Origin of the sequence: Sphingobium sp. Cam5-1 (assembly GCF_015693305.1) — a bacterium.
Classification (GTDB): domain Bacteria; phylum Pseudomonadota; class Alphaproteobacteria; order Sphingomonadales; family Sphingomonadaceae; genus Sphingobium.
Genome location: NZ_CP065138.1, coordinates 222,403 through 680,412, shown reverse-complemented (window position 1 = coordinate 680,412; position 458,010 = coordinate 222,403). Strand labels below are relative to the sequence as shown.

427 protein-coding genes, 3 tRNA genes, 1 other RNA gene, 10 pseudogenes and 1 riboswitch (2 of these 442 cut by a window edge) are annotated in these 458,010 nt (G+C 61.5%); of the genes and pseudogenes, 200 read left to right on the top strand and 241 right to left on the bottom strand.

Annotated features, from left to right (window positions below; all coding sequences use genetic code 11):
- Window positions 1–57: the 3' end of a transcriptional repressor LexA gene (gene lexA, locus IZV00_RS03375; RefSeq protein ID WP_196225774.1), read on the top strand. Its footprint begins 615 nt before the window's first position; only the last 57 of its 672 coding nucleotides appear in the window; its start codon lies off the left edge, out of view; it ends in the stop codon at window positions 55–57.
- Here lexA and IZV00_RS03370 read toward each other — a convergent pair.
- On the bottom strand, window positions 18–2,192 hold the full coding sequence (locus IZV00_RS03370; protein ID WP_196225773.1) for a ComEC/Rec2 family competence protein: 2,175 nt from the start codon (window positions 2,190–2,192) through the stop codon (window positions 18–20). The two genes, lexA and IZV00_RS03370, sit on opposite strands and share 40 nt — an antisense overlap.
- Before the next feature lie 36 nt (window positions 2,193–2,228).
- Between IZV00_RS03370 and gltX the strand changes: the two genes are divergently transcribed.
- Complete coding sequence (gltX, locus tag IZV00_RS03365; RefSeq protein ID WP_196225772.1) at window positions 2,229–3,692, top strand: glutamate--tRNA ligase; 1,464 nt, start codon at window positions 2,229–2,231, stop codon at window positions 3,690–3,692.
- A gap of 10 nt (window positions 3,693–3,702) precedes the next feature.
- Entirely contained in the window at window positions 3,703–4,989 is a 1,287-nt protein-coding gene (locus tag IZV00_RS03360) for a citrate synthase (protein ID WP_196225771.1), read from the top strand.
- Window positions 4,990–5,041: 52 nt separating this feature from the next.
- Here the strand turns inward: IZV00_RS03360 and IZV00_RS03355 are convergent, their stop codons facing one another.
- From IZV00_RS03355 to IZV00_RS03340, 4 genes are all read right to left on the bottom strand, one after another.
- Window positions 5,042–6,424 (bottom strand): sensor histidine kinase, encoded by a 1,383-nt coding sequence (locus IZV00_RS03355; RefSeq protein ID WP_196225770.1) that lies wholly within the window; start codon window positions 6,422–6,424, stop codon window positions 5,042–5,044.
- On the bottom strand, window positions 6,424–7,515 hold the full coding sequence (locus tag IZV00_RS03350) for a DUF2336 domain-containing protein (protein ID WP_196225769.1): 1,092 nt from the start codon (window positions 7,513–7,515) through the stop codon (window positions 6,424–6,426). The genes IZV00_RS03355 and IZV00_RS03350 overlap by 1 nt, the downstream gene beginning before the upstream one ends.
- 45 nt (window positions 7,516–7,560) lie before the next feature.
- A complete protein-coding gene (locus tag IZV00_RS03345) occupies window positions 7,561–8,727 on the bottom strand; it encodes a hypothetical protein (RefSeq protein ID WP_196225768.1) in 1,167 nt (388 codons plus the stop codon).
- 78 nt (window positions 8,728–8,805) lie between these two features.
- Complete coding sequence (locus IZV00_RS03340) at window positions 8,806–9,108, bottom strand: Hpt domain-containing protein (protein WP_196225767.1); 303 nt, start codon at window positions 9,106–9,108, stop codon at window positions 8,806–8,808.
- A 79-nt stretch (window positions 9,109–9,187) separates the two neighbouring features.
- Between IZV00_RS03340 and IZV00_RS03335 the strand changes: the two genes are divergently transcribed.
- Window positions 9,188–11,860, top strand: coding sequence for a hypothetical protein (locus tag IZV00_RS03335; protein WP_196225766.1), 2,673 nt, complete (start codon window positions 9,188–9,190; stop codon window positions 11,858–11,860).
- A gap of 137 nt (window positions 11,861–11,997) precedes the next feature.
- On the opposite strand, the gene IZV00_RS03330 is transcribed toward IZV00_RS03335, so the two are convergent.
- The 4 genes from IZV00_RS03330 to wecB form a co-directional block, all read right to left on the bottom strand.
- Window positions 11,998–14,109 (bottom strand): GumC family protein, encoded by a 2,112-nt coding sequence (locus IZV00_RS03330; protein WP_196225765.1) that lies wholly within the window; start codon window positions 14,107–14,109, stop codon window positions 11,998–12,000.
- Window positions 14,109–14,819, bottom strand: a complete 711-nt coding sequence (locus IZV00_RS03325) for a polysaccharide biosynthesis/export family protein (protein WP_196225764.1) — start codon at window positions 14,817–14,819, stop codon at window positions 14,109–14,111. Before IZV00_RS03325 ends, IZV00_RS03330 begins: the two co-directional genes overlap by 1 nt.
- 122 nt (window positions 14,820–14,941) lie before the next feature.
- Entirely contained in the window at window positions 14,942–16,237 is a 1,296-nt protein-coding gene (gene wecC / locus IZV00_RS03320; protein ID WP_196225763.1) for a UDP-N-acetyl-D-mannosamine dehydrogenase, read from the bottom strand.
- A 136-nt stretch (window positions 16,238–16,373) separates the two neighbouring features.
- Window positions 16,374–17,519, bottom strand: coding sequence for a non-hydrolyzing UDP-N-acetylglucosamine 2-epimerase (gene wecB, locus IZV00_RS03315; RefSeq protein ID WP_196225762.1), 1,146 nt, complete (start codon window positions 17,517–17,519; stop codon window positions 16,374–16,376).
- Between the two features lie 162 nt (window positions 17,520–17,681).
- On the opposite strand from wecB, the gene IZV00_RS03310 reads away from it, so the two are divergent.
- Window positions 17,682–18,998 (top strand): UDP-glucose dehydrogenase family protein, encoded by a 1,317-nt coding sequence (locus IZV00_RS03310; protein WP_196225761.1) that lies wholly within the window; start codon window positions 17,682–17,684, stop codon window positions 18,996–18,998.
- A complete protein-coding gene (locus IZV00_RS21330) occupies window positions 18,998–19,123 on the top strand; it encodes a hypothetical protein (RefSeq protein ID WP_268934776.1) in 126 nt (41 codons plus the stop codon). Before IZV00_RS03310 ends, IZV00_RS21330 begins: the two co-directional genes overlap by 1 nt.
- 21 nt (window positions 19,124–19,144) lie before the next feature.
- On the opposite strand, the gene IZV00_RS03305 is transcribed toward IZV00_RS21330, so the two are convergent.
- Complete coding sequence (locus tag IZV00_RS03305) at window positions 19,145–19,993, bottom strand: ABC transporter permease (RefSeq protein ID WP_196225760.1); 849 nt, start codon at window positions 19,991–19,993, stop codon at window positions 19,145–19,147.
- 115 nt (window positions 19,994–20,108) lie between these two features.
- Here IZV00_RS03305 and IZV00_RS03300 point away from each other — a divergent pair, with 115 nt between their 5' ends.
- From IZV00_RS03300 to IZV00_RS03290, 3 genes are all read left to right on the top strand, one after another.
- Window positions 20,109–20,789, top strand: a complete 681-nt coding sequence (locus IZV00_RS03300) for a GcrA family cell cycle regulator (protein WP_196225759.1) — start codon at window positions 20,109–20,111, stop codon at window positions 20,787–20,789.
- Window positions 20,790–21,036: 247 nt separating this feature from the next.
- Window positions 21,037–23,010 (top strand): DNA topoisomerase IV subunit B, encoded by a 1,974-nt coding sequence (gene parE, locus IZV00_RS03295; protein ID WP_196225758.1) that lies wholly within the window; start codon window positions 21,037–21,039, stop codon window positions 23,008–23,010.
- A 116-nt stretch (window positions 23,011–23,126) separates the two neighbouring features.
- Entirely contained in the window at window positions 23,127–24,155 is a 1,029-nt protein-coding gene (locus tag IZV00_RS03290) for a transglutaminase-like cysteine peptidase (RefSeq protein ID WP_196225757.1), read from the top strand.
- Between the two features lie 13 nt (window positions 24,156–24,168).
- Here the strand turns inward: IZV00_RS03290 and IZV00_RS03285 are convergent, their stop codons facing one another.
- From IZV00_RS03285 to recO, 12 genes are all read right to left on the bottom strand, one after another.
- Window positions 24,169–25,443, bottom strand: a complete 1,275-nt coding sequence (locus IZV00_RS03285; protein ID WP_196225756.1) for an HlyD family type I secretion periplasmic adaptor subunit — start codon at window positions 25,441–25,443, stop codon at window positions 24,169–24,171.
- Window positions 25,440–26,459 (bottom strand): cell wall hydrolase, encoded by a 1,020-nt coding sequence (locus tag IZV00_RS03280; RefSeq protein WP_196225755.1) that lies wholly within the window; start codon window positions 26,457–26,459, stop codon window positions 25,440–25,442. Before IZV00_RS03280 ends, IZV00_RS03285 begins: the two co-directional genes overlap by 4 nt.
- Window positions 26,456–28,615: a type I secretion system permease/ATPase gene (locus IZV00_RS03275; RefSeq protein ID WP_196225754.1), complete on the bottom strand. Its 2,160-nt coding sequence runs from the start codon at window positions 28,613–28,615 to the stop codon at window positions 26,456–26,458. The genes IZV00_RS03280 and IZV00_RS03275 overlap by 4 nt, the downstream gene beginning before the upstream one ends.
- Window positions 28,616–28,668: 53 nt before the next feature.
- Complete coding sequence (locus tag IZV00_RS03270) at window positions 28,669–30,063, bottom strand: TolC family protein (RefSeq protein WP_196225753.1); 1,395 nt, start codon at window positions 30,061–30,063, stop codon at window positions 28,669–28,671.
- Between the two features lie 13 nt (window positions 30,064–30,076).
- The gene (locus IZV00_RS03265; protein ID WP_230463288.1) at window positions 30,077–30,784 is read right to left on the bottom strand and encodes an OmpA family protein; all 708 of its coding nucleotides are present in this window, start codon (window positions 30,782–30,784) and stop codon (window positions 30,077–30,079) included.
- Between the two features lie 47 nt (window positions 30,785–30,831).
- Window positions 30,832–39,042, bottom strand: coding sequence for a VCBS domain-containing protein (locus tag IZV00_RS03260; RefSeq protein ID WP_196225751.1), 8,211 nt, complete (start codon window positions 39,040–39,042; stop codon window positions 30,832–30,834).
- A gap of 710 nt (window positions 39,043–39,752) precedes the next feature.
- Window positions 39,753–40,316 carry a tetratricopeptide repeat protein gene (locus IZV00_RS03255; RefSeq protein ID WP_196225750.1) on the bottom strand — a complete coding sequence of 188 codons (564 nt, stop codon included), beginning with the start codon at window positions 40,314–40,316 and terminating at the stop codon, window positions 39,753–39,755.
- 65 nt (window positions 40,317–40,381) lie between these two features.
- Window positions 40,382–41,173: a LysR family transcriptional regulator gene (locus IZV00_RS03250; RefSeq protein WP_196225749.1), complete on the bottom strand. Its 792-nt coding sequence runs from the start codon at window positions 41,171–41,173 to the stop codon at window positions 40,382–40,384.
- On the bottom strand, window positions 41,170–41,568 hold the full coding sequence (gene apaG / locus IZV00_RS03245; protein ID WP_196225748.1) for a Co2+/Mg2+ efflux protein ApaG: 399 nt from the start codon (window positions 41,566–41,568) through the stop codon (window positions 41,170–41,172). The genes IZV00_RS03250 and apaG overlap by 4 nt, the downstream gene beginning before the upstream one ends.
- 33 nt (window positions 41,569–41,601) lie before the next feature.
- Window positions 41,602–42,810 (bottom strand): O-succinylhomoserine sulfhydrylase, encoded by a 1,209-nt coding sequence (gene metZ, locus IZV00_RS03240; RefSeq protein ID WP_196225747.1) that lies wholly within the window; start codon window positions 42,808–42,810, stop codon window positions 41,602–41,604.
- 10 nt (window positions 42,811–42,820) lie between these two features.
- Window positions 42,821–43,867 carry a 3-isopropylmalate dehydrogenase gene (gene leuB / locus IZV00_RS03235; RefSeq protein WP_196225746.1) on the bottom strand — a complete coding sequence of 349 codons (1,047 nt, stop codon included), beginning with the start codon at window positions 43,865–43,867 and terminating at the stop codon, window positions 42,821–42,823.
- A 52-nt stretch (window positions 43,868–43,919) separates the two neighbouring features.
- Window positions 43,920–44,654 carry a DNA repair protein RecO gene (recO, locus tag IZV00_RS03230; protein ID WP_196225745.1) on the bottom strand — a complete coding sequence of 245 codons (735 nt, stop codon included), beginning with the start codon at window positions 44,652–44,654 and terminating at the stop codon, window positions 43,920–43,922.
- Between the two features lie 129 nt (window positions 44,655–44,783).
- Between recO and IZV00_RS03225 the strand changes: the two genes are divergently transcribed.
- On the top strand, window positions 44,784–46,493 hold the full coding sequence (locus IZV00_RS03225) for a sensor histidine kinase (RefSeq protein WP_196225744.1): 1,710 nt from the start codon (window positions 44,784–44,786) through the stop codon (window positions 46,491–46,493).
- Entirely contained in the window at window positions 46,490–47,146 is a 657-nt protein-coding gene (locus IZV00_RS03220) for a response regulator (protein ID WP_196225743.1), read from the top strand. The genes IZV00_RS03225 and IZV00_RS03220 overlap by 4 nt, the downstream gene beginning before the upstream one ends.
- A gap of 92 nt (window positions 47,147–47,238) precedes the next feature.
- Here IZV00_RS03220 and IZV00_RS03215 read toward each other — a convergent pair whose 3' ends face one another.
- The 23 genes from IZV00_RS03215 to thiE form a co-directional block, all read right to left on the bottom strand.
- Window positions 47,239–47,499, bottom strand: a complete 261-nt coding sequence (locus tag IZV00_RS03215; RefSeq protein WP_196225742.1) for a DUF1467 family protein — start codon at window positions 47,497–47,499, stop codon at window positions 47,239–47,241.
- A 12-nt stretch (window positions 47,500–47,511) separates the two neighbouring features.
- Complete coding sequence (locus IZV00_RS03210) at window positions 47,512–49,149, bottom strand: ribonuclease J (protein WP_196225741.1); 1,638 nt, start codon at window positions 49,147–49,149, stop codon at window positions 47,512–47,514.
- Window positions 49,149–49,928: a type III pantothenate kinase gene (locus IZV00_RS03205; RefSeq protein ID WP_196226486.1), complete on the bottom strand. Its 780-nt coding sequence runs from the start codon at window positions 49,926–49,928 to the stop codon at window positions 49,149–49,151. Before IZV00_RS03205 ends, IZV00_RS03210 begins: the two co-directional genes overlap by 1 nt.
- 16 nt (window positions 49,929–49,944) lie before the next feature.
- The gene (locus IZV00_RS03200; RefSeq protein ID WP_196225740.1) at window positions 49,945–50,604 is read right to left on the bottom strand and encodes a biotin--[acetyl-CoA-carboxylase] ligase; all 660 of its coding nucleotides are present in this window, start codon (window positions 50,602–50,604) and stop codon (window positions 49,945–49,947) included.
- Window positions 50,605–50,648: 44 nt separating this feature from the next.
- Window positions 50,649–52,085 (bottom strand): NADH-quinone oxidoreductase subunit NuoN, encoded by a 1,437-nt coding sequence (gene nuoN, locus IZV00_RS03195; protein ID WP_196225739.1) that lies wholly within the window; start codon window positions 52,083–52,085, stop codon window positions 50,649–50,651.
- Window positions 52,085–53,659, bottom strand: a complete 1,575-nt coding sequence (locus IZV00_RS03190; RefSeq protein ID WP_196226485.1) for an NADH-quinone oxidoreductase subunit M — start codon at window positions 53,657–53,659, stop codon at window positions 52,085–52,087. Before IZV00_RS03190 ends, nuoN begins: the two co-directional genes overlap by 1 nt.
- Window positions 53,659–55,704 carry an NADH-quinone oxidoreductase subunit L gene (nuoL, locus tag IZV00_RS03185; protein ID WP_196225738.1) on the bottom strand — a complete coding sequence of 682 codons (2,046 nt, stop codon included), beginning with the start codon at window positions 55,702–55,704 and terminating at the stop codon, window positions 53,659–53,661. The genes IZV00_RS03190 and nuoL overlap by 1 nt, the downstream gene beginning before the upstream one ends.
- Before the next feature lie 6 nt (window positions 55,705–55,710).
- Window positions 55,711–56,016, bottom strand: a complete 306-nt coding sequence (gene nuoK, locus IZV00_RS03180; RefSeq protein WP_004211745.1) for an NADH-quinone oxidoreductase subunit NuoK — start codon at window positions 56,014–56,016, stop codon at window positions 55,711–55,713.
- On the bottom strand, window positions 56,013–56,624 hold the full coding sequence (locus tag IZV00_RS03175; protein ID WP_196225737.1) for an NADH-quinone oxidoreductase subunit J: 612 nt from the start codon (window positions 56,622–56,624) through the stop codon (window positions 56,013–56,015). The genes nuoK and IZV00_RS03175 overlap by 4 nt, the downstream gene beginning before the upstream one ends.
- Window positions 56,625–56,657: 33 nt before the next feature.
- The gene (nuoI, locus tag IZV00_RS03170) at window positions 56,658–57,143 is read right to left on the bottom strand and encodes an NADH-quinone oxidoreductase subunit NuoI (protein ID WP_097091199.1); all 486 of its coding nucleotides are present in this window, start codon (window positions 57,141–57,143) and stop codon (window positions 56,658–56,660) included.
- Window positions 57,140–58,189: an NADH-quinone oxidoreductase subunit NuoH gene (nuoH, locus tag IZV00_RS03165; RefSeq protein ID WP_196225736.1), complete on the bottom strand. Its 1,050-nt coding sequence runs from the start codon at window positions 58,187–58,189 to the stop codon at window positions 57,140–57,142. Before nuoH ends, nuoI begins: the two co-directional genes overlap by 4 nt.
- On the bottom strand, window positions 58,186–60,192 hold the full coding sequence (gene nuoG, locus IZV00_RS03160) for an NADH-quinone oxidoreductase subunit NuoG (RefSeq protein WP_196225735.1): 2,007 nt from the start codon (window positions 60,190–60,192) through the stop codon (window positions 58,186–58,188). The genes nuoH and nuoG overlap by 4 nt, the downstream gene beginning before the upstream one ends.
- Before the next feature lie 2 nt (window positions 60,193–60,194).
- Window positions 60,195–61,511, bottom strand: a complete 1,317-nt coding sequence (gene nuoF / locus IZV00_RS03155; protein ID WP_196225734.1) for an NADH-quinone oxidoreductase subunit NuoF — start codon at window positions 61,509–61,511, stop codon at window positions 60,195–60,197.
- Complete coding sequence (gene nuoE / locus IZV00_RS03150) at window positions 61,508–62,191, bottom strand: NADH-quinone oxidoreductase subunit NuoE (protein WP_196225733.1); 684 nt, start codon at window positions 62,189–62,191, stop codon at window positions 61,508–61,510. The genes nuoF and nuoE overlap by 4 nt, the downstream gene beginning before the upstream one ends.
- Window positions 62,191–63,426: an NADH-quinone oxidoreductase subunit D gene (locus tag IZV00_RS03145; protein WP_196225732.1), complete on the bottom strand. Its 1,236-nt coding sequence runs from the start codon at window positions 63,424–63,426 to the stop codon at window positions 62,191–62,193. Before IZV00_RS03145 ends, nuoE begins: the two co-directional genes overlap by 1 nt.
- The gene (locus IZV00_RS03140) at window positions 63,426–64,337 is read right to left on the bottom strand and encodes an NADH-quinone oxidoreductase subunit C (RefSeq protein ID WP_196225731.1); all 912 of its coding nucleotides are present in this window, start codon (window positions 64,335–64,337) and stop codon (window positions 63,426–63,428) included. The genes IZV00_RS03145 and IZV00_RS03140 overlap by 1 nt, the downstream gene beginning before the upstream one ends.
- Window position 64,338: 1 nt before the next feature.
- A complete protein-coding gene (locus tag IZV00_RS03135) occupies window positions 64,339–64,893 on the bottom strand; it encodes a NuoB/complex I 20 kDa subunit family protein (protein WP_443020059.1) in 555 nt (184 codons plus the stop codon).
- Window positions 64,884–65,258 (bottom strand): NADH-quinone oxidoreductase subunit A, encoded by a 375-nt coding sequence (locus tag IZV00_RS03130; RefSeq protein ID WP_097091191.1) that lies wholly within the window; start codon window positions 65,256–65,258, stop codon window positions 64,884–64,886. The genes IZV00_RS03135 and IZV00_RS03130 overlap by 10 nt, the downstream gene beginning before the upstream one ends.
- Window positions 65,259–65,384: 126 nt before the next feature.
- Window positions 65,385–66,200, bottom strand: a complete 816-nt coding sequence (locus tag IZV00_RS03125; protein ID WP_196225730.1) for an inositol monophosphatase family protein — start codon at window positions 66,198–66,200, stop codon at window positions 65,385–65,387.
- A gap of 137 nt (window positions 66,201–66,337) precedes the next feature.
- Window positions 66,338–66,901: an elongation factor P gene (gene efp / locus IZV00_RS03120; protein ID WP_196225729.1), complete on the bottom strand. Its 564-nt coding sequence runs from the start codon at window positions 66,899–66,901 to the stop codon at window positions 66,338–66,340.
- A gap of 97 nt (window positions 66,902–66,998) precedes the next feature.
- A complete protein-coding gene (locus tag IZV00_RS03115) occupies window positions 66,999–67,583 on the bottom strand; it encodes a M23 family metallopeptidase (RefSeq protein WP_196225728.1) in 585 nt (194 codons plus the stop codon).
- Window positions 67,580–68,677 (bottom strand): L,D-transpeptidase family protein, encoded by a 1,098-nt coding sequence (locus IZV00_RS03110; protein WP_196225727.1) that lies wholly within the window; start codon window positions 68,675–68,677, stop codon window positions 67,580–67,582. Before IZV00_RS03110 ends, IZV00_RS03115 begins: the two co-directional genes overlap by 4 nt.
- A 64-nt stretch (window positions 68,678–68,741) precedes the next feature.
- Window positions 68,742–69,458: a thiamine phosphate synthase gene (gene thiE / locus IZV00_RS03105; protein WP_196225726.1), complete on the bottom strand. Its 717-nt coding sequence runs from the start codon at window positions 69,456–69,458 to the stop codon at window positions 68,742–68,744.
- Between the two features lie 74 nt (window positions 69,459–69,532).
- On the opposite strand from thiE, the gene IZV00_RS03100 reads away from it, so the two are divergent.
- The gene (locus IZV00_RS03100) at window positions 69,533–70,249 is read left to right on the top strand and encodes a DUF72 domain-containing protein (protein WP_196225725.1); all 717 of its coding nucleotides are present in this window, start codon (window positions 69,533–69,535) and stop codon (window positions 70,247–70,249) included.
- 67 nt (window positions 70,250–70,316) lie between these two features.
- Here IZV00_RS03100 and IZV00_RS03095 read toward each other — a convergent pair whose 3' ends face one another.
- From IZV00_RS03095 to tkt, 4 genes are all read right to left on the bottom strand, one after another.
- Window positions 70,317–71,213, bottom strand: coding sequence for a fructose bisphosphate aldolase (locus IZV00_RS03095; protein ID WP_196226483.1), 897 nt, complete (start codon window positions 71,211–71,213; stop codon window positions 70,317–70,319).
- A gap of 95 nt (window positions 71,214–71,308) precedes the next feature.
- Entirely contained in the window at window positions 71,309–72,541 is a 1,233-nt protein-coding gene (locus tag IZV00_RS03090) for a phosphoglycerate kinase (protein WP_196225724.1), read from the bottom strand.
- A 111-nt stretch (window positions 72,542–72,652) separates the two neighbouring features.
- A complete protein-coding gene (gap, locus tag IZV00_RS03085) occupies window positions 72,653–73,663 on the bottom strand; it encodes a type I glyceraldehyde-3-phosphate dehydrogenase (protein ID WP_196225723.1) in 1,011 nt (336 codons plus the stop codon).
- Window positions 73,664–73,692: 29 nt separating this feature from the next.
- Window positions 73,693–75,660, bottom strand: coding sequence for a transketolase (tkt, locus tag IZV00_RS03080; RefSeq protein ID WP_196225722.1), 1,968 nt, complete (start codon window positions 75,658–75,660; stop codon window positions 73,693–73,695).
- A 175-nt stretch (window positions 75,661–75,835) separates the two neighbouring features.
- Here tkt and IZV00_RS03075 point away from each other — a divergent pair, with 175 nt between their 5' ends.
- From IZV00_RS03075 to IZV00_RS21325, 5 genes are all read left to right on the top strand, one after another.
- The gene (locus IZV00_RS03075; RefSeq protein ID WP_230463287.1) at window positions 75,836–76,033 is read left to right on the top strand and encodes a hypothetical protein; all 198 of its coding nucleotides are present in this window, start codon (window positions 75,836–75,838) and stop codon (window positions 76,031–76,033) included.
- Window positions 76,026–76,361, top strand: a complete 336-nt coding sequence (locus IZV00_RS03070) for a cell division protein ZapA (RefSeq protein WP_196225721.1) — start codon at window positions 76,026–76,028, stop codon at window positions 76,359–76,361. Before IZV00_RS03075 ends, IZV00_RS03070 begins: the two co-directional genes overlap by 8 nt.
- 11 nt (window positions 76,362–76,372) lie before the next feature.
- Window positions 76,373–76,529: non-coding RNA, 6S RNA (ssrS, locus tag IZV00_RS21470), on the top strand.
- 113 nt (window positions 76,530–76,642) lie between these two features.
- The gene (locus IZV00_RS03065; RefSeq protein WP_196225720.1) at window positions 76,643–77,221 is read left to right on the top strand and encodes a 5-formyltetrahydrofolate cyclo-ligase; all 579 of its coding nucleotides are present in this window, start codon (window positions 76,643–76,645) and stop codon (window positions 77,219–77,221) included.
- Entirely contained in the window at window positions 77,218–77,457 is a 240-nt protein-coding gene (locus tag IZV00_RS21325; protein ID WP_443020058.1) for a DUF2842 domain-containing protein, read from the top strand. The genes IZV00_RS03065 and IZV00_RS21325 overlap by 4 nt, the downstream gene beginning before the upstream one ends.
- Before the next feature lie 150 nt (window positions 77,458–77,607).
- On the opposite strand, the gene IZV00_RS03055 is transcribed toward IZV00_RS21325, so the two are convergent.
- Together IZV00_RS03055 and IZV00_RS03050 are read right to left on the bottom strand one after the other, a co-directional pair.
- A tRNA-Asp gene (locus IZV00_RS03055) sits at window positions 77,608–77,684 on the bottom strand.
- Between the two features lie 41 nt (window positions 77,685–77,725).
- Window positions 77,726–78,880, bottom strand: a complete 1,155-nt coding sequence (locus IZV00_RS03050; protein ID WP_196225718.1) for an AI-2E family transporter — start codon at window positions 78,878–78,880, stop codon at window positions 77,726–77,728.
- Between the two features lie 155 nt (window positions 78,881–79,035).
- Between IZV00_RS03050 and IZV00_RS03045 the strand changes: the two genes are divergently transcribed.
- Complete coding sequence (locus tag IZV00_RS03045) at window positions 79,036–79,506, top strand: DUF11 domain-containing protein (protein WP_196225717.1); 471 nt, start codon at window positions 79,036–79,038, stop codon at window positions 79,504–79,506.
- 125 nt (window positions 79,507–79,631) lie between these two features.
- Here IZV00_RS03045 and IZV00_RS03040 read toward each other — a convergent pair whose 3' ends face one another.
- The 4 genes from IZV00_RS03040 to thyA all read right to left on the bottom strand — a co-directional run bounded on the left by IZV00_RS03040 (window position 79,632) and on the right by thyA (window position 84,714).
- The gene (locus IZV00_RS03040) at window positions 79,632–81,035 is read right to left on the bottom strand and encodes a dihydrolipoamide acetyltransferase family protein (RefSeq protein WP_196225716.1); all 1,404 of its coding nucleotides are present in this window, start codon (window positions 81,033–81,035) and stop codon (window positions 79,632–79,634) included.
- A 3-nt stretch (window positions 81,036–81,038) separates the two neighbouring features.
- A complete protein-coding gene (locus tag IZV00_RS03035; protein WP_196226481.1) occupies window positions 81,039–82,043 on the bottom strand; it encodes an alpha-ketoacid dehydrogenase subunit beta in 1,005 nt (334 codons plus the stop codon).
- Window positions 82,044–82,326: 283 nt separating this feature from the next.
- Window positions 82,327–83,661 (bottom strand): 3-methyl-2-oxobutanoate dehydrogenase (2-methylpropanoyl-transferring) subunit alpha, encoded by a 1,335-nt coding sequence (locus tag IZV00_RS03030; RefSeq protein ID WP_196225715.1) that lies wholly within the window; start codon window positions 83,659–83,661, stop codon window positions 82,327–82,329.
- Between the two features lie 105 nt (window positions 83,662–83,766).
- Window positions 83,767–84,714 carry a thymidylate synthase gene (thyA, locus tag IZV00_RS03025; RefSeq protein WP_196225714.1) on the bottom strand — a complete coding sequence of 316 codons (948 nt, stop codon included), beginning with the start codon at window positions 84,712–84,714 and terminating at the stop codon, window positions 83,767–83,769.
- Between the two features lie 196 nt (window positions 84,715–84,910).
- On the opposite strand from thyA, the gene IZV00_RS03020 reads away from it, so the two are divergent.
- The 3 genes from IZV00_RS03020 (at window position 84,911) to IZV00_RS03010 (ending at window position 86,859) form a co-directional block, all read left to right on the top strand.
- The gene (locus IZV00_RS03020; RefSeq protein WP_230463286.1) at window positions 84,911–85,183 is read left to right on the top strand and encodes a JAB domain-containing protein; all 273 of its coding nucleotides are present in this window, start codon (window positions 84,911–84,913) and stop codon (window positions 85,181–85,183) included.
- A gap of 99 nt (window positions 85,184–85,282) precedes the next feature.
- Window positions 85,283–85,359 (top strand) — tRNA-Pro (locus IZV00_RS03015).
- A 465-nt stretch (window positions 85,360–85,824) separates the two neighbouring features.
- Complete coding sequence (locus tag IZV00_RS03010; protein ID WP_196225712.1) at window positions 85,825–86,859, top strand: SDR family oxidoreductase; 1,035 nt, start codon at window positions 85,825–85,827, stop codon at window positions 86,857–86,859.
- 123 nt (window positions 86,860–86,982) lie between these two features.
- On the opposite strand, the gene purB is transcribed toward IZV00_RS03010, so the two are convergent.
- Window positions 86,983–88,299, bottom strand: coding sequence for an adenylosuccinate lyase (gene purB / locus IZV00_RS03005; protein ID WP_196225711.1), 1,317 nt, complete (start codon window positions 88,297–88,299; stop codon window positions 86,983–86,985).
- Between the two features lie 268 nt (window positions 88,300–88,567).
- Between purB and IZV00_RS03000 the strand changes: the two genes are divergently transcribed.
- Complete coding sequence (locus IZV00_RS03000) at window positions 88,568–88,954, top strand: EF-hand domain-containing protein (RefSeq protein ID WP_196226480.1); 387 nt, start codon at window positions 88,568–88,570, stop codon at window positions 88,952–88,954.
- A 106-nt stretch (window positions 88,955–89,060) separates the two neighbouring features.
- Here the strand turns inward: IZV00_RS03000 and IZV00_RS02995 are convergent, their stop codons facing one another.
- The 3 genes and pseudogenes from IZV00_RS02995 to ku form a co-directional block, all read right to left on the bottom strand.
- A complete protein-coding gene (locus IZV00_RS02995; RefSeq protein ID WP_196225710.1) occupies window positions 89,061–89,246 on the bottom strand; it encodes a hypothetical protein in 186 nt (61 codons plus the stop codon).
- A 59-nt stretch (window positions 89,247–89,305) separates the two neighbouring features.
- Window positions 89,306–91,800: pseudogene (ligD, locus tag IZV00_RS02990) on the bottom strand (DNA ligase D).
- A gap of 3 nt (window positions 91,801–91,803) precedes the next feature.
- Window positions 91,804–92,670 carry a non-homologous end joining protein Ku gene (gene ku, locus IZV00_RS02985; protein ID WP_196225709.1) on the bottom strand — a complete coding sequence of 289 codons (867 nt, stop codon included), beginning with the start codon at window positions 92,668–92,670 and terminating at the stop codon, window positions 91,804–91,806.
- A gap of 167 nt (window positions 92,671–92,837) precedes the next feature.
- On the opposite strand from ku, the gene IZV00_RS02980 reads away from it, so the two are divergent.
- Entirely contained in the window at window positions 92,838–93,173 is a 336-nt protein-coding gene (locus IZV00_RS02980; RefSeq protein ID WP_196225708.1) for a lipopolysaccharide assembly protein LapA domain-containing protein, read from the top strand.
- Window positions 93,170–93,844, top strand: coding sequence for an orotidine-5'-phosphate decarboxylase (gene pyrF / locus IZV00_RS02975; protein ID WP_196225707.1), 675 nt, complete (start codon window positions 93,170–93,172; stop codon window positions 93,842–93,844). The genes IZV00_RS02980 and pyrF overlap by 4 nt, the downstream gene beginning before the upstream one ends.
- 48 nt (window positions 93,845–93,892) lie before the next feature.
- On the opposite strand, the gene IZV00_RS02970 is transcribed toward pyrF, so the two are convergent.
- The 5 genes from IZV00_RS02970 to IZV00_RS02950 all read right to left on the bottom strand — a co-directional run bounded on the left by IZV00_RS02970 (window position 93,893) and on the right by IZV00_RS02950 (window position 101,765).
- Window positions 93,893–94,546: an outer membrane protein gene (locus IZV00_RS02970; protein WP_196225706.1), complete on the bottom strand. Its 654-nt coding sequence runs from the start codon at window positions 94,544–94,546 to the stop codon at window positions 93,893–93,895.
- Window positions 94,547–94,677: 131 nt separating this feature from the next.
- On the bottom strand, window positions 94,678–98,853 hold the full coding sequence (locus tag IZV00_RS02965; protein ID WP_196225705.1) for a translocation/assembly module TamB domain-containing protein: 4,176 nt from the start codon (window positions 98,851–98,853) through the stop codon (window positions 94,678–94,680).
- Window positions 98,853–100,901 carry an autotransporter assembly complex protein TamA gene (locus IZV00_RS02960; RefSeq protein WP_196225704.1) on the bottom strand — a complete coding sequence of 683 codons (2,049 nt, stop codon included), beginning with the start codon at window positions 100,899–100,901 and terminating at the stop codon, window positions 98,853–98,855. Before IZV00_RS02960 ends, IZV00_RS02965 begins: the two co-directional genes overlap by 1 nt.
- A gap of 93 nt (window positions 100,902–100,994) precedes the next feature.
- Complete coding sequence (locus IZV00_RS02955) at window positions 100,995–101,474, bottom strand: DUF1465 family protein (protein ID WP_196225703.1); 480 nt, start codon at window positions 101,472–101,474, stop codon at window positions 100,995–100,997.
- A 111-nt stretch (window positions 101,475–101,585) separates the two neighbouring features.
- The gene (locus tag IZV00_RS02950) at window positions 101,586–101,765 is read right to left on the bottom strand and encodes a YdcH family protein (RefSeq protein WP_196225702.1); all 180 of its coding nucleotides are present in this window, start codon (window positions 101,763–101,765) and stop codon (window positions 101,586–101,588) included.
- 189 nt (window positions 101,766–101,954) lie between these two features.
- On the opposite strand from IZV00_RS02950, the gene IZV00_RS02945 reads away from it, so the two are divergent.
- Entirely contained in the window at window positions 101,955–102,110 is a 156-nt protein-coding gene (locus IZV00_RS02945; protein ID WP_196225701.1) for a YdcH family protein, read from the top strand.
- 135 nt (window positions 102,111–102,245) lie between these two features.
- Here the strand turns inward: IZV00_RS02945 and IZV00_RS02940 are convergent, their stop codons facing one another.
- The 4 genes from IZV00_RS02940 to IZV00_RS02925 all read right to left on the bottom strand — a co-directional run bounded on the left by IZV00_RS02940 (window position 102,246) and on the right by IZV00_RS02925 (window position 105,077).
- Window positions 102,246–102,608, bottom strand: coding sequence for a PilZ domain-containing protein (locus IZV00_RS02940; protein ID WP_196225700.1), 363 nt, complete (start codon window positions 102,606–102,608; stop codon window positions 102,246–102,248).
- A 68-nt stretch (window positions 102,609–102,676) separates the two neighbouring features.
- Window positions 102,677–103,141 carry an RNA polymerase-binding protein DksA gene (gene dksA, locus IZV00_RS02935; RefSeq protein WP_196225699.1) on the bottom strand — a complete coding sequence of 155 codons (465 nt, stop codon included), beginning with the start codon at window positions 103,139–103,141 and terminating at the stop codon, window positions 102,677–102,679.
- A gap of 565 nt (window positions 103,142–103,706) precedes the next feature.
- Window positions 103,707–104,381: a hypothetical protein gene (locus tag IZV00_RS02930; RefSeq protein WP_230463285.1), complete on the bottom strand. Its 675-nt coding sequence runs from the start codon at window positions 104,379–104,381 to the stop codon at window positions 103,707–103,709.
- Between the two features lie 258 nt (window positions 104,382–104,639).
- Window positions 104,640–105,077, bottom strand: a complete 438-nt coding sequence (locus IZV00_RS02925; protein ID WP_196225698.1) for a host attachment family protein — start codon at window positions 105,075–105,077, stop codon at window positions 104,640–104,642.
- A gap of 90 nt (window positions 105,078–105,167) precedes the next feature.
- On the opposite strand from IZV00_RS02925, the gene serS reads away from it, so the two are divergent.
- The 3 genes from serS (at window position 105,168) to rimO (ending at window position 109,058) form a co-directional block, all read left to right on the top strand.
- A complete protein-coding gene (gene serS / locus IZV00_RS02920; protein WP_196225697.1) occupies window positions 105,168–106,445 on the top strand; it encodes a serine--tRNA ligase in 1,278 nt (425 codons plus the stop codon).
- Between the two features lie 127 nt (window positions 106,446–106,572).
- Window positions 106,573–107,622, top strand: a complete 1,050-nt coding sequence (locus IZV00_RS02915; protein WP_196225696.1) for a potassium channel family protein — start codon at window positions 106,573–106,575, stop codon at window positions 107,620–107,622.
- 47 nt (window positions 107,623–107,669) lie between these two features.
- Window positions 107,670–109,058 carry a 30S ribosomal protein S12 methylthiotransferase RimO gene (gene rimO, locus IZV00_RS02910; RefSeq protein ID WP_196225695.1) on the top strand — a complete coding sequence of 463 codons (1,389 nt, stop codon included), beginning with the start codon at window positions 107,670–107,672 and terminating at the stop codon, window positions 109,056–109,058.
- On the opposite strand, the gene IZV00_RS02905 is transcribed toward rimO, so the two are convergent.
- Entirely contained in the window at window positions 109,031–109,882 is an 852-nt protein-coding gene (locus IZV00_RS02905) for a DUF4163 domain-containing protein (protein WP_196225694.1), read from the bottom strand. The two genes, rimO and IZV00_RS02905, sit on opposite strands and share 28 nt — an antisense overlap.
- Window positions 109,882–110,085 carry a hypothetical protein gene (locus IZV00_RS02900; protein ID WP_196225693.1) on the bottom strand — a complete coding sequence of 68 codons (204 nt, stop codon included), beginning with the start codon at window positions 110,083–110,085 and terminating at the stop codon, window positions 109,882–109,884. Before IZV00_RS02900 ends, IZV00_RS02905 begins: the two co-directional genes overlap by 1 nt.
- Before the next feature lie 141 nt (window positions 110,086–110,226).
- Between IZV00_RS02900 and IZV00_RS02895 the strand changes: the two genes are divergently transcribed.
- Genes IZV00_RS02895 through argC form a run of 4 tightly spaced genes read left to right on the top strand, consistent with a single transcriptional unit; the run spans window position 110,227 to window position 113,901 of the window.
- Window positions 110,227–111,630, top strand: a complete 1,404-nt coding sequence (locus tag IZV00_RS02895; RefSeq protein ID WP_196225692.1) for a leucyl aminopeptidase family protein — start codon at window positions 110,227–110,229, stop codon at window positions 111,628–111,630.
- Between the two features lie 54 nt (window positions 111,631–111,684).
- Complete coding sequence (locus tag IZV00_RS02890; protein ID WP_196225691.1) at window positions 111,685–112,092, top strand: MarR family winged helix-turn-helix transcriptional regulator; 408 nt, start codon at window positions 111,685–111,687, stop codon at window positions 112,090–112,092.
- Window positions 112,052–112,960 (top strand): C40 family peptidase, encoded by a 909-nt coding sequence (locus IZV00_RS02885; RefSeq protein ID WP_196225690.1) that lies wholly within the window; start codon window positions 112,052–112,054, stop codon window positions 112,958–112,960. The genes IZV00_RS02890 and IZV00_RS02885 overlap by 41 nt, the downstream gene beginning before the upstream one ends.
- Window positions 112,957–113,901 (top strand): N-acetyl-gamma-glutamyl-phosphate reductase, encoded by a 945-nt coding sequence (gene argC, locus IZV00_RS02880; protein WP_196225689.1) that lies wholly within the window; start codon window positions 112,957–112,959, stop codon window positions 113,899–113,901. Before IZV00_RS02885 ends, argC begins: the two co-directional genes overlap by 4 nt.
- 153 nt (window positions 113,902–114,054) lie before the next feature.
- On the opposite strand, the gene IZV00_RS02875 is transcribed toward argC, so the two are convergent.
- On the bottom strand, window positions 114,055–114,264 hold the full coding sequence (locus IZV00_RS02875) for a hypothetical protein (protein WP_196225688.1): 210 nt from the start codon (window positions 114,262–114,264) through the stop codon (window positions 114,055–114,057).
- 240 nt (window positions 114,265–114,504) lie between these two features.
- Between IZV00_RS02875 and IZV00_RS02870 the strand changes: the two genes are divergently transcribed.
- Both IZV00_RS02870 and IZV00_RS02865 read left to right on the top strand, forming a co-directional pair.
- The gene (locus tag IZV00_RS02870) at window positions 114,505–114,675 is read left to right on the top strand and encodes a hypothetical protein (protein ID WP_196225687.1); all 171 of its coding nucleotides are present in this window, start codon (window positions 114,505–114,507) and stop codon (window positions 114,673–114,675) included.
- Window positions 114,676–114,719: 44 nt separating this feature from the next.
- A complete protein-coding gene (locus IZV00_RS02865) occupies window positions 114,720–116,048 on the top strand; it encodes a PQQ-dependent sugar dehydrogenase (protein ID WP_196225686.1) in 1,329 nt (442 codons plus the stop codon).
- A 1-nt stretch (window position 116,049) separates the two neighbouring features.
- Here IZV00_RS02865 and IZV00_RS02860 read toward each other — a convergent pair whose 3' ends face one another.
- On the bottom strand, window positions 116,050–116,868 hold the full coding sequence (locus IZV00_RS02860) for an ATP-binding protein (protein ID WP_196225685.1): 819 nt from the start codon (window positions 116,866–116,868) through the stop codon (window positions 116,050–116,052).
- Window positions 116,869–116,976: 108 nt separating this feature from the next.
- Between IZV00_RS02860 and IZV00_RS02855 the strand changes: the two genes are divergently transcribed.
- Window positions 116,977–117,933, top strand: coding sequence for an L-threonylcarbamoyladenylate synthase (locus IZV00_RS02855; RefSeq protein ID WP_196225684.1), 957 nt, complete (start codon window positions 116,977–116,979; stop codon window positions 117,931–117,933).
- Between the two features lie 332 nt (window positions 117,934–118,265).
- On the opposite strand, the gene IZV00_RS02850 is transcribed toward IZV00_RS02855, so the two are convergent.
- From IZV00_RS02850 to IZV00_RS02820, 7 genes and pseudogenes are all read right to left on the bottom strand, one after another.
- Window positions 118,266–118,496 carry a hypothetical protein gene (locus IZV00_RS02850; RefSeq protein WP_443020057.1) on the bottom strand — a complete coding sequence of 77 codons (231 nt, stop codon included), beginning with the start codon at window positions 118,494–118,496 and terminating at the stop codon, window positions 118,266–118,268.
- A 285-nt stretch (window positions 118,497–118,781) separates the two neighbouring features.
- Window positions 118,782–119,314 (bottom strand): annotated as a pseudogene (gene msrA / locus IZV00_RS02845) (peptide-methionine (S)-S-oxide reductase MsrA).
- A 42-nt stretch (window positions 119,315–119,356) separates the two neighbouring features.
- Complete coding sequence (locus IZV00_RS02840) at window positions 119,357–121,063, bottom strand: long-chain-fatty-acid--CoA ligase (protein WP_196225682.1); 1,707 nt, start codon at window positions 121,061–121,063, stop codon at window positions 119,357–119,359.
- A gap of 62 nt (window positions 121,064–121,125) precedes the next feature.
- On the bottom strand, window positions 121,126–121,809 hold the full coding sequence (locus tag IZV00_RS02835; protein WP_196226478.1) for a DUF1013 domain-containing protein: 684 nt from the start codon (window positions 121,807–121,809) through the stop codon (window positions 121,126–121,128).
- Window positions 121,810–121,923: 114 nt separating this feature from the next.
- Window positions 121,924–122,951, bottom strand: a pseudogene (locus IZV00_RS02830) (glycosyltransferase family 4 protein).
- The gene (locus tag IZV00_RS02825; protein ID WP_196225681.1) at window positions 122,951–123,811 is read right to left on the bottom strand and encodes a UDP-2,3-diacylglucosamine diphosphatase; all 861 of its coding nucleotides are present in this window, start codon (window positions 123,809–123,811) and stop codon (window positions 122,951–122,953) included. Before IZV00_RS02825 ends, IZV00_RS02830 begins: the two are co-directional and overlap by 1 nt.
- A 308-nt stretch (window positions 123,812–124,119) precedes the next feature.
- Window positions 124,120–125,124 (bottom strand): NAD(P)H-quinone oxidoreductase, encoded by a 1,005-nt coding sequence (locus IZV00_RS02820; RefSeq protein WP_196226477.1) that lies wholly within the window; start codon window positions 125,122–125,124, stop codon window positions 124,120–124,122.
- A 101-nt stretch (window positions 125,125–125,225) separates the two neighbouring features.
- Between IZV00_RS02820 and IZV00_RS02815 the strand changes: the two genes are divergently transcribed.
- The 3 genes from IZV00_RS02815 to IZV00_RS02805 all read left to right on the top strand — a co-directional run bounded on the left by IZV00_RS02815 (window position 125,226) and on the right by IZV00_RS02805 (window position 128,781).
- The gene (locus tag IZV00_RS02815; RefSeq protein ID WP_196225680.1) at window positions 125,226–125,423 is read left to right on the top strand and encodes a DUF1192 domain-containing protein; all 198 of its coding nucleotides are present in this window, start codon (window positions 125,226–125,228) and stop codon (window positions 125,421–125,423) included.
- Window positions 125,424–125,580: 157 nt separating this feature from the next.
- Window positions 125,581–127,899, top strand: coding sequence for an ATP-dependent Clp protease ATP-binding subunit ClpA (clpA, locus tag IZV00_RS02810; RefSeq protein ID WP_196225679.1), 2,319 nt, complete (start codon window positions 125,581–125,583; stop codon window positions 127,897–127,899).
- 252 nt (window positions 127,900–128,151) lie between these two features.
- Window positions 128,152–128,781, top strand: a complete 630-nt coding sequence (locus tag IZV00_RS02805; protein WP_196225678.1) for a glutathione S-transferase family protein — start codon at window positions 128,152–128,154, stop codon at window positions 128,779–128,781.
- Window positions 128,782–128,857: 76 nt separating this feature from the next.
- On the opposite strand, the gene IZV00_RS02800 is transcribed toward IZV00_RS02805, so the two are convergent.
- Window positions 128,858–129,592 (bottom strand): Bax inhibitor-1/YccA family protein, encoded by a 735-nt coding sequence (locus IZV00_RS02800; RefSeq protein ID WP_196225677.1) that lies wholly within the window; start codon window positions 129,590–129,592, stop codon window positions 128,858–128,860.
- Window positions 129,593–129,786: 194 nt separating this feature from the next.
- Here IZV00_RS02800 and thpR point away from each other — a divergent pair, with 194 nt between their 5' ends.
- A complete protein-coding gene (thpR, locus tag IZV00_RS02795) occupies window positions 129,787–130,332 on the top strand; it encodes an RNA 2',3'-cyclic phosphodiesterase (protein WP_196225676.1) in 546 nt (181 codons plus the stop codon).
- 21 nt (window positions 130,333–130,353) lie between these two features.
- On the opposite strand, the gene IZV00_RS02790 is transcribed toward thpR, so the two are convergent.
- The 11 genes from IZV00_RS02790 to IZV00_RS02740 all read right to left on the bottom strand — a co-directional run bounded on the left by IZV00_RS02790 (window position 130,354) and on the right by IZV00_RS02740 (window position 140,247).
- On the bottom strand, window positions 130,354–130,902 hold the full coding sequence (locus tag IZV00_RS02790; RefSeq protein ID WP_196225675.1) for a superoxide dismutase family protein: 549 nt from the start codon (window positions 130,900–130,902) through the stop codon (window positions 130,354–130,356).
- Between the two features lie 222 nt (window positions 130,903–131,124).
- Window positions 131,125–132,213, bottom strand: coding sequence for an OmpA family protein (locus IZV00_RS02785; protein WP_196225674.1), 1,089 nt, complete (start codon window positions 132,211–132,213; stop codon window positions 131,125–131,127).
- 178 nt (window positions 132,214–132,391) lie between these two features.
- Window positions 132,392–132,895 (bottom strand): DUF2793 domain-containing protein, encoded by a 504-nt coding sequence (locus IZV00_RS02780; protein ID WP_196225673.1) that lies wholly within the window; start codon window positions 132,893–132,895, stop codon window positions 132,392–132,394.
- A 32-nt stretch (window positions 132,896–132,927) separates the two neighbouring features.
- Complete coding sequence (locus IZV00_RS02775; RefSeq protein ID WP_196225672.1) at window positions 132,928–135,123, bottom strand: phage tail protein; 2,196 nt, start codon at window positions 135,121–135,123, stop codon at window positions 132,928–132,930.
- 8 nt (window positions 135,124–135,131) lie between these two features.
- On the bottom strand, window positions 135,132–135,506 hold the full coding sequence (locus tag IZV00_RS02770; protein WP_196226476.1) for a peptidoglycan endopeptidase: 375 nt from the start codon (window positions 135,504–135,506) through the stop codon (window positions 135,132–135,134).
- 23 nt (window positions 135,507–135,529) lie between these two features.
- Complete coding sequence (locus tag IZV00_RS02765; protein ID WP_196225671.1) at window positions 135,530–136,345, bottom strand: DUF2163 domain-containing protein; 816 nt, start codon at window positions 136,343–136,345, stop codon at window positions 135,530–135,532.
- Window positions 136,342–138,672 (bottom strand): DUF2460 domain-containing protein, encoded by a 2,331-nt coding sequence (locus tag IZV00_RS02760; protein ID WP_196225670.1) that lies wholly within the window; start codon window positions 138,670–138,672, stop codon window positions 136,342–136,344. Before IZV00_RS02760 ends, IZV00_RS02765 begins: the two co-directional genes overlap by 4 nt.
- Window positions 138,669–139,220: a tail tape measure protein gene (locus tag IZV00_RS02755; protein ID WP_196225669.1), complete on the bottom strand. Its 552-nt coding sequence runs from the start codon at window positions 139,218–139,220 to the stop codon at window positions 138,669–138,671. Before IZV00_RS02755 ends, IZV00_RS02760 begins: the two co-directional genes overlap by 4 nt.
- A gap of 120 nt (window positions 139,221–139,340) precedes the next feature.
- Window positions 139,341–139,535: a phage tail assembly chaperone gene (locus tag IZV00_RS02750; protein WP_196225668.1), complete on the bottom strand. Its 195-nt coding sequence runs from the start codon at window positions 139,533–139,535 to the stop codon at window positions 139,341–139,343.
- A complete protein-coding gene (locus IZV00_RS02745; RefSeq protein ID WP_196225667.1) occupies window positions 139,532–139,843 on the bottom strand; it encodes a gene transfer agent family protein in 312 nt (103 codons plus the stop codon). The genes IZV00_RS02750 and IZV00_RS02745 overlap by 4 nt, the downstream gene beginning before the upstream one ends.
- Window positions 139,840–140,247, bottom strand: coding sequence for a phage tail tube protein (locus IZV00_RS02740; protein ID WP_196225666.1), 408 nt, complete (start codon window positions 140,245–140,247; stop codon window positions 139,840–139,842). Before IZV00_RS02740 ends, IZV00_RS02745 begins: the two co-directional genes overlap by 4 nt.
- Before the next feature lie 54 nt (window positions 140,248–140,301).
- Here IZV00_RS02740 and IZV00_RS02735 point away from each other — a divergent pair, with 54 nt between their 5' ends.
- A complete protein-coding gene (locus IZV00_RS02735) occupies window positions 140,302–140,631 on the top strand; it encodes a hypothetical protein (RefSeq protein ID WP_196225665.1) in 330 nt (109 codons plus the stop codon).
- Between the two features lie 139 nt (window positions 140,632–140,770).
- On the opposite strand, the gene IZV00_RS02730 is transcribed toward IZV00_RS02735, so the two are convergent.
- The 9 genes and pseudogenes from IZV00_RS02730 to IZV00_RS02690 all read right to left on the bottom strand — a co-directional run bounded on the left by IZV00_RS02730 (window position 140,771) and on the right by IZV00_RS02690 (window position 147,102).
- Window positions 140,771–141,172: a DUF3168 domain-containing protein gene (locus IZV00_RS02730; RefSeq protein WP_196225664.1), complete on the bottom strand. Its 402-nt coding sequence runs from the start codon at window positions 141,170–141,172 to the stop codon at window positions 140,771–140,773.
- Window positions 141,169–141,366 carry a hypothetical protein gene (locus tag IZV00_RS02725; RefSeq protein WP_196225663.1) on the bottom strand — a complete coding sequence of 66 codons (198 nt, stop codon included), beginning with the start codon at window positions 141,364–141,366 and terminating at the stop codon, window positions 141,169–141,171. Before IZV00_RS02725 ends, IZV00_RS02730 begins: the two co-directional genes overlap by 4 nt.
- Window positions 141,363–141,899, bottom strand: a complete 537-nt coding sequence (locus IZV00_RS02720; RefSeq protein WP_196225662.1) for a head-tail connector protein — start codon at window positions 141,897–141,899, stop codon at window positions 141,363–141,365. Before IZV00_RS02720 ends, IZV00_RS02725 begins: the two co-directional genes overlap by 4 nt.
- A 102-nt stretch (window positions 141,900–142,001) precedes the next feature.
- Window positions 142,002–143,114 carry a phage major capsid protein gene (locus IZV00_RS02715; RefSeq protein ID WP_230463284.1) on the bottom strand — a complete coding sequence of 371 codons (1,113 nt, stop codon included), beginning with the start codon at window positions 143,112–143,114 and terminating at the stop codon, window positions 142,002–142,004.
- Window positions 143,115–143,216: 102 nt separating this feature from the next.
- Window positions 143,217–143,579: an HK97 family phage prohead protease gene (locus IZV00_RS02710; RefSeq protein WP_230463283.1), complete on the bottom strand. Its 363-nt coding sequence runs from the start codon at window positions 143,577–143,579 to the stop codon at window positions 143,217–143,219.
- Window positions 143,580–143,668: 89 nt separating this feature from the next.
- Window positions 143,669–143,989 carry a DUF6127 family protein gene (locus IZV00_RS02705; protein ID WP_196225659.1) on the bottom strand — a complete coding sequence of 107 codons (321 nt, stop codon included), beginning with the start codon at window positions 143,987–143,989 and terminating at the stop codon, window positions 143,669–143,671.
- Between the two features lie 141 nt (window positions 143,990–144,130).
- Window positions 144,131–145,257: pseudogene (locus IZV00_RS02700) on the bottom strand (phage portal protein).
- A 111-nt stretch (window positions 145,258–145,368) separates the two neighbouring features.
- Entirely contained in the window at window positions 145,369–145,707 is a 339-nt protein-coding gene (locus IZV00_RS02695) for a hypothetical protein (protein WP_196225658.1), read from the bottom strand.
- A 60-nt stretch (window positions 145,708–145,767) separates the two neighbouring features.
- On the bottom strand, window positions 145,768–147,102 hold the full coding sequence (locus IZV00_RS02690; RefSeq protein WP_196225657.1) for a DNA-packaging protein: 1,335 nt from the start codon (window positions 147,100–147,102) through the stop codon (window positions 145,768–145,770).
- Window positions 147,103–147,215: 113 nt separating this feature from the next.
- On the opposite strand from IZV00_RS02690, the gene IZV00_RS02685 reads away from it, so the two are divergent.
- Window positions 147,216–148,262, top strand: a complete 1,047-nt coding sequence (locus IZV00_RS02685) for a hypothetical protein (protein ID WP_196225656.1) — start codon at window positions 147,216–147,218, stop codon at window positions 148,260–148,262.
- A 57-nt stretch (window positions 148,263–148,319) separates the two neighbouring features.
- On the opposite strand, the gene IZV00_RS02680 is transcribed toward IZV00_RS02685, so the two are convergent.
- The 3 genes from IZV00_RS02680 to IZV00_RS02670 form a co-directional block, all read right to left on the bottom strand.
- Window positions 148,320–148,895, bottom strand: a complete 576-nt coding sequence (locus IZV00_RS02680; protein WP_196225655.1) for a hypothetical protein — start codon at window positions 148,893–148,895, stop codon at window positions 148,320–148,322.
- Window positions 148,896–149,050: 155 nt separating this feature from the next.
- Window positions 149,051–149,695 carry a glutathione S-transferase family protein gene (locus IZV00_RS02675; RefSeq protein WP_196225654.1) on the bottom strand — a complete coding sequence of 215 codons (645 nt, stop codon included), beginning with the start codon at window positions 149,693–149,695 and terminating at the stop codon, window positions 149,051–149,053.
- A gap of 65 nt (window positions 149,696–149,760) precedes the next feature.
- Window positions 149,761–150,522, bottom strand: coding sequence for a hypothetical protein (locus IZV00_RS02670; protein ID WP_196225653.1), 762 nt, complete (start codon window positions 150,520–150,522; stop codon window positions 149,761–149,763).
- 148 nt (window positions 150,523–150,670) lie between these two features.
- Between IZV00_RS02670 and IZV00_RS02665 the strand changes: the two genes are divergently transcribed.
- From IZV00_RS02665 to IZV00_RS02640, 6 genes are all read left to right on the top strand, one after another.
- The gene (locus IZV00_RS02665) at window positions 150,671–151,306 is read left to right on the top strand and encodes a YqaA family protein (protein ID WP_196225652.1); all 636 of its coding nucleotides are present in this window, start codon (window positions 150,671–150,673) and stop codon (window positions 151,304–151,306) included.
- 10 nt (window positions 151,307–151,316) lie between these two features.
- Window positions 151,317–152,927, top strand: a complete 1,611-nt coding sequence (gene lnt, locus IZV00_RS02660; protein WP_196225651.1) for an apolipoprotein N-acyltransferase — start codon at window positions 151,317–151,319, stop codon at window positions 152,925–152,927.
- A 60-nt stretch (window positions 152,928–152,987) separates the two neighbouring features.
- A complete protein-coding gene (gene metK, locus IZV00_RS02655) occupies window positions 152,988–154,193 on the top strand; it encodes a methionine adenosyltransferase (RefSeq protein ID WP_196225650.1) in 1,206 nt (401 codons plus the stop codon).
- 181 nt (window positions 154,194–154,374) lie between these two features.
- Complete coding sequence (locus IZV00_RS02650) at window positions 154,375–154,554, top strand: hypothetical protein (RefSeq protein ID WP_196225649.1); 180 nt, start codon at window positions 154,375–154,377, stop codon at window positions 154,552–154,554.
- 178 nt (window positions 154,555–154,732) lie between these two features.
- Window positions 154,733–155,428 carry a tRNA (guanine(46)-N(7))-methyltransferase TrmB gene (gene trmB, locus IZV00_RS02645; protein ID WP_196225648.1) on the top strand — a complete coding sequence of 232 codons (696 nt, stop codon included), beginning with the start codon at window positions 154,733–154,735 and terminating at the stop codon, window positions 155,426–155,428.
- A gap of 131 nt (window positions 155,429–155,559) precedes the next feature.
- Window positions 155,560–156,801 (top strand): tyrosine-type recombinase/integrase, encoded by a 1,242-nt coding sequence (locus tag IZV00_RS02640; protein WP_196225647.1) that lies wholly within the window; start codon window positions 155,560–155,562, stop codon window positions 156,799–156,801.
- A gap of 471 nt (window positions 156,802–157,272) precedes the next feature.
- On the opposite strand, the gene IZV00_RS02635 is transcribed toward IZV00_RS02640, so the two are convergent.
- Complete coding sequence (locus tag IZV00_RS02635) at window positions 157,273–157,833, bottom strand: SOS response-associated peptidase family protein (RefSeq protein ID WP_230463282.1); 561 nt, start codon at window positions 157,831–157,833, stop codon at window positions 157,273–157,275.
- Window positions 157,834–157,916: 83 nt separating this feature from the next.
- Between IZV00_RS02635 and IZV00_RS02630 the strand changes: the two genes are divergently transcribed.
- The 9 genes and pseudogenes from IZV00_RS02630 to IZV00_RS02590 all read left to right on the top strand — a co-directional run.
- Window positions 157,917–158,162: a type II toxin-antitoxin system VapB family antitoxin gene (locus tag IZV00_RS02630; RefSeq protein ID WP_196225646.1), complete on the top strand. Its 246-nt coding sequence runs from the start codon at window positions 157,917–157,919 to the stop codon at window positions 158,160–158,162.
- Window positions 158,159–158,557: a type II toxin-antitoxin system VapC family toxin gene (locus tag IZV00_RS02625; protein WP_230463281.1), complete on the top strand. Its 399-nt coding sequence runs from the start codon at window positions 158,159–158,161 to the stop codon at window positions 158,555–158,557. Before IZV00_RS02630 ends, IZV00_RS02625 begins: the two co-directional genes overlap by 4 nt.
- A gap of 79 nt (window positions 158,558–158,636) precedes the next feature.
- On the top strand, window positions 158,637–159,254 hold the full coding sequence (locus IZV00_RS02620) for an SOS response-associated peptidase (protein ID WP_196225645.1): 618 nt from the start codon (window positions 158,637–158,639) through the stop codon (window positions 159,252–159,254).
- Window positions 159,254–159,676, top strand: coding sequence for a DUF1810 domain-containing protein (locus IZV00_RS02615; RefSeq protein WP_196225644.1), 423 nt, complete (start codon window positions 159,254–159,256; stop codon window positions 159,674–159,676). Before IZV00_RS02620 ends, IZV00_RS02615 begins: the two co-directional genes overlap by 1 nt.
- 104 nt (window positions 159,677–159,780) lie before the next feature.
- On the top strand, window positions 159,781–160,557 hold the full coding sequence (locus IZV00_RS02610) for an ImuA family protein (RefSeq protein ID WP_196225643.1): 777 nt from the start codon (window positions 159,781–159,783) through the stop codon (window positions 160,555–160,557).
- Window positions 160,475–162,280, top strand: coding sequence for a DUF6504 family protein (locus tag IZV00_RS02605; RefSeq protein ID WP_196225642.1), 1,806 nt, complete (start codon window positions 160,475–160,477; stop codon window positions 162,278–162,280). Before IZV00_RS02610 ends, IZV00_RS02605 begins: the two co-directional genes overlap by 83 nt.
- A complete protein-coding gene (locus tag IZV00_RS02600) occupies window positions 162,280–165,543 on the top strand; it encodes an error-prone DNA polymerase (RefSeq protein ID WP_196225641.1) in 3,264 nt (1,087 codons plus the stop codon). Before IZV00_RS02605 ends, IZV00_RS02600 begins: the two co-directional genes overlap by 1 nt.
- Before the next feature lie 333 nt (window positions 165,544–165,876).
- A complete protein-coding gene (locus IZV00_RS02595) occupies window positions 165,877–166,173 on the top strand; it encodes a DUF736 domain-containing protein (RefSeq protein ID WP_196225640.1) in 297 nt (98 codons plus the stop codon).
- A 944-nt stretch (window positions 166,174–167,117) separates the two neighbouring features.
- Window positions 167,118–167,810, top strand: a pseudogene (locus IZV00_RS02590) (ArdC family protein); the annotation flags it as partial.
- A 148-nt stretch (window positions 167,811–167,958) separates the two neighbouring features.
- Here IZV00_RS02590 and IZV00_RS02585 read toward each other — a convergent pair.
- From IZV00_RS02585 to IZV00_RS02570, 4 genes are all read right to left on the bottom strand, one after another.
- Complete coding sequence (locus tag IZV00_RS02585; RefSeq protein WP_196225639.1) at window positions 167,959–168,975, bottom strand: glycosyltransferase; 1,017 nt, start codon at window positions 168,973–168,975, stop codon at window positions 167,959–167,961.
- Window positions 168,976–169,187: 212 nt separating this feature from the next.
- A complete protein-coding gene (locus IZV00_RS02580) occupies window positions 169,188–173,633 on the bottom strand; it encodes a beta strand repeat-containing protein (RefSeq protein WP_196225638.1) in 4,446 nt (1,481 codons plus the stop codon).
- Between the two features lie 495 nt (window positions 173,634–174,128).
- Complete coding sequence (locus IZV00_RS02575) at window positions 174,129–175,520, bottom strand: HlyD family type I secretion periplasmic adaptor subunit (protein WP_196225637.1); 1,392 nt, start codon at window positions 175,518–175,520, stop codon at window positions 174,129–174,131.
- Window positions 175,517–177,664, bottom strand: coding sequence for a type I secretion system permease/ATPase (locus tag IZV00_RS02570; protein WP_196225636.1), 2,148 nt, complete (start codon window positions 177,662–177,664; stop codon window positions 175,517–175,519). Before IZV00_RS02570 ends, IZV00_RS02575 begins: the two co-directional genes overlap by 4 nt.
- 315 nt (window positions 177,665–177,979) lie before the next feature.
- On the opposite strand from IZV00_RS02570, the gene IZV00_RS02565 reads away from it, so the two are divergent.
- The 14 genes and pseudogenes from IZV00_RS02565 to IZV00_RS02500 all read left to right on the top strand — a co-directional run bounded on the left by IZV00_RS02565 (window position 177,980) and on the right by IZV00_RS02500 (window position 191,747).
- Entirely contained in the window at window positions 177,980–179,194 is a 1,215-nt protein-coding gene (locus IZV00_RS02565) for a tyrosine-type recombinase/integrase (RefSeq protein ID WP_196225635.1), read from the top strand.
- Window positions 179,191–180,135: a tyrosine-type recombinase/integrase gene (locus IZV00_RS02560; RefSeq protein ID WP_196225634.1), complete on the top strand. Its 945-nt coding sequence runs from the start codon at window positions 179,191–179,193 to the stop codon at window positions 180,133–180,135. Before IZV00_RS02565 ends, IZV00_RS02560 begins: the two co-directional genes overlap by 4 nt.
- Entirely contained in the window at window positions 180,132–181,127 is a 996-nt protein-coding gene (locus IZV00_RS02555) for a tyrosine-type recombinase/integrase (protein ID WP_196225633.1), read from the top strand. Before IZV00_RS02560 ends, IZV00_RS02555 begins: the two co-directional genes overlap by 4 nt.
- Before the next feature lie 112 nt (window positions 181,128–181,239).
- Window positions 181,240–181,578: pseudogene (locus IZV00_RS02550) on the top strand (zincin-like metallopeptidase domain-containing protein); the annotation flags it as partial.
- Window positions 181,575–181,991 carry a DUF2958 domain-containing protein gene (locus IZV00_RS02545; RefSeq protein ID WP_196225631.1) on the top strand — a complete coding sequence of 139 codons (417 nt, stop codon included), beginning with the start codon at window positions 181,575–181,577 and terminating at the stop codon, window positions 181,989–181,991. The pseudogene IZV00_RS02550 and the gene IZV00_RS02545, both read left to right, overlap by 4 nt.
- A gap of 93 nt (window positions 181,992–182,084) precedes the next feature.
- Window positions 182,085–183,884 carry a ParB/RepB/Spo0J family partition protein gene (locus tag IZV00_RS02540; protein ID WP_196225630.1) on the top strand — a complete coding sequence of 600 codons (1,800 nt, stop codon included), beginning with the start codon at window positions 182,085–182,087 and terminating at the stop codon, window positions 183,882–183,884.
- Window positions 183,885–184,241: 357 nt separating this feature from the next.
- Entirely contained in the window at window positions 184,242–184,511 is a 270-nt protein-coding gene (locus IZV00_RS02535) for a helix-turn-helix transcriptional regulator (protein WP_196226472.1), read from the top strand.
- Between the two features lie 2 nt (window positions 184,512–184,513).
- Window positions 184,514–185,383 (top strand): replication initiator protein A, encoded by an 870-nt coding sequence (locus tag IZV00_RS02530; RefSeq protein WP_196225629.1) that lies wholly within the window; start codon window positions 184,514–184,516, stop codon window positions 185,381–185,383.
- Between the two features lie 224 nt (window positions 185,384–185,607).
- Window positions 185,608–186,174 (top strand): DUF2840 domain-containing protein, encoded by a 567-nt coding sequence (locus IZV00_RS02525; RefSeq protein ID WP_196225628.1) that lies wholly within the window; start codon window positions 185,608–185,610, stop codon window positions 186,172–186,174.
- Window positions 186,171–186,719: a S26 family signal peptidase gene (locus IZV00_RS02520; protein WP_230463280.1), complete on the top strand. Its 549-nt coding sequence runs from the start codon at window positions 186,171–186,173 to the stop codon at window positions 186,717–186,719. Before IZV00_RS02525 ends, IZV00_RS02520 begins: the two co-directional genes overlap by 4 nt.
- Window positions 186,716–187,408: a lytic transglycosylase domain-containing protein gene (locus tag IZV00_RS02515; RefSeq protein WP_230463279.1), complete on the top strand. Its 693-nt coding sequence runs from the start codon at window positions 186,716–186,718 to the stop codon at window positions 187,406–187,408. Before IZV00_RS02520 ends, IZV00_RS02515 begins: the two co-directional genes overlap by 4 nt.
- A gap of 178 nt (window positions 187,409–187,586) precedes the next feature.
- Entirely contained in the window at window positions 187,587–189,311 is a 1,725-nt protein-coding gene (locus tag IZV00_RS02510) for a relaxase/mobilization nuclease domain-containing protein (protein WP_196225627.1), read from the top strand.
- 22 nt (window positions 189,312–189,333) lie between these two features.
- A complete protein-coding gene (locus tag IZV00_RS02505; RefSeq protein ID WP_196225626.1) occupies window positions 189,334–191,313 on the top strand; it encodes a conjugal transfer protein TraG in 1,980 nt (659 codons plus the stop codon).
- Window positions 191,310–191,747, top strand: a complete 438-nt coding sequence (locus IZV00_RS02500) for a CopG family transcriptional regulator (RefSeq protein ID WP_196225625.1) — start codon at window positions 191,310–191,312, stop codon at window positions 191,745–191,747. Before IZV00_RS02505 ends, IZV00_RS02500 begins: the two co-directional genes overlap by 4 nt.
- 4 nt (window positions 191,748–191,751) lie before the next feature.
- Here the strand turns inward: IZV00_RS02500 and IZV00_RS02495 are convergent, their stop codons facing one another.
- Window positions 191,752–192,027, bottom strand: a complete 276-nt coding sequence (locus IZV00_RS02495) for an HU family DNA-binding protein (RefSeq protein ID WP_196225624.1) — start codon at window positions 192,025–192,027, stop codon at window positions 191,752–191,754.
- 180 nt (window positions 192,028–192,207) lie between these two features.
- On the opposite strand from IZV00_RS02495, the gene IZV00_RS02490 reads away from it, so the two are divergent.
- From IZV00_RS02490 to IZV00_RS02480, 3 genes are read left to right on the top strand one after another with little or no spacing between them, the layout of a single operon-like run.
- Window positions 192,208–192,840 carry an acyl-homoserine-lactone synthase gene (locus IZV00_RS02490; protein ID WP_230463278.1) on the top strand — a complete coding sequence of 211 codons (633 nt, stop codon included), beginning with the start codon at window positions 192,208–192,210 and terminating at the stop codon, window positions 192,838–192,840.
- A complete protein-coding gene (locus tag IZV00_RS02485) occupies window positions 192,840–193,745 on the top strand; it encodes a phytanoyl-CoA dioxygenase family protein (protein WP_196225623.1) in 906 nt (301 codons plus the stop codon). Before IZV00_RS02490 ends, IZV00_RS02485 begins: the two co-directional genes overlap by 1 nt.
- Window positions 193,746–193,757: 12 nt before the next feature.
- Window positions 193,758–194,369: a GntR family transcriptional regulator gene (locus IZV00_RS02480; protein WP_196225622.1), complete on the top strand. Its 612-nt coding sequence runs from the start codon at window positions 193,758–193,760 to the stop codon at window positions 194,367–194,369.
- Window positions 194,370–194,731: 362 nt separating this feature from the next.
- Here IZV00_RS02480 and IZV00_RS02475 read toward each other — a convergent pair whose 3' ends face one another.
- Window positions 194,732–196,990, bottom strand: coding sequence for a glycoside hydrolase family 3 N-terminal domain-containing protein (locus tag IZV00_RS02475; protein WP_196225621.1), 2,259 nt, complete (start codon window positions 196,988–196,990; stop codon window positions 194,732–194,734).
- A 201-nt stretch (window positions 196,991–197,191) separates the two neighbouring features.
- Here IZV00_RS02475 and IZV00_RS02470 point away from each other — a divergent pair, with 201 nt between their 5' ends.
- Window positions 197,192–197,476, top strand: coding sequence for a hypothetical protein (locus IZV00_RS02470; RefSeq protein ID WP_097093137.1), 285 nt, complete (start codon window positions 197,192–197,194; stop codon window positions 197,474–197,476).
- Window positions 197,477–197,537: 61 nt separating this feature from the next.
- Here the strand turns inward: IZV00_RS02470 and IZV00_RS02465 are convergent, their stop codons facing one another.
- The 7 genes from IZV00_RS02465 to xylB all read right to left on the bottom strand — a co-directional run bounded on the left by IZV00_RS02465 (window position 197,538) and on the right by xylB (window position 208,842).
- Window positions 197,538–198,224: a TetR/AcrR family transcriptional regulator gene (locus IZV00_RS02465; protein ID WP_196225620.1), complete on the bottom strand. Its 687-nt coding sequence runs from the start codon at window positions 198,222–198,224 to the stop codon at window positions 197,538–197,540.
- 89 nt (window positions 198,225–198,313) lie between these two features.
- Window positions 198,314–199,834, bottom strand: coding sequence for a GH39 family glycosyl hydrolase (locus IZV00_RS02460; RefSeq protein WP_230463275.1), 1,521 nt, complete (start codon window positions 199,832–199,834; stop codon window positions 198,314–198,316).
- Window positions 199,835–199,884: 50 nt separating this feature from the next.
- A complete protein-coding gene (locus tag IZV00_RS02455; RefSeq protein WP_230463274.1) occupies window positions 199,885–202,182 on the bottom strand; it encodes a glycoside hydrolase family 3 N-terminal domain-containing protein in 2,298 nt (765 codons plus the stop codon).
- Between the two features lie 252 nt (window positions 202,183–202,434).
- Window positions 202,435–204,804: a TonB-dependent receptor gene (locus IZV00_RS02450; protein WP_196225619.1), complete on the bottom strand. Its 2,370-nt coding sequence runs from the start codon at window positions 204,802–204,804 to the stop codon at window positions 202,435–202,437.
- Between the two features lie 414 nt (window positions 204,805–205,218).
- Window positions 205,219–206,076 (bottom strand): aldose 1-epimerase, encoded by an 858-nt coding sequence (locus tag IZV00_RS02445; protein ID WP_196225618.1) that lies wholly within the window; start codon window positions 206,074–206,076, stop codon window positions 205,219–205,221.
- Entirely contained in the window at window positions 206,076–207,389 is a 1,314-nt protein-coding gene (xylA, locus tag IZV00_RS02440; protein ID WP_196225617.1) for a xylose isomerase, read from the bottom strand. The genes IZV00_RS02445 and xylA overlap by 1 nt, the downstream gene beginning before the upstream one ends.
- Window positions 207,367–208,842, bottom strand: coding sequence for a xylulokinase (gene xylB, locus IZV00_RS02435; RefSeq protein ID WP_196225616.1), 1,476 nt, complete (start codon window positions 208,840–208,842; stop codon window positions 207,367–207,369). The genes xylA and xylB overlap by 23 nt, the downstream gene beginning before the upstream one ends.
- A gap of 107 nt (window positions 208,843–208,949) precedes the next feature.
- Here xylB and IZV00_RS02430 point away from each other — a divergent pair, with 107 nt between their 5' ends.
- The gene (locus IZV00_RS02430; RefSeq protein WP_196225615.1) at window positions 208,950–209,996 is read left to right on the top strand and encodes a LacI family DNA-binding transcriptional regulator; all 1,047 of its coding nucleotides are present in this window, start codon (window positions 208,950–208,952) and stop codon (window positions 209,994–209,996) included.
- A gap of 64 nt (window positions 209,997–210,060) precedes the next feature.
- Entirely contained in the window at window positions 210,061–211,464 is a 1,404-nt protein-coding gene (locus IZV00_RS02425; RefSeq protein ID WP_196225614.1) for a sugar porter family MFS transporter, read from the top strand.
- Between the two features lie 234 nt (window positions 211,465–211,698).
- On the opposite strand, the gene IZV00_RS02420 is transcribed toward IZV00_RS02425, so the two are convergent.
- Window positions 211,699–213,420, bottom strand: coding sequence for an FAD-binding protein (locus IZV00_RS02420; protein ID WP_196225613.1), 1,722 nt, complete (start codon window positions 213,418–213,420; stop codon window positions 211,699–211,701).
- Window positions 213,421–213,538: 118 nt separating this feature from the next.
- Here IZV00_RS02420 and IZV00_RS02415 point away from each other — a divergent pair, with 118 nt between their 5' ends.
- Window positions 213,539–215,008 (top strand): NAD-dependent epimerase/dehydratase family protein, encoded by a 1,470-nt coding sequence (locus tag IZV00_RS02415; RefSeq protein ID WP_230463272.1) that lies wholly within the window; start codon window positions 213,539–213,541, stop codon window positions 215,006–215,008.
- A 191-nt stretch (window positions 215,009–215,199) separates the two neighbouring features.
- Entirely contained in the window at window positions 215,200–215,853 is a 654-nt protein-coding gene (locus tag IZV00_RS02410) for a TetR/AcrR family transcriptional regulator (protein WP_268934774.1), read from the top strand.
- Window positions 215,854–215,915: 62 nt separating this feature from the next.
- Here the strand turns inward: IZV00_RS02410 and IZV00_RS02405 are convergent, their stop codons facing one another.
- The 3 genes from IZV00_RS02405 to IZV00_RS02395 form a co-directional block, all read right to left on the bottom strand.
- Entirely contained in the window at window positions 215,916–218,783 is a 2,868-nt protein-coding gene (locus IZV00_RS02405; RefSeq protein ID WP_196225611.1) for a glycosyl hydrolase, read from the bottom strand.
- Window positions 218,784–218,914: 131 nt separating this feature from the next.
- The gene (locus IZV00_RS02400) at window positions 218,915–220,426 is read right to left on the bottom strand and encodes a GH39 family glycosyl hydrolase (protein ID WP_230463270.1); all 1,512 of its coding nucleotides are present in this window, start codon (window positions 220,424–220,426) and stop codon (window positions 218,915–218,917) included.
- Between the two features lie 57 nt (window positions 220,427–220,483).
- Window positions 220,484–222,169 carry a family 43 glycosylhydrolase gene (locus IZV00_RS02395; RefSeq protein ID WP_196225610.1) on the bottom strand — a complete coding sequence of 562 codons (1,686 nt, stop codon included), beginning with the start codon at window positions 222,167–222,169 and terminating at the stop codon, window positions 220,484–220,486.
- On the opposite strand from IZV00_RS02395, the gene IZV00_RS02390 reads away from it, so the two are divergent.
- Complete coding sequence (locus tag IZV00_RS02390) at window positions 222,168–222,362, top strand: hypothetical protein (protein ID WP_196225609.1); 195 nt, start codon at window positions 222,168–222,170, stop codon at window positions 222,360–222,362. The two genes, IZV00_RS02395 and IZV00_RS02390, sit on opposite strands and share 2 nt — an antisense overlap.
- 9 nt (window positions 222,363–222,371) lie before the next feature.
- On the opposite strand, the gene IZV00_RS02385 is transcribed toward IZV00_RS02390, so the two are convergent.
- Window positions 222,372–223,955 carry a DUF5597 domain-containing protein gene (locus tag IZV00_RS02385; protein ID WP_196225608.1) on the bottom strand — a complete coding sequence of 528 codons (1,584 nt, stop codon included), beginning with the start codon at window positions 223,953–223,955 and terminating at the stop codon, window positions 222,372–222,374.
- Between the two features lie 434 nt (window positions 223,956–224,389).
- On the opposite strand from IZV00_RS02385, the gene IZV00_RS02380 reads away from it, so the two are divergent.
- The 3 genes from IZV00_RS02380 to IZV00_RS02370 all read left to right on the top strand — a co-directional run bounded on the left by IZV00_RS02380 (window position 224,390) and on the right by IZV00_RS02370 (window position 228,721).
- Window positions 224,390–225,955 (top strand): aldehyde dehydrogenase (NADP(+)), encoded by a 1,566-nt coding sequence (locus tag IZV00_RS02380; protein ID WP_230463269.1) that lies wholly within the window; start codon window positions 224,390–224,392, stop codon window positions 225,953–225,955.
- On the top strand, window positions 225,952–226,929 hold the full coding sequence (araD1, locus tag IZV00_RS02375; RefSeq protein WP_196225606.1) for an AraD1 family protein: 978 nt from the start codon (window positions 225,952–225,954) through the stop codon (window positions 226,927–226,929). The genes IZV00_RS02380 and araD1 overlap by 4 nt, the downstream gene beginning before the upstream one ends.
- A gap of 310 nt (window positions 226,930–227,239) precedes the next feature.
- Window positions 227,240–228,721: a hypothetical protein gene (locus IZV00_RS02370; RefSeq protein WP_097093118.1), complete on the top strand. Its 1,482-nt coding sequence runs from the start codon at window positions 227,240–227,242 to the stop codon at window positions 228,719–228,721.
- A 353-nt stretch (window positions 228,722–229,074) separates the two neighbouring features.
- Here the strand turns inward: IZV00_RS02370 and IZV00_RS02365 are convergent, their stop codons facing one another.
- Entirely contained in the window at window positions 229,075–229,290 is a 216-nt protein-coding gene (locus tag IZV00_RS02365) for a hypothetical protein (RefSeq protein ID WP_196225605.1), read from the bottom strand.
- 208 nt (window positions 229,291–229,498) lie between these two features.
- Here IZV00_RS02365 and IZV00_RS02360 point away from each other — a divergent pair.
- A pseudogene (locus IZV00_RS02360) lies at window positions 229,499–230,012 on the top strand (helix-hairpin-helix domain-containing protein); the annotation flags it as partial.
- 161 nt (window positions 230,013–230,173) lie between these two features.
- Here the strand turns inward: IZV00_RS02360 and IZV00_RS02355 are convergent.
- The gene (locus tag IZV00_RS02355) at window positions 230,174–231,088 is read right to left on the bottom strand and encodes an NAD(P)/FAD-dependent oxidoreductase (protein WP_196225604.1); all 915 of its coding nucleotides are present in this window, start codon (window positions 231,086–231,088) and stop codon (window positions 230,174–230,176) included.
- 405 nt (window positions 231,089–231,493) lie between these two features.
- Here IZV00_RS02355 and IZV00_RS02350 point away from each other — a divergent pair, with 405 nt between their 5' ends.
- Both IZV00_RS02350 and IZV00_RS02345 read left to right on the top strand, forming a co-directional pair.
- A complete protein-coding gene (locus IZV00_RS02350; RefSeq protein ID WP_196225603.1) occupies window positions 231,494–232,249 on the top strand; it encodes a DUF72 domain-containing protein in 756 nt (251 codons plus the stop codon).
- 81 nt (window positions 232,250–232,330) lie between these two features.
- Complete coding sequence (locus IZV00_RS02345) at window positions 232,331–232,687, top strand: hypothetical protein (RefSeq protein ID WP_097093113.1); 357 nt, start codon at window positions 232,331–232,333, stop codon at window positions 232,685–232,687.
- A gap of 21 nt (window positions 232,688–232,708) precedes the next feature.
- On the opposite strand, the gene IZV00_RS21320 is transcribed toward IZV00_RS02345, so the two are convergent.
- A complete protein-coding gene (locus IZV00_RS21320) occupies window positions 232,709–232,831 on the bottom strand; it encodes a hypothetical protein (RefSeq protein ID WP_268934773.1) in 123 nt (40 codons plus the stop codon).
- A 163-nt stretch (window positions 232,832–232,994) separates the two neighbouring features.
- Between IZV00_RS21320 and IZV00_RS02340 the strand changes: the two genes are divergently transcribed.
- The 15 genes from IZV00_RS02340 to IZV00_RS02270 all read left to right on the top strand — a co-directional run bounded on the left by IZV00_RS02340 (window position 232,995) and on the right by IZV00_RS02270 (window position 245,434).
- Window positions 232,995–233,780, top strand: coding sequence for an SIMPL domain-containing protein (locus tag IZV00_RS02340; RefSeq protein WP_196225602.1), 786 nt, complete (start codon window positions 232,995–232,997; stop codon window positions 233,778–233,780).
- A 3-nt stretch (window positions 233,781–233,783) separates the two neighbouring features.
- The gene (locus tag IZV00_RS02335; protein WP_196225601.1) at window positions 233,784–234,125 is read left to right on the top strand and encodes a hypothetical protein; all 342 of its coding nucleotides are present in this window, start codon (window positions 233,784–233,786) and stop codon (window positions 234,123–234,125) included.
- Window positions 234,126–234,181: 56 nt separating this feature from the next.
- Complete coding sequence (locus IZV00_RS02330; RefSeq protein ID WP_196225600.1) at window positions 234,182–235,381, top strand: META domain-containing protein; 1,200 nt, start codon at window positions 234,182–234,184, stop codon at window positions 235,379–235,381.
- 1,079 nt (window positions 235,382–236,460) lie between these two features.
- A complete protein-coding gene (locus IZV00_RS02325) occupies window positions 236,461–236,679 on the top strand; it encodes a hypothetical protein (protein WP_196225599.1) in 219 nt (72 codons plus the stop codon).
- A gap of 315 nt (window positions 236,680–236,994) precedes the next feature.
- Window positions 236,995–237,150 carry a hypothetical protein gene (locus IZV00_RS02320; RefSeq protein WP_176502362.1) on the top strand — a complete coding sequence of 52 codons (156 nt, stop codon included), beginning with the start codon at window positions 236,995–236,997 and terminating at the stop codon, window positions 237,148–237,150.
- A 274-nt stretch (window positions 237,151–237,424) separates the two neighbouring features.
- Window positions 237,425–237,631, top strand: a complete 207-nt coding sequence (locus IZV00_RS02315) for a cold-shock protein (protein WP_097093838.1) — start codon at window positions 237,425–237,427, stop codon at window positions 237,629–237,631.
- 61 nt (window positions 237,632–237,692) lie between these two features.
- On the top strand, window positions 237,693–238,028 hold the full coding sequence (locus tag IZV00_RS02310) for a DUF6481 family protein (RefSeq protein WP_097093837.1): 336 nt from the start codon (window positions 237,693–237,695) through the stop codon (window positions 238,026–238,028).
- Between the two features lie 354 nt (window positions 238,029–238,382).
- Window positions 238,383–238,604 carry a hypothetical protein gene (locus IZV00_RS02305; protein ID WP_097093836.1) on the top strand — a complete coding sequence of 74 codons (222 nt, stop codon included), beginning with the start codon at window positions 238,383–238,385 and terminating at the stop codon, window positions 238,602–238,604.
- Window positions 238,605–238,610: 6 nt separating this feature from the next.
- On the top strand, window positions 238,611–239,315 hold the full coding sequence (locus tag IZV00_RS02300; protein WP_230463268.1) for a spermidine synthase: 705 nt from the start codon (window positions 238,611–238,613) through the stop codon (window positions 239,313–239,315).
- Between the two features lie 201 nt (window positions 239,316–239,516).
- Window positions 239,517–239,951 (top strand): AMP-binding protein, encoded by a 435-nt coding sequence (locus tag IZV00_RS02295; RefSeq protein ID WP_196225598.1) that lies wholly within the window; start codon window positions 239,517–239,519, stop codon window positions 239,949–239,951.
- A gap of 486 nt (window positions 239,952–240,437) precedes the next feature.
- Window positions 240,438–240,965 carry a hemerythrin domain-containing protein gene (locus tag IZV00_RS02290; protein WP_097093101.1) on the top strand — a complete coding sequence of 176 codons (528 nt, stop codon included), beginning with the start codon at window positions 240,438–240,440 and terminating at the stop codon, window positions 240,963–240,965.
- A 170-nt stretch (window positions 240,966–241,135) separates the two neighbouring features.
- The gene (locus tag IZV00_RS02285; protein ID WP_230463267.1) at window positions 241,136–242,578 is read left to right on the top strand and encodes an ATPase domain-containing protein; all 1,443 of its coding nucleotides are present in this window, start codon (window positions 241,136–241,138) and stop codon (window positions 242,576–242,578) included.
- Window positions 242,579–242,615: 37 nt separating this feature from the next.
- Window positions 242,616–242,984 (top strand): response regulator, encoded by a 369-nt coding sequence (locus tag IZV00_RS02280; protein WP_196225597.1) that lies wholly within the window; start codon window positions 242,616–242,618, stop codon window positions 242,982–242,984.
- Window positions 242,984–244,591, top strand: coding sequence for a sensor histidine kinase (locus tag IZV00_RS02275; RefSeq protein ID WP_230463334.1), 1,608 nt, complete (start codon window positions 242,984–242,986; stop codon window positions 244,589–244,591). Before IZV00_RS02280 ends, IZV00_RS02275 begins: the two co-directional genes overlap by 1 nt.
- A gap of 318 nt (window positions 244,592–244,909) precedes the next feature.
- On the top strand, window positions 244,910–245,434 hold the full coding sequence (locus IZV00_RS02270; RefSeq protein ID WP_196225595.1) for a glycine cleavage system protein R: 525 nt from the start codon (window positions 244,910–244,912) through the stop codon (window positions 245,432–245,434).
- A gap of 261 nt (window positions 245,435–245,695) precedes the next feature.
- On the opposite strand, the gene IZV00_RS02265 is transcribed toward IZV00_RS02270, so the two are convergent.
- Window positions 245,696–246,790 carry a helix-turn-helix transcriptional regulator gene (locus tag IZV00_RS02265; RefSeq protein WP_196225594.1) on the bottom strand — a complete coding sequence of 365 codons (1,095 nt, stop codon included), beginning with the start codon at window positions 246,788–246,790 and terminating at the stop codon, window positions 245,696–245,698.
- A gap of 201 nt (window positions 246,791–246,991) precedes the next feature.
- Here IZV00_RS02265 and IZV00_RS02260 point away from each other — a divergent pair, with 201 nt between their 5' ends.
- Window positions 246,992–251,794 carry an autotransporter outer membrane beta-barrel domain-containing protein gene (locus IZV00_RS02260; RefSeq protein ID WP_196225593.1) on the top strand — a complete coding sequence of 1,601 codons (4,803 nt, stop codon included), beginning with the start codon at window positions 246,992–246,994 and terminating at the stop codon, window positions 251,792–251,794.
- 322 nt (window positions 251,795–252,116) lie between these two features.
- On the opposite strand, the gene IZV00_RS02255 is transcribed toward IZV00_RS02260, so the two are convergent.
- On the bottom strand, window positions 252,117–253,070 hold the full coding sequence (locus IZV00_RS02255) for a mycofactocin-coupled SDR family oxidoreductase (RefSeq protein ID WP_196225592.1): 954 nt from the start codon (window positions 253,068–253,070) through the stop codon (window positions 252,117–252,119).
- 308 nt (window positions 253,071–253,378) lie between these two features.
- Here IZV00_RS02255 and IZV00_RS02250 point away from each other — a divergent pair, with 308 nt between their 5' ends.
- Both IZV00_RS02250 and IZV00_RS02245 read left to right on the top strand, forming a co-directional pair.
- A complete protein-coding gene (locus tag IZV00_RS02250) occupies window positions 253,379–253,870 on the top strand; it encodes a cation:proton antiporter domain-containing protein (RefSeq protein WP_230463266.1) in 492 nt (163 codons plus the stop codon).
- Between the two features lie 32 nt (window positions 253,871–253,902).
- A protein-coding gene (locus tag IZV00_RS02245) for an IS3 family transposase (protein ID WP_202981374.1) occupies window positions 253,903–255,029 on the top strand; the annotation gives its coding sequence in 2 pieces (ribosomal slippage) (window positions 253,903–254,134 and window positions 254,134–255,029; 1,128 coding nt in all).
- A gap of 39 nt (window positions 255,030–255,068) precedes the next feature.
- Here the strand turns inward: IZV00_RS02245 and IZV00_RS02240 are convergent.
- A pseudogene (locus IZV00_RS02240) lies at window positions 255,069–255,473 on the bottom strand (tyrosine-type recombinase/integrase); the annotation flags it as partial.
- Window positions 255,474–255,670: 197 nt separating this feature from the next.
- Here IZV00_RS02240 and IZV00_RS02235 point away from each other — a divergent pair.
- Window positions 255,671–256,009 carry a hypothetical protein gene (locus tag IZV00_RS02235; protein WP_097093755.1) on the top strand — a complete coding sequence of 113 codons (339 nt, stop codon included), beginning with the start codon at window positions 255,671–255,673 and terminating at the stop codon, window positions 256,007–256,009.
- Window positions 256,010–256,023: 14 nt separating this feature from the next.
- Window positions 256,024–256,323, top strand: a complete 300-nt coding sequence (locus tag IZV00_RS02230) for a hypothetical protein (protein WP_097093795.1) — start codon at window positions 256,024–256,026, stop codon at window positions 256,321–256,323.
- 245 nt (window positions 256,324–256,568) lie between these two features.
- Here the strand turns inward: IZV00_RS02230 and IZV00_RS02225 are convergent, their stop codons facing one another.
- The 7 genes from IZV00_RS02225 to IZV00_RS02195 all read right to left on the bottom strand — a co-directional run bounded on the left by IZV00_RS02225 (window position 256,569) and on the right by IZV00_RS02195 (window position 272,224).
- Entirely contained in the window at window positions 256,569–258,491 is a 1,923-nt protein-coding gene (locus tag IZV00_RS02225; protein WP_196225591.1) for a DUF4209 domain-containing protein, read from the bottom strand.
- A 62-nt stretch (window positions 258,492–258,553) separates the two neighbouring features.
- Window positions 258,554–260,734, bottom strand: coding sequence for a KAP family P-loop NTPase fold protein (locus IZV00_RS02220; RefSeq protein WP_196225590.1), 2,181 nt, complete (start codon window positions 260,732–260,734; stop codon window positions 258,554–258,556).
- Window positions 260,735–260,836: 102 nt separating this feature from the next.
- A complete protein-coding gene (locus IZV00_RS02215; protein ID WP_196225589.1) occupies window positions 260,837–264,163 on the bottom strand; it encodes a DEAD/DEAH box helicase in 3,327 nt (1,108 codons plus the stop codon).
- A gap of 236 nt (window positions 264,164–264,399) precedes the next feature.
- Complete coding sequence (locus tag IZV00_RS02210) at window positions 264,400–266,121, bottom strand: hypothetical protein (RefSeq protein WP_196225588.1); 1,722 nt, start codon at window positions 266,119–266,121, stop codon at window positions 264,400–264,402.
- The gene (locus IZV00_RS02205) at window positions 266,118–269,687 is read right to left on the bottom strand and encodes a DEAD/DEAH box helicase (RefSeq protein WP_196225587.1); all 3,570 of its coding nucleotides are present in this window, start codon (window positions 269,685–269,687) and stop codon (window positions 266,118–266,120) included. Before IZV00_RS02205 ends, IZV00_RS02210 begins: the two co-directional genes overlap by 4 nt.
- Before the next feature lie 457 nt (window positions 269,688–270,144).
- Window positions 270,145–270,759 carry a response regulator FixJ gene (gene fixJ / locus IZV00_RS02200; RefSeq protein ID WP_196225586.1) on the bottom strand — a complete coding sequence of 205 codons (615 nt, stop codon included), beginning with the start codon at window positions 270,757–270,759 and terminating at the stop codon, window positions 270,145–270,147.
- Complete coding sequence (locus IZV00_RS02195; protein WP_196226462.1) at window positions 270,746–272,224, bottom strand: PAS domain-containing sensor histidine kinase; 1,479 nt, start codon at window positions 272,222–272,224, stop codon at window positions 270,746–270,748. The genes fixJ and IZV00_RS02195 overlap by 14 nt, the downstream gene beginning before the upstream one ends.
- A gap of 176 nt (window positions 272,225–272,400) precedes the next feature.
- On the opposite strand from IZV00_RS02195, the gene IZV00_RS02190 reads away from it, so the two are divergent.
- Genes IZV00_RS02190 through IZV00_RS02175 form a run of 4 tightly spaced genes read left to right on the top strand, consistent with a single transcriptional unit; the run spans window position 272,401 to window position 274,143 of the window.
- Entirely contained in the window at window positions 272,401–273,090 is a 690-nt protein-coding gene (locus IZV00_RS02190; RefSeq protein WP_196225585.1) for an alternative oxidase, read from the top strand.
- Between the two features lie 29 nt (window positions 273,091–273,119).
- A complete protein-coding gene (locus tag IZV00_RS02185; protein WP_196225584.1) occupies window positions 273,120–273,473 on the top strand; it encodes a histidine kinase in 354 nt (117 codons plus the stop codon).
- Window positions 273,470–273,850, top strand: a complete 381-nt coding sequence (locus IZV00_RS02180) for a group III truncated hemoglobin (RefSeq protein WP_196225583.1) — start codon at window positions 273,470–273,472, stop codon at window positions 273,848–273,850. The genes IZV00_RS02185 and IZV00_RS02180 overlap by 4 nt, the downstream gene beginning before the upstream one ends.
- Window positions 273,847–274,143 carry a DUF1971 domain-containing protein gene (locus IZV00_RS02175; RefSeq protein WP_196225582.1) on the top strand — a complete coding sequence of 99 codons (297 nt, stop codon included), beginning with the start codon at window positions 273,847–273,849 and terminating at the stop codon, window positions 274,141–274,143. Before IZV00_RS02180 ends, IZV00_RS02175 begins: the two co-directional genes overlap by 4 nt.
- A 56-nt stretch (window positions 274,144–274,199) precedes the next feature.
- On the opposite strand, the gene IZV00_RS02170 is transcribed toward IZV00_RS02175, so the two are convergent.
- The 5 genes from IZV00_RS02170 to rnk all read right to left on the bottom strand — a co-directional run bounded on the left by IZV00_RS02170 (window position 274,200) and on the right by rnk (window position 278,212).
- Complete coding sequence (locus IZV00_RS02170) at window positions 274,200–274,574, bottom strand: STAS/SEC14 domain-containing protein (protein ID WP_196225581.1); 375 nt, start codon at window positions 274,572–274,574, stop codon at window positions 274,200–274,202.
- Window positions 274,575–274,818: 244 nt separating this feature from the next.
- A complete protein-coding gene (locus IZV00_RS02165) occupies window positions 274,819–275,412 on the bottom strand; it encodes a hypothetical protein (RefSeq protein WP_196225580.1) in 594 nt (197 codons plus the stop codon).
- Between the two features lie 404 nt (window positions 275,413–275,816).
- Window positions 275,817–276,110 carry a hypothetical protein gene (locus tag IZV00_RS02160; RefSeq protein WP_196225579.1) on the bottom strand — a complete coding sequence of 98 codons (294 nt, stop codon included), beginning with the start codon at window positions 276,108–276,110 and terminating at the stop codon, window positions 275,817–275,819.
- 533 nt (window positions 276,111–276,643) lie between these two features.
- Entirely contained in the window at window positions 276,644–277,360 is a 717-nt protein-coding gene (locus IZV00_RS02155) for a uroporphyrinogen-III synthase (RefSeq protein WP_196225578.1), read from the bottom strand.
- A 447-nt stretch (window positions 277,361–277,807) separates the two neighbouring features.
- Entirely contained in the window at window positions 277,808–278,212 is a 405-nt protein-coding gene (gene rnk, locus IZV00_RS02150) for a nucleoside diphosphate kinase regulator (RefSeq protein WP_196225577.1), read from the bottom strand.
- Between the two features lie 333 nt (window positions 278,213–278,545).
- Here rnk and IZV00_RS02145 point away from each other — a divergent pair, with 333 nt between their 5' ends.
- From IZV00_RS02145 to IZV00_RS02135, 3 genes are all read left to right on the top strand, one after another.
- On the top strand, window positions 278,546–279,553 hold the full coding sequence (locus tag IZV00_RS02145) for a rod shape-determining protein (RefSeq protein WP_196225576.1): 1,008 nt from the start codon (window positions 278,546–278,548) through the stop codon (window positions 279,551–279,553).
- A 589-nt stretch (window positions 279,554–280,142) separates the two neighbouring features.
- Window positions 280,143–281,009: a CoA transferase subunit A gene (locus IZV00_RS02140; protein WP_230463264.1), complete on the top strand. Its 867-nt coding sequence runs from the start codon at window positions 280,143–280,145 to the stop codon at window positions 281,007–281,009.
- Window positions 280,939–281,784 carry a CoA-transferase subunit beta gene (locus IZV00_RS02135; RefSeq protein ID WP_230463263.1) on the top strand — a complete coding sequence of 282 codons (846 nt, stop codon included), beginning with the start codon at window positions 280,939–280,941 and terminating at the stop codon, window positions 281,782–281,784. Before IZV00_RS02140 ends, IZV00_RS02135 begins: the two co-directional genes overlap by 71 nt.
- A gap of 418 nt (window positions 281,785–282,202) precedes the next feature.
- Here IZV00_RS02135 and IZV00_RS02130 read toward each other — a convergent pair whose 3' ends face one another.
- Both IZV00_RS02130 and IZV00_RS02125 read right to left on the bottom strand, forming a co-directional pair.
- The gene (locus tag IZV00_RS02130; protein ID WP_196225573.1) at window positions 282,203–282,475 is read right to left on the bottom strand and encodes a hypothetical protein; all 273 of its coding nucleotides are present in this window, start codon (window positions 282,473–282,475) and stop codon (window positions 282,203–282,205) included.
- A gap of 123 nt (window positions 282,476–282,598) precedes the next feature.
- Window positions 282,599–283,039, bottom strand: coding sequence for a MarR family winged helix-turn-helix transcriptional regulator (locus IZV00_RS02125; protein WP_196225572.1), 441 nt, complete (start codon window positions 283,037–283,039; stop codon window positions 282,599–282,601).
- Between the two features lie 75 nt (window positions 283,040–283,114).
- Between IZV00_RS02125 and IZV00_RS02120 the strand changes: the two genes are divergently transcribed.
- Window positions 283,115–284,914, top strand: a complete 1,800-nt coding sequence (locus tag IZV00_RS02120; RefSeq protein WP_196225571.1) for a chloride channel protein — start codon at window positions 283,115–283,117, stop codon at window positions 284,912–284,914.
- Window positions 284,915–285,299: 385 nt separating this feature from the next.
- Here IZV00_RS02120 and IZV00_RS02115 read toward each other — a convergent pair whose 3' ends face one another.
- Window positions 285,300–286,118 carry a universal stress protein gene (locus IZV00_RS02115; RefSeq protein ID WP_230463262.1) on the bottom strand — a complete coding sequence of 273 codons (819 nt, stop codon included), beginning with the start codon at window positions 286,116–286,118 and terminating at the stop codon, window positions 285,300–285,302.
- Between the two features lie 364 nt (window positions 286,119–286,482).
- Between IZV00_RS02115 and IZV00_RS02110 the strand changes: the two genes are divergently transcribed.
- The 6 genes from IZV00_RS02110 (at window position 286,483) to IZV00_RS02085 (ending at window position 292,563) form a co-directional block, all read left to right on the top strand.
- Window positions 286,483–288,279 carry an assimilatory sulfite reductase (NADPH) flavoprotein subunit gene (locus IZV00_RS02110; protein ID WP_230463261.1) on the top strand — a complete coding sequence of 599 codons (1,797 nt, stop codon included), beginning with the start codon at window positions 286,483–286,485 and terminating at the stop codon, window positions 288,277–288,279.
- A gap of 11 nt (window positions 288,280–288,290) precedes the next feature.
- The gene (locus tag IZV00_RS02105; protein WP_196225569.1) at window positions 288,291–290,009 is read left to right on the top strand and encodes an NADPH-dependent assimilatory sulfite reductase hemoprotein subunit; all 1,719 of its coding nucleotides are present in this window, start codon (window positions 288,291–288,293) and stop codon (window positions 290,007–290,009) included.
- Window positions 290,002–291,174 (top strand): cystathionine gamma-synthase, encoded by a 1,173-nt coding sequence (metB, locus tag IZV00_RS02100; protein ID WP_196225568.1) that lies wholly within the window; start codon window positions 290,002–290,004, stop codon window positions 291,172–291,174. Before IZV00_RS02105 ends, metB begins: the two co-directional genes overlap by 8 nt.
- Window positions 291,175–291,390: 216 nt before the next feature.
- Window positions 291,391–291,885 (top strand): TlpA family protein disulfide reductase, encoded by a 495-nt coding sequence (locus IZV00_RS02095; RefSeq protein ID WP_230463260.1) that lies wholly within the window; start codon window positions 291,391–291,393, stop codon window positions 291,883–291,885.
- Complete coding sequence (locus IZV00_RS02090) at window positions 291,875–292,192, top strand: hypothetical protein (RefSeq protein ID WP_196225567.1); 318 nt, start codon at window positions 291,875–291,877, stop codon at window positions 292,190–292,192. The genes IZV00_RS02095 and IZV00_RS02090 overlap by 11 nt, the downstream gene beginning before the upstream one ends.
- Complete coding sequence (locus tag IZV00_RS02085) at window positions 292,189–292,563, top strand: DUF488 domain-containing protein (RefSeq protein WP_196225566.1); 375 nt, start codon at window positions 292,189–292,191, stop codon at window positions 292,561–292,563. The genes IZV00_RS02090 and IZV00_RS02085 overlap by 4 nt, the downstream gene beginning before the upstream one ends.
- Before the next feature lie 53 nt (window positions 292,564–292,616).
- Here the strand turns inward: IZV00_RS02085 and IZV00_RS02080 are convergent.
- From IZV00_RS02080 to IZV00_RS02065, 4 genes are all read right to left on the bottom strand, one after another.
- A protein-coding gene (locus IZV00_RS02080; protein ID WP_202981374.1) for an IS3 family transposase occupies window positions 292,617–293,743 on the bottom strand; the annotation gives its coding sequence in 2 pieces (ribosomal slippage) (window positions 292,617–293,512 and window positions 293,512–293,743; 1,128 coding nt in all).
- Between the two features lie 270 nt (window positions 293,744–294,013).
- Window positions 294,014–294,862, bottom strand: a complete 849-nt coding sequence (locus tag IZV00_RS02075) for a LysR family transcriptional regulator (protein WP_196225565.1) — start codon at window positions 294,860–294,862, stop codon at window positions 294,014–294,016.
- A gap of 250 nt (window positions 294,863–295,112) precedes the next feature.
- On the bottom strand, window positions 295,113–295,571 hold the full coding sequence (locus tag IZV00_RS02070) for a DUF6306 domain-containing protein (RefSeq protein WP_230463259.1): 459 nt from the start codon (window positions 295,569–295,571) through the stop codon (window positions 295,113–295,115).
- Window positions 295,572–295,617: 46 nt separating this feature from the next.
- Window positions 295,618–296,466, bottom strand: coding sequence for a LysR family transcriptional regulator (locus IZV00_RS02065; RefSeq protein WP_196225563.1), 849 nt, complete (start codon window positions 296,464–296,466; stop codon window positions 295,618–295,620).
- Window positions 296,467–297,264: 798 nt separating this feature from the next.
- Between IZV00_RS02065 and IZV00_RS02060 the strand changes: the two genes are divergently transcribed.
- Complete coding sequence (locus IZV00_RS02060; protein ID WP_167302967.1) at window positions 297,265–297,906, top strand: peroxiredoxin; 642 nt, start codon at window positions 297,265–297,267, stop codon at window positions 297,904–297,906.
- Complete coding sequence (locus IZV00_RS02055) at window positions 297,903–298,595, top strand: carbonic anhydrase (protein ID WP_230463258.1); 693 nt, start codon at window positions 297,903–297,905, stop codon at window positions 298,593–298,595. Before IZV00_RS02060 ends, IZV00_RS02055 begins: the two co-directional genes overlap by 4 nt.
- 862 nt (window positions 298,596–299,457) lie before the next feature.
- On the opposite strand, the gene IZV00_RS02050 is transcribed toward IZV00_RS02055, so the two are convergent.
- A complete protein-coding gene (locus tag IZV00_RS02050; protein WP_196225562.1) occupies window positions 299,458–299,685 on the bottom strand; it encodes a hypothetical protein in 228 nt (75 codons plus the stop codon).
- A gap of 234 nt (window positions 299,686–299,919) precedes the next feature.
- Between IZV00_RS02050 and IZV00_RS02045 the strand changes: the two genes are divergently transcribed.
- Window positions 299,920–300,978: an aspartyl protease family protein gene (locus IZV00_RS02045; RefSeq protein ID WP_196226458.1), complete on the top strand. Its 1,059-nt coding sequence runs from the start codon at window positions 299,920–299,922 to the stop codon at window positions 300,976–300,978.
- Window positions 300,979–301,340: 362 nt separating this feature from the next.
- On the opposite strand, the gene IZV00_RS02040 is transcribed toward IZV00_RS02045, so the two are convergent.
- A complete protein-coding gene (locus IZV00_RS02040) occupies window positions 301,341–302,180 on the bottom strand; it encodes a two-component system sensor histidine kinase NtrB (RefSeq protein ID WP_230463257.1) in 840 nt (279 codons plus the stop codon).
- A gap of 249 nt (window positions 302,181–302,429) precedes the next feature.
- Window positions 302,430–302,903: a DUF2231 domain-containing protein gene (locus tag IZV00_RS02035; RefSeq protein ID WP_196225561.1), complete on the bottom strand. Its 474-nt coding sequence runs from the start codon at window positions 302,901–302,903 to the stop codon at window positions 302,430–302,432.
- A gap of 155 nt (window positions 302,904–303,058) precedes the next feature.
- On the opposite strand from IZV00_RS02035, the gene IZV00_RS02030 reads away from it, so the two are divergent.
- From IZV00_RS02030 to IZV00_RS02010, 5 genes are all read left to right on the top strand, one after another.
- The gene (locus IZV00_RS02030) at window positions 303,059–303,679 is read left to right on the top strand and encodes a uracil-DNA glycosylase family protein (RefSeq protein ID WP_329604477.1); all 621 of its coding nucleotides are present in this window, start codon (window positions 303,059–303,061) and stop codon (window positions 303,677–303,679) included.
- Between the two features lie 2 nt (window positions 303,680–303,681).
- Window positions 303,682–304,227 carry a DUF488 domain-containing protein gene (locus IZV00_RS02025; protein ID WP_196225559.1) on the top strand — a complete coding sequence of 182 codons (546 nt, stop codon included), beginning with the start codon at window positions 303,682–303,684 and terminating at the stop codon, window positions 304,225–304,227.
- A gap of 84 nt (window positions 304,228–304,311) precedes the next feature.
- Window positions 304,312–304,836 (top strand): DUF4142 domain-containing protein, encoded by a 525-nt coding sequence (locus IZV00_RS02020; RefSeq protein ID WP_196225558.1) that lies wholly within the window; start codon window positions 304,312–304,314, stop codon window positions 304,834–304,836.
- A gap of 10 nt (window positions 304,837–304,846) precedes the next feature.
- The gene (locus tag IZV00_RS21465; protein ID WP_196225557.1) at window positions 304,847–305,173 is read left to right on the top strand and encodes a cupredoxin domain-containing protein; all 327 of its coding nucleotides are present in this window, start codon (window positions 304,847–304,849) and stop codon (window positions 305,171–305,173) included.
- A 26-nt stretch (window positions 305,174–305,199) separates the two neighbouring features.
- Window positions 305,200–305,901 carry an RNA polymerase sigma factor gene (locus IZV00_RS02010; RefSeq protein WP_196225556.1) on the top strand — a complete coding sequence of 234 codons (702 nt, stop codon included), beginning with the start codon at window positions 305,200–305,202 and terminating at the stop codon, window positions 305,899–305,901.
- Window positions 305,902–306,113: 212 nt separating this feature from the next.
- Here IZV00_RS02010 and IZV00_RS02005 read toward each other — a convergent pair whose 3' ends face one another.
- The 10 genes and pseudogenes from IZV00_RS02005 to IZV00_RS01960 form a co-directional block, all read right to left on the bottom strand.
- Window positions 306,114–306,587, bottom strand: a complete 474-nt coding sequence (locus IZV00_RS02005; protein WP_196225555.1) for a hypothetical protein — start codon at window positions 306,585–306,587, stop codon at window positions 306,114–306,116.
- A gap of 398 nt (window positions 306,588–306,985) precedes the next feature.
- Complete coding sequence (locus IZV00_RS02000; RefSeq protein WP_230463256.1) at window positions 306,986–307,312, bottom strand: hypothetical protein; 327 nt, start codon at window positions 307,310–307,312, stop codon at window positions 306,986–306,988.
- Window positions 307,313–307,318: 6 nt separating this feature from the next.
- Window positions 307,319–308,755 carry an efflux transporter outer membrane subunit gene (locus tag IZV00_RS01995; RefSeq protein WP_230463255.1) on the bottom strand — a complete coding sequence of 479 codons (1,437 nt, stop codon included), beginning with the start codon at window positions 308,753–308,755 and terminating at the stop codon, window positions 307,319–307,321.
- Window positions 308,749–309,648 carry an efflux RND transporter periplasmic adaptor subunit gene (locus IZV00_RS01990; protein ID WP_196226454.1) on the bottom strand — a complete coding sequence of 300 codons (900 nt, stop codon included), beginning with the start codon at window positions 309,646–309,648 and terminating at the stop codon, window positions 308,749–308,751. Before IZV00_RS01990 ends, IZV00_RS01995 begins: the two co-directional genes overlap by 7 nt.
- 2 nt (window positions 309,649–309,650) lie before the next feature.
- On the bottom strand, window positions 309,651–309,875 hold the full coding sequence (locus IZV00_RS01985; RefSeq protein ID WP_196225554.1) for a DUF1656 domain-containing protein: 225 nt from the start codon (window positions 309,873–309,875) through the stop codon (window positions 309,651–309,653).
- Window positions 309,872–311,965 (bottom strand): FUSC family protein, encoded by a 2,094-nt coding sequence (locus IZV00_RS01980; protein ID WP_196225553.1) that lies wholly within the window; start codon window positions 311,963–311,965, stop codon window positions 309,872–309,874. Before IZV00_RS01980 ends, IZV00_RS01985 begins: the two co-directional genes overlap by 4 nt.
- Window positions 311,966–312,117: 152 nt before the next feature.
- Window positions 312,118–312,321, bottom strand: a complete 204-nt coding sequence (locus IZV00_RS01975; RefSeq protein WP_196225552.1) for a hypothetical protein — start codon at window positions 312,319–312,321, stop codon at window positions 312,118–312,120.
- 247 nt (window positions 312,322–312,568) lie between these two features.
- Complete coding sequence (locus IZV00_RS01970) at window positions 312,569–313,033, bottom strand: hypothetical protein (protein WP_196226453.1); 465 nt, start codon at window positions 313,031–313,033, stop codon at window positions 312,569–312,571.
- Window positions 313,034–313,044: 11 nt separating this feature from the next.
- Window positions 313,045–314,256 (bottom strand): NO-inducible flavohemoprotein, encoded by a 1,212-nt coding sequence (hmpA, locus tag IZV00_RS01965; protein ID WP_196225551.1) that lies wholly within the window; start codon window positions 314,254–314,256, stop codon window positions 313,045–313,047.
- Window positions 314,257–314,299: 43 nt separating this feature from the next.
- Window positions 314,300–314,564, bottom strand: a pseudogene (locus tag IZV00_RS01960) (DUF1971 domain-containing protein); the annotation flags it as partial.
- Window positions 314,565–315,092: 528 nt separating this feature from the next.
- On the opposite strand from IZV00_RS01960, the gene IZV00_RS01955 reads away from it, so the two are divergent.
- A complete protein-coding gene (locus IZV00_RS01955) occupies window positions 315,093–315,551 on the top strand; it encodes an Rrf2 family transcriptional regulator (RefSeq protein ID WP_196226452.1) in 459 nt (152 codons plus the stop codon).
- A gap of 66 nt (window positions 315,552–315,617) precedes the next feature.
- Here IZV00_RS01955 and IZV00_RS01950 read toward each other — a convergent pair whose 3' ends face one another.
- Complete coding sequence (locus IZV00_RS01950; protein WP_230463254.1) at window positions 315,618–315,905, bottom strand: cupredoxin domain-containing protein; 288 nt, start codon at window positions 315,903–315,905, stop codon at window positions 315,618–315,620.
- 1,057 nt (window positions 315,906–316,962) lie between these two features.
- On the opposite strand from IZV00_RS01950, the gene IZV00_RS21100 reads away from it, so the two are divergent.
- Complete coding sequence (locus IZV00_RS21100; RefSeq protein WP_230463253.1) at window positions 316,963–317,088, top strand: helix-turn-helix domain-containing protein; 126 nt, start codon at window positions 316,963–316,965, stop codon at window positions 317,086–317,088.
- 354 nt (window positions 317,089–317,442) lie between these two features.
- Here IZV00_RS21100 and IZV00_RS01940 read toward each other — a convergent pair whose 3' ends face one another.
- On the bottom strand, window positions 317,443–317,697 hold the full coding sequence (locus IZV00_RS01940; protein WP_443020056.1) for a DUF465 domain-containing protein: 255 nt from the start codon (window positions 317,695–317,697) through the stop codon (window positions 317,443–317,445).
- Window positions 317,698–318,192: 495 nt separating this feature from the next.
- On the opposite strand from IZV00_RS01940, the gene IZV00_RS01935 reads away from it, so the two are divergent.
- From IZV00_RS01935 to mnhG, 8 genes are all read left to right on the top strand, one after another.
- Window positions 318,193–318,492: a hypothetical protein gene (locus IZV00_RS01935; protein WP_196225549.1), complete on the top strand. Its 300-nt coding sequence runs from the start codon at window positions 318,193–318,195 to the stop codon at window positions 318,490–318,492.
- Between the two features lie 97 nt (window positions 318,493–318,589).
- A complete protein-coding gene (locus IZV00_RS01930) occupies window positions 318,590–319,468 on the top strand; it encodes a universal stress protein (protein ID WP_196225548.1) in 879 nt (292 codons plus the stop codon).
- A gap of 113 nt (window positions 319,469–319,581) precedes the next feature.
- Window positions 319,582–322,488, top strand: coding sequence for a monovalent cation/H+ antiporter subunit A (locus tag IZV00_RS01925; protein ID WP_196225547.1), 2,907 nt, complete (start codon window positions 319,582–319,584; stop codon window positions 322,486–322,488).
- On the top strand, window positions 322,488–322,826 hold the full coding sequence (locus tag IZV00_RS01920; RefSeq protein ID WP_037466086.1) for a Na+/H+ antiporter subunit C: 339 nt from the start codon (window positions 322,488–322,490) through the stop codon (window positions 322,824–322,826). The genes IZV00_RS01925 and IZV00_RS01920 overlap by 1 nt, the downstream gene beginning before the upstream one ends.
- Window positions 322,823–324,439, top strand: coding sequence for a monovalent cation/H+ antiporter subunit D (locus IZV00_RS01915; protein WP_196225546.1), 1,617 nt, complete (start codon window positions 322,823–322,825; stop codon window positions 324,437–324,439). Before IZV00_RS01920 ends, IZV00_RS01915 begins: the two co-directional genes overlap by 4 nt.
- Window positions 324,436–324,924, top strand: coding sequence for a Na+/H+ antiporter subunit E (locus tag IZV00_RS01910; RefSeq protein WP_037466090.1), 489 nt, complete (start codon window positions 324,436–324,438; stop codon window positions 324,922–324,924). Before IZV00_RS01915 ends, IZV00_RS01910 begins: the two co-directional genes overlap by 4 nt.
- Entirely contained in the window at window positions 324,921–325,202 is a 282-nt protein-coding gene (locus tag IZV00_RS01905; RefSeq protein ID WP_037466092.1) for a K+/H+ antiporter subunit F, read from the top strand. The genes IZV00_RS01910 and IZV00_RS01905 overlap by 4 nt, the downstream gene beginning before the upstream one ends.
- Window positions 325,199–325,555: a monovalent cation/H(+) antiporter subunit G gene (gene mnhG / locus IZV00_RS01900; protein WP_196225545.1), complete on the top strand. Its 357-nt coding sequence runs from the start codon at window positions 325,199–325,201 to the stop codon at window positions 325,553–325,555. Before IZV00_RS01905 ends, mnhG begins: the two co-directional genes overlap by 4 nt.
- 263 nt (window positions 325,556–325,818) lie before the next feature.
- On the opposite strand, the gene gdhA is transcribed toward mnhG, so the two are convergent.
- The 5 genes from gdhA to IZV00_RS01875 all read right to left on the bottom strand — a co-directional run bounded on the left by gdhA (window position 325,819) and on the right by IZV00_RS01875 (window position 331,493).
- A complete protein-coding gene (gdhA, locus tag IZV00_RS01895) occupies window positions 325,819–327,168 on the bottom strand; it encodes an NADP-specific glutamate dehydrogenase (protein WP_230463333.1) in 1,350 nt (449 codons plus the stop codon).
- An 81-nt stretch (window positions 327,169–327,249) separates the two neighbouring features.
- On the bottom strand, window positions 327,250–328,545 hold the full coding sequence (locus IZV00_RS01890) for an O-acetylhomoserine aminocarboxypropyltransferase/cysteine synthase family protein (protein WP_196225543.1): 1,296 nt from the start codon (window positions 328,543–328,545) through the stop codon (window positions 327,250–327,252).
- Between the two features lie 457 nt (window positions 328,546–329,002).
- Complete coding sequence (locus IZV00_RS01885; protein ID WP_196225542.1) at window positions 329,003–329,584, bottom strand: sce7725 family protein; 582 nt, start codon at window positions 329,582–329,584, stop codon at window positions 329,003–329,005.
- Between the two features lie 7 nt (window positions 329,585–329,591).
- Complete coding sequence (locus IZV00_RS01880) at window positions 329,592–330,479, bottom strand: sce7726 family protein (RefSeq protein WP_230463252.1); 888 nt, start codon at window positions 330,477–330,479, stop codon at window positions 329,592–329,594.
- 65 nt (window positions 330,480–330,544) lie between these two features.
- Window positions 330,545–331,493, bottom strand: a protein-coding gene (locus tag IZV00_RS01875) for an IS630 family transposase (protein WP_230463251.1) whose coding sequence is annotated in 2 segments (ribosomal slippage) — window positions 330,545–331,151 and window positions 331,150–331,493 — 951 coding nt in all. Because the reading frame shifts where the segments join, the coding sequence is not laid out codon by codon here.
- A 399-nt stretch (window positions 331,494–331,892) separates the two neighbouring features.
- On the opposite strand from IZV00_RS01875, the gene IZV00_RS01870 reads away from it, so the two are divergent.
- The 5 genes from IZV00_RS01870 (at window position 331,893) to IZV00_RS01850 (ending at window position 339,396) form a co-directional block, all read left to right on the top strand.
- Window positions 331,893–332,822, top strand: a complete 930-nt coding sequence (locus IZV00_RS01870) for a HEPN domain-containing protein (RefSeq protein ID WP_196225541.1) — start codon at window positions 331,893–331,895, stop codon at window positions 332,820–332,822.
- Between the two features lie 265 nt (window positions 332,823–333,087).
- Entirely contained in the window at window positions 333,088–333,627 is a 540-nt protein-coding gene (locus IZV00_RS01865; RefSeq protein ID WP_196225540.1) for an RNA polymerase sigma factor, read from the top strand.
- Between the two features lie 4 nt (window positions 333,628–333,631).
- The gene (locus IZV00_RS01860; RefSeq protein ID WP_230463250.1) at window positions 333,632–334,609 is read left to right on the top strand and encodes a FecR family protein; all 978 of its coding nucleotides are present in this window, start codon (window positions 333,632–333,634) and stop codon (window positions 334,607–334,609) included.
- Between the two features lie 99 nt (window positions 334,610–334,708).
- A complete protein-coding gene (locus IZV00_RS01855) occupies window positions 334,709–337,306 on the top strand; it encodes a TonB-dependent receptor (RefSeq protein ID WP_196225538.1) in 2,598 nt (865 codons plus the stop codon).
- Window positions 337,300–339,396 (top strand): Atxe2 family lasso peptide isopeptidase, encoded by a 2,097-nt coding sequence (locus tag IZV00_RS01850; protein WP_268934772.1) that lies wholly within the window; start codon window positions 337,300–337,302, stop codon window positions 339,394–339,396. Before IZV00_RS01855 ends, IZV00_RS01850 begins: the two co-directional genes overlap by 7 nt.
- 3 nt (window positions 339,397–339,399) lie before the next feature.
- Here IZV00_RS01850 and IZV00_RS01845 read toward each other — a convergent pair whose 3' ends face one another.
- The 3 genes from IZV00_RS01845 to IZV00_RS01835 are packed head-to-tail and all read right to left on the bottom strand — an operon-like array spanning window position 339,400 to window position 341,962.
- Complete coding sequence (locus tag IZV00_RS01845) at window positions 339,400–341,139, bottom strand: asparagine synthase-related protein (protein WP_196225536.1); 1,740 nt, start codon at window positions 341,137–341,139, stop codon at window positions 339,400–339,402.
- Entirely contained in the window at window positions 341,136–341,771 is a 636-nt protein-coding gene (locus IZV00_RS01840) for a lasso peptide biosynthesis B2 protein (protein ID WP_196225535.1), read from the bottom strand. Before IZV00_RS01840 ends, IZV00_RS01845 begins: the two co-directional genes overlap by 4 nt.
- 53 nt (window positions 341,772–341,824) lie before the next feature.
- The gene (locus IZV00_RS01835) at window positions 341,825–341,962 is read right to left on the bottom strand and encodes a benenodin family lasso peptide (RefSeq protein ID WP_230463249.1); all 138 of its coding nucleotides are present in this window, start codon (window positions 341,960–341,962) and stop codon (window positions 341,825–341,827) included.
- 447 nt (window positions 341,963–342,409) lie between these two features.
- On the opposite strand from IZV00_RS01835, the gene IZV00_RS01830 reads away from it, so the two are divergent.
- Window positions 342,410–343,303: a LysR family transcriptional regulator gene (locus tag IZV00_RS01830; RefSeq protein ID WP_196225534.1), complete on the top strand. Its 894-nt coding sequence runs from the start codon at window positions 342,410–342,412 to the stop codon at window positions 343,301–343,303.
- Here IZV00_RS01830 and IZV00_RS01825 read toward each other — a convergent pair whose 3' ends face one another.
- The 12 genes from IZV00_RS01825 to IZV00_RS01770 all read right to left on the bottom strand — a co-directional run bounded on the left by IZV00_RS01825 (window position 343,304) and on the right by IZV00_RS01770 (window position 353,448).
- Window positions 343,304–343,531: a DUF2274 domain-containing protein gene (locus IZV00_RS01825; protein WP_196225533.1), complete on the bottom strand. Its 228-nt coding sequence runs from the start codon at window positions 343,529–343,531 to the stop codon at window positions 343,304–343,306.
- Window positions 343,528–344,709, bottom strand: a complete 1,182-nt coding sequence (locus IZV00_RS01820) for a TrbI/VirB10 family protein (RefSeq protein ID WP_196225532.1) — start codon at window positions 344,707–344,709, stop codon at window positions 343,528–343,530. The genes IZV00_RS01825 and IZV00_RS01820 overlap by 4 nt, the downstream gene beginning before the upstream one ends.
- On the bottom strand, window positions 344,706–345,638 hold the full coding sequence (gene trbG, locus IZV00_RS01815) for a P-type conjugative transfer protein TrbG (protein ID WP_196225531.1): 933 nt from the start codon (window positions 345,636–345,638) through the stop codon (window positions 344,706–344,708). Before trbG ends, IZV00_RS01820 begins: the two co-directional genes overlap by 4 nt.
- Entirely contained in the window at window positions 345,635–346,318 is a 684-nt protein-coding gene (trbF, locus tag IZV00_RS01810) for a conjugal transfer protein TrbF (protein ID WP_196225530.1), read from the bottom strand. Before trbF ends, trbG begins: the two co-directional genes overlap by 4 nt.
- 3 nt (window positions 346,319–346,321) lie before the next feature.
- Window positions 346,322–347,596 carry a P-type conjugative transfer protein TrbL gene (gene trbL, locus IZV00_RS01805; protein WP_196225529.1) on the bottom strand — a complete coding sequence of 425 codons (1,275 nt, stop codon included), beginning with the start codon at window positions 347,594–347,596 and terminating at the stop codon, window positions 346,322–346,324.
- Window positions 347,593–347,793 (bottom strand): putative entry exclusion protein TrbK-alt, encoded by a 201-nt coding sequence (gene trbK-alt / locus IZV00_RS21460; protein ID WP_443020071.1) that lies wholly within the window; start codon window positions 347,791–347,793, stop codon window positions 347,593–347,595. Before trbK-alt ends, trbL begins: the two co-directional genes overlap by 4 nt.
- Before the next feature lie 46 nt (window positions 347,794–347,839).
- Window positions 347,840–348,544, bottom strand: coding sequence for a P-type conjugative transfer protein TrbJ (trbJ, locus tag IZV00_RS01795; RefSeq protein ID WP_196225527.1), 705 nt, complete (start codon window positions 348,542–348,544; stop codon window positions 347,840–347,842).
- Complete coding sequence (gene trbE, locus IZV00_RS01790; protein WP_196225526.1) at window positions 348,528–350,972, bottom strand: conjugal transfer protein TrbE; 2,445 nt, start codon at window positions 350,970–350,972, stop codon at window positions 348,528–348,530. The genes trbJ and trbE overlap by 17 nt, the downstream gene beginning before the upstream one ends.
- On the bottom strand, window positions 350,969–351,232 hold the full coding sequence (locus IZV00_RS01785) for a VirB3 family type IV secretion system protein (protein ID WP_196225525.1): 264 nt from the start codon (window positions 351,230–351,232) through the stop codon (window positions 350,969–350,971). The genes trbE and IZV00_RS01785 overlap by 4 nt, the downstream gene beginning before the upstream one ends.
- Window positions 351,232–351,567, bottom strand: a complete 336-nt coding sequence (locus IZV00_RS01780) for a TrbC/VirB2 family protein (RefSeq protein ID WP_196225524.1) — start codon at window positions 351,565–351,567, stop codon at window positions 351,232–351,234. The genes IZV00_RS01785 and IZV00_RS01780 overlap by 1 nt, the downstream gene beginning before the upstream one ends.
- The gene (gene trbB, locus IZV00_RS01775) at window positions 351,564–352,529 is read right to left on the bottom strand and encodes a P-type conjugative transfer ATPase TrbB (protein ID WP_196225523.1); all 966 of its coding nucleotides are present in this window, start codon (window positions 352,527–352,529) and stop codon (window positions 351,564–351,566) included. Before trbB ends, IZV00_RS01780 begins: the two co-directional genes overlap by 4 nt.
- A 157-nt stretch (window positions 352,530–352,686) precedes the next feature.
- Window positions 352,687–353,448: a LuxR family transcriptional regulator gene (locus tag IZV00_RS01770; RefSeq protein ID WP_196225522.1), complete on the bottom strand. Its 762-nt coding sequence runs from the start codon at window positions 353,446–353,448 to the stop codon at window positions 352,687–352,689.
- Window positions 353,449–353,976: 528 nt separating this feature from the next.
- Here IZV00_RS01770 and IZV00_RS01765 point away from each other — a divergent pair.
- Window positions 353,977–354,234, top strand: coding sequence for a hypothetical protein (locus IZV00_RS01765; RefSeq protein WP_196225521.1), 258 nt, complete (start codon window positions 353,977–353,979; stop codon window positions 354,232–354,234).
- A gap of 53 nt (window positions 354,235–354,287) precedes the next feature.
- Window positions 354,288–355,484: a Na+/H+ antiporter NhaA gene (nhaA, locus tag IZV00_RS01760; protein ID WP_196225520.1), complete on the top strand. Its 1,197-nt coding sequence runs from the start codon at window positions 354,288–354,290 to the stop codon at window positions 355,482–355,484.
- Here the strand turns inward: nhaA and IZV00_RS01755 are convergent.
- Window positions 355,462–356,772 carry an SLC13 family permease gene (locus tag IZV00_RS01755; RefSeq protein ID WP_196225519.1) on the bottom strand — a complete coding sequence of 437 codons (1,311 nt, stop codon included), beginning with the start codon at window positions 356,770–356,772 and terminating at the stop codon, window positions 355,462–355,464. The two genes, nhaA and IZV00_RS01755, sit on opposite strands and share 23 nt — an antisense overlap.
- Window positions 356,773–356,875: 103 nt before the next feature.
- On the opposite strand from IZV00_RS01755, the gene IZV00_RS01750 reads away from it, so the two are divergent.
- From IZV00_RS01750 to IZV00_RS01740, 3 genes are all read left to right on the top strand, one after another.
- Complete coding sequence (locus IZV00_RS01750) at window positions 356,876–357,742, top strand: hypothetical protein (protein WP_196225518.1); 867 nt, start codon at window positions 356,876–356,878, stop codon at window positions 357,740–357,742.
- A 71-nt stretch (window positions 357,743–357,813) separates the two neighbouring features.
- The gene (locus tag IZV00_RS01745; RefSeq protein ID WP_196225517.1) at window positions 357,814–358,680 is read left to right on the top strand and encodes an SDR family oxidoreductase; all 867 of its coding nucleotides are present in this window, start codon (window positions 357,814–357,816) and stop codon (window positions 358,678–358,680) included.
- Between the two features lie 94 nt (window positions 358,681–358,774).
- The gene (locus tag IZV00_RS01740) at window positions 358,775–359,146 is read left to right on the top strand and encodes a hypothetical protein (RefSeq protein WP_196225516.1); all 372 of its coding nucleotides are present in this window, start codon (window positions 358,775–358,777) and stop codon (window positions 359,144–359,146) included.
- Window positions 359,147–359,251: 105 nt separating this feature from the next.
- Here IZV00_RS01740 and IZV00_RS01735 read toward each other — a convergent pair whose 3' ends face one another.
- From IZV00_RS01735 to IZV00_RS01710, 6 genes are all read right to left on the bottom strand, one after another.
- Window positions 359,252–359,800 (bottom strand): hypothetical protein, encoded by a 549-nt coding sequence (locus tag IZV00_RS01735; protein ID WP_196225515.1) that lies wholly within the window; start codon window positions 359,798–359,800, stop codon window positions 359,252–359,254.
- Window positions 359,801–359,964: 164 nt separating this feature from the next.
- Window positions 359,965–360,195, bottom strand: a complete 231-nt coding sequence (locus IZV00_RS01730) for a hypothetical protein (protein WP_196226685.1) — start codon at window positions 360,193–360,195, stop codon at window positions 359,965–359,967.
- A 234-nt stretch (window positions 360,196–360,429) separates the two neighbouring features.
- The gene (locus tag IZV00_RS01725) at window positions 360,430–360,795 is read right to left on the bottom strand and encodes a winged helix-turn-helix domain-containing protein (RefSeq protein ID WP_196225514.1); all 366 of its coding nucleotides are present in this window, start codon (window positions 360,793–360,795) and stop codon (window positions 360,430–360,432) included.
- 43 nt (window positions 360,796–360,838) lie between these two features.
- Entirely contained in the window at window positions 360,839–361,087 is a 249-nt protein-coding gene (locus tag IZV00_RS01720) for a hypothetical protein (protein ID WP_196225513.1), read from the bottom strand.
- Between the two features lie 107 nt (window positions 361,088–361,194).
- Complete coding sequence (locus tag IZV00_RS01715; protein WP_196225512.1) at window positions 361,195–361,425, bottom strand: hypothetical protein; 231 nt, start codon at window positions 361,423–361,425, stop codon at window positions 361,195–361,197.
- Between the two features lie 254 nt (window positions 361,426–361,679).
- Window positions 361,680–362,045: a UrcA family protein gene (locus IZV00_RS01710; RefSeq protein ID WP_230463248.1), complete on the bottom strand. Its 366-nt coding sequence runs from the start codon at window positions 362,043–362,045 to the stop codon at window positions 361,680–361,682.
- A gap of 482 nt (window positions 362,046–362,527) precedes the next feature.
- Here IZV00_RS01710 and uvrA point away from each other — a divergent pair, with 482 nt between their 5' ends.
- From uvrA to IZV00_RS01650, 12 genes are all read left to right on the top strand, one after another.
- Window positions 362,528–365,533, top strand: coding sequence for an excinuclease ABC subunit UvrA (uvrA, locus tag IZV00_RS01705; protein ID WP_196225511.1), 3,006 nt, complete (start codon window positions 362,528–362,530; stop codon window positions 365,531–365,533).
- A gap of 24 nt (window positions 365,534–365,557) precedes the next feature.
- Entirely contained in the window at window positions 365,558–366,397 is an 840-nt protein-coding gene (locus IZV00_RS01700; protein WP_196225510.1) for a hypothetical protein, read from the top strand.
- Between the two features lie 3 nt (window positions 366,398–366,400).
- Window positions 366,401–366,913: a hypothetical protein gene (locus IZV00_RS01695; protein WP_196225509.1), complete on the top strand. Its 513-nt coding sequence runs from the start codon at window positions 366,401–366,403 to the stop codon at window positions 366,911–366,913.
- A complete protein-coding gene (locus IZV00_RS01690; protein ID WP_196225508.1) occupies window positions 366,910–367,458 on the top strand; it encodes a hypothetical protein in 549 nt (182 codons plus the stop codon). The genes IZV00_RS01695 and IZV00_RS01690 overlap by 4 nt, the downstream gene beginning before the upstream one ends.
- On the top strand, window positions 367,433–367,615 hold the full coding sequence (locus tag IZV00_RS01685; RefSeq protein WP_196225507.1) for a hypothetical protein: 183 nt from the start codon (window positions 367,433–367,435) through the stop codon (window positions 367,613–367,615). Before IZV00_RS01690 ends, IZV00_RS01685 begins: the two co-directional genes overlap by 26 nt.
- A gap of 42 nt (window positions 367,616–367,657) precedes the next feature.
- Window positions 367,658–367,840, top strand: coding sequence for a type II toxin-antitoxin system RelB family antitoxin (relB, locus tag IZV00_RS01680; protein WP_192666660.1), 183 nt, complete (start codon window positions 367,658–367,660; stop codon window positions 367,838–367,840).
- Between the two features lie 23 nt (window positions 367,841–367,863).
- Window positions 367,864–368,115, top strand: a complete 252-nt coding sequence (locus IZV00_RS01675) for a type II toxin-antitoxin system RelE/ParE family toxin (RefSeq protein ID WP_268934782.1) — start codon at window positions 367,864–367,866, stop codon at window positions 368,113–368,115.
- Window positions 368,116–368,211: 96 nt separating this feature from the next.
- Window positions 368,212–369,174 (top strand): hypothetical protein, encoded by a 963-nt coding sequence (locus IZV00_RS01670; protein ID WP_196225506.1) that lies wholly within the window; start codon window positions 368,212–368,214, stop codon window positions 369,172–369,174.
- A 445-nt stretch (window positions 369,175–369,619) separates the two neighbouring features.
- Entirely contained in the window at window positions 369,620–369,832 is a 213-nt protein-coding gene (locus IZV00_RS01665; protein ID WP_097092702.1) for a cold-shock protein, read from the top strand.
- A gap of 64 nt (window positions 369,833–369,896) precedes the next feature.
- A complete protein-coding gene (locus IZV00_RS01660; RefSeq protein ID WP_196225505.1) occupies window positions 369,897–370,106 on the top strand; it encodes a hypothetical protein in 210 nt (69 codons plus the stop codon).
- A 208-nt stretch (window positions 370,107–370,314) separates the two neighbouring features.
- The gene (locus IZV00_RS01655; protein WP_196225504.1) at window positions 370,315–370,554 is read left to right on the top strand and encodes a hypothetical protein; all 240 of its coding nucleotides are present in this window, start codon (window positions 370,315–370,317) and stop codon (window positions 370,552–370,554) included.
- Between the two features lie 216 nt (window positions 370,555–370,770).
- On the top strand, window positions 370,771–371,109 hold the full coding sequence (locus tag IZV00_RS01650) for a glycine zipper 2TM domain-containing protein (protein WP_196225503.1): 339 nt from the start codon (window positions 370,771–370,773) through the stop codon (window positions 371,107–371,109).
- Between the two features lie 64 nt (window positions 371,110–371,173).
- On the opposite strand, the gene IZV00_RS01645 is transcribed toward IZV00_RS01650, so the two are convergent.
- From IZV00_RS01645 to IZV00_RS01630, 4 genes are all read right to left on the bottom strand, one after another.
- Window positions 371,174–372,103, bottom strand: coding sequence for an electron transfer flavoprotein subunit alpha/FixB family protein (locus IZV00_RS01645; protein ID WP_196225502.1), 930 nt, complete (start codon window positions 372,101–372,103; stop codon window positions 371,174–371,176).
- Complete coding sequence (locus IZV00_RS01640; protein WP_196225501.1) at window positions 372,100–372,849, bottom strand: electron transfer flavoprotein subunit beta/FixA family protein; 750 nt, start codon at window positions 372,847–372,849, stop codon at window positions 372,100–372,102. Before IZV00_RS01640 ends, IZV00_RS01645 begins: the two co-directional genes overlap by 4 nt.
- Window positions 372,850–372,957: 108 nt before the next feature.
- Complete coding sequence (gene sucC, locus IZV00_RS01635; protein WP_196225500.1) at window positions 372,958–374,157, bottom strand: ADP-forming succinate--CoA ligase subunit beta; 1,200 nt, start codon at window positions 374,155–374,157, stop codon at window positions 372,958–372,960.
- A gap of 142 nt (window positions 374,158–374,299) precedes the next feature.
- Window positions 374,300–374,632, bottom strand: a complete 333-nt coding sequence (locus IZV00_RS01630; protein WP_196225499.1) for a hypothetical protein — start codon at window positions 374,630–374,632, stop codon at window positions 374,300–374,302.
- Between the two features lie 62 nt (window positions 374,633–374,694).
- On the opposite strand from IZV00_RS01630, the gene IZV00_RS01625 reads away from it, so the two are divergent.
- Window positions 374,695–375,093 carry a low affinity iron permease family protein gene (locus IZV00_RS01625; RefSeq protein WP_196225498.1) on the top strand — a complete coding sequence of 133 codons (399 nt, stop codon included), beginning with the start codon at window positions 374,695–374,697 and terminating at the stop codon, window positions 375,091–375,093.
- Window positions 375,094–375,107: 14 nt separating this feature from the next.
- Here IZV00_RS01625 and IZV00_RS01620 read toward each other — a convergent pair whose 3' ends face one another.
- The gene (locus tag IZV00_RS01620) at window positions 375,108–375,287 is read right to left on the bottom strand and encodes a hypothetical protein (protein WP_196225497.1); all 180 of its coding nucleotides are present in this window, start codon (window positions 375,285–375,287) and stop codon (window positions 375,108–375,110) included.
- Window positions 375,288–375,560: 273 nt separating this feature from the next.
- Here IZV00_RS01620 and IZV00_RS01615 point away from each other — a divergent pair, with 273 nt between their 5' ends.
- The 4 genes from IZV00_RS01615 to IZV00_RS01600 are packed head-to-tail and all read left to right on the top strand — an operon-like array spanning window position 375,561 to window position 379,757.
- Window positions 375,561–376,946, top strand: a complete 1,386-nt coding sequence (locus tag IZV00_RS01615; RefSeq protein WP_196225496.1) for a glycosyl transferase family protein — start codon at window positions 375,561–375,563, stop codon at window positions 376,944–376,946.
- A gap of 7 nt (window positions 376,947–376,953) precedes the next feature.
- A complete protein-coding gene (locus tag IZV00_RS01610) occupies window positions 376,954–378,021 on the top strand; it encodes a hypothetical protein (protein WP_196225495.1) in 1,068 nt (355 codons plus the stop codon).
- 60 nt (window positions 378,022–378,081) lie between these two features.
- Window positions 378,082–378,996, top strand: a complete 915-nt coding sequence (locus IZV00_RS01605; protein WP_196225494.1) for a sulfite exporter TauE/SafE family protein — start codon at window positions 378,082–378,084, stop codon at window positions 378,994–378,996.
- A gap of 2 nt (window positions 378,997–378,998) precedes the next feature.
- On the top strand, window positions 378,999–379,757 hold the full coding sequence (locus IZV00_RS01600; RefSeq protein WP_196226447.1) for a TIGR02186 family protein: 759 nt from the start codon (window positions 378,999–379,001) through the stop codon (window positions 379,755–379,757).
- Between the two features lie 4 nt (window positions 379,758–379,761).
- Here the strand turns inward: IZV00_RS01600 and IZV00_RS01595 are convergent, their stop codons facing one another.
- A complete protein-coding gene (locus IZV00_RS01595) occupies window positions 379,762–380,193 on the bottom strand; it encodes a DUF488 domain-containing protein (protein ID WP_196225493.1) in 432 nt (143 codons plus the stop codon).
- A gap of 81 nt (window positions 380,194–380,274) precedes the next feature.
- Here IZV00_RS01595 and IZV00_RS01590 point away from each other — a divergent pair, with 81 nt between their 5' ends.
- The 8 genes from IZV00_RS01590 to IZV00_RS01555 all read left to right on the top strand — a co-directional run bounded on the left by IZV00_RS01590 (window position 380,275) and on the right by IZV00_RS01555 (window position 386,955).
- A complete protein-coding gene (locus IZV00_RS01590; protein WP_196225492.1) occupies window positions 380,275–381,270 on the top strand; it encodes an aspartate carbamoyltransferase catalytic subunit in 996 nt (331 codons plus the stop codon).
- Window positions 381,267–382,490, top strand: a complete 1,224-nt coding sequence (locus IZV00_RS01585) for a dihydroorotase (protein ID WP_196225491.1) — start codon at window positions 381,267–381,269, stop codon at window positions 382,488–382,490. Before IZV00_RS01590 ends, IZV00_RS01585 begins: the two co-directional genes overlap by 4 nt.
- Window positions 382,491–382,547: 57 nt before the next feature.
- Window positions 382,548–382,623: transfer RNA gene (locus tag IZV00_RS01580), tRNA-Trp, on the top strand.
- A 168-nt stretch (window positions 382,624–382,791) separates the two neighbouring features.
- Window positions 382,792–382,998: a preprotein translocase subunit SecE gene (secE, locus tag IZV00_RS01575; protein WP_196225490.1), complete on the top strand. Its 207-nt coding sequence runs from the start codon at window positions 382,792–382,794 to the stop codon at window positions 382,996–382,998.
- A gap of 58 nt (window positions 382,999–383,056) precedes the next feature.
- Window positions 383,057–383,593 (top strand): transcription termination/antitermination protein NusG, encoded by a 537-nt coding sequence (nusG, locus tag IZV00_RS01570; RefSeq protein WP_097091085.1) that lies wholly within the window; start codon window positions 383,057–383,059, stop codon window positions 383,591–383,593.
- 248 nt (window positions 383,594–383,841) lie between these two features.
- Window positions 383,842–384,273 (top strand): 50S ribosomal protein L11, encoded by a 432-nt coding sequence (gene rplK, locus IZV00_RS01565; protein ID WP_167301861.1) that lies wholly within the window; start codon window positions 383,842–383,844, stop codon window positions 384,271–384,273.
- A 4-nt stretch (window positions 384,274–384,277) separates the two neighbouring features.
- Window positions 384,278–384,976, top strand: a complete 699-nt coding sequence (rplA, locus tag IZV00_RS01560) for a 50S ribosomal protein L1 (protein WP_196225489.1) — start codon at window positions 384,278–384,280, stop codon at window positions 384,974–384,976.
- Between the two features lie 230 nt (window positions 384,977–385,206).
- Window positions 385,207–386,955, top strand: coding sequence for a DEAD/DEAH box helicase (locus IZV00_RS01555; RefSeq protein WP_196225488.1), 1,749 nt, complete (start codon window positions 385,207–385,209; stop codon window positions 386,953–386,955).
- Between the two features lie 74 nt (window positions 386,956–387,029).
- Here the strand turns inward: IZV00_RS01555 and ybaL are convergent, their stop codons facing one another.
- Together ybaL and IZV00_RS21315 are read right to left on the bottom strand one after the other, a co-directional pair.
- Window positions 387,030–388,670, bottom strand: coding sequence for a YbaL family putative K(+) efflux transporter (gene ybaL / locus IZV00_RS01550; RefSeq protein ID WP_196225487.1), 1,641 nt, complete (start codon window positions 388,668–388,670; stop codon window positions 387,030–387,032).
- Between the two features lie 62 nt (window positions 388,671–388,732).
- Complete coding sequence (locus tag IZV00_RS21315) at window positions 388,733–388,858, bottom strand: hypothetical protein (RefSeq protein ID WP_268934771.1); 126 nt, start codon at window positions 388,856–388,858, stop codon at window positions 388,733–388,735.
- Window positions 388,859–389,483: 625 nt separating this feature from the next.
- Between IZV00_RS21315 and rplU the strand changes: the two genes are divergently transcribed.
- From rplU to IZV00_RS01520, 6 genes are all read left to right on the top strand, one after another.
- Entirely contained in the window at window positions 389,484–389,780 is a 297-nt protein-coding gene (rplU, locus tag IZV00_RS01545; protein ID WP_196225486.1) for a 50S ribosomal protein L21, read from the top strand.
- A gap of 30 nt (window positions 389,781–389,810) precedes the next feature.
- The gene (gene rpmA / locus IZV00_RS01540; RefSeq protein ID WP_007683600.1) at window positions 389,811–390,080 is read left to right on the top strand and encodes a 50S ribosomal protein L27; all 270 of its coding nucleotides are present in this window, start codon (window positions 389,811–389,813) and stop codon (window positions 390,078–390,080) included.
- Between the two features lie 272 nt (window positions 390,081–390,352).
- The gene (locus tag IZV00_RS01535) at window positions 390,353–390,928 is read left to right on the top strand and encodes a GNAT family N-acetyltransferase (RefSeq protein ID WP_196225485.1); all 576 of its coding nucleotides are present in this window, start codon (window positions 390,353–390,355) and stop codon (window positions 390,926–390,928) included.
- Between the two features lie 111 nt (window positions 390,929–391,039).
- A complete protein-coding gene (obgE, locus tag IZV00_RS01530) occupies window positions 391,040–392,134 on the top strand; it encodes a GTPase ObgE (RefSeq protein WP_196225484.1) in 1,095 nt (364 codons plus the stop codon).
- Window positions 392,135–392,188: 54 nt separating this feature from the next.
- Entirely contained in the window at window positions 392,189–393,319 is a 1,131-nt protein-coding gene (gene proB, locus IZV00_RS01525) for a glutamate 5-kinase (RefSeq protein ID WP_196225483.1), read from the top strand.
- Between the two features lie 5 nt (window positions 393,320–393,324).
- Entirely contained in the window at window positions 393,325–394,239 is a 915-nt protein-coding gene (locus tag IZV00_RS01520) for an NAD-dependent epimerase/dehydratase family protein (RefSeq protein ID WP_196225482.1), read from the top strand.
- A 3-nt stretch (window positions 394,240–394,242) separates the two neighbouring features.
- On the opposite strand, the gene IZV00_RS01515 is transcribed toward IZV00_RS01520, so the two are convergent.
- Both IZV00_RS01515 and radA read right to left on the bottom strand, forming a co-directional pair.
- Window positions 394,243–394,761, bottom strand: coding sequence for a CvpA family protein (locus IZV00_RS01515; protein ID WP_196225481.1), 519 nt, complete (start codon window positions 394,759–394,761; stop codon window positions 394,243–394,245).
- A gap of 10 nt (window positions 394,762–394,771) precedes the next feature.
- The gene (radA, locus tag IZV00_RS01510; RefSeq protein WP_196225480.1) at window positions 394,772–396,139 is read right to left on the bottom strand and encodes a DNA repair protein RadA; all 1,368 of its coding nucleotides are present in this window, start codon (window positions 396,137–396,139) and stop codon (window positions 394,772–394,774) included.
- A gap of 147 nt (window positions 396,140–396,286) precedes the next feature.
- On the opposite strand from radA, the gene IZV00_RS01505 reads away from it, so the two are divergent.
- From IZV00_RS01505 to IZV00_RS01495, 3 genes are all read left to right on the top strand, one after another.
- Window positions 396,287–396,982: an endonuclease/exonuclease/phosphatase family protein gene (locus IZV00_RS01505; protein ID WP_196225479.1), complete on the top strand. Its 696-nt coding sequence runs from the start codon at window positions 396,287–396,289 to the stop codon at window positions 396,980–396,982.
- A 163-nt stretch (window positions 396,983–397,145) separates the two neighbouring features.
- Window positions 397,146–399,539, top strand: coding sequence for a patatin-like protein (locus tag IZV00_RS01500; protein WP_196225478.1), 2,394 nt, complete (start codon window positions 397,146–397,148; stop codon window positions 399,537–399,539).
- On the top strand, window positions 399,475–399,966 hold the full coding sequence (locus IZV00_RS01495) for a hypothetical protein (RefSeq protein WP_230463247.1): 492 nt from the start codon (window positions 399,475–399,477) through the stop codon (window positions 399,964–399,966). The genes IZV00_RS01500 and IZV00_RS01495 overlap by 65 nt, the downstream gene beginning before the upstream one ends.
- Before the next feature lie 13 nt (window positions 399,967–399,979).
- On the opposite strand, the gene IZV00_RS01490 is transcribed toward IZV00_RS01495, so the two are convergent.
- Window positions 399,980–400,273 carry a 4a-hydroxytetrahydrobiopterin dehydratase gene (locus IZV00_RS01490; protein ID WP_196225477.1) on the bottom strand — a complete coding sequence of 98 codons (294 nt, stop codon included), beginning with the start codon at window positions 400,271–400,273 and terminating at the stop codon, window positions 399,980–399,982.
- A gap of 40 nt (window positions 400,274–400,313) precedes the next feature.
- Here IZV00_RS01490 and IZV00_RS01485 point away from each other — a divergent pair, with 40 nt between their 5' ends.
- From IZV00_RS01485 to IZV00_RS01470, 4 genes are read left to right on the top strand one after another with little or no spacing between them, the layout of a single operon-like run.
- Window positions 400,314–400,721 carry a metallopeptidase family protein gene (locus tag IZV00_RS01485; RefSeq protein ID WP_196225476.1) on the top strand — a complete coding sequence of 136 codons (408 nt, stop codon included), beginning with the start codon at window positions 400,314–400,316 and terminating at the stop codon, window positions 400,719–400,721.
- Complete coding sequence (gene ccmA, locus IZV00_RS01480) at window positions 400,718–401,320, top strand: heme ABC exporter ATP-binding protein CcmA (RefSeq protein WP_196225475.1); 603 nt, start codon at window positions 400,718–400,720, stop codon at window positions 401,318–401,320. The genes IZV00_RS01485 and ccmA overlap by 4 nt, the downstream gene beginning before the upstream one ends.
- The gene (locus IZV00_RS01475; RefSeq protein WP_196225474.1) at window positions 401,317–401,964 is read left to right on the top strand and encodes a heme exporter protein CcmB; all 648 of its coding nucleotides are present in this window, start codon (window positions 401,317–401,319) and stop codon (window positions 401,962–401,964) included. The genes ccmA and IZV00_RS01475 overlap by 4 nt, the downstream gene beginning before the upstream one ends.
- A complete protein-coding gene (locus IZV00_RS01470; RefSeq protein ID WP_196225473.1) occupies window positions 401,961–402,851 on the top strand; it encodes a DMT family transporter in 891 nt (296 codons plus the stop codon). Before IZV00_RS01475 ends, IZV00_RS01470 begins: the two co-directional genes overlap by 4 nt.
- Window positions 402,852–402,995: 144 nt before the next feature.
- On the opposite strand, the gene IZV00_RS01465 is transcribed toward IZV00_RS01470, so the two are convergent.
- Window positions 402,996–403,280, bottom strand: coding sequence for a chorismate mutase (locus IZV00_RS01465; RefSeq protein WP_196225472.1), 285 nt, complete (start codon window positions 403,278–403,280; stop codon window positions 402,996–402,998).
- 84 nt (window positions 403,281–403,364) lie between these two features.
- Here IZV00_RS01465 and IZV00_RS01460 point away from each other — a divergent pair, with 84 nt between their 5' ends.
- From IZV00_RS01460 to IZV00_RS01430, 7 genes are all read left to right on the top strand, one after another.
- Window positions 403,365–404,429 carry a polyprenyl synthetase family protein gene (locus IZV00_RS01460; RefSeq protein ID WP_443020055.1) on the top strand — a complete coding sequence of 355 codons (1,065 nt, stop codon included), beginning with the start codon at window positions 403,365–403,367 and terminating at the stop codon, window positions 404,427–404,429.
- 124 nt (window positions 404,430–404,553) lie between these two features.
- Window positions 404,554–405,300: a TSUP family transporter gene (locus IZV00_RS01455; RefSeq protein WP_196225470.1), complete on the top strand. Its 747-nt coding sequence runs from the start codon at window positions 404,554–404,556 to the stop codon at window positions 405,298–405,300.
- A 53-nt stretch (window positions 405,301–405,353) separates the two neighbouring features.
- A complete protein-coding gene (gene hrpB / locus IZV00_RS01450) occupies window positions 405,354–407,801 on the top strand; it encodes an ATP-dependent helicase HrpB (protein ID WP_196225469.1) in 2,448 nt (815 codons plus the stop codon).
- A gap of 59 nt (window positions 407,802–407,860) precedes the next feature.
- Window positions 407,861–408,139, top strand: a complete 279-nt coding sequence (locus tag IZV00_RS01445) for an ETC complex I subunit (protein WP_196225468.1) — start codon at window positions 407,861–407,863, stop codon at window positions 408,137–408,139.
- 122 nt (window positions 408,140–408,261) lie between these two features.
- The gene (locus IZV00_RS01440; protein WP_097092694.1) at window positions 408,262–408,504 is read left to right on the top strand and encodes an acyl carrier protein; all 243 of its coding nucleotides are present in this window, start codon (window positions 408,262–408,264) and stop codon (window positions 408,502–408,504) included.
- 130 nt (window positions 408,505–408,634) lie between these two features.
- Entirely contained in the window at window positions 408,635–409,897 is a 1,263-nt protein-coding gene (gene spt / locus IZV00_RS01435) for a serine palmitoyltransferase (RefSeq protein WP_196225467.1), read from the top strand.
- Window positions 409,898–410,038: 141 nt separating this feature from the next.
- Complete coding sequence (locus IZV00_RS01430) at window positions 410,039–412,012, top strand: ATP-binding protein (RefSeq protein WP_443020070.1); 1,974 nt, start codon at window positions 410,039–410,041, stop codon at window positions 412,010–412,012.
- Here IZV00_RS01430 and IZV00_RS01425 read toward each other — a convergent pair.
- The 27 genes and pseudogenes from IZV00_RS01425 to IZV00_RS01295 all read right to left on the bottom strand — a co-directional run bounded on the left by IZV00_RS01425 (window position 411,969) and on the right by IZV00_RS01295 (window position 442,462).
- The gene (locus IZV00_RS01425) at window positions 411,969–412,844 is read right to left on the bottom strand and encodes a hypothetical protein (protein ID WP_196225465.1); all 876 of its coding nucleotides are present in this window, start codon (window positions 412,842–412,844) and stop codon (window positions 411,969–411,971) included. The genes IZV00_RS01430 and IZV00_RS01425 overlap by 44 nt on opposite strands.
- 57 nt (window positions 412,845–412,901) lie before the next feature.
- Window positions 412,902–413,549 (bottom strand): DUF938 domain-containing protein, encoded by a 648-nt coding sequence (locus IZV00_RS01420; protein WP_196225464.1) that lies wholly within the window; start codon window positions 413,547–413,549, stop codon window positions 412,902–412,904.
- The gene (gene gcvPB / locus IZV00_RS01415) at window positions 413,546–415,117 is read right to left on the bottom strand and encodes an aminomethyl-transferring glycine dehydrogenase subunit GcvPB (protein WP_196225463.1); all 1,572 of its coding nucleotides are present in this window, start codon (window positions 415,115–415,117) and stop codon (window positions 413,546–413,548) included. The genes IZV00_RS01420 and gcvPB overlap by 4 nt, the downstream gene beginning before the upstream one ends.
- Window positions 415,114–416,472, bottom strand: coding sequence for an aminomethyl-transferring glycine dehydrogenase subunit GcvPA (gcvPA, locus tag IZV00_RS01410; protein ID WP_196225462.1), 1,359 nt, complete (start codon window positions 416,470–416,472; stop codon window positions 415,114–415,116). Before gcvPA ends, gcvPB begins: the two co-directional genes overlap by 4 nt.
- Before the next feature lie 145 nt (window positions 416,473–416,617).
- Window positions 416,618–416,989, bottom strand: a complete 372-nt coding sequence (gcvH, locus tag IZV00_RS01405; protein WP_196225461.1) for a glycine cleavage system protein GcvH — start codon at window positions 416,987–416,989, stop codon at window positions 416,618–416,620.
- A gap of 59 nt (window positions 416,990–417,048) precedes the next feature.
- On the bottom strand, window positions 417,049–418,200 hold the full coding sequence (gcvT, locus tag IZV00_RS01400) for a glycine cleavage system aminomethyltransferase GcvT (RefSeq protein ID WP_196225460.1): 1,152 nt from the start codon (window positions 418,198–418,200) through the stop codon (window positions 417,049–417,051).
- A 175-nt stretch (window positions 418,201–418,375) separates the two neighbouring features.
- A riboswitch (glycine riboswitch) is annotated at window positions 418,376–418,475 on the bottom strand.
- A gap of 67 nt (window positions 418,476–418,542) precedes the next feature.
- Window positions 418,543–418,836: a hypothetical protein gene (locus tag IZV00_RS01395; RefSeq protein ID WP_196225459.1), complete on the bottom strand. Its 294-nt coding sequence runs from the start codon at window positions 418,834–418,836 to the stop codon at window positions 418,543–418,545.
- Window positions 418,837–418,882: 46 nt separating this feature from the next.
- The gene (locus IZV00_RS01390) at window positions 418,883–420,040 is read right to left on the bottom strand and encodes a deoxyguanosinetriphosphate triphosphohydrolase (protein ID WP_196225458.1); all 1,158 of its coding nucleotides are present in this window, start codon (window positions 420,038–420,040) and stop codon (window positions 418,883–418,885) included.
- 10 nt (window positions 420,041–420,050) lie between these two features.
- Window positions 420,051–421,729: pseudogene (locus tag IZV00_RS21455) on the bottom strand (tetratricopeptide repeat protein).
- A gap of 120 nt (window positions 421,730–421,849) precedes the next feature.
- Window positions 421,850–423,310, bottom strand: a complete 1,461-nt coding sequence (ftsZ, locus tag IZV00_RS01380; protein WP_196225457.1) for a cell division protein FtsZ — start codon at window positions 423,308–423,310, stop codon at window positions 421,850–421,852.
- Window positions 423,311–423,420: 110 nt separating this feature from the next.
- Complete coding sequence (gene ftsA / locus IZV00_RS01375; RefSeq protein WP_196225456.1) at window positions 423,421–424,707, bottom strand: cell division protein FtsA; 1,287 nt, start codon at window positions 424,705–424,707, stop codon at window positions 423,421–423,423.
- Window positions 424,708–424,712: 5 nt separating this feature from the next.
- Window positions 424,713–425,651, bottom strand: coding sequence for a cell division protein FtsQ/DivIB (locus IZV00_RS01370; RefSeq protein ID WP_196225455.1), 939 nt, complete (start codon window positions 425,649–425,651; stop codon window positions 424,713–424,715).
- Window positions 425,644–426,603, bottom strand: coding sequence for a D-alanine--D-alanine ligase (locus tag IZV00_RS01365; protein WP_196225454.1), 960 nt, complete (start codon window positions 426,601–426,603; stop codon window positions 425,644–425,646). Before IZV00_RS01365 ends, IZV00_RS01370 begins: the two co-directional genes overlap by 8 nt.
- Window positions 426,604–426,724: 121 nt before the next feature.
- The gene (murB, locus tag IZV00_RS01360) at window positions 426,725–427,615 is read right to left on the bottom strand and encodes a UDP-N-acetylmuramate dehydrogenase (RefSeq protein WP_196226445.1); all 891 of its coding nucleotides are present in this window, start codon (window positions 427,613–427,615) and stop codon (window positions 426,725–426,727) included.
- A gap of 49 nt (window positions 427,616–427,664) precedes the next feature.
- The gene (murC, locus tag IZV00_RS01355; protein ID WP_196225453.1) at window positions 427,665–429,086 is read right to left on the bottom strand and encodes a UDP-N-acetylmuramate--L-alanine ligase; all 1,422 of its coding nucleotides are present in this window, start codon (window positions 429,084–429,086) and stop codon (window positions 427,665–427,667) included.
- Window positions 429,087–429,207: 121 nt separating this feature from the next.
- Window positions 429,208–430,374, bottom strand: coding sequence for an undecaprenyldiphospho-muramoylpentapeptide beta-N-acetylglucosaminyltransferase (gene murG, locus IZV00_RS01350; protein ID WP_196225452.1), 1,167 nt, complete (start codon window positions 430,372–430,374; stop codon window positions 429,208–429,210).
- Window positions 430,371–431,573 carry a putative lipid II flippase FtsW gene (ftsW, locus tag IZV00_RS01345; protein WP_196225451.1) on the bottom strand — a complete coding sequence of 401 codons (1,203 nt, stop codon included), beginning with the start codon at window positions 431,571–431,573 and terminating at the stop codon, window positions 430,371–430,373. The genes murG and ftsW overlap by 4 nt, the downstream gene beginning before the upstream one ends.
- A 33-nt stretch (window positions 431,574–431,606) precedes the next feature.
- Window positions 431,607–432,929, bottom strand: coding sequence for a UDP-N-acetylmuramoyl-L-alanine--D-glutamate ligase (gene murD / locus IZV00_RS01340; protein ID WP_196225450.1), 1,323 nt, complete (start codon window positions 432,927–432,929; stop codon window positions 431,607–431,609).
- Between the two features lie 5 nt (window positions 432,930–432,934).
- Window positions 432,935–434,008 carry a phospho-N-acetylmuramoyl-pentapeptide-transferase gene (mraY, locus tag IZV00_RS01335; protein ID WP_196225449.1) on the bottom strand — a complete coding sequence of 358 codons (1,074 nt, stop codon included), beginning with the start codon at window positions 434,006–434,008 and terminating at the stop codon, window positions 432,935–432,937.
- The gene (locus tag IZV00_RS01330; protein ID WP_196225448.1) at window positions 434,008–435,387 is read right to left on the bottom strand and encodes a UDP-N-acetylmuramoyl-tripeptide--D-alanyl-D-alanine ligase; all 1,380 of its coding nucleotides are present in this window, start codon (window positions 435,385–435,387) and stop codon (window positions 434,008–434,010) included. The genes mraY and IZV00_RS01330 overlap by 1 nt, the downstream gene beginning before the upstream one ends.
- Window positions 435,384–436,826, bottom strand: coding sequence for a UDP-N-acetylmuramoyl-L-alanyl-D-glutamate--2,6-diaminopimelate ligase (locus IZV00_RS01325; protein ID WP_196225447.1), 1,443 nt, complete (start codon window positions 436,824–436,826; stop codon window positions 435,384–435,386). The genes IZV00_RS01330 and IZV00_RS01325 overlap by 4 nt, the downstream gene beginning before the upstream one ends.
- Before the next feature lies 1 nt (window position 436,827).
- Window positions 436,828–438,540: a peptidoglycan D,D-transpeptidase FtsI family protein gene (locus tag IZV00_RS01320; RefSeq protein WP_196225446.1), complete on the bottom strand. Its 1,713-nt coding sequence runs from the start codon at window positions 438,538–438,540 to the stop codon at window positions 436,828–436,830.
- Window positions 438,540–439,190, bottom strand: coding sequence for a colicin transporter (locus tag IZV00_RS01315; protein WP_196225445.1), 651 nt, complete (start codon window positions 439,188–439,190; stop codon window positions 438,540–438,542). The genes IZV00_RS01320 and IZV00_RS01315 overlap by 1 nt, the downstream gene beginning before the upstream one ends.
- Window positions 439,187–440,158 (bottom strand): 16S rRNA (cytosine(1402)-N(4))-methyltransferase RsmH, encoded by a 972-nt coding sequence (gene rsmH, locus IZV00_RS01310; RefSeq protein WP_196225444.1) that lies wholly within the window; start codon window positions 440,156–440,158, stop codon window positions 439,187–439,189. Before rsmH ends, IZV00_RS01315 begins: the two co-directional genes overlap by 4 nt.
- Entirely contained in the window at window positions 440,155–440,652 is a 498-nt protein-coding gene (locus IZV00_RS01305) for a division/cell wall cluster transcriptional repressor MraZ (RefSeq protein ID WP_196225443.1), read from the bottom strand. The genes rsmH and IZV00_RS01305 overlap by 4 nt, the downstream gene beginning before the upstream one ends.
- A 468-nt stretch (window positions 440,653–441,120) precedes the next feature.
- Window positions 441,121–441,426 (bottom strand): hypothetical protein, encoded by a 306-nt coding sequence (locus tag IZV00_RS01300; RefSeq protein WP_196225442.1) that lies wholly within the window; start codon window positions 441,424–441,426, stop codon window positions 441,121–441,123.
- A 40-nt stretch (window positions 441,427–441,466) separates the two neighbouring features.
- Window positions 441,467–442,462, bottom strand: coding sequence for a cysteine synthase A (locus IZV00_RS01295; protein WP_196225441.1), 996 nt, complete (start codon window positions 442,460–442,462; stop codon window positions 441,467–441,469).
- 185 nt (window positions 442,463–442,647) lie between these two features.
- On the opposite strand from IZV00_RS01295, the gene IZV00_RS01290 reads away from it, so the two are divergent.
- Both IZV00_RS01290 and IZV00_RS01285 read left to right on the top strand, forming a co-directional pair.
- On the top strand, window positions 442,648–443,562 hold the full coding sequence (locus IZV00_RS01290) for a cell wall hydrolase (protein WP_196225440.1): 915 nt from the start codon (window positions 442,648–442,650) through the stop codon (window positions 443,560–443,562).
- Window positions 443,563–443,900: 338 nt separating this feature from the next.
- Entirely contained in the window at window positions 443,901–444,029 is a 129-nt protein-coding gene (locus IZV00_RS01285) for an entericidin A/B family lipoprotein (protein ID WP_196225439.1), read from the top strand.
- A gap of 53 nt (window positions 444,030–444,082) precedes the next feature.
- On the opposite strand, the gene tatC is transcribed toward IZV00_RS01285, so the two are convergent.
- The 10 genes from tatC to IZV00_RS01235 all read right to left on the bottom strand — a co-directional run bounded on the left by tatC (window position 444,083) and on the right by IZV00_RS01235 (window position 452,018).
- On the bottom strand, window positions 444,083–444,877 hold the full coding sequence (gene tatC / locus IZV00_RS01280; RefSeq protein ID WP_196225438.1) for a twin-arginine translocase subunit TatC: 795 nt from the start codon (window positions 444,875–444,877) through the stop codon (window positions 444,083–444,085).
- Window positions 444,874–445,299, bottom strand: a complete 426-nt coding sequence (gene tatB / locus IZV00_RS01275; protein ID WP_196225437.1) for a Sec-independent protein translocase protein TatB — start codon at window positions 445,297–445,299, stop codon at window positions 444,874–444,876. Before tatB ends, tatC begins: the two co-directional genes overlap by 4 nt.
- A 31-nt stretch (window positions 445,300–445,330) precedes the next feature.
- On the bottom strand, window positions 445,331–445,573 hold the full coding sequence (locus IZV00_RS01270) for a twin-arginine translocase TatA/TatE family subunit (RefSeq protein ID WP_196225436.1): 243 nt from the start codon (window positions 445,571–445,573) through the stop codon (window positions 445,331–445,333).
- A gap of 29 nt (window positions 445,574–445,602) precedes the next feature.
- Window positions 445,603–446,196 carry an SMC-Scp complex subunit ScpB gene (scpB, locus tag IZV00_RS01265; RefSeq protein WP_196225435.1) on the bottom strand — a complete coding sequence of 198 codons (594 nt, stop codon included), beginning with the start codon at window positions 446,194–446,196 and terminating at the stop codon, window positions 445,603–445,605.
- Window positions 446,193–446,975, bottom strand: coding sequence for a segregation and condensation protein A (locus IZV00_RS01260; RefSeq protein WP_196225434.1), 783 nt, complete (start codon window positions 446,973–446,975; stop codon window positions 446,193–446,195). Before IZV00_RS01260 ends, scpB begins: the two co-directional genes overlap by 4 nt.
- A gap of 311 nt (window positions 446,976–447,286) precedes the next feature.
- Window positions 447,287–448,300 (bottom strand): beta-N-acetylhexosaminidase, encoded by a 1,014-nt coding sequence (nagZ, locus tag IZV00_RS01255; RefSeq protein ID WP_196225433.1) that lies wholly within the window; start codon window positions 448,298–448,300, stop codon window positions 447,287–447,289.
- Between the two features lie 70 nt (window positions 448,301–448,370).
- Window positions 448,371–448,769, bottom strand: a complete 399-nt coding sequence (locus IZV00_RS01250) for an endonuclease domain-containing protein (RefSeq protein ID WP_230463245.1) — start codon at window positions 448,767–448,769, stop codon at window positions 448,371–448,373.
- 57 nt (window positions 448,770–448,826) lie between these two features.
- Window positions 448,827–449,537: an SPOR domain-containing protein gene (locus IZV00_RS01245; protein ID WP_196225432.1), complete on the bottom strand. Its 711-nt coding sequence runs from the start codon at window positions 449,535–449,537 to the stop codon at window positions 448,827–448,829.
- Between the two features lie 20 nt (window positions 449,538–449,557).
- Entirely contained in the window at window positions 449,558–451,285 is a 1,728-nt protein-coding gene (gene argS / locus IZV00_RS01240; RefSeq protein WP_196225431.1) for an arginine--tRNA ligase, read from the bottom strand.
- A gap of 124 nt (window positions 451,286–451,409) precedes the next feature.
- Entirely contained in the window at window positions 451,410–452,018 is a 609-nt protein-coding gene (locus IZV00_RS01235) for a hypothetical protein (protein ID WP_196226443.1), read from the bottom strand.
- 151 nt (window positions 452,019–452,169) lie between these two features.
- Here IZV00_RS01235 and ispH point away from each other — a divergent pair, with 151 nt between their 5' ends.
- The 3 genes from ispH to rnhA are packed head-to-tail and all read left to right on the top strand — an operon-like array spanning window position 452,170 to window position 454,542.
- Window positions 452,170–453,117 (top strand): 4-hydroxy-3-methylbut-2-enyl diphosphate reductase, encoded by a 948-nt coding sequence (gene ispH / locus IZV00_RS01230; protein ID WP_196225430.1) that lies wholly within the window; start codon window positions 452,170–452,172, stop codon window positions 453,115–453,117.
- A 4-nt stretch (window positions 453,118–453,121) separates the two neighbouring features.
- Window positions 453,122–454,099, top strand: a complete 978-nt coding sequence (gene thrB, locus IZV00_RS01225; RefSeq protein ID WP_196225429.1) for a homoserine kinase — start codon at window positions 453,122–453,124, stop codon at window positions 454,097–454,099.
- Window positions 454,096–454,542: a ribonuclease HI gene (gene rnhA, locus IZV00_RS01220; RefSeq protein WP_196225428.1), complete on the top strand. Its 447-nt coding sequence runs from the start codon at window positions 454,096–454,098 to the stop codon at window positions 454,540–454,542. The genes thrB and rnhA overlap by 4 nt, the downstream gene beginning before the upstream one ends.
- Before the next feature lie 34 nt (window positions 454,543–454,576).
- Here rnhA and IZV00_RS01215 read toward each other — a convergent pair whose 3' ends face one another.
- From IZV00_RS01215 to IZV00_RS01205, 3 genes are all read right to left on the bottom strand, one after another.
- On the bottom strand, window positions 454,577–454,990 hold the full coding sequence (locus IZV00_RS01215) for a UrcA family protein (RefSeq protein ID WP_230463330.1): 414 nt from the start codon (window positions 454,988–454,990) through the stop codon (window positions 454,577–454,579).
- Between the two features lie 225 nt (window positions 454,991–455,215).
- Window positions 455,216–456,319 carry an NAD(P)/FAD-dependent oxidoreductase gene (locus IZV00_RS01210; RefSeq protein WP_196225426.1) on the bottom strand — a complete coding sequence of 368 codons (1,104 nt, stop codon included), beginning with the start codon at window positions 456,317–456,319 and terminating at the stop codon, window positions 455,216–455,218.
- Window positions 456,316–457,272, bottom strand: coding sequence for an alpha/beta fold hydrolase (locus IZV00_RS01205; RefSeq protein ID WP_196225425.1), 957 nt, complete (start codon window positions 457,270–457,272; stop codon window positions 456,316–456,318). The genes IZV00_RS01210 and IZV00_RS01205 overlap by 4 nt, the downstream gene beginning before the upstream one ends.
- Before the next feature lie 49 nt (window positions 457,273–457,321).
- Here IZV00_RS01205 and IZV00_RS01200 point away from each other — a divergent pair, with 49 nt between their 5' ends.
- Window positions 457,322–457,795 carry an A24 family peptidase gene (locus tag IZV00_RS01200; RefSeq protein WP_196225424.1) on the top strand — a complete coding sequence of 158 codons (474 nt, stop codon included), beginning with the start codon at window positions 457,322–457,324 and terminating at the stop codon, window positions 457,793–457,795.
- 50 nt (window positions 457,796–457,845) lie between these two features.
- On the top strand, window positions 457,846–458,010 hold the beginning of the coding sequence (cpaB, locus tag IZV00_RS01195) for a Flp pilus assembly protein CpaB (protein WP_196225423.1). Its footprint extends 849 nt past the window's final position; the window shows 165 of its 1,014 coding nt (coding positions 1–165); its start codon is at window positions 457,846–457,848; the stop codon falls past the right edge of the window.

The following is a 458,010-nucleotide window of genomic DNA, read 5'->3' as shown; positions in this document are numbered from 1 at the left end:
TCGCAGCAGGTGCGCATTCAAGGAAAGCTGGCTGGTCTGCTCCGGCGGTACAACTGACCGGATCGGCGACGCGACGGTAAATAGGAAGGCCGGGCGACCCACGGATGTGCGTCGCCCGCTATTTTCCCGGTTCGCACGGTTCCTCCATCAAGATCGATCGCCAGCCCCCCGGTATGTGCCAACAGCCGCCGGTCGGCTTTCAGCCAGCGGGGCCGACACCATGGCGGCAGGCGGCGATCAGCGATAACGATGTCGGCACGCGCGCAATCGCGGGCCAGGCTGTCCTTGGGCACGACAACCCCGCTTCTCGTCACCAATAGCTGCCATATGCGCCCTCCTCCGGTTAGGGCCACCATGCACAAGTCCATGGAACAACGCGCCTCGGGCAAGTCTGCAAGAGCGCCCAGCGGACCTCCATAGCCTGCACTTTCCGCAATCATATCGCGGACATAATCTCCAGCCCGTTCGCGCAGAATAGCCATGCCACCGTCCTGCCCGCGAACGGCAACATGGCGCCCATCGGCTGTCACAAGAATGTCGGGTGGCGAACTCATCATGATGATGGCCATCCCCAGCGCCAAGGGGGCCAGTCCTACCCAGCGCCAAGCGCTTCGCCAAAGCAGACACCAAAGGCCGCCCAGCACGATGATCCCGAAAATCAGGTTGGACACGGAAGGCGCAGTGACGATCGCCCAAGGACTTGCCGCCACCCAATGCGCGATCAGCAGCAGCAGGTCGAGCGCGCGGCCCGTCAACCACCAGGCAGGAGCCCCAAGACCGGCAACATCCAACAGCAAGGCCAATGCCTCCAGCGGCATGACCACAAAGGTTGTCAGGGGAATAGCGACGAGATTTGCAAAAGCGCCTATCATCCCGGCCTTGTGAAAGTGGAACAACGCGATCGGCGCCAAAACCATTTCCACCGCAAAGCCGGAGAGAAGCAAGACGGCAAGGTGGCGACCCAGTCGCCGAAGCACTGACTCCTCACGGGATGCCGCGAACGCCCGAAAGCGGTGATGTTCGCCCAAGGCAACAATGGCGATAACTGCGGCGAAGCTCATCTGGAAGCTTGGCCCTGCCAGCGCCTCTGGCCATGCCAACAGAACCACCAGTGCACCGGCGGCTATCAGCCGCAAGGTGATGGCCTCACGCCCTAGCGCAAGCCCGCCCAGCACCAACAGTGCCGCGACGCAGGATCGAACCGTCGGCACTTCCGCACCCGTCAGCAAAGTATATCCCAGGCCCGCCAGCGCGCCACCGGCCGCAGCGATCAGCATCAACGGCCAGTCCAACGCCGCATGCCGACTAAGTGCCATGACCCGCATCAGCAGAAAAATGACTGCGCCGATAAGGGCGGTGACGTGCAGCCCGCTGATCGAGAGCAGATGGGCAAGGCCGCTGCGGCGCATCGCGTCGGCGTCCGCCTCGCTGATGGCGCCCTGATCCCCCGTCGCCAGCGCTGCGGCTATGCCCGCCCCGTCGCCATGCGCATTCTTCAATATATGCGCGAAAAGACGATTGCGCAGAGGCGGCGCCTCCGTTGATGGGCGTAGCACGACGATGGGCTTAAGCGCGCGTCCCGTTGCCCCGATCCCCTGAAAATAGGCTCGACGCGAAAAATCATAACTGCCGGGCAGGCTCGCTTCGGCAGGAGGCATCAACCGCGTGCGAAAGCGAATGATGGCGCCTTTGCCAACCCCTTCGGGTAGGTCCGCCGCTGCTATGTTCACCCGGATCAAGGAAGGCAGCGCAGGCATGTGGATCGGACGGATCGATACGCGACTCATCTGCTGCGCTGGCACCGTATCGGCTGACCTGACTTCGCCAGTCACTTCTACAAATGTCGCACGCGGCAATGGCGCCGTGCCGACGATCAGGGCTTTCCCCCATATTAACAGGCAACCTGACGCCGCGAGCAGACTGCCCAATATAATCGCGTGGCGTATCCGGCCGCCCTCCGGCAGCATCAATCCGCCACTCGCAATCGCAATCGCGCAACAGCAAAAAGACAACCATGTCAGCTGGTTAGGCAGAAAGAACCAAGCCGCGATGCCCAATCCAAGGCCCACCGGAACCCAAAGCGCAAGTTGCTCGCGCTCAGCCTCCAATGCCTGTTCGAGGCGCGCGAAAAGCTGATGGCCGCTGCGCCTTATTATCGGCGCAACGGACGTTTGTCGTGGCTCAAAAGCCATGCTAGGGGGCGTCGCGTTCATGAATGAGCAAGGCGGATGTCGGGGAATAAAACGGTGAGTGCAACGGGTTTGAACAAGCAGGTGGTAACCCGTTTCGCGCCATCGCCCACGGGATTTCTTCACATCGGCGGCGCGCGCACCGCGTTGTTCAACTGGTTATTCGCCCGACACCATGGCGGCAAGTTCCTGTTGCGCATCGAAGATACCGATCGCGCCCGTTCGACCGAGGACGCTGTCGCCGCAATCTTCGACGGCCTTGACTGGCTTGGCCTTGCAGGCGACGAGCCCGCCGTCTTTCAGTTTGAGCGATCGCAGCGGCACGCGGAGGTCGCTAACCAGTTGCTCGCGGCAGGCCATGCCTATCGCTGCTATGCGACCCCCGAAGAACTGGCTGAACTGCGCGAACAGCAGCGCGCCGCAAAGCAGCCGATGCGTTATGATGGCCGCTGGCGGGACAGTGATCCATCGGAAGCTCCGGCCAATGCGCCGTTCGTCATCCGGCTCAAGGCGCCGCGCGAAGGCGAGACGGTCATCGACGATGCGGTCCAGGGCCGGGTAGTTGTCCAGAATGCGGAACTGGATGACATGATCCTGCTCCGCTCCGACGGGACGCCAACCTATATGCTCGCCGTCGTTGTCGACGATAACGACATGGGTATCACACATGTGATCCGTGGCGACGATCACCTGAACAATGCGTTTCGTCAGCTCGGCATTATTAAGGCGATGGGCTGGGACGAGCCAGTCTATGCCCATATTCCTTTGATCCACGGATCGGACGGCGCAAAGCTATCGAAACGGCACGGCGCGCTGGGCGTCGATGCCTATCGCGACGAGATGGGCATGCTGCCCGAAGCCGTGCTCAATTATCTTCTGCGCCTCGGCTGGGGCTATGGCGACGAAGAGACCATATCGCGAGATCGCGCGATCGAGCTGTTCGACATAAGCGGCGTGGGCCGATCGCCCTCCCGCTTCGACATCAAGAAGCTCGAAAATCTCAATGCATTCTACCTGCGCGAGGCGGATGACCAGCGCCTGGCGGAACTGGTCCTGCCGCGCGTGACGCAACGGCTCGGCACGACCCCGTCGGTCGAGGCGATGGCGCTTCTTGCGCAAGCCATGCCTTCGCTCAAACCACGCGCGAAGACGCTTAACGAGATTGCCGAGGGCGCGGAGTTCCTGTTCAAGGCAAGCCCGCTGGATTTTGACGACAAGGCTATTGCTCTGCTAGACGACTCGGCGCGCGAGCTGCTTGGGAAAACCGCCGACGCTCTTGAATCCGTCCCCTCCTGGACGGTCGAAGCAATCGAGGAAGCGACCCGCCGCGTGGCAGAGGAAGTCGGATTGGGGCTGGGCAAAGTGGCTCAACCGCTACGCGCGGCGCTAACCGGTCGCACGGTTTCGCCGGGGATATTTGATGTCCTTTTCCTTCTCGGAAAAGACAGGAGCTTGGAGCGGCTCGCGGATGCCAGGCAGGCATCGCGCGCTGTTGGCAATTAAGGAGAACGAGATGTCGGACAATAATGCCACTTTGACAGTCGGCGGCGATACCAAGGATTATGGTATTCTGAGCGGTTCCGTCGGCCCCAAGGTTATCGACGTTCGCAAGCTCTACGCCAACACCGGCATGTTCACCTATGATCCGGGCTTCACTTCTACGGCCAGCTGTGATTCCGGCCTGACCTATATCGATGGTGACGCCGGCATCCTGCTGCATCGCGGCTACCCCATCGATCAGCTGGCAGAACAATCCAGCTTCATGGAAGTCAGCTACCTCCTGCTGAATGGCGAACTGCCTTCGAAGGCGGATCTGGAAGACTTCACCCGCACAATCACGCGCCACACCATGGTGCACGAACAGCTCACCACCTTCTATCGCGGTTTCCGCCGCGACGCACACCCCATGGCGATCATGTGCGGCGTGGTCGGCGCTCTGTCCGCATTCTACCATGACTCGACGGACATCAATGATCCGGAACAGCGCAAGATCGCGAGCCACCGCCTGATTGCCAAGATGCCGACGATCGCGGCCATGGCGTACAAATATTCGGTGGGACAGCCTTTCGTCTATCCCCGCAACGACCTCAGCTACACCGCCAATTTCCTGCGGATGACCTTCTCGGTCCCCGCCGAGGAATATGAGCCCGATCCGGTCATTGTGGACGCGATGGACAAGATCTTCATCCTGCATGCTGACCACGAGCAGAACGCATCGACGTCGACCGTCCGTCTCGCTGGCTCGTCGGGCGCCAATCCCTTCGCTTGCATCGCCGCTGGCATCGCTTGCCTCTGGGGTCCTGCCCATGGCGGCGCGAACGAAGCCGCGCTCAACATGCTACGCGAGATCGGCACGGTGGACCGCATTCCGGAATATATTGCCCGCGCCAAGAACAAGGATGATCCGTTCCGCCTGATGGGCTTTGGCCATCGCGTGTACAAGAACTACGATCCGCGCGCGACCGTCATGCAGAAGACGGCAAAGGACGTCCTCGCAAAGCTGGGCGTCAACGATCCTGTCTTTGACGTCGCCAAGGAACTGGAGCAGATCGCACTCAACGATCCTTACTTCATCGAAAAGAAGCTCTACCCGAATGTGGACTTCTATTCGGGCGTGATCCTGTCGGCGATCGGCTTCCCGACCGAAATGTTCACGGTGCTCTTCGCCCTCGCCCGCACGGTTGGCTGGGTCGCGCAGTGGAATGAAATGATTTCTGACCCAGCGCAGAAGATTGGCCGTCCGCGCCAGCTCTACACCGGCCCGGCAGAGCGCAACTATGTCCCGGTTAGCCAACGCTAATTGCGGCCAACCCGGAAAAAAGAACGGCGCCCAATCGGCGCCGTTTTTTATTCTAGCTGCTTGCCGGTAGCGTCAGCGTAAATCGCGCACCCCCACCAGGGGCATCGCCGATCTGAATGTCTCCACCCATGGCAAGCGCAAGTCGGCGAGAGATATAGAGGCCAAGACCGCTACCGCCAGGATCACTCCGACCGAGCCGTTCGAACTTTTGGAAGATGCGCTCCCGGCTGTCTTCCGGGACACCTGCTCCTTGATCCATGACAGCAATCCAGGCTCGTCCGTCATCGACACCCGTCTCTATCCGCACCTCGCTATCCTCGGGCGCATAGCGCACAGCGTTGCCGACGAGGTTCATCAGGATTTGCAGTGCGCGCCGGAACTCACCCGTCGCGACGGTCTTATGCTCCGCCTCTGGTGGGAAAAGTTTGATCTTGCGGCTCATCGCCTTGACCACGAACAGCCCTGCGGCCCGTCGTCCAATATCGGCCAGGTCCACGTCCTCGGTCGCCACGGTGAAGTCCAACCTGTCGATTGCCTGCAAGTCCGCCAGATCATCGATCAGCGCCATCAGGTGACGGCCCGCAGCCGCGATGTCGGAAGCATAACCCGCATAGTCCGGGCGCAGCGGCCCATCGAACTGCGCATTGATCGAATCCGCATTGGCGATGATCCGCCCCAGCGGCTGGCGCAGGGAACGATCGAGGCGCCGTCCAAACTCTGCCGGATATATGACGACGGCGGGCGCAGGCGGCACATGAGGGGCCAGAATCGCTCGATCCAATGGAAATGCCTTGCCCCGGTAACCGAGTAGCTGCCCCGCCAGATCGAACATCGGGAACCCCGAAAGCCGGAAGCATTGCTCAGGTTCGGCAATCAAGGTCGCGATCTGGTCACGGAAGGCGCGACGCTGCGCAAATCCGCGCAGAATGGCGAGGTCGCCCTCTTCATCCGGCCGCAGTTCAAAATAGCTGGTCAGACGACTACCGGGTATCGGGGGCTCCTGCGGCAAAGCACTTTCCAGCCCTGCCCCTTCCAACACCATCTGGAAGCGCAGCTGCGTGTCGATTTGCCAAGTCCAGCCTTCCGAGACGGCCGCAATATCTGCTTCACGGCGCATCATGTCGACAGGAGCAGTCGTCGCAGGCCGCTCATTCCATTCGATCACGGATATCTGCACGCCGTCGGCTTCTGGCTTTGCGCGCACCCACATGTCGATGTCGCCGCGCTCGGCCGCCGCCGTGACCGATCGTGAAACGGTAACAGAAAGGCGCGACGCAAGCCGCGCTAGCGCCGCCAATTGAGGAATAGCCAGCACCGCGCCAAGGTCGGAGCCTGCCTCACGCTGCAAGGCCAGCAAAGGCGCATCCGCGCTCAACAGCAATCCATTCGCCGCTACAGTCGCGCGGATAATGGCAGGATGCACCGGCATATTCATCAGACAGTGATCCGCCGCAGATGATCGATTTTCGCACGCAGTGCCCGAGGCGCGCGTAATGCGTTCACCAAACCGTCCGCCTGCGCCTCTGTCAACGCCTGATACCGCTCCGCCTCTACGATGATTGCAGCGTCCGTGAGAGAGGGCCGGACAGGCCGCAATGCAATCAACAGATGACGATAGTCGGCATCCGATCCCCCCAGTGATCGGCAAAGCGCGGCCAGTTCAGGGACCGGCCCCATCACCAATATGTCAGCCACATGCGCGCTATCCATGCGCAATCGCCGAGCCGCGAGGGACGCAAATAGCAGGAATCGCCGCTGGCCCAGAGCAGCGCCCAGCAATTCGGGCATGTCGGCACGTTCACCCAGGCGGCGCACCAACCTGTCTGCCGCTGCGATCGGGCTCCGGCTCTCGTCATGTTCAGCCAATAAGGCCCACCCAGCTTTTTCTACCGCGGGCAGGATTTCTCCAGCATCCAATAACGACGCCCGCTGAACGACAGCCATCAGGCACGCGGCGGCCGTCCATAGGAGTTCGGCATAATGTTCGGCAGGAATATCCGGCTGCATCGGCTCGTCTTCCCCGCCCAGCGTTAGCCAACGCCCCTCCGCCATGGCAAGGGCAGCCAGCGCTTCCGTCACGGCTGGATCATCGGTCGGAAAGATGATCTCTGCTTCTGTCTCGTCCAATCGATCATCGGGCTGACCAAATTGCCGCAGCAATAGCGTAACACCTGCACGCATCTGCATGTGAGAGAGCAAAGCCGGGCCGAGCAATGTTGGCTGAGCGCAAATGGTCGGCCAGCAGATCGCTTCGGGCTGTTGCGCGAGCAGGCTCGCCACGTCTGGCCGGTCAAGTGCGAATCGCAGGGCATGTTCGATGCCAGCGACGCAGCCGCCCAGATGGCGCCGCGTTTCGGCCATCAGCGCATCGTGACGTTCCCGCCCTTCATTGGGAAAGAAAAATGCCAGATCAATGGCATGACCTACGGGCACGGCCGACATGCCGGCCAGGACGGGTGCCGCAGGCCAACTGTCCGCCGCCGTTGGTCCGGTAAGGAACGAAAAGGCGCTCATGGCGGCCAACATAGCCGCACGTCCTTAAAATGCACTAAACCCTATGCGCGAAATATATCAGGCGGGTTTGCGCAGGATGATCGCACCTGCGGATGCTATGGCGGCCAGCATTGCAACTTCAAAACCCATCATCGCCGCGCCCAGTGAAGTCGTCAGCAACATAAGGATCACCGCGCTTGCAGGCGTAAAGATCATCCAGGCCCTCGCTCCCCCCGTCCTGTTCCAGCGGTCAGCAAATTGAATGATGGCAAGCAGCAGCGCGAGGCATGTTGCCAGCACGCTCCCTCCCGCGAGAGATATCCCGCCAACCGCGAAGAAGGGGACAATGAATGCGGTCCATCCTGCCGGTGGTGATCGGAGGGCCAGTTCATCCAGCCGATCCGCGATTTCCGCGAGCCCCAACGCCAACAATAACAAAAGGAACCCCGTCGCGGGCCAAAGCAACTCTATCGGCACCAGGGCAATCGCACCCAAAGCCATGGCTGCGATACGCACCTGTGCCGCCGGGACTTGGGTGCGCATCAGGGCGGGACTGAACAATCGGGCGGCAGGGCACAGAATATAATGTTCAGCCAAGCCGCGCATTCTCTTCGCCGACGAACCGGCCGACATCACAGCTTGAGCGACCAGATCCGCCTGCGCCTGCCCATCGACCAGCGCAACACGCCCCGTCAGCAGATCATCCTGTGGAACCGTGATTCGACGAGCGCCATTCTGCACGGCCGCGCGAACGAGTGTCAGCGACAGGTCCCAGTCACCGATCATGTCGAGCGTCCCGAAAAGCAGGTCTGGACTGATCCGGGCCAGGCCAGCCCATCGCTGACCTGCATCGATCCGCTCCAGCGGAGCGCTGGCATGACTGTCATCTGTGACCAGAAGGGCGTTGCCCTCGCGCTCGGCTATGGCATCGAAATGGCCCTGTGCAATGACGACCCCGTCAGCGACCAGAACCACATCGGCATCGCGCGGCGCGTCCCGGACCATGGACACCGTGTCGCGAACCAGGGCGACGGAAATCCCGTCGGCACTCAACCTGTCGACAGCCTGTGAAAGGGCGGGCGTTATGACACTCACAAGTATCATGATGCGATCTGCCCCAGCCCGGGCGGCCTGGCGCGCCTGATATTCAACCAGCGTCTGCCCCGCAAAATGCAAGCTGGCGCGAAGGACCGCCGAAGAATCGCTGGACGCCCGGCTGGCGCTGAGAATGGCCGCAAAAGTCATGCTGAGATGGAACTGACCCGTTCTTGTGTGAACCTGCCTTTTCGCAAGGCTGCCGCCATCACGCAAGCATGCTGCGATTCAGCTTTGTTGAAGCCGGTCGATCGCCATTCGCAACTGCCGAAGAATGCGCGGATCGCCCCTTGCACAATCCGCTGCTTCGTCCGCTAATGCCATGAGGTGCGTAAGGCCAAAACTCGCCGCCAATCCCTTCAGCCGCCATGACGCGACTTCCCAGTTCGCGTCGGACTGCGCATTGCGGAGGAGGCCGAGCTGGCGTTCGGCGCTTTCCATGAAGGCCACACGCAGGTCCGCGATCAGCGTGAAATCTTCGCCGACAGCGGCAGCAAGAGCAGCATTCAGGGCACCAGGATCATAGGACATGGGCCGAACGCTATCGGGCTTGCGTTAAGTTTTGGTAACAGGGCATTTTGTTGCGCTGAAAAGATGATAGGATGGGATCATGACCGGGGGCAGCACCATCGTCGAATTCTGGCGAGACAAAAGCATCGCGACTTCTAACGAGTCGCGGAAGGACGATACACTGCTGTTGGAGCAGGTCGTCCATGACAGCGATGAAGACGGCGAGGATGGGGAGCACCGCGATCCTTTCAGTCGCCGGACGCAGGCCATATTCGGCTTTGCAGCTCTGCTGTGGCTCGGCTTTGCTGGATGGGCGACAGTCTCGACGAACCAATGGCAGGCAGGCCCTGCCGTTTGGCCCGGCCTGATCACGACCATATTGCTGCCGGTCGTGGGGCTTGGCGTCTGCTATCTGCTGCTCGCTCGCACCAGCCGCGCCGAGTCGCGCCGCTATCTCGACACAGCCCGCGCGCTACACGCGGAGGCGGAGCAGTTGGAAGCCCGGCTCAGCCGCATCAACAGCCAACTAGCTAGCGCCCGCGAAGCTATGCAGGACCAGGCCGAACTGCTCGACAGCTACGGCGCGGCCGCCAGCAGCAATATGGAGGCCTCGGCCGAACTTATCGCCAGTCGCGCCCACAGCACGACCGAAAAGGCGGAAGCGGCCGAGCGCGCAGGAGCCGCCCTCGTTACGCGCATGGATGCCCTGATCGCTGCCATGCCGGAATTGGAGGATCGGGCCGGTCGCATGGCAGCGCAGATCATCGATAACGGCCATGCGCTAGCGGAACGGATCGACACGCTGGAGGCTCGGCTTCACGCTCTTGGCGAACTGTCCGATGATGCCCGCGCCCGCACACTGACTGCCACGAAGAGTCTGTCGAGCCAGCTCACCCAGTTGCAGGAGGCTACCCGCTCTGCGACCGAGGAAGTGAACGGCATGGCCGACATTGCGGCTGGGCGGATCGACGCCACAGCGCAAAGCGCCCGCCTGACGATGCAGGAAGGAGCAGCTGAACTGGATCGGCAAGCGAGCACCCTCGCCAGCCTGCTGGAACGCGCACGCGCTGGCATAACCAACAGTGCTGAAGCGACGATCGAATTGCTCACGCAGAACCTTGACCGGGTTGAAGGGGACGTGCGGCAGCGTCTTGAAACGACTGTGGCGCACGCACAGCAGAGCATGGCGGCGGCCGATCGTGATCTGACGGCGCAAGCTGAGGCGCTCCGCGCGCTTGTCGAGACCGCGCAGGCGGGCATCGCCGCGACGAGCCAGAGTGCCCTCGCCGCCCTGTCCCATGACTCCGAACAGATCGAAGCTCAGCTTCGTGAACGCACTGAGGCCGCCTTCGCGCGCGCGAAGGATGGCGTAACCTTCACTGAGGAAGGCCTTGCGCGGCAAGCTGAAGCTCTCGACGCGCTGCTGACGCGCTCACGCGGCGATATTCAGAGCATCGGTGACGAAACCGTGTCAGCCATTTCCGACCACATGACCGAAGTCGAAAGCCGCCTCCACCAGATCAATGATCTGGTAGAGGGGCAACGCGCACTCGTGTCCGGTCTGCATGACACGCTTGGCGAGGCCATCGAAAGCGCGCAGTCGCGTTTTGCCGCGCTGGAAGAAAGCGCTCTGTCCCGCAACGATCGGCTTACCGAAGCACTGTCCCGCCTCACCGTTGAAACACAGCGGATCGATGACGCCCTCGCTGCCGGTGGGGTGACGGCGGAAAAGCTGATCAGCTGTGCCGAAACCCTGCTTGTCGCCCTTGATTCGAGCGTCCGGGAACTGGACGAAACCTTCCCCGCCGCGCTGCAACGCTTCGACACGCGCATTTCCAAGAGCCGGGAGCTGCTTGATAGCGCGGCACCTGAGATGGAACGGCTGGAGGCCATTTCCGAGGCGCTGGTTGGCCGCACCCAAGAGGCTGAGGAACTGCTGCGCGGCCAGGGCCGCCGCCTTACCGAATGGCTGGAAAGCACGCAAAGCGGGGTTGAGGCCAACCGCGAACTGGTTGAGAAGCTGCGCACCGCACTTGATCACGCTCATCAGGACGCGACGCGGATCACCGAAGGCGCTGGCCCATTGCTGGTAACCGCATTGCTGCGCGTCAAGGATACCGCCGATCAAGCTGCCGAGCGCGCACGTCAAGCACTAGGTCGTGCCATCCCTGACGCGGCGCAGTCTCTGGCTGAAGCCAGCGAAGCCGCGCTCCAGCAGGCGGTCGATGATAAGGTAACGGCCCAGATCGAAAAGCTCGCTCAGGTCGCGGAGGAGGCTGTTCGCGCTGCGCATCAGGCGTCCGATCGCCTTACCCGGCAGCTGCTGACAATTGCCGACACAAGTGCGAGCGTTCAATCCCGGATCGAGGAAGCGGAACGGGCCGCCGAAGACCGCGACCGCGATCATTTTGCGCGCCGATCGGCCCTGCTTATCGAATCGCTAAACAGCACCTCGATCGACGTCGCCAAAATCCTGTCGAACGACGTGACGGACTCCGCCTGGGCCTCCTATCTCAAGGGCGATCGCGGCGTTTTCACTCGCAGGGCGGTCAAGTTGCTGGATGCAGGAGAATCGCGTGAAATCGCCCTGCACTATGACAATGATGCCGAGTTCCAGGAGCATGTGAACCGCTACATCCACGACTTCGAATCCATGCTGCGGATCATCCTTTCCGCGCGGGATGGCAATGCACTCGGGGTGGCGGTGCTTTCGTCCGATATGGGCAAGCTCTACGTCGCGCTGGCTCAGGCGATTGAACGGCTGCGTCAGTAAAATTCGCGGACAAAGACCGAGGAAGCCATCGCGAGGATGGAACCGGACCATGCCGGGCGTCAAAAGGGTGACGCCCTAGCTGCCATCGCAAGTCCGGCCCCTCACTCAATGAGGAGCGCGACGGAGACAGTCAGCCCCTACCCGTTTCTATGATACTCATATTCAAACGCGCGGCCCTGTTGCTTGGTCAGTACCGCGCCAATGATGGCGCCGCCTGCACGGCGCATGCGGTCTACGGCCACTCTCAGGCCGCCATGATGGTTGCGCCCCCACTCCACGATCAACACTGTCGCCTCCGCCTTCGACGCAAGTAGCGAAGTATCCGGGACTCCCAGGATCGGGGGCGCATCGATCAGCACCGTGTCATAACGTCCCTGAACAGCCGCGAGCAGCACGTCCAAAGCGGAAGTGGACAGAAGTTCAGCGGGATTAGGAGGAATCGCGCCGCTAGGCAGAAGCGATACACCGGGGACATCGCTACCGACGATCACATCCTCCGCCTTGGCCTGTCCCGTCATGACTTCGCTCAGGCCGCGTTCGGGCGTGACATGGAATAGTCCATGCTGTCGCGGCCGACGCATGTCAGCGTCGATCACCAGCACCCGGCGATCGAGTTTGGCGAGGGCAAGAGCCAGTGCGTGGACGGTAGAAGATTTGCCTTCACCTTCCTGCGCGCTGGTGATCAGAATGGAAGCAGGCAATCCCGCCGAGGATGCGAGCAACAGCGAGGATGCAATCGGCACATAGGTTTCCGCAGCCGGCTTGTCGGTAACCGGAACGGTCCCCAGCAGCGGCATATTGGCACGCTCCGCCAGCGTATCGGCGGAGGTCACGGCATCGTCGAACACATGGCGTCCCGCGACCATCAGCAAACCCAGCAACAGACCGCCAAGCGAAGCCATCAGCATCGTGATGCCGATATTCGGAGATGACGGCCGCGAAGGGACGGCGGCACGGTCCAACGACTGTATGCGTCCAGCCTGAAAACCAGCCTGCGATGCCATGTCACGGTAACGCTGAAGCAGGCTGTCATGCAGCAGCCGGTATGTATCGACCGAGCGCTCGAGGATGCTCATCTGCACGCCCCGTCCACGCTCTGCCTGCGCTTGGCGCTCCACGCCTGCGATCTCAGCCTCGATCTGCTTCTCACCATGTACGGCAACTTCAAACTGCTCGTGCAAGGAGGCGCGGATGCTGTTCGCCATCACAGTCGCCTGATCGTCCAGAGCAGCCAGCCGCGCCCGAGCCTCCCGCATTTCGGGATGGGCATCCTTTCGGAACTGCCGCTCTTCCACCACTGCTGCCCGCGCTTGCGCCCGTTGCGTCATCAACTGCTGCATCGCGCCGTTGTTCAGCACTTCGGGCAGCGTCTCGACACTGGAAAGGCGGGCACTTTCCCAACGCTTCTGGGCTGCGATCCGATCTGCGGTCGCCTGCGCGCGAAAGGCATTCAACTGCGCAAGCCGCGTCGCGGTCGTGCCGTTCGAGTGGGTAGGCCCGTCGCCTCCATCCACATCCGTCGCTGAAGGCGCCCCGGTCTGAGCCGCATAGGCGGCAAGGTCCCGTTCGGCGCGCTCCAGATCCCGTCGCGCACTGTCAAGCTCCCCCAACAGGAAGCGTCGGGCCTGTACGCCAGATTCAAATCCGCGCTTCAGGTCGGCTCTGATCAGACTGTCGGCATAGCTGTTCGCTACCCGCGCCGATAATATAGGATCAGCACTCCTGAAACTGATGCGGATGACACGGCTCTTGCCAGGCAACTCCACTTCCAGGTTTTCGCGCAGAAGGCGGATAACGGCTTCGGTTTCGACCTGCCTCTGGCTGAGCGATCCTGACCCGCGCTCGGGGCGGCGTTCATCCATCCCATCAAAAAAGGTTCGGCTTCCGACCAGCGCCAACTCACGGGCCACATCTTCAGCCAAGGCGCGGCTGCGGAGCACCTCCAATTCGGTCTGCATCAGCGCTTCATTGTCTGCTGGCGCGGCCGGGCGCTGGATTGCTCCCGCTCCCGCCGCGCCTGCGGGTACGTCCTCTACCTCGACCGAAGCTGTAGCGCGGTAATCAGGCGTCGAAACAAGTATGAAGATGATGCCTGCCAAAACGCAAAGCGCCATGGTGACCAACAGGATAATACGATGACGCCATATCGCCGTCCAGGCAGCGCGGGCGGCCGTCACAATGCGAGCGCTGCGTCCCTCCGGTCCAAACGGCGCATGGTCGTTATCGATGCGGATCGTACGGCCTGCCATCAATTCTCTCCGTCGAGAGACACAAAGGCCGCCCCCAATAAAGGTAGCGCCAGCAACGTCCCGCCCAGGATGGCCTTCGCTCGTGATAGCCCAACCATGATCGTATCGCCCGGCAGAATTTCAGGGTCCTGCGCCTCACCCCGGCGGATCGCATTCAAGTCGAACATCGCCGCTTTCCGTTCGCCTTCCACCTGACGAACAACGATGATCTGCTTCAGGCTGGCAAGGCGGCTCGGCCCCCTCGCCAACGCGACAGCTTGCAGCAACCCGATGCGCCCTTCGACGGGATAAAGCCCTGGCTGCCTCACCTCGCCATCCACAGTGATGCGGCGACCGACGGCCTTTTTGACGAAGACGGTAACTTGGGGCGAAACCAGATAGCGCTCGCCGAGCCTTCCAGCGATCACGTCTGAGGCCTCGCTGGCGGACAAGCCTGCGACCGGCACATCGCCAATCAAAGGCAGACGCACCATACCTTCCGCCGTAACCGCCGCATCCTCCAGCGACAGGCCGGGCTCATGATATATCTGCACCCTCAACACATCATCGGGAACGATGTGATAGTCCAGCCCGACAGCCTGCGAAGCGGGTATCACCGCATAGGCAGCGGCTTCGCGCGGAGCGTCTTCAACCGTTGCACAGCCCCCAAGCGAGGCAGAGGCCAGAATGATGGCCAGAGCCCGATGCTTCCTGTTGGTCGGCCAGCCCATTGGTGAAAATTCCCCACGCCTTTCAAACAGTCCGCCGAGGGGCGAAACGCTTGGGCGGGGTTAGCGAGGCTAAATGGCCATGGCAACTGCGGCCATGGCACTCTGGGCCAAGCAGCTCTCGGTCAACCCGCCATACGCCCCGGCTGATCGTGCGGCAGGCGGCGTGGCTGATCGGGCCATACGCCGCGCGTATCGTAAACCGCCTTGCCGAAGCGCTCGTCCACCGGGACTGATTTGAACATATCATGATCAACCAGAATGACGAAAACGCCGCATTGTTCCAGAGCCGTATCGAGATCGATGAGTTCCGCCCCGGTGCCCGCAAATTCCATGGGCAAAGCCTGCGCGTAAGGCTCAACCAACTTGATGCGGCGGCCGTAACGACGGGCCAGACGGCTCGCCACTTTCACTGCGGGACTTTCGCGGAAATCGTCGATATTTGCCTTGAAGGCCAGGCCGAGACAGGCGACGTCCTCGCCTGGAAGCTCGTCGATCAGGTCCGATACCTTGGCAACGACATGGTCGGTCTTTGCATCATTCACCTCGCGCGCTGCGCGGATCAGGCGGCTGTTCTCGGGATCGCCATGGACGATGAACCAGGGATCCACGGCGATGCAGTGCCCGCCCACTCCCGGCCCGGGTTGAAGGATGTTTACACGCGGATGACGGTTGGCGAGGCGGATCACTTCCCACACGTCGATGTCCATGCCTTCCGCAATTACGGACAGTTCGTTAGCGAAAGCGATATTGACGTCGCGGAAGCTGTTTTCGACGAGCTTCACCATCTCGGCGGCACGCGCGCTTGTCGTGATGCAGGCTCCGCGCACGAACTGACGATAAAAGGCCAATGCCTTGCGCGCGCATCGCGGTGTTATGCCGCCGATGCAACGGTCATTGTCGATCAATTCGACAAGAATGCGGCCCGGCAGAACGCGCTCCGGGCAATAGGCGATTGCGACGTCCCCAGCCGTGCCCGGTCCCGGCATTTTGAGGTCAGGACGAATCTTCGCGAACAGGTCCCGCATCGCCTCGGTAGTGCCGACGGGCGATGTGGACTCCAATATTACCGTGTCGCCCGCTTTTAGCACTTCAGCGACCGTCCGAGCCGCATTCAGCACATAGGAAATGTCCGGCGCGCGATCTTCTGCCACCGGAGTGGGCACGGCGATGATGAATACGTCGCTAGGTTTGACTGTCAGGCTGGCCCGCAAATTCCCCCGTGCGACCACGCCCTGCACCAGACCGTCAAGATCGACTTCCTCGATGTGCACTCGGCCCGAATTGACGGTTTCAACCACATGAGCGCTGACATCGACGCCGACCACACGCGCTCCCCCACGGGCGATAAGGGCGGCAGTCGGCAACCCGATATAGCCCAGCCCGATGACGGAAACCTTCTGCTGCTTGTCGATAGGCATGCAATAATCCCGGAAAATCTATCAGTTGCCGCTGTTTTTGAAGGCAAATGCTGAAGATTCCGGTAACGAACGATCGCCGCACGATAAGGTCGGAAACTGTTGGCGAACGCAGGATCAGTAAACGGGTACGACCAAGCTATGCGGCCTCCTCCAGACCTGCCGCCTCGACGCTTCCCGTCGCGATGACGGCCGCGATCCGTTGCGCCGCGCGCCCATCGCCGAAGGGATTATGCGCCCGTGCCATCGCCCGGTATGCCTCGTCATCGTCGAGCAACGCCAACACCTCACCAACAATGCGGGTACGGTCGGTGCCCACCAGCTTGGCTGTCCCTGCCGCCACGCCCTCAGGCCGTTCGGTAGTTTCGCGCATCACCAATACCGGCTTGCCAAGCGACGGAGCCTCCTCCTGCACGCCGCCGCTGTCGGTCAGGACCAGATGGCACATGTCGAGCAGACGCACGAAATGCGGATAATCGAGCGGTTCGATCATCGCGACGTTCGACAGCTTCCCAAGGACCGCCTCCATGATCGGGCGCACATTGGGATTGGGATGGACCGGGAAGATCACCGCCACATCCGGGCGCGACGCGATGTCGGCAATGGATCGGGCAATCGCTTCCATGCCCCCGCCGAAATTTTCCCGTCGGTGGCTGGTGACGGCGATGATGCGCTTTCCTGCAAAGCGCGACGCCAGTTCATCAAGGCCCGACGCGAGCGCAGGCGTGCCCCCAATTCTTTCGCGCGTCGCAAGCAGCGCGTCGATCACCGTGTTGCCGGTGATATGGATGCTGGCCGCATCGCGATTCTCCCGCATCAAGGCATCGGCCGCCGCCCCGGTGGGCGCAAAATTCATGTCGGCCACGCAAGCGACAACGCGCCGGTTCACCTCTTCAGGCCAGGGATGATAAATATCCCCACTACGCAATCCCGCTTCCACATGCGCGACCGGAATTTGCCGATAATAGGCGGCGAGGCTCGCGACCATGGTCGTCAACGTGTCACCATGTACGACGATCCGATCCGGCTTCTCCGCATCGAACGCCTTGCCCAGATCGACGATCAGCTTAGCGGTAAGACCATCCAGAGTCTGGTTCGGCGTCATCACATCAAGGTCGATGTCCGGTTTGATACCCGCAATGTCGAGTACCTGATCCAGCAACCCTCTATGCTGCGCAGTCACGATCACGCGCACGTCGACATGATCCCGCTCGCGCAACGCGTGAATGACGGGAAACAGCTTGATCGCTTCGGGGCGGGTCCCGAATACCACCGCAACTTTCATCTTTGCCCCCTGATGCGAGCCTTTAAGGCTACCCCCTGCCACCAAATCGTAACCATCCCCTGAACAAGGGGTAATTCCGACGCATGCTTTCGCAGGTGCGATGACCTATGCTAGGGCGCAGTCAATCCTTCATTTTTTCTCAAACGAGGCAGCGGGTAGTTTATGAAGATCACGATGATCGGCACGGGATATGTCGGCCTGGTATCGGGCGCCTGTTTCGCCGATTTCGGCCATGACGTCGTGTGTGTCGACAAGGACGCTGGCAAGATCGATGCGATCTTGTCCGGCCGTATGCCGATCTATGAACCCGGCCTTGATCAGCTCGTCGCCAACAATGCTGCGGCCGACCGGCTGACCTTCACCACCGACCTCGCTGCGGGGGTCAAGGGCGCGGACGCGATCTTCATCGCCGTGGGCACGCCCTCGCGCCGTGGCGATGGCCATGCGGACTTGAGCTACGTCTATGCCGCCGCGCGCGAAATTGCCGAAGCCGTGGACGGCCCGACGGTCATCGTCACCAAATCGACCGTGCCGGTTGGCACGGGTGACGAGGTTGAGCGCATCGTCCAGGAAGTACGCCCAGGCCTCGATATCCAGGTGGTCTCCAACCCGGAATTCCTGCGTGAAGGCGCCGCGATCAGCGATTTCAAGCGACCAGATCGCGTCGTCGTGGGCACCACCGGCAACGAACGGGCCATGACCGTCATGGCGCAGATTTACCGGCCGCTGAACCTCAACCAGGCACCCGTCATGTTCACTGGACGGCGCACAGCGGAACTGATCAAATATGCCGCCAACGCCTTCCTCGCGACGAAGATCACCTTCATCAACGAGATGGCGGACCTCTGCGAGGCTGTCGGTGCCGAGGTGCAGGACGTGTCGCGCGGCATCGGCCTCGACAACCGGATCGGCAGCAAATTCCTCCATGCCGGTCCCGGCTATGGCGGCTCCTGCTTCCCCAAGGACACGCTGGCGCTGGTGAAGACGGGGCAGGATTATGACACACCGATCCGCATCGTGGAAACGGTTGTGCAGGTCAACGACCTGCGCAAGCGCGCGATGGGCCGCAAGATTGTGAAAGCGCTGGGCGGCGAAGCGCGCGGCAAAACCGTTGCTCTGCTCGGCCTCACCTTCAAGCCCAACACGGACGACATGCGTGATGCGCCCAGCCTTGCCATCGTGCAGGCGCTGGAAGATGCGGGCGCCCGAATCATCGCCTATGATCCCGAAGGCATGGAGGTCGCCCGACCGATGATGTCAGGCGTCACCATGGCGAAAGACGCCTACGAGGCCGCGACTGGCGCCGACGCCCTTGTGCTGGTCACGGAATGGGATATTTTCCGCGCCCTTGATTTGAAGCGCCTTGCCGCTTCGATGAACAAGCCTCTGCTCATTGACCTGCGAAATATCTATCCCCGCAGCGAAGCCGAAGCGGCAGGCTTTGCCCTCACCCGCGTCGGCGGCAAGGGCGTCATTTGATGAATGTTCAGCCGGAGGGGGGCCGGGATGATCTCGGCTCCCCCCGTCTCCATCATTGGCTGATCGCGGCAATGGCTCTGTTCGTCATGACCCTGACCCTCCCCGTGATAGCGGGCTTCATCTGATCCATCCACACCGGGGCCAGATCAGGCTTTGAGCTTCCACCCACGCTTGAGCAGCACATAGCACAGCAGCGCCAACGCGACGTTCAGCACCAGCAGAACGATGCTTCCCACGACCACATCTCCGTCCGCCGCCGCGACGAAACCATACCGAAAGCCCGATATCGCGTAGAAAAACGGGTTTGCATGGCTGATTGCGCGGAACACGGGCGCCAGCCGGTCAATGGAATAGAAGGTGCCGGACAACAGCGTCATCGGCCCGATCACGAAATTAGTAATCGCGGCGGCATGATCGAACTTTTCCGCCCAGATCGATGTCAGCACTCCAATGAACGCGGTAAGTGCCGCTCCCATCAGGCCAAACCAGACGATCGCCCAAGGATGCGCCGGTGTCACATGGACGCCCGGCCACAGCGCCATCGCCCCCCACAGCGCCAATCCCACGCAGCATGCCCGCGTCACCGCCGCGCCAACCAAGGCCAACAGCAATTCGCTATTGGAAAGCGGCGGCATCAGATAATCGATCAGCGTACCCTGCATCTTCCCCGCCAGCAGGGAGAAGCTGCTGTTGGCAAAGGCATTGTTCATCATGCCCATGATCATAAGCCCCGGCGCGATGAAGTCCGCGAAGGGGACGCCCAGCACCTGCCGGTTTGCCCCGCCCAACGCGATCGAGAAAATGATAAGGAACATCAGCGTCGTAACCGCTGGCGCCCAGATGGTCTGGAGCTGCACCTTCATGAAGCGGCGCACCTCTTTCTGGTAGAGCGCGCGGGTCCCCGCCCAGTTGACGTTGCGGATGACAAGTTCACCCGGCTCATGAAAAGGAGGAGGCGAAGAGGCGGATACGGAAGATTGGGGCTGTTCGTTCATGCTTCGATCGACTATCGGCTGGTCTGTTGTGCCGCAAGGGCGTTGTGCATGGGCTTTAACCTGTGCAGGCGCGTCCCATATAGGGCGCTAGCCAGAGAATTTGAGGAGTCATTCATTGTCCTGGACCGACGAGCGTATCGACCAGCTCAAGGGAATGTGGGAAAAAGGCCTGACCGCCAGCCAGATCGCGGACGAACTGGGCGGTGTCAGCCGCAATGCCGTGATTGGCAAGGCGCATCGCCTTGGCCTGCAATCGCGCCCTTCGCCCGTAAAGCCGAACGAGACGCCCAAAAAGGCTGCTCCCGTCCGCAAGCCCGCACCCGAGGCCGAAGCGCCCAAACCCGCCGCGCCGTTGCAGCATAGCGCACCCGCTCCCGCCCGCCCCGCTCCGTCGGTTGCGCCCGCGCCCGCACAATCTGCCGCAGCTCCTGCCGCAGACGCCCCTACACCCGCGCCGCAGCCTCGCATCATATCGGTTGGTCCGGGCGGATTCCTTCGCCAGGGTCCCGGCGACCAGCAGGCACCGATCCCACCTGCCCCTCCCCGCCGCCTGGTCCCTGCCAAGCCTAGCCCGGAAATCGCAGGCAAGACATCGCTGCTCGACCTGACCGAGCGTATCTGCAAGTGGCCGATGGGCCATCCGGGCGAACCGGACTTCCACTTCTGTGGTGAGACCGTGAACCCCGGCTTCCCTTATTGCGTGGAACATTGCGGCCGCGCGTATCAGGCTCAGCTGCCGCGCGGTACGCGCCGTCCGCCTCCGCCCCTGCCTTTCGGCGGTCCGCGCGTTCGCTGACTCTCCGTTAAGCTCTGAAATTTGAAGGGGCCGGTCGATTAGGGTGTGTGGGGATTCAGTTCAGGATAAGGCGAAAATGGTGAATTTCGAGAACCGGCGCGCAGCGTACTGCAGTACGTGAGCACCGGAAGCGCAGAAAGTCGCCATTTGCAGCCCGTCATGGGCTGAATCCCCACACACCCTAGACCGGCCCCTTCTTCATAGCTCCTGCTTGCGCCCGCCGCCGACCCGCTTATAGCTTGTGCGCATGTCCGATCTGTTCGCGAGCCAGCCGCTTTCCTCCTCCGATTACGATGCATCCTCCATCGAAGTGCTCGAAGGACTGGAGCCGGTTCGCCGCCGTCCAGGCATGTATATCGGCGGGACGGACGAGCGGGCACTCCATCATCTCGCCAGCGAAGTGCTCGACAACAGCATGGACGAAGCGGTTGCGGGACATGCCACCCGTATCGAGGTCATGCTGGAACCCGGCAATAAGCTGACCATCACCGACAATGGCCGCGGCATTCCGGTTGGAATGCACCCGAAATTTCCCGGCAAATCGGCGCTGGAGGTAATTCTCACCACGCTCCACTCCGGTGGCAAGTTCACCGACAAGGCTTATGCCACGTCCGGCGGCCTTCATGGCGTAGGCATCAGCGTGGTGAACGCGCTTTCGATCGTGACCGTGGTGGAAGTCGCGCTCAACAAGGAATTGTTCCGTCAAAGCTTCGCGCAGGGCTTGCCTACCAGCGGCCTTCAGAAGATCGGCGGGGCACCTAATCGGCGGGGCACATCGGTCAGCTTCATCCCCGACCATGAAATTTTCGGCGAGCAAAAGTTCAAGCCCGCTCGTCTTTACCGGCTTGCCCGTTCCAAGGCCTATCTGTTCGCGGGCGTCGAGATCCGCTGGAAATGCGCGCCCGAACTCATAAGCGACGATACGCCAGCCGAAGCCGTGTTCCAGTTCCCCGGTGGTCTTGCCGATCATCTGAAGGAACAGATCAGCACACGCGAATGCGCGACCAGCGCCTTCTTCTCTGGTAGCCAGGATTTTCCTGACGCGGCGGGCCGCGTCGAATGGGCGATCGCCTGGCCGCTTTGGTCGGACGGCAGCTATAGCTGGTATTGCAACACCATTCCGACGCCCGACGGCGGCACACACGAAACAGGGGTGCGCGCCGCTTTGGTTAAGGGTATCCGCGCCTTCGCCGAACTGGTCGGCAACAAGAAGGCGAAGGACATCACCGCAGACGACATCGTGACCTCTTCCGAAATCATGTTGTCGGTCTTCATCCGTGATCCCCAATTCCAGAGCCAGACCAAGGATCGCCTGACCAGCCCGGAAGCCGCCCGCCTCGTCGAGAACGCGGTGCGCGATCATTTCGACCATTATTTGTCGGACCATATGGAGCGGGGCAAGGCGCTGCTCGCCTATGTCATCGACCGTATGGACGAGCGGCTGAAGCGCAAGGCGGAAAAGGAGGTCAAGCGCAAGACCGCGACATCCGCCCGCAAGCTGCGCTTGCCGGGCAAGCTTACCGATTGTTCGACCGACGATCCCGAAGGCACGGAAATTTTCCTGGTCGAAGGCGATTCGGCAGGTGGGTCGGCCAAACAGGCACGCGACCGCAAGACGCAGGCGATCCTGCCCCTACGCGGCAAAATCCTGAACGTCGCATCAGCCAACAACGCGAAAATCCTGGCGAACCAGGAAATCGCCGACATGATCCTGGCCTTCGGTTGCGGCACGCGCAAGGACTGCAATCCCGACAATCTGCGCTATGAGCGCGTCGTCATCATGACCGACGCTGACGTCGATGGCGCGCATATCGCCACACTGCTCATGACCTTCTTTTTCCAGGAAATGCCGGAACTGGTGCGGCGCGGGCACCTCTATCTCGCCCAGCCGCCGCTCTACCGCCTCGTTGCCGGGGGGAAGAGCCTCTATGCACGCGACGACGCTCATCGCGAAGAATTGCTGCGCACCGAGTTCAAGGGCAAGAAGGTCGAAGTCAGCCGCTTCAAGGGCCTTGGCGAAATGAACCCCGGCCAGTTGCGCGAAACCACCATGGACCCCAAGACCCGCAGCCTCATCCGCATAACCCTGCCCGACGATATCGAGGATCGTCAGCAAGTGCGGGAATTGGTCGAGCGCCTGATGGGAACCAACCCCGCCCACCGCTTCGCCTTCATTCAGGAAAATGCGGCCACGGTGGACGAAGAAGCGATCGACGCCTGACCCTCTCGCAGGCAAGCATCGCCGCGCGACAGTGCCCCCTCCGGATTTCGTGGCTACCGCAGCATTAACCACTGCGGGCGACGGGATGTTCAATCTTCCGCGCGATACGGGCAAGCATGTCAGGCTTCGCCCAGATCCTTCGCATCGCACCGCTTGCCGCACCGGCTCTGCTGCTGTCGGTGCAGAGCGGCACCGCGCTCGCGCAAACCCTTACGCCGACCGGCAGCATCACCAGCGCCGCGTTAAAGGGCGCAGACTATGGACAGGCCGATCGCCTCGCATCCACCCTACTCGCAGGCGGCATGAGCCGCCTTGCCGCCATCAGCGCGCAGCAGGGCAGCATGTCATCCTTCAACTGGGCACCGCCAGTCGCGGAACCGCAAGCTATCGTCAACGACAGCCGCGTTGACCGGACGCTTTCGCGCATGCCCGGATGGGAACTGCAAGGCATCCGCCTGACCCTCAGCCAGCCTGCACTCAGCTATAAGCAGCCCGACCTCGTGCCCACCTTCATGCGCGACCTCATCACAGCGCCTGTGGCCACCTTCGCCATGCCAAAGTCCACCCCGCTGCCATCTACTCCAGCGCCGCGCGCGGGACAGCCGGACATCTTCGGATCGGTGGCGATGGCAGTCAGCCGGACACCGCTCGACGACAAATGGGCCGCCGCTACCCGGTTCGCTCCGGCTACCGTCCTGTCGGCCAGCCTCTTGCGGTCGGCGCGCGCCGCTGCCGGGCTACAGCAGGTGGAGATGGTGAATAGCTGGATCAACAGCCGCCTGCGCTTCGTTGACGATCGGCAAGGCCACGACAGCTGGGCTTCAGCCAGCCAGTCGCTCCAACGCGGGGCTGGCGATTGCGAAGATTATGCCATCGCCAAGATGCAGCTTCTGGAAGCGGCTGGCTTCGATCGCCACGCCATGTTCCTCGTCATCGCGCGCGATCTGGTGAGGCAGACCGATCACGCGGTGCTGGCAGTGCGTGTTGGCAGCGACCTGATGATCCTAGACAATATGACAGATCGGGTGCTGCCTTCTTCAGAGGTCAGCGACTATCGGCCGATCATGAGCTTCAACGCTTACGGCCGCTGGACGCACGGCTATCGCGTAACGAAGCCACTGCCGGTCCAGTTCGCCGCTCGCTGAGCACAGTCACTGCTTACCGCTCCCGCAGAGCCTCCGACCGCGCCTTCATGATGGGCTTGAGCAGATAGGCCAACACCGACTTGCGGCCCGTCAATATCTCCACATCGCACACCATGCCGGGCGTGATGGGCAGCTTGTGCGCGCCAGTGCCCAGCCAAGCGCGGTCGGTTTCAACTACCACCGTGAAATAGGCCTCCCGCGTCGCTTCGTCATAGACGCTATCAGCCGACACCTGCTGCACGGTGCCGCTCAGGCCCCCATAGATGGAAAAGTCATAGGCGGTGACCTTAACGACCGCACGATCACCGGTCTTGATGAAGGCGATGTCGTTCGGCTTCACCCGCGCCTCCACCAGCAGCTTGTCGCCGATGGGGACGATCTGCATGATCTTCTGCCCCGCCGTCACGAAGCCGCCGATGGTCGTCACCTGCACATCGTTGACCACGCCATCGACGGGCGAACGAATTTCCGCGCGTTGCGCTCGACCCTTCGCGCCGCGCAGGGACTCGCTATTGACCGCAATCTTGGCCTCCAGCTGACTACGTTCGTTCAGCGCATCCTGCTTGAATTGAAAATTCGCCTCGGACAGTTGCGCCTGGGCCTCGCGGATCGCGGCCGATGCACGCGACGCCTGCTGCTGCGCCGCGTTAAGCCGCCCTTGCGCATCCACCAGTTCACGCCGGGCGTCGAGCAATTCGGTCTGCGGGACAATGGACTTGGCCGCAAGCGGCTCCAGCATTGCCACCCTCTGCCGCGCCAACTGAACGCTGCCACCCAGGCTGTCGATCGTCGCCTGCGCCTCGCCCAGTTCGCGGCGGCGCTGTTCCACCTGGGCCGAAAGCCCATCCTGCTTGCTGCGAAGCGCCGATTGCCGAACTGCGGCTAGCGCCTGCTCCTGCTGACATTCGGGGCCACCCGTGGCGCAGTTGGCCCCTGTCCCGGTGCCTTCCTTCTCCAGCCGTCCTGCCCGAGCCGTCAGCGATCGCGTCTCCGCCTGCAACTGCCCCAGTTCGGACGCCAGCATTGCGTCGTCCAGACGCACCAGCAACTGCCCCTTGCTGACCTTCTGCCCTGACCGGACCAATATCTCCTCGATCGTGGTCGGCTCGGCGGACTGGATGACCTGCGCTTTGCTCGACGGGATAACCCGCCCCTGCCCGTGCGTCACCTCATCCACCGGAGCGAGGCTGGCCCATAACAGGAACGCCAGCATGCCTCCGCCGCTATACAGGATGACCTGCTTGTTGCCCGGCTGCCCCCGCAGCCAGCTGATCCAGCGCCCCATCATGGTTTTGCCTCTTGCATTGCATGTTCATCGGCGGCGAGCGCCACCGCCTTAGCCTTTTCCTGCGCTGCCAGCATGCTGGTGAGAGCGCCGCCCCCTTGTGAAGGATCAGGAATGGAGAGCTTCCATCCCTTGGACGGGTCCATCCGCCCGCCCACATCATTGGCCGCCCGGCGTTCGGGCAGCGCCGCCACCGCAGGATAATCGATCTGCGGCTCCCTCACCGCCACCATCTGCGATGGATCGAAGGCAGGGATATATTCACCCCCGGCATAGCGTCCCGTAAAAGCACGCGGCAGGCCCCACGCGCCCGGCCAGCGATAGAAGATGTGTGCGCCAATCTTCACCAGCTTCGCCAGATGCGGCGCCCATCCAGGGAACACATAATCGGCATGATAATGGGTCGCCGTGCCAACGCTCGGTTCGACCTGTCCCGCCAGCGCCGCCGCCGCGATCCGCTGCGCCCGATTCCAGAGGACGGCCATCGGCCGCCGCGCAAGTGAACCATCACATACGAAACTGAACTGGCACACTGACGCGTTGAAGCGCTGATACACCACGCCGCACACCGTCTTTGCGAACGCGGGATGACGTACACGGTTGAGAACGACCTGCGCCACCGCGCGCTGTCCGCTTTCCGGTTCGGCTGCTGCTTCATAATAGATCGCCTGCGTCAGGCATTGCAGCGCGCGGCTCCTGTCCTCGCCTGCGGATTGAAGCGCCCGGAAAGGCGATGCTGCGGCAATGGCTCCGGACACAAACCGCAGCCTGCCATTCTGCGCCTCTGCCTCCTGCCCAGTCGTCAAGGGCGCAGCTTCGCTCTCTGTGATCTCCACCAGCGCGCGATACTGACGGGGTATTGCGGGCGCACCGTCGATGACCTTCGTTTCGACCGCAGCCTTGGGAACGTCGTTCCCGCGCCAGCCAACCGTTCCCGCCGCCAAGGCTATAACAAGCGCCCCGCCGAGGCCGAGCATGCAAGCCTCAGACGCTGGCAACCTCCATGTCCGTCCGATCATTGGACCGCTCCTTTTTGAAGCTGCCCGATAACCTCATCGCGCGGCCCGTCGGCCAGAACCACACCCTGGTCGATCACGATCAGCCGGTCCACGATCCGCAGCAGGGCATGGCGGTGCGTCGATACGATCAGCGTCTGTTCGGGCTCCAGCGCCCTTGCCAGATGGTCGACAAACAGATTTTCCGTTTGATTATCCATCGCCCCGGTCGGCTCATCGAGGAAGAGCAGCCTGGTCGGCTCCACCAACGCCCGCGCCAACACCAGGAAGCTCCGCTGCCCGCCCGACAGGCGACTGCCGCGCTCACCGATATGAAGGTCGAATCCGGCGGCATCCCGTCCAAAGAAGCGCGAGGCCCCCGACCGCTCCAGCGCGTCCAGCAGCTTCTCATCATCTGCGTCCCGCGCGCCCAGCAACAGGTTTTCCCGCACCGATCCGCTGAACAGCTCCGCATCCTGCCCGACATAGCGGAAGGCAGCGCGCAATTCGTGCGGATGATATTGGCGGCTATCCACATCATCGATGGTCAACATGCCGCCGCCCGGAGGATAAAGGCCGCACAGCACCCGCCCCAGCGTGGACTTACCCGACGCCACGCGTCCGATGATTCCGATCCGTTCGCCCGGTTCGACGCGCAGGTCGATGCCTTTGAGGCTGGGCTGAGTGACGCCCGGATAGCTGAATTCCAGTCCCTTGGCGACGATTGCGCCCTTGCGCACCTTCGGGATGATACCACGCGCGCCGTCCAGCCGTTCGTCAGGCTGGTCGATCAGGGTCTGGAGGCTGCTCAAAGTCGTCATCGCCTGCCGCGCTCGCACGATTACGAAGGCCAGCTGTCCAACAGGTGCCAATGACCGGCCCGCTAGCATCACGATGGCGATAATCGCACCCATGGTGATCTCGCCCGCCGCGAACATGTAAAATCCGCCGATCACCAATGCGATGCTCGTCACCTGTTGGCACAGCGACGCCAGTGTCACGCTGGTCGAGCTTAGCCGCCGCAGCTTTTCCTGCGTCGATGCACTCATCCGCGCATAACGGCGCCACCGGTCCAGCATCCGCCCTTCGGCGCGGCATGCCTTCAGCGTTTCGATGCCCCCGATCGCTTCCACCAGCGCGGCGCTTTGCAGGCTCGAGTCCGCTTGCGCATCACGCGACAGGCTGGCCATGGAGCGCTGAAGGAAAAAGCCAGCCGTGGCCATGATGCCGATCATGACGACAGGCACGACCGCGAGCCATCCGCCCAGAAGCGCGATGATGCCGACAAACACAAACAGGAAGCTGATATCCACCACCAGCACCACGGTGGTCGATGTGAAAAATTCCCGGACGCTTTCGAATTCCGACACGCGTCGTGCCAGCGCACCAGTGCTGCCCGCACGGCTGGCGAGCGGCACGTTCATCACCTTTTCGAACAACCGCTGCGACAGCCGCTCGTCGATTTCCCGGCCAGCCTCGTCCACCAGCCGCGCCCGAGCGAGCCGCAAGGCAAAATCCAGCCCAAAGGCCAGCATGACGCCCGCGCCCAATACCCACAGACTGGAAGCCGCCTTGTTCGGAATGATCCGGTCATAGACGTTCATCGTGAACAGCGGCAACGCGAAGGCGAGAAGGTTGATGATCCCCGCCGCCAGCATGACGTAGCCAAAGGACCCACGCGCCCGCCAGACTTCGCGCCAGAACCAATGCTGCCGCGCCCGCTCGTCCCACGGCCTTTCCTCGGCTCGTTCGCGGCCGTGATCGGCCATGACCGCCAGCGCCTCGCCGGTGAAATAGGATTCCAGGTCGGAAAGCCGCGCCCATACCGGTTCGCTCGCATGAGGCAATTGAACCAGCGCATCGCCCTGCTTGATGTCCAGCAGGAGGAGGAAACGCTCGCCCCTTAGCGGCAGGATAGCGGGCAGGTTGGCGGGCCGCCATTTGTCCAGCCGTCCGCGAACATGATCGCTCAGCAGGCCGATCTGATCCAGCGCGGACTCCGCCTGATGAAAGGGCAAGCGCCCGGATTCATCAACGGCAAGACCCGCCCGTAGAGCGACGATCCCCGGCGATCGATCGAAATGCCGCGCCACATGGGCGATGCATTCGGTCAGCTCGTCACCGGGCGAACTCTGATGGTCCAGCCATTCGGCCAGACTTAATGTGCTTCGTTCCAACATTGTTTACCCCGCGCCACCCCGGCCGAAGCCGGGGTGACCCCAAAGATGGAAACTCAGCCCGGATAGCGCCGCCGCTGCAATTCGGCGGGCGGAAGGTCCGGGACATCATATTTCTTGCGCGCATAGGGATTGGCGCCCGAAGGCTGGGCTATCCCCAGAGTGTCGAGCAACTGATTGGTCGCCGCCAGAATCTGATATTGCGCGAAGATTTCAGAGAAGCGGGAGGTTTCCGTCCGCACCTGCGTATTGAAGCGGGTATTCTGCGTATCCAGCACGTCGAGCAGCGACCGGCGGCCGACGTTGAACTGCTCGCGATAGGACACCAGCAGGGAATCAGACACCGTGCCCTGACGCGACAAGTCGGTCAGCCGCTTCTTTTCCGTATCCCAACGGTTCCAGGCAGTGCGTACATCATCTTCCGCCTCGCGCTGACGCTGGCTGAGCCGGAAACGCGCCTCGCTGGCCCGACGGGTCATTTCCTGGACCTTCGCCCGGTTGATACCGCCATCGAAAAGCTGCCAACGCAGGACGACACGCCCCTGCACATCATTGGTACTGCCACGAAAGCCGTCCACATCCTCACCGACGCGGCCGCGCCCTTCCAGTACAACCTTGGGTCCAAGCTCGGACTCCGCCTCGTCTACGACCGCATGGGCAGCCTGGATGTCAGCCTCAGCTTCCCGGATCAGCGGGTTGTTGGCGCGCGCGCCCGCAATCGCTTCGTCCAGCGTCGGCGGTACAGCGCTCGTCACCGCATCGGGCATCGACACTTGATCGATCGAAAGACCGGTCAGAGTGCGGAAGCTGATCGCCGCGTTGGTCAGGTCCTGCTCAGCTTCGCTCTTGCGGACCAGCGCTGATTGCAGCCGCTCTTCGGCCTGCTGTTGGTCAGCGATGCTGATCGACCCCTTCGACACGCCCTCGCCCAGGTCGCCCAGCAGCTTGCGGTGGAAAGCGATATTATCCTCAGCCGCGGCAACGACCCGCTGTTGCAGCATATAATCCAGATACTGCCGCGTGACGTTCAGCGCGACGAACTGCGACCGTTCGCCCACGCGCAGCGCAGCTCCGTCGATCCGCGCGGCCTGACGCCGCTTTTCAGCGCTGCGATAGCCCGAATCGAACAGCGTTTCTTCGGCCAGCACGCTCGCTTCCAGCGGATAGAGCGTCTGGTCGCCGATGCCGAGCGTCCGCCGCGTGTTATTCTCCAGCCGACGAATGCCAGCCGATCCTTCCACGCTGACCCGGGGCAGATACAAGCCCTTTGCCTGTTCCCGTTCGAACTCGATGGCTTCCTTGTTCTGGATCGCCTGGTTGATTTCCGGATGACTGTCGATCGCCGCCGCAATGGCGCTCTTCAGGTCCGTAGTCTGTGCCCAGCCGGTCGTTACCATGGTCGCGGCGCACAGCGCCATCAGGCTGCCGCATGTCTTGCGCAGGATTGTCATGATTGCGCTCCCCTCAATTCGTGCTGGCAGTGACTTCGACCCGACGGTTCATCGGTTCGCGCACATTATCGGCAGTTTCGATTTTCAGCTGGGTCTCGCCCAGCCCGCTGACGGTCATCGCGTCCATCGCGATACCACCCTGGCTCATCAGCCCGGCGACATTCTGCGCCCGGCGCAGCGACAGCCCGTCATTATAGCCCTTGCCGCCCGACGTATCGGTGTAGCCAGTAACGCCGAACCGCGTCCAACCGCACTGGGCCGCCGATTGCGTGAGTTGGTTGATCGTCGCCGCGCCCTCGGGCAGCGGCGTGTCCATGTTCCAGTCGAAGAATATGGACACCGCCGGTGCCGTGCAGTCCAGCGCGGGTGGGGCTGAAGCTGCGGTCGGCACCGGCGGCGGTGGCGGCGCCGAAAGGCGTGCCACAAAGTCGTCGCACTTATTGATGCTGTCCGCATCCTTAGTGCCGGATTTCATGAAGCCCAGCGCAATGCCGCACTGGTTCTTGGCCTCCACGGCCCAGGTCCAGCGGCTGTCCTGCGCTGCCCGTAGGCTTGCGTCGCCAGCCGCCGCAACGGCCGTGTCATAACGGCTTTTGAGCGCGCCCTTAAGCTCCGAATTGCCCATCTGCATCAGGGGCGAAGCGGATGCCGCCAAGGCCCCCGTCGACATCATCCCCGCCGCTAGGCCGAAGGAAGCGATGCTTCTCAACCTGTTCCGCATAATCATTCTCCCCCAAATATTCCCGCGAGAAATCCGAACCATGGCGATCACCCGTGAGCGACCGCCATCGCTTCATGCGCGACCATCGCCGCATCGAAGACACTGGCCGCCATCGCCATCAGATGGCCTGCATCGCCGGCGTCGCCCGCAACCGGATTGAGCAGCACTGGCGCATGCTCGCCCCCCGGCAATGCGGCCAGCAACGCATCGATGTTTGGCACCCCTGCATGGCCCAAAGCTTCGGCGACCACCTGTGCTGCTTGCGCATTCGGAGCCGCCTCATGCGCCGCAACGAGCGCCGCCGCATTGCCGTCGAAGACCGGGAGATTAACCGCCTGGGCGAGCAAGCCCTGATGATCGTCCAGCGCGGGCTGCGCCTGGCCATCATCATTGGCGGCATGAACCGGTGCATCATCGCCGCCCGAAAGCGTCGCATGATCTGGAGCCGCATCGTCGCTGCCGCTATGGCTCGCCCGTTCGACCGGCTGATCCGCAGCATGGCTATCCTGGCTTTCGCTCGACACCGATGTGCTGGCGTCACCTTCGTTGGCAGGCTCAGGCGCCGTGCTGGTTGTAGCCGCCGGTGCGGTATCCACTGTCGTCTCGGCCTGCGCAACGACCGGAGCAGGCGCCTGCTCCACCGTTTCGGCAGCACCGGCCACCGCCACCAGGCTCGCCGCTATCAGCGCCTGGTTGAAGCCGCTGGTCGTGCTTTCCGTCTTGGCGAGGTCGACATCCTTGGAGGTGGCGAACACCACGTCACCGACAGTGCCCGTCGTGCCGTCAGTACGAGTGAAGGTCGCTTCACCCAGCACCGTCACGTCGCCGCCCGCCGCCTGATAGCTCTGGCCATCAGAGGTCAGCTTGATCGATGCGATGCCCATGTCGGCCAGCGACTTGAACTCGCCGCCATCGACCACACCGTTGCTGTTCAGATCCTGCCAGACGCCGAATTCGGAATAAGCGGCATCATGGGCGTCGAACACGCCATCGCCATTGCCGTCATAGGCAAGGCGCAGACCTTCCAAATCGCTCTTCGCCCCCGGCGCATCGTCGGCGAAGACGATGTCGTAAGAACCGCCCGTCGCATGAGCGAGCAGGCCGTCGTCGGAAGAGACCCAGGCCGTGCTGACCGCACCGCTGCCATAATCGTGGGTGACACCCAGCGAACGATCGACAAATTCCAGACCGTCACCGTCGAGGTCGATCGCGACCGGCGGAACCGGCGCTCCGCCTTGGAAGGTAACATCGATCGTGGTGGTGGGCGTCGTGCTGGTGACAATGTCACCATCTGCGTCCTTCACCGTGACCGCGAACTGGAGCACCCGATCGTCAGGAATGACTTGCTGCGTTACGCTGAAATTTTCAACGCGCGCCGCCGGATTGCCGCTCTCGCTGTAATCAAAACGGACAACCATGTGATCGAAATCGAGTGTCGGATCGATATCGACATGGGTGATCCCGTCAGCGTCCTTCGTAACGAGGAAAGTGCCGGTTTGAAGTGGCACCGAGCCAGCTGTCGGCGTGCCGCCCGCATAGGTCGCCCAGCTCACAGTCACCGTCGATGTGTTCGGCTGGAAATTGACGTCGAAGCTCAGGGACGAAGAGTCGGGATTACTGAACAGGAAGCCTTCATTGTCATTGACGAGGTTGTTCGCGACGCCAAAGCCGTTGCCTGACGGATTGATCGTCGATCCATCGTTGGTGAAGGCTTGGGCCGTCGTCGTCCCGCTGCCGTAGGAAACGCCGTCGAACACCTGCCCGCCTGGCAAGGTAACCGTCGTGTAATTGCCAGGCGCGATGTTACTGAAGCTGAGCGGCGTATCGATCACTGGTCGTGTAGTCAGCACGTCCACAGTATAATCGCCTGTCACCTGATCAACGGATACCGTGAAATAGGGAGTGCCATTGACGCTGGCTGTCACCGTTCCGGTGCCATCGCCCGTGTAAACAATTCCCGTTATGTCAGTCAGATGAGTGAGCGTGATGCTGCCCGCCTCATCAGCGCCATAGGTGAAGTTGATGTCATTCCCGCTATAGGTGTGAATGGAATTCGCCACCGACAAATCTGTGACGGAAGACAATGTCGGAACATCATCCACGATAGAGACGACGATCGATCCAGGCGTCGCATCGCTGTCGCCGGTGGCGTCAGTCACCGTCATGCTGATCGTGTCGGTCAGCGGGTTGATCTCGCCCTGGCCGCTGTGCGTCAGCGCATGATCCAGCGTATAGCTGTAGCCATAGGTCACGACGCCGTTCACGTCCGGTGCCGAGATCGAGGTGATCGTCAGCACGCCCTTGCTGGTCACCACCTGATCGCCCACCGCCGTGATCGTCATCGGATTGGCATCGCCATCAAGCGTCAGCGTGTAGCTCTCGCCATTGGCATTGACCGTGAACTGGCCAGTCGTGTCGGTCTCGCTGGCCGCGCCATGCTGCAAACCGTCGGCCAGACCATCCTCATAGACCGTGCTCGTGTCGCCCGTCACATCGGGCACGCGGCCATCCTGGTTCAGGCTGATCACCAGCTGGGCCAGGTCGGTGTCGCCGTCCCCATCCTTGATCTGATAGGTGAAGGTCTCGCTCGTCACCCCCGCCGGGATCGACGCGGTCTTGAGCGTGTAGGTGTAGCTGCCATCCGACTTGATCAGCAGATCGCCATAGGTGCCGCTGATCGTCGTACCCGCAGCACTCACCCCCGTCAGCGCACCGCCACCAGCTTCGGTGCCCACCCGAGCCCCCGTGACCGCACCGCCAGGCGCCGCGCCGTCTGCGCCGATCGTGTCCGCCGTGCCGTCGGTCGAGTTAGCGTCCGTGCCGCCAACCCCGGTGAACACATTGCCGTCGGCCTTGTTGCCAAGACCTTCCGTTACACTGTCCGCATCATTGACCGCATGCGGCGCATCATCGACGATCCGCACGATCAGCGTGTCGCTGCCGCTGGTGCCGCTGATGCCGGTCACGCTCACCGTGACGCTGTCGTCAAACTCGGTGAGGGTCGCGCCCGTCTTGCTGTCATTGTCGATCGTCGCGAGCAGCGTGTAGCTGTAGCTCACCGCTCCCGTCGCGGCATTGTAGCCGGTCAGCAGCAGCGTCCCCTCGCCCGTGTTCACAACGCCATTGGTCGTGCCGAACGCCTGCATCTGCGCCAGGGTGAAGCTCGTGCCACCCACCGTGATGCTCGCGATCCCGTCGGTCGCGCTCACCGTGAAGCTGCCGCTGGTCACATGGCTGCCGTCATGCGCCGTGCCGCTCGGCAGGCCCGCCTCATAGACGGTCGCGTCCGGACCCGTCGCTGCCGCCGTCACCACGCTCGCGCTGTCGTCTGCACCCTTCACCGTGATCGTCAGGGTCGCGGGCGACTGGTCGCCGTCCGCATCCTGCATCGTATAATGGAGCGTGAAGTCTTGGCTGAACCCGCTGCCCAGCGCCTGCGTCGCCGCCCGGCTGTTGTCCAGCACATAGCTCCAGCTGCCATCGCTATTCTGCACCAGCGTGCCGTAGCTATTGAGCTGCGCCACCACCGCCGCGTCCGCGCCCCAGGCAACAAAGCTCTTGGGCGTGTCCGCACCCGACACATCGTTGGTCAGCACATTGCCCGACAGGCTACCCGCCACATCCTCGGTCAGCGTGCCGCCCGCATCATTGACCGCATGCGGCGCATCATCGACGATCCGCACGATCAGCGTATCGCTGCCGCTGGTGCCGCTGATGCCGGTCACGCTCACCGTGACGCTGTCGTCAAACTCGGTGAGGGTCGCGCCCGCCTTGCTGTCATTGTCGATCGTCGCGAGCAGCGTGTAGCTGTAGCTCACCGCTCCCGTCGCGGCATTGTAGCCGGTCAGCAGCAGCGTCCCCTCGCCCGTGTTCACAACGCCATTGGTCGTGCCGAACGCCTGCATCTGCGCCAGGGTGAAGCTCGTGCCACCCACCGTGATGCTCGCGATCCCGTCGGTCGCGCTCACCGTGAAGCTGCCGCTGGTCACATGGCTGCCGTCATGCGCCGTGCCGCTCGGCAGGCCCGCCTCATAGACGGTCGCGTCCGGACCCGTCGCTGCCGCCGTCACCACGCTCGCGCTGTCGTCTGCACCCTTCACCGTGATCGTCAGGGTCGCGGGCGACTGGTCGCCGTCCGCATCCTGCATCGTATAATGGAGCGTGAAGTCCTGGCTGAACCCGCTGCCCAGCGCCTGCGTCGCCGCCCGGCTGTTGTCCAGCACATAGCTCCAGCTGCCATCGCTATTCTGCACCAGCGTGCCGTAGCTATTGAGCTGCGCCACCACCGCTGCATCCGCGCCCCAGGCAACAAAGCTCTTGGGCGTGTCCGCACCCGACACATCGTTGGTCAGCACATTGCCCGACAGGCTACCCGCCACATCCTCGGTCAGCGTGCCGCCCGCATCATTGACCGCATGCGGCGCATCATCGACGATCCGCACGATCAGCGTATCGCTGCCGCTGGTGCCGCTGATGCCGGTCACGCTCACCGTGACGCTGTCGTCAAACTCGGTGAGGGTCGCGCCCGTCTTGCTGTCATTGTCGATCGTCGCGAGCAGCGTGTAGCTGTAGCTCACCGCTCCCGTCGCGGCATTGTAGCCGGTCAGCAGCAGCGTCCCCTCGCCCGTGTTCACAACGCCATTGGTCGTGCCGAACGCCTGCATCTGCGCCAGGGTGAAGCTCGTGCCACCCACCGTGATGCTCGCGATCCCGTCGGTCGCGCTCACCGTGAAGCTGCCGCTGGTCACATGGCTGCCGTCATGCGCCGTGCCGCTCGGCAGGCCCGCCTCATAGACGGTCGCGTCCGGACCCGTCGCTGCCGCTGTCACCACGCTCGCGCTGTCGTCTGCACCCTTGACCGTGATCGTCAGGGTCGCGGGCGACTGGTCGCCGTCCGCATCCTGCATCGTATAGTGGAGCGTAAAGTCCTGGCTGAACCCGCTGCCCAGCGCCTGCGTCGCCGCCCGGCTGTTGTCCAGCACATAGCTCCAGCTGCCATCGCTATTCTGCACCAGCGTGCCGTAGCTGTTGAGCTGCGCCACCACCGCCGCGTCCGCGCCCCAGGCAACAAAGCTCTTGGGCGTGTCCGCACCCGACACATCGTTGGTCAGCACATTGCCCGACAGGCTACCCGCCACATCCTCGGTCAGCGTGCCGCCCGCATCATTGACCGCATGCGGCGCATCATCGACGATCCGCACGATCAGCGTATCGCTGCCGCTGGTGCCGCTGATGCCGGTCACGCTCACCGTGACGCTGTCGTCAAACTCGGTGAGGGTCGCGCCCGCCTTGCTGTCATTGTCGATCGTCGCGAGCAGCGTGTAGCTGTAGCTCACCGCTCCCGTCGCGGCATTGTAGCCGGTCAGCAGCAGCGTCCCCTCGCCCGTGTTCACAACGCCATTGGTCGTGCCGAACGCCTGCATCTGCGCCAGGGTGAAGCTCGTGCCACCCACCGTGATGCTCGCGATCCCGTCGGTCGCGCTCACCGTGAAGCTGCCGCTGGTCACATGGCTGCCGTCATGCGCCGTGCCGCTCGGCAGGCCCGCCTCATAGACGGTCGCGTCCGGACCCGTCGCTGCCGCTGTCACCACGCTCGCGCTGTCGTCTGCACCCTTGACCGTGATCGTCAGGGTCGCGGGCGACTGGTCGCCGTCCGCATCCTGCATCGTATAGTGGAGCGTAAAGTCCTGGCTGAACCCGCTGCCCAGCGCCTGCGTCGCCGCCCGGCTGTTGTCCAGCACATAGCTCCAGCTGCCATCGCTATTCTGCACCAGCGTGCCGTAGCTGTTGAGCTGCGCCACCACCGCCGCGTCCGCGCCCCAGGCAACAAAGCTCTTGGGCGTGTCCGCACCCGACACATCGTTGGTCAGCACATTGCCCGACAGGCTACCCGCCACATCCTCGGTCAGCGTGCCGCCCGCATCATTGACCGCATGCGGCGCATCATCGACGATCCGCACGATCAGCGTATCGCTGCCGCTGGTGCCGCTGATGCCGGTCACGCTCACCGTGACGCTGTCGTCAAACTCGGTGAGGGTCGCGCCCGCCTTGCTGTCATTGTCGATCGTCGCGAGCAGCGTGTAGCTGTAGCTCACCGCCCCGGTCGCGGCATTGTAGCCGGTCAGCAGCAGCGTCCCCTCGCCCGTGTTCACAACGCCATTGGTCGTGCCGAACGCCTGCATCTGCGCCAGGGTGAAGCTCGTGCCACCCACCGTGATGCTCGCGATCCCGTCGGTCGCGCTCACCGTGAAGCTGCCGCTGGTCACATGGCTGCCGTCATGCGCCGTGCCGCTCGGCAGGCCCGCCTCATAGACGGTCGCGTCCGGACCCGTCGCTGCCGCCGTCACCACGCTCGCGCTGTCATCCGCGCCCTTCACCGTGATCGTCAGGGTCGCGGGCGACTGGTCGCCGTCCGCATCCTGCATCGTGTAATGAAGCGTGAAGTCCTGGCTGAACCCGCTGCCCAGCGCCTGCGTCGCCGCCCGGCTGTTGTCCAGCACATAGCTCCAGCTGCCATCGCTATTCTGCACCAGCGTGCCGTAGCTATTGAGCTGCGCCACCACCGCTGCATCCGCGCCCCAGGCAACAAAGCTCTTGGGCGTATCCGCGCCAGACACATCGTTGCTCAGCACATTGCCCGACAGGCTGTTGGTGGCAGCATCTTCGACGACAACATTGCCGACATCATCAATGGCGTGCGGCTGGTCATCCACGATACCGATAGTCAGCGTCGTGCCTGCGGTGTCTCCATCACTATCGGTGACGGCGACGGCGAAGCTATCCTTCGTGTTGTCGCCCGATGTCGCCGTTTCCAACGTATAGCTATAGCTGTATCCCGATGCCGGGGATCCGGTGACGGTCAGGGTGCCGAAGCTGCCCTGGACGGTCCCGCCATTGGTCACATCCACATTATTGATGACCAGCGAGCCGACCGTGTCGTTTCCGGTCGTAACAATCAGCGTTCCAGCGGCGGTCTCCGCCGTGGATTCCGCATTGGAGCCATTGGGATTGAGCGCAGACTCATCGACCTGCGTGTCTGACCCAGCCTGAACCTCCACGGTCGGCGTAGAATCGGGCTCCAGGGTGACAGTGACTGTCGCCTGGGAGGTATCGCCATCGCCATCCTGAATCTGGTAGACAAAGGTTGCCGTGCCTTCCTGCCCAGCCGCCGGAGTGAAGGTGAACAGCCCGGTCGCGGGGTCGTATGCCACCGCTCCTTCTGCTGGACCGCTCACAATCGTCACGCGCACGGCGGGATTATTGTCGATATCGACCCCATCTGCGCCGAACACGTCATTGGTAAATGCGTTGATGACGACCGGCGCACCTTCTGCACCCTGGTGAGCCAGGTCATCGTGCGCGGTAGGCACGTCATCGATGACGTTGACCACCAGCGCCTTGGTGACGCTGTCCCCGTCAGCATCGGTAACCGTTACCGTGAAATTGTCGGTCACAGTATCGCCCGAAGTATTGTCGGCTAATGTATAGCTGTATTCGATCGCACCTGGAGCAACACTGGTAATCGTCAGCGTACCGTGAGCGCCGACTATCGTTTGCCCCGGTCCAGTGACGACCTGGCCGTTGATGCTGATCGTCGCGGGTGTATCAACCGCAACATAGGTGATGGTACCGGCGGTCGTCTCGACCGGGGCCGGTTCGTTCGAACCAGGAGATCCGCCGGGACGGTTTACCGTGCCGAGGCCGGACTCGTCCACGACAGTGCCAGGGCCGGAGGTGGGGACCTCCAGTTCAGGCACATGATCTTCTTCCGGCGCGATGGGGAGGATTTCCCGCTGTTCAGGCTGCGTAAAGGCCAATTCGGTCGGTGGGAGCAGATCGCCCAGGCCGTGAGGATTTCCGACGTCCCCCTCAGCTGCCAGGAAATTGCCGCCAGAGCTGCGAGCCGGACCAGCAGCGGGCTGCGGTTCCTCGCCGATCAACAGCGCCGCAAGGTTGACCGAAGGAATTTCCACGTCGCCGACAATGATGTGCGGCATTACGACCGCGCCGTCCAGGATCACCATCTGAGTGCCGTCCGGCAACGTGACGATCAGGTTGCGGCCATCGACCTCTATTTGATTGATGTCGGTTCCGGCAGGAAGGACGACAACGCCATCCGGGCCAGCGGCCGCTGTGCGCATTGTGCCTGGCTGGATATGGTGCCCCTTCACCCGAGCAGCGAGTGCATCCAACACCGGGTCATGCGCTTGCTGACGGTCAGCGGCGGCATCGACATTCCATTCGCGCTCGAAATCCATCTTTCCATCCCACCTGTCGTCATGGGACGGTTCAAAGAAGTGCGCAGAAGACCGCTTCCTCAACGCGCATGCATTGAGAAATTCCATCTTCATCGACTCATGGCATTAGCGGATCAGCTATTGCCCATTGTCTGCGATCTTCCGTTGGCAAGGCTTTATCAGCCCTCCCCGCCCCGGATTAATCCTATCGTCTTATAGTTCTGACCCGATAAACGATCATATTAGGCGGGGATAAATAGAGTCACCAAAAATCAACTTTTGTTAACCATTTAAATACGATAGCGGCCGAAAAATAACCTATGCTCTATTACTTGAGATATAGGTATTCCACATACATTATATCATTGGTTTTATACCCTGCATTTAATGCAGCCTAATGATCGGAGTGCTGCCCGGCAACGACTCGGGAGGTATCGCTGAAGCTATGGAGCTACAGATCTCCGGGTGACCACGAACATCTCTGAAACGATAAGCGGACGGCCAGCCCTTCGGCCAGCCGCCCGCTCATTTTTGCGACCCAACGGAATTATGTCCGGTGCCAACGCCCAGTCCCCAAACTCACGCCAATGCACGCACTGACCAGATATTGGGAGAAAATGAACGTCGCCGTCCGATGGTGGAGTGGGGATAGCAGCGGCGGATGGTTTAGCAATTCACCCTAAGGGCTATAATCATCGATATAGTGGCGAATGGAGGCGGAAACGCGATCGTCAGTTCACCGGAATAACTGGATCGGGTTTGGGCATTTGCGCCGCTATTTTTTCCATGCGCTGCGTGCGCTCGCTGGCGGTGCCTGTTGTCCGGCGAAAGAGATCCAATGCATAGCCCACCAACGGCCCAGCCGCATCCATCCGTTTGCGCGCCAGATAGAAATCGATCAGGTTTTCCAGCGCCATCTGGCAATTGGGGTCATCTTCGCCCCGCGTGCGCAAATAGCTGTCGAATACTCGGCGGAGCAGTTGTTCAGCCTCGCGATGATTGCCTATTCCTTCCAGCAATAGAGCCAGATCATTTGCGGAAATCAACGTGCGCGGATCATCCGGTCCGAACAGTTCGTCAGCCAGCGCCAGCGCCTTGCGCGCGGGTTCTGTGCCTTCTGATAATCGTCCGCCTGTGTAAGCGGTCTGAGCTTCCGCCACCAATGATCGCCATTGCTTCTCTCGCGCCTCGGTAACATCGGCAACATAGGGCGCTTGCCCCCATGCGGGAGACGCCAGGGAAAGCAGCAGCAGCGCACATGCTCGTCCGCTATGGTTGAAGCCGCGAAAGGTCATCCGCCTACTCCTCGATGCGCACGACGGCCTCGCACCAGCAAAATGGCGGAAGCGTATGCCTCGGTTCAGGAGAGAAGCGCCTCGACCAGCGCCTTCACCTTCTTCTGCCGCCATTGGGGCAGCGGCGCGATCAACCAATAGGCCAGCGTAGACGCCTCCGGCTCCCCAACTTGCCGCACCCTGCCCGCCTCGATATCGGCCTGTGCGAGCAGCAGCGGCACGGTTGCTCGTCCAAAGCCGTTGATCGCGGCTTCAATGGCAAGCCCGGCGTCAGCAACCCGGATCGCCGCCGGTTCGCTTGCCGTGGGACAGCCCGGCCAATCGACGCGATGCGCCGGACTTCCACCAGCCGCTTCGACAGTGACGAAACTCGCCTCGCCCAGCTTCACCCCTTCATGTTCGCCCGGCCCGTCGGCCAGCCGCAAGGCAAGGTCCAGATTGGCCTCCGTGAAATCCAGCGTCTCGTCCGCTGCCACCAGAGCGAATTTGAGATCGGGCTGGCTCGCCGCATAGCTGGCGAGGCGCGGTTGCAGCCATTTGGCCGTGACGTCTCGCGGCGCGGCGATAGTCAGCGAAGAACTGGATTGTCCCGCCTGCATCGCTCGCACGGCTTCTTCAAACTCCAGAAAGCCCGCGCGCAAGGCTTCAAGGCCCGCTTCGGTTTCCGGGGTCAGTTCCAGACCCTTGGGCGTCCGGCGGAACAAGACAACGCCCAGCAAATCCTCCAGCGCCCGGATCTGCTGGCCAACCGCCGCCGGGGTCACCGCCAGCTCATCGGCCGCCCGGGTAAAGGAAAGGTGCCGCGCGGCCGCATCCAGCACGCGCAGACCGTTCAACGGCAAATGCGTACGCTTCATTCGGCAACCGCCGGGGCTACGAGCGCGAAATGAGGGATAGCGATGTCGAACGTCTCCCCGCTGGCGCCGATCATATGATAATGCCCGCGCATCGATCCTGTCGGCGTGTTGAGGGGGCAGCCCGAAACATAGTCATAGCTTTTCCCCGGCTGCACCACAGGCTGCTCGCCCACGACGCCATCACCGTCCACACGATGCTGCGCGCCACGCCCATCAGTGATCACCCAATGGCGCGTCAGCAGCTGCACGGGCTGATCCCCGCTATTTTCGATACGGATATGGTAGGCCCAAAACCAGCGCCCCCGGTCAGGCTCTGACTGTTCCGGCAGGAACGTAACAGCAACATGCACGTTGATATCACGTGTGGTCGCATGAAAGGGAAATAGCGCGTTCACGTTAAAAGAAATGCGCCTTTCCCCCTGCTTTCGTCAACGGCCTATCGACTTGAGAGCGCGATCAAGATCCTCGATCACATCATCCGCATCTTCAAGGCCGACATTCAGCCGCAGCATATCCTCGGTGATGCCGACTTCCAGCCGCGCCTCTTCGGCCATGCCGAAATGCGTCGTCGAAGCAGGATGGGTCATCAGCGACCGGGAGTCCCCGATATTATTGCTGATATCGACCAGTTCCAGCCCATTAAGCAGGCCATGGGCCTCTTTCCGTCCACCGCCGACATAAAGCGAGAAGATAGGCCCTGCCATCTCCATCTGCTTTGCAGCCAGAGCATATTGCGGATGGCTTTCCAGCCCCGGATAAAGGACCTTCGCCACCCGGCCCTCCAGAAACTTCGCTACCTTGAGGGCGTTCTCGCTCTGGCGGCGGATGCGCAGATCCAGCGTCTCCAACCCTTTGAGCACCACCCAGGCGTTGAACGCGCTCAGCGTCGGCCCCGTATTGCGGTGGAACGGCAGCAATGTGTTGATGATGAAATCCTCGGTGCCACAGATCGCACCGGCCAGGACACGGCCCTGCCCGTCCATCATCTTGGTCGCGCTATAGGCGACCACATCCGCCCCGAATTCCATCGGTCGTTGAAGGGCTGGCGTCGCAAAGGCATTGTCGACGACGCTCGTGATCCCGTGCTTCTTGGCGATGGCGCACACCGCCTCCAGGTCCACGACATCCATCGTGGGGTTGGCCGGCGTCTCGAAGAAGAACACCTTCGTGTTGGGCCGCACAGCTGCTTCCCAGGCAGCATTGTCTGTCGCATCGACGGTCGTCGTCTCGATCCCGAACTTTGGCAGCAGCGTGTCCGTCAGCCAGCGGCATGACCCAAACAGCGCCTTGCCAGCAACCACATGGTCGCCCGCCGACAACTGACACAGCAGCGCCGCGGTCATCGCCGCCATGCCGGTTGCGGTCGCACGGCACGCTTCGGCGCCTTCCAGCAGCGCAATGCGCTTTTCCAGCATCTCGACCGTCGGGTTCTGCAGGCGGCTGTATGTCATGCCCTGCTGCTCACCAGCGAAGCGCGCTGCCGCGTCTTCGGCGCGGTCGTAGCAATAGCCGCTGGTCAGAAACAGTGCCTCGGACGTTTCGCCCCACTCGCTGCGCGCGCTGCCGCCCCGCACCGCAAGCGTGGCAGGCCGCCAGTTCTTGGTGATCGCCGGGTCCTGCCCGCTCCTGCGCTTCATCGCTTCTTCCTTACTTGAGAGCCGCCAATACCGCGTCGCCCATCTCGACCGTAGTCATGCTTCCGCCAAGGTCAGGGCTGCGCGCGCCGTTGGCAAGCGCCTTGGCAACTGCAGCCTCGATCCGGTCAGCCTGTTCCGGCATGCCCAGCGAGTAGCGCAGCATCATCCCCGCCGACAGGACCGTTGCCAGCGGATTGGCCTTGCCCTGCCCGGCGATGTCGGGGGCGGACCCATGGATCGGCTCATACAGCCCCTGCTTGCTGTCGTTGAGGGTAGCCGAGGCCAGCATGCCGATCGATCCGACGCACATGCTCGCCTGATCCGACAGGATATCGCCGAACATGTTGCCAGTAACGATCACGTCGAACTGGCCCGGATCGCGCACCAGCTGCATCGCGGCATTGTCCACATACATGTGGGACAGAGCAACGTCGGGATATTCGGCCGAAACCTCGATCATCACGTCGCGCCACAGCTGGCTGGTTTCCAGAACATTGGCCTTGTCCACCGAGCAGAGCTTGCCCCGGCGGGCACGCGCAGCCTGGAAGCCCTGATGCGCGATCTTGCGCACCTCCTCTTCATTATAGGACATGACGTCATAGCCTTCGCGCAGCCCTTCGGCCGTCTTGCGCATGCCCTTTTCACCAAAATAGACGTCGCCATTGGTCTCGCGCACGATCAGCAGGTCGATGGCGCTCGCCACCTCCTTCTTCAGGGCAGACGCGTCCGCCAGCTCCGGAAAGACCTTCGCAGGACGCAGGTTGGAAAACAGCCCCAGTGCCTTGCGCAGCCCAAGGATCGCCTGCTCAGGCCGCAAATGCCGCTCCAGCGAGTCGCAATCGGGATCACCGACTGCGCCAAACAGGATGGCGTCCGCGCGGCGGGCTATATCCAGCGTCTCGGGCGGCAGAGGATGCCCCACAGCCTTATAGGCAGCCCCGCCAACCAGCCCTTCCTCATAGGTCAGGCCGTCAATCGCCAAAGCATCGAGCACGCGCCGTGCCTGCGCAATGATCTCTGGGCCGATACCATCTCCGGGGAACAGGGCGATCAACATGGCGCGAAAACTCCTTCAATGTCGTGGCCGCCCCTTATGAAGCCGCCGCGCCTCACGCAACCGCTCTTTTCAACCTGTCGACGAGCCTTTCCCGCGCGGCCAGCGTGTCGGCCCTCCAATCGGTCAGCACCGACCGTTCCAGAAAAAAGCCGGTCAGCCGTAATCCGTCCAATATGCCGGGCCAGTCGCCGCTGCCTCCCTCCAGCAGAAAAGGCGGCAGCGGCAGCAACCGGCTCTCATATCCCGCAGCCCCCGTCCTGCTGACCGCCGCTGCGCTGCGCGGGCTGACAAAGGCCAGATCTTCGGCGCCACCTGTCGCTGCGCACCGACCAAAATCGAGGCCAAAGCCAAGTTCCGCGAGCAACAACAATTCGTAGCGCACCAGAGCCGCCGCCCATCCCCGCGCGGCGGGCGCCGCGTCGATCGCGCCCAGCACGCCATCCAAGGCCTGATAGAGGGTCGGATATGGCGTCCCTTCCGGCAGAGCCGCCGCCGTCAGCGCGCAGACCCAATCGATAGCCGCAGCAGGCAAGGGCTCGGAAAGCAAAGGTGCGCGGCTATGCTCCATTTCGACCGTCAGCCCGGCAAGCTGCTCTTCAGTGCGGGCACGTAATTCCGCCTTTACGCTATTCCCAGGCAGCAGCACCGGACGCAAGGCGCGGGATCGGCCTCCACGCACATAGCCCGCCAGCAGTCCATGGTCTGGCGTCAGAAGGCGCGCAATGGCTCCATGTTCGCCATGAGAACGGACCCCGCAAACCAGGGCAGAAGTGATCAGCACGGCCATGCGTGATCCTTAACCGTGCAGAGCCCTGCGCGCCACTGCTGGGGACGCACCAGTGTCGGGTCGATATAGGTTGTTTCTGTTGCCCGCCTGTGGTGAAACATCGGTGTGGGAGTCGGGGGACAAGCCACCATGTTGAATATGCCCAAGGCGTCATCTTCCGCGATGGACCGCCTGGTGCTCTGGTTGGGTCGATCGCCGACGCTGGGTTTTGCCGTATCCCGCGTCGCCTTTGCCGTGGCCGCCACGTGGCAGATCGGCGCGATGTTCAACAACGAACCGGACTTCGCCCGCACCATCACAGTTTTGCAGGGTGGCGTCTGGCTCTGGACCCTGTTCGGCATTGTGCAGCATGTGCTGGCGCCGCCGCTTGGCTTGCTGGTCCGCCCTCTGTCACTGATCCTCGACGCGATCATCTTCCTCACGGTGATCGCCCTATGCCAGCCGTTGCAGATCGCAGCGCTCGCCTGCCTGTTTTTCGTTGCCTGGTCGGCGTCGGAGCGCTTTGGCCGTGGCTCGATCATCGTCCTCGCCCTTTGCCTGGTTCTCGCTTTCCTGGCGCGGGGTTCCTACGAAAGCTGGGCCGCCGAACGCCATATGGCAGAGGTGGACCGGGCGATCGATGGGATCACGGTGATCATCGGCTGCACCATCGCCGCGGCGATGCTCAGCATGTCGATCCTGGAAAGGCGGCTGATCGATTGGTCGGAACGACTGCAGGCCGTCGGGCTGTCTTTCCAAAAATCTCTTCCGCGCTTCGTGGTGGAGCAGGTATCGGAACTGATGGCGGCCCGCTATTGCGCTCTCGTCTGGCAGATGGACGATGGCCCGATCCATTGCGAGCTGATCAATGCCGAAGGGGTCAATGCGATCTGCGTCCCGCAGCCGCAACTGGAAACATTGCTGGGCCTCGCACCGCCGGAAGCGCCCTTTCTCTATTCCGGTCAATCGAGCCGCCTGTTGCTGCGCAACCGCCTCGGCATCACGCGCAATGAAAAGGCTTCTCACCTGACGGAAGCGATATCCGACCTGCTGGGCGCAGGTCAGGGTTTGAGCTTTCAGGTGCAGGCCGGTGAGCTGCGCGGCCGCATTTTCGTCGGCACCCGCCATGGCTGGTCGCCCGCCGCCCTGCTCCGCGCACTGCGTATCCAGGAGGGGTTGGAACTCTTCCTTGAACGGCATTTTTTCCTGCTCGCCTGGCGCGATCGAACCTTTGCCGAAGCACGTCTTGCGCTCAGCCGCGATCTGCACGACAGCGTTCTTCAGACCCTTGCCGCCCTTCGTGTCCGCCTTGTGACCGCGCAACATGGGCTTGCCGCTATAGATGCCCCGCATCACCTGGCCGAACTCCATGCGATGGAAGAACTTGTCACCGCCGAACAGGCTCATCTGCGTCGCCTGCTCAATGTGACCGGGACCAGCCCGGACGATGTCGATCTGGTCCGCGATGTCGAAAGCTGCTGCCGCTTCATTGCCCTGCAATGGGGAATTGAGTGTCGGCTGAACCCGGTAGACCATCCCATGATGGTCACGTCCGAAACGGCCGCGGAAGTGGAGTTCCTTCTCCGGGAGGCTACCGCCAACGCCGTAAAGCACGCTGCCGCCCAGCATATTACCGTCTCACTTGCTCAGGCCGACGACGAGATAATGATCGCGCTCAAGGACAACCCGGGCGACCGGGGGATCGAGCAGCAAAGCTATACCGGCGACTTCGAATTGCAATCGCAGTCCATCATGAAGCGGTTGGGCAAGATCGGCGGCACCGCCTATTTCCACAACTTAAGCATGAATTCATTAATTTCGATTAGATTACCTTCATCCTTGCCGAGGTCCCCAATATGATGGCTCAGATTGCGATAGTCGACGACCACCCCATCTTCCTGGATGGCATGGCGCAGTTTCTGAGCTCGCACGGGCATGACGTCGTCTTCTGCGCCCGTTCTGTCAGTGAAGCCATCTCGCGCCTTCAGGATGATCAGCCGGACTTGCTGATCCTGGATGTGAGCATGAAGGACGGTGGCGGCCTCGCGATCCTGTCTGCCATCCGCGACAGCGGCAGCAATGTTCCTGTTATCTTCATGACGGTCCACATCCGCCCTGATCAGACGCTGGAGGCGATTAAGCTGGGCGTGGATGGAGTGGTGTTGAAGGATAGCGATCCCAATGAACTGCTATCCTGCATCACGCAGGTTCTGGGCGGCAACAAAAGCATTGCCCCCGCAGTGATGGAACAGGCGCTTGTGCACAGCATCTCGGCCCCGCCCAACGACAACAACGCGCTTTCCAGCCTGACCGACAGGGAAATGGAGATCGCCGGATTTATCCGGGCCGGCCTGCGCAATCGCGAAATCGCCGCACGGTGCGGCCTGACCGAAGGAACGGTCAAGGTGCACCTGCACAGCATCTTTCAGAAGCTCGGCATCAAGTCCCGGTCCGAACTGATCATCATGATGTTGTCGATGGACAGCGCTATACCGGCGGTCGGCCTGCACTGAACCAATCAGCTATCAGTACAAGCTCAGTCCGTGTCCGGGCCGAGCTTGTCTAAGCCCGCAACCGCCCCGGAGCGAACATCATCCCACGGCCATCATGAAGGATGCGTCAGCCGCTCCAGCGTGACCCAGCCCTCGACATAATTGGCATAATATAACCCGAACAACATCGCCGACAGGACCGTCGCACGTAACGCAACGACGCCGGGCCGGAAGTTGCTGGGCGCGCTGTCAGCCTGACCTTTCAGCATCACCTCACCCGTTTCGTCGGGCGTCCGGATGCCGAAAGGCAGAACGATGAACGCGCTGATCACCCAGAACAGCACATAAATAGCCAGGATTGCGTACCAGTTCATGATGCGGAGCCTTTAGGCGCGAATGAGCAGAACGTCCACCACCGGCTTCTTGCCCGTCCAGCGCGTGGCCGTCCGCCGCACTGCCAGCCGCACACGCTCGCGCAACGCTTCCTCTTCCTGAGACCCCTTGCCCACGGATTCCGCCGCTTCCTCCGCGGCTTCTGCCAGGAAAGCTGCCTTATCCTCTTCCACCGGCACGCCTTGAGTACGCAGTGCGGGCTCGCCCACTACCTTGCCTTTGCGGTCCAGCGCGACCGCCACGCTGATCTGCCCGTGCAGGGCGATCTTGCGGCGCTCGTTCATCGTTGATCCGTCTGCTGGCAGGATTACGTCGCCATCCAGAACGAGCCGCCCCGTGGCCTCATGCCCGATGATCTCGGGACCATTGGGAGCCAATCGCAACATATCGCCATTGGACTGCACGATGGCGCTGGGGACGCCACTTGCCAGACCAAGCCGCGCCTGCTCCGCCATGTGCCGCCGCTCGCCATGGACGGGCAGCAATATCTGCGGCCTTACCCAACGGTACATCGCCTCAAGTTCGGGCCGCCCCGGGTGGCCCGAAACATGGACCTCGGCCTGGCGATCCGTCACCATCAGCACGCCCTTGGTCGCCAAAGCATTCTGGATACGCCCAATCGCGATCTCGTTACCCGGTATCTGCTTGGACGAGAAAACCACCAGATCCCCGGTGTCCAGCTTGATCGGATGACTGTCGAAAGCAACGCGAGACAAGGCCGCACGCGCTTCACCCTGCCCGCCCGTGGCGATGATCATCACCTCGTTGCGGGGCAGCGCCATCGCGTCATCCCAATCGACCGTCGGCGGGAAGTCCTTGAGATATCCTGCTGCCTTAGCGGTCGAGATGATCCGGTCCAGCGATCGCCCGGCCACGCACAGCTTGCGTCCGACCGCATTCGCCACTTCGCCGAGCGTCTGCAAACGCGCCGCGTTGGAGGCGAAAGTAGTCACCAGCACCCGCCCCTTCGCGCCGGTGATCGTCTGCATCAGCCCTTCGCGCACATCAGCTTCGGAGCCGCTCGCCTCGGAATTGAATACATTCGTACTGTCGCAAACAAGCGCCAGCACCCCCTCATCACCGATCGCGGTCAGCTCCTCGGGGGTCGAAGGCTGGCCCAGCAATGGCTTCTCATCGATCTTCCAGTCGCCCGTGTGGAAAACACGTCCGTAAGGCGTGTCGATCAGCACGGCATTGCCCTCGGGGATCGAATGAGCCAGCGGCACGTAACGGAACCCGAACGGCCCCAGCGCGAAGCTGCCTTCATTGTCGATGACATTCAGCTTGACCTCTTTGGTCAGCCCCTCTTCCTCCAGCTTCAGCCTGATGAGGCCCGCCGTAAACGGCGTCGCATAGAGCGGCACGCCAAGGTCAGCGGCCAGATAGGGAATCGCACCGATATGATCCTCATGCCCATGGGTGAGCACGATGCCGAGCAGGTCCTCGCGCCGCTCCTCAATGAAAGACAGGTCCGGCAGCACAAGTTCAACGCCAGGATAAGCCGGGTCGGCGAAGGTCAGGCCAAGATCGACCATCACCCACTTGCCCTGGCAACCATATAGATTGACGTTCATGCCAATCTCTCCCGACCCGCCCAAGGCCAGGAAGAGCAGCTCGTCTTTAGGTATCATCAGTTCTTCAAACTCCGTTCGTGCAACAGCGCGAGACCCAGAATGGTCAGGTCCGGTGCGATCGCATCGAAAATTTCACTATTCTCATCAAACAGGACGGCCAGGCCGCCTGTCGAAATCACTTTCGCCGGGCGGCCAATCTCCGCCCGCGTTCGGGCAACCAGCCCTTCCATCATCGCGACATAGCCCCAGAAAACGCCGATATGCATCTGCGCTTCCGTTGTGCGACCGATAACCGAACGGTTCTCTGGCGGCGCAATGGCAATCTTTGGAAGCTTGGCAGCGGCCGCGACCAATGCATCAAGCGACAGGTTGATCCCCGGCGCAATGATGCCCCCCTTGTACGTCCCTTGATAATCGATGACGTCGAAGGTGGTCGCGGTTCCAAAATCGATGACGATCAAATCGCCTTCGTACAAATGGTGGGCGGCAATGGCGTTTACAACCCGGTCGGCACCCACGGAAGTGGGCTCCGCAACGTCCAGCTCAATGCCCCATTCGACCGGCGCTTGCCCCGCGACCAGCGCGGCCGTCTTGAAATATTTCTCCGCCAGCACCTGAAGATTATGCAGCGCGCGTGGAACAACGGTGGCGATGATGACTGCATCGACATCCGCAAGGGCATAGCCTTCCAGCATCAGCAACTGGTTCAGCCACACGGCATATTCATCCGCCGTCCGGCGCGGGTCGGTCGCGATCCGCCAACGCGCGCGAATCTCCCGCCCGTCAAGCAGTGCGAAAACCACATTGGTATTGCCCGCGTCGATCGCGAGAAGCATGGCCCGTCCCCGGATATCAGATGAGAAGGATGTCGCCCGCATGAATGGCACGGGTATCGCCATTCGCCAAGCGGAGGATCAGCATCCCTTGCTGGTCAAGCGTATCGAAGCTGCCCTCGACGATCTCGCCATCAGGCTGCACGACGCGCATTGCCGTGCCGCTGGGATGCGCGTTCAGCAACCAGTGCGCCCGCACCGGCTCCAGCCCTTGCGCGCGCCAAATCGCCAGCCAATGCCCGAATAATTCGGCCAATCTCTCCAGAAGCGCGCCAGCTTCTGCATCTGCGGCCCCCTGCGCTGCAAGGCTCGTGACGGGCCGGTCCAGCCCGACCGGATGGCCCACCACATTGATGCCGATTCCGATCACGATGGCGTCACCCGCCCGCTCAAGCAGGATACCCGCGATCTTCGCGCCATCGACCAGAACATCATTGGGCCATTTGATCCGCGCTTGCCCCTCGCACAAAGGGGCCACCAGCGCATGGACCGCGTTGGCCGCGACCAGAGCCAGCAGATGGGCAGGCGGATCGCCCACCCGCAGCCGGACCAGCGTGGAACAATAGAGATTGCCTACGGGACTTTCCCAGGTCCGGCCCATGCGGCCTCGACCACCGATTTGCCGCCCCGCGCGCAGCCATGTCCCTTCCGCCACGCCCTGCTCCGCCAACGCCAGCATGTCGGCGTTGGTAGAGCCGGTCTCTTCGACGAAGCGAATATCGCTCAGAATAGCGAAGCCGCAGCCGCCGCGCTTGCCTTGTCCAGCACGGGGTTCAACAGATATCCGACGACGATCACAGCCGCGCAAGCAGTCAGGATGATATTCTCGACCGCCCCGCCCTGCGCTTCATAAGCTGCGGCAGGTTCGTCGAAATACATCGTCTTGATGATCTTCAGATAATAGAATGCGCCAATCACCGAAGCCGCGATGCCGAACGCCGCCAGCGCGGTCAGCCCCGCAGCCACCGCCGCATCAAACACCAGGAACTTCGCCCAGAAACCGAACAGCGGCGGGATACCGGCCATGGAGAACATGAAGATCGCCAGCGCGGCGGCCAAGCCCTTACGCGACTGCGACAGACCCGCAAGGCTCGCAATGCTCTCCACCGGACGTCCTTCGGCGTCCCGCATCTGCAAGACGCAGGCAAAGCCACCGATCGTCATCACGACATAGATCGCCATATAGCTCATCGTCGCCGCCACGCCCGCAGGAGTAGCAGCAGCAAGACCGATCAGCGCGAAGCCGACATTGTTGATCGACGAATAGGCCATCAGACGCTTGATGTTGGTCTGGCCGATGGCCGCCACCGCGCCGAAGATGATCGAAGCCAGCGCCACGAAGATAACGATCTGTTGCCAGTCGAGGCCAGCCGGACCCAGCGCCTCGATCGCGACACGCACGGTCAAAGCCATCGCCGCAACCTTGGGCGCGCTGCCGAAGAAGGTCGTAACCGGCGTCGGCGCCCCTTCGTAAACGTCGGGCGTCCACATATGGAACGGCACAGCGCTCATCTTGAAGGCAAGACCGGCCAGCAGGAACACCATGCCGAACAGCTCGCCCTTGCCCACGCCATCGCCCAACGCAACGGCGATGCCGTCAAAGCTGGTGCTGCCGGTAAAGCCATAAAGCAGCGCCGTGCCGTAGAGCAGGATGCCGCTCGCGAGCGACCCGAGCACGAAATATTTAAGGCCGGCCTCAGAGGACCGCTCATCCTGACGCATGAAGCTCGCCAGCACATAGGCGGCCAGGCTCTGCATCTCCAACCCGACATAGAGGGTCAGCAGATCACCTGCCGACACCATCATGCCCATGCCGATGCTGCTGAACAGGATCAGGACGGGATATTCCGGCCGCAACGCGCCATCGACGAGGAAGTAGCGCGGCGCCAACAAGATTGCGGCACCCGCCGAACCATAAATAAGTGCCTTGGCGAAAACCGAAAACGCATCGGCACGCACCAGCCCGTCAAAGGCGAGTGGCCCATGCGCCAGGGAAACCGGCAGAACCAAACCCGCAACGAGCAGCGTCAGCACCGACAGCCAGTTGACGGCGCGCGCAGTCCCGTCACCGCCAAAAGCGGCAATCAGCAGGAGGACCAGCCCACCCGCCGTAAGGACAAGCTCCGGCAGAACGGCAAGAAGGGAAGCGGAATCAATCATCAGTGCGCCTCCCCCGACGCTTTTTCATGGGACATTGCGCTATGGTCTTCGCCCTGATGAGCCGCCGCCGGTGGGACAGCCGGACCCATCTTGATCCTGGAATCGCCCGCCGGAGCCGCGGAGGCAATGCGGGCTTCCAGCGCACGAATGTCAGACCGCATCGGCGCCAGGAAGCTTTCGGGATAGATACCCATCCACAGGACGGCAGAAGCGATCGGCGCCAGCAGCCACATCTCCCGCATCGACAGATCCGGCATCGCAGCAGCATCGGCATTCTTCTGCTCGCCATAGGCGATGCGGCGGTAGAGATAGAGCATATAGGCCGCGCCCAGAATGATGCCTGTCGTGCAAACCAACGCGACCCAGCTCGAAGCCTGATAGATGCCCATCAGCGCGAGAAACTCACCCACGAAGTTGCTCGTACCCGGCAGGCCGACCGACGCCATGGTGAACAGCAGGAACAGCACCGCATATTTCGGCATATTGATGCTAAGGCCGCCATAGCGCGAAATCTCGCGCGTATGCAGACGGTCATAGATGACGCCGACGCACAGGAAAAGCGCGCCCGAAACCAGCCCATGGCCCAGCATGACCATCATCGCGCCTTCGATCCCCGCCTGGTTGAACGCGAACAGGCCGACCGTCACGATCGCCATATGCGCGACCGAGGAATAGGCGATCAGCTTCTTCATGTCGGTCTGCACCAGCGCGACGAGGCTGGTATAAACCACCGCCACCATCGACAGACCCCATACCAGCCACGCCAGCTGCGCCGAAGCTTCCGGGAACATGGGCAGCGAGAAGCGGATGAAGCCGTAGCCACCCATCTTTAGCAGCACGCCCGCCAGAATGACCGAGCCAGCGGTCGGCGCCTGAACGTGCGCGTCAGGCAGCCAGGTGTGAACCGGCCACATTGGCATCTTGACCGCAAAGCTCGCAAAAAAGGCCAGGAACAGCCAGACCTGCACATGCGGATCGAAATTATAGGCCATCAGCGTCGGGATGTCGGTGGTGCCTGCTTCATGCACCATCCACATCATCGCGATCAGCATCAGCACCGATCCGAGCAACGTGTAGAGGAAGAATTTGTAGGACGCGTAGATGCGGTCAGCGCCGCCCCAAATGCCGATGATGAGGTACATCGGGATCAGGCCGGCTTCGAACATCACGTAGAAGAGGTAGAGATCCTGCGCCGTGAAGACGCCGATCATCAGCACCTCCATGAACAGGAAGGCCGCCATATATTCGCCGACACGCTTCTGGATCGCTTCCCAGCTTGCCCCGATGCAGATCGGCATCAGGAACACGGTCAGCATGATGAGCACCAGCGCGATGCCGTCGATGCCCAGCGCCCAGGCAAAGCGGCCGAAGATCGGCGCATATTCCTGGAACTGCCATTGCGCCGCGCTGCCCGAGTGGTCGAAATTCGCCCAGAGCAGGATGCCAAGCGCAAGATCGACCAGCGTCGCCAGCAGCGCGATCCAGCGCGCCGAGTTCGCGCCCGCATAGAGACAGGCGATGGCCCCCGCCATCGGCACTGCCATCATCATGGAAAGGATGGGGAAACCGTCCATTATCGTGTCATCGCCCATGTTGCGGCCGCGGCGAGGCCGATCAGCATCACCAGCGCGTAGGTATAGAGGTAGCCGGACTGAAGCCGACGGGTGACTTTATTGCCCTGCACGACCAGCGCGGCGAGCCCATTGGGGCCGAAGCGGTCGATGAAGCCGACGTCACCGAACTTCCAGAAGAAGCGCCCGATGGCGAAGGCAGGCTTGACGAACAGGAAATGGTACAGCTCGTCAAAATACCATTTGTTGAGCAGGAACTGGTACAGCACGCCAAATTCGGCAACGAAACGGCGCGGCCAGTCGGTGTTCTTGATGTAGCTCAACCAGGCTACGACAAAGCCGGTCAGCATCACCGTGAACGGCGCGAACTTGACCCACACAGGCACTTCATGCGCCGCGTGCATCAGATGGCTGTCGAAGGCCAGCGCCCCCTTCCAGAACTCGACGCCGCCCTCAGCCCCGATGAACTGATCGTGGAAGATGAACCCGGCGAACACCGCGCCCAGGCTCAGCAACACCAGCGGCAGCAGCATGACCCAGGGGCTTTCATGCGGATGATAACCCGCCGTTCCCGTCAACTCATGCCCCTGCTCGTCATGACGGCCGTGGCCATCATGCGCGGTTTCTTCGTCCGGCGTCTCATGATGGCCATGAACGGCGTGCTGGATATGCTCCGACGCGGCCCAGCGCGGCTTGCCAAAGAAGGTGAGGAACACCAGCCGCCAGCTGTAGAAACTCGTCAGCAGCGCCGCAAAGGTGCCGACAAGGAACGCGCCCACGCCACTGCCGCCCGCCGCGAAGGCCGATTCCAGGATCGCATCCTTCGAATAGAAGCCCGCAAAACCGTAGCCCAACAACGGAATGCCCACGCCCGTGATCGCCAGCGTACCCAGCGTCATCGTCCAGAAGGTGATCGGGATCTCCTTCCGCAGGCCGCCATAGTAACGCATGTCCTGTTCATGGTGCATCGCATGGATGACCGAGCCTGCGCCCAGGAACAGCAGTGCCTTGAAGAAGGCGTGCGTGAACAGGTGGAACATCGCCGCACCGTATGCGCCGACACCCGCCGCGAAGAACATGTAGCCGAGCTGCGAACAGGTCGAATAGGCGATGACGCGCTTGATGTCGTTCTGCACCGTGCCAACGGTCGCCGCGAACAGGCAGGTCGCCGCGCCGATGAAGGTCACGAAACCCAGCGCCGTCGGCGACACCTCGAACATCGGCGACAGACGGCACACCATGAACACGCCTGCGGTCACCATCGTCGCCGCGTGGATCAGCGCCGACACCGGCGTCGGACCTTCCATCGCATCCGGCAGCCAGGTGTGGAGGCCAAGCTGCGCCGACTTCCCCATCGCGCCGATGAACAGCAGCAGGCAAAGCACGGTCATGGTATCAAAGCGATAACCAAGGAACCCGATGGTCGAACCGGCCATGGATGGTGCCGCTTCCAGGATTTCCGGGATCGATATGGTGTTGAACACCAGATAGGTGCCGAAAATGCCCAGCATGAAGCCAAGGTCGCCGACGCGGTTAACGACGAACGCCTTGATCGCGGCCGCGTTCGCGCTCGGTTTACGGAACCAGAAGCCAATCAGCAAATAGGAGGCAAGGCCCACGCCTTCCCAGCCAAAGAACATCTGCAACAGATTGTTGGCCGTCACGAGCATCAGCATCGCGAAGGTGAAGAGCGAGAGATAGGCGAAGAAGCGCGGCTGATCCGGCTCCTCCTCCATATAGCCCCAGCTATAGAGGTGGACGAGGCTCGACACGCTGGTGATCACGACCAGCATGACCGCCGTCATCGCATCGACGCGCAGTGCCCATTGAGCATCAAAACTGCCCGACTGAATCCAGGTGAAGGCCGGTGCCACATAAGGCTCCGCATGCCCGGTCAGGAAGGCGATAAAGATCGGCCAGCTAAGCGCGCAGCTGACGAACAGCGCGCCCGTAGTGATGATCTTCGCAGGCAGCTTGCCCAGTGCCTTATTGCCAAGACCCGCGATGACAGCCGCAATGAGCGGAAGAAGGACGATAAGCTGGATCATCGAGCTTTAGCCCTTCATCCGGTTGACATCATCAACGGCAATGGTGCCGCGACCACGGAAATAGATGACGAGGATGGCAAGGCCGATGGCCGCCTCACCCGCCGCGACAGTCAGCACGAACATGCTGAACACCTGCCCCACCAGATCGCCCAGGAAGGCGCTGAAGGCGACGAGGTTGATGTTCACGCTCAGCAGGATCAGCTCGATCGCCATCAGGATGATGATGACATTCTTGCGGTTGATGAAGATGCCAAGCACCCCCATCACGAACAGGATCGCGCTGACCACCATATAATGCTGAAGGCCGATCACAGCTCCACCCCCTGCCCCACGGGCTGATTGACGTTGCGCACGGCATCCTGCGGACGGCGGCGGTTCTGACGGGCAATATTCTGGCCCTTTACGCCGCCGCGCGCACGGTGGGTCAGCACGATCGCGCCGATCATCGCCACCAGCAGGACAATGCCTGCCGCTTCGAACAGGAAGATATAGCGCGTGTAGAGCAGCGTCCCGATCGCCTGGATATTCGACAGCTCCGGGTTCACCGGTGCGGCGCGCTGGGCAAGCTCAATCGGCCCCGCGCTCCAGATGCCAATACCCAACACAATCTCGGCCAGCAGCACCAGCGCGACCAGCATGCCGAAAGGCAGATAGTCGACGAACCCGGCCCGCAATTCCGCGAAGTCGATGTCGAGCATCATGACGACGAACAGGAACAGCACGGCAACCGCGCCCACGTAAACGATGATGAGCAGCATCGCGATGAACTCGGCACCCAGCAGCACCATCAGGCCCGCCGCGTTGAAGAACGCGAGGATCAGCCACAGCACCGAATGAACCGGATTGCGCGACAGGATCGTCAGCGCGCCGCTGCACACCACCAAAGTGGCGAACAGGTAAAAGGCAAGCACGTGAATCACAGGATCATATATCCTCTTCGATCGGGTCGCGGCTTAACGATAGGGTGCATCGGCGGCAAGGTTCGCGGCGAGTGCGCGTTCCCATTTGTCGCCATTTTCAAGAAGCTTCGCCTTGTCGTAGATGAGTTCCTCGCGAGTTTCCGTTGAAAACTCGAAGTTCGGACCTTCTACGATGGCATCCACCGGGCAGGCTTCCTGACAGAAGCCGCAATAGATGCACTTCGTCATGTCAATGTCGTAGCGCGTCGTACGGCGGCTGCCATCGTCACGTGGCTGCGCCTCGATTGTGATCGCCTGCGCCGGGCACACCGCCTCGCACAGCTTGCACGCGATGCAGCGCTCTTCGCCATTAGGATAACGGCGCAGCGCATGCTCCCCCCGGAACCGCGGCGAAATCGGGTTCTTCTCATAGGGGTAGTTGATCGTAGCCTTGGGCTTGAAGAAATATTTTAAGGTCAAGGCGTGCGCCTTCACAAACTCCCAGAGCGTGAAGGATTTGACATAATAGCCGAGGCTCATTGTGCGCCTCCGTAGCGCGTAAACATCAGGAAGCCTGATACCAGGAAGACGAAGAAGAGCGAGGTTGGCAGGAATACCTTCCAGCCCAACCGCATCAGCTGATCATAGCGATAACGGGGCACCGTCGCCTTTACCCAGGAAAAGACGAAGAAGAAGAACAGGATCTTGGCAAACAGCCAGATGATCCCGGGCACATAGTAAAGCGGCGCCCAGTCGATCGGCGGCAGATAACCACCCCAGAACAGGATTGCGTTCAGCGCGCACATCAGCAGCACGTTCGCATATTCGCCGAGCCAATAGAGCGCGAACGACATGGAGGAATATTCGGTCTGATAGCCCGCGACCAGCTCGCTTTCGGCTTCGGTCAGGTCGAACGGGGCACGGCCCGTTTCCGCCATCGCCGATATCAGGAACATGATCGCCATCGGGAACAGCAGCGGATTGAACGCATGGCCGTTGATGAAACCATAATAGCCGCGCTGGCTTTCCACGATCGTGGTCAGGTTGAAGCTGCCCGCCCACAGCACCACGCAAACCAGGATGAAGCCGATCGACACTTCATAGCTGATCATCTGCGCGCTCGCGCGGATCGCGGAGTAGAAGGGATATTTGGAGTTGGACGCCCAACCCGCGAGCACGATGCCATAGACGCCCAGCGAACTGATCGCGAGAATATAGAGTAGGCCGACATTGATGTTGGCCAGCACCACGCCCGCCTGGAACGGGATCACCGCCCAGGCAATCAAGGCAACCGTGAACGTAATGATCGGCGCGATCAGGAACAGCGCACGGTTGGCAGCCGAAGGAATGATGGTTTCCTGCAGGAACACCTTTGCCCCGTCCGCAAAGGACTGAAGCAAGCCGAAAGGACCTACAACGTTCGGGCCACGGCGCAGCGCCATTGCCGCCCAGATCTTGCGATCGGCATAGATGATCATCGCCACCGCCAGCATCAGCGGCAGGGCAATCACCAGAATGCCGATGACCGTGGACAGCAGCCACGCGCCGTTGAAGGGCATGCCCAGATTTTGGAAGAAAGCAGTCACTCTGCGGCCTCCGCGAAGCTCGTCCCATGGATCAGTTCGGCCGAGCATTGCTGCATCGTCGGGCTGGCGCGGCAGATGGCGTTGGTCAGGTAGAAATCCTTGATCGGCGAGCCAAACTCGCCGCTGGCTCCGGTCGGCAACGACGGCACCGACCAGCCATAATCGGCGAGGCCCTCGACGCCCAGCGCCGGAACCGCCTTGGCCATTTCCGCCCGCAACGCGTCGAAGCTGTCAAATGGCAGCGTCGCGCCCAGCACTTCCGACAGCGCGCGCAGGATCGACCAGTCCTCACGGGCATCACCCGGCGCGAACACGGCCTTTTCGCCGCGCTGCACCCGACCTTCCAGATTGACGTAGGTACCCGCCTTCTCGGCATAGCTCGCCCCCGGCAGGATCACGTCCGCCGCATGCGCACCCTTGTCGCCATGGTGGCCGACATAGACCTTGAAGCTGTCGTCAAAGGCCGAATAATCGACCTCGTCCGCGCCCAGCGAAAAGAGCAGCTTCGGCTTGGCCGCCGCCACAGCCTTGACCCCGCCCTGGGTAGCATAGCCAAGCATCAGCCCGCCCATGCGCGCCGCCGCGAAGTGCAGGACGTTATAGCCGTTCCAACCTTCCTTGATCAGGCCCAGCGTTTCAACCAGCGCCAGCGTGTCACCATGCGCACCATCCTTCGCCAGCACGCCGCCGCCCACGATCATCGCCGGACGCGCCGCCTTGCCGAACGCCTCCACCACCGCTTCAGGCAGCTTTGCCAGCAACGACGCGTCATTGCCCAGCCACTCGACCTTATAGGTAAGATCCACCTGCGGGCCGAGCGCAAACACCTTCGCACCCCTCTTGATCGCCTTGCGAATGCGGGTGTTCACCAGCGGCGCTTCCCAGCGCAAATTGGTGCCGACCAGCAGGATCACGTCCGCCGTCTCGATACCGTTCAGCGTCGTGTTGAAGTTCACCGCCGACAGGCTCGATACATCATAGGCAAGACCCGTCTGACGCCCTTCCAGCATCGAACCGCCCAGCTTCTCGACGAGCAACTTGGCCGCAAACATGGTCTCGCAATCGAGCAAATCGCCCGCCAGCGCCGCGACGCTGCCGCCATGCTTCACCGCCGCGATCGCTGCAAAAGCCTCATTCCAAGTCGCCGGAACCAACTTGCCATCCTTGCGGACATAAGGCTTGTCGAGCCGCTTGCGCACCAGACCATCGACATTGTGCCGAGTCTTGTCGCTTGCCCACTCCTCGTTCACGTCGTCGTTGATGCGCGGTACGGCGCGCAGCACCTGGCGGCCGCGGCTGTCGAGGCGGATGTTGGTGCCCACCGCATCCATGACGTCGATCGCCGGCGTCTTGCGCAGTTCCCAAGGCCGCGCCTCAAAGGCATAGGGCTTGGACGTCAGCGCGCCCACCGGGCACAGATCGACCACATTGCCCGACAGCTCGCTTTTTGCGGCATGTTCGAGATAGGTGGTGATCTGCATATTCTCGCCGCGATAAATGGCGCCGATTTCCGGCACGCCCGCGACTTCCTCGGCAAAGCGCACGCAGCGGGTGCACTGGATGCAACGGGTCATGACCGTCTTGACGATCGGACCCATATATTTTTCGGTAACGGCGCGCTTGTTTTCCTCAAAGCGGCTGCCGCCACGACCATAGGCGACCGACTGGTCCTGAAGATCGCATTCACCGCCCTGGTCGCAGATCGGGCAATCGAGCGGGTGGTTGATGAGCAGAAACTCCATCACCCCTTCCCGCGCCTTCTTCACCATCTCGGTCTGGGTGAAGATTTCCTGATTGTCCGCAGCCGGCAGCGCACAGCTGGCCTGCGGCTTGGGCGGCCCAGGCTTCACTTCGACCAGACACATGCGGCAATTGCCCGCAATGGACAGACGCTCATGATAGCAGAAACGCGGGATTTCCTTCCCCGCCATCTCGCACGCCTGAAGGACAGTCGCGCCCGCCGGAACTTCGAGTTCTACGCCGTCTACTTTGACCTTGGGCATGATTACTCCGCTGCCTCCATGACGGGGGCGCTACCCTTATTCTCATTGATCCGCCGCTCGATCTCGGGCCGGAAGTGCCGGATCAAGCCCTGGATCGGCCAAGCCGCCGCGTCACCGAGCGCGCAGATGGTGTGGCCTTCGACCTGCTTGGTGACCTGCTGCAGCATATCGATCTCGCCGATATCAGCCTCGCCCGAACGCAACCGCTCCATGACGCGCCACATCCAGCCCGTGCCTTCACGGCAAGGCGTGCACTGGCCGCAGCTTTCATGCTTGTAGAAGTAGGAAAGACGGCTGATCGCGCGAACGATATCAGTCGACTTGTCCATCACGATCACGGCGGCGGTCCCGAGACCCGACCCGAGCGCCTTCAAACCATCAAAGTCCATCGGCGCATCCATGATCTGCGCGGCGGGCACCAGCGGCACCGACGATCCACCGGGGATGACCGCGAGCAGATTATCCCAACCGCCGCGAATGCCGCCGCAATGCCGGTCGATCAGCTCCTTGAAGCTGATCCCCATCGACTCTTCGACGACGCAGGGCTTGTTCACATGGCCGCTGATCTGGAACAGCTTGGTGCCCTTGTTCCCTTCGCGGCCAAAGCTGGAAAACCATTCGGACCCACGGCGCAGGATCGTCGGCGAAACCGCGATCGATTCCACATTGTTCACCGTCGTCGGGCAGCCATAAAGGCCAGCGCCAGCCGGGAAAGGTGGCTTCAGGCGCGGTTGGCCCTTCTTGCCTTCCAGGCTCTCTATCTGCGCCGTTTCCTCGCCACAGATGTAGGCGCCCGCACCACGATGGACGAAGACGTCGAAATCATAACCGGAACCGCATGCGTTCTTGCCAAGGAAGCCCTTCTCATAGGCCTGCTCAACGGCGGCGAAGAGGACCTTCGCCTCATAGATGAACTCGCCGCGAATATAGATGTAGGCGGCACGCGCGCGCATCGCGAAACCGGCGATCAGCGCACCTTCGATCAGCTTGTGCGGATCATGGCGGATAATCTCGCGATCCTTGCACGAGCCCGGTTCGGACTCGTCTGCATTGATGACCAGAAAGCTCGGACGGCCATCCTTGCTTTCCTTGGGCATGAAGCTCCACTTCATGCCGGTCGGGAAGCCAGCGCCACCACGTCCGCGTAGGCCCGAAGCCTTGATGAGTTCAATGATCTCGTCCTGGCCGATTTCCAGCAGCGCCTTGGTATTATCCCAATCGCCACGCTTCATCGCCGCGTCGATGCCCCAATCCTGGAAGCCATAGACGTTGGTGAAGATGCGGTCCTTGTCGGCAAGGGGTGCGATGACGTCGCTCATGCCTGCGCTCCCACATTCCAATGGCCGCGATAATCGTGATTTTCGCCCACCATCTCCTTGAGCGTCGTCGGCCCGCCTTCGGGGCAGCTCGTTTGACGCTCAATCTGCGGCCCGATCTTGGGGCTTTTGCCAGCAGCGAGATCGTCGAGGATCGCGCTCATGCTGTCATAGGTCAGGTCTTCGAAATTATCGTCGTTGATCTGCACCATCGGCGCGTTGGCACAGGCGCCCAGACACTCGACCTCGCTCAAGGTGAACAAGCCGTCCGGCGTCGTGCCGCCCTTCACCAGACCCTTGTTCTTGCAGGCCGAAAACACATCGTCGGAACCGCGCAACATGCAGGGCGTTGTGCCGCAAACCTGTACATGATAGCGGCCGACCGGAGCCAGATTGTACATGGTGTAGAAGGTCGCAACCTCGTAAACCCGCATGTACGGCATTTCGAGCTGATCGGCGATATATTCCATCACCGGCACCGGCAGCCAGCCATTGGTCTGCGTCTCCGCCCCAACCTGCCGCTGGGCAAGGTCAAGCAGCGGCATCACCGCCGACTGCTGACGACCGGCAGGATAGCGCGCGATGACCTTCTTCGCCTGTTCGGCATTTTCCGGCGTCCACGCGAAAGCGCCCCAGCGCGCGCGCGTTTCCGCTTCGTCAGGGATATGAACTGCGTCAGCCATTAGCGGTCACATTCTCCGAACACGATGTCCATCGCGCCAAGGACGGCGGTGGTGTCGGCCAGCATGTGGCCCTTCATCATGAAATCCATCGCCTGCAGGTGCGAGAAAGCCGTCGGGCGGATCTTGCAGCGATAGGGCGAGTTCGTCCCATCGCTCACCAGATAGACGCCAAACTCACCTTTGGGGCTTTCCGTCGCCACATAGACCTCGCCAGCCGGAACGTGGAAGCCCTCGGTATAGAGCTTGAAGTGGTGGATCAGCGCTTCCATCGAGCGCTTCATCTCGCCCCGGCGCGGCGGCGCGACCTTGCGATCAAGCGAGAGCACCGGACCTTCGGGCATCTCGCTCAGGCACTGCTTCATGATGCGCGCGGACTGGCGCACTTCCTCGACGCGGACCATGAAACGATCGTAGCAGTCGAAATTGGTGCCGACCGGAATGTCGAAGTCCATGCGGTCATAGACATCATAAGGCTGCGACTTGCGGATGTCCCAGGCGATGCCCGAACCGCGCAGCATCGGGCCGGAAAAGCCCCATTTCAACGCGTCTTCCTTGCTCACAACGGCAATATCGACGTTACGCTGTTTGAAGATGCGGTTGTCCGCGACCAGCGAAATCGCGTCCTCGAACAGGCGCGGCAAGCGCGTGTCGAGCCAGTCGGCAATATCGGTCAGCAGCTTCAGCGGCACATCCTGATGGACCCCGCCCGGCCGGAAATAGGCCGCATGCATGCGCGCGCCCGACGCCCGCTCATAGAAATTCATGCAATCTTCGCGCAGCTCGAACAGCCACAGGTTGGGCGTCATCGCGCCAACGTCCATGACGTGCGAACCCAGGTTCAACATGTGGTTCTTGATGCGCGTCAGTTCCGCGAAGAACACGCGCAGATATTGCGCGCGCAGCGGCACTTCCAGATTCAGCAGCTTCTCGACCGCAAGCACATAGCTGTGCTCCATCCCCATCGGCGAGCAATAGTCGAGCCGGTCGAAATAGGGCAGCGCCTGAAGATAGGTCTTATATTCGATCAGCTTCTCGGTGCCGCGATGCAGCAAACCGACATGCGGGTCGCAGCGTTCCACGATCTCGCCGTCCAGTTCCATGACCAGGCGAAGCACGCCGTGCGCCGCCGGATGCTGGGGACCGAAATTGATCGTGTAATTCTGGATTTCCGTGTCGCCCAGCGTCGGATCGTCCGCACTGGTCTTATGGTCGAGTTCTTCGAGATAGGTGGACATCAGGCGTCACCCCCCTCATCCTTGGCGGGAGTTTTCGGCTTGCGCATGCGCTTCGGCTTGGCGGTGTCCGCTTCGCCGGTTTCGGCCGTCGCGGCACGGGACCGGCGCACCGGCGTCGTTTGCGCGTCTTCGGCAAGCGGCTTCTCATTGGTCGCCTTGGCGGCTTCCTTGTTCGCAGCTTCGCCCGCGCCGGTATGTTCCTTCTTTTCCGTCACCTTGGGCGTCTCGCCAGCAGGGGCGCCCTTGGGCGCTGAGGCGGGCGGCGGCGGAGCGGTGGCAGGCGTGGGCGCACCCGGAGCCTGCGGCGCCTTCTCATCGCCCGGCAGCACATATTGCGCGCCTTCCCATGGGCTCATGAAATCGAACTGACGGAAATCCTGAGCCAGCTGAACCGGCTTGTAGACGACGCGCTTGTCTTCCTCGGAATACCACATCTCGACATAGCCGGTCAGCGGGAAGTCCTTGCGCAGCGGATGCCCCTTGAAGCCGTAATCCGTCAGGATGCGACGCAGGTCGGCATTACCCTCGAAGATCACGCCATACATGTCGAACACCTCACGCTCCAGCCAGCCTGCGACAGGCCAGATGTGCGTGACGGTGGGAACCGGCTTATCCTCGTCGGTCGATACCTTGACGCGGATGCGATGGTTCTGCGTGACGGACAGCAGATGATAGCAGACTTCGAAGCGCTCGGCCCGCTCCGGATAATCGACGCCCGCGATCTCCATCAGCTGCTGATATTCGCCCTGTACGCGCAACGCATCCAGCGCCTCGGCCAGCCGATCGCGCACGACGGTGAAGCTCAGCTCATCGGCATGATCGACCGCTTCGATCAGCATCGGACCCAGCAGCCCGGCGATCTTCTCCGCGATCCCGTCCGGGTTCACGATCTTCGGTGCAGAATGACCCATATCAGCGCTCAATCGTCCCGATCCGGCGGATCTTCCGTTGCAACTGCATCACGCCATAAAGCAGCGCTTCGGCAGTCGGCGGGCAGCCCGGCACATAGATGTCGACCGGCACGATCCGGTCACAGCCACGCACCACCGAATAGCTATAGTGATAATAGCCGCCGCCGTTCGCGCAGCTGCCCATCGAAATCACATATTTCGGATTGGACATCTGGTCGTAAACCTTACGCAACGCCGGAGCCATCTTGTTGCACAGCGTTCCCGCAACGATCATCACGTCCGACTGGCGCGGCGATGCGCGCGGCGCGGCGCCGAACCGCTCCATATCGTAACGCGGCATGTTGACGTGGATCATCTCCACCGCGCAGCAGGCAAGGCCAAAGGTCATCCACCACAGCGAACCCGTACGAGCCCACTGGAACAGATCCTCCGTCGATGTGACGAGGAACCCCTTGTCACTGACTTCACTGTTCAGCGCGTTGAAGAAATTCTGGTCGGGCTGCGTCCCCGCGGGCGGCATCGTGCCGGGCGCGGGACTGGTCAGTTCTACTCCCAATCTAGGGCTCCCTTCTTCCACGCATAAACGAGGCCCAGCACCAGCTCCGCTATAAAGATCATCATCGTCGCCCATCCGGCCCATCCGATCTGATCCAGGCTGACCGCCCAGGGATAGAGGAAGGCGGCTTCCAGATCGAAGATGATGAAGAGGATCGCGACCAGGTAAAAGCGCACGTCGAACTGACTGCGCGGTTCTTCGAACGCTGGAAAACCGCACTCATATTCCGACAGCTTCGCCGGGTCAGGCTGATGCGCGCCGGTCAGGCGGCCGACAAGCATCGGCAGGAACACGAATGCCCCGGAAAGCAGCAATGCGATCCCGAGAAAGATAAGGATCGGCAGATATTGGGCTAGATCGACCAACGGAATCCCCTGGGCGAAAATGACTATGGGCGCGCTTTAGGCCTGCCGCATAAGCGAAGCAAGGCCCCGAGGCGTGAGAATGATTCGCAACAGTCTGCTTCTTGTACGCAGAAACAAATGACTGCCTCAGCGTAGCGCACCAGCCACAAGCTTGTGCAATTTGCTGTGGATGGCATCATTGCCCGCGATCACTTCGCGGCGCTCGATCGGCTGATCGCCGCCCCTGAAATCGGTGGCGAACCCGCCCGCCTCACGCACCAGCAGCAATCCAGCCGCGACGTCCCAGGGTTGAAGGCCGCTTTCCCAGAAGCCATCATAACGGCCGGACGCCACATGCGCCAAATCAAGCGAAGCCGCACCGAAGCGACGAATTCCCGCGACGGAAGGCGCGACCGCGCCGAAGATGCGAGTCCACTGCGCCATGTCGCCATGGCCCATGAAAGGAATGCCGGTCGCGATCAGGCAGTCGCCCAGGTCGCGGCGTGCCGACACCCGCAAACGCTGGTCATGCCGCCACGCGCCCCGGCTCTTTTCCGCCCAATAGCTTTCGTCAGTCACCGGCTGGTAGATAAGGCCGGTCGTCACTTCCCGCTTGTTGCCGCCATAAAGCGGCTCTTCGACAGCGATGGAGATCGCGAAGTGCGGGATGCCGTGGAGGAAGTTGCTGGTGCCGTCGAGCGGATCGATGATCCATCGCGGCTTGTTGGGATCACCCTCGATCACCCCGCCTTCTTCCAGCAGAAAGCCCCAGTCCGGCCGTGCTTTTTGCAGCTCTTCGACCAAAGTGCGCTCGGCTTGCTGATCGGCCTTGGACACAAAGTCCGCCGGTCCCTTGCGCGACACTTGCAGATGCTCGACTTCGCCAAAGTCACGACGCAGCTTCGCGCCAGCCTTGCGCGCGGCACGTTCCATGACGGTGAGAAGGCCGGAATGGGATACCATAAACAATACTCCCCCTCTCCCCTTCAGGGGAGAGGGTCGGGGAGAGGGGAACAACATATGCTCAGCTGCGGCCCCTCTCCCGCCTTCGCTGCGCTCGGCACCCTCTCCCCTGAAGGAGAGAGGGAATAATTAGCAGTTCAATCCGCCCGCTTCACATATTCCCGCTCATACACATCAACGATGATGCGCGTGCCGGTGACGATATGCGGCGGCACCATGACGCGCACGCCATTGTCGAGGATCGCAGGCTTGTAGCTCGCCGAAGCCGTCTGCCCCTTCACCACGGCGTCGGCCTCCACCACGGTCGCTTCGACCGTTTCGGGCAGCTGCACGGAAATCGGCCGTTCTTCATACATTTCCAACATGACCATCATGCCATCCTGCAGGAAAGCCGAAGCCTCGCCCACCAGATCCTGCGGCAGGTTGATCTGCTCATAGGTTTCCGTATCCATGAAGACGAGCATGTCGCCCTCGGCATAAAGATACTGGAAATCCTTGGTGTCGAGCCGGATGCGCTCCACCGTCTCGGCGGAGCGGAAGCGCACGTTATTCTTGCGCCCGTCGATCAGGTTTTTGAGTTCCACCTGCATATAGGCGCCACCCTTGCCGGGCTGCGTGTGCTGGATCTTGACGGCACGCCACAGGCTTCCGTCATATTCGATATTGTTGCCGGGACGAATCTCGACGCCGCTGATCTTCATGGGAAGAGCCTGCCTATATGTCTGAAGGTGAAAGAGCCGACCTGTTTAAAAGGCTGGGCGCGCCTCTACATCGTGCCGCCGCGAAGGGCAAGTAGGCTCATCGGATCGGCCGCGCCAGCAAGGGGTAGGGATTGATCGCCCGGCCCCTGTGCCATGGCTCGCCCGGCCTGATCTCATTCACGGCAAAATGCAGGTGCGGCGCTGACGGATCGGCATTGCCGCTACTGCCGACCATGGCGATCTTCTGCCCCCGCTTCACCATCTGCCCCTCCGCCAGTCCGGGGGCATAGGCATCCAGATGCGCATAATAATAGATGCGGCGTCCGTCGCCCGACCGCTGATAAATGGTCAGCCCACCATCCTCACTTGTGAACAGCTTCTCGATACGCCCATCCGCAGCCGCGAGCACGGCCCGGCCCCGCGCCGCCATAATGTCGATCGCATCATGCGGCCGCGCGCCGCCTGCCCTCGCCTGCGTGAAAGTGTCGGTTAACGCCGTCGGCGGCACACCCTCAACCGGGATCGACAGTGGCCCAGCCTCTGCCGCTGCCGGATGCTGAGGCGGCGAAGCCGTCCTTTCCGGGCCACCCGGAACAATCCGCACGCACATCTTCAGAAACAGGAGCAGCAGCAGGACGGCAACTATGATGCCCACCCATCCTCGCCGCCCCGGCCTCCTCATGCCTGAAATACCGCCTTCACCCCGCTCTTCACCATCTGCGCCAGCCGCGCCGCATCCCAGTTGGTCAGGCGAATGCAGCCATGGCTTTCAGTACGCCCGATGGTCTGCGGTTCGGGGGTGCCGTGAATGCCATAATGCTGCTTGGACAGATCAATCCAAACAACGCCCACCGGACCATTCGGCCCCGGCTTCAACACCGCCTTCTCGTCCTTCGCATCGGCATCCCAGAACAGGTCAGGATTATAATGAAAATCGGGATTCCGGCTGATCCCCTTGATCTCCCAAGTGCCGAGCGGCAAGGGATCATGTTCCGATCCCATGGTCGCCGGGAATTGCGCGATCAGCTTGTTGGCCTTGTCAAAAACGCGCAGCACGCCGTCGGACTTGTCGACCACGATATAATCGGCCTGCGGCTGATCCTTCGCCACCGCCAGGCTGGCGAGCGTATTGCCCCAGCCGCGTTCATCGCCCTCGATCTGCGCGACCGGCTGATTGCCCACGGCTGGCACCCGCACCGTAGCCCCCGGCCCCAGCTTCGTGTTGGGCGCATTCAACGCCACCAGCACTTCGGGCTTTGTATGGAACCGCTCGGCCAGCTTCTCGATCAAATTGCGATAGCCCAGCGCAGGCAGCTTCGCCTGATCGGCATATTCCTTGGGAATCGCGGTGAACGGACCACGCGCAAAGCCCTCAGGGATCGTCACCAGCCAAGTAGCGGCCGGCGGCTTGTCCCCCAGCAACGCCTTCGCAGTCGCTTCATCATATTTGCCGGTTTCCGGTAAGCCCTTCGCCTCCTGAAAACCCTTTAGTGCGGCGGTGAAGGACATCCCCTCCTTCCCATCCAGCACGCCGGGAGAAAAACCCGCCCGATCAAGCGCCACCTGTGCCTGCAAGATCAAATCCGCGCGAGCAGGCGCACCGCCCGGCTCGGGGACTATGGAAAAGGCATAAGGATCGCCAACCGGCTTAACCGCCGCACCCTGCGCTCCCTCCTTCTGATCTCCGGGAGCTGCTGTCCCGCTTTCATTGGCGTCGGTGACGGCAACCTTGCAAGCCGTGCAGAGCAGCGTGAGCGCGAGCAGATATGTCTTCAAGGCGATACTCTCCCTATGTTTGGGGAGAGAAACGCGCAAATGCCAGGAAAGCTGCCTCCCTCGATCAATGCCCCTCGGGCGATCCCTTCAAGGCCCCGGGCAGAACAGCCGAAAATGCCGCAACACCCGCGCGCGGCCCATCCGGATGCGCCCACACCGCGCTGCTCACCGCCAGAAAGTCCGCGCCCGCCTCGACCAGCGGCGCGGCATTATCCGCCGTAATCCCCCCGATCGCCACGCAGGGCAGCTCGAACAGGGTCGTCCACCAGCCAAGGATCGACGGCTCCGGCCGATGATGCGTTTCCTTGGTCGTCGTGGGATAGAAGGCGCCGAACGCGACATAGTCCGCCCCGGCCTCGCCCGCTTCCATCGCAAGGTGGCGGCTGTCATGGCAGGTCACGCCGATCTGCACCTTTGGCCCCAATATCTTGCGCGCCTCTCGCGGGTCGCCGTCCCCCTGCCCCAAATGCACGCCATCCGCGCCCAGCCGCTTGGCCAGCGCTATGCTGTCGTTGACAATGAAGGCGACCTCCCGTTCCGCGCATAGCTTTTGCAACGGCTCGGCCGCGCGAGCGATCGCCTCTTCGTCCATGCCCTTCAGCCGCAACTGAAACGCCGCAACCTTGCCGCCATCCAAAGCCTCGGCCAGCTGCGCCACGAAACCCTCGTCGATCGCGGGCGGCGATATGAGGTAAAGCTGGCAGGCCGGGCGGAAGCTCTTATCGAACTGGTCGGCAAAATGCGGATCGAGCGCCAGCTCTTCGTCAGTAAAGTCGGTCATGCGCAGCCCTTAGCGCGTTTCGGCATCCAAGGAAAAGAATGGAACTGTGTCCAGGCCCGGCGGCTTGTCCTGTCATGATCAGGATCGGCTGCTCAGGATGGAACTACCTCCACTGGCGCGGCTCCTTCTATCCGGAAAAACTGGCGATGAAGCGCTGGTTCGCCTTTTACGCCGACCATTTCGACTCGGTGGAGATCAACAACAGCTTCTACCGCCTCCCCAAGCCGGAGACGGTCGATGGCTGGCGCGACCAGGCCCCGCCCGGGTTCTGCTATGCGGTCAAGGCGAACCGTTATCTCACCCAGGCTCTGAAGCTCACCAACTGTGAAGAGCCGATGGAGCGGATGATGGCGTCCTTCCGCCATTTCGGCCCAACGCTAGGTCCCATCCTCTATCAATTGCCGCCCAGCCTCACCTTCAACCTCGACCGGCTCGAAAGCTTCCTTAAGCTGCAACCCGCCGACATCGTCCCCGTCTTCGAGTTCCGCCACCGCAGCTGGTATGAAGACGCGACCTACGACCTGCTAGACCGACATGGCGCAAGCTTGTGCGTCCATGACATGGCCGGATCATCCAGCCCCCGGATGGTGACGGGCCGCGCCGCCTATGTCCGCTTCCATGGCTGCCAAGGCAAATATTGGGGCCGCTATGCGGAAGATAATCTGCGCGAATGGGCTGGATGGATGACCGATCAGGCTCGCCAGGGCCGCGCCGTCTGGGCCTATTTCAACAATGACATCAATGCCGACGCCATCCACGACGCCTTGGCGCTCAAGTACATGGTCGGATGAAGAAGCCTTAGCCCGTCAGGCGAATGAGGGCTGCCCGGCGCATATCGCCAGCAGCCCTCATCTCACATCACGCCGCCTTCTTGGTCGAGGCGGTGTAGATTTCGTCGATCGCCTGACCCAGCGAAGCGTTGAACTCATCCTCGCTCATCTGGTGGCGCAGGTCGTTCAGCAGCGCGCGGCTGAAGCTGGCGATGATGCCGCGATTCTTCGCCAGTTCGACGCAAGCCTCGGCGCGCGAGAAACCGCCCGACAGCGCGACGACGCGCAGCACCTTAGGATGATCGACCAGCGGATCGAAGAGGCCAGCCTTGGCGGGCAGCGAAAGCTTCAGCATCACCTTCTGCCCTTCGGGCAGCGCGTCCAGGCCCTTGAGCAGCTCGTCCAGCAGGATCTGGTCAGCGTCAGCGCGTTCGGGGCTCTTGATGTTGATCTCGGGCTCCAGCATCGGCATCAGGCCGGCGGCGAGAACCTGCGCGCCAACCTCGAACTGCTGCTTGACGATCGCGGCGATGCCCTCACGGTTGGCAAGATTGATAACCGAACGCTCCTTGGTCCCGAACACGCCCAGCGACTTTGCACGCTTCAGCAGCACGTCCAGTTCCGGCATCGGCTTCATCATCTGAACGCCGTTCGCCTCGTCTTCCAGACCCTTGTCGATCTTGATGAAAGGCACGACGCCACGCTCGATCAGCGCCTGCGGCACGGACTTGCCGCCCGCCTCGCCGTCCATCGTCCGTTCGAACAGGATCGCACCGATCACCTTTTCACCCGAAAAGGCGGGCGAGGTGATGATGCGGCTGCGCATGTCGTGGATGAGGCCGAACATCTCCTCATCATTGCTCCAAGCACCCTCTTCGATGCCATAGCCCTTGAGCGCCTTGGGCGTCGATCCACCGCTCTGGTCGAGCGCGGCGATAAAGCCGTTGCCGCCCGCAATCTTGTTCATCATGTCCTGATCCAGCATCTGCACATACTTTCTCGTCAAGGGTTGCACCGCCCCATCGGCGGCATCGGAAAAAGGAAAAGGCCGCCATCCTTTCGGACAGCGACCTTCGAAGTTCACACCATCAATGCGCTGACGCCCGGCAGGTCCTTGCCTTCCATCCATTCGAGGAAAGCGCCGCCTGCCGTGGACACGAACGTAAAGTCGCCCGCCACGCCCGCATGGTTGAGTGCCGCCACGGTATCGCCGCCGCCCGCCACGGACGTCAGCTGCCCTTCCTTGGTCAGCGCCGCCGCCGTCTTCGCAAGCGCCACGGTCGCCTTGTCGAACGGCGCGATCTCGAACGCGCCGAGCGGCCCGTTCCACACCAAAGTCCGGCAGTTCTTGAGCGCATCGCCCAGCGCCTCGACAGCAGCAGGCCCCACGTCCAGGATCATCTCGTCAGCAGCAACTTCATGCACATTGCATGTCCGCACCGACGGCGGATTGGCGGCAAATTCCTTCGCCACCACCACATCATAGGGCAGGTGAATGGTGCAACCCGCAGCCTCCGCCTTGTCAAAGATCGCCTCGGCCGTCTCCGCCAGATCCTTCTCGCACAGCGACTTGCCGACATCGACGCCGCGCGCGTGAAGGAAGGTGTTGGCCATGCCACCACCGATGATCAGATGATCGACCTTGGCGACGAGGTTGTTCAGCACATCGAGCTTGGTCGAAACCTTCGCCCCGCCGACGACCGCCGCAACCGGCTTCACCGGCTCGCCCAGCGCCGCCTGCAACGCGTCGAGTTCCTTCTCCATCGAACGGCCCGCAAAAGCAGGCAGCTTGTGCGCCAGCCCCTCGGTCGAGGCATGGGCGCGATGCGCGGCGGAGAAAGCGTCGTTCACATAAAGATCGCCGATCGCCGCCATCGCCTCAACCAGCGCCGGATCATTCTTCTCTTCACCGGGATGGAAGCGGGTATTTTCCAGGATGGAAATATCGCCCGGACGCATCACCGCGATGCCATCGACAGCCGCTTCGCCGCAGCAATCGGGAATGAATTGAACGTCACGCCCCAGCACCTGGGTCAACGGACGCGTGATCTTCGACAGCGAATATTCCGGGTTCTTCTGCCCCTTGGGTCGTCCGAAATGCGCCAGAATCAGCACCTTGGCACCGCGATCCGCCAGCTCCAAAATCGTCGGCATCGCCGCCCGCAAGCGCGTGTCGTCGCTCACCGATCCATCCTGCATCGGCACGTTCAAATCTTCGCGCACCAGCACGGTCTTGCCGCGGATGTCGCCCATATCGTCCAGCGTCTTGAAGGGCTTGGCCACCAATATGCTCCCAGCCACCCTGCCCGTCATCCCAGCGAACGCTGGGATCTCATGCCTCCAGGCAGGGACTTGATAAACGAGATCCCAGCGTTCGCTGGGATGACGAAAAAGGGCGGGTTCTTAAGGCCCGCCCCATTTCTCTTACAGCAGACCCGCAACCACGCCGGTCGTATCGATCATGCGGTTCGAAAAACCCCATTCATTGTCGTACCAGCTGAGCACGCGAACCAGATTACCGTCGATGACGGCGGTTTCCAGGCTGTCGACGGTCGAGCTGCGCGCATCGCCATTATAATCGATCGATACCAAAGGCTCGTCCGAATAACCCAGCACGCCCTTGAGCGGACCCGCTTGCGAAGCAGCCTTCAGCAGCTCGTTCACTTCATCCTTGGTGGTGCTGCGCTTGGCGATGAACTTCAGGTCCACGACCGAGACGTTCGGGGTCGGCACGCGCACCGACGAACCGTCCAGCTTGCCCTTCAGCTCAGGCAGAACCTCACCCACCGCGCGCGCGGCGCCCGTGGTGGTCGGGATCATCGACAGGGCAGCAGCGCGGGCGCGGCGCATGTCGCTGTGCAGCTGATCCAGCGTGTTCTGGTCGTTGGTGTAGCTGTGGATCGTCGTCATGAAGCCCTTTTCGATGCCGATCGCATCGTGCAGGACCTTAGCGAGCGGCGCCAAACAGTTGGTGGTGCAGCTGGCGTTCGAAATGACGATATCGTCAGCACCCAGCGTCTCATGGTTCACGCCGAACACGATGGTCTTGTCGACGCCGGTCGCGGGGGCAGAAATGATGACACGCTTGGCGCCAGCGGTCAGATGGGCGCTCGCCTTTTCCTTGGACGCGAAGATGCCGGTGCATTCCAGAGCGATTTCGACGCCCTGCGCCGCGTGCGGCAGCTTGGCGGGATCGCGCTCGGCGGTCACTGCAATGCGCTTGCCGTTGATGATCAGCGCGTCGCCATCGACACTGACGTCGCCAGCCCAGTTGCCATGAACGCTGTCGCGCTTGAACAGCAGGGCGTTCGCCTTGGCATCGCCCAGGTCGTTGATGCTCACCAGTTCCAGATCATGGTCGGTGCGCGACAAAATGGCGCGCGCCACCAACCGACCGATACGTCCGAAACCGTTAATTGCTACCTTCGTTGCCACTGCACTAGCCTCCTGATTGGTAGTTGTTCTTAATGATCGAGTGCGGCCGCAACCTGCGGCGCGATCTTGGCGGCCGTCAGGCCGAAATGGTCGTAAAGCGCTTCTGCCGGAGCCGAAGCACCGAATGTGTCGATGCCAAAACGTAAGCCCGCGATGCCGACATAGCGTTCCCAGCCGAAGGTCGTCCCTGCCTCAATCGAGCAACGCAGCACATGGTGCGGAAGGAGATCATCCTTATACGCCTGCGGCTGCGCGTCGAAATGCGCCCAGCTCGGCATCGAAACCACGTCCGCGCCGATGCCTTGCGCTTCGAGCAGGTCGGCGGTCGCAACGGCGATCTCAACCTCGGAACCGGTCGCGATCAGCACCACCTTGCGGCTGCCCGTCGCGGCGCGCAGGCGATAGGCGCCCTTCGCCGACAGATTTTCGCTCTTTTCCGTCCGCAGTTGCGGCAGATTCTGGCGGGTCAGCGCCAACACCGAAGGACCATTTTGGTCCTTCAGCGCCAATTCCCAACATTCCGCCGTCTCAACAATGTCCGCCGGACGATAAACGTCCAGGTTCGGAATCATGCGCAGCGACATGACATGTTCGATCGGCTGATGGGTCGGGCCATCCTCGCCCAAACCGATCGAGTCATGGGTCAGCACATGGATGACGCGCTGCTCCTGAAGCGCGGCCAGACGGATGCCGCCACGCATATAATCGGAGAAAACAAGGAAAGTGCCGCCATAGGGAATAACGCCGCCATGCAACGCCATGCCGTTCATCGCGCAGGCCATGCCGAATTCGCGAATGCCATAATAGACATAGCGACCGGAATAGTCGTCCTTCGTCAGCGGCCCCGTCGACTTGGTCTTGGTGTTGTTCGACCCGGTCAAATCCGCCGAACCACCCAGCGTTTCGGGCAGCAGGTCATTGATCGCGCCCAGCGCCAGCTCGCTTGCCCGGCGCGTCGCGACCTTCTGCGGATTGGCGATCAACGTGTCGATATAGCTGTTGAGCGAGAAGTCGGCGGGCAGTTCGCCTGCCATCCGGCGTTCGAATTCCGCCTTCTGGCTATTCCCGGACAGACGACCTTCCCAGGCTGCGCGCACTTCCGCGCCCTGCGAACCGATCCGGCGCCACTCGGCGGCAATATCCTCGGGGATAACAAAAGGCTCGGCCGTCCAGCCCAAAAACTCACGAGCGGCAGCAACTTCCGCTTCACCCAGCGCCGAACCATGTACGCCCGACGTTCCCGCCTTGTTGGGCGCGCCGTAACCGATCTTGGTGGCGCAGGCGACCAGCGACGGGCGCGGATCGGCCAACGCCTCATCGATCGCGCGGCGCACATCGGCGACGTCATGGCCGTCGCACGACACGACATGCCATCCGGTCGCGGCATAGCGGGCGCGGACGTCCTCGCTGCTCGACAGGTCAACCGCGCCGTCGATGGTGATCTTGTTATCGTCCCACAGCACGATCAGGCGGCCAAGGTTCAGATGGCCCGCAAGGCCGATCGCCTCATGGTTGATGCCCTCCATCAGGCAGCCGTCGCCCGCAATCACCCAGGTGCGGTGATCGACCAGATCGTCGCCGAACTGCGCATTCAGGTGCCGCTCGGCAATCGCCATGCCGACGGCAGTGGCAAGGCCCGAACCCAGCGGGCCGGTGGTCGCCTCGACGCCCGCCAGCTCGAAATTCTCGGGGTGCCCCGCGCAGGGGCTGCCCAGCTGACGGAAATTGCGGATGTCCTCCATCGTCGGGCGGGCATAGCCGGTGAGGTGCAGCAGCGAATAAATCAGCATCGACCCATGGCCCGCCGATAGCACGAAACGGTCGCGGTCGGCCCATTTGGGCTGGGTCGGATCGAACTTGATATAGTCCTTGAACAATACCGTCGCGACGTCCGCCATGCCCATCGGCATGCCCGGATGGCCGCTGTTCGCCGCCTGCACTGCGTCCATGGAAAGCGCCCGGATGGCGCTGGCGAGCGACTTTTCGGATACGGTCATCTAGGCTGGCTTCTTCCTTGGCTTGACTAAGCGGCCCCCTGCTGAGCCGACGAATCGAAATCCGGTCCCCTTTGTCGCGTTGCACCCAAAGCGTCAACCGTGGCAGGACCTCGGGAGACGCCAAGCCGTCCAATCACGGCTTTTGCAAGGCGAAAACTTTGTTTATGCGTGGGTGATGGCAAGCGATCGCATGATGCAGGCTATCGGCGCATTGGAGCGCGCGGTAAGTCGGCTGGAACAGGATGTGCAGGATCTCGCGGTCGCGGGTCCGGCCTCTTCCGCCTCCCCCGGCATGGACCCGGCCGCCGCGCGCGCGGCGCTCCGCTCGCTCGATGAACTGATCGCAGATCTTAAGGGGGACTCGCGTGGCTGAAACGAACCTTCAGATCGCCGGGCGTCATTATGCGATCCGATGCCGCGATGGGGAGGAGGCCCATCTTGCCCATCTCGCCAGCCTGATCGAACGCAAGGCACGCCTTGCGCAGCAGAACACGCCGGGCCTTACCGAAGTGCGGACGCTACTGTTCGCCGCTCTCTTCCTGGCCGACGAACTCAACGACCTGAAGCGAGAAGCGATCGGCCGTCAGCAGAGCCTCGCCCTCGATGATGACGATGACGCGGCTGCCCGCGCGATCGAGGCGCTCGCCGCCCGGATAGAAAAGCTGAGCGACAGGCTTGCCGCACCGCAGCCGGACGCCTAGATAAGGGACGACGGGTACTGCCTCGTACGAGCTTTAGCGAACATCCCTGAGGCGATAATCACATCCAAGGGGGCTGTCCCTGGGCGGGTCCAGGCCCGATCTACATGGTCCCCACCTGACGTTGAGGCGTCAGAGGATATTCCAGCAAACGGCCAAGGCGGTCCCGTCACCCTCCTCGCTCTCCCCAACCTCCGTTCGTTTCGAGCGAAGCCCGTCCTGAGCTTGTCGAAGGGTCGAGAAACCGGTTTCCAGCCCCCTCCTCCGGGTCTAAACGCGGCCCCATGAGCGAAGACCTCGACAAGACCGCCCTGCGCACCCTCGCCCGGACACATCGCCGCGCCTTCGTGCAATCGCTCGATCCGCTGGCGCACAGGCTCGCCTTCAAGGCGCTCCCCTCGCCGCTCGCCCGCAGGCTGGATAATGCGCAGACGGTCGCGCTCTACATGGGCCTGGACGACGAAGCCCCCGCCCAGCGCCTCGCCCCGCAGCTTGCGGCGATGGGCATGACCCTCGCCCTGCCTCGCGTCATCGACCGGCTCGGCAGCATGGAATTCCTCGCCTGGACGCCGGAGGATCAGCTTCACCCCGGCCTCTACGGCACGCACCATCCCGAACCCAGCGGCCCGCCCGTCGCGCCGGACGTCATCATCGCCCCGCTGCTTGGCTTCGACCGCGCAATGAACCGGCTGGGCCAGGGCGGCGGCTATTATGACCGCGCCTTTGCCCGCCATCCCGATGCGCTGCGGATCGGGCTCGCCTGGTCGGTGCAGGAACAGGACGCCCTGCCCGCCGACCCATGGGACCTGCCGCTCCACATCATCCTTACCGAAGTCGAACTGATCGAAGGACCCGAAGCGTGAACCGCCAGCCCGCCCCCTACGAACCCAGCTGGCGCAAGCCCGTCGGCATGCTCGCCATCGTCGGGCTCATCACGCTTTGGGCGATCCTGGTCGGCAGCCTGTCGGGGCTCATCGGCAGCCTGCCGATGATCGTGCAGGTGCCGGTCTATGTCTTCCTCGGCATCATCTGGATCTGGGTTCTGCCGCTAAAGCGCCTGCTCGCCTGGATGGAGACAGGCCGCTGGCGGCGCGGCTGACCCGGTAGTCTCCGTCATCCCAGCGCAAGCTGGGATCTCGGGAGGCTAGGCCGCACGTAAAGACTTGAGATGCCAGCTTACGCTGGCATGACGAACGTCAGAATTTTCAGGAATTTTGGCCCTTAAGGACCATCCACCCTCAAAAAAGAGTGGCGCGAGTGACGGGGCTCGAACCCGCGACCTCCGGCGTGACAGGCCGGCGCTCTAACCAACTGAGCTACACCCGCGTTCGGTGTGGGCGGGCATCTATGCGGGACCGCCGGACCTGTCAACCGGCTCTTTCGCCACTTTCTTCTTTCTCGTCATTTTCTTCGCGCAGCGCGACCGTCAGCGTCCCCCGCTCAAACAGGAAACCCGCGATATCCGGGGTTCCAGCCGCCGCAACGACTGTCTGGATGATGATCAGCAACGGCACGCCCAGCAGCGCGCCCGGCGTCCCCCACACCCATCCCCAGAAAGTCAGCGACACCAGAATCAGCAGCGGGTTCATCGTCAACCGCCGCCCCAGCACCATCGGCGTGATCACATTCGCCTCCACCAAGTGAAAGCCGATCTGCGTCACCGCAGGCGCCAGCGCCCGCCATACATCGTCAAACACCATGAGGCCGCCCAGCGCCAGCAAAGCCGCAGCCAACATCGGCCCAAAATAGGGCACGAAGTTCAGCAGCGCGACGATCCCGCCCCACATCAGCGGCGACGGCATGCCGATCAGCCACAGCGCAAACGCAACCGCCAGCCCCAGGCACAGGTTGATCGTCGCGATCGTCAGCACATAGGCGGACGTCGCATCGACTACGTTCTGGATCACCCGCGCCACCGCCATGGCGCCGTCGAAGCTGCCCCGGCTGTTGATCGTCCGCCGCCGCAGCCGGGTCCAACCGGCGAGGAAAAAGTAGATGATGAGCAGCGCGAACACCATCTGGATGATCGCCGAAGGCGCGGAGGTCGCCGCGAACTGCAACAGCGATCGCGGCGCATCCACCGCCGCCGTCTGTGCCGCAGCAACAGGCCCCGTCGCCAGCATCTGCACCGTCTCGTCCACGAAATGCTGCAACTGGGAATAAAAGTCGATCAGCGGCGCCAGATTGTCCTGAATCTTGGGCAAACGCTGCGGCAGCAGCCTGAACCAGTCGGTCGCCGGCACCACGATCAGCACCAGCGCGGTGTTCGCCACCACCAGAAACGCGATCACCGCCGCCAGCGCCGCCACGGCTGAAGGCACACCCCGCCGCTCCATCCACTCCAGGAACGGCACCAAGGCAATGGCAATCACCACCGCCGCCGTCAGCGGCAGAAAAAACTCCGCGCCCTCGCGCAAGGCGAACGGCAAGGCAAGGAGCAGCCCAACGCCGGTCGTCAGCGCGATGGACGCCAGCAGCCGATCCCGCCGCCGGTTGATTTCCAGCTGTTCATGAGGTGTCACTGAATGATCGATCCTGCCCGCATGTCGACAATGTGTACGGGCAGCAACAGCCCGTCAATTTCATTCATCGGCCCGGACCTGACTAAGGCCCATTAACCAAATTTTTGCTCCCCTGCCCTAAGCAATAGCGAAACGGGGAGCGGGGCTTTGAACGGATGATGCGTAAACTGGCGCTGCTGGGCATGGCGGGATGGGCAATGCTGTCGGCACCCTCGCTAGCCCGTACGAACCTGCGCATGGAAACGCAAATGTTCGTGGAGCGCGTCCATACCGACATCAACGGCCGAGCTCGCCGGACATTGGCCAGCGCCAGCCGCGCAGCACCGGGCGCCCAGCTCCTCTTCGTCATCAACTGGCGCAACGAAGGCAGCCAGCCGGTGCAGGGCATCGCCCTCACCAACGCCGTGCCCCGAGGCACCCTCCTCACCGCGCCCGATCCGTCGATGCAAGTATCGGTGGACGGCGGCCAACGCTGGGGCCGTCTGGACGAGCTTTGGCTGCCGACCTCGCTAGGCGGCGTCCGCAGGGCCGTTCCCGCCGACATCACCCATATACGCTGGACCAGCCCCACGCGCCTGTCGCCAGGCGAGACGGCACGTCTGAGCTACCGGGCGACAATGCGGTAACCAATTTGATCATCGAGCGAAAATGACCGTCATCCCAGCGGAAGCTGGGATCTCAGGCCAAGTCGCGCGTCGCTCATGAAATGCCAGCCTTCGCTGGCATGACGGGAGTTGAACAGGATCGCAATTCACTCCGCAAACAATAGCACCGGCGTCTCCAGCAACCGCTTCACCGCCTGCACGAAATTCGCCGCATCCCATCCATCCACCACCCGATGGTCGCAACTGATCGACAGGTTCATCAGCTTCGCCGCCACAACATCCCGCCCACGAAACACCGGCCGCTGGATCACCCGATTAGGCCCGATAATCGCCACCTCCGGCCGATTGATAACCGGCGTGGTCGCCACCCCGCCCAGCGCGCCCAGCGACGTCAGCGTCAAAGTCGACCCCGAAAGCTCCTCTGCCTTCGCCTTCCCCGACCGCGCGGCCTCTGCAAGGCGCCTGATCTCGCCCGCCAACTGCCAGATATTCCGATCCTGCGCGTCCCGGATCACCGGCACCATCAACCCCGCGTCCGTCTGCGTCGCGATCCCCATATGCACCGCGCCAAAACGCGTCACCACGCCCGCTTCGTCATCATAGCGGGCGTTCAGCATCGGAAAGTCCGGCAGCGCCCGGCAAATCGCCACGATCAACAGCGGCAACATCGTCAGCTTGGGCCGATCGCCACGCTCGTCATTCAACTGCGCGCGCATCCGCTCCAGCTCGGTGACGTCAATTTCCTCGACATAGGAAAAATGCGGGATATGCCGTTTCGACGCCGCCATATTCTCCGCTATGCGACGGCGCAGGCCGATGACCTTCACCACCTCATCCTCCCGCCGCGCGCGCTGCTTAGGCGGCCGATAGCCCTGCCCCGCGCCGTAAAGCAGGAAAGCGTCGAGGTCCGAATGGCGGATATGATCGCCGCTGGCTTTTACTTGAGCTAGGTCGATGCCGAGGTCCTTGGCTCGGGCGCGGACCGCTGGCGAGGCTAGCACCTTCCCCCCTTCAGAGATCACTGGACGATGAGCGCCGCCCTGCTCCCTCTCCCCTTCAGGGGAGAGGGTCGGGGAGAGGGGCTGTAGAGCAGACGTCTCCCCTAGCTCCCCCTCTCCCAACCCTCTCCCCTGAAGGGGAGAGGGCTTTTCAGGCTCCTCTTCTAATGAAGCCGCTTGATCCCGATCAACCGAAGAAACAATCTCATTCACCGACGATCCCGCTACCTCACGTCCTCCCGCCGTCTCCGCGTCAATCTCCTCCACCGAAGGCATGGGAGCCTCCTCTTCAAAAGCGACCTCCCCTTCACCCTCAACCTCAATCTCCACCAACATTGCCCCAATCGCGACCTGCTCACCCGCCTCCCCGGCCAACCGCGTTACCACCCCCGCGACCGGGCTCTCCATCTCCACCGTCGCCTTGTCGGTCATCATGTCGGCGATAGGCTGGTCTTCCTCCACCCGGTCGCCGACCTTCACATGCCAGCCGACAATTTCCGCCTCGGAAATGCCTTCGCCAATGTCGGGTAGCCTGAACGTGAAAAGGGCCATCGCTCAATCCCTCATGATCTTGTTGATCGCTTCCCTGATCCGCACAGGCCCGGGAAAATAGGCCCATTCCAAACTATGCGGATAAGGCGTGTCGAATCCCGTCACTCGTTCGATCGGCGCTTCCAGATGATAGAAGCACCGTTCCTGAACCAATGCGCTCAACTCCGCGCCAAAGCCGCTGGTCCGCGTCGCCTCATGCACGATCAGACAGCGGCCAGTCTTCTTCACCGACTGCTCGATCGCCTCGATATCCAGCGGCACCAGCGTCCGCAGGTCGATGATCTCCGCATCCACGCCCATCTCCGTGACGGTGCTTTCGATCACATGCTCCATCGTGCCATAGCAGAGGATGGTCAGCGCCTCGCCTTCTCGCACCGTGCGCGCCTGCCCCAGCGGCACGCGATAATAGCCCTCCGGCACCATCGCGCCGGGATGCCCCGCCCAGCTCTTCGCAGGCCGGTCATAATGGCCATCGAACGGGCCATTATAGATGCGCTTGGGTTCGAAGAAGATCACCGGATCATTATCCTCGATCGCCGCGATCAGCAGCCCTTTGGCATCATAGGGGGTCGACGGGATGACCGTCTTGATCCCCGAAACATGGGTAAAGATGCCTTCAGGCGACTGACTGTGCGTCTGCCCCCCGAAAATCCCGCCGCCAAAGGGCGACCGCACCGTCATCGGCGCGATGAACTCCCCCGCCGACCGATAACGCAGCCGCGCCGCCTCGCTCACCAACTGATCAAGCGCGGGGTAGATATAGTCGGCAAACTGTATTTCCGGCACCGGCCGCAACCCATAGGCGCCCATGCCCACCGCAACGCCGATGATCCCGGTCTCGGTAATCGGCGTATCGAACACCCGGTTCTTGCCAAATTTCTTCTGCAACCCCGCCGTCGCCCGGAAAACGCCACCGAAATAACCGACATCCTCCCCCATGACGACGACATCGGGATCACGCTCCATCATGACGTCCAAGGCGCTATTGATCGCCTGGATCATGCTCATCTGGCGGGTGTCTTGGCTCATCTCCTCGCCCCTTTAGGGGTCGGCCAGAGGCACGTGACTCTGGCCGAGATAGCGAAGCTTGCCAACCAGCTGGCTAGCGCAGCTTGGAGAGGGGGAGACAGTGCGCCACCACGCTCCTCCGTCATGCCAGCGAAAGCTGGCATCTCCCTGCCTTTAGGCCGAACATGCAGGCACGAGATCCCAGCCTCCGCTGGGATGACGACGCCCAAGGAGGCCCCGAACCTCCGCGCCCTCTGCGCCTCTGCGCGAACCAAAAACCACCTCACAACCCAGCCGCCTTAGCTTCATCCAGCATCTGCCGCTGCTGCTCCCGCAAATGCCAGGGCATCTCCTCAAACACATCCTCGAACATGCTCTCCATCGGCTGATGAAGCCCATGCCCCAAAATCCCGTTCTTCTCCGCTTGCCGTGCTGCCTCACGCACCTGCTCGGCCAGTTCCTTGTCCATCGCCGCGTGCCTTTCCTCGTCCCAGATGCCGATCGCGATGCAATGCTGCTTCAACCGCGCGATCGGATCGCCCAGCGGCCAGCGGCTCCCCTCGTCGGCCGACCGATAGGCGCTCGGATCATCGGACGTGCTGTGCCCCTCGGTCCGGTAAGTGAAATGCTCGATCAGCGTCGGCCCATGATTGGCCCGCGCCCGATCCGCTGCCCAGCGCGTCGCGGCATAGACCGCCAACGCATCATTGCCGTCGATCCGCAGCCCCGCAATGCCATAGCCGATCGCCCGCGCCGCAAAGGTCGTCGCCTCCGCGCCCGCAAAGCCGGAAAAGCTGCTGATCGCCCACTGGTTGTTGACGACATTCAGGATGACCGGCGCGCGATAGACGCTCGCAAAGGTGCAGGCGGAATGGAAATCCCCTTCCGCCGTCGATCCTTCCCCGCACCATGTCGCCGCGATCCGCGTATCACCGCGCGCCGCGCTAGCCATGGCCCAGCCCACCGCTTGCGGATATTGGGTGGCCAGGTTGCCGGAGATCGAGAAGAAGCCCGCTTCCCGCGCCGAATACATGATCGGCAGCTGCCGCCCTTTCAGGCGATCGCCCTTGTTCGAATAAATCTGGTTCATCATGTCGACCAGCGGCCAGCCCCGCGCGATCAATATCCCCTGCTGGCGATAGCTGGGAAAGCACATGTCGTCGCTCGCCAGCGCTGCCGCCGCGCCGATCGACACCGCCTCCTCGCCGGTCGACTTCATGTAAAAGCTCGTCTTGCCCTGCCGCTGCGCGCGGAACATGCGCCCATCGAACGCCCGCGTCAGCGCCATGCCCCGCAGCATGCGGAGCAGCACTTCGGGCGGCAGCTTCGGGTCCCACGGCCCCACCGCGCGCGCCTCCTCATCCAGCACGCGGACAAGGTCATAGGCCATTTCCCGCATCGTACCCGCGTCCGCGGCCTCATCGGGCCTGCGCGAGGTTCCGGCGGGGGGAATGTCGAAATGACTGAAATCGGCGTCGTCGCCCGGCCGAAACTGTGGTTCCGGCACATGCAACCGCAATGGTGGCAGGTTCCGGCCGTCTGCCGAAAGCTGCTCTCCGGCATTCTGGCCGCCTTGAGTCCCGGCCTCTCCAGCGCCCGAACCGTTCCGGTCGCCCATCCTGCCTCCTACTCGAATTTGCAATATTATTGCTCGATGCAATTATTATATTACAACGCTCCCGAAAAGCAAGAGTTCCGTCTTTTCGCTATTTCCTTCTCGACTTCAAACCGCCACCGGCGCCGCGATGTGACTCTGCGGCGCATAATCTACCACTTCGAAATCCTCGATCCGATAATCGAAAATGCTCTCCGGCCGCCTCTTTATCCTCAGCTTCGGGGCGCCTTCCGGCGTCCGGCTGATCTGCTCCTCAACCAGTGCGGCATGGTTCAGGTAAAGATGGACATCCCCACCGTGCCAGACAACTTCCCCCGGCTCCAAATCACATTGCTGCGCCAACATCCGCGTGATCATCGACAGCCCGAATATGTTGAACGCAAACCCAAGGCCAAGGTCACAACTGCGCTGGAACAGCAGCCCGTTGAGCCGCCCATTCGCCACCTGGAACTGATAGGTCATATGGCAAGGCGGCAGAGCCATCTGCGCCACTTCCGCAACATTCCACCCGGTAAAAAGCAAGCGCCGCGAGCCCGGATTGTTTCTGATCCCCTCGACCAGTTCAGCAATCTGGTTATGCCCCCTCTCCGCCCGCCGGAAGAGCCCGTCGCCAACCGCTTCATAGCGCGGCCAGTTCACCCACTGCGCGCCATAGACCGGCCCCAGATCGCCCCACCGTGCCGCAAAGGCCGCATCCTCGACGATCCGCGCTTCAAAATCGTGTCGGCTGATGTCCTCACCTGTAGCCTTGCGATAAGCGTCCAGCGGCCAGTCGGTCCAGATATGAACCCCTTGACGCACAAGCTCGCGGATATTGGTATCGCCCGTCAGGAACCACAGCATCTCCCGCGCCGCCACTTTCCAGTAAACGCGCTTGGTCGTCAGCAATGGCACCGCATCATCGGCCAGTGAAAAACGCATGCTCGCGCCCAGCAGAGATCGCGTACCCACTCCGGTCCGGTCGATCCGCTCGTCCCCCTCCGTCCATATACGGCGCATCAGGTCCAGATATTGCTGTTCGTAATGCGCTTCGGCCGGGGTGACGGTACTGGTCAACGGGGGTTCTTTCCTGCTGCGACGATTCCAAACTCGCCGCCCCCGCTTTAGCCGAGCGGATCGCCGCTAGCCAATCTTGCTTTCGCTTCGGATCATTCTACCCGCCTTCCCCTCCACAGTGGAGACAGTTGGCAGTGATCACTGATCGGCCCGGCCGCATCCTGTTGCGATGACTATCACTGCGAACATTCAATTTATGCTCCTCGACGATGATTGGCGCCCGGTGCACCGCGTGGATGGCAATGAAGATTGGCATTGTATCGTGCAGGAACTGCTGCTGCGCGATAGCCACTGGCTGACAATCGAACAGCAGCGCCCCGACCAGCGATCCCCCTATCCATACTGGAGCGACATTCGCCTTTCACGGACCATTGCTCGCCGCTTCCGGCCCATGGAGGTTAAGCTCGCCGATCATATAATCCGGGGCGCCGCGAACCAGTTCAGCTTTCGCGCGGCAGGCCTATTATGACCATGTCAAAAAAAGCACCCCCAGCCGCTTGCCAGCCCGAAAAGCCCCCTCTATAGACCCCGCCTGCCCAGCGGCGTTGCAAGCAATGCCGCGATCGGTCGGGGAGTAGCTCAGCCTGGTAGAGCACTGTCTTCGGGAGGCAGGGGCCGGAGGTTCGAATCCTCTCTCCCCGACCACATTCTTTTTTCTGTTTATTTTTAAACAGATGCAGCGACAGCCACGCGCTTCCTTCTATTCAGCGTCTTTTGGCTCTGGCGGCAGCATATCCCTGACATATGCGCCAGTTCCGGTCTCGCTCGCCTGACAATCCATGTCGATCAGCAAGCGAGCCGCCCACTCTCCTCAGGTTCGATCGGCTGCAAGTCCTTCAGTACCCGCTGCTCCGCTTGGGTGAGATCGCCACGGCTCAAGCCGGCCTCCAAAAAGCAGCCTGAATTAGGGGAAGTTTACCACGTCAATCGCTTATCTGTGCGGCAATCATTTTCGAAAACCGATTCCATGGAAGTTGGCGAAATAGCCAATTTGGCCACGCGCCTAACACGGAATTGGGTAAAGCGGCTTTATTGCGGTTTGCTGCTATATCATCGAATCATGTTGTTAACGGCGGGCATGGTCCACATTATTATGACCGGAGAGTGGAAGTGAGAGAAACAGTACTGGTTACCGGAGTAAGCGGGTTTGTTGCCAAGTATGTGGCATTAGCTTTGCTAAATAAGGGATATAAAGTAAGAGGAACCTTGCGCTCATCTGCGAAGGAAGATCTTGTTCGCAATGATTTGCTTGAAGCTGGCGCGAATATCGACCATCTCAGCTTTGTTATTGCCAACTTGACCTCCGATGACGGATGGGACGCTGCGGTAGAAGGTTGCGATTATGTACAGCATGTTGCGTCGCCTTTCCCGCTAGAGCAGCCTCGTCACAAAGAGGCATTGGTGCCAGAGGCGCTGGGCGGAACAATGCGTGTGTTGAATGCGGCGCTTAAGGCAAATGTCAAACGCGTTGTATTGACGTCATCAATCGCAGCGATGATGTATCGCGCCGGACGCCCGAGAACGGAGTTTCACTTTTCTGAAAACGACTGGAGCGATCCAGAGTGGTCGGAAACGCACCCCTATAGTGTTTCCAAGACCAGGGCTGAACTTGCGGCATGGGACTGGGCCGAGAAGGCGGGGCGAGAAAAGTTGGTGGTCATCAATCCCGGAGTCGTGGTTGGGCCTATTATGGGCAAGGATGCCAGCACATCGACAGAGATCATCAAGATGATGCTGGAAGGCACCATGCCGAAGACGCTCCCGATAGCCAATCCTCTGGTGGATGTCCGCGACCTTGCAGAATTGCATGTTGTTGCCATGGAATTGAACGAGGCGGGTGGACGACGCCTGATTGGAACCAGTGGAACCCTGTCGTTCGGGGAGATAGCCCAGCTTCTTAGTAAGGAGTACCCACAGCTTAAGGATAAAATACCGCAGTCAGACTTTTCTCCCTTTTTGGTCGGGTTAATGAAGTTGTTCGTGCCGGGCGTGCGAACTATTCGCGCGGAAGTCGGTATTCGTTCCATTGCTAATGCCGACTATGTGTCCGAACTGACGGGGGTGTCATTTAGACCAGTAGAAGAAGCGGTTCTGGCGACAGCGCGATCGATTCTGGGTCGCGTTGACCAAAAACCTCAACCATAGAGGCGCCAGCCGCGCAACATGCGCTGCTGCCTATCGTCTATAGTCCTCTACCGCATCTTGACGGCGCACATAAAAAAGGGCGCGTTTCCGCGCCCTGTTATCATATGAGCTTTTAAAGGCCCGTCAGGCCTCTCCAAACACGCGGCGGAAGATGGTGTCGACCTGTTTGAAGTGATAGCCTAGGTCGAACTTCTCTTCGATCTGCTCAGCGGTGAGAGCAGCGGATACGTCCGGATCGGCCTTCAGCAGTTCGAGAAGCGAAAGCTGGCCATCCGATTCCCAGACCTTCATCGCGTTGCGCTGGACATAGCGATAGCTGTCCTCGCGCGAAACGCCCGCCTGCGTCAGCGCAAGCAAGACCCGCTGCGAATGAACAAGACCACCCATCTTGTCGAGATTCTTCATCATGCGCTCGGGATAGACGAGCAGCTTGTCGATGACGCCGGTCATACGGCCCAGGGCAAAGTCGAGCGTGATGGTAGCGTCAGGACCGATATAGCGTTCAACCGACGAATGGCTGATGTCGCGCTCATGCCACAGGGCGACATTTTCCATCGCGGGCAGCGCATAGCTGCGCACCATGCGCGCAAGACCCGTCAGATTTTCAGTCAGAACGGGATTGCGCTTGTGCGGCATTGCAGAACTGCCCTTCTGGCCGGGGGAGAAATATTCCTCCGCTTCCAGCACTTCGGTGCGTTGCAGATGCCGGACCTCGACGGCCAGCCGTTCTATCGAGCTTGCGATAACGCCCAGGGTAGCAAAGAACATGGCGTGGCGATCACGAGGAATGACCTGGGTCGAAACGGGTTCGACCGCCAGGCCCAGCTTGGCCGCGACATGTTCCTCGACACGCGGATCGATATTCGCAAACGTGCCTACCGCGCCGGAAACAGCGCAGGTCGCGATTTCTTCGCGCGCCGCGACAAGGCGGGTCCGGCACCGGCTGAACTCGGCATAGGCCTCGGCCATCTTGAGACCGAAGGTGACCGGCTCGGCATGAATGCCGTGACTGCGCCCGATCGTCGGCGTCAATTTATGTTCAAACGCGCGGCGCTTGATGACGTCGAGCAGCTGATCCAGATCCTCGATCAGGATGTCAGCCGCACGGGAAAGCTGCACGGCAAGGCAGGTGTCCAGCACGTCGGAAGAGGTCATGCCCTGATGCATGAAGCGCGCTTCATCGCCGACCTGTTCAGCAACCCAGGTCAGGAAGGCGATGACGTCATGTTTGGTGACGGCCTCGATGGCGTCGATCGCTGCCACGTCTATGGCCGGGTTGGTTGCCCACCAGTCCCACAGCGCCTTGGCAGCCGATTTGGGCACCACGCCCAATTCACCAAGCGCTTCGGTGGCGTGCGCCTCGATCTCGAACCAAATGCGAAATCGAGCCTCGGGCTCCCAGAGAGCTGTCATTTTCGGGCGTGCGTAGCGCGGGACCATCGAACGAATCCTGATTGCTGATAAAAGTTCGCGCGCCGCCTAGCAGTCCAGCCATTCAAGGGCAAATCGCGCCCTCATTTGGGTTCGCGCGTCTGTACCGGCAGCTTTTTACCCCGAATATCGCAGCGTTCAAGGACGGGATGAGCCGGTTTCGCAGGCGAATTGCCGACGCTGAACGGATATTCAGGAAACGCCGCCGTCGTTCGTGTATTCATGCGTCAAGCTATCGAGCAACTGACCTGCTCGACCGCTGCCGAGGGAGAAAGTGATGTTACGCGGCCTTATATTGTCTGTTACGCTGTCTGCCGCCGTTCCGGCCATCGGACAGGTTAGTTCTGGACCCGGAAGCTCACAGGCAGGCGCGAGCACCTCTCCTCAAAGCGCGACGACGGCACCGACAGATACCGTCGCATCCATCGTCGATAGCGAATTCCCCGCCTATGACGCCAATGGAGACGGGCAACTCGACAAAACGGAGTTTTCACGTTGGATGGTTGCGCTCAAGGATCAGGAAATGAAAAGCCGCGGTGAAAAACTATCTGCCGCTGACGTCACAGCTTGGGCCGATGGCGCATTCAAGACAGCTGATGCGGACAAAAGCACGTCCGTAAGCAAGCCCGAACTCATCACCTATCTGAGCCGCGGCGCCGCGTAGTCGTCGCGCCGCCATTATCGAGGCTGACAAGAACCCGGTCTATGGGTCACAGCATGGGGCGGCGTGGAGCGAAGGCCATGCCGCCTCCCTTTTTAGGGCCAATCAATCAGCCGCGCTTTTTATTCGTATACAGAAGAGCTGCAACGATGGCGGCCGACCCTATGCCCACCGCAGTGCCCATCCACACGCCTCGGCCCGCTGTCTTTCGGGCAGCCGTTGCCAGATCGGGCTTTGCTTCTGTTACCTGTTCGGGGGCGCCTGCGTCGGGCGCATCTTTGTCGGACTTGGTCATGGTGAATCGGCTTATGCAACAAGGTCGCGCCGGAGAAAAGATAGCTGTCAGATATCAGTTCAATAATCGGGCAGCGTCTGCCGCGCTTCTCCCCATCCCCGCATCTCTCGTGACGCCGCGCGGGTGATCAATTCATCCACGTCCGCGATAGTGAATGCGCCCGGCCGATCAATATCCTCCAGTTCCTTCCAGTTGACGGGCACCGCCACCGGAGCATTCTCACGCGCCCTGACGACATAGGGAAGCACCGCCGTAGCCCCCCGCTGATTGCGCAGCCAATCGATGAATATCCGGCCCTTCCTCTTGGCCTTACTCATCGTTGCCGTGAAACGATCGGGTTCGGCGGCGGCAAGTGCCCTTGCGAAGCGGTCTGCGAAATCCTTGACCTGCGGCCATTCGGCTTCGGGCGTAAGCGGGACAACCACATGCACGCCCTTCCCACCGGATAACATGGGAAAGCTGGTGAGCCCTATGTCCTCAAGCGTGCGGCGAATGTCGCGGGCGGCCTTCTTCACATCGTCAAAGTCTAGGCCTTCGTCCGGATCGAGGTCAAAGATCAGCCGGTCAGGCTTTTCGACATCCTCCACTCGGGAACCCCAGCCATGGAATTCAATCGTTCCCATTTGAACGCAAGCGATCAGCCCATCAATGTCGTCCACATAAAGATAGTCCTGCTCATCGCCGTCCTTCTCGCGAATGGGGACGCGCTTCACATGGTCACCAAAGCTGCCGCTGTCATGCTTCTGGAAAAAGCATTTCTTCGCCCTTCCCTGTGGGCAGCGCACCAGGCTTATCGGCCGATGCGCTATCCAGGGCAGCATGATCGCCCCGGCCGCTTCATAATAGTCAGCCAACTGCCCCTTGGTTACCTTCGCTTCCGGAAAGATCAGCCGGTCACGATTTGAGACATGAACGTCGCTTTCCTGTTCAGGCACATCCATCACCTTCTCCCGAGCTACTTCGCCCGCCTTCTTGTCTTCGCGAAGACCAAGGAAGCTGCCGTGGCGCACGACATTGTCGCTGGTGAACTCCGCGAAGGCGATTTCGGCGACCAGGTCAGGGCGGACCCATTTCGCTCCGCGTGTTTCGCTGCGCGGTACGTTCAAGGCAGGCGATTGGCGGACTCGCGCTTTCAGTTGGCGAAGCAGCTGATCACTGTTCCGCGCGTTGAATCCCGTGCCAACCTTGCCTGCATAGGCGAGCCCCTGATCATCATTCTGCGCCAGGAGGATATTGCGGAGCGCACGTCCACTTGCGGAACTGGGAGTCCATCCGACAACCACAAATTCCTGCCGACGGGTGCATTTGACCTTCAGCCAGTTCTTCGTTCGGGCGCCCCGATAAGGAGCATCCGCTCGTTTGGAAATGATCCCTTCCTGTCCAGCCTCGCACATCGTCCGGAACAGCTTTTCGCCAGCGCCGATAATATGATCGGAAAAATGCACATGCTCGCTACCCTGACCCAACAGAGCCGCGAGCTTTTCCTTACGGGAGATGTTGGGCTGCCATGTCAGATCCTCTCCTTCCACTGAAAGAAGATCGAAGGCGAAGAGGTGGAGGGCGCCTTTACCCTCGCCCTTCAACACCTGCTGCAATGTGGAAAAGTCCGGATTTCCGTCCCCCCCCCCAATGCGACGACTTCTCCATCGATCAGCATGGGCGGAAGGTTCATGCCGCCAATTTCCTTCGCCAGTGGGGCGAAGCGGTCAGTCCAGTCGAGACCAGTGCGCGTGAACAGCTGAACGCGGCTGCCGGAAACACTGACCAAGGTGCGATAACCGTCATATTTTATCTCATGCAGCCAACCATTGCCCGTAGGGACAGCATCGACCAGCGTAGCGAGCTGCGGCGCTTGAAATGGCGGTGCTTTTTCCTGTCGGCGCTTTGCGGAAGGCTGAACCGGCGTCGCCCTCTTCGCTTGGTCCATGGCGGCATCAAAAGCCTTTCCGCGTTTGCCCTTTAGAGAAATGGCTGGCGCGTTGGCGGCAATCTCGCCCATGGTCCTGCCAGTCTTGATGCTGGTCAATTCCCGCCCGACCAAATCCTCGGCGGGGCCAGCATAGGCATCATCGATCTTGCGGAGCAGCCAATTCTCCCTTTTTCCTTCGCCCGGCCGGGGTTTCAGGCGGATCAGAAGCCACTCGCCCTTCATTCGCTTGCCGTGAAGAATGAAGTGAAGATGGCCCTTCGCCAGATCCTTCGCACTTTTCCCGGGGACCGGCCCCCAACTGCCCTCATCCCACAGCATCACGGTGCCGCCGCCATATTCGCCCTTGGGGATCGTGCCCTCAAAGCTCGCATAGGATAGCGGATGATCTTCCGTGCGAACGGCAAGCCGCTTGTCGGCGGGATCAAGGCTGGGGCCGCGTGTCACCGCCCAGCTTTTCAGGACACCATCCACTTCCAGCCGGAAATCATAATGTAAACGCGTCGCGTCATGCTTCTGCACGATGAAGCTATTGCCGCTTTTGCGCGTCCGTTTTCCCGCCGGTTCCTTCGTTCGAGTGAAATCGCGCTTGCGATTATATTCCTTCAGAGGGTCGGCTTCGGCCATATGTCAGGCCCGCTTGCGCGTGGTAGCCTTGGTGCTGGCGGTGCGCCGCGCGGTCGGCTTCTTTGCGGCCGTGCTTTTCGTCCCAGTATCGACGGATTTCTTTAGCGCCGCCATCAAATCGATCACGTTTCCGCTGCGCTTGACCGGGGCCTCATCATCATCCTCGATGACGCGGCGCCCCTTCGCCTTCTTCTTTTTTTCGATCAGCCGCTCAAGCGCATCGACATAACGGTCGTGGAAGCTGTCGGGTTTGAAGGGCGCCGTTTTCTTTTCAATGAGCGCTTCGGCAAGGTCGAGCAGTTCCGGATCGGGCTTCACATCCTCAATTTCGCGGAAGTAGGACTGGGCACGATTAACCTCATCGGCATAGCGAAGCGTCTCCAGCACCATGCCCCGCCCGCAGGGCTTTAGCGAAACGATATATTCCCGTCCGCGCATCGCGAGTTGGCCCAGTCCAACCTTTTTCGCGCGCCGCAATGCCTCACGCAGGACAACGAACGCTTCTTCGGCAAGATCATCCGCGGGCACGACATAATAGGGCCGCTCATAATAGAGAACGTCGATCTCGTCAGCGTCCACAAATTGCGTCAGTTCGAGCGTCTTCTTGCTCTCCAGCTTGACCGCATCAATCTCCTCGGGCTGAAGCAGCACATAGTCGCCCTTGCTGACTTCATAGCCTTTCACAATGTCCTCAGGCTTTACCGGACCAAGGCCGGGGACGGTTTTTTCGTAGCGCACGCGCTTGCCGCTTGGCTCGTGAATCTGATGGAAGGCTATCTGGGCGCCGGACTTGGTGGCCGCGTAGATTTCGACGGGAATGGACACGAGCGCCAGCCTGATTTGCCCCTGCCAATATGCGCGCGCCGCCATGTCCTGAACCTCCTTGCCACAAGGAAAATGCGCAGGCGGGCACAAGGGTTCCGGCATGCAATCCGGCTACATTCTGTCCTCCCGACATCAGCAAATCCGACGAGGTGCTTCCGAACTACGCCGAAATGGCCTAAGCTGGTTCGATTATCAGCTAGAGGACATGCCGAATGCAATTCCTGCGGACTGCCTTCTGGGTTGTCTTGGCCGTAGCGATTGCCTTGTTCTGCAAGGCAAACAACCGGCCTACCGAAATCAAGATATGGGGCGACATCGTGTGGGAGACACGTATCTGGTTCCCCATACTCGTCGCCTTCCTGGTGGGCGCCGTGCCCTTCTGGATCATGGCCCGCACCACGCGTTGGCGGATGAAGAGGAAACTGGAAAGCACGGAGCGGGCGCTGATCGCGGCAACCGCCACGGCTGCTCCCACCTTACCGCCTGCCAGCATCGCCGACGACCTTTCCATTTCTTCTCCTTCCCTACCCGCTACAGGAACAGCATGAGCAGCCCCATTTACGTCGCCATTGATACGCCCGACCTCACCAAAGCCCAAGATCTGGCGCGGCGTGTGCGCGGACATGTAGGGGGGTTGAAACTGGGGCTCGAATTCTTCTGCGCACATGGCCATCACGGCGTGCGGGAAATGATGAAATTCGATCTGCCGATCTTTCTTGACCTGAAGCTGCACGATATCCCGAATACGGTCGCAAAGGCCGTTCAGGCGCTCCATGGCCTGGAACCAGCTATCCTCACCGTACATGCGGCGGGCGGGCGCGCCATGTTGGAGGATGCAAAAGCAGCTGCAGGCGTCAATACAAAGGTCGTGGCGGTAACCGTGCTCACCAGCTTGGATAATAGCGACCTTGTGGATATTGGAGTTGGCGGCAAGGCTGAAGATCAGGTGACACGGCTTGCCGACCTGGCGCGGAGTGCTGGACTGGACGGCATCGTCTGTTCCGGGGAAGAAGTCGCGCTAGCCAAACGTGCCTGGCCCGACGGCTTTTTCGTTGTGCCTGGCGTCCGGCCACAAGGCGGCGCTTTGGGTGATCAGAAGCGCGCGGTCACGCCTAGGGAAGCATTGGACAGGGGCGCATCGATCCTTGTCGTGGGGCGGCCGATCAGCCTCGCGGAAAACCCTGATATGGCCGCACGGGAAATCGAAGCGACTTTATAGAGGGAAGGACGTGATGGGAGGATCAGCAAAGCCGATCCCCCCGTCCCGTCAGAAGCGCCAGCCTACGCTGGCAACGACCTGATGACGATCGGTATCGATGTCGAATTCGCTGCTCGTCGCGCCATTCATGAAATCGATGTGCGCGCTGTCATATTTTGAGTAGCGATACTCCAGCTTTCCGAACATGTTCTGGTTGAAGGCGCGTTCAACGCCGCCACCGATCCTCCAGCCGTCGAGCTTGAAGGCGGTATCGGTTGTTTCGTCGGTGTCGCCTGCAAGCACGTTCAGCTTTGTGTTGGTGTAGCCACCCTTCACATAGACAAGGGTGTTCGGGCTGGCGAGTATGCCAGCACGGGCGCCGACGTAGAGGTCACGGCCCTGGCTGACACGGCCGAAACCGAACTGGCTGGTGAAGGGGTTTCTGCTGCTCTTGGCGGTGGAATCTGTGAATTCGCCCTCAACACCCACGACAGCGCTGCCGAGATTGACATCATAGCCCGCGCCTACGCCATATAGCAGCCCGTCGATCGACTGATCATCTCTGCTATTGTCGTTGTCCACGCTGCTGCCGGCGCCGGTATGATCATAGCCCAAAATGGCTTCGACCCTTGGCCCGGTGAAAGTGGCACCGGCATCCTGTGCCAGGGCAGGAGAGGCTACGGCCGATCCAGCCAGCAGGGTTGCGACCATTATTTTCCGCATAGGATACTCCATTGTCACTCACCTCCTTCAGGAGGAAGTGATGGAAGTCCCACCGCAGGCAATGGTTTCATGAACCTGAGATAAACAGCTGAAATTGTGGTATTTCGGCAACGACAGGAAAGCAGGGAAGGTCAGTAATCTTTGGAAATTCGGACGTTTGCACTTTCCCGGCCGAGAGTAGAAATCGACGCCAGCAGAGAAAGCCAACGGGTGACCTGATATTCCATGCGCGTTGCGGAATAGCCTTGGCCATCGGTTATGAGTTCAACATAGGTCTTGCGCGTCAGATATTTTCCGGCCGCAACTGAAGTCCCCTGCCCCTGCGTAGGATCGGCGGCGATGATGCGCAGCCGGTCAAGTCCGGCAGCCTTGCGCACGGCGTTGATTGGATCAAGCCCTCCGCCACCCTGGAGCGATCCGACGGCCGAGGCGAGTTGCAATGCCTCCGGCGCGGAAAGATTGGTTATCGATGTACCGAACAATATGCGGGAAAGCAGTTCATCCTGCGGCAGGGCGGGCACGCTGGTGAAGCTGATGTCGGGCCTGAGACCTGTACCACCCACATGGATCATCGCGGTGAGGTCGTTGACGTTGGCTTCCGCATCAATGTCAAGCGTGGGATTCGTTGGCGTGCGGCCATCAAACTGAATCTTGCCCTCACGCAGTTCGAAACGGCGCCCGGCGAAGGTATATCCTCCACGAACGAGCTCTGCCGTGCCGGAGATTGCAGGACTGGTCACGGTGCCAGCGATATCCAGATTGGCACGCCATTCACTATCAAGGCCCAAACCTGTGACCGTCAGGCGATTACGCGCCCGCGTCTTGATAGCGAGAGCCCACGGCCGATTTGTGCGGGGCCGTTCAATCTCTTCGCCGTTACGGTTGACCTCTGTGACGCGAAGCTCCGGAATCTGGGCGATTGCGGCTGCACGACCCAAGGTGAAACGGCTGCGATTGAGCAGCAGGTCGCCACCAATGGTTCCGTTGACGCCGTCCGAACGCAAGGTGATCGGGCCGGTGACCGTAGCGGCTATGTCGTCGCGGTCCAGCAAGGCAGCGTCATCTGCCTGCAAACGCAAGTCCATGCCAACCCCGGCAATTCCGGCGAACGTGAAGTTGCCCGTCCCGCTGACCGTTCCGCCATTCTTGGCATTGGCGGTGAAACTCGACATGACCAATTGTGCGCCGGAAAACCGGCCACGCGCCTTCACATTGTGCAGCCGCATACCAGTCACCGCGCTATTGATTGATGCGGTGTCAGTCGCGAGCGCGCCGGAAATCACGGGATTACCAAGCGTACCGCGCGCGTCGGCGGAGACACTCACGGGGCCGGAGATGTCGATTATCTCCACCCCGGTCAGGCGCCAGAGCGTATCCGCCGTCCCTCGGAATCGCAGCTGACCGAATAGAGGCGCCCGGTTCAGCCGCTCGATCAGGCTCCCTTGCGTGCCAAGCGGCGTCAGCAAGACCTGCGCCCGCCCAATAGTCTGACCATCGGCGGCGAATAGCATGCGCGAAGCAAGCCGGTCATTGGTCAGAACCGCGTTCACCCCGGCATCGACGGGCCGGGAACTGAGCGACAATCCCGAACGCGACAGCCCGCGCACGCGTAGTTCTGCTTTCCCGGTGGGCATGCCGCCACGGCTATGCACATAGCTGAGCGATCCTGTGGCGGTGCCGCCCAAGCCCAGATTATCATAAGCGATATCCAGCAGGGAAAGCGGCAGCTTCTGCACACGACCTTCGATGCGCGTCGTCTGGCCGCTTAGCTCTCCACCCAATTGCAGGGAGCCGCCAGCATAGCTGATGGTCGCCGGGGACAGTCGCCAACCGTCAGCACTGCGGGTCAAAAGCGCAGGCCGCATCAGCCGGATCGCTCGCTTGTCCACCGTTCCTCGCGCCGCAATGCGGATGCGATCGGGTTCGACCTGCGCTTCACCTTGCAAGTCGAAAAGACGGCCGCGCTGGCCCGAAAGACTGGCCTTAACCGTTCCGCGACCGCCGGTCAGATCGGCATTGGCCGCCAGTCTGCCGATCAGGATGCCCCCTACTCGCAAGCCTCTGGCCTGCGCCACGGCATTGATCGATGTCGCGGCAGGATCGAGCAGAACCGTCGCATCCAGCTTGCCGCGGCGCACCGCGATTGCCGTGGGGCCATCGAAGCTGGCGTCCGTAGCGTCGAGCTTCAGGACCAGCTGCTGAATGTCATTCACGGGGACAAATGCGATGCTTCCATTAACGGGTCCAGCGACATTCAGCTGCCCTTGAAGGCCGCCCGTCACAGGACGCAGATCACCGCTCGCGGTTATTCCGGACACGGCGAGCTTCGCCACCCTCACAACCGCCTGAGCGCCGCGTGGCAACAGGATTTGGCCCTCGCCATTGAAGGCGCCCAGTGTCGACCCGCCTATAGCTGTGAATTGATACCCGGCGTCGTCCGGGACCAGATGCACGCGCATGTCGGCGACGCCCAGTGCGTCGAGTGGCCGTTGAAGCAGCAGGTCAATCGTCGGCTGCTCAATCCTGCCGTCAAGCGTCAGGCGCAAAGGTCCATATCGCTTGTGCGTGCCGCGGCCTTCAAAATAGAAACTTCGGTCGGGCCGACGATAGCCATCAGCCGAAAGACTGAGCAGCGGCGCTTCCAGGCGCAGCCCCGCGAACATCAGGCGTTTGTCGGCGCCAAGCGAAAGATTGCTCTTCACCACCGGTAGGCCACCGCCCAACCCCCGCAGGAAACTATTGTCCAACCGGCGCATGCGCGCCATTGCCGTGCCGCTGAGGCTGAACGCGCCGCTTTTTCCTGGCACCGCGCGCAGCTTGGACGTCAGATCCACGATGCCGAGACCACGAATGGCCAAGCCGCGTATCTGTCCATCCAGACCGAAATCATAACGACCGGTCCTGAGATCGGCGAGCATGACCAGCTTGCCGCTCAGCTTGTCCGACCGGATCGGCATGGGATTGGTAAGAAGCTGCTGCCCCTTGATCTGCAACACGCCATCCAGCACGAAATTGCGGATGATGCCTTCGACGAGGTCGCCCTGCCCATCCAACCGCCGCGCACGCAGGTGCAGGGGGATCAGCAACGGCCCATTGCCAACCTTGCGGCCCTTACCCTCTGCGCGCACGTCGCTGATCACCGTACGGTCGAACGCAAGCTGTCTGGCTCTCAACAAATATTCGTAGCCGACGCTGGAAAAGGCGCCATCCAGCCGCACCCGCGCGGTGACGTCGCGTCCCCGCATCGACTTGAGCAAGGCTTGGGGCCGCGCAAGCTTCACATCGATCAGCATATTATCAAATGCGGAGTTACGCAGATCGAGGGCGCCATCAGCACTCAGCACGATCGCTTCCGAACGCAGGGACAGTTTGCCGTCCAGCACACGATCCTTCAGCTCTCCGTGCGCTTCCAGCGAAAGGCGCGGCGAAGCCAGACGCTGTACCAGCCCTTTTCCTGCTATGGCCGATGCTTCGACTGATCCGGTCGCGGAATAGGTGCCGCTGCGGGCTGCAAGCGCCATATCGACCGCAGGGTCACCGTCCAGTGTACCAGCCAGCCTGCCGTCCCAGCGGGTCCAGCTGCCCTCCCCCCGAATCCGCAGGTTACCGTCCTGCCGTAATCCGGCCATGGTCGCCAGGACGCCGCCAGCGGGCGCATTGACGGTTACATCCAGGTCGAACTGATCGTCATCCGGGCGGCTGTCGAGCGCGAGGTTGATCGCGTCCTCCTGCCCCAGAACCCGCGCGGAAAGGTCGATGACCGCTCTTCGGTCACGTATGTCGGCGTCACCGGAAATCGTCGCCTGCTGCACACGTCCGCTGATATTTTTGGCTATGACCAGTCGGCCTACCGAAAACTGCATCAAGCGGATGTCAAAGCCGGGAAGGATCGGCCCCTTCTGCTTGCCGGGGTTAAGGCGTGGCAGCTTGCGCAGCGTCGCCACGGGAATGTTCAGCCGGTCGATGTCCAGACGGTTTGAAAGCCAGGCCAGCGGCCACCAATCCAGTTCTATGCGCGGAGCCGTTAGAAAGGCGCCCTTGGGATCGGACAGCGTCACGCCATGAAGGATGGCTCGGCGGTAAATGCTGCCTTCGATCCGGTCGACATGGATACGCAGGCCGGACGGCGGGTTGATCTTTTCAACACGCGCAACCAGGAAGCGGTGCCCGGCCGACGTATCGAGCCACACCAGCGCCGTCGCCGCGATGACCAGGAGAAGGGCAAGCATGCCCACTATCCACCGCTGCCATCGCCCGTCCCAGGCCCGGTGACGCCGCTCCGGCTGCTGGACCTCATCCTCGGCCATCAGAAGGCCTGCCCGAGGGAGACATATACAGCGATCCGCGGATCGCCCTTCTGCGGGTTCAATGGCGTGCCGACGTCGATCCGGATCGGGCCGAAGCTGCTATAGTAGCGCAGCCCCATGCCCGCGCCGATGCGCATGTCTTTAAAACGTGGCAGGAAGCTGGTGGAGATATTGCCCGCATCCACAAATGGCACGACACCGAAATTGCCGAAACGAACGCGGGTTTCCAATGAGAATTCAGCAAGGCTTTTGCCGCCGATCGGATCATTGTTCGCGTCGCGCGGACCGATGTCCTGATAGCCATAGCCCCTGACCGAAGCGCCGCCACCGGCATAGAAGCGCCGCGACGGCGCGATTTGATCGACCGTGGACCCCAGGATCGTACCGAAGCGCGCGCGCCCCGCCAGCACGATCTGGCCGGTCACCGGTTGATAAACGCTGCCATCGAACTGCACGCGGGAATAGCCGAAGGTCCCGTTCTGGAAGGACAGTTCGGGACTGAATCGACCGCCTAGCCGAAAGCCCCGGCTCGGGTTCAAAAGATCGTCGCTGCCATCATAGGTGAGAGTGAGCGGCACCGCGCCAATCAGGAATGTGCGCCTGTTACCGCCGCTGAAAGCATCTTTTTCATCCGACGCGATCAGTTCCGCCCCAACTCGCCAGACCCATTTCTTCTGAAACAAGATATTGGTTTGCCGTTCCAGCGCCCCCGACAGGGTGATCGTGCGCGCGTCGTAGGCATCCCGCTTGATATTGCTGATCGACACTAGCCCGGTCAGCACATGATCACGCTCCCGGAAATTGTTGCGCCGGTAGGTGAAGGACGCGGTCTGCTCCTGCGTCCCAAGCACCCCGCGCAATGTGACGGCGCCTTCTGGCGGGAAGAGGTTGCGGTGCTGCCAGCTTACGGCGGCGCGATACCCTTCGCCGGTGCCATAGCCCAGTTCGCCAGCAATGGTCCGCAGTGGCGCGGGCCGGACATCCACGGCCAGATCGACATGCTCCCCATCACCGGCGTCTTTGGGCGTCAGCGTGACCGACGATACCAGACCGGTGGCAACGATCGCGCTTCGCAGATCCTCGACATCCGACGCCTTGTAAGGATCGTCACGCTCAAAACGGGCGATGCTCTCCACATGGCGAGCGTTGAACAGCTTGTTGTCCTTGAGGATGACCGATCCGAACGTGCGGTATGCACCCGGCGTCACGATGATATCCAGATCGCCCTTGCGTTCTTCATGGTCGATCCGCACCTCCGGCTCTCCGACCTTTGCGAAGGGGAAGCCATTTTCACTCATGGCAAGCGAAAGAGAAGCCTGCCCCGCAATAATCGCGTCGGCATCGATGGGATCGCCCGCATGGAGAGGGAAAGCCTCACGCAGCCTTGTTTGCTGCTCGCCTGCTTCGGCCAAGCCCTGGAGATCGACCGAGGAAAGCAGATAGCGCGCCCCCGGCACTATCTGGAACCGCACGGCCAGCCTGCCTTCCTTCTCAGGCGAAACGGAAATGGCGCTACGAACGCGGGCCGCATAATAGCCTTTCGCGCGCAGCAGCCGGTCGAGCAGCTCGCTGTCTTCCTTGATCCGTCGGTTTATCTGCGCGAGATTTGCGGGCTTCCCTTCTCCTTCCCGCAACACGGATAATTGTTTGAAGCGGCTGTCGAACTGTGTGTCCGCTATCCCGTCCAAACCATTGAGCTGAACCGAATAACGCGTTTCCTCACCCGAATCCGCGAAGGCCGCAGCTTCATCAGGCAAATCGACATCGGGCTCCTGAAGCGCTGGGCTTGTGGCATCGTCAGCAAGGTCGGGCGTATCGGCCGGATCGGGAGGCAGTGACGCAACCGTGTCGGGCTGCCCCAGGTCAGGCCATGCCACGCCCAGGTCAGGCATGGGGTCCAGGGGAAGCTCCTGGTCCGCCACATCCGCAGGCGGTTCCGCGATTTGCGCATGCACGGCGGGAGCCGCCAAAAGCAGAGGCAGGATCAAAAGCCGGGAGGCTTGCGACATGGCTGATACGCGGCGAAAAGTCCGCAAGCCCGTGTTCATATCAACGGTCTAGCCCATTTGGGAAAGGAAGCGCCAGCCCGTACGATGATCCTCCGCAGGAAGAAGCGACGAAACGCTTTTGACAAGCCGACCTCAGAAGGCGGTGTTCAGGCGATCCATCAAGGCGCGAGCGGGGCTGTTGTCCACACGGCCGTGCGGACGAGCCATATGGTCCATCCTGTCTTGCAGGCGCGCGACGCGCCCGTACAGTTCCTGGCTGGCCTCGATCAAGGCGCGGGCCGCGAAGGGGAAGGCTGCCGCAATATCCGGGTCAGTTTCCGTCGCGCGGCCCAGCCGGTATTTCTCGTCCATCAGATCAGCGTCTGATAACTCGCCCCGCTGCCACGCCCGTTGGCTCAACAGCCAGGCGATGATGTGCATGAGCCGGGTCGTCACCTTGAGGGATTCGCAGGCGAACGAGACGCGGCGGAGGGGATCTTCGATCTCAGCTTCCGTCATATCACGGCGGTCGAAATAGGCGCGCGCCTCATCGGCCATAACCATGGCTTCAAGATAGAGGCCATCGACAAGACGCCGATGCAAGCCACGGTCCAGAGTGACGGCGGGAGACATAGGCCGAATCACTGACATAAAAGCGGCTGCTTGTCAGTCCCGATGCAGTGATCTGGGGGCAGATTGTATCATTCAGGGCCGTTGTTAACCAACAATCGCACGCGGAGGCCGTCAGGCGATGATGTCCGGCACCAGCGCATCCTCCAAAAGCGCGATCTCGTCGCGGAGTCGGAGCTTGCGTTTCTTGAGGCGAGCGATCTGCATCTGGTCGCGCCCTCCCGCGTCCACGAGCGCCGCGATCGCGCCATCCAGATCACGATGTTCGACTCGCAGCAGTTCCAGCCGTCGCATGATGTCTTCCCGGCTCACCCACTACCCACTTTCTCGGCCATGTTGCGGACAGCCTCCTGATAGCTCCCCGGACACTATCGGACCATCGCAAATTTGCACGCGCCCCATCGCAAAGGATCGATTCCGGAAAGACAGGCGGGGCGAATCATGATCTACTCGATCATCCATCACCCTCATCAGGAGAATGTCATGGAAAACAGCCACGTTTCAGCTCTTTCAGCCAAACATGCCGGGCTTGAGGCACGGATCAAGGCAGAGACGAGTCGGCCGATGCCCGACGCGATCCTGGTTGCCTCGCTCAAGAAGCAGAAGTTGCGGGTGAAAGAGGAAATGTCGCGAAATTGATCCGGCATTGAGATTGAGGGCGTGGGGCCGCGGCAAAAGCGGCTCCGCCCTTACTTCCCGGACGATCGGGATTGACGCGGCGCTGGGAGGCGGCGCGTTTTTAATGAAGGAAATGGCGAGAAGAACGCGTTTTGGTCAGCGGCCTATCTGGTGGAGGCGCAGATAGGAGGGGGCGCGGTGGGTAGTCCCGGAGGCTATGGGTTTGCGGGCGAGCTGGGGATCGATCTCATGATCGAATGCAATACCGATCTTGCCATCTTTGGACCAGACGACCCGGCCGCTGACCCGCCCCACTCCGCGCAGTTCAAGGACGATCGCGGCATCGGCAGGCACCGGCCGTTCGCAGTCGGCCATCAGCCCGGCAGCCGACAGGTTGCGCACGCGGGCGCGGCCGAGCGGCGTGCCTTCGCTGCAAGTCAGATTGGTGAGCAGGAACAGGCTGTCCCGCGGGCCTGACCGAGCAGGTCCCCGTTCCGCCATTTCCTGATCGCTATCCATACCCAATCCCTTGCAATGACCCGTTTATTTGGGGGCACATTGCCAGCGACCAGTGGATAAAGCGTTAATCAATCGTCGCGCGAGACCTTTTCCTGCCGCTCATGACGCTCCTGCGCCTCGACAGTCATGGTCGCGATCGGACGGGCTTCGAGGCGGCCGAGCGAAATGGGTTCGCCGGTCACTTCGCAATAGCCATATTCGCCATCGTCGATGCGGCGCAGCGCGGCGTCGATCTTGGAAATGAGCTTGCGCTGGCGGTCGCGGGTGCGCAGCTCGATCGACCAGTCCGTCTCGCTCGACGCGCGGTCGTTGAGATCGGGTTCCCGCAGGGGTTCATTTTGCAGCACGGCCAGCGTGCCTTCCGCCTCAGCCAGGATCTGCTTCTTCCAGTCCCAGAGCCGCTGGCGGAAATATTCAAGCTGGAGGGGATTCATGAACTCTTCGTCGGGCGAAGGACGATAGTCGGGGGGAAGTGTAACAGCCGATTTCGGCGGATTATGGCCGTCTTTATCGGAATTCAGGACCGATGCCATCTGGCTCTCCGACTCGAGGGCTCCGGTTCAAAAGGTCCGGTAGCCCGTGACTTATGATTGACGGCGCCTAATAACGAGCGGCGCGAGGCGACACAAGCGCGCATTCAAGAGAGCGAGCCGGGCGGCGAGAATTTGTAGCGGCCGACAGCGCCACGCCCGACGATTTGCGCGCGCGATCGACGGCATCGACCGCAAAGAATAACTCAAGCCCCGCCGTTAACTCCCTTTGTATCAAAACGAGACGTTAACCATGAAGATTGGCGCTGTTCTATATCCGCCACCAACTTATAGCCTATATTCAAGGTTAATGGCGTTGAAGTTTAGCGGTTATCTTGTCTTGTTACAGGGCAGGAAACAGCTTCCGGGTCTCAGAAGGCAACTGACGCGGCCAGAAGCTTGAAGATGAACAAGAGTGGATAGCTATGTCGGTACGGATGGCACTGGCCAAATTATGCGCTTGCACATGCGGTGGCGCGATCATCGGCGGTGGCGCCGTCCATGTCGCCGAGAGCGCCCGGCCAGCAGGGGTCCACAGCAACAAGAGCGTGAAGGCCGCGCCCAAGCGCTATGCCGTCCGCACGGTGAAGCGCAAGGTGGTGAAGACGGTATCCTGCGCGCCGCAAACCGTGTCGGTGACGACGCATGCGGCGCCCATCCCCCTGCCCGCGCCAGTGGCGGCCGCTGAAATGCCGATCATGTCGGGCGGTGGCGGCGTTCCTGTGGTGATGGCGGGCGGCGGCGGCTTTGGCGGCGGCGGGTTCATCGGCGGCTTCTTTGGCGGCAGCGGCGGTGGCAGCAGCGGCGGATCGGTGGTGATCTCATCCACCAGCAGCTCCACCGGCGGCATCAGCAGCTCGACCAGCTCCACGACGGGCGGCGTTTCGACTTCGACCGGCGGGGTTTCGACATCCACGGGCGGCGTGTCCACTTCGAGCGGCAATGTGTCGACCTCCAGCGGCAACGTGTCCACTTCGAGCGGGAATGTATCGACGTCGAGCGGAAACGTGACGAGCAGCTCGTCATCATCGACGTCCAGCTCGACATCGTCTTCCACATCCTCAAGCACGTCTTCGTCCACCTCGACGTCATCGAGCACATCCTCGTCCACGTCGTCGAGCAGCTCGGGCGGTTCCACCAGCAGCGGGGGGCATGACGTGCCCGCGCCGCCGATGGTCCTGCTGTTCGGCGCGGGAGCGGTGGCGCTGATGGCGCGGCGGCGTTTTGCCGAGCGCAAGGCCAAGGCGGCTTGAAGACTTTAGAGCATCGTGCGCAAAAGTGGGAACCGGTTTTGCGCAAAAAACGATGCGACAACAAATAACTAGAGCGCGCGTCTTGCGTCCGATTTAACGCAGCGCGCTCTAGGGCTGGGATTTGGCCCGGCCTGAATGATGGCGCATAAGATGGCCCGATAAACCGACGGGCCGATGCAGCCTTTCACGCGGGGGCGTGAGAAGGGGCGGCTCGTGGGGGAGCCGCCCCTTTTTTGCGGTCGATCGTGTCAGGCCTGAGCGATGATCTTCTCGATCTCCGGCACGGGATGGTTGGCAAGGTCCTTGGCGATCTCGCCCACCAGACGGCTTTGCACTTCCTTATGATAATGTTTGCGCATGTGGCCGAGCGCGGTCGGCGGCGCCACGACGATCAGTTTTTCAAAGTCGTTGGCAAGGGCGCGCCGCCTGAGCAGGTCGGCCGCCTCCATAGCGAAGCGCGCCTCTTCCTGTTCATGATAATCGGTGTTTCCCATGGTCGCTTGCGCGCCCATCCCATAGGGCGCGCGGCCCGACAGGTCGGTGGATTGATCCCGATCGGGGGGATTTTCCTGAAGCTTCACAGTTTCTGCTTCCAGATTGGGTGCCATGCGGTCGCCCTTGTTTCGGAAGAACAGCATCTTGCGACCGTCGGCAACCAACACCATCGCGTCATGATCGATCCACATTCCCGGCTCCTTTCCTGTGACTTGCAGTTCCTAACGGACAGGGGCGCACAGGGTTGCGCGGCTGGTCGCGGAACGGCATAGGGCGGACTCATGCATGATATCCGTTTTATCCGCGAAAATCCCGCAGCTTTCGACGCTGGCCTAGCCCGCAGGGGCTTTGCGCCTTGGAGCGTGGACATATTGGCGCTGGATGAGCGAAGCCGGGCGATCAAGACGGAGTTGCAGCAGGGTCAGGCCCGCCGCAATGAAGCGAGCAAGGCGATCGGCGCGGCCATGGCCGCCAAGGACATGGAGAAGGCCGAGACGCTGAAGGCCGAAGTCGCGGCGCTCAAGGAAAGCATGCCCGCGCGCGAGGAGGAAGACCGGGAGGTGAGCGAGAAGCTGCACGTCCTGCTGTCGGCCATTCCCAACCTGCCCGCCGCCGATGCGCCCGAGGGCGCGGACGAGGCGGACAATGTCGAGGTGAGCCGTTGGGGCGAGCCACGGCAGTTCGGCTTTACGCCGCAGGACCATGCCGATTTCGGCCCGGCGCTGGGTCTGGATTTTGAAGGCGGCGCGGCTTTGTCGGGTGCGCGCTTTACCGCGCTGCGTGGGCAGATGGCGCGGCTGCACCGGGCGCTGGCGCAGTTCATGCTGGATCGCCAGTCGGGCGAGAATGGCTACGAGGAAGTGAACCCGCCGCTGCTGGTGCGGGATGAGGCGCTGTTCGGGACCGGGCAGCTACCGAAGTTCGCCGAAGACCTGTTCCGGACCACGGACGGGCGCTGGCTGATCCCCACGGCCGAAGTCTCCCTCACCAATCTGGTGCGCGAGCAGATTGTCGATGTGGCGAGCCTGCCGATGCGGTTGACGGCGCTGACCCCCTGTTTCCGGTCGGAAGCGGGGTCGGCGGGGCGCGATACGCGCGGCTTCATTCGCCAGCATCAATTCGAGAAGGTGGAATTGGTCGCCATCTGCAAGCCGGAAGACTCCGAGGCTGAGCATGAGCGCATGTGCGCGGCGGCAGAGGGCGTGTTGCAGGCGCTGGGCCTGCCCTATCGCAAGGTGCTGCTGTGCACGGGCGACATGGGCTTTGCGGCGGCGAAGACCTATGATCTGGAAGTGTGGTTGCCGAGCCAGCAGACCTATCGCGAGATCAGTTCCATTTCCAACTGCGGCGATTTTCAGGCGCGGCGGATGAATGCGCGCTTCAAGCCGGAAGGGGAGAAGCAGACGCGTTTCCTGCATACGTTGAACGGGTCCGGGTTGGCGGTTGGTCGGACGCTGGTCGCGGTGCTGGAAAATTACCAGCAGGAAGATGGCAGCGTGATCGTGCCTGAGGTGTTGGCGCCTTATATGGGTGGGGTGACGCGGTTGGAGCCTCGGTGATACCAAAGGCCCTCCCGCATTTCGTCACCCCAGCGGATACTGGGGTCTCGGGCAGGTGTGGCGTGATCTGGCCTGAGATCCCAGCTTCCGCTGGGATGACGGGAGTTTGGAGGGACCTGCGCGCACGATGAGGATCAATCCTGCCCGCCCTCTTCTGGCGCAAACCGGATTTCTGCGGCGGCGATCGTCCATGCCGATATGGGCCGATCTGGTCTGGCGGGTGGGGCTGGTTTTTGGGCTGATCGCGCTGGTGCTGCTGATCCACTGGGTCGGGCGCGATGGGCTGAAGGACAATCTGGACGACCACATAAGCTTCATCGACGTTTTGTATTTTACGACTGTGACGGTGACCACGGTGGGCTATGGGGACATCGTGCCGGTCAGCCCGGAAGCGCGGTTGTTCGAGGCGCTGCTGGTGACGCCGATCCGGCTGTTTGTTTGGCTGATCTTTCTGGGGACGGCCTATAATCTGTTTTTCCGCAACATCTTCTACAGGTGGCGCATGGCACGCATTCAGGCCGATCTGCATAATCATATTATCGTCACCGGCTTTGGCACCAGCGGGGGTGAGGCGGTGCGGGAATTGCTGGCGCGGGGCGTCGATCCGCGCGAAATCGTGGTGGTCGATCCGCAGGAAAAGCCGCTGGTGGAGGCGGAGGATCTGGGCTGCAACGTGATGTGCGGCGATTCGACGCGGGACAAGACGCTGAACGATGTGGCGATCGGCCGGGCGCGGGCGATGATCGTGTCGGCTGGGCGGGACGATACGTCGATCCTGATCACGCTGACGGCGCGGCATCTGGCCCCTCGCCTGCCGATCAGCATCGTCGTGCGGAACGAGGATAATGAGCTGCCCGCGCGGCAGGCTGGCGCGACGACGGTGATCAATCCGGTGAGCTTTGCCGGGCTGCTGCTGGCGGGGAGCACGAGCGGGCGGCATATCGCGGACTATATGGCGGACTTGGCGGCTTCGGGCGGCGCTGTGAAGCTGCATGAACGGCGGGCGCTGGCGGAGGAGATTGGCGGGCCTTTGTCGGCGATCAGGACCGGGCTTGGCGTGCGAATCTATCGGGGTGATCGGGTCATCGGCTTTTGGGAGGAAGGCGCGCGGAGACTCGAGCCGGGTGACCTTATCATCGAGATTGTTCAGGGGGATGGCGCGGGCGAGATGCGCTAATCCGGCTGATCTTTCGGGCGGGCGTGACATTTGGCGCGAAAATCCCTATGTGCGCGCCGATCATGGCAACCAAAATTCCTGAAGCGCCGAAGGTCGGCATGGTGTCGCTCGGCTGTCCCAAGAACCTGGTCGACAGCGAACGCATCCTGACCAAGCTGCGCTCCGACGGCTATCTGATGTCCGCCGACTATGCGGGCGCGGACGTGGTGCTGGTGAATACCTGCGGTTTCCTGGATTCGGCGAAGGAAGAGTCGCTGGAGGCGATTGGCGAGGCGATCGCGGAAAATGGCCGCGTCATCGTGACGGGCTGCATGGGTGACGAGGCGGATGTGATCCGCGCCAAGTTCCCGCAGGTGCTGGCCGTTACGGGTGCGCATCAATATGAGCAGGTGGTGAATGCGGTGCATGATGCTTCGCCGCCGGTGCCCAATGCCTTTGTCGATCTGGTGCCGGAGGGTGGGCTGAAGCTGACGCCGCGGCACTACAGCTATTTGAAGATTTCGGAGGGGTGCAATCATCGCTGCTCCTTCTGCATCATCCCGTCGATCCGGGGCGATCTGGTGTCGCGCAGGATCGATGCGGTGCTGCGCGAGGCGGAGAAGCTGGTGCATGCGGGGACGAAGGAATTGCTGGTGATCAGCCAGGATACTTCGGCCTATGGCGTCGACACCCGGCATGAGCCGCGAGCCTGGAAGGGCCGCGAGGTGCGGGCGCATATGACCGACCTGGCGCGCGAGTTGGGGCAGCTGCGCACCAGCGAAGGCGTGGCGCCGTGGGTACGGCTGCACTATGTCTATCCCTATCCGCATGTGGATCATGTCATCCCGCTGATGGCCGAGGGGCTGCTGACGCCTTATCTCGACATCCCGTTCCAGCATGCTTCGCCCACCGTGCTGAAGGCCATGAAGCGGCCCGCGAACGAAGCCAAGGTGCTGGATCGCATTCGCAAATGGCGGAGCATCTGTCCGGACATTGCGATCCGATCGAGCTTTGTCGTCGGCTTCCCCGGTGAGACGGAGGCGGATTTTCAGTATCTGCTCGACTGGCTGGACGAGGCGCAGCTGGACCGCGTGGGCGCTTTCCGGTTCGAGCCGGTGGAGGGCGCGGCGGCGAATGAGCTGCCCGGCGCGGTGCCGGAAGAGGTCAAGGAAGAACGCTACCAGCGGATCATGGAGAAGACCGCCGCGATCAGCGCTGCCAAGTTGCGGGCGAAGGTCGGGCGCGTGCTGCCGGTGATCATCGATGAGGTGGGCGAGGCTGACGAGGACGGATCGATCGGCGCGACGGCGCGCGCCCAAGCGGATGCGCCGGAGATCGATGGTAATGTGTTCCTGCGCGACGTGGGTGAAGGGCGGAAGGCTGGCGACATCCTCGACGTGGTGATCGAGGATGCCGACGTGCATGATCTTTACGGAGCGCCCGCGAACGCGTCCTGATATTCGGTCTTGATCGCTTTTCGCATGGCGGCATCCACCGCCAAGGGGACTTCATAGGTTCCTTCCGAATAGGGACCGGCGCTGTACGGGCCGACGACGACGACGATCCGGTCTATGAGCTTGCCGCCGCGCGAGGTGGGGACGAGGACTTCCTTCATCGGGTCGATGCATTGGGTGAAGGGATCGTCGCCACGCATGATCGGCCCGCCCCGCTTTTTCGCGCGGGCCTTGTCGAGACCATCGCAGAAGGCGTCGTGGATCGCGGCGGCGAAGGCTGCGGGTGAGGTCATGAGCGCCTGCACGCTGGTTTCCCGCTTGCGCGCCTTGTCCCAGAGCAGCACGTCATAGCCGGTCATGCCATGCGCGCCGCCGGTATAGGTGTAGCGGCTGGAACGAAGCGACAGAAAACGCGGCGTGTCGGCGGCGACGGCCCAGCGGGTCTCAAGACTGTGGGCGTGGAAGGGGAAGCCGGACTGCTGCGCCGATTTGCGGTCGTCCGCCGCCATCTTGAGCGCGTCGGCCTTTCCGTTTTCCATATCCTTGCGCAATTTTTCGTCGATCTGCGGCACGGCGGACGCTTGCGCAGGCCAGGCGTAGAGAAATTCCAGCAAGTCGGTCTTTTCCGCCTGCTGGAAAGGCTGGGACGGCGGCTTTGGCTGTTCTGCGCCCGCCATGCGGTTGACGAAATTGGCCGTGGCGACATCATTGCCGGTGTCAGCGATATTATCCGTTGCCTGGTCGCCAGCCGAGGGAGAACAGGCACAGAGAAAGAGGGCCAGTCCTGCGACTGGCCCTGCCTTCATTCGCATCGGTAAGCGCAGCATCAGTGCGGCTTGGCCGCCAGACAACGCTCGCTGATCGCCTTGCGGGCATAGCTGCTCTGAAGGACGGCGGCGGCGTTGGGCCAGCCTTCCGCGATCAGGGCTTGTTCAACCTGATGCGCGCCGTCAAACCGCCCGCTTTCGGCGAGTTGATAGGCACGCGCACGAAGCGCCTGCTGCCGCGCATTATCGCCATGCATTACCATGTCTCTCTCCTTGCCTGTTTGCGTTGACATCAATCTAGACCCTTTGCCGGTCAGGGGCAAATAAGGGATGACCGAACCGAGGCGACGACATCGCAAAAATGGGGCTTTCCAACCCCATCATCCTTGTCCAGAATCCTGCCCATGACCGATTATTCCGACCTGCTGAAAGCAGATAACAATCAGCCCGCCCATATGATCCAGATTGTCGATGCGGAAAGCTTCGAAAACTGGCTTTCCACGCAGCCGCAGCGCGTCCGAACGATCATCGCAGCGCAGAAGTTCGCGGGCAAGGGATATGAGCATGCGATCATTCCGGGAGATGATCCGTCGGACTGGTCGGTGGTCGCAGGGGTCGCGAACAAAGCGAAGCTCAGTAGCTGGTGCCTCGCCAAGCTGGCCGAGACATTGCCCGAGGGTCAATATCGTCTGGCGGAGGGGACGGCCGGGCCAGCCATGCTCGGCTGGCTGACGGCGCAATATCGGTTCGACCGCTATCGCCGTGATGAAAATAGCGCAGGGCCGCGCGTGCTGCTGACCAGCGAGGTGGCGCAGATCGATGCGGCGGTCAGGCTGGCGGAGGCGGTGGCGCTGGTGCGCGACCTTGTCAACATTCCCGCTGGCGACATGGGGCCTCAACAGTTGGAGGAGGAAGCGGCGAAGGTCGCCCAACCCTTTGGCGCGCGCTTTACGGTGACGAAGGGGGACCCGCTGGAGCAGGGTTTCCCGATGATCCATGCGGTGGGCCGGGCAGCGGGCAAGGATTTTGCCCCGCGCCTGATCGAATTGCGGTGGGGCGATCCCAAGCATCCGCGTGTCGCCATCATCGGTAAGGGCATATGCTTCGACAGCGGCGGGTTGGACATCAAGCCATCGTCGGCCATGCGCCTGATGAAGAAGGATATGGGCGGCGCGGCCCATGCGATCGCACTCGCCCGGTTGATCATGGGCGCGCGCCTGCCGGTGCAGCTGCATGTGCTGATCCCGGCGGCGGAAAATGCGGTGGGGGGCAATGCCTTCCGCCCCGGCGACATATTGCGCAGCCGCAAGGGGCTGACGGTGGAGATTGGCAATACCGATGCGGAAGGGCGGCTGGTGCTGGCCGATGCATTGGCGCTGGCGGGAGAGGATGAGCCCGAACTCGTCATCGACTATGCGACGTTGACCGGCGCGGCACGCGTGGCGGTCGGCCCCGATCTGCCTGCCCTCTTCACCAATGATGACGCATTGGCCGCTGAAATGGATGCGGCGGGCAGCGAAGTGGACGACCCGAGTTGGCGCCTGCCATTATGGGATGGTTATGCCGACATGCTGAAGTCGGACATCGCCGATATCAATAATGCGGGCGAAGGGGGCTTTGCCGGTGCGATCACCGCCGCGCTGTTCCTGAAGCGGTTCGTGCCGGAAAAAGCGAAGTGGCTGCATCTCGACACCTTCGCCTGGCGGCCGTCGCCAAAGCCGGGGCGGCCAAAGGGGGGCGAGGCATTGGGCCTGCGCGCCGTTTTCCGCATGCTGGAACAACGTTATGAAAAATCAGGGCAGAAATGACCTTCGGCCTCGGGCCGTTACGCAACCGGATTGGCCATTGTGCGTTACGGGGGCATGGATGCCGCTTCTGCACAGGAACAGACGACTGAGCTGAACCGCCCAGGTCTGAAACAACTTGCCCAATGGATGCGCACGCTGGTCGATTATGTGCGATCCGGCAGGCCCGACCTGACCAACCGGCAAATGGCGTTGATGATGACCGTTTACATCAGCGCGGGGCCGCATACCGTGCGAGGACTCGCAGAAGCTCTGCATGTGTCCAAGCCGGTTATTACCCGCGCGCTGAACAAGCTTTCGGCGCTCGGATATCTTCGCCGGGAGCGCGATGCAGCCGATCGGCGTAATATTTTCATCACTCGCACCCCCAAAGGGGCGGAATTCCTTGACGCGTTTCACCATTTCATCGCAGGAACCGGCCGCGATGAACGCCACGATTTCAACTCTGCGGAACGCACCGCCTGAACGTATCCGGTTCAAACTAGACGGCCGCTCCGTCAAGCTGGACAGCCGCATCCACGCCGCGCGCGGAGACCTGGCTGACCTGTCGCTGGCAGGGGTGCTGTTTTCCGCCCATTATGCCCGTTCGATTGAACTGACCTGCGTCGCGGCTGGCACACCACTGCTATCGTCGCCCGCCGTCACGGCTACGGCGGTAAGCGAATTGCTGCGCGGCGAAAGCTTTCATGCGCTGGACATGACCACGGATTGGGCCTGGGGCTTTTGCGGGCATGACGGCTATGTCGGTTATGTGCGGCGCGAGGCGCTGGACACGCATGAAGATACCAACCACCGGATTTTCGCTGGCACCGCGCCTCTGTTTAGCACGGCCGACATCAAGTCGCCCATTCGCGATTATTGGCCGGGCGGCGCGCTGTTCACCGGACAGGCGGCGGACGGATTTGTCGCTTGCGCTGAAGGATATGTCCATGAGCGGCATGCCGTCAGCGCCGACGCGACGGAAAGCGATTGGGTCGCCGTGGCGCTGCGCTATCTTGGCCAGCCCTATGTATGGGGCGGACGGGGCCATCGGGGTATCGATTGTTCGGGACTTGTGCAGGTCGCGCTGGGTCAGTGCGGGATCAAGGCACCGCGCGATACGGACTTGCAGCGGGAAGGCATAGGCAACCCCCTGCCCTCCGACGAGCCGTTGAAGCGCGGCGACTTCGTGTTTTTCCCCGGCCATGTCGGCATCATGACGGATAGCGACAATCTGCTGCATGCCAATGCGCATTGGATGGCCGTGGTGGTTGAACCATTGGCGGATGTGGTCGCCCGGCTGACGGCTGACCATGCGGAACCGATAATTTCGCGGCGGAGGATCGGCGCGTGACCCACAAGATTTTCGTCGACGGCGGCGTCGGCACCACCGGGCTTGAGATTGTCGAGCGGTTGGCGGGGCGGCCCGAGCTGTCCTTCATCACGCTGGACGAGGACAAGCGGAAGGATGCGGTGGCGCGGCGGGAGGCTTTGAACGCTGCCGACATCGTGATCCTGTGCCTGCCCGATGACGCCGCGCGCGAAGCGGTGGCGTTGATCGACAATGACCGCACCCGCGTGATCGATGCATCGACCGCGCATCGCGTGGCGGACGGTTGGACCTATGGCTTTGCCGAGCTGGAGCCGGAGCATCGGGAAAAGCTGGCGAACGCGCGGTTCGTGTCCAATCCGGGGTGCTGGCCGACGGGCTTCCTGGCGCTGGTACGGCCATTGGTGCTTGGCGGGTTGCTGCCTGCTGATTGGCCGGTGACGGTGTCGGGCGCGTCGGGCTATTCCGGCGGCGGCAAGGCGATGATCGCAGAGTATGAGGCCGAAGATGGCGCGCGGAGTGCGTTCCGGCCCTATGGCCTGAGCATGACGCACAAGCATATTCCGGAGATGCTGCGCTATTCGGGCCTGTCGCATCCGCCGATCTTTGCGCCTGCGGTGGCCAATGCCTATCGCGGCATGATCGTCGAAGTGCCGTTGCAGTTGCGCGCGATGGCGGGTGCGCCCAAGGTTGCGGACGTTCACACGGCGCTGGCTGAGGCTTATGCGGGATCACCGATCGTGAGCGTTGCTTCGCTGGAGGACAGCGCGGCGATGGGTCAGGTCGCGATCGAGCATGTCGGCGCGACGGATCGGCTGGCGCTGTTCGTGTTCGGCAATGAGGATGCGGGTCAAGTGCGGCTGGTGGCGGCGCTCGACAATCTGGGCAAGGGCGCGGCCGGGGCTGCGGTGCAGAACCTCAATATCCTGGCGGGGTTGCCCGAGACGGCTGGGTTGCGACTTTAGGGCACGCTGATGATAGGGGGCAGTGCGTCCAATCGAAACACTCAATCCGTTCGGGCTGAGCTTGTCGAAGCCCTCTTCTTCCTAAAAAAGTAGAGCCCTTCGACAAGCTCAGGGCGAACGGTATTGAGAGAATGCCGATATAAAGCGCGAAGCTTAGTGAACCGTGCCGAGTGGCGCGTCGTAGGTGAGCAGCACGATCAGCCGCTCGATCTGACGCCAGTGGCAGAAATGGATATAGTTGCCGAGGTCGCGGCTGCGGTCGGCGCGCGCGGCGGCTTCATAGCCCGCATTGTCACCGAAGGCCGCCATCAGCTCCGCCGCGTCGTCATAGCTTTTGCGGTCGGAAAGATATGGCAACTGCATGTGAACCCCCGAAATTTCTCGCCGCGATGGGAAACAAGGGTTCAATTGCCGTGCCAGTTTCCCGCTTCCACGGGTAGCGGCGGCTTTCGAGGGTGAATGGCACGTTAGCCAAGTCCCGTTGCGGTACAGTCGTCCTGGACCGGGACTGGGCTGTCTCCCGACGGGACTGGGCTGTCCCGCGACGGGGCGATCCGCAAAGGCTCTGGCCTTGGCGGGCGGGTCGTGGCAAGGGCGGTGCCGATGACCAATGGCAAGAAGAATCCGACCGGCGCGGGCGCCATCATCGCACTGCTGATCCTGGGCGGCGCGATCATCGGTGGCCTGATGGGGCAGCCGAGCGCGGGCCTGCTGACCGGCGCGGCGCTGGGGGGCGTAATCGCTCTGCTGCTGTGGTTGCGCGAACGGGGCTGACGGGACGCCTTGCCGCGCGAGAATTCGCAGCATAGACAGGCGGCATGAAGAAGCATTTGATCGCCGTCACCCTTATCCTCCTGCTGATCGCCGGGGGCGTCATTTTTTATCTGGCGCAAGGGGATACGGCGCAGTTGGCGGCGGGTGAGGATGTAGGGAAAGAGCCGGTTTTCACCTCTCCTCGCAGCGAGCTCATCCCTACCATCAACGTCGCCGAAGTGAAGCGGTGGACGGCGGGCGAGAAGCCGGTGGCGGCGAAGGGCCTTGCCGTGGCGCGCTTAGCCGAGGGGCTGGCGCATCCGCGATCGATGCTGGTGCTGCCCAATGGCGACATATTGGTGGCCGAGACGAACAGCCCTCCCCGCCCCGCCGGTGGAATCGTCGATCGGGTGATGACCTATTTGATGGACAAGGCTGGCGCGGGCGTGCCTTCGGCCAACCGCATCACCTTGCTGCGCGACGCGGATGGCGATGGGCGCGCAGAGGTGAAGACGCCGTTCCTGACCGGGCTCAATTCACCCTATGGCATGGCGCTGGTGGACGGGACGCTCTACGTCGCCAATACGGACGCGCTGATGGCCTTCCCCTATAAGGAGGGGGAGACGCGGATCACCGCCAAGGGCCGCAAGATCCTGAACCTGCCCGCGAACGCGCCCAACATGCATTGGACCAAGAGCCTGGCGGCTGGCCCCACGGGGCTGCTCTATGTGGGTGTCGGGTCGAACAGCAATATCGCCGAGGACGGCCTGGATGGGGAGGCGAACCGCGCGGCGGTGCTGGAGGTCAATCCCAGGACCGGGGATTATCGCATTTACGCTTCAGGGCTGCGCAATCCTGTGGGGCTGGCATTTGAACCCAAGAGCGGCGCGCTGTGGGGCGTGGTGAATGAGCGCGACATGTTGGGCAGCGATCTGGTGCCGGACTATCTGACGCGGGTGGAGTTTGGCGGCTTCTATGGCTGGCCGTGGAATTATTGGGGCGGGTATGAGGACCGCCGCGTGCAGCCGCAACGGCCCGAAGTGCGCGAATATACCAAGCGGCCGGACTATGCGCTGGGCAACCATGTCGCGCCGCTGGGGCTGGCCTTTGCCGACAAGGTGGAGATTGGCGGGGCGTTTAAGAACGGCGCCTTTGTCGGGCTGCATGGGAGCTGGAACCGGAAGCCTGCGGCGGGATACAAGGTCGTGTTCGTGCCGTTCGAGGCGAATGGCGAGGTGGGCAAGGCGAAGCCTGTCGATGTGCTGACCGGCTTTCTGGATGCCGATGGCAATGCGCGCGGGCGGCCGGTGGATGTCGCGGGCGACGCGAAGGGTGCGCTGCTGGTCAGCGACGATGTCGGCGGCGTGATCTGGCGGGTGACCGGCGGGAAGTGACCTAAAGCGCGCGGCCGTTGCGGCCTGCAAGTTCGACCACATATTGCCAGGCGACGCGGCCCGAACGGCTGCCGCGTTGGGTTGCCCACTGGATGGCTTCGAGCGGATCGAAGCTGAGGCCGAGGCTGTCCGCATAGCCGGTGACGATGTCGACATAGGCCTGCTGGTCGATGGCGTGGAAGCCGAGGCTGAGGCCGAAGCGGTCGGACAGCGCCATCTTGTCATCCACCACGTCGCGCGGATTGACGGGGTCGTCCTGCTCGGACAGGTGGCGCGGGACGATGTGACGGCGGTTCGAGGTGACATAGAGACGGACGTTGGCGGGCCGAGCGGCCGTGCCGCCCTGTAACAGCGACCGCAAAGCGCGCGCGTCGCCCACGCCATTCTCATCAAAACCGAGATCGTCGAGGAAGAGGATGAAGGGGCGCTGCATCGTGCGCAGGAGGGAGAAGAGACGCGGCAGGCTGTTCAGTTCATCGATCGCGCATTGCAGCAGGGCAATGTCGGCACCCTCCCGCTGGAGCCGGTCGATGACGGCGGCGACCACTGCGGACTTGCCCGTTCCGCGTGCGCCCCAGAGCAGCGCGTCATGCGCAGCATGGCCTGCGGCGTGGCGACGGGTGTTTTCGAGCAATGTCGCCTTTTGCGCGTCGATGCCGGTCAACAGATCATAGTTCACCGGATCAAAGGCATCCACGGCCTGGATCGCGTGGCCATCCCAGACATAGGCGGACGCGGCGGTGAGATCGGCGGAAATAGCCGGTGGCGGCGCGATCCGTTCCAGCGCTTCGGCGATGCGGCTAAGCGTTTCGTTGTTCATGCGCCGGGCTTAACCCCCCTCCCCCGCCCCGGCAAGCCGCGTGGCCCTGTCATTCTTCTGTCGTAATGGACTTTTACTCTGCCGCGCTGGAGCTTATATCGCGGGGCCGTGACCATCCCAAATCCTGTCTATTCCACCCGGATCTGCCGCTATGGCGCCGAAGCCCTGCGTGAAGCCGCGCTGTTGATCCGCGCGGGCGAGCCGGTCGCGGTGCCGACAGAGACGGTTTATGGACTTGCCGCCGACGCGACGGACGAGAGCGCGGTCGCGGCGATCTACAGCGCCAAGGGGCGGCCGAGCTTCAACCCGCTGATCGTGCACGTTTCGGACAAGGAAATGGCGGAGCGGCTGGCGATCTTTTCTCCCGTGGCGGACAAGCTGGCGGCGCGATTTTGGCCGGGCGCGCTGACCATGGTGCTGCCGGTACGGGAAGACAGCGGCCTGTCATCGCTGGTGACGGCGGGCCTGCCGACCGTCGCGCTGCGCTTGCCCGCCCACCCCGCCATGCGCGCGCTGATCCGGGAAAGCGGGCGGCCACTCGCCGCGCCATCGGCCAATCGCAGCGGCGCGATCAGCCCTACACGGGCCGAGCATGTGCTGGCCAGCCTGAATGGCAAGGTGCGGCTGATCCTGGATGAGGGGCCGACGAGCGAGGGGCTGGAGTCAACGATCGTCGCGCCCGAAGATGACCGTATCCGGCTGCTGCGGCCGGGTCCGGTAACGGCGGCGATGCTGGAGCAGGCGACGGGCCTTCCGGTTGTGACGGGCGCTGCTGATGCGAAGATCGAGGCACCGGGTCAGCTGGAAAGCCATTATGCGCCGTCCAAGCCGTTGCGGCTGAACGCGTTGCGGGCTGAAAAGGACGAATATCTGATCGGCTTTGGCCTGATGCCGTGCAATATCAATTTGAGCCCGGATGCCGATGTGCAGGAGGCCGCGGCCAATCTGTTCGCGGCGCTGCATGTTGCCGATGCGAGCGCGGCGACGCATATTGCGGTGGCGCCTATTCCGGATGTGGGGATTGGAGCGGCGATCAATGATCGGTTGCGGCGGGCGGCGGCTTAGGACCGATCGACATTCAGTTCTGGCGGTCTGCAAATGGCGGTTCTCCGCGCTTCCGGTGCTCACGTACTTTGAGTACGCTGCGTTGAAGCGAGGCGCGTGACTCGCTTCAAGGGTCACGGAAAACCACCATTTTACCTTCGGTGGCCTTCGGCTCGACACGCCATCTCCTGAATGTCGATCGACCCTAGTTCGCGACGCTGGAATTTGGATTCGCGCAGAGGCGCAGAGAGCGCAGAGGTTTTTTCTGGGGCCATTTGGCCCGTTCCCGATTCTCTGCGAACTCTGCGCCTCTGCGCGAAATCATTATAGCTCAGTGACTGGTCGAACCGTCCTCAATCACAGTCCCGATAGCCAGCGCGCTTGCATTCGCGGCGGCGTTGTTCTTCGACCTTTTTACGGTCGCGCGCTTCCCTGGCCTCTTGCTTGCGCATGCGGCGGCCGTAGTTGCGGTCGGATTCTTCCTGACTGGTGGTGGCCCAATCTGCGGCCTGCGATCCCGCGCGCACCGGCAGGGTGGCGACGTCGAGCGCCGTCTTTGCGATGCAGCCCGGGAGGGTCAGCATTATTCCGGCTGCGGCAATCGTCGCGAATGGGCGCATGGATATTCCCCTGTGAAATCCTCACCTGAATGGCATGGTCGTGATTAACCTTAGCCTAAGCGATATTGGTGGGTTGGGGGAAAGTGTCCGTTTTTGGTGATTGTTAGTGTTTGAAGGCCACCGCCTCCCCGTTCGGGCTGAGCTTGTCGAAGCCTCTTCCTTAAAAAGAAAAGAAGCCCTTCGACAGGCTCAGGGCGAACGGGGGAGAGGTGGCGCGAACGGAACGGAGATAGGTCGAATACGGGTAGATCAGCCCTCGATCCGTTCCGCGAAGCCCTTGCGCAGCTTGGCGAGCTTGGGGGGATGACCGCCATGCAATAGGGGTTACGGTCGCCGACGCGGTCCCAATATTTCTGGTGATAATCCTCGGCCGGATACCAGGGGGCGTCAGGTTCGATCGTGGTGACGATCGGGTTGCCATAGTCGGGTTGCGCGCGGGCGATGGCAGCGCGGGCTTCCGCTTCCTGCTCCGGCGAATGCGGGAAGATGGCGGAGCGATATTGGGTGCCGATGTCGTTGCCCTGCCGGTTGAGCGTCGTCGGATCATGCGTCGCGAAAAAGATGTCGAGCAGGTCGCCATAGGAAATCACCTCCGGGTCAAAGGCGATGCGGATCGCTTCGGCATGGCCCGTCGCGCCGGAGCAGACCTGCTCATAGCTGGGGTTTGGCAACTGACCGCCCAGATAGCCGCTTTCGACCGACCGGACGCCTTTCAGATTTTGGTACACCGCCTCGGTGCACCAGAAGCAGCCACCTGCCAGCGTCGCGATTTGTTCGGCCATTCGCCTGTTCCTTATCCTGTGTGGGGCACAAGATAGGAAGGTTCAGGCAGCCGTTCCAGCCTGCCCTGCTGCGCCTTGCGCCTTTGCCCGTTCTTCGGCGACCAGTTCCTTGCGCGACAGCTTGCCGACCAGCGTCTTGGGAAGGTTCAGGCGAACCTCCACCTCGCAGACTTTTTCATGCTTTCCGAGTTGGGGGTTGAGCCACGCCTTCAGTGCCTCGCCGTCCGTCTTCGCGCCTTCCTGAAGCGTGACGAAAGCCTTGGGGGACTCGCCGCGATAGGGATCGGGGATGCCGATAACGAGCGCCTCTTTTACTTCGGGGTGGTGGTAGAGCACCTCTTCCACCTGGCTGGGGAAGACCTTGAAGCCGCCGACCGCGATCATGTCCTTCAGGCGATCGACGATCTTCACATAGCCGTCGGCATCGATCAGGCCGACGTCGCCGGTGCGCAGCCAGCCATCGACGAAGACTTCCTTGTCAGCATCGGGGCGTTGCCAATAGCCCTTCATGATCTGGGGGCCGGCAAAGACAAGTTCGCCGGGCTCACCGGCGGGCGGCGGTCGTGTCGGGTCCTCCCGATCCACAAGCTTTACGTAGGTTCCGGGGACGGGTTGACCCACGGTGCCGGGCTTGTTCAGCCCTTCATAGGGGTTGGAGCAGACGACCGGGCTGCTTTCGGTAAGGCCGTAGCCCTCGACCAGCTTCGCGCCGGTGGCGGCTTCGAACCGTTTCTTGAGTTCCAGCGGCAGGGGCGCGCCGCCCGAAATGCACAGGCGTAGTGATGAGAAATCGATGTTCGGCGTCGCCGGATGATCGAGCAGCGCCTGAAACATGGTGGGGACGCCGGGCATTGACGTCGGGCTTGTTCGCTGAATGGCGGCGAGTACCTGCACGGCTTCGAACCGGGGCAGCATCACCATTTCGCCGCCGTTGAGGACCGTACGGTTAAGGACGCAGGTGTTGGCGAAGACATGGAAGAAGGGCAGGACCGCGAGGATGCGGTCGATGGCTTCGGGATGCGGATCGATGAGCCGGATCTGACGCGCATTGGCGGTCAGGTTCTGGTGGGTAAGCATCGCGCCCTTTGGCCGACCGGTGGTGCCGCCGGTATATTGCAGCAGAGCGACGTCGTTGACCGCATCGATGGCAACTGGCGCTGGGTCTTCGCCATGGCGCATCAGGTTGGCGTAGTTGGTGACGCGCGGATCATCAGGGATCTGCGCTGTCTCCTTACGTTTGAAAATGCGGAAGAGGACCGACTTGGCGGGGGGCAGAACCTCCGCCACGCAGCCGACGATCAGGCGTTCAAGACTGCTATTGTCCAGCACCTCCAGCGCCGTGGGCAGCAATGCCTTGGCAGAGAGGGTGAAGAGGATTTTGGTGCCGCTGTCCTCTACCTGATGTTCCAGTTCGGCGGCGGTGTAGAGGGGAGAGAAATTGACGACGGTCGCGCCCGCCATCATCGCTCCATAATAGGCCGCGACATAATGGGGGACGTTGGGGAGGTAGAGGCCGACCCGGTCACCTTTTCGCACGCCCAGGTCCTGAAGCCCCCTTGCGACCCGGCGGATGACATGGAGCATGTCGCCATAGGTCGTCTTGCGGCCGAGAAAATCGATCATCAACGCATCGGGATTGGCCGTCGCGCTGTCCACGACCATGTCCACCATCGACATGGGAGGGAAGGACTGATCCCAGGGGAAAGGATGATTATAATGGTCTTTCCAGACCGTCTCGATGCTCTCCATTAACGGAGATGTATGTCAGGCCCCTGCTTTACGCAAGCGTAAAGCAGGGCGTCAGGGCAGGATCAGACCTGGCCCTGATTGTTGCTGAACGGATCGAGGATCGTGGCAGCACCCGAAATCAGGTCAGCCTCGCTCTTCAATGCTTCCTCGGCGCGGCGGGCGGCGTCGTCGCGCTCGCGGCGCAGTTCCTCGATCAGCGCCTCACGGTCGCCGTCCAGACGCGAGTCAGTCGGCGCTTCGATGCCGAGCTTCTTCGCGGCCTTCGTCACCAGCGCGTCCAGCTCCCGCTGCGAACACAGGCCGAGCGTCACCGGATCCTTGGGCACGATGTTGGAGATGTTCCAGTGCGTGCGGTCACGGATGGCCGCGATTGTGGTGCGGGTGGTGCCGATCAGCTTGCCGATCGCGCCGTCCGAAATTTCCGGATGGTTGCGCAGGATCCAGGCGATACCATCGGGCTTGTCCTGACGCTTGGACACGGGCGTGTAGCGCGGGCCTTTTGTACGGCGGACGGGTTCGGGACCTTTCAGCATCTTGAGGCGATAATCGGGGTTCGCCTCACCCTTGTGGATTTCCTCCATCGTGATTTCATGCGCGCGGACGGGATCGCGGCCGGTATATTTGGTGCCAGCCGTGTCATCGGCGATCGCCTGCACTTCCAGGATATGCAGCCCGCAAAATTCCGCGATCTGGTCAAAGCTGAGCGCGGTATTGTCGACCAGCCAGCTGGCTGTCGCATGGGGCATGAGAGGCTGGGACACGAGGATTCTCCGGCACTAAAAACAACAAGGGCCGCCCAAGCAGGGCGGCCACGCCCGTCCTGAGATAGTGCAAGAAGCCCCGTGGAGCAAGGAAAAGCGTCAGGCCGCGCTGTCTCTGACGACGGGATCGATACAGTGGAGGCCGGTCAGGAATTCGTCGGCGCTGCGTTCCCAGCTGAAGCTGCGGCCATGGGCGGCGCAGGCGGCCCTGTCACAGCGCAGCGCAGCGGCGATGGCGTCCTCCAGCCGTTCGGATAGCGCGCCGGTTTCGGGGGTCACGATGTCCACCGGCCCGCTTACCGGATAAGCGGCGACAGGGGTGCCGCATGCCAGTGCCTCGATCATGACGAGGCCGAATGTGTCGGTGCGGCTGGGGAAGACGAACACGTCGGCGCCCGCATAGGCGCCCGCCAGTTCCTGCCCAAAGAGCGAGCCGAGGAAATGCGCGTCCGGATAGGCGCGTTCCAGCAGGCCCCGTGCGGGACCATCACCCACGACGACCTTGCTGCCGGGGTGGTCATTGGCAAGAAAGGCTTCAAGATTTTTCTCGACCGCGACCCGGCCGACATAGAGCTGGATCGGGCGCGGGAGATTGGCGAATATCGCTGGCGGCGTTGCCACGGATGTGAAGGCGGACAGGTCCACGCCCCTGCCCCATGGCCGGACCTGCGCCAATCCATGCGCGCGCAACTGCTGCCGCACCGATCCGGTCGAGACCAGCACCGCGCGGGCGGGACCATGAAACCAGCGAATATAGGACCAGAACCAGCGGGCAGGCAGTCCGGTTCGCCGCGACACATAATCGGGGAAATGGGTGTGATAGGCGGTGGTGAATGGCACCCCGCCCCGCAGGCACCAACGCCGTACGGCAAGGCAGAGCGGCCCTTCGGTCGCGAGATGGACGGCGTCCGGTTCAAAGGCCGCGATCGCGTCACCCACCACGCCCGATCGCACGAAGGCGAGGCGGATTTCGGGATAGGTCGGACAGGGAAAGGAGCCGTAGAGATCGGGCGAGATGATCTTTACGGCATGCCCCCTCGCCTCCAGCTCCGCCTGGATGGTCTGAAGCGTCCTGACGACGCCGTTGACCTGGGGGACCAGGCGTCGGTCACGATGACGATGCGCATCAGGCAGCGATCCTCACCTGATCGGCGGCCGCGCGTGCCGCGACTTCATCGGCCCAGTGCAGCACCTCCATACGGCCGTCGAAATGTTCGACCAGAGCGGTGCATCCTTCAACCCAGTCGCCGTCATTATAATATTGGACGCCGCCAATCTCACGCATTTCGGCATTGTGGATGTGACCGCAAACCACGCCATCAACGCCGCGTGCTCCGGCCTCATGCGATACCACTTCTTCAAAGCGGGAAATGAACTCGACGGCGTTCTTGACCTTGTGCTTGGCCATTTTGCTGAGCGACCAATAGGGCAGGCCCATGCGCTGGCGCACCGCGTTCACCACGACGTTGAGCCGCATCAGCAAGCCGTAGGCGGCGTCCCCGACGAAGGCGAGCCAGCGGTGGGCCAGCATGATCGTGTCGAACTCATCGCCGTGCAGGACGAGTAGCTTGCGACCGTCGGCGGTCTCATGGATCGCCTTGCGCCTGATCTCGACCCCGCCAAAGCTGAGGCCCGTGAACTGGCGGAACATCTCGTCATGGTTGCCGGGGATATAGACGACGCGGGTGCCCCGCTTGGCCCGCTTCATGATGCGCCAAACGACGTCATTATGCGCGGCGGGCCAGTAGAAGCGCCGCTTGAGCCGCCATCCGTCAATGATGTCGCCGACCAGATACATGGTCTCGCTATCGACGCTGTCGAGAAAGTCGATCAGCAGCTTCGCATTGCAGCCGCGCGTGCCGAGATGAATATCCGATATCCAGACTGTGCGGTAACGGCGCCGCTTGCCGCCATGTTCCGGCGTATCGAAATGTTGGGTGCCTTCGTCCATGTCCGCCAGGAAAGGCAGGCGTGTGATGGCATTCATGATGCAACCCCTGGAGCTATTGTCCTCGGGGCCGAATCCCTAGCGGCGCAATGTTACAATCCCGCAGCGAATATGACGGAAATGCTACGGTTTACGGGGTTTTACGGCATCGCGAGATGAGGGTGAGCGACTGTTTTGTAGCCAGGAGAGGAGCTTTTTAATCCTCCCCATCGGCAGATGGGGAGGTGGCAGCGCGTAGCGCTGACGGAGGGGAAAATGCGCGACCTCGGCTCATTTCCCCTCCACCAGCTCTCCCCACGCTTCGCGCAGGGAGGATTTGGGATGTCTGCAACCACCCAAACAGGCCCTCAGACCGTCAGCACGATCTTCCCGAAATGCTCCCCTGCATCCATGCGCGCATGTGCCCGCGCGGCCTCTGCCAAGGGGAAGCGCTGGTCCATCGCCGGACGGAGTCTGCCATCTTCGACGAAGCTCCAGACCTCCCGGATGATCTCATCGGCCACAAGGCTCTTGAAAGCGGATGAGCGCGGCCGCAGCGTCGATCCGGTCAGCGTCAGCCGCCGGGTCATCACCGCTGGGATAAAGATTTCCGCCTTGGCGCCACCCAGTACCGCGATCGACACATGGCGGCCATCTTCGGCAAGGCACTGCAAGTTTCGGGGCACATAATCGCCGCCGACCATGTCCATAACCGCCTGCACGCCTTGGCCAGCGGTAATGCGCTTGACCTCTTCGACAAAATCTTGGGCACGATAATTGATGGCATGATGCGCACCCCAAGCCTTAGCCTGTTCGCACTTGGCATCGCTGCCGCAGGTGACGATGATGGTGATATCAAAGAGGCGGCAGAGCGAAATCGCCATCGTGCCGATGCCGCTGGTCCCGCCATGCACCAGCACCGTATCGCCTCCGACGACATAGGCCCGTTCGAACAAATTGGTCCAGACGGTGAAGAGCGTTTCGGGCAAAGCCGCCGCCTCAACGATGTCATAGCTATCCGGCACGGGAAGGCATTGGCCCGCTGGCGCAACCGCATATTCGGCATAGCCGCCGCCAGCAAGCAACGCACATACGCGCTGCCCAATCAGTTTTTCCGCGCTGCCGCCAGCCGCAACGATCGTGCCGGAAACCTCCAGCCCCGGAATATCGGACGCGCCGGGGGGCGGCGGATATTTGCCCTGCCGCTGCAACACATCGGGCCGGTTCACGCCTGCTGCGGCGACCCGGATCAGCACTTCATCCGCTGCGGGGGCAGGAACCGGACGACGCTCAGGCACCAGAGCTTCGGGACCGCCGGGCGATGGAATGGCAATCGCCATCATTTCATCAGGCAGTGCCGCTTCAAACCCCATGATGCCCATTCCCCCGCAATAATCCGGCACCGCAGCTGAAAATCGCAAGCGGCTTAAGGGCCTTATTGACAGAGGCGCCCCGGCGGTCAACATTGGCATTTATGGACATGGACGACGATCTGCCTCGCAAGATTGATGATCCGCTGGCCCAACTGCTTCGACAGGATTTGGGTCCCTTATCCCTTGCCGATCTGGAAGAGCGCATCAGGGCGCTGGAGGGTGAAATCGCCCGAACCAGATCAAAGATTGAAAGCGCCGTTAACCACAAATCAAGTGCTGAGGCGTTATTCAAGCGATGAACCCGCGCTCCGCCCTCTGCGGCCCTGACATGGGCTTCACCGGGTACGGGCAGTCTGGCAATTCCGGCGGTCAGGGCGTCCTCCTTGATCTGCCGTCGAGCAATGCCGACATATGGTTCAAGTCAGCCTCTCTTTGGGGCTCAGGAGTAGAATAGAAATGCCATCTTTCGCACCCGCCCTTGAAACCACGTTGCACAACGCGCTGACCCATGCGTCGGAGCGCCGCCACGAATATGCGACGCTGGAGCATCTGCTCCTCGCGCTGATCGATGACGAGCATGCGTCGAAGGTGATGCAGGCGTGCGGCGTAGAGCTTGGCGAACTGGGCGACGCCGTCACCCAATATCTCGACAGTGAACTCGACAGCCTGAAGGTGGAGGGTTCAAGCGACCCTTCGCCCACCAGCGGATTTCAGCGCGTGGTCCAGCGCGCCATCTTGCACGTGCAATCTTCCGGCAAGGATGAAGTGACGGGAGCCAATGTGCTCGTCGCGCTTTTCTCCGAGCGGGAGAGCTACGCCGTCTATTTCCTCCAGCAACAGGATATGAGCCGTCTGGATGCCGTAAGCTACATCAGCCACGGCGTCGGCAAGGGTACAGCTGCTCCGGAGCAAAGCGCCGCCAAGGGCGCTCCGGAAGAGGAAAAGAAGGCGCAGGACAGCAAGGGCAAGAAGGACAGTGCCTTGGAGCAGTTCACGGTCAACCTCAATGAGAAGGCGATGCGGGGCAAGGTTGACCCGCTGATCGGCCGTAGCGCCGAAGTCGACCGGACCATCCAGATCCTGTGCCGCAGGTCGAAGAACAACCCGCTCTATGTGGGCGATCCGGGCGTCGGCAAAACCGCGATTGCGGAGGGCCTGGCGCGCAAGATCGTTGAGGGCGAGGTTCCCGATGTCTTGAAGGAGGCGGTGATCTACTCGCTCGACATGGGCGCGCTGCTCGCTGGCACCCGCTATCGCGGCGATTTCGAGGAACGGCTGAAAGCGGTCGTCACCGAGCTGGAAAAGATGCCGCATGCGGTCCTCTTCATCGATGAAATCCACACCGTGATCGGCGCTGGCGCGACCAGCGGCGGGGCGATGGATGCGTCGAACCTGCTCAAGCCCGCTCTATCGGGCGGCACGATCCGCTGCATAGGTTCGACCACCTACAAGGAGTTCCGCAACCATTTCGAGAAGGACCGCGCCCTGTTGCGCCGGTTCCAGAAGATCGACGTCAACGAACCTTCGGTCGAGGACACGATCAAGATTCTCGCCGGTCTGCGCAGCGCCTTTGAGGAGCATCACAACGTCAAATATACCCCCGACGCGATCAAGGCGGCGGTGGAACTGTCGGCGCGCTACATCAACGACCGCAAGCTGCCGGACAAGGCGATCGACGTGATCGACGAGGTCGGCGCCATGCAGATGCTGGTGGTGCCGTCCAAGCGCAAGAAGACGATCACGCCCAAGGAGATTGAGGCTGTGATCGCCACCATGGCGCGCATTCCCCCCAAGACGGTATCGGCGGACGACAAGTCGGTGCTGGGATCGCTGGACACCGACCTCAAGCGCGTCGTATTTGGCCAGAACCGAGCGATCGAGATACTGTCCTCCGCGATCAAGCTGTCGCGGGCGGGCCTGCGCGATCCGGAAAAGCCGATCGGCAGCTACCTCTTCTCCGGCCCTACCGGGGTCGGCAAGACGGAGGTCGCGCGCCAGCTTGCCAATCTCCTCGGCATTCCGCTCCAGCGGTTCGACATGTCGGAATATATGGAGCGGCACTCGGTCAGCCGCCTGATCGGTGCGCCTCCGGGCTATGTCGGCTATGATCAGGGCGGCCTGCTCACCGATGCGGTCGATCAGAACCCGCACAGCGTGCTACTGCTGGACGAGATCGAAAAGGCGCATCCGGATCTGTTCAACATTCTGTTGCAGGTCATGGATAACGGCCGCCTGACCGATCACCACGGCAAGACGGTCGATTTCCGCAACACCATTCTCATCATGACCACCAATGCCGGTGCGTCGGACATGGCGAAGGAAAGCATCGGCTTTGGCGAACTGACGCGCGACGATGTGCAGGAAGATGCGGTGAAGAAGCTCTTCACGCCGGAATTCCGCAACCGTCTCGATGCCATCGTCCCCTTTGGCTATCTTCCGCCGGAGATCGTGGCGCGGGTCATCGACAAGTTCGTGCTCCAACTCGAACTGCAACTGGCCGACCGCGACGTCCACATCACGCTGGACGACGATGCCAAGGGCTGGCTCACCAAGAAGGGCTATGACAAGCTCTACGGCGCGCGCCCGATGGGCCGCTTGATGCAGGAGAAGATCAAGCAGCCGCTAGCCGAAGAACTGCTGTTCGGAAAGCTGGTCCATGGCGGCGAGGTGCATGTCCGGCTGAAGGACGAGGCGCTGGCCTTTGAAATCACCCCGGCCGCTCCGAAAAAGGGCAAGAAGGGTGGCAAGGCGAAGCCCGCGGAACCGGCCAAATAAGCAGGCCAACGCACGAGATACGAAAGGGCGGCTCCCCACGGCCGCCCTTTCTTTTTGGGCAAAGCCCGCGCGCGTCAGGAGGATCGCATCCCCCCTCCCGCAAGCGGGAGGGGGTTAGGGGGTGGGCAAGCGCAACATCAAAGGCGATCTGAAACGGCCACCCCACAATCAAAATTCCAATGGCCGACACCACCAGCATTTGCCAATCTGGCGCCCCGAATTCCAACTACGTCTTCACGAGGGAAGATTCACATGCCCGCAGACATCACCTTCTACACCAACCCCATGTCGCGCGGGCAGATCGCCCGCTGGATGCTGGAGGAGGTAGGCCAGCCCTATGACATGATCATCCTGGACTATGGCACCACCATGAAGGCGGCCGATTATCTCGCCATCAATCCGATGGGCAAGGTTCCCGCCATCGTCCATCAGGGGAAGGTCGTGACCGAAGCCGCCGCGATCTGCGCCTATCTGGCCGATACTTTTCCAGATGCGGGCCTCGCCCCGCCCCTGGATCAGCGGGCGGATTATTATCGCTGGATGTTCTTCGCGGCAGGCCCGGTCGAAGCGGCTGTTTCAAACAAAGCGATGGGCCTCTCTGTTCCTGAAGACCGCGAACGCTCCATGGGCTACGGCAACTATGATCAGACACTCGCAACGTTGGAACAGGCCGTGTCAGGCGATCAATGGATTTGCGGCCGCCAGTTCACAGCAGCCGATGTCTACGTTGGCTCCCAGATCGATTGGGGGATGAGTTTCGGCACTATGCCGGTTCGTCCTGCTTTCGAAACCTACTCCGCCCGCCTGCGCGAGCGCCCTGCCTACAAGCGACAGAAGGAACTAGACGGCGCCCTCATCGCCCAGATGCAGAAACCGGCCTGAACCTCAAGTCCTCCCATAGCAAAAGGCCCGGCGGATCGCTCCACCGGGCCTTTTCAATTCGTCTGCAACGGTGCGATCAGCGGCGATCACCCATGAAACGCAGCAGGAACAGGAACATATTGATGAAGTCGAGATAGAGGTTCAGCGCCCCCATCACCACCGATTTGCCCATCATGTCCGTACCCGCGACGTGCGCATAGATGCTCTTGATCTTCTGCGTGTCATAAGCGGTCAGGCCCGCAAACAGGAGCACGCCGATGAAGCTGATCACCATGTCCATGGCGCTCGACCGCAGGAACAGGTTGATGAGCGACGCGACCAACAGGCCGACCACGCCCATGATCAGGAAGGTGCCAAAGCCTGAAAGATCCTTCTTCGTCGTGTAGCCCCACAGGCTAAGGCCCGCGAAAGCCGCCGCCGTCGCGAAGAAAGTCTGCGCCACCGACGTGCCGGTATAAACCAGCAGGACCGAGGAAAGCGACAGCCCCATCATTGCGGCATAGGCCCAGAACATGGCCTGCATCGCGACCGTCGAGAGACGATTAATTCCAAAGCTCATGATCATCACGAATGCCAGCGGCGCAAGCATGATGACATATTTGAGAATGCCGGGGCCAGCCAGGATCTGATAAGCCAGCCCGCTCGATGCAAACAGCATGGCAACGACGCCCGTCAGCAGAACGCCGCTCGCCATATAATTGTAAACCGACAGCATATAGCTGCGCAGCCCAGCGTCGAATGCCTCGCCGCGCGCAGCCGTCGTCCCGCCGAAACCGGCAATGTTCGAGCGGGGGTCAGACCAATTGGCCATGAGATAATCTCCTTCACCGGCGCACTCCGCCGACATCGCTATTATCGCGATATCTGGCCGCTAATTCAAGGGAAGAGCGGCCGGAGCGCTCTAACGACTTAGAATGGTTTCCTTGCTTTCACGTCCAACGGGCCCACTCCATTCTTCTGTTCGCTTCCGCTGACACAATTCCTCAGGCCCGCTATACCGGCATCATGCACCGCCTCTTCGTCGCCATTCGCCCGCCGGAGCCAATCCGGGCGCGCTTGTTGTCATTGATGAGCGGCATCGCTGGCGCGCGATGGCAGAGCGAGGATCAACTGCATCTGACCTTACGCTTTGTAGGAAACGCCGACCGGCACCAGGCCAACGACCTCGCCGAGGCACTGGCAGCCGTGCGCTTCGCTCCTTTCGCAATCTCCCTGTCCGGCCTCGGACAGTTCGAGCGCAAAGGGCGAACCGACACCTTGTGGGCAGCTGTTCAACCTCGCGATGCGCTAGACCAGCTTCATCGGAAGATCGACCGCGCCTGTGTTGCGGCGGGCTTTCCGGCGGAGCAACGCGCCTACCTGCCGCACATCACGCTCGCCCGCTTCGGCCGTGACGGAGGCAGCACGGACGGGTTCCTGACCTATCATGCCGGACTTTCCAGTCCTCCATTTCTGGTGGACGAATTTGCCCTTTTCGAAAGCCACCTGACGCAGAATGGAGCGCATTACGAAATGGCGGCGGTATATCCCGCCGACCCCTCCGCCCTCTAAAATACGCGTCCGCCCGCCGTCTTAACCGGCGGACAATATACCACAGGCAATGCGCCCGCCTGCGTTACCCGCAGGATCAGTCTTGTTGTCATCCGCCTGAGCATGGATCACGATGGCAGCGCCATCTGCGTCCAGAACCGCATTGGTCCCGCTGCGCAAGGTCGCACCGGGGACCACGAACTCCATTCGCCCAGTCCCATCCGCACCAGCGGTCAGGTTTGGCATGTCTCCCATATGCATGCCCGCCGGGTTATCCCGGCCATGTTGGCGCGCGGTGGGATTCCAATGACCGCCCGCGCTGGTGAAGTCGGGCGACGTGCATGTTCCGGTCATGTGGATATGCACCGCATGAACACCAGGCGTGAGCCCGCTTGCCCGCACATCGACATGCAGGCCGTCGGTCGCTTCCGTCACCTTGGCTTCGCCCCGAGCTGACCCGTCCGCAGCCAGCAAGACAGCGCGGGCATTCGGCATCTCGGCCGACCCGGAATTCACGGCCCCACCATCCCCGCTCGTGCAGGCGGTAAGGCAAAGTGCGAGGGGCGCAAAGACGATTAGGGCGTTTTTCATGATCAAATGCACTCCCGGTGAAGCAATAGCTGGCGAACGCAACAAGTCGCCATTTGTTGCGCATATAGTCCAGAATGCCAAGCGATCTCCCCAACGCTGACGGCCAGACGGTGGCAATGAAACCACTCGCTCGCCGTTGCGCCTGATCACCGCAAAAGAAAAGGGGCCGGTCTTTCGACCAGCCCCTCAACCTTGTTCCATCCGCGAAGATGGAAATCTTGCTTACTGGCCCGAACCCGGACCGTAAGTGATTTCCACGCGACGGTTCTGCAGTTCGCGAACACCGTCGGCGGTTTCGACGCGGGGGTTCGATTCACCGAACGCCTGGGTCGTAATCACGCCGTCAGGAATACCCTTCGACGAGATGTATGCCTTGACCGCGTCAGCACGGCGCTGCGACAGGCCAACGTTGTACGATGCCGAACCCGAACGGTCCGCATAACCTGCCAGCATGACCTGGGCGCTGCCGCAGTTGCTGTAGGCCGAAACCGCGTTGTCCAGAATGGTGGCGGCGTCAGGCGTGATGTCCGACTTGTCCCATTCGAAGAAGACGATGTACGGCCCAGGGCTGCACTCAGCGACCGGCGGAGGCGGCGGCGGAGGCGGCGGGGGCGGGGGCGGCGGAGGCGGCGGGGGCGGCGGAGCAGCCGGTTCGCCACCGAAGTTATACGTCAGACCCAGCAGAAGGCTGTGCGTGCGCAGCTTCGTGCTGACATCGCCACCGGCAACGCCCACCGAAGTGGTGTAGGCCGGAACCAGGTCGATGTTGTCCTGGTTGAAGAAGCGATACTTCAGCGAAACGTCGACATTGTTGGTCAGCGGATAACGAACGCCCGCAATCGCCTGCCAGGCGAAGCCAGTGTCGCTGTCGTTGACCAGGTCATTAGCCAGCTTGGCGCGCGAAACGCCAACACCGCCACCGACGAAGCCCTGCAGACCGTCGTCCGAACCGAAGTCAAGCAGACCGTTCAGCATGAACGAAAGGGCCGACGCGGAACCACCGAAACCGCTCTTGTCCAGGTCAACCTTGGCACGCTTGTAACCAGCTTCGGCTTCAAGACGGAAACCGCCGAAGTCGTAACCGATGACCGCATCACCGTCCCAACCCTTGTGGTAGTCGACATTTTCCAGCGTGGTGCTGGCAGTGCCAAGACCAGTCGTCGGATCGATACCGGGGGTGAAAGTGATGTCCTGATCTTCAACGATGGTAACGCCGGAATCGATTCCGATATACCAGCTGTTATCACGCGCCAGGGCCGGGGTGGCCAGGGCGGAGGAGGCAAGCACAGCCGCGAGGGCAAGCTTCCGCATTTGAATTCCCCTTTCAAAAGTGTCACGAAGGACTGCTGAAACCATGTATCGGCAAGAAAGTTTCATGGCAAGTCCACAATTGGTGAAACTGTTGCTCAAATGCATCACACGGCTCCAGAAGCCCGGTCGCACAAGCATTTCCGTGCACCTCTATTGTAAAAGCCGGACATGCCACAAGTCATGGTTCGATCAGTCCGTGACTGCGCATGGCATTTAAAATCGCGACCAGGGAACTTCTCGCCTCACTGTCGATGGAGCTTCCCCCCACGGGGTTGGCTATGGCCGGTTGCCGTGTCCCCGCAACCCGCTCGCCCCCTACATAGAAGCCGTCGCCCCGGACTGCTGCATCCTGCCAATCGCTGCCATCGAAATACATCATATGGCCTCGGTCCACGACCCTCAGCGTCAGGCCCGCACGTGGCGCGGCAAATCGCCATCCGCCTCCTGTCCAGCAGGCGACCGACCCATCCTGCCCCAACCAGCTTCCTGAAGCGCCATCCGCAACAATCCAGCACTGGCCGTCGTCGGGCGAAGTTGGCGGCACATCCTCGTCCGCGCTTTCGGCCGCGCCATGCAGCAGCATGTCGATCCGTGCCAGCGCCTCGTTATGAAAGACTTCCTTCTGCGCCTGCCCGGCGAAAAGCTGGGGCAAGGCCCAGCGGGGCGTCGCATCGCTCGTCATGATCGAACCTCCTTTTTCCTTGTTGTCGATTATCAAAGCGGCAGGACGAGCCGCGCGGGCCGTCCCAGGGCGAACGAGCCGATCTGCCGGACCTCGATCGTCAATGCGCCGCCCCCGTCCGCGTCGAATGCGTCCACGTCATATGCCCATGACGGCGATGTGGTTTCGACCCGGCGCATCAGAGCGCCGTCCGCCAGCACGCGCAGTTCGTAACGCTCGCTTTCCTCGCCCAACGGCACGTCCGCCCCGCTGATCCAGCGCCAGCCATTCCTGCTCCGCCGCACCCAGCTCAGATTCCAGCCCCCCGCCCCGTCGGCAACGGCGCGAAAGTGAACGGGCGCCACCGGCGTTACCGCTTCCCCGCTGACGGTCAGCTCTGCCTCCACCGGCTCCGCATCGCCAATCCCGACTGCCGAAAGCCGCAATGTGCTGCCGATCTCGCCATTGCCCAAGGCTGCAAATGGTTCTGCCAGCCGCTCCTCCTCGATCAGCAGAAACGGCTCGCCAGCGACATGCCCATCCATCGCCCATTCCGTCCCGAACAATCCCCGGCGCAGGCCTTCCAGCCGGAAGCTGGCCGCGCCCGTCTGCACCGCGTGGGAAAATTGGAGAAGCTCGCGTCCAACCATGCAAAGATTGCGCCCCTGCGCCAATGCAGCCTCATCCGCATCGCCCAGCTCCATGTCCGCCGCCAGCAACGTCACATGCACGCTGTTGACCAGATCGATCAGAGCCCAACTCCCCGGCTCCAACGCCTCGTCGACCTCCCCCATCACGGCGCGCGGCGCGGTGCGGCCGACCGGATTGGCTTCCCCCGTCTCGCTCATCACGAAGAGGGCCGCGTTTCTCCACCCTTCCCCGCCACTGGCCGCCGCAGCGATCAAAGGCACGGTCGCCACCGCCTCCCGCAACGGCGGAAGGTCGGTCAGCATCAATACAGTAGGTCCATGCGGCGCATCCGTCTGCCGCACGATCGCGCCAGAGGACGCTCCCGCAGGCAAGACGCCTCCCGCTCCCGGCACCCGCCGCAGCGCCAGCCGCACGGCCATGGCTTCCCACTCCCGTTCTTCCACCCGCCAGCGGCCCGGCATGGCCTCGACCGTCACCAGATCACCGGGCTCATGGCGCAGGGCGTCCCACCCGCAACGCAGGGTCATGGCGGATCGGCCCGTCCAGTCATGGCCAAGATGACGGGCCGCCAGACGACGCGCAACATCGCCCGACATGGTGACCGGCAGATCGATCCCGCGCTCAACCCGCCCCGCCCCCGGCCGACTGACGCGCTGCACCCCCGCCTGATAATCTCGCGCTGCATCGTAGTGACGCAGCGAAAGGGCCAGCGGCACCGCATCAGCGCTCTCTCCCGACTGTTCGACGGCATCGATGGCACGGCCATTGATACGCTTGCACAGGGTGCCCGCGCTGATCTCACCACCCGTCTCATCGCTCCCCGTGCCGGTCAGCCGCAGTCCGTCCTCACCAGCAACAAAGGCAAGGTCCCATGCCTCCACCAGCGGACCAATCGCGTCGATCACATCAGCTCCGCCCGCCGCAAAGCCATCGACGGTTCCATCTACGACCGCCTCAAGGACACCGCCGCTCAGGTCCACGGCCACCGTCGCGATGGTCACCACCCCCTCATCCGCCTCTACCTCAAAGGTCAGCGACGGAATGCGGTTGCCATAATCGGCGAGTTGCAAATCCTCGAACACCGCATAGGCGATGCCCCGATGCCCCGGCGTCCGATCAACGCCCTCCGCCGAAGCGATGAGCGGATCGGCAGCCTGATCCTCACTCCCCAAATGCAGGCGAAACGCGCTCAAGCCCGACTTAAAATCCCCGGCAGCCCCGCGCAGCAGATTGCCGTCGGCCCAAATGCGCCGTACCGCCAGCACCCTGCGCGCCGACAACGCAACGGCGAAACTCGCCGAATAGCTATAGCTGGTGACGCTCGGCCGCCCCTTGCCGCCGCCACTCCTGTTGCGCTTTTCCTTAAGGTCGGTCGCCCAAATGACCGACCCAGCGGCACGCATCGTGCCAAACAGCTTCGGGATTTGCGCGCCATAGCTTGATGTCTGCAACTGCAACTCGGTCAGCCGCCTGCCCTCGCGCCCCTTGGGCTTGAACAGCACCGCCTGATCCAGGCTGCTGCCGATCAGCCCGCCGATCGCTCCGCCCAGCGGCCCGCCGATCGCCGTGCCCAGCGCGGTCAGCACTAAAGTCGCCATGTCTGCTCCTATATCGCCCGCCAATGGCCGATGACGGGCCAGGGCGAAGGCCCCGGCGTCTCGACCACGCGCCCCAATCCCGCATGGGCATGCACATGCCCGCCGGGGACCAAAATCATCAGATGCAATTGCAACGGCCCCGGCCGCACCAGCGCCAGATCGCCGACTTGCCCCTGCTCCACCGCCCGCAAACCCGCCTGCTCCAGCCAGCCGCGCACCAACTCCGCATCACCCGACCGCAGCCCATAGCCTCGCGGCGCGGCACCCCGATGCCCCGCCTGCGTCAGCGCCAGAGCCGCCAGCCCGACGCAATCAATACCGCTCGTCCTGCTGCGCCCTTGCAGCCGGAAAGGCACCCCCACCAGATCGCGCGCCGCCGCCACGATCCGGTCCCCCATGGCGCCGCTCACGCGCCGGGATAGCGCGTCAGCAGGTCCGTGCCCGGCAAATAGGGCTCCCCCCTGAAGTTCACGACATTGGCGAAGCGCGTCCGGCACGTATCCAACTGCCGGTCGCACCCTTCCGTCAGCAGCGCCAGCGTCCCCGCCGCCACCGCAAAACATGGCGGATCGGCCAGCGTCACCCCACTCGCCCCATTATCCACGACAGCCTGCACCGCGCCTGCATTAGCACCCGTCAGCCACCGTAAAGTACCAAAGGCATAGACACCCACAGCCAACCCCGCCGCACTCACCTCCACATCATCGACAGCCGACACCGCCACGACCTTACGCCGTGCCGCCAGATCGACCCGGCACTGCCAGTCCCCCAACCGCGCCCGGCAATCGGGCGAGGTAGAGGGCGCAACCGGAGCCTTCAGCGCCGCCATCGCCCCCACCAGCTCCGCCGTGAAAGCCCCGCCCTTGCGCGCGACGCTGCCAATCTCGCCCTTCGCCAGCATCAGCCACAGGTCGCCCGGCGCGTCCCACTCGGTCAGCCGCAACTCCAATGCAGCCCCATCCCAGCGCCCCGCCATCAAATCCGCCTCATTGATCGCATCCGCAATCAAGGCGCCCTGCAAGTCTGTATCGCCCGCCTCCGCGCTGATCCCGCTGCGAACGGCCGAAGGCGTCATCCCCGGCGCGGCGCGATAGCGGACATGCCCGATCTCCAGATCGCGATCATGGCTCGTCAGCCCGATCGTCACGCCATCCCGCCGCTCCAGCCGCCAGCAAAAGGCCAGTGTCGCCAGCGGCTTCTCCAAAGCCTCCAGCCCGCTCATTCCCGTATCTCCACCAAAGGCACCGAAGGCGCCTCGCCCGCCGCAAAGGTCGCGCGGTTGACGTCCAGCCTGTCCTCGGCAAAGCGCACCGGCACGTCGAAACGAAAGCCAGCCGTCAGCAACGCGCCCACCGCCGGAGCCTCGTCAAACGCGATGACGCCCAGTCCCGCATGGCTCCATCCGCCCATCAGCTCGACGCCATCCACCGCCACGCGAATGCTGCCTGCCACCGGCCGGGTGATCCGCCGCACCTGCGCCTCATCACCCTCGCCATAATAGCGCTGCAACGGAAACTCCGTCCGCACGCCATCCCCCGTCCCCAGACGCTGATCCAGCGCCCCCGGCACCATCCCCGGCGCACAGCTGCGATCGTCATAGGGATCGGTGAAGCGAAACCCCCGCGCCGCCCCTCGCCGCGCCCGGAAAAAGGCGATCAACTCGACAATATCCGCCGCCGATCGCACACCTGGCCCAGCGTCGAAGGACAGCCGCGCATCCGCCCAGTCGCTGCTCCGCCGCTCATGCCCGGACGGGCTTTCCACCACCTGCGTCGAAAAAGCAGGCGACAGGCTCGCGTCCCGCCCGATGGCGATCGGAAAAGCCACATCGTCAAAGGCTTGCATGTCATCATCCCCCTGAAGTCTGAAGCAGGTGAAGCCGTCCCGCGCCACCTGTGGCAGCGCCCAGACAAAGGTCGCCGCCGTCCCTCGCCGCACCGCCGCCTCCGCCGCGTCAGCAATCCGCCGCCACTGCGCCGCCTGCTCGGCCAGCAGCACGAAGCCCGAAAAATAATGCTGCTCTTCCACCGGATAGCCGAGCCGCGCCGTCGCCACCTCGATCCCCCGGGACGTGCGCGTGGGTCGCCCCTCCGTCACCCAGTCATAATCTTCCAGCTGCAACACATCGAAGGCAGGCGCGGCCCACCCCACCGGCATGTTCGCCCGCTTGGCCTCCGGCGCGAGCGGATCCAGCACCGTCGGCAGATAAGCGAGCAGATGCGTCACCGCCCCCGGCGCCACCCCCTTCACCCAGGCACACAGCGCCGCCGTAGACGCCGCCAGCACCGCCCCTGCCTGATCCAACAGAGCCTTTTGCGGCTCACTCAACGTCCCCCGCACATCGCTGATCGACACCGGACTCCCGCCAAAGGCCGCCTGCGCCGCCGCGTCATAAATGCAGATCCGCCCATCGGCAGGCATCATCCACCACCATGGCTCGCCCACCTGAAACTTAATCGGAATTCCCGCAGCCAACCCGATGGAAACAAAGCCCCCCGCTACCAGCCGCAAATAACTCATCGCCCCGTCATGCGCGGGCGACAGCAAAGTCGAAGGCGGCGACCAGCCCGTCAGCGCCGGGTCGCCATTCTCCGCGCGTTGCTTCCAATCATTCCAGCAATGCGCGTCCAGCAACTCATAGGAAAGCGACCAGATCACCCCCAGCCCCAGCGCCTTCGCCCGCCCCGCAAAGTCCGCATGCCAGGCCGCACAAGGCGCGTTCAACACACCTCCGGCAAGGCTCACATAAAATCCACCACCCAGCGGTTCGAGCCGGAAATAATGGCTCATCCCCACATAATGGTTGATGTCGCCGCGATAGCCCAGCGCATGGATCGCCTCGACAATCCGCTCAGGCGTCTGGTTGAAACAATCATCATAGCCCGTCGCCATCGACAGCCCATGTTCCGGGACCATCACATCGCCGACGCTCAGCACCGACCCCGCGCCATCGCAGCGCATGTTCGACAGCTCGGCCCAACCCTCGGCTCCCGCCGCAAAGGCCGTGGTCCCCGCATCATAATCGGGTGCGCCAAGCGATATGAACATCCGATCCACATCACCCGCCCAAACCGGATCAGCCTCGCCCGGCAGCAGGAACCCCCCATCCAGATCAGCGAAATTCAGAACGATGTCAGCATCTTCCGCCGATCCGCTCGCATAGTTCCACAGCCGCACATACCAGGACCTCGGATCGCCCTCCGCATCCCGCCCCTCGATCGTCAGCGTCGGCCCATGCACCTCGTCCAGCCGCTTCAGCCCCCCGCTCCGCCAACGGAACCGCAACACACAATCCCGAAAGTCGCGGGCGGTCTCATAGGCCAGCAGCGGATGGCTCCACTTGTCCTCCGCCTCCCAGATCAGCCCCGCCAGATCGCCCGACCCATAAAAGACCGCGTCCACCCGCAAAGCATCCGGCGCCGTCGTGACGACACTCGCCATCATCGGCCGCGGAAAGTTCACCGTCCAATGCGTTGGCGCGAAACGCTTCATGAAGCGCTCTTCCTGCCCCCGCCGCGCATCCGCCAGCCAATAGCCAAGCCCGCTCATCCGTTCAGCGCTCCCCTGACCGCCCGCGCCACCTGCCGCGCGCTCCGCGCCAGCATCCGCGCATTGTCGAACCCTTCGCCGCGTCCCTGCACGGCAATGTTGACGCGAACGTCCCGCGCGCCCGCGCCACCATTCGCCATCACCTGCCCGCTAGCCGTAGGCACGAACAGCTCAGGCCCGCGCTCACCAACCACATAGGCGCGTCCCGGCGACACCGGCCCGCCAGTCGCCCGCCCCGGCAATCCCAGCGCCGCACCCGCCAGCGTCAGCAAAGAACCCCCAACGCCCCCAACACCAGCCGCACCAGACCGCACCGCCCCCGCCGCAATCTCTTCCAGCACCGACAGCGCAACCTGCTTCAGTTCCTCAAACCCAAAGCGCCCGCTGCGCACCGCCCGCAACAACCCCTGCTCAATCCGCCGCCCAGCCCGCTCCGCACCTGAAGCCAGCGGCCCTTCCAACGCCCCCCGCATCGCCTCCACATCCCGCGAAAGCCCCTGCGTATCCGCCCGAACCCGCACCACCAGCGTCTCGATTTCCTCGTCCATCCCACCTCCAGCACTTAAGAGAAGCCCCTCCCCTTGGGGGAGGGGTTTGGGGTGAGGGCGCGCCCCAGGCACCCACCTCCGTTCGTTTCGAGCGAAGTCGAGAAACGGAAAAGCACCCCCTCAATCCGGCATCACCCCACGCAGCCGCTCCAGCTCCGCCACATCCACCCCGACCCCCGGCTCCTCCTCTCCCCGAGCCGCCCGCAACACCGCCTCCAACTCCACCGGCGTCGCGCGCCAAAACTCATCCGGCCGCCACCCCAGCAGCCATCCCGCGACGCCAGCCAGCCGCGCCGCCGTTTTGAAGAAGCTCATCGTCCCCCCAAAATCTGCCTGATGATCCCACTTAACGCCGGCGACAGCTTAGCCAGCCCCGCCTCGACAATCGCCTCGCCCAGCCTCTCGCGCGTCAGCCCCACGGGCGCATCAGCAAGGCAGTGCCAGAACAGCCCCGCCATATCGGCAAGCGACAACTTGCCCGCAGCCGCCCGCTCCACCAACTCAAACAGCGGCCCCAGTTCCTGCTCCGCCGCCACCAAAGCCGCAAAGCTCGGCCGCAACCGCAAAGCCTCGCCAGCCACCTCCAGCGCAGCCTCGCCGCGTGCCTCATTCACCGCGCTCATTCCGACACCACCGGGCCAGAGCTTTCCAGGCTAAGCGCATAATTACGCTCACCATTATAATCGCCCGCATAATCGAGCCGCGTGACCAGAAAGCGCCCGCGCATCCGCTCGCCACTCTCGAAACTCAGCTCAAACTGCTCGATCGTCCCGGCCAGCGCATGATTGCGAATGCGTACCTCCGCCGCCGACCCGGTAAATATCCCCGCCGCCGAAACGCTGACCGACCGCACCCCCGCGCCCGACAGCAACTCACGCCACCCACCGGAATCCTTGGACGTAACGTTCACGCCCTCGCCATTCACCGACAGCTGCGTGGTCCGCATCCCGGCCACCGTCGCATAGGCGACAGGCGACCCGCCATCGCCCACTTTCAATAGAAACGCGCTTCCCTTTTCCACTGCCATGGAGCATTCTCCTGTAAGATAAACCGTGCCTGAATTGCGATTGGAGAGGTTCGAATGTTCTTCGCTGCTCCCCTCATGATGATGCTGGCCGCGTCGGCGCAAAGCGGCGATGCCGTCGGCGCTGGCCGCAAGGCGTATTCCGAGTGTCTGGCGAAAGAGATCAGCCCCGCGCTCGACAAGAAACTGTCGCTCAGCGACTTCCAGTCCACGCTGAAGTCGAAATGCAGCGCCAAGGAAGCCGCCTTCCGCGCCGCCATCGTCGCCGACGACAAATCCACCGGCATGTCCGACAAGGACGCCCAAGCCGATGCTGACGACCAGATCGCCGAATATGTCGACAAGATCACCGGCGAGTTTGAAGATTATTCCAAGCCCGGCGGCTAGAGGGCACGGAGCCCTGCGCGCACAGCCCAACCATCCCCGTTCGGGCTGAGCTTGTCGAAGCCCTCTACTTCTTAAAGAAGGAAGGCCCTTCGACAGGCTCAGGGCGAACGAATGAGAGGTGGCGGTTCCTTTAAAAGGTCTAACCCGCCTCCCGAACCACCCGCACCCGATAATCCACAACCGCCTGCCAGGCGTCCTTTTCGCGCCCCTTCACCACCCGAGACCGGATCAACCGCACCCCCACGATCCGCCAGCCCTCGGCCAATTCCAAAACCTGCATCACGCCATCAACGCGCTCCAGCAGCACCGCCAGCCGCCCCGGCGTCTCCCCGGCATCATGCAGCCCAATCGTCAGCCGCAGCTCGCGCCCGTCCACATCCTTCGCGCCCCAATCGCTCGCGATACACTCCCCCACCACCGCATAGGGCACGCTCGCGCGCGCAGGTTGACCGTCAAACAAGCCATTCAGCCCACCCATCAACGTCGCGTCACCACTCAAAGCAGCAATCACCGCCGCCCGCACCGTCACTTCCGCACTCATCCCCCACCCCTCACCCTCTCGCGCAGGTCAAGGTCGCCCAGCCACCGCCGCAGCATCCCCCGCCCCGACAACAGCACAGCCTCCCCCTCTACCCGCGCATCCTCCACCCCCGCCGCCAGCATCGCCTCGGCCACTTGCCCACGCCGCCGCGCCGCCCGCAGCTCGACCATCCGCGCCAGCACCGCCACCTTCATGCCAACCGCATCCGCCGCCACGGCCGCCACAGCGCGCTCACCACCGCAGGCGGGGTCGCCACATCACCGCCACGCGCCGAAAAATGCTCCGTCGCCAGCCGGACGATCCCCTGCCGGATCGGATCGGGCAGGCCATCCGCATCCTCGGCCATTCCCGCCCGATAATGCACCGCCAGCACCCGCGCGCCAGCCAAGGGCCGCGCCCGCACCCAGCCATCCCCCGCCGCATCGATATCAACCGAATAGGCATCGACAGCCAGCGCCTGCTCCACCCCGTCAGGCCCGACCGCATCAACACCCAGGATCGCCACCACAGGCCGGGCCGACAGCCGCTGCCATCCCCCATCAGCCCGCACCGTCTCCCGCGCTTCGCCCAGGATCAGCCATTGCCCCAGAAACTGCTCGCACAACGCCGTCGCACTTCTAAGCAGCCCGTCGAGCAACCCATCCTCGCCACTCCCACTAATCCGCAGATAATCCTTCAATTCCTCAAGCGACGCCCCCGCCGCCCCAACCTCTTCCCGCACCAACACCAACCGCCCCTCCCGTCAGCAAAGTCCTTCTCCCGCAAGCGGGAGAAGGATAGGTAGCCTTACCGGCACAGCCGGTTAGGCGAACTTGGATGAGGGTGCCTCTTACGAAGCCGCGAACTTCATCAGCTTGATCGCCTCCGAGTTGGAAACGGCACCACCAATCCGCTTCACCGCATAGAAATGCACGAACGGCTTGTTGCTGAACGGATCGCGCAGGATGCTCGTCTCGCTACGTTCAGAGATCACATAGCCCGCCTGGAAATTACCAAAGGCGATCGACAGCGAACCCGCCGCAATATCCGGCATGTCCTCGGCCTCCACCACCGGATAGCCCAGCAGCGTCGCAGGCTGCCCAGCGGCCAATGAAGGCTGCCAGATAAACGCCCCATCGCTCGTCTTCATCTTGCGAATGACGGCCAGCGTCGCCGAATTCATCACGAAGCACGCCCCCTGACGATAGGGCGCCCGCAGGCTCTGCACCAAATCGATCAGCTTCTCCTGACCCGACGCCGCAAAGGCACCCGAAGCCCCCGAAGCCACATATTGCAGCGAGCCAAAGGCACGCACGCTGTCCGCCTCATTGGTCGCCGTATAGGTCAGGAACCCCTTGGGCTTGTTCGTGCCATTGCCGTTGACGAAGGCCGCGCCCTCCGCCGCCGCAAATTCACGCGCGATCTCGCCCGCCAGCCAGCCTTCGACATCAAACTGCGCATCATCCAGCATCGCCTGGCTCGCCGCCGGATTGGCATACAGCTCACCATAAGGCGGCACGATCTCGTTAAAGCTCGGCGTCGCCGTCTCGGCCCGCGCCCCCGTCTCGCTCGCCCAGCCCGACACGATGCCGCCCGAAGTCACCAGCTTGCGATAGCCAGCGCTACCCGTACGCACGACATTGGCGATCGACCGGATCGGCGAGATGCTCTTCAATGTCGCGTCGATGATCTGGTCAATCTCACGCGGCACCGCATAGCCTCCCGCAGCGCCACTCGCCCCGGAAAAGCTCTTCAGCTCCACACCCGCCTCAAGCCCCTGTCGCACATAACGCTCCACAAAAGCCGCCCGCTTGGGATCGAACGACCCACCCTTCACCCCATCCAGCGCAGGCCGCTGCTGCTGCACCAGCGCCCCTTTCAGTGCCGCAACCTCACCCTCCAGCGCCTCGATACGCTCACCCTGCACCACCGCATCAAAGCTCGCTTCCAACTGATCCGTCATCAACCACTCCTCGCACATAAAAAAACCTTCTCCCCACGGGGGAGAAGGATACGAAGCCTTGCCAGCTTGCTGGCTAGGCGAAGTTGGATGAGGGGGCTTTCCCTACCCCTCCACCGCAATCACCCGCGCCAAAGGCTGCATCGGATGCGTCACCACGCTCACCTCCACCAACCCCAGCGCCAGCAGTTCGCGCGGCCCGGCTCCCCGCGCCTCCCGCACCCGATAGCCAAAGGACAACCCATCCACCGCGCGCTCCTTCAAAGCCCGCGCCGCAGCCCGCCCGGCCGAAGTCCTGCCCGACACCCGCCCGATCACCCGCAGCCCGCGCGCATCCTCCTCCACCCGCTCGACCGTCCCGATCGCCTCACCCGGCAGATGCTGCCACAGCAACGGCACCCCCGCCGCCACGCCCGCAAAGGCCCCCGGCCGCACCACGTCGCCGCCATGATCCACCCGATCGAACACCGCCGCGTATCCAGCGAACCGAACATCCCCCTTTCCAACATCCGTTCGCTTCGAGCGCAGTCGAGAAGCGTCAAGCACCGCCGCCCCACTCATCCGCGCACCATCCCGATCAACCCAGCCTTCACCGCCACGCCGAGCAACACCAGCGCCATCACGATCCGCACCGCCCAGCTAACCACCGCCCCGCGAGCCGCCTTCTTCGCATCACGCCAGGCGGACAGCAGCTCACGCAACTCCCGCACATCCTTCTCCGCGCTCCGGTCGCTCAAGCCCAATCGCTCCAACGCCCGCCCAGCCCCCAACTCGCTCGCCTCCTCGATCAGCGCCCGGATCATCAGCATGTCCATCCGCCCCGGCGCGCCCTCGGCCTGCGCCACCAGCCGCGCCAGCATCTCGCCATCATATTTCATGGCCCTACTCCCAATCATTTCGCGCAGAGGCGCAGAGGACGCAGAACAAGAAAAAAGCCGCCCAAAGGCGGCCCTCCAACAAATCTCCGCGCCTTCGCGTGAACAAAAAACCTCCGCGCCCTCTGCGCCTCTGCGCGAACATCAAATCCCCAACATCGCCCTCTTCTCATCCGCCGAGAGAAAATCCGCCGCAGCCACCCGCTCCCACAAAGCCGCCCGCTCGTCCGACAAGGCAGGCACAGCATCCAGATCCGCCGCCAGGCTCAACCCCGGCCACCATCCCTGCAAACCCTGCGCCAGCCCGCCGCAAATCTTCGCCACCAGCGGCAAGATCGTCTGCCGCCACAACGCCTTGTTCGCCTCCCGATAATTGGCGTAAGCATTGTCGCCCGGTAGGCCCATCAGCATCGGCGGCACCCCGAAAGCCAAGGCAATCTCCCGCGCCGCCGCCGCCTTCAGGCCCACAAAGTCCATCTCCGCAGGCGTCAGGCTCATCGCCTTCCAATCCAGCCCGCCCTCCAGCAACATCGGCCGCCCCGCATTGGCCGCGCCGGAAAAGGCCACCTCCATCTCCCGCTTCACCCGCTCGAACTGCTCAGGCGACATCACCGACCCGTCCCCCGGATCGTAAACCATAGCCCCGAAGGCCGCGCCGCATTGTCCAGCAGAGCCTTGTTCCACACCGTCGCCGCATTGTGGATCGCCACCGCCCCCGCAGCCGCCCCAACACAACCCAGCCCATAATGATCATCCAACGGATGCAGCGCTTTCAGATGCAGGATCGAAGCACGCCCCGCCGCATCCTCAGGCAGCAACCGCGTCACGCTGTCCCCGACCCGATAGAGATAAGCCGCAGGCCACCCCCGCGCATCCGCCTCAACGCTCACCCGCTCGGGACGCAGCGCATATAGCTCGACCGGCTTGCTATCCGCCCCCATCATCACCTGCACATAGCCATTGCCATGCAGCAGCAAATGACTCGCCAACGTCTCGACCAACCCCTGCCCCGCCGAACAACGCGTCAGCAGCGACAGCACATCTCTGCGCTCCCCCTCCTCGACCCCATTCGCCAGCAAAGCCGTAGCCCCCGCGCCCTCCGACACCAGCCGCAAAGCCCGCTGCGCCACCGGATTACCGATAACGCCACTGCGTACCTGCGCCTCATAGGAAGCAGGCCACTCCCCCAAAGCCACCGCGCCCGACCCCCAGGCACGCGCCAACACCGGCCGCGCGCCCGCACGCGCCGCCCTCGCCCCAAAGAATTTCATGAAAGCCCCACAAACAAAAATCCTCTCCCCTTCAGGGGAGAGGATGGTGAAGGTTGGCGGCGTGCCGCCTACCGCAACCTGGAGAGGGGCTTGCGCCCCTCGCCCATCAACTCAAGGATTACGCCGCAAAACCCGATCGCACTCGGCGTTGGTCCCCTCACTCTTCCCGATCACACGCCCAGCCACAGCCCCAGCCGCGCCTGCCAGCAAGGATTCACCCAAACTTCCACCAGCCAGAGCACCCACGCCAACACCACCAGCCGCACCAATCACCGTCCCGCGATCGCGCCCCTTCTTCGCCTGCAACAAGCAATAGCGCACATCATCCCGATCACGCGGAGCCGCCCGCGCTACCCGCGCCCGCTCCTTACTATTGAGCGAAGCCGCCATCACCGGCGTCGCAACCAAAGTCGCGCCAGCCGCCACCATCATGATTCTGGCCAATTTCATCAGCCTCACTCCCTAGAATATTGACATGGGATAATACGCCGCGCCTGCCAGCCCGGTTCCTCAAACCGCCCGCACCCGCGCATCGCCACGCCGCCCAAGCATCAATTCCGTCAAAGCCCACACCAGCGCATCCGCCCGATCCGGCGACCGCCCCGGACCCACATAGCCACCCCCGGCGATCAGCCCGCACATCTCATCCTCCAGCGCCCAGAACGCCCCACGATGCCGCACCCGCCCGGCTTCATACAAAGCCGCCACCGGCTCCGCCCGCGCAGCCTTCCCCCGGCTCGCATGGACCAGCCGCACCGGCAAAGCCGCCTCCGCCGCGCGCAGCACGCTTTCCACCATCGCCCCGCCATTATTCGCTTCGGCAATCACCCGATCAGCACCATGCACCGCCGCCGCCTCAGCCACCGCCCGCGCCCAGCCTTCAGGGCTCGCCTTCTCGACACTCGCATCGGCGATCACATAAGCCCGACCATCCCCACCAAACCCCACGACCACGATCCCACAAGCATCACCATGCGCCGACGCCGGAGGATCAACGCCAATCACCACGCGCGACAGCAACGCCCCGCCACCATCGCCGCCCGGCACATACGCCACCCGGCACCGCTCCAGCAGCGCCCGGTTCCACAGCGCGCCCTCCACCTCCTCGATCAGCTCGCCGTCCAGTTCCTGCCGCCCCAGCCGCGTCGCGCCATAGTTCTGCTCCATCGCCGCCACGAAACCATCGGCCAGGTTGAGCGCATTGTCCGCCGTCCGCCCCCGCGTCACCGCGACATCAGCGCCATCCCGCGCCACCAGCCCACGCACCAGCGCCACCGGACGCGGCGTCGTCGTCGCCATCACTTGAGGCGCCCGCCCCAGCCGCATCCCCATCATCATATTGTCCCACGCCGCTTCCCCCTGCGGCCATTTCGCAATCTCGTCCGCCCAGCCATGGCTGAACTGCGGCCCACGCAGCGATTCCGGATCAGCCGCCCCAAACAGCAGAGCCATCGCCCCATTGGGCCACACCAGCCGCCGCAGCGCCGGAGAAAAGACCGGCCGGTTCCACCAGGGCGCAATCGACAGCAGCCCCGAAGGCCCCTCCACCATCACACTGCGCGCCTCGCCCAATGTCGCGCCCACCAGCGCAATCCGCGCCGCGCCATCGCTCTCCGCAACCCGCCGCACCCATTCCGCCCCGGCCCGCGTCTTGCCAAACCCACGCCCCGCCATCATCAACCAGACACGCCAGTCTCCCTCAGGCGCCAGCTGCTCAGGCCGCGCCAGCCATTCCCAATCATGCTCCAAAGCCTGCGCCGCCGCGCCATTCAGCCCCGCCAGCACCCGCTCACGCGCCACGTCGGGCAGGGCCGCCAATCTCTCGAAATCCGACATGCCACCCATCGGCCCGCGCTCTCCTCGCCAGCATCTTGACAAACGTTGAATAGTGTCAACTAATAGGGCTTCAGGCGCCGCATCAGCGGTCGCAGAGCCATTTGAAGTCAGAAGGGCTAGCCATGAACAGTCAGAGCTTCCTCCGTCCGATCGCCGAACCTCAGATCATCGAGGGCGCGTTTACGGAAGATCAATATCAACGGATGCTGCATGTTCTGCGCAATGAAGGCCCCTGGTCATTGATCCTCGCCCAGGAGTTCACCTCGCCTGAACAGGTCATCGCCACGACGTCCGGATCGCTTCCGGAAGGGGTGGTGGCCACGTGGGACATGTTCCTCAGCCCGGTCTTCCGCGCGACTCTGGGCCGTGGGCACGCCAGCCTTTTCCCGGAAATCGAGGATTGCTTCTTCAACACGAAATTTCTCCAACTGGTCCGCGACTATTGGAAAGCGAAATATGCGACCCCCAATCTGATGTTGGTCAACATTCAAGGGCCGACGGAAGCGGGGGGACCGCCGCATGTGGACGGGGCCGATTTCCGCGGCGTCAATTACCAGAATTCGCCCTCATGGCTGATCGGCCTCATGACGAAGACGGGCCTGTTTCGGCAGTGGCAATCCAAAAAGGCTCAGGTCCTGACCTGGTACTATAAAGGACAGATCGGCGGCGGCTTCACTTATTGGCCAGATGGACCGGGCGGTCAGCCCAAGCAGCTTTTCGCGCCGATGTGGGGCCGTGGAGCAGTCGTCGAGAATGAAGTCATGTACCATGGCGCGAACGCCTGCGGTCCAGCGCACAAGCGCAGGGTCGATGGATTGGCGATCAACTCGGTAATTCACGGCGATCCCGCCTCCGACCAATGGCAAATTTCGACTGATGGCAAGGTCGTTGAGCGCCTGCCTGCTGAAGAGACCCGGCTTCTGGTTCACTGGGGCGCCGACATCTTCATGGATCTGGACGACATGTCAGTCACGCTCGACCACAGCGACGACCTGACCCACGAAAAGGTCTTCGATATCCTGATCTCCGAAATGCGAGCCCGTGGCGTAGCCTTCAAGATGCCGAACGATCCGCTGAAGGATCCAGAGTTCGTGCAACTGCTGACCAAAGTCTTCGACCCGGGTTTGCCGACGATCATGCCGCCGGAATATGGCATGGCCGCCGAATAATCCGGACATAAATTGCATAGAGGGTTGGCGGACTATTCATCCGCCGACCCTCATGCCTCACCCCTCCCCACGCCTCTCCCGCACCCTCTCCAACGCCGCGCGCAACCGCTCGACCGCGTCCTCCCCATCCGGCCTCTCAACCGCATCCGCCGCCAGTCTCTCCCCCGCCTCGCGCCGATGCTGCACCAGCAATCGCACAGCCACCGCATTGGGATGCCCGCGCTTCACCTTCCGGCTCTTCACCATCCCCTCGCCGTCCAGCACCACCTCTTCCTCTTCTGTGCCGAACAACGCCTGCCGCAGCAGCAGCGCCTCCAGTTCGGCATAGCCGACGCCCAGCGCCTGCGCCCATTCCCGCGCAAAGCCGGGGTCCCGCCGCTTCTGATAATAGGCGCTCGACAGGTTCTTCCCCGCCACCCGCGCCGCCTCGCTGACATTGCAAGTCGCCGCCAGCGTTTCCATGAAGACCTTGCGACGCTCGGCCGTCCAGCCGTCCTTGCGCACCGCGCGCATTTGCGCCCCGCTCCCCGCCGCGCCACGCTGGCTCCGCTGCACGGCCAACTCCCTGTCCGGCGCATCGCTGGCCTTGCCCGAAAAGCGCCGCACCCTCTTGGCGCCACCCTCTTGCCCCATCGCCTCGCCCCCCCACTGTCCCAACGAAAAGGGCCAGTCCTTCCGGACCAGCCCTCGCCGCGTCACCGTCCCGGCGACTCACAATTCCCAATATCGACATAAATGCCAGAACAGCGTGACGATGTCAAGAGGAATGTTCCAAATAGGTTATTTCATTACCTCTTCATCATCTCGATCTGCTTGACCTCCGCAGCCAGCGCCGCTGCAAAACTTGGCCGCGCAGACATATTATCCAGCCATTGTTCCAGCCGGGGCCAGCGGCCCGCCTTCAAAACCGGACTGCAATAGCCCACGCTGATAAGCGGACAGGCCACCGCAATGTCCGCCAGAGTGAAGCGATCCTCGACAAGGAAGCCGCTGTCAGGCAAGACCTTTTCCACATAGTCGCACATCCCCGGCAATTGCTCCGCTTCCGCCCGGTCGGCAGCCTCAATGTCCGGCTCCCTCCCAATCAAGGGCGCAACCATGCGGTTGAAGAAGATCGCGACGGCGGCAGGCTGCACGATGGTATCTGCAAATTCTTCATACCAGATGGTCCGGGCACGCGCTTTCGGCTCTGCCGGGATCAATTCTGGATCAGGCTTGACTGCATCCATATAGGTTATGATCGCGCTGCTGTCGCTGATCAGAAAATCACCATCTTCAAGGGCTGGTATCTTGCCGAAGGGCGAAGCCTGCGCGAAAATCTCGCTGCCTTGACCAAAGCCAGCCGGTTTCACCTCGACAGCCAAACCCTTTTCCTCGGCAAAGACGATAACCTTGCGGACAAAGGGTGATGGCCTCGCGCCATGGATGATCATTCTGGATGTCCCTTCTGATGAAAGGGCCGCATCATGTCATTTCAGTATCAAAATGCAACTTAAATTCACATACCCGCCGCGCCGCCCTTTGCCGGGGCAGGAGTATAATCTATCCTGATGCGCACCCAGGCGCCCACCATCGACTTGCCGTTCACCCGTGGCGGCCGCACCAGAAATTGCCACGCCGCCAGCCGCACCGCGCGGGCAAAGCCTGATCCCTGCGGCGATTCCCCCAGCGCCTGGCAGTTCTCGACGCGGAAATTCTCCACCGTCTTGCACGCGACCAGCCCCCATCCACCGGCAGGCGCGCTCGCTGGCAGGTAGCTCGCCAGTTCCGCATGGCTCGGCGGCCTGTACCATTCCGCCTCGAACAGCTGAACGCCGCCCGGCCCTTCCCCCGGCCCCGCCGCCGCCGGACTATTGCCCTTGCCTTCCGCCCCCGCCCCAGCATCCTTCGGGGCCATCTTGCCAATGTCCGCCGACGCCATTTGCGCGCTGTCGAGTTCCAGAAACGGCACGGTGACAGGCGGCAGGGTAACCGGCAGTTCCACCAATGGCTTCTGGACCGGCTTTTGCGGTTGAATCTCCGTCTTTTTCTTCGGCGCCGCCGCTTCGACCCGTTTTTTCCGCTTCTCAACGCTTTTCTTCGCCGCCTCTTCAGGAGCGGCAGCCATTTCGAAGGTCACGGGGTTGCGCGGGTCCTCCTCGCGCATGTCAGGATGCGGCGCGAGCGTAAGCAGCGCCAGCAACAGCAACCCGTTCAGCCCCAGCGCAAACAGCAGCCCCCCTGCGCGTTCGCGCACTTTCGACCAGGATGGAGAAGACATCGTCACTAAAAAGCGGCCGGGCAGTTGAAACGGGAACGGGGTTGATGCCCAGACGCTGCCCTCCCGTCAACGCCGCCTCATGTTTCGATTCTGTAATGAAATGGAAAGCGCTGGCCGTCCTCTTCAATCTCCGCTAGGCCCGCCTCCGATGCTCACCAAGCTTTACCAATGGACGCTGGCCAAAGCCGCCCACGCCCATGCCGAACGCTGGCTCTTCGTCATCTCCTTTATGGAGAGCAGCTTCTTCCCCATCCCCCCGCACCCGCTGCTCGGCCTTATGTGCCTTGCCCGGCCGGAACGGGCGATCCGCTTCGGCATCATCTGCACACTTGCCTCGGTATTGGGCGGCCTGCTCGGCTATGCGATCGGCCATTTCCTCTATGAAGCCGTCGGACAGCAGATCCTCCAAGCCCTTGGCCTCGCAACCAAATTCCCGGTCGCGGCCTGCTATCTGCGCGACTATGGCGCGGAAATCATCTTGGTGAAGGGCGCAACGCCCATCCCCTTCAAGCTCATCACCATCACGGCGGGCTTCATCGGCCTGTCGCTCTTCACTTTCCTCTGGGCCAGCATCCTGTCCCGCGCATTCCAGTTCATGCTCGTCGGCTTCCTCTTCTGGAAATTCGGCCGCCCGATAAAGGCGTTCATCGAGAAATATCTGGGCCTCCTCTCCGCCGCTTTCCTGGTCCTCGTAGTCGGCGGCTTCATTGCAGCTTCGATGCTGTCGGGTGGTGGGCACAAGGATGACAAGTGCAGCCAAGCCACCATGGCCACGATCCGCTGATCCCCACTCCATGATCCAGCTTCCCGCCCGCTTTCCAAAGCTAACAGCCCTGCTCGCCGGTTTCGTCGCGGCCACCGGATTTGAACCCCTCAAGCTCTGGCCCGTCACCCTCGCCTGCTTCGCGCTGCTCCTCTGGCTCATCGAAACCGCCCCCACCCGCCGCGCCGCCTTCACCCGCGGCTGGCTGTTCGGCCTCGGCCATTTCACCCTGGGCCTAAACTGGATCGCCCACGCCTTCACCTTCCAGGACGCTATGCCCCACTGGTTCGGCTACGGCGCAGTGGTCCTTTTGTCGCTCTACCTCGCCGTCTATCCCGGCCTCGCCACACTTGGCGCGTGGTGGCTCTCCAAAACCTTCCCCTCCCGTAAACGGGAGGGGAAGCGAGACTTGGCGGCTATGCCGCCTAGTCGCAGCGGGGTGGGCACCAGCGCCCTCCCCTTCACCCTCCTCTTCGCCGCCTGCTGGATAGCCAGTGAATATCTCCGCGCCACAGCCTTCACCGGCTTCGCCTGGAACCCCTTGGGCGTCACCCTACTCCCCACCGGCATCACCATAGCCGCAACTCTGATCGGCACCTATGGCGTAGGCGCCCTCACCATTCTAGCCGCCGGAGCCATCCTCCTCACCGCCAAGCGCCAGCTCCTCCCCGCAGCCGCCCTCACCGCGCCCCTAGCCGCTCTCGCCCTCTGGGGCCTCCTCACACCTGCCCCGCAAACCCCCACAGGCGCGCCCCGCATCCGCGTAGTCCAACCCAACATAGGCCAGGACGAAAAATACTCAGCCGAACTGGAAGAAGCCCACTTCCGCACCCTCGCCACCCTCTCCGGCACACCCCGCCCCGCCCCGCGCCTCATCTTCTGGCCCGAAGCCGCCATCCCCGCCTATCTTGACATGGAACCGCAATGGCGCGCGCACCTCGCCGCGCTGCTCGGCCCCGGCGACCTGCTCATGACCGGTGCAACCAAAGTCTATTTAAAGCAGGTCCAGAAAGACGGCATCACCACCGACGCCCTCGCCGGAGCCAACAACAGCCTCTTCATCGTCTCCCCTCAGGCGCAACTACTCGGCCGCTATGACAAGGCGCATCTCGTCCCCTATGGCGAATATCTCCCCATGCGCGCCCTCCTCCAGCCGATCGGCCTGTCCCGCCTGGTCCCCGGCGACGCCGACTTCTGGCCCGGCCCCGGCCCGCAAAGCCTGACCCTGCCCGCCACGCTCGGCCGCCCGCAGCTCAAGATGGGCGTCCAGATCTGCTACGAAATCATCTTCTCCGGCCATGTGATCGACGCGAAGAACCGCCCCGCCTTCCTCTTCAATCCCTCCAACGACGCCTGGTTTGGCAGCTGGGGGCCGGTCCAGCACCTCGCCCAGGCCCGCCTGCGCGCGATAGAAGAAGGCATCCCCATCATCCGCTCCACCCCCACCGGCGTGTCAGCGGTGATCGACGCGCGCGGACGCGTCCTGCGGGCGCTGGGCCTCCACCGCGCCGGCTATCTCGAAAGCGCGCTCCCCACCGCGCTGCCGCCCACGCTCTTTGCCCATCTGGGCAATTGGGCGCCCCTCCTGTTCATGGCTCTGCTCGCCGGAGTTGCCATTGCCATCCGCAAGGCGAAGGGCTAATAGGGGCACATAAACTTTTCTTTATGTCGCTTTCACGCCAGCTTGGCTTACGGGAGTCCCATGCGCAGCAACTATCTCTTCACCTCGGAATCCGTGTCCGAAGGCCATCCCGACAAGGTCGCGGACCAGATTTCCGACGCCATCGTCGATCTGTTCCTGTCCAAAGACCCCGAAGCCCGCATCGCCTGCGAAACGCTGACCACGACCCAGCTCGTAGTCCTCGCTGGCGAAATCCGCTGCAAGGGCGTCTATGAAAATGACCAGTGGGCTCCCGGCGCGCAGGAAGAGATTGAGCGCACCGTTCGCGAAACGGTTAAGCGCATCGGCTATGAGCAAGACGGCTTCCACTGGGAAAGCTTCCGCTTCGAAAACAACCTCCACGCTCAGTCCGCGCACATCGCGCAGGGCGTGGACGCCGCCGGTAACAAGGATGAAGGCGCTGGCGACCAGGGCATCATGTTCGGCTTCGCCTGCGACGAAACGCCCGACCTCATGCCCGCGACGCTGGACTACAGCCACAAAATCCTCGCCAAGATGGCCGCCGACCGCCACTCCGGCCGCGCGCCCTTCCTTGAACCGGACGCCAAGAGCCAGGTCACGCTGCGCTTCGAAAATGGCAAGCCCGCCGCCGCGACCGCCATCGTTGTCTCGACCCAGCATGCCAAGGGCTATGACGAAGGTGCCAACGAAGCGGAACTCAAGGAATATGTGAAGGGCGTCATCGCCGAAGTCCTTCCCGGCGATCTGCTCTCCGACGAGACCGTCTATCACATCAACCCGACAGGCAGCTTCGAAATCGGCGGCCCGGACGGTGACGCAGGCCTTACCGGGCGCAAGATCATCGTCGACACCTATGGCGGCGCATCGCCCCATGGCGGCGGCGCTTTCTCGGGCAAGGACCCGACCAAGGTCGATCGTTCGGCCGCCTACATCACCCGCTATCTCGCAAAGAACATCGTCGCCGCTGGCCTCGCCCGCCGCTGCACGATCCAGCTTGCCTACGCCATCGGCGTCAGCGAACCGCTGTCGCTCTATGTCGACACCCACGGCACCGGCACTGTCGATGATGCGAAGATTGAGGACGCGATCAAGTCGATCAAGGAGCTGGGCGGCCTCACCCCGCGCGGCATCCGCACCCATCTCGGCCTCAACAAGCCGATCTATCGCCCGACCGCTGCCTATGGCCATTTCGGACGCAAGGCGGAAGGCGACTTCTTCCCGTGGGAACGCACCGACCTCGTCGAAAAGCTGAAGGCCGCGCTCTAAGCGCTTTACCCGCCACAGATGAAAGAGCGGCGCGCGGGCAATGGCCTTGCGCGCCGCTTTTTCATGGGCGCAACATGACGAAAAGTTCACTAGGTTTCCGCCCAATCCCGGCCCATACATGCCTCGCCGGACTTGGCCCCCTGTCGGGTCCGGCAACCCCTCCTCTTAAGGAGAACAGGCGATGATCCGGTTTTTGACCTCCGCTCTTGCCTGCCTCGCGCTTCTGGGCGCCAGCGCCACCCCCGCGCTCGCCGCCCCCTGCAAGGACGCGAAAGGCAAATTTATCAAATGCCCGCCCAAGCCGATCGCCAAAAAAGGCCCGTGCAAGGACGCCAAGGGCCGCTTCATGAAATGCCACTGAGCTGAAGGACCGGCTTTCCGGCCTGTCCATCTCCGCTCTCGCCTAGCCAAAGCCCGGCCGCAGGACCCGGCCGTGGCCTACTGTGCCTCCCGCACTCGTACCGCTCCTCACCACGGATGCGGGAGGCACAACAGCTACCCGCTTGCCCCCACAGCCCCGCCCCGCTAAGCGCCCGCCCATGACCGCGCACAAATCCGGCGACCCCACCACGCTCAACCGCCTTTATGGCCGCCAGTCGGGCCACAAGCTCCGCGCCGGTCAGCAGGAGCTGGTCGACACCCTGCTCCCCGCCCTCTCCGTCCCGGAAGAGGGGGAGATCACCGCCGCCAACCTCTTCGGTTATGACCGCCCGCTTCATTTCGAGATCGGCTTTGGCGGCGGCGAACATCTCGCCTATCGCGCCGATATGCTGCCCGATCACGGCTTCATCGGCTGCGAGCCGTTCCTGAACGGCGTCGTCACCGCGCTCGGCCATGTCCGCGACCAGGCGCTCGGCAACATCCGCCTCCATATGGGCGACGCGCTTCAGGTCCTCTCCCGCATCCCCGACGGCGCCTTGAGCTTCGTTTACCTCCTCCATCCCGACCCGTGGCCAAAGGCCCGCCATGCCAAACGCCGCATGATGAACCCCGGCCCGGTGGCAATGATCGCAAGGAAGCTCAAGCCCGGCGGCGAATTCCGCTTCGGCACCGATCATCCCGTCTATCTGCGCTGGGCCATGATGGTGATGAACGGCCACCCCGACTTCGATTGGCTGGCCAGCGAGCCGAAGGATTTCCTCACCCGCCCCGGCGGCTGGCCCGAAACCCGCTATGAGGCAAAGGCCCGACGCCTCGGCCATGAGGTCTGGTATGTGCGCTGGAGACGTAGGTAGATCGTATTATAGCGTTGAAAAAGAAAGGTTTTTTCTGACCTGCCTACGCCAGCCTGGTAGTCTTTTAGCAGTGTTTTCCGCTACGGTGATTACCCGGTGATTACTCGGCACGCTAGGCGGGAGGCCCCAAGTTGGCGAAAGGAAAAATCACAAAGCGGACCATCGATTCGTTGGTGTCCCAAGACTACATCGGCTTTGTATGGGACCTCGATACCAAAGGGTTCGGGGCCAAATTCACCAAATCGGGAGCCATCTCCTACGTCGTCCAATACAGGATGGGCGGTCGTGAGGCTGCTACGCGGCGATATACAATTGGTAGGCACGGATCCCCCTGGACACCGACGACCGCTCGCACTGAAGCAGAGCGCCTCCTGATCCTTGTCGCGCAAGGCCGAGACCCGGTCGAAGCAGACATATTGCGGCGGCGGGAGGCCGTCGATCTCGCCTTTTCCAACTACGCGGATCTCTTCGGCAATTCAGTGAGGGGAGAGGGGTGGACAAAAATGGTCAAGCGCTCCCTCCGACTGCATGTTAAGCCCATACTCAAGAACAAACCGCTGCCGCAGATCACCCGATCCGACATAGCCGCTGTTCTCGACGCCATGCCCGTCAGTCAGATCGCCAAGCGGCGAGATGTCTTCGCAGTGATCAGACGCATGTTTCGCTGGGCCGTCAGCCGAGGCGATCTCGAGCGCAGTCCTACGGAAGGTATGGAGACGCCGCCTCCTGTCACGCCACGGGAGCGCTGGCTCGCCGACGATGAGCTTAAAAGAATCTGGAAGCACGCTCCTACAGCAGATCCCTGTTTCGGTCCGATAGTTCGGCTCCTCATTGTAACCGGCCAACGCCGAGAAGAGGTGTCGAGGATTGCATGGGAGGAGCTCGATCGCGCCGAAAAGCTTTGGACCCTTCCCGGTACACGGACTAAAAATGGCAAGGCGAATACGATCCCCCTGAACGACCTTGCCATCCGCGTCCTTGATGACGTCGCCGGGGGAGCGCAGTGGCCCGGCCATGGAAGGCTCTTTTTGACCTCCAGGGGCGGCTCATTCACCAGCTATCACAAAGGCAAACTGAAGGTGGACAGCGCAATAGCAGCAGAACGCGGGTTCGCCTTGCCCCCTTGGCGTTTGCATGATCTCAGACGCACCCTGGCGACGAACTTCCAACGTCTGGGTGTCCGGTTCGAAGTTACCGAGGCTGTGCTGAATCACGTAGGCTTGGCTCGGTCCGGCGTGGCGGGGATCTATCAACGACACGATTGGCGCGATGAAAAGCGAGCCGCGCTTGAGGCCTGGAACGATCACTTGTCGCAAATAATCGCAGCAGATTCTGATGTCGGGAGCGAAGACTATCTCCGGTTGGTCGCATGATTTCTTGCGTCCTCTGATTCGGAGAGCGGAGGATGTGACCAAGAGGGATCGGGTTTGCAAAGCCAATGGAGAGGTTTGCTGCGGCAGGCCCGATCGGTTACTTTCAGTTCGCTGCTACCTGATTTCCTAATCATGGCATCTGACTGCCGAATCGGGCTCGCTGGACAATTGATGCAGCGCGATCTGGAGTTTTGCCGCCAGCCGTGGCAGTGCGAGGCATGCATTCTCGCCCGATCTGGCTCCTGTTGGCGCTCGTCACTCTTAGCGCCCTCACGCTGTCGATCGCTCGCTTCGGCGGCCACCCGGTTTGGCCGACCGAGGTCCTGGCCTTCGGGTTCCGATGGGCGTTCATTGCAGCCTTTGCGATGTTCGGCCGTGCCGTTTTTCACCGCCGATCACGCTAGCGGATGCTCGGCATAAACTTGACCATCCTGGCTACCGTGACCCGTCGCCGCACGCTCGCTGCCTCGATCAGAGGGCGAGGCTGGTCTGAACCGGTTTCGTCAAAATATCCTCGATTCGGAACATCCGAGCCGGTGGCGTCACGAGCAGTTCTGCCTCGGGACGGGTCAGGTCTAACCACTGCATGACCTGACGCCGCTCGATAATCGCGCCATGGCGAGCCTGATAGCGCATCACCTCAGGATTGGCGTCGACCGTGAGGATACGATAGCTGACCGGCCAGTCACCCATGGGCGGCTCCCAGATCGCAGCCAGGTAGAAGAAATTGCCATCTTCCCTGAAGGCGCGAAATTTCTTCTCGCCATTGCGGATGTGGAATTCGGACGCCGGAACCAGGCAGCGGTTGCTGGCAAAGCGCTTTCCTTCGGCACGGATGAACTCGTAGGATATGCCGTCACTGAACTGCGGATTGGAACCCCACACCGCCTCGATCATCTCGATCTCAGTCACGTCATCGGGGTTTCGCCTGATGATCGCACGCCGGCTTCCCACAGCGGCCGTATCGAATGGATTTGCGTTCGAGTCCATCATAAGAACATACAGAGAACGAAGGTTGACAGCAAGGTGCATCGTGACTGGTTCACGTTCCGGCGTCCATGGGTGTTGTTCCACCGATACATATAAAGTATATCCTACCTGTTGGAGGATATCCCATGTCACTTTACGTCAAGGATAATGAAGTGAACCGGATGGCAGAACGCCTCGCCGTGCTGCAGAAAGTGAGCAAGACCGAAGCCGTTCGTCGGGCTTTGCGACACGAGCTCGAGCGCGAGCAACAAATGCCTTCGCTGGTGGAACGCGGATTGGCTTTTGCCCGTTCGCTGCGTGCTGAAGCTGGACCTGCTGCGGGACGAACGGCCGACAAGGAATTTATCGACAGCCTCTACGGTGAACCATGATGTTCGTGGACGCGTCTGCTCTTACAGCAATATTGGCTGACGAAGGCGACGCTCCGGAGCTGTTGGCTCGGCTCCAGAAGGCACGCATCCGTATCACATCCCCTCTCGCCGTCTGGGAGACGGTCCTGGCGGTTTCTCGAATCCTCGACCTGGAGGTTGGTCATGCTCATGAAGCCGTAGAAGAATTTCTGGTCCTATCCGAAATTCAGGTCACAGCGGTGCCGCCAGAGGCCCGGAATCACGCGATCGATGCCTATAATCGCTATGGAAAGTCACGGCATTCGGCTTCGCTCAACTTCGGCGACTGCTTTGCCTATGCCTGTGCCCGGATCGCCGGTGTGCCGCTCCTCTACAAGGGCGACGACTTTCCTCAGACCGACATCGAAACAGCCTAGAGGAGCAAGGCCCGCCATGAGACCAACCCTATCCGTTGGATAGCCGGGCGCAAGAGGCGCAGCTGGTGAGGATCATGCAATGTGCAACGACTACCGCCTTGAGGTCGATATCGCCTCGATCGCCGAGGATTTTGAAAGTCTGCAGATCAAGATCAAAATGCCTGAAGGCACGCCCAATGTGCCCGCGCGCGAGGACATCAAGATCACCGACATGGCGCCCATCCTCCGTTCCGTTGAAGGCGAACGAGGCATCGGCGAACTGGTGAACAGGCGCTGGAGCTGGCCGGGGCCGAGGGGCAAGCCTGTTTATAATTTCCGCAGCGAGGGCCGCGCCTTCAGTTCGCACCGCTGCCTGATCCTGGCCGACGGCTTCTATGAATTCACCGATCCGGCAGACCCGAAACAGAAGCGGCTCGACAAATGGCTGTTCACCATGAGGGATCACCCATGGTTCTGCATCGCGGGCATCTGGCGCGAGAGCGCGGCTTGCGAGGCGTTCACGATGCTGACCATGGATGCAGGCCCCGACGTTGCGCCCTATCATCATCGCCAGATCATCCCGCTCGCCCGCGACCAATGGGCCGACTGGCTTGATCCGACGGTGCCGGCCAATGAGGTGCTCCGCTGGCTGCCGCAGGGGAGCCTGCCCGTCACCCAGGTCTATGGCGCCCCACCCGCTCAGGGCGCGCTCGTTTGATGACAACCGATGCGACCCTCGCGCGCTTCGTCGAGGCGCAGGCTAAAATCTATGATACGGCCCTGGCGGAAATCCGGGCGGGTGCAAAGCGATCACACTGGATGTGGTTCATCTTCCCGCAGCTTCGCGGCCTCGGGCAGAGCCCGACTGCGCATTATTACGGGATTGCCTCGCTCGCCGAAGCCCGTGCCTATCTTGACCATGGCTTGCTCGGCCCCCGCTATCTCGAGTGCGTGACGGCGCTGCAGGCGCTCGGGAACCACGACCCAGTCGGGGTCTTCGGTTCTGTCGACGCCATGAAGCTGCGCTCCTCTTTGACGCTGTTCGAGCGCGCTGGCCCTCAGCCCCTGTTCGCCGAGGCGCTGGACCGCTGGTTCGACGGTGCGCGAGATCCGGCAACGCTGCAGATGCTCAAAGGTTGAGCCGATAAGCCACGCCAAGAGACTGGAGCGGCAGGATTCATCAGCCTTGACGAATCCGGCGCGACAACGGAACATAAAGCGAACATCTGAGTCGATATGTTCCCATGCCCAGCTCCTCTCTTTCTCTCGATCAGCCTCAGGCTGATGCTGTTGCGGCGCTTCGCGCGAGCCTCGGGCAGAGCTGCGCGGGCCAGACCGCTCCGCTGCCTTTCGGATTGCCGGAGATGGATGACCGGCTTGCCGACCAGGGCCTGCATGGCGCGGGCCTGCATGAGATTGCCGCTGCTTCCGCAACGCTGAACGACGATGCCGCCGCCACGCTCTTCGCAGCAGGCATTGCCGCCCGCTTCGCGGCGAGCAAGAAGGCCGAGATCTTCTGGGCACTCAGCCGTTTTGACCTTTATGCTCCCGGTCTTGAACAGGTGGGCCTTGGTCCCGACCGGATTTTCTATGCGCAAGGCCTGAAGGACAGCGCCGTTCTCGCGATGGCGGAGGATGCCCTGCGCGATGGATCGCTGGCCTGCGTCATTGCGGAGGTAAAGGCGGCTGATCAGACCGCAACCCGGCGGCTGCAACTCGCGGCCTCCGACGGCAAGACCCCAATACTGCTCTACCGCCGCCATCGGTTGCGCGAGCGCTGCCCCTTGAGCGGGCTCTCTTCGGCGATGACACGCTGGCGGATCGGCTGCCGGCCTTCTGCGCCCCTTCCTCATCCGGGGGTCGGTCGCGCCCGCTGGGCGGTCGAACTGGTCCGCCAGCGCAACGGCAACCCCTTCTCCCTCGAACTGGAAGCGTGCGATGACACGGGTCGCCTCGCTCTACCTGCCGCAACTCGCCATCGAGCGGTTGCGGAGGTTGGAGCGGCCAGCCAGGCCGCTTGAGCACGTCCCGGCCGCGCCCCGTTTCGCGCGGCCGGTCGACGATGATCCAGGTGCATGCTCTGTCCCGCGCGGCGGCGCCTGGCGCCCCGGTGCGCGCTGGGCGCGAGACGGAGCGCTAGGACATAAGCCCCACCAGTCCGACATCGACGCCTTGCCGGCGCATCAACGTCCGTCCATGCGCGAGATGGGCCGCAGGAGTGAAGCGGCCGAGCATCCCTTCAAGGCCATGGCGCGCGGTGAAGGCAGCGGCGGTTCAGCGCCTGCGATAAGCTGGGGGCGCTTGTGGGGCAGGCCCACCGTCCTGATCGCCCGCTCCGGGCAGCGCGACATTGTCACCTCGGCCTGCCCGGTCGCGCTGGATCTTGGTCTACGGCCTGGCATGGCGGCGGCCCACGCTCGCGCGCTGGTGACAGAGCTTGAGGTCCGCGACGCCGAGCCGGATGCCGACCGCGCCTGGCTTGATCGCCTCGCTCTTCATGCGGTGGGGCATTGGACACCGACAGCCAGTGTCTGCGATCCCGATGGTCTCTGGTTGGACTTGACGGGGACCACCCATCTTTTCGGCGGCGAACAGCGCTTCTGCCACCGGCTGCTGCGCTTTCTGCAGCGGCGGGGCTTCACCGCCAGCATCGCGGTCGCGGGGACGGCGGGCGCCGCTTATGCGCTTGCCCGCCACGGCGGCGCCCCCATCACGCTCTTGCCGCCGGGCGAAGAGACGCAGGCGCTTGCCGATCTGCCGCTTGCCGCACTGCGCCTTGAACCTGAGGCGCTGCACGCAGCCGCCCGCTTTGGTCTCGAGCGGATCGCGGACCTCTATTCCATGCCGCGCGCGCCCCTTGCCCGGCGGCTCGGCATCACGACGGTGCAACGGCTCGACCAGGCGCGTGGCATGGCGGCAGAACCCATAATCCCGGTGGTCACGTTCGAAGCGCCCCGCGTGGAGCGGCGGCTGCTTGAGCCCATCGGTACGGCAGAGGCGATCATCCAGGTGATCGGCGATCTCGTCGATGACCTGGTCATCGCGCTGCAGCAACGCGGACTTGGCCTGCGCACAGCCCATCTTGCCTGCCTGATCGTGGACGGCAGCGAGCAGCGCATCGCCATCGGCACCGCCCGGGCGACCCGCGATTCCCTACATTTGAAGCGCATGCTCGCCATGCGCGTCGAGCGGATCGATCCGGGCCTCGGGATCGAAGCGATGACCCTTGCCGCGCCGCGCGTTGAGACGCTCGCAGCCCAGACGATAGAGGCCGGCCTTGGCCAGGATGATCGGCCGCGCGACATCGCGACGCTCGTCGATCAGCTGAGCGGCAGGATCGAGCCGGACAGGCCCTTCCGCCTCTCCTCGCACGAAAGCGATGTGCCCGAGCGGGCGGTGCGGCGTGTCGCGCCGCTGGCAAAGCCGCTGGGCTGGCCAGATTGGAAACGGCCGGTGCGGATGCTGAGGCGCCCTGAGCTTCTTGTCCATGTCGTTGCCCTGATGCCCGACCATCCGCCGCGCCGCTTCACCTGGCGCGGCAAGAGCTACCGCGTCATCGCAGGCGATGGCCCCGAGCGCATCCATGGCGAATGGTGGAGGAACGAGGACGAAATGTGGGCGGTACGGGATTATTTCCGGGTGGAGGCGGCAGGCGGCGAACGCTTCTGGCTCTTCCGCCGCGGTGATGGCGTCGACGCGCAGACCGGCAATCTCAGCTGGTTCATGCACGGAATGTTCGGCTGATGGCCCGCTATGTCGAATTGCAGGTCACCAGCCACTTCTCCTTCCTGCGCGGCGCGTCCTCGCCCGAGCAGCTCTTCTCCGCTGCTGCCCTGCTTGGCCATGAGGCCCTGGGGTTAGCCGACTGGGGCAGCGTTGCGGGCGTGGTGCGCGGCTGGGACGCGCAGAAGGCGACCGGCGTGCGCATGATCGCGGGCACACGGCTAGATCTCACCGACGGCAAGGCACTTCTCCTTTACCCCCCCGACCGGCCGGCCTGGAGCAGGATGACCCGGCTCCTCTCCCTGGGGAAGGCGCGAGGCGGCAAGGGCTGCTGCCGGCTCGACTGGGGCGATGTTGCAACGCATGCTGAGGGGCAGGTCGCCATTCTCCTGCCCGACCAGCCCGACAGCGGCACGCTCGCCGATCTCGCGGACATGAGGCAATTGTTCGGAGCCCGCGCCTATATGGCGCTGTCGCTGCGCCGCCGGCCCGATGATATCGCGCGGCTGCACGAGCTCGACGCCATGGCGCGGGCGGCTGGCGTGCGCAGCGTCGCGACCGGGGACATCCTCTATCATGCCCCCGAGCTCCGGCCGCTGCAGGATGTGATGACGGCGATCCGCGAGAAGAGGACGATCGACGCGCTCGGCTTCAGGCGCGAGCGCTATATGGATCGCAGCCTCAAATCCCCTGAGGAGATGGAACGGCGCTTCGCCGCCTTTCCCGATGCGATCGAGGCGAGCGCGGACATCGCCGGCCAGTGCCGTTTCGATCTAGGGGAGATCCAGTATCAATATCCCTATGAGCAGGTGATGGAGGGCCGCAGTGCGCAGGAGGCGCTCGCCGCGCTGACGCAGGAGGCGGCCGCGCGAATGTTTCCCGATGGGGTGCCGAAAGACTATCGTGACCAGATCACCCATGAGCTGCGGCTAATCGATCAGCTTGGCTACGCACCCTATTTTCTCACCATCCATGCGATCGTGGCGGAAAGCCGCCGGCGCGGCATTCTCTGCCAGGGCCGCGGCTCGGCCGCGAACAGCTGCGTCTGCTATATGCTTGGCATCACCTCGATCGACCCGATCCAGCATGAGCTGCTGTTCGAGCGCTTCGTCTCGGGGGAGCGCAAGGAGCCACCCGACATTGACGTTGATTTCGAGCATGAACGGCGCGAGGAAATCATTCAGTGGATCTATGAGACCTATGGCCGCACCCGTTCGGCGCTGACGGCGGTGGTGACCCGCTACCGCACACGCGGCGCGGTCGCCGAGGTGGGCAAGGCGCTCGGACTGCCGCGGGACCTCACCAAGATGCTGACCGGCCTTGTCTGGGGCTGGTCGATGGATGGCATCAGCCAGGAGCAGATTGAGAGCCTCAACCTCAATGCCGACGATCATCGGCTGAAACTCACGCTGGAGCTGTCGCGCCAGCTGATCGGCACGCCCCGGCATCTCTCGCAGCACCCCGGCGGGTTTGTGCTGACCCAGGACCGGCTTGACGATCTTGTGCCGATCGAACCGGCGCGGATGGAGGATCGGCAGATCATCGAATGGGACAAGGATGATATCGATGCCCTGAAGTTCATGAAGGTCGACGTGCTGGGCCTTGGCATGCTGGGCTGCATGAACCGCGCCTTCAATCTGCTCGATGAGCATAAGGGGATCAGGATCGGCATGGCCGATCTTCAGGATGACGATCCGGCCGTCTACGCGATGATCCAGCGCGCCGACACGCTCGGCGTCTTCCAGATCGAGAGCCGCGCGCAGATGTCGATGCTGCCGCGGATCAAGCCGAAGGAGTTTTATGACCTGGTTATTGAGGTGGCGATCGTTCGCCCGGGCCCGATCCAGGGCGACATGGTCCACCCCTATCTGCGCCGGCGCGAAGGCAAGGAACAGCCCGAATATCCCAAGGAAGAATTGAAAGCCGTGCTCAAGAAGACGCTGGGCGTGCCGCTGTTCCAGGAGCAGGCGATGAAGGTGGCGATCGTCGGCGCGGGGTTCACGCCTGCCGAGGCCGACCAGCTGCGCCGCGCCATGGCGACGTTCAAGCTGACGGGCGGGGTCAGCCATTTCTACGACAAGCTGGTGAACGGCATGGTGTCGCGCGGCTACCCCAAGGACTTTGCCGAACGCACCTTCAAGCAGATTGAGGGGTTCGGCAGCTATGGGTTCCCCGAAAGCCACGCGGCAAGCTTCGCCAAGATTGCCTATGCCTCTTCCTGGATGAAGCATCATCATCCCGATGTCTTCTGCGCCGCGCTCCTGAACGCACAACCCATGGGCTTCTACGCTCCAGCACAGATCGTGCGCGATGCCCGTCAACATGGCGTTGAGGTGCGGCCGGTCTCGATCAACCACAGCCACTGGGACTGCACGCTGGAACCCGCGCGCGGCCGCTACGGAGCGGTGCGGCTCGGGTTCCGGCAGGTGCGCGGGCTCGCCAATCTGCATGGTGCGGCGATCGTCGCAGCGCGGGGACCAGCGCCGTTTGAGAGCGTTGAGGAGGTCTGGCGCCGTGCACGGGTGCCGCGGGCCGCGATCGAGCGGCTGGCCGAGGCGGACGCCTTTGCCTGTATCGCGCAGGACCGGCGGCAGGGCCTCTGGAAGGTGAAGGGTCTTGGCGAAGCGCCGCTGCCGCTCTTTGCCGCGGCCGATGAGCGGGAGGGGACATTCTCAGCCGAAGGTCAGGAAGCATCGGTCGATCTGCGCCCAATGAGCGAGGGGCGCGAGGTGGTGGAGGATTATCGCTCGCTCCAGCTGTCGTTGCGCGCGCATCCGCTAAGCTTCCTGCGATCGCAGCTCGACGCCATGAACATCGTGCGCTGCGCCGATCTTCAATCCATCCGCGACGGGCGCAATGTCGAGGTCGCAGGCGTGATCCTGGTGCGGCAGCGCCCCGGTTCAGCCAAGGGCGTGCTGTTCGTCACCATCGAGGACGAGACAGGCGCCGCGCAGGGCATTCTCTGGCCAAACAAGTTCGAAATCTACCGGCGTCAGGTCATGTCCGCCTCGATGATCGCGATGCGGGGACGGCTGCAGAAGGAAGGCGAGGTCATCCACATCATCTGCGACCGGATCACCGATCATGACGAGATGCTGCGGTCGGTTGGGCGCATGGATTTCACGGTCGCACCGGGCCGCGGCGATGGCGCCAGCCATGGCGGCGGTCCTGATCCCCGCGATCCTGCATTCCCCAGCGGCCGCACACTCGGATCCCCGCCTCACCTAAATTCATCGTTCGCCCGCGACGACATCTTGCCGGTGCGTAGTCATGACTTTCATTGACCCGCACGCACCAAAATGGTGCCCGATCTGACCGGGCTCCGATCGAGGGCCGCCAAGCACATGTTCCCAAAGCTGCGGAACGGCCCTTCCGACCTCTCCTGGGATGGCTGCCTGGCCGAAGCCGGCTGCGCCTTCGCGGTTGGACTGCAACCCTGCGCTTGCCGCCATTTTCCGCCGCCGGCCTTGCCAGCTTTGCATCGCGAAACAAAATGCCGGCGCTTCGGGTCCTTCGCTGCCGCTGCGGCGCGTCTCGCATGCCGTCACCGCGCCTCCGTCCCTCCCGGCGCCATCGAGGTCGCGAAGGGCGCGGCCTCCCGCAAAAGGAGAATGAACATGGCTATCATCGGTACACTCACCAAGACCCAGGAGGGTTTTGCCGGCACCATCAGGACGCTGACACTCGATATCGGCGTCACCCTCCGTCCGGCAGAGAAGGAAACCGACAAGGCGCCCGACTACCGCTTCTACGCCGGCGATGCTGATGTCGGCGCGGCTTGGCAGAAGGTCTCCGCCGCAGGATCGGAGTATCTATCGTGCAAGTTTGACGATCCAAGCTTCCCCGCTCCGGTCTACGCCTCGCTGGTCCTGCGCGAGGATGGGAAGACCTGCGACCTCATCTGGTCACGATAAGCCGTAGGGGCGCCCCGCAAATCCGGGGCGCCCATTTTGCCTGGAGCATAGGAAGCGAGATGGGGCGCTGCTCTCCGTTCTGAGCCAAATGCCCTGACCATAGAGACTTGCTTCACGCCTCCGGACAGATCATCATATGGACAGCCCGGCGGGTGAGCTTGCCGACGGGTCAGGTCATGCTGACGTTTTAAGCCGCGTCCTCATGGCCGCCCTTCTGCGGACGGCGGCATGTCCTCCGATAGGCAAGGACATGGCCGTTGGTCCGTTGGCCGACGTTTTAACCCGGTTGCTTCACGACCATGGGCGCCCCATGCACGCATGGCGCCTGATCCTGGGGTCAATCGTCAATCCATCGGCTCATCCAGCCGGCCGACAATCCCGATAAGATCGCCACGGCCGCACAGGGCTGGCAAAATTCGCCTAACCGAACGCCTCGGCATGGATGTTTGCAAAGATGCTGCCCAGCACAAGGATGCGAACAGATGCCCACCGACCTTCCTAGGTGACATTCCACCAACCCCCTCGTGGCCGCAGCGTCCTCTTTTGAGGTCCAATCCATAAATAGCGTCACTCCGGCGCCTCCTTCCGACCGTGCTCTAGGGCTTCGCCCCCAAGCCCCTCCGGGTCTTGGCCTGCGGTTACGATCACTTGCGCGACGCCCCGTCCTGTGGACCGGGCTTATTCATGGTCGCCGCGGCGCTTGCCGCGACGGCGTGATGGTGAGGCCTCTCCCGAGACGCGGGAGCGGGCGTCGCTCCCGGATAGTCCCGCCGCGGCCTGCGGCAACCCCGGCGCTACGCTTGGGGTGCTCCATGTGCATTGCGCCCCTGCCGGTGCCGCTGGCCGCTCCAGCGGGCCTTCCCGTCCGCTCATCGCCGCCCACCCCCGCTTTCCGGGGAGGCCTTGCGGCTTTTGGGCAGGCTTGGAGGACAGGCATGAACCAGATGATCAACGGAAAGGCCCGTTCCGCTCCCGGAGCGAGGAAGGAACGCAAGTTGCGGGCAGCAGATGGTGAAGGCACCAACCGCAAAGGCCTCTACGAGGAGGTCACAGCCAAAATCATATCGCAGCTGGAAGAGGGCCGCCTGCCATGGGTTCAGCCATGGGACAGCACCGCCTGCGCTGGACCCGCGCTGCCCCGCAACGCCATCACCGGCCGCCCCTATTCGGGCATCAATATTCTCATGCTCTGGGGCGCGGTCATCACGAACGGCTGGCCCTCGCAGGGCTGGCTCACATATGGCCAAGCGTTGCAGGCAGGCGGCAATGTTCGCAAGGGCGAACAGGGGACGATGGTGGTCTATGCCGACCGGTTCGTGACCGACGAGGAGAAGGCGCGGGTCGCTGCGGAAGGTGGGCAAGCCAGGACCATGGCCTTCCTCAAGCGCTTCACCCTGTTCAATGTAGCGCAATGCGAGGGGCTTGATCCCGACCTTGCGCGCGATCCCCTTCCCCTCCGGGAACGTGAGATCATCCCGGTTGCCGAGGAGGTGATCGCCGCCAGCGGCGTTGAATTCCGGATCGGCGGCGACGCAGCCTATTATGTTCCGTCAGCAGACTTTGTGCAGGTGCCGCCGCAACCGGCTTTCTACGAGCAGGTCGATTATTACCGCACTTGTCTGCACGAACTGATTCATTATGCCGCGTTTAGGATTATGCCGCATGACCGTGCCGAACGCCGGATTTCCGCGGATCAGCGATGCAGCGGGTCGGCATAATTCGCGATAGTTTGGCACATTGATATTTTCCATTGGCCATAATTGAACCCGCGTTTCTGCGGAAAATTCAACGGAGGCCATTGGATGTCGACAGAAGCGAAGTCAGCGTTTCTTGTGGAGATCGGGTTACCAATTCGGATAGGCTTGGCGGTTGAGAGGGGCATGCCAATGCCCGTTGAATTGCAGTTGCAACATTTTGTGAACTGATCGGGAATGTTAAAACCGCACCTGCCCCAGACGCCGATATGGCGGTTGCTATAAGGGATTTTTCAAGATCAGCAGGGCAGATGATTTGGGGAACGCCCTGAACCAGGGCCTGTAATGCCGTACCCAATCCCCCATGATGAACGATCAATCGGCATCCAGGCACTTCAGCACGGAAATCGATCGGCGTTGGGCTCACCTGTAAATTGCCCGTCTCAGGATAACGCGCACCGCCAAAATAGGCATATTGTTGCATCGGGACCGCATGGGCCACCTTTATCAGCGGCTGTATGGCTGGATGCTTCATGGGCAAATAGATCAAAACCATATCCCTGGAAGGGACAGCATCTTTGGAAGGCGGCTCTATTTCCGGTGACCAGTGAAGAGCTTCATCTCTGCAAAAATTGTAAGGATCGAGCATTTTGAGCGTGCAGATATAGTTTGCCACGCCTCGCAGCAAGGCGGGGAAATGCACGATATTGCGCTTCGCCACGCGTTCAACGGCGTCCAGGATGTGCGCACTGGCCAGTTTGATTTGACTTGCATCGCCAGTGGCTAGAAGGGGCGGCAGTTCCGCCCTATCAGGTGGCACGGTCCAACCGTTGCCGATCACGATGACCGGCAACCTGCCACTCGCCGCAATGTTCAGACTGGGCGCTGCATCCGACAGAATGACCGAAGGCTGCACCTTGCCGATCAAGCGTTCCCAGGCTCTCACCACCGGTCCCAGCAATTGGGGATCGGCAAAGCCGATCTGGGCCAAGATTTCGGCAAGGGATGAAATTTTGCCGATGCTGGGGCTACGATGCAGGAAAATCGGAGCCTGGACGATGGAAAGCCGCCCATCGTCCAATTCCGCGCGGAAGTCGGCGAATTGCATGGTTGCCAAACGGACGTTCCGCATCGCCGCAACGACCGTCCAGCCCGCCTGAAGATATGTTGCGATAACAGGCCGCAGGCGTTGGATGTGGCCGTTGCCAGCCCCCAACTCCCATCCAATCAGAACGGACGGCATTCATAATCCGATAGGGGGTTTCCAGAGGCGGGATTGCCGCCTCTGGATTGACATTGATCCGGGAAATTCCCCAAGGCCTATCGACCGAACCATTTCGAACCTGCCACGAAATCAGCCCGGTTTTCCATCCAGCTCTCATGGCTGGCGAAGTCACTGGTTCCTCGGTCGCCGAAGAAGCCGGCGATGGCTTCGCTGAGTTGCGATGCCGCCTTGTTAATGGATGCATTCTGCGGGTTCCCGGTGTCGTAGCTTAAGGCCACATCGCTGAACGATCCGGTAGTTCCGTTGGTCCGGGTAAAGGAGCCGGTGTTGACGGTGAGATTTTCACCCCATTCCCAATTCCGATTGACCGCCGTGCCAGCAAGATCGATCGAGGCGACACCCGCCTTCTGGAGCGACATGATCTCCTTCTTGTCGACCCGGCCGTTGCCATTCCGATCCCGCCAGACCTTGAACTGCGCGAAATGGTCGTCGGCTGAGGAGAAGATGCCATCCCCATTGCTGTCGAACGCACGCAGGCCATCGAGGTCGGATTTCGCGCCATCCTTGTCGCTGGTGAAGCTCAACTCGCCGCCATTGGTAACGGTCCCGTTGCCGTCCCTGTCGATAAACAGGAAGCCATCATCCTTCCCGATCCAACCCGTCTGATTCTTGATGCCGTCGCCATCCCAGTCGAACGCCACCTTCGTCCTGCGATTATCGACGAGACTGACGCCATTGCCGTTGAGGTCCAACACGATAGGCGAGGAAATTCCCGCTTGCACGCCACCCTGAAACTCCACGACCTCGATGCCATAGAGGGAGTCCGAACCTTCATCTCCATCAACGGTGGGATCGTTGTCGGTGATGGTCACGGTGCCATCGATGGTAGCAATCGAAAAACTGGACTGGAGGCCAGCATAGACCGCGACATCGGCGCTCCCATCCTCACCGGCGAGCAAATCGTTGCCGGCGCCTCCGATCAATCGGTCATCGCCCCAGCCCCCGACGATATAATCCGCACCGCCCATCCCGGAGAGGGCGTTAGCGTAGTCGTTGCCATATATTTCATTGTCGAGATCGTTGCCTGTGCCGTCCAAGGCAGCATCGCCGCCCAAATACAACCCTTCGACATTGTCGGGCAGAACGAAACTTATGGTGGAGGAGACACCATCCCAACCCTCATCGGCTACCTCGACGATGATATCTCCGGCATTATCGGCGTAATAGAAATCGCTACCGCTGCCTCCGGCCATCAGGTCCGCGCCGGCGGCGCCGTCGATACTGTCATCGCCATCGCCACCATAAAGACTATCGTCTCCAATGCCTCCGATAAGGGTGTCGTTCCCGGTGGTGCCATATATCGGCGGCACAGCGGGCTCATCAGCCATATCCTCCGTGCCCGCAATGGTAATCGTGAGAGTCGAGGACGAGGTGGCGCCCGCCGTGTCCGTGACATGATAGTCAGCATTGATGACAAGGCTCTGTCCGGCTTCCAGATAATTATAGCTTGCGGCAGTGGGATCGAAGCTCCACTGGCCGTTTGCCGCCAGGACCAATCCGTCCACCACATCATCGAGCTTGAACTTCAGAACATCGCCCGCATCAGCATCGGTCGCCACCAATGTTCCGCGCACGAGCGCAGCGTCCTCAATGGCAGTAGCTGTTGCGGCTTGGGCGACAGGGGATGTATTCCCCATTGCAGCAGAAACAAGATCGCGAATTTGGGTTCGTGTCCAAATCGTGCCGTCAGCGAATTTGATCGTGCTGATCCCGTGCGTGTTGCCGTCATCCTGCTCGAACTGCTTGGTGACATTCACCGATGCCCCGGTCGAGTTGACGGTCACAAGCAAAGCGTCGCCCGATCGGCTGAGAGACACACCATCCGCATTCACATTTGTGAGTTCGAGGGTGTCGTTGCGGTTGTAGCCGAATCCCCAATCATTGATCTCATCATGACCATCGGCGCTCGAAAAGCGGAATGTACCCGCGCCGCTGCCGCTGACTGTGATAGTGTCATCGCCACCTGCGCCATTGACGATGAAATTACCGCGCGGAGGTCGAAGAAAGTCAGCCGATGCCGTGCCATTGACGGTCACTTGCGCAGCGGCGATCACTGAACTGGCGGCGGCTAGCCAATCGGTCCGCATCATTGCAGTGCCATCGGCGAACAGGATGCGATCGACGCCGTAGCCTTCTCCTACAAGTCCATCACCCAGCGAAATCGATCCGGTCTGGTTCGCGAAGGAAAGGGTCAGCCCTGCGCCGTCGTTAGCAATAGCGAATCGCAGATCCGCTGGCGATATACCGGCACCCAGTTGCAGGGTGTCGAAGCCGTCGGACGCATCAGAGCCGACGATTGTGTCGTCACCGTCCCCGAGATTCCAGACATAGGTATCGTTGCCTTGGCTTTCCTGGACACTGTCGTTGCCGCCGCCGCCATCGACAAAATCATTTCCCTTGCCGGGGTTGAAATTCTCGTCGTCTGGGGTGCCGGAAAGATTTTGGTCTGGCGGGGGAGGTGGAGTTCCAATCGGAGCCGCCTGCAGATAAGTGGCGTTGACATAGTCGCGATACTCATCCGCATAATGTCGCGCTGAAAGATAATTGGCACTAAAAGGAAAATCCTTCTTGTATCCCCAGGTGTCGAGCATGATTGGGAGCGAGTTTATACCGAGTGCGGCTTGCGCCAGTTGATCTGACAGGGCCGCCTGCGTTAGCACCGTGCCGTCAGCAAACGTGATTGAACCAAGCTTTCTGGAATTGCCCGATGTGTCGTAGGTACTCCCGCTAGGACCAATATTTTTACCGTTTTCCAGAAATGTGATCTGATCACCAGTCTGGCTTATCCGGACGGTGATGAACTGAAGAAATAGGCCATCGTTCCCCGTACCGTATATGCTATGCCCGCCCGCGATGATCTCGATATCGTCCTGGTTGAGGTTCTGGAGCGCCAGGGTGTAATCGCCGTCGCCCGCGTCGAACTCGACGACATCGCTGCCGCCGCCAGCGCCGAACTTGATCGTGGCGGATTGCGATTTGAGATGGATCACATCGTTGCCAGCACCGCCGTCCACGGTCGCGTCGAGGCCACCTACGGTGATATTGTCATCGCCACCCTTGCCATCGACCAGATGGTCGTGTTCGCTTTCGTCGGAGATGAGATCGCTATACTCTGAACCGATAATGTCGGTGTTGAAGTTCAGGAGGTTGATCTTTCCACCAGCGCCGCTCCGGCTACTGATATAACCTCTGCCGGAGGTCTGATCGATTTTCACGGTCATGCCTGCAAGGTCACTGGAATCCTTGGCATCAATAATATCGGCTACGCCTGCCTGACCGCCATTCGCATCAATGGTAAGATTGTAGCCAGATGGAATGGAACCCTTATAGATGATCTTATCCGCGCCAACCGTACCCTTGATATTTTCAATGGAATGTAAGGTATCCGTGCCCCCTAATCCATCTTGTACAGTTAAAATTGGCGCAGATGATGTACCATCAAAATTGATACTTATGGTTTGGGAGCTAAGATTTGAGGAATAGTCTGCCGTATCATTGCCAGAGCCACCCGACAGGATATCGTCCTGTATGCCCCCTGTTATGCTGTCAGATCCGTCCCCTCCGACAAAGAAGGCCCCATGAGTGTAGGGAGGAACGCCGGTCAGCAGCCCAACGTGACTATCATAGTTGAGGGAATCACCTTCGGAAGATCCATATATGATATCTTTCCCGTTGTAGGTGTATTGTATTGCTTCGCTGTTGATGAGCTGCTGGGCCAAGGCGGCAACTGCTACGCTATAAGCAGATAGTGCTCCCACCGTTCCAGCAATTGCAGCCGCAACATTCGCAAAGACATAATCGGGCTTAACGAAATTTTGGAAATCGGCTTGCGTGTACACGTCGCCCACATGAGAAGCGTCCCATTGAGCCTTAGTATCGGCACCAAATTTCAGAAGCACTTTCTCGCCAATATCATAAGGATCGATTACTGGAGCGAGAATAGTATCATTGATGATTTGAACGGCTTGTTGTATAGGTGTGCTGCCAGTTTGAAAATCAAAATCGGTATCGTGTGGCCTCACTGACCCGTTCTCAATAGACAGGGATCCATCTGCACCCCAAACAAATGTGGTTTGCCCACTGAGAACAAAAGATGTAGACCCCCATATGAAGGCTCTATAAGCAAAATCAGATTCAGTTATGCCGGCAGTATATTGGTAAACAACAAACCTAGCAGATTCTGGCGGTTCCCCACCTGTATACAGGGCAGTCAACGGCAGCCTAGTAACACCATTGCTATCTGTCGTGCCAAGGTGCTTTTGCTGATCCAGTCCGCCGCTGAAAAAACTGGATACAATATCGGCATCTGCTAGATGCGCAAAGCGCCCCACCGTATTCATGTAAGATGCTGTATCGACGTACTGCTCGACAGCTACTCCATCGAGAGCAGCGGGACGAAGCCGCTGATCCGGCGAGGACGGCATTTGATCACTGCCATATAAGTACTTATTGAGGATGAACTGGAATGTTAATGGATCCATTGTAAAAGTCCTCTTTAAGATAGTGCGTTTCCGATATTTGATCTAATACTTTTAAGCACTTATTAAATATTATCTTAGACGTCCGGACTTTTGTGCCGTCTGGGCTATTAAATATAATGTGCGTTCGTAAAGCGTATGAAGCCCGATTCCGCGGATGCGTGAATATATGTGAGTAGATGCTTGATTTAAGAGGCTGGACAGAACAGCAACCGCTCGCGATATACGCCGCCATATTCTGATCGCCTGTCCCCACTTCTGTGCTTGGTAGCCAAATCTCTGTGCTTCGTTGGGCTACCTCTTGGACGCTCGGAAGTGCTCGCTCGTTTACTCTACAAGTCGGATCCTTGAGAAACCCACAAGCACTGAGCGAAAAAACGATTAGCAGAGCCTTTGCTGTGGAAAGATCGATGCACTTAGTTATAAAGCCTTGCCCTTCGAAGGTAATGAATTTCATCTCGATGATCTCCGTTGGCCCGATTTTTTACAGCGATCCTTTCATCTTTCCCTCGCCGAATCGCGAATAGTTTCATTTATTGGACTAATAAGATAAGTCAGAATGGAGCGTCTGCCTGTTCGTATATCTGCGGTCGCAGATAAACCCGCATCCAATTTGAAATTGCCAATCGCGCCCTTGGTATTAGGTTTGAGTATTATGCGTGCAGGATAGACGAAACCAAGCTTTTCATCTTCGATGGCATCCGACCCGATGCTTTCCACATGGCCGGGGATGGTGCCGTATCGAGTGAATGGGAACGCTTCGAGCTTGATGGCCACCGGCTGGCCTTCCTTCACAAAGCCAACATCCTTGTTGAGAATCTTGACCTCGGCGATCAGCGAGCCACCTTTCGGCACCACCACCATGATCGGCTTGGCCGCTTCAACGACGCCACCGATAGTGTGAATGGAAAGCTGCGTAATCGTCCCGTCCACAGGCGCGATGAGGCGCTGCAAACTGCTGCGCTGCCTGCTCTTGGTCAATTCCTCCTGGCGCAGCCGTGCATCTGCCTCCGCTTTAGCAAGGTCGGTGAGGATGCGTGTGCGCGCTTCGGCCTTGCTCTGGGCCATAGTGCTGGAGGCACTAGAGGATTGCGCCTCGGCCTTGCGCGCGGTTGCCAGCGCCGCCTCACGATCCCGGATGGTCGCGAAGCGTTGCCGCCGCATCTCGATGACCTTGAGCTTGGCGGCATAGCCCTTGGTAAGCAGTCCTTCATAGGCATCGAGCTGCTGGTCGAGGAGTGGGATGGTCTCGGTCAGCTTGGCCGCCTGCACCAATGCTTCGGAGCGCGCCGCCCTTGCCGCCTGAAGGTCCGCGGACCGACCCGAAGCGGACGCCTCGATTGCAGTGAGTTCCGCTGCCGCCAGAGATCGCTGGGTCGCGACAAGCTGCGGCGCGGTTCCCTGCGGGGCGATGAAGTCGAGGCCTTTGCCATCCAGGGCTGAAAGCACCGCCCTGGCGCGCGCGACGTCGAAAAGGGCCGTTTGCAATGCCGCTTCCGCCTGAACGGTCTCGGCCGCCGATACGGTCGGGTCGAGTTCGACCAGCACCTGCCCCTTGCGCACATACTGCCCATTGCGGACATGGATGGCGCGGACGATCCCTGCCTCGACCGGCTGAACCAGCTTCACATTGTCCGCCGGGATCAGGCGGCCCGGCGCCGAAGCCACGACATCGACCTTGCCGAAGGTCAGCCACAGGATCGTCAGAGCAAGGCCGATGAGCAAAAGCCATGTGCTCGCTCGGGCAGTGGGCGACACAGGCTGCTCGACGATTTCCAACGCTGCGGGCAGGAAGGTGACGTAATCGACCCTGGTCAGGTTTTTCGCTCTTCGCCTTTCATCGGCAAGGGCAGCGCGAACCACATCCCAATGTTGCGCGATGCTATTCATGCCACACCCTCGCTCACGCCCATCTGGCGCCGGTGCAGGCCAGCATAGCGCCCCCCTTGCCGTAGCAGTTCGTCATGCGTGCCGACTTCGACGATCCGTCCCTTCTCCAGCGTCATGATGCGGTCGCATTGACGGATGGCCGAAAGCCGGTGGGCGATGATGAGGACCGTGCGCCCCCGCGCCATCGCCCGCAGATTGCGCTGGATGATTTCCTCGCTTTCCGCATCCAGGGCCGATGTGGCTTCGTCGAGGATAAGAATGCGCGGTTGCGTGACCAGGGCGCGGGCGATGGCGATGCGCTGGCGCTGTCCGCCCGACAGATTGACGCCGCGTTCCTCGATGATGGTGTCATAACCTTGGGGCAGGCCGACGATGAACTCATGCGCGCCCGCAAGTTGCGCGGCCGCCATCACCTGTTCCAGTGGCATGGCGGGATGGGCAAGCGCGATATTCTCGCGGATCGAGCGGTTGAACAGCAGATTCTCCTGCAGCACCACACCGATCTGGCGACGCAGCCAACTCGGGTCGATCTGGGCGATATCGACGCCATCGATGAGGATGCGTCCCGCTGCCGGGGTATAAAGGCGTTGCAGCAGCTTGGTGAGGGTGGACTTGCCTGATCCTGACGACCCGGCAATGCCCAGCGTCCCGCCTGCTGGGAGGTGGATGTCGATATCCTCCAGCGTCCATGGCCCGTCCAGGCCATAGCGGAATTTGACGCCTTCGAAGCGGATCATGCCCTTGATCTCGGGCAGGGCGACGCGGGAACCCGCGCCGGGCTCGACCGGCTGGTTGAGAACATCGCCCAGCCGGTCGATCGAGAGCCTGACCTGCTGGAAATCCTGCCAGAGCTGGGCCATACGGATCACCGGCCCGGAGACACGCTGCGCGAACATGTTGAAAGCGACCAGCGCGCCCACCGTCATGGCCCCGGCTATCACCTCGCGGGCGCCGAAAAAGAGGATCGCTGCCAAGCTGAGCTTAGAGATGAGCTGGACGGCTTGGCTGCCTGTATTGCCGAGATTGATGACCCGCTGGTTGGCGGCGCTATAGCCGGCGAGTTGCCGCTCCCACCTTTCCTGCCATTGAGGCTCGACGGCTGAGGCCTTGATGGTCTGCATGCCCGACACGCTTTCCACCAACAGGGCATTGTTAGCCGAGCCACGTTCAAACTTCTCGTCCAAGCGATGGCGCAACGGGCCAGTGACGAGCAACGACACCGCGACATAGGCGGGGATGGTGGCAGCGACGATCCAGAACAGCGTTGGGGAATAGATCCACATCGCTACCAGGAAAACGATGGTGAAGACAGGGTCGATCAGGACCGACAGCGATGCGTTGGTCAGGAACTCACGAATGGATTCAAGCTGGCGGATGCGCGTCACCGTGTCGCCGACGCGACGGCCCTCGAAATAGGAAAGAGGCAAGCCCAGCATATGCCGGAAGAGCTTCGAACCCAGTTCGACGTCGAGCTTCTGGCTGGTTTCCGAATAGAGCCGGGTCCGCAGCCAACCAAAGGCCACCTCCCAGAGAGACACCGCCACGAAGCCGACCGACAACACCTCGAGGGTCGCCAGCGTGTTGTGGACCAGCACCTTGTCGATGACATTCTGGAAGAAGAGCGGTGCTGCAAGGCCGAGAAGATTGAGCGCCAGGGTGATCAGCAGCACTTCGCCGATCAGCTTGCGGTAGCGCACCACCTGCGGGATGAACCAGCGGATATCGAAGCGGCCCGCCGCACCGCCCACGCTCTCCCGCGTGGTCAGCAGGACGATCTCGCCCGACCAGATTGCATCCAGTTCTTCCCGTGACAGTCTCTCGACATTGGAACCGGGACGTTGGATCAACGCTTCGGCATCGGAGGCACGGCCGATCAGGAACCAGCCCTCGGCCCCGTTGGCCAGTACCGGCAGGGCTTGCCGGGCTAATCTATTGAAGTCGATGCGAGTCGAGCGGGCGCGGACGCCGTCCTGACGCTTGGCGAGTCGGAGAATGTCTTCTGCTGTCAGCGGATCGTGATGCCCGAGTTCATGGCGCAATTGCTGGGGATCGACGGCTATTTTATGAACGGCCAACAGCGTGGCCAGCGCGCAAACGCCGCTGTCAGCACCCGTAGAGGCACCTGCAAATCCCCTGTCCATCATCACCCCTGCTCGACGCAGACCCCAGCGCCGTGGCCATGGGTTTCATATTTTCAACCGCCGTTCAATCCAATTCGCGGTGCGGACAGAAATTTCATCTCTATATTTCAAACCATTATGGATGATTTGTGCTTATCGGACGATTTACCTTTCCTCTGTTCCGTAAGGGAAAATCGCAGCCATCTCATCGCGATGCAGGGTGAGAAAAGCTACAGGGCCATCGGCTCGCCGCGATCGAACGACGCCATGACGCCGATCCCTTGCGGTCGCGGCGGTCGTGGCGGCCGCATCCAGTTCCCACAACCCGGGAGCACGAAAATGCCGAAAGACCTCTCATCATCGCTGAACCGCCATATCGACACCTTCATCGCCCTGTTGACTGCGAAAAATTACAAACCGCAGACAATAGCGGCCTATCGGAATCTGCTGCAACGCTTGGTATCCTCGATTGAAGCTGCCGGCATATCCCCACGGGATTTGACGGTCGAGCAGGCGGCCGATCTTGTGCGTGGCGACGAGCGCAATCGACGCGAGCCGAATAAATGCCAGAACATAGCACGGCGCTTCGTTGTCCATCTGATCGACAGCGGGGTGGCGCCGACCCCGGTTCGGACACCGGAACAGATCGCTCGCGAAGCGTTGCGCCTTGACTATGAGGACTATCTGGTGCGGCAGCGTGGCGTCAGCCGGAGCAGCGTCTACAGTGCCTGGCGCTTCGCCGACCGGTTCCTCGACCACCGATTCGGAGAGGGCGAAACCGATCTTGCAGCGATCAGCCAAGCCGATGCGGTGGCGTTCCTCGAACATCTGCTTGGAAGAAAGGCGCCCTATCGCGACAAGTCGGCCGCCTCCCATCTGCGCACTTTCCTCCAATATCTGTTCCAGCGCGGCGTCACGCAGACCAACCTTGCGTCGGGGGTGCCGATGGTCGCCCAGCGCTGGGATGCGCGGTTGCCGCGCTTCCTGTCGCCCGAACAGATCGACGCCTTGCTGGCATGGGTCCGCGACAATCCAAAGCATGGGCTGCGCGATTATGCGATGCTCATGCTGATGGCCCGGCTCGGGCTGCGGGCGCCGGAGGTGATCGCCATCCGGCTTGAGGATATCGACTGGCGCGCCGGTGAGTTGCTCGTGCGGGGCAAGGGGCAGCGTCACGATCGCCTGCCTGTCCCCGCGGACGTTGGCGAGGCGCTCGCACGCTACATCCGGAACGAGCGTGTATCGGCGTCGCGAACCCTGTTCGTTTCCTTGCGTGCGCCCAATCTTCCTTTCAAGGGCGGGCAGATTATCAACGCCATATTGAAGGAAGCGTTTGCGGCAACCGGCACCAAGCCACCTGCCCCCTATGTCGGATCGCACGTCCTGCGCCACAGCCTGGCGACGAACATGATCCGCAGCGGCGCATCCCTTGCCGAAATCGGCGACATGCTGCGGCACCGCTCACGCGTGTCGACGATGATCTATGCGAAACTGGACATCGACGGGCTGCGCTCGATCGCAAAGCCCTGGCCGGTGGCGGGAGAAGCGCAATGACCCTCGCTCATGAACTTGACCGCTATCTTAGCATGAGGCGCAGCCTGGGATATGATCTGGCCACCGCCGAACGGATTCTGCGCCGTTTCGCCCAATTTGCCGACCAACTGGGCGCCTGCCATGTCACGACCGACCTGTTCCTGCGATGGCAGGCGGCGTTCGGCAACGCCAGACGTTCGACATGGGGCGCCCGCTTCATAGTCGTGCGTTTGTTCAGCCAGTGGCTGCATGGTCTGGATGCGGCCCATGAAGTGCTGCCCCGGGGTCTCGTCCCTTATCGTTATTGCCGGACACAGCCCTATATCTTCACCGACGCGCAGATCGCCGCCATTGTCGAGGAGGCGGTGCGGTTGCCGTCAGTCTACGGCATGCGTGGCCTGACCTGTTCGACCCTGTTCGGGCTGATCGCGGTCACGGGTATGCGGATCAATGAGGCGCTGGGCCTCGGTGCCGGTGACGTCGATCTTGATATCGGCGTCATCCGTATCCGCCGCGGCAAGCTTGGCAAGGAGCGGCTGCTTGCCCTTCACGACACCGCCATCGAGCGGCTGCGCGCCTATGCTGTGGAAAGGGACAGGTTGCTGGGCGCCACACCGCTCCCCTTCTTCGTCAAATGCGATGGCAGCCGGCTTGGCGACTGCGGCGCCCGATACAATTTCGCGCATGTCTGCCAGAACATCGGCTTGCGTGAGCGACAGACCGAGGGACGACACGGCCGCGGCCCCCGCATCCACGACCTGCGGCACAGCTTCGCTGCCAAAACGATGATCGACTGGTACAGGTCCGGCAAGGATCCCGCGCGCGAAATGGTCAAGCTGACCACCTGGCTTGGCCACGCCAATCCCGACCACACCTACTGGTATATCGAGGCCGTTCCCGAACTGCTGGAACTCGCGTCGGCCCGCATTAGCGATAGTCTTGACGGGGAGATGCTGTCATGACCGGCATGGCATTCCCCGCGCTGCTCCAGCGCTTCTTCACCGATCGGCTATGCGTCCAGATGGAAGCAAGCCGTCATACCATGACGGGATATCGCGATACGTTCCGCCTCCTGATCCGCTTTGCCAGTGCGCGATCAGGGAAATCGCCGGCGAGTCTTGGCATCGCCGACCTTGATGCTGAGCTGGTCGCCGACTTCCTCGTCCATATTGAAACCTCGCGAAATAATGGTGCGCGCAGCCGCAACACCCGCCTTGCCGCGATCCGGTCCTTCTTCCGCTTTGTCGCCATGAACGAGCCGGAATGGTTGTGGCATTGCCAGAGAATCCTTGCGCTGCCGGACAAGCGCTATGTCAAACGCGGCGTGACATTCCTGGATGGGTCGGAGATCGCGGCGTTGCTGTCGGCGCCCGCTCGTTCGACATGGACCGGTCGACGGGATCACATGATGTTGCTGGTCGCCCTGCAAACCGGCCTTCGGGCATCCGAACTGATCGGCCTTCGCTGCCGGGATGTCGTCCTTGGCGCCGGCGCGCATATCCGCTGTCTGGGCAAGGGCCGGAAGGAACGGTGCACGCCGCTGCGCCGCGACACCGCGAAGGCATTGCAAGCCTGGTTGAAGGAGCGGCACGGCGAGGAGGATGAGCCATTATTCCCATCCATCCGTGGCGATCCGCTTTCCCGCGACGCCTTGGAGCATCTGGTTCGCAAACACTGCTGCACCGCTGCGCGCTCCTGTCCGAGCCTCATGGGCAAGCGGGTCAGTCCGCACACTCTGCGTCATAGCACGGCCATGGAACTGCTGCATCATGGCGTCGATCAATCCGTCATCGCTCTCTGGCTCGGGCATGAATCGATCGAGACGACGCAAATCTATATCCATGCCGACATGCGGCTGAAGGAAAAGGCACTGGCCAGCGTCACCACGCCCGAAACCCGTCCGGGGAGGTTCCGGCCTGACGACGAACTGCTCGCCTGGCTCGAAGCCCTCTGATTATGCCGATCTGCTGCATGGCTGACCCGCAGAAATCCGTTATTCTGCACAGCCATGCGGCATAATCCCGAACCCGGCATAATGACCGTTATGCCGATATCGGCATAAGACCCACGCGACAGGCCATCCCAAGCGCTTGGCCCGGACGTTCGGGAGGAGCTTCGGGACCAAGGACTATGCCCGCGAGGAACTGGTCGCGGAAATGGGATCGGCTTTCCTGTGCGCGGCGCTTGGCATCGTTCCGACCGTGCGTCATGCGGACTATATCGGATCATGGCTGGAGGCGTTGCGTGGCGACATGAGCGACGATCCCGCCGTGCGCGGCAGCACCGGCCCGCGTGGACGCGCCATCTTCCGGGCAGCCCGACACGCAAGCCAAGCCGCTGAATGGCTGCTCGCGCAGCATCGAGAGGCTGGACAAGCCGTTTGCGACGGGAGGCTGGCCGCATGATCTTCCTCACCCCCGAACTGCGCGCCGCGCTGTCAGCCAATTTCACGGCCAGCATGGAGGGTCAGCATGATGACCGGCTTCATGCTCCCGTCCCGGTCGTCAAATTCGTCAACCCCGTTGGCGCAGGAACTTGGCTGGCGACGGAACTGTATGAGGACGGCGACACCCTCTTCGGCCTCGCCGACCTTGGCTTTGGGTGCCCGGAACTGGGCTGCTTCTCGCTGATGGAAATCGAGGCGATCCGTCTGCCTTTTGGCCTTCGCATCGAACGGGACCTGGGCTTTGCCGCGGCCTTCCCCCTGTCCGCATGGGCGCAGACCGCCCGGCGCACAGGCTCGATCATCCAAGCCGAAACTTTCCTGAACCGGGCATCCTCCCGCTTCCACAAGCTTCCGCCCTCGCACGGCGGCTGACGCGGCGGCCGTTTGCCGTCTTTTCGAAGAAAACCGGTTCCGTCTGGCAGTCCAACGCATAACGGAACCGGCACTCCATCAGGAGCCAGACCGATGAAACTCGACTTTATCGACCTTTGCAATATCGATGTGTGTGTCATGAACATGCGGCACAGCCGCAGGGACCCGGACGTCTCCGATCTCCTGCCAACGGTCCGCAAGCGCGGCGTCATCGTCCCCGTGATCCTCCGGCCCGGCAGCGAAGAAGGCCGCTTCGAAATCGTTGCAGGAAGGCGGCGCGTGCAAGCAGCGCGACTCGCGTGCCAGGAGGAGGGTGCCGACCCCGAGCTCGCCCGCCTGCCGGCCGCCATCATGGCGGCAGGAGACGATGCCGCAGCGCTCGAAGCCTCGCTGATCGAAAATCTCGCCCGCCTCGACCCTGACGAAGTGTCGCGCTGGGAGAGCTTTGTGCGGCTGGTGAAGCAGGGGCGGACGCTCGAGGATCTTTCGTCCACATTCGGTCTATCTGAACTGACGGTGCGGCGCATCCTTGCGCTCGGCAACCTGCTGCCCCGCATCCGCGAACTCTATCGGCGCGACGACATAGACGCCACGACCGTGCGCCATCTGACACTCGCGACCAAGAGCCAGCAGAGGGCATGGCTCGCGCTACTCGATGATCCTGATTGTCACGCCCCTGTCGGACATCAGTTGAAAGGATGGCTGTTCGGCGGTCAGGCCATTCCGGTTCGTCACGCCCTTTTCGACTTGGCCGCTTTCCCGGGTACGATCCTTGGCGACCTGTTTGGTGAGGACCGCTATTTCGCTGACGCGGACCTGTTCTGGACCGAGCAGAATAGGGTGATCGAGACGCGCAGGGAGCGCTATCTTGACGCGGGATGGAGCGATGCTGTCATCGTTCCGCCGACCGAGCATTTCCACCAGTGGGAATATGAGAAGACCAGCAAGCGGGGCGGCGGGCGCGTCTATATCGTGGTGCGATCCAATGGCGAAGTTGCCTTTCATGAGGGCTATCTGAGCCGGAAGGCAGCGGATCGCGCTCGGCGGAATAGCGGTAGTGGCGCGACCGAAGGAAAGGTCGCCCGCCCCGAACTGACCTCGGCCATGGGTGACTATGTCAATCTTCACCGCCATGCCGCCGTGCGCGCCGCTCTGATCGGGCATGGGCACGTCGCGCTGCGCCTGATGGCGGCGCATGCCATCGCGGGCTCCCGTCTTTTCAGGGTGTCCCCCGAACCGCAGACGGCGCGCAGCGACGCGCTGCGCGAAAGCGTCGAAACCTCGGTCGGCGAGACGGTTTTCGACAGCGAGCGCCGGTCCGTGCTTGGCCTGCTCGGCTTTTGCGCCGATGATCCATCCGTGATCGGCGGGTCTTTCGAGGCGACGCAAGACGATCAGGAGAATGGCGTCGCGCGCGACCCGCTGTCCGCGGTTTTTGCTCGCCTGCTGACCCTGTCCGATAAGGATGTCCTGCGCGTTGTCACAATCGTCATGGGCGAAGCGCTCGCCAGCGGCAGCCCCGTGATAGAAGCGCTCGGCCTCCACATGCAGGTCGACATGGCAAACTGGTGGGAAGCCGATACGGTCTTTCTTGAGCTTGTCCGCGATCGCGAAGTGCTGGGGGCGTTGCTGGACGATGTGGGTGGAAGCGCGGTGGCTGTCGCAAACGCGGGTGAGAAGACGAAAGTCCTGCGGACGCTCGTCCAGGATCATCTCGGGGGTGCCAACGGGCGGGACAAGAAGGATCGCTGGGTGCCCCTGTGGATGCAGTTCCCACCCAGCGCCTATACCGGGCGCGGCGGCGTTCCGACCGTTGACGCCCATGCGCTCATCCGTGCGGATCAGGCGCGTGGCGCTGACGGGACAACGCCAATCCTTCCCTTGGCGGCGTGAGGGAGCCGGGGGGCGGCTTCACGCCGCCTCCCTTTTCCTTGGCTCCAAAAAAATAGGCCGTCGCCGGCGGCGACGGCATTCTTCTGAGAAAGTGGGCGGCGTTCTGTCGCCACGCGCACAGCGCCCTTCCCCCAGCCGGTGAACGCTCGGGGCCGCGCTATAACGGCCATCTTTACCGTCTTCCCGGAACTGAGCTCTCCCTTGCAAGCGCCGCCCCCCAATGACGGCCGCACCCCTGGCCTTCCTCCCCCCAGAAAGCGGAACAATCATCCCCAAAGTCCGGGAGTTCCGCCCCTCCAGCGATTGTCCAATCTGTCCGGCACCAACCGCGAGCGGCCCATGCTGCTCATGCCCTTGATGGAGCCGCCGATGGATCCCGTACGCCCCCGCTATTTGCGGACGCCCGATGCTGCCGTGCATCTCGGCCTCTCCGCCCGCACCCTTGAGAAGCATCGTTGCTACGGCACCGGTCCCATCTATCGGAAGCTCGGCGGCCGCATCGTCTACGCCCTTGCCGACCTCGATGCCTGGGCCGAGGTCGGGACACGCCGGTCCACCTCCGATCCCGGCGCCGGAACGATCCACCCGGCGAGGCGAATGCGCAGCGATGGTCCGGTGCGGCGCTGACCATGACTGTCACCGCGCCCCGCGCCCGCCAGCTCAAGCTGTTCCATCCCGGTCCCGGCGACATCGCGCCGCGCGACGCGCAGGATCTCATGTCCTGGCCCTTTTTCAGCCTGGCCAAGCGGAAACGAACCGCGCCCATCCGCTTCACCATGGGCAAAATATGGATCGATGTGGAAGCGACCCATGAGCATGGCATGGCGACCATCTGGGACGCCGATATCCTCATCTGGGCCGCAAGCCAGATCGTCGAAGCCCGCGACATGGGACGCCCGACCTCGCGACTGATGGTCGCAACGCCGCACGAAATCCTGCGGTTCATCCGGCGCAGCGCCGGGGGCGACCATTATGGCCGCCTGAAGGCGGCGCTCGATCGGCTCCAATCCACATCCGTCGCAACCTCCATCCGGCAAAGCGATGGCCGCCGACGGCATCGATTTTCATGGATCAACGAGTGGAAGGAGCGTCTCGACGCCTCCGGCCGCCCGGTCGGCATCGAACTGATCCTACCTGACTGGTTCTATGCCGGCATCCTCGATCGGGCGCTGATCCTCACCATCGATCCTGCCTATTTTTCGCTGACCGGCGGCCTGGAGCGATGGCTCTACCGCATCGTACGCAAGCATGGCGGTCGGCAACTCAACGGCTGGAGCTTCGATGTCGCCCATCTGTATCTCAAATCGGGCATGCTCGAACCCAGGCGTCATTTCGCCTTTCGCCTCCGCCGTATCGTCACAGCGCAACCGCTCCCCGGCTACCGTCTCACCCTGGAAACCATGCAGGGGCGGGAACGGCTGCATTTCGTGGCTGAACCAGTCGATCCGATCCGACAGGCCATGCGGCGAGTCCGGCAGGACCGGAGGTCCAGAGCATGAACGGAATCGGCCTTTTGAAAACGCCGGAACTCGGCCTAAGGGAAACGCGAAGCTCGGCCGATTGGAAACATGTTTTCCGCGCGACTCGGGGAAAATGCGCGGCCGCCCAGTGGCTTAACCATGCTAATAAGAGGATCAACCGATCCTTTCTAACCGCCTGGGCGGCGCTTGGGGCAGCACGGGCCGGGCTCACCCGGCGCGCCCGCTCCCTCTTTCCCATGCCGATGAACAGCGCCACGTGGCGTCCATCCGTCAATCGGCGGGCGCGCATAAAAGGCGGCGGCCCATTGTCTGCAAGCGGCAGTAACGTCGTCGGCCACGACGAGCCTCTGACCCGCGTCCAGCTGCAATGGATCGAGGGCCGGATCGAAGACGAGTTGCTCTTCGGTCGGCCCCTGGATGAGGCTGTCGCCAATCGACAGGATCATTTCGTGAGCTTTCCACCAGGCGAGTGCGTGGCGCTGAGCCGCCGCACGCTGGACCGAGGCGGCACATCGATATCGCGCCTCGACATCTTCCTGACCGTCCGCGCCGATGAAGCCTATACCACGATTCCACACGTCCTCCCGGGCGGCGCTCTTCTGCTCAGCGTTCGGGGCTGGACCAAGGTCGCCGCCGTGCTCGAAGCCATCGCCGCGATTAGAAGCCTTGGCATCGATCCGCGGAGCGCCGCGCCCGATCACTGGCGTCATGTGCACAATCAGCTTGCCGCCGACCTGCCGCCACGCCTCTATTCGCGCGAACGCCACGCCGCCTTTATCGCGCGCTCGACAATCATGGAGCGATCATGATGAGGCCCCGCTCCACTCTTCTCATGACCGCTTTGGCGGCGCTTGGCCCGGCCTCTTCGCTGCTCTTCGACATTGCTCCGCGCCTCGCATGGAATGCGAGCGCGAGCGCACCCACGGGCTTCTACCGCATTCACCCCGGCCGTACGCCGCGCCTCTCCGACATGATATTCATCACGCCGCCTGCGCCGCTCGCCACATGGATGGCGCGCCGCCATTATCTGCCGCCCGGCGTACCGCTGCTCAAGCATGTAAGGGCTCTGCCCGGCCAGACGATATGCCGGTCCGGCGCTACGGTCTGGGTCGAGGGAAAGGCCGTCGCGCGCGCTCTGGAAACCGATCGCTTCGGTCGGCCCCTGCCGGTGTGGACAGGGTGCCATCGCATGAGGCCGGGACAGATCTTCCTCCTGAACGCCGAGGCCCCCGACAGCCTCGACAGCCGCTATTTCGGACCTGTCCCCAGCGGCGGCCTCATAGGCACCGCGACGCCATTACTCACATGGCCGAGCAGGATCGGCGCTGGAGCATGGAGCCGAGCCACGCCATGAGGCTGCACCCAACAGGCGCTCGCGCTGTCGCCACTTTGCTCATCCTTCTGCCGCAGTCATCGCCCTCCAGCGCCACGGAGCCGCCATGCCGCGACAGTGCGAGCCTGTCCCGCTTGCGCACCCATGTTGCCGAAGCGGCGACACACTCGGCTTTGCCGGAGCGCTGGATCTGGGCCGTCATGGACCAGGAAAGCCGCTGCAACCCTTCCGCCGTCTCACGCGCCGGTGCCATCGGCCTCATGCAGATCATGCCGGGAACCTGGCGCGCGCTGCGCGCCCGTTACGGTCTTGGAACTGATCCCTTTGATCCGCGCGACAACATATTGGCAGGCGCTGCCTATCTGCGTGAGATGCTGGACCGCTATGGTCCAAACGGCATGCTCGCCGCCTATAATGCGGGGCCTGGCCGCTATGAACAATGGCTGCGGATGGGGCGCCCCCTTCCCGCAGAGACCCGCGACTATGTCGCTCGGCTCTCTCCCCACATCGCCACCCAAGAGCTGCCTGCGCGCGCAAGGAGCACGCCCGACTGGCGCCAGTCCGTGCTATTCGCGCGCGGTGGGGCGGCCGCCGGATCGACGAGCGCTGACGAGCCGGGGCCTGCTTCGCCCTTCCCCTCCCCGACCGCGCTCTCGCGCGCAGCCCCCGGGCATGGCCTCTTTGTCGCTGTGGGGAGCAGGCGGCCGTGAGGGAGAAAAACGCATGGCGAGATAAAAGGGGTGACGTCACACCACTGCTAAATGGTTGTCGGACAGGGATTTTCCGCGACGCTCCTTCCCTGCCGGCAGCGTCGGAAGGGTCCGTTTTCCCCGCATTTTCAATGATGAAGGCGACGTCACCGGCCGCCCAACCCAGGAACTGCCTCCGATGACCAGGGACGACCACAGCTTTCGTCCCCGCCTGTCCGGACCACGCGACAGCGGAGCCCGGCCCCTCTCCTTCATGGGCGAGGTCCGCCGCGCGGCGGCAAAGGCAGGCTTTCTGGCCAAGGGACGTGCGGGCAGCGGCACCGGCTGGGCTGGGCGGGGCGCACGCGCCGGCCTCCCCTCCCGCGCGAACCCCCATGCGCGGCGAGTCATCATCAAGGCACGGATCGTCCGCCACAAAGGTCTTCGGTTCCGCGCCGCACCTATGAGCCGTCACCTCTCCTACCTTCAGCGCGAGGGGGTGAGCCAGGAGGGGCAGGAGCCAGACATGTTCGATGCGACGGGCGACGGCGTCGACACCAAGGCCTTTGCGCAGCGCTGCGCCGAAGACCGGCACCATTTTCGCTTCATCCTCGCACCCGAAGATGCCGCTGAAATGGACGAGCTGCGCGGCTTCACCAGGGAACTGATGGCGGACGTCGCAAGCGACCTCGACACCAGACTGGACTGGATCGCGATCGATCATTGGAACACCGATAATCCCCATGTCCACATCCTGCTGCGAGGCGTCGCCGAAGACGGCACCGACCTCGTGATCGACCGCAGTTACATCCGCGAGGACATGCGCCTTCGCGCGCAGAACCGCGTGACGCTCGAACTGGGTCCCCGCTCCGATCTGGACATTGCCGCGGCGCTCGACCGGGAAGTTGGCGCGGAGCATTGGACAAGCCTTGATCGCCGGATCCTCTCGATCACGCAAGAGACAGCGGGGTTGCTCGATCTGCGGCAACAGGCGGGCCCGGGCGCCTACGCACAACGGCTCATCGGCCGCGCCATGCAACTGGAAAAATGGGGGCTCGCCGAACCGCTGGCACCAGCCTGCTGGTCGATCAACCCCGACCTTGAAGCGACGCTGCGGGAGCTTGGTCTCCGTGGCGACGTCATCAAGACGATGCACCGAACACTGACCCATGCCGGACGCGTGGTCAGTCCGACAGACTTTGCACTGCACGAGCCTCAGGCACAGGGCCATGTCATTGGTCGCCTTGCCGCCCGCGGCCTTGCCGACGAGCTGTCGGGTAGCGCCTTCGCCATCGTCGAAGGGGTCGATGGCCGGGCCCATTATCTGCGCTTCTCCGATCTTGAGTGGACAGGCGATGCACCGCCCGGCGCCATTGTCGAACTGCGGCGATGGGAGGGTCGCGATGGCAGGCCCCGCTCCGCGCTCGCCGTTCGCTCCGACCTCACGCTTGGCGAACAGATCAGCGCGCGCGGCGCTACCTGGCTCGACCGGCAGCTGATCGGCAACGCGCCGCTCGCACAAGGCGGCTTCGGCGGGGAGGTGCGCGTCGCAATGGCGGCGCGAGCCGATCATCTGATCAACGAGAATCTGGCATGGCGAGAAGCAGGTCAGTTGCTGTTCTCCCCTCGCCTTCTCGCCCATTTGCGTGAACGCGATCTTACCGAAGCCGGTGCCGCAATCGCGAAGCGATCGGGCCTCACTCCGCAGTCCGCAGAGGCAGGCGAACTGATATCGGGCACCTATCGCGAACGCGTGACGCTCGCCTCGGGCCGCTTCGCGATGATCGATGACGGCATGGGGTTCCAGCTCGTGCCCTGGCGTCCAGCATTGGACGCGCATCTCGGCGAGCATGTCGCAGGGACGATGCGGCCAGGCGGTGGCGTCGAGTGGACCCTCGGACGCTCCCGTAGCCTCTCCCTTTGAACCGAGATGAAAGGAGGTTAGCATGTCAGCCACGCGCATCCAGTGGGGTCAGGTCGCCCTTGTCTGCTTGCTCACGCTCGGCGCCGTGTGGGGCGCGACCCAATGGACGGCGTTTGCACTTGGATACCAGGACGCGCTCGGCTCTCCCTGGTTTGCGGTCGCGGGCTATCCCCTCTATCCCCCGCCTGCCTTTTTCTGGTGGTGGTTCAGCTACGACGCCTACGCGCCAGAGATATTCGTGACCGGAGCGTGGATCGCAGCCTCAGGCAGCCTGCTTTCCGTTTGCGCGGCCATCGCGATGTCGGTCTGGCGGGCGCGGGAAGCCCGGATCGCCGAAACCTACGGATCGGCGCGCTGGGCGAGCCAGAGGGACATCCGGGCGGCAGGCCTGCTCTCGCCCCATGGTGTGGTCCTTGGCCGTAGCGCCGGTGACTATCTGCGTCACGACGGCCCAGAGCATGTTCTCTGCTTTGCGCCCACCCGCTCCGGCAAGGGCGTAGGCCTTGTCATTCCGACGCTGCTTTGCTGGCCAAACAGCTGCGTGGTTCACGACATCAAGGGAGAAAATTGGCAACTCACCTCCGGTTTTCGGAGCCGGCACGGCCGCGTGCTGCGCTTCGACCCGACATCGCCTGACTCGAGCGCCTATAATCCCCTGCTGGAGATCCGGCGGGGCCCTGGGGAAGTGCGTGACGTCCAGAATGTCGCTGATGTGCTGGTGGACCCGGAGGGCTCGCTCGAACGCCGAAACCATTGGGAAAAGACCAGCCATTCGCTGCTCGTTGGAGCCATTCTCCATGTGCTATATGCCGAACCCGACAAGTCGCTCGCCGGTGTCGCCGGGCTCCTGTCCGATCCCGGACGGTCGATCGAGAAGACGCTGCGGATCATGATGACCACGCCCCACCTCGGCAAGGAAGGCGTCCATCCCGTCGTCGCCAGCGCCGCGCGCGAGTTGCTCAACAAGAGCGAGAATGAAAGGTCGGGCGTCCTCTCGACGGCGATGTCGTTCCTGGGGCTGTACCGCGACCCTGTTGTCGCCGAGGTCACCGCCCGCTGCGACTGGCGCATCGCTGATCTTGTTGGTTCAGTCCCGACGACGCTCTACCTCGTGGTTCCACCATCGGACATCAGCCGGACGAAACCGCTCATCCGTCTCATCCTCAACCAGATCGGGCGGCGGCTCACTGAAGACCTCGACAGTGGCGGACGGCGCCAGCGGCTGCTCCTGATGCTTGACGAGTTTCCGGCGCTCGGCAGGCTCGATTTCTTTGAAAGCGCCCTCGCCTTCATGGCGGGCTACGGGATCAAGAGCGTCCTCATCGCCCAGAGCCTCAACCAGATCGAGAAGGCCTATGGCGCGAACAACGCGATCCTGGATAATTGCCATGTCCGCGTCTGCTTCGCCACCAATGATGAGCGCACAGCCCGGCGTGTTTCCGATGCCTTGGGAACGGCGACAGAGATGCGGGCCATGAAAAATTATGCAGGCCACAGGCTCTCGCCCTGGCTCGGCCACCTCATGGTGTCCCGCAGCGAGACGGCCCGCCAGTTGCTGACCCCCGGGGAAATCATGCAACTGCCACTTGAGGACGAGATCGTCATGGTCGCAGGCTCGCCGCCGATCCGGGCCAAGAAGGCGCGCTACTATTCCGATCCTCGCTTCCGGGCGCGCATTCTGCCCCCGCCCAGATTTGAGCCCGGACAAGTCCCCGGCGCGGTGAGGGACGACTGGTCGATGCAAGCGCCCATTCGGCCGTTGGCTCCGCCGATTTCACACGGACCTACGACCGACGCAGCTAATGGGGGAATCAGGCGGGAACCGGAGCTCGGCATGAATGAAGATGTGGCGCCTTCAAAGAGGCCCGCACAGGTCCGAAATGAATTTCTGTTCGACGATGCGCCTGACGACGCAAGCCTCGCACGCGAAGCTTTGGCGCGGCGTGCGGCGCGCGCCGCACGACAGGCATCCCTGGATCCCAAAGATGGAATAGAGATATGAGCCGTCAGACCATCAGGCACACGATCCGGCTCGCGCCCGGCCAGTCCCGGCAGCTGAGCGAATTCGCGCGCATGAAGCGGATATCGCAGTCCGATGCGGTGGCCCGGGCGCTCGCCAGCTATTTTTCTCCCGATGGCTCTGACCGGATAGAGGCAGCCATCAGCCGCCGCTTGGATCGTCTGACCCGGCAATATGATCGGGCCGCCTGGCGCAGCGATGTCGTAGCAGAGACGCTGGCGCTCTTCATTCGCACCTGGCTGATCCACACGGCTCCTCTGCCCGACGAGGCCTCGGCGTCGGCGCGCGCCATGGGCAAGGCGCGCTGGGAGTCGTTTGTCGAGGCGCTGACGCGTCGGCTCGAGCGGGGCTCCCATCTGAGCGAAGAGATTGCCCGGGACATCGTGCCGCATGGCGAGGATGCCCCGGACGCTTGAACTGTCAGCCGTTGACCTTGTCCTTGAGGGCCTTGGCCGGCTGGAAACTGACTTTCTTGGAAGCTGCGATGGTCATGCTTTCCCCCGTACGCGGATGCTTGCCCTCGCGCGCGGCGCTCTGCTTGATCTTGAACTTGCCGAACCCAGCCAGCGACACTTCATCGCCGCGGACGGCCGCATCGGCAATGGCGGCCAATGCGGCGTCGATGATCTTCTTAACGTCGGCCTTCGTCGCGCCCTGCGCCGCCGCGACAGCCTCGATCAATTCGGTTCCGGTCATTGTTACCCTTTCATCAGGAAATTGCGGGACTCCGACGTGCCAGACGAGCCTCTGAAGGTCGAGGCCGAATCGGCAGGCATTCGCGCCAGAGCATCTCGAAGTGAGCGCTATACCAATATCCAGGTATGGCCGCTTTTCGGCTGATCTGGTCCGCTTCGCTCTCCAACATGGGAGGTGGACATGTTCGAACATTCGAACAAAAGCATGATTTACGGCGCAGAAGGCGCGGCGATGCGCGCGATGTTCAGGGCCCGCAAGGAAGTGTTCATCGATCTGCTGGGCTGGGACCTGCCTGTCCTGGCCGGGGAATATGAGCTTGACCAGTTTGACGGGCCCGGCGCCGAATATGTGATACTCACCGACCGGGACGGTGCGCACCGCGCCTCAGCGCGGCTACTCCCAACCGACACGGATCATCTTCTCTCCGCTTGCTTCCCCATGCTTTGCGCGGCGCCGCCGCCCTCGGGGCCGGCGGTCAGAGAGATCACCCGCTTCTGCCTGAGCCGGCACCACCGAGGGGCGGCGCGGCGCCTTGCACGCAATCAGCTGGTGACCGCCCTGGCGGAATATGGGCTCGCGCATGACCTGACTGGCTTTACCGGTGTGGCTGCGCCAGCCTGGTCCGAGCAGATCATGACTTTCGGGTGGCGCTGCAAGCCCCTGGGACCAGTGGTCTCCGTGGCGGGCCAGGCATTGGTCGCGATCCATATCGAGATCGATGGCGACACCATTGCCGGACTTAAGCGTACGGGCGTGTACGAACCGCCGCGCCTCCCGGAGCAGCTATCAGCTGTTGCACAGGAGCGCGCGTGATGGCCCGATCACCATCTGTGACGGTCGCTGCCGGCGCTTGGACACAGAAACTGCTGAAGCAGGGCTATTGCATCATCCCTGACCTTCTGCCGCTCGAGAAAATAGCAGCGCTCGAAGCGGATCTGTCGCCGGTCTTTTCAGCAGCGCCCTTCTGCAAAGGCGGATTCTACGGAGAGCGGACAAAAAGATTTGGTTCGCTGCTGAGGCGGTCACTCCATGCCGCCGACCTCGTCACCCACCCCGTCCTTCTCGACATGGCAAATGCCATTCTGGGCGAGGCATGCGACCGCATCCAAATGAACGTTGCACAAGCGATCGAAATTCATCCGGGCGCCTTGGCCCAGGTTCCGCACCGCGATCACGACATGTGGCAAGGCGAAAAAGGGAAGCACGAATATCTGGTCAACGTCATCTGGCCGCTTTCGCCCTTCACGAAGGAGAATGGCGGCACGGAATTCTACCCGCGCAGCCATGGCGCGCACGGGATCACGCAAAGTCATCCCGCCCCGCCGGTCATAGCTGAATGCCTTCCCGGATCAGCAATCTGTTTTCTAGGGTCCACCCTTCACGGTGCCGGCGCCAATGTCAGCTCGGCTCCGCGACGAGCAGTCATATTCGGTTATTCGCTCGGATGGCTCAAGCCCTATGAAAATCTCTGGCTTGCCTATCCGCCTGAAATCGCCCGGACTTTCAGCATCGAGCTGGCGGGTTTGGCGGGCTACGCTCAACATCGACCCAATTTGGGAAATTATGAGGGACGCTGTCCTTCCCTCTTGTTAAGCGACGACGTCTCCCCTCTTCCTGGCGCCATTGACGCCCTGCGGCCCGACCAGGAGATGATGGTTGAGGATATTCTCGCAAGACAACGCAGTGGAGAGGTTCGGCCATGGCTGGATAACCCTTGAGGCGGAACCCCGATGAGCCCCGCCCCTGTCCTTGAGCGAGTCTATGTCGCAGTGAAGGCGAGATTGCGTGCAGGACATTATCCCATGGGATATCGCTTGGAGGCTTCACGCATCGCCGATGAACTTCATGCCAGCATGACGCCGGTGAGAGACGTCCTCAATCGTCTTGCCGGCGAGCGGCTCGTCCAAGTCTCTCCGGGTGACGGCTTCTTTGTACCGACGCTTGATGAAGCCACCATCCGTGACCTTCTGGAATGGAACGGCTATGTCCTTCTTCATGTGCTACGGTTGAATTTGCCGCAGGCGGAGGAGACTGCCTCGCTACGCTACCCGATGAACACCGCCGAGAGGACAGCAGATCTTTTCCTTCGAATAGCTAGACGGCAGGACAATCGGGAGTTAGTTGCTGCCATAGCCTCGAACAATGACCGTCTTGCTCCCCTTCGCGCAGTGGAAGATAGGATCTTCGGCGATGTCGCACTTGAGGTCACCATGCTGACAGACGCTTTCAACCTGGAAGACATCAAGAGCCTCACATCCCTGGTGCGAAGCTACCATCGGCGGCGGAAGCGAAAGGCCAGCCGCTATGTCCAGGTGCTCAAGGGTGAGTTCGCTCGCATCTAGCACGGCCGGACATTTCAATGCTGAAACGAGCGTTGCTTTGCAAAGCTCCGCAGAGGCAGATCCGAGAATCAAGCTCGAAAATAATATAAGTCGCAGCCGCTTAGTCCTATCGAAGCTGGACTTCGAGAAAAGTCATATGGGGATTCGGATCTAGCATGCGCAAACTTATGGACGAGAATATCTCTAAAAGCCTAGTTGCTGAGAAATGTCTTGGACATATAACCGCAACTATATTTCTCGGCGTGCCAGCGGCCTTAGCTCCTCCACAACTGCTGACAACACAAAATGGAGGATGAGGCGTGCGTGCCTCATGAGGCGACCCACGCTTTGATTAACTGCCGCTAGCGCTTAGGCAGGCGAGATCACGATACCTCGAACTCTCCGGCGAGACCGGCAGCTTCGGCGGATGGTGCGATCCACAGCTTGAACTTGCCCGCTTCGATCACAGGCTTCAGGTCAACACCAAGGAAGGCAAGATCAGTGATCGCAAGGTCAAATGTAAGCTGCTGAGAACGACCAGGTGCCAGATCGACATGCTTATAAGCCTTGAGCTGCCGGATGGGCTGAGTTACGCTTGCAACGACATCCTGCACATATAGCTGCACCAATTCCTTGGCCGCATATTTCCCGTCATTCTTGACCGTCACCATCACCCGTAAACGGCCATTCTTCGGGATCTGCTTGGAGGACATGACAAGATCGGCATAGCTGATTTTCCCATATGTCAGGCCATGGCCGAACGGGAAACGAGCCTCATATTTCGATGTAATGTATCGCGCGTTGGCTGGACGACCCGGCCGACGATGCGCGTAATAATAAGGCACCTGCCCCGCCGAAATAGGAAAGCTGACGGGGAGGCGCCCTGATGGTCCTGTAGCTCCGAATAGGATATCTGCGACGGCATTACCCATTTCCGAACCTAGGAACCAGGTGACGAGGATCGCCGGGGCGTTGAGGATCGGACCTTCCAACGCGAGCGCGCGCCCGTTGCGAAGCGCTACGACCATCGGCTTACCGGCGGCAGCGACTGCCTCGGCCAAGGCCTGTTGCGGGGCAGGGACCACAATGATGTCGCGCGAGGCGCCCTCGCCCGACATCGCTTCGCGTTCGCCAACGGCAAGGATGATGATATCCGCCGCGCGGGCGGCCGCCACGGCTGCATCGATCCCGCCGTCAATCGGAGCCGTGATCTCGCTACCCTTCACCACGGTAACGAGCGAAGGGTCGCTGACCGCCGCTCGCACGGCACTGGCAAGATCGACCGCTTCCTTATTGTCGGCAAAGAGCGTCCAAGGCCCGTGCAGATTGCTGGGGCCCTCCGCAAAGGGGCCGATGATGGCGATCCGCTTGCCCTTGCGCGGCAAAGGCAAAAGGTCGCCATCATTCTTCAGCATGACGATAGAGCGTTGGGCCGCCTCGCGTGCGAGCGAGAGGGTCGGCTTGGTGCGCATGCGCACCTGCTGGCGCTTCAGGTCCATCCGCCGGAAAGGATCTTCGAACAGACCGAGCCTTTCCTTGAGTGCGAGGACGCGGCCGACCGCCTCGTCCACCCGCTCCATCGGCACTTCGCCCGCCTGCACCAACGAAGGCAGATGATCGCGGTAGATGCCGCTGGCCATGCTCATGTCGAGCCCTGCCATGATGGCGATCCGCGCGGCGTCCCTTGCGTCGGCTGCAAGGCCCCGCGCGGCGATTTCAACATCGCCATTATAGTCGCCGACGACCAGCCCATCGAAGCCCATCTCACCGCGCAATATGTCGGTCAGGAACTCACGGCCGCCATGGATTGGACGACCAGCGATATCCTCGAACGCGGCCATGACCGTGGCGCAGCCTGCATCCACGGCGGCCTGGAACGGTGGCAAATAGACTTCGCGCAGCGTGCGTTCCGAAATGTCCGCCGTGTTATAGTCCAGCCCGCTTTCTGCAGCCCCATAAGCCACAAAATGCTTCATGCAGGCGGCAACTGAAGCGTCGTCGGCAAGAGAGCGGCCCTGAAAGCCGCGGGTCCGCGCACGAGCCATGTCGCTCGACAGCAGCACATCCTCGCCCGCCCCTTCGACCGTACGGCCCCAGCGTGCGTCCCGGCCTATGTCCACCATCGGCGCAAAGACCCAGTCGAAACCGGTTGCCGCCATTTCTTCGGCGGCCGCACGGGCGGTGCGCTCGGCAAGGTCCGGGTCGAAGCTTGCCGCTTCCCCGAGCGGCACCGGGAAAACCGTGCGGTAACCGTGGATCACATCGCCCGCGAAGATCATGGGAATGCCAAGGCGGCCCTTCATCGCTGCGGTCTGAAGCTTGCGATGCGCCTCGACCCCGAAACCGTTGAACACGCCGCCCAGCCGCCCGGCCTGCGCGTCGTCCGTTAAATTCTCGACGTTGCGCAAGGCCGCTTCCGGATTGATCTTTGCTGCTGCTGCTGATGTCCAAGGCGTGGGCATAAGCGTCAGCTGCCCCGCCTTTTCTTCGATTGTCATCTGAGCGATCAGCGACTTGACCCGGCCGGAAAGCGGACGGCGGGCAGCGGCCATCGCAGCGGGGATTCCCGAGGCCTGCCATGCGAAAAGGCAGGCGGAGCTGATCAGGACAGACCTGCGGCTGACATTGGGCTGGCGCAGCATTTTCAGGCAACTCCAGTAAAAAGAACGCCAAGGACCCGGAACACCTTCCGCTTCGCGACCGCCTTCATCACCTCACCCCTACTCAACGTTGTTCAGCAACGGGCAAGGCATAGCGCTTTATCACGGGAGAAGTAAACAGGTTCGTTGCATTAAACCAACATCCTGCTAAATAGTTTGCCACTCATTGACGGAGAGAGAAAAATGAAGAAATTGATCTTGGTCGCCGCGGTAGTCGCGATGGCACCCCTGCCCGCTTTTGCTCAGGCAGCTTATTCAAGCTCGACGACCGAAATCGGCGCCCTGCTTGACGATCCCGCTGCAAAGGCTGTTTTGGAAAAGCACGTTCCCGGCATGACCACGAATGATCAGGTCGATATGGCTCGTTCGATGACGTTGAAGGATATTCAGCAATATTCGCCGGATCAGATCACGGACAAGGTACTTGCCGATGTCGACGCCGACCTCGCCAAACTGAAGGCCAAGTAAGCCTCGCGCGATTGGCCGGCTGTCATATGCTCCGGCCAATCGTGTCAACCAGGCCAATACTTTACCAACTGTCCCTACCACGCAACAGCACGTCCACCGCCTGAGACGCGAATTCCGCCGCTTCTTCAGTGCTGATCTCGCGCACCGTTTCCTCGGTCCTGCGCCACCCCTGGATCATACTCAACAACTGCAGCGCTACGCGCTTGGGCTCCTTAGGAGGCACAGCATCGTTCTGCGTCCCTATGATGATTTCGTTCGTGAGGAAGCCGAGCTCGTAATTGTAGCCGAGGTTGTAGAAAGATTCAGCGATCTCGGGGAAGCGATGGGCCGTCGTCAAGATCAACCGATCAAATTGCCGAACTTCAGGGTTGGCAAGCATGTGGACAAAGGTCTGGGCGTGCCGCTTCAGGCTTTCGGGAAATGCCTCGGGCACCTCGCTGTTGCGGGCACTTGCTTCGTTAGACCAGGTGCGGATGCGATCTTCCACTACAGACTTTATCAACGCTTCCTTGGTCGAATGACGGATGTACAATGTTCGTTTGGAAACACCGGCCGCCTGCGCCACCGCTTCCATCGAGGTTGCTTCATAGCCGAGCGACAGGAACATTTCCTTCGCCGCTGACAGAATAGCTTCCTCTATCTCGCCCGCTTTCTTGGTTGGCGGGCGTCCCATGCGCCTACTAACCCGCGTGGCTTGAGGTTTAGGCTTTGCGTCAACCGGCGAACCGCGCTTCTTCGATTCCTTCACCCAGATGTCCCGTCTTCGTTAGGCAGTCTCACTTATGAAGTTATCGCCTGCACCACAAGACGCCCACAAAAGCGAATTTAGGCTTCTATTCATTCAAACATTTCAACCAATGCGACGCCTTCAGGCGGCAGGTCCAGCGTCAAGACGCCCTCTTTATCCAGGCGCCGCGTTTCCGGCGGCGCGAGTTCGGCAGCCCGGCGGATCTGATCGATTTGATCCTTTCTGGGATATTGCGGCGACCCCAATTCTCGCCACTTCGGGAGAGGCGAACCCCGCTCCTGATCGACATAGCTGACCCGCACGCTCTTTCCTGGAGAAGCGCCCTTCAGCTTGACCTTAATCTTCTTGCGTTCGCCCGTGACGATCCGCTCGTTGCTCATGCCCGGTATCCCGGAAGGCTGCTTCACTTCGGCAAGATTCCATATCAGTGCAGCTGCGCCGTTCCTGGTCTTGCTCGCAAGAGCCGGTCCGGTGGTCGCCAGCCTGCGCTGACCCAGCCGGTGCAGCAGCTTGTAGGTGTTGAAGGACGGGCGCGGGATGCCGCGCTGGGCGATCATGCCCCAGCCGCCGTCGCCTTCCTTCAGGATGAAATTGGGGAAGTTGATCTCTTCGAACACATTGCTGATGCACCATTGCGACATGGCGTGGCAGTAAGGCAGGCAATTGCTGATGACATGGGCGATCATCGCGGGACTGTCCGACGACCATTCCGATAGCCACAGTTCCGCGCCCTTGTATAGCGTCGCGTCGATCTGGCTCCGTACCTTGGCCATGGCTGCGGGGATCACATCCTTGTGAGGAATTTTATTCGCCTCGCCAAACAGTTCCTTCTGGTCATCGCCCGCATAGATATGCGTCGAAACAAAATCGACGGGCAGATTTTCCTGAGCGCAAAAGCCGAGAAACTCCGGCATCCATTGTGCCGCCGCGGTGGAGGGGCCGCCCACGCGCAACTTGGGGTCTATTGCCTTGATCGCGCGCGCCGCGGCCTTGTACATAGCGAAATAGTCCGCTTGCGTACCGCTGAAGAACCAGCTCAAGTTGGGCTCGTTCCAAACCTCGAAATACCACTGGCGTACTGTGCCCAGACCATAGCGATCGATCAGGTGGCGCACGAAAACGCCGATAAAATCGCCCCATGCCTGCGGCGACGCTGGCGGAGTGATATTGGCGTTGTAGGTGAAATTCAGCTTTGTGTTCCCGCTGGCGAGCTTCTTGGGCATGAAGCTCAACTCAACGAAAGGCTGCACTCCCCTCGCCAGAACGCCGTCATAGACTTCATCGACATTCTGGAAATTTGGATCCTTGCCGTTCATCCCTCCGGGCCAGACGCCAAGATCATCGTTGAATATGCCGTGAAACCGCACGCGTTCCAGGCCCGTTTCGACCCTGAACCGCTCCAGATCATGCCGCCAACTTTCCCGCATCGTGGCGGAGGCCCGATCCGATCCCGCGCAACGCGACCAGATATGATCCAGCGCGCCCGTCTCGTGGCGAAGATCGATCTCCACATGCTCGGTATCGGTCTGGCCAAAAGACGGCTTAGTAAGAGCAGAAGAAGCCAAGACTGCTGCTCCGGCACCAATTATTTCGCGGCGATCCCACATCATCTTCACTCCTGTGCGCGGTCGGCGCGCGCCACCTTCGCTAATGTCGCTGGTCAGGCAACCGTAAGCTTCACCGACTTCAGATCGACCGAGTTCGGACCGGCGTGAATCGTGAAAGTGCCCGGTTCCACGACATAGTTCATGTCGATGTTCCAGAATGCCAGGCTGTCGGGATCAAGGCGGAACTGCACAGTGCGCTTTTCACCTGGCTTCAAGGTCACCCGTTCAAATCCGCGCAACTCCAGTACCGGTCGCGGCACGGAACTTACATCATCGCGGACATAGAGCTGGACCACTTCATCGCCTGGCCTTTGTCCCGTATTTGTGACGTCCACCTCCACGATTGCTGTTTCGCCGACCGCAATGGTGGCCTTCGAGAGGCGCGGCGCGGTCATCTCGAACGTCGTGTAACTCAGGCCATAGCCGAAAGGAAAAAGCGGCGTCGGCTTGGCTTCTACATAGCGTTGGCCAATCTTGGCTGAAGAATGCTTGTTGTAGAACACTGGCAGGTCGCCAACCGACCGGGGAAAGGTGATCGGCAGTTTGCCACCCGGATTGACCTTGCCGAAAAGCATATCGGCAAAGGCGTTCCCTCCCTCCTGGCCGAGATACCAGCCCTCCACCAGAGCATTGGCCTTTTCGGCCAGGCGACTGACCGTGAGCGGACGCCCGTTGATCAGCAAGGCAACAATCGGCTTGCCTGTCGCGATCATCGCATCCACCAGCGCGTCCTGATCGCCGAACAGGTTCAGGCTGTTACGATCGCCCGGCGCTCCAGCATGGATCGCCTCGCGGGTGATTTCCGGCACGTCGCCGACGACCAACAGGATCACATCTGACCGTTTCGCGACCTCCACAGCCTGGGCTATGCGCGTCGCATTCTCCGCCGGATCGGCGTAGCGCGCGGCGCGGGCGGGCAGATGCTGACCCGTGGGGTCGGGTTTGACAATCTGGACACCTTCGGCATGCTCGATGGAGATCGCTCGCCCGGCAGCCGCTTTCACGCCCGCCAATATCCCCACGGCCTGCGCGTTCACGGATGAATAGCCGCCAAACAATGGCTCAACCGCGTTCGGTCCGATGACTGCGATCTTGCGCGGCTTGGCCGGATCGATCGGCAGCAAACCGTCATTTTTCAGCAGCACCAGAGACTTCTGCGCGACCTTGCGCGCAAGCGCCTTGCTGGCGGGCGCATTGACCTGACGCAGGGCGAGGGATTTGTTCAGATAGGGATTTTCGAACAGACCAGCCTCGAACTTGAGCGCCAAGATGCGGGATACCGCCGCGTCGATGCTGGCTTCGGGAACGCGGCCAGCGCGGACCAGCTCGGGCAACCGTGCATAGGCTTGACCGTCCGGCATTTCGGCATCGATGCCTGCATGAACCGCCAGCACGGCGGCATCATCGTCATTCGCCGCCATATGATGATGCGTGATCAAATTGGTGACCCCGCCATAATCGCTAAAATACGCCCCGCGAAAGCCAAGCCGCTCGCGTCCGGTACGTTGCAGAAGCTCGTAGTTGGCGTGGGAGGGAACGCCCCCAAGCTCGTTGTACGAAGGCATGATCACGGCAGGGTCGGCGTTTTTGATTACCTGCGCGAAGGGTACGAGGAAATTCTCGCGCAGCGTCCGCTCGCTCATGTCGGCTGGACCGATATTGAGCCCGCTCTCGGGTGCGCCGTGAATGAAGTGTTTGAGCGTCACGAACACCTTGTCCGCCGCCAAGGGTCGCTGCCCCTGCTGCCCACGCACTGAGGCGATGCCCATCCGGCTGACCAGATAGGGATCTTCGCTGAAGAATTCCTCGACCCGGCCGAAGCGCGGATCGCGGGCAAGGTCCAGAACCGGACTGAGCGCGACGGTAGCGCCCCGCAGGCGGGCCTCTCGCGCCGCCAGTTCGTACGCCTGCTGGACCAGCGCCGGGTCCCAGGTGCTGCCAAGGCCCAAGGGAATCGGAAAGATAGTCGCGTCTCGCGCCTTCAGGCCATGAGCGGTTTCCTCATGGAACAGGGCTGGGATGCCGAGGCGGGTATTTTCGACAAGGTGCCGCTGGATGGCGTTCACCAAGTCAATCGTTTCCCCCACGGTGCGATAGGCGTCCTTGGCCGACCTGGCCGTACCGTTTGTATCGCTCGGGTTGCCGATCTGCCCGATGCCGCTGACGAAAACCTGCTTCGCCTTTTCTGGTGAGAAATTGTCTCCGTCGAGGAACAACGACTTGGTGTACGCCATCGACCGCATCTGTGCGGCCTTCTCCTCCAGGGTCATCCGGCTCAGCAGATCGCGGACGCGATCTTCGATCCGAGCCTTGGGATCGCGATACACTGCCCTGCCCACACCGCTAGCCATCACGGCTACCGGCGTCGCTAGAGCAGTAGAGGCAATGAACATACGCCGCGTAATTGCGAGCCTATCAGCCAAGATAATTCTCCGTCGGAATGTACCGCCGATCCCGTGCCCTGTAGTCGAGGACCGCTCTCCGCACCTTATAATTGACGGGGTGAGAAGTAAACACGTACGTTGCATTTCGTATGGTACGGCAAGGATGCTCCACCAGAAAAAATATCCCGCCAGCCGAAGGCTGGCGGGAGGTGGAGAGGCTTAGAATTTAAAAGTCCCGGAAAGACCAAATTCCCGCGGGTTGGTTACGTTCACGGTGCGGTAGCCCGAGTCGTAGATGACGCTCGGATCATTGCTCGCTTCGAACGTGCTGTTGTTGATGCTGATGTTCGTGATCCGGTTCTGGTTCAAGAGGTTGCGGACGAACGCCGAGACTTCCCACTTACTTTCTTCGCCACGCAGACCGACAAAGAGATTGACCAGTTCACGCGAAGGATAGCGGAACTGCTGGCGGTCAGAATAGACGCTCGGGCGGTAGGTGAACAGCGCCCGGACGAAGGGTTGCATCGGACCGGAGCCGAAGCGCACTTCCGTATTTGCCGTCAAGCTGAAGTCAGGAATATCGGCCAGCCGCGAATTGCGACTGCAGAAGCTGACATTGTTGACACCGCCGAAGGCCGGGTTCGGGATAACGACTGGTTGGCCAGTGGCAGGATCGATCGTCGTGCAAGGCAGCAGGGCATTCTTATAACGACCCTTGATGTAGGACATGCTGACCGAGAAGTCCCAATTGTCGGTCGGGCGGCCCGCCAAAGTTGCTTCGATGCCCTTGACCGTCGCTTTACCATTATAGTTGTAGTCGGCGGTCGTATCGACGTCGCCATCAGGCGGGCCAACATACACACCATCAGGCTCGCCGTCACCGGTCACATCGATGTTGGTTCCCTGATCAGTCGCAATGCCGGTGAAGCGCGAAATGAAGTTGTCGAACTTCTGATAGAAGGCCGACACGTCAAGAGACAGACGCCGGTCGAGGAAAGCGGTCTTGAACCCTACTTCGAAATTGTCCGAATGTTCCGGCTTGCTGATCGCCAAATCCTCACTGACATTCTGCGGGATGCCGACACCAGCAGTCGACCCGCGGAACGCCCGGCCATAGGATGCATAGACGGTAAGATCGCGGCTGACCTCATAGGTCAAAGATGCCATGCCGGTGAAGGGACGTTCCTTGGACTTATAATCCACGATGGGGAAGGTGCCCGCACCCGGAATTGTGATCGTCGCGAACTGCTGACCGTTGGACATCGTGTAACGGCCTGCCGCTTCGAACGTCAGTTCATCGGTCGGCTTCAACCGCACGCTGCCAGCGAACGCCCAGGTCTTGGATTTGACCGGAACATTGATGAAGCCCGTCACCGGAACGATGGCGACCGGAGCGGGGACACCAGGGAAGCCGACGATATAATCGAGCGGATTTTCGACGGTCACATCGCCGGTCTGATGCGTGTGGAAGACGCTGGCAGTCCAATTGAAGAAGCCTTCATTGTTGGACATCAGGCGGAGTTCAGCCGTATCTACATTATAGGGCGTCCGCGTGAGCTGGGTCGGCGCATAGTTGGCAATGGCGTTGCCAGGATCATTCTCGCTATATTGCGTCAGCTTGGTTTCCTGATGGCCCCCAACGAATGCGAGCGTAACCGGACCCAGGTCATATTTGGCGTCCAGCGTGACGAGGTGCGTGTTGTTGAGGTAGCGCCTGCGGCCTTCGGACAGGCTGAACCGATCATCCAGCCCGATCGGCGGATTGCCGATGGCTGCGCTGCCGGGACCAAAGACCTGCGTGTAAAGGCGGTTATCAGCGTTAAGGTACTGATACATCACGTTGATGTCGAAGCCCTCGGTCGGCTGCAAAGCCACCGACAGGCGAGCGCTTTCGGTACGGCTGCGTGAACGGTCACCGCGGGTGATGTTGCGGACCTGGTTCAGGCGATTGCCATCCACAAGGACGGCAGCACGGATCGCAACCTTGTCGGTCACGAGCGGCAGCGACACGCCGCCCTGGACGTTGTAGCCAGCGTCTTCCGTCGCCGTGCCCTGAATATATCCTTCAATCGTATTCAGGTTGGGACGGCGGGTGCGCAGGGTGATCGCGCCCGACGGCGCTGTACGGCCACGCAGCGCGCCCTGCGGGCCGCGCAGCACTTCGATCTGGTCAATATCGTAGATTGCGGTGAACGCTGTTTGCGCGTCGATAGGCACTTCATTGAAATAGAGGTCAACCGCGGGACCGGTGCCCTGGTCGGGATCGAACGTCACACCTCGAAGCGTTGCTGAATTGGCGCGGCCATTGTCGTTCCGCAATTCAAGCCCCGGAGCAAGCTGCTGCACGTCTTTGACGTCGAAGATCTTCAACTGCTCAATCTGTTCGCCAGTGGCGACGTTGATGCTCATTGGAACATCCTGCAGCGCTTGCGCCCGACGAGTCGCCGTGACGATAATTTCAGTGCTCGACTGATTGGTGCCCGATGAAACATTTCCGGTCACGGTCTGGGCTGCAACTGGCACCGACAGACCAAAAGCAGAACTAGTCACAAGAAGTAACAAGTTTAAATTGCGTGAATGCTTTTGCATTATCCTCTCCCATCTGAAATTATAACATTGGCTTTCAATAATAAATCAGAGCCTCCGGAAACGATCGCTAACTCAACAAGTGTTGATCGTTTGCCTATCTCCGGTTGTCGCGCACGACCTTTGAAACTACGCAGTTGCCCTGAACAGAGACGCAGATCAGACCCGCAGACGAAGCCTCGGTCTGTAAAGCACGCGTTTGGTAGCGCTATCTTGTGCGTAGAAGCGTCGTGGTCGGTTCCTGCATGATTCCCCCTTTCCGCGCGCGACCGGTAAAGTCTACCCAAGCAAATCGAAAAGTAAACTGCTATGGAAACATTTTCCTGATTTGCATCTGAAGCGCGCGCGGGATCAATCAAAACGCGTGCGGTCAGACATCCGTTCACGCCAGCCGCGGCCAAAGACGTAGATAACCGGTTAAAGCTTCTTAAGCCTGGCAGCCCTGAATGAAGTGGTCACTTCAAATATCTCGTAGAGATCCAGCCATCGCATGCTGGACGACATAGAATTCAAGGCATTTGTTGAGTGACTGACCGGCTCGATACAGAAAAAATTCTGGTCTTTTGGAGTATAAACCACCGTATGGGGCAGCGCCTCGCTGGGGTTGATTTGAAGTGACAAATCACGAGAAGGCCAAAGGATCGAGATCGGTCCATGACGATCGGTGTAAACAGTATCAACCTCGCGTTGCGCAACAGCACCGCCCTGCCACCAGTCGATTGCACAATCTCTTTCATCAAGTCTTTGCGGGAGACAGTCCTCGTTATTCTGCCATTCCCCGCGATGGTAACCACGGTAGGCAGCGTCAGGCACGCGTGGAAGATAGGGATGAATTCCCAAGCCTGCCGGCATCAAACTATCACTTAGATTGGTCACCGACAAAGCGATGGTCAATCCATCCTCAGCAAGTTCGAACCGCTGCTCGGCATAATAGCTCCAAGGCCAACCGTCGGCTCGATGGTGTTGACCGATAGTTGCCACGCAGGGGCCATAAGACTGGACAGTCCAAGGTGATAGCCAACCATAACCATGCAGCGTATGAGGATCATCAGAACCGGGGAAGTTCGGAGCGAGTTGTACGTCCATCCCATGCGCTTGAAAGCGGCCAAAGGCTATCCGGTTGGAAAAGGGCACGAGCGGAAAGCAAGCGACATCCAATATGGACGGGCCGCAGACAGGGCGAAACAACGCTTCGCCCTGCCAATCAAACGCCAGGATCGAACCACCTCGTTCCGGCGCCAGCAGCAGCCGATATTCGCCTGCAGTCAGTTCCATCAGAAGCGATTCACCATGTTCTCCAGCCACTCCTGGCGACCGGAACGCGGCTGCGGCGCAAGATCGCGCCCAACCGCGAGATCGGCGATCGAACCCAGCGTTCCCTCGCTCGACCGGATATGCTGACCGAGTTCGCCCTGCCATCCCGCATAGCGCTCAGCACGGAATGCGTCGACGCGTCCATCCTCGATGATTGCGGCTGCCTTTACGAGCGCATGCGCAACCGTGTCGATACCGCCGATATGACCATGGAACAGATCAATCGCATCTACGCTCTGTCGCCGGACCTTCGCGTCGAAATTAAAGCCCCCGTCACTGAAGCCGCCTGCACGGATGATTTCCAACATGGCCAGCGTCAACTCCTCGACCGAGTTGGGGAACTGGTCGGTATCCCAACCATTCTGATGATCGCCGCGATTAGCATCGATCGATCCAAATATGCCCAGCGCCCTAGCCATGGCGATCTCATGCTCGAACGTGTGGCCCGACAGAGTGGCGTGATTCGCCTCGATGTTTACGCGCACCTCGTTTTCCAGGCCGAAGCGCTTCAGGAAGCCGTAAACAGTTTGGGTATCAAAGTCATATTGGTGCTTGGTCGGTTCATGCGGCTTCGGCTCGATGAGGATCGTTCCGGTAAACCCGACACGATGCTTGTGATCGACGACGAGGTTGAGGAAGCGGCCGAAATTCTCCTGCTCGATTCCAATTTCAGTATTGAGGATCGTGTCATAGCCTTCGCGGCCGCCCCACAGCACATAATTTGCCCCGCCCAACCGGTGCGTCGCGTCAAGGGCATCACGAACCTGACTCGCAGCCCACGCATAGACTTCCGGATCGGGATTGGTTGCAGCACCCGCCATGTAGCGCGGGTGGCTGAACAGGTTGGCCGTCCCCCACAGCAGCTTGCGGCGATGTCTGTCCTGCAACTCCTCCAGATGATCAACCGCCTCGGCAAAGCTCTTGCGGAACGCACCGATGGTGTCGGCCTCGGCCATGACGTCGACGTCGTGGAAGCAGTAGAAGGGCACGTCCAGCTTCTCGACGAAGGACAGCGCAGCCTCCCGCTTGGCACGAGCCGCCGCCGTATCGTTTGCGCCTGCATGCCAGGGGCGACGGAAGGTGCCGGCGCCGAACACATCGCTGCCTGGCCAGCAGAAGCTATGCCAGAAGCAGACCGCAAAGCGCAGATGCTCTTCCATGCGCTTGCCCAGGATGACCTTGTCCTTGTCGTACCAGCGATAGGCGAGGTCGTTATTACTCTCCGGCCCCTCGTAGGCGATGGTCGGGAATTCAGCGAAATAGCTGGCGGTCACGGATTTCTCCTTGAAGTGATTGAATGGCGGAATAGGCGGCCCGAAAACGGGCCAGCCGCGGCGCAAGGCGATCGGCTAGCGCGGCGTCGGGCTCTATGATGTGAGAAATGGGGGGCCGGACACAGGCTTCAGCCGCGCTGGCTCCAGTCACAGCCATGAGGGCGAGCTTCGCAGCGCCGAGTGCGGGGCCCACCTCCCCGCCTTCCAGGTAAGCAAGGCGCACATTCAGTGCAGCGGCGATGATCGTGCCCCAATATCGGGATCGCGCACCCCCGCCGATCACCGAAAGCTGTTGGATCTCCGTACCGGCGTCGCGCAGCACGGCGATGCCATCCGCATGAGCGAATGCGACGCCTTCCAGGACAGCCGCTGCGATACGCCCTCTGTCCGTTTCATTGTCGATACCCAGCACAGCGGCCCGCACATGCGGATCATTATGTGGCGTGCGCTCGCCGGAAAGGTAGGGGAGAAATATCTCAGGTCCCACTCCCGCGCCTGCCGCTTCGGCAAGGGCAAAGAATCCGGCCGGGTCATCGGCTCCCGTTGCCTTGACCCCCCAGTCGATGCAGGAGGCCGCAGACAGATGCACGCTCATCTGGTGCCACATATCGGGAAGGCAGTGGCAAAAGGCGTGCACCGCACGTTCAGGGTTAGGGCGAAAAGCCCGCGTCGCCACAAAAATCACGCCAGACGTGCCGAGCGACAGCAGCGCATCGCCTTCGTTGACGACACCGATGCCGACAGCGCCCGCAGCATTATCACCGCCGCCAGCAGCCACCGGCACCCTCGCCATGCCCCACTGCGCCGCGACCTCGTGCCGCAACACGCCCGTAACGGCATTGCCCTCGAACAGCGGAGGCATGTGATTTCTCGAAAGGCCGGTGGCTCCAAGCATGACCTCGCTCCAGTCTCGCGCCGCCACATCCAGCCACAATGTTCCGGCGCTATCGGACAGGTCAGACGCCATGTCGCCGGTCATGCAAAGGCGCACATAATCCTTGGGCAACAAAATTTTATCGACGCGTTCGAAGATCTCAGGTTCATGCTCCGTCACCCACAGCAATTTGGGTGCGGTGAACCCAGGCATGGCAAGGTTGCCTGTGATGGAGCGCGATTCAGGAACCCGTTGCTCAAGTTGGCGGCATGCGTCTGAACTACGGCCATCATTCCAAAGAATGGCTGGCCTCAGCGGACGATGATCTGCGCCTAGCAGGGTGGCGCCGTGCATCTGCCCAGCAAGGCCCACCCCTAGCACCCGCGCCCGGAGATCTTCAGGAAGCGCAAGAACCGCGGCCTCGGTCGCCTGCCACCAATGATCGGGATCCTGCTCTGACCAACCCGGGAACGGGCGGCAAACGCCCAACGGGGCGGTTCCGGCAGCCATGACCGCTCCGCTCTCCGCAACGATGACCGCCTTAACCCCTGACGTTCCGATATCTATGCCGAGATACATCCAGCTCCATCCTCCCGCCTTTAGGTAGCGCTACCATGAGGTATTGCGCAAGAGGCTTGCTCAACCGTCTCTGGCCGAATAGTCGATAAGACCAAGGGGAGCAGACCATGGCCGCCAGAAAAAATTTGCGCAGGAGAACCGAAGGGCCGACCGTTGCCGATGTGGCGCGGATTGCTGGAGTGTCCCCGATGACGGTTTCCCGGGTCATCAACCGCGATCAGCGCGTGAGGGAGACGACCCGCAAGAAGGTCGAAGAAACGATATCAGCCATCGGCTATGTGCCAAACGCAGCAGCCCGCTCCCTTGCTGGTGGGAAGCAATGCCGCATCGTCCTACTCTACCGCAATCCCAGCGCGGCCTATTTAAGCGAATTTCTCCTCGGTAGCCTCCATTCAGCACGGGAGAATGAAGCCGAACTGATCGTCGATGAGCATGATCCAGAGGAACTGCCCGCGAGCCTTGCTGCCCGGCTGGCTGCTCAGCGCATCGACGCGGTCCTGTTGCCGCCACCACTTTGCAATGACGGCGAATTGCTGGGCGCCCTCCAGAAAAGCGGCCTCGCCGTGGCTCAAGTGGCCTCAGGACAGCCGGCGCCTTCCTCTCACGCCGTCCTGATAGATGATGAGGAAGCTGCTTTCGCTATGACACAGCATATTCTTGCCCGCGGTCACCGCCGGATAGGATTTGCTGCAGGCGACCCCAACCAGACCGCCAGCCACCTCCGACGGAAAGGCTATGAACGCGCTTTGCTTCTGGCGGGTATCGCGCCGGAAGAGGAACTGATCGCACAGGGCAATTTTACCTATCGCGGCGGTCTGATAGCCGCGTCATCCCTGCTCGACCAGCCATCACCGCCCAGCGCGATCTTCGCTGCGAATGACGATATGGCGGCTGGTCTCATCAGCGCCGCGCATCAACGCGGATTGGACGTACCGCGCGACCTCACGGTTTGCGGGTTTGACGATACGGCAATCGCCACGACCATTTGGCCCGAATTAACCACGGTGCGGCAACCGATTTCGGCGATGGCGAGCCTCGCCATCGACCTGCTTGCTCGCGCTGTCCGGTCCAAACGACCTCTCGCAAGCGCTCAGCCAGAGCATGTCAGACTGGATTTCGAGCTTGTCATACGAGGATCTGACGCAGCGCTATAGGGAGAGACTTGACGGCACCGCCAAGTTCGCCATGTTAGCGCTCACAATCAGGAGGGGTTCAGCTATGCATGGGGCTGCGCAAGAGCGCGTCAATCTGGCGTTGATCGGTCGAATAGTCGCCGTAGCGACGATCGGCGGATTCATGTTCGGATATGATTCGGGGGCCATCAACGGCACGCAGGAAGGGCTTCGGCACACATTCGGTCTCAACGAGGCCCAACTGGGGCTGACCGTCAGCGCCCTGCTTCCAGGGTGCGCTTTGGGCGCTTTCCTCGCCGGTCGTTTCGCCGATATTTGGGGGCGCCGCTCCGTCATGATTGTGGCGGCGATCCTTTTCATCATTAGCGCGGCGGCGTCCGGGGGCGCATTCAGCGCAACGGTCCTGGGAATTGCCCGGTTTTTCGCCGGAATGGCGGTCGGCGCGGCGAGTGTCCTTTCACCCGCCTATATCAGTGAAGTGACTCCCGCACATATTCGCGGAAGGCTGTCGAGCATCCAGCAAGTGATGATCATATCGGGGCTGACGGGCGCATTTCTCGCCAACTACTATCTCGCAGACATAGCTGGGTCGTCACTTGGCACCGCATGGGCCGGACAGCCAGCATGGCGATGGATGTTCTGGGTTCAGGCGCTCCCCGCCCTTTTGTTCCTGGTCGCCTTGTTCGGCATTCCGGAAAGTCCGCGCTTCCTGATTGCCAAGGGACGGCTGCAACAAGCAAGGCTGGTGCTTGATCGCCTTATCGGCCCCCAAGCGGCGGCTGCCAAGATGGATGAGATCGGCGCGTCGCTTTCCCATGATCACCAACCGAGCCTTGCAGATATCCGTAAGCCCGGCGGCGGTTGGCGGAAGATTGTCTGGGTTGGCATTGGCCTTGCCGTGTTCCAGCAACTCGTCGGCATCAACGTCGTCTTCTACTATGGCGCGGTGCTGTGGCAGGCGGTGGGCTTTACAGAGAGCGACGCGCTGAAGATCAACATCCTTTCGGGCGCCGTATCGATCTTGGCCTGCCTGATCTCGATCCTGCTCATCGACCGGATCGGGCGTCGGCCGCTGCTTCTGATCGGCTCTGCGGGCATGACGGTGACGCTTGGAACATTGGCATGGTGCTTCAGTAATGCGACGATAATCGACGGGGTGCTCCGGCTGCCTGAGGGGCTGGGCCTTGTCGCCCTCCTCGCCGCCAACATCTATGTCATATTCTTCAACCTCAGCTGGGGCCCCGTAATGTGGGTCATGCTCGGGGAAATGTTCCCGAACCAGATGCGAGGTTCGGCGCTTGCGGTGGCAGGCGCGGCACAGTGGCTCGCAAACTTCCTCGTAAGTTCGAGCTTCCCCTGGCTGGCGAAGAATATCGGCTTGCCCGTCACCTATGGCGCCTACACTGCCTTTGCCCTGCTGTCGCTGCTGTTCGTTTGGATGACTGTTCGGGAAACGAAGGGACTGGAACTTGAAGCTATGCAGGGTTAGCGGTTTTCCAAGGCCTGCGGGTGGCGCCCCTGTTGATGACGGGCGCCACCACCACAACTCATCACACGATCTGCTGACAAATATGCTCGACTGTAGATTTACACTTCGGTCGCGGGCCTGGCGCGACGACCGTTGGCAATACGCCCTGGGCCGCCGTGCAGCTCGACCCAGGGTGCAGCACCGGCGCAGCGAGAGAGTCTCATTCTGTCTTTGATCTGTAGACCTACCGGCTGCTCAGTTGGGCGTTGCCAGGGACCGCGCAGCGCGCCGTCCAGAGAAGATACAATCGGCAACGGACAAGCCGCTCACATAGATGTTGGAGCATATGCCGACTGCATTCCGGCCGGCCGCGTAAAGTCCGCGGATGGGCTTACCCTCTTGGTCCAGGACCGCACCGCTTTCCTCCTGCACTTGCAGGCCTCCGAGCGTCAGGACAGGCAGGAATCCCAATTTCGCGTCGATAGACATGTTGATGGCGTGGAAAGGCGCTTTCACGATCGGGGCGATGTCCTCCGATGCCTTGCCGAATGGATCGCGGGCGCCATTTTCGGCAAGTTGATTATAATCTGCCACCGCCGCCTCAAGTCCGTCCGGCGCGATCCCGCACTTTTCGGCAAGGCTTTTGACCGAGCCCGCCTTTTTCGATCCCAAAAGCATGGCGGCCAGCGCAGGGTAACGTTGAAAGGGTAAGATTGCCTTGCTTTTCGACTGGAGCTTCGCCCGCCGATAGCCTTCATCGTCAAGGATGATCCAGCACACGCCCTGATGATCCTCGACCATCGGCATGCCGATCGATGCGCCATAGAGCATCTCATTGACATATCGCCGGCCTTGTCGGTTGACGATCATGCCTTGCGCCCAGGCCATGGGCGGATTGATGAAACGCCAAGCACTGACATGGTTCAGGCGCGAGACAACGCCCCCCGCGCTTTGACCCAAGCGAATACCGCTGCCATCATCCCCTGGCGTACCAAGCGGCATGCCTTTCAAATATTTTGGCGCATAATGCGCGACCATCTGCCGGTTGAAAATAAAGCCGCCCGCCGCGAGGCATACGCCCCGACGTGCGCGGATCATGCGCGTCGCGCCCGCCTGCCGCTCCACTTCCTGGGCCTTGTTGAACAGGCGTGAAGCCAGGCGAGCGATGATCGCAGCCCCAGGCATGGACGGCGGCAAGCGAAGCACCATCGCGGTTGCGCGACGCATCAGTGCGTCATAACGCTTTCCTTCTGCCGTATCGCGCTCCACCTGAACCGCGACCACGCCCACCACGCGTCCATCGCCATCCATGACGAGCTGTTTGACCCTTGTCGAAGACAGGGATTTGACGCCGGCGCGCTGCGCCGATTCCCTCAACGGGTCATAAAGGCCCTTACCGTAGCCCATAGGCGCATCCAGTTTATCGACCAGCGCGCGATGGCCTCTCGCGGCAGGTTTCGCCACGGCCTTGTAGTTGGGCGCAAGGCTGTTGTCGGAATGATAGAGGGAATAGTCGGTGTGGGGATAGCTGGTCTTCTTTTTGTAAACCCGCCCTTCAAAGCGGACACCGTGCCCGGCGAGCCAGCCTGCCGTTTCCGCGCTTTCCTGGCAGAAACGCCGCAGCGTGTCGTCGCTGACAACCCCTTGGGTTTCCAGGCGAAGATAGTTGAACATGTCCTCTACGCTGTCCTCGACGCCAGCTTCGAGCTGCGCAGGGGTGCCGCCGCCTCCGTAAAAGATGCCTCCGTTGATGCGCGTCGCCCCTCCCCCGTCGGCACGGTCGATGGCGATCACGGAAAGCCCCTCCTCCCGCGCCTGGAGCGCTGCTGCAACGCCAGCGCCGCCATAGCCAACGATGACTACGTCTTCTGCGCCATCCCAAGCGAACGCGTCAGCATCCTCGATCATGAGCGGCGCTTGCACCTCGCTATACCAATGAGGGTCGCCAGGACGAGGTTCGCTGTGCGGGCTGGTCATAAATTGTCTCCTGAGTCTGCGGCACGCTATAAATGGACATCAATGTACATTTCAATTGGCGTGCGCAGTTAAATGGCCTAAGCCGCCGCTATCCAGAAGAACGGCAAAAGGAACGAAGGTGGCAGGAACCGGAAAGCTTGTCCTGGTGACGGGCGCGACAGGCAATATGGGCAGAGCCGTTGTTGACGAACTATTGCAGACGCCCGGCATGACGGTCCGGGTCCTCGTGCGCCCGGAAGAAAAATCTCATCCCGTCATTCGCCGCCTGCAAAAGCAGCACAATATCGATTACGCATGGGGCGACCTCACCGACCCCGTATCGGTAGATCGTGCCGTCGCGGGCGTAGACGTCGTCCTGCACATGGGTGCGCTGGTTTCGCCGCTTGCCGATGAACTTCCCCCTGCTCTCGTTGAAAAGGTAAATGTCGGCGGCACGCAGAATGTCGTGGATGCCATCCGACGCCAGCCCCACGCCGATCAGATCCGCCTTGTCTATATCGGCACGGTTGCGGAGACCGGCAGCCGCAATCCTCCCAACCATTGGGGCCGGACGGGCGACCCCATCTGCATCGGCTATAATGGACATTATGCTGGGACCAAGGCGCGGGCGGAGGCAATCGTCGCGGAATCAGGCCTCAGGCACTGGGTTTCCATCCGCCAGACCGGCATGGCCCATTACGACATGTGGAAGACGCAAGGGCCGATCATGTTCCACAATCCTCCAAACGGCGTAATGGAATGGTCGACCGTCGAGGATTCCGCAAATCTGATGGCCAAGCTGTGCGGCGACCGCATTCCAGATCATTTCTGGCGCCATTTCTACAATATAGGCGGTGGTGAAACCGGGCGGCTCGTCAATCATCAACTGATGGTCAGGATGATGGCTGCGATGGGCGTCAGCGATTTCCGCCGCATCCTCGACCCCAAATGGCTGGCAACGCGCAACTTCCACGGGCAATGGTATCTCGATTCCGACCGTTTGCAGGAACTCGTCCCCTATCGTCGCTTTTCAATCGACGATTTCTTCGCCGAGTTGTCGCGCCGCATACCCTGGGCTTTGCGTACTCTCATGCGCTTCTTCCCAGGTCTCGCCCGCAAGCAGATACTTAAGGTCGCGGAAGGTCCCGGTGGACCCCTTACCTGGCTGCGGACCAATGATGTGGAGCATATCGACGCCTATTTTGGATCACGGGAGGAGTGGGATCGCATCCCAAGCAGCTGGGACGACTTCCCCCTGGCGCAGCCTTCGCGCGAAGCGGTCGCACTCGCCCATGGCTATGATGACGCCAAACCTAAGGGTGAGTGGACTGCAGATGACCTGCGCGCCGCCGCCGGTTTCCGGGGCGGAAAATGCCATGTGGACGCGGTCGATGACGCCTTCACACCCGTGGAATGGGAATGCAGCCTCGGTCATCGTTTCTCTATGTCGCCCAACCTCTATCTGGCGGGCGGCCATTGGTGCCCCACCTGCCAGACCGATATCGAAAGCTATCCGCGGGTCGCCGCATCAAATCCCTTCTTCGCGCAGGTCTGGCCGGGGCCGTCCGCCCAAACATCGACCCCCGGCGCACCGAACCCTGTGAACTGATGAATTTTATGAAGAACCTGATCTTTCTGCGCGCGGCAGCGGCCGCGCGCACCCCTGAATCTGCCATCGCGGGGCCCGCGACTTCATGTTGAAGGGCATAAAGCGTTTTTCGTAAGGCAGGATCACTGACAATCAGCTGGCCGCTGTGGAACGGCGTTGCCATCGCGACGGCACCGCATCAGAAGGTGCGGATGGCACGCCGAATTCCCATTCCTGCGAAACTCGCTTTAAGAAGGGGCCGCCCCACTTCCACGGAAGTGGCCCTGATCGAGCAAGCAATCCTTGCGACCGCGCGCAGCATGTTCCTTGCGGACGGTTTTGACGGCGTGTCGATGGAAAAGATCGCGGCGGCAACCGGAATAACTCGCACGACCCTTTACAGCCGCTACGCCACCAAATCCGACCTGTTTCGATCGGTCGTTAGGGAAACTTTGGCGCGTTGGTACGCCGTCTCTCGGGTCGAAGCCACCGACCGCATCACCGACATAGGCCAGATATTGCACCTGCGGGTTGCGGACATGGCGTCGCTTCTGGTGGATCCGCTCTTCCGCGGCCTTCACGCGCTGATCCTTCTGAACCGCCACCGCTTTCCCGACCTTGCGCCCCTGATGCATGATCTGGGCTATCTGAACGCGGTTCGGCTACTGGCGAACGACATCCGCGCCGCCGCGCAAAGAGACGGCATTCCGGTTGCCCGGCCTGAAGCGGTGGCGGAACATATCCTCACCGCCGTGCATGGCTGGTTCCTGCAATATGATCTGGTCCGCGAACTCACGGCCCAGGATATCGAAGCGCATGGAAGGGAAGTCGTCGACCTGATGCTCCTCGCTCGCGACCGCTGGTAATGACCTGCGGACGCGACCAGAGCGAGCAAAGGGGGGCGGGACTTCCCCGCTCGCGCTTCTGATCAACGACTGGCTTCCAGCCGTCCTGCGCCAACCCACCCCGCCGCGACGGGCTTCAGCTTCTTGAAGGCCGGGTTACTGGGGTCGATCATGCCGTTCTGCGGAACATTCGCCACAGTCACCTTGAGCATATTCGCGCCCGGCCGCAGCGCATCCGTTACATCAAGGCGGAACGGCGCGGCGATAACCGGCGGCAAAGTGCGGCCGTTGATCGTCACCGTCGCCATGTCATACACTTGTCCCAGGTCTAGACTGACGCGGGTGCCTTGCTTGAACCAGGATGGATCGACCGTGATCGAACGACTGTAGTTCGCTTCGCCGGAGAAGCCCGCCAGCTGCGGCACCTTGCTCCAGTCCTGCAGCGCGACCTCGCCGAAATCATGGGCGTAGGGCTTGCGCGCTACATGACCGGACACGGACAGCGCCCAGCCTTCGGCGGGCAAGGTCGCTGATCCGATTAAAGCCGGGGCCGCCAAGGTCTGGGGCCTGGCCTTGGGATCGAGGACAAGGAGTGCGCTTTCCCCGGAAGCAAGCGACAGAGGCAGCCGCGTCATGTCCGCCGTCGCGCTTGCGGAGACGGGCCTGACGCTGCCATCCATCGCATTCCAGCGCGTAACACCGCCGACGCCGGGCAACGACAGCGTGACATTTCGTGCGCTGTCACTGCGATTGTGAACGAAGGTGACGGTCTGCCCGTCGACCAACCGCTGAACGAACACCAGGTCCGAAGCGTCGCCATCAAAGCGAAGATTTCCCGCGACACCTGCGGCGCGGATCGCGGCAGGCAGCTCCGCTGCAGGCACGATCTTGGCTCCCGCCTTCATCGCTCCAGCTACCGCCTTCTTCACGCGAGCGTCGCGCTTCTTCGCCTCGGCCAGTCCTTCATCGCGGCGGGGTGCGTGATCGGTGAAGAAGACAGGCAGTCCCGCCTTGGCAAAGCCAGCTATCGCTTCCATCGTATCAGCGCGAATGCCGTCGATCGGCGGCAGCACGAGCACGCCATAAGCGTGCCCTCCCTTGGATATGAGCCGTCGACCCTCGACCCTCGCCTGCGCTATCGAGTCAGGATTGATCCGGTCGAAATCATATCCGGCGGCAAGGAAAGCCTTTTCGCCCGCCTGCTTGCCCGCGCCATCATCCTCGATACCGATATAATAGCCGTAGCGGCCATAGAACCAAGCAACCGGAACTACCGGCTCGCCCGCCTGCATGACGGCCTGCAACCGGCCCATATAGGCAGCAAGCGGCCTCATGGCAGGCCAGACCGGGTTGGTTTCGTTCAGCGGACCGCTGAACCCCAGGGAGAAAGGACTCGGTTGGAAGGCGTGCCAGCCCGGCCAGTCTTCGGCGTGAAAACGGTAGTTCATGCCGTGCAGGATCATGCTGTTGACGCCGCCGGCGATGATGAGTTCGGTGCGCCGCCGCATTTCCGTGGGCGTAACGCTATATGCCCGGTCGGGCCACACCAGGCTTTCCGCCGAAACGATGCGGCGTCCATAAAGGTTGGCGGCGGAGCGGGCGAGGCGCATGAACAGCGGATCACCGCTGTGAACCAGATCCTCGGTTTCTGGAATGTCGGCAAGTCCATAGCCGCGAATGGTATCGAACGCGCCGCCATGCGCCTGGAACTTGGCCTTCAGGCCATGGGCATGGTTCCACGCCACGAAGGGCTCGATGAAGCCCGCGATGATCATGTCCGACACCGTATGGCGATAATCCGCCCTCACCCGCTCGGCGATGTCGCTCTTTGCGGCGTCGAAATAGGGCAATGAATAATGTTCGTCCCATGCCTGCATCCAGCCCGGCTGCACCACGAAGGGAAGATAAGGCGTCAGATCATATCCGCGCCGTTTCTTGAATTCCTCCAGCAGTTTTGGGCCCCACTGAATATCCTGCATCAGTTCAAGAGAGTCGACGAACGTCGAGCGCATGCCCGGCGGGTTCTTGCCCAAGGGATCGCCGACGCGTGCGGCATGGGCTGCAAAGGCCGTGGGGTCGGTGTGGTCCAGGATAAGCTGAGGCCCCCGTCCGGCCGAGCCCAAGACCCCGACGTCAGAAGCAAATTGCCGGAAGACGAAGACCTGCCAGTCACCAGGCGGAGGCGACCAGTCGAGCGTGCCATCCTCCCGCAGCTTGTCGGTCAGGACAATGCGGCTGGCCGGATCTAGTGTGCCGGAGGTCAGCACATCGCTCCACGGCGAAATGGTCATCCCGTTCATGCCGCCGCGTTTCTTCAGGTCAGGCGCGCTGCCTTTCATCGCAACCACGGCCACGGTGCGCGCCCGCGCGTCCAACCGCTTACCCCAGTCCGCATATTTAGGATCTTTTGTACGCGGATCGAAGAAGTTGAGAGCGCCAAGCCTCTTGGTCCGCTTGGGCTGTTCGACCTTGATTGGGCCGGACGTGCCGCCCCTGACCATCGTGCGCGCCATGGCCAATTCGGTGAACGCCTTTTCCGGCGGTATCGCTTCGCCACCGCCCGACGGCCAGGCCGAGCCCAAGGTATAGTCGAGACTGAGACCAGCGCTCTTCGCGGCATCCGCCGCCGCGCGCAGATGCGCGAAGAAGCTGGGTTCGGCATAGTCGTTGACCACCGCCCTTTCTTCAGGGGTCAACTTCACGAAATTCGGCGAAAATGATTGCACCTCGGCACCGCCGAAGCCCATCTGCGCCATCAGCTGGACTTCGCGCCGCAACTCCACATCGGTTACAGCGTCGCCCGGCCACCACCAACGAAGGCGGGGCTTGGCCTCCATCGGTGGTGACTTGAACGCCTCCGACAAGGACTCAGCCGATGCCTGCACGTTCCACACTGAAAATGCCATCGCGGTGGCTGCCAGAAGCTTTGCCGTTACCCTGTTGGCGAACATGATCTGATCTCTCTCTCGATTATTAACTTGGGGCCATTCAGGCGCAACACACTCGACATCACGGCAAACATCGTCGGCCGTCCGCATTCGGGTCGGTCAATGTTACAGCCTGAAGACCATCCTTCTCAGGATCAGACAGCCTCGACCAGCGCTACGCCTTCTGGCGGAAGATCCAGGATGATTTCGCCACGTCCATTGAGCGTTTTCAATTCAGGCGCAGCCAACTCCGCCGATTTGCGGATGGCGTCCATCTGCTCTCGCGTGGGATATTGCGGAGACCCCATGGCGCGCCATGCAGGATAAGGGGAACCGCGCTCCTGATCGACATAACTCACCTGTACCCGCTGCCCCGCCTGCGCGCCGCGCACCCTCACGAGCATCGCTTTGCGCGTACCTGTAACCTTGCGCTCCCTGCTCGCGCCGGGGATGCCTGGCGCCTGCTGCACATCGGCGAGATTCCAGACCAGAGCGGCAAATTTTCCCCCGTCCATTGTCGAGGCCAGGGCGGGTCCTTTTACCGCAAGTCTGCGGTCACTCAGGCGATTGAGCAACTTATAGGTGTTGAACTCAGGTTTCGCGACGCTGCCCCGGGCCAGCATTCCCCAACCATTCTGTCCTTCCTTGAAGACCCAGTTTGCGACCATATTTTCCTCATATTCGCCGCTGATCTGCCATTGACCCATGGCATGACAGTGAGGAAGGCTTTGCGTAATGGCGTGCGCGATCATGGCCGGGCTGTCGGATGACCATTCGTTCAACCACAATTCGGCTCCCTTGAACCGCGTCGCATCGATCTGCTTGCGGGCGAGCGCCACGCCCGCCGGCACGACGTCATATTCCCGGTATCGATCAGCCTTGCCAAAGATCATCGCCTGGTCATCGCCAGGGTAAATGTGGGTGGATACGAAATCGACCGGCGTGCCAGTCTTTTCGCAATATTCCAGAAACTGAGGGATCCATTGGATAGCAGAGGTCGCCGGGCCGCCGATCCTGATCGACGGGTCAACAGCCTTAACCGAGCGAGCGCTCGCCTTGTAAAGCTCGAAATATTGCTCCTGCGTTCCACCCCAAAACCAGGACGTCAGGTTCGGTTCATTCCAGGCTTCAAAATACCATTGCCGCACTTCCGACGCGCCATAACGCTGTACCAGATGCCGCACAAACTTCTCGACCAGTTCGGACCATTTCTCCATCGAGCGCGGAGGGCTGACATCAGCCCTGTAGAAGCCGAACTTCTTCGTTCCGCTCGCCAACGCCTGCGGCATGAAACTCAGTTCGACGAAGGGCTGCACGCCACGGTCCAGCAGGCCATCATAGACGGCGTTGACGTTCTGGAAATTGCCGTTCGCGCCCACGCCCATTTCATCATTGAAAATTCCGTGAAAACGCACGCGTTTAAGACCGGCTTCGTTCTTGAAGCGTTCGAGATCCTTGCGCCATGGTTCTCTCATCGTGATCGCCGCACGATCCGATCCCATGACGCGTGACCAGATATGGTCCAGCTTGCCTGTTTCGCGCCGAAGATCTATTTCGACAACCTGGCTCGCTTCCTCCGCCCACGCTGGCGAAGTCAACGCGGCGGCGCCAACCGCTCCACTCAGGGCTGTGAACTGGCGGCGTGTCCAGACAGGCATCTCATCCATCGGTCTTTTATCCTGTTTTTCTGTAACATTGGGAATTTTGAGCGTGTGAACGCCCGCTCATCGTGAACAGGCAGGCCTCCCCCCGCGGGTGATGCCATTTTCGTTCACCGCATCGATCGTGACGCAGTAGCCTTTCCCAATGTTGAGGCTCGCTACGGTGATCGACGTCTTTCCATCATAAACCTGGTAATTCTGGTTCAGCAGGTCGGGGCGGACCCCAAGCCGCACGACGTAGAATTCGGCCCCCTTTGCCGGTGCCCAGTTGATCACTGCGCTGCGCCCGTCATCGCCGTCCCGGCGAAGAGACGCGCGGCGCACCTTGGCGGGCTTTACGCCTCCACCATTGCCGAAGACCCGCAGATCCGAGAGCGAAAATTTCCCCCCATCAGGCGAATGGATGTTGCGCAAACGGACAAAGCGAGCGCGCTCTGGCTTGGGGAGGACCTCATAGTCATGGGGAGCATCGACGCCGTTTTGCGAGCGATCGACTGCGGCCTTCCATGTCCGGCCATCCAGTGAGAGTTCGAGGATATAATTATAGACGTCCGCACTGACCCCCAGCGCTTTGGCGTCCTGATCGGCGAAGTTGATCTGCACCGCCTCGATCCGCTTGGGCGCGCCGAGATCTACCTGAAACCATTCGCCTGCCCCGCCGGTCTTGGCTGACCACCAACTCCGCACATCCTCATCGACCGCGTCTTTCGCAGAATATCCGTCCAGCGTCGAAGAGGCGCTTACGCTTTTCAGCCGCGAGAGCAGCATCCATCCCGTAAGTTTGCGGCTCCCCCCGATGTAGCGCGGGTAATCGGCCAGATAGGTGTCTGCGATAACTTCACCCGATCGCGAGAAGCTCGTCGGAAACAGCCCCAAACGCCGCTCGAAAATATGTCGTTGGGAAATCGTCATCGTTCCCGCATGCCACCACTGCCCATCCTTCCCCTGGAAGGTCGATCCATGGCCTGCTCCTGTAATGAAGCCGGTCGGCTTGAACGCGAACGGACTATAATCCTGATAGACGAACGGCCCTAACGGCTTTTCCGACACCAGCATCCCGTTGGCATAAGTCTTGAACTCCGTGCCAGGGGCTGAATATTCAAGATAGTAGCGCCCCTTGCGCTTCGTCATCCAGGCGCCCTCGACGAAGGTCATGCCTTTAAACTTCTCGTTCCTGTCACCGGGAACTTCCCAGCCCCGTTCGTCCGGATTGCGCGACTGGGGGATGTCCACCTTCGCGATCGGCTGAAACGTCTTGGGATCAAGCTCCTCAGCATGGAGCGGCCCCTTGGATGCCAAGCCGTGGTAAAGATAGAGCCGTCCATCATCGTCCAGAAATAGGGCAGGGTCCTGATAGCCGGGGCTGATGTCTGCCGCCACGCGCCATTTTCCGCTCATTGGATCGTCGGTCACCCAGATATGCGGGGTATCCTCGCTGGTGGCGAGATACAGCTTGTCGTTGATGACCACGACGGTCGGAGCAAATTTGTCAACAGCGTAACCTGTCGGCTGGACGAACTGCCATCGAAGAAGGTCCGTCGAATGCCAGTAGCCGCTCGAGTGCGAAGCGAAAAGCCAGTAGCGGCCCTTGAACAAGACAATCGTGGGATCTGCAGCTTCCCGGAAGGATTCCTTGGGCCGCGGCTGAAGCGGGCGAAAGGGCGAAGGCGCCTGGTAGCGGTAGGGTAGATCGACCGGGTTCGCATAAGTCGCAAATCGGTCAGCGCCAGCCGCTTGCAGCGGGTGCATGGAAAACAACATCGCGCCAGTGGCCATCAGGCAGGCGACCCGAGACAGTCCAGGTCGAGCGCTGGAACAGGGACCTAAAATCATCCTGACCACGTCATTTGCCATGTTCCTGCAGACCCCCTCAAATTTCGACGACTTAGTCGTGATTAGAAACAGTTTGTATTTTGCGCGCTTTGCGCACCGCCAGGGCTGATCCAGAAACCTAGTAGGTTGAAAGCTTTACGCGAAGCAGCGCAGGTTGTTCGTTGAAGTTGAAGCCGTAGGAGATTTGATCACCGTTCCAGCGGCGGCTTGCTTGCCAGCGGCCATCGATGAACGTCCCCTCCTCCGCGCTCATGATCTGCCCGTTCACGGCCGGATCGACGGGCATGAACTGAAAGCGACTATATTGTCCGGCAACCAGGAATTCATTGGGGCCGAGTTGAGCGACAACACCGCCACCGACAGGCTCCTTCGCCCAAGGCGGCGGCTCCATGCCCGGCCAGGGAATGTCGAAATTGTTGCGCCCATAGGTGACGGAAATCTTCCAGCTGCCCATGGAGGTCGAGTCCTCACCCGCGCTGTTCTTGGCGGTGCCCCAGGTCGGGTGCTTGCTGGCGATCGCAGCCCAGTCGCGCGCGATAGGCCGGAACAGGCGGTAAGGGGCGGCGAATGCCTCGATTGTGGCAGGGTCCAACTTTCGCGCGCCGAGCGGGTAATTGGAGTAGCTCGTCGCATCCATTCCAAATGGCGCCCAGCCGATAGCCCCGCGCCCCAACGCGGCCCAAAAGAAACGAACAGCCCAGATTGCGTTGCTCGTCTCGGGGACAAACAGCGCATTGTCTGGGCGCGCATAGCGATCCAGCAGGCCCAGATAGGTCTTTTCAAGCGGCAGATAGAGATCAGGTCCGATGAGATCCAGCGCAGGCGCAGCCGTCTTCCAGATTGGCAGCACATTCCAATTGGGGCCGCCGCTCGCAACCTGGGCGGCCATGGCAGTGCCCGTCGCGTCAAAGACCGCGGCGTTGGTGTAGAGGGGCAAGTTCTTCTCAGCCTTGCCAGCCACAGCAACTTCCTGCACGAACCGCGCATAGGTCCAGGCGGCGAATGCCTGGTCCGCCTCCTTGCCGAACACCTCCGCCCATGTCCCCGACTGCTTTCCTGATGCGCGGCGGATGTCTTCGGGCACCTGCTGCGCGAAAAGCCGCTCGGCTGCAGGCGAATAATCGCGAGCAACGCCGTGGCTCCCGATCTCATTTTCAACCTGGACCATGATGACGGTGTGCTCGCGATCGACCTCGCGCAAATGCCGCATCAGCGCGACAAAGGCCTTGCGGTCGGCAGCAAGTGTCGCCTCACCAAGCGGGGAAAGCGTGGTCGTGGGGCGGCCGTCCCGCTTCTGCAGACGGGGGAAGCGCTTCGTGTCGCTTTTCACCCATTCCGGCGTATAGGTTGAATCGCCGTTTTTCCAGCTTCCGAACCATAGCAGCACAACGCGCATGTCATTTTTGCGCGCCTGGGCGAGCAGCGTATCGACCCAGCTATAGTCGAACCTGCCCTCGGTAGGCTCAAACTGTTCCCAGGCGACCGGAATTTCGATCGTATTGGCGCTCAGCGCCTGCATCACCGGCCACACCTGAGGCAGTACCGAGGGATAATTGCTGGAATTATGCACCTGGGCGCCCAGCATCAGATAGGGCTTGCCATCCACCAGCAACGCATGCCGCCCATCTTCCGTGCGCAGACGCGGCAGCTCACCTGCATGAGCCGACGCAGCCGCAGCGACGCTGCAAAGCATTAGCGTCATGAAGCGAATAGAGTGGCGCACATGATCTCCTATCAATCGTCGACCGTTATACGTCCCCTGCCTAATAAGTAAACCACATCGTTGCATTTTGCGCAGATCGGCCGCGGCCTGCGTTCGCGATCTCTACCCCCTCGTCGTCGTTCATCCCGCCGGTGTGGGTCACTTCGACCTTCACCCTACCCGAGCGCCGCTTGCGGTTGATGTTTTACTTGTATGAGTATATCTGCCTTCATGAGTTTGGTAATGCTCGGCTTCGCCAATCAGACGAACGAGCCACACAGCTTAGCGAGCCCCATGATTTCCTTTGCCCAAGTTTCATCCTGCGGTGTCGCGCTCGGCTCGGAGAGATCGAAGAGACTCTGCACCCCCGTTGGTCGCAGGGGCAAAATGGCCCGCATAGTTCTGAAAATTTCGATGATCGGGAGTTTTCCTTCGTGATTGATGGCAGCATTTTAATTGGCAGAGAGGCACGTCAGCGGGCGCCCAAATTCACAGGGTTTGACGCGACGAATGGCGATGCCGGCCCACAATATTTCTCCACTGCGGGGAATGAAGATGTAGCAGACGCGTGCTTGCTAGCCGCAAGCGCGGCGGAAAGCTTTGCCACGCTCAGTCCAGAGGCTCGCGCCAGTTTTCTGGAAGCTGTCGCGTATGAGATTGAAGCCATTGGCGACGATCTGATCGCCAATGTCATGGTCGAAAGCGGATTGCCACGGCCCCGGCTTGAAGGCGAACGGGCGCGCACGATAAACCAGTTGCGCCTTTTCGCGTCGGAAGTCCGCGCCGGTCTCTGGCTCGACATCACGATCGATCCTGCAATGCCTGACCGCACGCCCCCGCGGCCTGATCTGCGCCGCATGAATGTACCACTCGGCCCCGTGGCTGTTTTCGGCGCATCGAATTTCCCTCTCGCTTTTTCTGTTGCGGGGGGCGACACGGCTTCCGCCTTCGCAGCCGGGTGCCCCGTCGTCGTGAAGGGCCACCCGGCCCACCCCGCCACGGGCGAGCTGGTGGCGCGCGCGATCGGCCGTGCGGTCGCCGCCTGCGATCTGCATCCGGGCATTTTCTCCTACCTCCCAGGCGCGAGCAATGAGCTGGGTGGCGCGCTGGTGGCCGATCCGCGCATCAAGGCAGTCGGCTTCACTGGATCGCGCGCGGGGGGACTGGCTCTTGCAGCCATCGCTGCAACGCGGGAAGAACCCATTCCGGTTTATGCGGAAATGAGCGCAATCAACCCTGTCATCCTCATGCCCCATGCGCTGAACGCGCGGGCGGAAGACCTGGCAAGGGACTTTGTAACGTCGTTGACGCTCGGGGCTGGGCAGTTCTGCACCAACCCCGGTATCGTAATCGCCATGGACGGTCCGGACCTCGACCGCTTCTTCGCCGCTGCGACAGGCGCTGTGACAGCGGCTTCGCCTCAAGTGATGCTGACGGCCGGCATCCACCTCGCCTTTACCAAGGGTGTCGCCGCATTGCGCGCCAATCCCAATGCAGATTTGCTCGCTGTCGGTCCCGCACACTCCACCTGCGGCAGCGCAGCGCTGTTTGCCGCCAGTGCGGAAGCTTTCGCCAGCGACGCCTCCCTGCGGGAGGAGGTGTTCGGTGCATCATCAGTGGTGGTCCGCTGCAAGGATATAGACGCGATGGCGCGAGCAATCGGAGGGCTGGAGGGGCAGCTGACGGCCACCATCCACCTCGACCCCGAAGATGAGCCTACCGCCTCCCGGATACTGCCCTTGCTCCAGGGAAAAGCCGGACGGATCCTTGCCAATGGATGGCCAACCGGCGTGGAAGTGACTTGGGCGATGGTTCATGGCGGGCCCTTTCCGGCAACCACAGACGGACGCTCCACCTCCGTCGGCACCCTGGCCATGGCGCGCTTCCTGCGGCCGGTCTGCTATCAGGACATTCCCGACGAGCTGCTGCCTGTACCGGTGAAGCATGACAACCCATGGAAACTTCCTCGCCGGATCGATGGCGAAAGAGAGCCCGCATGATTCGTTCACTCATACAATATGCCGATGACGCCGGACGTGGCGTCGCCGCACTGGACGCACAGGGCGACGCTCACCAGCTGGTGGGGGTCTCATCCATTCGCGACCTCGCTCTCGACGCTATCGAACGGCGCAAGACGCTGCTGGAGCGGGCCAATGCGTTGCGTGGGAGCCGAATTTCGCTGCAAGGCGTCAGACTTCTGGCCCCGATCGACCACCCGGATCCAGCGCATCTGCTGATCAGCGGGACTGGTCTCACCCATCTTGGTTCCGCCGAAGGCCGCGACAAAATGCACAAAGCGGCTGCCGCAGGGTATGCCACCGACAGCATGCGCATGTTCCTGATGGGCGAAGAGGGCGGCAAGCCCGGTGACGGCCAGGAAGGAGTGCAGCCGGAATGGTTCTACAAGGGCGACGGATCGATCCTCGTATCGCCGGACGCTCCGCTCGCCATGCCGCACTTCGCCGGTGATGGAGGCGAAGAGCCTGAGATTGCAGGCATCTATTTGAACGGCCCGGACGGCACGCCCTTTCGTCTCGGCTTTTCCCTCGGCAATGAATTTTCAGATCATGTGACCGAAAGGGTCAATTATCTATGGCTCGCGCATAGCAAGCTACGGCAGGCGGCCTTGGGACCGGAATTGCTGCTGGGCGACTTGCCTGCCGATGTTCGTGGCGTCAGCCGCATCTTGCGAGACGGCGAAACCCTGTGGGAACGGCCATTCCTGTCCGGTGAAGCCAACATGTCGCACAGCATCCACAATCTTGAACATCACCATTTCAAATATGCGCAGTTCCGGCGGCCCGGCGACGTGCATGTGCATTTCTTCGGTACAGCCACCCTCTCCTTCACCGACAAGGTGCAGACGAAGGTCGGAGACTTGTTCGAAGTGGCTGCCGACTGTTTCAGCTTGCCGGTCCGCAATCCTTTGGTCCGGGCAGCGGACCAAGGGATTGCAAGGGTGAAGCCGCTGTAGGCGATCCGATGGCGCTGAACCGAGCGAACGAAAACCGGCGAGCGCCGCAAGCAGGTCAGGACCATGCGGAAGCCGCCTACCAGCATGGCGCGCTTCTTTCCGGTTGCGTTGCACAGCGCCTAGGTCGTCGCAGCCGAAGTCGATCTGCGCGGTGCGCCCGAAATCCTGACGGCGACAGAAAGCCGCCATTCTCGGCAGCGCCGAGGTATGGGACCAAGCACCTTTACTGTCTCTGCCCCATCGTTGTTGGCTTCTTTAAAGTCGGCAGAAACGTAGATCGCCGGTAATTATCATCCAAGAGGTTCGAGCAATGATAGACCGCCGTAATTTTCTGAACGCGGGAATATTGACGGCGGCCGGGGCGCTGATCGTCCCGGCGCGCGCTGCGGAAACTCCGGCGACCCTGTCGCTCTCACTCAATGGATCGGCGCAAGGACCGCTGGTGCCCCGCGACTTCGTCGGCCTGTCCTACGAGACGCAGCAGCTTGAAACGCCCGATTTCTTCAACGCGCGCAACCGCCCGCTGGTCCGCGCTTTCCGTGACCTGACGCCGGCTGGCATCCTGCGCATCGGTGGCAACACCAGCGAATTTTCCTGGTGGAAGGAGCGCCCCGGCGACACGCAGCCGCCGCGCATCGAACGGCCGATCAAGCCGGGCCAGCCGCGCCCTGACCTGAGCTACGCCGTCACCCCAGCAGCCATCGATGCGCTCAAGGGCTTCCTGGATGCGACCGGATGGCGGTGCATTTATGGCCTTAACCTTGGCAATGGCGTGCCGCATGACATGGCGCGCGAGGCAGCCTATGTCCAACGGCGGCTTGGCAAGCGGCTGGTCGCGTTCGTCATTGGCAACGAAGTTGATGTGTTCAGCTCGCACCTGCGCGATCCCAAGACCTGGGGTCCCGACACCTATCTCGCCGAATGGCTCGCCGCTGCCCATGCGATCACGGCGGTCAGCCCGGATGCCCGCTTCATCCTGCCCGACGTCGCTTACAAGCTCGATTGGTTGCCTGCCATCGCCGACCGCTGGGCCTCGATCAAGAATCCGCCGCGGATCGAGGCATTGTCGCATCATTTCTACAAGGGCGGTCCCAATGATCCGCGGATCAAGCCCGACCGCCTCCTCCTGCGCTCGACTCGGGAGGCTCAGGAAGGCAAGCTGACCAGCGACGCCGCGCGCAAGATGGGCGTTGCCTACCGCATGACGGAAGGCAACACCGCCTACCACGGTGGCAAGCCGGGCGTGTCGGATAGCTATGTCGCCGCGCTCTGGGCCGCTGATTATATGCTCCAGCTCATGTCGCTGGGCTATTCCAGCGTGAACCTGCACGGCGGCGCTGGCCCTGCAGTTGCCAACTCGGTCGGCGGCCTTGCGGGCGAAAAGATGCTGCCCGACGCGCAGCCCCGCCCGCGCCCCTTCTACACGCCGATCGGCAATATGGACGGGCAAGTGCAGCCGCAGCCGGTCTATTGGGGCATGAAGTTTGCCGGGCTGTTCAGCGGCGCACGCATGCGGACCGTCCAGTTGGACGCGCAGGGCCTCAACGTCGTCGCTTATGCAGCCGACACGGCTCAGGGCACGCTGCTCGCTATCCTTAACAAGGAAGTCAGCACCGACGTCCGCCTGCCGCTGCCCCGCCACCAGAGCGTCGCCACGTTGAGCGGCCCGTCCCTCGACAGCCGTGAGGCCCGCCTGGACCTCACCTCCCGCAGCGTCCCTGCTGCTACCGTCGACATCGCGCGGTCATCGGCCACCATTTTCAGATTGAGCAAAGTCGTTGCGGCTGATTGATTGCCGCTTCGGATCCTGCCGGGGTTGGCGTCGCCAAACGCGGCAGGCCTGACGGCCACGCAGACCAGGTATTTCTAGGTGCTCGAAAGAGCTCGATGATAGAAGTAGCCTGGATGGGTTCCTGAACAGGGGTGGCAAGAACGTCTACCGTAAACGGCGTTCTGCGGAAGGTTGACGGCACTTCCGACACCCACGGTCAGTGCCCGATTCGGACAGGAGCGGTCATTCGCTGCGGCTGGCCCTAACGGCGGGTCTGTCCCAGACCCAGTCATAATTCGAGCGTCTACTTTCAGGCGCGGTGAAATTGCTGTCGAACAGCAAAAAGTGGCGCAGAGCCGTCAGCCTGCTTCACCTCACATCCCGATGCCAAGCCCGCGCCGGCTCCCCAGGTCGATGCCATGGTTGAACGCCAGTTCTGCCCCTAACCTGCGGCCGCTGTCGATGAAGATGCCGAGTTCTCGTTTGCGGTTGGCCAATATCGACTGCACCTGCGGATCCCGCTCTAGGGATGTCGTTATCAACCGCACGCTAACCTGATAGGTACGGCGCTTGTCATAATCGCCTTCCACATAGGCCCGCTCGGCAGCGCGGGAGTAACGGTTCCACCGCTCGACAAAGCGGTCGGCGCGAAGCTCCGGATTGGTGCGAACCGCTTTCTCGTCGAGGATGGCAGCGTGCGCCGCCTCAGTGTCGCCGCGCGCCGCTGAGGCTGGGAGGGCGGGGTTGCGCGCATAGGCTGCTTCGGCATCGAGCGCTGCCTTGGGCCGCAGATCGTTCAGCCATTTCTATGACAAGCTGGTAAACGGTATGGTGTCGCGGGCTACTTCAGGGATCTTGCCGAACGCACCTTCAAGCAGATCAAAGGCTTTGGCAGCTATGGTTTTCCCGAGAGTCATGCGGCGAGCTTTGCCAAGATCGCCTATGCCTCGTCCTGGATGAAGCATCATCCGATGTCTTCTGCACTGCGCTCCTGTACGCACAGCCGGTGGGCTTCCACGCCCCGGCACAGATTGTGCGCGATGCCCGGCAGCACGGCGTTTAGCTACTGCCAGTCTCGATCAACCATAGCCGTCGGGACGGTACGCTCGAGCCAGCGCGTGGGCGCACCAAGGCGGTGCGGCTGGGTTTTCGGCAGGTGCGGGGCCTTGCCAATCTCCATGGAGCGGCGATCGTGGGCGCACGCGGTCCAGCGTCGTTCAAGAGCGTCGAGGAGGTCTGGCGCCGCGCGCGCCCGCCGCGCGCCGCGATCGAGCAGCTGGCGGAAGCGGACGCCTTCGCGTGCATCGCGCAGGAAATAAGCGCTAGACAGTAAGGTGCCCCCGACGATGATCGCCACTCCCGCAAGCTCGACCATTTTCGCGAGGAAATCGATTGCCGCGTGAGTATGCTCCATCAGCGATACAAGTGCGGCAAAGACGAAGCTGTTACCTCGCGGCGGCCGGTTCGAGTTCGCTAGCGCAGCAGCCCACGTGTTTTCGCCAGATCATTCCTTATGGTCGTGGCGGCCACCCCACCCTCACCCATGGCATGGCTGATCTGATCCAGGCCCTTCGCAACATCGCCCGCAGCGTATAGGCCCGGGACGCTCGTGCGCTGGTGCTCGTCGACGATTAGGCAGCCGTCTTCTGTGCCATCTGCTCCCAGCATCATCGCCAGCTCCGATCGGGTCACCGAACCTAGAGCCGGATAAACGCTGTCATAGGCGACTGGGCCCTGCGGCGTCGGAACGATGATCTGGTCACCGTCTATGCAAAGCGGTTCACACGGACCATCACACATCTTCACGCCAGCCTCTTCAAGCCGACCACGCTGCTCGCCGGTCAGGGCGTGTTCGCCGTCGGGCGCGATCAATGTGACGTCAGCACTATACATCCGCAGGAACAGCGCCTCTTCCAGCCCGTGCCCTTTTGTACCGATGACTGCGATCTTGCGATCGGTCACCTCATAGCCGTCGCAAATCGGGCAGTAGCGCAGCAGTCCCCGTTCGAGAGCAACATCGTGGATTTCTGGCGCAATCGGTGGCCGATTGTTGACGACCCCGGTGGCCAGCAGGATGGTGCGCGCGGTTCGCTGTTCCTCCCCTATGGAGGCGACGAACAGACTGCCATCCTTGGACAGCTTCTCAACCAACATGTTGGTGACCTGGCCGCCAAATCCCGCCGCCTGTTCACGCATGCGCGCCAGCAGCTCCTTGCCAGAAATGCCACCCGGATAGCCGGCGTGATTGCGGGTGCGAGGAATCAGGGCAGCACGACTATGCCCCGCATCGATGATGCCGATTTTCAGGTGAAACCGCGTCAGGTAGATCGCGGCCGTGAGCCCCGCGGGGCCAGCACCTATTATAAGACAGTCCAACTCCTCGGCCATCGTAAACCTATCCTCACAGATGATCTACACCGGCAGCACTTGTGCGAGGGAGAAGTTCCATTCTTCACATTGGCACCGTCGCCCACGCTCGGGGGCGGTGCCTGGTCTGCGGAACAGCATGACGCGCCGAGGGTTCGCAGGGGAAGCTTCCGCTCAGCAGCGAGCGGACGCCAACCGGGAGCATCGAACCACATGGATATTCAAGCAACTACGGACCCGTCCAACCGTCACGCCCGAAGGAAGGCTAAGGCGCTGGCCAGGGAGCCCAAGCACAGAAGATGCAATTGCGGCACGGCGGGCCATCAACAGCTAACGGACCGGCACGGCTCTCCCTCGAACGACGAGCCATCATAACTGACAGTAAGGCGCTTGGCGCCATCTCCCAAATCACTTGGCGTCGTCACAATGCAGACAATCAATATCGGCACGGCGGGATGGAGCATATCCCGCGCGTCGGCGGAAGCATTTTCGAGCGTGGGTTCCGGCCTGGATCGATATGCTTCCCGGTTGAAGGTCGTGGAGATCAACAGTTCTTTCCACCGCTCCCACCGGCCTTCAACGTGGGCGCGCTGGCGCGAGAGCTCGCCCGCAGATTTTCGTTTCTCGGTCAAACTGCCGAAGCGCATTACGCACGAACTCAAGCTTGTGGATTGTGCTGCTGCCCTCGACCAGTTTCTGGCACAGGCTCACATCTTGGAGGAAAAGCTGGCAGTGCTCCTTGTTCAGTTACCGCCCAAGCTCGAATTCGCCGCCGAGACCGCACACCGCTTCTTCAGCGACTTGAAGTCCAGAAGCCCGGCACTGGTTGCCTGCGAGCCGCGCCACCCAAGCTGGTTTCTGTCCGAAGCTGAAGCCCTGCTCGAACAACATGAAATTGCGCGCGTGGCCGCCGACCCTGCCATCTGCAGAGCGGCCGCTCGGCCAGGAGGATGGATTGGCCTCCGCTACTGGCGGCTGCACGGCTCTCCGGTCATGTACCGGTCCAGCTATGGCGACCGGGTGAGTTCCTACGCGGATCGGTTGCTCGCGCACGCCGAAGCGGACGGGCAGACTTGGTGCATCTTCGACAATACAGCGTCCCCGGCGGCAATCAGTGACGCCTTGGCCTTATCGAACGCCGTTGAAAAGATCGCCCGCGCCTCTCGCGGGGGCAGTGTGTGAATGACTTCTGGGCGGCCGCCGGAACTCTCCTCATCGTGAGCGCTTGATGGCCGAAGACTTGAATTCGAGAGGAGTCTGTTCATGCGCCTTGCGCCAATCCTGATCGCCTGCAACCTGCTGGTTGCGTGCGGGGGTAATGATGGTCCGACAGTGATCGACGGCAGCAGTCAGGCCGCCTTTGAAAGCAGCCTTGCAGCCGCCCGGCGCGATGTGGGACCTAAAGATCGTATCAAGCTGGAGGCAGCGATCCGTGAACATCAGGCCCGGATGTTCGCCAAGGCCGACAATCGGCAGGAATATGAAAGGCTGGTGCGGCAGGGCATGGACGGCCTGACAGCGCCGGCCATCGTCAGGCAGTTCAACAAGGATGTCGACCGCGTCAGCGGCAAGGCAGCAGACGCCGTGTTCGATGCGAAGCGCGCGCTGAAGGATCTTTGAAGCGACGCTTAGTCGACCCGACTACCAGCCGCTGCCGCCGAAGTTGATGACCCCCAACAGGGCGAGCAGGGTCAGCGAGAGGATCGCCGAGAGCAGCAGCGATCCGAGGCAGCCCAGCTTGCTAGAAAAAAGAAAGAACATCATCGCTCCCAGGTGCAACGAAGAAACAGGCCATCGGGGAGCTGTATTGCCACCTCCCGACCGTCGATCCCCTGACCAACGCAGCGTCGATCATGAGGTTGCCCAGAATCCAGGAAACTGAAGCGGCGGCACGACGTTGCGCAATGATAATAAGGAGGAGAGGCTTATGAGATGGTTCGCTTTCCTGGTCGCGGTGACCGGCGCAACATCCGCCGTGCAGGCTCAGCTGCCCGCGGCCAGCCCGGTCCTGACGCCCGAGGAAACCTTGTTGGTCGTCAGTGGAGAAGGGCAAAGCCGCCGTATCCCTGATGTGGCGCTGTTTTCGGCGGGCGTCGTCACCCAAGGCAAGACGGGAGGAGAGGCGCTAGGCGCCAATGCGACCCGCATGAACGATGTCGTAAACGCCCTAAAACGCGCCGGTATCGCGGACCGCGACATTCAGACATCGGCGCTCTCACTACAGCCGCAATATTCCAATCCCGAGCAGGAGGCCCAGATCCGGGCAAGAATGACGCGCGAGCCCTATATCGCACCGGCCCAGCCCCAGGCGCCCCGGATCATCGGTTATGAGGCCCGCAACAATGTGCAAGTGCGGGTCCGGAAACTGGGGGAGATGGGGCGCATCATCGACACTTTGGTCCAGGCTGGCGCCAACCAGGTGGACGGTCCCTCCTTCACGCTGGATGAACCCAAGGGCGCGCTCGACGAAGCCCGGACAGAGGCGGTGCGCGAAGCGCGATCCCGCGCCGAGCTGTATGCGCGGGCAGCCGGCCTGCGCATATCCCGCATCCTTTCGATCAGCGAAGGAGGCGGCTATTATCCCCAGCCGATCGTCGTCACCGGGCGCATGGCGGGAGCACCGCCCGCTCCCCCGCCGCCGCCAAGCCCCGTCGCGCCGGGCGAGCTGATGCTCGGCGCGACCGTCTCCATCCAGTTTGCGCTTCGGCCATAGGGTGTGAGGCTTCCGATCTTCGTGGTCGTCGGCTTTGGAGCTCTCCTGCTTGCAGGTTTCTCCGCAGCGGTCCAGCGACACGGGCCCGATCAGGCGATCTTCTGCGCCCTGGGCAAGTCGAAGGAGGGGTTCGACATATATTGTCCCAAGCCGGTGTTGAATGCCGGGTGGCCGGCGCCTTATCTGTTCGACCGGCCTGGCATTTCGGTCGAGAACAGGATCGGCATCCCCGAGGACGATTTCCGCTTCTGGCCTTTCACCGCCAACATCGCCTTCTACTGGTTGCTCCTGGCCGGGATACGCAGGATATCGGGGCGGCCTCGGCTTCGGGGCGGTGACGGCTAGTGCACCGCGCCGCGCTGATATCCGGAGCCATTCCCGCCGCCGGCCGTTTCCGCGAAATGACGCGTCGATCATGCCTGGCCATCCTGCTAAGCGTCGCGGGCTGCACCTCACCCGTGACAGCGCCTGTGCCTCAGCGATCGTCTAACGCACCCGTCGCAGCAGGCGCAGAGGACGACGGCACCTATCTGAGGCGCATCGACCCGCTGGGCGGCCAGTGGCGTGTCGAACGGCTGGGGCAGCAAGACTTCACCCGGTTCAGCGGCTCGGTGAATTTCAGCGGCGGCGGATTCCTAAATCATGGCGCCGGCTGCGGCGGCGGATTTCCAGCATTTTACCGGATAGAGGAAAACCGCATTTCGATAACCCGGCTGGAGAAGGTGCAGGTCGGGAAGTGCGGATCCACCGCCACGCCAGCGCGCACCCTCGCTGCCGATAGTGAGCGTCGCCTCGCCTCATTCCTTGACGGGGTGGTCAGTTGGAGCCGCCCTGACGAACGCACGCTGCTTTTGACGGGCAGCCGCAGCGAAACCGCGCTACTCACGCGCCCGGTTGAGCCACATCCTGAGATCGCGGGACGATGGCTGATCGAAAGCATCGGCGGCAAGGCACTGGTCACGGAACGGCGGCCGCCGACACTGTCGATCTCAATGAACTCCATCGGTGCACACGCGGACTGCAACTCGATGGGAGGGACGTTCACCGTGCCGTCGCCAGGGCGGATCGTGGTGACCGGCCCCTTCGTCTCTACCTTGATTGGATGCTCAGCTGACGACGCTGCGGAAGACGCGCTCATGACTGCCGCTATCAGCGGCGCCACCGCGTTTCACATCCAGGATGACAGGCTCATATTCACCGGAGGCAGAGGCATGGTGGTCCGCCGCCCCCCGCCTCCCGACCGCAGGCTTGCAGGCGAATATGCCGCCTGTGGCGACACTCTGCTGGGCGCCTATCATGAAGGGCCAATCACCGTAGTAATCGACAGCAACACGATGGTCGATAATGCGGGCTGTTCCGTACACTACACCACCAATGGCCCGCGGATTTCGCTCACATTGCAGAACCAATCGGCTTGCGCCTCTAAAGCACCTCTTTTTGTACCGGGGCAGCCAGTGGCCGTTGGCGGCGCGATTTCACCCCTGGCGACGGTGCGCCCTGACGGCTTTGGATTTGATGAGCAGGGTCGACTGATACTGAGGACGAACCGAGGTCTGCTGAAAATGTGCCGCAAAGGGTCCCCGCTCCCGATGGGCGGCTGACGGTGAACGCGAAGATGCAACTCCCGCTAGCCCGGCGGAGACCGGCCGTGAACTGCATTGTCGTTGCGACCTGAAGAGCAGCTTTGATAGACAATCGTGCCAGCTGTTCACGGTTGTGGCGCTGTGCGCTGCAATGGCCTGCACTGACGGAGGGCGTCAGGATCAACGAAGGTCGGCGGACGGGCGGATCACCTACGACTATAAGTTTGTTCTTCCAGATAAATTCAAGCGCACAAGGTCGACGGGATCGATAGCAAGGTGGAAGAATGGCAATCGCCCGATGCTATAATTATCACAGACTTTGGATTTTATAGCTCACCGCCCACATGCAATTTAGCAGGCCAAGGGTGTAGCGTTTCTAAGGAGAAGATCGCAGGAAGATCCTCTCTGGTCGGGCGGTACAGCTATTTACCCGGCCATCCCAACTATGAGCAGAGGCCTTTCAAATACCACGTCCACATTCCCCTGACCGAAGCGAGTGATGGCCGTCTCAATGTGTTCGCATGGTGTGACAGCGAGCCGGCTTGCGAGGAAGCGCTCTCCGCTATCCGGAAAGTCCGCATTTTGCATGGGAAGCGGCATCGCGTCGATTTAGTTCAGCCGGGCGCTCCGCCTGCGCCAGCACCCGCTGTTGCGCATGAATAGGGAAAGCATACACATCGCGATGCGTTGACTGACAGGGCCAGCATTCTTGCATCACCGCTAGCACCGGAGGTAAAAGCATCAGATACGGCAACAAATCGAGGGTATACCGGTCCGCGGTGAGAAATCTCTCGGCAATGGCCGCACTTCGCGAGGTAGGGAAGCACCAGCTAAAGACAAACTGGACGCAATATGTCGGTGCCGATCAGCGATCCCTTAGAACATGTGGTTCTGTTACAAGCCACGAGCAGGAATGTCGTGCCGCAAGTGGAATATCAGGGCACTTCACGAAAGGACACTTCTCTCGATTTTTTTTGGAACCACACCAAGGTTGTATGATTGTCGATCAAGACTATATGGAAGTCATCAAGTGCATAGCAACGTAGGCGCTCTTGACTGAGAGACCATCGCGCTCCCGCTTACCAAGGGAGTTAAACGTGGATCTCGATCAGCTTTATTCCGAGCATCAGATGTCGCTGATGCGCGCTGCCGACACGATCAGTGAGCCGGCACGCCGCAAGCATCTGGCCGCCGCGGGCACTATCGGTGATCAGATCTTCGACTTGCTTTCCTCGAAAAGGGCCGATGCATCGCTGAGTTGGCTGCCTTGGACGGATAGGTCTTACCAGGCCGCAGACTTGGTCGTGTCGGCATGACAGCGGACACGACCGCCCCGGCCCGCCCACGAAGGCGAGCGTTCATTAGCCGCGATCCACGGATTTCTCCTGACCAGGCGAGGCGGCAGGGGTTGATCACCCATCTTGCATTCGTCCTTCTGGGGCAGGAGGAAGCAATCCGCTTTCTAAACACCCACAATGCCTCGTTGGGCGCCCGGCCCCTCGATTTGGCGATCGCCGATCCAGAGGGGTATTCAAGGGTGGAAAATGCGGTCCAACTGCTTGCCCGACCCGCAGTCGGCGGGCGGCAGTAATCTTGCTCGTCAACCCGTACTCACCAGGATTGGACAGAAGATGACAGTTGTCCCGGCAGACGAAACGGAACTCATGGATCGCTATGGCATCATCAAGGTGCCGGCATATCGCTACCATTATCGTGACTGGCGATATTCGACCTTGAACGATGCGCTTGCTCAAGCCAAGCGCGATGAGGCGGCGCGCTCGAAGTGAGCAGCGCGCGACATTTGGTCGTGTCGCAGGTGCGATCCCAGTGCGAAATCGAAGGAAACAGAGCAGGAGTTACCGGCAGCTGGGGAAATTGTCGCTCGATCAGCCCAGATCAGTTTTTGCATTTCCGTCGATTTGTGCTATTGACGCCTCGCTGAACGTCGCGCTTCGACGGATATCGGCCGCTTCGGCTCTCCCTTGTCCCACATTTGCCTCTTGAAGCCGGGATGCCCGCATTGTCGCGGGCACCCATGAAACTTGGACAAGGAGCTCCAACATGATCATCGGAACAGTCAAATTCTTCAATGCCGACAAAGGCTATGGCTTCATCGCGCCGGAAAGCGGCGGCGGCGACGCCTTCGTGCACATAACCGCGGTTGAACGCGCGGGCATGCGTACGCTCGAGAAGGATCAGCGCGTGTCTTACACGCTGGAAACGGATCAGCGCGGCAAGGCATCGGCAACCAACCTTCAGCCTGCCTGAAGGAGGGTCGGGCGGCTTCGGCCGCCCCCAGCGCGAAATTGAAACAGGACTTTGCCTCTCAATGAAAAGATATAAGGAACCGCACTTCCAGGAGCGCATAGCCGCTGCGGCCAGCGCCCGGACAGAGGTTCTCGAACGACTACGGACGAAAGTGCCCGTGGTTCGGGCCGTTACCCTCGACCAAGCAGAACGCCGTCTGGCAAAGGAAGCTGCGGCAAGGGAGAAGCGCCAGCAGGCTCTGCTCGCGGCGAAAGAACAAAAAGCTGCCAGACGTGCGCAGGCCAACGAAATGGCCGCGGCGAAGGCGCCCAATCAAAAGCCGGAACTCAGTGAGGCTGAACGCAAGTCAGCCCGTGATGCGCGATATCTCGCGCGCAAGAAGCGGCTATCGTCTTGAGCGGGATGCTGCAAAGCCCTTTGGCTGGTGCGGCACCCTTGCAGATACAACCCCATGCCCATCGCCGCCATCGTCGCAAGCGCCTGATTAAAGGCCGTGCCGTGCAGCGAAGAACAAATATAAAAATGCGGCTCGCGCCGCGAGGACCATTTATGAATATATTTTCCAAACCCGATAAACGCGCAACCCGTTCCTCCTCCTTGCGAAGGCCCGAGGCGCGCCTCCCTGCCTTCAACCGCCCGACGACCTTGTCGAGCAGTGAATTGAAGCGCGTTGTCATAGCGATGGTGGGCTAACTTCATCCTCGGCAGAGTATTCGCCCTGCGATCATCCAAGTTACAGTGAGGAATCTCCATGAGCCGAGAAGCAATCCGTCCCTATCTAATCTCCAAGGATGATGATGGGAATTTCCGGCTCACGGTGCGTGAGACCCGGTACAATTCCCAAGGCTATCCGCTGGTCACATCGCATATGCAGGAGGAGACATTCAAATCCGTGGCCGCAGTCCGTACCTTCGCTCGCGACGTGTTCAAGGCCGAACCTGGCCAATATGATCAGACGAAGTCGCGGTCGTAACGCGGAATGACCATGCTAGCGCCACAGGATGACCGGACGGCAATCCCGGTAGAGCTGGTTGACACCGCACAACTTCCAGACGGAGGTGAATTGCTCCTGTGGCGTCGAGGAGACGATTATTCGATCCGGTTCGGCGAAGACGAGCTGATGGGCAATCAGGTTCGCCATTCGGAAGAAGCTCTGGCGACACTGGTATGCGAACGGCTGTCTCAAAGGGACGCGCGCATCCTCATCGGCGGGCTGGGCATGGGCTTCACGCTGGGGGCGGCGCTCTCCTCGCTTTCACCGGCTGCTGAGGTCGTCGTCGCCGAACTTGTGCCTGAGATCGTCAAATGGGCAAGGGGGCCGCTCGCGCATCTGTTTCAGGACCATCTCCTCGATGCCCGCCTGTCACTTGAGATGGCAGATGTCCATGATGTGATCGTCAGGCAGGAGGCCGCATTCGATGCCATTCTTCTGGACGTCGATAATGGTCCTGACGGGATGATCCACCTTCCCAACGAACGGCTTTACTGCGACTGGGGATTGCGTTCGGCGCGTGACGCGCTGAGGGCCGGTGGCATTCTCGCCATATGGTCGGCCTACACGGATGATCACTTTGTCGATCGCCTGGAGAAAGCCGGTTTCGATGTGGAAGAGGTGAGCATCCCCGCCCTGGCCGGCGAGGAACATGTAATTCACACGATCTGGCTTGCATCCAAGGGCGGTTGAGGTCGGCGGCCATGATAAGCCGGCGAGTCCCCCCGGCCAGTCCACTAGGCACTGCCGTCCTCGCGGACAACAACGACCTGTTCCTTGAAGCATTTTTTGGCGTTCCGTGCCCGGGCGGTATCATCCTGCCGGTCAATATCCGACTAAGCCCGGGAGAGGTCGCCTACATCCTCGACGACTGCCGCCCCCGGACTTGTGCTGGTGGACGAGGCGCATCAGCCGCTTCTTTGTTTCTGCGCTGAGCAAGACAGCGGCCAGCCGCGGCCGCTGACGCTAGCCGAAATGGACCGGCTGGTCGCGCATACGGCCCCGATTGCCGACGCTGGGCGCGGCGGGGGCGATGCGGCGAGCATTTTCTACACTGGCGGGACGACCGGCCGTGCCAAGGGCGTGATCATGACCCACGTCAACCATGTCGTGAACGGTCTGGCGCTTTGGGCTGGGTTGGGAATCGATACGTCGCGCGCGCGGTTCTTGCACGTGGCCCCGATGTTCCACGTCGCCGACGCCCTGTTCGTCCACTCGATGACTCTCGTTGGCGGCTGTCATGCGATCATTCTGCGCTTCGATCCGGCGGAGACAATGCGCGCAATCGAGCGGCACCGGATCACCGATGTGATCCGGTGCCGACGATGATACAGGCTCTGCTTGACTCGCCCGAACGTGAACGCTTCGATCTGACTAGCCTCGAGCGCCTGTACTACGGGGCGATGCCGATGCCTGAGACAATTGCCAAATGGCCCATCCGGAGTGGCGCAGATAGATGGCTGCCGTTTTCTGAAAAAGAATGTCTCAGCTGTCGACCACCGCAAGCCACTTCGAGATGAGGTTGCCAACGGCCAACTCCGACTGGACCAGCAATTAGCGCGCCGTTGTATGGCCAGACGGCAGTGCGTCGAGTGGTCGGCATTTCAGTTCGCTTGCCGTACTGGCAAAAGCGGACGCACATTTCCCATCATTACGGATGGAGGTCTAGTAGTGTGAGCAGATCCTGCTCGGCTATTTAACAGATCTCGAGGCGAATGCTTCTATCGGTGCCACTGCCCTGGCGACCTTTCCCGCGTTCGTGAGTTGTCTTGCGGATGAGGAGCGGAAGAAATCGCTCCGCACGAGGAGCAACACATGGCTGAGACAAAAACCGCCAGCAAATCGAAGGGGAAACCCGGTTCAAGAACAGCGCGCAAGACGCAGCGCGCAGCCGCCAAGCCGACTGATGCGATCAAGCTGCTCAAGGATGAGCATCGCGAGGTCAAAAATTGGTTCAAGGAGTATGAGAAACTCGAGGAAGAGGCGGAGAAGCAGGAGCTTGCCGACCGCATCTGCCTTGCACTCACCGTGCACACCCAGATCGAAGAGGAGATTTATTACCCTGCTGCGCGCGACGCAATCGACGACGACGATCTGCTCGACGAAGCCGAGGTCGAGCATGCCAGCGCCAAGCAGCTGATCACCGAGATACAGTCGATGAAGGCGGGCGACCGGCTGTTCGATGCGAAGGTCACCGTTCTGGGCGAATATGTGAACCATCATGTCGAAGAAGAGGAAAAGGAGATGTTCCCTGAAAGCCGTGACAGCGATCTGGACCTGAAGGCGCTCGGCCTTCAACTCGCCGAGCGGAAGGCGGAGCTGATGGCGCAAGCGGGCAAGTAAAACCCCGGGCAGGAGCATGGCGCGCGGCCTTCCTCGCACGCCGTGCCCTGGCCAGCTTCTCATATCTCACAACACCTCAAGAAGCTCAATTTTTCTTCAAGACGATTGATGTCGAGGCTGCTATCGGCAGGAGCATTGGTCTCTCGGCCGTTCTGCTTGCGAGGTTGTCTGTGACCCTGTTACCGCCCCGGTTCTCCACCGGCATCCCCGGCCTTGATACCATTTTCGGCGGTGGCCTTATTGAGGGCGCGTCCTACATTGTGCAAGGACAGCCCGGAGCAGGCAAGACGATCCTTGGAAATCAGATTGCGTTCGCCACGGCCGCTGCCGGGAAGAAGGTGCTTTACGTCACCCTGCTTGCAGAGACGCACGATCGCCTTTTTCAATCCCTGTCGACCCTGAGTTTTTTCGAGAAGAACCAGCTTGGCAGCAACATCGTCTATGTCAGTGTGTTTCAGACCCTGAGCAAGGAGGGGTTGGGAGCTGTCGTGGACCTGCTTCGCAAGGAGACCAAGCGCCAGGACGCCTCGCTGATCGTCTTCGACGGTCTTCTGAACGCTCGCGACCGCGCAGAGACTGACCTCGACGTGAAAACCTTCGTCGCCGAAGTGCAAAGCCAAGCAGCCTTCGTTGGTTGCACTGTTCTTTTCCTCACGAGCGCCAGGGTTCAAGACGATAGCCCGGAGCACACGATGGTGGATGGCGTTCTGGAGCTTCATGACGAGCTCGTCGGTGTACGCACCGTCCGACGTCTTCGTGTCCGCAAATCTCGCGGCAGCGCAGCTCTCGGCGGTTATCATCAATATGAGATCGCAAATGGCGGCATCTCGGTCTTCCCGCGGATAGAAGCTGCATTTGACACGCCGTCGGTCAAAGACGAGCCGGATCCTAAACCGCTTCGATCAGGCATCGAAGGGTTCGACAATATTACGGGCGGAGGACTTCCTCATGGCTCGATCACTTTGCTGATCGGGCCTTCCGGATGCGGGAAGACCTCGTTCGGCATGAACTTCCTTTCTGCCGCTTCGGAGAAAGAACCGGGCCTTCATTTCGGCTTTTACGAAACTCCGGAGCGCCTCTTGCTGAAGGCGAATGCACTGGGTCTTGATCTCCGCGCACATATCGAAAGAAGCGTGGTCGAAATCTTGTGGCAGCCGCTGACGGAAAACCTCCTCGACAAAATGGCCTATCGGCTTCTTGACGCCGTCTCCGCTCGCGGCGTGAAGCGCCTGTTCATCGACTCCTTCGGTGGGTTCGAGCGCGCAACTGTTAACCGGACTCGCCTTGTAGAATTTTTTGCCGCTCTGACGAACGAATTGCGGGCCAAGGGCGTTACTACTATCGGCACGTGGGAGTTGCGTGACCTTTTCGCGTCCGAGGTAGCAGCTCCCGGTCCCGAGATTTCCAGTCTGCTCGATAACTTGATACTGATGCGCCAAGTCGAGATCAGGGCCGAGTACAAGCGGGTGATGTCCGTTTTGAAGATCCGCGATCAGTCCTTTCAATCCGCACCGCAAGAGGTGTTCATCGATGGGCACGGCCTCGCGATCAAAGGTCCTTTTGAGCCCGCGACTGGGATCTCAACCGGGCTGGCCAAGCCTCTTGAGGCGTAGCGCTCCCCATGGGTCGGACACGTCCATGGAGCTCTCCATGAGAATTGTAGTGGCAGAGGATGAATTTCTGATCGCGGACATGCTCGTGGTAAGCCTTGAGGAGGCTGGACATGAAGTGCACGAGGCCGCGCATGGCGCGGCTGCGCTCAAAATCATCCGCGATGTCGTTCCCGATCTGGTCATTACCGACTTCATGATGCCCTTGATGACAGGCCTGGAACTTGCCGAGGCAATGAGAGCAGACACGGCGCTGCAATGCATCCCTATAGTCCTTGTAAGCGGCGCGCAGGGAGCGCAGGCGCGCTCCCGCGGCGACCTATTCGACCTTGTTCTCGACAAGCCCTACGCGATGGACCGGCTGCTCACTGCCGTCGGAGAGTTCGGCATTCGCGGGAGTCGTTCTTGATGGCTGCGGATAGCGAAGCGAATTTGAACGATGGGGAGCATTCCGTGGGGCGTGATGCCTGGACGGCTGCATACCGGCTTGCTGCGATTGTCGAGTCATCCCACGATGCGATTGTCGGCAAGACACTCGACGGGATCATCACTGACTGGAACGCTGCAGCCGAGCGCATTTTCGGCTACGCTCCTGCTGAGATCATAGGAAAGTCGATCCTGACGCTTATTCCGGTGGATCGCAGGGCCGAAGAAAACGAGATCATCGCGCGGTTGAAACGCGGCGAGCGGATCGAGCACTTTGAGACGATGCGCCAGCGCAAGGATGGCGCACTCATCCACCTCTCGCTAACCGTGTCTCCTATCAAGGCGGCAGATGGATCGATCATCGGCGCTTCCAAGATCGCTCGCGATATCACGGCGCGCAAGCAGACCGAAGCCCTTCTGGCGCAACAATCCGACCGGCTGCAGACCCTGAATCGGATTGCAAACGTGATCTCACGCGATCTCGACCTTGATCGGATTGTACAGTCGGTGACCGATATTGGCACCGAATTGACGGGCGCCAAGTTCGGCGCCTTCTTCTACAATGTCAAAGATAGCGCCGGCGAGTCTTACCAGCTCTACACTCTTTCGGGCGCACCCCGGGAGGCCTTCGACCGTTTTGGGATGCCGCGGAATACGAAAATTTTCGCGCTGACCTTCGCTGGCGAAGGGGTGGTACGGTCCGATGACATTCGCACCGATGCGCGGTACGGCCACAGCGCTCCGCACTATGGCATGCCAGCTGGCCATCTTCCTGTTGTCAGCTACCTGGCTGTGCCGGTGACTTCTGTTTCCGGCGAAGTGCTCGGCGGGCTATTCTTCGCTCATGACGAGCCGGCACGGTTCACCTCCAGCACGGAAAATCTTGTTTCTGCGATTGCCGCGCAGACGGCGGTGGCGATGGACAACGCTCGGCTACACTCGGCGGCACAACTGGAAATCGAACGCAGAAGGCGTGCAGAGGACTCGAAGGAGCTGCTCCTTCATGAATTGAAACACCGCGTGAAGAACACGCTGGCTACCATCCAAGCCGTGGCGATGCAGACGTTTCGCGAGGCACCTCGCGCTGAGCTCAATGCGTTCATTTCTCGTCTACTCGCGCTGTCTGAAGCGCATGATCTGCTCACCCAGCGCGACTGGGAGATGGTCGACGTCGAGCATATTGTTCGCCGAGCGGTCAGTCCGTTCGCCGCCGAAGAAGGTCAGCGGTTCGACATTTCCGGAACGAAGATTGAGATCCCCTCGGAGAAGGCGTTGCAGCTCGCGATGGTACTTCATGAACTCTCCACCAACGCCGCAAAATATGGGGCGCTATCCAATCTGAATGGAGCGGTGGAAATATCCTGGAATTGTCCCGATGATGGGCCTGGCCAAGTGCTAGAATTGCAATGGGTCGAACGCGGCGGTCCGGAGGCAACGCAGCCGACGCGAAAGGGGTTCGGCTCGAGAATGATTGAGCGCGCTCTTCGGGGCGAAGGTAGCGGGGCCGAGTTCGATTTTCGCCCGGAAGGATTGCGCTTCCGGCTTCAGCTTGCAGTCTCCGACGAAATAGCCCCTGACGGGTCTACTTGAGGAACCGCAACGGCGGCTGACGAGCAGTGGTGGAGAACGCGGGCAGCTATCGGCCAACTCTTGTGGTTCTGACGTGGCGGAAAGGAAAACTCGCATGTCCACTCCTGCCGAAAGCCGCCGTTCGCGCGCACTTACAGGAATGGTAGCAACGTACCATGATCCGGCGCTCGCCTCCGGCAGCAATCGACCGATGCTGGACGTTCCTCCGAGATCACGCGGCGTCCAAGCGCGGACATTCTACTAACCAGACTTTGCTCTTTGAAATGATCCGGATGCGCTATCATGATTGCGAAACAGAGATCAGCATAGAGGTGAGGTGTGGATCGAGCAGTCATCTTGACGGCAGTCGGTAGTGACCGACCCGGCCTGACCCGCGCAGTCGCAGAGGCGGTGTATGCTGCAGGCGGTAATTGGCTTGAGAGCCATCTCTCGCGCCTGGGTGGTAAATATGTTGGATCCGTGCTGGTTGAATTGCCCGAGGATCGGATGCACGAACTCGAAGCTGCGGTCCGCGGCATCGATGCGATGGGTATCAAGATCGACATCATCGCGGCTGCGGATGCTGAAGAACGCAGCGGGCTGTCGCTGGCCATCGAAATCGTAGGGCAGGATCGTCCTGGAATAGTTCGCGAAGTGACCTCGGCACTTGCGAAGCTCGACGTCAATATCGACGACTTCCTTACCAGGATCGAGGGAAGCGCCTGGTCTGGCGCACCGCTGTTCCGCGCCAATGTCCAGATTGCATTGCCCACGGGCCTCTCTACCGACGAGGTGCGGGAGGCACTCGAAGCCATATCTGGCGAGATCATGGTAGATTTTTTGCCCGAGCCCACTTTGAGCTAGAAAGAGCCACGCGTCCCGCGCGTGACTAAGCGCTAGTCCCCCAGGAAATCAAAAAAGAAAGCCCGGCCGTCATGATGTCAGCCGGGCCAGTTTAAAGTCTCAGCGGCTAAGCCGTGAGCCTTCGGGTCGCGGGTTCTCCTTACTGATCTCTCTGAGGTAGGTCATACCCCGATCGGGGGAGACGCGCGGAAAACTCCGGGCTCAATAGTTGTTCTTCGCCAACAGCTTGATTGCCTGTGACGGGCTGATGCCCGAGCTGCCTCATCGCCGGAGCAGGTCTCCGAGCATCGCCGTCAGATCCATCTCCCGACTAACTCCAAGCTTGGAGAAAATGGATTTGATCTGGGTTTTGACGGTTTGGGTGCTCGTTTCCCGCGCAGCGGCGATCTGATCACGCGTCACGCCCCTAGCGAGAGCCAATGTGACCTCGGCTTCAGCAGCAGACAGGCCAAATGCTGCCCGCAAAACAGCAGGGGCGGCCTCATGCCAGCGCCGACCCGAACGGACGATTACCAGAATTTGCGAGGCAAGGCTCAGCCGGTACGGCTGGGAAGGAAGGCGGCAGATATCGACCACCATAGGCATCTGCTTGCCGGCACCGTGCAGCAGCAACGTCTCTATCCCAAGAGGTTGACGATGCCGCCGCGCGAATGCCTTCAACAGCGCCGCGTCGTCACGTGGGTGCGGAAGACCGAGCTTCCCGTCCATCACCCTGAAGCGTCCGGCAGAAAGCAGCGCCGCAGCTTCGGCCGTTTCTCCCTTCAAATTTCCAGCATCGTCGCAAATGAAGATCGGCAGACCTACATATTCTAGCGCGCCTTTGATCAACGCTGAACCGCGATTTTCAAGCGCGATCTGCATTCTGACGGCCCGCCGCGCATGGGGCGCTATAGCGGCAAAAAGCGCGCGCGTCTCGGCGTCGGTTTTGCCATCCTTCCGGCTGCGATTGAGGGCTAAGCCGACAAACCGGCCGCCTCCTTCGAGCAACTTGGTTTGGCAGCCGTCCATGATGTCATAGGCGTCGCACATCTCGCGATAGAGATCGAACCCAGAACCGCGCCCAACCGCGCGGTAATCTGCTTCGCTCCGAATAACGAATGCCTCGTCATTCAGCGACGCGCGCACCCGGACGTTGATATTGGGATCGCCACGCTCCTGCTCGACAAAGCGGGCGATCTCATCTTGACCTATATCATTGATCCAATTGAAGGGCACCTCACCGGGCGCAAAACCGATAAGCTGGCCGTAAGAGCTGCCAGTCAGTTCGGCCATGGCCCGCAGCGCGCCAAGCCACTCATCCCCATCAATGGCAGCCATGGCGAAACGCTCGCCCAGCGCCCAAACCTTGTCTTCCACCCTGTTTCGTTCCTGTCCCGCGACCCGGTCAGAACGTCGATATCTTTGGCTGCTCACTCGAGTGATCAGCAAGAGGATTTAGGCAGGTCTATCGAGAAACACAATATTTTAGCGGCAGCGGTTCGATACCCTCATCAGGGGATGCGGACAGGGGCGCATTTTGCCTATCCCTCCGGCAATTCGTCCGGAGGGGGTTTCTACATGATCGGCAGCAATTCTGTGCACACGCCTATTCGTCTCGGTTTGGGTCTGAGTGTCAGCGTCCTTGCGCTTGGCGCCAGCAGCAGCAGCGCACTCGCACAACAGGCGCCGACCCTGACCTGCCCCGACGGCAGCGCCGGACCGGTCTGCATCATCAGCAACAGCGGCTCGACGGGACCGATCACCGGCACGCTGGGCGCAGCCATCATCGTCAACAATAGCGGCGCGATCTCCGGCGACCCAGCGATCACCGCAGGTCAGGCCGTTGTGCTCGCGGTCAACAATGCGAGCGGCGGGGTCATTGGCGGGGGTACAAACGCGATCATCGCGCCTGCCCGGACGGGCATTCCCTTGCTCAGCTTCAATGTGACCAACGCTGGCACGATCAACGGCCATGTGTCCTATGTTGAGCCCACCCCCTCCTCTCCGCAGAATCCGCTGGCTGGTGCGGTCTATTATTATATTTCCGATGGGGGCACGCTGAACGGCAATCTGCAGCTCGGCACTGGCTTTAGTACCGCCAACTTCATCCAGCGCGGTAGTGATGACGGGGTGACTGGCGCCATCGCGGCCGGTGGCGGCATCGACATCTACACCCGCAGCTACAGCCAATCACAATCACTTGAGCTGGGAACACGCGCGCTACCCGCAACCTTCGAAATCGAAGGGTTCGAGGTGCGAGGCGGTGCTACCACGCTGACCCTCTCAGGACAGGGAACATCGATCAGCTTGATGGGCGATGGCAATGTCGTGAACAACGGCACGATAAACCTGCTCAACACGTCTGGCCTCTACCCTCAAGGCGTGACTATCGTTCCCGCCGCGATCGGCTATTATCAGCAGCGCTTCGCGACCTTCCAGCGCTCCAATGTGCAGCCGGGAACTGTTCCACTTTACACGCCGACCTATGGCGATGCGCTAACAAGCTTCACCAATGAAGGCACAGTCAATGGCGACATCCGCATCGCCACCGCCAGCTTCGTCAACAATGATGAGATCAACCTGGTCACCAGCGGCATTGGTTCGATCATCACGACTTCGGCAGGGAAGGATTTCCTTTTCCGCAATACAGGCACGATCGAGACGACGTTCACCGGCTCGCGCTCCTTCACCACGGATATCGAACGGGAATTTGATGACGGCGTAAATGCCGCGGTTCGCATACGGCAGGCGCTGGAAACCACCAGCGTGGCGGGGGCGACGATCGAAAATAGCGGCATCATAGGCGGCGGCCTGGATGCAAATGTTGCAGCGGATGTCTTCTCCTTCACCAACAGCGGCTTGATCGCGGGTATCGATGCCAACGGATATTTTCAGCGTGGCCTGACGCTGAAGGTTGGTGCGTTGGACCTGGTGCTGCCGAATGCCAACGATGAATATAATGCGGACAGCGCGTCCATCATCAACACGGCGGATGGCGAGATCAGGGATGGCTTCTATGCTGCGGTCGCCTCTCAAAACCTCAATTTCGAGAATCACGGCACAATAACGGCCTCCGCGCGAGAAGGCGGTCAGGCAATGCTCATCCGCACCGGTCTGTTGCAGGATGATGGCCCGGGCGATGATGATGTGTTGGACATCCCTGCCCAGAACTTTGCTTTCACCAACACCGGGGCAATCGAAGGCGCGGCCGAGATCAATATCGCCAACAGAGTGGCGAGCTTTGACAATAGCGGCACCGTGACTCGTACCGAGCTTGCCATCAATCAGGGCGAACCCCCGCTGTTTGGCGGCATGTCCGCTTTCGACGTGGAGTCCGAGACCGATGAAAGCCAGACGATCACGTTTAACAACAGCGGCAGCATACTTGGCCAGGACAAGGGCGGTTCGGGCCTTGTCCTCGGAGTAGAGGCTGGCGACGCCGAAATCGTGGGCGCTCCGGCCGCCAGTGCGACCGTGAACATCATCAACGGCGGTACGATCAAGGCAACCGGGGGTGCAACGGTCACACCCGGTCAATTTATCGGCCTGGGACAGAACACGGCCTATGTATCGCAGACCGCCGCTCTGGGCGTGGACATTGAAAGTAGCGGCGCTGGCACCGTACACATCGAGAATCTGGAAGGCGGCGTCATCCAGGCCGGCGGTGGGCTGACGGCCGTCGTCGGGGCGCAGGTGCAGGGGCTTCCCCAACCCTTCTGGGTCTACAGCCCGATCGCCAATACCGAGGGCAGCCATAGCGTGGCCGTGGCTGTCGCAGCCAAGACCATCAACATCGTCAACAGCGGTACCATCCAGGGTGGAGCTGGAACCAACTATTTCCCCAACAGGCCCATCGTCGACAATGCGATCGGCCAGCCCAATGGCTATCTTGCAGGGGCGATCCACACCAGCGGTGACCAGTTGGATGACGAAAGCGGTTATCTACCTTCTACCGACCATGTCACGAATAGCGCGACCGGCGTCATCATCGGCTCGATCGACCTCAATGCTGGCGATGACCGCATCGACAATGCCGGTCAGATCAGCGGCGACATCTACGTGCGTGAGGGCAATGACGCGATCACCAATGCGGGCACCATCACCGGCACGGTGCGTATGGGCGAGGGCAATGACAGCTTCACGCACCTGCTCAGCTCAGCTGTACTGAATGGAACGGTCGACGGCGGCGCTGGAGAGGACATTCTTTCCTTCGATATCACCGGTACCACCTACACCGGATCGATCGATCCGTCGCTTCGCCAGCTGTTCACAAGCTTCGAAGTCGAAAAGATCATTGGCACAGGTAAGGTCGTAGTCCAGCAGACGGTAGAGGTATCCAGCGGCGGTGAACTGAACCTCACGCAAGGGTCCAGCATCGTCGTGGCTCCTGGCGAGACAGCGATCAGCGGTGGCAGCCAAAGCGTCAGCATCTCGAATAGCGGCGAGGTTGTGGGCAATGTGGATCTTGGCGAAGGCAACAATCTTCTGACCAACGCATCCGGCGGCTCGATCACCGGCAACATCATCACCGGCAATGGCGCGAACACGATCAGCAACCAGGGTGGGACTATCAACGGGAACGTCCTGGCTGGAAGCGGCACCGATAGTCTGGTCAATAGCGGCGCCATCTCGGGCAACGTGGATCTGGGTGCGGGAGCTGACATACTGACAATCGGGACCGGTGGCAGCTTCGGGGGCACGGTTGCCGCAGGCAGCGGCACCGACGTCCTCGCCTTCAGCACCGACAGCACCTATGCGGCCCAGACCACGATCAACGGGTCAGCTTTCACAGGCTTCGAGCAGGTAAATAACACAGCTGGCGTCAACAGCTTCACCGGCGACCTCAATGTTGAGGCAGTAAATGTGTCTGGAGGCCGGCTTATCGGTCAGGCAGGATCAACCCTCACCGGATCGGTTGATGTCACCAGCGGCGGCACCTTCGGCACCGCAGGCACGGTGAGTGGCGATGTCACGATCGGTACGGGCGGCACCCTGTCGCCGGGCGCGTCCCCCGCTATCATGACGATCAACGGCAATCTGACGATCGCCAACGGCACGACCACGACGTTCGAATTCGTGCCCGTGGGCCAGAGCGATCAGATCGTCGTCAATGGCGGCTCGGTAACGATCGGCGATAATACGACCGTCAACCTGACCGGCTCGCTGACACCGGGTGCATCGCGTGATCTGATCGTGGTGAACGGCGGCGGCGCGATCACTGGTGACTTCGACATCGTCAATCGGGATCCGGGTATCGTCGGCGTGTTGCGTAACAATGGCGCCACATTGCAGCTGCTTGGAACCTTCGTTGCTCCCACCGGCATTTCGCTCCAGGCCAATGCGGCGGTTGATTATGTCAACGAATTGCTGGTCGCCGGAACAGCCAGGACAGCGCTAATCAGTGCGGTTCCGGTACTGCTGAGCGGCGGCACCGCCAATGCGGCGGCGTTCGGGCAATTGACGCCCGAAGCGTACGCCAGCGCGTCTCAGCTTGGTGTGGAACAAGGGCTGGTCCTCGCCAAGGCTGGCCGGGCCGGCCTTGCCGCAACTACGCGCGAGACCACCGGTCTCTTCAGCTTTGCACAGGTGCTCGGCGACTGGCGCACGCTCAAGGGCCGCGGCTCAGTCGGCACATCGTCGGCCAAAAGCCATAGCTATGGCCTCGTCGGCGGGATCGGCTTTGGTAGCGCAAATGCATCAGTTGGCGCCTTCATTGGTCATATCGACAGTCGCCAGACAATCGCGCGCCTGGGCGCCCGGACGAACGCCGATGGCCTCGTTGCCGGTCTCTCGGGCCACTTCCTGAGCGGTGGGTTCGACGGGACGATGACGATCGCCTATGACTGGAGCGAGGCGAACACCCGACGCGCGGTACCCGGCGGCACGGCGCTATCCGGCGACTACCGCCTGCGCAACCTGGTGCTGGACGGCATGGTCGGCTACAGCATCCCCCTGGGCAATTGGGCCGTTCGTCCTGAAGCGGGCGTGACCCATATCTCGACCCGCCGTGGATCGGCGGCCGAGACGGGTAGTGCGGCCTTCGCACTGGAGGTCGACGGCAAGAAAACGAGCGCGACCTTCGTCGATGGTGCCATCAAGCTGAAAGCCGGCCTCGGACAAGGCGCGATGTTCCACCCATGGATCTCGGCGGGGCTGCGTCATCAGCTTGAAGGCGAGCGTTCCGCCGCTACCGCTGGATTTGTTGGCAACGCCGAACGGTTCATGGTCTTGGGCGCGGGACGTAAGGAAACCATGGCAACCATCGGCGCTGGCGCCAGCTATGACCTTGCTGCAGGCCTTAGCCTCTACGGCGCCTATCAGGGCGAGTTTGGTGGCGGTCACGGTCACAACGTGAACGTTGGCGTGCGTTTCGCATTCTGAGGCTCGAGAGCTCAAAAATATCTGGATCATGCAAGCGGGCTGCCGATCGCACGGTTGGCAGTCCTACGAACTAAGGTTCCAGATAAGAGCCGCTGATGGACAGGGCAGAATAACGTGTGGCGCGCGGCTTCAGCTTTCGATCCTTGTTGAACATCCAGGAGTAAGTTTACCTCGTCCGGCAGCGGTCAATTAGCTCTCCATTGGAGCATCCACTCGCGGCCGGCTGTGGGTTCACCGGATTTAGCCGCTGAGATCCACCGGGGTCGGTGACGCGTTTTTGCAGCCTTTTATCAATGCATGATGGGGCCAGAAAAAAGGGCATCTACGCGACGTTACTGGCCATGCTTCCCGCCGCCACGTCAATGGCTGAACCAGTGATATGCCGTGCTTCTTCAGACAGGAGGAACAGGACGCTGTCGCTGACGTCAGCCGGTTCCACCCAAGGCACACCTTGGGGGGTGAACGGATTGAGGCGCATTTTCGCCTCGAATTTTTCCCGGCTGGGCTCCGCGTCGCCAGGCAAGGCCCGCTTCCACGCGGCCGCGTTATTGAGCAGCGGAGTGTTGACGCCGGTCGGGCAAACGCAATTTACCGTCACATTGCTCTTCGCGACCTCCAGTGCGGTGGCCTTGACCATTCCAATGACGCCCCATTTGGATGCGCAATAAGCGCCCGAGTTCATCTGCCCCGTTCGAGCAGCTAGCGATGCGATGGCAACAATGCGCCCATACCGGCGCGCGACCATGCCCGGAAGCACGGCGCGCATGCTGTGAAAGACGCCATAGAGGTTGGTGCGCACGACATCATCGAACAAGCCGTCGCTCATGGAGGCCAAGGGGGCAGTGCCGTACACTCCCGCATTAGCGACCAACAGATCAATTCTGCCGAACATTTCGACGCCTTTTTGCGCGACTTCGGTGACCGCGTCAGGATCGCGTACGTCGGACCTGAGCGCTAGCACGCGCCGCCCCATTGCACGTACCATCTCCGCGGTCTCATCCAGGTCCGCTTGGCTTGCCATGGGGTATTCGATCGTCGGCAGCGAAGTCACGCTATCGGAAATAATGATGTCAGCGCCCTGCGCGGCAAGACGCTGAGCATGACTGCGACCTTGACCACGTGCGCCGCCGGTAATCCAGGCTATTTTACCGGCAAATCGACCAGCGAGCCGCTCTGGTGCCGCTGCTTGGGCCGTGCCGATAGCCGACGATGCAGTTACAGCACCCGCTGAAGCTACAAACTGGCGACGTGAGATAGTTGGGTCGTCTCCAGACATGGCTCAATCCTCTCGAACAGTGGTTTCGGGCCCCTCTTTCAAGAGAGGTTCCACGGTGCAGCGATCTACGTCAATCCTCTGACGAAGACCATTAAGAGCCTAGCTCTTCAAGGACGTTGGCGTCCGCAGACGTGACATTTGCCTGCGAAAAGGGCCGCAGGGCGAGGCGTCCGGTCCCCCAGCAAACTGCATGTCGGCCACAGCTATTGAGCGGTTGATGGAGGCCGTACAGTCGCTGCTATGGAATGTGAGGGTACGCGGTGGAGCGAGGGCCAGCAACGTCCATGCAACCGGCGCGTTAGCGGCTGATGGATCTGCCTTTCACTGCGCCCGAGCCGTATATCCTGATGCTGACAGGCGCGGGGTTCCTGATAGCGCTGGTGGCTTGGCTACCGCTTGCGCTGAAAAAGCTCCCGCTGTCATTGCCCATTGTGTGCATCCTCATAGGCGCTGGCATCTTCTGTTTGCCGGAGGTGAAGTTCCGGCCTTCGCCGATCAACTATCCCGTTATCACCGAACGCTTCAGCGAATTTGTGGTGATTATCGCACTGATGGGCGCAGGGTTGAAGCTTGACCGCCCCTTTCACTGGCGGCGCTGGGGCGTAACCTGGCGTTTGCTTGCGATCACCATGCCGCTCGGCATCGGCATCATCACGCTGATGGGCGGGGCCTTGCTGGGCCTGCCATGGAGCATCGCTCTCCTGCTCGCCGCCAGCCTCGCGCCCACCGATCCCGTTCTTGCCGCCGATGTTCAGGTCGGCCCTCCTTGGACTTGTAACGGTTTTGTGCCGGTCACTTGAGAGTTTAAGGCTCGTTCAAGGAGACCGACGAGATGATGAAGCATAGTGAAGAGTTCAAGCAGGAGGCTGTGCGCATTGCGCTGACCAGCGGGTTGTCGCGCGGACGCGTCGCGTCAGATTTGGGTGTCGGCAAGTCGACGCTGAACAAATGGGTTTCGCATTATCGTCCATCGGACCTGGTGGCAGCGCCGCAGGCAGATCTGGCACGAGAGAATGAACGGCTTCGCCTTGAGAACCGCGTGCTTCGGGAGGAGAGGGAAATCCTAAAAAAGGCGACTCAGTTCTTCGCGAGCCAAAGGCCGTGAGGTTCGCCTTTGTGCACAGCTGGCGGCATCGGTGGCCGGTGGAGCTGATGTGCCGTGTCCTTCAGGTGAGCGAGCGCGGTTATCGTTCCTGGCGCTCGCGTCCAGTAAGTCATCGGGAGCGGACAGACATGAGGGTGCTGGCCCATATTCGGGAACAATATAGCCTGAGCCTTGGCAGCTACGGTCGTCCGAGGATGACGATGGAACTCAAGGAGGCGGGCCTTGATGTTGGTGAGCGTCGGGTCGGCCGCCTCATGCGGATCAACGGGATCAAGCCGGTCCGCACACGCAAACACAAGGTGACGACGGACAGCCACCATCGCCTGGGTGTCGCAGCGAACTGGTTGGATGGCGACTTTGCCGCCGATGCGCCAAATTGCAAATGGGCTGGCGACATCACCTATGTCTGGACATCGGAAGGCTGGCTCTACCTTGCCGTCATCCTCGACCTGCACAGCCGCCGTGTCGTTGGCTGGGCTGTCAGCGATAGGATGAAGAAGGATCTGGCCATCCGGGCATTGGATATGGCGGTGCGCCTGCGCAATCCGCCGCATGGCTGCATTTTTCATTCCGATCGCGGCAGCCAATATTGCTCCTATGACTACCAAAAGAAGCTGCAGGCCTACGGCCTGCGTCCATCCATGAGCGGCAAAGGCAATTGTTACGACAACTCCGCCGTCGAGACATTCTTCAAATCCCTGAAGGCGGAAATGATCTGGCGGCAGAGCTGGCCAACCCGGCGGCAAGCAGAGGCCGCCATCTTTCAGTACATCAATGGCTTCTACAACTCACGGCGGCGCCATTCATATCTGGGCGGGATCAGCCCACTCGCCTTTGAGGCCAAGGTGGCATAATGAGATAGGGGACCGGCGCAAAACCGTTACAAGTCCATGCCGTGTGCTGATGTGGGCCGCGTGGTCGGTGCGGCTGGGGAAGGCGTAGTCCTCCAGGGATCCACCCCGGAGTTCGAGCCACTTGAGGAGGCTGGCGCGAGCATCGTCCATCAGCTCAAACTGAACTGGCCTTCCGGTCTTTTGCTGAACCACGGTGGCTCGCGTTCGAATTTTCCTATCACAAACTATGTCGCTGATTCTGATCTTCACTAGGTCGCAGCCGCGCAGCTTGCTATCGATGGCGAGATCAAAGAGGGCCCGATCCCGAATGCGTCCATGCTGGTCGAGGAAGAAACGGACGGCCCAGATCTGACGGGGTTTGAGCGCGCGCTTCGCCCCCACCTTGCGTCCGGCGTTCCAAGATACTCGCTCGCGAGCGGCGGGATCAAATTCTGACAATCCCATGACACGTCTCCTAAGGCCATGATGGCCACAGGTAGAACGCTTCAGAGTAGGCCGACCCTTCGCGGTCGTTCACCAATAGATTTTCCATCCCCAACAACGGACAGTCCGCTAACCACATCGGGCACGGCAGATGCCGGTATGGTCATGCCAGCCCGACCACGATAGACGGACGAAATTCAGACAAAACAGGTGAACGCGTGGCCCGAAAGCATTTCAAACATGGCCCTTACGAGGATGATCATGGCGAGGAAGAAGCCCCTGCGGTAGCACCCTCATGCTGGCTTTGTGGCCAGTCCACCGGGAAAGCCATCGTCTGGCATCACCCCGTGCCCAAGAGCCCTGGCGGGCGCGATGTCGTGCCGATGCATCCTATCTGCCAGAAGACGCTGATCGCCAATTTCACCAATTCCGAACTCCAACGCCATGGCCTGTATGTCGAGGCCCTACTGGCCAACCCCACCATCCGTAAATTTGTCGACTGGGTTGCCAACAAGGACGCCGATTTCACCGCAACCATTGTCAAGAAGCAGCGCTAGAGCCGTTGAAGACGATGAAGCCCAGAAAGCGATATCTCACCGCGACATTGAGCGACGGCTACGTCAAAACGATCGGCCCCACGGCGTCCCCTTTTACGCATTATTGGCGGATAGTCGCGCAGCTCGAAAGCGGCCGGACCGAGGTCTTCTGGGGCCATAGCAAATCGCTCAAAGAGGCGATTGGCAAGAAAGCGGCGACCGCCGACGCGGCACGCCAGCGGGGATGGACGAGCTATGATTTTGAGGTGGTAGAGCTCGTCGCATCGATGGATCTGAGCGGTGGACATTGGCCACTAACGACATCTGATATTTAGCAGGACCACCATCATGCGGATTCGCTGCCGACCCTTACCGGACGCTCAGCTGGCGATTTTTGCCCCCCAGGATCAGACCGTCCGCTTGTCAGGCGGCTATCCGACCAATGCTGGCCGTTCACAGCGTCTCCTTTAATGCCCGGTATCGACGGAAGCCGATGATGGCACTGGTCCAGCGGGCGCTCAGTAGCACGGCCCAAGCGCGGTGCGGCAAGTCTTACCGTTTATGAGCGCGAGCCAATACCCTAAATTTCTCCGCTCGATGTCATGGCCTCAAGCGCGGGTGCGACATGGCCGTCCCAATAGCGCAGGATCGGCGCCAGGGTCAGCATGTAGACCATCCAGCAAGCGATAATCGCCTCATCGGCGTAGAATTCACTCCAGGTGAGCTTGCCGTGGGCGAGCTCATTACGCAGTGCCGGCCCGGGGCGGAAATTGAGCAGACTGTCGATTTGCCACACGATGTTCTTGTCGAGAATGGCCTCGAGGTCAGCGCGATAGAAGGTCAGTAGCACATTGAGTGGCCTGTCGCCCTCGATGCCATCTTCTTCTATCTTTGACGCATCGCGCCCCGCCATCTGGAGGATATGTCGTAATGAATTCTCGATCTGCGGGATCAGCAGATGGGTGGCAGTCGCATAGTCGCCCTGCCAGAGCCGCGCGAAGCCGATCGAGAAGATGTGATGATGGCCAGCGGGAATGAAGCTGCTCAGCTGAACGATCGGCAACAGATGCTGCTCGTTCACCGAGTAGCGCTCGAGGACGGCTTGGCGGGCGGGTTCAATATTGCCATGAACGCGGTATCTCCGCGTGATACCAAGATGGCGAATACCATGTTCTTTGTACCAGGCTTCGCTCGGTTCCTCTTGAGAATCGAGCGACGGTCCTCGCGCCACTTCGCGTCCCTCATGGTCGGCATAGCTCGCGCCGAACATGTTGGAGAGCGGAAATTCCCGGCTCTGCTTGAGCACTGCGGCCTTCAGCTCCTCGACATCGTCGGGAATCGAAAAGCCCACCATCGCGCGCATGGCGTCTGAGAGGCTGAGCGCCTTGAACTCGTCGAAGGTCTTCACTCGCAACTCATCGATGCCATCGAGCGGCACGGCGAAGCTGCCGAACTCGTCAAGCGACATGTCCTGCAATTCGCGAAGCCGCCGGCGCATTTCGGTGACGCGCTCGGGAACGCCGCCCAAGGCGCGGAACTCGCGAAGCGTCTCTTTCACCCAATGGGCCTTGGCCGAGCTCTGAGACACCGAGTCCACCATGGCAAAGGTCTGCTCGATCGCCTTGATCGAGGCCTCGCGGCTCGCCTCCGCGTCACCAGCGCGATCATAGGCATCGGCGGCGAGCTGCCAGCATTCCTTGACCGCCAAGCAATAGTCGTTTGGCAACGCGCTGGCGGCAAGATCGGCAGCGGCGGCCGCCACCTCGTCCGCTGGTATCAGCCTAGCTTGGAGCACGCGTCGGCCGATCTGAGTTAGCGGAAAATAGGCCCGTGCATCGAGGGCGTGGGCGAAGGCAAAACGGACGGTCTCGGGCAAAGGCTCGACTAGCGTGCCACGCTTGGCGATGCGCGCATTGATCATGAAGCAGCGCTCGAGCGGCTTCACGCAGTCCATCGCGCGCGTTTCCATTTCGGGAAACTGCAGTTCGGCGCTGCCATCGGCGAAACGGCGCGCTACCTCGCAATAGGCCTCGATCGCAGTCCGCCCGGCCCGGCGAACGCCGGTCTCATAGGCAACATCGGCGAAGCGGGCGCGCAAGGTCGGATGGCCGATCGTGGGTGCAAGATCGGCCAGCACCTCGCTCTGATCGCCGCGGAAATCATGCGGCAGGGCTGTCCGGCGGGTCTCACTCTGCCACTGGAGGCCGAACGGATCGCCCTCGGCCTCGACCCGCAGGTGCAGGCCAATGAGGGACGAGACGAGGCGATAGACGCGCTCGGCGACTGCGTCGCCGGTATCTTGGGTGTCCTTGATTTTACCCCAGAAGAGATCGACCAACGAATGACGATCGAGCCGCCGCAGGTCGGCCGTGAGCGTGTCGAGGTCGACCGCGGCGAAATCCTCGCGCGAGACCGGATCGTAAAGCGGTTGTCCTCCGTTGACATTGTCTACCACCGGGTCGCCGTCATTATCATCGGTAGAGTCCATCGGGTCGTCGCTCATCTGAAGCCTTTCAATTTCTTTCGAATGATCGGCGCATGCCGCTGGCAGTTTGACGAGGCAGACTAGAAGCGATCGCCGTCGCGGAAGCTCTCGAGCAGGATGCGGGCCTTCTCCCGAAACACCGGGTCCTGCGCAGTCTCGGCCAGCTGGGTGATGCGCTCGCGCGCCGACTCGTAGTCGACCAGCGAAGCGATGTTCGACCGGCTCAGCGTTGCGATCTCGCGCTCAGCGGTTGCCGTCGCGGTGCGGACCCGGCCGCAGAGGTGCTGCAGCGTACCCACCAGCCCCTCGTCCGTATCGACCTCGGAGGCGAGAAGGTTGCGAGGGCCGTCCTCGTCGCCGCCCTGCTGCCAAGCGAAGAGCATGCTCAGCGGCTGGAGCTGGGCCTTAATGTCATCGAACGACATGCGCCTGTATCGGCCGAGCATCACCTCGGTCACTAGATCGAGCTCGTCCGATGCCAGCAGTCGGTCGGAATCCGGCCTATCGCCGTGGCGGCCGTGCGCGAACGTCTCGTGCCGAAAGAGCGACGTCAGCCATGAAACAGCCTGGCCCTCAGCGAACATGCGCCGGATGCCGGCCTCGCGAGCGTCGCCTAGCGTATCAAGCAGTGTCGGTAGCGAACGCATAGCCCTGCGCCATACGTCCGGACCGCCGAAGTCGTTCACGCTCCCTCCCGCCAGCTCGTCCATCACGTTGGCGTAGGCCAGGAGCAGATGCTCGGCCTCCGGCGCCGTCGGAGCCGCCAGGACCCTGGCAGCCAGCCGGTCCAGCATGACCTCGGCGCGCGTCACGCCGCTCGTCAGGCGCTGACCCTGCCACTTCCGCAGCAGGTCTGCGGCTTGTTCCGCCGATGCAGCAATCGCGGTCGCAAGGTCGTTGAAGTCGCTGGACCGCGGGGCGTTAGTCGGCTGCGCGAAGGCGAAATACAGCCGGTAGTGATCCGGGCTGGACAGGCGGCGCGCGCCAATCGCCCGGTCCATCTCCACCTGGTGCACTTCCTCGTAGATGCCGCCGTCGGGATCGCGGTGGTAGCTGGCGATGCCCGGAAGGTGGTCCGCCAGCCGGTCGCATACCTCCCCGAACGTCGTGCCGTCGCACTCAAGAGCGGCATCCAGGCTCTGGCGGGCCCTGACCCTCTGCTCCTCGGAGATGTTTGTCCGGCCCGACGCCCGGGCCGACATCTCAGCGAGATAGACGGTGATCCACTCGTATAGTGCCGGGTTCCCGACCTTCACGAAATGGAGCCATATAAAGTCGGTCAGATCGACCCTTCCTTCGAGTACGGCCCAATGGAACCGGATCGAATCCAGCGTGCGGACGACCGCGCGCGGTGTGACGAGATACTGCCCGCCCTCCCGGTCGATGATCTCGAAGATGCGCCGCTCGACCTCGTCGCCCCCGGCGAGGTTCATTTCCTTCAGTTCGCGCTCGAACCATCGCCGCAGATCGAACGCTTCCGGATGCGGGACCGGCACAGTGATCTGCACGATCTTCTCGATATAGGCGCTACCGTCGCGCACCTGCGCGGCAACCTCGACCGCGTGCGAAACGATGTCGTGATCGTAGGACAGGACATAGGTGATCTTCGGGAAGTCGGCGACGGACCGCACCAGCCGCAGCACCTCGACGATCTCCGACGGTTCCAGCCGATCCACATCGTCGATCACGACGACGAGCGCCCTCTTCAACTTCGCAAGCCGCTTGCACACCTTCTTCTTCGAGGCAGCGAGAGACCTGGGCTTGTCCTTGTTGGCGGACTGGAAGAAGTCCTCTACCATGCCGATCAGCGAGCTGACGAAGGGAATGCTCACGCTGCCCGCCTTCACGACTTTGCCCGCGCCGCTGAGCAAGCCGGCGAACTCGCGCACGGCCGTCGCCGCCCGCTGCGCCTTGCGGATCGTGACGCCGGTTGCGTCTCCGGCCTCAAGCTCGATCTGGTCGATCCCTGCCACAAGCTCCGAGAACATCGCCTGAAGCAAAGCGTCGCGTTCGCCCACCAACCATGGCTTGAACTCAATCACGTGAGGGCGCTCGTCATTCGCGCGGCGGCGGAGCGCCGCCTGCGTAAGGTTGATGAGGCTCGATTTGCCCGACCCCCACCTGCCAGTGACGCCGACCACTAGACCTTCGGACGAGGTGCCGATGGCCAAAGCTTCGGCTAGCATGTCCGCCGTCGGGCCGAAGCCGAGGTTATCCTCACCATCGCCTTCAAGCGCTCGGTCACCCTGAATTCGAGCCATTCGCCGACGTTCCCTAGATGATCTGACCCAAGAGATAACCCGGGATCCAACTTATCCGGTGGTAGCATGTATAGTCGAGCTGTCGTGCAGGCTGAGCAGCACTTACTCGCTCGCTATTACGCCCAGTGAAATCGCTGCGGTGTCCATCAGGTAGAGGTCCGTCGCCCCGAGCAGATCAAGCTGTCGATTTATCAACGATTTTTTAGACAAACCCGGCTGGACAATAAAGACCTTAAACTCAGGAAGCAGGAGCTTCACCTGCTTTCCTAGGTCACGCAAGCCACGAAGATCACCGCGCTCAAATCGCGAAACGTGATCGAGACCTGCAGCCGCCAGCTTTGCCCGGCGGCCGTCCTCACGCCGACGAAGATGCTTGAAGAGTTCCGGCACTGCGCTACGCCAATGTGTGCTGCGCTGCGCTTGGCCGCACACGGCATAAAGATCGTCGACACGAGCCCCCGCACTAGAAGATCCTGAGAACTTACAGTGGTAAAGATGGACTGCCAGCCTGCCGTCGCGAACCCCAATGCAAACAATATCCGCTGCTTCTCCGGCATCATCGTCATCAAATATGATTGGGAACTCATCCTCTGTGGTCGTGGCGAGAAGGTGATCAAGGACGCGCCGCTGGATGGAGTCTGGTCGCTTCTCGACGCGCTGCGATTCCTTCGCTAGGTCGACGCCCGCCCAATCCCATTCGACTATCCGATCGCGGTCGAACGGTTTGCGCGTGGCCCCGACAGGGGGCACGAAAAGCTCTGTTCCCTCAAGGTAACCACCATTATCGAAGCGTATTGCCGGCGGCTCCTTACGAAACCAATCCCCTAGGGACCTTGTCGTGCGGCCGATCCTGATATCGGCTGAAAAAGCGCCCTGTGCCTCATATAAAATACCGTCAGACGAGAACCGGACGATATAGTCTGCAACCTTATTAGGGGTAACGACCCGAAAGCGGATCGGCGTGTTGGTCGTGAAATCCAAAATTTGCAGTTCCGCATCGAAGAACAACACAGACTCCCCATCGATCGAAACCGTGATCGCGTCCTCTGCCCGCTTGAGGAACGCTTCGGGCCAGTCGATCAGTAACGGGATAAGAGCAGGGCGCTCGCTGATCTCGACTGGCAGGATGACGTTGGTGAAGACATCGCGTGTCGAAATCGTTTCGTCGCGGAGCTTAGCGCCGACCGCGTGGCACCATTCCACCCAAGAGGCTAGATCCTCGGCGGTAGTCATCGACCACACCCTGCCCTTCTGCGAGCAGCCTACTGTCACCCGCATTCCGTCTTCGTAACCGTGCGCGAAAAGGTTCGACTTTCTCTTGTTGGTCCGCATCGCCTCCGGCAGCGCGTCAGTGATGTCTGGTCCAACATGCAGGCTGAACCTCAGTCGATCATTGATCACATCGCTTAGGCCGAGGTTCGTCAGGACCAGTCGGTTCACGTTGTGGAGCGACCGAAAGACAAGCTCACCCTTCAATAGAGTCGCGTCGTCGCCAGCGACCGCCTTGGCGAGATCCTCGTGCATGCTGCTGTTGTTCGAGCTGTTGATGTAGAGCAGCCCCTGCTCCTCGTTCCAATGGACAAGGTAGAGGTGCCATTCGGTGTTCCGTATGTCGCGAACATCGCCCCAAGATACAGCGTCGTGTTCGCGCGTGATAAACAGTAGCACCTTATTGCGCTCGTTCACGGTCGGACCGGCATAGATTTCGGTTGAACCCATTGCGGCAATCGCACGATCTGGCCGCCATCGCCTCGTACCCGTCCGAAATACAACGGCACTCATCTTCGGGAAGATATTGCGCAGAGAAACTACGTCGGGGACATCTTGAAAAGCATCGATAAAGTCCGAACGACGAGCCTGCCTAGTGTTAGCACCTTCGCTAAGGTCTCGAAGCAGGACGTTCCAATCCGCGTCCTCGGCGTACAGATCTTGGAGAGCCTCGCCGACCCCAGGGTCGGCGATATTGGCGATCATCGTGGCTTCACCGAGATCGGAGCGAAAGCGCGTGAACCGCCCTGTAAACTGCAATGTGATTGCGAGGCTCTTATGCGGATCGTGAATTGCGGCGATTTTCAGGTCCGGAAGGTCGAAACCCTCTCCCAGCATGTCTACACACACCACGATGCGCGCGTCTCCGCGGCGGAGGCGGGATAAACCGTCGCGGGCCTCGCCAACCGAAATTCCGTTGTGGAGCAGTAGCGGCGCATGCTCGGGCGCGAGTGCTGCGTAATAAGCGTATACCTGCTCAGCGCGTTTAATGTCCGAGCAGCGCGCCATGACGAGGTGGTTGAAACCAGCAGAAGCGTCCGAAGCGAGCTGCGCGATGGCGGCTGCGGCAATAGCTTGGTCTGCCTCTACCCGATCCAGTTCGTCGACCGGTGCGAAGCGGATTTCCTTGAAATAGCCTTCGGCCTGCGCCTTACGAAGCGGATAGTTGAAGACGACCTTGCCGTCCACATGCTTGCCGTCATTGCGAAATGGGGTCGCAGTGAATTGGACCACTGGGCGATCAGCGAAGTGTCCACGAAACGCCTCCCATGTCCGGGCTGAGATGTGATGCGCTTCGTCGATGAATAGATGCGAGCATAGCTCAGCCATGCGGCGCTGGACCGCTTCGGTGCTTTGACCAGCGACCGCCATCGTCGTGACTACCACGTTGCAGCCCATAAAGATGGCGTCTACCTCTTCGGCGGTCTTGGGTTTGTGCTCCAGCAGTCCTACGATTGGCAAGGGCGCGTCATCCCTCAGTGCTCCCAATTGCTTGAGAAGTCCCATCGAGACGAACTTCTCACCGATCTGATCACGCAGCGCACCGGTAGGCACGATGACCAGCAGCCGCGACAGTCTTTCCCGCGCTAACAACGCAAGCATCGTCTCCGTCTTTCCGGTACCGGTTGGCATGACCACGGTTGCTGGCAGATTGCTTGTCTTCCAGTGGGAGAGGACGCCGAATAGCGCTCCGATCTGAGGTGGACGGAGCCCGGTCTCGATGATGCGATCCCCGTCACGCCTTTCCTCGCGAAATTCGAACGCGCCGCGCCAACCATCCAAGACCGCATCGCGCGCCTCGCTAGCTTTGCTTGGAGATAGGAGATTAATGAGTGCGGATGCAGGCGTGAGCCATTCGCCTTCGAGCTCGCTGGATCCGCCTATGAACGCATCCCAGTTCCGGCAGCGAAAGACATCGACCGGCTCGTCAGCAATTGTGAGACGGCGGTCTGTGATAAGGATTGGCGCACCCTGGTTTGGATGAAGAACCGTATAGGAAGATCGCTTGACGGCTTTGGACGCGACAGCAAACTCTTCATGCATAGCGGCTCGGCTAAGCTGCATAATCGGATTCTTGTGAATTCGGCCCTCGATAGAAAAGCGAGCCGGCAGCTTAAAAACGCGGTGCGTGCCAGCTGGCATCGGGTAGGTCTCCCACATCAGTGACGATCGTTACAGGTCAAGTATAAAGGAGGATCGATGTTTTTGCTATGTTCCGGTGTCTCCCGTGACTTAGTGTGTCACGACGCACTTCATTTGCACCCAAGAAGCTGTATCAGATGACGCCTGCCGGATAGCGCTCCAACTCCTTGCGTATGCCTGCATCGTCGATAGCCACCGCGAGCGCGTCCAGGTCGAACAATTTCTGTCTGTGGTCGGACGACATAGTCCGTCCCTCATCGTGGAAAGCGCAACGCGAGGCGGTCCGCAAGATCCCTGGCGACGCCCGGGCCCCGCAGATGCACGCCAATCTCCTCCAGTGGATTGAGAGGGTCCGCGGACAGCAGGTTCTGGCTCGTGACCACGAGGTCGTCGTCGTCCCAGTACATGAACTTGGCGTGGATCGAGGGGTCCGTCACTTGACGGAGGTTCACACCGGCGTCGCGGGACTTGAAGGTCATCTCGGTCGCGACCTGCGCCGTCACCTTGTCGGAGGGCGTGCTGTAATAGACCGTCGCGTCTAGCTCCCGGTCGGCGACCGCAGCGCGGATCGGCTTTAGCGCCATGTTCTCCGCAGCGGCTCCGAGCCGATGGCTCGCGACGACCAGTCGACGCTGCGCTTCGTCGCGCATGCGCTCGAACATGCTGACATGGTCCGGTCCCAGCAGGAGCCGCGCCGCAACCCGGCGTCCATTGCGCCTCGACCTGTCGGACCTCACGACGCGCGCCCTTCCGGCTACGTCCGCGGTGATCCCGGCCCAATCGCCTGTTGCTTGGTATGCGAGTTCAGCGAGCACATCCATCACGTCTGCTACGATTTCGCCGTCCCCGAGCCGGACCGACGTCTCGAAGGATGTCCAGCCTGTGTAGAGCCAGTTGCACGATCCAACCGTCGCGCGGAAGCGCTCCCTGCCGTCGTCGGCGATCAAGAGCTTGGCGTGCGAGCTGGTTGAGAACGGGTGCACCTTCACCCACTGACCGAGCTCGCGCTCCGCGATCGCGCGCGAATAGGTTTCGACTACCCGCCGCGCAGGGTTGGCCGCCTCTCGCTCGTTCCCGCGTCCCCAGAAGATGTCCGTCCGCACGCCGTGATCGCGCGCGGCCCGCTCCAGAAGCGGCAGCAGCCGCATAAACGGCTCCTCACGCACGAAGGTGGAATGGATCGCGACCCACGACCGGGCGGCCGCTATCGTATCCGCGATGTGATCCCAGTGCGCCGTGTCACCCGTGATGATGTCCTGCGGAGCCAACAGGATCTGGCGCTCAGGCTGCAGGGTCGTTACCGGCGCCGCGGGGATGGACTCGACTCCACCGTGAGGCTCAGCACCGGCAGCGGCCTCTAGGACGAGCTTTCGGAGCGCGGTCGCGCTGCGTGGGAGCCCCTCAACCTTGTCGCCGACAACCGTGGCGAGGACCCAGCCGTCACCCGGCCGGGCCGCACTGCGATCCGACCCGCGGTGCGTCTCGTCCTCGTCAAGCAGGCTGTCGATGATGTCGCGCGGCTTCACCTCGGGAAGGTCGGCGCCCACCCGAAGGACCACGACGTCGTCTTGCCGGAGCCTCTCGAAACGCGCCGGCGATACGAAGGTGAGCTCCCGCCAACGCAGTACCCCGCCAAGAACGCGGTCAACCGCGAACTTCATGTCCTTCGTGAGCGGTTGCGTGACGACCGGTAGCTCCTCCTTGTCGACATGGGCCGAGCCACCCGTCGTGATGGCGAAGCGGACCCTGTCGCCGGTCGCGACGATCTCGACCCAGCCGACGCGCATGAGGTTGATCAAGGCCTCGAGCACCATGCGCTGCGGCAACCGCGAGCGGACCGCCAGGTCCGCCGCCGTGCTCTCCCCGCTCTTCAACGCGAAGAGCAGAAGGTGCTCGGCCACGCTCCAGCGTCTTCCCTTCTCAAGATGCAGCCGGACAGTCGAATAGACGATCGGTATGGCAACCCGCGTCGTCATTCCCCGTCTCCTAGCAAATCGGCGATATGCACCACGCTCGCAAAGGGCACACCGTCAGGTCCCTTAGTGCCCTCCAATTCTTGGAAAGCGGCAAGCCAGCGTCGGAGGAAGCCGAGGCGCTCGCCCTCTTCCGGCTCAAGCTCCTCTTGGAAGCGCGCCTTGAGGAAGTCCAAGCTGCCGACCAGCACGAGCCGCCAGCGCGCTCTGCTCATCAAGACGTTCATGCGCCGCTTGTCGCTAAGGAAGCCCAAGGACTTCACGCCCGAATGGGCGTTGTTCCTTACCAGGGAAATCACGACCACGTCAGCCTCGTTACCCTGGAAGGAGTCGACGGTGTGGCAAATGCCACCCCCTACCTCTGAGAAGCGCTCCAAGTTGTCGAGACGTCCGGAACGCCGGTCCGCCGCGATCCGGTCCTCCAGAAAGCGATGCTGGGCCCGGTATGGCGTAAGCACCGCGATCTCTGGCCTGTCGTCTCCAATCGCCTGGAGCCGCCGCAGGACCTCCGCCACCGTGTTGACCTCGGGCATGTTCCGCCATCGCGGCGGCATCTCCGGAGAAGAGCCGCCCACCATGGCGTGGCCGAACGGCATGTTTATGAAGGTGACAGGACTCGATCCGACCGCACCCGCGAATGAGACGGGACACGGTTCGGTCGCGAAGCGCGCCCGCGCGTCGTCAGAGGTGGCGAGGGTGCCGGGGTAGAAGGACCGTTCGACGAGTTGTCCGATCGCCGGGTGCATGCGGTGCTGCTGGTCGAGCTGCATGGCCATGGAGAGGCGACCCTCGCGTGGAGGCTTCGCCGTCTCCGCCTCGATCATGGTCTCGAACATCATCATCCGAGACCGTGCGCCCGCACTGAGGGTCTCGATGTCGGCATTCGCTACGAAGTCGAGCGCCTCGTCGATCCCGGCCTGGCCGAACGCGCGCGCGAGCAGGTGACGCCCCACATCGAACGCGTCCGCGATGCGCTGAGGTGCTGCAAATAGCTTCTCCATACGCTCGGTGTTGAAGGGCGGCAGCTGCTTGTGATCGCCGATCATTAGACGACGGTAGGAGAGCAGCAACGGAGCGAGAAGGTCGACACCCGTCGCCTTCCCCGCCTCCTCGACGATCGACCAGTCGAACTGCGCTCGTTCCTCGACTAATGTCTCAAGCTCGCCCGCGTTAGTCGACGCGAAGACAAGATTGGACGAACGCAGCAGTAGCGACTGGAACGACCGGTCAGGGCTGTTTCGCAACTGTCGGCCGAGGGGCTCACCATCGTCCATGCCGGCGCCGCGCAGCGTCGCGGCCACATCCGAGATTTTCTGCGCCAGATGGGCGGGTGCGGACCGTGCGAGATCGCTTTGGGCGAGGTCCGCGGCCAACGCAGCCGCTCGGACCGGCAAGTCCCAGTCGCTGGACCCAGATCCATGGTCCTTGGGCCGGCAGCGCAGCGCCAGGACCGGGTCGGGAAGCGACATGTCGCGCCGCTTGTCCAGCTCGCCCTTCACCTTCTCGAGCAGGTGATCGACCGCCGCATGGCTCTGCGCGGTGAGCAGGAGGCGTTCAGCCCCGTCCTGACCCATGCGGGCAGCGACGAGCTCCTGTACCAGCCGGGTCTTGCCAACCCCCGGCGGACCTTGCAGCAGATACAATGGCAACACCGCCCAGAGCTCACCCAAGGCTTTCATCTTGGACGCGTCGAGTACGTCGGAAAGCCCATCCAGCGCCCAGCGGTCGTGGGAGGCCCTCCGCCTCAGCCTCGGGCTCGCCAGCATCTCGAGAAGCTCGCCGTGCTCACGCAGGCTGCGGAGCGCCTTCAACTTGCGCTGAAGCAGGCGATCGCTGCCGTCGCCGCCAGCTCGGAGATAGAGATCCGAACCATTCGGCGACGGCCCCGGGCCTTCGAGGACGTAGCGCTCCGGACGGGCCTTCAGATCGGCGTTGACGAGGCGCCAGCGCGTTCGGTCGCCGCCGCGTAGTCCGAGGACGGGCTCCTCGGTCAATCGCCACTCGCCCTCGACACCGACCTGATCTGATTCCATCAGCCTTCGCAACCGCGGACCTGGCGGCGGAAGATCCAAAGCATGCGACAGGCGCTCGAGAACGTCGTCCCGCCGGACCGTCAGTTCGAGCGTCACGTTGCCGCCGCTCGTTTTCTCTCGGGCAACGGTCACCGGCCAGATGTCCGCCGCCTCCATAAGCATCTCGGCGACCTGGAACAGGACGAGCTCGCCGTAGGTCTTGTCCTGAAGCGCCGTTTCGAGCGGATCCGGCGGGGGCGCCCCGACTAGCGCGTCCCAGCGGGTCGTCGTCCCCACCAGCTTGGCCGCGCCTTGCGCCGCCTCGCGGATGGTGATGACCTCAATCGGCAAAGTGCCAAGCACGACGCTGCGGTCGATACGCGCATGAGCGGGCTCCCGCGCCTCGGCGTCGTAGCAGCGTGCCACCGCCCAGCTCGGCGCGCCGCCACCCGGAGGGACGAAAGTCTGGAGACGGTAGGTCAGGCGGCTGCCACGCAGCACGTAGCGGGCGCCGCGGTCACCTTCGCCCTCTTTGAAGCGAATCAGCTTCGGCTCCTCGCCCAAATCCTGCCGAACGAAGAGGAGTTGCTCCGCCTCCTCATCGGACTCGACGAGTTCGCCGCTTGCGCGGAAGATCGCCGCCGAGAGGTTCGACTCGGTCCCGAGCCCAAGCGCCAGAACCAGCCTAGGCTGTCCACCCGTAAGCTGCGCCCGCAGCCCTTCGAGGATGGTACTGATCTTCTGCAGGACGATCGTCGCATCCAAGCGCGACAGCGGATCCGACGTCAAGAGCAGGACGAGGAGGTCGCGCTCGGCCGCTAGCAGGAACTCGGCATCGCGCTCTACGTCCGGGAAGTAAGGTTCATCGGCGCGTCCTCTCGCCGGAAAGTTCATCAGACGGCAGGCGAGCACACCAACCGCCCGCCAGTCTTCGTAGAAGGAGTAACGTGTGCTTCGCGCGGACGCCGTGCGGCGCCTCTGCCGCCCGACCGCCGCGCTCGTCAGACGGATCGACCACTCGAAGCCAGTGAGAAGGAAGTCCGGCTGGTCGCCGATGGAGGTCAGCACGCTCCATGTGTCGATGTTCCGATGGAGAAGACCTTGCGCGTGGAGGATCTCAAGACCCTCGGCAACCCTGGCGATCTCCTCCCAAAGCCGAACGCGATTTCGTGCTGTGCGGGGGCTCCGATACCAGTCACCGCCACGCGGGTCGTCGAGCCAACGCTGCAAGGGAAGACGGTGGTCGTTCGAGAGGAGCAGGTGAAAGCCGTCCTCGACCTCCGCCGAGTTCTGCAGCACCGCTAGGCGATCGGTCGCGCCAGGATAGCTGACCAGCCGGTGCAGTTGCCTGATCTCGTTGCGCCAGACCTCCTCGAGCTCGCGATCATCCATGCCCTCGCGGCGCGGCCACGACTTCACGATCACGGGCAAGCCGTTTGAACGCCGGGTCGCGGCGCGGATCGAAGGCCGTCCGACGCGCAGATCGGCCCGTCGAAGAACCGGGCCGAGATCGTAATCTAGAAGGGTGTTCCGAACACCCGCTTGCCCCTCACTCATAAGGCGATGAGTGCCCGCCCATCCAGCCCCCCGCAAGTAAAAACCGAATTCCGAACCGTTCCGGTTGCATTTGATTTCATAGAGTAAAAAATGATGACGACCGAGAGGCTCTATTCACTCGACAAGACGGCCGGTGCACAGGAAGGCTATACAATCGATACTCACGACAAAGTGATCGTTGCCAGCGGAAGCCAGCTATTCTGGTAACAACTAACATCACCCGTTAGCCAGCACGGCTGCTATCCGACCAGCATCGCTCCGAAGCCGACAGTCGCGAATGTCCCAGGCTTGGTCAGCACGATAAGGCGCTCGTACTTCGGCTTTCGGAGGAAGCGCAAGACTGCTTGAACGGAAAAGTGTGGACGCTAGGAGAATGTCTGGTCAGGGACAAGCAGGATGATGCCGTTCGGACGCCATCGCCTTTCCGTCTCTATTTCCTTTCCAGCGACTCAACTTTCTAGCCCAATCTTGCCAGCGTCACCATGCGGACGAGTTCCGAAAGGGTCTTGACCTGCATCTTCATCATCACATTCGCTCGATAAACCTCGACCGTCCTGGCGCTGATCTCCAGGTCAAAGGCGATCGCCTTGTTGGCGTGTCCCGCAACCAGGCCGTCCATCACCTCCAGCTCGCGAGGGCTAAGGCTTGCAATGCGGTCGAGTATCGACCGCTTCTCCACCTGCGCTTGTTCGTCCCCGGCCTGCCGGGCAAGCGCCTTGCGGATCGACGACAGCATCACTTCATCATCGAAAGGCTTTTCTATGAAGTCCGCCACCCCTGCGTGCATCGCCTGTATGGCGAGCGGCACATCGGCATGGCCGGTGATGACGATGACCGGCACATTTGCACCACGCCGCCTCAGTTCCTCCACCAGTTCAATGCCGTTGCGGCCTGGCATCCGGACGTCCGTGACGATGCAGGCGCCCGACAGCGGCGGGGACGAGGCGAGGAAGGTGTCGGCAGAAGCAAAGGAGCGCACCCGTATCCCCGCGCAGTCGAGCAGGAACTCCAGCGAAAGACGCGCGCCGTCATCATCGTCGATGACGTAAACGATCGCTTCACTCACCGTCATACAGATCCTCCTCACTCACGCGTGGCAGGGTGACGCAAAACAACGCGCCGCCGCCCTCCCGCGGTTCCGCCCAGATCCGCCCGCCATGCGCCTCGACAATGGTGCGCGAAATGGAAAGGCCGACGCCCATGCCGGTTCGCTTGGTCGTGATGAACGGTTGAAACAGGCGATCGGCAACTTCGGGATCAATCCCAAGGCCTGTGTCTGCCACGGTAACCTGCGCCATATTATCGCCCGCTGGCTCAATCCCGATCAGCAATTCGCGACGGGGCAGCGCGACATCGGTCATTGCGTCGACGGCGTTGCGGATGAGGTTCAGCACCACCTGCTGGATCTGGACCTTGTCCGCCAGAACCAGATCAATCTCGGGACTGAACTCATACTGCACCCGGATCTCATGTTCCTTGGCGCCCACCAGTGCCAGGGCACTGGCTTCCTCGACCATCTTGGCCAGGCTTTCGACCGACCGCTCCGTTTCCCCGCGCGCGACAAAGTCCCGCAGGCGGCGGATGATGTCGCCCGCCCGCAGCGCTTCCGCCCCTGCCCGTTCCAGCGCTTCACCCACGCGGTCCAGCGGCACCTCTTCGCGCGCCAGCAGCATGCGGCTGCCTTTAAGATAATTGGCAATCGCCGATAGAGGCTGGTTCAACTCATGCGCCAATGCGGACGCCATTTCGCCGAGCGCCGTTAGCCGCGACACATGAACCAGTTCGTTCTGCAATTCCTGAAGCCGGGCCTCAGCCTGCTGCCGTTCGGTAAGATCGCGGATGAAGCCGGTGAAATGCCGTTTGCCGCCGACGCGCATCTCTCCGACGGCCAGTTCCAGGGGAAAGGTCGATCCGTCCTTGCGCTGACCCACCACCACCCGGCCCTTGCCGATGATCCGCTTCTCCCCAGTTGTGTAATAGCGGGTCAGATAGTCATCATGCGCCGATCGATATGGATCGGGCATCAACATGCTGACATTGCGTCCGCGTACGTCCTCCATGCTCCAACCGAACATCCGCTCCGCTGCCGGGCTGAAGTCCCGTATTAATCCCCCCTCGTCGATCACGATGATGGCGTCAGGCACGGTGTCGAGCAACGAGCGCAGATGCGCCTCCCGCCTCGCCAGCGCCGCCGTGCCGCGTTCCGCCTCTGCCCGCGCTCGCTGGAACCATTCGCCGCCAAGCGCAACCGCAAGGCCGATCACCACGAACGCCGCCGCCGCGATGAGGCTTCCGACTTCCAGAGGACCTATCGCCCTATCGCAAAGTAGCCCTGATGCGGCTCCCGCTATGCAAGCGATGACCCCGCCGCGCAGACCTGACAAGGCGCTTGCCACCACCACCGCCGGAACGAAGAAGATATAGGTGGCGCGCTGGCCAAGCTCTGCGGCGAAGGCGATGCGCACCCCCGCGCCAATCGCCACAGCGATGGCGGCAAGCGCCAGCGTCACCAGAATTGGCGGCGCGAGCAGGCTCATGTGCCGAAATGACACTGCCGCTTTGTTCACATTCTCCTCATCGGATCGGCGCATTCTCCCACCTCCGGTAAAGCCCTTAGGGGACTTGCGGTAGGGACAACATCCGAATTTCTCCCCGACGCCCCGCGGCATAGATGAGCGTCATAGCAAACAGGCTCGCATCTGGAGATAGTTTCATGACCGCACCGTTCATCGATCTTGGCGTCCATCACAAGCCCAAAGGGCTGTCGGACCAGGTCGCCTTTGGCTTCACGAAGATGTTGCGCTGGTGCGCGGACACCTTCTTCGCTGCACGCTACGGCCATCGCGCCGTGGTACTGGAAACGGTGGCGGCTGTCCCCGGCATGGTCGGGGCGACCATCACCCATCTCGCCTGCCTGCGGCGCATCTGCGATGACAGGGGCTGGATCAAGACGCTCATGGACGAAGCGGAAAATGAGCGCATGCACCTCATGACCTTCATCGAGATTTCCAAGCCCACCTGGTTCGAACGCGCGGTGATCATGGGCGTGCAGTGGGTCTTCTATCTGTTCTTCTTCGCCCTCTATCTGGTGAGCGCCAAGACGGCTCACCGCGTGGTCGGCTATTTCGAAGAAGAGGCAGTGATCAGCTACACCCATTATCTTGCTGAGATCGACGAAGGCCGCAGCCCCAATGTGCCCGCGCCGGAAATCGCCAAACGCTATTGGAATTTGCCGGACGAAGCGACGCTCCGCGACGTGGTGCTGGTTGTCCGGGCGGACGAAGCTCATCACCGCGACGTCAACCATGGCTTTGCCAATGAACTTGGCGGCCTGCCTGTGGGCGCGATCGCCCACTGCCCGCCCCACGTCGCGCTGGAGCCCATCTGGAAGAAGGCGGCCTGACCTGGCCTGAATGGGAGAGGAGAGCGAAGATGACCAGGGACAATCCGGTCCTGCTGTTCATCGATGATGCAGCGCTCCTCTCCTCGATCGAATTCGCCCTGTCAGTAGTGGGGATCAAGGCAGCGGCAGGGTCGGACCTATCCGATCCGGCCGCTGCCGTTGCCTTTGTGGTGGACCTGGATTGCGCGCAGGGGCTTGAACGACTTGCCGAGCTTCGGAGGAAATGCGCCACCCCTGCGATCCTGCTGGCGACAAATCCCACCCGCGCGCTTCGCGCTTCAGCCGCTGAACTAAACGCCATTCTCATTGAAAAGCCGCTGCTGGAAGACGAACTCATGCAAACCCTGAACCTGATCCTGCAGAGCCAGAAGGCAGCGTCATGACGACTGAAATCAAGGAAGAAGATATCGCGCGCCTCGTCCCTGCCTTTTACGAGCGGGTCCGGCAGGATCGGGTCCTAGGACCGATCTTCAATGGTGCGATAGACGATTGGCCCCACCATCTCGGCAAGCTTCAGGACTTCTGGTCCTCGGTCATGCTGACGTCGGGGCGATACAAGGGGCAACCGATGGTGGCGCATGTTCGGCACGCCGAGCACATGACCGATGACAACTTCGCCAAATGGTTGGCGCTGTGGCGGGAGGTCAGCGACGAACTGCTCTCACCCGCCGCCGCAACGGCCTTCCAGCAAAAGGCGGATCGGATCGCGGAAAGCCTGCAGCTTGGCGTTCAATTCTACCGAGAAAGGAATGAAGCATGATCGGTCACCTTCCTGACGGGGTCAGACCCTATAACCGCACGCCGACCTTCACCGAGAAGACTATACCGGCAGGTCTGCTGAACGATCATCAGACGAAGGAAGGCACCTGGGGTCTGATTCGCGTGGAGGAAGGCGAACTGCGCTATATCGTGACCGATCCGCGCAGAACGCTGGCAGAAGTTATATTGTCCAGCGGGACGTTGCCCGGCATTGTCGAGCCGACCATCTTGCACCGAGTCGAGCCGCTAGGTTCGGTACGCTTTCACGTTGAATTTAGTAGGCTGGAGCCATGATGGAGCGCTGCCAGGTGCGGATGGCGCAATTTTCCAACTAGATGTTCTTACCTCTACTAGCAACTTAAAATCGGCTCCGCTAGCCAAGCCCGCGCTTCCGCCTCGTCATTGAAACTCTTCACAAGTGGATTATCGGAAATCCGCTGGGCCTGCAGTTTGGAGAGCATGCCCGAAACCAGGATCGCGACCCGTCCGTCAGCATTCATGCCGTCTGCGCTGGTCATCTTGGAAAATGCGTTTACCACCTCGGCCGATTGAGGCGGCATGTCTCGGCTGTCGAACAGCATTTTAATGGGTCGTCCATCTGAGCGGATCCGGCTCAGAAGCGCGGTGAACTCTGCGTGATACCGCCCGAATTCTGCCAGGTTCCAAAATCCGCTCGCCCTCTGGGACAGCACGCGCGTTTGTTCGTCGAATTCCAAAATGTACATAGGAGCCTCACTGATCCGACTTGCTTACATCAAAATACTTAATTCTTAGCGCTCGACATCCGAGAGGCTGCTGAAATGTAGCCGAGTTTCGCGGATGTTGAACAGCGCGCGCTCTCCATTCTAGGGCAACGAGGCTCGAAACCGCGGATGATTCCATTGTTCCCCTTTGATCATCAAACCGGCCGCTTTCATTATAAGCGATCTCGTTTGCAACATTAGACTCTCACTCACACATTATCCTATACTATTCACAAACACTCCTTGTAACAGAAGTTCGCTTCCAGGTTGGCAATCTATTAGCATGTTCGACATTGACTTGTGCTTTCAATATCTCGGACATTGTTAGCATAACGCGGCGAGTTCCCGGAGCGGCAGGTATCCTCGGATCACACCAAAAATCTGAATAGAAGGCCGCTCGAAGTCTTAGCGCGCGGCTATAATCGACCCCGGCCGAACTCAGGTTTATCTTGATCGCGTCAACGGCCTCGCCGGCTGCCTTCAGTGACAGCCCACTCTTGCTTGAACGGCTTTGGACAAGCTTGCGCTGAGCTTCCACGGCGATGCTCAAAGGGGGCGACCGAAATTGGTCCGCCAGTGCAGCGAATATGGCCGACTTGCGGTCCCCATCGCCCGAGAGGCGGAGTGCAACGGCGAGATATTGATCTTCCGGCAGTGGCGACAGCTCCAGCCGCGCTAATTCTGAAAACCCATCATCTCGGATCGCTCTTAAGCGCACCTCCTGACCTGGCCGTACCAAGATCGCCTCTGCCCGCTCTGCAGCGCCTCTGATAAGGGTGACAAAGAACGTCCTGCACTCCGCGGAAACATCGATCGACATATCCTTACCTATTCCTCAGCTGATTTGATGATCATGCTGCAGCCGGAGGTTCCGGCACGGTGGGAGGGGTCGGCTCGGGCTGCGAATTGCGTTTTGGAAAGGGGATCACACGCGGTTCAGGCGCTTGCGTTTCTGCAGGTTCAAGCGGTGACTCTCGTTCATATGCGGCTGTCTTGATCATTGGCTACTCCCGACCAGCGTACTCCGCTGCCGTTACAAGATTCAAAATCAACCCCGGGCTCCTCCCTCACAAACCCGGGGCCGCTACTCGTTGATTAATCGCCTAATTCTATTCACTAGATCTCTCCGATGCGCATCTTATCGCGTAGCCCAGTCGATATGCCTTCAATTATCCGCATATCCTTGATCGCATAAGCGTGAATTCTTCCACTATAAGCCATTCTTCAATGAAGCCAGTACAGGAAAACTACAAAGCTGATGGCGATAATGATTAGCAAACCACTATTCAGCCATGGCCGACTAAGAGCTTCCGACTGCTCCATGATGAATTTGTCCAGCTTTCTGTGTGATTTTTCACATATCGACATGATGGCGATTTCAGCCGCAGGCAGATGGGGAAATGTCTCGATCATCTCAGCGAGCTGACCGACGCTGACGTCGGGATATCGATCGAGTAGTTCTACGAAGCGGCAAGAGCGGCGCCCAAACGGACGCGGTTTTACAAAAACGGCGCACATTGCGGTCTCCTGATCTATTTGCGTTCAAATGTGCCCGCCTGTCGGCTTACATCAGCCTGATGCGACACGGGCGCAAGAGGATGCGGTCGCTTGTCCCACAACATCCACAGTAGGATCGACATAATGACAACAGCCGCGACAATCGAACTAGTTTTCGCATGCAGACTCGGCATTAGTGCTCGGTTGTCCCGCAGGAACTTGTCGAGCTTTCTTGAACTACCCGGAGTGGATCTTAGCCGCCTTATCTGATCGTCTCGCGCTGAACGGACAAACCCAATGACCTCTTTCAGTTCTTCTCGGGAAAGATTGGGATAATATGAAAGAAGCACAGCAATTCGGCCATCAGGATAGGCTGCAGCACTAACCTCGAACTCGTTGACGCAGCATTTATCTGCATGATTGGCTGAAGACGATGCATATTTTTCGAAACGACGAGGCATGGGATCAGAGCCATTTCCTTAAAAGAGCCAAGGGCTCAACAATGAACGGAATAGATCGCCTTAGTTGATTGGCTAATGCGAAGCTTATCGAAGCTAAAAACTTGGCGGGGGGCCCCTTCCACCTAGCAAATCAAGCATTGCCCGCTCATTAGGCTTTTCCGAAACATTTACTCTTCCATGTGCAAGATGCCGCAGGGGATCGGCGGCAGCTTCGGAGATGCAATAGGCGGTCCCCTGCCACTGCTCTCCGCAATCGGCTATGAGCTGAGCGATAATCCTACCCGCCTTCGCTGAGTGTATCAGAACTCCGTCCATCCAAGGCATGGCGGCCAATGCGGGAGTAATTGTGTTCGAAGGAGAGCGTAGACTTTCATATACGGTGATCTGGCGAGCGGCATAACCTCTCTCGTTCAACGATAGCGCGAGTTCCACTGCAGGCTCAGCAGCACTATAGTAGATGATTTCAGAGCCTTTAGGCATGTGATCCTTGATCAGTATCTCCAGATCAAGCGCATTTCCGTCGGCCGATTGCACCCGACGATAGCCAGCATCGCGCGCCAGCTTCGCCGTTCGCTCGCCAACTGTAAAAACAGGCAGATCACGAAAGCGGCAGTCCAAGCGGTGGTGCTCGATAGCGTGAATGCTGGTAAACGCGAGCGCATCAGGTTGGGTTGATAGTGCCTCATGAGGCCTTGGCTTGATCGTGAGAAGGGGAATTGTGAGCGCCTTGTGCCCAATCCCCTTCAGCCGATGTGCGGTAAGCATGTTATACGGTGATGTTCGAGTAACCCATATGAACTTCGGTCCCATGATGGCCTCTCAGACAAAATTAGCTAGAAAATATCCACCCATGTGCCGCAGTCGCGAAGATTACTTCTCACGCACGCCTGTGAATCTCATCTTGTACACAGACGTTGGCGCTGAAGGCGCCCAGTGGAGGCAGAAAGGAGGGAACGGCCCCGACGCGATCGGCGTCAGGGCTTAGGCGCGCGACAGCGCGCTGCTTCCAGACCGGCGCGCCGGTCTCTCGTGTTTCCTGCTAACGAACATCCGTCTAATGTAGAGTGCAGAGCAGGAAAGGCAAGCATGCATTCCCACGACATTCGAAGCGGCAAGTTTCCGTGCCCAAATTTCCTCTAAGTCAGACTATCGCCTGAACAGTGCTACAAAGGTCGGCGCAGTGCTCCTACCCGCTCCCCAGCGGTGTTCAAACATCTGGCTGCGCGAAAACATCCCGTAATTTGAATGAATGATAGACTATCTTTCGTGCACCACCCTGACGATCTTAAGCTCTCGCTCGCGTCCATCACGATCTGGGCACAATATTGACTGCCCTTCCCTCAGGCCGATGAGACCAGCACCAACCGGCGTCAGAATAGATATTCGGCCGGATGAAATGTCGGCTTCTCGCGGATAAACCAGCTGGTAGCTGTGCGCCTTTTCTCCAGTCTCGTCGGTGAAATCGACAGTGGCGTTCATCGTCACAACGTCTTGAGGGATGCGCGCTGCCGAGTAAATGTGAGCCCGCGCAGTTTCCTCCAGGAGAAGCTTGCTCACCTGCGGGATCCGTCTTTCAGCAGCGATTGCGAGATCAGTGATCGCGTCGGCTTCGGAATCGATCATATGGATTTGCGGGCGGCGACGCCCCTTCTTGCTGGTCATACACTTTGCTTTCCGGATGAGCGCTCACGCCCCTGTTGCGAGGCAAAGCTTGTTTTCGATCCGAGCCCCGAGTTCAGGGCACCAAGCACCGGAACCCGGGGCTACATGCCCGCGAGAAGCTGCCCCCCGTGGTGGCGAAAGCGATGATGAGAGTGACCGGCCTTCATTCTTCCATGATGCCGTTGTAGCCCGCTTATGTCAAACCTGACCGACAACATCCCGTAATGGAACACCGCCAATGAGGACCGCGCTTCAGGTGTGGGGCAGCCAGACACAAATCCGCGGACGAGGCAAAGGCGAGACAAAGGCGGGAATGATCGCTATGTCAGACGGATGCTTTCTTCCTTATCTCTGAGGCGGCCGGAACTCGCAATCGATTTTGGCACTGCAAATTTGCGGGTAATTCATCGCGATGGCGGTATCCTTTTCGACGAACCCTCGCTTTGCTGCTTTGCCAATTTTCGAACTAATCCCCAACTCTTTGCGGCGGGCAGTGCGGCAGAGGCAATGGTCGATCGCACACCTCCAAGCCTGCAGGTGAGAAGACCCTTACGGCGGGGCGTTCTACAAGATATCGGCACTGCGGCCGAGCTGTTGCGATATGCTATCCGCCACGCTCTGGGCCGCAGACAGGTGAGAGGGCTCCGAGCGCTCATCGGGGTTCCTGCCGACGCCACGCAAGCTGAACGACGAGCCCTCCTGACCGCGGCTGATGATGCTGGACTGGCTCCCGTACGTTTAGTTCATGAGCCACTTGCCGCCGCAGTTGGTGCCGGAATCCAGATCAACAAGCCAGCGGGTGTGCTGGTGCTGGAATGTGGCGCGGGTACCACTGAGGTGGCGGTTCTTTCATTGGGCGGAATTTGCCTGACTCGCTCCGTTCGGATCGGAGGCGCCTCATTGAACAAAGTGATCGCCGATCATCTTCACCTTCGGCACAAGATTCTTGTTGGTGCGCCAACGGCAGAACGCATCAAAAGGAACTGCTCTTCTTTGAAGGGCGGCTACCCCTCGGACAAGGTGATCGAAGTCCGCGGCCGGAGCCTTGTGTCCATGGCTCCGACGTCCCTAAGCATTTCCGCGTCAGAACTGGATCCAGTGATCGACAAGCACGTTAGGCAAATCGTAGAAGCCGTGCGGGACGTACTGAACCAAACGCCACCGGAGCTCAGCCAGGATCTGCATGAACATGGCGCCTTGCTCACAGGTGGCGGCGCCTTGACGCCCCGTCTCGTTGAGTCGCTTCAGAAGGAGCTCGGTCTGCCAGTGCTTGTCGCTGAGGATCCGGCTCATTGTGTTGCGCGCGGTTTACAGTCTGCCCTCCAAACTGCGCGAGGATAATCAAAGGGGAGAGGACTAGCTGTGGCAGGTCCCAGCCGACGCCAATGAGGCATCATAACTGCAAAGAACTCCGCACATCAGTCTACTTCCAGACTGATACTGAAGACGCATGCAGCTACCCCGCGCCGCAATCCTCCCGTTCCAGAAAGCGGTTCACAAAATTTCAGCTTACACTCGCAAATAGACCGATGGCTTCAACGTTATAGGCTCCAGAGAATTTTGGTGCTGCAAGCGACGCTTGACTTTCGAGCGCCGCCAAGGCGATAATGTCTTATGCGCAGTCTCTGCTCTCGTCGTTCTCGCGAACTTAACTCCGGCAGCATCGTCGCAGGCATTTAAGCCCCGGCCGGAGGCGTGCTGCCTTCGGACCGGGGTTTATGGCTCTATGGATCCACTTTCAGCACATGCTGTTGGCCGGATCTTTCCTCTGCCATGACCGAGCGCAAGAGTTTTGGCCCTCAACAAGAATGGTCATAACTCGACCCTCGACACTTCTGCACCACAAAGCTCGCAACTCTGCCTGCTCCGTCGGGCAGGTGAAGAACGCTGCGCGCATGACCGAGTTCTGTAAAAGATGATTAATAAGGTAATGACGGTAGACGAAATCATCGCCGAGCTACGCGATGGTATGAGCATTGGACTGGGAGGCTGGGCTACACGACGCAAGCCAATGGCGCTGGTGCGTGCAATAGCGCGCTCATCCCTGAAAGATCTTACGGTTATCGCAGGATATGGAGGCCCAGATGTTGGACTTCTTGCCGCTACTGGGAAGATCAGAAAATTGATCTTCTCGTTTGTAACCCTGGACCATATTCCGCTGGATCCCCATTACCGAGCGGCTAGAGAAAAAGGCGCATTCCAGGTTTGGGAAGTCGATGAGGGCATGTTCCACTGGGGTTTGCGTGCTGCGGCGATGAAACTACCATTTTTGCCGACGCGCGTCGGGATCGGAACGGATGTGATCAATCAGCCTGGCTTTAAAATGATTACAAGCCCTTACCAGGATGAGGAAGAACTGGTGGCAATGCCACCTATCACACCTGATGTGGCACTCATCCACGCTCATCGTTCAGACGACCGTGGAAATATACTCAACCTCAGTGTCGATCCCATTTTCGACGAACTGCTCGTACGTGCTTCCGAGCGCAGCTACGTAACGGTCGAGAAAATAGTATCAACGGCAGCACTGGATATGAAGACTAACAGTCGCTTCAATCTCGTTGAACGGGCTCTCATAAGCGGCGTGGCGGAAGCGCCGTTCGGCGCTCACCCAACGAGCGGATCTCCTGATTACGAGATCGATCTCGATCATCTCAGGCTGTACTCAAAAAGTGCCAGCTCTGCCGAACAATGGGACGACTACAGATCTAACTTCATCAATGTAGATGAAGCGTCGTATCTATCTGCCGTGGGCGGGCCGTCTAAAGTGTCCAGCTTACCAAAGCCGATTTACTGAAAGGTCTTTGTACATGATCAACTCAAGTCATCCCCTTTCGGAATTGATGATTACTGCCTGCGCTGAAGCTTGGCGGGATGCAGGTGAAATCATGGTGACCGGAATTGGCCCGATCCCGCGGATCGCAGCAGGTCTGGCAAAGCGTACTTTCAGTCCCGCAATCCAGATTACGGATGGCGAGGCATGGTACACCTCCGAACCGCTTCCTCTAGGCCAAAGTCATCAACAACCCGTGTACGAAGGGCCGGCAAATTACGACCGCGTGTTTTCAACACTCTGGAGCGGAAAGCGCCATGCGATGGTTACGCCGGTACAGATCGACCGCTACGGCCAGGCAAACATCAGCGTTATCGGGGATCATAAGCAACCTCGGACTGCCATGCTTGGCGTGAGAGGCTTTCCCGGCAATTCCATTTGCCACCCGAATAGCTTCTTCTTCCCGAAGCACAACAAACGTGTCTTTGTTGAAGGGGAGGTCGACTTCGTCTGCATGGCCGGATATAATCCGGATCGATACCCAGGCGGACAAATGCCCAAAGGGCTTGATCTCAGATTGATTGTCACAGAGTTATGCGTTCTCGACTTTGGCGGAACTCATCACTCAATCCGTATCAGATCACTGCACCCAGGCGTCACGTTTGACGAAGTTCAGGACAATACGGGATTTTCAGTTACTCGCCCTTCTGCGCCAATCCCCACAACTTGCATGCCTACACCGGCGCAGCTAGCGATTATATCTCAACTGGATCCAGAGGAGAAAAGAAATAGGTCATGAACGAAGTAGCATCTGGTTGAGGTGAGAATAAGGGTGAATGGGTATTCTGCCGCGCCCTAAGAAGCGCGGCAGGTTTTCGTCGTCGATGCTAATGGACCGATGCACACCCTGATGTTCGCGAAAGAGCGGCTTTCGTCACCAAATGGTAAAAGAAATATTCCTCACGAGCAGGGACCTCAACGTTCCTGCTCGATCCCGAGAGCTGCCAGGGCGCTCAAAACTATTCCACGCCGGTGCCTAGAACTAAGTTTTTTGGCCGCGGGATACGCCTCCCGACGGATGCGCTTGGCTACACGCAGTATCTCTGCAATAGACGGCTCGCGGCCCTCTCTGATGCACCCAATGATAACGGGGTAAGGTGCAGGATGAACCGAAAAATCCTGATCCAATTGATCCATTTACCTCTCCTTTTCTCATTTTAAGCACTATGATCTCTATGCCACTTTCGACCAACCGGCCATAAAATCAATGCACCTAGGCATGTATATACGACGACCATTTGCACAAAGGTACTCGCCGTCAGATGATGAGGCAAGCCGATCCAACCTAGGCAAAGCAGAAATGGGACGCCAATTTCCGGGTGGTGTACGAGTTTGAAGGCGTTCCAGCCAAGATAACAAAGCAGGAATGCAGCGATCAGGCTTCCGACAACGTCAACGAACCAGCCGCCGAGGATCTCGTGCAGGGTCATGCGCTCCTCCACCGAATTGCCAGACGCCAACCATTAAGTTATATCGTCTTACGATACAGAATGCAAGGGCGTCACAGGGTTGCCTCTCGTCGTCCGCAAGCAGTTTGTCGCTGCTGATGCGCCTCATTCAGCCCCTTGGCGGTCATACACAACATCGAATTCGCTAAGAATATCGAGCAACAGAGGCTTCAATCTCCGTATTTCGTCACGATGGACTGCCGAAAGATCGGCGAGGATCTCATACGCTCTGTCGGTGAGGCGCAGCATCGCACGCCGGCGATCATTGCTCGCTGCTTTGCGTGCAACAAGGCCCAAGGCTACCAAGCGATCCACAAGGCCAGTCGCACTATGTGGTTTCAAGACCAATCTTTCGGCCACATGCCCTACCGTGGCTTCGTCGGGAGAGGCCGCCCGAATTGCTAAGAGCGCTTGGTGCTGCTGTGGCGTAAGCCCGACCTCGGCTGCCTGAACCTCGCTGAACGCCTGAAAATGGCGGATCGCGTGCCGAAACTTCGCCAATGCTGCATAGTCCGAATCTTGAAGTGGATCGGCTTTGGCACGCACATCATTCTCCGCGGTTGTATATGATCGTACTACGATATAAATGCCCTCTCTCGCTGAGAAGGGCCAGTTATTTTAATGTCACCTACACCTGCACGCGCCGTCGAACATCTTAAACTGGGCGATCATAGCGTCGATCGACGCATGCTGCTGCTCGCGGCTATGGCCATTGTGGTTGGCTCTGGCGGGGCCATGGGTGCATGGATCCTTGTTAAGCTCATTGCCTTTGCTACCAATCTCTTCTGGTTCGGGCGCTTTTCCATCGACGATGTACACATCACGGATGCTTCCCTTGGTTTGTGGTTGGTCGCCATACCTATTCTGGGAAGTCTCATCGTCGGGCTGATGGCACGTTTTGGTTCTGAAAAGATACGGGGACATGGCATTCCCGAAGCGATCGAGACGATCCTCTTCGGCGAAAGCCGCCTTTCCGTCAAAGTCGCTCTGCTCAAGCCAATATCATCGGCCATTTCGATCGGTAGCGGAGGACCATTTGGTGCGGAGGGGCCGATTATCATGACCGGCGGCGCTATCGGATCCCTGTTCGCGCAATGCTTCCATCTGAGCGCCGCCGAACGCAAAACCTTACTTGTAGCTGGCGCAGCGGCGGGAATGACGGCAATATTCGGAACGCCGCTTGCCGCTATTCTGCTCGCCATCGAAGTCTTGCTTTTCGAATGGAAGCCGCGCAGCTTCGTGCCTGTGGTCGTCGCTGCGATGGTAGCGTTCGCTTTGCGCCCTCACCTGCTCGGCTCAGGCCCGATGTTTCCCATGGCGGGCCTGTTTCCAAAAACGGACTGGAATTTGGCAGCAGCGGCAGCTGTGGGAATTGGAGTCGGTCTGCAGGCCGCACTGCTTTCCAGCTCGCTCTACTATATCGAGGATCTCTTTCAAAAGCTGCCCGTGCACTGGATGTGGTGGCCAGCGATCGGAGCGATTGCGGTAGGTGTAGGAGGTTTGATCGACGCCCACGTTCTGGGAGCTGGTTACGGCAACATCGATGCGTTGCTGAACGGCTCACTTACTCTCAGGGTCGCGATGGCGTTGCTTGTCGTCAAAGCTGTGGTCTGGCTGATCGCGCTGGGATCTGGAACGTCTGGCGGTGTGCTCGCTCCCCTCCTCATCCTGGGTGGTGCAGCAGGCTTTCTCATGGGCCAATTTCTCCCGGGGGAAGCGGGCTTCTGGGCTATGATAGGAATGGCGGGCATCATGAGCGGAGCGATGCGCGCCCCACTAACGGGCGCCATGTTTGCCGCTGAGCTCACTGCTCATTTCAGTGCCCTACCCCTTACGATGACGTCTGCGGCGGCAGCTTATGGTATTAGCGTCCTCCTAATGAGGCGGTCTATCCTGACTGAAAAAATTGCCCGCCGCGGTCGCCACATACTTCAGGAATATACAGTCGATGCTCTCGACCTGCTGCAAGCGGGGCAGCTTATGACGGAGAATCCCGATACCTTGCCGGGATCCATGACCAAGTCGGAGGCGCTAAACTTCTTCTCGGGCGACGCCCGCCATCGCAGCTATCCCGTAGTAAATGAGGAGCAACGTCTCATTGGTCTAGTTTCAAGAACCGACGCTCTGCGCTGGCAGGTTGATCCCCGCGAAGCGGAGACTCCGCTCAGCGAAGCGATTTCAGACGCAGCACAACCGGTCGCCTTCGCCGACACTCCTTCGGGCGTCGTGGCGGACATGATCATTGACAGCGGGATTGGGCGCATACCCATTGTCGAGAGAGACACTCATCGCGTGATCGGCATACTCTCACGCCAGGATCTGCTCAAAGCGCGCGGCGCCCACAGGCAGGCGGAAACTGGCCGATCACGTTTCGTTTTCAAATCAGCACAGCAAAGCTCAACCAACCCAATTTCTAACTAAGGTGAAAAAGCGCCAACATTCCGCGAGTGCAACTCCGAACGCCATGATCATGACGCCGACAGTTCGAACGGCTATGTCAGGCCACTTTGTTCATCAGATGCAACAAGTCGGGATCTTGTCCGTTCTGATTGCCCGGTCCACCGGTGTACAGCTGCCCTGGGAAATGGCGTGGAAAAATCGGGAAGCACCAGAACAAGGGTGAAAGCATTACCTGCAAAAACATAGCCCAAAACTCATCATCCCTCATCTTGGAATGGCAACACAGTCGGCCACGCCTCCCATTTGGGGGACGCAACTTTCAAACTAGTAAACAAAACCTGCTGCATTTTATGCAGCCGCAGGTTCCGGCAATCTGCGCCTATGGCAGTAGCGATCATGCACGCTCTTAGTGGGACAAAAACAAGGCCGGGCGATGCTTGCTTTCGAGCAGATATTGGGTCGTACCGCCGAAGATGAAACGGTGAAGTCGCGGGTGGCCAAACGCGCCAGCTACCAACAAGCTTGCGTCCATGTCCCTTGATGCATCGATTATGGCCGGACCGGGGTCCCCCTCGGTATGCACGATCTGGGTATCGATGCGTATTCCCTGATCCAAAAGATACCGAACTCCTCGCGCGCCATCGGACGGCCGCCCCGTGTTATCGAGCACCGTCAGGAGGACCACGCGATCGGCGTGTCTAAGCAGCGGGATCGAACGACGCAAGGCGCGGGATGATTCCCTGCCCCCATCCCACGCGATTGCTACGGTCCCGCCCATCACGGGTGGCCTGTCGGCAAGGAAAGCGGGCCGGCGTTCATCGAGCAGAAGCTGCTGGAATGCCCCAGCAAACAAACCATTGCCTTCGGCAGCCGATCGCTCCCAGATCACAACATCGGCTAGCCGGGCGGCGGACCTAAGTCCGAGCCAGTCATCGGTGGTCACCTCCTCATACAGAATGTTAGGGTAATCCAATTCTGCCAAGAGACGGCGGCAGCGAGCGCGCAGCCGGTCGGTTTCCGCCTCAATTGCAGTCACAGCCATATCGGTCACACTCAAGCCGCCCTCCAGCGCTACCCAATTGAACAGACTGGTCGGTGACGGCGAGGCGAATACCACTGAAATCGTCGCACTAAATGGGACGGCAAGCGCTTTAGCGACTGACAGCGCCTGTGCATCACTTGTGCCCCCCAAAACGGGTGCCAATATGTTGGTCCAGACCATCATATCCTCCTTCAAACACAAGCCGCTCCGATGCCCTTTCCATGGAGGCTGGATGGCAGCCTCAGCATAAATGGGGGTCATTTCTGCCCAAGCAAGCGATTGTTATTGGAGTTTAGCAACAACTTTTTTACTGTCATTTTGTGCGGCAATACAGCAGGAGCATGCGGAGAGAGGGGCACAAACAAAGGAACCCGATGGCTGTCTTCTATCATTAATATTGCTTGGAAGCAGAAATAATATTCATTTGCATCATGGAGATATGCTGAGCAAAGGTTCTTTCTAAGGATCCTTCGACGCGGTGTGCTGGCCGATCATGCTTGATGGTAACGCTGCCGCAAGGAGACGCTGTACGCTGAGGAGCGAGCGCTTGTCTGCAAATGAACTTTTGGGAGATCTCCTAACTCTGGAACAATCCATACTGGTCGAGAAAATAGCCCGGTCACTTGATCGAAAGCAGGCGCGTTGGCTTAGCGGCTATTTCGCCGGGCTTGAAGCCGGATTTCGGATGCCGCAACCGCAATCGATCGCGTCAGCACCGGCACGCACGCTTACCATACTTTACGGCACCGAGACTGGAAATGCCGCTGAGGTTGCTAGGACGCTCGCAGCCTCCGCTATCGACAAGGGACTGAGCTGCACCCTTTGCGATATGGCAGACTATAAAGTTCGTCAGCTTGGTCAGGAGCAGGATCTGCTGATCATCGTCAGCACATACGGTGAAGGTGACCCGCCACAGCCAGCGACGGGCTTCTTCGAGTATGCCGAGGGCCGCAAGGCGCCTAATCTCAAAGGCGCCAGATTCGCCGTGCTCGCGCTCGGCGATTCAACCTATGAATATTATTGTCAGGCCGGAAAACGTCTTGATCAGCGCTTTGAGGAACTCGGCGCGGAGCGTCTCGCCCCCCGGGTCGACTGCGATGTGGATTATGAAGAACCTACGAAAGCCTGGATCACGTCAATCCTCGATGCGCTTGTCACCAAAGCCACGGGGAACCGCGTACCGAGCGCCAATCTGTTCAGTACAGCCGCCTGCGCGCCGACGGCGACTTACGACAAGCGCAACCCCTTCCCAGCTACGATCATCGAAAACATCGCGATCGTGGGCCGCGGCTCATCCAAGGAAACCCGGCACCTCGAATTCTCACTAGCAGGCTCGGGCCTCTCTTACGACCCGGGCGATGCTCTGGGCATCGCGGTTCAGAACGATCCTGCCGTTGTTGCCGAGTTGCTCGATGCACTCGGGCTTTCCGCCGACGCCGATGTCGAGCTGAAAGATAGCCATTGTACACTTGGTGAAGCTTTGACCGTGCGCTTCGAAATCACGGCAGCAACGCCGCGCTTCATCGATTACTGGGCACTCGTCAGCGGTGCCTCGCTGCTTACACAGATGCAGGATGAGGACCGCGCCGGCGAACGTTCGGTGTTTCTGCGCACCCATCACCTGATCGATGTCATCCGCCGCTTCCCCGTGCAGGACATGAAGCCACAGAGTTTTATCTCGGCACTTCGGCCGCTCCAGCCACGTCTCTATTCGTTGGCCTCGAGCCTCAGCGCTGCGCCCAATGAAGCCCATCTCACGGTGGCCCCGGTCCGGTACACCCTCCACGGCGCAGCGCGCTGCGGGGTTGCCTCCGGCCTTCTTGCAGACCGCGCGCATATCGACACCGTCTTGCCTGTTTACATCCAGAGCAATCATCATTTCCGGCTGCCGGCGAATGATGCGCCGATCTTGATGATCGGAGCTGGAACAGGCGTCGCGCCCTATCGAGCTTTCCTGCAAGACCGTGAGGCGAAGGGTGTCTCCGGCAAAAGCTGGCTGTTTTTTGGGGAGCGGAACTTTCGCACCGACTTTCTGTACCAACGCGAGTGGCAGAGTTGGCTAAAGGACGGAACGCTAACGCGCATGGACGTCGCCTTTTCGCGTGATAGCGCTGACAAAGTCTATGTTCAGCACCGTATGAAAGAGCAGAGCCACGAAATCTTCGCTTGGCTTGAGGAAGGAGCGCATGTTTACGTCTGCGGCGACGCCGCCAATCTTGCGCCTGACGTCCACAATGCTCTGGTCGATATCGTGGCACGTGAAGCTCATACGGGCCGCGAGGCAGCTGAGGACTATGTCCGCTCCCTCCAGGCCGATCACCGCTACCAGCGCGATGTCTATTGAAGAGGCCGGATATGCCCGATGAAACCCTCATTGACCGCACGCACGACCTGTCTCAGCCACTTGAAAGGCTCAGTCCGGATGAGCGCATGAAGGACCGCAGTGACTATCTGCGCGGTACGATCGCCGAAGGCCTACTCGACCAGATCACCGGCGCCGTCCCCTCCTCTGACGACGTGAAGCTGATGAAGTTCCACGGAATCTACCAGCAGGATGATCGCGACCTGCGCGACGAACGTCGGCGCCAGAAGCTCGAGCCTGCCTACCAATTCATGATCCGCGTCCGGTTGCCCGGCGGCGTGTGCACGCCCGCCCAATGGCTGAAACTTGATGCACTTGCCCGCGCGCACGGCGGCGAAACGCTGCGCCTCACGAGCCGCCAAACCTTTCAGTTCCATTGGGTCTTGAAAGACCGTCTGCTGCCGATCATCCAAGGTTTGCACGAGACGCTGCTCGACACCATAGCTGCGTGCGGCGACGACAGTCGCGGCGTGATGTGTACGGCAGATCCCCAAAGCTCACGCTTTCATGCTGAGGTCGCAGCCCTGGCAAAGCGCGTCAGTGACCACGTCATTCCCAAAACCCGAGCCTATCACGAGATCTGGTATGGCAGCGAGCGTATCGGCACGTCAAAGGCGGAGGAGCCATTTTACGGCCGCACCTATCTACCACGTAAGTTCAAGATCGGTTTCGCGCTGCCACCGTCGAACGATATCGATGTTTATGCACAGGATCTCGGGCTGATTGCGATCGCCGATGAAGAGCAGCTGATCGGGTTCAACGTCGCGATCGGCGGTGGCATGGGCCGCACCGACCAGGCCCTCGAAACCTATCCACGGCTTGCCAGCGTAATTGGATTTGTGCCCGTTGAGCGTGTCATCACCTGTGTCGACGCGGTCATGGCAGTCCAGCGCGACTACGGTGATCGGCAAAACCGCCAACGCGCTCGCTTCAAATATACGATCGACGACAAGGGTCTAAACAGGATCAAGGTGGAAATTGAGCGGCGCATGGACTTCGTGTTCGAAGACGCGCGCGCATTCCAGTTCACCTCGAACGGCGACAGCTATGGCTGGAATGCCACGCCTGATGGTCGCTACCACCGAACGCTTGTCATCGAAAATGGACGTCTCAACCTAAAATTGCTCGACGCGCTCCGCGACGTCGCTCGAGTGCACCAAGGGACATTCAGGCTAACAGCAAACCAAAATCTCATCGTCGCCGGCGTCGAGGCAGACAAACGAGCCGGGATCGATGCGATATTAGCTGAACATCTGCCGAATATCGATCAAGTTTCGGCAATACGGCGTAGCGCTATCGCCTGCGTCGCTCTGCCAACCTGCGGGCTCGCGATGGCCGAAAGTGAGCGCTATTTGCCTTCCCTGCTGAGCAAGATCGAGGCGATCCTTGCCGAGCATGGTCTTTCAAACGAGCCGATTACGGTCCGGATGAGCGGCTGCCCGAATGGATGCTCGCGCCCCTATGTTGCCGAAATTGGGCTGACTGGGCGAGCGCCCGGGAGGTATAATCTCTATTTTGGCGGCGGCTTCCACGGCGAACGCCTGAACCGCATGGTCCGAGAGAATGTTGGGGAAGCAACGATCCTGAAAGTTCTGACCGACGCTCTCGCACACTATGCTCGTGAGCGATTGCCCGGCGAGCATTTCGGAGATTTCACCATTCGCGTCGGCATCGTGCGCGAAGTCATGGAAGGGCGCTTTTTCAATGACTGATCGCACAGACGACAATCCGCGCCCCCAGACTGTCACGTCGGCCTACGGCGTGGCGAGCGACCCCACATTTGGTGCCGTCGCCCCCCCTCTCTACCTGTCGAGCACCTATGAGTTCGCCGGCTACGATGAGCCCCGCGTCTACGATTATGGTCGAGCAGGAAATCCTAATCGGGAGCTGCTGAGCGACGCTCTTTCCAAACTCGAAAGGGGAGCTGGAGCAGTCATCACTTCGAGCGGAATGTCCGCGCTTGATCTCCTCGTCGGCAGAAGACGGCCCGACGATCTGATCCTTGCCCCGCATGACTGCTATGGTGGCACCATGCGGCTGCTCAAGGCACGTGCAGATCTTGGCCACTGCAGCGTCCGGTTTGTCAACCAGTCCGAAATGAGCGCATTCGAAACCGCATTGGAGGAAGTACCCGCGCTCGTCCTTATTGAGACCCCAAGCAATCCCTTGATGCGAGTCGTCGATATTGCTGCCCTCTCGCGCAAAGCACGGTCAGCGGGCGCAACGGTCGCGGTCGACAACACTTTCCTGTCACCCGCGATCCAACGTCCTATCGAACTCGGTGCGGATTATGTGATCCACTCCACGACCAAATATCTGAATGGCCATTCAGACGTGATCGGGGGAGCAATTGTCGCAGCCGACCCAGCCCAGGTAGAGCAACTGCGGCATTGGGCGAATGTTGTCGGCTGCGCTGGCGCTCCCTTCGATTCATGGCTGACGTTGCGTGGACTGCGCACGCTCTTTCCCCGCATGGAGCAGCAGCAGGTCAACGCGATGGCGGTTGCCCAATTCCTCGAGAACCATCCTGCTGTGGCGAAGGTTCACTACCCGGGCCTGCCAACGCATCCAAGCCATGCGATCGCTTCGCGGCAGCAGCGCGGATTCGGCGCGATGCTGAGTTTCGAGCTGCACGGCGGCGTTCTCTCCGTGCGCCGGTTCCTTAGCGCAGTGCGGTTCTTCACACTCGCGGAGTCTCTCGGCGGCGTTGAAAGCCTTGTGGCTCATCCGGCTACGATGACGCACGCTGACATGGGCGAGGATGCGCGTGCCACCGCGGGCATCACCGACAGCCTCTTACGGCTTTCCGTTGGTCTGGAGGCGGAACGGGATCTACTCGCCGGCCTTGATGAAGGCCTTGCAGCCTGCAGCGGCTAATAGCCTCAAAAGCACGAGAATGAAGGATCAACAACGATGCCCATATATGTATTCATAGTCGATTTCTTCGCTATAACCCTCGTGATTGTGGGCTTTTCAATGGCTTTTCCTGCGTATCGCGGGGGTGATGGTGATGGTCTTCGGCATCGCGATCGGCATGATGGTGACCTTGTTCAATCTGGCTCAGCTCTAGCGAAATGGTGATAGAAGGTGATCATGATGAAAAGCGCTGCAGCCCCGCTCGCCCCGGACTGGCATGTGGCAGAATGGTTCAATAGCTCAAGCCCACTTGATCTTGAGAGCCTGCGTGGCAAGGTCGTCGCTCTTCATGCCTTTCAGATGCTGTGTCCGGGCTGCGTCATTAATAGCCTTCCGCAAGCGCAACGCATCGCTCAGACCTTCGATCCGGCCGATCTGGCCGTCATCGGCTTCCACACCGTGTTTGAGCATAATGAGGTAATGACGCCCCAAGCACTGGCTGTCTTCATTCGCGAGTTCCGGCTGACCTTTCCTGTGGGCGTCGATCTTCCTGGTGCGGGTCCAATCCCGAAGACCATGGCCGGCTATGGGATGCAGGGGACGCCGACACTTGTCCTGATCGACCACCGCGGCCGCCTGCGCAAGCATACATTCGGCACGGAGGACGACATGCGCGTCGGGGCCGATATCGGCTTGCTCCTAGCAGAACGGGAACGGTCCGATGCCCAGTGAAGGTGACGATACCATCGATCCTGGCCAGCTTGAAGACGCGGTCCGTTACATCGCGCTGCGCCACCGTATCGATGATGGCACACTGGAAATCTTAGCAGAAGAGGTCTTGCACGACCGCTTTCGAACTCGCGTCACGCTAAACGAAGAAAAGCGCAGAGACTGCGTAATCGAGATCTGCCGCCAGGTCCGGCTCCTGCTTGCAAGCGGATCCGTCATCGACGCTATTGATGAAGCGTCGATCGAGTCCTTTCCTGCTAGTGACCCACCCGCCCGGATCGGACGCAAACCATCGGAAGGCAGGCGATGAGCACGCTTCGCATCAAGCGCATATATGACCCCGCGGTTCCGACTGACGGCTTCCGTGTCTTGGTGGATCGACTTTGGCCACGAGGTGTGTCCAAGACAAGGGCAGCTCTCGATCTATGGCTGAAGGAGATTGCACCGTCAGCGGAATTGCGTGAGTGGTTCGACCATGAGCCAGCCCGTTTCGATGAATTTGCCGAAAAATATCGCGCCGAACTGATGAACAACGTCGAGCCGGTCAAACAGCTTTGTGGCATCGTCAAATCCCGTAACACCACGCTTCTATACGGTGCGCAAGATCGGCATATCAATCAGGCTGTCGTGCTGGGAAAATTCCTTGCCAAACACGGAGTTCGTTTCAAGACGAACGGCTGAAGGACTTTGACCAAGATGGACTTGTAACGGTTTTGCGCCGGTCCCCTATCTCATTATGCCACCTTGGCCTCAAAGGCGAGTGGGCTGATCCCGCCCAGATATGAATGGCGCCGCCGTGAGTTGTAGAAGCCATTGATGTACTGAAAGATGGCGGCCTCTGCTTGCCGCCGGGTTGGCCAGCTCTGCCGCCAGATCATTTCCGCCTTCAGGGATTTGAAGAATGTCTCGACGGCGGAGTTGTCGTAACAATTGCCTTTGCCGCTCATGGATGGACGCAGGCCGTAGGCCTGCAGCTTCTTTTGGTAGTCATAGGAGCAATATTGGCTGCCGCGATCGGAATGAAAAATGCAGCCATGCGGCGGATTGCGCAGGCGCACCGCCATATCCAATGCCCGGATGGCCAGATCCTTCTTCATCCTATCGCTGACAGCCCAGCCAACGACACGGCGGCTGTGCAGGTCGAGGATGACGGCAAGGTAGAGCCAGCCTTCCGATGTCCAGACATAGGTGATGTCGCCAGCCCATTTGCAATTTGGCGCATCGGCGGCAAAGTCGCCATCCAACCAGTTCGCTGCGACACCCAGGCGATGGTGGCTGTCCGTCGTCACCTTGTGTTTGCGTGTGCGGACCGGCTTGATCCCGTTGATCCGCATGAGGCGGCCGACCCGACGCTCACCAACATCAAGGCCCGCCTCCTTGAGTTCCATCGTCATCCTCGGACGACCGTAGCTGCCAAGGCTCAGGCTATATTGTTCCCGAATATGGGCCAGCACCCTCATGTCTGTCCGCTCCCGATGACTTACTGGACGCGAGCGCCAGGAACGATAACCGCGCTCGCTCACCTGAAGGACACGGCACATCAGCTCCACCGGCCACCGATGCCGCCAGCTGTGCACAAAGGCGAACCTCACGGCCTTTGGCTCGCGAAGAACTGAGTCGCCTTTTTTAGGATTTCCCTCTCCTCCCGAAGCACGCGGTTCTCAAGGCGAAGCCGTTCATTCTCTCGTGCCAGATCTGCCTGCGGCGCTGCCACCAGGTCCGATGGACGATAATGCGAAACCCATTTGTTCAGCGTCGACTTGCCGACACCCAAATCTGACGCGACGCGTCCGCGCGACAACCCGCTGGTCAGCGCAATGCGCACAGCCTCCTGCTTGAACTCTTCACTATGCTTCATCATCTCGTCGGTCTCCTTGAACGAGCCTTAAACTCTCAAGTGACCGGCACAAAACCGTTACAAGTCCAAAATGATCTCTCGGCGAACCTCGCCCTCTAACAGTACACAGGCCCGTTCTGCAAAGTAAAGATATCGATAAATGTGGTGAAATCTTCAAGATCTGCAGGCGCAACCGCCGGATCTCCTCACGATACACAACCCAGGATATCACGCGTTCCTACCGGTGGCTTGTGCAACGAACGCTTGATCCATATCCAACGATGAAGGCTCGGTTCAGACCGCGATCTTGGCGGCGACATGAAGCCCCTCACGAATACGGTCCATCACCCCCGGATCGGCTTTGGTGGAGTGCACAACATAAGCCGAATAGGAAAATTCAGGACTGTTTTGGACCAGAGCAAGACGGTTGTCCTCGAGGTAGGGCCGCACGAAGCCTTTCCGGAAATATCCGCTGCCACCTGCCGCTAAAATGTATTCCAACGCTAAAGGACCATAGCTGATCGAAACGACAGCATTAGGATGATCAGGGAATGCTGCTTGGAAACTCGCCGCAAACTCGTCGCCCCAATCAATCTGCACATGGTCCTGCGGCGATAGTGGAGCAGCAGTGGGTGGAGTTCTCACCATCACCAGCTTTTCTTCGAACAGCAGCTCAGCGACCACGCCTGGCCAATGCGGCGCGGCGTAGAGAATCGCGACATCGAGTGATCCATCTTGGACCTGTTCCATTAGGTTCTCGGCTGCGTCGATCTGTGTTCGAACCGCAATCTCAGGACACTCGCGCCGCATCCAAAGCAGCCAGTGGCGAAGAAGCGGGTTCCAGAGGCTAAGCTCCACTCCCACCGTGACTACGGTCTCCCGACCCGGTGGCAGAGCGACTGCGCGTTGGGCGCGGGCCCAGACTTGGACAAGCGTCGTAGCGAACCTAAGGAACTGCTCGCCAGCAGGGGTCAGTTTGGCTCCAGCCTTGTTGCGGATGAATACCGCACAATCGAGCTGCTCCTCTAAAACCCGGATGCGGGCGCTGACTGCGGTTTGGGTGAGATTGAGATTGGAGGCGGCACCTACAAAGCTGCCAGTCTTCACCACCTCGAGAAAAGTCCGCGCAATGGCGATGTCCATGCAATGATTTCCTTACGCTTAATGCGTATTCATATGTGATCTGGAGGGGCCATAGCGATGGATTTGCGCTCGCTCAAGGCCGCTGCAGCAGCGATCTGAATGCCTTATAATCTCGGGGCCGCGAAAGGAATTTGTCCTACGAACCGCAGGTTTGTGGCGCCCGCGTTAGCCCTGCACCTTCTCAAAAATGGCGGGGCATACCGCCTTGGCAGCTTGGCGTTGACATGGAGGAACAACGCGACCGGTGGTTTCAATGGCCGGAATGTTCACGATCAAGGAGATCAGCGGCTTTCCGGACATTGTCTTTATGACTTTCCAGCATCTCTTTGAGGGCACGGTGCAGATGCCCGTCCCGAACGCGCGGCAGCAACTTTTCAAGCTTGCGGATGACCCATGCCTGGCCACGATTGAGGAATGCCAGCCGATCATAGGCTTCCGAGATAGCCAGCGCCTTTTCCCGAAATGCACCGGTTTTGCGCGATGGCCTCGCTCCAAGCCGGCAGATCTGCTTTGCCAGCATAGCGCACCAACGTGCTTCATCGTCGCGAACCGTGAGCATGAGTTCGATGTAGCCGCGCGGGGCCAACACAGTGCTGCTGGCAAGCGCAACCTTAGCGCCCGCTCGCTCGGCTTCGAGCAACGCATTGAGCTCGTCCAGAAGTTCATCGCGACCGATGTAGCCCATATACATGTCTTCGGCCTCGGCCATATAGCAGACTGGAGATGACGGCTCGTCTGGTATCATGGATCACCTGTCACACTGAAATCGCAGCGGCCTCCCGGAGGCCCGTTCGGATGCGGTCCATCACCTCTTGATCGGCTTTGGTCGAATGAACCACATAGGCAGAGTAGGAGAACTCAGGGGTGTTCGGAACGAGCGCAAGTCGCCCCTCGTCAAGATATGAGCGAATGAAGCCCTCGCGAAAGTAGCCACTCCCGCCAGTAGCAAGGATATAATCGAGGGCCAACGGACCATAACTGATCGACACTACGGCATTCGGTTCGTCGGGAAAGGCCGCCTGGTGGCTAGCGGCAAATTCCTCGCCCCAATCTACCTGCACATGATCCTCTCGCGCGAGAGGCAGATCGGTAGGTGTCGTGCGAACTAAAACCAGCTTCTCTTCAAAGAGGAGTTCCGCAATGATTCCTGGCCGGCTCGGGGCCGCATAAAGCACAGCAACATCCAGCGAGCCTTCTTGAACCTGTTCCACGAGGCGCTCAGACCCGTCGATATGCGTACGCACAGCAATTCCCGGGCATTCGCGCCGCATCCAAAGAAGCCAGTGTCGCAAGAGGGGACTCCATAAACTAAGCTCGGCTCCCACAGTCACCACCGTTTCCCGCCCCGGCGGCAAAGCCACTGCTTGTTGAGCCCGGGCCCAAACCTGAACCAAAGTGGTTGCAAATCGCAGGAACTGCTCTCCGGCGGGGGTTAGTTTCGCGCCAGCCTTATTGCGGACAAACAGCGGCCCATCGAGTTGCTCCTCCAACACGCGGATACGAGCACTAATCGCCGTCTGGGTTAAATGGAGATTGGCCGCCGCACCTACGAAGCTGCCGGTTTTCACCACCTCCAAAAAGGTGCGGGCGACACTGATATCCATCCAGCAAACTCCTTATGCCTATAGTGCAATAATATTCGTTTGCTTCATATATCCTAACTGACCGATATTGCCCGCGCAAGGGACATGCAGTCTAAGGCTGAAAATTTCGCAGTTCGAGCAGGATGCAAGATGAAACATCCAAGATCATTCAGGCCCGAGCACCCGCGTAGAAGGCACCAGCAGTATGCAGCAATATGGACACTACCAATTCTGCTGATGATCACAGGTATCGGCGTGTTGCATTTCCGAGCTCGAATAGTTTCTAGCACGGAAATCGGCATTATGGCGATTGTCTTCTTCGCTGGCGTTTGCGTTGGCATCGCCACGGGATTCTTTAATTGGTCAAGGCTGGACATTGCTCGTGAAAGATCAAATGAAATCCTACCTCCGTTCGATATAGCCTCAGTTTGGCCGCCAGACTCCCAACTATCAAACCCTTCGATCTGCAAGGATGGCAATCAGGGGCCCGAGGCAGCGATGAAGCAGACTGAGGTGACGCGGAGGGACCATGGAACTCGCTCAGAATAAGAGAAGAGCGGGATCTCCCCGCCACAGCCTGCTAATGGGCTCACGGTGACTGAAGCTATATTGTCGACCGCATTATTGCTGTGCTGCTCACAAGTGGTCCGACCAGAAGAGGAACACAGTTAGGGCTTGCCTCGGCGCTAGCGGTATTCCGTCGTGAGTTCAGCAGGACGATAAGTTATACCAAGGTTGTTGTGGTAAAGTATCAATATCATTCATTTGCTTGATGTTTTTATTCACTCCACAATGGGCTGGCCACCATGAGGAGTCTCCATGACCATCCAGCTTGGGCAGATTGCCCCCGATTTCGAAGAGAACAGCACACACGGCGTCCTGCGGTTCCACGACTGGCTTGGGTCAAGCTGGGGCGTATTATTCAGCCATCCCAAAAATTTCACTCCAGTGTGCACCACTGAGCTGGGCGAGGTTGCCAAGCTTCGGCCCGAATGGGACAAGCGCAACGTCAAGCCAATCGGGCTTTCGGTCGATCCGGTAGAAGCACATCGCCGATGGGAGAGCGACATAGAGGAAACACAGGGCGCGAAGCTCTATTTCCCAATGATCGCAGATCCCGACGCCCGAGTTTCTACGCTGTACGATATGATCCATCCTGAGAGCGATCCGACTGTCACGGTTCGTTCGGTGTTTGTCATAGACCCCTCGCGCAAGGTTCGTCTCATCCTGACCTATCCGCCATCGACCGGGCGAAATTTCGCAGAAATCCTGCGTGCAATTGACAGTCTTCAGCTTACAGATGCGCGCAGCATCGCCACACCTGTCAACTGGAAGCCGGGCGAGCCTGTGGTGATCTCGCCCAAATTATCCAATGAAGAGGCCTCACGCCTGTTCCCACAAGGCTACAAAACCTTGAAACCATATTTGAGAGTCGTCGACCTCGAGGAAGCTGCTCAATGATGGATCTTGGGGAAAAGCCGGCAGACGCAATGCCCGCGGCCACTAAGCGCGACAACAGTGATGACCTGACTGCCCTATTCACCCGCAACCGAGCATGGGCTCAATCCAAGACCTTGGTTGATCCCAGCTTCTTCAGTCGGCTTATCGACCAGCAGAGGCCCAGCTACTTTTGGATAGGCTGTTCAGACAGCCGCGTGCCCGCGACTGAAATTGTAAACCTCGATCCCGGCGAGATGTTCGTACATCGCAACGTTGCCAATCTTGCGATCGAGGATGATCCCAATTTCGCGGCGGCATTACAATTCGCCATCGATGTGCTGCGCGTTCGACACGTCATAGTAGTGGGTCACTACGGCTGTGGCGGCATTCAGGCTGCCATGGCACCTGACACCCACGATGCAATCGGCGATTGGCTCGCTCCTGTAAGGGCGGTGCATCATCAGCATCCCTGCGAAGCCGCGCCCACGCAAGCAGACGCTGACGCCCTCTGCGAACGCAACGTTGTCGCCCAGGTAAAAGCCCTCACAAGCAACCGTATCGTGCGCGCCGCGTGGGAAGCGCAAGCTGACGTGACACTGCACGGATGGATCTACGCAATCAGCGATGGATTGTTGCGCACTGTGTGCGAGCCGGTCTCTCGACACGCCGAAGGTCTGCCACGACACGACAACGTGAAGCACGCGAGATGAGCATGCCTCGTTCTTCCTCATATTCGGATACCGACACCCGCACCGTAGCATTGGCTGCCGCCATCGCAGCATGCAGACGAGCCACGGCGCCGAGCCGTGCGCTGGATGCACAGATCGCCTTGGCTGTTTTTCCATCCCTGATTGAACTGCAGGATGCAGACACCGGCATCTGGATCCAAGCCGACGGCACACGCGTGCGTGCCCTACGCTATTCAGAAGCCCGCTCGGCTGCCGCAACACTCGTCCCTCCAGGCTTTTGGATCGAAGAAAATGGCGCGAGTACGGTCGTACTGGGCGCGGACGGCACGTGGGCGGACGGACATAGAAATCATGCAATTGCGCTCTGCATCGCTGCTTTGAGCGCGCGCCTTGCCGGAGCCGCACGTGATCACTAACCGGCCAGTCGCGTTGCAATTTTTCGACTGCTGGTCCGCTACGTCCACTTCTCCTAAGTTTGGAGATTTGCTGTGACGAAAAATACGCGGTCCATTACCTATTTCAATCTGCTGGAGATGAAATGAGATGTTGATTGATGTCTTCAATGGCCGCGACCATAAGAATGCCATACCCGCTGGCCGCTTCCATTTTTTGCGCCCCCCCCACGCCGGGAGAGCGAGTTGAACTCAATGGTAAGATCCTAGTTGTGACACGTGCGTGGCATCAGCCGGGGACCTGCTACGCTGGAGCTAAATTCGCCATTCTGATCAGCGAGCAAATTCCGGCAACGGCGACATCAGAGCCCGCGTTCCCCGTCCATGACGAGGTAAGTGAGGTTATTCAGCCGTAAAGTAGCTGATGCAAATTCCAAAACACATCCACTGGCGAGCGCTCGTAATGAAGACCTAGCATGGACTTAAGACCATCAATTCATCGCTGAACTCGCCCTGTATCCCGTCTCATATTGAAGTTCACTGCTTTTGCTTTCTCTATTTCGAATAACACTGTTTCGATTGCCTTTCTCAAGATTTTCTAATGGGAATGCTTTGTGAGCGAATTGAGTGCAGGTGGCACGCTCATCAGGATGATGGCGATGATCAGGATAATTAATAAAGATAATCCTCAATATAATATTCGGATATATCTCGGTCATATTTCTGATCATACTCGAATTCTGACTGATTCAATTAGACTATCTTTCTCGTCTTGCTTATAATTCGCTTATTTTACATCGCTTTGAAATTGTCCCACCGAAAAAATCCTTTTTGATGGCACTAAAGCTGATGAGGCGCGCTTGTTAAAACGACTGCTCGGCAAACTGTCATTACCTTCGAAAATTTGTGCTGGAACTCGAGCTGCAGAGGAGATCGGCAACCCTTGGGAGCCGATGGATCTTCGACGTCGACGCATGATTTTCACGTCTGTGAAGCTAAATGATCGGACAGTATCTGCTTTGGTGGATAGTGGCACCTCTCGATCGATCATTAACGCTAGCTTGGCGAGAGAATTGGGACTTGTACCTCTTGGGGAAACTTCAACTACATCCTTTACCCGTAGAGTGTCGGGGCTAAGCTATCGCGCGCAAACTATCGAGGCCGCCGGCACGATCGTCCACGATCTGCCCATCGACAGCTATGGAGCGGCAGACTTAGACGCTCTGTCCGGTCAACGCATTCCCTTGATCGTTGGACGCGACGTGCTTCGAATAATCGATGTCGAGGTAGATTTCATCGGGGACCGCGTCCGTTGGCTCAAAAAGCAACCAGATACGGATTTTAGAGCCGATTTCACACTGCCCCTGCAGGGTGAGCGCGCTGCCTTTCCGTCGATCGATCTTATACTGGAAGGAAGGCAACGAGTAAGAGCGCTACTTGATTTAGGGAGCGACACGCCGATCACCGTCGCGGCGGATTATGCACGGGAGCATGGGCTGCTTTATGAAAGGATTCAGTCATCGGCCGTATCTATCGGCCTAGAAGGCGTCCTTACCAATATCGCATTTTCACTGCGCACGGTTCAAATCGGCGAGATCGAACTACATGATGTTCCGGTCCATGCAGTGGAGAATTGGAAGCTAGCAGAGCCCATATCGTTGGGCTGGCCCTTGTTTCACTCATTTCACATGGTTTTGAGTTTAGGTAGAAAGTCACTTCAAGCGACGGTGGACCGACACATACTGGCTTCCGAGATCCAGAGAGACAGACTCGGGATCTCTGGCAGCCGCGAAGAAAAGAAGCTGGTTATCTCCCATGTCGCACAAGGAAGTCCAGCATGGCAGGCAGGATTGCGCGTCAATGATGCGGTCGTCAGTGTCGACGGGCGCTCAATTAGTCGTAATTATCCGATACCTGGCGAACGATTAGGTTTTCGTCGTCCGGGTAGCAGCATTGTTCTTGAACTTTCTAGTGGACGGATGATACACTTGACACTGGAAAATTACTTCTGAACTTTTTTAGGCGGGAAGTATAAGACATCATAATCCATAAAATTATAATAGGGTCAGCGATGACTTAGTTGGCACGTTACTACAATAACGCATGGTAGGTAAGCCGATCCAATTCACCAGCTTTTCATCTGGGCATTAATGAATTTACCCTGCTTGGGCCGCAAGTAGGAATGTCGCCTCATTCGCTCACTTCGGGCATACGTCGTCACGGCGGCTATGACACTCACCAGCCGTGGCTGGGGCAGTTTTAGCGCTCCCACGCTGCGAAAAGCCAGTCTTTCGAATACCACTGTCCCGTCTCCGGCTGAGACAGCTGATTCTGTTGGCAAACCTTTGCGGGCACCGTCTTCCTTTTTACCGGTTCATCTAGATGCCAAGATGGAATGGTCGGCATCACGAGCCGCGGCGGGAGCGGGAAAGAAGAGATCAAATGTTGTTCCGACACCCAATGCGGTGTCGACCCTTATTGAGACGCCGACCTGCTTCATAAAAGCATCAACTTGAGGGACCCCCAGCCCGGTACCTGCTCCAGCCTTGGTGGTGAAGAATGGGTCAAAAATTCTGCCACTCACGTCCGTATCCATGCCCGTTCCGTTATCTCTCACTCGCACGCGTATATAGCGCTGGGGCTCGTGATCGAGTGACAAAGATTGAAAGATCAAGGCAGTGCTAATTTTGATAATACCACCATCAGGCGTCGCATCTCGAGAGTTGACGACAAGATTCATTATTGCTGCATTGAATTGTGAAAGTTCCAAATCAATATCGGGTAATTCGGAACCTAGCTGCATCACAATTCGAATGTCGGATCCAGCAGCATATTGCAACAGCGATTGCAATCGCCCCAGAGCATCATTGACATTCTGCGCGCGAACGTCGCAATCATGGCCGCTCGCAAAATTTAGCAGACGTGCTGTCATCCGGAATCCGCGTTCTACCCCCTCCTGAGCTCCCGTTAGAAAGCCGCCAAGCGCTGAAGGGTCAGAAGCGTTTCGTTCAGCCAAACGTACAGCTGCGGAAATCACCCCAAGAACGTTCCTAAAGTCGTGCACGAACCCTCGACTCTTTTGGCCAAGAATAAGCATTCGCTGGATATCATCGGAATTCTGTATGCGATCGATATTGCCCGACTGCTCACTGTCGCACGCGGTGTTTGGAGCTCCGCAATCGGTCGGTAGCCTGTTCGCATCGTCGACCAGCATATAACAGTCCTTTTGCTGCCGTGTGATGTTAGGGACCGTTCACATTCCCTATGACTGCGAACTTGCTCCTCCTATTAGGTAAAGTCCAATTAATATAATTGCGCTTCAATACAATGTTCTTGCTTATATTCTTTCGCCGTTTGCCTTTAGTTTTGCAGAGTTTTTGCAATCTAAAGATTTGCAGGAAAGTAGTAACGGCTGGCTGCATCCGACGGACATGTAGGAAAGCAACACAGTGCTTCATTCTGTTCAGCTGGATGTGAGGTCTTTCGCTTCCTGTGCAATGCCCACGCGGTGCCGGTAAACCATTTCCCACCCCTTCCAGCCGTTGAACAACAGCATGAGCGTGGCGACAATGGAGAGGCCAAGCCCAGTCGGAAGGACGAAGCTTATCCCGTCTTCCAAACGCCTCCATAGATTTATAGTCTCGATCAGCACGACCGTGACGTTCCCAATCAGGTGGTACCAAGCAGCCCGCAAGCTGCGTATGCGCCGGTCACCAAGAAAATCGGTGAGACCGGCAAGCGCCGCCAGCGCCGCCATGGCCAAGCCAGCCCCGAGGAGATAGGTCGCCGCCATAGGCCAAAATGGATCCAAACTTTGACGGTAGGCGATGTCCACCGCAAGGCCACCAACGAAGAAGGCGATTGGAAATGGGATCAACATAGGATGAAGCGGGTGACCAGCTACGCTGGCGGTACTTTTCGGGTTTGAATGGTGCATAGCGATCCCTCCTGCGGTGAGAAGCTGCAGATACTTTGGCGCTTTTCCGCCATGCCATTAGATGTCGAGAGCACGCTTAGGTTCCCGATTCCAACAAACCTGCCGCTAAGGAACCTCAACACGGGCCCGTGCCTTTATAATCCAGTGGCATTTGGATGTTCTTCCTTCGTCTCCGCATGACGGCTTGGATTGGGGTTGGTGTGGTTGTTTTTGAGGATTTGGTTGCGTCGATAAGAGGTTGTCGTGCCTGCGCCCACCTGCTTCCCGTCGAGCCACGGCCAGTCATTCAAGTGTCGCCTCAGGCGAGGCTGCTCATCGCGAGCCAAGCGCCCGGCTCCAAAGTCCACACATCAGGTATCCCCTTTTCAGATCCTTCGGGAGATAGGTTGCGCGACTGGATGGGGGTGACATCCAAGACATTTTATGACGCCAGCAGAGTCGCTATCGTACCGGTCGGCTTCTGCTATCCTGGCAGAGCTAAAAGCGGAGATGCCGCTCCGCGTCCCGAATGTGCCAGACTGTGGCGAAATAGCCTGCTCACCCAATTGCCGCGCATCAAATTGACTCTGCTGGTCGGCACCTATGCACAGGAGAATGCCCTCGGCGCCGGACGGATGACTGAGCGCGTGCGTCAATTTCGCGAGTTTCTGCCGAAGTATTTCCCACTACCCCACCCCTCCTGGCGCTCTCGCATGTGGGTCTCTGCCAACCCTTGGTTCGAACTCGAGGTGCTCCCGGAGCTTCGCAGGCAAGTCCAAGACGTTCTGGAGCAGTAAGGATGAGCGCATCACCCGACGGACGCCCGATTTACACGATAGGCCATTCCACCCGCACCATTGAAGAATTCATTGACATCCTGCGCGGTGGCGAAGTCCAGTGCGTTGTTGATGTGCGGGCGGTTCCACGATCACGGACTAATCCTCAATATAATTTTGACAGTCTACCGGAGACACTCAGCCGCTTTCAAATGCGCTACGTACTGATCGAGTCGCTTGGCGGCCGTCGTTCTCGTCAGAAGAACGTAGCGCCTCAACTGAATGCCTTTTGGGAGAACCAGAGCTTTCACAACTATGCCGATTACGCACTTTCGCCGCAATTTCGCGGCGGCATGGACCAACTGAAGCATCTCGCCCGAGAAGTGTTGTGCGCTCTTATGTGTTCGGAGGCCGTGTGGTGGCGCTGCCATCGACGTATAATTTCTGATTATCTGCTCGCAGACGGCTGGAGGGTGCTGCACCTCATGGGACAAGGCCGTATTGAGCCTGCAAAGCTATCCTCTGGAGCCGCGCTAGCCAGCGATAGGGTCATCTATCCTCCGGAATAGAGCTTGTCGACAGGCGAAATCAGCGGGAACCGATCGAGAAATCCGGCATCAAAGGCTTACCGACCTACTCATGGGAGAAGAACGATGATCGCCAAAACCTTGCTCGCTTCTGCATCCGCCCTCCTCCTGTCCGTTTCACCGGCCACTCTAGCCGCAGAGGGCCCCACCGATCCGCAGATCGCGCAAATTGCATACACGGCGGGCCTTCTCGATGTGCAAGCGGGAGAGCAGGCGCTGCGTCAGGCGGCCGACCCCGCGGTGCGCCAATTCGCGCAGACCATGATCCGCGATCACAAAGCAGTTAACCAGCAGGCGATCGCGCTTTTGAAGAAGTTGGGTGTGAAGCCCGAAGCGAGTGCGACAAGCGAGAAACTCACATCTCAGGCCCGGGGTACAGCCGCGCAGTTGGGCAGCCTGACTGGCCCATCCTTCGACAAAGCCTATATTCGGAACGAGGTCGCGTTTCACCGTCAAGTCAATGAAGCTCTAAGCACCACGTTGATTCCTAACGCCCGCAACGCCCAGCTCAAGTCGCTTCTGGAGAACGGACTGGCTTTGTTTCAAGCGCACCAATCGCATGCCGAACATCTACTGAGCCAATTGAAGTGAGGAGCGCGCCATGGGTCCGTTTCAGTCTTTTGCGACAGCCATTGCCAGCGCTGCCTTGTTAGCACCGGCGCCTGCGGGAGCAACTCCGCGTGGGCATGTTGTTGTGATCGCGAATATGAAGTTCGGGCCGATGCCCCCGCACCTTAAGGCGGGCGATACGATTGTCTGGATCAACAAGGACATCATCCGGCATACGGCGACCGCCAAGGACCAAACTTTCCATGTGGACCTTCCCCCGGGCGGCCGTGGAAAAACCGTTGTGCCTGGGCCTGGACGTCATGCATTCTACTGCGTTTATCACCCCACGATGACGGGCTCTCTGTCCGTTTTCAAGTGAACGATACCGCGTCAGGAGGCAATCCAATGCGAGTGCACGAAACGCTGGATTACAACCAATCGGACGATATCTCCCTTGCGAAAGGCTTCTCCACTGGAGAACCAGCGGCGGTTCGCGTGATTACGCAGCGCCACAATCAACGCCTCTTCCGCGCCGCATGGTCAATCCTCGGTGATCGTACAGAAGCAGAAGACGTCGTCCAGTCTTCCTTCATGAAAGCTTTCTCAGCTGCGGCGGAATTTGAAGGCCGATCCTCGCTTTCGACCTGGCTGACGAGAATAGCAATAAATGAGGCATTAGCCCGGAAGCGGTTGCTCCATAGGCAGCGAGCAAGACTAGATGAGAATTCGGTGGTAATCCTCCAGGAATATCGGGACAAGCTGATGCGTGGGTCCACAACGTCACTGCTGCCCGACGGGTCGCTTGCACAGCAGCAGATCCGCCATGTGCTGGAAAGCGCAGTTGCTTGCCTATCGGATGATTTCCGAACGGTTTTCATCCTTCGACACATAGAGGGCATGAGTGTGGAGGAAGTGGCTAACTCATTAGAAATCCCGCCGGCGACGGTCAAGTCGAGAGACTTCCGAGCTAGGCGAATGCTAAAACGACGACTTGCACCAGAGCTCAAGAGCGCCTTAACTGGCAGTTTTCCATTCGCTGGTGCAGACTGCGCAGCGATGACTAACCGGGTGCTTCAGTCGATCTGTAGCGCTCGCGCTGGTACCTGACTTCATCCAAAGCCTGGGACTTTGTTCTAGTTGCAAACGAGGTCGGCGGTGTCACTGGCAACCCCGTTCTATTGGGGTGAAGCGTGGCAACGCGTCGCGAATTGCTCTCATAGCTCGGGAACGGATCGGGCAGCGAATTTCCGCAGCAGGGGGTCATACAGCGTAGGTCCCGAAATCAGCGGAAGGCTGCGTGACCTCAGACGAGCGGCAGCTTATTGTAAGAGTTCACCTGAATCTTCATGGATCCGACCGGCGTTACGAAGCGAAGCTGCCTGCTTGGCGCCTAGCGCTTCTTTGCGTGCGATGGCGGCTTGCTGTTCGCAGGCGATCGCCTTGGACGCTTCGGGGTGACATTTGCCCACGACGCGCTTGCGCTGGGCGAGCGGTCGATAGGCGAAGATCGTTTTGCCTGGGACCGAGATTTGTTCGTACGTTTCTGCAGGAGATGCCGCGATGGTCCCTACGGGAACGATTGTCACAACAAGGGCGCCAGATATACGAACAGTCCTCAGGCCGTTGGTTCGACCAACAAGGCTGAGGGATTTCTTGCACTGATCCCAAGCAGTTGAAAGCGAAGATGCGCACCAACTGACATAGCCGGATATCGCCCGCAAGTTACATGGGAAGTGCTTTTCATAGTAAACCAGCACATTCATTTTTCTATTTATTTTCGAATGAAAAGCCATTGCGTAGCTCCGATCAATAACAAAGTATTTTTGAATCAGTATTCATTGAACGACCGTATGCGCTTCATGCGATCGACTTCAGTATGTGACAAATGAATTATTTTATTGTGGGTCACACAAACTTTTGCGCAAATAGCAAGAGCATGCATGTGCGTTATACCAGTCAATGTCGTGCCTGCGCGCAACATGAAGACTGACGCCATCTTCGCCTCCTATCGACCACCCTACCCATTGCTGGCGTCGAAACTCTCGAACAGCGCGCTGTGCCGAACTTTAAGCTGCTTCTCGCATCTGGCGGCAATGTTTCACCCCAGCACCGCAGGCGAGATGACCGGCACGGTTAACGTTATGATAAGTCAACACTGTTAGGCCACCAGACCGCAAACAACTGAGTATCTTCAGAGGAGCGGCGGCTCCCTGTAGAAATCCACCTGCATCTTCATGGACCCGAGCGGCCTCACGAGATGCATTTCGCGCGGCCGGAAGATGCCGGGCCGACTGTGTTCGAGGATACATTCGGATGGCGGCTCGATGTCCGTCAGCCGGAATGGCCTTCTAGAACCCGGATCAGCCCCCTGACCCATCCCGATATCGGGCCGCTTGCGCAGTGCCGCCGACAAGGTCTGCTCATCGAACATGGGGGTGGAACGATAGGGCATCCGGGCATCGGCGCTGGCTGGAACCCCCTTCTCTGCCCACCTCAATTGACGAAGAGCGAAGTCCATCGAAGTTCAACTTTCGCCCTGCTCCCAGCCTCCGCCTAGGGCGAGGAACAGGGACACCTGATCGTCGGCGATCCGGGCCTTTGACGTCGCCAGCACGGCTTCAGCTTCGGCAGCTGCTCGCTGGGCATCCAGCAGGTCAAGCAGTGGGGTGCGGCCGGCCCTGTAAAGAATCTGCGCATCGTCCCGCGCTTTAACGGACAGGTTTCGCGCCAATTCCAGGCGGGCGTGGCGGTCAAGGTCGCGCCCATAGCTTGTCAGGCTGGTTTCAACCTCACGAAGCGCGTTGAGCACTATTCCGTCAAACTGCGCCAAGGACGCGTCCGCTTTTGCGTTCGCTTGGTGGATCCGAGATCTGACAGCTGGGGTGGGCAACGACCAGGAAATGAGGGGGCCTAGGCTCCAATGATTGGCAGGCCTTGTGCCAAGATCAGATAGAATACCGGTTGAACCTAGGCCCGCACCCAGGCTGATGCGCGGATAGAGCTCCCCGATCGCTACGCCGATCCGCGCCGTGGCAGCGGCCAGATCGCGCTCCGCCTCGCGCACGTCGGGGCGCCGCTGCAACAGGCTGGCCCCGTCGCCGACTGGCACAGGGCGCGTCAGGTGAGGAGGTTCGGCGCAATTGGCGACTTCGATTGGGAACTCCGCCGGCGGGCGGCCGGTAAGCACCGCGAGACGATATAGGGCGGTTTTCCGTCGCGCTTCGAACACCGGCAGGGCGGCGCGCCCCTCTTCCGTCCGGGCATCAGCCCGGAAGGCGTCGGTCCGCGCGATCCGCCCCGCACGGCCGAGGCGACGCAGGACACCCGCGCTTTTCTCCTGAATGTTGACGACCGAACGGGTGGCGGCCAGTTCCTCTCCGGCGCTGCAGGCTTCCACATAGGCGCGCACAACATTGGCCACCACGGTCACGCGAACAGCGTCGCGAACAGCGCGGCTGGCTTCCGCATCGGCCTCGGCAGCCTCGACCAGGCGCTTTAACTGGCCGAACAGGTCAAGCTGATAGGCGACACGGATTCCCACGCTGCCGACGGTCAACGGGGGGATAGGTGTCTCGCGCAGGTAGGACTGGGTGGAAAACTGTCTGCGCTCTGAGGCGACTTCAGTCTCCACCTCCGGGCCATATGCGTCCTTGGCTTCGTGGATTGTGACTTCGGTACGCTCCAGGTTGGCAGCGGCGACCCGAAGGTCGGTGTTGGCGGCCAAGGCCTCTCCGACAAGCCGGTCGAGAAGCGGGTCGTCATACAGTCGCCACCAATCCTGAGGAGGCGCGTCGGCATCGACGGGAAGGCCGGCAGCGCCGACGAATTTGCCCTGGGCGGCAGGGGATTTGAGCACCGCGCTGTTTGGACCTTTGTAATCCGGTCCAACCGTGGTGCAGCCCGCCAGCAGCCCCGCACCGAGGGCGCAGAGCGTCAGGCGGCTCATCGCTTGCCTTACCATGGCAGACTCCTTTGGATCTTGCGTGCGTCGGCACGTGGATGAATCACGACCGTTGCCGTTTGTCCGGGGATGAGCCGCACATTCGCCGGCTTGTTTTCGATCTCGATCCGGACCGGAATGCGCTGGGGCAGCCGGACCCAGTCGAAACTCGGATTCACATCGGCGTATTGACCGTCGGTCCCGCCCCGCTCGCGGTCTTCGATGCCGCCAGCGATGCTGTGGACGCGACCATGAATTTCGTCCGCGACGCCCATGATGTAGATGCTCGCCTGATCGCCGACCTGGATAGCCGGCAGCTTGGTCTCCTCGAAATACCCCTCAACTCGGAGGGTCTTTCCATAAACCAGGGCCAGAGCAGGCTTGCCGACAACGACATAGACTCCTGGCTGTAAGGTCGTATTGGTAACGACCCCGTCAACTGGCGCGCGGACCAGCGTGCGTTCAAGGTTGAAACGGGCGAGGTTTCGGGCAGCAACAGCCTGCGCCACCTCTGCTCTGAGTTCATAGGTCCGAGTACGTCCCTGTTCAACGGTCTCTGCGGCAATCACCTCGCGGATCGCGCTGTTGCGGCGATCCTCGCGAACCGACTGCGCGAGCGAAGCGCGCTTGTTCATCAGGGTTGCATCGGCTTGTTCGAGGGCGAGTTGGTAACGCGGCCGGTCGACGACGAACAGCACGTCGCCTTTGCGTACGGATTGGTTATCTACGACCCGCACTTCGGTGACGAGTCCGGCGACATCGGCAGACACGGGCACCATGTCGGCACGGACCTTGCCGTCACGCGTCACTGGATCGACTTGATAGCGCTGCCACAGCGCGTAGATTCCGCCAAGAATGACGAGAATGACGAAAAGCGTCGCGATCGAGCGCGCAAGATGGTGTCGTGAAAGCATGGTCATGACATGAACCAGAAGTGAGAGGTGAGATCTGCTCCCGCACTTAATCCCCACCACAGGAGGATGAAGACAGCGAGGTCAAACAGGGCGGGCTGCCAAAGGAGTCGATAGAATGTCATGCGCTGCATCGGCGTGCGGACGACATATACCAGCACGCCCGACAAGACCGCCGTTGCAAGAGCGGCGGGCACGTAGATACCGCCAAAGTGAATTTCCTCGATCATGCGCGACCTCCTTGCACCATCCGCAGGGTGGCGGTCTTGCCGGCGGTTAGGACCGGAGCAGCGGCTTCGGGGAACAGGTTGCAACGCATCGCAACGAGCGCACGCAGCGCCTGCCTGCAGTATTCGTCGAGCAGTTGGGCAAGCAGACCGTCGATCGACCGGTCGATCGGCACCAGTAGCGCCGCGTCGGCTGGTACGATCTTGGAAAGCCGCGTGCAGCCGCGATAGTGATCGGCGACGCCCGCCAGCACTAGGCCAAGGTCGTGGCGCAGATCGTGTGGGACATGGGACAGGGCCTTACGCACCGGAATGACATTCCGCCCAATCCGCAGATCAGCAAGGCTGTCGGCAGCATGAAGGTCATCGCCCGGACGAGCCGCGACGATGCGCTGCGCGATCTGGCCGAGCCGGTCCACGGAGCGCGCCGTCCAATCTCCGGGACGGAACGGCCGGCGGATGTCCGCCAGCAGGGCCAGCTCGGTCCAGTTGGCGCGCATCACGCGACGCAGAGTCCAGCGCGCGCTTGCAGTGCGAAACAGACGCGTGACGGCCAGCGTCGTGACGATGCCGCCCAACTGAGCAATGCCGGTGTTCACGAAGGCGGAAAAATCGGCCTGGAACCGGGCGAGGAAACCCATAGCCACGATGAAGCAGGAGAACATTGGCAACGCTTCGGGCGAACGACGCGGATCGGCCTGAATATAGCCCATCCAAAGGAGCGCCGGAGCCAGCGTGATCATCAGCATTTCGTAACCGTCGACGCGAGGGAGGACCACGAACAGGTAGAAGGCGGCCAGTGGGAAGGTCTTCAACGTCGCCTTCAGATATCGGCCGATTATCGGCGATGGATCATCATGGGCCGCGAAGGAACAGGTGATGAGCGCCGCAAAGGCGGCCGTGGCGGAGCCGCTGGGCCAGGCCAGCAGGATCCACACCGCACAGTAGAGGATGATCGCCGCCGCCGTGGCCGCTCCCGCCAGCACTGCCACACCGTGATCGCGCGCAAGCCGGAACGACTGCTCATGTCCGTCACTGATTTTCAGACGACCCGGCGACCCGATGCGATTGGCAAGCCGCTGCGCGCTAGCGAAGGCATTCAGAAACTGAGCAAGGCGAATTGAGGCGCTGGCGGCTAGCAGCGAAGGCCAGTCGCCGCGATCCTCTGCCTGCCTCGCCAGCCGCTCGCACTCGTCAATCAGTGCCCCAACTTGTGCCGTCCGACTTTCTGCCGATCCCAACCAATCCATCGTGCGGACAAGCAATCCGTTAAGTTCGGGCAGGATACCATGCTCGCGTTCTATCAGGTCGAGCCGGTTGGCGGCAGCCGACGCGAGCGGGATGGTATTGGCAAGCTGCTGCTGGAGCGCAATAACGCGGCGCTGCGTGATGGGCGCGGCGCGTTGATCGAATGGCAGGTGGATTGCGATCATCCCCAACTCGGTGACGTCGGATGCCAGCGCACGGCGGTATGCGTTTTCCTGCTCGCCATTGTCGCCGCTCAGCACTTCGACCGACCAACGGCGCGCATGTCGTAAGAAGGACTTAGCCCGATCGCGGATCACGGGCGTTGCGCTCCATGGTTGCAGCACCGCGTGAACCATCGAGACGCTCAGGATCGCGACGGTCATTTCCGCAACGCGCCCTGCAGTGGTGTCGAATATATCGGCGGGATTTTCGATGTAGGGAAAGCTGATTACCGCCGAGCTGAAGGCTGCCATTTGGAACAGGAAAGCGCGCGGCGTCCTGTCGAGCACCGCAAGATAGATGCAAAAGCCCGTCCACGCCGCCATGCACAGCACCAGCAGTTCCGGTGCATTCTGGAGGTTGGGAACCACCGCAATCGTCACGATGGCACCGGTCGCGATTCCGGCAAGGCGATACAGCATCTTGGGCCGGAATGCGCCCGACATGGGCTGTGCCGTCACATAGACCGTCAACAGCGCCCACCAAGGACGTGGCAGGCTGGCCGAGAACACGATCGCCAGCGTGATCGCCGCCGCAAGGAAACTGCTCAGCGAGAACAGCAGCTTGCGCGCGTCAATGGTCAAGCTGACCGAAGGCCAGGAGAGCGATGACTGTGCAGACGACATTTGCGAGGCAACCGTGACTAGACCGAAGCCGCCGGCAGATCATGCTCCGCCGCGTGCCTCATTTCGGTCCGCCTCATAAGCGCAACTCTGCGCCTCCGCGTAGATCAAATTACTTATAGTTTAGTGCAAATGTTTTCATTCTAAGTTGGACATCACTCTTTCGTGTCGCGTCGGACAAGTATCGTCATGACCGTCGGCAGCGCCGTGACGAGCGCGATGGATGCCTGCGCTTCCGTTAGCGCATGCACCTTAAATAGGGTGCAGATCGCAGCGGCAACCGCAGACAGGATGATCGTTTGAGCAATGCCACCGAAGCGCAACGCCGAGCTCTCTGTCTCCGGCCCATTATTGCGCATTGTCGCATCCTCTCGCAAGCTTCGAACAAGGGGTTTTCGTTCTTGCTCGCTATAGCTGGACTAGGCGCGCGACGTGGTCAAACGAATGATTTTGGAGGATAAGACAACAATTTCGATGCGTTTAACGCCGTCGTCATAGGCAGCCTTCACCGTGGCATTGGTGAAACCGCCCTTTGCATACAGCAGCGCATTCTAAGTGACCCGAAACCCGACGCAGAAGCCGTCATGAGCAGAACGTGATGCTGCTTCAGATCAAGCCGTGGCTGCCACCAACCGCGCCTAGTACTGTTATAACGGAGAGCGCGAGAAGCACGCGATGCATCCGCTCCATGGCGCGAAAGTCGGCTTCCGGATGAACCGACCTATCCGTGCGGCGATGAACAAACATCGGCTCGATGACGAAAAGCATGGCTGCAAAAATGAGCCAGGTGAGCAACATCGCATGCATCCACCAGAAGCGAGGATCAGCGAAACGAACCCACATATGCCCGCGTTGAACCATCCAGAGGCCGCTCATGCCTGCAAGCAGGACCCAAAACCTGGCCTGGAAGGCAAAACGCCCCTCAAGCTGGCGAAAGAAACCCATCCGACTGTCGCCAGGAGCGGCACGGCCGATGGATGGCATCACGACCAGGGTGACAAACGCCACTCCTCCAATCCACAACACGATTGCCAGGACATGGATCACGCGCGCTATGCTGATGCCATCCACCGCCGAATGACTCACGCCGCCAGCAGTTCGTCAGCCGGGCCGAAAAATTCATAATGGATGCGGTCCGACGGGACACCCGCTAGCGACAGCGTGGAAACAGCGTGACGCAGGAAGGGCCGAGGACCACAGATATAATAGTCCGCATCTCCGACAGGAGTATTCGCCACCAGCCACTCGTCGGTGATGATGCCGGCAACATCATAATCGCGACCTAGAACCTCGTCGGCAAGGGGGGTCTGATGAAAGTCGATGATTTTGACGGAGTTCCCCAGCGCGGCGACGCTGCGAACATGATCCCGCATGGCATGCGTTTCGCGGTCGTGGGTGCCGTGAATATACTGCACGGGAACAGAGGCACCGTTGCCGACTAGTGCCTCAAGCATCGCTACCATCGGGGTTAAGCCTACACCTCCTGAAAGTAGAACGATCGGTCGTTCGATATGCTCAGCGAGGAAGAACTCGCCGGCCGGTGCGGCGACCTTCAGGATCGTACCGTGTTTGGCTTCGTCGTGGAGCCAGCCCGAGGCGAGCCCCTGCGGCTCACGCTTGACGGAGATGCGATAAGTTTCGCCGTTGGGAGCAGCCGAAATTGAGTAATTGCGCTTGACGGGAGGATGGCCGGGAATTTCCAGCCAGAAAGTTAAATATTGGCCGGCCTTATATGTCATGACCGGCTCGCCATCCACGGGACGCAGGAGGAAGGAGTTGATGACGCTGCTCTCGCGTACCACATCATCGATTCGAAATTCCCGCCAGCCATTCCAGCCCCCACTCATATCCTTCTGTTCGGTGTAAATGCGCCGTTCGCGAGCGATCAGTATGTTGGCGAGAAACCAATAAGCTTCGCCCCAGGCTGCTAGGATGTCTTCCGTTGCGGCGTCGCCCAGAACAGCTTTGATAGCGCCGAGAAGTGCCTCACCCACGTGCGGATAATGCTCGGGCAGAATTTGCAGCCCGACATGCTTTTGTGCGATCCGTTCTACGGCTGGAGCCAGGGCACCAAGATTTTCTATGTTGCTCGCATATGCGAGGATCGCCCCCGTTAGTGCCTTCGGCTGAGATCCGGTGTCGCCGTGATGCGACTGATTAAACAAGTCGCGTATCTCGGGATTTTGGAACATGCGCGAGTACATTTCCCGCACAATGTCGAGCCCGTGGGCCTCCAGCGCGGGAACAGTAGCTTTAACGAGCGCGATGGTCTGTTCGCTCAGAGGTTGCGACATGACAGCTCCTTCGTTGATTGATTGGCCAAGACTTCGTTGAAAACGGTTTCTGATCGTAGAAATCGACTTGCATCTTCATGTCGCCCAAAGGCGTCGAAAAATGCGGTTGTTGAGAAAGAACGAGCCCGTGGGTGGGCGTGAGAACTGCTCTGCATGGCGGATCGAGATATATGATTCTTCAGGTGCCCTTCGAGCACTGTAGTGAGACTCGAAACGCCAGACTTTATATCATGCCAGGCTTGCAATGCGCTTGGCAACGTGTCCTGAACGAATACTGGCGTGGACCTGTAGGGGAGCAGTTCAGCCACGGCGCCCCTTCCCGATGCTTTGCTTCCCCGACCTCCAATTCGAGAGAGATCGGCCGCTCTGAAGAAGGAAGCAAGTTGCAGATGATCGGCCATTTGCGCAGCCTTGAACTGAAGGACTGCAGCAGCACTTTGGCGCATCAGTTCTTCAGCTGTGTCTCTCCATGACGTCAGCCAGCTTCGGAAAAGCTCGGTTGTGATGCTCTGTTTGTGCTTCAGGCCTTCAGGAATTGAGTGAGCGGTATATTGACCGGTCCTGAACTTCACGGACGACCAAATATCCTCGAACGTTTTCAGATACCGTGGCCAATCATGTACGCTGTCGTTGAACACGGGGCCGAGTAGCTGGTCCGCCCGCACGCGGGAGTAGAAAGCGTGAACAAAGCTTGCAAGCTGCGCTTCGTCTGTCGCCGGGTCATCTTCCACGACACCCACTCCAAATCATGCATCCTCAATGCATCTATACGATTCGATTGAAAGATGCAATCAGAATGCATATATTTGGTTTGTCTTATGCCGTCTGGGATGGCCATGAAGCTCACGCTGTTCACTGATTATTCGATGCGAGTGCTGCTTTACCTTGGCGCGCACCCGGAGCGGCTGTGCTCGATTGCCGAAGTCGCGCGCGCCTATAACATTTCGCAGAACCACCTCATGAAGGTCGTCAATGACTTAGCGAAGGCGGGCTATATCGAGAGCGTGCGCGGCCGAGGCGGCGGCATTCGCCTCGGCAAGCCGGCAGACACGATAAATGTCGGCGCTCTCGTTCGGCACACTGAAGAAGGCTTCGAACTTGTAGACTGCGGGAGTTGCATCATCGCGCCGGCGTGCGGCATGACCGGTGTTCTCAAAGAGGCTGTGAGAGCGTTTTTAGCGGTGCTTGACCAATATACGATCGCGGATCTTATCGCAAAGCGAGAAGACTTTGCTGCTTGGTTTCCGGAAACGACGCTACCCAGCGCGGTAGACGCTCCGTCGCGAACTAAATAACCTGCTTGTGAAAAGCGAAACAATGTCGCGACGAAGTTCGCTGTGCGATGCGTCCCGCCAGTATCATCAGCGGACGATGATCGTTCCTGTCATTCCCATATTCTCGTGATAGCGGCAGGTGTAATGATAAGTGCCGCGCACTGTGAACAAGTGGGAAAAGGTATCGCCTTTCTCCATCTCTTCTGAATTGAACGGCTCGACTCCCGCAGGCAAGCTCACTGACCCTGCCTGCTTTGCACGGGCAGGATCGAAATTGATGATATGGCTGACGATGCCGGGATTGGTCCACCGCACCGTGTCTCCGACTTTGATAGTCACCGTGGCCGGCAGGAATGTCATAAGGGCGGTGCCCATCGACACCTCCACGATGCGTGGCTTTGCATACGCAGGATGCCGGAAACACGCGAGCGCAGCCGCCCCAATCGCAACGCTCGCCATGAAGTCGCGTCGATGCAGCTTTGCGATTTGAAACTTCGATCGACGTTTTAGTAATGGCATCTCACTCCACCTTCCAACCGCCTTCGAGCGCTCGTATGGTCAAGTCTGTCGAGGAGCACAGATGATTATTGAATGTCTATGCGGGCTGCAAGATCGAATTATGTGCCACGAGAAGCTGCTCCCCTCTTCGCCGCTCGTCAAGGTTATGTCAGCTGCCGGATCAGGCGTAAGCGTTCATCTTCTCATTCTGCTTTTGGCACCTGCCATGACGTTCATATTGCTCGGCAGCCACAGCTATGGTTCGATGTTCGCCCCCTAGACCATGTCGACAAGTACATAGCGCTGAACCGTTACCAGGGTATGGCATTGCACCCTTCATCGGCATGGTGCGCGTTTTTGCGGTAGATGCTACCGCCCAAGCGTAGGCGCGAACCGGATTTAACTAGGAATGGCGTACCGATGTCCACTGCGTAATCCGCGCCAATTCACTCAAATGATATGTGGTATTGACCCCGCAAGATGCGCAACCTTTGGCAGAAAGCACCACGAAGCTGCCTCGGTCAGCGCAAAAGGTCCGCGCCTCGATATGAGCGCACTTCAAAAAAATTGTAGGTCCGGGCGATCTCGGTGATCCGGCCTAAACATTTGTCACCTTATTCGCTGGTGCTCACGCCAAGGGTACCGATCATCGCCGCGCACTGGCGGCTCGCGCTCCTCTAGAAGATGGTTTGATCGGCAGGCCGCTGTACGACGGTGGCCCATCGCCACGAAATCATCGCGCAAAGGCCCGGACCAGGCACGTCGAAGTGAAGGGCAGCGAGCCGATCGTTTGAGGTTGCGCGCGCCTATTTCGAAGAAGATGAAAGAATTAGCCTATCGCCACAAGTCTCATAGCTCCGCATCCTCAAGCGCAAGGTGGACGGCACAATCCGATCGAAATAGAGTTGGACCCTTGAGCGAGAAGGAAGCATTCATGTCAGGTCATGTTCACATAACAGGTCGCGTGATCGCAGCCGCGCGGGCATTGGTCGGCGTGAGCGCGGCAGACTTTGCAAGCGCCGCTGGCATTTCCACCGATACGCTGGGCCGCATCGAATGAGCTGGCAGTGCATGGATCACGGAGAAGGCGGACCTATGTGCCGCGCAGCGCGCACTCGATCATTATGGGGTGATCCTCGTCGAAGAAGAAGGCGGAATGGGAGCCGGTGTACGGCTAAAATTCACGCGTTCCGACACCCGTCAGATAGCCAGGCTTGAAGGCGAAGGTGGTGTTGCCGGCTCTGACGACGCACCCTGAGGCAACTCTCAGAGCCGCAGACTGCTCAGTCCCAACGCGTTGGGACTGAGTAGCTCCTAGATTTCTCGACACCTCCGATCTTATTTTTAGGACAGGAGGCGGCGATGGGAAAGCCCAGTTTCAGCGATGAGTTCAAGCGCGACGCGGTGGTTCAGATCACCGAGCGAGTTCACTCTCTGCGCGTCGAAGCCCCTGGCCGTGCAGGCGATCTTTTACCTGCAGTCGCAGTTTCTTGAGCCGCAACAACCGCATATTATCGGGGAAACGACGCCTAAGTTCGCCGCGGATTTCCTCTTCGAGCTTCGCGTGCAACCGGGTCAATTTGTATAACAATCTATTCAAAGCCTCTCTCCACTCGATATGGATTAACCGGATCAGCTGGGAGGAAATGAGAAAATTACTGACCTGCACCGAGCCAACCCGATGCGGTCCGACATCACGATCGTTTTCGAAACAACCGTCAGAGGGGCCCGGCCCGCAGTATCAATATGGACAGGCGATCGAAATCTTCAAGCGGTTCTTGTTGCAGAGTTACCGGCGTTTGGCATAGCGAGCCGTGGAGCGTTGCATGGTGGCGATGAAACTGCATAATCTACGGATTTCTAGCGATAATAGGTGAATGCATCTTCATCATGACGCTATAAATACAGGCTAGGGCGATATCATCCTTGTTTCCGTATATGATATAACTATGTCATCGGTGATGAACCATTCTTTCTCTTGTGGCGAGGCTCAGCGCCTAATATTCAACAATTAGCCGGACGCTATCGTGGATCACCTGGCGTCCGGGAAGTGACTACTCGAGGCGGTCTGCACTTCATAAAATCTGACAGCTTTCTTCGCCTGCATTTAGCAGGGAGACCACCTCTCATCTTGTAAATTTGTCGAGCTCTGAAGGATAGTTCAATGTCGACGTCGTTTAACCGGCTGCGGCCGGTCTCAAATTCGTTTATGGAGCTTGAAGCTCTACTTGCCCGTTACCCCGGAGTTAACACGCAAGAGATTGCGGAAATTGGCGGGCTGGTTGCTCACCTATCGTTAATTGAAGAAGCCATCCTATCGTCCAGCAAGGATCATGCGGAAAAGCTGCACAATTTCCGCCGGGAGCATGGCGACAGCTATCGTGTGCCGACGAAGGAATTGGTCGCCGTTCTCTCCTTTCCCATACTGATAGCGGTTGCCCTGCTATGGTGGGCTTTCGCTTGAATTAATGGCGATCTGCTCAGCGACATCGAACTCTCGGGATGCTATTGATGCATAGTGAAACGGATGCCGCGAGCGCGCCAGCTTAGGAGGTGATTCCATGAAACAAATCTTGGTTGCCACAGATTTCTCGACCAGATCTGATCGGGCGCTGCGGAGAGCTGTGTTGACAGCTCGGCAGGTCGGAGCGGAGCTGACGCTTGTTCATGTCGTCGATGACGATCAACCTAACTACTTAATCGAACGACAAAAAGCTGCTGCGGCCGAAATTTTGCAGCAAACGGTCTCCACCTTGGTAGATGTGGATCAAATACGGGCTGAATGGCTGATCACAACTGGAGATGCTTTCACTGGCATACTGCAGGTGGCCGAAGAAGCCGATCCTGCGCTCATCATCGTGGGTCCCCATCGTCGCCAATTTCTGGATACATTTGTCGGTACCACGGCTGAGCGAACAATCCGCCGTAGTCGACATCCCATCCTCATGGTCAATGCGGTTCCATCGGGCCCCTACCGGCGGAGCCTTGTGGCGGTGGATTTTGACGAGGCGTCTGAGGTCGCGATAAACGCCATGTCCGAGCTCGATATCTCTGCAGCAGGCGACATAATCGCACTGCACCTTTTCGATGCGCCGGCGATCGGGATGATGAAGAGAGCTATGGAGGTACAGGACGCGATTGATCATTATGTCAGCCAGCAGGAGGATCGGGCCCGGTCTGAGTTGACCTCGTTCCTCGCGAAATGCCGATTGGATTCCGCGCAGCTCATGCTTAGTCCGCTCAAAGGCTCAGCCTCAGCTGCAATCAGCGCCTGCGCAATCGAGCAGGAAGCTGATCTGATCGTGCTTGGGACAAACCAGCGGAAGGGCTTGGAGCGATTTCTGCTTGGAAGCGTCGCCCAGGGGGTGCTGCTGGATGCCACACAGGACGTGCTTATTGTTCCCGTAATAGCGGCGGATGATCTCACCATCAACGGCTGACGATGTCCCTGAGCCTTAGGCTATTTGAGTTTTGACCGGAGGCAAGGAGGCAGCTAGCAGGGATAGAAGCGCCAACCGCTTGGAGAGCGATAATTACCTCACCAAATATCAGCTTGCTGTGGTTAATCCTGCTCCTCCCGTTTTTGGGCAGCCTCGCCGCCGCCTTTCTGTCCTCAAGGGCGCGTGATACTGCCGGGATCATCGCTGGCATGGTCGCGCTTACTGGCACGCTGCTGACCGCGTTTCTTTACCCGGCTGTGGCCGACGGAACAGTCCTTCGCAGCGAGATAGAATGGCTTCCCTCCCTGGGGCTGAACTTAGTGGTTCGGCTCGACGGCCTATCATGGATCTTTGCACAGCTTGTCTTGGCAATCGGGTTTCTCGTTGTTCTGTATGCACGCTATTATATGTCGCGGGACGATCCTGTTCCTCGCTTCTTTTCATTCCTGCTCGCCTTCATGGGATCGATGCTTGGCTTGGTCATGTCTGGCAACCTGGTTCAGCTTGTCTTTTTCTGGGAGCTGACGAGCCTCGCTTCCTTCCTGCTGATCGGCTATTGGCACCAGAATGAAGCCGCGCGCAGTGCCGCGCGCATGGCGTTGATCGTCACGGCGGCGGGTGGGCTTTCCCTGCTGATCGGCCTGTTGCTGATAGGGCGTATCGTCGGAAGCTACGACCTGGAAGCGGTGCTGGCATCGGGCGACGCCATCAGGTCGAGTGAACTGTACCTGCCTGCGCTGCTGCTGATCCTGATCGGCGCCTTCACCAAGAGCGCGCAATTCCCGTTTCACTTCTGGCTGCCCCATGCGATGGCCGCGCCGACGCCGGTGTCGGCCTACCTCCATTCCGCCACGATGGTTAAGGCTGGCATATTCATACTCATCCGGTTGTGGCCGGTGCTCGCAGGGAGCGAGGCCTGGTACTACATCGTGACAAGCGCGGGACTGCTAACACTGCTGATTGGCGCCTGGGCCGCGATCTTCCAACAGGATCTGAAAGGCCTACTGGCATATTCCACCATCAGTCACCTCGGCATCATCACGTTGCTGCTGGGCATCGGCAGCCCGCTTGCGGCGGTCGCCGCTATCTTCCACACGCTCAACCATGCGACGTTCAAAGCCTCGCTGTTCATGGCGGCCGGAATCATCGACCATGAAGCGGGCACACGCGACCTGCGACGGCTGAGCGGGTTGTACCGCTTTATGCCGATCACTGCGACGCTGGCCATGGTCGCTGCAGCGGCGATGGCAGGGGTGCCGCTGCTGAATGGCTTCCTGTCAAAGGAAATGCTGCTTGCCGAAGCCGTGACAGATTATAACGACACGTGGCTGGACCAAGCCCTGCCCTATTTGGCGACGCTGGGCCTGACCTTCAGCGTCCTTTACTCACTGCGCTTCATCCACCAGACCTTCTTCGGCCCGCGACCGACGAGCCTGCCGCGCACGCCGCATGAAGCACCACGCTGGATGCGGGCGCCGATCGAAGTGCTGGTCGTCGGCTGTCTTGTAGTCGGCATATTTCCTGCGGTGACCATTGGTCCGGTGCTGGAGGTCGCGGCCCGGTCGGTGCTGGGGCCGAACATGCCCACATATAGCCTCGCAATCTGGCATGGCTTCACCCGCCCGCTTTTCCTCAGCATCGTCGCGCTGGCGGTTGGGGCGGCCGGATATTTCGTCTTTGCACGACAGTTGAATACCGCATCCGCCGTGCCGCTGCTGGGACGGCTTAAGGGCCGGCGTATGTTCGAGACGGTGCTGTCGATCCTGATCGGCGCGGCGCGACAGCTGATGAAAGTGGTGGCGACGGAGCGGCTCCAGTCGCAGCTGCGCGTGCTAGTGCTGGTCGGGTGCATCGCGGGACTTCTGCCGTTCCTACGAGCTGGCTACGCGATCGGGACGCTTGGCGTCACGCCGCTGGATCCTGGCTTCGGCGCGATCTGGCTGGTGGGAGCAGGCTGCGCATTGGCCGCGGCATGGCAAGCGAAATATCACCGGTTGGCCGCCGTCGTGCTGGTGTCGGGCACGGGGCTTGTCAGCTGCATCAGCTTCGTATGGCTGTCGGCGCCCGACCTGGCATTGACGCAGCTGCTGGTGGAGACCGTCACTACGATCCTGATGCTGCTGAGCCTGCGATGGTTGCCAAAGCGGCTGCCCGACGTCTGGCCGGAAGCGGGCACGCCGATCAGCGTCCGCGCGCGCAGGGCGATCGACCTTGTAATCGCGGGAGGCGCGGGCCTCGGCCTGGGGTTGCTGTCCTACGCCATCATGACTCGATCTCTGCCTGACACGGTCTCGCGCTTCTTCATCGAACGGTCTTATCCGGAAGCAGGCGGCAGGAATGTCGTCAACGTCATCCTCGTTGACTTCCGTGCGTTCGACACCCTGGGCGAGATCACGGTGCTAGCGATTGTCGCGCTGACTGTATTTTCACTGCTGCGGCGTTTTCGACCGGCGAGCGAAAGCGTGCGCAGCCCGCTGCAGCAGCGTCAGCAGGATGCGTTTGACGAGGAACGGGACGACCGGTCGCGGGGCGATACACTGGCTGACTATCTGCTCGTCCCACGCGTGATTATGGAATGGCTTTTCCCCTTCATAACGGTGCTGGCGCTTTATCTGCTAATAAGGGGACACGACCTGCCTGGGGGCGGTTTCGCCGCGGGAGTGACGATGTCGATCGCCCTCATCCTCCAATATATGGCGGCAGGCACGCGCAGCATCGAGGCGCGATTGCGTATCAAGCCGCTGAACTGGATGGGCGTGGGACTGATGACAGCGGTCGCGACCGGGCTGGGCGCTCTGATCTTCGGCTATCCCTTCCTGACCTCCTTCTTCCGCTATCTCGACGTGCCGCTGGTTGGAAAGGTGCCGGTTGCCAGCGCATTGCTGTTCGACCTGGGCGTCTTCCTGCTGGTGGTGGGTACGACCGCCCTCATCCTGATCGCCATAGCGCACCAGTCCATCCGGACCACCGCGCGCCGCCAGTCCAATCCGCCCCCTCTGCCAGTGAGGGAGCAAGGCTGATGGAAATCATTCTTGCGCTCGGCATCGGCATATTGGTGGCATCGGGTGTATGGCTACTGCTGCGCCCGCGCACCTTCCAGGTCATATTGGGGCTGTCGATGCTGTCCTACGCGGTCAACCTGTTCATCTATGCGATGGGCAGGCTGGCCGTCGACGCGCCGCCGCTGGTCGGTTCGGGCACGCCCGATCCTGCACTGTACGACGACCCGTTGCCGCAGGCGCTGGTGCTGACCGCCATCGTCATTTCCTTTGCCATGACGGCGCTGCTGCTCGTGGTGCTACTTGCCTCGCGCGGCCTCACCGGCACTGATCATGTCGACGGAGAGGATGGCGAGTGACCGGGGGCGTGCTTCATCAACTGATCATTCTCCCGATCTTGCTGCCGCTGGTCGGTGCAGCAGCCATGTTGCTGCTCAACGAGCGCAGGACGATGGCCAAGCGGATCATCGCGCTCTCTACTGTGACAGCGCTGCTCGCCACATCGATCACCCTGTTGGCCGGGGTTGCAGCGGCGGGCTTCAGCGGCGCGCCCGCAACCCGCGCCTATCTGGTCGGCAATTGGGCGGCGCCTTACGGTATCGTGCTTGTGTTGGACTGGCTGTCGGCGATGATGCTTGTGCTGACAGCGACGTTGGGCCTCACCTCGCTCATCCACGCGTTGGCGCGATGGGACCGTGCCGGCCCGCGCTTCCACGCGCTCTTCCTGCTTCAACTGATGGGTCTCAACGGGGCATTTCTGACCGGCGACCTGTTCAACCTGTTCGTCTTCTTCGAAGTGCTGCTGGCGGCGTCATTCGGTCTTTTGCTGCACGGATCGAGCAAGGCGCGGGTGAAGGCAGCGCTGCACTATGTGACGCTTAATGTCGCCACATCGCTCCTCTTCCTGATCGGCGCGTCGCTGATCTACGGGGTGACCGGGACGCTCAACATGGCTGACTTGGTCGTGCGCATACCGGCCGTTGCGAATAGCGACGTGGCGCTGGTGCAAAGCGGGATGGCAATATTGGGCATCGCCTTCCTGGTGAAGGCGGGCATGTGGCCGCTCGGCTTCTGGTTGCCGCGTACCTATGCGGCGGCGGCGCCCCCCGTCGCCGCGCTCTTCACGATATTGAGCAAGGTAGGCATTTACGCGGTGCTACGCGTCTATCTGCTCCTCTTTGGTGGCGATCTGGGTTGGACCGGCAACTATGGTGAGGAATGGCTGCTGTTCGGCGGCATGGCAACGATGGCGTTCGGCACAATCGGCGTGCTCGCCGCCCGCACATTGTCGCGCGTTGCGGGCTATTCGCTGATCATCTCGGCGGGCACGCTGATCGCGGCAATCGGCGCGGGCGCAGGCGATGTCCTAGCAGGCGCACTCTTCTACCTAGTCAGTTCGACGTTGGCGATCAGCGCCTTCTACCTGCTAATCGAGCTCGTCGAGCGGCAGGAAGCGCTGCCAGCGGGCGTCAGCGAACCTGTGTTCGACGATGAATATACCGGCGCGCTCAACGAGGGTGGGGAGGAAGAGATCGGCATCGTCATCCCTGCCACCATCGCCATATTGGGCATGGGCTTCGCGTTCTGCGTACTGCTGATCGCCGGCCTCCCGCCGCTGTCCGGCTTCATCGCCAAATTCGCGATGATCGACGGATTGCTCGGACTGCAGGACAGGATCGCAGGGTCGATCTGGGGCCTCATTGCACTATTGATCGGATCAGGGCTGGCGGTGCTGGTCGCGACGACCCGCGCTGGCATCGATCTGATCTGGGCACCGTCGGACAAGCCGCAGCCGGTGCTTCGCCTTGCCGAAGTAGTACCGGTCGCGATACTGCTGGTGGTGTGTCTCGGTCTCATGATCTTCGCGGGTCCGACGATGCGCTACATGGAACGGACCGGCCAGTCCCTGGGCGATCGGGAGGGCTATGTGGGCGCGGTCCTGAGCGCGCAGCGCGTGGGGGCTGGACGGTGAGGCGCTTCATTCCCCACCCCTTGCTTGCGCTGCTGCTGTTCGTCACTTGGCTGTTGCTGACTCAGTCCTTCTCGCCAGGTCAAATGCTGCTGGGCGCGATCGTAGCGTTTCTCGCCACCCAAGCGATGGCAGCATTGAAGCCGGAACCCGTGAAGCTGCGGCAGCCTGCGGCCATGGCTAAGCTGCTGGCGATCGTCGTTGCAGATATCGTCCGGTCGAACTTTGCCGTCGCATCGCTGGTGCTGTTCCGACGCCGCGGCCGGGTTTCCGGGTTCATCCACCTACCGCTGGAGATTACCCATCCCTATGGGCTCGCGACTTTAGCCGTAATCATAACGGCAACGCCCGGCAGCTTGTGGGTCGAATTTGATCGACGCCGCAGCGCGGTGTTGGTCCATGTCCTGGACCTCGTCGATGAGGATCAGTGGATCGCCTTGATCAAGCTCAGGTATGAAAGTTTGTTGCTGGAGATATTCGGCCAATGACGTCCCTGCTACTGGCCTTGGCAATCACAGTGGCGCAAGTCATGCTGGGCTTGGCGATGATGTGCGCCGCCTACCGCATGATCCGGGGGCCCCGCGCGCAGGACAGGGTGCTTGGGCTAGATACTTTGTACACCAATTCGATGCTGCTGTTGCTGAGCTTCGGCATACAGACAGGACGAACGTTGTATTTCGAGGCAGCATTGGTCATCGCCCTGCTGGGCTTTGTAGGAACGGTCGGCCTGTCGAAGTTCCTGATGCGCGGGGAGGTAATCGAATGATTCAGGCACCAGACCTGCCGGGCTGGGCGGCGGCGCTGGTGGCGCTCCTGCTGCTCGCGGGTGCGCTGGCGGCGCTGGTCGGGTCGATCGGCCTGTTGCGCATGCAGAGTTTTTACGAACGCGTGCATCCGCCGACGCTTGGTAGTACACTGGGCATGGCCTTGATCGTGTTGGCGTCGATCATCTGCTCCTCCGTGCTCCGCTCGCGCCCTTCCGTCCACGAAGTCCTTATCGGCCTATTCCTGACGGTCACCACGCCGGTCGCCTTCATGCTGCTAGCGCGGGCGGCACTGTACCGCGAACGGGTCGAAGGCGGCGGGTATTCCCCGCCAGTCGACGAAGGTGAGAAGTAGGTTATGATACTGCACTGATGAGACCATCGTCGTGTGCATGGCCACAATACTCGGCTTCTGCCACTTACCTGGTCGCGATCCACCATTCATCATCGCCGATGGCAGGCGACTTTCCCGCCGCGCAGCAAAAGGCAAGCCGTGGAGCATTTAAGCTCAGACTAACGGCACGGGAACTGTGCGACCTACCGAGACAACCAGAGCACATCCGGGCCCAAACTAACGAGCCGGGCGAAAGGCGCTAGAGATCACCCGCTCCTTCGTTGCTAGATAACCCCCATTGCTCCCATCGCTTCGGCGACGCGGACGAAGCCGGTGATGTTCGCGCCGAGGACGTAATTGCCGGGCGCGCCGTATTCTTCGGCGGTCTCTGCGCAGCTATCATGGATGCGCCGCATGATCGCGGCGAGGCGAGCCTCGGTTTCCTCGAAGGTCCAACTGTCGCGAGACGCGTTCTGCTGCATTTCCAGCGCGGACGTAGCGACGCCGCCCGCGTTGGCCGCCTTTGCAGGGCCGAACAATATGTTCGCATTCTGGAACAGGCGGACAGCTTCGGGGGTGCAGGGCATGTTCGCGCCCTCTCCTACGGCGACGACGCCGTTGCGGATCAGGGTCGCGGCATCATTTCCATTGAGTTCATTCTGCGTCGCGGACGGGAGCGCGACTTCGCACGGCACGTCCCACACGACGCCTTGCTCGACAAAATAGGCGCCTGCCCCTTTCAACCGCGCATATTCGGAGATCCGTTCGCGGCGGACGAGCTTGATTTCCTTGAGCAAGTCGAGGTCGATGCCTTCGTCGTCAACGATGTAGCCGGAGGAGTCCGAACAGGCGACCGCCTTGCCGCCGAATTCCTTGATCTTCTCGATCGCGAAGATGGCGACATTGCCGGAGCCTGACACCACCGCCCGCTTGCCTTCCAGGCTTTCGCCACGGGTCTTGAGCATCTGGTCCACGAAATAGACGGCGCCATAGCCGGTCGCTTCGGTGCGCGCGCGGGAACCGCCGTAGATCAGGCCCTTGCCGGTGAGCACGCCCGCCTCATAGCGGTTGGTGAGGCGTTTATATTGGCCGAAGAGATAGCCGATCTCTCGCGCGCCGACGCCGATGTCCCCGGCCGGAACGTCCGTATATTCGCCAAGGTGGCGATATAATTCGGTCATGAAGGACTGGCAGAAGCGCATGATTTCGCCATCCGAGCGGTCGCGCGGATTGAAGTCCGATCCACCCTTGCCGCCCCCGATGGGAAGGCCGGTCAGCGCGTTCTTGAAGGTCTGTTCAAAGCCCAGGAACTTGATGATGCCGACATTGACCGATGGGTGGAAACGCAGGCCGCCCTTATAGGGGCCGAGCGCCGAGTTGAACTGCACGCGGAAACCGCGGTTGATGTGGGTCTGCCCCTTGTCGTCGACCCAGGGCACACGGAAGATGATCTGGCGTTCCGGCTCGCAGATGCGCTCGATGAGGGCGTTGTCCATATATTGAGGATGCTTGGCGACGACGAGCCCCAGGCTTTCCAGCACTTCTTCGACAGCCTGGTGGAATTCGGTTTCACCGGCATTCCGCCTCAACACGTCTTCGAATATCGGCAGGAGTTTCTCGTCGATACGGGGCAATGTCTTCTCTCTCTTTGTCGACATGAAATGGGATATTCGGGTTACCCGCGTGAGGGGCCGGGCGCGCTAATACCGCTCCGTCTAGACCGCTGCCTTCAGAGCATTTTCTAGATCGGCCAAAATATCGCTGATATGTTCTAACCCGATGGAGAGGCGCACATACCCGGGCGAAACGCCTGACGCAAGCTGCTCCGCCTCATTCAACTGGGAATGAGTGGTGGAAGCAGGGTGTATAGCCAAGCTACGCGCATCACCGATGTTGGCGACGTGGTAAAAAAGTTCCAAGGCATCGATAAACTTCCGCCCAGCTTCCACCCCGCCGGCAAGCTCAAAGCCCACGAGTCCCCCTTGGCCACCAGTCAGATATCGGTCGGCCCGCTCCTTGATGAGGCCATTCTGCTTAGATGGATAGATGACCCTCGTTATTGCGGGATGCTGCGCAAGATGGTCGGCAACGATAGCGGCGTTGGCACAGTGCCGCTCCATCCTCAGTGACACTGTCTCTATCCCCTGGATCAGCTGAAACGCGTTGAACGGGGACAAGGCTGCCCCCAAATCCCTCAACAAAACCACTCTTGCACGCAGTATGTAGGCGATTGGGCCAAGTGGCTTTGCCGCCTCGGTCCAGATGGCTCCGTGATATGAGGAATCAGGCGCGTTCAGAAGCGGCTGTCTCTCCGGGGTCGCGGCCCAATCAAAATTGCCGCCATCAACGATCAATCCGCCGATTGAGGTCCCATGACCGCCCAAATATTTGGTGGCTGAATATACGACGATCGCTGCGCCATGCTCGATGGGTCGACACAGCAGGGGCGCGGCTGTGTTGTCCATGATCAAGGGAATTCCAGCCTCCCGGCCTATTGCAGCAACATCCGCAATGGGGAAGACTTCAAGCTTCGGATTGGGCAGCGTTTCCGCATAATAGGCTCGTGTCCGCTCGTCTGTTGCCCGCCGAAAATTTTCCGGATCGGAAGGATCGACAAAACGCACCTCAATGCCTTGATCCTTAAGCGTGTTGGCAAACAAGTTATATGTGCCGCCGTAAAGCGCTGTCGAGCTCACGACGTTGTCGCCACAGCGCGCCAGATTCTGTATCGCGTAGGCAGATGCAGCTTGTCCCGAGGCGACTGCCAGGGCAGCAGCGCCCCCTTCGAGGGCGGCTACGCGCTTCTCAAGCACGTCGGTAGTCGGATTCATGATCCGGGTGTAAATGTTGCCGAGTTCCTGCAATGCGAAAAGCGAGGCCGCATGCTCCGCATCGCGAAATTGGTAGGATGTTGTCTGATGGATAGGAACGGCCACCGACCCTGTCGTTGAATCAGCTCGCCATCCGGCATGAACAGCAAGCGTTTCAACCTTCTGTCGGCGTTCAGTCATGACAAACTCCGTTTAAATCAGCAATGTAGCGAGCCATGGTGGACTGGGCATAATAAAAAAGCAACGCCTTCGTTTCAATTAACAAATTTGACACGCTTGAAAATGAAACTCGTCATGATTGTGATCAACAGTAGCCGTACACAAGACTTAATTGTCAGAAAAGCAGATACATCTACAAAGTGGACTTCCATTGAAGAGGCAAAGCTTTTTCCGTGACAACAATAAATTTCCTAGCATGCTGCCCTACATTAATTCCATCATGCATTGAACGGCCTAAGGCTTGACTTTCCATCGGCATCAATCATGTTTGTCGAATATGACGAACGACCCAAGTCTTCTAAAGCCCTTTTCACGCGGCAGCAGCACGCCGCGGCTGCGCCCCTAGGCGCGCCCATCGCGCCTAGGGGTGACAGATCGCCGTGCGATCACATCTTAGCGTCGCGTCCACCTGATGAGTTTATCCCAACCAAGCGACGCTTGTTCTCAATGCGCGAGACGCTTCTGAACGAGGGTATCCATGAAGAGCGGCAACGATGTCTATTTTAGACAAAGAGCAGAGCATCACCTTGCTAAGGCAGCGGCGGCAGAGCGTGCTTGCATGTTTCTCGATGAAGACATGGCGGGTGTTCTTGAGACCCGCGCCAAGCTGATCGGCCAGAGCCTTTTGGTCCCCAAACCCGGCATGGACGAACACCGGATCGTGCGCGGCGTGCGCTTCGAAAAGCGCATAGGCATCTTCGAGGTTCATATCCTCCCGAAGAAGTATCCCAGCCGATACTGCTGCGTTATCTGCAAACTCCTGGGCCAGGAGACCGGTGATGCCAATTCCGTTGTCCTGGTGGTCGCCGACGTACGGGTTGACGATGACGATCGCCTTGCCGCCCACTTCGCAGACAGTTTGCAAGGCCCTGTGAAGCCCCTTCAGGGTCTCCTTGACCGGTTCGATGATCGGCACAAACCCCGCTTGTGCCATCACCCCCGCTGTCTCCCGAATGGTGATGAGTTCGAACTGTTTGCCGCGAAAATATGGATAGTACATCGTAGGATTATGTCCACTCCATCGCCATTTTGAGAGGTGTTTCAATGGCACTGACGACGCGATCGTGATCGCCGCGCCTGACTGGTATCGAAAGTGCCGCAGCCTGCAACGAGACCGGAAGGCGTGCGACGAGCTCCGCTAGAGGCACAAGCGACCGCGTCCGTTTCAGTGTACTGACCATTTCGCGGTGGACGTCGGCCGGGTCTAACTCGGCAAACAACGAGCGGAGCACACCATGGCGCCGGGTGTTCGGAACATCGGGCGCGGCTATGCCGAGCGACTTCAATACGGCCACGGCTTCGGCCGATCGTAGGGTCTCAAAGATGGTTGTAGGACAAGTCCGCTCGGGTGAATCCACAGCCTCGCGTACCGCGGATATCCGGTAGCGCCGGGAAAGCATAAGGATGCCGACATCGCGGTCCAGTACGCGCTGGGCACCCTCGACATGGTCCTCGCCAACAATGACATTCACCGTCGCAAAAACACGCTTGTAGTTGGCGACTTGGTTGACGAGGCGCGCAAGGGAATCGCGTTCCGACTTGATTTCATAGACGCTGGCGGTGCCGTTCAGGATGACGAGATCCGCCTTGCAGTCACCAGCGCGCACCTCATTGAGCATCGAGGCAGTGCGCAGGGAATGCTTGCCGAGAAGGACATTCTTGGTGACCGCCGCGCGGTAGACGTATTCGTTCCGGCTTCCTGCGGTCCTGAGGCGCGCGAAAGCAGTATCGAATGCCGAACCGACCGTCGCCTCTTCTCCGCAGCGCTCCACTACGCCCGCTTGGCGCATGAGGCGGCTGAACAGAGGCGAGCGCCCTTTCCTGGCCATTTCCTGAAAAACGGCAGAGGAGAACAGGCGATCAAGCGCGCTCAGTTCAGATATGGACGACGGCAATTCAAAGCTTCAAGAGACCGCGCGCCGGGACGCGCCGTCATGGAACGATCTAGAGCAGAATCCGATCACTCTGGCTCATACCCGGTGGCAGTAAAGTAATTTGCGCATTCTTCGGGAGTGAAGCGGGGCAGTGCCTCGCGAATTGCATCCCATAGGTCGGGGACGGTTCGGGCGGCGGCTTTTCGCAGGATTGCCTTGAGCTTCGAGAAGGCGTTCTCGATTGGATTGAAGTCGGGGCTGTATGGCGGCAGGAACAGCATTCGCGCCCCGACTGCTTCGATGGCTTCACGGGCCGCCATCGTTTTATGAGCTGGCAGATTGTCGAGGATGACGATGTCGCCGGGACGCAGCGTTGGCGCCAGAACCTGCGCTGCATAGGCAGCGAACCATTCGCCAGTCATGGGACCGTCCAGGACCATGGGTGCGGTCATGCCCGTTAGGCGCAGCGCGCCGGTGAAGGTGGTGGTTTTCCAATGACCGTGCGGAATTGGGGAGCGACAGCGCATGCCGCGCTGGGCCCGTCCACGCAGACGCGCCATTTTCGTCGATGCGCCGGTCTCATCGATGAACACTAACCGTTCCGGGTCGAGATCAGGTTGGGCCTTAAACCATGCGCGTCGCCGCGCGAGAACGTCGGGCCGCTCCTGCTCGCTGGCGTGCGCTGTTTTTTTTCACGGTCATTGAGTGACGATCAAGAAAACGCCAGATCGTGCTCGGCGCAAATACGGCCCCATGCTGCGCTCGAAGCATCTCGGCAAGTTCAACAAGCGTGATGTCCACCTGCTCCTCGACCGCACCGAGAATAATGTCGCGATGGGCTTCAATCCGGCGCGACCGCATGTCGCCGCCTTGCCGCTTCGCCCGCGTCGATCCAGTCTCCCGCCATTCGCGAACCCAACGGATCGCGCTCGCCGCCGCAACTCCAAAACGCTCAGCTGCTGCGCGCCGTGACAGGCCCCCGTCAACCGCCGCAATCACCCGCGAACGTAAATCCTCTGAGATAGACTTCGTCATGCCAGGCTGACCTCCTTGTCCAGCTGACATCTTGAATCAGATTTCCCAACGAAAAGGAATCGTCCAGATTCAGTTAGGTCGGATTATGCTCTAGACTAGTGCCTGCTAGGAAGCGACAAATTTCGGCCTTGGGATGCATCCGGATCAGCGTCGCGGTTTGGGTGACGGCATTCTCGCAGTGAAGGTGCAGCAGTTGACACCTGCGCCCCAGGGGGGAACGTCAGCTATTCTGATCTTGTTCCTCCGAAGCCGACGGTCGCGAAGGTCCCATTTTTAGCCGTTTCGCCAGCAGTTAGGCGAAACGAGAACACCCTCATATCAAATGAGCAACCTTCAGGATGTCGGGCCCCTCACGAAAATTGGGGTGCAAGCAAGCACCTGCAATGTTACGATTCTTGGATGCGAACCGATCTGGACCATTTACCCTCGCATAAGCAGCGGGAGCTCGAAAGGATAAGGCAAATCATCTTCGAGGAGTTCGAAGATGCCCTTTCACTCGCCCGGCATGATTGGAAGAAGAAGGGCCGCATCCTGAAGGTGATACTGTACGGGAGCTACGCGCGCGGCGGCTGGGTGGATGAACCTCATACCGCCAAAGGCTATCAGTCCGACTATGATCTGCTGGTCATCGTCAACGATCAGCGTCTCACGGACCGGGTTACTTTCTGGTCCAAGCTCGACCAGCGCCTCAACCTGGAGATCATGGTCACAAAGGCGCTGAGGACACCCGTCAACTTCATAGTTCATACCCTCCAAGAAGTGAACGACGGCCTCGCCCACGGACGCTATTTCTTCATGGACGTGGCGCGCGATGGTATCGCTTTGTACGACGCTGACGGAACCGACCTCCACAAGCCGCAGCCGAAGACGCCGCAGCAGGCGCTAGCGATGGCGCAAGAATATTATGACGAATGGTTTCCCGCTGCGATGAAGCGGTTCAATATCGCCAAGTTCGATATCCGAGAAGGGTATGCGAAGGACGCTGCTTTTGACCTTCATCAGGCTACCGAGCGCCTTTATCACTGCGTTCTTCTAGTCTGCACTTTCTACACGCCACATGTGCACAATCTTGGCTTCTTGCGCACACAGGCTGAGCGTATCGATCGGCGCCTCGCTTATGTGTGGCCATCAGACACGCGGCGTGACCGCGCGATGTTCGAGAAGCTAAAGGAAGCCTATGTGAAGGCCCGCTATTCCAAGCATTATCGTGTCACAGAGGAACAGCTTGAATGGCTGGCTTCGCAGATCGAGGAGCTGGGACGCGTCGTGCATAGCGTCTGCGCCGAGCGTTTGGAAGCGCTTGAGGCTGATGTACGTCTTGCGGGTTGAATTTCTGCTCTTGCCTTCCTTCTCCCAAATTGGCAGCCTTGGCGGCGCATTCGTATTTACTGGCAAGCGAATGCGGGTTCATCCCTGCCAGCCATCATTCGCACCTGTCCTGGTCGGACGGGTGGCCGTGTCGGGATAAGGCGCAGACCGCGCTGGACGGCGGCGACCATCGCTGAACTGAGGGTCCGGCTTCGCCGGGCATTCGGTGTGCCGCGTGGACGCCTCCCATGCCTAATTGTTTCACCGCTAGTCCCTCGAGGCTGCCATGAGCAGCCGCCGCGACAACGCCCCTGCCCCGCAGCGGCCGGTCCGGTCCCAACTGGACGCCTTATTCCGCGAGGAAGCCCCGCGCCTGCTCTCCTTTTTTCGACGGACAACCGGTGATGCCGATGCTGCCTCCGACCTGCTGCAGGAAAGCTTCGCCCGCATTGCGCGCCTTCCCAGCCTTGCCCAGATCCGTCGTCCGGCGGCTTATCTCCAGCGCGTGGCGCGGAACCTCCTGCTCGATCGTCATCAGGAAAAGGCATCACGGGGTTGGCGGCTTGAGCCGCTGCACGAGGACGTCGGCATCGCCGTGGCCCCATCGCAGGAAGCCGAAATGGAGGCCCGGCAATTGCTGGAACTCTACGAAGCGGCTCTGTCATCGCTTTCACCGCGCAGCCGGGACATCTTCCTGTTGAGCCGTCGGGATGGCCTCACGTACAAGCAGATCCAGGCATCCACAGGGCTCAGCATGGGTACGGTTGAATATCACATGATGCGCGCCCTCGCGCATATCAATCGGCACTTCGACGCTCATGGCTGAGCCTATGCCGCCAGAAGATGAGGCCCTGCGAGACGTGGCTGCGGCTTGGGTCGCGCGCATGCAGCGGCCGGACGCCGATCGGTTCAGACGCGAATTCGAGGCCTGGCTGGCTGCCGACCCACTTCATCGCGGGGCCTACAACAAGGCTGCCGGCCGCTTCCACGACGCCCGCCTGCTGGTTCACTCCTCCCGCTGGGATTCAAGGCGGAGCGCTCAGCCTCGACATGGCCTGGCCGTTCTCGCCCTTACCGGTCTGCTGCTCGCCGCAGCCGTTCTCCTGGTGTGGCGCCTGTGGTCGCCACCTGCCGTCGGTCTCGACGCGAGCAAATCAGCCTCGACGCAAGCCGTACGGCTCACCCTGGATAATCCGCGGGGCGCCGTCGCCCGACGTCCCCTGCCGGATGGTTCAGTGGTCACGCTTGATACGGCAACCGGTCTCCAGATCGCGTTCACGGCCGACAGGAGGGAGTTCTGGCTTCAAAGCGGCCGCGCCCGCTTCACGGTCGCCCATGATGGGCGTCCGTTCGTCGTGCATGCCGCCGGCAGCAGCGTCACGGCTACCGGAACCATGTTCGATGTCACGGTGGCGCAAGGTGGACAGGTCTTGGTCACCTTGCTGGACGGCGAAGTCCTTGTTCGATCCTCTGCCGGACCTGAAAGGACGCGTCTGCTGAAGACGGGCTACAGCCTCACGCTCGATCCGAACGCCCCCCTACCCTCGCCAGCCCTGGCGGACAGTCAGGCCGCCCAATGGCCGACCGGGATGATGTCCTTCGAGGGCGCACGGTTGCACGACGTCGTCGCCATAGCGAACCGCTACGCGCCTCATCCAATTCGTCTCGCCGATCCTTCGCTTGGCGAAGCACAGGTGTCCGGGCGGTTCCGCATCGACAATGCCAGCCGGCTTGCCACCAATCTCGCCCGCTATCTCGATCTCAACGTCCAGCGGCAATCCGACGGCGAGATCCTTCTCGCGCCGTAAAAAAATCTTTACTGCCCCCTTAAGGTACACGCCCCTTTTCCTGTCGATGTCCCCGGAGCGAGCTTCAAACGAAGCCGCCGACAGCAAAGGGGGCAGACTATGCGCATAGTGGGAATGGTTCGTTCGGTGCTTCTGACTGGCAGTGCCATGGCGATCCTGGCGGGGCTGCAGATAGCGGAGGCGCAGAGCGAGCAGCCGGTAGACTATGGTCAACCAAGGCAGCCCCTAGCCGACGCATTGCGGCAGGTCGGCGCGACGTCGGGATGGGAAATATTCTTCGCGCCGGGGGATGTCCGTGGCCGCACCGCACCTGCCCTCGTTGGCCGTTTCGATGTCCGCGAAGCTGTAGACCTGCTGCTGCGTGGGACAGGGCTGAGCGCCACTTACACAGAAGGAGCCATTCAGGTTCGGGGGCGAGAGACAGCGGCGGAAGGGCCTGGTGAAAGCCCATCCGCCGACAACATCGTGGTGACCGGATCCCGCCTGCGCGGCGCGGTCTCGGCTTCAAAGCAGGTTACGCTCAGCCAGCAGCAGATCAGGGAAGCGGGCCAGGCTGATCTTGGCGAAGCGATCCGGTCGATCCCGCAGAATTTCAGCGGCGGTACAAATCCGGGCATCGCGCTCGGCACCGTGGGTGAGCAGAATTCCAACCTGGGTGGCGGATCATCGCTCAACTTGCGCGGGCTCGGCCAGGACGCCACCCTGACGCTGCTCAATGGCAAGCGGCTCTCCTATGGCGCAGCCTATCAGGCGGTCGATGTGTCCAGCATCCCGCTCGACGCCGTCGACCGCATCGAAGTCGTCGTGGACGGGACATCCGCCATCTATGGCTCGGATGCGGTAGGCGGGGTCGCCAATATCATTTTGAGGCGCGACTATGAGGGGGTGACAACATCGGCGCGGCTGGCGGCGGCGAGCGACGGCGGCTATGTGCGGCAGCAATATGCGGCCGTAGCGGGAACGCGCTGGTCGGGCGGCGGCCTGATCGTCGGCTATGATTTTTCCCGCAATACGCCGGTCACCGCTCGCCAGCGTTCCTACACGTCCCGTCTGGACGACAGCACGACCCTTTGGCCGTATCAGCGACAACATGCCGTCATCGGCAGCCTCCACCAGGATCTCCTCCCCGGCGTGGAGCTGCAGTTCGACGGTCTCTACAGTCGCCGCTCCACCGAGAGCTTCTATGCCTTTTCGACGACTGGCAATTACAAGGCCCTAGGCTCTTCCACCCGGTCCGAAGTCGAAGCATTTACCCTGTCGCCTGAACTCCTGATCCGCCTGGGAGACAATTGGTCCTCATCGCTCCAGATGGTCTATGGGCGCGATCAGACAAAGTGGAACAGTCCCCAATATTCGGGCGGCAAGGCCCTGGCGACAATCGAAGGATGCTATTGCAACAGCAGCTTCGGCATCGAGGCCAATGTCGAAGGGCGCGTTGCAACCTTGCCTGGGGGCGATCTCCGGCTGGCGCTTGGGGGCGGCTATCGGTCGAACAAGATGGATTACGCGCGCACCACGTCCTTTGCCGCCGGCGCACCGACCGCGCAAAGCTTCGAGGTCTCGCGCGACAGCTATTATGCCTTTGCTGAGGCGCAGCTGCCGTTGGTCTCTCCCGCCCAGAACATGCCCCTGGTCCACCGGCTCGTTGTCACGGGCGCTCTGCGCTATGAAGATTACCCGGGCATGGCGCAGGTCGCCACGCCAAAATTGGGCATCGTCTTTGCGCCCCTTCCCGACCTTGACTTGAAGGGCAGCTGGGGCCGGTCCTTCAAGGCGCCTACTCTCTACCAGCAATATCTGACGGGTTTTACATGGCTGTACAATGCAGGGCCCTATGGAGCCGGTCTGCCTGCCGGATCGACCGTGCTGTTCCTGCGCGGCGGCGACCCGGATCTGCGCCCGGAAAAGGCGCAAACATGGTCCATCTCAGCCGCCTTGCATCCTCGCGCCCTCCCTGGATTTGAATTCGACATCGGATATTTTAGCGTCCGCTACAGCGATCGCGTGGTTCAGCCGATCGCCTCGGGCAGCGGCGTGCTCGACAATCCGGTCTATGCCGACCTCATCACCCGCAATCCCAGCCTCGCCGCGCAGAACGCCGCGATCGCCTATTCCTCCGTTGGCCTGCAGAATCTCTCCGGCGGGCCTTATGTGCCAGGCAACGTCGTCGCCATCATCGATAACCGCTATGCGAATGTCTCCCTACAGAAGGCGAGCGGCGTGGACATTGCAGCGCGCTACGCGAGCCAGCTGACGAACGGCGGACGTCTGAGCGTTCAGGCCGACGCCACCTTCCTGTCGAGCACGCGCGAAGTCGTCTCCGGCCAGGGCGAAGTGCCACTGGCCGGCATGGTCTTCAATCCACCCAAATTCCGCGCACGCGGCGGCGTGACCTACGCACGTGAGGGCCTCATGCTGTCGGTCTGGCTCAGCCATGTCGGCAGCCTGCTCGACACGCGCCGCACACCCCGGCGCAGGATAGAAGGACAGACGAGCCTCGACCTCAATTGGCGCTACGCAGTTCCACAGAATCGGTCGCTACTAGGAGGCGTGGAATTCAGCGTTGGCGTTGCCAATCTGCTCAACGACAAACCCACCATTATCCGGACGACGGCCGCCTATGATGTACCCTTCGACTCCACCAATTATTCCGTTCTCGGCCGTACATTCAGCGTCGGACTGCGCAAGACATGGTGAGCGTCGCCCTCGCGCTTCTGGCATCGATCACAGCTGCCCCTTCCCCGGCGCCAGGCGTCGCCTCCCATTGCCGACAGCTGGAAACAGCCCGAACCGCTACTTTCGCGTCAAATCGGCGGTTCCTAGAAGCAGCCGACCTCCTCCACCTGCGCGATGTGGGTCGCGGCGAAGACGGGCTGTGGGACGACAGCCCAATAGCCGTGTCGCCCGACGGGAAATTCGTCGCCTTCCAGGTTCGCCAAGCTGATCCGCAAAGCAACAGCTATTGCCTGGCCATGTATCTTCTCCCCGTCGGGTCGCAGGCTGCTCTGGGGAGAGTCGATGTCGGCGGGCAATTGCTCACCGGCACCATGAGCATCCGGGGACTGGCAGCAGTCCCTTTGGGCACGGCCAAGACGGTCGTTCCCCGCTGGTCCCCGGATGGGACCGCCATCGCCTATCTCAGGGGCGATGGCGGTCCCGCACAGCTCTGGCTTGCCAAGCGCGACGGCAGCAGCGCTCGCGCGCTAACGAGCAGCGCGATCGACATAGAGGACTTTGAATGGGCACCCGATGGGAAGGGCTTCTATCTCGCGACAAGACCAGCGCTCGAAGCAGGTGATCGCGCGATCAGTGAAGAAGGGCTGAGCGGCTTCCATTTCGACAACCGTTTCTCACCCGCCATGCGGTCACGTCCCTTCGTCCGCGAGCCCGCACCGGTGGAATGGGCTTTATTCGATCCCCTGACGGGCTTAAGTACGCCCGTCAGCTCCAAGATAGCTGACGAGCTCAATGGTCTGACAACAGATCCCCGCCTTCCTGCTGGGTCCAAGCAATATCATGGCGAACGAGTGGCCTGGGCGGCGCAGCGCGCCGCCCGATATAATGCGCCGCGCGTACTGCATATCTCCTCGCCGCATGTGTCGGCCAGTATGTGCGACATGCCCCAGTGCGAGGGCGTGGTCACCTTTGGCTGGACCCACGCAGGCGATGCGCTCTGGTATGTGCGACGGCAAGGCTTCGCCCTTGAAGAGATGGCGATCTACCTCTGGCGTCCGGGACAACCACCCAGACTCGTTCATGCCGTGACCGGCATCCTGTCAGGTTGCGTCGGGGCCTCTGACGCTGTTTTGTGCATCGAAGAAACCGCTGCCCAACCGCAGCGCATCATGCGCTATGAATTGCTCAGCGGAGCCCAGTCCCTCCTTCTCGACCTCAATCCCGAATTTCGATCCATCGCCCTGGGTGCTGTGCGCCGCTTGCATGTGAAGACCGATTATGGCGTAGAGGCCTTCGCCGACCTTGTCCTGCCCCCCGGTCACCGCCCAGGCCAGCGCCACCCTCTTGTCGTCGTGCAATATCAGTCCCGCGGCTTCCTTCGCGGCGGGACAGGCGATGAAGCACCGATCTTCGCTTTGGCGCGCCAGGGCATGGCAGTGCTCAGTTTCAACCGCCCCAAGGATTATTATACCGACCCCGCGCCCGCCTGGAGCGATTTCCTCCGCGCGGTGCAGCATGACAGGATCGACCGGCGCAACATCCTGAGCGCACTGGACCGGCTGATCGACGCAGCCGTGGCGACAGGTACGGCAGATCCGGAGCGCATCGGTATCTGGGGGCTGAGCGACGGCGCATCGACCACCCAATATGCCCTCCTCAACAGCCGCCACAGCTTCAAGGCTGTTTCCCTGGCGACATGTTGCGAGGATCCCAACACTTACGCCCTTCTCGGCGGTCCTGTGCTCCAGGATTTTTTACGTCAGCTCGGTTATCCCTCCTGGGGTGGCGAAGGCGATCCCTGGGCGACCTATTCGCTCGCGCAAAATGCGCGCCGCGTCACAGCTCCCTTTCTCCTCCAGCTTGCGGACAGCGAATATATCAAGAGCCTGGAGATGGCATCCGCCTTTCGCGACCTGGCCCGTCCAGTGGACATGTATGTGTTTCCTGACGAGCGGCATATCAAATGGCAACCGGCGCACCGCGCGGCGATCTATGAGCGCAACATCGATTGGTTTCGTTTCTGGCTCTTGGGCGACATGGACGATAGTCCCGCCAAGCAAGAACAATATCATCGCTGGAAGGAGATGAAAGACGCGCGCAACGTCCGCTGAAAGTCATGCCGACCATTTTCGCGCCCAGGCTTCGGCATTTCCCAGTTCAAGAACACGCAACTGGTGCCGATGGTGAGGATTGGCCGAAATGAGGACAGTGTCGATGGCCTCCATATCGATGATCCCATGCCGATGAAGCAAGCCGTCGTGCAGCATCTCGCGCAACAGCGCGCGATGTCGTTCGAATATCTCGAGGATGAAGCTGTCCGGCCGCCCCTTGGATGTACGCCGAATGAGCGCCTCGGGCAATCGATCCGCAAAGGCTTGGCGCGCAACGGATCGGTTTACCCCGCCCTCATACCAGCGCCAACTCGGGATGGAGAGGCAGAGCTCGGCGATCGGTTGCGACAGCAGCGGCATGATAGTCGGGGGAAAGTCCGGACGGCGATGCCGCTCTAGGTGATTGTGGAAGCGCAGGAGCAGGGCGATATGAAGCGCCTTGCCGGGAAGCGCATCGTCTGGCGCATCGAGCCAGGGGTGGTTGAACGATAGTGGCTCTGCCTCAACCGCCGTTGCAATGAACAAATCATCGCCTTTCCAGCGGTAGCCCTTGTCCCTCCCCCATCGCTTGCCCAGCGCTTTTGTCACTATGGCGGGGAGGCTAGCGCCCGTAACTCGATGGATGTCCCGTGCCGTGGCGAAAAGGCCTGCTGCGAAGCCTTCCCGAAGCCAGCGGTCGGCGACAGGCGAGGCAGAGTGCGCGTAACAGAAGATATTGTCCCCACCGCCGCCGCTGAAGATCGCCCGCTGACTGTCGCGGTGCATGCGCGCTAATGTCCCTTTTACAGCCGCTTCGATCGCCTGGATGAAGTAGTTTCCCGTCGGCCTGGGCAGATGCGCAGCGTGGCTGCGCCTGGGGTCAACCGCACTGATGTCGAAAAATTGTTCCTCCACATCATAGCCGCAATGCTTGGCTGCAAGTCGCGCATAGCCACGTTCGTCCCCGCCGGGACCCACTGTTGCAAGAGTGTAGAGGCTTGGTTTCACATGCGCCGATTTGAGCGCCGCAAGAACGATCGAGGAATCCAGTCCGCCAGAAATGCCCATCAGGATCTGGTCATAGCTGCGCGCCCATGCCGTGACGCAATTGCCAACGGTCCGAGAGAGAAGCGCGGCAGCGCTTTCCCGCTGCAGGCGTTGATCGGGCCCGACATGCGCCCAGGGCGACCAGACAGGCTCCATCTCTCGCTGTGCACCTAAGGTCAGCCGGCATCCCGGCAGGAGTTCTTCCAAGCCTTCAAGACAAGTATGGGTCCCACGAAAATCGCCAGAGCGCAAATGACGCGCAAGGGCAGCCCAATCCACCCGGCAAGAGACAAGCCCAGCACCACTCAGTAATTCCGGCTCGTTGGTGACAGCGACGCAACCATCTCCGATCGCACAATGGTAGCAGGCGAGCATGCCCGAGGGATCGCGGATGACCGAAACTGCGCGTCTGCCGCTTTCGGCAATGACGGCGACGTAGGCACCCCAGCAATGGTCGAGGAGCCACTGCCCTTTAGAACGGAAAATTTCCTTGCGAGCCGCGCCGTCGAACTGCTCCAGCGGCCGGTTGTCGATACGCGAGAAGAGCTTTCCGACCACCGCAATCTCTGCGTCAGGATCAGTAGTGAGATCGCCTGCGCCCGCCGCAAGGAGCAGGTTTTCGCCTGACCACACAAGAGGCAGGCCTGCGAGTGTGGTCGGCGTCTCCAGCAGCCTACTGTTTGTCCGGCCCGTTAGGAGGAGATAGCGCGCCGTCATGGGACTGACAGGATCGGGACGAAACCCGCCACCACATCAGGCTCATCGATCAAGAGCGCCTCATCCGTCTGGACCCAGCAATGAGCATGGAAAGGCCGAACCGCGACGCCGAACACCAGCCGCGCGCGGACACCCCTGCGGCGCAGGTAAAGGACCAGCGCAAGCGCCTTCCAAAGGCAGCGGTCCTGCCGCGAGATCACAGCATCGCTTTTCCGGAACGCCGCAACCAGAGACGCGACATCAGCCGAACGGTTGAAACGCGGCGGCTCGGATTTGAGCGCGCGCAAGATCCGGTGCAGAGGCTGGATCCGCAGGCGCGCATAGGCGTCCACATGCGCATGGAAAACTGCTGCAAGATCGCGCGCCGACGGGGTCGATGCGGAGGCATCGAGTCTGGTGCTGGGCACCTGCAGGACGATAGGCGCGATGGAAGCCGCCTCCTTGCTCTCCTCGAACAGCGCCTCCAACGTTCCCGCAATGTCTCTGGGGTTCGCCACGCCTCCGACCATAGTGGCAAGCAGCTCCGCTGCGCTGGGCGAAAGCGCAAAATAGCGGTCTTTTGGCAGGTCCAGAAAGATCACTTCACCCCCGACGAAGCAGAAGCTGAGGCCATCTCGCAAGCGATAGGGCATGGTCCGTGGAAGCCGGTGGTGGCGCACGCCCGTTACGGCGTGCGCCTCTTCGGTCAGTCGTCGCTGAGGCCGCCTGCAATATTCTGCAGGCCCTCGGTATCGACCCCACCGAAGCCAGGGCCCTTGGTTTCCACGCTGGCTGCACCGAGGTCGATCAGCGCAACGTTTTCACGTTCGATCGTCTTTTCCATGACATGCTCCTGTTGGAAGTGCCGTGATCAGTTACGGCAAGGTTGAGGCTAGGAGCCGGCCTGCATTATAGGAATTTTATAATAGCATTATAATCGCGCCTCACTGCGAGTTTCAGCCTATCAGCTTGCATGTAGTTAAGACTGCGGCGCAGGACAGGTACGGCAGGCGGGGAGTATCACCGGGCCTTGGACTGTGCCGTTGCGTGACAAGTACGGGCGCCTTTAGCAAAGCTTGGACATTCGCGCCCGCAACCCGGTGACCCCGCACCGTCATGAACGTTGCACGCGAATATCAACAAAATCGTCGTGACAAGGCAATCGCTTGGCTGCGGAGCAGGAGCAACGCAGGGCGATTTCCATACCAGATTGTCGGCATTTCCCGTCCAGCGCTCACGCGAAATTCTTTCTTTCGCCTGCTGGAGCCGGCGAATCGGGGAAATGCTGCGGATGATCGAACTTCGTCATCTTCACTATGTCATCGCGACAGCCGAGCTCGGCAGCTTCAATCGGGCGGCTGCCAGCTTCAACATCAAGCAGTCCACGCTGAGCGAGCGGGTCCGTGACCTTGAAATCCGTCTGGGCATCTCTCTGTTTGAACGGTCATCCCGCGGCGTGTCGCTCACCCGCGCAGGCCGCAACTTTCTGTCCGGCGCACGCCGTGTCGTCGCGGAGGTTGAGGCGATGCGGCGCCATGCTGCGGCCTTTCGCGCGGGCAAGCTTGGTCTTTTGATGATCGGCATGGCTGGCGCCGTCTCCCGGCCCGAGGTCGATGAGTTGCTGATCGCTTTCACCCGCGCTCACAAGGATGTTTCGCTTGAAACCTGCCGAGGATCGCACGCTGGTCTAAGCGATGGCCTTGGCAGCGGAAAGCTTGATGCGCTCATTACCACCCATGATGTGGTGGGCCGCAACCTGGAGAGCAGGCTGCTGGCGAGCGGACGCCTCCTTGCCGTTGTCGATGCCAATGGGCCCTTTGGCATGCGGGAGCATCTGAGCTGGAGCGACCTCCTCGACAGCGATATCCTTCTTCCTGCCGGAGCGCGAGGGGAGGACCTCAAGAACAAAGCGTTGCGTTCCCTTCCGCGAAGTGGCGCCTCCTCCACAAGGATCGTGGAACAAGGACTCAGTCCAAGCGCCGTGATACGGCTCATCGAAGGCGATGCCGCCACCTTGATCACGGAAGCAGACCTGCCTCTCATAGCCCCACCGCGCCGCGCGCTCCCCATTTACGAGCAGACGGGTCTTGCCCGCCTTCCCTCCATCCTCTCCTGGTCGAGGGCAAACAGGAACCCTGCCCTCGCAGCGCTCACGAGCATGGTGACTGCCGGACAGGTCCGATGATCAGGCGCGCGGCAATGTCCGTCGCAATCGCGCGAAGGCTCGGTCGCTTGCCATGAACCGCTCCATCATAGGCGCAATCAGGCGCTCAGGAGCGAGTGGGGGTGCGCCCGTCTGGGCTGCATGCACCTGCGCATAGTCGCACAGGGTCCGATAGAGCGCGCCAGGCAACTCGACCGTGCATTTCACAGGCTTTTCATCGGGAATGGCGCCCAGCCTCAGATCGTTCATGATTGTTCCTCCGATGTGTCGAAGATGAGGTCGCGCTTGATGATCACCCGCAGCGGATGCCCCGGCCGGATGGTCAACGTGGGCGGGATTCCGATCTCCCGCTGCACGATCTGGTTGCCTGCCTGAACCACGCTATTCTGTCCGCCCCGCCGCAGCGCCCGGACCAGCGCACTCTCCTCATCATTCGATCCGAGCTCCCCGCCGATGCCGAGCAGGGTCGAAATGGCCGCCGCGCCGAGGAGATTGCCCCAATGGCGGTTCACCCGATCCTGCAGCCCGGAAAAGCCGGCGGCGTCCGCGCCAGGCAGGCGGTCCAGCGCCAGGGAAGCGCCGCCGGGCAACAGCAGCCGTGTCCAGATCATCATCACCCGTGTCTGTCCTGCTTCGAGATCCGAGTCATATTCTCCCAGCAATTTCGACCCTTGCGGGATGAGCAATATCCTTCCGGTGAGGCTGTCATAGACATTCTCGGTGACCTGCGCCGTCAGTTGCCCGGGCAGATCCGATCGGATGCCCGTCATCAGGGCAGCAGGCAGCACCGACCCCGCCTGAAGGATGAGCCGCGAGGCCGCCGTTTTGACACGCGCGGTACTGACTGCAGGCTGCGGCTCGCCACCTGCAAGAAAGGCGCGTTTCGCTGCCTCACCCGGACCAAGGGCCGTCTCACCGCCACCTGCGGGCCTCTCAGCAGGAAAAGCGACCGGTTGCGAAATATCCTGTGCCGCACGCGCCCCTCCGCCAAGAAAAAGTCCGCTTGAACGGGCGGCGTCCTGCTCCTCCGCACGGCGGCCTAACGCTGGCGCGACAGGAGAGCGCGAGGCCGAAGGGTCCATCGGCGTCGCCTCGCCCGTCCACCTCTCTCGTTGCTGGGCCGCCAAAATCGGCCGGCCAAGATCACCCGGGAGCGGCGGCCCGATTTTTGGTACGTCGCTATAATCGCGAGGGCCATTCACAAGCGATGCAGCGCCCGGCCTTCCGGATTCGGCGAGCAGCTCTGGCGGCGATTGCAAGGTGCGGGGCGCCAAGGCATAGACGAGTACCCCGCCGATGCTGAGCCCTGCCACCGCAGCGATCGTCAGCAGCGCCTTCTTGGACAAGCGGGCGACAACGGGCCGCTCCCCCTCCAGCCGGAATGCGGCGGACGGCGGAGCAGAAGGCCCCTGCTGATCCTCGCTCATCGCCGCGCTTCCCGGCGCCTGATCTGAACGCTTTGCGCTCCCCTTCTGTCTCCCAGGCGCAGCTCCGCCCTGTCGAACAGACGATCCACAATCATGTAGCGTCCCTGGACCCGATAGTTGACGAGCTCCGCGCCGCCGCTCTGCCCCAGGATGAAGAGCGGCGGCATCACGTCCTGCCCGACACTTGGGGGAAATTCGACAAAGGCCTGGCGTCCATCGTCGAAGACCCGAACAGGGCGCCAGCGCGGCCGATCGCCCGAAAGCTTGTAGCCGAAGAAGAGGCTGGCCGGCTCAATGTCGCTCGCGACCTGCGACGCCGCGCCGGGTGCCGCAGCCTTCCCCCTGATGGCGACAAGCCCCTCCTGCGGATAGGTCCAGCTCACCGACGCCATATAGGTCCGCGATGTCGCCCGCAGCTCGACATGATAGGTACGGCGATCGGTGTTGATGATCAGATTGGTGGCGATGTCTGGGCGGGTGGGTTTGATCAGGATGTGCACCCGCTCGCCCTCGGGGCTGCCGCTCACCGTATCGCCAATGATCCAGCGCGCCGTGTCGCCGGCGGCGACGGGACCTGTGCCAAAGAGCTTTTCTCCGGGCTGCAGCACGATGTCCGTTATCTGCCCAGGGCTGGCATAGACCTGGAACAGCGACCCCTCGGTCCAGGCAAAGACCTGCATCGCGTTCACAAAGGCGCTACGCACAGGCTGCATGCGCGCACCTTCGTTGGCGCGGACAATTTGCTGACGCGCGGTTCGTTCGGGCGCGCCCGCCTGATTTTCCCTCTTCGATACGCTCCGCCGCTCAACCAGTGGCTTTCGCGCCAAGCCGGAGGGCCGAGCCTCGGCCGCGACGGGCACCACAGACGCAGCAGCTGCCACAGCGCCCGAGACGAAGAGGAAGGTTAGACTTCGTAGACCTGAAGTCATTGAGCAAGCTCCTTTGACCAGTTGATCGCCGTGACAAGCAGACCTAGCGGATTGCGCCGCAAGGTTTCCGCCGTCCGGGGCTGTCTCACACTGACGGACAATATCGCCGACCAGCGGCTGCTCTCCTCCAGAGCCCCGTCCCGGTATCGCCGTTCCGTCCAAGCCACGCGAAAACTGTCATCGCTCGCCCGGATCACGCTGGAAATGTCCACGGCGACCTGCACCTTCCCGACCTGCGCGAACGGGTCAATGGCGCGTGCATAGCCATTCAGCATCTGCGCTCCTTTTTCGGAGGTGAAGTCGTAGGCTCGAAGCCAGTTCTGACGCAGAACCACGGCATCGGCGGGAAGGCCGCGGACATTCTCGATGAACCGGCCGAGGTGAAAGGCTATTTGCGGATCAGTAGGGTGATAGTCCCGCTCCGCCGGTGCAACCGCCCGGGCCTCGCCAAGCTTATCCACTTCGACGATCCAGGGCGTCACGGTTCCGCGTGCGCTCTGCCAGACAAGGGCCGCCGAAACTCCCCCTGCCAACGACAATGCGGCAAAGCAGGCGAGCCGCCAGCTGTGCGCCTGAACGCGCGCCGATCCGATGCGATCGTCCCAGACCTGCGCTGCTCTTTGATAGGGCGTCACAGGCTCGGGTGTGCGCCCATAGCGAACTGATGATCGTTTGAACATGGATCATTCCCTTTCCTGAAGATCGACCGTTGCGCCGCCGCCTGCACCATCACCGGCATGGGCGGCGCGGGCGACCGCTGTCACGCCATGCCCGGCATTCTGCCGCCGCCGCATGGCGCGCGCCCAACCAGGCGGTGCGTCCCGCGACGGACTTGCAGGTCCGGCAGCAGGATCCTGGCCCGACCGGTAGGCAGCGCCGATCGCGTCCGCCGCCCGGCGCAGCGGCGACATCGAGGCTTCAGCCGCCGCGCGGCCGACCCCCGCTGCGCCACCGCCTACGCGTGCTAACCCGGTCTTGCCCTGCGCGCCGCTCTGGAAGGCAGCGCTGGTGCCGCCCGCTCCACGACTGACGAGTAGAGCGCCTGATCGTGTCCCCGCCGCGACCGCGCCAGCGGCGATACCCGCTGTCGCTGTCGCAGCCATCGCCATTCCTCCAGCGGCAACAGCCGTGCCCGCGGCGCTCCCTGCGCCTAGTTGCGGGCCGCCGGTGACGATCCCGGTGGCGATGCCGGGCCCGAACATCCCGAGGCCCATCAAGGCAAGGGCCGCCAGAGCGATGGCGAGGCATTTCTCCGCGGTGGTCTCGCCTGTCCCGCCGGCGGAAAGGAACTGTTCGAACAGGCTGCTGCCGATCGCGGTGATTACGCCAAGCACCAGGACCTTGATGCCGCTCGACACAATATGCCCCAGCACCCGTTCAGCCATGAATGCGGTGCGGCCGAAGAGGGCAAAGGGCAGCAACAGGAAACCGGCGAGTGTGACGAGCTTGAATTCGATCAGAGTGACGAAGACCTGCACGGCCAGAATGAAGAAAGCGATGACGATGATCGCCCAGGCGAGCAGGAGGACGGCGATTTGCACGAAGTTGGCAAAAAAGGCAGTGACGCCCATCAGTTCGCCCGCCTCCTCGAGCAACGGCGATCCGGCGTCGATCCCGACCCCAGCCAGCGACCCAGGCCGCATGAAGGTGTCGAGGCCGACCCCGCCACCCCCCGCCTTAAGGCCGAGGCCAGCGAAGGAACGGAAGAGGATGTCGGCCAGCGTGGAGAAATTGCCGATGATGAAGGCGAAGACGCCGACATAAAGGCATTTTCGCACCAGTCGCTGGAGAATGTCTTCCCCCGGACCCCAACTCCAGAACAGCGCAGCGAGCGTCACGTCGATCGCTACGAGTGTGCTGGAGAGGAAACCAACTTCTCCCCCGACCAGACCGAAGCCGCTGTCGATATAGCGCAGGAAGACGTCCAGAAAATTGTCTATGACACCCGTGTCGGTCATCGCCCGCTTCCACCCTGCCCGAGGAAATGCGAGCGGTGCGCGTTCCAGATCTGCGTGCATGTCGCGTCAGGCCCGGGCATGTCGCGACATCGCGCCAGATCGCGTGCGAGCGGATTCACGCGCGCTTCGCCCCTGTCGAAGAGCTGTTCCTTCTCTGGCGGAGGACTGAGGAACGCGACAAGGGCGATGGCAAACATCACCCCACCTAGACCTGCGCCAAGACAGAGCTTGCCCTTGTCCATCTCACCCTCGAGGCCCGCGCTTTACAAAGCGGGCGAAGCGTGCCCGCCCCTCAGCCTCTGCCGTCGCACCCCGCGCCGCCTCAATCGCCTGCGCCCGTGACGCGGCCGCCATGACGGCGGTCATATCGACGACCTGCCGGATCTGCAGGGCAACAAGCTGGTTTCCGGCCTGCGCGGCCTGCAGCGCGCCTGTCGCCGATTGGCTCCGGGACAGCAGCGCGTTCAAGATGGAGTGCGTCCCATCGAGGTTGCCGACCACGCCCGCCTGGACCTTGAGCGCCTCCTTGAACGCAGCGACGCTCGTCTCCCACCGATCCCGCGCGCCCTCCACCAGCGCGGCATTGCTCGTGCTTGCGGATACGGTCCCGTATCGCGAGGAAAATGCCTGGTCTATTTGGCGCACATCATAGGCAAGCCGTTCCGCCTGTGTGAGCAGGGTCCGCGTTTGCTGGACCTGCGCCTCGAGCGCCTGGAGCGAACTGAAAGGGAGCGACGCAAGATTGCGGCCTTCGTTGAGAAGCGAAGTCGCCTGGTTCTGCAAGGAGCGGATCTGGTTGTTGATCTGCTCGAGCGCTCGCGCTGCCTGCAGCACGTTGGACGCATAGTTGGTCGGATCATAGACGATAAGAGCGTCGGCGGGAGCGCTCGCCAGGAGCGCCGTCGCTGATGCGAGGGCAAGCAGATGTGCACTATGAGTGCGGGACATGGGCCATTTCCTTTGCGATGATGCTCAGAAGATCAGCGGCCCAGTCGAGGCCGCGATTGCGCAGCCACGCGCTGCCAAAGGCTCCGGACTCGCTGTGCGCCAGTACCGCGCTGATGCGATCCTGGTCGGTGCGTGACGATGTGGCGGTGAAGGCCAGGGCGACATCGTCAAGGCCAAGGTCGATGAGGCGGTTGCCGCTCCGGGATTGCACATAATAATCCCGCTTGGGCACGGCCCCGGCCAAGATTTCAATCTGACGTTCGTTGAGGCCAAAGCGCTGGTAGATCGCCGCGATCTGCGGTTCGATCGCCCGCTCATTCGGCAGGAAGATGCGGGTGGGGCAGCTTTCGATGATGGCTGGCGCGATAGCGCTGCGCTCGATGTCAGCAAGGCTTTGGGTCGCGAAAAGCACGGAGGCATTCTTCTTGCGCAGCGTCTTGAGCCACTCGCGCAGCTGCGCCGCGAACATCGGACTATCAAGGACCAGCCATCCCTCGTCGATCACGATCAGCGTCGGCCGGCCATCGAGCTGCCCTTCGATCCGGTGGAACAGATAGGACAATACGCCAGCGGCTGCCCCCGACCCCACCAGCCCCTCGGTCTCAAAAACCTGGCAGGTGTTGCTGGAGAGGCCTTCCTCCTCGCCATCGAGCAGCTGCCCCCATGGGCCCGAGAGACAGAAGGGCGCGAGGGCTTGTTTCAGCCGCATATCCTGCAGGAGCACCACAAGGCCGGTGAGGGTTCGCTCGGCCGGCGGCGCGGACGCGAGACTGCAGAGCGCGGCCCACAAAAGCTCCTTTGCCACCGGATCGAGATCCACGCCTTCGCCGGCCAGTATCGCGGTGAGCCATTCTGCCGCCCATGCGCGCTCGGAAGGACTGTCGATCCGCCGCAGCGGCTGAAGCGACACGCTCTCCCCGCCATCCTCCTGGCCGTTTCCCAGATCGCGCCACGCGCCGTCCATCGCGATGACGGCCGCCCGCAGGCTGCGGCCAAAATCGAAGGCGAATATCTGCGCGCCTGCATAGCGCCGGAATTGCATCGCTGTGAAGGCAAGCAGCACCGACTTTCCTGCTCCAGTCGGCCCCACGACCATCGCGTGGCCGACATCTCCCACATGAAGCGAGAAGCGAAATGGCGTGGTCCCTTCCGTCCGCGCATGGAACAGCGGCGGACCGCCCAAATGGTCGTTGCGCTCGGGGCCAGCCCAGATGGCCGACAGCGGCATCATATGGGCAAGGTTGAGCGTGCTGACCGGTGGCTGCCGGACATTGGCGTAGACCTGCCCCGGGAGGGATCCGAGCCAGGCCTCGAGCGCATTCATCCGCTCGGCAATGCAGGTAAAATCACGCCCCTGGATGACCTTTTCGACGAGCTTCAGCCGTTCGTCGGCTGTCCTTGCATCTTCGGCCAAAATACTGACTGTGGCCGTTACATAGGCCTGGCCGACCATATCCGCGCCCAGTTCCTGCAAGGCGAGATCCGCGTCTTCAGCCTTGTTGGACGCATCATTGTCGAGAAGAACACTGGCTTCGTTGGTCAGCACCTCCTTGAGGATCGCCGCGACCGATTTGCGCTTGGCGAACCACTGGCGCCGGATCTTCTGGAGGAGGCGGGTCGCCTCTCCCTTGTCCAGCAGGATGGCCCGGGTCACCCAGCGATAGGGATAGGCCAACCGATTAAGCTCGTCCAATATGCCGGGAAAGGTGGCGCTTGGAAATCCGCAGATGGTCAGGGTGCGAAGATGCTGGTCGCCGATCCGCGGCTCCAGCCCGCCTACCAACGGCTCATCCGCGAGGATGGCGTCCAGATAGATGGGGGTTTCGGGCACGCGCACGCTCTGCCGTCGCGAGGAGACAGTGCCGTGTAGGTAAGTCAGCGTCGCGCGGTCATCGAGCCATTCAAATTCAGGCAGGAAGGCCTCGAGCAATTGCCCGATACGCGATGTGCGATCGGCGAACTGGGACAGCCATTCCCTCGGGTCTACCGACTGCCGTTCGCGACCTTCATAGAGCCAGGCTTCGGCGCGCTGTGCTTCATCGGCAGGCGGTAGCCACAGGAACGTCAGATAATAGGCGCTTTCAAAATGGGCGCCTTCCTCGCGAAACTGTTCCTGTCTCTCCCGATCCACCAGTGCCGACACGGGATCGGGAAAGCGGCTTTGCGGATAGTCCATCGCGGGCACCCGCTGCGCCTCTGTGAATATGGACCAGCCCGAGCCCAGCCGGCGGAGCGCGCTATTGAGCCGCGCCGTGACCGCAAGAAGTTCGGTGGGCGTCGAGGAGTCCAGATCAGGTCCGCGGAACCGGGCGGACCGTTGCAGGGCGCCGTCTTTGTTGAGGACGATCCCGGGCGCGATGAGCGCCGCCCATGGCAGGAAATCCGCAAGGCCCGCCGCTTTCCCACGATATTCACGCAAGGGCATCATGGGATAAGGACTGCAGGATAGCGAACGTGGCGGCGAGCCACCTCGACAAAGTGGGGGTCACGCCGGCCGACCCAGACGGCAAGGCCATGGCCGATGAGGCCAAGGAGGATGCCGATGATCCAGAGCCGCAATCCGATCCCGACGGCGCCGGCCAGCGTGCCATTGATGATTGCCAGCGCCCGCGGGGAGCCACCCAGCATGATGGGTTCTGTCAGCGCCCGGTGCACTGGCACTTCATAGCCATGGGGAAGCGGCTGCATCAGACGAGCGCCCCGCCGCCAAAGGAGAAGAATGAGAGAAAGAAGCTCGACGCTGCAAAGGCGATAGAAAGGCCGAAGACGATCTGAATGAGGCGCCTGAAACCGCCGGATGTGTCGCCGAATGCCAGCGCCAGGCCCGTGGTGATGATGATGATGACGGCAACGATCTTTGCCACCGGGCCTTCAATCGATTCCAGGATCGACTGAAGCGGCGCTTCCCAGGGCATGGAGGATCCCGACGCCTGAGCGGGACTGGTCAGCGCCATCCCGACAGCCATCGCGAGTGGAAGGACCTGGAGATGGCGGCGAAGCGGACACACGAACTGACGGCTCATCGGCGGTCTCCTTGGGGTAAAATGCGAAAGTCGCCGCGGGCATCGAGCCCATCGATCCACGCGAGCTCGGCAAGGCGGCGTCCCGAACCGTCGCGCACAAGCACGGCGACGAGGTTGACCGTCTCGGCGATAAGCGCGCGTGGCACGGTGACTACTGCCTCCTGCACCAGTTGCTCGAGGCGGCGCAGGGCGCCGCGGGCCGACCCCGCGTGGATCGTGCCGAAACCGCCCGGGTGCCCGGTCCCCCATGCCTTGATGAGATCCAGCGCCTCGGGTCCCCGGACCTCGCCTATAGGAATGCGATCGGGCCTCAGCCTCAGCGCACAACGGACCAGATCCCGGAGAGTGGCAGCGCCATCCTTGGTGCGCAAGGCGACAAGGTTGGGTGCGCTGCACTGCAGTTCCCGCGTGTCTTCGATCAAGATGACGCGGTCGTCCGACTTGGCAATTTCTGCGAGCAGCGCATTGACCAGTGTGGTTTTGCCCGTTCCCGTCCCACCCGCCACCAGGATGTTGGCGCGCGAAACCACGGCGGCTTCGAGCACCGCTGCCTGATCGGCGGTCATGACGCTGGCCGCGACATAGTCGGCGAGCGTGAATATCTTTGCAGCGGGCTTCCGGATCGAGAAGGAGGGCGCGGCAACGATAGGTGGCACCAGTCCTTCAAACCTTTCACCACCCTCGGGCAGTTCCGCGGACAGCCTTGGTGAACTGCTGTGGACAGTTGCGCCGACATGATGGGCGACCAGTCTGATCACCCGCTCTGCCATGTCCGGCGACATGATCTCGTCGGTTGCGATCATCCCCTCGCCGAGGCGATCCAGCCAGAGCCGGCCATCGGGATTGAGCATGATCTCGACGATCTCGGGATCAGCGAGCCATGCAATCAGCCGGGGACCAAAGCCCGACCGCAGCATCCGGACACTTCTTTCCAGCTGCGAGCGCGGCGCGATTGGCGACATCAACGATACTCCCCTGTATGGCATCGCGGAAAAGCCGTCTGCCCGTCGGGGACAGACAAGAAAACCTGATTGCACCCCGGCGCAACAAGGCTTTCATGCGATCGAAGAATGGCGTGGGATCAGAAAGACGCGGCGGTGTTCATGACCCAAGCCTTGCCTATCGGCGGCCGCCAAAGCGCGACCGGTAGATGTCGGAAAAGCAGATCACCCCGTCGAACAGCGCGCGAATCGCCAAAGCCGTGCGCGAACCTACGCCATAGCGCTCGCGCGCCATCTTCTGGTGCTGCTCGACTGTCAGCTGACTGATGCCCATGATCCTGGAGATCTCCCAATCGGTCTTGCCGCGCGCGGTCCACAGCACGCATTCAATCTGCCGATCCGTCAGCTCTATCTCTGTGGCGACCGGCCCGCCTCCTGCCAGGAACCGCGCTTTCTCAAGCGCGATTTCTCCGACCAGCTGTGCGCTCCACAACATGTCTTCGGGAAGCGGCTTGCCGTTCAGAACTACGAAGGAGCAGGAGCCGCTCACCTCGCCAGGTATGTGGGCGGGCACCGTGAAGCCCTCGCCGATCCCGTGAGTGCTGCCCGCCGCAAGTATGTTGCGGTCCCTGCTCGACAGCGCGATCATGCGGCTTATGTGCGACCATCGAAAACCGCGGTTGGTTCGATGGCTTGTCCGCCGCACCGGATCAATCGGCCCAAGCTCCGCCTCCTGGTAAAGATCGGCCCAGCTCTCCGGATAATTATGGATGAGGACTGGCTCAGCGCCTGCTGTTCGGAGATCGACATGATGGGCAAGGGCATAATAGTCGAAGCCCATCTCCCCTACGGCTCGCTTCAGTTCACATTGCAGCCGCGACTGATCGTCGGCGCGCAAAAGAGCGCCAGCGAAACCTTCCACAAGTCGCAATCGACCCATGGCTTGCACCGTTTTTCGATCGCAAGGGCGTTCGCAACCCGCGGAACTCGCGTATCGCCTTCCTTGTTGCGCGCCCGATGCCACCAGTCCAAAGCAGCTCGCAACGCGGTTGCAGCGCAAATATGACAGAATTTCATAGCCTAGCAATCATCTCAGAATGCTGCGGTGGGTGCCCACATTGGTTTAAGCTGATGAGAGGCTAAGTGGTGCGGCGACTTGTCCGCTATGCCTCCACATCCATTCACACGCCTGTGGGGACGACAATCAGCATGCCTCACGTGCCTGAGTTCGATAAGGCGACACACCTGGCGGTCCTCACCCGGCCATTCCGATCGGCTGCTCGAAGAACGCGGTCTGCTGAGCGCCAGTCCACTCTATGTGGACCCCAACCATCTCATTATTTGGTGATTACCCGGTGATTACTTCTAGGAAAAAACGCCCCTGATGATAGCGAATTAGCGCTTTATTTTCAGCGAGATAGTTGAAAGCGAGCACGAAGTGTGGTATTTCCGTTACAGGCGCAAGTAGATGACCGATCATCCAACATCCGCAATCCCCTGGGATCAACCCGCTACCCTGATCGACCTTGAAGGCCGCGCCCCCGTCATCGGCACGATCCGTGACTGCGCTCAGCATTTCGCGGTCTTCAAGCCGCACGCCCGCGAACAGGCCCGCATAGTCCTCACGCAACCCATTCACCGAGTGGGCCGAAAGACCCGCACCTGGATCCTCGAACCCTTCGAAATAGAGCAACTCGCCAATCGGCTCCGCACGGAAACGCACTGATCCGCCGACCGGAAGCGGTGGCCCTGCGCCAAATGGGCCGTTAGAACAGCTGGATGAGCGTTCCTCCCCTGATCACCCGCCCCCTCTCAATGATGCGCGCTTTCCTCGCGGCGGAAGCGGCGGGCGGTATCATCCTGATCGCGGCTGCGGCGCTAGGAATGCTCGTCGCCAACTCCGCCCTGTCGGCCGATTATTTCCACACGCTCCACATCGACCTGGCGGGGCTCAGCCTGCTCCACTGGATCAACGACGGCCTCATGGCATTGTTCTTCCTGATCGTGGGCCTCGAAATCAAGCGAGAGGTGCTGGACGGGCAACTCGCCCGATGGCCCGACCGCCTGCTGCCCGGCCTCGCAGCAGCCGCAGGCGTGATCATGCCCGCCCTTATCTATGTCGCCATCAACCGGGGAGACGCAACCGGCCTTCGCGGCTGGGCGATCCCTGCCGCCACCGACATCGCCTTTGCCCTCGGCGTGCTGGCCCTGCTCGGCCCGCGCGTACCGGGATCGCTCAAGATATTCCTCGCCGCCGTGGCGATCATCGACGACCTCATCGCCGTCCTCATCATCGCCCTCTTCTACAGTGGACAGCTGAGCCTCCTGCCCCTCGCTTTGGCCGTCGCAGGTCTCGCCTGCCTCGCGCTCTGCAATCGCGCGGGCGTCAACAGCCTCTGGCCCTATATACTGATCGGCCTCTTCGTCTGGTTCTGCGTGCTGCAATCCGGCATCCACGCCACGCTGGCCGGGGTCGCCGTCGCAATGACCATGCCCTTGCGAAAGACCCCAGCCGCCCCCGACGACCAGCATTCGCCCTTGTCCCGGCTGGAACATGGCCTCCATCCCTGGGTCGCCTACGCCATCGTCCCCCTGTTCGGCTTCGCCAATGCGGGCGTATCCTTAAGCGGGGTCGCACCATCCGACCTCGCTCAGCCCGTTCCGCTCGGCATCGCGCTCGGCCTTTTTGCAGGCAAGCAGCTCGGCATATTCGGCACCATCTGGCTCCTGTCCCGCCTCGGCTGGGCCAGTCGCCCGGCCCACTCCACATGGACGCAAGTCTATGGCGTTGCGCTCCTGTGCGGCATCGGCTTCACCATGAGCCTCTTCATCGGCGGCCTCGCCTTCGCACCTCATCCGGACACAGGCGATGCAGCAAAGCTCGGCATCCTGCTAGGCTCTCTCGCCTCCGCCACCGCCGGTTTCCTTATCCTGCGGCTCGCGCCCGGCCTGATCAGAACGGAAAGAACATACTGATCGCCGCCACCGCGACGACGCAGGTGATCAGGTTCAAGGGCAACCCCACCCGCACGAAATCCATGTAGCGATAGCCGCCCATCTGATAGACGATGACATTGGTCTGATAGCCAAAGGGCGTCGCAAAGGCCGCGCTCGCCGCCATCATCACCGCGACCAGAAACGGCCGGGGACTGACCGCCAGACTATCGGCCAGCGCCACCGCAACCGGCGTCACCAGCACCGCCACTGTCGCGTTAGACAGCAACTCCGTCAGCACCATCGTCACCAGATACAGCACGACCAGCGCGATCAGCGGGCTCAGCCCATGCACACTGCCGATCAGCATCCGCGATGCATCCGCCGCGAGGCCACTCTGCTCCATCGCGATGCCGATCACCACCATGCCCGCGATCAGGATCAATATCTGCGGCCGCAGCCCGCTATAGGCCTCATCCGCGCTGATCACCCGCAACAGGATCAGCACCACGGCCCCGGCAAAGGCGCTCGCCGCGATCGGCGCGACATCGATCGCCGCCAGCCCCACCGCCGCCGCAAAAACACCCAGCGCAATCGCCGCCTTCGCGGGCTTCAAAGGCCGTGGCTCGGCAAACACCGCCGGGTCGCCCACCTGCGCGCTATACACATGCAGCGCGTCGATCGGCTGCGCTTCCCCCTCCCGCTCATCCGCCTCATGACGGCCACCCAGCAGCTTCTTGCTGAACAGGAACAGGTAAAGCCCGCCTGCCAGCGCCATCGGCACGCCCACCGGCGTAATCTCGAAAATGCCAAAGCGCGGCTGCCCCGCCACGCTCGCCATGTCATCCACCAGCAGGTTGGTGGACGTGCCGATCAACGTGCAGCATCCGGTCAGGATGGTGATGTAGGACAGTGGCATCAGGAACCGCTTGGGAGACAGGCCCAACGCATTGGCGACGTCTCGCACCACCGGCGCGCCCAGCACCACGATCGGCGTCGAATTGAGGAAGCAGGACACCGCGCCGATCATCGACAACAACAGCCACATGCCGGTGGCGCCCATCCGCCTGCACATCGCCACCGCCATCGCGATCGCTCGGTCGAGCAGGCCCGACAGCTCCAGCGCATAGGCAATGACGAACAGCGACGCGAGCGCGATGATCGCGGGACTTGCAAAGGCGCCCTGCACATTGACGGGCCGCACGACGCCCGTCATCAACAGCACCGCCGCCCCGGACAGCGCGACGACATCGGCGCGCACCTTGTCCCAGATCAGCGCCGCGACGACGGCGGCCAGCACCAGCAGCGTCAGAACTTGGTCAATCGTCATGCGCCCCCTGCCTCGTGCCTGCCGCCGCCCCTGTCAACGCAGCAAGCGGGAAAAAAGATGTTTATGCTCTGGAGGATGAAGCCATTTTTGCTATCAATGGCTTATGCGTGAACCCAGTGCCAGGACCAGTCGGCTCGCCATAGCCGCGGGGTTAGCCGCTTTCATCGCCATTGGCGCGGGCGGTTTCCTGCTGGGCCGCGCCACCGCGCCAAAGGCTCCGCCCCCTGCCCCCGCGCCGGCGGCCGTCATCCCGCCGCCATTCCCGGTCCAGCCGCAATTGCCGCGCCTCTGGGGCCGCGCAGAGATAGCCGACCTCACCCGTCGCGCCGCCGACGCCCTGTCATCGGGCAAGCCGCTGCCGAATGACATCGCCGGGGCCGTGGGTCAGCGGTTCGACATAGCCCTCCCCTTCGGTTGCTCGGGCGCTGCGGAAAAGGACAGCACCACCCCCATGCGCTGGCGCTATGATGAAGCGGCTGGCGTGCTCCGCGTCCATGTCATGCCGATTTCGTGGCAAGCCGCCGATTTCGGACTCCCCAGCGAAGGGGAAGGCCATGATGCCGAGGGTTTCTGGATGCAACGGCCATGGTCCACCAGCGACGAATGCCCCGCCCCTGCAACAGCCACCGCGCCCGAACCGGACGGAACCACGCCCAAGCCCGACAAAAGCCTGGCCCTCGCCCAGTTCGGCCAGAATGACGGCAATGACCTATGGCGCCACGGCCGTCCCTTCGAAAAAGTGCTGCGCCTCGCCCCTGAAGACTTCACCCCCTCGCGCGGGCTGAGGCTCAGGCTCATCGGCCGCATTGAACGCGTGCCCGGAAACGGCCCGGTCCACTGCGCCCAGCCGCTAGGGATCGAACAGCGTCCCGTATGCGTCCTCGCCGTCACCCTGCGCGAAGTCCGCATGGAAATACCGGGTGCGGACACCCCCATCGCCATCTGGGAAAATCGCAGCACGGGCGGCTAGACGACCCGCCTTGCCGCAAGCGCATGAACCATCCCTTCCGCCAAGTGTTGGCCGGGAAAAGGAGATGCGCCATGCCCGACACCCCATCCGACAATCATGAAGAAATGATCCACGAAGACGGCTTGCCCGGCCACGAAAGCAAGCTGGAGCCCAAGCCCGAATGGGAACCCCGCTACCCGGGCTCCGGCCGCCTCGCGGGAAAAGTCGCCCTCATCACCGGCGCTGACAGCGGCATTGGCCGCGCCGTCGCCGCCCTCTACGCCCGCGAAGGCGCCGACGTCGCCATCCTCTACCTGTGCGAACATGACGACGCGAAGAAGACCGCCCAGATCGTCGAGGCCGAAGGCCAGCAGGCCCTCACCATCGCCGGGGACATTGGCGAAAAATCCTTCTGCGACGACGCCGTCAAACAGGTGGTCGATCGCTTCGGCCGCCTCGACATCCTCGTCAACAATGCGGGCGAACAGCATCCCGATCAGGACATCACCGACATCAGCGAAGAACAGCTGCGCCGCACCTTCCAGACCAACATATTCGGCATGTTCTTCCTGACCCAGGCCGCCCGCCCGCACCTCAAAAAAGGCGCGGCGATCGTCAACTGCACCAGCGTCACCATGTATCAAGGCTCATCGGAACTGCTCGACTATTCAAGCACCAAGGGCGCCATCACCGCCTTCACCCGCAGCCTGTCGGAAAATCTCGTGAAAGACGGCATCCGCGTCAACGCCGTAGCCCCCGGCCCCATCTGGACGCCGCTCAACCCCTCCGGCGGCGCAAGCCCGGAAAAGCTCGAACATTTCGGCGAATCCACCCCCATGGGCCGCCCCGGCCAACCCAATGAAGTCGCCCCCGCCTTCCTGTTCCTCGCCTGCGAAGACAGCAGCTATATGTCCGGCCAGGTCCTCCACCCCAATGGCGGCACCGTCGTGAATGGATGAACCGCTCACAAAAATCGCTGCCCACGACTTGACGCTACGGACCCTAAGCCAAACGACAGTTGCGCAGCGCCCCTTCATCCGACAAGTGAAGCGGATGGCAGAGGAACGTTTTGAATTTGTGACAGGACACAAGCCCGGGACGCTGCGAATCGTCTTTCGAGGCTTTTGGGATGACGATGCCGTGGACAGCTATCTCGCTGCGCTACGGCAACGCGCCGCCATGACCGCCAGACCCTCACCGATCAACCGCGTCCTGCTCGATATGAAAGCATGCACCGTTCAATCCCAAACAGTCATGAACAGCTTCATGAAGATCATCACCAACTATGCCGCCCAGATCAGCGAATATGGAGTCCTGCTACCCGAATCCGCCCTCCTCAAATTGCAGATGGAACGGCTGATGCGAGACACGCCAGCGGTATTCTTCAGCGAGGAAAGCCAGGCGCTGCAATGGCTGGCATCCTGAGAGAGCAATCAAACCCGACCAAAATCAGACGTCCCCCTCCCGCAAGCGGGAGGGGTTAGGGGTGGGCGCGAGCAAAGCGAGCGAACCCGGAAGAGCGCCCGGACCTCAGTTCGCCTTGCTCATATCCACCTTCTCCACCCACTCAGGGTAGAAGGTCGGCTCCCGGTTAGACCACCCCACCGCCGTCGCCGCAGCCTCGCTGATCGACTGCAACAAAGCCCGGCGCTTCTCGGGATGCAGATGCGGCAAGCTCGCCGCCGCGCAGAACGCTCCCGGCAACCAAGGCCGCGCCCCCGCCCCCAACAGCCGTTCATACAAAAACCGATAGGCGGAAAAGCTGCTGAGCCGATCCTGCCCCAGATCGAAAGCCGACACCGTCACCAAAGGCGCCATGAACGGCTCCATCTGGTCCAGCCCGCTGTCGTCGGGCACCCGCGCCTTGATCTCGTCCAGCCGCCCGTAAATGCGGGCCTGCGCGCGGATGCTCGCTTCCTCCACCATGTCGCGCGACCATAGCTTCATGGCGTCGCGGCGGTGGAGGCCGATGTCCAGCGACCGGCGGATATAGCGCTGCGTGGCAGACGGGAAACTGGCGAATTCGCGCAATTCAGCCAGGGTGATTGCCCCGTCAGCCGGTCTTGCATTGGTGCCCATGCTCTTGCCCTCCGACTTCAAGTCGATCAGCAGAACATGCGCCCAACATGGTTACTGTAAGATTAAGCGCCGGTTCTGCCGACAACTACAGGGAATCACTTTTCTTTGTGCGTCGCAACATGTAATTTTTATGAAAGCGATAAAAGGAGGGCAGCAAAGCCCCCTCACCGCCCCAGATGCGTCCGCAATGTCACCCCGATCGTCCTCGGCTCGCTCGGCGTACCCACGATCAGCCCGCTATTCCCCGCCTGCAACGTCAAATTCTGCATATAGTCTTTGTCGAACAGGTTCCGCGCGAACACATAATCTTCAGGTCCAAGAACATCGGGTACACGCGCGACTAACAACCAAGCCGAAAACCACTCTGCGCCTTCTGCATACTCTGCGCGAAACATATCACGCGAGACGCAGAGACGCTGAGCAACAGCAAAAAGTCAGCCACAATTCCGATGCCACGTCTGCCCAACAAAGCCCCGATCCAAGCACAAAGCTAACGCCAAGTCCCTCCGCGTATCCGCGTGAACCAAAAAAGGGGCACGGACGGGCGCGCCCAACGGGCAGGCCTTAAACCACCAGCCAAACGCCACACCCGGCATCCTGCGCGATGCCCAGGTGCCGACGCATCCTCCTCACTCGTCCGCCTGAACCGGCAGCGGGTCGCCCCGCAACTCCCGCGCTAGGTCAGGCCAGTGCGACCGCCCCGCCGCACTCGCCGCCGCCTTCTGCAGCCCGCGATATTGCGCAAGCACGCTAAGCCCCAAATCCGTCAGCACCGCGCCCTCACTGGACGTCGCCACCAGCGGCGCAGACCAGCATCGGTTCATCACATCCACCAGCATCCAGCACCGGCGATAGCTCATTTTCAGCTTCCGCCCGGCAGCCGAAATCGACCCCTCGCTGGCGATCGCATCCAGCAGGTCGGCCTTGCCCGGCCCCATGGCGATCTGGTCGCCACAATAAAGCTGTATCTTGATCTTCAGTGCAGGGCCGCTCATCCACCAGTTATGGCATGAGCCGACCGCCCCGCCAATCGCTGCGTCAGGCTCGCCGTTCCAACACCGCGCCAATCATGCTGCGCCACACGGCAACATCGCCCGCTTGCGCCATCTGCTCATCAGGCTCGCGCAGCGTGTGGAGGATGGCATAGGCATCATCCAGATAATTTTGCCAGCTCGCATCCACCGCGCCCGCCGCATGGGGATCATCGCCCTCGCCATTCAGGCTCAGCTGGCGTCCGGCCAGCACCCGGGCAATGCGTTCGATCGCGGGAGTAGCGGAAGTCGGCATCAATAAGGCTCCTCTCACCTTGCAGCGTCGTACGCTTGGCGAACCGCCCGGCCACCGCCGATCCGGTTCGCCTCGCCCATGGATCATATCACCAATATCGCCGCCGTCTATCGCCCAGCCTTCTCATCCTCATCTTCTTCGTGGAATCCGGACGAAGGAACCGGATCGCCATGATCGCCCGGCTTGGTGGCCGATGGCGGATCGGACGCGTCCATGCTGTCCATCAACCCCTCCTCCAGCTGCTCCTCGGGGGTAACGGCATGGTCCTGCGCATCGGTTGGGCGCTCATCATGCGCTTCTTCACGGCTGTTGGGACGAATATCGGTCTTGTCGCTCATCTTGCTCTCCTCGGCGCAGCGAACGTCTCGCGCCACGCAGGATCAACGGCCAGTCCTGATAGCCGGTTCCCAGTAAGCATCCTCCGTCAAAATCACGACACTCCAGTCACCCCGGGGGCACGCTGTCAGCGCTCATCGTTCCCCCTCCCGCAGGCGTTCAAACGAGGCACGTGACTCGTTTGAAGGGTTAGGGGGTGGGCCAGCGCAGCGCCAGGGATGAAGAGCCTTACCCCTCCCCGTTCAAACGCAAAGCCTCACTTCCCCGCGCCGGGCACCTTATCCTTGCCCACCTCGGCAAAGCGGCTCGCATCCTGACCGTGCGCCTTGGCAATCGCGATGGCGACCGGCTCACGGACATGATCCACCGCCGCGATCTGGCAGGACCGCAGATCCTGCATCGTGCGGCCGGGGCATACCTTCACCGCAGCACGGCGGATGCGGGCGTTCAATTCCTGCTGACCCGACTTCTTCGACAGGTCCAGATCGTCATAGCGCACATCGATCGTACGGCCGTTGGATTCAAACGGAATAACGCTCGCCTGCGCCGCCGCGCCCATCAACACGGTGGCAGACAGTGCCGCCAGCAAAGCGCCGCCGGTGCGATTGATAAAAAATGTCATGAATTGGTCCCCCTCAATTGAACTGCTTGGGACTCGCCGCTCTTCAGGCGACCTCGTCCGCGATAGAGTCGGGAAGGCTGGGACCCGTCAGTCCTTCCGGCACGGCGCAGACCTAGACAGGCCAGCGGCCTCTGTCGATCCCAAAAAGCCTTGTTATCGTAGCGTAAAACACCACTCGTCGAAAATGACCGAACATGAAAACGCCCCCGGCGCAAGGGATGGCCGGGGGCGTATCCGGGATGCTGTCGGGCTATCCGGGATCTCACATATTTCCAAAAGTCGAGACGCCACCACCGCAGCTTTCCCGTCGCGACCCTTATACACCTGATCGGTTAATATCGCTCTATCTTTCGGCGACCCACCGCCTGCTCACGCTGGAAAGCATAGGCCGCTTGCGAGCCGCCACCTGCTATCCCATATCCGCGCCCAATAGCCCGGCAACGCCCTTGCCCCCAAAGAACAAATCTGGAACAACACGCCCCATGAGTCTGACCACCATTTCCGTACGCGGCGCGCGTGAGCACAACCTTAAGGGCGTGGACGTCGATCTCCCCCGCGACAGCCTGATCGTCATCACCGGCCTGTCCGGCTCGGGCAAATCCTCCCTCGCCTTCGACACCATCTATGCCGAGGGTCAGCGCCGCTATGTGGAGAGCCTCTCCGCCTATGCCCGCCAGTTCCTTGAGATGATGCAGAAGCCGGACGTCGAGCATATTGACGGCCTCTCCCCCGCCATCTCGATCGAGCAGAAGACGACCAGCCGCAACCCGCGCTCCACGGTCGCCACCGTCACTGAGATCTACGACTATATGCGCCTGCTCTGGGCGCGCGTCGGCATCCCCTATTCCCCCGCGACCGGAGAACCGATCAGCGCCCAGACCGTCAGCCAGATGGTCGACCGCGTGATGCAGCTTCCGCAAGGCACCCGCTTCTACCTCCTCGCCCCCGTCGTCCGCGGCCGCAAGGGCGAGTATAAGAAGGAACTGCTGGAGTGGCAGAAGGCAGGCTACACCCGCGTCCGCATCGACGGCGAAATGTACCTGATCGAAGACGCGCCCGCCCTCGACAAGAAATACAAGCATGACATCGAAGTCGTCGTCGACCGCCTCGCAGTCGATCCGGACATGGGCACCCGCCTGGCCGACAGCTTCGAACAAGCCCTAAAGCTGGCGGATGGCCTCGCCTATGTGGATTTGGCGGACGGCACCGTTGCGGACTTATCCCCCCTCCCGCAGGCGAGTTCGGGGTCGCCTGTGCCCCCGGCACAGGCTGGACAGTCCGGGGGACTGTCCACCCCGAACTGGGCCGGGGGTGGGCCAGCGCCAACATCCGGAAAAATGAAAAACGCCGGCATCCCGGAAAACCGGATAGTCTTCTCTGAAAAATTCGCCTGCCCCGTCTCCGGCTTCACCATCCCCGAGATCGAACCCCGCCTCTTCTCCTTCAACGCCCCCCAGGGCGCCTGCCCCGCCTGCGACGGCCTCGGCGAACGCCAGGAATTCGACCCCGAACTCGTCGTCCCCAACGAGCACCTAACCCTCAAAAAGGGCGCGATCGTCCCCTGGGCCAAGTCCAACCCGCCCAGCCCCTACTATATGCAAGTCCTGGGCTCCCTAGCCAAGGAGTTCGGCTTCAACCTGGAAACCCCGTGGAAAGACCTCCCCCCGGAGGTAAAAATCATCATCCTCCACGGCACCGCAGGCAAACCCGTCACCCTGCGCTTCGTAGACGGCAAAAAATCCTACGAGGTCAAGAAACCCTTCGAAGGCGTCATCGGCAACCTCAACCGCCGCCTCCTCCAGACCGACTCCGCCTGGATGCGCGAGGAACTCAGCAAATATCAAACCGCCATGCCGTGCGAGACCTGCCACGGCGCCCGCCTCAAACCCGAAGCCCGCGCCGTCAAGATCGCGGGCGAGGACATCTCCATGTCCACCCGCCGCTCGGTGGTGGACGCGCTCGGCTTCTTCTCCACCCTCCCCGCGCACCTCACCGACCAGCAGAACCAGATCGCCAAGGCCATCCTCAAGGAAATCGTCGAGCGCCTCGGCTTCCTCAACAATGTCGGCCTCGACTATCTGAACCTCGACCGCACCAGCGGCACCCTGTCGGGCGGCGAGTCCCAGCGCATCCGCCTCGCGTCACAGATCGGCAGCGGCCTGTCGGGCGTCCTCTACGTCCTCGACGAACCCAGCATCGGCCTGCACCAGCGCGACAATGACCGCCTGCTCGTCACCTTGAAGCGCCTGCGCGACCTCGGCAACACCGTCATCGTCGTGGAGCATGACGAGGACGCGATCCGCATGGCCGACTATATCGTCGACATGGGACCGGGCGCGGGCGTCCACGGCGGCACCATCGTCGCCCAGGGCACGCTCAACGAACTGCTCGCCCACCGCGACAGCCTGACCGCGGATTACCTCAACGGCACCCGCCGCATCGAAGTCCCCACAAAGCGCCGCAAGGGCAATGGCAAGAAGCTCACCGTCCACAACGCCCGCGCCAACAACCTGCAAAGTGTGACGGCCAGCATCCCGCTCGGCACCTTCACCTGCATCACCGGCGTGTCAGGATCGGGCAAGTCCAGCTTCACCATCGACACCCTCTACGCCGCGTCCGCCCGCACCCTCAACGGCGCCCGCATCGTCGCCGGCCCGCATGACAAGGTCACCGGCCTTGAACATTGCGACAAGGTGATCGACATCGACCAGTCGCCCATCGGCCGCACCCCCCGCTCCAACCCGGCCACCTATACCGGCGCCTTCACCAACATCCGCGACTGGTTCGCGGGCCTCCCCGAAGCACAGGCGCGCGGCTACAAGCCCGGCCGCTTCAGCTTCAACGTCAAGGGCGGCCGCTGCGAAGCCTGCCAGGGCGACGGCGTGCTCAAGATAGAGATGCACTTCCTCCCCGACGTCTATGTCACCTGCGACGTCTGCCACGGCGCCCGCTACAATCGCGAAACGCTGGAGGTGAAGTTCAAGGGCCACAGCATCGCCGACGTGCTCGACATGACCGTCGAGGACGCGGTGGAATTCTTCAAGGCCGTCCCCCCCATCCGCGACAAGATGGCCATGCTCGCCGAAGTCGGCCTCGGCTACATAAAGGTAGGCCAGCAAGCCACCACCCTCTCCGGTGGCGAAGCCCAACGCGTCAAACTTGCCAAGGAACTCTCCCGCAGAGCCACCGGCCAGACCCTCTACATATTGGACGAACCCACCACCGGCCTCCACTTCGAAGACGTCCGCAAACTCCTCGAAGTCCTCCACGCCCTGGTCGAACAGGGCAACAGCGTGGTCGTGATCGAGCACAACCTCGACGTCATCAAGACCGCCGACTGGATCATCGACATGGGACCGGAAGGCGGCGTCAAGGGCGGCGAAGTCGTCGCCGAAGGCACGCCCGAAAAGGTCGCGAAGAACGCCCGGAGCTTCACCGGGCGCTATCTCGCGCCGCTGTTGGGGTTGGAGGCTGTGGCGGCGGAGTGAGTGTAAGGCAGGGGGGCAATTACTTTGTTCAATATCCACATTCTTCGGGTGAAATGCGAGGGCTTGCCTCAGGGCGACTTACTACGTGAAACATCAGACCCAATCAGCATCATCAGGCGTTCGTTCGAAGCACGCCCGACCGCTGATGTAGGCCGAGGATCTGAATGGCATATCGGCAATGTTGAGGAAGTCAGTTCCGAAGGTATCGCTTTCGCGATGGGAAGGACTCAAGCTGTTACGACACCTCAGTTCGATGAGGCCACTCATAACTTCCTAGAAGAAGAAGCTATGCGCGCGCCGTTTACGCTTGGTGTCTTCGATTTAGCGACACAGGCATGTGGAATTATCCGAAAGAGCGGCGTTTCCCAGAACACGAGCGAAATTTCTGCAAAATTAGCCCGTCTTTTGAACTCAGCGCCTTTCGCACGAGACGCGAACTCCGTGATCGTTGTTGAGCCTATACCTGACCCTATCAACTTCATCGAGGCGATACGGAGCGCGCTAGCAGTCACGCGGTTCAGTTTCACCGTGAGCAGGCCTAATCCTCAGGACGTGAATAGGTTAATTCAAGGCCCTGCGAAAGAATTCACGAAAAAGGTCGGAGGCGACAAAGCCAAAATCGAGGTCGAAGGACCCGATTTGGATAAAGAACTAATCGAGGACGTAACAAAAGCGGTTGCGGCAGATGGAGAACAGGCAAGTGCGAATGTTCGGCTGGAAGACGGCGGCCCGCCCAAACGAATCTATTTGTCAGGCAGTCCCGTAATCGAGCGAGTTGAGCCGGAACCAAGCTCATCTGTCTTCGATGCCATATTACATTCAACTCGACGCGCCTATGAGCGCGTTCGTGGTCTGCCGAAATAGATCATGGACACCTTTTGGAAATGGTTCGCCAAAGGATCAGGCAGCGCTCCGCCCGGATATCGCAATGTTTTCAATGGCTATATCTTGGTTCACGGAATAGTGGCCATTCTGGCTACATTTTTCATTAATTCTGACCCATTCATGTTTGCCGGAAAGGCCCTTTTCCCGGCTGCCTCAATACTGATTGGCTTGTCCATGGCTTGGACTACAAGGGCCTCAACGATCTTACAAAGCAAGGAATTGCGAGAAGCGTTATTTGCCTCCGACAGACCCGCGGAGGATTATGTTTATGGGTTCCAACTTGCCATTCTCGTAGTCATGTTGATGGTGATTTTAGTTGCGGTGATGGCTGGCGGTGGACTGAAAATTTCATTGTTCGCCAGCGATATCGACCGGGCTCTGTCAGGCTTTTGGATGTATTTTACGCTCAGTTTAGCGCTTCGCGAATGCTGGGGCGTGATTAACTTCACCAACATGCTGAGCATGCTGGAATATCGTAGGGCCACAAAGCCATGACACCATATCGCCCCGAATTCACCGCCGCGTTAGAAATGTTCGCCCGCATCAGCAACGCCATGACAGCGCGTAAACTGTCGCGTCCCGTCCTCGTCGGGGGTGCAGCAGTGGAAATATATTCGCTGAGCAGCATAAACACCGGCGACTTCGACATCGTAACCGGCTCTCAATCCAGTTTCGAGGATGTCCTCGTAGAACACGGCTTCCTCCGCCCCTCCGGTCCCGGCATGGCGACGCGCGGCTGGATTCATCCCGACCTGAAGCTCGGCTTTGAAGTGGTGTCTTCCACCCTGCTCGACGGACAAGCAGAACGGGAACGGGTTCGTCCGATCCTCGTAGGCGACAGCGGCATTATCGAAGTCATCGCAACAGAGGACATCATAGCCGACCGCATGGGCCAATATGCCTCAGGCACAGCAAGCGACATGCTAGATCAAGCCCGAACCATCTTCGCCCTGTCGGAAGACCTCGATCTGGACTATATGGAAAGACGCATCCGCTACGAAACGGCAGGCGATTATGGCATCGACGACCTCAACCCCTGAACCAATCACGCTCGAAGAACTCGGGCGCAAGATCGCTCGCCGCCGCGCCGAACTCGGCATCACCGATGCTGACATGCCCCGCAACAGCGGCCTCCGCCGCACCGCCTCCAAAAAGGCGCTGCTCAAGGCAATCAAGGAAGCCGGTGGCAACTGGTAATCCGCCGTTGGAAGCGTCGGCACCTCCTGATATGCTACCTTCATGACCAAACTCACCCCCATCGAGTCCGAGTTCGCGACGACCGAGGAAGCCGAGGCTTACGACGCCTGGTTCCGTGCGCAGGTGGAGGCGTCCTTGGCCGATCCCCGGCCCGGGATCCCGCATGATCAGGTCATGGCGGAACTGCGCGCGATCATTGAGGCGAAGAAAGCCAAGCACGCCTGATGCCGCACGTCATCTAGCGCCCGATCGCGCGCGAGGATGCTCGGCGGATCGTTGACTATATCTCTGATCGCAATCCCGCCGCCGCTGCTCGCCTTGCAGAATTGCTGGAATATACCGCCACTCGCTTGGCCGATCATCCTTATATGTATCGCGCCGGTCGCGTCCCCGAGACGCGGGAAGCCCTCGTTACCCCCAATTACATGCTCGTCTATCGTGTTGGAGCTGACGTCATAGAAATACTGGCCGTCAAACATACCCGCCAGCAATATCCCTGACGCCCCTCACACCACCGTTCCCATTTTGTTCTGTCCTACAACCCCTCACCTGTTATACCCTCCCGGGCAAACCCTCCCATAAAAAGGAGCTTTGCCATGTCCTACCACTTCTCCTCCCTCCCCACGGCCGCCGATCAAGTCCGCGCCGACGGCTGGAGCCCCGCGCGCCAGCGGCTCTTCCTTGAAACGCTCGCCGCCACCGGCGTCATCACCACGGCCTGCGACGCCGCGCAGATCAGCAAACGCGCCGCCTATGCCTTGCGCATCCGCCGCGACGGCGCGGCCTTTCGCCTCGGCTGGGACGCGGCCATCCTCATCGCCCGCGCGCGCCTCGCCGACGAACTGCTCGCGCGCGCCCTCACCGGCCATGAGGAAGTGATCCGCAAAGACGCGGACGCAGGCGAAATCACCCGCCACCGCCACGACAACCGCCTCGCCATGTCGATGCTCTCCCGCCTCGACCGCATGGCCGACAACCCGCCGGAGGGCTCCGACGCAGCCCTCGCCCGCGTCGTCGCGCAGGATTTCGCCGCCTATCTCGACATGCTCTGCCCGCCCGAAGAAAGCGAAGCCGCCCACCCCGCCGCGCCGGAGCGTCCCGAAGCCGCCCTCCCCGATCCTTGCCCATCCGACAGCATCGAAGCCACCGCCACCGCCCTCTCTCCCGGAGCCTCCGCCGCGCTTTTCATCGCCGCGCGCATGGCACTGCATGAGGGCAAAAAGGCCGATCCCCACCCCTCCCATGAACGGTGTGAACTTCGCCCGCAAATCGTCGATCGCGCCACCCTTCCGCCCGACGAAGCCGCCGCCCGCCTGCGCGGCGCATGGTGGGATGAGGAGCGCGAAGCCTGGCGCACCGACTATCCCGCCCCGCCCGGCTTCACCGGCGAAGAAAGCGGCGACCTCTACGACATAGACGGCTATGAGCGCGCCCTGACCCCACAGGAAAGCGAGGCCCTAGCCGCGCTGGAGGAAGCCCAACGCCGCCCCTACGAAGCCGCCGCCGCCCGCGCCCGCGACGCATTTTTCGGCTTCACGGCGCTGGAAAAGGCCGGGTGATGGGAGTGGCAGGCCGAACAACCAAGCCTGCAGGATTACGCCTCTTCTGCCCTACACCCCAATCCCCGTTCGGGCTGAGCTTGTCGAAGCCTGTCCTGAGCGCCTGCTGCAAGCAGGCAGTCGAAGGGCCCTTCCCTTCTTCCCAGAAGGAAGTAGAGCCCTTCGACAAGCCTGTCCTGAGCCTGTCGAAGGGCTCAGGGCGAACGGAAGTGGGGATTGTCCCGTGACAAGCCCAGGCCAAGCCGGAACCAGCCCCTCACAACCCCTCCCGCCAAGCCCCCAACCCCGCCCTTGCAATTTCCTCCCCCAACCCCCACATAGGTCGGGCTACAGACGCAAATCGACGGTCTTTCGGCGCTTTGCGGCACCAAACTTCCTTCTTTCCCTGCCCCTCTAGCGACCGGTCCATCCACGCTGGACAGACCGTACGAACGAAGGAACTACCATGAGCATCACCGGAACCGTCAAATTCTTCAACGCCGACAAGGGCTATGGCTTCATCGCCCCTGACGACGGCACCCCCGACGCGTTCGTCCACATCACCGCCGTCGAGCGCGCTGGCCTGGCCACGCTGCGCGAAAAGGACCGCGTGTCTTATGATCTGGAACAGGATCGTCGCGGCAAGATGGCGGCCGTAAATCTTCAGCACGCTGAATAAGCCATGCTGACCGTCCGGGCGCCGCTCCCATGGCGCCCGGGCACTATCTGACAAAGGAGCGCACATGACGCACCCCGACTATCGCGCCCTCGCCGCCCAGGCTCGCAACGAAGCCCAGGTCGCTACCCTCACCAACGTCCGCGACCGCTGCCTCCGCTCGGAAGCAACCTTCCTCGCCATGGCCGAACGCCAGGACCTCGCCGACCGCAACCGCGCCCGCCGCGAAGCTGCCTCAGCCGCCGCGCTTGCCGAGAGCGCCGCCGCCAACGCCTGAAGCAATGCTGGCCGGAAACACCCACCTAGAAAACACGCGGATTCCTGCGGCTCCGCCCTGCGACATCACCGCCCCGACGGCCCGCCGCTCCGGCACATCGCCACAGCCGCTCATCTTGTCGAATACTCCAAAGCGTCCGGAACCCGACGCCTTCTGACCGGTTATCTTCGCGACCCTGACAGGAACATCCGGTAAGGAGCTAGACCCAATGATCCGCACTCTCATTTTCGGCGCCATCGCAGGCTATGTCGGCAAGAAACTGTATGACGAAGGCAAGCTGACCGAGTTCAAGGAAGACCTCGTCACCCGCTACAACAAGGCTCGCGACGACATCTCGAACCGCGCTGGCAGCTCCACCAGCAGCAGCCTCGGCGGCAGCAGCATGTCCCCGGCGATCACGCCCACGCAACCGCGCCACACAGCGCCGGGCTCGTCCCTCGCCAGCTGATACGCGGCTGACATTCTAAAAAATCCTAATCCGGCGGCTTATCCCTCTGGCCGCTGGCCACCGCCCGCCCGGCCCGCGTTTCCCCCCTTTCGCGGCGCCGTGGCGGGTGGACTAATTTCTGCTCACCTCTCTCCACAAAGCCGTTCCACCCACGCAACTTACCCCGATTTGAAGGGTTGTTACGCAGCCGGGGGCCAAAGAGAAGGAGAGTGACTGATGCGCGCCCCGATAATCGCCGCCGCCTTGCTGGCCCTGCCGCTGGCGGCCTGCACCACGGATCGCTACGCCGACCGCTATGGCTACAATCGCCCCGCAGGAGGCTATTACGGCCGGGTGATCACCGATGACGACTATATCTATCGCGATAATGACGGCCGCTATTATTGCAAGCGCAGCGACGGCACCGCTGGCACGATAGTCGGCGCGATCGCGGGCGGCGTGCTGGGCAATATCATCGCCCCCGGCGGCTCAAAAACGCTCGGCACCATCCTCGGCGCAGGCGGCGGCGCAATCGCCGGTAACGCAATCGATCGCAGTAGCGTCCGCTGCGAATAAGAAAAAGGGCGCGACCATCGGCCGCGCCCTCTTCACTACTTTGTGGAATGTGACTTCCGAAGCCTTACAGCTTGCCAGTCAACTCCGGCACCACCTTGAACAGGTCGCCGACCAAGCCGATGTCCGCGACCTGGAAGATCGGCGCATCCTCATCCTTGTTGATGGCGATGATGGTCTTGCTGTCCTTCATGCCAGCCAGATGCTGGATCGCGCCGGAAATACCCACGGCGATATAGACTTCCGGCGCCACGATCTTGCCGGTCTGCCCGACCTGATAATCGTTCGGCACATAACCCGCGTCAACGGCAGCGCGCGAAGCACCCACCGCTGCGCCCAGCTTGTCGGCCAGCGGGAAGATCACCTGCTCGAACGTCTCGCCATCCTTCAGCGCACGGCCACCCGACACGATGATCTTGGCAGACGTCAGTTCCGGACGCTCCTGCTTGGCGATCTCGGCGCCGACGAAGCTCGACAGACCCTTGTCACCCGTAGAGGCCACGGCTTCCACCGCGCCCGAACCACCCTCGCGCGCCGCCTTCTCAAAAGCAGTGCCGCGAACGGTGATGACCTTCTTCACGTCCTTGGACTTGACCGTCGCGATCGCGTTGCCCGCATAGATCGGACGCGTGAACGTGTCCTCGCTCTCGACCGACAGGATGTCGCTGATCTGCATCACGTCCAGCAGAGCCGCGACGCGCGGTGCGATATTCTTGCCGTTGCTGGTGGCAGGCGCGACGAACGCGTCATGGCTGCCCATCAGTTCAACGACCAGCGGCGCGACATTTTCGGCCAACGCATGACCGAAAGCCGCGTCATCGGCGACATGGACCTTGCCCACGCCAGCGATCTTCGCAGCAGCTTCACCTACGCCGCCGACGCCAGCACCAGCGACCAGCAGATGCACTTCACCCAGCTTTGCAGCAGCGGTGACGGCGGAAAGGGTCGCGTCCTTGACGGCGCCGCCCTCATGTTCAACCCATACCAGAGTCTTCATGCTGCAACTCCCAAAGCTTTCAGCTTCGCAACCAGTTCATCGACATCGGCGACCTTGACGCCAGCCGAACGCTTGGCGGGCTCGGTGACCTTCAGCGTCTCCAGACGCGGCGAAATGTCCACGCCATAATCGGCGGGCGTCTTGTTCGCGAGCGGCTTGCTCTTCGCCTTCATGATGTTGGGCAGCGAAGCATAGCGCGGCTCGTTCAAACGCAGGTCGGTGGTGATGATGGCAGGCGTGTTCAGCTTCACCGTCTCCAGGCCGCCATCGACTTCGCGGGTCACGCTGACCTTGTCGCCCTCAACCTCGACCTTCGAAGCGAAGGTGCCCTGCGGCAGGTTCAGCAGCGCGGCCAGCATCTGGCCGGTCTGGTTGCTGTCGTCGTCGATCGCCTGCTTGCCCAGGATGATCAGGCCAGCGTCTTCCTCTTCCTGCACTTTGGCGAGCAGCTTGGCGACGCCCAGCGGTTCGACTTCGTCATCCGTCTGGATCAGGATCGCACGATCCGCACCCATGGCCAGCGCCGTGCGCAGCGTTTCCTGCGCCTTGGCGACGCCGATCGACACGGCGACGACCTCGGTCGCCACGCCCTTCTCCTTCAGGCGGATGGCTTCCTCGACCGCGATCTCGTCAAACGGGTTCATGCTCATCTTGACGTTCGCCAAATCGACGCCCGTCCCGTCAGCCTTCACGCGCGGCTTCACATTATAGTCAATGACCCGCTTCACGGGCACAAGGATCTTCATCGCAACATCCTTTCGTTTAACGCCACAGCCCGCATATGCGGACAAGGACGCAGGCGACCCCTAAAGACCGCCTGCGCCCCATGGTGTTCGGTTAAAGTGGCTTGGAAATCAGGCTGCCTTCCTCACTTCCGCCACGATCTTCTTGGCCGCGTCGCCCAGATCGTCCGCAGGGACGATGGCGAGGCCGGACGAAGCCAGAATGTCCTTGCCCTGCTGGACGTTCGTGCCTTCCAGGCGAACGACCAGAGGAACCGACAGGTCAACTTCCTTGGCGGCGGCGACGATGCCCTCGGCAATGATGTCGCACTTCATGATGCCACCGAAGATGTTGACGAGAATGCCCTTCACCGCCGGGTCCTTCAGGATGATCTTGAAGGCCGCGGTCACCTTTTCCTTGTTGGCGCCACCACCGACGTCCAGGAAGTTGGCGGGGAATTCGCCGTTCAGCTTGATGATGTCCATCGTCGCCATGGCCAGGCCCGCGCCATTCACCATGCAGCCGATGTTGCCGTCCAGCTTGATGTAGGCGAGGTCATATTCGCTCGCCTCGACTTCGGCCGGATCTTCCTCGGTCAGGTCGCGCAGTTCGGCAATGTCCTTGTGACGGAACATGGCGTTGCCGTCGAAGCCAACCTTGGCGTCCAGCACCAGCAGATTGCCCTGCTCGGTCAGCGCCAGCGGGTTGACTTCGATCTGCTCGGCGTCGGTGTCGAGGAACGCCGCGTAGAGCGACGAGGCGACCTTGGCGGCCTGCTTCGCCTGATCGCCGGTCAGGCCCAGAGCGGCAGCGACCGAACGGCCATGGTGCGGCTGGAAACCGGCTGCTGGATCGACGGTGAAGGTGTGAATCTTTTCCGGGGTTGAATGGGCGACCTCTTCAATATCCATACCGCCTTCGGTCGATACGACGAAAGCAATGCGGCTGGTGGCACGATCGACCAGCAGCGCGAGGTAGAATTCCTTCGCAATGTCGGCGCCGTCGGTGATGTAGAGGCGATTGACCTGCTTGCCTGCTTCACCCGTCTGGATGGTGACCAGCGTGTTGCCGAGCATGTCGGTAGCGTGGGCCTTAACCTCATCGAGGTTGAAGGCCAGACGAACGCCACCCTTCGCGTCGGGGCCCAGCTCCTTGAACTTGCCCTTGCCGCGGCCACCGGCGTGGATCTGCGACTTCACGACATAGAGCGGTCCGGGCAGCTTTTTGGCGGCTTCGACGGCTTCATCGACCGAGAACGCGGCGTAACCGGCGGCAATCGGCGCGCCATATTTCGCCAGCAATTCCTTCGCCTGATATTCGTGAATGTTCATGGGCCTGGCCCGTCCTTTCGCTCGAAAAGCTGATGACGGGCCTAAAGCACAGGGATGCAGAGGACGCCAGCCTCATTTCGCAAATCAACTTTGCAAAATTGCAAAATCACTTCCCGGAATCGCGTTCGATTCACCACTTCCTTCATTCAATCGCGCAGACGATCGCCGCCTTGCTCGTCACCATGAATATCTCCGGATCCTCCAGCGCCCGCACCTTGTAGAGGAATCGGTCAACCGTCATCTCCCCCATGTGCGACTTGCGGAGCGACGCCAGCGACTGCAACCGCCGCAGCTGCATCAGGCTCAACCGATCGACCATCCGCTCCGCCATGCACCCGGCCATTCGCGGCGAAAGCCCCGCTTCAATCAGCCCCGCCCGCACTTTCGATTCGGGCGACACCGTCGCGCAGGAAGACAGCAGCATAGCAGCCATGGGCAAAGCGAGCGCAAAGGCACGAATGGATATGGTCGTCATGCGCGCTTCATGGCAATCAGACCCTGAACACAGGGTAAATGGGTTGCGACAGGGAGAAGAGGATGGACAGAATTTTCGGCGCCTTCGCACATCGGGTCGCAAGCTGGTCGGGACAGCCGCTCGCCTTCATTCTCGCGGTAACGGTGATCATCGGCTGGATCGCGACAGGCCCGATCTTTCATTATTCCGATACCTGGCAGCTCATCATAAACACGGGCACGACGATCGTGACCTTTCTCATGGTGTTCCTGATCCAGAACGCTCAAAATCGCGATGGGTCGGCAATCCAGGCCAAGCTTGACGAACTCATCCGCGCCGTCACCGATGCCCGAAACGAGTTCATCGGCATCGAACATCTGACCGAAACCGATCTTGAACGTCTGAAAGCTATGCTGGAAAAGGAATTTGACAGCGAAGAAAGCCACCACCGGTCAATAGAGCGGTTGATCCAGCGGCGGTAACGGGATGCCCGCCATCAGTGCGCGGAATTCACTAACCGCACATTTTCCTCACGATATGCATCGATCTGGTCACCATATCCACGAGCCAATCCCTCATAGGCAGCACGCCCTTTTTTGGAATGGCTCATCTGCGCTCGTATCAACGACACCTGCTGCCTGTGCAGTAGGTAATTGACATCCATCTCTCCGGTCATTCACGCCCTCCTACCTATCGCTGATGAGACTGGTTGGGGTGCCGCGACTCTTTAGACGAGTCGTCTTTCCGGCAGTAGAGACGTTAGCACCGCCGCGTCAGCGAGGCCATTCCATCCAACGCGCTGCTGGAACAACTTGACGGAAATCGCGCCGGGTCGGAGCCTTCAGTGGAATAGCAAAAGCTTTTCGCCCTGTGCAAAAAATATGTGCAAGGGCTATGAAATTTCATAGGAATTTGCCAATGCGCCCCGGTTTACAGGGGGCATTTCAACATGGCGCAATCGCTGACGGCGGTTCTAGCGATCATTTATCATGAGATTTTATTGTTCGCCGTGGTGGGACTGGCCATTGGCGGGATCGACGATTTTCTCGTGGATGTCATGTTCCTGGGCCGACGCTGGTGGCGAAACATAGCGGTCTATTCTCGTCATGCGCGCATGACGACGGCGACGCTGCCTGCCTCTTCAAAGCCTGGCAAGATCGGCATCTTCGTTCCAGCCTGGGGTGAAGCAGATGTGATCGGCCCGATGTTGCGCAATGCGCTCAACCAATGGTCCGTTGGCGACTATCGCATTTTCGTCGGCGTCTATCCCAATGATCTTGCCACCTTGGCGGCCGTCAACCCGATCGCGGACCAGGACAATCGTCTCGTCGTCTGCATCAACGAACGTCCGGGTCCCACGACCAAGGCGGACTGCCTGAACCTCCTCTGGCGCGCCATGCAGGAAGAAGAGGCGCGCACCGGCAGAATGTTCAAGGCCATAGTCTTGCATGACGCCGAAGATGTCGTCCACGCCGACGAAGTACGGCTGTTCGATGTGATGATCGATCGTTTCCAACTGGTTCAGTTGCCGGTTCTTCCACTCACGGGAGAAGGCGGTTGGTGGGCACGCTCGATCGCCAATCATTATTGCGACGAATTTGCCGAGAGCCATGGGAAATATTTGACGATCCGCGAAGCTATGGGTGCGTCGGTTCCGTCCGCCGGAGTTGCCTGCGCATTCGAACGACTGACACTCGAACGGCTCGTCAATCCGGCGAACGGGGGTCCGTTCGACCCCGCTTCCCTCACGGAAGATTATGAAGTCGGCCTTCGGATCAAGAATATGGGCGGGCGCGGCGTTTTCGTGCGGATGCGCGACGCCGCAGGCGAGCTTGTCGCCACGCGTGAATATTTTCCGGACAGCCTGGACGGCGCCATCCGCCAGAAAGCACGCTGGATGGTCGGAATCTCGCTTGCTGGTTGGGACCGCATGGGCTGGCAGGGCGGACCCACCGAATGGTGGATGCGCATCCGTGACCGGCGCGCGGCGATCGCCGCCTTCGTTCTCTTCGCTGCTTATGTCGCCTTCCTGCTTTGGGGCTTGCTTCTCATGGCAAGCTGGTTCGGCCTCGAAACCGCCTACCAGCCATCGCCGTTCGTCGAACTGCTGCTCTGGCTGAACTTCGCCTTCATGACCTGGCGCGCTGCGATGCGGGCCATTTTCGTCGGCCGCAGCTATGGATGGGGTTATGGCATCGGCGCAATCCCCCGTTCCATTCTCGCCAATCTGATTGCGATGCTTGCGGCCCGCCGCGCGGTCTTCCTCTACCTTCATTCTCTGTTCGGAAAGCCGCTGGTCTGGGACAAGACGCAGCATCGCTTCCCCCAGATTTAAGATCAGCATGGACAACAGTGCCAGCGGACGGCCTGTCCGCTTTTTCCTTGTGCTTATGACTGGCTGGGTGATCATCCGGGTCGCGAACGCCATGTTTGGAGGAAGCGCCGCCGCGCCCTTGCCGCCACGACCGATCCCGGTTGCAGCTGCCCGCCTGACCGTGCCTTCTCAGCAAAAGGCCGTACCGATTCCGGCCACGCCAACCCCACTGCTCGTCGCCAATTGGCCGATGAACAAGATACGCGCTGCGGGGCCGAGAAGGGGGATTACCCCAGCCTTTATCCCCGCGTTTCAAAGTGCCATGGGCAAGTCCGAGGATGGCCAGACGCCCTTCGATCCGAAAATCGAAGAAGTCGCGGAGAACCGCAGGCCATCCAACTTTGCTCAGTCCGCCCCGCCCGCATGGCCGCTAACGCCCTCGGACGGCACCAAAGTGCGCCGCTGGCGCGGCAGCGCGTGGCTCCTCTGGCGCGACGGCAGCGCCAATCCGCAGGATCTTGTCACGGGCGGCAGGCTCGGCGGGTCGCAAGCAGGGCTCCGGCTCGATTATGATCTGACGCCAGCCAGCAGCAGCCGCGCGGCCCTCTATGGGCGCGTAAGCCGCGCCTTCAATCGTCCCGCCTCGCCTGAGGCTGCCGTAGGGATAGCCTGGCAACCTTCCAGATTCATTCCGATCTCCATCGCGGCGGAGCGCCGGATTTCTCTGGGAAATGGCGCACGCAATGCCAACGCGGTATTTGCGGTGGGCGGCTTCGGCCCCACTCCAGTTCTGGGCAAATTGGAAGCGGAGGCTTATGGACAAGCAGGCTTGGTCGGGTTCAACCGGCGCGACCTGTTCGCTGACGGCAAGCTTTCCCTGCTCACTCCTATATCGGGGACGCCCGTACGCACCGGTCTCAGCGTATCGGGAGGCGCGCAACCGCAGGTGGAGCGCGTTGATATCGGGCCGGAGATTGAGGTCCGCCTGCCACTCCCCTGCGTCGCATCGCGGCTCAGCATTGAATGGCGGGAACGCGTAGCGGGAGAAGCATCGCCCTCATCCGGCCTCACTCTTACCCTCGGCGCGAATTTTTAACGCGGGGCGGACGCGCAGCGCCTTTATCTTGCCATCCATTCGGCCTAACCCTGTGGGCACATGGATCTTTACCTGCCCATCGCCAATCTGTCGGTGAACGCGCTGGTGATCATTGCCCTGGGCGGTGTGGTCGGCCTTCTCTCCGGCATGTTCGGCGTCGGCGGCGGCTTCCTGACCACGCCCCTGCTGATCTTCTACGGCATTCCGCCAACCGTGGCGGCCGCATCCGCCGCGTCCCAGGTCACTGGTGCCAGCGTATCGGGGGTCGTCACTCACATGGCGAGGGGCACCGTCGATTTCCGGATGGGCGGCGTCCTGATCGGCGGCGGCGTGATTGGGGCAGGCATCGGCGTGCTGTTGTTCCGGCTGCTTCAGTCCATTGGGCAGATCGATACGGCTATCGGCATCCTTTATGTCCTGATGCTCGGCGGCATCGGCATGTTGATGGCGAAGGAGTCGGTCCAGGCGCTGATACTGTTGAAGACAGGCAAACGCATGCAGGCCCGCAAGCGGCGCCATCACCCCTTGGTCGCCGCACTGCCGATGCGGTGGCGCTTCTATCGCTCGGGACTTTACATCTCTCCCCTCGCACCGTTGCTGCTCGGTGTTGCAACGGGGATACTGACAACCCTGCTGGGCGTCGGCGGCGGCTTCATCCTTGTGCCCGCCATGCTGTACCTGCTTGGCATGACCACCCAGTCGGTGGTGGGCACTTCGCTGTTTCAGATTTTGTTCGTCACCATGGCGACGACGATGATGCACGCCATGACTACAAAGGCGGTCGATCTTGTCCTCGCGATGCTGCTTCTGATCGGCAGCGTGACGGGGGCACAGATCGGCACCCGTATCTCGATGACGGTTCGTCCTGAATATCTGCGTATATTATTGTCCGTGATCGTGCTGCTGGTCGCCGCGCGCATGGCGTTGGGGCTCGGTTTCCGCCCGGACGAGATTTACACGGTGGAAGTGCGTTGAGCCTGCGCGCCCGTCTCGCACTTCTGCTCCCCCTTTCGACACTGCTTGGCGCGGCAGGGGAGCCGACGCTAGTCCCCGACGTCTCGCAACGGGAAGTGGAAATCCAGTACAGCTTCACCGGCGCCGACCTCCTGCTATTTGGAGCGATCGTCTATCCCGACGGCCGACGACCGAGCAGACCCGCGGACATATTGGTTGTGCTGAAAGGTCCTGACCAGTCCATCACCATGCGCGAGAAGCAAAAGGTCGCTGGCATCTGGGTCAATGCGGACAGCGCCCGCTTCCGCTCCGCACCCAGCTTTTATGCGGTCGCCTCTTCCCGTCCGATCGCCAACGTAGTTGATGAACGAACGGCCGCGATTTACGAACTGGGCGTGGACAAGCTGCAACTGTCCCCATCATCGCTTAATGACAGCGCAGAGCTTGATCGCTTCCAGGCCGGATTGATCGACCTGCGTGAACGATCGGGATTGTTCGCCGAAAGGCCCGGCTCGGTGGAGATCACCGATGGAGTGTTATACCGGGCACGCATCCCGCTCCCCGCGCGAGTAATCGTCGGCGATTATACAGCGGAAACCTTCCTCGTGCAGGATGGGCGGGTCGTCGCCGCCGCCGTGCGCGACATCACCATACGCAAGTCAGGGTTCGAACGTTTCATGGCGGTCGCCGCCGAACGATGGTCCTTCTTATACGGCCTTACCGCCATTCTGCTGGCGGTGGGCATGGGTTGGACCGCCGGAGCCGTCGCGCGGCGCTTCTGACGATTCAGGGCTTCAGGTCCACACGCTCGTCATCCGGGAAAAGATACTCCAGCAATAGGGAGCGATGGCATCCGTCCGCCTCCCGCTCGAAACACAGCAAAGCCGTGGGCCGCTCCCGCGCCATATCACGCAACTGTTCCGCCTGGACGATAGCTTCCGGCAGATCGAGTTGCCCCGAATAAATCTCCCGAAGTTTCGCATGATTGCCCTTGCGAGCCGCCTCCCTGCCTTCGGCGGGCGTGCCCAGCGCCTTCAGCCCGACATAGTCGATCCCGGCCTCCTTCAGCCCCGCCGCCAGAATATTCTTGGAAAATCCCGGCCGCCGCGAAAGCGGAACCGCCCTGACGTCGGCCAGCAAGGTGACGCCCGCCTCCCGCAACGCCGCTATCAGCTCGCCCTGCGTAGCTCCTTCATACCCGATCGTAAAAATCCGCATCCCATGCAGATAAGAAAGCGGACGGAACTTCCAAGCTTCCCGTCTTGCCCTCTTTCCTGCCCTCGCCTAAAGGGTCCGTTCATGCCCGACATAACCGTTCCCCCCACCTCGTCCGACCTGACCGGCCGGGCGTTGTTTCCGCATCGGCATCTTCTCTCCATCGCCGACCTGAAGCCTTGGGAAATCCGTTTCCTGCTGGATGAGGCGGAACATTGGGCACGGACCAACCGGGGCAATGCGCGCAAACATGACGACCGTCTCGCTGGAATGACGCAAATCAACGCCTTCTTCGAAAACAGTACCCGCACCCTGCTGTCGTTCGAGATTGCGGGCAAGCGTCTGGGCGCCGACGTCGTGAACATGCATGCCGGGCAGTCGAGCGTAAAGAAGGGGGAGACCCTGATCGACACGGCCATGACCCTCAACGCCATGGCCGCCGACGTGATCGTCATTCGACATGCGAGTTCGGGCGCTGTTGCCCTGATCTCGGACATGGTGGACTGCCCGGTCCTCAATGCTGGCGATGGCTGGCACCAACATCCGACCCAAGCCCTGCTGGACGCCCTCACCATCCGCCGCCGCAAGGGAGGGTTTGAGGGCCTTATCGTCGCGATTTGCGGGGATGTGCTGCATAGCCGCGTCGCGCGCTCCAACATGCTCTGCCTCGCGGCTTTGGGCGCGCAGGTCCGGGCCGTCACGCCGCCGACCTTAATGCCGCCCGAAGTGGAGATGCTGGGCGCCACGCCATATAACCGCATGGATGAAGGGCTGGATGGCGCCGACGTCGTGATGATGCTGCGCCTCCAGAATGAACGGATGGACGGCGCCTTCATCCCCTCGCCTCGCGAATATCACATGCTTTACGGCCTGACACCCGAACGGCTTGCCATAGCCAAGCCGGACGCATTGGTCATGCACCCCGGCCCCATGAACCGCGGTGTCGAGATATCGAGCGTGGTGGCCGATGATCCGAACCGTTCCGCCATCACCGAACAGGTGGAAATGGGCGTCGCCATCCGCATGGCCTGCCTGGATGTGCTGACCCGTGGCGCGCGCGGTGTGGAGGGTTGGGCATGAGCAAGCTTGCCATCATCAACGCGAAACTGGCCGACCCCGCTGCCCGCGACGTCCACACTGGCGCGATCCTCATCGAAGGCGATCAGATCATCGCCTCGGGCAATGTCGATGTGCCGGACGACGCTGAAAAGATCGACGCCGCCGGGCTGGTGGTGGCACCGGGCCTCATCGATCTGGGCGTGTTCGCTACCGATAAGCCCGCCTTCCACTTCGGCGGGATCACCCGGGCCGCCCTGATGCCCGACCAGTCCTCCCCGCTGGATGAGGCTGGCCTCATCCGTCAGGCCGCGCGCGCGGGGAAGCCCGACTTCTGGGTCCATCCGATCGCCGCTGCCACGCGGGGCCTCAAAGGGGGCGAGCTGGCGGAAATCGGCATGATGCAGGCAGCGGGTGCCAAGGCGGTTGCCACGGGACGCCAATGGATCGCGGATTCAGGCGTGATGATGCGGGTACTCGCCTATGCCTCCGGCCTCGGCCTGACGGTCATCACGCATGCCGAGGACAGCGGCCTCGCAGGCAAGGCAGTCGCAACCAGCGGCGAAACGGCAACCCGGCTGGGCCTGCCCCACGCACCGGCCTGCGCAGAAGCGATCGCCATCGCACGCGACCTCATGCTGGCGAAGGAAACGGGCGCCGCCATCCATTTCCGGCTCGTGACGACGAAGGCGGGCTTTGACCTCATACGCGCAGCAAAGGCCGAAGGCGTAAGGGTCACCTGCGGGATTAGCCCGGCCTATCTTTACCTTGCCGACAATGCCGTCACCAACTTCCGCACCTTCGCGCGCCTGTCGCCTCCGCTAAGGTCGGAGGATGACCGCAAGGCCTCGATCGTCGCGGTCGCCGACGGTACGGTCGATGTAATCACCTCCAGTCACGATCCTCGTGGCCCCGAGGATAAGAGGTTGCCCTTCGCCGACGCGTCTCCCGGCATGGCTGGAGCCGAAACCCTGCTCGCCCTGTCGCTGAACCTCGTGCGCGAAGGACATCTGTCGATGACGCGCCTGATGATGCTGCTCAGCGCCAATCCGGCCCGCATATTGGGCGTCGATGCAGGAAGCTTCGCGGCCGGTAGCGCTGCCGACCTCATCTTCATCGATCCCGATGCGCCTTGGATCATAGATTCCACGAAAATGGCGGCGCAGGCGGGCAATACGCCCTTCGATCGGATGCCAGTACAGGGCCGCGCCCGCCGCGTGATGAAGGGCGGCATTTTCCTCTAAAGTTTCCTGCTTGCTCTCCCCCGCAGGCCACGCTAAAGCGCCCTCCTTCGCCGGTACAGGAGTGTAGCTCAGCTGGTAGAGCGTCGGTCTCCAAAACCGAATGCCGGGGGTTCGAGTCCCTCCACTCCTGCCAGGTCGCTGAGCGCTGATCCTTGATTTTTCAAAGGTTCGCGGTTAGTTGCCCCAGCGAAGATGGGTCGCGGAGCCAGCGGCCGCACCCCGGGACGCCGACATGGCGGGGTCCGGAGGGCGGACTGTTGCTTCGCGCTTTGGTGTTTGTTCGAAAGTTGTTGAGGCAGTGATGGCGAAGGTTTCTCCGGGCGAATTCGTCAATCAGGTGAAGACCGAAGCGTCGAAGATCGTGTGGCCCACGGGCCGTGAAACGGTCATGACTGCGGTGATGGTCGGTATCATGACCACACTGCTCGGCCTCTTCTTCTTCGGGATCGACACCTTTTTCGGGGCGATCGTTCGCTGGCTGCTGGCGTTCGCCGCCGGACGGGCTTGAAGTTTTGGATTACCGCGATTTCCCAGTAAATCGCCTGGTAGGAGTTTGAGACGGTAACATGGCGCGCTGGTACATCATCCACGCCTATTCGGGCTTCGAAAACAAGGTCAAGGAATCGATCCTGTCCGAAGCCGAGCGCATGGGCCTCTCCCAGCTGGTCGAGCAGGTGGAAGTCCCCACCGAGACCGTGACCGAAGTGAAGCGCGGCAAGAAGGTTCAGGTCGAACGCAAGTTCATGCCCGGCTACGTCCTCGCCAAGCTGGCGATGAACGACGACATCTACCACCTCGTGAAGAACACGCCCAAGGTGACCGGCTTCCTCGGCTCCTCCGGCAAGCCGCAGGCGATCAGCGAGACCGAAGCCGCCCGCTATTTCGGCGCGCAGAAGGCCGCCGAAGCCGCGCCCAAGCACAAGGTCAATGTCGATTACGAAATCGGCGACAGCGTCAAGGTTCTGGACGGCCCCTTCGCCAGCTTCAACGGCACGGTCGAGGAACTGGATTTCGAAAAGAACCGGGTCAAGGTGTCCGTGTCGATCTTCGGCCGCGCCACGCCGGTCGAACTGGACTTCGAACAGGTCGAACTGTCGAAGTAAGAATTTCCTCTCCCGCAAGCGGGAGAGGGAAGCGAGACTTGGCGGCTCTGCCGCCTAGTCGCAGCGGGAGAGGGCACAGCCCCCTCTCCAACCTACGCTAGCCAGCAAACTGGCAAGCTACGGTATCCTCTCCCCTGAAGGGGCGAGGATAATACAGTGCGGAAGGCATCCTCAGGGATTGCTGCTTGACCGCTAAACTTGAACCGGGCGGGTCGCTTGCGATCCTCCCAGCAATAGAGTGAGTGAAAATGGCCAAGAAGATTACGGGCTATATCAAGCTCCAGGTGCCCGCTGGAGCCGCCAACCCCTCGCCGCCGATCGGTCCGGCGCTGGGTCAGCGCGGTGTGAACATCATGGAATTCTGCAAGGCGTTCAATGCCTCGACGGAAAAGATGGACAAGGGCACCCCGCTGCCGACCATCATCACCGTTTATGCGGACCGTTCGTTCAGCTTCGTCACGAAGCAGCCGCCCGCCACCTACCTCATCAAGAAGGCCGTCAACCTGAAGTCGGGTTCCAAGGAGCCGGGCAAGGTTACCGCCGGAAAGATCACCCGCGCCCAGCTCGCTGAAATCGCCCAGGCCAAGATGGTTGACCTGAACGCGAACGACATCGACGCAGCGACGAAGATCATCGAAGGCTCCGCTCGCGCGATGGGCCTCGAAGTGGTGGAGGGCTAATATCATGGCAAAGCTGACCAAGAAGGCGAAGGCTCTCGCTACTGCCGTTGACCGCGAAAAGCTGCACGGTGTCGACGAAGCTCTGGGTCTGATCAAGACCCACGCAACCGCCAAGTTCGACGAAAGCGTCGAAATCGCGATTAACCTGGGCGTCGATCCCCGTCACGCTGACCAGATGGTGCGTGGCGTCGTCACCCTGCCCGCAGGCACCGGCAAGGACGTCCGCGTCGCCGTGTTCGCCCGTGGTGACAAGGCGGAAGCCGCAACCGCTGCTGGCGCCGACATCGTGGGCGCCGAAGACCTGCTGGACAGCATCCAGGCTGGAAACATCGACTTCCAGCGCGTAATCGCCACCCCCGACATGATGGGTCTGGTCGGCCGTCTGGGTAAGGTTCTGGGTCCCAAGGGCCTGATGCCGAACCCGAAGCTTGGCACCGTCACCCCGAACGTCGCCGAAGCCGTGAAGGCCGCCAAGGGTGGTCAGATCGAATTCCGCGTCGAAAAGGCTGGCATCATCCACGCCGGTCTCGGCAAGGCGAGCTTCTCGGCCGAAGACCTGCGCAAGAATTTCGACGCTTTCGTTGACGCCATCGTCAAGGCGAAGCCGTCGGGTTCGAAGGGCAAGTACGTCCGCAAGATCGCCCTGTCGTCCTCGATGGGTCCGGGCGTGAAGGTCGACGTGGCGGAAGTCGCTTCGGTCTGATCCCTCGCAATAGTTAATATAGGGGCCGCCTTCCCTCTTTGCGGGGGAAGGCGGCCTTCTTATTTTGGGTGCTTCTTCGCACCCATTTCTGCCTTGGGCAGAGGTCCTCAGGGACGGTGTGAACTTCGGGGTGTGTGACCTTGCATCCCGGGCTCCGGCAGCGGCCGAAGCACATCAGGTCATCATGTATCCGTCGGGAATGGCGGGTCGCTTTACCGACGGAAAATATAATGTCTTTTGAACATCTCCCGCCCCTCCTCTCGGACGCCCTGACGCGGAAAGGCTATGAAAGCCTGACCCCGGTTCAGGCCGAAGTCACCCAACCGGAAGCAGAAGGCCGGGACCTCATCGTCTCGGCACAGACCGGCTCGGGCAAGACGGTCGCCTTTGGCCTCGCCATGGCCGGCGAACTGCTCGGCGAAGAAATGCGTCTGCCCGTAGCGGGAAAGCCGCTCGCGCTCGCCATCGCCCCCACCCGCGAACTGGCGCTGCAAGTCAGCCGTGAACTGGAGTGGCTTTACGGCGAAGCCCGCGCTCGCATCGCCACCTGCGTCGGCGGCATGGACGCCGCCAAGGAACGGCGCGCCCTTTCCCACGGCGCGCACATCGTCGTCGGCACGCCCGGCCGCCTGCGCGACCATCTCGAACGCGGCGCACTGGACCTGTCGGGACTCAAGACCGTTGTCCTCGATGAAGCTGACGAAATGCTCGACATGGGCTTCCGCGAAGATCTGGAAGAGATACTCGACGGCGCGCCCGAAGGCCGCCGCACCCTCCTCTTCTCCGCCACCATGCCGAAGCCGATCGTTGCGCTCGCCAAGCGCTACCAGAAGGACGCGCTGCGCATTTCGACTGTCAGCGACGAACGTGGCCACGGCGACATCAGCTATCAGGCCGTGACCGTCGCACCCGCCGACATCGAAAACGCCGTCGTCAACCTGCTGCGCTACCATGAGGCGGAAACAGCGATCCTGTTCTGCGCCACCCGCGATAATGTCCGCCACCTCCACGCCAGCCTCACCGAACGCGGTTTCGCCGCCGTGGCGCTGTCGGGCGAACACAGCCAGAATGAACGCAACCATGCGCTCCAGGCCTTGCGCGACCGCCGCGCGCGCGTCTGTGTCGCCACCGATGTTGCTGCGCGCGGCATCGACCTTCCCAACCTCAGCCTCGTCGTGCACGTCGAAATCCCGCGTGACGCAGAAACGATGCAGCACCGTTCTGGCCGCACCGGGCGCGCAGGCAAAAAGGGCACGGCTGTCCTCATCGTCCCCTACCCCCGCCGCCGCCGTGTCGAATCCATGCTGCGTGGCGCCAAAATCCCGGTCGAATGGGGCACCCCGCCGAGCAAGGAAGTGATCCAGCAGCAGGATAATGCCCGTCTGCGCGAACGCCTGATGGAGAAGGCGGAGCTGGACGAGTTGGACTGGGCGCTGGGCGCTGAACTGCTGGCCGAAAAGTCCGCCAAGGAAATCGCCGCCATGCTGGTGAAAAGCGCCCGCGCCGCCCTCCCCGCGCCCGAAGAACTGCTCGACGCCAGCGAAGCGCCGCCCCGCCGCGATGGGCCTCGTCCGGGCTTTGAGGATACCGTCTGGTTCCGCATAGACATCGGCCGCCGTCACAATGCCGACCCGCGTTGGATCCTGCCGCTGATCTGCCGCCGAGGCCATGTGTCACGCCAGGACATCGGCGCGATCCGGATCGCCGCCAACGAAACGCTGTTCGAAATCCCCAGCGCGATCGTATCCCGCTTCATCGGCTCGGTGAAGCGCACGGGCGAGGCGAGCGACGAGGGCGCTGAAGTCCAGTTCGAACAGATTGAGGGAACCCCTCGGGACACGGCGCGCGAAAACCGCCGCGAAGGGCCACCGCGTGGCAAGGGCCGCCCGAATGAGGGGCGCGGCCCGAAGCCTGCCTACGGCGCCCGGCCATTCAAGGGCGCCCCCCGCAAAGGCCCGCCTCGCAAGCCACGCGGATAAGACACCGCTCCCAAAACAATGTGCTCCTGGCTTTACAGGAGCACATTGTTGCCTGAGACAGCCTCAGCTGACGCTCAACCCGCGCCGGATAACTGAAGCATCCGCGCTGCCAGCTCGCGCTCTCCCATGACGACATGGGGTACGCCAATCCCTTCCAGGTGTGCGACCTCTGCATCACTATGCGCTCGCGCAATCACCTGCAGGTTGGGATTGAGGTGACGCGCATGCTCATGGATCGCACCACCTTCAAACCCTTCCGGAACGGCGATCAGCAACCGCCGAGCCTCGCAAATGCCAGCAGCCATCAAATAACGGTCCTCCAGCGCGCTTCCTCGCACTACCGGATGGCCCGCCTCCTCGGCCTCCTCTGCCCGTTCCGGGTCCGTCTCCAGCACAACGAAATGGGCATTGCGTTCGGACAGGCGCTCCGCAATCATCTTGCCGACCCGGCCATATCCGACCAGGATCACGTGGCCGATGTGCGGCCGCTGGCGCGCCCTTTCTGCTTCCGCCTCCTCCTCAATTTCCTCCTTCTTGTGCGCCCGCACGATCATCGAGAAGATGAACGGATTCAAAAAGATCGACACGATCGCCCCGGCAAGGATCAAGTCGCGTCCTTCCGCAGGCAGCACGCCTAGGCCAGTGCCCAATGTAGCAAGGATGAAGGAAAACTCGCCGATCTGCGCCAGGCTCGCCGCGATCGTCAACGCCGTATCCCCCGGATGGCCGAAGGCGCGTACGATCGCGAACGCGGCGATAGACTTGCCGATGATGATGATCGCCACGGTGGCAAGCAGGGGCAACGGCTGTTCGACAAGCACCGATGGATTGAACAACATGCCCACCGACACGAAGAACAGTACCGCGAATGCGTCGCGCAGCGGCAGCGTTTCCTCCGTCGCGCGGCGGCTAAGCGGCGTCTCGCCCAGTATCATGCCCGCGAAGAAGGCGCCCAGCGCAAATGACACATCGAACGCCACGGCCGCGCCGAAAGCCACGCCAAGGGCGATTGCCAGCACAGCCAGGCGAAACAACTCCCGCGATCCGGTGTGAACTACCCAGTGCAGCGCCCAAGGAATGACCCGTCGGCCCACCACGAGCATCAGGGCTACAAAACCGGCGACCTTCAGCAGGGTACTTAGCAGCGGTGCCAGCAGGTCACCCATCCCGGCCGATGCGTCTGCATTGTTCATAACCTTCGCCAGCGCAGGTAACAGTACCAACGCCAGCACCATCACCAAATCCTCGACGATCAGCCAGCCAACAGCTATGCGCCCCCGCCGCGTCTCCACAAGATCGGCCCCCTGCAAGGCGCGCAGCAAAACGACCGTACTCGCCACCGAAAGAGCGAGGCCGAACACAATACCGCCCATCACTGGCCAGCCCATATAGTGCGACAGTCCCATGCCGAGCAGCGTTGCTACCGCGATCTGCCCAATGGCACCGGGTACGGCGATATTCTTCACCGACAGCAAGTCACGCAGCGAAAAATGGAGTCCCACCCCGAACATCAGCAAAATGACACCGATTTCGGCCAATTCGTTGGCCAGACTGGTGTTAGCAACAAAGCCTGGGGTGAAAGGACCAACCATGATCCCCGCGATAAGATAACCGACCAGCGGCGAAAGTTTGAGACGATGGGCTATGGCACCCATTATGAAAGCAACAACGAGGCCCGCGACGATTGTTCCGATCAGGGGCGTGTGGTGAGGCATGGACGTCCTTCCCTGTCTGCCGGTGCGGCCCTCTGAACCTTCACCGGCAGCCTATCATATTTTCATTCTGCGACCGCTAGCATAGCGGCCGACAACAAGGCTCCGGCAGCACCCAGCCCAGTGAACACGGCGGGTATGAACCACCATGGCAGCCGTCGGTTGCTGCGGCGTGACCGTCTGTGGGTCATGGATCTCTCCTGCCGGACGATTAACGGAGTGGGCGTTAAGTCAGGGCAGGCGGAGCGCGAGCGTGAAAGGCGTGTGAAATACCCCCGCGCAAGAGCGAGGGGCAGGTCCGGACATACAAGGGATTAGATCGCGACCACCCCACGGCGGCCAGCAGGCCCGCCACAGATACCAACCATGGCATCAATGAAAATAACAAGGGGTTGTCGCCCGAACCATCAGGCTGGGTCAGGCGGCAGTCGGCCGACGCCGATTGGGTCCGGGCCTTCAGCACCACGCCTGTGGTGGCAGGATTGAACGCCGAGCCCGTTGCTATGCTGGACGGCGGCCCCAATGGCGTCAGGGCACTTAATAACGCAACACCGATCGCCATCCACAGGGTCAGCATGAAGAGAAGCCTGCCTCTCATGCTGTCAGTCCTGTACGATGTTGGCATCATGCGCGGCGGGTTCCCTTCGAGAGGGGAAGATAGGCGCTGACCCGCGCAAAAACCACCCCTAAGAAGGGGGCTTCCCGGTTGACAGAAGCGAGTCAGTCCACTACCGGGCCACATTCCCGCGCGGGTCAACAGGACGTCATGTCCTCGGCGATTTGCGTAAAGCAGATTTGAACGAGAAGAGAAGAGCCATGTTCGCAGTCGTGCGCACGGGCGGCAAGCAGTATCGCGTCGCCGCCGGAGACAAGATCGTCGTCGAGAAGCTGGCCGGTGAGGCCGGTGACAAGGTGACGCTGGATGACGTCCTGTTCGCCGGCGAAGGCAGCGACGTGAAAGACGTCAGCAAGCTGACCGTCGCCGCCGAAATCATCGCGCAGGCGAAGGGCGAGAAGGTCATCGTCTTCAAGAAGCGTCGTCGTCACAATTACCGTCGCAAGAACGGCCATCGCCAGAACCACACGATCCTGAAGATCGTGTCGATCGCCTGAGCCGCAGTCCAGTTTCGAGGAGTTTGAGTCATGGCACATAAAAAAGCTGGCGGTTCATCGCGTAACGGTCGCGATTCGGAATCGAAGCGCCTTGGCGTGAAGAAGTTCGGCGGTCAGGAAGTGATCGGCGGCAACATCATCATTCGCCAGCGTGGTACCCGCGTATATCCCGGCCGCAATGTTGGCATGGGTAAGGACCACACCCTCTTCGCCCTGGGCGAAGGCCGCGTGGTATTCCACACTGGCAAGCTCGGCCGCAAATATGTGTCGGTCGATGCCATGGCTGAAGCAGCCGAATAACGGACGATCAATGACGGATCGTCCCTCATTATTGGGGCGATCCTTCCGGAAGATGGTCTTGGACCATCTCTGATAATCCGAGGGAAAAAGGGGCGCCCCATCCGGGAGCGCCCCTTTTTCCGTTCGGCGCACCTCCCCTCATTTTCCCTCAAACCTCTGGAACCCTGAGCCTTCTCACGCGTCATGCGGGCGGGGCACAGCCAGAGGAAAGAAGTCGTCAAGCCGTAACTTTTTGCGGCCATTGGCGTGTCGACCAGAGGAGAGATTTTCACATGTTCGCCCGTACCCCCCGCCTGCTGCTGAGACCCGGTTGGATGGAAGACGCATCCGCGCTGGCCGAAGCGATTGGCGATCCGGCGGTCCTGCGCAACCTTGTCCGCGTGCCGACGCCCTATGGCATTGATGACGCACGCAGCTTCCTTGCCCTTCCGCAGGATACACGCCTGCCGCGTCTTCTGGCTTTTTCCCGCACTCGCGGTGCTCCGCGCCTGGTTGGCGGATGCGGCATCCATTTGACCGAAGATGGCACGCCTGAACTCGGATATTGGATAGCGCGTCCCTATTGGGGGCTGGGCTTTGCGACGGAGGCCGCCAGCGCGGTGTACGGCATGGCCCGAGCAGCAGGCGTGAGCGGGATTCGCGCGGCGCATTTCGCTGACAATCCGGCGTCAGGCAATGTGCTTCGGAAAATCGGCTTTCGTTACACCGGCCGGGTGGAGCAACGTTACAGTCCGGCGCGCGGAAATGCGGCTGAATGCCGGGTCTTTGAAGAAGGCGTGGCCCGGCGCATGATGATTGATCCTGCAATGGACCTTTATCACGACGCCATGCCCGCGCTGGCGGCCTGAACGAAGAAGGGACGGCGCCAGCAGACGCCGTCCCGCATGGAAAAGGTGAGTTTCGAGCGATAGCAGACGGCAAGGTTTAATTCCGCGTCATAAGCGGCTATGGGCCAGCCCATGCATTTTTTGGATCAGGCGAAGATATACATAAAGTCCGGTTGGGGCGGCCCCGGCGCGGTCAGTTTCCGGCGTGAGAAATATGTCGAATATGGCGGCCCTGATGGCGGCAATGGCGGCAAGGGTGGAGATATCATCTTCGAAGCCGTAGCTGGCCTCAACACCCTTATAGACTTCCGCTACACCCAGCATTTCAAGGCACAGCGCGGCATGCCGGGCGCGGGAAAGAATCGCTATGGCGCTGGCGGCAACGACCTCGTCATAAAAGTTCCCGTAGGAACGCAGATCCTCTCCGATCCCCAGCCCATAGAGGGCACAGAGGACGAGGATGGTTATCCGGAATATGAAGATCAGGAACTGCTCGCCGACTTCACAGAGGTAGGGCAACGCTTGGTCCTGTTGCGCGGCGGCGATGGCGGCCGGGGCAACCTGTCTTACAAGACCAGCACCAACCGTGCGCCACGGCAGCATGGAACGGGCTGGCCGGGACAGGAAATGTGGGTCTGGCTGCGGCTGAAATTGCTTGCCGACGTCGGCTTGGTCGGCATGCCGAATGCTGGCAAGTCGACCTTCATCAATCAGGTGACCAATACCAAGGCCAAAGTCGGGGCCTATGCCTTTACCACCACCAAGCCACAGCTCGGCGTCGTCACGCACCGTGACAAGGAATTCGTCCTGGCAGACATCCCCGGCTTGATCGAGGGTGCAGCCGAAGGCGCTGGCATCGGCGACCGATTCCTTGGCCATATCGAGCGCTGCCGCGTGCTGCTGCACCTGATCGACGCCACTGGAGACGATCCGGTCGAACAGTTCCGGATCGTGCAGGATGAACTGGAAGCCTATGGCGAGGGGCTAGCCGACAAACCGCAGATCGTGGCCCTCAACAAGGGCGACCTGCTCGGGCCGGAATTGATGGAGGACATCGCCGCCCAAATCCGGCGCGAGGCTGGCGTGGAGAAGATATTCATCATCTCGGGCGCGACTGGCGAAGGTGTGCAACCGCTGCTGGATGCTGTCCTGCCATTGCTAGCGGACGGCAGACCGATGGAGGAAGAGGCCAGTGACGAAGGCGACGCTTCATGGTCGCCGATCTGAACGCTCATCAATCGCCACTTATTCTTCACGTTCCAGGCGAACGGAACTGATCCCGTGACTTCCTCTCTTTCAGGCTTCCCCCCCTCCCAAGTTCGGCGACTGGTCATCAAGATCGGCTCGGCCCTGCTGGTCGATGGGAATGGCGAGGTTCGCGAAGCCTGGCTCCGAACCTTGGTCGAAGATGTCGCTGCCCGCAAAGCAGCCGGACAGCAGATCATTATCGTTTCGTCAGGCGCAATTGCGCTGGGCGCAAGACGATTGAAGCTGCCAAAGGGTGGGCGAGGCAGTCTGGAAGACGCTCAAGCCGCAGCGGCAACAGGACAGATCGCACTGTCGCAATGCTGGGCTCGGTTGTTGCAGGACAAGGGGATCACCGCCGCGCAGATGCTGGTGACACTGGACGATCTTGAGCATCGGCGGCGCTACCTGAATGCGTCTGCGACTTTGGAACGCCTGATCACACTCAATGTGGTGCCGGTGGTAAATGAGAACGACAGCGTCGCCACAGCGGAGATCCGCTTTGGCGATAACGATCGGCTGGCGGCACGTATCGGACAGGCAGCACGGGCCGACGCGGTGGTGCTGCTTTCCGACGTCGATGGGCTTTACACCGCCAACCCGCATGTCGATGCGGGCGCTATGTTGGTAGAAACAATCGAGCGCATCGACGCGCGGATCGCAAATATGGCGGACAGCGGGTCTGCGTCCGGAATGGGGTCGGGAGGGATGACCTCCAAGATCGAGGCGGCGCGGATCGCAACAGGGGCCGGAGCGCATCTCGCGATCATTTCCGGCAAGGTTGATGCTCCGCTGTCCCATTGGATCAATGGCGGAAAGGGATCGATCTTCCTCGCGGCACCTGCCAAGCGGGCGCGCAAGGGATGGCTTGCTGGGCGTTTGACCGTTCGCGGGCGCATCATCGTCGACGCAGGCGCGGAAAAAGCATTGGGACGCGGCAACAGCTTGCTGCCTGCCGGTGTGGCGAAGATAGAGGGCGCGTTCGGGCGAGGTGATGTCGTTGATATCGTCGCGCCGGATGGCCGGGTGATCGCGCGTGGGCTGAGCGAATATGACAGCGAAGAAGCGGCAAGGGTCGCAGGCAAACGCAGCGAGGATATCGCGGCTTTGCTAGGCCATCTGCCCCGATCCGTGCTCGTTCATCGCGACCAGATGGCCATGGTCTGACCCCAATGAAATTACGCATTGCCATGACCGGCGCGACAGGTTTTGTCGGCGCCGAAACGCTCAATCAGGCGTTGGACGCTGGGCATCATGTGACAGCCATCACCCGAAAGGCGCAGCCGCCCCGCGCCCGGCTGAAATGGGTGCCCGGATCGCTTGAAGACCGTGCGGCGCTGAACACGCTGGTACGCGACGCCGATGTGGTGATCCATATTGCAGGCGTCGTAAACGCGTCCGATCGCGACGGGTTCGAGGCCGGGAACGCGCGGGGGACAATGGCCGTCATCGACGCCATGCGGCAGCGTGGGGTCCGGCGATTGGTCCATGTGTCATCGCTGGCCGCGCGGGAACCGAAACTGTCCGACTATGGCTGGTCCAAAGCGCTCGCCGAACGTCACGTCAAGGCGAGCGGACTGGATTGGACGATCGTGCGCCCGCCTGCGATCTATGGGCCGGGTGATCGGGAAATGCTGGAGCTGTTCCGGATGGCCAAGCGGGGCATCATGCTGCTGCCCCCGGGTGGACGGCTGTCCCTGATCGAGGTCAGCGACCTTGGCCGGTTGCTGCTGCTTCTTGCTGGCGAGACGGAAATGAGCCTTGCTCACAGTTATGAGGCGGACGACGGCACGCCTGGCGGATGGGATCATCTGGACTTCGGACAGGCGATCGGACGAGCGGTCGGAAGACCCGTGCGGACTTTTGCCACGCCCAACTGGGCGCTGAGCTTGGGCGCGCAGCTGGATCGCATGCTGCGGGGCAAGGCGGCGAAGCTGACGCAGGATCGAGTCAGCTATTTCTGCCATCCCGATTGGGTGGTCACAAAGCGCAAGCAGCCTCCCAAAAAATTGTGGGTGCCCGAAGTTGCTACCGAAGAGGGATTGAAAGCAACAGCGGACGCTTACCGCGCAAAGGGCTGGCTGTAGCGATTAGTCGCTTTCGGCGTCCGACTTTCTGGCGCGGCGTTCGGCCACGAATTCGCTGATCGCCTGGCCGCTGGCGTTGAGCAGCGGATAGGTGCGGGCGTCGGACAACCAATCGGGGCGGCGCTCTCCGCTGCCGTAGAAAGTGTCGTAGGTCAGACTGAACGCGAGGAAGACCAGCGTTGCCCCGATCAATCCCTTGATGGCGCCGAAGCCACCGCCGAGGACGCGGTCGATGGGGCCAAGAATCGACTGACGGGTACGGCGGCCGATGGCGTGGGCGAGGAGTTTTCCTGCGCCGAAGGTTATGCCGAAAACAAGAAGGAATGCGAGAATTGACGCGCCTCCGGTGGTTCCGACCAAGGGGGTGAGGAGTTCGGTCGCGGAGGGGTGGAAGATGCGCATGGCGAAGATGCCGAGGACCCAGGCGATCAGCGAAAGGGTTTCAAGAACGAAACCACGAAGCAAGCCCAATACGGCGCAACCGCCGATGGCGAGAAGGACGAGGATATCGACGGCGTTCATGAGCGCCGGGCTATCCGCGGCCGAGCATCTGGTCAACCAATTGGCTTAAGGCGCGATAGCCGCTGACCGCTATTCCCTTCACTCCGTCGGCGACTGCGGAAGGCACATAGGCCCGTTCAAAACCGAGCTTGGCCGATTCGCGCAGGCGCAGCGGGGCATGAGCGACAGGACGTATTTCCCCCGAAAGCGCGATTTCGCCGAAGAGGACCAGATCGGCGGGCACCGGCCGTTCCGCGAGCGCCGATATGAGCGCGGCGGCAACCGCCAAGTCGGCGGCCGGATCGGACAGGCGGTAGCCGCCCGCGACATTCAGATAGACTTCGCAGGTGGAGAAGCTGAGGCCGCAGCGCGCCTCCAGCACGGCAAGGACCATGGCGAGACGGCCGCTGTCCCAGCCCACCACCGCACGCCGGGGCGTGGCGCCGCTGGACAGGCGGACGACGAGCGCCTGTATCTCCACCAGTACGGGCCGCGTGCCTTCTAATGCAGGAAAGACGGTCGCGCCGGTCACGGTTTCGTCCCGATGGGTGAGGAACAACGCCGATGGATTGGAGACTTCCTCCAGCCCCTCCGCCACCATCGCGAAGACGCCGATCTCGTCGGTGCCGCCGAAGCGGTTCTTGATCGCGCGCAGGATGCGATATTGATGGCTACGCTCGCCCTCGAAGCTCAGGACCGTATCAACCATATGCTCCAGCACGCGCGGTCCGGCGATGCTGCCATCCTTGGTCACATGGCCGACGAGAATGACGGCTGTGCCGCGCTGCTTGGCGAAGCGGATGAGTTCCTGACTTGATGCGCGCACCTGGCTGACGGTGCCCGGCGCCCCCTCGATCAGGTCGCTGTGCATCGTCTGGATGGAGTCGATGACGAGCAGCGCCGGCGGCTCCCCCTCCCCCAGCGTCGTCAGGATGTCACGGACGGAGGTCGCGCTGGCGAGTTGCACGGGCGCGTTGCCAAGGCCGAGGCGCTGCGCCCGCAGGCGAACCTGATCCGCCGCTTCTTCACCGCTGATATAAGCAACGGAAAGGCCGCGCGCGGCAATGCGGGCGGCCGCCTGAAGCAACAGGGTGGACTTGCCAATCCCCGGATCGCCACCGATCAGCGTGGCGGAACCCGGAACGATGCCGCCACCCAGTGCGCGGTCGAACTCCGCAATGCCGGTGCTGGTGCGCTGGGGCAGTTCAACCTGACTGTTCAGGCCTACCAAAGTCAGGGCGCGTCCGCCGCTTTGTAGATCATGGCGCGCGGAAAAGATGGTTTCGGACGCTTCCTCGACAATGCTGTTCCATTCGCCGCAGTCATCGCATTGCCCCTGCCAACGGGAGGAGAGCGTGCCGCACTGCTGACAGACGAATTTGCGCTTTGCCTTGGCCATGGCGGAGCTATGACTTGCCACGGTGAACGTTTCAAGAACAAAGAACAGATGGATCGGCCCCCTCGCCCCGCCCGCCTTATGACGAAGAAGTTTGGAGACCGTCCAAGAGCGCTGGAAACTCATGCGGATGTGGCGCATTGTCTCGCCATGAAGTCGTTACGCGTTGCCAGCTATAATATCCGCAAAGCCATTGGCACAGACCGCCGCCGCAGCCCCGAACGAGTGCTGGAGGTGCTGGGAGAGTTGGACGCGGACGTGATTGCGTTGCAGGAAGCGGATCGCCGATTTGGCGTTCGATCAGCCGCCATCCCACCCTGGCTGCTGGAATCGATGAGCCAGTACAAGCCGGTTCCGTTGAACGTGCATGTCGATTCGATGGGCTGGCATGGCAACGCGATATTGGTGCGGAAGGAGGCGGATATCCGCACCCATGACGTGCTGCACCTGCCCTGCCTGGAACCGCGTGGCGCGACGATGGCGGAGGTTGAACTGGGCAAGGCAAAGCTGCGTGTTTTTGGCATGCATCTCGACCTGTCGGGTCTGTGGCGGCGCAAGCAGGCGGCGGCAGTCATCCACGCGGCGGCGCAACGGGACGCCATGCCGACCGTGCTGATGGGCGATTTGAATGAATGGAGCGCGAACCGAGGGTGCCTGGCGGACTTTGCGCGCCATTATAGCTTCGCGCCTTGTGGCCGGAGTTTCCACGCGCGGCGGCCCGTCGCGCATCTCGACCGGATCATGCATTGCGGGCAATTGAAGCTGGTGGACAGCGGCGTGCATGACAGTGCGGCGTCGCGCAAGGCTTCGGATCATTTACCGATCTGGGCGGAGTTTCGGTTGTGAGTTCGGTGTTTTCGTTTGGACTGGACCATATGAAGCCTCTGCCTGTGGCTTCAAAGACATGGGAAGCCCCCTTCGACTGCCTGCTTGCAGCAGGCGCTCAGGACAGGCTTCGACAGGCTCAGGGCGAACGGACGAGAGGTTTAGGGCCTGAGGGCTACGCATCATGAAGGAGCGCGAACTTCGACTGGCGCTGGTCTGCTATGGGGGGATCAGTCTGGCCGTCTACATGCACGGCATCACCAAGGAAATCTGGCGGCTGGCGCGGGCAAGCCGGAGTTTTCATGACGGCACCCCGAGCAGCAAGGGCAGCGAGGCGGTTTACAGGAAACTGCTGGAAGATCTGGAAGCGGCTAGCGGCATCCGGCTGCGCGTGATGCCCGACATCATCGCTGGGGCGAGCGCGGGCGGGATCAACGGCATATTTTTGGCGCAGGCGATCGAAACCGGGCAGTCGCTGGAGCCGCTGACCGACCTGTGGCTGGAAAATGCCGATGTGGAGCAGTTGCTGGACCCGGATGCGCGTCCCGCGCGGCGGATCAGCAAATTCTGGGCAACGCCGCTGGTGTGGATGGCGGCGCGGCGGCCCGGCGACACGATCGAACGCACGGTAGCCCCGGACACGCGCGAGGAGGTGCGGCACAAGCTGTCGAATTTCATCCGGTCCAGATGGTTCGAGCCACCCTTTGGTGGCGAAATCTTCACGGCGATGATCCTTGACGCCTTCGATGCGATGGAAGCTGCCGAGCGCGGGCCGCCGCTACTGCCCGAGGGGCACCCGTTGGACCTGTTCGTCACGGTCACGGATTTCGAAGGCCATCCGCAAAGTCTGAACCTCAACAGCCCGCCGCAGGTGGTGGAAACCGAACATCGCCTTTCCATCGGTTTCCACGCGCGGGGGCGTGGCGATCGCCTGTTCGCCGACCCCGCCGAGTTGGTATTCGCCGCGCGGGCGACAGCGAGCTTCCCCGGCGCATTCCCCCCCTTCACGGTGCGCGAACTTGATCGGGTGCTGAAACAGCGGCACCGCGCATGGCCGACCCGGGACGCATTTCTGGCCCATGCCCTGCCCCGCCATTGGGCACGCGGCAATGCAGAGGACGCGATACTGATCGACGGATCGGTGCTGGCGAACGCACCCTTTGCCCAGGCGATCGGCGCGCTGCGGAACCGTCCGTCTCGGCGCGAAGTGGATCGGCGTTTCGTCTATATTGATCCCAAGCCGGGCCGTCGATCGATCCGGCTGAACCGGGAGGGCGAGCAGGAAGACGCCACGCCAGAGGACAAGGCTCAGCTGCCCGGTTTCTTCCGCACGATTTTCGGCGCGCTCAGCGACATTCCGCGCGAGCAACCGATTCGCGATAATCTGGAAGCGATTGATCGCCATTCTTCGCGCATTCGCCGGATGGTACGCATTCTAAATGCTTTGAGGCCGGGGATCGAAGCCGAGGTCGAAAACACGATTGGCGGCATGCTGTTCCTCGACCGTCCGACGCCCGCGCGGCTGTCCGCCTGGCGCGCAAAGGCGCAGGTGCGGGCCGCAAGCTCGGCAGGCTTTGCCTTTCCGGCCTATGGTCATCTGAAACTTTCGGGCATCGTCGAGGATCTGGCCGGTTTGCTGTTCCGCCTGAGCGATGAGGACAGTCCCTTGATGCGGGAAAATTTCCGGCAGGCGCTGTGGTCGCATGTCCGGACGATCGGCGCGGACAAGCTGATCGAGGATGTCGGGCCGGGATCGCCGCCGGTCGCCTTCTTCCGCACCCATGACCTGAGTTTTCGCATCCGCCGCCTGCGCTTTCTGGCGCGACGGCTGGCCGACACGCTGGAGATCGATTCTGCGGCTGGCGACGCCGCGATCCAGAAGATGCACAACGCCATCTATGAATCGATGGCGCATTATACGGAATGCGAAGGCACCGATTTCTATAATGGCGCGATCCGCGCCGCAGCCAAGCAGGTGCCTTCCGACCCGGCGGCGGCGCTGGACGCGATCGCGCAGGCACGCGACCTGAAGGCGCGGGATGATGTGGCCGAGATGATGCTGGCCGACGCACTCGCGGGACTTCCCAAGGCGGAGCGGCGGATCATGCTGCTCTCCTATCTCGGCTTTCCCTTTTACGATATCGCCACCCTACCGTTGCTCCAGGGCCACGCCATGGAAGAATATGATCCGGTGAAGGTGGACCGGATTTCCCCGGAGGATTGCAGCGCCATTCGGTCAGGCGGGGCCGAAGCCACGTTAAAAGGCATTGAATTCAATAATTTCGGGGCATTTTTCAGCAGGGCCTATCGGGAGAATGACTATTTGTGGGGACGCCTTCATGGTGTCGAACGGCTGCTGGATATCGTAATTTCCGCATTACCTGCGGCAAGCCGCCTTTCGGAAGAACGCGTGCGCGATTATAGGCAAGCCGCATTCATGGCGATTCTCGATGAGGAGGAACAGCGGCTGCCGCATGTCGCTGATCTCGTTGCCATTTTGCGGGAGGAAATCGGTGGGCGCACGGGTGGGGCTGGTTCCATTGGTGATGATGCTGGCGCTGACCGCGGCTTGCCGTGACGCGTCTGGCGATGCCGCGTCCGCGAACAATGCGACTGCCCCAGAGCCCGTGCTTTCCGCCAACGCTATCGAGGGTGAACCGATCGAGGTGGTCGCGGCGCCGCAGCGCCCGTCGGCCGAGGTAACCGTGCAGGCGCAGCCCGCGCCGCGCGGATCGCTGGATCTGCCTCCCTCTCCTGATGCCGCGCTTGCGACGCCCTTCCCGCAGGAAGTCACCAGCTTCATGGTCGATCGGGACAGTTGCGACCATTTCCGGGGCGAGGAACCCTATGATGGGGAAAGGCGCGTGTTCCTGATGGAAAGCATCGCCGAACTATGCACCGGGACCGACGCGAAACTCGCCATGCTGCGCCGCCGCTATGCCGGTGACCCGGCAGTGACCGCTGCGCTGCATGGTTATGAGGATCACATCGAAAGGCGACCCTGATCGAGCCGTCCGCTCAGGCGGTGAGCAGCGCGTCGATCGCCTTTGCGAGATCTATGTCACGGCGCGACAAGCCATCGGCGTCATGCGTCGTCAGGGTGATGTCCACGCGATTATAGACGTTGAACCATTCGGGATGGTGGTTCGCCTGCTCAGCCAGAAGCGCGACGCGGGTCATAAATCCGAACGCGGCATTGAAGTCCGCAAAGGTGAAGCGCCGCCGGATGCCTTCAGGGTCGTTCACCAGCGTCCAATCGGCAAGAGAAGCAAGCTCCTGCGCCCGTTCGTCGCCGGACAGTTTACCAATCATGGCTCTATCCTCATAATATTGTTTCGCCTATGTCGCAGCCATGTCAGACGCCGGTCAACCCCCTCTTTTCGCGCCAACCATAGCGCAGATCGAACGACTGGCGCTTGAGGCGCTGGGGCGGTTGCCCGACCCTTTCCGGTCCCATCTGTCCAACGTGGTCCTGTTCGTCGAGGATTTTGCCGACGAACGGATATTGAAGGAGATGGAGATTGACGATCCGTTCGGCCTGACCGGCCTTTATACCGGGCGGCCGGTGGGGGAGCCGGAGCAGACGGGCGACGGCCCGCCAATGGTGCATCTTTTCCGGCGGCCGTTGCTGGATGAATGGGTGGAAACGGGCGTGCCGCTGGACGCGCTGATCACCCATGTGGTGGTGCATGAGATCGGCCACCATTTCGGCCTTTCCGACATCGATATGCACGTGTTGGAGGACATGGTCGCGCCATGAGCGACGCGGCGCTGCGTCTGTCGGGCATCGCCTGCGCGCGTGGCGGGCGGCTGCTGTTCCGGGGTGTCGACCTGGCGTTGGAGCCGGGGGGCAGCGCCCTGCTGCGGGGGCCGAACGGGATCGGCAAGTCGAGCCTGATGCGTATTTGCGCGGGGCTGCTGCGGCCGATGGCGGGGACGATCGAGCGGCGCGGCAGGATCGCGCTGGCTGACGAGCGGCTGGCGCTGGATCTGGAAGAGCCTTTGGCGCAAGCGCTTGGTTTCTGGGCGCGGCTGGATGGTGCGGATGCTGGTGCGCTGGACGGCGCGCTGGAGGCGATGGCGCTGGGGCCGCTTGGCGGGATTCCGGTACGGATGCTTTCGACCGGGCAGCGCAAGCGGGCGGCGCTGGCGCGGGTGATTGCGAGCGGCGCCGGGCTGTGGCTGCTGGACGAGCCGGGTAACGGGCTGGACGATGCGTCGCTCGGGCTGCTTGGCGCGGCGGTGGCGGCGCATCTGGCGGGAGGCGGGATCGTGGTTGCGGCGTCGCATCAGCCGCTGCCGATGGCTTCGCCCGTGGTGATCGACCTTAGCGATTATGTCGCTGAGGAGGCGGCGTGAGGGTGGTGGCGCTGCTGGTCATGCGGGATTTAAGGCAGGCGTGGCAGTCGGCGGGCTTGTGGCTGCCGGTGGCTTTCCTGCTGCTGGTGGCGAGCCTGTATCCGTTTGCGGTGGGGCCGGACGCTGCGCTGCTGCGTCGGTCGGGTGGCGGGATGCTGTGGATCGCGGCGCTGCTGGCGAGCCTGTTGCCGGTGGATCGACTGGTCGCGCCTGATCGCGACGCTGGGGTGCTGGACCAGATTGCGCTCCGCGGCGTTGGCGATGAAATGGTGATGCTGGCGCGGCTGATCGCGCATTGGCTGGGCTTTGGCCCGGCGCTGATGATCGCGACGTTGCCCGCTAGCGCGCTGCTGAAGCTGGAGGGCGCGACGGTCGGGATGCTGGAACTGGGGTTGCTGATCGGGACGCCCGCGCTCGCGGCTCTGGGGCTGCTGGTGGCGAGTTTGACGGCGGGGCTGCGATCGAGTGGGGCGCTGGCCGGGCTGCTGGCGCTGCCGTTGGCGGTGCCACTGCTGATATTTGGGGCGGGGACGCTGGGCGATGGGAGCGGGGCGGCGCTCAAGTTCCTGGGGGCTGCGTCGCTGCTGCTCGTCGCGATCACGCCCTTTGCGGCGGGCGCGGCGATACGGGCGGGGCGCGAGTGATAGGTTTCGGCGCTTCGCTGCTGTTCGTCCTGATCTGGTCCACAGGGTTCATCGTTGCGCGTGGGACGGTGCCCTATGGCGCGCCGGAACTGATCCTGAGCGTACGCATGACGCTGACGGCGCTGCTGCTGGGGTTCGTTGCCTGGCGGGCGGGTCAAAGGCTGCCCCGGGGCAAGCGGCTGATGCTGCATCTGGCGGCGGGCGCGATGCTGCACGGCGTTTACCTGACCGTCAGCTGGTGGGCGGTGTATAATGGCATGCCCGCTGGCATCATGTCGCTGCTCGGCGCGCTGCAACCATTGATGGTGGCGGTGGCGGGCGCGTTCCTGCTGGGCGATCGGCTGCTGGCGCGCGGATGGGCGGGACTGGCGATCGCCATTGCGGGCGTGGTTTGCGTGCTGCTGCCGACCATCGAGAAGTCGGGCGCGGGGGCGGTGCCGATTTTGCCTGCGATCGCTGGATTGCTCGCGGTGATCGCCATGGCTGCGGGCACGCTGGTGCAACGCGGATCGATGGCGGGGGACGGTATCTGGATTTCCGGCGCGGTGCAAAATGCAGGCGGTGCGATTGTCCCGATCGCGGCGGCGCTGATTACGGGGGAGGCCCGTTGGGATGGCGCGCCCATATTATGGCTGGGCTTGGCATGGTCAGTGCTGGGCCTGTCGGCGGGCGGCCTGTCGCTGCTGGTTTGGCTGGTGCGGACGCAAGGTCCGACGCGGATGTCGATGCTGTTGCTGTTGGTCCCGCCGCTTGCTGCGGTGGAAGCCTGGCTGCTGTTCGGCGAAAAGCTCGTGCCGGTTCAGCTGGCGGGCTTTGCGCTGGCGCTGACGGGCGTGCTGCTGGGGCGATCGCAAGGCAAGCGGGAAACGGTTAGCGAACCGGCTTAGGGGAGCCTGTTTTTCGGCGTGAATGACTAACTGAACGGATGGTCCAAAGGAACGGCTTGCCTCCGAATATCGACGCCCCTGCGCGCTTTGAAGAAAAGTAAGACCCTGCGACAAGCTCAGGGCGAACGGGGAGAAAATAATTCCTCAGGCGTCCCGCAACCGCTCATGATGGCGGATCACTTCATCGATGATGAAGCGCAGAAATTTCTCGGTGAAGTCGGGATCGAGATTCGCGTCTGTCGCAAGCTGGCGCAGGCGGCTGATCTGCCGTTCTTCCCGGCCCGGATCGGCGGGCGGCAGGGCGTGCGTCGCCTTATATTCGCCGACAGCCTGCGTGATCTTGAAGCGCTCGGCGAGCATGAACACGAGGGCGGCGTCGATGTTGTCGATGCTTTCGCGATACCGCTTCAAAGTGTCGTCCACGCTCATCCTCCAAATATCCGCGCGCTTTTTGCTCCATCCGTCGCTCCGTGCAAGCTATTCCCGCTTGCCATCTGCATTTTGCACCGCCACATGGGCCGGGTCATGACCGTACCCGCCTCCGGCCCCTCCTCCGGCCCCATATCCGGCAATGTCCACCCCATCGGCCGCGCCAACGGCGCGCCTTCGCTCACCCCCATGATGGCGCTGGTTGCCGACGGCATGAACCAGGTCAATGCGGTGATTCTGGACCGGATGCAGTCGCGCATTCCGCTGATCCCCGAATTGGCAGGCCATCTGATCGCGGGCGGCGGCAAACGGATGCGGCCGATGCTGACCCTCGCCTGCGCACAACTGGTTGGCTATGCGGGCAGCCGCCATTACAAGCTGGCGGCGGCGGTCGAGTTCATTCACACTGCAACCCTGCTGCATGATGATGTGGTTGATGGGTCGGGCCTGCGCCGGGGCCGCAAGACCGCGAACATCATCTGGGGCAACAGCGCCAGCGTATTGGTAGGCGATTTCCTGTTCTCCCGCGCTTTTGAGCTGATGGTCGAGGCCGAGTCGCTCAAGATTCTGAAGATTCTGTCCAACGCATCCGCTGTGATCGCCGAGGGCGAGGTCAATCAGTTGACCGCCCAGCGCCGGATCGACACGAGCGAAGAACAATATCTGGACATTATCGGCGCCAAGACTGCTGCCCTGTTCGCGGCCGCCTGCCGCATATCCGCCGTGGTCGCGGATCGGGACGAGGCCGAGGAAAAGGCGCTGGGCGTCTATGGCCGGAACCTGGGCATCGCATTCCAGCTGATCGATGATGCCATCGATTATGAATCGGACGGCGCGACCATGGGGAAGGATGCGGGCGACGACTTCCGCGACGGCAAGGTGACGCTGCCGGTGATCCTGGCCTATGCGCGGGGATCGGAAGAGGATCGCGCTTTCTGGAAGCAGGCGATCGCAGGCAATCGGGTGAGCGACGACGATCTGGCGCATGCGACGCAGCTGCTTCGCAAGACCGGCGCCATTGACGATACGCTCGCACGGGCGCGGCTCTATGGCCAGCGGGCCATCGATGCTTTGGGCCGGTTCGATACAGGCAAGGCGAAGGCAGCGCTGACCGAGGCAGTCGAGTTCGCAATCGCCCGCGCTTATTGAGCCACGCCCCCTTCTGCTCCAGCGGCGGCGGGCTCGACGCGCATCGACGCCAAGTGGCGCGGCGGATAGCTGAGGTGAGGCGCCGTTGGATTTAATCCTTTCTCCTGAAACGCTGGCCTTCCTGATGGCTGCGGCTTTGATATCCGGGTGCATCGACGCCATGGCGGGAGGCGGCGGGCTGATCTCCCTGCCCGCATTGCTGGCGGCGGGCATCCCGCCCGTGGCCGCCGTGGGCACCAACAAGCTGCAATCGTCACTAGGCACCTTTGGCGCCTGCGTCGCTTATGCGCGCGCCGGGCACATGGACTTGAGAGCCTATCGCTGGCCCATTGTTGCGGCATTCATGGGGTCAATGGGCGGCGCCTGGCTGATCCAACGGGTGGACCCGGCCATTTTGGCGGGATTGATGCCCGCGCTGCTGATCGCGCTGGCGGGCTATTTCACCTTCTCACCCCGAATCAGCGAAATGGATCGGCACAGCCGGGTGGGATTGGCGGGACTAAGCCTGTTGATCGGCGCTATAGGCTTTTATGATGGCTTCTTCGGCCCTGGTGCCGGAGCATTTTACGCGACCATTTTCCTGGCGCTGGGGGGCCTCGGCCTCGTCCGCGCGACGGCTCAGACAAAGGCCGCCAATTTGGCTAGCAATGTGGCGGGCCTGTTGACGATGATACTGGGCGACCATGTCATGTGGATTGCGGGACTAACCATGGCCGTCGGCAGCATCACCGGCAGCCAGATTGGATCGCGGCTGGCCATGCGGTTCGGCAGCAAGCTGATACGGCCCCTGCTGATCATCATGTCGCTGGGGCTGACGACGAAGATGCTGCTCGATCCGGGAAACCCGATGCATAAGCTGTTGTTTGGGTGAACGAGTAGGCATGACGGATTGCGTGAACAGCTAACTGGCGCGAAATGACAGGCATGAGTGCCGCGCTGCCGATCCATGATATCCTTCCCCGGCTGCTGGGCGCCCTGCGGCGGGGTAACAGCGCCGTTCTGGTCGCGCCGCCGGGAGCAGGCAAGACGACGGCGGTGGCGCCCGCGCTGCTGGATGAGCCATGGTGCACGGGTCAGGTGCTGCTGCTGTCCCCCCGCAGGCTGGCGGCTCGCGCGGCGGCAGAGCGCATTGCCGAACTGATGGGCGGCGTGCCGGGCGGGATCGTCGGCTATGCGACGCGGATGGACAGCAAACAGTCGGCCGCCACGCGCCTGTTGGTCCTGACAGAGGGCATTTTCGTCCGCCGTATTCAGGATGATCCGGAGCTTACGGGCGTATCGGCGGTCCTGTTCGACGAAGTGCATGAGCGGAGTTTGGACAGCGACTTTGGGCTGGCACTGGCGCTGGATGCACAGGCGGCATTGCGGCCGGACCTGCGCATCGTGCCGATGTCGGCGACGCTGGATGGGGCGCGCTTTGCGGCTTTGTTGGACAATGCGCCGGTGCTGGAGAGCGAGGGGCGGATACAGCCGCTGGAGTTACGGCACATCGGCAGGGCGGCGGAAAAGCGGATCGAGGATGAGATGGCCGGGGCCGTGCGAAGGGCGCTGGCTGAGGAGGCAGAGGGCGATCTGCTCGCCTTCCTGCCCGGCGTGGCGGAGATTGAGCGGACGGCGGAACGGCTGGAGGGGCTAAGCGTCGAGGTGCATCGGCTGCACGGCAGTCTGGACCCGGCGGCGCAGCGGGCCGCTATCCGTCCTTCGCGGGAGGGACGGCGGAAGGTGATCCTTGCGACCTCGATCGCGGAGACCAGCCTGACCATTGATGGGGTGCGGATCGTGATCGACTCCGGGCTGGCGCGACGGCCGCGTTATGACCGGGCGGCGGGGGTGACGCGGCTCGTCACGGAGCGGGCGAGCCAGGCGGCTGCGACCCAGCGCGCGGGGCGTGCAGCGCGGCAGCAGCCGGGCGTCGCTTATCGTCTGTGGGAAGCGGCGGCCACGGCAGGCATGCCGCCCTTCGATCCGCCCGAGATATTGGAAAGCGACCTTTCCAGCCTGCTGCTCGATTGCGCGCTCTGGGGGGTGAGCGATCCGGCGAGCTTGCGATGGCTCGATCCGCCGCCGCCCGCTGCGCTGGATGAGGCGCGCAAGCGGCTGACGGTGCTGGAAGCGCTGGACGATGATGGGCGGATCACGGCGCATGGCAAAGCACTGGCGCGATTGCCGGTGGAGCCGCGTATCGGGCATATGTTGGTGCGCGCGGGCGAGCTGGGACTGGCCGAAGTGGCGGCGGAGGTGGCCGTGCTGCTGGGAGAGCTCGGGGTCGGCGGGCAGGATGTGGACCTGTCGCAACGGCGGACGCGCTGGCGACGGGAAAGCGGGAAGCGGGCCGATGCGGCGCGGGCAATGGCGAGGCGCTGGGCGAAGCTGGTCGGCTCCGGGCAGAAGGCAGCGGCGGGGGAGCATGATGCGGGGCTATGTCTTGCGCTGGCGTTTCCGGATCGGGTGGCCAAGCGGCGCTCCGCCAATGGTGCGGAGTGGGCCAGCGTTGGTGGGCGCGGGTTCCGGCTTGATCCGTTAAGCCCGCTGGCGCGTGAAGAATGGCTGGCGGTCGGGGAAGTGCAGGGAAGCGCGGCTGGGGCGCGTATCCTCTCCGCCGCGCCGATCAGTGAGATCGAAGTGCTGCGCCTGTTCAGCGGGCGGGTGAAGGAACATCGGACGGTGCGGTTTCGGGCGGAAACCGGAGGGATTGAGGCTCTGCGGGAAAGGCGGCTTGGGGCGGTACGGCTGTCGTCGGGATCGGATGACAGGCCGGACCCGGATGCTGTCGTCTCGGCTCTGCTGGATGGCGTCAGACAGGGTGGGATCGACCTGCTGCCATGGTCCGATGCCGCGCGGTCTTTGCGGATTCGGGGGGCTTTTGCAGGGATAGAGGCGCTGTCGGATGCCTCGCTGCTGGCGACACTCGACGATTGGCTTGCGCCGCTGCTCGCGGGTAAGCGGCGACTGTCCGATATTGATCGATCGCAATTGTCCGGCGTTCTGGAGGGCATTATCGGCTGGGATGGCAAACAGCAGCTCGACAGGCTGGCTCCTCCGGCATTTCAATCGCCCGCCGGTAGCAGCCATGAGATCGACTATGCGGCCGAGGGCGGGCCGCGCGTGGAGCTTCGGGTGCAGGCGCTGTTTGGGCTTGCCGAGCATCCCGTCGTCGGCAGCGGGCGTATTCCGCTGGTCCTGTCCCTCACCTCTCCCGCCGGACGACCGATCCAGACTACACGGGACTTGCCGGGTTTCTGGGCGGGAAGCTGGAGCGCGGTCGCAAAGGAGATGCGCGGCCGCTATCCCCGGCATCCCTGGCCCGACGATCCGGCTGGCGCCGCCGCCACGCTGCGCACGAAACGCGCCGATGCCCGCGCGAAGCCTTGACTTCCGCCCACCCGCTGGTGCAACGGACGCATCGCCCTTCCCAGGAGTTTGACGCCACAATGGCTGCGCGCATCTATCAGATTCAGAAGAACGCCCTTCAGTCCGGCAAGGCACGGACCGACAAATGGGTTCTGGAATTTGCGCCGAGCGAGGCGAAGAAGCCGGACCCACTGACCGGCTGGGCCGGATCGGGCGATACGCAGAGCCAGGTCAAGCTGACCTTCCCATCGCTGGACGCGGCGCGCGCCTATGCCGACCGATACGAGATCGGCTATACCTTCATCCCGACTCCGCCCAAGACGCTGAAGATCCAGGCCTACGCCGACAATTTCCGCTAAAGGCGCGCGCGGGGCAGCTCATAATCGGGCGCGATGCTGCCCGATTGCCGCCTTATTCCCTTGCCAAAAGGCGGGACTTGGGGGCAAAAGTCGCCCTTTCATGGGAAAGCTTTGAACAGATAATGACGGATCGCCAGCAGATTTTCGACAGCATCGCCGCGCAGATCGCTCCTTTCAACAAGAAGGGAGTTGACCTCAGCGAGGCTACCACCTTTGCGGGCGACCTGGAGTGGGACAGCCTGACCGTCATGGACTTCGTCGCGGCGATCGAGGATGAGTTCGATATCATCATCACGATGAACATGCAGGCTGAGATCGAGAATATCGGCCAGCTTGTGGACGCTGTCGCAAAGTTGAAGGGCTAATCTAGCCTTCCCCCGTTCGCATCGAGCCGGTTCGCCTTTGCCGAGGACCGGCGGTCGAGATGACGGGAAAACTTCTCGCCTGACGCATCTCAACATGCTCGATGCTGCTCGAACCGAACGGATATAAGCGATGACCGACGCCGTAGAGACCGCCACCGACGCCCACACGCCTGCCGAAGTGGCTGGCGCGCGTGACCTCTTCTCCAAATTCGATCCGCTGATCGCCGAGCGCGAGGCGCTGCTGGCGACCGGCGTGCGCGATCCTTTCGCGATCGTCATGGACGAGGTGAAGTCCCCCACCCAGGCGGTGATCAAGGGCAAGGACACGATCCTGCTCGGCACCTATAACTATATGGGCATGACTTTCGACCCGGACGTGGTCGCGGCGGGCAAGAAGGCGTTGGACGAGTTCGGGGCGGGGACAACCGGCAGCCGCGTGCTCAACGGCACCTATCAGGGTCATAAGGAAGTCGAAGACGCGCTGATGGACTTCTATGGCACGTCGGGCGCCATGGTGTTTTCGACCGGCTATCAGGCCAACCTCGGCATGATTTCGACGCTGGCAGGCCGGGGCGACTATGTCGTGCTGGATGCCGACAGCCATGCGTCCATCTATGACGGCTGTTTCCTGGGCGATGCGGAAATCGTCCGCTTCCGCCACAACAGCGTCGAGGATCTGGATAAGCGCCTTGGCCGCCTGCCCGCCGACGCACAAAAGCTGGTGGTGCTGGAAGGCGTTTATTCCATGTTGGGCGACGTCGCCCCCCTGCCCGAGATGGTGGCGGCGGTGCGCAAGCATCCCAATTGCATGATCCTGGTTGATGAAGCCCACGGCATGGGCTTTTTCGGCGCCAATGGCCGCGGCGTCTATGAGGAGCAGGGCGTCGAGAAGGACGTGGATTTCGTCGTCGGCACCTTCTCCAAGTCGGTGGGCACGGTTGGCGGCTTCTGCGTATCGAACCACCCCAAGTTCGAGGTACTGCGCCTCGTCTGCCGCCCCTATGTCTTCACCGCCTCGCTGCCGCCAAGCGTCGTCGCGACAGCCGCGACGTCCATCCGCAAGCTGATGCACGCGGGCGAAAAGCGCGCACATCTGTGGAAGAACAGCCAGCGCCTGCACAAGGGGCTCACCGATCTTGGCTTCAGGCTGGGGACGGAAACGCCGCAGTCAGCGATCATTGCCGTGATCCTGACGGATCAGACGCAGGCGGTCGCCATGTGGCAGGCGCTGCTGGAGCTGGGCCTCTACGTAAATATGGCGCGCCCGCCCGCCACACCGGCCGGGACCTTCCTTCTGCGTTGCTCGCTTTGCGCCGAGCATAGTGACGAACAGGTTGGCCAGATTATCGGCATGTTCGAGGCGGCGGGGAAGGCAACCGGCGCCATCGGTTAATCGCGTCGATCACCATCGCGGCGATACGGGGAGATGAGGGGCAGATGAAGCGTGACTGCCCCTTGGAACCTTTTATTCCTTGATATTTCGCCTGTAATGCTGTTCGACTAAGATCTGGGGTTAATGGCAGACAGCTATTACATGGACGACCAGGATTCTGGCTGGCGGGCTTCGGTGCGACGCTTCCTTCCGCTGGTCCTCGTGATACTGCTGGTTGGGGCGCTGGGCACCCTGCTTTACAGCGCCAGCAACGCATCCAGCGACCATGAACGGGCGTTGCAGGAACAACGCCGCAGCTTCGAAATCATCGCCCTGGCCCGAGCTTTTGAGGCCAAGACCGCGCGCGCGGAAGTCACGCTGGCGCGATATGTGATCAGCCTTGACCCCGATGTCGGCCGTCTTTTCCAGGATCAGTGGCGTACCGCGTCCAGCCAGCTCAAGCTGCTGAACTACGCCACGCGTCGATCAGGATGGCAGCGCACCAATGTCCGCGAATTGCAGCAGGCATTCATTCAGCGCGGCAAGACGCTGAATGAAATAGGGCTGCGCACGACCTATGACCAGAAGATGGCGGCGCTCGCGCAATTCCATAAGGCGGGGCGGTCGGAAGACCTGAAACACATCACCACGTTGCTCGACCGAGTCATTCAGGCGGAAAATGCCCGCCTGCGCGAGCGTAGCCTTGCGGTGAGTCTGGCAGGCAACCGAACGCAATTTGTGGACCGCACGTCGCGACTTTTCGGGTTGGTGCTGTTCGTATGCGTCCTGTTCGCCCTGTGGGTCGCCAATGCCGCCTATACCGAGCGGCGAAACGCGCGGCGCATGGCCGAGATGGAGGCCGAACGTGCCGATCGGCTGGAGGAAGCGGTAACGGCGCGCACGGCCGAACTGTCCGATGCCTATGAACAGCTGAAGAAGGAAACGTCCGAGCGCGCGGCGGCCGAAGAAACGCTGCGCCAGATGCAGAAGATGGATGCCGTCGGCCAGCTGACCGGCGGCATTGCCCATGACTTCAACAATATGCTGGCGGTGGTCGTCGGCGGGCTGGAACTGGCCAAGCGCCGACTGCGGCTGAAGCCGCAGGAGGCTGCGCGGCACCTGGACAATGCGATGGAAGGCGCCAATCGAGCCGCCGCCCTGACCCGCCGCCTGCTTGCTTTTGCGCGGTCAGAACCGCTGCTGCCCAGCGCCATCGACCCTGACGTTCTGGTCAGCGGCATGGTGGAATTGATCGACCGATCGATCGGCGATCAGATCACCGTTTCGATAGAGAACCAGTCCAAGGGCTGGCGCATCTTCGTCGATCAGCATCAGATGGAAAATGCCATTCTGAACCTGTGCGTCAACGCGCGGGACGCGATGGATGGACGCGGGCGGCTGGTGATCGGCACCGGCCAGGTGCATCTGGCGGATCATGAAATCGGCGAATGTGCCGAGGGGGATTATGTCATGCTGAGCGTCAAGGACGATGGCTGCGGCATGACGCCCGATGTGCTGGCCCGCGTGTTCGAGCCTTTCTTCACCACCAAGCCGGTGGGCAAGGGAACAGGCCTGGGGCTCAGCCAGATTTTCGGTTTCGTCCGACAGAGCCAAGGTGAAATCCGTATCGAGTCCCAAGTCGGTGAAGGCACCTGCGTTTCCATATATCTGCCGCGCAAGGCAGTGGCGGACAGCGCGCTTCAAACGGATTCGTCGCAACCCGAACGAGAACCGGTCCTGCATCCGCCGACACGCATTCTGGTAGTGGAGGATGATCCCCGCGTGCTGAACCAGACGATGGCGGCGCTCGCGGAACTGGGCCACTTGCCCGTCGCCTGCGATCATCCGTCGAAAGCGGCGAAGCTGCTGACCAGCCATCGCGACATCGGGTTGATCATAAGCGACGTGCTGATGCCGGAAATGACAGGGCCGGAAATGGTCCGCACGCTACCCCCCGCCTACGCCAGCCTGCCGGTGTTGTTCGTCACCGGTTATGCTGGGGACATTGCGGAGGGCGCTGACTTTGGCGGGCATGAGGTGCTGCGCAAGCCTTACACATTGAAGGGCCTGTCACACGCGCTGTCCAACGCGCTTAGCGGATCGCACCACCCCGGAACAGCCGCGGCAGCAGAGTAAGCGCGCCGATCAGGGGCCAGCGGCGCTGCCAGGGCTTTATCTGGATCGCGGTTCCGGCATGGCGGTTTATCTTCCACGCCAGATAATCGATGCCGCCCGCATAGGTGAAGCTGGCCTTGGCAAGGCGGATGACGGACAAATATTTGCCGCGTCGTTGCAGCGCGCGCCAATGCTTGGCGGGTTCCGGCGGCGATGGCGGCAGGCCCTGTGCCAAGGCGGCTTCTCCGAAGCGGCAATAACGATCCGGGTCAGCATCGACGATCGAAACCGAACGCCCCTTCTTCTCCGCCCGCAATTCGGCATTGTAGGTGAGCGTGAAGCCAGCCTTCCAGAGCGATAGCGCGTCCTGCGCGTCCGTCATGGGACGGGCGAGCGACAACAAAGTGGGCGCGGCGCCCGCAACTGCGCTGATTGCTCGCTGACGGGCGAGGTCGTCCGCTGCCCACAGCAGCCGGGAAGGTTGGGCAAAGCGCGCCCACACAGAGACATTGTCAGCGGCAGGACTGTTGAGGCGCGCGAAGTCCGCTTCCGACAGCACGGCATATTTCGCCATCAGGCCATTATGTTCGAACGGAAAGACATTGGGCGGGATCAGCCGGTTGGCCGTGGCGAGCCAGCGCTTTCCATAGGCCGTGCGATAATCCGACACGATGAGGTAAAAATCGAGCATCAGCCCGTCGAGATTCTGCTCCCGCAGGCAGGAGCCGTAGAAAAGCACGGCGCGGGCAGCATGCGGATATTGCGCCGCCAGAGCCCCGCCCATCGCCGCCGCGCGTGGATCGGCGGGCGCGGTGAGTTCGGCGGTCACAAGGGGCAGGAATTGATTGGACATTGCGCTTCCCATATCCGTTCGGCCTAAGCTTGTCGAAGGGTCAGCGCGGGTCAGCTTTCAGGAAGAAGCCCTTCGGAACAGCAGCGACAGATTGTTGGCGGGCATTTCCACCAGCCGCTCCAATGCCAGCCTGTTTGCCGCTGCGGCTGCGGCAACATCCTCGACGCGGCGCAATCCCCATTGCGGATCGCGCGCCTTTAGCGACGCGTCGAAGGCAAGATTGCTGGGCGCGGTATCGACGTCATCGCGGATGAACGGCCCATAGAGGTAGAGCAATCCACCCGGCGGCAGCGCCTTTCCCGCCCCCGCCATCAGGCCAAGGGTCGCCGCCCATGGGCTGATATGGGTCATATTGATGCAAAGGATCGCGTCAGCTTTTGTGACCGGCCATGCGGCGGCGGCATCAAGTCTGATTGGGGCGCGAAGATTCGGAAGCTGCGCCTCGGCGCGCCATGCCTCTATCGATGCCAGCGCAACGGGATCGGGGTCGCTCGGCTGCCATTCCAGGGTGGGCAGCGCCGCCGCGAAATAGCGGGCATGTTCGCCGCTACCACTCGCCACCTCCAGCACCAGGCCCGCAGAAGGAAGTGCCTCACGCAATATCGCGAGGATGGCGTCGCGGTTACGCTGCGTCGCGGGCGCATGGCGCTTGCCCGACGTCGCGGGACCGGAGCCGGGTTCCCACGGCTCCGGTCTGTCGGTCATTCGGCTGCGTTCGCGAGAGCCGGATCGCTCCAGCTAAGGACTGGCTTGCGCGCCGCAAGGGTTTCGTCGAGGCGGCGGCGGGGCGCGAAATAGGGTGCGCCCTTCAACGCTTCGTCACCGGCCTTGGCGCGCTCGGCAAGGCTGCGCAGCGCCATGATGAACTGGTCGAGCGCGGCCTTGCTTTCCGTTTCGGTGGGTTCGACCAGCATCGCACCGTGGACGACCAACGGGAAATACATTGTCATCGGGTGGAAGCCTTCGTCGATCAGCCCCTTGGCGATGTCGAGCGTGGTGAAGCCTTCGGCGAACCCCTTGTCGCTGAACAGCGCCTCATGCATGCAAGGGCCACTCTGCCCGAACGGTGCGTCCAGCACATCGTCCAAACTGCGCAGGATGTAGTTGGCGTTCAACACGGCGTCGCTCGCGACCTGACGCAGGCCATCGGCACCGTGGCTGAGGATATAGGTCAGCGCGCGGGTGAACATGCCCATCTGGCCATGGAAGGCGACCATGCGGCCGAAGCTGCTGGCATGATGTTCGTCCGCCGTCTCTTCCTCGATCAGTACGAACTTGTCGTCCTGCTTCTCGACGAAGGGCAGTGGCGCGAAGGGGGTGAGCGCCTGGCTGAGCACCACCGGGCCGGAGCCGGGACCACCGCCGCCATGGGGGGTGGAGAAGGTCTTATGCAGGTTGATGTGCATCGCATCGACGCCGAGGTCGCCGGGGCGGACGCGGCCGACGATGGCGTTGAAGTTCGCGCCATCGCAATAGACGAAGGCTCCGACGGCATGAACCGCGTCGGAGATCGTCTTCATGTCGCGCTCGAACAGGCCGCAGGTGTTGGGGTTGGTAATCATCACCGCCGCGACATCCGGGCCGAGGCGCGCCTTGAGAGCCGCCAGATCGACGCGGCCATCCGGGGTCGCGGGAATATCCTCGACCTTATAGCCGCAGAAGGCCGCGGTCGCCGGGTTGGTGCCATGGGCGCTTTCGGGGACAAGGATCACGCTGCGCGCATCGCCACGGGCTTCGAGCGCGGCGCGGATCGCCAGCAGGCCGCACAGTTCACCATGTGCGCCCGCCTTGGGACTCATCGCGACCGAGTGCATGCCGGTCAGCTTGATCAGCCATTCGGCGAGTTCATGGATGACTGCCAGCGCGCCTTGCACCGTCGACTGTGGGGCAAGTGGGTGAAGGTCGGCAAAACCGGGCATCCGCGCTACCTTTTCATTGAGGCGCGGGTTGTGCTTCATCGTGCAGCTGCCGAGCGGGAACAAGCCAAGGTCGATGGCATAATTCTGGCGGCTGAGGCGGGTATAATGGCGCACCGTTTCCTGCTCCGACAGGCCGGGCAGACCGATGCTCTCGGTGCGAGCGAGATTGCCAAGGCGGCTAGCGGCCTTGGGGGCATCGGCGAAGTCGACGCCGGTGGTTTGGGTCGAGCCGATCTCGAAGATCAGGGCTTCCTCCAGCATCAGCGCGCGGTTGCCCGTGGCGGTTACGGGGGCGCTATCGGCTTCGGTGATGGCTTGAGGCGCGGTGGGGCGGCCTTCCTTGAGCATGGTCATGCCAGTTCCTCCTCAAGCGCCTGAGCAAAGGTTTCGATATCCTCCGCGGTCACGGTCTCTGTGACGGCGACAACCAGGCCATTGCCGATCTCCGCCGCATCCGGGAACAGGCGGCCGAGCGACACGCCGCCAAGTACGCCCTTGTCGGCGAGGTTGCGGACGACATCGCGGGCATCCTTCGACAGGACCAGGGTGAACTCGTTGAAGAAGCTGTCATTGAGCAGCTTGACGCCCGGCACCTGGGCCAGACGCCCGGCTGCCTGAACTGCGAGGCCATGGTTGAGTGTCGCGAGGTCCCGCAGGCCCTTTTCGCCCAGCAGCGTCATATGGATGCTGAACGCCAGCGCGCAGAGGCCCGAATTGGTGCAGATGTTCGATGTCGCCTTCTCACGGCGGATATGCTGCTCGCGGGTCGAAAGGGTCAGGACGAAGCCGCGCTTGCCCGCCGCATCCACGGTCTCGCCACAAAGGCGGCCGGGCATCTGGCGGACATATTTTTGCTTGCACGCGAACAGGCCGAGATAGGGTCCGCCGAATTGCAGGCCGACACCGATCGACTGGCCTTCGCCCACGACGATGTCCGCGCCCATATGACCCGGCGCCTTGATCGCGCCCAGAGCCACAGGCTCGGTCACGACCGCGACCAGCAGCGCGCCTGCTTCATGAGCAGCATCGGCGAGCGGGGTCAGGTCAGTGATGCGGCCGAGAATGTCGGGATATTGGACGACGACGCAGCTCGTATCCTTGTCGATCCCTGCGATCAACGCGTCGATATCGGTGGCAGCGTCGAAGGTCGGCGCTTTATGCACCAACGCATCGCCGGTGAACTTCGCCATGGTGTTGGCGACGGAAACATAATGCGGGTGAAGACCGGAGGACAGGATCGCCTTGCCACGCTTGGTGATGCGGCGGGCCATGCCGATCGCTTCCCAGCAGGCGGTCGAGCCGTCATACATGGAGGCGTTGGCGACGTCGCAGCCAAGCAGACGCGCGACCTGCGTCTGGAATTCGAACAGCACCTGCAACGTACCCTGCGCGATTTCCGGCTGATAGGGCGTGTAGGCGGTCAGGAATTCACCGCGCTGGATCAGATGATCGACGCTGGCGGGAACATGATGCCGATATGCGCCCGCGCCGAGGAAGAAAGGCGCTTCCCCCGCCGACAGATTCTTCCGCGCGAGGGCCGCCATGTGACGCTCCACCGCCAGTTCGCTGGCATGATCGGGCAGTCCCGAAATCTTGCCGGAAAGGCGGGCCTCTGCGGGCACGTCCACGAACAGGTCATCGACCGAAGACGCGCCGATGACGGACAGCATGTCCTGCCTGTCTGTGTCGGTTAGGGGTAGGTAGCGCATTTCAATTATCTCCCCCCTCCCGCGAGCGGGAGGGGTCGGGGGGTGGGTCGCGAGCGCAGCGAGCGCTGCTCCTTGGTGAGAGGGCGGACGCTCCCTTCGGTCGCGACCCACCCCTTCCCCCTCCCTTGAAAGGGAGGGGCTTATTTTAGAGCGAGGCCACGAACTTCTTGTAGGTAGCTTCGTTCATCAGCCCTTCCAGCTCGCTCGCGTCGGCGATGCGCAGCTTGAAGAACCAGCCATCCTCTTCGGCGTCGCTGTTCACCAGGGCGGGCTCTTCTTCCAGCGCGCCATTTGCTTCGACGACCTCGCCGGAAATCGGCGCATAGACGTCCGAAGCGGCCTTCACGGATTCAACGACGGCGGCATCGTCGCCCTTTTCGAACGTTGCGCCCTCCGCAGGCAGTTCGACAAACACGATGTCGCCCAGCTGCTCCTGAGCATAATCGGTGATGCCCACGGTGGCGATCTCGCCCTCTACGTCGATCCATTCATGTTCGTCGGTGAAATAACGGCTCATTTTACTGCTCCCCTCGGAGTGATTACTTGAAAATCACGACCAACAAAAAATCAGGAAATTCAGGCCTTGCGGCGATAACGGTGCGGCACGAACGGCATCGGCGCCACGGTCGCCGCGATGCGCTTGCCGCGCACTTCGATTTCCAGCGCGGTGTCGATGGCGCTGTGCGGCAGGCTGACCCAGCCCATGGCGATAGGAGCGCCCACGGTTGGCGCGAAGCCGCCCGATGTCACCTCTCCCACCTTGATACCATCGGCGAAGATGGGCGCCCCTTCGCGGGCGGGCAGGCGGCCTTCGATCTTCAGGCCCACGCGCTTGGCCCCCGGCCCGTCGGCCAGTTCCTTCATAACCCGCGCATGACCGATGAAGCCGCCCTCCTCCCGACGGCGCTTCTGGATTGCAAAGCCAAGATCCGCGCCGATGGTGCTGACAGCGGGCGTCAAGTCGTGGCCGTAAAGAGGGAGTCCCGCTTCAAGCCGAAGCGAATCGCGCGCGCCCAGCCCGATCGGCTTTACCTGTGGCAAGGCGCATAGCGCATCGGCCAGCAGCGCGACATCGGCGGCGGGAACGCTGATTTCGAACCCGTCTTCGCCCGTATAACCGGAACGGCTGACCCACAGCGGAACGCCGCGCCAGGTGAAAAGGCCCGATTGCATGAAAAGGAGGTCTGCGGTGCCGGGGATCAGGCTGGCCAGCGCCTCGCCCGCTTCAGGACCCTGCAGGGCGAGCAGCGCCTGCTCATCCATATGGTTCATGACGACCTCATCAGGCAGATGTTCGATCATCCAGCCCATATCGTCATATTTGGTCGCGCCATTGACGACCATATAGACGTCCGCGCCGTCAAACGCCCCCGCACCAAGGCGCGAGACCATGAGGTCGTCGAGGATGCCGCCCTCTTGATCGAGCAGCATCGAGTAACGCTGGCGAAAGGGCTTCAGACCCTTGATGTCGCTCGGCAGCAAATGTTCAAGCGCCTCGTCAACGCCCTCACCGGAAAAGGTGAGTTGACCCATATGGCTGACGTCGAACAGCCCGGCATGCTCGCGCGTCCAGGCATGTTCGGCCATGATGCCTTCATATTGGATGGGCATATGATAGCCCGCAAAGCCGACCATGCGCGCGCCCTTGGCGCGATGCCAGGCGTCGAGCGGCAAGTTCTGCAGCGGCAATTCTTCTTCGATATGGGCGATGTCGTCATTGCCGGACATGAGAGCGGCCTTTCGTGGCAGGGTTCATGGCGACAGACTAATGATCCGGAATCGGAATCCCGGCGTCTGCCACCCCCTCTGTCACGGAACCTGAGAGCTTTGACCACCAGTCCAGCGACCGGATGGCTTACCCCTTCGGTGGGACGGAGTGACCCGTCCGCTTTCCAGAGTGCCTGCCCATGATGCGGTCCTTTGGCCTGAGAGATTCCGGGGCGGTTGCTCCTTCGGCGACGGGGTGGCCTGAAAGGCTTCCCATGCTCTCCCGCATCATGTCCGGACCCGAATCTATCGGGCGCCGGTGACCCTCTCGCATTGCGGGAAATGGGAGGCGGCGTCAATTGCTCAATCGGTTGCCCGTTCTTCCCTCGCCAACCGATCGGCGAGGGTGCGCGTCATCTTGCGCAGTTCGTCCAACCGGGCATCCGCCGCAGGATCCCCCAGAATCAGCTGGCTAAGACTATCCTCGCCCTCGAACAGGCGCAGGAAATGCTCGACCCCGGTGAAGTTGGAATCAGCCACGAGATGGGCGCACAACTCTACCCGGCCCGACCATTTGCGATCACCCCGGCTGCGCAGGAATGCGGCGAGGTCTTCCAACCCGGCGGCAAGCGCGGCGATTTGTGGGTGAAGGGCCATGTTGAGCGAAGGCTAGGACGCGTTCAGGGCGAGCGCAACCGTCGCTTCAGGCGAGGGCCATCTCTCCAAAGATTTCCGCATGGCGCTTTTCCGCATAACGATCGGTCATGCCCGCGATGAAGTCGCCGATATGCCTGCTGCGGCCCGGCTCGTTCAGCAGGCGATCGTCCTGCCATTCGGACGGCATGAGTTCAGGCTGTTGCTGATAGGCCCGGAACAGGTCACGCACGATGATCCGCGCACGGTTCGCGGCGGCGAGTTGCGATGGATGATGATAAAGCGACGCGTACATGAAGCGCTTGAGGTCGCGTTCCTGCGCCGCGAGTTCAGGCGAGAAGCAGACCAGAGGGCGCCCGGCGGATCGCACATCCTCGACCGTTTCGACGCGGGCTTCGGCGATGTTCCGCCGGGTGGAAGCGATGAGATCGTTCGCCATGAGGCCGATCTGTTCCCGCACCAGTTCGCGAAGCAGGCGATCCTGCGGAATGTCCGGATAGCGGGCGCGCACCCGGTCCCAGCAATGTTTGACGACGGGCACGGCAAGCAGCTGATCCAATGTAAGCAACCCAGCGCGCAGGCCATCGTCAATGTCGTGATTGTCATAAGCGATATCGTCGGCGATCGCCGCCAGCTGCGCCTCCAGCGAGGCGTGAGACGACAGCTCCAGCGGGAAGAGCGCATCGACTTCCCGCATCGCCCAGCCGGGATGATCGACGGGACCATTATGCTTGGCGAGGCCCTCCAGCATCTCCCAACTGAGATTCAGCCCCTGGAAACAGGGATAAGGCGATTCAAGCAGCATAAGCGTGCGCAAGGTGTGCGCGTTGTGATCGAAGCCGCCATGATCATCCAGCGCCGCTTCCAGCGCGTCTTCGCCCGCATGGCCGAAGGGCGGATGGCCGATGTCGTGGGCGAGGCAGAGTGCCTCGGTCAGATCCTCATTCAGCCCCAGGGTGCGCGCTGTCGTCCGGCCGATCTGCGCAACCTCCAGACTGTGGGTCAGGCGGACACGGAAATGATCACCATCGGGGGACACGAACACCTGCGTCTTATGCCGCAACCTGCGGAAGGCGATGGAATGGATGATACGATCGCGGTCGCGCTGGAAGATGTCACGGGGACCACGCGTCTCGCCTCCCGCTTCGGGATGCAGGCGGCCACGGCTGCGGCCGGGGTGCGAGGCATAGGGGGCGAGCGTCGTCATCTGGACGCCCTTACTTGCCTCCGAGCTGTTCGACCACCTCGCCCGCGTCGCTTTGCCAGGCGAAGGCATCGGCACCGGCGGACTTCAGCTTCGCTTCCACCGTCTTGGCGCGCGTGAAGCTGGCGAAGGGACCGATCAGCAGGCGGTTGGTACGGCCCCAGCTGGCGACCCAACCGTCCTGCGGCGCAACAGCATCATATTTCCGGCGAAGAGCTTTAAGCGTGAAGCCCAGTGCATTGCGGTTGGCACCTGTGCCGATTTGCACCCAGTTGCGCGAGGGATTGGCGGCGAGCCGCGCCTTTTCCTCGGCGGCTTTCTTCGCCTTGGCGTCAGCTTCGGCTTTCGCTTTGGCCTTGGCTGCTGCGTCGGCCTTTTCTTTTGCCGTAGCGGCTGCCTTCTTCGCCTTGTCCGCCGCGGCTTGACGTTCGGCGCGGCGGGCGGCCTGAAGCGCTTCGATCTCGGACAGATCGACAGCGGCTACGCTCGCCTGGCGTTCGGAGTCGGGAACATCGATGGCATGGATGATGTCGGCCAACGTCCGGGTCGCTTGCGGATCGGGCTGCTGGCGCTGGACGGGTGGAGCGGCGGGCTGCTGCGACGCTGGAACGGCTGCTGGTGCGGGGGCGCGGGGCTGGCTTGCGGGAGCGGCCAGCGAGGCGGCCGGGCGGGTGGCCGGCGCCGGAAGCGGGTCGGGCGGCCCCTGTACCTGTGCCGGGCGTGTTTCAGTTGATGTCTGCGCGAAAGTGGAGGGCGCGGGGCTGGCAGGCGCCGGGCGGGCGGACGGCGCGGGTGGCGTTGGCGTGGCCGCTATCGACGGTCGGGTTGGCTGTATTTGCGCGCGCGCCGCCGGGATGGCGGGCTGCGCGGGGCCGGGGGTGCTGCCTGAGTTGGAGTCGGGGCCACCGTTGGCGCGGAAGGCCGGGGCGTCGCAGCCGCCAGCGACGTACCCACATTGGTCGGGAAGTGTCCGAAATGCACCGCCGCCGCTTTCTGCGCCGGGGTGAGATAGGGCATCTTCTCCATATAGGGCGCCAAGGCTGCGGCAAGTTGCGCGGGCAGCGTCTGGCTGGCGATCTTTCGCGCCTCGGCCTGTTTGTTGTTCATCGCCAGGATGAACGCGCGGTATCGCCACGCGGCGCGGTCGCCCTTATACAGCAGCGGCTGGAGCGTCTTCTCGGCCGCATCGACCTGACCCGAAATCCCCAGCGACGCGGCATAGCGATAGATGAGTTCGGCATCGTCAGGGACACGCTTGAGCGCGGCCTGATAATCCCGCTGAGCCCCGGCCTGATCGCCGGTCATGTCCCGCGCAAGGCCACGGTCCGCCAACAACGTCGCCTCGCCATAGCCGAGACGGGTAGCCTGATCGAACAGGCGCAACGCCTCGGCGGGATTTTGCGCCTTGAGCGCAACCCGGCCAAGCCCGGCCTTCACTCGCCCGTTATTCGGCTGGATCGCATCGGCACGCGAGAAGAAGCCCGCCGCCGCGCGCATGTCGTCCATCTCGATCGCAGCCTCACCCGCACCGACCAGCGCATCGACGTCGCGAGGATTGGATGCGAGGCGAGACAGGTTCCGGCTGAGATTTTCAGCGCCTGACGGCCTGATCGATTGGATCTGGGCGGGCTGTGCCTGGGCGGTTCCCGTCAGGAGCAGGCCGCCAAGGATCCATAAAGCTGAGCGTTTCACACTAGCCCTTTACCGGATCGATGCGTGAATGGGAAATTTATCGAAAGATAAAGCGCGCCCGGCCGCCCGATGCAGCCGATGGCGCGCTTCAAAACATAAGACAGCCTATGGACCGCCGTCTTACTGGTTGCTTTGACGGTTGAGGAAGCGCGGAATGTCGGGCGTCGATCCGGCATCGTCGCTCAGTCCGGCATTCTTGTCGGAACCTCGCGTGAGACCGGCCATACGTTCGAACAGGGTTCCACCAGAAGCAGCGCGCGGCGCAGCCTGAGGCGCGGGAGCCGGTGCCGGTGCAGGCTGTGCTTCGACTTCCTCTGCGCCGAGCAGCAGTTCATCCTGCGACGGGTCCTCGTCCGAAAACACGGCAGCAGGACGCGCGGAGGCAGCCGCCGGGGCAGGCCGGGGCGCTGCGGCGGCCCGTTCCTCGACCGGCGCAGCGATCGGCGCAGGTTCGGGCGCGGCAGGCACATCGAGTTCGAGCGTTTCGGGCTCGGCTTCGGGGGCTGAGGCCGGAGCAGGCTGCGGAGCCGGGCGCGACGCTGCGGCAGGAACGGCGACAGCCGGACGGCTGGCGAAGCTGAACGGCTGGGTCAGCGGCGCGGCGCCACCGGTTGCTTCGCTATCGATACCAGTGGCAACAACCGAAACGCGGATCTTGCCATTGAGACCGTCATTGAAGGCCGAACCCCAGATGATGTTCGCGTCCGGATCAACCAGTTCGCGAATGTGATTGGCGGCTTCATCGACTTCCATCAGGCGCATGTCGTCGCCGCCCACGATGGAAACGATGACGCCCTTCGCGCCGCGCATCGACACGCCGTCGAGCAGCGGGTTGGCAATCGCCTTTTCCGCCGCCTGAAGCGCACGGCCGTCGCCTTCGGCTTCGCCGGTGCCCATCATTGCCTTGCCCATTTCGCCCATCACGGAACGGACGTCGGCGAAGTCGAGGTTGATGAGGCCCGGCATGACCATGAGATCGGTGATGCCGCGAACGCCCTGCTGCAACACCTCGTCAGCCATCTGGAAGGCTTCCTTGAAGGTGGTGTTCGGGTTCGCGATCAGGAACAGGTTCTGGTTCGGAATGACGATGAGGGTATCGACATGCTTTTGCAGTTCCTCGATGCCGCTCTCGGCGGACTTCATGCGGCGATTGCCCTCGAAGGTGAAGGGCTTGGTCACCACGCCGACGGTCAGGATGCCCTTGTCGCGCGCCGCCTTGGCGATGACGGGCGCAGCGCCGGTTCCGGTGCCGCCGCCCATACCAGCGGCGATGAAGCACATGTGCGCGCCATTCAGCGCGTCCTCAACCGATGCGATGGTTTCCTCAGCCGCTGCCTTGCCGATTTCCGGACGCGATCCTGCGCCGAGACCCTCGGTGATCTGGGGCCCGAGCTGAATGCGGCGCTCGGCGGGCGAGGCGTTCAGCGCCTGCGCATCGGTGTTGGCGACGATGAAATCCACGCCCTCAACCGACGCGGCGATCATGTTCGCGATGGCGTTGCCGCCCGCGCCGCCTACGCCGATCACCGCGATGCGAGGCTTCAACTCGTCCACATGCGGTGGGCTGATCTCAATGCTCATAAATTCTAGCTCCCTCCAGCTTCGGCGACATGAGCGAAACTGTCATCGAAAGTTAATGCAACAGAAAATAGCGTATTTCACTAGCAAAGTTCGTCTGGCTTTAGATTTATTCAATAGTTTGTCTTCATCGCCCGCACCATCCGCTGCCACCATTGCGGTGCGTTGATACGATGAACGGTTTGTGGCGCAGGCGCTATCGTTCTAAGGTCAACCGGGTTTGATGCGCCGTAAAGCGCCAGACCGGCGAGCGTTGCGAAGGCAGGGCCGCTATGCGCCTCTGGCAGCGCAGCCAATCCACGCGGCCTGCCGATCCGGACGGCCCGGCCCAGCGCACCCTGCGCATAGTCGGCAATGCCCTTCATTTCCGCACCGCCACCGGTCAGCACGACTTGGCGTCCCGTCGGCGTATTGAAGCCCATCCCCGCGAGCGCCGCGTTAATCTCCGTCATCAACTGGTTCAGCCGTTCGCAAATCACGGCGACCAGCGCGGCGCGCGTTATCTTGCCGCCGTCCGCGTTCGGACCAGCGCTCTGTCCCGGCACGGCCACGTCTCCATGAGGCGCGGCGATCTCGATCATCTCGCGAAAATCGCGGCGGTTCTGCATCGCCGAACCATAGAAACATTTGATCCGCTCGGCCTGGCTGCGGCGAATGCCGAAGGCTGAGGCGATGTCGTCGGTGATGTCCGAGGCGCCGATCGGAATGCTGTGCAAGCCAACCAGCATGCCGCCCGCATAGAGGGAGACATTGGTCACGCCCGCGCCCAATTCCACCAGCGCAACGCCGAGGTCCCTTTCCTCTTCGGAAAGGCAAGCAAGGCCTGTCGCGATCGGCGAAGCGACAATCGAATTGACGTTGAGATAGGCCCCGCGCACGCACAGGTCGAGGTTGGCGAGCGGCGCGCCGTCCGCCAGCACGACATGGATATCGACGCCGAGCAGGTCGGCATGCATGCCGAGCGGCTTTTTCACCGGCACCTTGCCGTTGATCGTGAAGCAGGTGGGCTGGGCATGAAGGATGACCCGCCCATCGGGATCGATGCCCTGCTGGCCCGTCGCGAGCAGATCATCGATATCGGGCTGCTCTACGCGATAGCCGCCCATATCGCGCTCGACCGTCACAACGTCGCTGACGAGGCTTCCGCCAGAGAAGCTGACCCACACATCTTCGATATTGATGCCAGCGACGCGCTCCGCCTGCTCGACCGTTTCGCGCACGGCCAGTTCGGTGCGCTCCATGTCGGCGATGAAGCCCCGCCGGACGCCACGGCTTTCCCGTTGGCCCGTGCCCAATATCGCGAGTTCGCCCGTCTCGGTCCGGCCAGCGATGAGCGCGGAAACCTTCCACGATCCGATGTCGATCGCGGTGACGAGTTTATCGACCTTGGGCTGGCCCATGCGCGTCAGCCTTCCTCGCCCTGAGGCGCGGCGGGAGCACTTACTTCGGCTTTATCGCTCACCTGGTTCTGCGGCAGGCGCAGGATGAAGCGATCAGGATCGCGCATATCAAACTTCACGATGCCGCGGCCCAGCAGGCGATTGACGCCGTCCATGCGCGCGAAATTGACGAGCGCGGTCGCAGAGGCCCTGTCTCCTTCAGGCAGCGAAAGCGTTTCGCCGGACTGAAAGCGCAAATCCCAGCGGCGGTTCCCGACCCAGGTCGCACCGGCCAGCATGGGCTTCAGCGCGGGCGCATTTTCCATAAGCTTGTTGAGGCCCGCCGTCTGGCGGTTCGCGTCGGGGCCGACGACCAGCGGCAAGTCCGGCATCGCATCCGTAGACACGGACTGAAGCACCACGCCCTGAACATCGATCAAGTGCAACTGCCCATCATGCTGCCACACAGCGACCGGATCGCGCTCCACAATATCGACCACCAGCGTGTCCGGCAGGCGCCGCGAAATGCGCGCGTCCTTGACCCAGCCGAGCTTCAGCATTTCGTCGCGGACCTTGGGCAGGTCGAGCGACAGCATGGAGCGGTCCACCTGACCCAGCGCGATATTATAGACCGGCAGTTCGTCCATGCGCTCAACGCCGCGCACTTCGACCTTCTGCACTTCGAAACCGGCATTGGCTGCGACCTCCGCCGCCTTCTGCCCGGCGATCGCTGGCACGCCCAGCAGCATGGCGATGCCACCGACGGCAGCGACGACGATGCCCACGATGGCCCAGCTCGCCATGCGTTGCAGCGTGTCTTCGCTCACCGGAAGCGCGTGCAGCATGCGGCCGAACCAGGAACGACGCTTGCCCGGCTTGCCCCGACCCGATCCATTGCGGCTGCGGGGTCCGGCCGTGCGCGTCAGCCGCGCCGTCCCTCCGCGTCGGATGCGTGCTTCAGCCATGCCCTGCCCCCTTAGCGCCCTGTTTCTGCATCAGCGCATCCTCGACAATACGCTCGACCAGCTCGGCATAGTCAATGCCCAGTTTCGCCGCCTGCTCCGGCACGAGGCTGAGCGGCGTCATGCCGGGCTGGGTGTTCACCTCCAGAAGGTAGAGCCCCTCTACCCCCTGCGTATCATCCCAGCGGAAATCGGATCGCGAAGCGCCCTTGCAGCCCAGAAGCTGATGCGCGCGCAGGGCGATCGCCTTGCACGCTTCGCCGATGTCGTTCGGAATTTCGGCCGGGCAGACATGTTCGGTCATGCCGTCGGTATATTTGGCGTCGAAATCATAGAAGCCGCTCTTAGGACGCAATTCGGTTACCAACAGAGCCTCATCGCCCAGAACGGCGGTGGTTAGCTCCCGGCCCCGGATATAAGGCTCGGCGAGCAGCTGATCGAAATGCTGCCAAGGGCCTTCCACATCACGGCCGATGGGCGACCCATAATTGCCGTCCTGCGTGACGATGGCGACGCCGACGGAGCTGCCTTCATTGACCGGCTTCACCACATAGGGGCGTGGCAAGGGATCGGCTTCGAACAGGCTGGCGCTGTCAACGATGTGACCGCCGGGCATTGGGATGCCTTGGGGCACGAGCGCCTGCTTGGTCAGCTGCTTGTCGATCGCGATCACAGAGGTAGCAAGGCCCGAATGGGTGTAGGTGAGGCCCATTAGGTCCATCATGCCTTGCACCGTGCCATCCTCGCCCGGCACGCCATGAAGCGCGTTGAACACAACATCCGCTTTGGTTTCGGCGAGACGGGCTGCGACATTGTGGTCCATGTCGATCCGCGTGACCTGATGCCCACGCGATTCCAGTGCCTTTGCAACACCCTCGCCGCTCATCAGCGACACTGGGCGCTCGGCGGACCAGCCTCCCATGAGGACGGCGACATGCCAGGGGCCACGGGTCATTTGTAGAACTCCGGATCAATTATATTCGTCATCTCAGCGAAAGCTGGGAAGGAGGAAGGAGATCCCAGCGTTGGCTGGCGCCGCCCTTCGGGCCGCTGGGATGACGGGAAGGCGGCGCGGGTCACGTCCTCACCCCCACCCGCTGAATTTCCCATTCAAGCTCGATACCGCTCTTTGCCTTCACCCGGCGGCGAACTTCCTCACCTAGCGCCTCGATGTCGGAGCTTGTGGCGTCGCCAAGGTTGAGCAGGAAGTTGGTATGCTTTTCCGAAACCTGAGCGCCACCCAATTGCAGTCCCCGGCAGCCCGCCTCATCGACCAGCGCCCAGGCCTTGTGACCATCCGGATTCTTGAAGGTCGATCCGCCAGTCTTGCTGCGGAGCGGCTGGCTTTCCTCGCGCGCGGCGGCGATGCGATCCATCTCGGCCTGAATAGCGGCTGGATCACCGGGAACACCCCGGAACACGGCGCTGACCACCACCGCGCCTTCGGGCAGAGTGCTGTGCCGATAGGTATAGCCCAAGGCGTCGAGCGGCAGCGTCACCCGCTCGCCGAAACGCAGTACCACGTCGCACTCGACCAGAATGTCGCAGGTTTCGCGCCCGTAAGCGCCGCCATTCATTCGCACGAAACCGCCCACCGTGCCGGGGATCGAGCGCAAAAACTCAAGCCCCGCAATGCCCGCATCCCGCGCGGTTGAGGACACGAGGATACCGGACGCCCCTCCCCCACAGCGGATCGCGGTGGCGTCGATCTGTTCCACCTTCGCGAAGGGTTTGCCCAGACGCACGACGACGCCCGGAACGCCTCCGTCGCGCACGATCAGGTTGGAGCCAAGACCAAGCGCCATCACCGGGACGGCCGGATCGAGACCGGCAAGGAAGTCCGACAAATCCTCAGCATCCTTGGGCTCGAACAGCCACTGCGCGACACCGCCCGCCTTGAACCAGACGAGCGGAGCCAGCGGCGCGTCAGCCTTCAACGACCCGCGAACAGCAGGCAGGGGTGCCACTGTCGTGGTCAACCCGATACTCCCAGCGCGAAGGTTTGGGGCAGGCGCATCAGGCGGCTTCTTTCGCCGCGACGGCCGGTGCCAGACCTGCGGCCCATTTGGTGATGTCACCCGCGCCAAGGCAGATGATCATATCGTCAGCCTGAAGATCATCAGCGATAACCCGGGCCAGATCATCCGCGCCCTCGACCGTCGCGGCGTGGCGATGCCCCCGACGCTTCAGGCCCGCGACCAGCTCGGCGCTGTCCACGCCTTCGATCGGCTGTTCCCCGGCCGGATAGACGGGGGCGGCATAAACGACATCGGCATCGTTGAACGCCTGCTGGAACTCGTCCATCAGGTCGCGGAGGCGCGTGAAGCGATGCGGCTGAACCACGGCGATGACGCGGCCCTTGGCGCCCTCGCGCGCGGCGGCGAGCACCGCCTTGATCTCGACCGGGTGGTGGCCATAATCGTCGATGACGGTCGCGACCCCCTGCCCCGCTGGGATTTCGCCAACCTTGGTAAAGCGGCGCTTCACCCCGCCGAACTTGGCAAAGCCCGTCTGGATCGTCGCGTCATCGATGCCCATCTGCAGCGCCACGCCGATCGCCGCCATGGCGTTCAGCACATTATGGCGGCCGGGCATCGGCATTTCGACACCTTCGATCCGGCGGAGCGAACCGTCGCGCTCGCGGATTTGCACATCGAAGCGGTTGCCGCCGGGGATGGGCTGCACATTTTCGCCGCGAATATCGGCCTGGGCCGAGAAACCATAGGTGACGATGCGCCGGTCCTGCACACGCGGCAGGATTGCCTGCACCTCCGGATGGTCAAGGCAGAGCATCGCCGCGCCGTAGAAGGGCACATTTTCGACAAACTCGACGAAGGCGTCCTTCACCTTGTCGAAGCTGCCATAATGGTCGAGATGCTCGGGATCGATGTTGGTGACGACCGCCAACGTGCCGTCCAAGCGCAGGAAGCTGCCGTCGCTCTCATCGGCCTCCACCACCATCCAGTCGCTTTTGCCAAGGCGGGCGTTGGAGCCATAGCTGTTGATGATGCCGCCGTTGATGACGGTCGGGTCCACCCCGCCAGCGTCCAGCAGCGCCGCGACCATCGAGGTGGTTGTGGTCTTGCCATGGGTGCCCGCGACAGCGACCGTGGATTTCAGGCGCATCAGCTCGGCCAGCATTTCCGCGCGGCGAATGACGGGCACCCGCTTCTCCAGCGCCAGATCGACTTCCGGATTGCCCTTCTTGATCGCGGTCGACGTCACGACCACGGCGGCGTCGCCCAGATTTTCGGCCTTATGACCGATCATCACGTCGATGCCCTTTTTGCGCAGCCCTTCGACGACATAGCCCTCGGCCACGTCGGAACCCTGAACCTTGTAACCCAGATTGTGCATCACCTCGGCGATGCCGGACATGCCGATGCCGCCAATGCCGATGAAATGGATCGTGCCGATGTCGGTGCCGACACCCTTCATGCGCGGGATTCCTTGTACAAACATCCGTTCGCCCAGAACTTGTCGAAGGGCTTCACTTCTTGCTTCACGGAAGAAAAGGGCTTCGACAGGCTCAGCCCGAACGGGGAGAGGTGGGTACTCATCATGCAGGGACGCCCTGCAAATTTAAACTGGTCGGCACCGGGCCGACTTTCAAAGGATCGTTCATGATCGGCGCGGGGCCGATGCTTTCAAGTAGGTCGGCCATGTCGCGCGCCGCATTGGGACGGCCACAGGCACGGGCGCGCTTGGCTGCGTTCTGAAGCGCGCCCGGTTCCATCGCCATCTTCTGCATCTGCTTGGCCAGTTCCACGGCGGTGAAGCGCGACTGCGGGATCGTCCGCGCGCCGCCTGCTTCCGTCATCTCGCGCGCGTTGACGGTCTGATGGTCGTCCATCGCGCTCGGCAGCGGGACGAGGATGGCGGGACGGCCCGCACAGGTAAGTTCCGCCAGCGTCGAAGCACCCGCGCGAGCGATCACCAGATGCGACCAGCTCAGTTTTTCCGGCACATCGTTGAAATAGGTTGCCAAATCCGCCGGAATCTCAAGATCGGCATAGAAGCGCCGCACCCGCTCGATATCTTCGGCGCGGCATTGCTGCGTCACCTGCAAACGGCGGCGCAGGCTGAGCGGCAACATGCCAAGGCCATCCGGCACGACAGAAGAGAGGATGCTGGCGCCCTGGCTGCCGCCGATCACGAGCACGCGGAATACGCTTTCGTCTGTCAGCGCCGGGAATTCCTCGTCCCGCAGCGCCTTCACTTCCTCACGGACCGGGTTGCCGACGAGATGCACCTTGCCCGCATATTTGTCGCGCAGGCGCTCCACCTTCGGGTAAGCCGTAGCGATCGCATCGACGCGACGGGCGAGAAAACGGTTGACCCGGCCCAGCACGGCATTCTGTTCGTGGATGGCGGTCGGGATGCCGTCCGCCAGTGCACCCAACAGCGCAGGCATGGCGGGATAGCCGCCAAAGCCGACGACAGCGGTGGGGCGGAAGGTCTCGTTAAGGCGGCGGGCCATGGCGCGGCCTGCAAGAATGGCCTTAAGCGCGCCCAGCCAGCTTTTCGGGTTTTTCGTCATGCGGCCAGCGGGCAGGACATGCACCTGCGCGCGATCGAAGATGCCGGGGATCTTAGCGCCGCGTTCATCCGTGACCAAAGCAACATGGTGGCCGCGCGCCATCAACTCTTCGGCCACGGCATGCGCCGGAATCATGTGACCGCCCGTCCCACCTGCGGCGAGGACGAAGTGACGGGAAATGCTCATCGACCACTCCATTTGACGACGGTATGCCGCCCCATGAAGGGATTGCGCCGTGTGAACGCAAGCAGCAGGCCGACCCCGATACAAAGGGCCAGCATAGAGGAGCCGCCATAGCTGATAAAGGGCAGCGTCATGCCCTTCGAAGGAAATATCTGGGCATTGACGCCCATATTGATGATCGCCTGCAACCCGAACTGCGTTGTAAGGCCCGCTGCGGCCAGGATCGTAAAATTATCATCCTCGTCCAGCATGCGCAGCAGCACGCGGACGACGATCGCCAGGTAAACGCAGGCGATGCCGATGCAGGCGAGCAGCCCGAACTCTTCACCGATCACGGAAAAGATATAGTCGGTGTGCGCTTCGGGCAGGCGGAATTTCTCCTGGCCGCCACCCGGCCCCACCCCTGTGAAGCCGCCATGGGTGATCGTGCGAAACGCCAGCTCAGTCTGGTCCGGCCCTGTATCCTGCGCGACGCCGATGCCAAGGAAGTCATTGATGCGCTGACGACCATTTTCGTAGAACATGTACATCGCGATCAGGCCAGCCAGCGCCACGCCACCCATCATGCCGATGAACCGCATCGACACGCCGGACAGCAGCAACAGGCAGCCCCAGCAAGCGAGGAAGATCACCGTCTGGCCAAAGTCCGGCTGCTTCATCAGGATCGCCGCGATCAACAGCGTCAACACGCCGGTCAGCGGAATGACCGGCAAGGACATGTCCTTGCCCCGCAGCGAAAGCAGCCAGGCCATGGTGACGACGTAGACAGGCTTCAGAAATTCCGAAGGCTGAAAGCGGAAGCCGGGCAGGTCGATCCATCGCCGCGCGCCGTTCACCGTCGATCCCAGGATCGGCACGCACAGCAACATCACGATGAAAAAGGCGGTCATGAACATGGCCAACCGCCGGGCCTGCTGCCGGGGCAACATCGATATGACCAGCATGATCGGCAGACCGATGAAGACCCACATAAGCTGGCGATAGAAATAGATGAGCGGCGTGACTGAGACACTGCTGGTCGAACGATCGATCGCCGCTACGGGGGAAGCCGCCGCGACGGCAACCAGACCGATCGCCATCAGCGCGACGATCAGCGAGAGAAGAACGCGATCAATCTCCCAAAACCAGATGGCCAGGGCCGTACGCTCGCGCGGAACGGTGCGGTTCTTGAACCCCTTCACCAGTTCGCCTGCCCTGAACATTATAATCGCCCCTTCTTCGCCCCTGCGCAGCCCTTAACCGTCCAAGCCCCCTTCTTCCAGCGCCGTGACGGCCGCGACGAAGGCATCGCCTCTCGCCTCGAAATCCCGGAATTGGTCGAAACTGGCACAGGCTGGCGAAAGCAGCACAACGTCGCCCGGCTGTGCTACACGCGCCGCGCGGCGAACGGCGGCCGATAGCATCTCGCTGTCATTCACCGCCATATGGTCTTTGAGCAGGTCGGCGAACATATGCCCCGCTTCGCCGATGGTGTAAGCGGCTGCGACATTGCCAAACCATGGCGCGCATTCGTCCAGATTGTCTGTCTTTGCCAGACCTCCGACGATCCAGTGCAGGCGCGGCCGACCGTCAACGGGCGGATAGGCCGCCAGTGCGGGCGCCGTCGAGGCGGGGTTGGTCGCCTTGCTGTCGTTGACGTAAAGAACGCCGTTCAGCTCCTTCACGCGCTGCATCCGGTGCGGCAGGCTGGCATAGCTTTGCAGCGCGGCCTCGATCGTCGCTTCATCGATGCCCAGCGCGCGCGCGACGGCGAGGGCTATCGCTGCGTTCTGCGCGTTGTGCGGCCCCTGAAGCGACGGCCAGTTCGCCTGCGCGGCGGGATCGATGTCCCCAGCCTTCACCTCTACCCGGCGAGCGCCCGGCTGGGCCGCGATGGACCGGCTCGATTCATCCTCCGTCGCGATCACCGCGACATGGTCCGGCGACTGCATGGCGAACAGCCTGGCCTTCGACGCGACATAGCCTTCAAAGCCATTATAGCGATCGAGATGATCCGGCGTGATGTTGAGCAGCACCGCGACATCGCAGTCCAGGCTCTGGGTCAGGTCAATCTGATAGCTGGACAGTTCCAGGACATAGATGCCGCCCTCCGGCAACGGCTCCTGCCCCAAAATGGGCAAACCGATATTACCGCCCATCCGGGTCGGAATGCCTGCTGCTTCTATGATATGATGGACCAGCGCGGTCGTGGTCGACTTGCCGTTGGTGCCGGTAATGCCAACCACGCGATGCGCGGGCAGCGTCGGCCGAGCGAGCGCGAAAAGTTCGATGTCGCCGATGACGGGCACGCCCGCGAGCTTGGCATGCATGGCGATCGGATGCTTGTTGAGTGGCACGCCGGGAGAAACAACAACGCCGTCAAAGCCCGCGAGGTCGATCTCCAGCGGGTCCGCAAGTTCGGCCTTGTCCGCGACAGCAGCGCGCGCTTCGTCCCGATTGTCCCAGGCGACGACGCGCGCACCGCTGGCCACAAGCGCCTCTACAGTCGCGAGTCCAGACCGGGCCAAGCCAAGAACCGCATATGTTTTGCCAGCGAAGGCTGAAGAAGTAAGTGCCATCTCGCTCACCGCAGCTTCAGCGTAGCGAGACCGGCAAGGGCCAGCACGAAGGAGATGATCCAGAAGCGGATCACGACCGTCGGTTCGGCCCAGCCCAGCTGCTCGAAATGATGGTGGATCGGGGCCATCTTGAACACACGTTTGCCGGTGCGCTTGTAGAAGAAGACCTGGATGATCACGCTCATCGCCTCGACCACAAACAGGCCGCCAATCACGCCCAGCACGATTTCATGATGCGCGGTCACCGCGATCACGCCGATAGTCCCGCCCAGCGCAAGGCTGCCGGTATCACCCATGAATACGGCGGCAGGCGGGGCGTTGAACCAGAGGAAGGCCAAACCTGCCCCAATGATCGCACCGCACAATATGGTGAGATTGCCCGCGCCCGGCACATGCGGGATGCCAAGATAGGCCGCAAAGTCCGCGCGACCGACCAGATAGACGATCGCCATGAACGCCATGCAGGCGATGATGACCGGCATGGTCGCAAGGCCATCGAGACCATCGGTAAGGTTCACAGCGTTGCCGAACGCCACGATCACGAATGCAGCGAAGAGGAAGTAGAAGGGGCCAAGCTCAATCGCCGGACCATTGTAGAAAGGCAGGTAGAGCGCCGTATTCCCGTGCTGGTTGACGATCAACCAGGCCGCTATGCCCGCAATCAGGAATTCGAACGCCAGGCGCATCTTGCCCGACAGCCCTTTGTGGCTGGCCTTCGTAACCTTGTCATAATCATCGAGGAAGCCGATCGCGCCGAAACCCAGCGTCACGAACAGGCACGCCCAAACATAGATGGATGACAAATCCATCCAGAGCAGCACCGATGTGATCATGGAGGTAAGGATCATCAACCCGCCCATGGTCGGCGTGCCGCGCTTTGCCAGATGGGTCTGCGGACCATCATCACGGATCGGCTGACCCTTACCCTGCCGCACCCGCAGCCAGCCGATGAAGCGCGGACCCAGCACAAGGCCGATGACGAAGGCCGTCGCGATCGTCGCGCCCGCGCGGAAGCTAAGATAGCGGATGAGGTTGAAAACCCCCGCGAAATCCATAGTCTGGGCGAGCCAGTAGAGCATCAGTTCCTATGTTCCCCAAGCGCGGCGACCAGGCGGGACAGGCCGATGCCGTTCGAGCCCTTGACCAATATGGCGTCGCCAGCGCGCATTTCCGTCCGAATGAGATTGGTGGCGGCCGCCGTATCCGGCACATGATCAAAGGCCAACTGCTGACCGTGCAGCGCCTCGGCCAGCGGTTTCATTTCATCGCCCACCAGAATGGCATAGTCGACCTGACCGGCGGCAAGCGGCTCGGCAAGTCCGGCATGGAGTTCGTGGCTGCGATCGCCCAATTCCCGCATGCCGCCCAGCACGGCGATGCGGCGGCTCGCATTTTCCTTGCCCAACTGCTTGAGCGTGGCGGCCATGCTTAGCGGATTGGCATTGTAGCTTTCATCGATCAGCAGCGCTTCGCCGCCCGAAACGGCGACAGACCGCCGCTCGCCACGGCCAGGCAGGCCCGGCATTTCGGCGAGCGCCAGACCCGCAGCAGCCAGATCGCCGCCCAATGCCTCGACCGCCGCGAGCACGGCCAGCGCGTTGGAAACCCAATGTTCGCCGGGCGCACCCACGGTGAAGCAGAGTTCGGCGCTGGGCAGCGTGGCCGTGACCAATGTGCCGCCGTTTGCCGCCGGAACCATGTCACGCGCGCGCACATCGGCCTCTTCGTCAAAACCGAAGGTCAGGATGCGGGAGGCATGCTGCTCCGCCTTTGCGTAGAGCGTCGCGACATGCGGGCTGTCATAGGGAATGACCGCCGTGCCGTCGGGTTCAAGCCCTTCGAATATCTCCGCCTTGGCCTGCGCGATCTTCTCTTCGGTGCCGAAAAATTCGATGTGGGCCGGGGCGATGGCGGTCACGATGGCGACATGCGGCCGCACCTGCCGCGTCAACTGCGCCAGTTCACCGGCATGGTTCATGCCCATTTCGAACACGCCAAAGGCCGACGCGCGGGGCATGCGGGACAGGCTGAGCGGCACGCCGACATGATTATTGTAGCTCTTGACCGACCGATGCACCTGACCCGGACAGCTGCGGTCCAGCGCCTGGAACAGAGCTTCCTTGGTGCCGGTCTTGCCGACTGATCCCGTGACCCCAACCACCTTGCCCTGCATGCGCGCACGCGACGCGCGACCCAGCGCTTCCAGCGCAGCGGCACTGTCGGGAACCAATATATGAGGTTGAGGAACAGGCTCACTGACAATCGCGCCAGCCGCGCCCTGACCGAAAGCCTTGTCGATGTAATGATGGCCGTCCGTCGTCTCGCCCTTCATCGCGACGAACAAGTCACCATTGGTCACTTCGCGGCTATCGAAGGCGACGCCCGAAACGGCGAAGGGTGCCGAAGCGGCACCCCCTGTAGCCTGCGCTATTTCCTCGGAAGTCCAAAGCTCGCTCACCCAGCGCACTCCCGGGCAACAGTGACATCGTCGAACGGCAACACCCGATCGCCGATGATCTGCCCCTGTTCATGCCCCTTGCCCGCGAGCAGCACGATATCATCCCCACCGGCCCGCGCAATGGCGGCGGCGATGGCGGCCCGGCGGCCACCAATTTCCTCCGCGCCCGACGCCCCCTCCATGACGGCGGCGCGAATGGCGGACGGGTCCTCTGATCGGGGATTGTCGTCCGTGACGATGACATGATCAGCCAACTCTGCGGCAACCTTGCCCATCTGCGGCCGCTTGCCAGCATCGCGATCGCCGCCAGCGCCGAACAGCACGATCAGCTTGCCGCGCGTATGGGGCCGCAGCGCTTCGATCGCGGCGCGCAGTCCATCGGGCGTATGCGCATAATCGACATAGATGGGCGCGCCTGCCTTTGTGATCACTGCCCGCTCCAGACGGCCGCGCACCGGCTGAACCCGGCCAAGCAGTTCCAGAACCTTCGCCACATCCTCGCCGCCTGCAATGACGAGCCCGGCGGCGGTCAAGGCGTTCGCGGCCTGATAGGCGCCGATCAGCGGCAGGTTGACCTTGTCGAGCTTACCCCCGACCTCGATTTCCAGCGCCTGGCCCAACTGGGTCGGGGTGCGGTTGGCAAGGCGCAATGCCTGCCCCTGCACCCCGACGCTCAGCACACGAAGCCCCCGCTTCGTAGCTCGCTGGATGACCTTGTCCGACCATGCGTCGTCGGCCCAGACGACAGCGGTGCCATCAGACGCGACGACTTCGTCGAACAGCCGCATCTTGGCGTCGAAATAGCTGTCCATGTCGCCATGATAATCGAGATGATCGCGCGACAGATTGGTGAAGGCGGCCGCCGACACCGGCAGTCCTTCCGTCCGATATTGCGCAAGGCCATGGCTCGACGCTTCGAAGGCTGCGTGGGTAATACCCTCGCGCTTCAGCCCCGACATGTTGGACAGAAACGTAACGATGTCCGGCGTCGTCAGACCCGTCGATACCTGATCGACGGAGGTCGTGACGCCGAGTGTGCCGATCGAAGCGGAATGATGGCCGAGCATGCGCCAAAGCTGGCGGGCCAACTCGACGGTCGATGTCTTGCCGTTGGTGCCGGTGACGGCAACGGTTACTTCTGGGAAAGGCGCGAAATAGCGAGCGGCAAGCAAGGCGAAAAAGCGGCGGGGATTGTCATGGGCGATATGGACCGTCCCCTCCACCTTAGCCTCCGGCCGCGCGACGACCGCAACAGCACCCGCGCGCACGGCGTCGGCGATGAAATCCTCGCCATTCACCCTCAGTCCCTGGAAGGCGCCAAAGACCGTGCCCGGCGCAACCTTCCGGTTATCGATCGCGAAGCCCGACACCGAAGCGTCCAGCGGCGCCCCCGTGTCGAGCTTCACATCCAGCCCCTCGATAAGCGACCCGAGGCGCATCTCAATCCTTGTCCTTGTCCTGCCCAAGCAGGGGCATGAGGTCGGAAATATCGACGTCCCGCCGTTCATCGGGCAGCACACCCAGCATCGGGGCGGTGCGTTCGATCACGCGCTTGACCACCGGCGCGGCCGTCCAGGCAGCCGTGCGCAGGCCGAAAGTCTGCGCGTTGCCCTTAGGCTCGTCCATCATCGTCAGCACGACGTAGCGGGGATTATCCATCGGAAATGCGGACGCGAAAGTCGTCACCAGTGAACTCTTGTTGTACCGGCCTTCTTCAGGCTTCTCGGCGGAACCCGTCTTGCCGCCCACCCGGAATCCCTTGGCGTCGGCGCTGCGACCTGTACCTGCCGCGACGATCATCCGCAACAGCTGCCGCATCCGCGCACTGGTTGCAGCCGAAAAGACGCGATGGCCTTCGGGCACTTCATTGGCGTGCAGCTTGCGCAAGGTGGCGGGCCGCCAGATGCCCCCGTTCACCAATGCCGCATAGGCGGCGGCAAGGTGCAGCGGCGTCACGGCGATGCCATGACCATAGGACACGGTCATCGTCGTTATGCGGCCCCAATTATAAGGCCAGATGCTCTTGGCGCGTTCTTTCAGCTCGATGGGCGCCCGCTGGTCGAATTGCAGATTGCGGAACAGCTGCTGCATCGGCGCGGCGCCCATTTCATCGGCGATCCGCGCCGTTCCGATGTTGGAGCTGTGCACCAATATTTCCGGCACATTGATCCAGCGACCGAGCGCATGGTCGTCCTTGATCTTGAACCCGGCCACCGCAAGCGGGGCGGTCGCGTCGTAGCGCTTCGCCATTGAAGTGACGACGCCGCGATCCATCGCCTCGCCGATCGACAATGGCTTGAACGTCGAACCCAGTTCGTAGCGCGCCTGGACCATATGGTTACAGAGCGGCGATTCGCTGCATTTCTTGCCCGCGTAATTTTGCAGCTTGTTGGGGTCGAACACAGGGATTGACGCCATCGCGATCACTTCGCCGGTGTTTGCATCCATGATGATGCCGCCCGCGCCCTTGGCATTTTGCGCCACCATCTGAGCGTAAAGCTCGCTTTCCAGCGCGCCCTGCACCCGGCTGTCGATCGAAATGGCAAAAGGCTGCCCGCGCAGCGCCGGATCGGTCAGCCGGTCATTGAACGCCGCTTCGACCCCCATGCCGCCCTGCCCGTCGGCATTGGGCGCAAAGCCGAGCACATGCGCCGCCAAGCTGCGCTGGGGATACAGGCGTTCCTTCTCACGGGGAAATTCGATGCCGATCTCGCCCAACGCATTCACCGCCGCCACTTCTTCCGGCAGCGCGCGGCGACGCAGATAGGCCCAGCCCTTGCCCGTCAGCTTCTTGTAGAAAGCCGCTTCGGGTTCATCAGGGAAAATTTCGTGTAGTTTGCGCGCAAGCTCGGCAGGCTCACCAATCAGCTTCGACGGGCGCACGGCAATGGAATAGGCATCCATCGTGCGGGCAAGGGGCACGCCATTACGATCGACGATGTCAGCGCGGGCGGGAAGCAGGCCCGAAACGGCGCCATCGCCGCTAGCGCCATGCGCGAAGATGCCCACCCAGGTGAGCCGTAAAATCACCACCGCCGTGATCGCCATGAACAGGATCAGCAGCAACATCAGCCGGTTGTGCGCAACCGCCGTCAGGTCAACCCGCTGCTTGCCTGCCCTGGCGCCGCCCGGCTGAACGATGATCGTTGCCATCAGCGCGCGCCTTTCTTGCGTTCGCGCGCCGCCTTGGCGCTGATGTCGCCGATGGTGCTGTCGTCAAGCAGCTTGGCATCCAGCATCGCCATCCGTTCCGCGTGGCGAGCCACCGGATTGGGCTTCGACACGTCCGCATCGTCCTTCGCCTTTTCGGCAGCGGTCTTGGCAGCGGGTTTGACAATCTTTTCGACATTATCAGCCGCATGCGCTTCGCGGATCACCGCGATATCGCTGCGGATCTGGGTCGCGGCGGGACTCGCCGGGGCGGCCTGCGGCGCAGATGGCAGGTCGGCAGGGCTTTCGACCATCGCCACCATCACAGGCGGCGCGACATAGTCGGGGCCGTTAGGCTGGATGCCATCCAGGTTCGCCAGCGCCCGCTCACCGCCCAGATATTGCTGCGCGGTCGGCGTCGCGTACATGAAATCATCCTGATTCCAGCGCTCCAGCTGCCGCATGCTCGCTCGCGCGCTGAACTCCGTTTCCAGATAGCGAATGTCCGCCCGCGCCCGCGCGATCTGCGTCTGCACCTTCATCAGTTCGTTACGCTCGGTCGCGACTTTCAGCGATACCAGATAGGCGCCAAGCGCACCCAGCGCGACGAGCAGTATCCAGATCAGGCTCTGCAACCTCTTCACCGCGATCATGGGCGGGCGCTCCTGGAAGAAGAACTGGACCGGGAAGGAATGGCGGCTGATGTACGAACGGCGCTGCGCAGAGTCGCGGAGCGTGCACGCGGGTTGCGGGCCAGCTCTGCCTCGCCGGGGCGAATGGCTTTGGCCGGTTTGTGAAAGGTAGGCTCGGCGGCGGCCTTGCGTTCCGGCAAATGGCGCGATCCCGCACCTTCCCCGCCACTGCGCTGCCGCAAGAACTGCTTGACGATACGGTCTTCCAGGCTGTGGAAAGTCACCACGGCCAATCGACCGCCCTCTTCCAGCATCGCTTCCGCGGCTTCCAGCCCACGCTCCAATTCTTCCAGCTCGCGATTCACATGGATGCGGATCGCCTGGAAGGTGCGGGTTGCCGGGTCCTTCTTGTCGTGTGGCTTGTGGCCTAGCGCCCGGCGAACGACGCTTGCGAGTTGACCGGTGCGCTCCAACGGACGCGCTTCCACAATCGCACGAGCAACGCGGCGCGAGCGCGGTTCCTCGCCATAGCGATAGAGGACGTCGGCAATCTCCTGCTCAGGGGCGTTGTTCAGGAAATCGGCGGCGCTCATCCCGTTCTGGCTCATCGTCATGGTGAGGGGGCCGTCCGCCTGAAAGGAAAAGCCGCGCTCCGGCCGGTCGAGCTGCATCGAAGACACACCGATGTCGAGCGTCACGCCGGCGACCGAGGTGACACCCCGGTCAGCCAGCAATTGCTCCATGCGGGAAAATTCCCCGGCGATCAGGGTGATGCCCTTCTCCTTCGCCAGCGCCTCGCCTTCCCGGATGGCATCGGGATCGCGGTCGAAGGCAAAAACCTTCGCGCCCTGCGCCGCCATCGCACTGGAATAACCGCCCGCGCCGAACGTGCCATCAACATGAATCTCGCCGGGGTTGATGGCGAGGGCGTGCAGCACTTCGTTGAGCAGAACCGGGATGTGACGATCCAGATCGGCAGGAGCGGTCACTTGCCGTCCCCCGCCATGCGCTGGTCCAGCCAGCGGCGCACCTTGTTGCGGATCAGTTCGGGGCGATCCTTGCTGTCGACCAGCGTTTCCGGCTTCCAGATCTGGATATAGCGACCCACGCCATAGAAGAAGACAGCATCGGTGATGCCATATTCATCCTTGATGTCCGGATGCATGGCAAAGCGGCCGCCGTCGTCGAAATTCACCTCCTCGATCGTGCCGAGTCGGCGTTCCAGCTCCAGGTCGGCATTATAGTCGCGGCCATGCGCCCGTGCTTCGCGAGCCAGTTCCTCGACTTCGGTGAACAGGAAACGGCGATGCGATTCTCCAAAGCCCGTGGCGCAGGGGTTGTCGCCATGGACGGAGAGATACAGCCGCGTTTCGCCGCCGCTGGACAGCTTGACCTGCCGACGCATCTCCAGAGGCAGCACGAACCGGCCCTTGCCGTCCGCTACGCTGAACGCGTTGCCTGTAAAGAGAATGATTTCCGGCACGTGCGGACTGCTGCCCCTCTGTTCGCAGGGGCGCAGGCAGCCGCTCACCAACCCGCGTCATTGCGGCCCGGTGCGCAGGACTAGCAAAGCCTGACAAACCCCTATGCGTTTTAGATACCAAGGGCCGGGGCACAAGAAAAGGGAAAAGTCGGGAGATTTTGGGAAATCCCGTTTTGTTCTGGTTCTGTGTTAGTTTTCGCGTTTCTTGAGACGAGTTGGGCCAAGCAACACCTGCCACGCCAACAGCTAAATCACGCAAAAATGGCTGATCCCAACATTGCCCAGAAAATCCCGCCGATCAGCGCCCCTGCGCATATCGCGCGAAGCCACCCGGCCTCCGGCCCAGCATGACAGCGATTAGAACCGGGATCAGCGGGGGCCACCGAGCAGGACCAGGTCGGTCCCAGCCGAAACATCACGAATGTGCGTGGCGCCGCCTTCAGGCAATGCGCGGCTCGGTTCGGACCTTCAGCGGCCGGATGGCTGTGGGTCGCGATCCATCGGCTTGCTCAGATTAGGGTCCGGCTGAAGATCCGGGACGATCGGCTGCTGTTCCGGCGCGGGCTGCACGCCCAGCTCCGCCAAAGGCTCCTTGGGCGCGACTGCATTGACGTCCAGCGTCGACACGGTGGGCGGCGGGACCGCCGGATCATCGATCCGCGCCTTGTCGATCACGATATTCGCCAGACCCACGAGGAGCACCACGCCCGCCAGCCCTGTCAGGCCGATCTGGACACGCTGCAACCCTTCCTGTCGGCGGGGATGTTCAGCCATTAAGCGCTCTTTATCTTTTCGCCGCGACCCTTGTCGGCGATCAGCGATTGTGCGCGAGCCAGGGGAAGACCGTCAAGCCCTTCGCTTCCAGCCACTCACGATTGTAGAGGGTGGACAGATAACGGAAGCCCGTGTCGCACAGGATGGTGACGATCCGCTTGCCTGGGCCCAGCTCACGTGCCAGCGACACCGCGCCTGCGACGTTGATCCCTGACGACAGACCAAGGCACAGCCCCTCCTCCGCCAGCAATCGCTCGACCCAGTGCAGTCCTTCCTCATCGGAAATGCGGAACTGGGTGTCGATCGGCGCGCCTTCCAGATTGGCGGTGATACGGCCCTGCCCGATGCCCTCGGCCACCGACGATCCCTCCGCCTTCAACTCGCCATGGGCATAATAATTATAGAGCGCCGCGCCATAGGGGTCGGTCAGCGCAATGGTGATATTCTCGTCATGCGCCTTGAGGCCAAGGCCAACACCCGCGATCGTGCCACCCGTCCCCGCCGCGCAGGTGAAGCCGTCGATCTGCCCCTCCAGCTGTTGCCAGATTTCCTCGGCCGTACCGACGATATGCGCCTTGCGATTCGCGATATTGTCGAACTGATTGGCCCAGACCGCATTCTCCGTCTCTTCGGCGATCCGCCGGGACGTGTGGACGAAATGACCGGGGTTGGAATAGGCTGCGGCAGGCACGGTCACCAGCTCGGCGCCCAGTGCGCGCAGCGTGTCCATCTTCTCCCGGCTCTGGGTCTCGGGCATGACGATGATCGTCTTATAGCCTTTCGCATTGGCGACCAGCGCCAAGCCGATGCCGGTATTGCCCGCCGTCCCTTCGACGATCGTGCCGCCCGGCTGCAACAGCCCCTTTTCCTCCGCATCATTGACGATGAAGAGCGCGGCACGGTCTTTCACCGACGCGCCGGGATTGGCGAATTCGCACTTGGCGAAAATGTCGCAGCCCGTCTCTTCCGATGGACCGGTAAGGCGTACCATCGGCGTGTTGCCAATCAGGGCGAGGCTATCATTCTGAACCAGCATGTCCCCCGCATAGCGGAGCGGATGCACGCTTGCCAAGCAAGGGAATGCTCATCCACCCAAAGAGCCGTTTTCATTGCCGCGCAAAGATCGCATCGAGCGGGAAGAAAGTGGCAAGGCTTTTGCGCTAAGGACAGGTCATGCGGCACACCGCCGCAATGAATTTGTGAAAGCAGACGGCTTCAGACATGGCGCGCGCGCGATTATGGCATATGGCATTGGCCGCCCTGGCGCTGATCGCGCTTGCCTTGCCGCGCCTGATCACGGCCGCTCCGCTCGATATGCTGGCTGACGTAGCGTCACGCAATGCCGTCGCGGAAAGGCCGGGCGAAAATTTCCCCGGCTCCGCCTACTTCTTCGTTGACGGCGTCTTTCAGGATCTCCCCGCTTCACCCGGCAACAGCCAGCATGTCCTGAAGCTCGAGACGGTCAATGCCGCTCCGGCCGCTGCCTTTCGCGGGCAAACACCACTGGACAGCTACCGGGCAATCAACTGCCTTACCTCCGCCATCTATTATGAAGCTGGCAACGAACCCGAAGAAGGCCAGCGCGCCGTCGCTCAAGTCGTTCTCAACCGTGTTCGTAACCCCCTCTGGCCACATAGCGTCTGCGGCGTCGTCTATCAGGGGTCGGAGCGCACCGATTCCCTTTGCCAATTCACCTTCAGTTGCGACGGATCCATGGGACGGGCCAACCATGTGCAAAGCTGGACGCGCGCGCGCCGGATAGCGGAACAGGCACTCGCGGGTCGTGTCTATGCTCCGGTGGGACTTTCGACCTTCTACCACACGCTGGCCGTCCATCCAGGATGGGCTGCATCGAAGCGCGCCGTCGCCGTAATCGGCGCTCACATCTTCTATCAGATGCCCGGATTTCACGGAACGGAGGCGGCGTTTCGCATTCCCTACCCCGGCCGGGAATGGCAGTCAGGCCCCTCTCTTCGCGCTTGGCCGACCAGTCCACGCGCCGCTGAGCGCTATGCCGAACCCGTCGGTGCCGATGTTGCAGCGCCTATCATTGTTCCGCCCCCAGCGCCTCAAGACACGCTGCCGCCGTCCACCATCCGACCCGAATATAGAAACAGCGGACGGCCGCTCATCTGAAGGAGGCAGCGGGAGATATTTTGGCTGAATAGCCAATTATCTGATTTTGCTGGAAAATAAAAATATCGCGAGAATGAAAAAACATCGGAACCAAATCTCGCGATGGAGGGTTCTGCATACCGGATAGCAAATCTTTTGCCCCCCGCTCTTGCTATCCAAAAAAACATGAGCCCGGAACGCATCTCCCCCCCGACGCGTTCCGGGCTCAGATTTTTTGGGCCTTTTCCGATCAAAATCAGATATTTCCGGATGCGGAACGTATTTCGCCGCCGCGGGTTCTCATCCCCAGCCCCCGGACAGCGAGGCTGTCCGGCTCGAGTTTTTTCTAGGAGACGACCATGACCAAGAAGATCCTTGCTGCTCTGCTGCTTACCGGTTCGCTGATGGTGGCTGCGTGCAACACCGTCGAAGGCGCTGGCAAAGACGTGCAGAGCGCTGGCGCGGCCGTGGAAGACGCGGCGAAGTAAGCAGCATAAACAGGCTCCCACCCTTGCGGCCCGCCTAATGGCGGGCCTTTTTTTTAGCTGGTGGAGGCGTCGGCTCCGTCCGCGGCTGCGGCTGCGGCTTCGCGGGCCTGCTTGCGATCGGTGAACCAGATCGCGACGATCGTGATTTCGTAAAGCAGCAATAGGGGAATGGCGAGCATCAGCTGCGACACGACGTCGGGCGGGGTTAGTACGGCGGCGAGAATGAAGGCGCCGACGATCATGTAGCGGCGCAGGCCGACCAGTTGGGCGCGGGTGACGAAACCGGCGCGGTTGAGCAGCATCAGCAGGACGGGCATCAGAAAGCTGATGCCGAATGCAAGGATGAACTGCATGACTAATGTGAGGTAGGCATCAGCGCTAGGGAGCGCCTCCACCTTGAGGCCGCTGCTATTCCCTTGAAATTCCAGGAAAAAATGGAACGCGGTCGGCATCACGATATAATAAGCGAGGCTGGCGCCCATCAGGAACAGCACCGGGGTCATCACCAGAAATGGTAGTAACGCCTTCTTTTCCTTGGCATAAAGGCCCGGAGCGATGAAGGCCCAAAGCTGGTTCGCGATGATCGGGAAGGAAACGCAGAAAGCCCCGAAGATCGCCACTTTCACCTGCACGAAAAAGGCTTCGTACAGCTTGGTATAGACCAGCCGCCCACCCGCGTCGCCAAAGGCTTCCTTCAAAGGATGCACCAGAAAGGCGAAGAGCTTGTCAGAAAAATAGAAACAGACCGCGCCGGTGATGAACAACGCCCATACGCATTTCAGCAGCCGTCCCCGCAATTCGATCAAATGGTCGAGCAGCGGCGCCTTGCTATCATCGATGTCCTTCATGCCTGCGCGTCACCCTTACCGGCCGGAGCGGACTGCGCCGCGATATAGGGTGGACCGTCGGCGGCGGGAGCCGGAGCAACAGGCGCCGATTGGGCCACGAAGGGCGGGGGAGATGTGGAGGCGGCGGGCGCGGGATCGCTGGAAGACCCCGGCAATGGCTCCATCGCGGGAGTGGCGGAAGTGTCGGCTGGATGCTCCTGCATGATCCGCCGGTTCTGATCGGCCCACTTCTTTTCCAGTTCTTCCATCTCGACTTCTCGCACCATGGCATCGATGCCGGTACGAAAATGGCGCGCCATTCCGCGCGCCTTGCCGACGATCTGCCCGACCTTGTACAAGGCGCGCGGCAAATCCTTTGGACCGATCACGACAACCGCGATGATCACGATCAGTAGAAGTTCGGACGAGCCGATATCGAACATGCGCGCCTACCGCTTGGGCGTGAAATGAAAATCAGGCCTTGGTCTTTTCCTCGGACGTGGCGGTCGGTGCGTCTTGTTCAGGGACACGATGTCCTTCGATCCGGGTAGCGGGCTTGGCGGGCGCGATGTCGTCATCATCGTCAGCCATGCCCTTTTTGAAGCTCTTGATGCCCTTGGCAACGTCACCCATCAGCCCGGAAATACGGCCGCCGCCAAACAACAGCATGACCACCAGGAGAACGATGACCCAGTGCATCAACGAAAAGGAACCCATTTTAACTTTCTCCTGAAAGGAAGCCCTTTCTAGGCTTCTTCCTCATCATTTTCCAGAACGGATTGAGCCCCCAGGCCCTCCAGCGCAAGATCGACCGGATCGAGCAATCCGGCAGCACGCAGATCGTCCACACCCGGCAGATCCCGGCGGCTGCTAAGCCCGAAATGTGACAGAAATTCGTGCGTGGTGGCGTAAATCAATGGACGGCCCGGCACTTCCCGCCTGCCCGCTGGCCGGACCCAGCCCGCTTCCATCAGCACGTCCAGCGTTCCCTTGGCCACCTGCACACCGCGAATGGCCTCGACCTCCGCGCGGCTGACAGGTTCATGATAGGCGATGATGGCCAGCGTCTCCATCGCCGCGCGGGACAGCTTGCGCGTCTCATCCTTTTCCCGCCGCAGGATATGGGCAAGGTCCGCCGCCGTCTGAAAATGCCAGCGCCCGCCGCGTTCGACCAGATTGATGCCGCGCCCGGCATAATGATCCGACAGCGCGGCAAGCGCGGCGGCGATGTCCCCGGCATCCCCCACATGTTGCCGCAGTTCGATGGTAGTCAGAGGATGTTCGGCAACGAACAGGGCGGCCTCCACCGCGCGCATGAAATCGTCCGGTTCCTGCATCACAACAAACGTCCCCCATTTTGTTCGGGCAGCGCGGCGCGCAGGTAAATGGGCTCAAAAATGCCGTCCTGCTGGATATCCAACCGCCCCTGCCGCGCCAGTTCCAGCGCCGCGACAAAGCTGCTGGCGAGCGCGGATTTCGCCATTGGCCCGTCCTGACCATCGGGCAGGAAGGATTCCAGCACCGTCCAATCGATCGCCGACCCCACCAAAGCGCCGACACGCTGGATGGCTTCGTCCAGGGTCATCACCGGCCGGGCGACGACCATGTGGACGACCGGCTGCGTCCGTGCGCGCACCTGCCCGTAACATTGCAGGAGATCGTAGAGGCTGGCGGCCCATTTCGCCTTGCGCACCAGGCGTAGTCCCTCCGGACGGGGGCGGACGAACACGTCGCGGCCGACGCGATCGCGCGCCATCAGGCGGGCACCGGCCTCTCGCATGGCCTGCAACCGCTGGAGCCGCAATTGCAGGCGCAGCGCCAGTTCGTCGGGGTTGGGATCAGGCTGCGCTTGCTTGGGCAGCAGCAGTGAGGATTTGAGGTAAGCGAGCCACGCCGCCATCACCAGATAATCGGCCGCCAGTTCCAGCTTCAGCTTCCGCGCGCCCTCAATATGGGCCAGATATTGTTCGACCAGCGCGAGGATGGAGATTTCCCGCAAATCAACCTTCTGCGAGCGGGCCAGCGCGAGGAGAAGATCGAGCGGCCCTTCCCAGCTTTCGAAGCTGACGGTCAGCATGTCTTCGCGTGGCTGCGGTGGAGGGATGAAGAGGTCTTCCATGGTTCAGGCGGCTCTCTGGCGCGCAGGCCGTGCGAAGCGCGATTTTTCATGCGGAGGCGCGGAGACGCGGAGGGTTTGAGGCGCGTGCAGCACTCTGAAAGTTGCCTGGCAAGTGAGAGTGAAGGTAGCGGGATTAGCGGCTTCGCCGGTGGCACCGCCCCTCCGCGTCTCCGCGCCTCCGCGTGAAAATTTATGCGCGCAGAGCCCGCAGAGGACGCAAAGATGCCGCATCGCGCTTTCTCTGCGCCTTCCGCGGGCTCTGCGCGAACATTGAAGCGGCTCCGCCGGAAGGTGATGGACGGCGTTCGCCCTCACGCAGCCACCACGGAGAGCAGGCTGTCGCGGGTAGCGAGCAGCTGTTCGAGGGGCGGGCTGTCCTGATCGAGTTGCGCCGACGCCATGGCGCGGTCCAGCCGGGCCTTCGACCGCGTGCTGATATCGGGAAGACTATTGGCGATGCCGATCATGTCGTCCATCCGTGCCCAGCAGTTGAGCGCCAGGTCACACCCGGCCGCGACGACGCCTGCCGCCAATTCGGGAATGCTGCCGTTCAGCGCCTTCATGTCGAGATCGTCCGACATGAGAAGGCCGTTAAAGCCGATCCGCTGACGAATGATCGTTTCGATAACCGAGGCGGAAAGGCTGGCGGGCAGATCCGGGTCCCAATTGGTATAGATGACGTGGGCGGTCATGCCGATGGCTGCGTCCTTCAATGTCTGAAAGGGCGCGAGGTCGATGGCGAGTTCTTCCTCGCTCGCGGTCACGATCGGCAGCTCATGATGGCTGTCCACCATCGCACGGCCATGGCCCGGCATATGTTTGATGATGCCCACGACCCCGCCCTTAGCCAATCCTTCGAGAGTGGCGCGACCAAGCGCGGCGACCCGCATCGGCTCCGCGCCCAAGGTGCGGTCGCCCATGATGTCGCTGGCCCCGTCCTGCCGCACGTCGAGCAAGGGGAGTGCATCGACATTGATGCCCACTTCGGCCAGCGTCACCGCGATGGCATGCGCATTGGCGCGGGCGGCTGCGATCGCGCTGGACGGGGCGATATCATAGAGGCGATCGAACACGGCGCCGGGCGGGAAGCTGGGCCAGACGGGCACCTGCATGCGGGCGACGCGGCCGCCTTCCTGATCGATCATGATCAGCAAATCGTCGCGGCCGTGAAGGGCGCGCAGGTCGTCCGTCAACGCGCGTAATTGGGCGCGATCGGCTATGTTGCGGCGAAAGAGGATGTAGCCCGCAGGCTGGGCGTCGGCGAAGAAGGCGCGTTCGTCAGCAGTGAGCGTCTCGCCGGAGAGGCCGTAGATTACCGGTTTCATGAGGGCGGATGGTAGCGGCGAAGGAGCGTCGTGTCGAAGGGGTTGTTGGGGCGGGGGTGATGAGCAAGGCTTACTCCCTCTCCCCTTCAGGGGTCGATGAGAGGCACGTGACTCTCATCGAGGTTAGGGAGAGGGGAAGGCGCTGCGCTATGTCGGACAGGACGGCTTCAAGGCTCTGCATAACTTCTGTGTTGGTGAAGCGGATGACGTGCCAGCCTTGTTGTTTGAGATAAGTGGTTCGTTCAGCGTCATGTTGCGCGGTCAAACCGTGGGTGTCGCCATCGATCTCGAGCACCATCATCGACGCGCGGCAGGTAAAATCGGCGATAAAAGGGCCGATTACGGTTTGGCGGCGGAACTTGACGCCAGCGAAGCGCTTGGCGCGCAAGTGATACCAGAGGCGGGCTTCGGCAGGAGTTAGTGAGCGGCGCAGCTGTTTCGCGAAACCCAGCGATTTTCGATCCCGCAACGTTGCTCCCCTCTCCCCAACCCTCTCCCCTGAAGGGAAGAGGGAGCAGTGGGTAACCTAATTCACCACGATACAACTCTCACCAGCAACCTTCAGCTTGCCGCAGAGCGTATTCGCCTGTGCCCCCGCCGTCGCGCGCAGGCGGTAGAGGGTGCTGCCGCCGACCTGCGTAGGCTCGACCGACATGGTGAGCGGAGCCAGATAAGCGAAGCGTTTGGACAGGCGGGTCCAGGCATCGCGGGCGCCGGACTGGCTGCCATAGGCGCCGAGCTGGATCACGGCTCCGCCCTTGTGCACCGGCTGGGCGGCGGCGGGGCGGACGTTGGTTTCGTCGGCGACGCGAGCGGTCACGCTCTGCGACGGTTTGCCGGGCACGGCCTGCCGTGTCTTTGCAGGGGCGGTGGCGGTCACGGGCGCTTCGGGCACGCGGCTGGGATCGATGCGGCCGTCGCGCACGACGCCTTCGCTGGCGGCGAAGCTGGCGTCGCCCTCGCCCTCGAACTTCTTCGCATCAGCCTCGCGGGCGGGGACTTTATAGTCGCCAGCGGGCGCGGCGATCAGCTTGCCTTCGCCGCCGCCAGTCGAACGGTTCTTGAGAAGCCAGACGCCAGCGACCACGCCGCCGAGCAGGACGAGCGCAACCAGGATGAAGCCGAGCAGGCGGACAGGTGACAGGCCCTCATCCTCCTCATCCTCGATACCAGGCTCCAGCCAGGGCAGACGCTCGTCATCGTCCAGATCGAGCCGCCCCCTCGCAAAGTCGCCCATTTATCCGTGCCTCCGCCTGGCTATTGCATTTCCGTCAACGCGGCCACGCCCATCAGGGCAAGGCCATTACGGATGATTTGCCCGATTCCACGGCTTAAGAAAAGGCGCGCAGAAGTTACGTCCGGATCGTCCGTCAGGATGACGCGGGCGCGCGGATTGTCGTTCCCCAGATTCCACCAGCTGTGGAATTCAGAAGCCAAGTCGTTGAGATAGAAAGCGATTCTATGCGGTTCGCGGGCCGATGCAGCCCCTTCCACCACCCGCGGGAACTGCGCCGCTAACTTAACAAGGTTAAGTTCTTCAGTCCCAAGGCGGGACAGGTCGGGCGCGGGAAGTGCAATTTGTGCCTCTTCGGCGCGGCGGCCGAGCGAGGAAATGCGTGCGTGGGCATATTGGACGTAGAAAACCGGATTGTCCTTTGACGCTTCCACCACCTTGGCGAAGTCGAAGTCCATCTGGGCGTCGGCCTTGCGCGTGAGCATGGTGAAGCGGACGACGTCCTTGCCGACTTCGCGGACGACATCGGCAAGCGTCACGAAATTGCCCGCGCGCTTGGACATCTTCACCGGCTCGCCATCGCGGAGCAGGCGGACCATCTGGATGAGCTTGACATCGAAGCGCGCCTTGCCCTCGGTCAGGGCGGCGACGGCGGCCTGGATGCGCTTGACGGTGCCCGCATGGTCGGCGCCCCAGATGTCGATGAGCTGGTCGGCGGTCTGCGCCTTCTGGAAATGATAAGCCATGTCGGCGCCGAAATAGGTCCAGGCGCCGTTCGACTTCTTGATCGGGCGGTCCTGATCGTCGCCGAATTTGGTGGAGCGGAACAAGGGAAGTTCGACCGGCTCCCAATCTTCGGGCGTTTCGCCCTTGGGCGCTTCGAGGACGCCGTCATAGACGAGGTCATGGTCGCGCAGCCACTTTTCGGCGGCTTCGGGCTTTCCGGCGGCTTGCAGTTCGGCTTCGGACGCGAAGATGTCGTGGTGGATGCCGAGCAAAGCGAGGTCGCTGCGGATCATCTCCATCATCGCGGCCACCGCCTTGGTCCGGAAGGGGACGAGCCAATCGCTTTCGGGCGCGCCTACGAACTTGTCGCCATATTCGGCGGCGAGCGCCTGGCCGACAGGGACCAGATAGTCGCCGGGATACAGGCCTTCCGGGATCGCGCCGACATCCTCGCCCAGCGCCTCGCGGTAGCGGATATGGGCCGAGCGGGCGAGCACATCGACCTGGCCGCCTGCATCGTTGATATAATATTCGCGGATGACCTTGTGCCCGGCATATTCGAGCAAGGTCGCGAGCGCATCGCCGACTACCGCGCCCCGGCAGTGACCCATATGCATGGGGCCGGTGGGGTTGGCGGAGACATATTCGACGTTGACGGTGACGCCCGTGCCCATGTCTGACCGGCCGTAATCCGCAGCCTCGGCTTCGATGGCGGCGAGTTCGGCGCGCCAGGTGGCGTCGGTCAGCGTCAGGTTGATGAAGCCGGGTCCAGCGATGGTGGCGCTTTCCACCTCGTCCAGCTTTTCAAGGCCAGCGACGATCTTTTCCGCCAGCGCGCGCGGGTTGGTGCCTGCGGGCTTGGCAAGCACCATAGCCGCGTTGGTAGCGAGGTCGCCATGGCTGGGATCGCGGGGCGGCTCTACCGTGACGGACTTGCGGTTGAGGCCAGCGGGCAGCGTGCCGTCCGCCTCCAGCGCGTCCAGCACGGCGTTCAGATGGGCAGTGAAACGAATGTAGAGAGACAAGGCTGTTTCCTCGAAAAAGCACAAGACCCGTCCGGGCTGGGCTAAAATCGAAGCCTCATCCTTCCCTGCAAAGAAGTAGAGCCCTTCGACAAGCTCAGGGCGAACGGAAGATTAAGGTTCGCTCTTAACGTGTAGCGTTATATCGGAGCTGGTCCTGGGTCAGGTTGAAACCCACGAGCAGCTCGAAACTGGTTCGTTGCAGCGCCGCGCGGACGTCAGGCTGGGCGAAGGGATCGATAGCCGCGTCGGCATCGCCTGCCTTGCGCTTCTGCGTGATCTTCGCCTGAATGTCGGCAGGCAGCGTCGCTGCGGCCTTGTCGACATAGGAGCCCGCCTTTGCGGTCGCTGTCGCGCGATACTGACCTGCGGGGAAGTCCAGCACGACCTGGCCGACACGCTTGGCAACGACGGCGTTGCCGCCACGTACCACGGCGGAGAAGAAGGGCAGCGTCACTTGCCGCGCGGCGGTGGCGTCGGAACGGCGGGCGTTCACCGTAAAGGTCGCCTCGCTGTAGAATTGCGCGCCTTCCGCACAGGTCGCGCGCAGGTCGGTGATGTTCGCCACCACGTCGATCGCGCGGGCGTCGGTGCTGCCAGCAGGATTGAAAAGCGTCACGTCACCCGTATAGGCGGGGATCGCGGCGGTCGGGCAGGCCGATCGGACGGCGACGACGCCACCCGTGGCATCGATTTCTCCCCGGCGCGAGCAGCCCGCAAGGGCAAGGGCGAGCATTCCGGTCAGCGCAAGTCGAGAAAAGGTCACGAGGCAATCCCTTGGGAACAGGCTGGGGCTTCTTATCCGCACCCCGCCGCTCACGCAACCGAAAGGAGCGCGCCTCCCCTCACCCCTTCCTTCTGGCGCGACATTGCCCTAAGCGGCAGCCATGACCGCCCGTCTTCCCTTAAAGCTATTGATCGCCGCCCCGCGCGGCTTTTGCGCTGGCGTGGACCGCGCCATCATCATCGTCGAAAAGGCGATCGAGAAATATGGCGCGCCCGTCTATGTCCGGCACGAGATCGTCCATAATAAATATGTCGTGGACAATCTGCGGGCGCAGGGCGCGATTTTCGTCGAGGAACTGGATCAGGTGCCCGACGGCGTGCCCGTGGTCTTTTCCGCCCATGGCGTGCCCAAGGCGGTGCCGGCAAAGGCGGAAGAACGCGGCCTTGATTATCTGGACGCCACCTGCCCATTGGTCAGCAAGGTGCACCGGCAGGCCGAACGGCAGGTCGAGGCAGGGCGCCATATCCTGTTCATTGGTCACAGGGGGCATCCCGAGGTCGTCGGCACCTTTGGGCAGGTCGATGCGGGCAACATGACATTGATCGAAACGGTCGAGGATGCGGAGGGCTTTACTCCCGAAAATCCCGACAATCTTGCTTTCCTGACCCAGACCACCCTGTCGGTGGACGATACGGCCGCGATTGTGGAAACGCTTCAGCGCCGATTCCCATCGATCCACGCGCCCAAGGGCGAGGACATCTGCTACGCAACGTCGAACCGACAGGCGGCCGTGAAGGCGATCGCCGCCGCCTGCGACGCGGTCTATGTGATCGGCGCGCCCAACAGCTCCAACTCGCTCCGCCTGGTCGAGGTGGCCGAACGCGAGGGCACGCCAGCCCGGCTGATCCAGCGCGCAGACGATATCGATTTTGGGTGGCTGGAGAATGTGGCGACCCTCGGCCTGACCGCAGGCGCCTCCGCCCCCGAAATATTGGTGCGCGAAGTCGTGGACCGGCTTGCCGCCCGATTCGACGTGACGGAGGAACAGGTGGAGACGGCGCGCGAAACCGTCTCGTTCAAACTTCCCCGCGAATTGGGAGCGGCGTAAGGCTATGGCGGTCTATACCCATGTCCCGGCCGAGGAAATCGACGCCTTTCTGACCCGCTATGACGCGGGACGGCTGGTCTCCGCCAAGGGGATCGCCGAAGGGGTGGAAAACAGCAACTATCTGCTGGAAACCACCGGCGCGGACGGCAATGGCCACCGCTATATTCTCACTCTCTACGAAAAGCGGGTCGATGAGGCCGACCTCCCCTTTTTCATGGATCTGCTCGATCATCTGGGCGCGCGCGGCTGTCTGGTGCCGCGCTTCATCGCTGATCGGGAGGGCAAGCGCCTGCAACAACTGGGCGGAAGGCCCGCCTGCCTGATCGAGTTCCTGACCGGCATATCCGTCACCGAGCCTACCGCCGGACAGGCGAAAGCCGCAGGCGCGGCGCTGGGCCAGCTGCATCGCGCGGCGGAAGGCTTTGCGGGCGAACGCCGCAACGCGCTCGACATCGCTGGCTGGCACGATCTGGCGGCCAAGTGCGGCGATCATTTCGATGATATCGCGCCCGGCCTTGGCCGGCGGGTCGCGGATGAGCTTGCCTATCTCGACGCGCACTGGCCCGCCGAACTGCCACGCGCCGTCATTCATGGGGACCTTTTCCCCGACAATGTGCTGATGCTGGGCGATGAGGTGACGGGCCTCATCGACTTTTATTTCAGCTGCACCGATATTCGCGCCTATGACCTGGCCGTCACGCACAGCGCATGGGTTTTCAGCAATGATGGCGCGCACTTCTTTCCCGATCGGTCGGCCGCGATGCTCGCTGGCTATCAGGCGGCGCACGGACTCTCGGATGCCGAGCAGGCCGCCTTCCCGATCCTGTGCCGGGGCGCGTCGCTGCGTTTCCTGCTGACGCGGGCCTATGACTGGATCAACACGCCCGCCGACGCGCTGGTGACGCGCAAGGACCCGCTGGCCTATCTGCGGCGGTTGGATTTCTATGCGCAGACTGCGCCGTCGGAGTTGTTGCGGGCGTGAGCGCGCTTTCAAAGGTCGAAATCTTCACCGACGGCGCGTGCAAGGGCAATCCCGGCCCTGGGGGCTGGGGCGCGGTACTGCGCTCTGGCTCGAAGGAAAAGGAAATTTCCGGCGGGGAGGCGCAGACCACCAATAACCGCATGGAAATGATGGCCGCCATCGAAGCGCTGAACGCACTCAATCGCCCCTGCCAGGTCACGCTCTATACCGACAGCAAATATGTGATGGACGGCATCACCAAATGGGTGTTCGGCTGGCAGAAGAATGGTTGGAAGACCGCCGACCGCAAGCCCGTCAAGAATGCCGAGCTATGGCAGGCGCTGCTCGCCGCCGCCGCGCCGCACAAGGTCAGCTGGCAATGGGTTAAGGGCCATGCCGGTCACCCTGAAAATGAGCGCGCCGATCAACTCGCCTGCGCGGCCGCCGAACTCTTCCGCGTCTGAACGGGGGAGCGAAACGCCGCTCCCCCGACAGGGTTCAGGGATATTTTTCGACCCAGTCCGCAGGATAGGGCGGCTGCCAGCGCGTACCGGCGACCCATGTCGTGCCACGCGGCGCAAAGCCCTCTTCGACCGTGCCGACCCGCGCCATCGCGTCCTTCACCGCGGCATCCCGACAACTGGGCGCGACGGCCGACGATGAACCCGATTCGCCCAGCTTGTCGCATAGGTAACGGGCGGTCAGCGCGACGCGGTGGCGCAGCTCGTCCTTCCCGGCCTTTGTACTAAGGTCGAGATCGGCATAACTGACATTTTGCGAAAGGGATTGGGCGTCGCTATAGCGCCCCGTCACGATAATTTCCTCTGTTGGCTGAGCAAAGCTGGTGCTGCCACTTGCCATAAACAGTCCTGACAGGATCAGGACCGACCCTGATAATATCGACTTTCTCATCACCGCATTCTCCTACTCCTAGAGCATAAGCCGATCAGACTGAATTGACTCATGCTCTAATTGTCTTTTGTTTTCCGCATTTTCTCAGGCAGCAGATGATACCATCCACTTGGAAAATGCTTTAGGATCGGCCGCATCTTTATTGCATCCCATCTACATGGGCGCGGCCATTGACCCAACGTGATGGCAGCCTCTTCGTTCCGGCTAGCCGTACCCGGCCTTGGTTTACTTGAAACGGGTGGGAGAATAAGCGGCGGGATCAATCCCGCCCACCGCTTTGGGCATCGATCCGCCGGTCACCAGCGCCGATCCCAGCAATGCCGCGGCAGGTGCAGTCTGAATGCCGAAACCGCCCTGCCCCGCGAACCAGAAGAAACCCGCTGCATCGGCGTCAAAGCCATAGACGGGCGCGCGATCGGGCGCGAAGCTGCGCAGCCCCGCCCATTTGCGTTCGACCGCCTCAACCGGCCAGTCCACGACATCTTCGAAACGGGCGATCGCCTGCGCCACCGCCAGTTCTTCGGGCGCGGCGTCGCAGGGCGGCGAAGGTTCTTCATCATGCGGGGTCAGCCAGATCCGCCCTTCGCCCTCCGGCTTGAAATAGAAGCTGGAGCCAAGGTCCATGACCAGTGGCAGGTCGGGTGACGGCATCGCGGGCACGCGCAGTTGCACGACGGTGCGGCGCAGTGGGGCTATGCCGATGGGCGCGACGCCGCTGCGCCGTGCGACATCATCGGCCCATGCGCCAGCGGCGTTCACTATGATGCCGCAATCAATGACGCCGCCGTTCGTCTGTATGCGCCAGCCGCCCGGCGTGGGGGTCGCCTGCTCGAAAACAGTGCCCAGCCGCAATGTACCGCCCTTCGCGTGGAAGCGCCGCAGATACGCCTGATGCAGCGCGGCGACATCGATGTCGCACACGCCCGGTTCCAGCAGGCCGATCGTCCAATGGGGTCTCAGCCCCGCTACCAGCGCGGCGGGATCAACAGGACGCAGGTCGACGCAGCCCGAAAATTCCCGCATCAACCGGTCGCGCTCTGCCCCATCGGCCTCCCGCCCGACGAACAGCGTCTGCCGGGGCGTCAGGAAGGATCGGCTTGCAAAGGCTGGATCAGGCGAGCGCAACAACGGCCCGGACGCCGTGGTCAGCGGCTGCACCTGCCGCCCGCCATAGGTTTCCTCCCAGAAAGCAACAGATCGGCCGGTGGCGTGATATCCAGCGCTTTCCTCCTGCTCCAGGATCAGCACCGACGCCTGGCCCGCCAGTTCCGCGCCCAGGCTCGCGCCTGCTATGCCACCACCGACGATCACGATGTCGAAATGACTCATGCTGGCGCGTTCTCATCCAGAAAAGCGTCGATCCGCCGCAGGGCATCGAGGCGCACCGGGTCGATTTCGCGCAATATCTCATGCGCAGCCTCTGGCCCGTAGACGTGCAGGCGCGCGCCCCGAATGCGCGCGGCGATGCGACGGATGGCGGGCGTGGACACCAGCCGGTCGGCACTGGTGGCAAGGATCAGCAGCGGCACAGCGATGCGCTCCAGCTTGCCGTCCTTCTCCAACGCGAAGGTCGATTGCAGCGCCTCCACCACCCAGCGCCAGCTTGGCGAACCCAGCGCCACGTCCCGGCTATGATCGCGCCACCAGAGTTCGTCGGCATAACGTTCCGGATCATGCGTCAGCCGCTTCTGCCGCATTGCCCGCTGCCGCTGCGAATCTTCCTTCTGCGTCCAGGCTTGGCGGTGGGAAAAGCCGAGCGCGCACATGGTCCGGGCGATGAGCACCGCCAGCCAGCGTGGTAGCGGGGCGGTATGGACGCCCATCATCGGCGCGACGGCGACCGCAGCGTCAGGCGGGGTCATGCCTTCCGCCAGCGCGCGCAGCAGCAGATGCCCGCCCATGCTGTGCGCGACGATGGCGCAGGGTCCTGCCCCCTGCGCCCGCCAATCGGTGACGAAAGCTTCAAGGTCCGCAATCCATAGCGCGAAATCGTCGATATGGCCGCAGAGCGGATCTCTGCTCAGGCGGCCCGAGCCGCCCTGTCCGCGCCAGTCGAAGGCGGTGACCGCCCAGCCCTTACCCGCCCAGTGATGGATGACTTCGAGGTATTTCTCGATCATGTCGCCGCGCCCGCCGAGCATCAGCAACCGCCCGCGCTGTCCCTCGCCCAGCCGATAGCGGCGCAGCGGCCAGCCATCCGGCGCGGTCCAGTAATCGAGCCGCCCATCCATCGGCCATGCGCGACGGTCAAAGGCCGGGGGAACAGGCAGGGGCGAATCCATGGGCGCATGGTTACGGTTTGGTAAGCCATTCGGTCTAGGGTTTAGATTCATGACGGGGGAATATTTCACGACGGCGCTGCTGTGCGCCCTTGGCGTGCTGCTGGTCGTCGCATCGGTGACGGATTTGCGGTCGCGGATCATATCCAACCGGCTGAACCTGACCATAGCTGCGCTGGCTCCACTGTGGTGGATCGCCAATGACATGCCGGTCTGGCCGGGCATGGTCTTGCAGATCGCGCTGGCGCTCGCCGTGTTCGCACTTTTCGCCGCGCTCTTCGCCATGGGATGCATGGGCGGGGGCGACGTCAAGCTGCTGGGCGCGCTGGCGCTGTGGTTCCCATGGGAAGCCGTGCTGTCGATGTTGATGGTCATGGCCATGGTCGGGGGCGTGGTGACGATCGTCACCGTGGTCCACCACCGGACGACCCGACGGCTGGGCCAGCCCCAAATTCCTTACGGTATCGCAATATCGGTCGCGGCGCTTTGGTTGATTGGCGAACGATATCTTAACCATTTTGCGTAAAATTCGGGGCTCGGGCGACATTTGCCTGACTGAGGGAGGCGAATTTCATCATGGACGGCAAGAAAATCGTGCTGCTGGCGGGGGCGCTTATCATAGCGGTCACAACAGCTCTTCTCGCGCGCAACATGCTGAGTTCGTCTAGCGCGCCCCAGGCCAATGCCTCATCCATGCCGGTGGCAGCCGATCAGCCCCATGTGCTGGTCGCGACCAAGGCA

Coding starts and splice junctions, on each gene's coding strand:
- IZV00_RS01460 (WP_443020055.1), top strand. CDS start 403,365: ATGGGCCGGGTCATGACCGTACCCGCCTCCGGCCCCTCCTCCGGCCCC.
- IZV00_RS01425 (WP_196225465.1), bottom strand. CDS start 412,844: ATGTCCAATCAATTCCTGCCCCTTGTGACCGCCGAACTCACCGCGCCC.
- IZV00_RS02105 (WP_196225569.1), top strand. CDS start 288,291: ATGCCCGATGAAACCCTCATTGACCGCACGCACGACCTGTCTCAGCCA.
- IZV00_RS03190 (WP_196226485.1), bottom strand. CDS start 53,659: ATGGACGGTTTCCCCATCCTTTCCATGATGATGGCAGTGCCGATGGCG.
- IZV00_RS02475 (WP_196225621.1), bottom strand. CDS start 196,990: ATGCTGCGCCAGCCCAATGTCAGCCGCAGGTCTGTCCTGATCAGCTCC.
- IZV00_RS01630 (WP_196225499.1), bottom strand. CDS start 374,632: ATGACGACCATATCCATTCGTGCCTTTGCGCTCGCTTTGCCCATGGCT.
- IZV00_RS01245 (WP_196225432.1), bottom strand. CDS start 449,537: ATGGGCGACTTTGCGAGGGGGCGGCTCGATCTGGACGATGACGAGCGT.
- gcvT (WP_196225460.1), bottom strand. CDS start 418,200: ATGTCCGGCAATGACGACATCGCCCATATCGAAGAAGAATTGCCGCTG.
- hmpA (WP_196225551.1), bottom strand. CDS start 314,256: ATGTCGCAACCTCTGAGCGAACAGACCATCGCGCTCGTTAAAGCTACT.
- IZV00_RS02605 (WP_196225642.1), top strand. CDS start 160,475: ATGACACGGGTCGCCTCGCTCTACCTGCCGCAACTCGCCATCGAGCGG.
- metB (WP_196225568.1), top strand. CDS start 290,002: ATGACTGATCGCACAGACGACAATCCGCGCCCCCAGACTGTCACGTCG.
- relB (WP_192666660.1), top strand. CDS start 367,658: ATGACCAAACTCACCCCCATCGAGTCCGAGTTCGCGACGACCGAGGAA.
- IZV00_RS02135 (WP_230463263.1), top strand. CDS start 280,939: ATGAAGCGTCGTATCTATCTGCCGTGGGCGGGCCGTCTAAAGTGTCCA.
- IZV00_RS01440 (WP_097092694.1), top strand. CDS start 408,262: ATGACGGATCGCCAGCAGATTTTCGACAGCATCGCCGCGCAGATCGCT.
- radA (WP_196225480.1), bottom strand. CDS start 396,139: ATGGCCAAGGCAAAGCGCAAATTCGTCTGTCAGCAGTGCGGCACGCTC.
- IZV00_RS03045 (WP_196225717.1), top strand. CDS start 79,036: ATGATGCGTAAACTGGCGCTGCTGGGCATGGCGGGATGGGCAATGCTG.
- purB (WP_196225711.1), bottom strand. CDS start 88,299: ATGGTCCCGCGCTACGCACGCCCGAAAATGACAGCTCTCTGGGAGCCC.
- IZV00_RS02960 (WP_196225704.1), bottom strand. CDS start 100,901: ATGAACACGGGCTTGCGGACTTTTCGCCGCGTATCAGCCATGTCGCAA.
- IZV00_RS21330 (WP_268934776.1), top strand. CDS start 18,998: ATGAATGTTCAGCCGGAGGGGGGCCGGGATGATCTCGGCTCCCCCCGT.
- IZV00_RS02485 (WP_196225623.1), top strand. CDS start 192,840: ATGGCCCGATCACCATCTGTGACGGTCGCTGCCGGCGCTTGGACACAG.
- IZV00_RS02065 (WP_196225563.1), bottom strand. CDS start 296,466: ATGGATATCAGTGTCGCCCGCACCTTTTTGGAGGTGGTGAAAACCGGC.
- IZV00_RS02145 (WP_196225576.1), top strand. CDS start 278,546: ATGCTTTCTTCCTTATCTCTGAGGCGGCCGGAACTCGCAATCGATTTT.
- gcvH (WP_196225461.1), bottom strand. CDS start 416,989: ATGAGCCGTTATTTCACCGACGAACATGAATGGATCGACGTAGAGGGC.
- IZV00_RS01320 (WP_196225446.1), bottom strand. CDS start 438,540: ATGGCAACGATCATCGTTCAGCCGGGCGGCGCCAGGGCAGGCAAGCAG.
- IZV00_RS01595 (WP_196225493.1), bottom strand. CDS start 380,193: ATGCGGATTTTTACGATCGGGTATGAAGGAGCTACGCAGGGCGAGCTG.
- IZV00_RS02805 (WP_196225678.1), top strand. CDS start 128,152: ATGCCCGCAGACATCACCTTCTACACCAACCCCATGTCGCGCGGGCAG.
- IZV00_RS02670 (WP_196225653.1), bottom strand. CDS start 150,522: ATGTCTTCTCCATCCTGGTCGAAAGTGCGCGAACGCGCAGGGGGGCTG.
- trmB (WP_196225648.1), top strand. CDS start 154,733: ATGACCGCGCACAAATCCGGCGACCCCACCACGCTCAACCGCCTTTAT.
- IZV00_RS03220 (WP_196225743.1), top strand. CDS start 46,490: ATGATGGCTCAGATTGCGATAGTCGACGACCACCCCATCTTCCTGGAT.
- IZV00_RS01235 (WP_196226443.1), bottom strand. CDS start 452,018: ATGCTCGCCCTTGCCCTTGCGGGCTGCTCGCGCCGGGGAGAAATCGAT.
- IZV00_RS02140 (WP_230463264.1), top strand. CDS start 280,143: ATGACGGTAGACGAAATCATCGCCGAGCTACGCGATGGTATGAGCATT.
- IZV00_RS01990 (WP_196226454.1), bottom strand. CDS start 309,648: ATGCTTTCACGACACCATCTTGCGCGCTCGATCGCGACGCTTTTCGTC.
- metK (WP_196225650.1), top strand. CDS start 152,988: ATGCGCAGCAACTATCTCTTCACCTCGGAATCCGTGTCCGAAGGCCAT.
- IZV00_RS03265 (WP_230463288.1), bottom strand. CDS start 30,784: ATGCGGAACAGGTTGAGAAGCATCGCTTCCTTCGGCCTAGCGGCGGGG.
- IZV00_RS02290 (WP_097093101.1), top strand. CDS start 240,438: ATGGCTGAGACAAAAACCGCCAGCAAATCGAAGGGGAAACCCGGTTCA.
- IZV00_RS02455 (WP_230463274.1), bottom strand. CDS start 202,182: ATGGCTAGCGGTGTGGGCAGGGCAGTGTATCGCGATCCCAAGGCTCGG.
- IZV00_RS21315 (WP_268934771.1), bottom strand. CDS start 388,858: ATGACCCACAGACGGTCACGCCGCAGCAACCGACGGCTGCCATGGTGG.
- IZV00_RS02865 (WP_196225686.1), top strand. CDS start 114,720: ATGAAGAAGCATTTGATCGCCGTCACCCTTATCCTCCTGCTGATCGCC.
- IZV00_RS02515 (WP_230463279.1), top strand. CDS start 186,716: ATGAGGCTGCACCCAACAGGCGCTCGCGCTGTCGCCACTTTGCTCATC.
- IZV00_RS02405 (WP_196225611.1), bottom strand. CDS start 218,783: ATGTTCGCCAACAGGGTAACGGCAAAGCTTCTGGCAGCCACCGCGATG.
- IZV00_RS03095 (WP_196226483.1), bottom strand. CDS start 71,213: ATGCTGGATCAGGACATGATGAACAAGATTGCGGGCGGCAACGGCTTT.
- IZV00_RS02210 (WP_196225588.1), bottom strand. CDS start 266,121: ATGACGACGCGGGTTGCCATACCGATCGTCTATTCGACTGTCCGGCTG.
- IZV00_RS01485 (WP_196225476.1), top strand. CDS start 400,314: ATGTCAGACGCCGGTCAACCCCCTCTTTTCGCGCCAACCATAGCGCAG.
- IZV00_RS02170 (WP_196225581.1), bottom strand. CDS start 274,574: ATGTACATTTTGGAATTCGACGAACAAACGCGCGTGCTGTCCCAGAGG.
- IZV00_RS02585 (WP_196225639.1), bottom strand. CDS start 168,975: ATGCAATTCGCCGACTTCCGCGCGGAATTGGACGATGGGCGGCTTTCC.
- IZV00_RS02010 (WP_196225556.1), top strand. CDS start 305,200: ATGCGAGTGCACGAAACGCTGGATTACAACCAATCGGACGATATCTCC.
- IZV00_RS01465 (WP_196225472.1), bottom strand. CDS start 403,280: ATGAGCGTGGACGACACTTTGAAGCGGTATCGCGAAAGCATCGACAAC.
- IZV00_RS01490 (WP_196225477.1), bottom strand. CDS start 400,273: ATGATTGGTAAACTGTCCGGCGACGAACGGGCGCAGGAGCTTGCTTCT.
- IZV00_RS02965 (WP_196225705.1), bottom strand. CDS start 98,853: ATGGCCGAGGATGAGGTCCAGCAGCCGGAGCGGCGTCACCGGGCCTGG.
- IZV00_RS02460 (WP_230463275.1), bottom strand. CDS start 199,834: ATGATGTGGGATCGCCGCGAAATAATTGGTGCCGGAGCAGCAGTCTTG.
- IZV00_RS03335 (WP_196225766.1), top strand. CDS start 9,188: ATGACCGGGGGCAGCACCATCGTCGAATTCTGGCGAGACAAAAGCATC.
- IZV00_RS03115 (WP_196225728.1), bottom strand. CDS start 67,583: ATGAGGAGGCCGGGGCGGCGAGGATGGGTGGGCATCATAGTTGCCGTC.
- IZV00_RS02400 (WP_230463270.1), bottom strand. CDS start 220,426: ATGGATGAGATGCCTGTCTGGACACGCCGCCAGTTCACAGCCCTGAGT.
- IZV00_RS02955 (WP_196225703.1), bottom strand. CDS start 101,474: ATGTCTCCCGCCGTCACTCTGGACCGTGGCTTGCATCGGCGTCTTGTC.
- IZV00_RS02750 (WP_196225668.1), bottom strand. CDS start 139,535: ATGAGCTTCTTCAAAACGGCGGCGCGGCTGGCTGGCGTCGCGGGATGG.
- IZV00_RS02095 (WP_230463260.1), top strand. CDS start 291,391: ATGATGAAAAGCGCTGCAGCCCCGCTCGCCCCGGACTGGCATGTGGCA.
- IZV00_RS02735 (WP_196225665.1), top strand. CDS start 140,302: ATGTTCTTCGCTGCTCCCCTCATGATGATGCTGGCCGCGTCGGCGCAA.
- IZV00_RS02155 (WP_196225578.1), bottom strand. CDS start 277,360: ATGGGACCGAAGTTCATATGGGTTACTCGAACATCACCGTATAACATG.
- IZV00_RS01850 (WP_268934772.1), top strand. CDS start 337,300: ATGGTGAGCGTCGCCCTCGCGCTTCTGGCATCGATCACAGCTGCCCCT.
- IZV00_RS02890 (WP_196225691.1), top strand. CDS start 111,685: ATGGATGCCGCTTCTGCACAGGAACAGACGACTGAGCTGAACCGCCCA.
- IZV00_RS01535 (WP_196225485.1), top strand. CDS start 390,353: ATGTTCGCCCGTACCCCCCGCCTGCTGCTGAGACCCGGTTGGATGGAA.
- ybaL (WP_196225487.1), bottom strand. CDS start 388,670: ATGCCTCACCACACGCCCCTGATCGGAACAATCGTCGCGGGCCTCGTT.
- IZV00_RS02575 (WP_196225637.1), bottom strand. CDS start 175,520: ATGAATAGCATCGCGCAACATTGGGATGTGGTTCGCGCTGCCCTTGCC.
- IZV00_RS03255 (WP_196225750.1), bottom strand. CDS start 40,316: ATGACCTTTCGCGGCTTCAACCATAGCGGACGAGCATGTGCGCTGCTG.
- IZV00_RS02030 (WP_329604477.1), top strand. CDS start 303,059: ATGTTCTTCCTTCGTCTCCGCATGACGGCTTGGATTGGGGTTGGTGTG.
- parE (WP_196225758.1), top strand. CDS start 21,037: ATGTCCGATCTGTTCGCGAGCCAGCCGCTTTCCTCCTCCGATTACGAT.
- IZV00_RS01890 (WP_196225543.1), bottom strand. CDS start 328,545: ATGACTGAACGCCGACAGAAGGTTGAAACGCTTGCTGTTCATGCCGGA.
- IZV00_RS03000 (WP_196226480.1), top strand. CDS start 88,568: ATGTTACGCGGCCTTATATTGTCTGTTACGCTGTCTGCCGCCGTTCCG.
- IZV00_RS02800 (WP_196225677.1), bottom strand. CDS start 129,592: ATGGCCAATTGGTCTGACCCCCGCTCGAACATTGCCGGTTTCGGCGGG.
- IZV00_RS02320 (WP_176502362.1), top strand. CDS start 236,995: ATGACAGTTGTCCCGGCAGACGAAACGGAACTCATGGATCGCTATGGC.
- IZV00_RS01885 (WP_196225542.1), bottom strand. CDS start 329,584: ATGTACTATCCATATTTTCGCGGCAAACAGTTCGAACTCATCACCATT.
- IZV00_RS02775 (WP_196225672.1), bottom strand. CDS start 135,123: ATGGCGACTTTAGTGCTGACCGCGCTGGGCACGGCGATCGGCGGGCCG.
- IZV00_RS02430 (WP_196225615.1), top strand. CDS start 208,950: ATGGCCGCCAGAAAAAATTTGCGCAGGAGAACCGAAGGGCCGACCGTT.
- IZV00_RS03205 (WP_196226486.1), bottom strand. CDS start 49,928: ATGCTTCTCGCGATCGACGCGGGCAATACCAATGTGGTTTTCGCACTG.
- IZV00_RS02450 (WP_196225619.1), bottom strand. CDS start 204,804: ATGCAAAAGCATTCACGCAATTTAAACTTGTTACTTCTTGTGACTAGT.
- IZV00_RS01865 (WP_196225540.1), top strand. CDS start 333,088: ATGAGCAGCCGCCGCGACAACGCCCCTGCCCCGCAGCGGCCGGTCCGG.
- nuoI (WP_097091199.1), bottom strand. CDS start 57,143: ATGAGCCTCGGCTATTATGTCAAATCCTTCACGCTCTGGGAGTTTGTG.
- IZV00_RS01210 (WP_196225426.1), bottom strand. CDS start 456,319: ATGAGTCATTTCGACATCGTGATCGTCGGTGGTGGCATAGCAGGCGCG.
- rnk (WP_196225577.1), bottom strand. CDS start 278,212: ATGACCAGCAAGAAGGGGCGTCGCCGCCCGCAAATCCATATGATCGAT.
- IZV00_RS03075 (WP_230463287.1), top strand. CDS start 75,836: ATGGCAAGCGATCGCATGATGCAGGCTATCGGCGCATTGGAGCGCGCG.
- IZV00_RS02390 (WP_196225609.1), top strand. CDS start 222,168: ATGGAAAACAACATCGCGCCAGTGGCCATCAGGCAGGCGACCCGAGAC.
- IZV00_RS02540 (WP_196225630.1), top strand. CDS start 182,085: ATGAAACTCGACTTTATCGACCTTTGCAATATCGATGTGTGTGTCATG.
- IZV00_RS02315 (WP_097093838.1), top strand. CDS start 237,425: ATGATCATCGGAACAGTCAAATTCTTCAATGCCGACAAAGGCTATGGC.
- IZV00_RS03250 (WP_196225749.1), bottom strand. CDS start 41,173: ATGAAGCGTACGCATTTGCCGTTGAACGGTCTGCGCGTGCTGGATGCG.
- IZV00_RS03275 (WP_196225754.1), bottom strand. CDS start 28,615: ATGTTGGAACGAAGCACATTAAGTCTGGCCGAATGGCTGGACCATCAG.
- IZV00_RS02190 (WP_196225585.1), top strand. CDS start 272,401: ATGACCGCACCGTTCATCGATCTTGGCGTCCATCACAAGCCCAAAGGG.
- IZV00_RS02230 (WP_097093795.1), top strand. CDS start 256,024: ATGAAGCCCAGAAAGCGATATCTCACCGCGACATTGAGCGACGGCTAC.
- IZV00_RS01905 (WP_037466092.1), top strand. CDS start 324,921: ATGACGTCCCTGCTACTGGCCTTGGCAATCACAGTGGCGCAAGTCATG.
- IZV00_RS01820 (WP_196225532.1), bottom strand. CDS start 344,709: ATGAGCGAGGATCAGCAGGGGCCTTCTGCTCCGCCGTCCGCCGCATTC.
- IZV00_RS02950 (WP_196225702.1), bottom strand. CDS start 101,765: ATGCGACGGCTGGAACTGCTGCGAGTCGAACATCGTGATCTGGATGGC.
- IZV00_RS02340 (WP_196225602.1), top strand. CDS start 232,995: ATGAGATGGTTCGCTTTCCTGGTCGCGGTGACCGGCGCAACATCCGCC.
- IZV00_RS02305 (WP_097093836.1), top strand. CDS start 238,383: ATGAGCCGAGAAGCAATCCGTCCCTATCTAATCTCCAAGGATGATGAT.
- metZ (WP_196225747.1), bottom strand. CDS start 42,810: ATGAAGCGCAGGAGCGGGCAGGACCCGGCGATCACCAAGAACTGGCGG.
- IZV00_RS03145 (WP_196225732.1), bottom strand. CDS start 63,426: ATGTCCACCTATCTCGAAGAACTCGACCATAAGACCAGTGCGGACGAT.
- IZV00_RS02635 (WP_230463282.1), bottom strand. CDS start 157,833: ATGCACCTTGCTGTCAACCTTCGTTCTCTGTATGTTCTTATGATGGAC.
- recO (WP_196225745.1), bottom strand. CDS start 44,654: ATGGCCGTGCTGATCACTTCTGCCCTGGTTTGCGGGGTCCGTTCTCAT.
- IZV00_RS01645 (WP_196225502.1), bottom strand. CDS start 372,103: ATGAAGACTCTGGTATGGGTTGAACATGAGGGCGGCGCCGTCAAGGAC.
- nagZ (WP_196225433.1), bottom strand. CDS start 448,300: ATGAAACCGGTAATCTACGGCCTCTCCGGCGAGACGCTCACTGCTGAC.
- trbG (WP_196225531.1), bottom strand. CDS start 345,638: ATGACTTCAGGTCTACGAAGTCTAACCTTCCTCTTCGTCTCGGGCGCT.
- IZV00_RS01825 (WP_196225533.1), bottom strand. CDS start 343,531: ATGAACGATCTGAGGCTGGGCGCCATTCCCGATGAAAAGCCTGTGAAA.
- trbF (WP_196225530.1), bottom strand. CDS start 346,318: ATGTTCAAACGATCATCAGTTCGCTATGGGCGCACACCCGAGCCTGTG.
- IZV00_RS01725 (WP_196225514.1), bottom strand. CDS start 360,795: ATGAGCGGCCCTGCACTGAAGATCAAGATACAGCTTTATTGTGGCGAC.
- IZV00_RS03305 (WP_196225760.1), bottom strand. CDS start 19,993: ATGAACGAACAGCCCCAATCTTCCGTATCCGCCTCTTCGCCTCCTCCT.
- hrpB (WP_196225469.1), top strand. CDS start 405,354: ATGAGTGCCGCGCTGCCGATCCATGATATCCTTCCCCGGCTGCTGGGC.
- IZV00_RS02970 (WP_196225706.1), bottom strand. CDS start 94,546: ATGCGGAAAATAATGGTCGCAACCCTGCTGGCTGGATCGGCCGTAGCC.
- IZV00_RS02580 (WP_196225638.1), bottom strand. CDS start 173,633: ATGGATCCATTAACATTCCAGTTCATCCTCAATAAGTACTTATATGGC.
- IZV00_RS02310 (WP_097093837.1), top strand. CDS start 237,693: ATGAAAAGATATAAGGAACCGCACTTCCAGGAGCGCATAGCCGCTGCG.
- fixJ (WP_196225586.1), bottom strand. CDS start 270,759: ATGACGGTGAGTGAAGCGATCGTTTACGTCATCGACGATGATGACGGC.
- IZV00_RS01655 (WP_196225504.1), top strand. CDS start 370,315: ATGATCCGCACTCTCATTTTCGGCGCCATCGCAGGCTATGTCGGCAAG.
- IZV00_RS01585 (WP_196225491.1), top strand. CDS start 381,267: ATGAGCAAGCTTGCCATCATCAACGCGAAACTGGCCGACCCCGCTGCC.
- serS (WP_196225697.1), top strand. CDS start 105,168: ATGCATGATATCCGTTTTATCCGCGAAAATCCCGCAGCTTTCGACGCT.
- IZV00_RS02260 (WP_196225593.1), top strand. CDS start 246,992: ATGATCGGCAGCAATTCTGTGCACACGCCTATTCGTCTCGGTTTGGGT.
- IZV00_RS01765 (WP_196225521.1), top strand. CDS start 353,977: ATGACCGATCATCCAACATCCGCAATCCCCTGGGATCAACCCGCTACC.
- IZV00_RS02425 (WP_196225614.1), top strand. CDS start 210,061: ATGCATGGGGCTGCGCAAGAGCGCGTCAATCTGGCGTTGATCGGTCGA.
- IZV00_RS02685 (WP_196225656.1), top strand. CDS start 147,216: ATGAACAGTCAGAGCTTCCTCCGTCCGATCGCCGAACCTCAGATCATC.
- IZV00_RS02555 (WP_196225633.1), top strand. CDS start 180,132: ATGACCGGCATGGCATTCCCCGCGCTGCTCCAGCGCTTCTTCACCGAT.
- IZV00_RS02055 (WP_230463258.1), top strand. CDS start 297,903: ATGATGGATCTTGGGGAAAAGCCGGCAGACGCAATGCCCGCGGCCACT.
- IZV00_RS02785 (WP_196225674.1), bottom strand. CDS start 132,213: ATGCGGAAGCTTGCCCTCGCGGCTGTGCTTGCCTCCTCCGCCCTGGCC.
- dksA (WP_196225699.1), bottom strand. CDS start 103,141: ATGGCATCGGTCCTGAATTCCGATAAAGACGGCCATAATCCGCCGAAA.
- IZV00_RS03345 (WP_196225768.1), bottom strand. CDS start 8,727: ATGACTTTTGCGGCCATTCTCAGCGCCAGCCGGGCGTCCAGCGATTCT.
- nuoG (WP_196225735.1), bottom strand. CDS start 60,192: ATGCCCAAGGTCAAAGTAGACGGCGTAGAACTCGAAGTTCCGGCGGGC.
- obgE (WP_196225484.1), top strand. CDS start 391,040: ATGCATTTTTTGGATCAGGCGAAGATATACATAAAGTCCGGTTGGGGC.
- IZV00_RS01980 (WP_196225553.1), bottom strand. CDS start 311,965: ATGTCGTCTGCACAGTCATCGCTCTCCTGGCCTTCGGTCAGCTTGACC.
- araD1 (WP_196225606.1), top strand. CDS start 225,952: ATGATTCGTTCACTCATACAATATGCCGATGACGCCGGACGTGGCGTC.
- IZV00_RS02090 (WP_196225567.1), top strand. CDS start 291,875: ATGCCCAGTGAAGGTGACGATACCATCGATCCTGGCCAGCTTGAAGAC.
- thpR (WP_196225676.1), top strand. CDS start 129,787: ATGCACCGCCTCTTCGTCGCCATTCGCCCGCCGGAGCCAATCCGGGCG.
- IZV00_RS02420 (WP_196225613.1), bottom strand. CDS start 213,420: ATGACCAGCCCGCACAGCGAACCTCGTCCTGGCGACCCTCATTGGTAT.
- IZV00_RS02330 (WP_196225600.1), top strand. CDS start 234,182: ATGACGCGTCGATCATGCCTGGCCATCCTGCTAAGCGTCGCGGGCTGC.
- IZV00_RS02620 (WP_196225645.1), top strand. CDS start 158,637: ATGTGCAACGACTACCGCCTTGAGGTCGATATCGCCTCGATCGCCGAG.
- IZV00_RS02725 (WP_196225663.1), bottom strand. CDS start 141,366: ATGAAGGTGGCGGTGCTGGCGCGGATGGTCGAGCTGCGGGCGGCGCGG.
- IZV00_RS03125 (WP_196225730.1), bottom strand. CDS start 66,200: ATGGTATCCCATTCCGGCCTTCTCACCGTCATGGAACGTGCCGCGCGC.
- IZV00_RS03290 (WP_196225757.1), top strand. CDS start 23,127: ATGTCAGGCTTCGCCCAGATCCTTCGCATCGCACCGCTTGCCGCACCG.
- IZV00_RS02005 (WP_196225555.1), bottom strand. CDS start 306,587: ATGGCTTTTCATTCGAAAATAAATAGAAAAATGAATGTGCTGGTTTAC.
- IZV00_RS02790 (WP_196225675.1), bottom strand. CDS start 130,902: ATGAAAAACGCCCTAATCGTCTTTGCGCCCCTCGCACTTTGCCTTACC.
- IZV00_RS21320 (WP_268934773.1), bottom strand. CDS start 232,831: ATGATGTTCTTTCTTTTTTCTAGCAAGCTGGGCTGCCTCGGATCGCTG.
- IZV00_RS01830 (WP_196225534.1), top strand. CDS start 342,410: ATGATCGAACTTCGTCATCTTCACTATGTCATCGCGACAGCCGAGCTC.
- IZV00_RS21465 (WP_196225557.1), top strand. CDS start 304,847: ATGGGTCCGTTTCAGTCTTTTGCGACAGCCATTGCCAGCGCTGCCTTG.
- IZV00_RS02345 (WP_097093113.1), top strand. CDS start 232,331: ATGCGCCTTGCGCCAATCCTGATCGCCTGCAACCTGCTGGTTGCGTGC.
- IZV00_RS01605 (WP_196225494.1), top strand. CDS start 378,082: ATGGATCTTTACCTGCCCATCGCCAATCTGTCGGTGAACGCGCTGGTG.
- IZV00_RS02195 (WP_196226462.1), bottom strand. CDS start 272,224: ATGAGCCTGCTCGCGCCGCCAATTCTGGTGACGCTGGCGCTTGCCGCC.
- IZV00_RS01950 (WP_230463254.1), bottom strand. CDS start 315,905: ATGGGCACCGCCCTTATGACATTCCTGCCGGCCACGGTGACTATCAAA.
- IZV00_RS02565 (WP_196225635.1), top strand. CDS start 177,980: ATGCCGAAAGACCTCTCATCATCGCTGAACCGCCATATCGACACCTTC.
- spt (WP_196225467.1), top strand. CDS start 408,635: ATGACCGACGCCGTAGAGACCGCCACCGACGCCCACACGCCTGCCGAA.
- IZV00_RS02490 (WP_230463278.1), top strand. CDS start 192,208: ATGTTCGAACATTCGAACAAAAGCATGATTTACGGCGCAGAAGGCGCG.
- IZV00_RS02050 (WP_196225562.1), bottom strand. CDS start 299,685: ATGACCGAGATATATCCGAATATTATATTGAGGATTATCTTTATTAAT.
- IZV00_RS01785 (WP_196225525.1), bottom strand. CDS start 351,232: ATGCAGCCGCTTCCCCATGGCTATGAAGTGCCAGTGCACCGGGCGCTG.
- IZV00_RS02900 (WP_196225693.1), bottom strand. CDS start 110,085: ATGGTAATGCATGGCGATAATGCGCGGCAGCAGGCGCTTCGTGCGCGT.
- IZV00_RS01520 (WP_196225482.1), top strand. CDS start 393,325: ATGAAATTACGCATTGCCATGACCGGCGCGACAGGTTTTGTCGGCGCC.
- IZV00_RS02850 (WP_443020057.1), bottom strand. CDS start 118,496: ATGCTGACCCTCCCGGGCTGCATCGCAAAGACGGCGCTCGACGTCGCC.
- IZV00_RS01500 (WP_196225478.1), top strand. CDS start 397,146: ATGAAGGAGCGCGAACTTCGACTGGCGCTGGTCTGCTATGGGGGGATC.
- ftsZ (WP_196225457.1), bottom strand. CDS start 423,310: ATGAGCATTGAGATCAGCCCACCGCATGTGGACGAGTTGAAGCCTCGC.
- IZV00_RS01860 (WP_230463250.1), top strand. CDS start 333,632: ATGCCGCCAGAAGATGAGGCCCTGCGAGACGTGGCTGCGGCTTGGGTC.
- IZV00_RS02600 (WP_196225641.1), top strand. CDS start 162,280: ATGGCCCGCTATGTCGAATTGCAGGTCACCAGCCACTTCTCCTTCCTG.
- IZV00_RS02000 (WP_230463256.1), bottom strand. CDS start 307,312: ATGGACTTCGCTCTTCGTCAATTGAGGTGGGCAGAGAAGGGGGTTCCA.
- IZV00_RS02520 (WP_230463280.1), top strand. CDS start 186,171: ATGATGAGGCCCCGCTCCACTCTTCTCATGACCGCTTTGGCGGCGCTT.
- mraY (WP_196225449.1), bottom strand. CDS start 434,008: ATGCTCTACTGGCTCGCCCAGACTATGGATTTCGCGGGGGTTTTCAAC.
- nuoL (WP_196225738.1), bottom strand. CDS start 55,704: ATGATCCAGCTTATCGTCCTTCTTCCGCTCATTGCGGCTGTCATCGCG.
- IZV00_RS01855 (WP_196225538.1), top strand. CDS start 334,709: ATGCGCATAGTGGGAATGGTTCGTTCGGTGCTTCTGACTGGCAGTGCC.
- IZV00_RS02020 (WP_196225558.1), top strand. CDS start 304,312: ATGATCGCCAAAACCTTGCTCGCTTCTGCATCCGCCCTCCTCCTGTCC.
- IZV00_RS02715 (WP_230463284.1), bottom strand. CDS start 143,114: ATGACGGATCAGTTGGAAGCGAGCTTTGATGCGGTGGTGCAGGGTGAG.
- lnt (WP_196225651.1), top strand. CDS start 151,317: ATGATCCAGCTTCCCGCCCGCTTTCCAAAGCTAACAGCCCTGCTCGCC.
- trbJ (WP_196225527.1), bottom strand. CDS start 348,544: ATGTCCCGCACTCATAGTGCACATCTGCTTGCCCTCGCATCAGCGACG.
- IZV00_RS03280 (WP_196225755.1), bottom strand. CDS start 26,459: ATGATCGGACGGACATGGAGGTTGCCAGCGTCTGAGGCTTGCATGCTC.
- IZV00_RS01710 (WP_230463248.1), bottom strand. CDS start 362,045: ATGACATTTTTTATCAATCGCACCGGCGGCGCTTTGCTGGCGGCACTG.
- IZV00_RS03225 (WP_196225744.1), top strand. CDS start 44,784: ATGTTGAATATGCCCAAGGCGTCATCTTCCGCGATGGACCGCCTGGTG.
- tatB (WP_196225437.1), bottom strand. CDS start 445,299: ATGTTCGATATCGGCTCGTCCGAACTTCTACTGATCGTGATCATCGCG.
- IZV00_RS02765 (WP_196225671.1), bottom strand. CDS start 136,345: ATGAGCGGGCTGGAGGCTTTGGAGAAGCCGCTGGCGACACTGGCCTTT.
- clpA (WP_196225679.1), top strand. CDS start 125,581: ATGCCATCTTTCGCACCCGCCCTTGAAACCACGTTGCACAACGCGCTG.
- IZV00_RS01650 (WP_196225503.1), top strand. CDS start 370,771: ATGCGCGCCCCGATAATCGCCGCCGCCTTGCTGGCCCTGCCGCTGGCG.
- IZV00_RS01995 (WP_230463255.1), bottom strand. CDS start 308,755: ATGGTAAGGCAAGCGATGAGCCGCCTGACGCTCTGCGCCCTCGGTGCG.
- IZV00_RS03140 (WP_196225731.1), bottom strand. CDS start 64,337: ATGGGTCATTCTGCACCGAAGATCGTGAACCCGGACGGGATCGCGGAG.
- IZV00_RS03090 (WP_196225724.1), bottom strand. CDS start 72,541: ATGACGGGCAGGGTGGCTGGGAGCATATTGGTGGCCAAGCCCTTCAAG.
- murG (WP_196225452.1), bottom strand. CDS start 430,374: ATGAGCATTTCCCGTCACTTCGTCCTCGCCGCAGGTGGGACGGGCGGT.
- IZV00_RS02120 (WP_196225571.1), top strand. CDS start 283,115: ATGTCACCTACACCTGCACGCGCCGTCGAACATCTTAAACTGGGCGAT.
- IZV00_RS01290 (WP_196225440.1), top strand. CDS start 442,648: ATGGCGCGCGCGCGATTATGGCATATGGCATTGGCCGCCCTGGCGCTG.
- IZV00_RS03040 (WP_196225716.1), bottom strand. CDS start 81,035: ATGGCCCTTTTCACGTTCAGGCTACCCGACATTGGCGAAGGCATTTCC.
- IZV00_RS02615 (WP_196225644.1), top strand. CDS start 159,254: ATGACAACCGATGCGACCCTCGCGCGCTTCGTCGAGGCGCAGGCTAAA.
- IZV00_RS02705 (WP_196225659.1), bottom strand. CDS start 143,989: ATGAAATATGATGGCGAGATGCTGGCGCGGCTGGTGGCGCAGGCCGAG.
- IZV00_RS01955 (WP_196226452.1), top strand. CDS start 315,093: ATGAAGCTCACGCTGTTCACTGATTATTCGATGCGAGTGCTGCTTTAC.
- IZV00_RS02205 (WP_196225587.1), bottom strand. CDS start 269,687: ATGAGTGAGGGGCAAGCGGGTGTTCGGAACACCCTTCTAGATTACGAT.
- xylB (WP_196225616.1), bottom strand. CDS start 208,842: ATGTATCTCGGCATAGATATCGGAACGTCAGGGGTTAAGGCGGTCATC.
- thiE (WP_196225726.1), bottom strand. CDS start 69,458: ATGACCGACTTTACTGACGAAGAGCTGGCGCTCGATCCGCATTTTGCC.
- IZV00_RS02625 (WP_230463281.1), top strand. CDS start 158,159: ATGATGTTCGTGGACGCGTCTGCTCTTACAGCAATATTGGCTGACGAA.
- IZV00_RS03285 (WP_196225756.1), bottom strand. CDS start 25,443: ATGATGGGGCGCTGGATCAGCTGGCTGCGGGGGCAGCCGGGCAACAAG.
- IZV00_RS02895 (WP_196225692.1), top strand. CDS start 110,227: ATGACCGATTATTCCGACCTGCTGAAAGCAGATAACAATCAGCCCGCC.
- IZV00_RS01455 (WP_196225470.1), top strand. CDS start 404,554: ATGGCTGCGGCTTTGATATCCGGGTGCATCGACGCCATGGCGGGAGGC.
- IZV00_RS02595 (WP_196225640.1), top strand. CDS start 165,877: ATGGCTATCATCGGTACACTCACCAAGACCCAGGAGGGTTTTGCCGGC.
- IZV00_RS02995 (WP_196225710.1), bottom strand. CDS start 89,246: ATGACCAAGTCCGACAAAGATGCGCCCGACGCAGGCGCCCCCGAACAG.
- IZV00_RS01985 (WP_196225554.1), bottom strand. CDS start 309,875: ATGATCGAGGAAATTCACTTTGGCGGTATCTACGTGCCCGCCGCTCTT.
- IZV00_RS01285 (WP_196225439.1), top strand. CDS start 443,901: ATGACCAAGAAGATCCTTGCTGCTCTGCTGCTTACCGGTTCGCTGATG.
- IZV00_RS02980 (WP_196225708.1), top strand. CDS start 92,838: ATGCAATTCCTGCGGACTGCCTTCTGGGTTGTCTTGGCCGTAGCGATT.
- IZV00_RS02395 (WP_196225610.1), bottom strand. CDS start 222,169: ATGCACCCGCTGCAAGCGGCTGGCGCTGACCGATTTGCGACTTATGCG.
- IZV00_RS01665 (WP_097092702.1), top strand. CDS start 369,620: ATGAGCATCACCGGAACCGTCAAATTCTTCAACGCCGACAAGGGCTAT.
- IZV00_RS02185 (WP_196225584.1), top strand. CDS start 273,120: ATGACCAGGGACAATCCGGTCCTGCTGTTCATCGATGATGCAGCGCTC.
- IZV00_RS01365 (WP_196225454.1), bottom strand. CDS start 426,603: ATGACCCGTGGCCCCTGGCATGTCGCCGTCCTCATGGGAGGCTGGTCC.
- IZV00_RS01920 (WP_037466086.1), top strand. CDS start 322,488: ATGGAAATCATTCTTGCGCTCGGCATCGGCATATTGGTGGCATCGGGT.
- IZV00_RS01505 (WP_196225479.1), top strand. CDS start 396,287: ATGAAGTCGTTACGCGTTGCCAGCTATAATATCCGCAAAGCCATTGGC.
- gcvPA (WP_196225462.1), bottom strand. CDS start 416,472: ATGCGCTACCTACCCCTAACCGACACAGACAGGCAGGACATGCTGTCC.
- IZV00_RS03330 (WP_196225765.1), bottom strand. CDS start 14,109: ATGGCAGGCCGTACGATCCGCATCGATAACGACCATGCGCCGTTTGGA.
- IZV00_RS01685 (WP_196225507.1), top strand. CDS start 367,433: ATGGCATCGACGACCTCAACCCCTGAACCAATCACGCTCGAAGAACTC.
- IZV00_RS02940 (WP_196225700.1), bottom strand. CDS start 102,608: ATGGATAGCGATCAGGAAATGGCGGAACGGGGACCTGCTCGGTCAGGC.
- IZV00_RS03355 (WP_196225770.1), bottom strand. CDS start 6,424: ATGAATATGCCGGTGCATCCTGCCATTATCCGCGCGACTGTAGCGGCG.
- IZV00_RS01690 (WP_196225508.1), top strand. CDS start 366,910: ATGACACCATATCGCCCCGAATTCACCGCCGCGTTAGAAATGTTCGCC.
- IZV00_RS01715 (WP_196225512.1), bottom strand. CDS start 361,425: ATGAGCGACAAGACCGATATTCGTCCCAACAGCCGTGAAGAAGCGCAT.
- IZV00_RS01625 (WP_196225498.1), top strand. CDS start 374,695: ATGGACAGAATTTTCGGCGCCTTCGCACATCGGGTCGCAAGCTGGTCG.
- IZV00_RS02130 (WP_196225573.1), bottom strand. CDS start 282,475: ATGACCCTGCACGAGATCCTCGGCGGCTGGTTCGTTGACGTTGTCGGA.
- tkt (WP_196225722.1), bottom strand. CDS start 75,660: ATGACCGTATCCGAAAAGTCGCTCGCCAGCGCCATCCGGGCGCTTTCC.
- ccmA (WP_196225475.1), top strand. CDS start 400,718: ATGAGCGACGCGGCGCTGCGTCTGTCGGGCATCGCCTGCGCGCGTGGC.
- IZV00_RS02350 (WP_196225603.1), top strand. CDS start 231,494: ATGCAGACAATCAATATCGGCACGGCGGGATGGAGCATATCCCGCGCG.
- IZV00_RS01720 (WP_196225513.1), bottom strand. CDS start 361,087: ATGCCGACTTCCGCTACTCCCGCGATCGAACGCATTGCCCGGGTGCTG.
- nusG (WP_097091085.1), top strand. CDS start 383,057: ATGGCGCGCTGGTACATCATCCACGCCTATTCGGGCTTCGAAAACAAG.
- IZV00_RS03310 (WP_196225761.1), top strand. CDS start 17,682: ATGAAGATCACGATGATCGGCACGGGATATGTCGGCCTGGTATCGGGC.
- IZV00_RS02355 (WP_196225604.1), bottom strand. CDS start 231,088: ATGGCCGAGGAGTTGGACTGTCTTATAATAGGTGCTGGCCCCGCGGGG.
- IZV00_RS02915 (WP_196225696.1), top strand. CDS start 106,573: ATGAGGATCAATCCTGCCCGCCCTCTTCTGGCGCAAACCGGATTTCTG.
- IZV00_RS02570 (WP_196225636.1), bottom strand. CDS start 177,664: ATGATGGACAGGGGATTTGCAGGTGCCTCTACGGGTGCTGACAGCGGC.
- IZV00_RS02085 (WP_196225566.1), top strand. CDS start 292,189: ATGAGCACGCTTCGCATCAAGCGCATATATGACCCCGCGGTTCCGACT.
- nhaA (WP_196225520.1), top strand. CDS start 354,288: ATGAGCGTTCCTCCCCTGATCACCCGCCCCCTCTCAATGATGCGCGCT.
- IZV00_RS01730 (WP_196226685.1), bottom strand. CDS start 360,195: ATGTTTCGCGCAGAGTATGCAGAAGGCGCAGAGTGGTTTTCGGCTTGG.
- IZV00_RS01695 (WP_196225509.1), top strand. CDS start 366,401: ATGGACACCTTTTGGAAATGGTTCGCCAAAGGATCAGGCAGCGCTCCG.
- IZV00_RS01975 (WP_196225552.1), bottom strand. CDS start 312,321: ATGCGCAATAATGGGCCGGAGACAGAGAGCTCGGCGTTGCGCTTCGGT.
- IZV00_RS01200 (WP_196225424.1), top strand. CDS start 457,322: ATGACGGGGGAATATTTCACGACGGCGCTGCTGTGCGCCCTTGGCGTG.
- IZV00_RS01515 (WP_196225481.1), bottom strand. CDS start 394,761: ATGAACGCCGTCGATATCCTCGTCCTTCTCGCCATCGGCGGTTGCGCC.
- IZV00_RS02780 (WP_196225673.1), bottom strand. CDS start 132,895: ATGACGAGCGATGCGACGCCCCGCTGGGCCTTGCCCCAGCTTTTCGCC.
- trbK-alt (WP_443020071.1), bottom strand. CDS start 347,793: ATGTTTGCCATCGCCCTTGTCGCGTTCCTCAGTCCTCCGCCAGAGAAG.
- IZV00_RS02165 (WP_196225580.1), bottom strand. CDS start 275,412: ATGTCGATCGATGTTTCCGCGGAGTGCAGGACGTTCTTTGTCACCCTT.
- IZV00_RS02060 (WP_167302967.1), top strand. CDS start 297,265: ATGACCATCCAGCTTGGGCAGATTGCCCCCGATTTCGAAGAGAACAGC.
- IZV00_RS02905 (WP_196225694.1), bottom strand. CDS start 109,882: ATGCTGCGCTTACCGATGCGAATGAAGGCAGGGCCAGTCGCAGGACTG.
- IZV00_RS02495 (WP_196225624.1), bottom strand. CDS start 192,027: ATGACCGGAACCGAATTGATCGAGGCTGTCGCGGCGGCGCAGGGCGCG.
- IZV00_RS01870 (WP_196225541.1), top strand. CDS start 331,893: ATGCGAACCGATCTGGACCATTTACCCTCGCATAAGCAGCGGGAGCTC.
- IZV00_RS01640 (WP_196225501.1), bottom strand. CDS start 372,849: ATGAAGATCCTTGTGCCCGTGAAGCGGGTCATTGACTATAATGTGAAG.
- IZV00_RS02500 (WP_196225625.1), top strand. CDS start 191,310: ATGAGCCGTCAGACCATCAGGCACACGATCCGGCTCGCGCCCGGCCAG.
- IZV00_RS03260 (WP_196225751.1), bottom strand. CDS start 39,042: ATGGATTTCGAGCGCGAATGGAATGTCGATGCCGCCGCTGACCGTCAG.
- rplU (WP_196225486.1), top strand. CDS start 389,484: ATGTTCGCAGTCGTGCGCACGGGCGGCAAGCAGTATCGCGTCGCCGCC.
- secE (WP_196225490.1), top strand. CDS start 382,792: ATGGCGAAGGTTTCTCCGGGCGAATTCGTCAATCAGGTGAAGACCGAA.
- IZV00_RS01555 (WP_196225488.1), top strand. CDS start 385,207: ATGTCTTTTGAACATCTCCCGCCCCTCCTCTCGGACGCCCTGACGCGG.
- tatC (WP_196225438.1), bottom strand. CDS start 444,877: ATGAAGGACATCGATGATAGCAAGGCGCCGCTGCTCGACCATTTGATC.
- IZV00_RS01205 (WP_196225425.1), bottom strand. CDS start 457,272: ATGGATTCGCCCCTGCCTGTTCCCCCGGCCTTTGACCGTCGCGCATGG.
- IZV00_RS02885 (WP_196225690.1), top strand. CDS start 112,052: ATGAACGCCACGATTTCAACTCTGCGGAACGCACCGCCTGAACGTATC.
- wecC (WP_196225763.1), bottom strand. CDS start 16,237: ATGCCTATCGACAAGCAGCAGAAGGTTTCCGTCATCGGGCTGGGCTAT.
- IZV00_RS02175 (WP_196225582.1), top strand. CDS start 273,847: ATGATCGGTCACCTTCCTGACGGGGTCAGACCCTATAACCGCACGCCG.
- IZV00_RS02730 (WP_196225664.1), bottom strand. CDS start 141,172: ATGAGTGCGGAAGTGACGGTGCGGGCGGCGGTGATTGCTGCTTTGAGT.
- IZV00_RS02470 (WP_097093137.1), top strand. CDS start 197,192: ATGAAGAAATTGATCTTGGTCGCCGCGGTAGTCGCGATGGCACCCCTG.
- IZV00_RS02745 (WP_196225667.1), bottom strand. CDS start 139,843: ATGAGCGCGGTGAATGAGGCACGCGGCGAGGCTGCGCTGGAGGTGGCT.
- IZV00_RS01660 (WP_196225505.1), top strand. CDS start 369,897: ATGACGCACCCCGACTATCGCGCCCTCGCCGCCCAGGCTCGCAACGAA.
- ftsA (WP_196225456.1), bottom strand. CDS start 424,707: ATGGGCCAGCCCAAGGTCGATAAACTCGTCACCGCGATCGACATCGGA.
- IZV00_RS01770 (WP_196225522.1), bottom strand. CDS start 353,448: ATGGGTCGATTGCGACTTGTGGAAGGTTTCGCTGGCGCTCTTTTGCGC.
- IZV00_RS02875 (WP_196225688.1), bottom strand. CDS start 114,264: ATGCAGTTGCCATATCTTTCCGACCGCAAAAGCTATGACGACGCGGCG.
- IZV00_RS01395 (WP_196225459.1), bottom strand. CDS start 418,836: ATGGCCCTTCACCCACAAATCGCCGCGCTTGCCGCCGGGTTGGAAGAC.
- IZV00_RS02840 (WP_196225682.1), bottom strand. CDS start 121,063: ATGGAGAGCATCGAGACGGTCTGGAAAGACCATTATAATCATCCTTTC.
- IZV00_RS01620 (WP_196225497.1), bottom strand. CDS start 375,287: ATGACCGGAGAGATGGATGTCAATTACCTACTGCACAGGCAGCAGGTG.
- IZV00_RS01755 (WP_196225519.1), bottom strand. CDS start 356,772: ATGACGATTGACCAAGTTCTGACGCTGCTGGTGCTGGCCGCCGTCGTC.
- nuoN (WP_196225739.1), bottom strand. CDS start 52,085: ATGATTGATTCCGCTTCCCTTCTTGCCGTTCTGCCGGAGCTTGTCCTT.
- leuB (WP_196225746.1), bottom strand. CDS start 43,867: ATGTTGATCGCCCTGTTCCCCGGAGATGGTATCGGCCCAGAGATCATT.
- IZV00_RS02690 (WP_196225657.1), bottom strand. CDS start 147,102: ATGGGTGGCATGTCGGATTTCGAGAGATTGGCGGCCCTGCCCGACGTG.
- IZV00_RS03270 (WP_196225753.1), bottom strand. CDS start 30,063: ATGACAATCCTGCGCAAGACATGCGGCAGCCTGATGGCGCTGTGCGCC.
- pyrF (WP_196225707.1), top strand. CDS start 93,170: ATGAGCAGCCCCATTTACGTCGCCATTGATACGCCCGACCTCACCAAA.
- nuoF (WP_196225734.1), bottom strand. CDS start 61,511: ATGAGCGACGTCATCGCACCCCTTGCCGACAAGGACCGCATCTTCACC.
- IZV00_RS03030 (WP_196225715.1), bottom strand. CDS start 83,661: ATGGGCGACCGGAACGGTTCGGGCGCTGGAGAGGCCGGGACTCAAGGC.
- IZV00_RS02410 (WP_268934774.1), top strand. CDS start 215,200: ATGGCACGCCGAATTCCCATTCCTGCGAAACTCGCTTTAAGAAGGGGC.
- IZV00_RS02025 (WP_196225559.1), top strand. CDS start 303,682: ATGAGCGCATCACCCGACGGACGCCCGATTTACACGATAGGCCATTCC.
- IZV00_RS01370 (WP_196225455.1), bottom strand. CDS start 425,651: ATGGCTGAAGCACGCATCCGACGCGGAGGGACGGCGCGGCTGACGCGC.
- IZV00_RS21100 (WP_230463253.1), top strand. CDS start 316,963: ATGTCAGGTCATGTTCACATAACAGGTCGCGTGATCGCAGCCGCGCGG.
- IZV00_RS01930 (WP_196225548.1), top strand. CDS start 318,590: ATGAAACAAATCTTGGTTGCCACAGATTTCTCGACCAGATCTGATCGG.
- IZV00_RS02860 (WP_196225685.1), bottom strand. CDS start 116,868: ATGAACAACGAAACGCTTAGCCGCATCGCCGAAGCGCTGGAACGGATC.
- IZV00_RS02220 (WP_196225590.1), bottom strand. CDS start 260,734: ATGGCTCGAATTCAGGGTGACCGAGCGCTTGAAGGCGATGGTGAGGAT.
- IZV00_RS01295 (WP_196225441.1), bottom strand. CDS start 442,462: ATGCTGGTTCAGAATGATAGCCTCGCCCTGATTGGCAACACGCCGATG.
- IZV00_RS02255 (WP_196225592.1), bottom strand. CDS start 253,070: ATGTCTGGAGACGACCCAACTATCTCACGTCGCCAGTTTGTAGCTTCA.
- rplK (WP_167301861.1), top strand. CDS start 383,842: ATGGCCAAGAAGATTACGGGCTATATCAAGCTCCAGGTGCCCGCTGGA.
- IZV00_RS01420 (WP_196225464.1), bottom strand. CDS start 413,549: ATGACCGACAGACCGGAGCCGTGGGAACCCGGCTCCGGTCCCGCGACG.
- IZV00_RS01750 (WP_196225518.1), top strand. CDS start 356,876: ATGCGTGAACCCAGTGCCAGGACCAGTCGGCTCGCCATAGCCGCGGGG.
- IZV00_RS01325 (WP_196225447.1), bottom strand. CDS start 436,826: ATGCGCCTCGGGTCGCTTATCGAGGGGCTGGATGTGAAGCTCGACACG.
- IZV00_RS02630 (WP_196225646.1), top strand. CDS start 157,917: ATGTCACTTTACGTCAAGGATAATGAAGTGAACCGGATGGCAGAACGC.
- IZV00_RS01845 (WP_196225536.1), bottom strand. CDS start 341,139: ATGACGGCGCGCTATCTCCTCCTAACGGGCCGGACAAACAGTAGGCTG.
- IZV00_RS02505 (WP_196225626.1), top strand. CDS start 189,334: ATGTCAGCCACGCGCATCCAGTGGGGTCAGGTCGCCCTTGTCTGCTTG.
- IZV00_RS01610 (WP_196225495.1), top strand. CDS start 376,954: ATGGACAACAGTGCCAGCGGACGGCCTGTCCGCTTTTTCCTTGTGCTT.
- IZV00_RS02545 (WP_196225631.1), top strand. CDS start 181,575: ATGATCTTCCTCACCCCCGAACTGCGCGCCGCGCTGTCAGCCAATTTC.
- IZV00_RS03340 (WP_196225767.1), bottom strand. CDS start 9,108: ATGTCCTATGATCCTGGTGCCCTGAATGCTGCTCTTGCTGCCGCTGTC.
- IZV00_RS01745 (WP_196225517.1), top strand. CDS start 357,814: ATGCCCGACACCCCATCCGACAATCATGAAGAAATGATCCACGAAGAC.
- IZV00_RS03350 (WP_196225769.1), bottom strand. CDS start 7,515: ATGTTGGCCGCCATGAGCGCCTTTTCGTTCCTTACCGGACCAACGGCG.
- IZV00_RS01390 (WP_196225458.1), bottom strand. CDS start 420,040: ATGACGACGCTCGCCCCCTATGCCTCGCACCCCGGCCGCAGCCGTGGC.
- gltX (WP_196225772.1), top strand. CDS start 2,229: ATGTCGGGGAATAAAACGGTGAGTGCAACGGGTTTGAACAAGCAGGTG.
- IZV00_RS02215 (WP_196225589.1), bottom strand. CDS start 264,163: ATGTGGGAGACCTACCCGATGCCAGCTGGCACGCACCGCGTTTTTAAG.
- rimO (WP_196225695.1), top strand. CDS start 107,670: ATGTGCGCGCCGATCATGGCAACCAAAATTCCTGAAGCGCCGAAGGTC.
- IZV00_RS01780 (WP_196225524.1), bottom strand. CDS start 351,567: ATGAGCCGTCAGTTCGTGTGTCCGCTTCGCCGCCATCTCCAGGTCCTT.
- IZV00_RS02870 (WP_196225687.1), top strand. CDS start 114,505: ATGACCAATGGCAAGAAGAATCCGACCGGCGCGGGCGCCATCATCGCA.
- IZV00_RS02275 (WP_230463334.1), top strand. CDS start 242,984: ATGGCTGCGGATAGCGAAGCGAATTTGAACGATGGGGAGCATTCCGTG.
- IZV00_RS01260 (WP_196225434.1), bottom strand. CDS start 446,975: ATGGAAGACCTCTTCATCCCTCCACCGCAGCCACGCGAAGACATGCTG.
- ku (WP_196225709.1), bottom strand. CDS start 92,670: ATGGCGGCGCGCGCATATTGGCAGGGGCAAATCAGGCTGGCGCTCGTG.
- murC (WP_196225453.1), bottom strand. CDS start 429,086: ATGAAGGGTGTCGGCACCGACATCGGCACGATCCATTTCATCGGCATT.
- IZV00_RS02665 (WP_196225652.1), top strand. CDS start 150,671: ATGCTCACCAAGCTTTACCAATGGACGCTGGCCAAAGCCGCCCACGCC.
- IZV00_RS02160 (WP_196225579.1), bottom strand. CDS start 276,110: ATGTGCGCCGTTTTTGTAAAACCGCGTCCGTTTGGGCGCCGCTCTTGC.
- IZV00_RS02370 (WP_097093118.1), top strand. CDS start 227,240: ATGATAGACCGCCGTAATTTTCTGAACGCGGGAATATTGACGGCGGCC.
- IZV00_RS02480 (WP_196225622.1), top strand. CDS start 193,758: ATGAGCCCCGCCCCTGTCCTTGAGCGAGTCTATGTCGCAGTGAAGGCG.
- IZV00_RS01740 (WP_196225516.1), top strand. CDS start 358,775: ATGGCAGAGGAACGTTTTGAATTTGTGACAGGACACAAGCCCGGGACG.
- IZV00_RS02695 (WP_196225658.1), bottom strand. CDS start 145,707: ATGAAATTGGCCAGAATCATGATGGTGGCGGCTGGCGCGACTTTGGTT.
- gcvPB (WP_196225463.1), bottom strand. CDS start 415,117: ATGACCATGCTCAAGGAAGGCCGCCCCACCGCGCCTCAAGCCATCACC.
- IZV00_RS03020 (WP_230463286.1), top strand. CDS start 84,911: ATGCTCCTCGACGATGATTGGCGCCCGGTGCACCGCGTGGATGGCAAT.
- uvrA (WP_196225511.1), top strand. CDS start 362,528: ATGAGTCTGACCACCATTTCCGTACGCGGCGCGCGTGAGCACAACCTT.
- IZV00_RS01445 (WP_196225468.1), top strand. CDS start 407,861: ATGGCTGCGCGCATCTATCAGATTCAGAAGAACGCCCTTCAGTCCGGC.
- IZV00_RS03100 (WP_196225725.1), top strand. CDS start 69,533: ATGATCAGGATCGGCTGCTCAGGATGGAACTACCTCCACTGGCGCGGC.
- IZV00_RS02610 (WP_196225643.1), top strand. CDS start 159,781: ATGCCCAGCTCCTCTCTTTCTCTCGATCAGCCTCAGGCTGATGCTGTT.
- IZV00_RS03370 (WP_196225773.1), bottom strand. CDS start 2,192: ATGGCTTTTGAGCCACGACAAACGTCCGTTGCGCCGATAATAAGGCGC.
- IZV00_RS02300 (WP_230463268.1), top strand. CDS start 238,611: ATGACCATGCTAGCGCCACAGGATGACCGGACGGCAATCCCGGTAGAG.
- IZV00_RS02740 (WP_196225666.1), bottom strand. CDS start 140,247: ATGGCAGTGGAAAAGGGAAGCGCGTTTCTATTGAAAGTGGGCGATGGC.
- ispH (WP_196225430.1), top strand. CDS start 452,170: ATGACCGCCCGTCTTCCCTTAAAGCTATTGATCGCCGCCCCGCGCGGC.
- rplA (WP_196225489.1), top strand. CDS start 384,278: ATGGCAAAGCTGACCAAGAAGGCGAAGGCTCTCGCTACTGCCGTTGAC.
- IZV00_RS01935 (WP_196225549.1), top strand. CDS start 318,193: ATGTCGACGTCGTTTAACCGGCTGCGGCCGGTCTCAAATTCGTTTATG.
- IZV00_RS02045 (WP_196226458.1), top strand. CDS start 299,920: ATGGATCTTCGACGTCGACGCATGATTTTCACGTCTGTGAAGCTAAAT.
- sucC (WP_196225500.1), bottom strand. CDS start 374,157: ATGAACATTCACGAATATCAGGCGAAGGAATTGCTGGCGAAATATGGC.
- IZV00_RS02945 (WP_196225701.1), top strand. CDS start 101,955: ATGGAAAACAGCCACGTTTCAGCTCTTTCAGCCAAACATGCCGGGCTT.
- IZV00_RS01615 (WP_196225496.1), top strand. CDS start 375,561: ATGGCGCAATCGCTGACGGCGGTTCTAGCGATCATTTATCATGAGATT.
- IZV00_RS02225 (WP_196225591.1), bottom strand. CDS start 258,491: ATGAGCGACGACCCGATGGACTCTACCGATGATAATGACGGCGACCCG.
- IZV00_RS03215 (WP_196225742.1), bottom strand. CDS start 47,499: ATGAACTGGTACGCAATCCTGGCTATTTATGTGCTGTTCTGGGTGATC.
- IZV00_RS02825 (WP_196225681.1), bottom strand. CDS start 123,811: ATGAATGCCATCACACGCCTGCCTTTCCTGGCGGACATGGACGAAGGC.
- trbL (WP_196225529.1), bottom strand. CDS start 347,596: ATGACCGACACGGGTGTCATAGACAATTTTCTGGACGTCTTCCTGCGC.
- IZV00_RS02530 (WP_196225629.1), top strand. CDS start 184,514: ATGACTGTCACCGCGCCCCGCGCCCGCCAGCTCAAGCTGTTCCATCCC.
- IZV00_RS02070 (WP_230463259.1), bottom strand. CDS start 295,571: ATGGCCGAGGCCGAAGACATGTATATGGGCTACATCGGTCGCGATGAA.
- nuoE (WP_196225733.1), bottom strand. CDS start 62,191: ATGGCTGACGCAGTTCATATCCCTGACGAAGCGGAAACGCGCGCGCGC.
- trbE (WP_196225526.1), bottom strand. CDS start 350,972: ATGATGCCCTTGCGTGAATATCGTGGGAAAGCGGCGGGCCTTGCGGAT.
- IZV00_RS02675 (WP_196225654.1), bottom strand. CDS start 149,695: ATGATCATCCATGGCGCGAGGCCATCACCCTTTGTCCGCAAGGTTATC.
- IZV00_RS01270 (WP_196225436.1), bottom strand. CDS start 445,573: ATGGGTTCCTTTTCGTTGATGCACTGGGTCATCGTTCTCCTGGTGGTC.
- IZV00_RS01835 (WP_230463249.1), bottom strand. CDS start 341,962: ATGGAAAAGACGATCGAACGTGAAAACGTTGCGCTGATCGACCTCGGT.
- IZV00_RS03325 (WP_196225764.1), bottom strand. CDS start 14,819: ATGGGCTGGCCGACCAACAGGAAGCATCGGGCTCTGGCCATCATTCTG.
- IZV00_RS03065 (WP_196225720.1), top strand. CDS start 76,643: ATGAGCGAAGACCTCGACAAGACCGCCCTGCGCACCCTCGCCCGGACA.
- IZV00_RS03210 (WP_196225741.1), bottom strand. CDS start 49,149: ATGATACCTAAAGACGAGCTGCTCTTCCTGGCCTTGGGCGGGTCGGGA.
- IZV00_RS02835 (WP_196226478.1), bottom strand. CDS start 121,809: ATGCCCCATGCGACAGCCAGCTGGCTGGTCGACAATACCGCGCTCAGC.
- IZV00_RS01430 (WP_443020070.1), top strand. CDS start 410,039: ATGGACGACCAGGATTCTGGCTGGCGGGCTTCGGTGCGACGCTTCCTT.
- ftsW (WP_196225451.1), bottom strand. CDS start 431,573: ATGTTCAGGGCAGGCGAACTGGTGAAGGGGTTCAAGAACCGCACCGTT.
- IZV00_RS02925 (WP_196225698.1), bottom strand. CDS start 105,077: ATGTGGATCGATCATGACGCGATGGTGTTGGTTGCCGACGGTCGCAAG.
- IZV00_RS02820 (WP_196226477.1), bottom strand. CDS start 125,124: ATGGGGTTTGAAGCGGCACTGCCTGATGAAATGATGGCGATTGCCATT.
- IZV00_RS02115 (WP_230463262.1), bottom strand. CDS start 286,118: ATGATGGTCTGGACCAACATATTGGCACCCGTTTTGGGGGGCACAAGT.
- IZV00_RS01735 (WP_196225515.1), bottom strand. CDS start 359,800: ATGGGCACCAATGCAAGACCGGCTGACGGGGCAATCACCCTGGCTGAA.
- IZV00_RS02535 (WP_196226472.1), top strand. CDS start 184,242: ATGGAGCCGCCGATGGATCCCGTACGCCCCCGCTATTTGCGGACGCCC.
- IZV00_RS02035 (WP_196225561.1), bottom strand. CDS start 302,903: ATGCACCATTCAAACCCGAAAAGTACCGCCAGCGTAGCTGGTCACCCG.
- IZV00_RS02040 (WP_230463257.1), bottom strand. CDS start 302,180: ATGCTGGTCGACGATGCGAACAGGCTACCGACCGATTGCGGAGCTCCA.
- murD (WP_196225450.1), bottom strand. CDS start 432,929: ATGGCACTTACTTCTTCAGCCTTCGCTGGCAAAACATATGCGGTTCTT.
- thrB (WP_196225429.1), top strand. CDS start 453,122: ATGGCGGTCTATACCCATGTCCCGGCCGAGGAAATCGACGCCTTTCTG.
- trbB (WP_196225523.1), bottom strand. CDS start 352,529: ATGTCGCCAATCGCGCCGCGCTCGCAGCTGGAAAGAAGTGTCCGGATG.
- IZV00_RS02560 (WP_196225634.1), top strand. CDS start 179,191: ATGACCCTCGCTCATGAACTTGACCGCTATCTTAGCATGAGGCGCAGC.
- IZV00_RS02250 (WP_230463266.1), top strand. CDS start 253,379: ATGGATCTGCCTTTCACTGCGCCCGAGCCGTATATCCTGATGCTGACA.
- IZV00_RS01590 (WP_196225492.1), top strand. CDS start 380,275: ATGCCCGACATAACCGTTCCCCCCACCTCGTCCGACCTGACCGGCCGG.
- IZV00_RS02760 (WP_196225670.1), bottom strand. CDS start 138,672: ATGAGCGGGCTTGGCTATTGGCTGGCGGATGCGCGGCGGGGGCAGGAA.
- IZV00_RS02525 (WP_196225628.1), top strand. CDS start 185,608: ATGAACAGCGCCACGTGGCGTCCATCCGTCAATCGGCGGGCGCGCATA.
- IZV00_RS02445 (WP_196225618.1), bottom strand. CDS start 206,076: ATGGAACTGACTGCAGGCGAATATCGGCTGCTGCTGGCGCCGGAACGA.
- rpmA (WP_007683600.1), top strand. CDS start 389,811: ATGGCACATAAAAAAGCTGGCGGTTCATCGCGTAACGGTCGCGATTCG.
- IZV00_RS02815 (WP_196225680.1), top strand. CDS start 125,226: ATGGACATGGACGACGATCTGCCTCGCAAGATTGATGATCCGCTGGCC.
- wecB (WP_196225762.1), bottom strand. CDS start 17,519: ATGAAAGTTGCGGTGGTATTCGGGACCCGCCCCGAAGCGATCAAGCTG.
- IZV00_RS02755 (WP_196225669.1), bottom strand. CDS start 139,220: ATGGACGAGGAAATCGAGACGCTGGTGGTGCGGGTTCGGGCGGATACG.
- IZV00_RS01300 (WP_196225442.1), bottom strand. CDS start 441,426: ATGGCTGAACATCCCCGCCGACAGGAAGGGTTGCAGCGTGTCCAGATC.
- IZV00_RS01670 (WP_196225506.1), top strand. CDS start 368,212: ATGTCCTACCACTTCTCCTCCCTCCCCACGGCCGCCGATCAAGTCCGC.
- IZV00_RS02680 (WP_196225655.1), bottom strand. CDS start 148,895: ATGGGGCAAGAGGGTGGCGCCAAGAGGGTGCGGCGCTTTTCGGGCAAG.
- IZV00_RS02075 (WP_196225565.1), bottom strand. CDS start 294,862: ATGGACATCGCCATTGCGCGGACTTTTCTCGAGGTGGTGAAGACTGGC.
- IZV00_RS02280 (WP_196225597.1), top strand. CDS start 242,616: ATGAGAATTGTAGTGGCAGAGGATGAATTTCTGATCGCGGACATGCTC.
- IZV00_RS02385 (WP_196225608.1), bottom strand. CDS start 223,955: ATGACGCTAATGCTTTGCAGCGTCGCTGCGGCTGCGTCGGCTCATGCA.
- IZV00_RS03035 (WP_196226481.1), bottom strand. CDS start 82,043: ATGAGCATGATCCAGGCGATCAATAGCGCCTTGGACGTCATGATGGAG.
- mnhG (WP_196225545.1), top strand. CDS start 325,199: ATGATTCAGGCACCAGACCTGCCGGGCTGGGCGGCGGCGCTGGTGGCG.
- IZV00_RS01215 (WP_230463330.1), bottom strand. CDS start 454,990: ATGAGAAAGTCGATATTATCAGGGTCGGTCCTGATCCTGTCAGGACTG.
- IZV00_RS02650 (WP_196225649.1), top strand. CDS start 154,375: ATGATCCGGTTTTTGACCTCCGCTCTTGCCTGCCTCGCGCTTCTGGGC.
- IZV00_RS03360 (WP_196225771.1), top strand. CDS start 3,703: ATGTCGGACAATAATGCCACTTTGACAGTCGGCGGCGATACCAAGGAT.
- IZV00_RS01840 (WP_196225535.1), bottom strand. CDS start 341,771: ATGCCCTATCGCTTGCGAGATGGCCTCAGCTTCTGCTTCGTCGGGGGT.
- efp (WP_196225729.1), bottom strand. CDS start 66,901: ATGAAGATCAGCGGCGTCGAGATTCGTCCCGGCAACAATATCGAATAT.
- IZV00_RS02180 (WP_196225583.1), top strand. CDS start 273,470: ATGACGACTGAAATCAAGGAAGAAGATATCGCGCGCCTCGTCCCTGCC.
- IZV00_RS03200 (WP_196225740.1), bottom strand. CDS start 50,604: ATGCTGGCGTTGGCGGAGCAGGGCGTGGCGGAAGGGACATGGCTGCGC.
- IZV00_RS02510 (WP_196225627.1), top strand. CDS start 187,587: ATGACCAGGGACGACCACAGCTTTCGTCCCCGCCTGTCCGGACCACGC.
- IZV00_RS01315 (WP_196225445.1), bottom strand. CDS start 439,190: ATGATCGCGGTGAAGAGGTTGCAGAGCCTGATCTGGATACTGCTCGTC.